The organism is Thioclava indica, from assembly GCF_000714545.1.
GTDB classification, from domain to species: Bacteria; Pseudomonadota; Alphaproteobacteria; order Rhodobacterales; family Rhodobacteraceae; genus Thioclava; species Thioclava indica.
This window is the reverse complement of the sequence record NZ_AUNB01000001.1, coordinates 55,004-455,218: the sequence shown is the minus strand read 5'-3', so window position 1 is coordinate 455,218 and position 400,215 is coordinate 55,004. Positions and strand designations below refer to the sequence as shown.

Annotated in this window: 389 protein-coding genes, 3 tRNA genes and 1 pseudogene (1 of these 393 running past the window's edge); 237 read left to right on the top strand and 156 right to left on the bottom strand. The window is 61.6% G+C overall.

Features of this window, described 5'->3' with window-relative positions; all coding sequences use genetic code 11:
- From DT23_RS02250 to DT23_RS02235, 4 genes are all read left to right on the top strand, one after another.
- The coding region (locus DT23_RS02250; protein ID WP_038127635.1) for an acyl-CoA dehydrogenase family protein at positions 1-1,391 on the top strand (1,391 nt) is incomplete at its 5' end.
- A complete protein-coding gene (locus DT23_RS02245; RefSeq protein ID WP_038127634.1) occupies positions 1,388-2,437 on the top strand; it encodes an MBL fold metallo-hydrolase in 1,050 nt (349 codons plus the stop codon). The genes DT23_RS02250 and DT23_RS02245, both read left to right, overlap by 4 nt.
- Positions 2,438-2,498: 61 nt before the next feature.
- A complete protein-coding gene (locus DT23_RS02240) occupies positions 2,499-2,633 on the top strand; it encodes an aa3-type cytochrome c oxidase subunit IV (RefSeq protein WP_038127633.1) in 135 nt (44 codons plus the stop codon).
- A gap of 52 nt (positions 2,634-2,685) precedes the next feature.
- A complete protein-coding gene (locus tag DT23_RS02235) occupies positions 2,686-3,318 on the top strand; it encodes a hypothetical protein (protein WP_240473523.1) in 633 nt (210 codons plus the stop codon).
- A gap of 170 nt (positions 3,319-3,488) precedes the next feature.
- Here DT23_RS02235 and DT23_RS02230 read toward each other — a convergent pair whose 3' ends face one another.
- The 3 genes from DT23_RS02230 to DT23_RS02220 form a co-directional block, all read right to left on the bottom strand.
- On the bottom strand, positions 3,489-4,211 hold the full coding sequence (locus tag DT23_RS02230; protein ID WP_038127815.1) for an NAD(P)-binding domain-containing protein: 723 nt from the start codon (positions 4,209-4,211) through the stop codon (positions 3,489-3,491).
- Positions 4,212-4,326: 115 nt separating this feature from the next.
- On the bottom strand, positions 4,327-4,659 hold the full coding sequence (locus DT23_RS02225) for an AzlD domain-containing protein (RefSeq protein ID WP_038127631.1): 333 nt from the start codon (positions 4,657-4,659) through the stop codon (positions 4,327-4,329).
- Positions 4,656-5,378 carry an AzlC family ABC transporter permease gene (locus tag DT23_RS02220; protein WP_038127630.1) on the bottom strand — a complete coding sequence of 241 codons (723 nt, stop codon included), beginning with the start codon at positions 5,376-5,378 and terminating at the stop codon, positions 4,656-4,658. Before DT23_RS02220 ends, DT23_RS02225 begins: the two co-directional genes overlap by 4 nt.
- Positions 5,379-5,430: 52 nt before the next feature.
- Between DT23_RS02220 and mobA the strand changes: the two genes are divergently transcribed.
- Entirely contained in the window at positions 5,431-6,048 is a 618-nt protein-coding gene (mobA, locus tag DT23_RS02215) for a molybdenum cofactor guanylyltransferase MobA (RefSeq protein ID WP_051696976.1), read from the top strand.
- Complete coding sequence (locus DT23_RS02210) at positions 6,045-6,632, top strand: GNAT family N-acetyltransferase (protein WP_051696975.1); 588 nt, start codon at positions 6,045-6,047, stop codon at positions 6,630-6,632. Before mobA ends, DT23_RS02210 begins: the two co-directional genes overlap by 4 nt.
- On the opposite strand, the gene DT23_RS02205 is transcribed toward DT23_RS02210, so the two are convergent.
- On the bottom strand, positions 6,629-7,678 hold the full coding sequence (locus DT23_RS02205) for a hypothetical protein (protein ID WP_038127627.1): 1,050 nt from the start codon (positions 7,676-7,678) through the stop codon (positions 6,629-6,631). The two genes, DT23_RS02210 and DT23_RS02205, sit on opposite strands and share 4 nt — an antisense overlap.
- Before the next feature lie 23 nt (positions 7,679-7,701).
- Complete coding sequence (greA, locus tag DT23_RS02200; protein WP_038127624.1) at positions 7,702-8,172, bottom strand: transcription elongation factor GreA; 471 nt, start codon at positions 8,170-8,172, stop codon at positions 7,702-7,704.
- Positions 8,173-8,315: 143 nt separating this feature from the next.
- Here greA and DT23_RS02195 point away from each other — a divergent pair, with 143 nt between their 5' ends.
- Together DT23_RS02195 and DT23_RS02190 are read left to right on the top strand one after the other, a co-directional pair.
- Complete coding sequence (locus DT23_RS02195; RefSeq protein WP_051696974.1) at positions 8,316-9,296, top strand: phosphatase PAP2 family protein; 981 nt, start codon at positions 8,316-8,318, stop codon at positions 9,294-9,296.
- 71 nt (positions 9,297-9,367) lie between these two features.
- The gene (locus DT23_RS02190; RefSeq protein ID WP_038127623.1) at positions 9,368-11,014 is read left to right on the top strand and encodes an electron transfer flavoprotein-ubiquinone oxidoreductase; all 1,647 of its coding nucleotides are present in this window, start codon (positions 9,368-9,370) and stop codon (positions 11,012-11,014) included.
- A 105-nt stretch (positions 11,015-11,119) separates the two neighbouring features.
- Here DT23_RS02190 and DT23_RS19285 read toward each other — a convergent pair whose 3' ends face one another.
- Positions 11,120-11,269 carry a hypothetical protein gene (locus DT23_RS19285; RefSeq protein ID WP_156023818.1) on the bottom strand — a complete coding sequence of 50 codons (150 nt, stop codon included), beginning with the start codon at positions 11,267-11,269 and terminating at the stop codon, positions 11,120-11,122.
- 504 nt (positions 11,270-11,773) lie between these two features.
- On the opposite strand from DT23_RS19285, the gene DT23_RS02185 reads away from it, so the two are divergent.
- The 5 genes from DT23_RS02185 to DT23_RS02165 all read left to right on the top strand — a co-directional run bounded on the left by DT23_RS02185 (position 11,774) and on the right by DT23_RS02165 (position 16,274).
- Positions 11,774-13,630: a tetratricopeptide repeat protein gene (locus DT23_RS02185; protein WP_156023817.1), complete on the top strand. Its 1,857-nt coding sequence runs from the start codon at positions 11,774-11,776 to the stop codon at positions 13,628-13,630.
- On the top strand, positions 13,617-14,483 hold the full coding sequence (locus tag DT23_RS02180; RefSeq protein ID WP_038127622.1) for a 4-(cytidine 5'-diphospho)-2-C-methyl-D-erythritol kinase: 867 nt from the start codon (positions 13,617-13,619) through the stop codon (positions 14,481-14,483). The genes DT23_RS02185 and DT23_RS02180 overlap by 14 nt, the downstream gene beginning before the upstream one ends.
- A gap of 245 nt (positions 14,484-14,728) precedes the next feature.
- Positions 14,729-14,935 (top strand): cold-shock protein, encoded by a 207-nt coding sequence (locus tag DT23_RS02175; protein ID WP_038127806.1) that lies wholly within the window; start codon positions 14,729-14,731, stop codon positions 14,933-14,935.
- Positions 14,936-15,004: 69 nt separating this feature from the next.
- Complete coding sequence (locus DT23_RS02170; protein WP_038127621.1) at positions 15,005-15,214, top strand: hypothetical protein; 210 nt, start codon at positions 15,005-15,007, stop codon at positions 15,212-15,214.
- An 85-nt stretch (positions 15,215-15,299) separates the two neighbouring features.
- Positions 15,300-16,274, top strand: a complete 975-nt coding sequence (locus DT23_RS02165; protein ID WP_038127612.1) for a type I glyceraldehyde-3-phosphate dehydrogenase — start codon at positions 15,300-15,302, stop codon at positions 16,272-16,274.
- 51 nt (positions 16,275-16,325) lie between these two features.
- On the opposite strand, the gene DT23_RS02160 is transcribed toward DT23_RS02165, so the two are convergent.
- Together DT23_RS02160 and DT23_RS02155 are read right to left on the bottom strand one after the other, a co-directional pair.
- Positions 16,326-17,105, bottom strand: a complete 780-nt coding sequence (locus DT23_RS02160; RefSeq protein ID WP_038127611.1) for a Bax inhibitor-1/YccA family protein — start codon at positions 17,103-17,105, stop codon at positions 16,326-16,328.
- Positions 17,106-17,270: 165 nt separating this feature from the next.
- Positions 17,271-18,245 (bottom strand): NADPH:quinone oxidoreductase family protein, encoded by a 975-nt coding sequence (locus tag DT23_RS02155; RefSeq protein ID WP_038127803.1) that lies wholly within the window; start codon positions 18,243-18,245, stop codon positions 17,271-17,273.
- A 356-nt stretch (positions 18,246-18,601) separates the two neighbouring features.
- Between DT23_RS02155 and DT23_RS02150 the strand changes: the two genes are divergently transcribed.
- Together DT23_RS02150 and DT23_RS02145 are read left to right on the top strand one after the other, a co-directional pair.
- Complete coding sequence (locus DT23_RS02150) at positions 18,602-18,964, top strand: helix-turn-helix domain-containing protein (RefSeq protein WP_038127610.1); 363 nt, start codon at positions 18,602-18,604, stop codon at positions 18,962-18,964.
- 111 nt (positions 18,965-19,075) lie between these two features.
- Positions 19,076-19,894, top strand: coding sequence for an inositol monophosphatase family protein (locus tag DT23_RS02145; protein WP_038127609.1), 819 nt, complete (start codon positions 19,076-19,078; stop codon positions 19,892-19,894).
- Here the strand turns inward: DT23_RS02145 and DT23_RS02140 are convergent.
- On the bottom strand, positions 19,891-20,424 hold the full coding sequence (locus DT23_RS02140) for a 5-formyltetrahydrofolate cyclo-ligase (protein WP_038127607.1): 534 nt from the start codon (positions 20,422-20,424) through the stop codon (positions 19,891-19,893). The two genes, DT23_RS02145 and DT23_RS02140, sit on opposite strands and share 4 nt — an antisense overlap.
- Positions 20,421-21,806, bottom strand: coding sequence for a magnesium transporter (gene mgtE / locus DT23_RS02135; protein ID WP_038127605.1), 1,386 nt, complete (start codon positions 21,804-21,806; stop codon positions 20,421-20,423). Before mgtE ends, DT23_RS02140 begins: the two co-directional genes overlap by 4 nt.
- 171 nt (positions 21,807-21,977) lie before the next feature.
- Between mgtE and guaD the strand changes: the two genes are divergently transcribed.
- The gene (gene guaD, locus DT23_RS02130; RefSeq protein ID WP_038127603.1) at positions 21,978-23,264 is read left to right on the top strand and encodes a guanine deaminase; all 1,287 of its coding nucleotides are present in this window, start codon (positions 21,978-21,980) and stop codon (positions 23,262-23,264) included.
- 64 nt (positions 23,265-23,328) lie between these two features.
- On the opposite strand, the gene DT23_RS02125 is transcribed toward guaD, so the two are convergent.
- The 4 genes from DT23_RS02125 to DT23_RS02110 form a co-directional block, all read right to left on the bottom strand.
- On the bottom strand, positions 23,329-24,069 hold the full coding sequence (locus DT23_RS02125; RefSeq protein WP_038127600.1) for a YebC/PmpR family DNA-binding transcriptional regulator: 741 nt from the start codon (positions 24,067-24,069) through the stop codon (positions 23,329-23,331).
- 122 nt (positions 24,070-24,191) lie between these two features.
- A complete protein-coding gene (locus tag DT23_RS02120) occupies positions 24,192-25,970 on the bottom strand; it encodes an SLC13 family permease (RefSeq protein WP_038127599.1) in 1,779 nt (592 codons plus the stop codon).
- Between the two features lie 121 nt (positions 25,971-26,091).
- Positions 26,092-26,907, bottom strand: a complete 816-nt coding sequence (locus DT23_RS02115; RefSeq protein WP_038127597.1) for a TIGR00282 family metallophosphoesterase — start codon at positions 26,905-26,907, stop codon at positions 26,092-26,094.
- Between the two features lie 57 nt (positions 26,908-26,964).
- Positions 26,965-27,819, bottom strand: a complete 855-nt coding sequence (locus tag DT23_RS02110) for a LysR family transcriptional regulator ArgP (protein WP_038127595.1) — start codon at positions 27,817-27,819, stop codon at positions 26,965-26,967.
- Between the two features lie 88 nt (positions 27,820-27,907).
- Between DT23_RS02110 and DT23_RS02105 the strand changes: the two genes are divergently transcribed.
- Positions 27,908-28,510 carry a LysE/ArgO family amino acid transporter gene (locus DT23_RS02105; RefSeq protein WP_038127594.1) on the top strand — a complete coding sequence of 201 codons (603 nt, stop codon included), beginning with the start codon at positions 27,908-27,910 and terminating at the stop codon, positions 28,508-28,510.
- 53 nt (positions 28,511-28,563) lie between these two features.
- Positions 28,564-29,472, top strand: a complete 909-nt coding sequence (locus DT23_RS02100; protein WP_081846879.1) for a DMT family transporter — start codon at positions 28,564-28,566, stop codon at positions 29,470-29,472.
- A 112-nt stretch (positions 29,473-29,584) separates the two neighbouring features.
- Here DT23_RS02100 and choV read toward each other — a convergent pair whose 3' ends face one another.
- From choV to choX, 4 genes are read right to left on the bottom strand one after another with little or no spacing between them, the layout of a single operon-like run.
- Positions 29,585-30,631 carry a choline ABC transporter ATP-binding protein gene (gene choV / locus DT23_RS02095; RefSeq protein WP_038127593.1) on the bottom strand — a complete coding sequence of 349 codons (1,047 nt, stop codon included), beginning with the start codon at positions 30,629-30,631 and terminating at the stop codon, positions 29,585-29,587.
- Positions 30,628-31,464: a choline ABC transporter permease subunit gene (choW, locus tag DT23_RS02090; RefSeq protein WP_038127592.1), complete on the bottom strand. Its 837-nt coding sequence runs from the start codon at positions 31,462-31,464 to the stop codon at positions 30,628-30,630. Before choW ends, choV begins: the two co-directional genes overlap by 4 nt.
- Positions 31,461-32,138, bottom strand: a complete 678-nt coding sequence (locus DT23_RS02085) for a hypothetical protein (RefSeq protein WP_038127591.1) — start codon at positions 32,136-32,138, stop codon at positions 31,461-31,463. The genes choW and DT23_RS02085 overlap by 4 nt, the downstream gene beginning before the upstream one ends.
- Positions 32,135-33,079: a choline ABC transporter substrate-binding protein gene (gene choX / locus DT23_RS02080; RefSeq protein ID WP_038127590.1), complete on the bottom strand. Its 945-nt coding sequence runs from the start codon at positions 33,077-33,079 to the stop codon at positions 32,135-32,137. Before choX ends, DT23_RS02085 begins: the two co-directional genes overlap by 4 nt.
- A 114-nt stretch (positions 33,080-33,193) precedes the next feature.
- On the opposite strand from choX, the gene betI reads away from it, so the two are divergent.
- The 5 genes from betI to DT23_RS02055 all read left to right on the top strand — a co-directional run bounded on the left by betI (position 33,194) and on the right by DT23_RS02055 (position 37,972).
- Positions 33,194-33,775 (top strand): transcriptional regulator BetI, encoded by a 582-nt coding sequence (betI, locus tag DT23_RS02075; protein WP_038127588.1) that lies wholly within the window; start codon positions 33,194-33,196, stop codon positions 33,773-33,775.
- Positions 33,772-35,223, top strand: a complete 1,452-nt coding sequence (gene betB, locus DT23_RS02070) for a betaine-aldehyde dehydrogenase (protein ID WP_038127586.1) — start codon at positions 33,772-33,774, stop codon at positions 35,221-35,223. The genes betI and betB overlap by 4 nt, the downstream gene beginning before the upstream one ends.
- A gap of 62 nt (positions 35,224-35,285) precedes the next feature.
- Positions 35,286-36,938: a choline dehydrogenase gene (betA, locus tag DT23_RS02065; RefSeq protein ID WP_038127801.1), complete on the top strand. Its 1,653-nt coding sequence runs from the start codon at positions 35,286-35,288 to the stop codon at positions 36,936-36,938.
- Positions 36,939-37,048: 110 nt separating this feature from the next.
- Entirely contained in the window at positions 37,049-37,654 is a 606-nt protein-coding gene (locus DT23_RS02060; protein WP_338064210.1) for a thermonuclease family protein, read from the top strand.
- Between the two features lie 72 nt (positions 37,655-37,726).
- The gene (locus tag DT23_RS02055; protein WP_038127583.1) at positions 37,727-37,972 is read left to right on the top strand and encodes an HP1242/YdcH family protein; all 246 of its coding nucleotides are present in this window, start codon (positions 37,727-37,729) and stop codon (positions 37,970-37,972) included.
- Between the two features lie 58 nt (positions 37,973-38,030).
- Here DT23_RS02055 and DT23_RS02050 read toward each other — a convergent pair whose 3' ends face one another.
- Positions 38,031-39,425 carry a helix-turn-helix domain-containing protein gene (locus tag DT23_RS02050; RefSeq protein WP_038127796.1) on the bottom strand — a complete coding sequence of 465 codons (1,395 nt, stop codon included), beginning with the start codon at positions 39,423-39,425 and terminating at the stop codon, positions 38,031-38,033.
- A 221-nt stretch (positions 39,426-39,646) separates the two neighbouring features.
- Between DT23_RS02050 and DT23_RS02045 the strand changes: the two genes are divergently transcribed.
- From DT23_RS02045 to DT23_RS02020, 6 genes are all read left to right on the top strand, one after another.
- Entirely contained in the window at positions 39,647-41,179 is a 1,533-nt protein-coding gene (locus tag DT23_RS02045; RefSeq protein WP_038127582.1) for an acyl-CoA carboxylase subunit beta, read from the top strand.
- A gap of 9 nt (positions 41,180-41,188) precedes the next feature.
- Entirely contained in the window at positions 41,189-41,701 is a 513-nt protein-coding gene (locus DT23_RS02040; protein WP_240473522.1) for a DUF6497 family protein, read from the top strand.
- Between the two features lie 166 nt (positions 41,702-41,867).
- Positions 41,868-41,990, top strand: coding sequence for a hypothetical protein (locus DT23_RS20125; RefSeq protein ID WP_038127581.1), 123 nt, complete (start codon positions 41,868-41,870; stop codon positions 41,988-41,990).
- A gap of 78 nt (positions 41,991-42,068) precedes the next feature.
- Positions 42,069-42,461, top strand: coding sequence for a hypothetical protein (locus tag DT23_RS02030; protein ID WP_038127580.1), 393 nt, complete (start codon positions 42,069-42,071; stop codon positions 42,459-42,461).
- Between the two features lie 337 nt (positions 42,462-42,798).
- Positions 42,799-43,005 (top strand): hypothetical protein, encoded by a 207-nt coding sequence (locus DT23_RS02025; RefSeq protein WP_038127574.1) that lies wholly within the window; start codon positions 42,799-42,801, stop codon positions 43,003-43,005.
- A gap of 156 nt (positions 43,006-43,161) precedes the next feature.
- Complete coding sequence (locus DT23_RS02020) at positions 43,162-45,165, top strand: acetyl-CoA carboxylase biotin carboxylase subunit (RefSeq protein ID WP_038127573.1); 2,004 nt, start codon at positions 43,162-43,164, stop codon at positions 45,163-45,165.
- Between the two features lie 115 nt (positions 45,166-45,280).
- Here the strand turns inward: DT23_RS02020 and DT23_RS02015 are convergent, their stop codons facing one another.
- On the bottom strand, positions 45,281-45,790 hold the full coding sequence (locus tag DT23_RS02015; RefSeq protein ID WP_240473521.1) for a DUF4174 domain-containing protein: 510 nt from the start codon (positions 45,788-45,790) through the stop codon (positions 45,281-45,283).
- Positions 45,791-45,968: 178 nt separating this feature from the next.
- Here DT23_RS02015 and DT23_RS02010 point away from each other — a divergent pair, with 178 nt between their 5' ends.
- Entirely contained in the window at positions 45,969-46,901 is a 933-nt protein-coding gene (locus DT23_RS02010; protein ID WP_051696972.1) for a hypothetical protein, read from the top strand.
- Entirely contained in the window at positions 46,873-49,002 is a 2,130-nt protein-coding gene (gene scpA, locus DT23_RS02005) for a methylmalonyl-CoA mutase (protein WP_038127571.1), read from the top strand. Before DT23_RS02010 ends, scpA begins: the two co-directional genes overlap by 29 nt.
- A 48-nt stretch (positions 49,003-49,050) precedes the next feature.
- Here scpA and DT23_RS02000 read toward each other — a convergent pair whose 3' ends face one another.
- The 3 genes from DT23_RS02000 to DT23_RS01990 form a co-directional block, all read right to left on the bottom strand.
- A complete protein-coding gene (locus DT23_RS02000) occupies positions 49,051-50,115 on the bottom strand; it encodes a 5-(carboxyamino)imidazole ribonucleotide synthase (RefSeq protein ID WP_038127567.1) in 1,065 nt (354 codons plus the stop codon).
- Complete coding sequence (gene purE, locus DT23_RS01995; protein WP_038127565.1) at positions 50,108-50,593, bottom strand: 5-(carboxyamino)imidazole ribonucleotide mutase; 486 nt, start codon at positions 50,591-50,593, stop codon at positions 50,108-50,110. Before purE ends, DT23_RS02000 begins: the two co-directional genes overlap by 8 nt.
- 82 nt (positions 50,594-50,675) lie before the next feature.
- The gene (locus DT23_RS01990) at positions 50,676-50,894 is read right to left on the bottom strand and encodes a YdcH family protein (protein ID WP_038127562.1); all 219 of its coding nucleotides are present in this window, start codon (positions 50,892-50,894) and stop codon (positions 50,676-50,678) included.
- A 218-nt stretch (positions 50,895-51,112) separates the two neighbouring features.
- Between DT23_RS01990 and DT23_RS01985 the strand changes: the two genes are divergently transcribed.
- Together DT23_RS01985 and DT23_RS01980 are read left to right on the top strand one after the other, a co-directional pair.
- Entirely contained in the window at positions 51,113-51,526 is a 414-nt protein-coding gene (locus DT23_RS01985) for an Hsp20 family protein (protein WP_038127560.1), read from the top strand.
- A gap of 17 nt (positions 51,527-51,543) precedes the next feature.
- A complete protein-coding gene (locus DT23_RS01980) occupies positions 51,544-51,771 on the top strand; it encodes a DUF1150 family protein (RefSeq protein ID WP_038127559.1) in 228 nt (75 codons plus the stop codon).
- On the opposite strand, the gene DT23_RS01975 is transcribed toward DT23_RS01980, so the two are convergent.
- From DT23_RS01975 to DT23_RS01945, 7 genes are all read right to left on the bottom strand, one after another.
- On the bottom strand, positions 51,768-52,214 hold the full coding sequence (locus DT23_RS01975; protein WP_038127557.1) for a paraquat-inducible protein A: 447 nt from the start codon (positions 52,212-52,214) through the stop codon (positions 51,768-51,770). The genes DT23_RS01980 and DT23_RS01975 overlap by 4 nt on opposite strands.
- Before the next feature lie 57 nt (positions 52,215-52,271).
- On the bottom strand, positions 52,272-53,033 hold the full coding sequence (locus tag DT23_RS01970) for a DNA repair protein (protein WP_240473520.1): 762 nt from the start codon (positions 53,031-53,033) through the stop codon (positions 52,272-52,274).
- A 115-nt stretch (positions 53,034-53,148) separates the two neighbouring features.
- Positions 53,149-53,895, bottom strand: coding sequence for an ABC transporter ATP-binding protein (locus DT23_RS01965; protein ID WP_038127555.1), 747 nt, complete (start codon positions 53,893-53,895; stop codon positions 53,149-53,151).
- The gene (locus DT23_RS01960) at positions 53,892-54,683 is read right to left on the bottom strand and encodes an MlaE family ABC transporter permease (RefSeq protein ID WP_038127554.1); all 792 of its coding nucleotides are present in this window, start codon (positions 54,681-54,683) and stop codon (positions 53,892-53,894) included. Before DT23_RS01960 ends, DT23_RS01965 begins: the two co-directional genes overlap by 4 nt.
- Positions 54,680-55,729, bottom strand: a complete 1,050-nt coding sequence (alr, locus tag DT23_RS01955; protein ID WP_038127551.1) for an alanine racemase — start codon at positions 55,727-55,729, stop codon at positions 54,680-54,682. The genes DT23_RS01960 and alr overlap by 4 nt, the downstream gene beginning before the upstream one ends.
- Before the next feature lie 44 nt (positions 55,730-55,773).
- Positions 55,774-56,493: a hypothetical protein gene (locus tag DT23_RS01950; protein WP_051696971.1), complete on the bottom strand. Its 720-nt coding sequence runs from the start codon at positions 56,491-56,493 to the stop codon at positions 55,774-55,776.
- Positions 56,494-56,523: 30 nt separating this feature from the next.
- Positions 56,524-57,276: an RNA methyltransferase gene (locus tag DT23_RS01945; RefSeq protein WP_038127549.1), complete on the bottom strand. Its 753-nt coding sequence runs from the start codon at positions 57,274-57,276 to the stop codon at positions 56,524-56,526.
- Positions 57,277-57,377: 101 nt separating this feature from the next.
- Here DT23_RS01945 and DT23_RS01940 point away from each other — a divergent pair, with 101 nt between their 5' ends.
- Both DT23_RS01940 and DT23_RS01935 read left to right on the top strand, forming a co-directional pair.
- Positions 57,378-57,995, top strand: a complete 618-nt coding sequence (locus tag DT23_RS01940; RefSeq protein WP_038127547.1) for a thiamine phosphate synthase — start codon at positions 57,378-57,380, stop codon at positions 57,993-57,995.
- Between the two features lie 9 nt (positions 57,996-58,004).
- Positions 58,005-58,679: a nucleoside/nucleotide kinase family protein gene (locus tag DT23_RS01935; protein WP_240473519.1), complete on the top strand. Its 675-nt coding sequence runs from the start codon at positions 58,005-58,007 to the stop codon at positions 58,677-58,679.
- 74 nt (positions 58,680-58,753) lie between these two features.
- Here DT23_RS01935 and DT23_RS01930 read toward each other — a convergent pair whose 3' ends face one another.
- Positions 58,754-59,977 (bottom strand): MFS transporter, encoded by a 1,224-nt coding sequence (locus DT23_RS01930; protein WP_038127546.1) that lies wholly within the window; start codon positions 59,975-59,977, stop codon positions 58,754-58,756.
- Between the two features lie 63 nt (positions 59,978-60,040).
- Between DT23_RS01930 and DT23_RS01925 the strand changes: the two genes are divergently transcribed.
- From DT23_RS01925 to DT23_RS01915, 3 genes are all read left to right on the top strand, one after another.
- Complete coding sequence (locus DT23_RS01925) at positions 60,041-60,673, top strand: DNA-3-methyladenine glycosylase family protein (RefSeq protein WP_051696970.1); 633 nt, start codon at positions 60,041-60,043, stop codon at positions 60,671-60,673.
- The gene (locus tag DT23_RS01920; protein ID WP_038127544.1) at positions 60,670-61,332 is read left to right on the top strand and encodes an alpha/beta hydrolase; all 663 of its coding nucleotides are present in this window, start codon (positions 60,670-60,672) and stop codon (positions 61,330-61,332) included. Before DT23_RS01925 ends, DT23_RS01920 begins: the two co-directional genes overlap by 4 nt.
- A gap of 173 nt (positions 61,333-61,505) precedes the next feature.
- On the top strand, positions 61,506-62,105 hold the full coding sequence (locus DT23_RS01915) for an HNH endonuclease (protein WP_038127541.1): 600 nt from the start codon (positions 61,506-61,508) through the stop codon (positions 62,103-62,105).
- A gap of 133 nt (positions 62,106-62,238) precedes the next feature.
- Here the strand turns inward: DT23_RS01915 and DT23_RS01910 are convergent, their stop codons facing one another.
- The gene (locus DT23_RS01910; protein ID WP_038127540.1) at positions 62,239-65,670 is read right to left on the bottom strand and encodes a pyruvate carboxylase; all 3,432 of its coding nucleotides are present in this window, start codon (positions 65,668-65,670) and stop codon (positions 62,239-62,241) included.
- Between the two features lie 163 nt (positions 65,671-65,833).
- Between DT23_RS01910 and DT23_RS01905 the strand changes: the two genes are divergently transcribed.
- On the top strand, positions 65,834-67,282 hold the full coding sequence (locus tag DT23_RS01905; protein ID WP_038127539.1) for a TrkH family potassium uptake protein: 1,449 nt from the start codon (positions 65,834-65,836) through the stop codon (positions 67,280-67,282).
- A 1-nt stretch (position 67,283) separates the two neighbouring features.
- Here DT23_RS01905 and DT23_RS01900 read toward each other — a convergent pair whose 3' ends face one another.
- Complete coding sequence (locus DT23_RS01900; protein ID WP_038127538.1) at positions 67,284-69,080, bottom strand: trypsin-like peptidase domain-containing protein; 1,797 nt, start codon at positions 69,078-69,080, stop codon at positions 67,284-67,286.
- Positions 69,081-69,253: 173 nt separating this feature from the next.
- On the opposite strand from DT23_RS01900, the gene DT23_RS01895 reads away from it, so the two are divergent.
- The 8 genes from DT23_RS01895 (at position 69,254) to glmM (ending at position 80,016) form a co-directional block, all read left to right on the top strand.
- Positions 69,254-70,204, top strand: coding sequence for a glycine--tRNA ligase subunit alpha (locus tag DT23_RS01895; RefSeq protein WP_038127537.1), 951 nt, complete (start codon positions 69,254-69,256; stop codon positions 70,202-70,204).
- Positions 70,201-70,677 carry a DUF6446 family protein gene (locus tag DT23_RS01890; RefSeq protein ID WP_038127536.1) on the top strand — a complete coding sequence of 159 codons (477 nt, stop codon included), beginning with the start codon at positions 70,201-70,203 and terminating at the stop codon, positions 70,675-70,677. The genes DT23_RS01895 and DT23_RS01890 overlap by 4 nt, the downstream gene beginning before the upstream one ends.
- 1 nt (position 70,678) lies before the next feature.
- Complete coding sequence (gene glyS / locus DT23_RS01885) at positions 70,679-72,940, top strand: glycine--tRNA ligase subunit beta (protein ID WP_038127535.1); 2,262 nt, start codon at positions 70,679-70,681, stop codon at positions 72,938-72,940.
- A 165-nt stretch (positions 72,941-73,105) separates the two neighbouring features.
- Positions 73,106-75,649, top strand: coding sequence for a putative PEP-binding protein (locus DT23_RS01880; protein WP_038127532.1), 2,544 nt, complete (start codon positions 73,106-73,108; stop codon positions 75,647-75,649).
- 250 nt (positions 75,650-75,899) lie between these two features.
- Positions 75,900-76,589, top strand: a complete 690-nt coding sequence (locus DT23_RS01875) for a cell wall hydrolase (RefSeq protein WP_038127530.1) — start codon at positions 75,900-75,902, stop codon at positions 76,587-76,589.
- A gap of 94 nt (positions 76,590-76,683) precedes the next feature.
- Positions 76,684-77,604, top strand: a complete 921-nt coding sequence (locus DT23_RS01870; protein ID WP_038127780.1) for a dihydroneopterin aldolase — start codon at positions 76,684-76,686, stop codon at positions 77,602-77,604.
- A 40-nt stretch (positions 77,605-77,644) separates the two neighbouring features.
- Positions 77,645-78,676, top strand: coding sequence for a dihydropteroate synthase (folP, locus tag DT23_RS01865; RefSeq protein WP_038127774.1), 1,032 nt, complete (start codon positions 77,645-77,647; stop codon positions 78,674-78,676).
- Positions 78,673-80,016 carry a phosphoglucosamine mutase gene (gene glmM / locus DT23_RS01860; RefSeq protein ID WP_038127529.1) on the top strand — a complete coding sequence of 448 codons (1,344 nt, stop codon included), beginning with the start codon at positions 78,673-78,675 and terminating at the stop codon, positions 80,014-80,016. Before folP ends, glmM begins: the two co-directional genes overlap by 4 nt.
- A 32-nt stretch (positions 80,017-80,048) precedes the next feature.
- Here the strand turns inward: glmM and DT23_RS01855 are convergent, their stop codons facing one another.
- A complete protein-coding gene (locus tag DT23_RS01855; protein WP_038127526.1) occupies positions 80,049-80,438 on the bottom strand; it encodes a hypothetical protein in 390 nt (129 codons plus the stop codon).
- A gap of 84 nt (positions 80,439-80,522) precedes the next feature.
- Positions 80,523-81,545, bottom strand: coding sequence for a ketol-acid reductoisomerase (gene ilvC / locus DT23_RS01850; protein WP_038127525.1), 1,023 nt, complete (start codon positions 81,543-81,545; stop codon positions 80,523-80,525).
- Between the two features lie 127 nt (positions 81,546-81,672).
- On the opposite strand from ilvC, the gene DT23_RS01845 reads away from it, so the two are divergent.
- The 7 genes from DT23_RS01845 (at position 81,673) to ureC (ending at position 86,118) form a co-directional block, all read left to right on the top strand.
- On the top strand, positions 81,673-82,131 hold the full coding sequence (locus DT23_RS01845) for an Lrp/AsnC family transcriptional regulator (RefSeq protein WP_156023816.1): 459 nt from the start codon (positions 81,673-81,675) through the stop codon (positions 82,129-82,131).
- A complete protein-coding gene (locus DT23_RS01840; RefSeq protein ID WP_038127523.1) occupies positions 82,128-82,589 on the top strand; it encodes an Lrp/AsnC family transcriptional regulator in 462 nt (153 codons plus the stop codon). The genes DT23_RS01845 and DT23_RS01840 overlap by 4 nt, the downstream gene beginning before the upstream one ends.
- 137 nt (positions 82,590-82,726) lie before the next feature.
- On the top strand, positions 82,727-83,551 hold the full coding sequence (locus tag DT23_RS01835; RefSeq protein WP_051696968.1) for an urease accessory protein UreD: 825 nt from the start codon (positions 82,727-82,729) through the stop codon (positions 83,549-83,551).
- A 9-nt stretch (positions 83,552-83,560) separates the two neighbouring features.
- Positions 83,561-83,863 carry an urease subunit gamma gene (locus DT23_RS01830; RefSeq protein ID WP_038127521.1) on the top strand — a complete coding sequence of 101 codons (303 nt, stop codon included), beginning with the start codon at positions 83,561-83,563 and terminating at the stop codon, positions 83,861-83,863.
- 59 nt (positions 83,864-83,922) lie between these two features.
- Positions 83,923-84,102 (top strand): hypothetical protein, encoded by a 180-nt coding sequence (locus DT23_RS01825; protein ID WP_038127518.1) that lies wholly within the window; start codon positions 83,923-83,925, stop codon positions 84,100-84,102.
- A gap of 4 nt (positions 84,103-84,106) precedes the next feature.
- A complete protein-coding gene (locus DT23_RS01820) occupies positions 84,107-84,412 on the top strand; it encodes an urease subunit beta (RefSeq protein WP_038127514.1) in 306 nt (101 codons plus the stop codon).
- A complete protein-coding gene (gene ureC, locus DT23_RS01815) occupies positions 84,412-86,118 on the top strand; it encodes an urease subunit alpha (protein ID WP_038127511.1) in 1,707 nt (568 codons plus the stop codon). Before DT23_RS01820 ends, ureC begins: the two co-directional genes overlap by 1 nt.
- A gap of 4 nt (positions 86,119-86,122) precedes the next feature.
- On the opposite strand, the gene DT23_RS01810 is transcribed toward ureC, so the two are convergent.
- Complete coding sequence (locus DT23_RS01810) at positions 86,123-86,470, bottom strand: hypothetical protein (protein ID WP_038127508.1); 348 nt, start codon at positions 86,468-86,470, stop codon at positions 86,123-86,125.
- A 71-nt stretch (positions 86,471-86,541) separates the two neighbouring features.
- Between DT23_RS01810 and ureE the strand changes: the two genes are divergently transcribed.
- From ureE to DT23_RS01760, 9 genes are all read left to right on the top strand, one after another.
- Complete coding sequence (gene ureE, locus DT23_RS01805) at positions 86,542-87,057, top strand: urease accessory protein UreE (protein WP_038127505.1); 516 nt, start codon at positions 86,542-86,544, stop codon at positions 87,055-87,057.
- Positions 87,011-87,688, top strand: a complete 678-nt coding sequence (locus DT23_RS01800) for an urease accessory protein UreF (RefSeq protein ID WP_240473518.1) — start codon at positions 87,011-87,013, stop codon at positions 87,686-87,688. The genes ureE and DT23_RS01800 overlap by 47 nt, the downstream gene beginning before the upstream one ends.
- Before the next feature lie 9 nt (positions 87,689-87,697).
- Complete coding sequence (ureG, locus tag DT23_RS01795; RefSeq protein ID WP_038127499.1) at positions 87,698-88,324, top strand: urease accessory protein UreG; 627 nt, start codon at positions 87,698-87,700, stop codon at positions 88,322-88,324.
- A gap of 248 nt (positions 88,325-88,572) precedes the next feature.
- Positions 88,573-89,874: an urea ABC transporter substrate-binding protein gene (urtA, locus tag DT23_RS01785; RefSeq protein ID WP_205618203.1), complete on the top strand. Its 1,302-nt coding sequence runs from the start codon at positions 88,573-88,575 to the stop codon at positions 89,872-89,874.
- A 48-nt stretch (positions 89,875-89,922) separates the two neighbouring features.
- Complete coding sequence (urtB, locus tag DT23_RS01780) at positions 89,923-91,914, top strand: urea ABC transporter permease subunit UrtB (protein ID WP_038127494.1); 1,992 nt, start codon at positions 89,923-89,925, stop codon at positions 91,912-91,914.
- A 94-nt stretch (positions 91,915-92,008) separates the two neighbouring features.
- Positions 92,009-93,232, top strand: coding sequence for an urea ABC transporter permease subunit UrtC (gene urtC, locus DT23_RS01775; protein ID WP_038127493.1), 1,224 nt, complete (start codon positions 92,009-92,011; stop codon positions 93,230-93,232).
- Positions 93,229-93,987 (top strand): urea ABC transporter ATP-binding protein UrtD, encoded by a 759-nt coding sequence (gene urtD / locus DT23_RS01770; protein ID WP_038127491.1) that lies wholly within the window; start codon positions 93,229-93,231, stop codon positions 93,985-93,987. The genes urtC and urtD overlap by 4 nt, the downstream gene beginning before the upstream one ends.
- Before the next feature lie 13 nt (positions 93,988-94,000).
- Entirely contained in the window at positions 94,001-94,696 is a 696-nt protein-coding gene (gene urtE / locus DT23_RS01765) for an urea ABC transporter ATP-binding subunit UrtE (RefSeq protein WP_038127767.1), read from the top strand.
- A 179-nt stretch (positions 94,697-94,875) separates the two neighbouring features.
- On the top strand, positions 94,876-95,445 hold the full coding sequence (locus DT23_RS01760; protein ID WP_051696967.1) for a CHAP domain-containing protein: 570 nt from the start codon (positions 94,876-94,878) through the stop codon (positions 95,443-95,445).
- Positions 95,446-95,504: 59 nt separating this feature from the next.
- On the opposite strand, the gene DT23_RS01755 is transcribed toward DT23_RS01760, so the two are convergent.
- From DT23_RS01755 to DT23_RS01745, 3 genes are all read right to left on the bottom strand, one after another.
- Positions 95,505-96,101, bottom strand: coding sequence for a sulfotransferase family 2 domain-containing protein (locus DT23_RS01755; protein WP_038127489.1), 597 nt, complete (start codon positions 96,099-96,101; stop codon positions 95,505-95,507).
- A 174-nt stretch (positions 96,102-96,275) separates the two neighbouring features.
- Entirely contained in the window at positions 96,276-96,677 is a 402-nt protein-coding gene (locus tag DT23_RS01750) for a hypothetical protein (RefSeq protein WP_038127488.1), read from the bottom strand.
- A 31-nt stretch (positions 96,678-96,708) separates the two neighbouring features.
- Positions 96,709-97,911, bottom strand: coding sequence for a pyridoxal phosphate-dependent aminotransferase (locus tag DT23_RS01745; RefSeq protein ID WP_038127764.1), 1,203 nt, complete (start codon positions 97,909-97,911; stop codon positions 96,709-96,711).
- 82 nt (positions 97,912-97,993) lie between these two features.
- Here DT23_RS01745 and DT23_RS01740 point away from each other — a divergent pair, with 82 nt between their 5' ends.
- The 5 genes from DT23_RS01740 (at position 97,994) to DT23_RS01720 (ending at position 101,017) form a co-directional block, all read left to right on the top strand.
- Complete coding sequence (locus DT23_RS01740; RefSeq protein WP_038127486.1) at positions 97,994-98,374, top strand: helix-turn-helix domain-containing protein; 381 nt, start codon at positions 97,994-97,996, stop codon at positions 98,372-98,374.
- The gene (locus DT23_RS01735) at positions 98,371-98,646 is read left to right on the top strand and encodes an FAD assembly factor SdhE (RefSeq protein ID WP_038127485.1); all 276 of its coding nucleotides are present in this window, start codon (positions 98,371-98,373) and stop codon (positions 98,644-98,646) included. Before DT23_RS01740 ends, DT23_RS01735 begins: the two co-directional genes overlap by 4 nt.
- A gap of 127 nt (positions 98,647-98,773) precedes the next feature.
- Positions 98,774-99,283, top strand: a complete 510-nt coding sequence (locus DT23_RS01730) for a MarR family winged helix-turn-helix transcriptional regulator (RefSeq protein WP_420804673.1) — start codon at positions 98,774-98,776, stop codon at positions 99,281-99,283.
- A 161-nt stretch (positions 99,284-99,444) separates the two neighbouring features.
- On the top strand, positions 99,445-100,605 hold the full coding sequence (locus DT23_RS01725) for a serine hydrolase domain-containing protein (protein ID WP_038127759.1): 1,161 nt from the start codon (positions 99,445-99,447) through the stop codon (positions 100,603-100,605).
- A gap of 34 nt (positions 100,606-100,639) precedes the next feature.
- Complete coding sequence (locus tag DT23_RS01720; protein ID WP_038127483.1) at positions 100,640-101,017, top strand: DUF2237 family protein; 378 nt, start codon at positions 100,640-100,642, stop codon at positions 101,015-101,017.
- A 4-nt stretch (positions 101,018-101,021) separates the two neighbouring features.
- Here the strand turns inward: DT23_RS01720 and epmA are convergent, their stop codons facing one another.
- Entirely contained in the window at positions 101,022-102,053 is a 1,032-nt protein-coding gene (epmA, locus tag DT23_RS01715) for an EF-P lysine aminoacylase EpmA (RefSeq protein WP_038127480.1), read from the bottom strand.
- A gap of 99 nt (positions 102,054-102,152) precedes the next feature.
- On the opposite strand from epmA, the gene efp reads away from it, so the two are divergent.
- Complete coding sequence (efp, locus tag DT23_RS01710) at positions 102,153-102,722, top strand: elongation factor P (RefSeq protein ID WP_038127476.1); 570 nt, start codon at positions 102,153-102,155, stop codon at positions 102,720-102,722.
- A gap of 47 nt (positions 102,723-102,769) precedes the next feature.
- On the opposite strand, the gene DT23_RS01705 is transcribed toward efp, so the two are convergent.
- Both DT23_RS01705 and DT23_RS01700 read right to left on the bottom strand, forming a co-directional pair.
- Positions 102,770-103,669, bottom strand: coding sequence for a DMT family transporter (locus DT23_RS01705; protein WP_038127474.1), 900 nt, complete (start codon positions 103,667-103,669; stop codon positions 102,770-102,772).
- Between the two features lie 9 nt (positions 103,670-103,678).
- Positions 103,679-104,500, bottom strand: coding sequence for an alpha/beta fold hydrolase (locus tag DT23_RS01700; RefSeq protein WP_038127473.1), 822 nt, complete (start codon positions 104,498-104,500; stop codon positions 103,679-103,681).
- Positions 104,501-104,560: 60 nt separating this feature from the next.
- On the opposite strand from DT23_RS01700, the gene DT23_RS01695 reads away from it, so the two are divergent.
- Positions 104,561-105,157, top strand: a complete 597-nt coding sequence (locus DT23_RS01695; protein ID WP_038127472.1) for a hypothetical protein — start codon at positions 104,561-104,563, stop codon at positions 105,155-105,157.
- Between the two features lie 4 nt (positions 105,158-105,161).
- On the opposite strand, the gene DT23_RS01690 is transcribed toward DT23_RS01695, so the two are convergent.
- From DT23_RS01690 to fabA, 4 genes are read right to left on the bottom strand one after another with little or no spacing between them, the layout of a single operon-like run.
- Positions 105,162-105,833, bottom strand: coding sequence for a haloacid dehalogenase type II (locus DT23_RS01690; protein WP_038127469.1), 672 nt, complete (start codon positions 105,831-105,833; stop codon positions 105,162-105,164).
- A gap of 47 nt (positions 105,834-105,880) precedes the next feature.
- Entirely contained in the window at positions 105,881-106,669 is a 789-nt protein-coding gene (locus DT23_RS01685; RefSeq protein WP_038127467.1) for an enoyl-ACP reductase FabI, read from the bottom strand.
- A 26-nt stretch (positions 106,670-106,695) separates the two neighbouring features.
- Positions 106,696-107,922 carry a beta-ketoacyl-ACP synthase I gene (gene fabB, locus DT23_RS01680; RefSeq protein WP_038127757.1) on the bottom strand — a complete coding sequence of 409 codons (1,227 nt, stop codon included), beginning with the start codon at positions 107,920-107,922 and terminating at the stop codon, positions 106,696-106,698.
- 28 nt (positions 107,923-107,950) lie between these two features.
- Positions 107,951-108,460, bottom strand: a complete 510-nt coding sequence (fabA, locus tag DT23_RS01675; protein WP_038127466.1) for a bifunctional 3-hydroxydecanoyl-ACP dehydratase/trans-2-decenoyl-ACP isomerase — start codon at positions 108,458-108,460, stop codon at positions 107,951-107,953.
- A gap of 148 nt (positions 108,461-108,608) precedes the next feature.
- Here fabA and irrA point away from each other — a divergent pair, with 148 nt between their 5' ends.
- Positions 108,609-109,034 (top strand): iron response transcriptional regulator IrrA, encoded by a 426-nt coding sequence (gene irrA, locus DT23_RS01670; RefSeq protein WP_051696966.1) that lies wholly within the window; start codon positions 108,609-108,611, stop codon positions 109,032-109,034.
- A 6-nt stretch (positions 109,035-109,040) separates the two neighbouring features.
- Here irrA and DT23_RS01665 read toward each other — a convergent pair whose 3' ends face one another.
- The 7 genes from DT23_RS01665 to DT23_RS01635 are packed head-to-tail and all read right to left on the bottom strand — an operon-like array spanning position 109,041 to position 115,527.
- Entirely contained in the window at positions 109,041-109,988 is a 948-nt protein-coding gene (locus tag DT23_RS01665) for an AEC family transporter (protein WP_038127463.1), read from the bottom strand.
- A complete protein-coding gene (locus tag DT23_RS01660; RefSeq protein ID WP_038127462.1) occupies positions 109,985-110,803 on the bottom strand; it encodes an MBL fold metallo-hydrolase in 819 nt (272 codons plus the stop codon). Before DT23_RS01660 ends, DT23_RS01665 begins: the two co-directional genes overlap by 4 nt.
- Positions 110,800-111,633: a TatD family hydrolase gene (locus DT23_RS01655; RefSeq protein WP_420804672.1), complete on the bottom strand. Its 834-nt coding sequence runs from the start codon at positions 111,631-111,633 to the stop codon at positions 110,800-110,802. The genes DT23_RS01660 and DT23_RS01655 overlap by 4 nt, the downstream gene beginning before the upstream one ends.
- A gap of 19 nt (positions 111,634-111,652) precedes the next feature.
- Positions 111,653-112,777: a DNA polymerase III subunit delta' gene (locus tag DT23_RS01650; RefSeq protein ID WP_038127459.1), complete on the bottom strand. Its 1,125-nt coding sequence runs from the start codon at positions 112,775-112,777 to the stop codon at positions 111,653-111,655.
- Between the two features lie 10 nt (positions 112,778-112,787).
- Positions 112,788-113,396, bottom strand: a complete 609-nt coding sequence (gene tmk / locus DT23_RS01645; RefSeq protein ID WP_038127458.1) for a dTMP kinase — start codon at positions 113,394-113,396, stop codon at positions 112,788-112,790.
- Positions 113,397-113,399: 3 nt separating this feature from the next.
- Positions 113,400-114,575 carry a D-alanyl-D-alanine carboxypeptidase family protein gene (locus DT23_RS01640; RefSeq protein ID WP_038127753.1) on the bottom strand — a complete coding sequence of 392 codons (1,176 nt, stop codon included), beginning with the start codon at positions 114,573-114,575 and terminating at the stop codon, positions 113,400-113,402.
- A 7-nt stretch (positions 114,576-114,582) separates the two neighbouring features.
- Positions 114,583-115,527 carry an SPOR domain-containing protein gene (locus tag DT23_RS01635; RefSeq protein ID WP_038127456.1) on the bottom strand — a complete coding sequence of 315 codons (945 nt, stop codon included), beginning with the start codon at positions 115,525-115,527 and terminating at the stop codon, positions 114,583-114,585.
- A 212-nt stretch (positions 115,528-115,739) separates the two neighbouring features.
- Between DT23_RS01635 and DT23_RS01630 the strand changes: the two genes are divergently transcribed.
- Positions 115,740-115,829 (top strand) — tRNA-Ser (locus DT23_RS01630).
- 287 nt (positions 115,830-116,116) lie between these two features.
- Positions 116,117-117,646, top strand: coding sequence for a catalase (locus DT23_RS01625; protein WP_038127454.1), 1,530 nt, complete (start codon positions 116,117-116,119; stop codon positions 117,644-117,646).
- 316 nt (positions 117,647-117,962) lie between these two features.
- On the opposite strand, the gene DT23_RS01620 is transcribed toward DT23_RS01625, so the two are convergent.
- The 7 genes from DT23_RS01620 to DT23_RS01590 form a co-directional block, all read right to left on the bottom strand.
- Positions 117,963-119,795, bottom strand: coding sequence for an acetyl-CoA hydrolase/transferase C-terminal domain-containing protein (locus tag DT23_RS01620; RefSeq protein WP_240473517.1), 1,833 nt, complete (start codon positions 119,793-119,795; stop codon positions 117,963-117,965).
- Positions 119,788-121,863, bottom strand: coding sequence for a 3-hydroxyacyl-CoA dehydrogenase NAD-binding domain-containing protein (locus DT23_RS01615; protein ID WP_038127452.1), 2,076 nt, complete (start codon positions 121,861-121,863; stop codon positions 119,788-119,790). The genes DT23_RS01620 and DT23_RS01615 overlap by 8 nt, the downstream gene beginning before the upstream one ends.
- Entirely contained in the window at positions 121,863-123,158 is a 1,296-nt protein-coding gene (locus tag DT23_RS01610) for an acetyl-CoA C-acetyltransferase (protein WP_038127449.1), read from the bottom strand. Before DT23_RS01610 ends, DT23_RS01615 begins: the two co-directional genes overlap by 1 nt.
- Positions 123,155-125,404, bottom strand: coding sequence for an acyl-CoA dehydrogenase (locus tag DT23_RS01605; protein WP_038127447.1), 2,250 nt, complete (start codon positions 125,402-125,404; stop codon positions 123,155-123,157). The genes DT23_RS01610 and DT23_RS01605 overlap by 4 nt, the downstream gene beginning before the upstream one ends.
- A 375-nt stretch (positions 125,405-125,779) precedes the next feature.
- Positions 125,780-126,859: an extracellular catalytic domain type 1 short-chain-length polyhydroxyalkanoate depolymerase gene (locus DT23_RS01600; protein ID WP_038127446.1), complete on the bottom strand. Its 1,080-nt coding sequence runs from the start codon at positions 126,857-126,859 to the stop codon at positions 125,780-125,782.
- A 30-nt stretch (positions 126,860-126,889) separates the two neighbouring features.
- Positions 126,890-127,306, bottom strand: a complete 417-nt coding sequence (locus DT23_RS01595) for a CopG family transcriptional regulator (RefSeq protein ID WP_038127443.1) — start codon at positions 127,304-127,306, stop codon at positions 126,890-126,892.
- A 154-nt stretch (positions 127,307-127,460) separates the two neighbouring features.
- Positions 127,461-130,337 carry a hybrid sensor histidine kinase/response regulator gene (locus tag DT23_RS01590; protein WP_038127440.1) on the bottom strand — a complete coding sequence of 959 codons (2,877 nt, stop codon included), beginning with the start codon at positions 130,335-130,337 and terminating at the stop codon, positions 127,461-127,463.
- A gap of 79 nt (positions 130,338-130,416) precedes the next feature.
- Between DT23_RS01590 and DT23_RS01585 the strand changes: the two genes are divergently transcribed.
- Positions 130,417-130,614 carry a hypothetical protein gene (locus DT23_RS01585; RefSeq protein WP_038127439.1) on the top strand — a complete coding sequence of 66 codons (198 nt, stop codon included), beginning with the start codon at positions 130,417-130,419 and terminating at the stop codon, positions 130,612-130,614.
- 29 nt (positions 130,615-130,643) lie between these two features.
- Here DT23_RS01585 and DT23_RS19280 read toward each other — a convergent pair whose 3' ends face one another.
- The 7 genes from DT23_RS19280 to DT23_RS01550 form a co-directional block, all read right to left on the bottom strand.
- Positions 130,644-130,790: a hypothetical protein gene (locus DT23_RS19280; RefSeq protein ID WP_156023815.1), complete on the bottom strand. Its 147-nt coding sequence runs from the start codon at positions 130,788-130,790 to the stop codon at positions 130,644-130,646.
- Positions 130,791-131,025: 235 nt separating this feature from the next.
- The gene (locus tag DT23_RS01580; RefSeq protein ID WP_038127436.1) at positions 131,026-131,967 is read right to left on the bottom strand and encodes a YihY/virulence factor BrkB family protein; all 942 of its coding nucleotides are present in this window, start codon (positions 131,965-131,967) and stop codon (positions 131,026-131,028) included.
- A 64-nt stretch (positions 131,968-132,031) separates the two neighbouring features.
- Positions 132,032-133,264, bottom strand: coding sequence for a DUF3618 domain-containing protein (locus DT23_RS01575; RefSeq protein WP_038127435.1), 1,233 nt, complete (start codon positions 133,262-133,264; stop codon positions 132,032-132,034).
- Positions 133,254-133,652 (bottom strand): phage holin family protein, encoded by a 399-nt coding sequence (locus tag DT23_RS01570; protein ID WP_038127432.1) that lies wholly within the window; start codon positions 133,650-133,652, stop codon positions 133,254-133,256. The genes DT23_RS01575 and DT23_RS01570 overlap by 11 nt, the downstream gene beginning before the upstream one ends.
- Entirely contained in the window at positions 133,649-134,179 is a 531-nt protein-coding gene (locus DT23_RS01565; RefSeq protein WP_051696965.1) for a hypothetical protein, read from the bottom strand. The genes DT23_RS01570 and DT23_RS01565 overlap by 4 nt, the downstream gene beginning before the upstream one ends.
- A gap of 676 nt (positions 134,180-134,855) precedes the next feature.
- Positions 134,856-136,904 (bottom strand): ATP-binding cassette domain-containing protein, encoded by a 2,049-nt coding sequence (locus tag DT23_RS19675; protein ID WP_240473516.1) that lies wholly within the window; start codon positions 136,902-136,904, stop codon positions 134,856-134,858.
- 48 nt (positions 136,905-136,952) lie between these two features.
- Positions 136,953-138,137, bottom strand: a complete 1,185-nt coding sequence (locus tag DT23_RS01550) for a sugar ABC transporter substrate-binding protein (protein WP_051696964.1) — start codon at positions 138,135-138,137, stop codon at positions 136,953-136,955.
- A 319-nt stretch (positions 138,138-138,456) separates the two neighbouring features.
- On the opposite strand from DT23_RS01550, the gene gatB reads away from it, so the two are divergent.
- The gene (gatB, locus tag DT23_RS01545) at positions 138,457-139,974 is read left to right on the top strand and encodes an Asp-tRNA(Asn)/Glu-tRNA(Gln) amidotransferase subunit GatB (RefSeq protein ID WP_038127430.1); all 1,518 of its coding nucleotides are present in this window, start codon (positions 138,457-138,459) and stop codon (positions 139,972-139,974) included.
- Positions 139,975-140,056: 82 nt separating this feature from the next.
- Here the strand turns inward: gatB and DT23_RS19275 are convergent, their stop codons facing one another.
- Complete coding sequence (locus tag DT23_RS19275) at positions 140,057-141,574, bottom strand: hypothetical protein (protein ID WP_156023814.1); 1,518 nt, start codon at positions 141,572-141,574, stop codon at positions 140,057-140,059.
- Between the two features lie 140 nt (positions 141,575-141,714).
- On the opposite strand from DT23_RS19275, the gene DT23_RS01535 reads away from it, so the two are divergent.
- A complete protein-coding gene (locus tag DT23_RS01535; protein WP_038127424.1) occupies positions 141,715-142,686 on the top strand; it encodes a DUF808 domain-containing protein in 972 nt (323 codons plus the stop codon).
- Between the two features lie 91 nt (positions 142,687-142,777).
- On the opposite strand, the gene DT23_RS01530 is transcribed toward DT23_RS01535, so the two are convergent.
- The 6 genes from DT23_RS01530 to gltX all read right to left on the bottom strand — a co-directional run bounded on the left by DT23_RS01530 (position 142,778) and on the right by gltX (position 149,191).
- The gene (locus DT23_RS01530; protein ID WP_051696963.1) at positions 142,778-143,983 is read right to left on the bottom strand and encodes a LysM peptidoglycan-binding domain-containing protein; all 1,206 of its coding nucleotides are present in this window, start codon (positions 143,981-143,983) and stop codon (positions 142,778-142,780) included.
- Between the two features lie 62 nt (positions 143,984-144,045).
- Complete coding sequence (locus DT23_RS01525; RefSeq protein WP_038127423.1) at positions 144,046-144,702, bottom strand: protein-L-isoaspartate(D-aspartate) O-methyltransferase; 657 nt, start codon at positions 144,700-144,702, stop codon at positions 144,046-144,048.
- Positions 144,699-145,484 carry a 5'/3'-nucleotidase SurE gene (gene surE / locus DT23_RS01520; RefSeq protein ID WP_038127420.1) on the bottom strand — a complete coding sequence of 262 codons (786 nt, stop codon included), beginning with the start codon at positions 145,482-145,484 and terminating at the stop codon, positions 144,699-144,701. Before surE ends, DT23_RS01525 begins: the two co-directional genes overlap by 4 nt.
- A gap of 66 nt (positions 145,485-145,550) precedes the next feature.
- Complete coding sequence (locus DT23_RS01515) at positions 145,551-146,213, bottom strand: SDR family NAD(P)-dependent oxidoreductase (protein ID WP_038127417.1); 663 nt, start codon at positions 146,211-146,213, stop codon at positions 145,551-145,553.
- A 201-nt stretch (positions 146,214-146,414) separates the two neighbouring features.
- Entirely contained in the window at positions 146,415-147,710 is a 1,296-nt protein-coding gene (gene gltA / locus DT23_RS01510) for a citrate synthase (protein WP_038127415.1), read from the bottom strand.
- An 80-nt stretch (positions 147,711-147,790) separates the two neighbouring features.
- The gene (gltX, locus tag DT23_RS01505; RefSeq protein ID WP_038127738.1) at positions 147,791-149,191 is read right to left on the bottom strand and encodes a glutamate--tRNA ligase; all 1,401 of its coding nucleotides are present in this window, start codon (positions 149,189-149,191) and stop codon (positions 147,791-147,793) included.
- Positions 149,192-149,317: 126 nt separating this feature from the next.
- Between gltX and DT23_RS01500 the strand changes: the two genes are divergently transcribed.
- Positions 149,318-151,432, top strand: a complete 2,115-nt coding sequence (locus DT23_RS01500; RefSeq protein ID WP_240473515.1) for a ComEC/Rec2 family competence protein — start codon at positions 149,318-149,320, stop codon at positions 151,430-151,432.
- Positions 151,433-151,553: 121 nt separating this feature from the next.
- On the opposite strand, the gene lexA is transcribed toward DT23_RS01500, so the two are convergent.
- From lexA to DT23_RS01470, 6 genes are all read right to left on the bottom strand, one after another.
- Positions 151,554-152,255, bottom strand: coding sequence for a transcriptional repressor LexA (lexA, locus tag DT23_RS01495; RefSeq protein WP_038127413.1), 702 nt, complete (start codon positions 152,253-152,255; stop codon positions 151,554-151,556).
- Between the two features lie 90 nt (positions 152,256-152,345).
- Positions 152,346-153,530 carry a molybdopterin molybdotransferase MoeA gene (locus DT23_RS01490; RefSeq protein ID WP_038127410.1) on the bottom strand — a complete coding sequence of 395 codons (1,185 nt, stop codon included), beginning with the start codon at positions 153,528-153,530 and terminating at the stop codon, positions 152,346-152,348.
- Between the two features lie 3 nt (positions 153,531-153,533).
- Positions 153,534-154,004: a cyclic pyranopterin monophosphate synthase MoaC gene (gene moaC / locus DT23_RS01485; protein WP_038127409.1), complete on the bottom strand. Its 471-nt coding sequence runs from the start codon at positions 154,002-154,004 to the stop codon at positions 153,534-153,536.
- Complete coding sequence (gene trpC / locus DT23_RS01480; protein ID WP_038127406.1) at positions 154,001-154,798, bottom strand: indole-3-glycerol phosphate synthase TrpC; 798 nt, start codon at positions 154,796-154,798, stop codon at positions 154,001-154,003. The genes moaC and trpC overlap by 4 nt, the downstream gene beginning before the upstream one ends.
- The gene (gene trpD, locus DT23_RS01475; RefSeq protein WP_038127405.1) at positions 154,795-155,817 is read right to left on the bottom strand and encodes an anthranilate phosphoribosyltransferase; all 1,023 of its coding nucleotides are present in this window, start codon (positions 155,815-155,817) and stop codon (positions 154,795-154,797) included. The genes trpC and trpD overlap by 4 nt, the downstream gene beginning before the upstream one ends.
- Positions 155,814-156,407: an anthranilate synthase component II gene (locus DT23_RS01470; protein ID WP_038127404.1), complete on the bottom strand. Its 594-nt coding sequence runs from the start codon at positions 156,405-156,407 to the stop codon at positions 155,814-155,816. Before DT23_RS01470 ends, trpD begins: the two co-directional genes overlap by 4 nt.
- 196 nt (positions 156,408-156,603) lie before the next feature.
- On the opposite strand from DT23_RS01470, the gene DT23_RS18345 reads away from it, so the two are divergent.
- Complete coding sequence (locus DT23_RS18345; RefSeq protein WP_051696962.1) at positions 156,604-158,403, top strand: divergent polysaccharide deacetylase family protein; 1,800 nt, start codon at positions 156,604-156,606, stop codon at positions 158,401-158,403.
- Between the two features lie 35 nt (positions 158,404-158,438).
- On the opposite strand, the gene trpE is transcribed toward DT23_RS18345, so the two are convergent.
- The 7 genes from trpE to fabI all read right to left on the bottom strand — a co-directional run bounded on the left by trpE (position 158,439) and on the right by fabI (position 165,622).
- The gene (gene trpE / locus DT23_RS01460; RefSeq protein ID WP_038127402.1) at positions 158,439-159,950 is read right to left on the bottom strand and encodes an anthranilate synthase component I; all 1,512 of its coding nucleotides are present in this window, start codon (positions 159,948-159,950) and stop codon (positions 158,439-158,441) included.
- Between the two features lie 10 nt (positions 159,951-159,960).
- Positions 159,961-161,805, bottom strand: a complete 1,845-nt coding sequence (locus DT23_RS01455; protein WP_038127401.1) for a SurA N-terminal domain-containing protein — start codon at positions 161,803-161,805, stop codon at positions 159,961-159,963.
- A 35-nt stretch (positions 161,806-161,840) separates the two neighbouring features.
- On the bottom strand, positions 161,841-163,025 hold the full coding sequence (locus DT23_RS01450) for an aminotransferase (protein WP_038127400.1): 1,185 nt from the start codon (positions 163,023-163,025) through the stop codon (positions 161,841-161,843).
- A 99-nt stretch (positions 163,026-163,124) separates the two neighbouring features.
- Positions 163,125-163,670 (bottom strand): DUF2127 domain-containing protein, encoded by a 546-nt coding sequence (locus DT23_RS01445; RefSeq protein ID WP_081846875.1) that lies wholly within the window; start codon positions 163,668-163,670, stop codon positions 163,125-163,127.
- A complete protein-coding gene (gene gpt, locus DT23_RS01440) occupies positions 163,642-164,148 on the bottom strand; it encodes a xanthine phosphoribosyltransferase (protein ID WP_038127398.1) in 507 nt (168 codons plus the stop codon). The genes DT23_RS01445 and gpt overlap by 29 nt, the downstream gene beginning before the upstream one ends.
- Before the next feature lie 19 nt (positions 164,149-164,167).
- Entirely contained in the window at positions 164,168-164,785 is a 618-nt protein-coding gene (locus DT23_RS01435; RefSeq protein ID WP_038127396.1) for a LysE family translocator, read from the bottom strand.
- 15 nt (positions 164,786-164,800) lie between these two features.
- Entirely contained in the window at positions 164,801-165,622 is an 822-nt protein-coding gene (fabI, locus tag DT23_RS01430; RefSeq protein WP_038127395.1) for an enoyl-ACP reductase FabI, read from the bottom strand.
- 138 nt (positions 165,623-165,760) lie between these two features.
- Between fabI and pdxH the strand changes: the two genes are divergently transcribed.
- From pdxH to DT23_RS01395, 7 genes are all read left to right on the top strand, one after another.
- Positions 165,761-166,384, top strand: a complete 624-nt coding sequence (gene pdxH, locus DT23_RS01425) for a pyridoxamine 5'-phosphate oxidase (protein WP_038127733.1) — start codon at positions 165,761-165,763, stop codon at positions 166,382-166,384.
- Positions 166,385-166,518: 134 nt separating this feature from the next.
- Positions 166,519-167,055, top strand: coding sequence for a cold-shock protein (locus DT23_RS01420; RefSeq protein WP_038127730.1), 537 nt, complete (start codon positions 166,519-166,521; stop codon positions 167,053-167,055).
- Positions 167,025-167,561, top strand: a complete 537-nt coding sequence (locus DT23_RS01415; protein ID WP_081846874.1) for a DUF192 domain-containing protein — start codon at positions 167,025-167,027, stop codon at positions 167,559-167,561. Before DT23_RS01420 ends, DT23_RS01415 begins: the two co-directional genes overlap by 31 nt.
- A 42-nt stretch (positions 167,562-167,603) precedes the next feature.
- Positions 167,604-167,680: transfer RNA gene (locus DT23_RS01410), tRNA-Pro, on the top strand.
- Positions 167,681-168,193: 513 nt separating this feature from the next.
- The gene (locus DT23_RS01405; RefSeq protein ID WP_038127393.1) at positions 168,194-171,865 is read left to right on the top strand and encodes a vitamin B12-dependent ribonucleotide reductase; all 3,672 of its coding nucleotides are present in this window, start codon (positions 168,194-168,196) and stop codon (positions 171,863-171,865) included.
- A 78-nt stretch (positions 171,866-171,943) separates the two neighbouring features.
- Positions 171,944-172,192: a hypothetical protein gene (locus tag DT23_RS01400; RefSeq protein ID WP_038127392.1), complete on the top strand. Its 249-nt coding sequence runs from the start codon at positions 171,944-171,946 to the stop codon at positions 172,190-172,192.
- Positions 172,193-172,504: 312 nt separating this feature from the next.
- Positions 172,505-172,942, top strand: coding sequence for a PACE efflux transporter (locus DT23_RS01395; protein ID WP_038127391.1), 438 nt, complete (start codon positions 172,505-172,507; stop codon positions 172,940-172,942).
- Here DT23_RS01395 and DT23_RS01390 read toward each other — a convergent pair.
- Genes DT23_RS01390 through DT23_RS01375 form a run of 4 tightly spaced genes read right to left on the bottom strand, consistent with a single transcriptional unit; the run spans position 172,888 to position 174,377 of the window.
- The gene (locus DT23_RS01390) at positions 172,888-173,490 is read right to left on the bottom strand and encodes an FAD-binding protein (RefSeq protein ID WP_038127390.1); all 603 of its coding nucleotides are present in this window, start codon (positions 173,488-173,490) and stop codon (positions 172,888-172,890) included. The genes DT23_RS01395 and DT23_RS01390 overlap by 55 nt on opposite strands.
- A complete protein-coding gene (locus DT23_RS01385) occupies positions 173,487-173,948 on the bottom strand; it encodes a ferric reductase-like transmembrane domain-containing protein (protein WP_162177162.1) in 462 nt (153 codons plus the stop codon). Before DT23_RS01385 ends, DT23_RS01390 begins: the two co-directional genes overlap by 4 nt.
- The gene (locus tag DT23_RS19270) at positions 173,903-174,163 is read right to left on the bottom strand and encodes a hypothetical protein (RefSeq protein ID WP_038127387.1); all 261 of its coding nucleotides are present in this window, start codon (positions 174,161-174,163) and stop codon (positions 173,903-173,905) included. Before DT23_RS19270 ends, DT23_RS01385 begins: the two co-directional genes overlap by 46 nt.
- 10 nt (positions 174,164-174,173) lie before the next feature.
- Positions 174,174-174,377 (bottom strand): 4Fe-4S dicluster domain-containing protein, encoded by a 204-nt coding sequence (locus DT23_RS01375; RefSeq protein ID WP_038127385.1) that lies wholly within the window; start codon positions 174,375-174,377, stop codon positions 174,174-174,176.
- A gap of 158 nt (positions 174,378-174,535) precedes the next feature.
- On the opposite strand from DT23_RS01375, the gene DT23_RS19670 reads away from it, so the two are divergent.
- From DT23_RS19670 to DT23_RS01310, 14 genes are all read left to right on the top strand, one after another.
- Positions 174,536-174,943 (top strand): HAMP domain-containing protein, encoded by a 408-nt coding sequence (locus DT23_RS19670; RefSeq protein ID WP_051696961.1) that lies wholly within the window; start codon positions 174,536-174,538, stop codon positions 174,941-174,943.
- Positions 174,879-175,679 carry an ATP-binding protein gene (locus DT23_RS01370; protein WP_162177161.1) on the top strand — a complete coding sequence of 267 codons (801 nt, stop codon included), beginning with the start codon at positions 174,879-174,881 and terminating at the stop codon, positions 175,677-175,679. The genes DT23_RS19670 and DT23_RS01370 overlap by 65 nt, the downstream gene beginning before the upstream one ends.
- Positions 175,676-176,356, top strand: coding sequence for a response regulator (locus tag DT23_RS01365; protein ID WP_038127383.1), 681 nt, complete (start codon positions 175,676-175,678; stop codon positions 176,354-176,356). The genes DT23_RS01370 and DT23_RS01365 overlap by 4 nt, the downstream gene beginning before the upstream one ends.
- 508 nt (positions 176,357-176,864) lie before the next feature.
- Positions 176,865-177,311, top strand: coding sequence for a DMT family transporter (locus DT23_RS01360; RefSeq protein ID WP_038127380.1), 447 nt, complete (start codon positions 176,865-176,867; stop codon positions 177,309-177,311).
- Positions 177,312-177,343: 32 nt separating this feature from the next.
- The gene (gene trmB / locus DT23_RS01355) at positions 177,344-178,120 is read left to right on the top strand and encodes a tRNA (guanine(46)-N(7))-methyltransferase TrmB (protein WP_038127379.1); all 777 of its coding nucleotides are present in this window, start codon (positions 177,344-177,346) and stop codon (positions 178,118-178,120) included.
- 58 nt (positions 178,121-178,178) lie between these two features.
- Positions 178,179-179,528 (top strand): 3-phosphoshikimate 1-carboxyvinyltransferase, encoded by a 1,350-nt coding sequence (aroA, locus tag DT23_RS01350; protein WP_038127376.1) that lies wholly within the window; start codon positions 178,179-178,181, stop codon positions 179,526-179,528.
- 117 nt (positions 179,529-179,645) lie between these two features.
- The gene (locus tag DT23_RS01345) at positions 179,646-180,230 is read left to right on the top strand and encodes a (d)CMP kinase (RefSeq protein ID WP_038127375.1); all 585 of its coding nucleotides are present in this window, start codon (positions 179,646-179,648) and stop codon (positions 180,228-180,230) included.
- Between the two features lie 46 nt (positions 180,231-180,276).
- A complete protein-coding gene (locus DT23_RS01340) occupies positions 180,277-180,861 on the top strand; it encodes a hypothetical protein (RefSeq protein WP_051696959.1) in 585 nt (194 codons plus the stop codon).
- A 97-nt stretch (positions 180,862-180,958) separates the two neighbouring features.
- The gene (locus DT23_RS01335) at positions 180,959-181,504 is read left to right on the top strand and encodes a glutathione peroxidase (RefSeq protein ID WP_038127373.1); all 546 of its coding nucleotides are present in this window, start codon (positions 180,959-180,961) and stop codon (positions 181,502-181,504) included.
- Between the two features lie 96 nt (positions 181,505-181,600).
- Positions 181,601-182,095, top strand: a complete 495-nt coding sequence (locus DT23_RS18335; RefSeq protein WP_051696958.1) for a BLUF domain-containing protein — start codon at positions 181,601-181,603, stop codon at positions 182,093-182,095.
- Between the two features lie 199 nt (positions 182,096-182,294).
- Positions 182,295-183,974, top strand: coding sequence for a 30S ribosomal protein S1 (gene rpsA, locus DT23_RS01325; RefSeq protein ID WP_038127370.1), 1,680 nt, complete (start codon positions 182,295-182,297; stop codon positions 183,972-183,974).
- A gap of 277 nt (positions 183,975-184,251) precedes the next feature.
- Entirely contained in the window at positions 184,252-184,554 is a 303-nt protein-coding gene (gene ihfB, locus DT23_RS01320) for an integration host factor subunit beta (RefSeq protein WP_276202205.1), read from the top strand.
- A gap of 6 nt (positions 184,555-184,560) precedes the next feature.
- A complete protein-coding gene (locus tag DT23_RS01315) occupies positions 184,561-184,917 on the top strand; it encodes a lipopolysaccharide assembly protein LapA domain-containing protein (RefSeq protein WP_338064209.1) in 357 nt (118 codons plus the stop codon).
- Positions 184,918-184,920: 3 nt separating this feature from the next.
- A complete protein-coding gene (locus DT23_RS01310) occupies positions 184,921-185,589 on the top strand; it encodes a phosphoribosylanthranilate isomerase (protein WP_051696957.1) in 669 nt (222 codons plus the stop codon).
- Positions 185,590-185,637: 48 nt separating this feature from the next.
- Here DT23_RS01310 and DT23_RS01305 read toward each other — a convergent pair whose 3' ends face one another.
- Entirely contained in the window at positions 185,638-186,735 is a 1,098-nt protein-coding gene (locus tag DT23_RS01305; RefSeq protein WP_038127367.1) for an esterase-like activity of phytase family protein, read from the bottom strand.
- A 210-nt stretch (positions 186,736-186,945) separates the two neighbouring features.
- Between DT23_RS01305 and trpB the strand changes: the two genes are divergently transcribed.
- The 5 genes from trpB to rarD all read left to right on the top strand — a co-directional run bounded on the left by trpB (position 186,946) and on the right by rarD (position 190,741).
- Positions 186,946-188,178 (top strand): tryptophan synthase subunit beta, encoded by a 1,233-nt coding sequence (trpB, locus tag DT23_RS01300; RefSeq protein WP_038127365.1) that lies wholly within the window; start codon positions 186,946-186,948, stop codon positions 188,176-188,178.
- 95 nt (positions 188,179-188,273) lie between these two features.
- Positions 188,274-188,873: a superoxide dismutase gene (locus tag DT23_RS01295; RefSeq protein WP_038127363.1), complete on the top strand. Its 600-nt coding sequence runs from the start codon at positions 188,274-188,276 to the stop codon at positions 188,871-188,873.
- 136 nt (positions 188,874-189,009) lie between these two features.
- Entirely contained in the window at positions 189,010-189,237 is a 228-nt protein-coding gene (locus DT23_RS01290; protein WP_038127359.1) for a hypothetical protein, read from the top strand.
- On the top strand, positions 189,237-189,692 hold the full coding sequence (locus DT23_RS01285; protein ID WP_038127357.1) for a host attachment family protein: 456 nt from the start codon (positions 189,237-189,239) through the stop codon (positions 189,690-189,692). The genes DT23_RS01290 and DT23_RS01285 overlap by 1 nt, the downstream gene beginning before the upstream one ends.
- Positions 189,693-189,820: 128 nt before the next feature.
- Positions 189,821-190,741 carry an EamA family transporter RarD gene (gene rarD / locus DT23_RS01280; RefSeq protein WP_038127718.1) on the top strand — a complete coding sequence of 307 codons (921 nt, stop codon included), beginning with the start codon at positions 189,821-189,823 and terminating at the stop codon, positions 190,739-190,741.
- On the opposite strand, the gene DT23_RS01275 is transcribed toward rarD, so the two are convergent.
- The gene (locus tag DT23_RS01275; RefSeq protein ID WP_038127354.1) at positions 190,738-191,292 is read right to left on the bottom strand and encodes an LOG family protein; all 555 of its coding nucleotides are present in this window, start codon (positions 191,290-191,292) and stop codon (positions 190,738-190,740) included. The genes rarD and DT23_RS01275 overlap by 4 nt on opposite strands.
- Before the next feature lie 112 nt (positions 191,293-191,404).
- On the opposite strand from DT23_RS01275, the gene DT23_RS18330 reads away from it, so the two are divergent.
- Entirely contained in the window at positions 191,405-192,622 is a 1,218-nt protein-coding gene (locus DT23_RS18330) for a LysM peptidoglycan-binding domain-containing protein (protein WP_156023813.1), read from the top strand.
- A 127-nt stretch (positions 192,623-192,749) separates the two neighbouring features.
- Positions 192,750-194,594: an ABCB family ABC transporter ATP-binding protein/permease gene (locus tag DT23_RS01265; protein ID WP_038127353.1), complete on the top strand. Its 1,845-nt coding sequence runs from the start codon at positions 192,750-192,752 to the stop codon at positions 194,592-194,594.
- Positions 194,595-194,600: 6 nt separating this feature from the next.
- Here DT23_RS01265 and DT23_RS01260 read toward each other — a convergent pair whose 3' ends face one another.
- Both DT23_RS01260 and DT23_RS01255 read right to left on the bottom strand, forming a co-directional pair.
- Positions 194,601-198,158, bottom strand: coding sequence for an efflux RND transporter permease subunit (locus tag DT23_RS01260; protein WP_038127351.1), 3,558 nt, complete (start codon positions 198,156-198,158; stop codon positions 194,601-194,603).
- On the bottom strand, positions 198,155-199,309 hold the full coding sequence (locus DT23_RS01255; RefSeq protein WP_081846870.1) for an efflux RND transporter periplasmic adaptor subunit: 1,155 nt from the start codon (positions 199,307-199,309) through the stop codon (positions 198,155-198,157). Before DT23_RS01255 ends, DT23_RS01260 begins: the two co-directional genes overlap by 4 nt.
- 180 nt (positions 199,310-199,489) lie before the next feature.
- Here DT23_RS01255 and DT23_RS01250 point away from each other — a divergent pair, with 180 nt between their 5' ends.
- Genes DT23_RS01250 through der form a run of 3 tightly spaced genes read left to right on the top strand, consistent with a single transcriptional unit; the run spans position 199,490 to position 203,117 of the window.
- Positions 199,490-200,167, top strand: a complete 678-nt coding sequence (locus tag DT23_RS01250) for a hypothetical protein (protein ID WP_038127347.1) — start codon at positions 199,490-199,492, stop codon at positions 200,165-200,167.
- A gap of 60 nt (positions 200,168-200,227) precedes the next feature.
- Entirely contained in the window at positions 200,228-201,553 is a 1,326-nt protein-coding gene (locus DT23_RS01245; protein ID WP_240473514.1) for an outer membrane protein assembly factor BamB family protein, read from the top strand.
- 49 nt (positions 201,554-201,602) lie between these two features.
- Positions 201,603-203,117 carry a ribosome biogenesis GTPase Der gene (der, locus tag DT23_RS01240; protein ID WP_038127344.1) on the top strand — a complete coding sequence of 505 codons (1,515 nt, stop codon included), beginning with the start codon at positions 201,603-201,605 and terminating at the stop codon, positions 203,115-203,117.
- A 64-nt stretch (positions 203,118-203,181) separates the two neighbouring features.
- On the opposite strand, the gene serS is transcribed toward der, so the two are convergent.
- Positions 203,182-204,471, bottom strand: coding sequence for a serine--tRNA ligase (gene serS, locus DT23_RS01235; protein ID WP_038127342.1), 1,290 nt, complete (start codon positions 204,469-204,471; stop codon positions 203,182-203,184).
- A gap of 198 nt (positions 204,472-204,669) precedes the next feature.
- Here serS and DT23_RS01230 point away from each other — a divergent pair, with 198 nt between their 5' ends.
- Together DT23_RS01230 and DT23_RS01225 are read left to right on the top strand one after the other, a co-directional pair.
- Positions 204,670-205,653 carry an efflux RND transporter periplasmic adaptor subunit gene (locus DT23_RS01230; RefSeq protein ID WP_038127340.1) on the top strand — a complete coding sequence of 328 codons (984 nt, stop codon included), beginning with the start codon at positions 204,670-204,672 and terminating at the stop codon, positions 205,651-205,653.
- Positions 205,646-208,897: an efflux RND transporter permease subunit gene (locus DT23_RS01225; RefSeq protein WP_051696955.1), complete on the top strand. Its 3,252-nt coding sequence runs from the start codon at positions 205,646-205,648 to the stop codon at positions 208,895-208,897. Before DT23_RS01230 ends, DT23_RS01225 begins: the two co-directional genes overlap by 8 nt.
- A gap of 229 nt (positions 208,898-209,126) precedes the next feature.
- On the opposite strand, the gene DT23_RS01220 is transcribed toward DT23_RS01225, so the two are convergent.
- The 3 genes from DT23_RS01220 to DT23_RS01210 form a co-directional block, all read right to left on the bottom strand.
- Complete coding sequence (locus DT23_RS01220) at positions 209,127-210,173, bottom strand: YeeE/YedE family protein (protein ID WP_038127337.1); 1,047 nt, start codon at positions 210,171-210,173, stop codon at positions 209,127-209,129.
- A 65-nt stretch (positions 210,174-210,238) separates the two neighbouring features.
- Positions 210,239-210,520, bottom strand: a complete 282-nt coding sequence (locus DT23_RS01215) for an ArsR/SmtB family transcription factor (protein WP_038127713.1) — start codon at positions 210,518-210,520, stop codon at positions 210,239-210,241.
- Positions 210,521-210,740: 220 nt separating this feature from the next.
- Positions 210,741-211,196 (bottom strand): thioredoxin domain-containing protein, encoded by a 456-nt coding sequence (locus tag DT23_RS01210; protein ID WP_240473513.1) that lies wholly within the window; start codon positions 211,194-211,196, stop codon positions 210,741-210,743.
- 102 nt (positions 211,197-211,298) lie between these two features.
- On the opposite strand from DT23_RS01210, the gene DT23_RS01205 reads away from it, so the two are divergent.
- From DT23_RS01205 to DT23_RS01140, 14 genes are all read left to right on the top strand, one after another.
- Positions 211,299-212,030 (top strand): cytochrome c biogenesis CcdA family protein, encoded by a 732-nt coding sequence (locus DT23_RS01205; RefSeq protein ID WP_038127336.1) that lies wholly within the window; start codon positions 211,299-211,301, stop codon positions 212,028-212,030.
- A gap of 17 nt (positions 212,031-212,047) precedes the next feature.
- Positions 212,048-212,608, top strand: coding sequence for a thioredoxin family protein (locus tag DT23_RS01200; RefSeq protein WP_038127711.1), 561 nt, complete (start codon positions 212,048-212,050; stop codon positions 212,606-212,608).
- Between the two features lie 214 nt (positions 212,609-212,822).
- The gene (gene soxX / locus DT23_RS01195; protein WP_038127332.1) at positions 212,823-213,299 is read left to right on the top strand and encodes a sulfur oxidation c-type cytochrome SoxX; all 477 of its coding nucleotides are present in this window, start codon (positions 212,823-212,825) and stop codon (positions 213,297-213,299) included.
- Positions 213,300-213,333: 34 nt separating this feature from the next.
- Positions 213,334-213,753, top strand: a complete 420-nt coding sequence (soxY, locus tag DT23_RS01190) for a thiosulfate oxidation carrier protein SoxY (RefSeq protein ID WP_038127330.1) — start codon at positions 213,334-213,336, stop codon at positions 213,751-213,753.
- 23 nt (positions 213,754-213,776) lie between these two features.
- The gene (gene soxZ, locus DT23_RS01185) at positions 213,777-214,103 is read left to right on the top strand and encodes a thiosulfate oxidation carrier complex protein SoxZ (protein ID WP_038127328.1); all 327 of its coding nucleotides are present in this window, start codon (positions 213,777-213,779) and stop codon (positions 214,101-214,103) included.
- 109 nt (positions 214,104-214,212) lie between these two features.
- Positions 214,213-215,073 carry a sulfur oxidation c-type cytochrome SoxA gene (soxA, locus tag DT23_RS01180; protein WP_038127326.1) on the top strand — a complete coding sequence of 287 codons (861 nt, stop codon included), beginning with the start codon at positions 214,213-214,215 and terminating at the stop codon, positions 215,071-215,073.
- A 156-nt stretch (positions 215,074-215,229) separates the two neighbouring features.
- Entirely contained in the window at positions 215,230-216,921 is a 1,692-nt protein-coding gene (gene soxB, locus DT23_RS01175) for a thiosulfohydrolase SoxB (RefSeq protein WP_038127324.1), read from the top strand.
- A gap of 58 nt (positions 216,922-216,979) precedes the next feature.
- A complete protein-coding gene (gene soxC / locus DT23_RS01170; protein WP_038127321.1) occupies positions 216,980-218,290 on the top strand; it encodes a sulfite dehydrogenase in 1,311 nt (436 codons plus the stop codon).
- A complete protein-coding gene (locus tag DT23_RS01165) occupies positions 218,271-219,404 on the top strand; it encodes a c-type cytochrome (protein ID WP_038127319.1) in 1,134 nt (377 codons plus the stop codon). The genes soxC and DT23_RS01165 overlap by 20 nt, the downstream gene beginning before the upstream one ends.
- Positions 219,405-219,584: 180 nt before the next feature.
- Entirely contained in the window at positions 219,585-220,826 is a 1,242-nt protein-coding gene (locus tag DT23_RS01160; protein WP_038127318.1) for a glycerate kinase type-2 family protein, read from the top strand.
- 340 nt (positions 220,827-221,166) lie between these two features.
- The gene (locus DT23_RS01155; protein ID WP_038127316.1) at positions 221,167-221,556 is read left to right on the top strand and encodes a response regulator transcription factor; all 390 of its coding nucleotides are present in this window, start codon (positions 221,167-221,169) and stop codon (positions 221,554-221,556) included.
- Entirely contained in the window at positions 221,556-221,849 is a 294-nt protein-coding gene (locus tag DT23_RS01150) for a hypothetical protein (RefSeq protein WP_038127314.1), read from the top strand. The genes DT23_RS01155 and DT23_RS01150 overlap by 1 nt, the downstream gene beginning before the upstream one ends.
- 1 nt (position 221,850) lies before the next feature.
- On the top strand, positions 221,851-224,550 hold the full coding sequence (locus tag DT23_RS01145) for an ATP-binding protein (protein WP_038127312.1): 2,700 nt from the start codon (positions 221,851-221,853) through the stop codon (positions 224,548-224,550).
- Positions 224,551-224,633: 83 nt separating this feature from the next.
- Positions 224,634-225,830: a FliM/FliN family flagellar motor switch protein gene (locus tag DT23_RS01140; protein WP_162177159.1), complete on the top strand. Its 1,197-nt coding sequence runs from the start codon at positions 224,634-224,636 to the stop codon at positions 225,828-225,830.
- A 7-nt stretch (positions 225,831-225,837) separates the two neighbouring features.
- Here DT23_RS01140 and DT23_RS01135 read toward each other — a convergent pair whose 3' ends face one another.
- Positions 225,838-226,347, bottom strand: coding sequence for a YeeE/YedE family protein (locus DT23_RS01135; protein ID WP_081846869.1), 510 nt, complete (start codon positions 226,345-226,347; stop codon positions 225,838-225,840).
- The gene (locus DT23_RS01130; RefSeq protein ID WP_038127310.1) at positions 226,347-226,772 is read right to left on the bottom strand and encodes a YeeE/YedE family protein; all 426 of its coding nucleotides are present in this window, start codon (positions 226,770-226,772) and stop codon (positions 226,347-226,349) included. Before DT23_RS01130 ends, DT23_RS01135 begins: the two co-directional genes overlap by 1 nt.
- 192 nt (positions 226,773-226,964) lie before the next feature.
- Here DT23_RS01130 and DT23_RS01125 point away from each other — a divergent pair, with 192 nt between their 5' ends.
- Complete coding sequence (locus DT23_RS01125) at positions 226,965-227,303, top strand: TraR/DksA family transcriptional regulator (protein ID WP_038127308.1); 339 nt, start codon at positions 226,965-226,967, stop codon at positions 227,301-227,303.
- A 120-nt stretch (positions 227,304-227,423) separates the two neighbouring features.
- Positions 227,424-229,367 carry an enoyl-CoA hydratase/isomerase family protein gene (locus DT23_RS01120; protein WP_038127307.1) on the top strand — a complete coding sequence of 648 codons (1,944 nt, stop codon included), beginning with the start codon at positions 227,424-227,426 and terminating at the stop codon, positions 229,365-229,367.
- Positions 229,368-229,375: 8 nt separating this feature from the next.
- Here the strand turns inward: DT23_RS01120 and DT23_RS01115 are convergent, their stop codons facing one another.
- Positions 229,376-229,591 carry a hypothetical protein gene (locus DT23_RS01115; protein ID WP_038127305.1) on the bottom strand — a complete coding sequence of 72 codons (216 nt, stop codon included), beginning with the start codon at positions 229,589-229,591 and terminating at the stop codon, positions 229,376-229,378.
- 145 nt (positions 229,592-229,736) lie between these two features.
- Between DT23_RS01115 and DT23_RS01110 the strand changes: the two genes are divergently transcribed.
- Entirely contained in the window at positions 229,737-229,988 is a 252-nt protein-coding gene (locus DT23_RS01110) for a DUF2312 domain-containing protein (protein WP_038127302.1), read from the top strand.
- Positions 229,989-230,002: 14 nt separating this feature from the next.
- On the opposite strand, the gene DT23_RS01105 is transcribed toward DT23_RS01110, so the two are convergent.
- Positions 230,003-230,878 carry a hypothetical protein gene (locus DT23_RS01105; RefSeq protein ID WP_038127300.1) on the bottom strand — a complete coding sequence of 292 codons (876 nt, stop codon included), beginning with the start codon at positions 230,876-230,878 and terminating at the stop codon, positions 230,003-230,005.
- Between the two features lie 163 nt (positions 230,879-231,041).
- Here DT23_RS01105 and DT23_RS01100 point away from each other — a divergent pair, with 163 nt between their 5' ends.
- Both DT23_RS01100 and DT23_RS01095 read left to right on the top strand, forming a co-directional pair.
- Positions 231,042-232,682, top strand: coding sequence for an ABC transporter permease (locus tag DT23_RS01100; protein ID WP_051696952.1), 1,641 nt, complete (start codon positions 231,042-231,044; stop codon positions 232,680-232,682).
- Positions 232,683-232,729: 47 nt separating this feature from the next.
- Positions 232,730-232,805, top strand: a tRNA-Thr gene (locus tag DT23_RS01095).
- A gap of 217 nt (positions 232,806-233,022) precedes the next feature.
- Here DT23_RS01095 and DT23_RS01090 read toward each other — a convergent pair.
- Entirely contained in the window at positions 233,023-233,277 is a 255-nt protein-coding gene (locus tag DT23_RS01090; protein ID WP_038127297.1) for a hypothetical protein, read from the bottom strand.
- A gap of 394 nt (positions 233,278-233,671) precedes the next feature.
- Here DT23_RS01090 and DT23_RS01085 point away from each other — a divergent pair, with 394 nt between their 5' ends.
- The 22 genes and pseudogenes from DT23_RS01085 to DT23_RS00980 all read left to right on the top strand — a co-directional run bounded on the left by DT23_RS01085 (position 233,672) and on the right by DT23_RS00980 (position 255,454).
- Positions 233,672-234,361, top strand: coding sequence for a MotA/TolQ/ExbB proton channel family protein (locus tag DT23_RS01085; RefSeq protein ID WP_038127296.1), 690 nt, complete (start codon positions 233,672-233,674; stop codon positions 234,359-234,361).
- Positions 234,361-234,741 (top strand): ExbD/TolR family protein, encoded by a 381-nt coding sequence (locus DT23_RS01080; protein WP_038127295.1) that lies wholly within the window; start codon positions 234,361-234,363, stop codon positions 234,739-234,741. The genes DT23_RS01085 and DT23_RS01080 overlap by 1 nt, the downstream gene beginning before the upstream one ends.
- The gene (locus DT23_RS01075) at positions 234,741-235,151 is read left to right on the top strand and encodes a biopolymer transporter ExbD (protein WP_038127293.1); all 411 of its coding nucleotides are present in this window, start codon (positions 234,741-234,743) and stop codon (positions 235,149-235,151) included. Before DT23_RS01080 ends, DT23_RS01075 begins: the two co-directional genes overlap by 1 nt.
- Positions 235,148-235,963, top strand: a complete 816-nt coding sequence (locus DT23_RS01070) for a TonB family protein (RefSeq protein ID WP_051696951.1) — start codon at positions 235,148-235,150, stop codon at positions 235,961-235,963. The genes DT23_RS01075 and DT23_RS01070 overlap by 4 nt, the downstream gene beginning before the upstream one ends.
- Before the next feature lie 66 nt (positions 235,964-236,029).
- Positions 236,030-237,214 (top strand): M20 aminoacylase family protein, encoded by a 1,185-nt coding sequence (locus tag DT23_RS01065; RefSeq protein ID WP_038127292.1) that lies wholly within the window; start codon positions 236,030-236,032, stop codon positions 237,212-237,214.
- 50 nt (positions 237,215-237,264) lie between these two features.
- Positions 237,265-238,272: a GTP 3',8-cyclase MoaA gene (moaA, locus tag DT23_RS01060; protein ID WP_038127291.1), complete on the top strand. Its 1,008-nt coding sequence runs from the start codon at positions 237,265-237,267 to the stop codon at positions 238,270-238,272.
- Positions 238,269-238,700: a hypothetical protein gene (locus DT23_RS01055; RefSeq protein WP_038127290.1), complete on the top strand. Its 432-nt coding sequence runs from the start codon at positions 238,269-238,271 to the stop codon at positions 238,698-238,700. The genes moaA and DT23_RS01055 overlap by 4 nt, the downstream gene beginning before the upstream one ends.
- A gap of 61 nt (positions 238,701-238,761) precedes the next feature.
- Positions 238,762-239,223: a hypothetical protein gene (locus DT23_RS01050; protein WP_038127289.1), complete on the top strand. Its 462-nt coding sequence runs from the start codon at positions 238,762-238,764 to the stop codon at positions 239,221-239,223.
- Positions 239,224-239,244: 21 nt separating this feature from the next.
- Positions 239,245-239,682 carry a methyltransferase family protein gene (locus DT23_RS01045; RefSeq protein ID WP_038127288.1) on the top strand — a complete coding sequence of 146 codons (438 nt, stop codon included), beginning with the start codon at positions 239,245-239,247 and terminating at the stop codon, positions 239,680-239,682.
- Positions 239,683-239,969: 287 nt separating this feature from the next.
- The gene (locus tag DT23_RS01040; protein ID WP_038127287.1) at positions 239,970-241,544 is read left to right on the top strand and encodes a Re/Si-specific NAD(P)(+) transhydrogenase subunit alpha; all 1,575 of its coding nucleotides are present in this window, start codon (positions 239,970-239,972) and stop codon (positions 241,542-241,544) included.
- Positions 241,545-241,557: 13 nt separating this feature from the next.
- Positions 241,558-243,033, top strand: a complete 1,476-nt coding sequence (locus tag DT23_RS01035) for an NAD(P)(+) transhydrogenase (Re/Si-specific) subunit beta (RefSeq protein WP_038127286.1) — start codon at positions 241,558-241,560, stop codon at positions 243,031-243,033.
- A 228-nt stretch (positions 243,034-243,261) separates the two neighbouring features.
- Positions 243,262-243,564 carry a hypothetical protein gene (locus DT23_RS01030; RefSeq protein ID WP_038127285.1) on the top strand — a complete coding sequence of 101 codons (303 nt, stop codon included), beginning with the start codon at positions 243,262-243,264 and terminating at the stop codon, positions 243,562-243,564.
- A gap of 292 nt (positions 243,565-243,856) precedes the next feature.
- Positions 243,857-245,170, top strand: a complete 1,314-nt coding sequence (gene ugpB / locus DT23_RS01025; RefSeq protein ID WP_038127284.1) for a sn-glycerol-3-phosphate ABC transporter substrate-binding protein UgpB — start codon at positions 243,857-243,859, stop codon at positions 245,168-245,170.
- Positions 245,171-245,230: 60 nt separating this feature from the next.
- Positions 245,231-246,112, top strand: a complete 882-nt coding sequence (ugpA, locus tag DT23_RS01020; protein WP_038127283.1) for a sn-glycerol-3-phosphate ABC transporter permease UgpA — start codon at positions 245,231-245,233, stop codon at positions 246,110-246,112.
- Positions 246,113-246,153: 41 nt separating this feature from the next.
- Positions 246,154-246,990 carry a sn-glycerol-3-phosphate ABC transporter permease UgpE gene (gene ugpE / locus DT23_RS01015; protein WP_038127701.1) on the top strand — a complete coding sequence of 279 codons (837 nt, stop codon included), beginning with the start codon at positions 246,154-246,156 and terminating at the stop codon, positions 246,988-246,990.
- Positions 246,991-246,998: 8 nt separating this feature from the next.
- Positions 246,999-248,051, top strand: a complete 1,053-nt coding sequence (locus DT23_RS01010) for an ABC transporter ATP-binding protein (protein ID WP_038127282.1) — start codon at positions 246,999-247,001, stop codon at positions 248,049-248,051.
- 221 nt (positions 248,052-248,272) lie between these two features.
- On the top strand, positions 248,273-249,049 hold the full coding sequence (locus DT23_RS01005) for a DeoR/GlpR family DNA-binding transcription regulator (protein ID WP_038127281.1): 777 nt from the start codon (positions 248,273-248,275) through the stop codon (positions 249,047-249,049).
- A gap of 52 nt (positions 249,050-249,101) precedes the next feature.
- Positions 249,102-250,766, top strand: a complete 1,665-nt coding sequence (locus DT23_RS01000; RefSeq protein WP_240473512.1) for a Na/Pi cotransporter family protein — start codon at positions 249,102-249,104, stop codon at positions 250,764-250,766.
- Positions 250,767-250,847: 81 nt separating this feature from the next.
- On the top strand, positions 250,848-252,320 hold the full coding sequence (gene pdxR, locus DT23_RS00995) for a MocR-like pyridoxine biosynthesis transcription factor PdxR (protein ID WP_038127278.1): 1,473 nt from the start codon (positions 250,848-250,850) through the stop codon (positions 252,318-252,320).
- A gap of 103 nt (positions 252,321-252,423) precedes the next feature.
- Positions 252,424-253,413 (top strand): annotated as a pseudogene (locus DT23_RS00990) (thiamine pyrophosphate-binding protein).
- Positions 253,414-253,573: 160 nt separating this feature from the next.
- Entirely contained in the window at positions 253,574-254,950 is a 1,377-nt protein-coding gene (locus tag DT23_RS00985) for an aminotransferase family protein (protein WP_038127277.1), read from the top strand.
- A gap of 63 nt (positions 254,951-255,013) precedes the next feature.
- Complete coding sequence (locus DT23_RS00980; RefSeq protein ID WP_038127275.1) at positions 255,014-255,454, top strand: YtoQ family protein; 441 nt, start codon at positions 255,014-255,016, stop codon at positions 255,452-255,454.
- A gap of 13 nt (positions 255,455-255,467) precedes the next feature.
- Here DT23_RS00980 and DT23_RS00975 read toward each other — a convergent pair whose 3' ends face one another.
- The 4 genes from DT23_RS00975 to ccmI all read right to left on the bottom strand — a co-directional run bounded on the left by DT23_RS00975 (position 255,468) and on the right by ccmI (position 258,809).
- Entirely contained in the window at positions 255,468-256,487 is a 1,020-nt protein-coding gene (locus DT23_RS00975) for an NAD-dependent epimerase/dehydratase family protein (protein ID WP_038127274.1), read from the bottom strand.
- Positions 256,488-256,570: 83 nt separating this feature from the next.
- Positions 256,571-256,801 (bottom strand): DUF1289 domain-containing protein, encoded by a 231-nt coding sequence (locus DT23_RS00970; protein ID WP_038127273.1) that lies wholly within the window; start codon positions 256,799-256,801, stop codon positions 256,571-256,573.
- A complete protein-coding gene (ruvX, locus tag DT23_RS00965) occupies positions 256,801-257,256 on the bottom strand; it encodes a Holliday junction resolvase RuvX (protein WP_420804670.1) in 456 nt (151 codons plus the stop codon). Before ruvX ends, DT23_RS00970 begins: the two co-directional genes overlap by 1 nt.
- 11 nt (positions 257,257-257,267) lie before the next feature.
- Entirely contained in the window at positions 257,268-258,809 is a 1,542-nt protein-coding gene (gene ccmI, locus DT23_RS00960) for a c-type cytochrome biogenesis protein CcmI (protein ID WP_081846868.1), read from the bottom strand.
- Between the two features lie 197 nt (positions 258,810-259,006).
- Between ccmI and DT23_RS00955 the strand changes: the two genes are divergently transcribed.
- The 5 genes from DT23_RS00955 to DT23_RS00935 all read left to right on the top strand — a co-directional run bounded on the left by DT23_RS00955 (position 259,007) and on the right by DT23_RS00935 (position 266,816).
- The gene (locus tag DT23_RS00955) at positions 259,007-260,251 is read left to right on the top strand and encodes a sarcosine oxidase subunit beta family protein (RefSeq protein WP_038127270.1); all 1,245 of its coding nucleotides are present in this window, start codon (positions 259,007-259,009) and stop codon (positions 260,249-260,251) included.
- Between the two features lie 91 nt (positions 260,252-260,342).
- Positions 260,343-260,666 carry a sarcosine oxidase subunit delta gene (locus DT23_RS00950; RefSeq protein ID WP_038127269.1) on the top strand — a complete coding sequence of 108 codons (324 nt, stop codon included), beginning with the start codon at positions 260,343-260,345 and terminating at the stop codon, positions 260,664-260,666.
- Positions 260,663-263,617, top strand: a complete 2,955-nt coding sequence (locus DT23_RS00945) for a sarcosine oxidase subunit alpha family protein (RefSeq protein WP_038127268.1) — start codon at positions 260,663-260,665, stop codon at positions 263,615-263,617. Before DT23_RS00950 ends, DT23_RS00945 begins: the two co-directional genes overlap by 4 nt.
- Positions 263,610-264,182 (top strand): sarcosine oxidase subunit gamma, encoded by a 573-nt coding sequence (locus tag DT23_RS00940; protein WP_038127266.1) that lies wholly within the window; start codon positions 263,610-263,612, stop codon positions 264,180-264,182. The genes DT23_RS00945 and DT23_RS00940 overlap by 8 nt, the downstream gene beginning before the upstream one ends.
- Positions 264,183-264,356: 174 nt before the next feature.
- Positions 264,357-266,816 (top strand): ATP-dependent helicase, encoded by a 2,460-nt coding sequence (locus DT23_RS00935; protein WP_038127264.1) that lies wholly within the window; start codon positions 264,357-264,359, stop codon positions 266,814-266,816.
- 3 nt (positions 266,817-266,819) lie between these two features.
- Here DT23_RS00935 and DT23_RS00930 read toward each other — a convergent pair whose 3' ends face one another.
- Positions 266,820-268,094, bottom strand: a complete 1,275-nt coding sequence (locus tag DT23_RS00930) for an Nramp family divalent metal transporter (RefSeq protein ID WP_051696983.1) — start codon at positions 268,092-268,094, stop codon at positions 266,820-266,822.
- Between the two features lie 188 nt (positions 268,095-268,282).
- Between DT23_RS00930 and mntR the strand changes: the two genes are divergently transcribed.
- A complete protein-coding gene (mntR, locus tag DT23_RS00925) occupies positions 268,283-268,705 on the top strand; it encodes a manganese-binding transcriptional regulator MntR (protein ID WP_038127262.1) in 423 nt (140 codons plus the stop codon).
- Here mntR and DT23_RS00920 read toward each other — a convergent pair.
- On the bottom strand, positions 268,702-270,222 hold the full coding sequence (locus DT23_RS00920) for an acetyl-CoA hydrolase/transferase family protein (protein WP_038127260.1): 1,521 nt from the start codon (positions 270,220-270,222) through the stop codon (positions 268,702-268,704). The genes mntR and DT23_RS00920 overlap by 4 nt on opposite strands.
- Positions 270,223-270,360: 138 nt before the next feature.
- On the bottom strand, positions 270,361-271,143 hold the full coding sequence (locus DT23_RS00915) for a 23S rRNA (adenine(2030)-N(6))-methyltransferase RlmJ (RefSeq protein WP_038127259.1): 783 nt from the start codon (positions 271,141-271,143) through the stop codon (positions 270,361-270,363).
- Positions 271,144-271,708: 565 nt separating this feature from the next.
- On the opposite strand from DT23_RS00915, the gene DT23_RS00910 reads away from it, so the two are divergent.
- Together DT23_RS00910 and DT23_RS18320 are read left to right on the top strand one after the other, a co-directional pair.
- Complete coding sequence (locus DT23_RS00910) at positions 271,709-272,143, top strand: hypothetical protein (protein ID WP_038127258.1); 435 nt, start codon at positions 271,709-271,711, stop codon at positions 272,141-272,143.
- Positions 272,130-274,769, top strand: a complete 2,640-nt coding sequence (locus DT23_RS18320) for a M64 family metallopeptidase (protein WP_051696948.1) — start codon at positions 272,130-272,132, stop codon at positions 274,767-274,769. The genes DT23_RS00910 and DT23_RS18320 overlap by 14 nt, the downstream gene beginning before the upstream one ends.
- Before the next feature lie 84 nt (positions 274,770-274,853).
- On the opposite strand, the gene DT23_RS18315 is transcribed toward DT23_RS18320, so the two are convergent.
- From DT23_RS18315 to DT23_RS00885, 3 genes are all read right to left on the bottom strand, one after another.
- Positions 274,854-277,946, bottom strand: coding sequence for a M14 family zinc carboxypeptidase (locus DT23_RS18315; RefSeq protein ID WP_051696947.1), 3,093 nt, complete (start codon positions 277,944-277,946; stop codon positions 274,854-274,856).
- A gap of 39 nt (positions 277,947-277,985) precedes the next feature.
- On the bottom strand, positions 277,986-278,321 hold the full coding sequence (locus tag DT23_RS00890) for a hypothetical protein (protein ID WP_038127256.1): 336 nt from the start codon (positions 278,319-278,321) through the stop codon (positions 277,986-277,988).
- Positions 278,322-279,243: 922 nt separating this feature from the next.
- Positions 279,244-279,447, bottom strand: a complete 204-nt coding sequence (locus tag DT23_RS00885; protein ID WP_038127255.1) for a DUF1127 domain-containing protein — start codon at positions 279,445-279,447, stop codon at positions 279,244-279,246.
- A gap of 344 nt (positions 279,448-279,791) precedes the next feature.
- On the opposite strand from DT23_RS00885, the gene DT23_RS00880 reads away from it, so the two are divergent.
- The 9 genes from DT23_RS00880 to DT23_RS00840 all read left to right on the top strand — a co-directional run bounded on the left by DT23_RS00880 (position 279,792) and on the right by DT23_RS00840 (position 289,796).
- Positions 279,792-280,874: an Mrp/NBP35 family ATP-binding protein gene (locus tag DT23_RS00880; RefSeq protein WP_038127254.1), complete on the top strand. Its 1,083-nt coding sequence runs from the start codon at positions 279,792-279,794 to the stop codon at positions 280,872-280,874.
- Positions 280,875-281,605: 731 nt separating this feature from the next.
- Positions 281,606-282,091 (top strand): division/cell wall cluster transcriptional repressor MraZ, encoded by a 486-nt coding sequence (gene mraZ, locus DT23_RS00875; RefSeq protein ID WP_164492068.1) that lies wholly within the window; start codon positions 281,606-281,608, stop codon positions 282,089-282,091.
- Positions 282,092-282,094: 3 nt separating this feature from the next.
- Positions 282,095-283,105 carry a 16S rRNA (cytosine(1402)-N(4))-methyltransferase RsmH gene (rsmH, locus tag DT23_RS00870; RefSeq protein ID WP_038127251.1) on the top strand — a complete coding sequence of 337 codons (1,011 nt, stop codon included), beginning with the start codon at positions 282,095-282,097 and terminating at the stop codon, positions 283,103-283,105.
- A complete protein-coding gene (gene ftsL / locus DT23_RS00865) occupies positions 283,102-283,446 on the top strand; it encodes a cell division protein FtsL (RefSeq protein WP_038127249.1) in 345 nt (114 codons plus the stop codon). The genes rsmH and ftsL overlap by 4 nt, the downstream gene beginning before the upstream one ends.
- Positions 283,446-285,257: a peptidoglycan D,D-transpeptidase FtsI family protein gene (locus tag DT23_RS00860; RefSeq protein ID WP_240473511.1), complete on the top strand. Its 1,812-nt coding sequence runs from the start codon at positions 283,446-283,448 to the stop codon at positions 285,255-285,257. Before ftsL ends, DT23_RS00860 begins: the two co-directional genes overlap by 1 nt.
- A gap of 76 nt (positions 285,258-285,333) precedes the next feature.
- On the top strand, positions 285,334-286,815 hold the full coding sequence (locus tag DT23_RS00855) for a UDP-N-acetylmuramoyl-L-alanyl-D-glutamate--2,6-diaminopimelate ligase (RefSeq protein ID WP_038127247.1): 1,482 nt from the start codon (positions 285,334-285,336) through the stop codon (positions 286,813-286,815).
- On the top strand, positions 286,815-288,266 hold the full coding sequence (locus DT23_RS00850; RefSeq protein ID WP_038127246.1) for a UDP-N-acetylmuramoyl-tripeptide--D-alanyl-D-alanine ligase: 1,452 nt from the start codon (positions 286,815-286,817) through the stop codon (positions 288,264-288,266). Before DT23_RS00855 ends, DT23_RS00850 begins: the two co-directional genes overlap by 1 nt.
- Complete coding sequence (mraY, locus tag DT23_RS00845) at positions 288,266-289,348, top strand: phospho-N-acetylmuramoyl-pentapeptide-transferase (RefSeq protein ID WP_038127244.1); 1,083 nt, start codon at positions 288,266-288,268, stop codon at positions 289,346-289,348. The genes DT23_RS00850 and mraY overlap by 1 nt, the downstream gene beginning before the upstream one ends.
- Before the next feature lie 241 nt (positions 289,349-289,589).
- Positions 289,590-289,796 (top strand): cold-shock protein, encoded by a 207-nt coding sequence (locus tag DT23_RS00840; RefSeq protein WP_038127243.1) that lies wholly within the window; start codon positions 289,590-289,592, stop codon positions 289,794-289,796.
- A gap of 92 nt (positions 289,797-289,888) precedes the next feature.
- Here the strand turns inward: DT23_RS00840 and hglS are convergent, their stop codons facing one another.
- The 6 genes from hglS to DT23_RS00810 form a co-directional block, all read right to left on the bottom strand.
- The gene (hglS, locus tag DT23_RS00835; protein WP_051696981.1) at positions 289,889-291,247 is read right to left on the bottom strand and encodes a 2-oxoadipate dioxygenase/decarboxylase HglS; all 1,359 of its coding nucleotides are present in this window, start codon (positions 291,245-291,247) and stop codon (positions 289,889-289,891) included.
- A 69-nt stretch (positions 291,248-291,316) separates the two neighbouring features.
- The gene (locus tag DT23_RS00830) at positions 291,317-291,562 is read right to left on the bottom strand and encodes a hypothetical protein (RefSeq protein ID WP_038127240.1); all 246 of its coding nucleotides are present in this window, start codon (positions 291,560-291,562) and stop codon (positions 291,317-291,319) included.
- Between the two features lie 31 nt (positions 291,563-291,593).
- Positions 291,594-293,927, bottom strand: a complete 2,334-nt coding sequence (locus DT23_RS00825; RefSeq protein ID WP_038127239.1) for a Tex family protein — start codon at positions 293,925-293,927, stop codon at positions 291,594-291,596.
- A 137-nt stretch (positions 293,928-294,064) separates the two neighbouring features.
- A complete protein-coding gene (locus tag DT23_RS00820) occupies positions 294,065-295,603 on the bottom strand; it encodes a tripartite tricarboxylate transporter permease (protein ID WP_038127237.1) in 1,539 nt (512 codons plus the stop codon).
- Positions 295,604-295,615: 12 nt separating this feature from the next.
- Positions 295,616-296,047, bottom strand: a complete 432-nt coding sequence (locus tag DT23_RS00815; protein WP_038127236.1) for a tripartite tricarboxylate transporter TctB family protein — start codon at positions 296,045-296,047, stop codon at positions 295,616-295,618.
- Positions 296,048-296,156: 109 nt separating this feature from the next.
- Positions 296,157-297,152, bottom strand: a complete 996-nt coding sequence (locus DT23_RS00810; protein ID WP_038127235.1) for a Bug family tripartite tricarboxylate transporter substrate binding protein — start codon at positions 297,150-297,152, stop codon at positions 296,157-296,159.
- 183 nt (positions 297,153-297,335) lie between these two features.
- Between DT23_RS00810 and DT23_RS00805 the strand changes: the two genes are divergently transcribed.
- Genes DT23_RS00805 through DT23_RS00795 form a run of 3 tightly spaced genes read left to right on the top strand, consistent with a single transcriptional unit; the run spans position 297,336 to position 300,428 of the window.
- Positions 297,336-298,007 carry a response regulator gene (locus tag DT23_RS00805; protein WP_038127233.1) on the top strand — a complete coding sequence of 224 codons (672 nt, stop codon included), beginning with the start codon at positions 297,336-297,338 and terminating at the stop codon, positions 298,005-298,007.
- Entirely contained in the window at positions 298,000-299,391 is a 1,392-nt protein-coding gene (locus DT23_RS00800) for a sensor histidine kinase (RefSeq protein ID WP_038127232.1), read from the top strand. Before DT23_RS00805 ends, DT23_RS00800 begins: the two co-directional genes overlap by 8 nt.
- Positions 299,388-300,428, top strand: a complete 1,041-nt coding sequence (locus DT23_RS00795) for an ABC transporter substrate-binding protein (protein WP_038127231.1) — start codon at positions 299,388-299,390, stop codon at positions 300,426-300,428. Before DT23_RS00800 ends, DT23_RS00795 begins: the two co-directional genes overlap by 4 nt.
- Here the strand turns inward: DT23_RS00795 and DT23_RS00790 are convergent.
- From DT23_RS00790 to DT23_RS00770, 5 genes are read right to left on the bottom strand one after another with little or no spacing between them, the layout of a single operon-like run.
- A complete protein-coding gene (locus tag DT23_RS00790; protein ID WP_038127230.1) occupies positions 300,425-301,702 on the bottom strand; it encodes an amidohydrolase family protein in 1,278 nt (425 codons plus the stop codon). The two genes, DT23_RS00795 and DT23_RS00790, sit on opposite strands and share 4 nt — an antisense overlap.
- A complete protein-coding gene (locus DT23_RS00785; protein WP_038127228.1) occupies positions 301,702-302,646 on the bottom strand; it encodes an ABC transporter permease in 945 nt (314 codons plus the stop codon). Before DT23_RS00785 ends, DT23_RS00790 begins: the two co-directional genes overlap by 1 nt.
- Positions 302,646-303,695, bottom strand: coding sequence for an ABC transporter permease (locus DT23_RS00780; protein WP_038127227.1), 1,050 nt, complete (start codon positions 303,693-303,695; stop codon positions 302,646-302,648). The genes DT23_RS00785 and DT23_RS00780 overlap by 1 nt, the downstream gene beginning before the upstream one ends.
- Positions 303,685-305,229, bottom strand: coding sequence for an ABC transporter ATP-binding protein (locus DT23_RS00775; protein ID WP_038127226.1), 1,545 nt, complete (start codon positions 305,227-305,229; stop codon positions 303,685-303,687). The genes DT23_RS00780 and DT23_RS00775 overlap by 11 nt, the downstream gene beginning before the upstream one ends.
- 2 nt (positions 305,230-305,231) lie before the next feature.
- Positions 305,232-306,260 carry a BMP family protein gene (locus DT23_RS00770; protein WP_038127225.1) on the bottom strand — a complete coding sequence of 343 codons (1,029 nt, stop codon included), beginning with the start codon at positions 306,258-306,260 and terminating at the stop codon, positions 305,232-305,234.
- Between the two features lie 307 nt (positions 306,261-306,567).
- Between DT23_RS00770 and DT23_RS00765 the strand changes: the two genes are divergently transcribed.
- From DT23_RS00765 to DT23_RS00735, 7 genes are all read left to right on the top strand, one after another.
- Complete coding sequence (locus tag DT23_RS00765) at positions 306,568-307,035, top strand: hypothetical protein (protein ID WP_038127223.1); 468 nt, start codon at positions 306,568-306,570, stop codon at positions 307,033-307,035.
- 133 nt (positions 307,036-307,168) lie between these two features.
- Entirely contained in the window at positions 307,169-307,771 is a 603-nt protein-coding gene (locus DT23_RS00760) for a nitrous oxide reductase accessory protein NosL (protein WP_038127222.1), read from the top strand.
- A gap of 62 nt (positions 307,772-307,833) precedes the next feature.
- Positions 307,834-308,373, top strand: a complete 540-nt coding sequence (locus DT23_RS00755; RefSeq protein ID WP_081846866.1) for a nitrous oxide reductase accessory protein NosL — start codon at positions 307,834-307,836, stop codon at positions 308,371-308,373.
- Positions 308,370-308,708 carry a hypothetical protein gene (locus tag DT23_RS00750; protein ID WP_051696946.1) on the top strand — a complete coding sequence of 113 codons (339 nt, stop codon included), beginning with the start codon at positions 308,370-308,372 and terminating at the stop codon, positions 308,706-308,708. Before DT23_RS00755 ends, DT23_RS00750 begins: the two co-directional genes overlap by 4 nt.
- On the top strand, positions 308,705-309,847 hold the full coding sequence (locus DT23_RS00745) for an ABC transporter permease (RefSeq protein ID WP_038127219.1): 1,143 nt from the start codon (positions 308,705-308,707) through the stop codon (positions 309,845-309,847). The genes DT23_RS00750 and DT23_RS00745 overlap by 4 nt, the downstream gene beginning before the upstream one ends.
- Positions 309,848-309,857: 10 nt before the next feature.
- Positions 309,858-310,568 (top strand): ABC transporter ATP-binding protein, encoded by a 711-nt coding sequence (locus DT23_RS00740; RefSeq protein WP_038127216.1) that lies wholly within the window; start codon positions 309,858-309,860, stop codon positions 310,566-310,568.
- A complete protein-coding gene (locus tag DT23_RS00735; RefSeq protein WP_038127214.1) occupies positions 310,565-311,563 on the top strand; it encodes a hypothetical protein in 999 nt (332 codons plus the stop codon). The genes DT23_RS00740 and DT23_RS00735 overlap by 4 nt, the downstream gene beginning before the upstream one ends.
- Before the next feature lie 3 nt (positions 311,564-311,566).
- Here the strand turns inward: DT23_RS00735 and DT23_RS00730 are convergent, their stop codons facing one another.
- The 4 genes from DT23_RS00730 to DT23_RS00715 form a co-directional block, all read right to left on the bottom strand.
- Positions 311,567-312,031, bottom strand: coding sequence for a DUF6869 domain-containing protein (locus DT23_RS00730; protein ID WP_038127212.1), 465 nt, complete (start codon positions 312,029-312,031; stop codon positions 311,567-311,569).
- Positions 312,028-313,623, bottom strand: a complete 1,596-nt coding sequence (locus DT23_RS00725; RefSeq protein WP_038127210.1) for a peptide chain release factor 3 — start codon at positions 313,621-313,623, stop codon at positions 312,028-312,030. Before DT23_RS00725 ends, DT23_RS00730 begins: the two co-directional genes overlap by 4 nt.
- A gap of 282 nt (positions 313,624-313,905) precedes the next feature.
- Entirely contained in the window at positions 313,906-315,195 is a 1,290-nt protein-coding gene (locus DT23_RS00720; protein ID WP_038127208.1) for a hypothetical protein, read from the bottom strand.
- A 228-nt stretch (positions 315,196-315,423) separates the two neighbouring features.
- On the bottom strand, positions 315,424-316,410 hold the full coding sequence (locus tag DT23_RS00715; protein WP_038127206.1) for a Hint domain-containing protein: 987 nt from the start codon (positions 316,408-316,410) through the stop codon (positions 315,424-315,426).
- A 177-nt stretch (positions 316,411-316,587) separates the two neighbouring features.
- Here DT23_RS00715 and DT23_RS00710 point away from each other — a divergent pair, with 177 nt between their 5' ends.
- Together DT23_RS00710 and DT23_RS00705 are read left to right on the top strand one after the other, a co-directional pair.
- A complete protein-coding gene (locus DT23_RS00710) occupies positions 316,588-317,367 on the top strand; it encodes an SDR family oxidoreductase (protein WP_038127204.1) in 780 nt (259 codons plus the stop codon).
- Between the two features lie 67 nt (positions 317,368-317,434).
- A complete protein-coding gene (locus DT23_RS00705; protein ID WP_038127202.1) occupies positions 317,435-318,523 on the top strand; it encodes an ABC transporter ATP-binding protein in 1,089 nt (362 codons plus the stop codon).
- 7 nt (positions 318,524-318,530) lie between these two features.
- Here the strand turns inward: DT23_RS00705 and DT23_RS00700 are convergent, their stop codons facing one another.
- From DT23_RS00700 to DT23_RS00690, 3 genes are all read right to left on the bottom strand, one after another.
- Positions 318,531-319,772 carry an aminopeptidase gene (locus DT23_RS00700; RefSeq protein ID WP_038127199.1) on the bottom strand — a complete coding sequence of 414 codons (1,242 nt, stop codon included), beginning with the start codon at positions 319,770-319,772 and terminating at the stop codon, positions 318,531-318,533.
- Positions 319,773-319,836: 64 nt separating this feature from the next.
- A complete protein-coding gene (locus DT23_RS00695; RefSeq protein WP_038127196.1) occupies positions 319,837-320,997 on the bottom strand; it encodes an iron-containing alcohol dehydrogenase in 1,161 nt (386 codons plus the stop codon).
- Positions 320,998-321,069: 72 nt separating this feature from the next.
- Positions 321,070-321,528 (bottom strand): Lrp/AsnC family transcriptional regulator, encoded by a 459-nt coding sequence (locus DT23_RS00690; RefSeq protein ID WP_051696945.1) that lies wholly within the window; start codon positions 321,526-321,528, stop codon positions 321,070-321,072.
- Between the two features lie 137 nt (positions 321,529-321,665).
- On the opposite strand from DT23_RS00690, the gene cobA reads away from it, so the two are divergent.
- The 5 genes from cobA to DT23_RS00665 are packed head-to-tail and all read left to right on the top strand — an operon-like array spanning position 321,666 to position 325,530.
- The gene (cobA, locus tag DT23_RS00685; protein WP_081846865.1) at positions 321,666-322,454 is read left to right on the top strand and encodes a uroporphyrinogen-III C-methyltransferase; all 789 of its coding nucleotides are present in this window, start codon (positions 321,666-321,668) and stop codon (positions 322,452-322,454) included.
- The gene (locus tag DT23_RS00680; RefSeq protein ID WP_038127193.1) at positions 322,454-322,753 is read left to right on the top strand and encodes a DUF2849 domain-containing protein; all 300 of its coding nucleotides are present in this window, start codon (positions 322,454-322,456) and stop codon (positions 322,751-322,753) included. Before cobA ends, DT23_RS00680 begins: the two co-directional genes overlap by 1 nt.
- Positions 322,753-324,405, top strand: coding sequence for a nitrite/sulfite reductase (locus DT23_RS00675; protein WP_038127190.1), 1,653 nt, complete (start codon positions 322,753-322,755; stop codon positions 324,403-324,405). The genes DT23_RS00680 and DT23_RS00675 overlap by 1 nt, the downstream gene beginning before the upstream one ends.
- Positions 324,389-325,129, top strand: coding sequence for a phosphoadenylyl-sulfate reductase (locus tag DT23_RS00670; protein WP_051696944.1), 741 nt, complete (start codon positions 324,389-324,391; stop codon positions 325,127-325,129). The genes DT23_RS00675 and DT23_RS00670 overlap by 17 nt, the downstream gene beginning before the upstream one ends.
- Entirely contained in the window at positions 325,126-325,530 is a 405-nt protein-coding gene (locus DT23_RS00665; RefSeq protein WP_038127188.1) for a DUF934 domain-containing protein, read from the top strand. Before DT23_RS00670 ends, DT23_RS00665 begins: the two co-directional genes overlap by 4 nt.
- Before the next feature lie 33 nt (positions 325,531-325,563).
- On the opposite strand, the gene DT23_RS00660 is transcribed toward DT23_RS00665, so the two are convergent.
- A complete protein-coding gene (locus tag DT23_RS00660; RefSeq protein ID WP_038127185.1) occupies positions 325,564-326,181 on the bottom strand; it encodes a TetR/AcrR family transcriptional regulator in 618 nt (205 codons plus the stop codon).
- 106 nt (positions 326,182-326,287) lie between these two features.
- On the opposite strand from DT23_RS00660, the gene DT23_RS00655 reads away from it, so the two are divergent.
- From DT23_RS00655 to DT23_RS00645, 3 genes are all read left to right on the top strand, one after another.
- Positions 326,288-326,965 (top strand): PspA/IM30 family protein, encoded by a 678-nt coding sequence (locus DT23_RS00655; RefSeq protein ID WP_038127184.1) that lies wholly within the window; start codon positions 326,288-326,290, stop codon positions 326,963-326,965.
- A gap of 121 nt (positions 326,966-327,086) precedes the next feature.
- The gene (locus DT23_RS00650; protein ID WP_038127181.1) at positions 327,087-327,368 is read left to right on the top strand and encodes a YiaA/YiaB family inner membrane protein; all 282 of its coding nucleotides are present in this window, start codon (positions 327,087-327,089) and stop codon (positions 327,366-327,368) included.
- A 66-nt stretch (positions 327,369-327,434) separates the two neighbouring features.
- Positions 327,435-328,421, top strand: coding sequence for an Lnb N-terminal periplasmic domain-containing protein (locus DT23_RS00645; protein WP_051696943.1), 987 nt, complete (start codon positions 327,435-327,437; stop codon positions 328,419-328,421).
- A gap of 3 nt (positions 328,422-328,424) precedes the next feature.
- Here DT23_RS00645 and DT23_RS00640 read toward each other — a convergent pair whose 3' ends face one another.
- On the bottom strand, positions 328,425-329,330 hold the full coding sequence (locus tag DT23_RS00640; protein ID WP_038127681.1) for a hydrogen peroxide-inducible genes activator: 906 nt from the start codon (positions 329,328-329,330) through the stop codon (positions 328,425-328,427).
- A 101-nt stretch (positions 329,331-329,431) separates the two neighbouring features.
- On the opposite strand from DT23_RS00640, the gene DT23_RS00635 reads away from it, so the two are divergent.
- Both DT23_RS00635 and DT23_RS00630 read left to right on the top strand, forming a co-directional pair.
- Positions 329,432-330,079: a peroxiredoxin gene (locus DT23_RS00635; protein ID WP_038127178.1), complete on the top strand. Its 648-nt coding sequence runs from the start codon at positions 329,432-329,434 to the stop codon at positions 330,077-330,079.
- A 66-nt stretch (positions 330,080-330,145) separates the two neighbouring features.
- Positions 330,146-330,583 (top strand): Dps family protein, encoded by a 438-nt coding sequence (locus DT23_RS00630; protein WP_038127176.1) that lies wholly within the window; start codon positions 330,146-330,148, stop codon positions 330,581-330,583.
- Between the two features lie 44 nt (positions 330,584-330,627).
- Here the strand turns inward: DT23_RS00630 and DT23_RS18310 are convergent, their stop codons facing one another.
- Complete coding sequence (locus DT23_RS18310) at positions 330,628-330,960, bottom strand: hypothetical protein (protein ID WP_051696942.1); 333 nt, start codon at positions 330,958-330,960, stop codon at positions 330,628-330,630.
- A 361-nt stretch (positions 330,961-331,321) separates the two neighbouring features.
- Here DT23_RS18310 and DT23_RS00615 point away from each other — a divergent pair, with 361 nt between their 5' ends.
- The 3 genes from DT23_RS00615 to DT23_RS00605 all read left to right on the top strand — a co-directional run bounded on the left by DT23_RS00615 (position 331,322) and on the right by DT23_RS00605 (position 333,972).
- A complete protein-coding gene (locus tag DT23_RS00615) occupies positions 331,322-332,386 on the top strand; it encodes a Hint domain-containing protein (RefSeq protein WP_038127170.1) in 1,065 nt (354 codons plus the stop codon).
- A 106-nt stretch (positions 332,387-332,492) separates the two neighbouring features.
- The gene (locus DT23_RS00610; protein ID WP_038127167.1) at positions 332,493-333,266 is read left to right on the top strand and encodes a gamma-glutamyl-gamma-aminobutyrate hydrolase family protein; all 774 of its coding nucleotides are present in this window, start codon (positions 332,493-332,495) and stop codon (positions 333,264-333,266) included.
- Positions 333,267-333,285: 19 nt separating this feature from the next.
- Positions 333,286-333,972: a D-lyxose/D-mannose family sugar isomerase gene (locus tag DT23_RS00605; RefSeq protein ID WP_038127165.1), complete on the top strand. Its 687-nt coding sequence runs from the start codon at positions 333,286-333,288 to the stop codon at positions 333,970-333,972.
- On the opposite strand, the gene DT23_RS00600 is transcribed toward DT23_RS00605, so the two are convergent.
- The 3 genes from DT23_RS00600 to glmU are packed head-to-tail and all read right to left on the bottom strand — an operon-like array spanning position 333,973 to position 337,982.
- Entirely contained in the window at positions 333,973-334,824 is an 852-nt protein-coding gene (locus tag DT23_RS00600) for a DNA alkylation repair protein (protein WP_081846863.1), read from the bottom strand.
- A complete protein-coding gene (gene glmS, locus DT23_RS00595; RefSeq protein WP_038127162.1) occupies positions 334,821-336,635 on the bottom strand; it encodes a glutamine--fructose-6-phosphate transaminase (isomerizing) in 1,815 nt (604 codons plus the stop codon). The genes DT23_RS00600 and glmS overlap by 4 nt, the downstream gene beginning before the upstream one ends.
- On the bottom strand, positions 336,636-337,982 hold the full coding sequence (glmU, locus tag DT23_RS00590) for a bifunctional UDP-N-acetylglucosamine diphosphorylase/glucosamine-1-phosphate N-acetyltransferase GlmU (RefSeq protein ID WP_038127158.1): 1,347 nt from the start codon (positions 337,980-337,982) through the stop codon (positions 336,636-336,638).
- A 108-nt stretch (positions 337,983-338,090) separates the two neighbouring features.
- On the opposite strand from glmU, the gene DT23_RS00585 reads away from it, so the two are divergent.
- From DT23_RS00585 to DT23_RS00575, 3 genes are all read left to right on the top strand, one after another.
- Positions 338,091-338,765, top strand: a complete 675-nt coding sequence (locus DT23_RS00585; protein WP_038127156.1) for an HAD-IA family hydrolase — start codon at positions 338,091-338,093, stop codon at positions 338,763-338,765.
- 87 nt (positions 338,766-338,852) lie between these two features.
- Positions 338,853-340,094 carry an MFS transporter gene (locus tag DT23_RS00580; RefSeq protein WP_051696941.1) on the top strand — a complete coding sequence of 414 codons (1,242 nt, stop codon included), beginning with the start codon at positions 338,853-338,855 and terminating at the stop codon, positions 340,092-340,094.
- Positions 340,091-341,269, top strand: a complete 1,179-nt coding sequence (locus DT23_RS00575) for a DegT/DnrJ/EryC1/StrS family aminotransferase (protein WP_038127154.1) — start codon at positions 340,091-340,093, stop codon at positions 341,267-341,269. The genes DT23_RS00580 and DT23_RS00575 overlap by 4 nt, the downstream gene beginning before the upstream one ends.
- Here DT23_RS00575 and DT23_RS00570 read toward each other — a convergent pair.
- Both DT23_RS00570 and DT23_RS18305 read right to left on the bottom strand, forming a co-directional pair.
- Positions 341,266-342,189 (bottom strand): ornithine cyclodeaminase family protein, encoded by a 924-nt coding sequence (locus tag DT23_RS00570; RefSeq protein WP_038127151.1) that lies wholly within the window; start codon positions 342,187-342,189, stop codon positions 341,266-341,268. The genes DT23_RS00575 and DT23_RS00570 overlap by 4 nt on opposite strands.
- A gap of 8 nt (positions 342,190-342,197) precedes the next feature.
- The gene (locus tag DT23_RS18305; protein ID WP_051696940.1) at positions 342,198-343,457 is read right to left on the bottom strand and encodes an FAD-dependent oxidoreductase; all 1,260 of its coding nucleotides are present in this window, start codon (positions 343,455-343,457) and stop codon (positions 342,198-342,200) included.
- A 161-nt stretch (positions 343,458-343,618) separates the two neighbouring features.
- On the opposite strand from DT23_RS18305, the gene DT23_RS00560 reads away from it, so the two are divergent.
- Both DT23_RS00560 and DT23_RS18300 read left to right on the top strand, forming a co-directional pair.
- Positions 343,619-344,776, top strand: coding sequence for an acyl-CoA dehydrogenase family protein (locus DT23_RS00560; RefSeq protein ID WP_038127149.1), 1,158 nt, complete (start codon positions 343,619-343,621; stop codon positions 344,774-344,776).
- Positions 344,777-345,031: 255 nt separating this feature from the next.
- Positions 345,032-345,310 (top strand): lysozyme inhibitor LprI family protein, encoded by a 279-nt coding sequence (locus tag DT23_RS18300; protein ID WP_051696939.1) that lies wholly within the window; start codon positions 345,032-345,034, stop codon positions 345,308-345,310.
- A 125-nt stretch (positions 345,311-345,435) separates the two neighbouring features.
- Here the strand turns inward: DT23_RS18300 and DT23_RS00550 are convergent, their stop codons facing one another.
- Positions 345,436-346,053 carry an OmpW/AlkL family protein gene (locus tag DT23_RS00550; RefSeq protein WP_038127146.1) on the bottom strand — a complete coding sequence of 206 codons (618 nt, stop codon included), beginning with the start codon at positions 346,051-346,053 and terminating at the stop codon, positions 345,436-345,438.
- Between the two features lie 134 nt (positions 346,054-346,187).
- Between DT23_RS00550 and DT23_RS00545 the strand changes: the two genes are divergently transcribed.
- The 29 genes from DT23_RS00545 to DT23_RS00405 all read left to right on the top strand — a co-directional run bounded on the left by DT23_RS00545 (position 346,188) and on the right by DT23_RS00405 (position 373,949).
- Positions 346,188-346,652 carry a lysozyme inhibitor LprI family protein gene (locus tag DT23_RS00545; protein WP_051696938.1) on the top strand — a complete coding sequence of 155 codons (465 nt, stop codon included), beginning with the start codon at positions 346,188-346,190 and terminating at the stop codon, positions 346,650-346,652.
- A complete protein-coding gene (locus tag DT23_RS00540) occupies positions 346,649-348,253 on the top strand; it encodes a carboxyl transferase domain-containing protein (protein ID WP_038127144.1) in 1,605 nt (534 codons plus the stop codon). Before DT23_RS00545 ends, DT23_RS00540 begins: the two co-directional genes overlap by 4 nt.
- A 118-nt stretch (positions 348,254-348,371) precedes the next feature.
- A complete protein-coding gene (locus DT23_RS00535) occupies positions 348,372-350,288 on the top strand; it encodes an acetyl-CoA carboxylase biotin carboxylase subunit (RefSeq protein WP_038127142.1) in 1,917 nt (638 codons plus the stop codon).
- Complete coding sequence (locus tag DT23_RS00530) at positions 350,285-350,941, top strand: glutathione S-transferase family protein (RefSeq protein ID WP_038127141.1); 657 nt, start codon at positions 350,285-350,287, stop codon at positions 350,939-350,941. The genes DT23_RS00535 and DT23_RS00530 overlap by 4 nt, the downstream gene beginning before the upstream one ends.
- A complete protein-coding gene (locus tag DT23_RS00525) occupies positions 350,934-351,797 on the top strand; it encodes a hydroxymethylglutaryl-CoA lyase (protein WP_038127140.1) in 864 nt (287 codons plus the stop codon). The genes DT23_RS00530 and DT23_RS00525 overlap by 8 nt, the downstream gene beginning before the upstream one ends.
- Positions 351,790-352,572 (top strand): crotonase/enoyl-CoA hydratase family protein, encoded by a 783-nt coding sequence (locus DT23_RS00520; RefSeq protein ID WP_038127138.1) that lies wholly within the window; start codon positions 351,790-351,792, stop codon positions 352,570-352,572. Before DT23_RS00525 ends, DT23_RS00520 begins: the two co-directional genes overlap by 8 nt.
- Positions 352,573-352,864: 292 nt before the next feature.
- On the top strand, positions 352,865-353,230 hold the full coding sequence (locus DT23_RS00515; protein ID WP_038127136.1) for an NADH-quinone oxidoreductase subunit A: 366 nt from the start codon (positions 352,865-352,867) through the stop codon (positions 353,228-353,230).
- Positions 353,230-353,754 carry a NuoB/complex I 20 kDa subunit family protein gene (locus DT23_RS00510; protein WP_038127676.1) on the top strand — a complete coding sequence of 175 codons (525 nt, stop codon included), beginning with the start codon at positions 353,230-353,232 and terminating at the stop codon, positions 353,752-353,754. Before DT23_RS00515 ends, DT23_RS00510 begins: the two co-directional genes overlap by 1 nt.
- A 12-nt stretch (positions 353,755-353,766) precedes the next feature.
- Complete coding sequence (locus tag DT23_RS00505; protein ID WP_038127134.1) at positions 353,767-354,378, top strand: NADH-quinone oxidoreductase subunit C; 612 nt, start codon at positions 353,767-353,769, stop codon at positions 354,376-354,378.
- Entirely contained in the window at positions 354,375-355,619 is a 1,245-nt protein-coding gene (locus tag DT23_RS00500) for an NADH-quinone oxidoreductase subunit D (protein WP_038127131.1), read from the top strand. The genes DT23_RS00505 and DT23_RS00500 overlap by 4 nt, the downstream gene beginning before the upstream one ends.
- On the top strand, positions 355,619-356,842 hold the full coding sequence (locus tag DT23_RS00495) for an NADH-quinone oxidoreductase subunit E (protein WP_038127127.1): 1,224 nt from the start codon (positions 355,619-355,621) through the stop codon (positions 356,840-356,842). Before DT23_RS00500 ends, DT23_RS00495 begins: the two co-directional genes overlap by 1 nt.
- Before the next feature lie 42 nt (positions 356,843-356,884).
- A complete protein-coding gene (locus DT23_RS18295) occupies positions 356,885-357,820 on the top strand; it encodes a hypothetical protein (RefSeq protein ID WP_051696937.1) in 936 nt (311 codons plus the stop codon).
- A 10-nt stretch (positions 357,821-357,830) separates the two neighbouring features.
- A complete protein-coding gene (locus DT23_RS00485) occupies positions 357,831-358,046 on the top strand; it encodes a DUF5337 family protein (RefSeq protein ID WP_038127123.1) in 216 nt (71 codons plus the stop codon).
- A 10-nt stretch (positions 358,047-358,056) separates the two neighbouring features.
- Positions 358,057-359,352, top strand: coding sequence for an NADH-quinone oxidoreductase subunit NuoF (gene nuoF / locus DT23_RS00480; protein WP_038127120.1), 1,296 nt, complete (start codon positions 358,057-358,059; stop codon positions 359,350-359,352).
- Positions 359,352-359,852 (top strand): DUF3291 domain-containing protein, encoded by a 501-nt coding sequence (locus tag DT23_RS00475; RefSeq protein ID WP_038127673.1) that lies wholly within the window; start codon positions 359,352-359,354, stop codon positions 359,850-359,852. The genes nuoF and DT23_RS00475 overlap by 1 nt, the downstream gene beginning before the upstream one ends.
- On the top strand, positions 359,849-360,142 hold the full coding sequence (locus DT23_RS00470; protein WP_038127119.1) for a hypothetical protein: 294 nt from the start codon (positions 359,849-359,851) through the stop codon (positions 360,140-360,142). Before DT23_RS00475 ends, DT23_RS00470 begins: the two co-directional genes overlap by 4 nt.
- A 67-nt stretch (positions 360,143-360,209) precedes the next feature.
- Positions 360,210-362,243, top strand: a complete 2,034-nt coding sequence (gene nuoG / locus DT23_RS00465; protein ID WP_038127116.1) for an NADH-quinone oxidoreductase subunit NuoG — start codon at positions 360,210-360,212, stop codon at positions 362,241-362,243.
- The gene (locus tag DT23_RS00460; protein WP_051696936.1) at positions 362,244-362,663 is read left to right on the top strand and encodes a hypothetical protein; all 420 of its coding nucleotides are present in this window, start codon (positions 362,244-362,246) and stop codon (positions 362,661-362,663) included.
- A gap of 15 nt (positions 362,664-362,678) precedes the next feature.
- Positions 362,679-363,716, top strand: coding sequence for an NADH-quinone oxidoreductase subunit NuoH (gene nuoH / locus DT23_RS00455; protein WP_038127113.1), 1,038 nt, complete (start codon positions 362,679-362,681; stop codon positions 363,714-363,716).
- Between the two features lie 3 nt (positions 363,717-363,719).
- A complete protein-coding gene (gene nuoI, locus DT23_RS00450) occupies positions 363,720-364,211 on the top strand; it encodes an NADH-quinone oxidoreductase subunit NuoI (protein ID WP_038127110.1) in 492 nt (163 codons plus the stop codon).
- Between the two features lie 6 nt (positions 364,212-364,217).
- The gene (locus DT23_RS00445) at positions 364,218-364,640 is read left to right on the top strand and encodes a carboxymuconolactone decarboxylase family protein (RefSeq protein WP_038127108.1); all 423 of its coding nucleotides are present in this window, start codon (positions 364,218-364,220) and stop codon (positions 364,638-364,640) included.
- Entirely contained in the window at positions 364,637-365,245 is a 609-nt protein-coding gene (locus DT23_RS00440) for an NADH-quinone oxidoreductase subunit J (protein WP_038127106.1), read from the top strand. The genes DT23_RS00445 and DT23_RS00440 overlap by 4 nt, the downstream gene beginning before the upstream one ends.
- A gap of 49 nt (positions 365,246-365,294) precedes the next feature.
- Positions 365,295-365,600: an NADH-quinone oxidoreductase subunit NuoK gene (nuoK, locus tag DT23_RS00435; RefSeq protein ID WP_038127105.1), complete on the top strand. Its 306-nt coding sequence runs from the start codon at positions 365,295-365,297 to the stop codon at positions 365,598-365,600.
- Positions 365,601-365,607: 7 nt separating this feature from the next.
- The gene (nuoL, locus tag DT23_RS00430) at positions 365,608-367,743 is read left to right on the top strand and encodes an NADH-quinone oxidoreductase subunit L (protein WP_038127104.1); all 2,136 of its coding nucleotides are present in this window, start codon (positions 365,608-365,610) and stop codon (positions 367,741-367,743) included.
- Positions 367,743-369,281, top strand: coding sequence for an NADH-quinone oxidoreductase subunit M (locus DT23_RS00425; RefSeq protein ID WP_038127102.1), 1,539 nt, complete (start codon positions 367,743-367,745; stop codon positions 369,279-369,281). The genes nuoL and DT23_RS00425 overlap by 1 nt, the downstream gene beginning before the upstream one ends.
- 12 nt (positions 369,282-369,293) lie before the next feature.
- Positions 369,294-370,733 carry an NADH-quinone oxidoreductase subunit NuoN gene (gene nuoN / locus DT23_RS00420; protein ID WP_038127099.1) on the top strand — a complete coding sequence of 480 codons (1,440 nt, stop codon included), beginning with the start codon at positions 369,294-369,296 and terminating at the stop codon, positions 370,731-370,733.
- Positions 370,723-371,481, top strand: coding sequence for a biotin--[acetyl-CoA-carboxylase] ligase (locus DT23_RS00415; protein ID WP_038127094.1), 759 nt, complete (start codon positions 370,723-370,725; stop codon positions 371,479-371,481). The genes nuoN and DT23_RS00415 overlap by 11 nt, the downstream gene beginning before the upstream one ends.
- Positions 371,482-371,499: 18 nt before the next feature.
- The gene (locus DT23_RS00410) at positions 371,500-372,276 is read left to right on the top strand and encodes a type III pantothenate kinase (RefSeq protein ID WP_038127091.1); all 777 of its coding nucleotides are present in this window, start codon (positions 371,500-371,502) and stop codon (positions 372,274-372,276) included.
- Between the two features lie 47 nt (positions 372,277-372,323).
- A complete protein-coding gene (locus tag DT23_RS00405) occupies positions 372,324-373,949 on the top strand; it encodes a ribonuclease J (protein ID WP_051696935.1) in 1,626 nt (541 codons plus the stop codon).
- Between the two features lie 96 nt (positions 373,950-374,045).
- On the opposite strand, the gene DT23_RS00400 is transcribed toward DT23_RS00405, so the two are convergent.
- Entirely contained in the window at positions 374,046-375,641 is a 1,596-nt protein-coding gene (locus tag DT23_RS00400; RefSeq protein WP_051696934.1) for a DEAD/DEAH box helicase, read from the bottom strand.
- Positions 375,642-375,901: 260 nt separating this feature from the next.
- Here DT23_RS00400 and DT23_RS00395 point away from each other — a divergent pair, with 260 nt between their 5' ends.
- A complete protein-coding gene (locus tag DT23_RS00395; RefSeq protein WP_081846861.1) occupies positions 375,902-377,782 on the top strand; it encodes a cation:proton antiporter in 1,881 nt (626 codons plus the stop codon).
- A gap of 39 nt (positions 377,783-377,821) precedes the next feature.
- Here DT23_RS00395 and DT23_RS00390 read toward each other — a convergent pair whose 3' ends face one another.
- The 3 genes from DT23_RS00390 to DT23_RS00380 form a co-directional block, all read right to left on the bottom strand.
- Entirely contained in the window at positions 377,822-378,718 is an 897-nt protein-coding gene (locus DT23_RS00390; RefSeq protein WP_162177158.1) for a M23 family metallopeptidase, read from the bottom strand.
- Positions 378,719-378,790: 72 nt separating this feature from the next.
- Positions 378,791-381,112 carry an ATP-dependent Clp protease ATP-binding subunit ClpA gene (gene clpA / locus DT23_RS00385; RefSeq protein WP_038127084.1) on the bottom strand — a complete coding sequence of 774 codons (2,322 nt, stop codon included), beginning with the start codon at positions 381,110-381,112 and terminating at the stop codon, positions 378,791-378,793.
- A gap of 300 nt (positions 381,113-381,412) precedes the next feature.
- Positions 381,413-382,651 (bottom strand): HPP family protein, encoded by a 1,239-nt coding sequence (locus tag DT23_RS00380; RefSeq protein WP_051696933.1) that lies wholly within the window; start codon positions 382,649-382,651, stop codon positions 381,413-381,415.
- Between the two features lie 219 nt (positions 382,652-382,870).
- Here DT23_RS00380 and DT23_RS00375 point away from each other — a divergent pair, with 219 nt between their 5' ends.
- Entirely contained in the window at positions 382,871-383,968 is a 1,098-nt protein-coding gene (locus DT23_RS00375; RefSeq protein ID WP_081846859.1) for a transglutaminase-like domain-containing protein, read from the top strand.
- Between the two features lie 4 nt (positions 383,969-383,972).
- Here DT23_RS00375 and gloB read toward each other — a convergent pair whose 3' ends face one another.
- Positions 383,973-384,743: a hydroxyacylglutathione hydrolase gene (gloB, locus tag DT23_RS00370; protein ID WP_038127081.1), complete on the bottom strand. Its 771-nt coding sequence runs from the start codon at positions 384,741-384,743 to the stop codon at positions 383,973-383,975.
- Between the two features lie 62 nt (positions 384,744-384,805).
- On the opposite strand from gloB, the gene DT23_RS00365 reads away from it, so the two are divergent.
- The 7 genes from DT23_RS00365 (at position 384,806) to DT23_RS00335 (ending at position 391,198) form a co-directional block, all read left to right on the top strand.
- Positions 384,806-385,564, top strand: a complete 759-nt coding sequence (locus DT23_RS00365) for a class I SAM-dependent methyltransferase (protein WP_038127079.1) — start codon at positions 384,806-384,808, stop codon at positions 385,562-385,564.
- Between the two features lie 346 nt (positions 385,565-385,910).
- Positions 385,911-386,471, top strand: a complete 561-nt coding sequence (locus DT23_RS00360) for a F0F1 ATP synthase subunit delta (protein ID WP_038127077.1) — start codon at positions 385,911-385,913, stop codon at positions 386,469-386,471.
- Entirely contained in the window at positions 386,472-388,001 is a 1,530-nt protein-coding gene (gene atpA / locus DT23_RS00355; RefSeq protein WP_038127076.1) for a F0F1 ATP synthase subunit alpha, read from the top strand.
- A 21-nt stretch (positions 388,002-388,022) separates the two neighbouring features.
- Positions 388,023-388,901, top strand: a complete 879-nt coding sequence (locus DT23_RS00350; RefSeq protein WP_038127073.1) for a F0F1 ATP synthase subunit gamma — start codon at positions 388,023-388,025, stop codon at positions 388,899-388,901.
- 17 nt (positions 388,902-388,918) lie between these two features.
- Complete coding sequence (gene atpD / locus DT23_RS00345; protein WP_038127071.1) at positions 388,919-390,337, top strand: F0F1 ATP synthase subunit beta; 1,419 nt, start codon at positions 388,919-388,921, stop codon at positions 390,335-390,337.
- 9 nt (positions 390,338-390,346) lie between these two features.
- Positions 390,347-390,748, top strand: a complete 402-nt coding sequence (locus DT23_RS00340; protein ID WP_038127068.1) for a F0F1 ATP synthase subunit epsilon — start codon at positions 390,347-390,349, stop codon at positions 390,746-390,748.
- Positions 390,749-390,847: 99 nt separating this feature from the next.
- Complete coding sequence (locus DT23_RS00335) at positions 390,848-391,198, top strand: H-type lectin domain-containing protein (RefSeq protein ID WP_038127066.1); 351 nt, start codon at positions 390,848-390,850, stop codon at positions 391,196-391,198.
- A gap of 28 nt (positions 391,199-391,226) precedes the next feature.
- Here DT23_RS00335 and DT23_RS00330 read toward each other — a convergent pair whose 3' ends face one another.
- From DT23_RS00330 to groL, 10 genes are all read right to left on the bottom strand, one after another.
- The gene (locus DT23_RS00330) at positions 391,227-392,660 is read right to left on the bottom strand and encodes a mannitol dehydrogenase family protein (RefSeq protein ID WP_038127662.1); all 1,434 of its coding nucleotides are present in this window, start codon (positions 392,658-392,660) and stop codon (positions 391,227-391,229) included.
- A 31-nt stretch (positions 392,661-392,691) separates the two neighbouring features.
- Positions 392,692-393,453: an L-iditol 2-dehydrogenase gene (locus DT23_RS00325; RefSeq protein ID WP_164492067.1), complete on the bottom strand. Its 762-nt coding sequence runs from the start codon at positions 393,451-393,453 to the stop codon at positions 392,692-392,694.
- Positions 393,453-394,448 carry an ABC transporter ATP-binding protein gene (locus tag DT23_RS00320; protein ID WP_038127062.1) on the bottom strand — a complete coding sequence of 332 codons (996 nt, stop codon included), beginning with the start codon at positions 394,446-394,448 and terminating at the stop codon, positions 393,453-393,455. Before DT23_RS00320 ends, DT23_RS00325 begins: the two co-directional genes overlap by 1 nt.
- 10 nt (positions 394,449-394,458) lie before the next feature.
- Positions 394,459-395,289, bottom strand: a complete 831-nt coding sequence (locus DT23_RS00315) for a carbohydrate ABC transporter permease (RefSeq protein WP_038127059.1) — start codon at positions 395,287-395,289, stop codon at positions 394,459-394,461.
- 3 nt (positions 395,290-395,292) lie between these two features.
- The gene (locus DT23_RS00310) at positions 395,293-396,165 is read right to left on the bottom strand and encodes a carbohydrate ABC transporter permease (protein ID WP_038127058.1); all 873 of its coding nucleotides are present in this window, start codon (positions 396,163-396,165) and stop codon (positions 395,293-395,295) included.
- A 72-nt stretch (positions 396,166-396,237) separates the two neighbouring features.
- Positions 396,238-397,557 (bottom strand): ABC transporter substrate-binding protein, encoded by a 1,320-nt coding sequence (locus tag DT23_RS00305; RefSeq protein WP_038127056.1) that lies wholly within the window; start codon positions 397,555-397,557, stop codon positions 396,238-396,240.
- A gap of 135 nt (positions 397,558-397,692) precedes the next feature.
- Positions 397,693-398,652: a sugar-binding transcriptional regulator gene (locus DT23_RS00300; protein ID WP_038127054.1), complete on the bottom strand. Its 960-nt coding sequence runs from the start codon at positions 398,650-398,652 to the stop codon at positions 397,693-397,695.
- Positions 398,649-399,317 carry an HAD family hydrolase gene (locus DT23_RS00295; protein ID WP_038127053.1) on the bottom strand — a complete coding sequence of 223 codons (669 nt, stop codon included), beginning with the start codon at positions 399,315-399,317 and terminating at the stop codon, positions 398,649-398,651. The genes DT23_RS00300 and DT23_RS00295 overlap by 4 nt, the downstream gene beginning before the upstream one ends.
- Before the next feature lies 1 nt (position 399,318).
- Positions 399,319-400,074, bottom strand: a complete 756-nt coding sequence (locus tag DT23_RS00290; RefSeq protein WP_038127052.1) for an SDR family NAD(P)-dependent oxidoreductase — start codon at positions 400,072-400,074, stop codon at positions 399,319-399,321.
- Between the two features lie 134 nt (positions 400,075-400,208).
- A protein-coding gene (gene groL / locus DT23_RS00285) for a chaperonin GroEL (RefSeq protein WP_038127050.1) crosses the window boundary here: on the bottom strand, positions 400,209-400,215 show its final stretch. Its footprint extends 1,640 nt past the window's final position; only the last 7 of its 1,647 coding nucleotides appear in the window; its start codon lies beyond the right edge, outside the window; it ends in the stop codon at positions 400,209-400,211.

The window sequence follows — 400,215 nt, the reverse complement described above, 5'->3', positions numbered from 1 at the left end:
TGGGCCTGCCGCAAACGCTGAACGTGGGCTTTAACGATATGCTCTCGGGGGCGAACCTGTCGCTGCAACTGTGCCCGCTGCTGACGCAGGGCCAGATCGAGGCGCTCGAACATCACGCAAGCGACGCGATCAAGGATCTCTATCTGCCCAAGCTGATTTCGGGGGAGTGGTCAGGCACGATGAATCTGACCGAACCCAGCGCGGGGTCCGATGTGGGCGCGCTGCGCACCAAGGCGGAACCCAATGACGATGGCACCTACGCGATCACGGGGCAAAAGATTTTCATCACCTGGGGCGACTCGGATGTGTTTGAAAACACTTGCCATCTGGTGCTGGCGCGTCTGCCCGATGCGGCGCCGGGCACCAAGGGCATCAGCCTGTTCATGGTGCCCAAATACATCCCCGACGACAACGGCAAGCCCGGCGTGGCCAATTCCCTCAAGGTTGTGTCGCTGGAACATAAGATGGGGATTCACGGCTCACCCACCTGCGTCATGAGCTATGAGGGCGCGACCGGCTGGCTGGTTGGCGCGGAAAACAAGGGCATGGCGGCGATGTTCACGATGATGAACAATGCGCGTCTGAACGTAGGCGCGCAGGGCATCGGCGTGGCCGAGGCTGCCTATCAGGACGCGCTTGCCTATGCCAAGGATCGCGTGCAATTCGCGCCGATCGTTGAGCATGCCGATGTGCGCCGGATGCTGGCCGAGATGAAGGCCGAGATTTTCGCCGCGCGCTCGATCGCGCTGGCCTGTGCGGTGGCAATCGACATGGGGCGCGCCACTGGCAAAGACAGCTGGATTGCGCGCGCGGCGCTGCTGACCCCGATTGCCAAGGCGTATGGCACCGATATGGGCATCCGCGTCGCGAATACCGGTATTCAGGTGCATGGCGGCATGGGTTTCATCGAGGAAACGGGGGCGGCCCAATACGCCCGCGACGTGCGGATCACCACGATCTATGAGGGCACCAACGGCATTCAGGCGATGGACCTTGTCGGGCGCAAGATGATGGATGACGGCGCCGCCGCCTGCCGTCTGTTGCAAGAGGTCGAGGACGAGGCCCAAGGCGCGCGCGGCGATTTCCCGGTGCTGGCCGAGGATGTCTGGCAAGCCGCCGAGGCGCTGCGCGAACATACCGAATGGATGCTCAAGCAGGGCGCGCAAGACCGCTTTGCTGGCGCTGTGCCCTATCTTGATGCGTTCGCGCGGGTGCTGGGGGGCTATTACCACCTGCGCGCGGCGATGGCTGACGGGCGCAATTCGGCGCGCGGGCATCTGGCCGCTGTCTATATCCGCCGTTTGATGCCGCTATATGCCGCCGCTTTGGTTGAGGCGCGCGAAGGGGCTGAGGGGCTTTATGCGCTGTCGGTCGAAGACCTTGAGGCATGAGGGGCGAAAGCGCCGGAATCCGCTACCCTTGGCCCGAGCCACCCGCGCCCGGTGACGCGATTGAGGTCGCACCGGGCGTGATGTGGCTGCGCTTGCCGCTGCCGATGGCGCTTGATCACGTCAACTGCTTTGCGCTTGATGATGGTGATGGCTGGACGCTGGTCGATCCGGGCATCGACACGCGCAAATGCCGCGCGGCGTTGCAAGCCGCGCTGGACGGGCCGCTCTCGGGCAAGCCGGTGACGCGCGTTCTGGTCACGCATTACCACCCCGATCACATCGGCCTCGCGGGCTGGCTGCAAGCGCAGGGGGCGGAACTGGTAACCACGCGCACCTCTTGGCTGTTTGCGCGCATGCTGGTGCTGGACCCGCAAGATCGCCCCGCCGCCGAGACACTGGAATATTATCGCCGCGCCGGAATGGACCCCGAGATTTTCGAGCTGCGCGCCAATGAGCGCCCGTTCAACTTTGCCGATTGCGTGCATCCGCTGCCGCTTGGGTTTACGCGCATTGTTGAAGGTGACCAAATCACCATCGGCGGGCGGGAATGGGACGTGTATATGGGCGATGGCCACGCGCCCGAACATGCCACGCTGTTTTCGCGCGACGACGATCTGGTGCTGGGGGGCGATCAACTGCTGCCCTCGATCTCGGCGAACTTGGGCGTTTACGCGACCGAACCCGAGGCCGACCCGCTGACCGATTGGCTCACCTCCTGCGCGCGGTTTTCCGAAATCGCCGAGGATCGCCATCTTGTGCTGCCCGGCCACAAACTGCCCTTCACCGGACTGCCGCTGCGCCTGATCCAGATGGTGGAAAACCACGAGGGCGCGCTGAAACGTCTGCGCGCGCATCTGCAAACTCCGCGTGTCGCGGGTGACTGTTTCGCGCCGCTGTTCAAGCGCAAGATCGACGCGGGCACCTATGGCTTGGCGCTTGTCGAGTCGATGGCCCATCTCAACCACCTTTGGCTGCGCGGCGAGATCACCCGCACCTTGCGCGACGATGGCGCATGGGAATGGGCGCTGGCCGATCAAGGGGCGTGACAGGGCGGCACGGCTCGGTTAGGTTTCGCACTGGGAGATCAGCACAACAGGGAGATGTGCAATGGCCGAATACAAGCCGGGCGAAATGGATATCCGTGTCCAAGAGAGAACATTCGCGGGATTTACGCGCTTTGTCTCGGTCGCGGTGATTGTTATTATTGCGTTTCTGGTGTTTCTCGCTCTGGCAAACGGCTGAGGCGCATCGCGCGCAGCCATTCGGGAACTCACCAGAAAGGGAGATCGGGCTGATGATGCGCCTGCTTCTCGTCTGCCTGATGCTGCCGCTGTTTCTGGCGGGCTGCGGTGCGGACAATATCTATGCCTCGGATGCCGATGTCGCGCGTTATCGCTACGTCTCGGATGAGCCGCCCTCATTGACGCTATATACCGTGATCAGCACGCGAACCAATGCGGGCGGGCATTCGGCGTTGATGATCAACGGGCGCGAGCGGATCATCTTTGATCCCGCAGGCACGTGGAATCACCCTTGGGCACCCGAACGCAACGATGTGCATTTCGGCATCACCGAAAAGATGCGCAAATTCTACATCGACTATCACAGCCGCGAGACGTGGTTTGTGCGCTCGCAGAAAATCCCGATCACGATGGCGCAGGCCGATCAGCTGATGGCGCGGGTCGAGCGTAACGGCTCGGTCAACAAGATGATGTGCGCCGATTCGGTATCAAGCGCGCTGCGCGATATGCCGTGGCTGCACGACGAGATCCCGTTCACCTTCTCGCCGCTGAAACTGTCCAAGGCGTTCGGGAAATTGCCGGGCGTGATCAGCAAGGATCACTATGACGATGACCCCGACGACAATTCCGGCGTGCTGATGATCCAGCAGGAAAAGCCCCGACAGGTCGTACAGATGGGGAACTGATAAAAAGTATCCGGCGCGCGAGGGAAACTTCGCGCGTCTTTTTTGTGGGGGGGCTACGCGGACCTAGATACCCCGCGCTGACGTTTTTTGAATGTCTGCAGTGTTGATCTTATCGAGGATGGAGGTCACGGCTGGTCAAAAACCTATCCGAAACCGGCTTCTGTTTTGATCTAAACCAATATGCTGAGGCCGCTCTTGAGGGCCTTGCTCACTCCCGCAGCGTCCATATGGAGCCGAAGTCTCTGGTTGTATCCACCGGGAGTATTGAGAGCTTCGATAAGAGGATCACAAGCTGTCGTCGACAGATTTGATGCGACTAATGCCCTGAGAAAAGCTTCCCCCTGGGCCTTGTCCGATACCCGTTCTCCAAGCCAATCCGCGGCATCGCCGACCATGCGCGCAACAGGAGACAGAACCGCTTGGGCACAAAGGTAAGCGGTCATCTCCTCGGCGTCCCGCACCGGAAATATAATATTGCTGTCACCGAAGATGTCTGTGACAATTTCAGCGTCTCCGTACATCATTATCGGAGTTCCGCCCTGCGCAATTCCGGGAAAGGGCATCATTATGGCCGTCGCACGCGCCGGACGAACCAAGGCATCTGCCTCCTCAAGCGATGCACCGGCCATGAAGGTAATCACGATCTGGCCTTCACGAAATTCCAGAGGGCCTAGTACATCTGGTGCAGCTTCGGCCATCAATCCCAGAAAAAGAACATCGCTTGCATCTATAACCCCCTGATTGTCGGCGGTCCGAACGTTTTCGTAAGTTTCAGCAAGGAAAGATGAATGATAAGTGCTGCGCTTTGACACAGTGATTTCATGCCCGTTGTGAACGATGCCTTCCACTGCCGCGCGGGAAATCGTTCCACATCCTATCACCCCAATTCGCATGTCGACCCTCATTGCGATATGAACCAAAACAGACACTTGCACAGATAGGAACACCGCGCAAATTGGACTCAAAGCTGACGTTACCCCGTTCTAGCAGCTCCCCCTCAGCCGTTCCTCAGCCAATCCCCCAAAGCGCCAGATAGAGCGCGGTAAGCCCCCCGACAATCGCCCAAAGCGTGTTGCGCGTTGCGATCCCGACGGTCAGCGCGGCGGCGGCTGCAATAAGCCGGGCTGGGTCAAGCTGTCCATCGGTCGCCGCAGGCCAGACAACAAGCGGCGCCACCAGCCCCGGCAGCACCGCGACCGGCGTATAGCGCAAATAGCGCAGCGCCCATTCGGGCAAATGGCGATCACCCAGAAAGCCCAGAAACGAATAGCGCAGCGCGAAAGTACCGATCCCCAGCGCCACGATGATCCCCCAGATCACCGCATCGGAATAACCGCTCATAGCAGGGCTCCTTTGCGGCGATTGACCCAAAGTTCAACCTGCGCGCCCGTCACCATCGCCACAAGCGCCGCAATCATCAGCCCGACACCCGAGGGCAAAAACGACAGTGCCAGCGCACCCACCACCGACACGACTGCCGCCGCGACATGGGCAAGACTGCGCAAGGCCGGGCCGATCATCGCCAGAAACGTAATCGGCACCGCGAAATCAAGCGCAAACTCCGGCGGGATCGCAGCCCCCGCCAGCGCTCCGGCCAGCGTCGCGACAAACCAAAGCGGGCAGACCGGAGTGCAAGCTCCCGCAAAATAGAGCAGCTTCTCGGCGCGCGTCATCTGCGGGCGGGTCTCGTATTCATTGGCCGCCAGCGCATAGGACTGATCAAGCAGGAAATAGGCCACCAGCGCCTTTTGCCAGACCGACGCGCGGCCCAGATGCGGGGATAGCGCCGCGGAATACATTGCCATCCGCAGATTGACCGCCAGCGAGGCGGCGAGGATCAGCACGACGGGCGCATGATCTCCCATCAGTTGCAGCGCGGTGAACTGCGCCGCCCCCGCGATCACCAACCCCGAAAACCCCATGACCTGCGCCAAGTCCATGCCGGCTTTGGTCGCCGCCACGCCAAACAGCAACCCGAACGGCGCAATCACCAGCAGGAACGGCAAGCCGTGGCGAAAACCGCGCCAATAGGCGGCTTTGATGGCAGATCTTTGCGACATCGCGCTTGTCTCCTCCTGGATCTTGCGAAACTGTTAGAGGAGGCGGCGCGAAATGGCAAAGCATGCGATTGTATTGGAGGCAATCAACCCCGTGGCAGAGGTGATTTTCGGACTGATTCTGGCGGGCGGTCAGGGCCGTCGCATGGGTGGCGTGGACAAGGCGCAGGTCTTGCTCGCCGGTCGCCCCTTGATCGCGCATGTCACAGATCGCCTCGCCCCGCAGGTGGCGCGTTTGGCGGTGTCCAGCAATCGCGCCCCCGCGCAATTCGCGCCGCTGCCTGTGCTGCCGGATGCACCCGAGAGGCTGGGCGAGGGGCCGCTTGCCGGGCTGCTTGCGGGCTTGGAATGGGCGGTGCAAAGCGGGGCGGATGCGCTGATCTGCGTGCCGGTGGACACGCCGTTCCTGCCCCGCGATCTGGTGGCGCATCTTGCAGGGCCGGACGTGGCGATTGCGTGTTCCAACGGGCGCGCGCATCCCAGCGTGGGCTATTGGCCGGTCTCGAAGCGCGCCGAAATCGCGCAGCTTTTCGGGGCGGGCGAGCGCCGCTTACGTATGGCCGCACAGGGCGCGCGCGAGGTCGATTTCAGCGCCGGTCCCGACCCGTTCGCCAACCTCAACACTCCGGATGACCTCGCCAAGGCTGAGGCGGCACTGGCCCGCACGCCATGAACGACATCACCTATCACCACGGGCTGGGCCCCGATCAGCGCGCCCGCGCCGCGCAGCTTTACTGGCAGGCGTTTGGTGGCAAGCTGGGTCGGGTGATGCGGCCCCAGACCCGCGCGCTGGATTTCATCACCCGCGTGATCGCGCCGCAATTTGCGCTGTCAGCGCGCAACGCGCGCGGCGAACTGGTTGGGGTGATCGGGTTTCGCACCCCGTTTGGGTCATTCGTGGGCGGTGGGCCGCGGGATTTGCGCGCCAGCTACGGGCGCATGGGCGGCCTGTGGCGCGCGGGATGTCTGCGCGCCTTGGCCCAAGATCTGGAACCGGGCACGATGATGGTCGACGGGCTTGCAGTCTGCCCCGAGGCGCGCGGCCAAGGCATTGGCACAGAGCTGATCGAGAGCTTAAGCAGCTACGCCCAGTCGCAAGGGTACAGCGCGCTTTGCCTTGAGGTGGTCGCGGAAAACATGCGCGCGCGCGCCTTGTATGATCGGCTTGGATTTGTTGCTACCGGACAGCGTCACTCGATCTTCACGCGGCTCGCCTTCGACTTCCACCGCGTGCATGAAATGCGCCGCGCGCTTTAGTCGAAACTGCCCGTCACGCGGCCCAGCAGCATGAAGGCGCGCGCCGTGCGGGTCTCGGCCAGCTCGGCAATTTCCTGATCCGAGGCGTTCTTTTCGAACTCGCCAAAGGTGCGGTCGAACTGGCGCAGAAAGTGGTGTGCCGCGTCGCGAAAGATCGTGTCGCCACGCATCCGCCCCGCCGATAGCGCCAGCGACGAGCGATCACGGATGCCGCCCAAGCTTGCGATCTCGCGCCCCCGTTCGCCTGCCGCAAACCGCCGCCACAGCGCCGGACGGGCGCGGTCGGGCGTGAGGTCATCCATATAAATCCCGTCTTGCGACAGCAGGTTCAGCACATCCTGCGACGAGCGCAACAATTTCGCCGTAGAGCGATCTTCCAACGCACGACGCAGGGCGCGAAAGCCCTCCTTATCCTCGGGCGTGTCGGGGAAGTTCAGCGCGCGAATGAAATCGGCAATCGAGATCGGTGCGCGCAATTCCTCGGCAGGAGTGCCAAGCGCCAGCATCGGTTCCGTGTCGTCGGGGCGCAGCGGAGGCGGTGCGACCAGTGCGGCCTTGCGATCAGCCGAGGGCTGCGTGGCATGGGAATCGCGGCGCGAGGCAAAGGTTGCGATGGTGGTTTCGGCTTGGCGCGTTACGGCGGCGATCTCGTCCAGCTTGCGCTCGACCGATTGATCGCTGCGCAACGCCTGCTGATTAAGCCACGCCATCCGCATCGCCTCGATCGACTGCTTGAGCGCCTGCGCCTCGGCGCGCATCTCGCGCGCGCCTCGCGCGGTGATCGCCGCGACCCAGATCATCGCAATCGGCAGCGCCATCCCGACCATCAACGAGACCGTGTTAAACAGCGACGCCGCCCCCGCCACGCCGGGCGCGAAGAACCAGAACGCCAGCACCATGAATAGCCACAAAACCGACAGCGCCAGCGCGATCCACTCGATCGCACCGGGGCCGCGTGACACAATGGCCCCACCGCGCGCCATCGACGCGCGCATCCCGCCCAAGGGCGATGGGGTTTGCGTTGTCTGCTCCGCAGGCGTTTCCATTCATGGCTCCAAAATGGGCGGTGTCAGGCGAATATGACCGACAAGATCTCGTAGCTGCGCGTGCCGCCGGGGGTGCGCACATCAATCGAGTCCCCCTCGTCTTTGCCAATCAAGGCGCGGGCAAGGGGCGATTTCATGTTCAAGCGACCCTGTTCCAGATCGGCCTCGGGCTCACCGACGATCTGATAGGTTTTTTCCTCGTCGGTGTCTTCGTCAACGATGACGACCGTGGCGCCAAACTTCACCGATCCGGTGAATTTGCTGGGATCGATCACTTCGGCGCGACCCAACAGGCTTTCGATTTCCTTGACACGGCCCTCGATAAAGCCCTGCTTCTCGCGGGCCGAATGGTATTCGGCATTCTCCGACAGATCGCCCAGCTCACGCGCTTCGGCAATCGCCTTGATGATCGCAGGGCGTTCCTGCGACTTCAGTTTTTTCAATTCTTGACTAAGCGAGTCGTGACCCGCGCGCGTCAACGGCACTTTTTCCATGGAAGGCTCCCGAACTCGGAGAAAATCCTAATTCAGGGCATCTAAATCTTTTCTTGCCCCCCCAAGTCAAGCCTTGAGCCACATTTTTGCCAAAACCCGCCGATAGAAGAGAGGTAACAACAAACAGGCCAGGCGCAAATCTCATGGTTATGATTCTTCGGTTCTCCTTGCTATACGTGCTGTCTGCTCTCGGACTGACAGCGTATCTTCATGCCGATTTCACCCAACTCTTGACTGATGCATTGCTTGCGGCAGCAACGATAGGGCAGGCGATTTTTGGGCTTTGGATTTGGCTGGTGCCGATTGGTGTCGCCGGAATTTTCCTGCTGGGGAGAGAGCATATGCGGGGCCGGATCAGGCCGATTTTGGCGGTCTTCGTTGCTTCAGTCGCGCTTCAGGTGGGCTTTGTGTTCTTTAAAGGCGCCATTCCCCGCCTATTGCCCTATTACGCCGATCCGGACCTTGCGCGTGTCGATCTCTGGCTGCATGGCGGGGTCGCGCCTTGGCAGTGGTTGCATTGGCTGTTGCCAAACGGCATCGGAACCTTCCCCGCAGAGGCTTACCTCAACCTTTGGAGCGTTCCCGCAATGGGCTTTCCGATCTTGATTGTTGCCACCGAGACGGATCGCGCGCGGATGATCCGGTTCTTGTGGCTGTTCTTTGGTTCTTGGTTCGTCTTAGGCAACATTATCGCCCTGCTCGGGAGCTCAGTGGGGCCGGTCTATTATGATCGTCTGATGGGAGGCGACACGTTTGCCGCATTGACCGCAGCGCTCAAAAGCAGCGGCATTTCTGACGGTCCGATTGGTTATCTGCAAAACCTTTTGTGGAGCCACTATGCCGCTGGCGGAACGAAGTTGAACCTCGGGATTTCGGCCTTCCCCTCAATGCATGTCGCTGTTGCAACGATCACCATGTTGTATCTTTGGGAGCGGTCCAAATGGCTGCGTGTGCCGGGGGTGCTATTCTTGCTAGGTATCGTTTTCCTGTCGGTCTATTCTGGCTTTCACTATGCTGTAGATGGGTATTTCTCGTTTGCGGCCGTGCTGCTGGGCAACTGGGCGATCAAGCGGCGTATGGCCCCTGCGGCAGACGCAACAATATTGCGTCCCATCGCAGCGTAACAATTGCCTCATTGCGCGCACTAGGCTAGGCAGAACGCCAACCAATAGCGGCAAGCCAGAGGATTTGGGATATGGCCGAGATCGAACGCGAGTCGATGGAATATGATGTGGTGATCGTGGGGGCGGGGCCGGCTGGCCTGTCTGCGGCGATCAAGCTGAAACAGATCAACCCCGACCTTGAGGTCGTGGTGCTGGAAAAGGGCTCGGAGGTGGGGGCGCATATCCTGTCCGGCGCGGTGCTCGACACGGCGGGGCTGGATCAACTGCTGCCCGATTGGAAAGAGCGCGGTGCGCCGATCAAGGTGGGCGTCAAGAAGGACAACTTCTTCATGCTTGGCCCGCACGGCCATCTGCGCATTCCGAACTGGCCGATGCCCAAGCTGATGAGCAATCACGGCAAATACATCGTCTCGATGGCCAATGTCTGCCGCTGGATGGCTGAACAGGCCGAGGCGCTGGGTGTCGAGGTGTTCCCCGGCATGTCCGCCAGTGAAATCGTCTGGGATGGCGACCGGGTCGCGGGCGTCGTCGCAGGCGAATTTGGCAAAAACCCCGACGGCACGCAGGGACCGAACTACGAGCCGGGGATGGAGCTGCGCGGCAAATATGTCATGCTGGGCGAGGGTGTGCGCGGCTCGCTGGCCAAGGTGGTGATGGAGAAGTTCAACCTCTCCAAAGATCACTGCCCGCAGAAATTCGGGCTTGGCATGAAAGAAATCTGGGAGATCGACCCCGCCAAGCACCACGAGGGCACCGTCACGCACACGATGGGCTGGCCGCTGAATGGCAATGCGGGGGGCGGCTCGTTCGTCTACCACCTTGAGAATAATCAGGTTTATGTCGGGTTCGTTGTCCACCTGAACTACGAAAACCCGCATCTCTATCCTTATATGGAATTCCAGCGCTTCAAACATCACCCAATGATGGCCGACCTTCTGGATGGCGGCAAACGCGTCGCTTACGGGGCGCGCGCGATTTCCGAGGGCGGCTGGCAGTCGATCCCGAAACTCACCGCGCCGGGCGTGGTGCTGATGGGCTGCGCGGCGGGGCTGGTCAACGTGCCCCGCATCAAGGGCAACCATAACGCGATGCTCTCGGGCATTGCTGCGGCAGAGGCGGCGGCAGCGGCGATCAAGGCGGGTCGCGCAGGCGATGATCTGGTCGAATACGAGGCCGATCTGCGCTCGGGTCCGATTGCCAAAGACCTCAAGCCGGTGCGCAACGTCAAACCGATGTGGTCGAAATGGGGGATGTTCCCCTCGCTGGTCTTTGGCGGCTTGGATATGTGGACCAACTCGCTGTTCGGGTTCTCGCTGTTTGGCACGCTCAAACATGGCAAGACCGATGCCGCAGCGACGGGCGAGGCGAAAAACTTCAAGCCCATCGACTATCCCAAGCCGGATGGCAAACTGTCCTTTGATCGTCTGACCAATGTCAGTTTTTCCTTCACCAACCACGAGGAAAGCCAGCCCTGCCACCTGCATCTCAAAGACCCGTCGATCCCGATCGCGGTCAATCTGCCGAAATTTGACGAACCCGCGCAGCGGTATTGCCCGGCAGGCGTTTATGAGGTGATCGGCGAGGGGGCAGACGCGAAGTTCCAGATCAATTTCCAGAACTGCGTGCATTGCAAAACCTGCGATATCAAGGACCCCAGCCAGAACATCAACTGGACCACGCCGCAGGGCGGGGACGGGCCGAACTACCCCAATATGTAAGGCGCTCAAACGCCCCTGAAATGCATAAAGCGGGAGGCTTGCCTCCCGCTTTTTCATACTCTCTCACTGGCAACGGGCGTTCAACCGCCCGGCCTTGGCCGAAAATCAGGCCGACGTGGAAAACAGCAAATGGCGCGTATCGGCCCAATCGGCCTCGTGCGGCGCAACCTTGTCGTTCAGCTTCACGTCGCGCTTGGTGTCTTCGATGCGCAGGGCGTGGCCGTTGACAGCAGTTTCTTTGGTTTTCTTGGTCATGTTGTATCTCCATTCTACGGCGGTTGCGCGCAAGCCGTGTGCTGTGCGCGTATTGTGTGGATCGCACCGCGCAAGGTCAGGGAGCCCCCCGAACAGCAGCAATAAAGCGATCAGCGTCGTATAGATGTCCCGGCACAGTGCGGTGCGGTGGTCTTTGCCCAAACTGGTCGACGCGCGCACGCAACGGACCAAGCGGTGATGTCACAAATACCCAGCGGGTGCAGCGGCCTGACAGCTTGACCTTTCGGTTGAGCTGCGAGGGAATTTAATCTCAAACTAAGATTGAGGCTCTTATATGTGCTAAAGCGCACGAAACGCAAGGGTAAAGTGGGTCGTGTTTGATTTACGCACCGTCATCACAGATCTGTCATCGCCGCGCGCCTTGGGAAAACTGTCAAAACGGCGTGTTTTTGCCAAGCGGGGCAGGCTGGGGCGCGTGGGCCGCATTGCTATGCGCCAGATGCCCCGTTACGGTCGCCCCAAACTCAATGAGAGGACTGTTTCGTGTCGAGTAATTCCTCTGCGTATCGCATGGCTTTTATCGCTTTGCTGATGGGCTCTGTCGCTGTTACCCCCGCGCTTGCGCAAGATAAAAACGCCCCCGCCGAGCAAAGCGCGCAAGACGCCGCCGCTGCCGCCGATGCGCAAGACGCCAAAGACGATGCCGATTCTGCCAATGACCCGACCCCGGAAGAGGCCGGGGCCTATCTCGCCGCGCGCATCGCCTCTCAGCAATTCAATTTCGAACAGGCGGCCAATTATTACCGCAAGCTGATGAGCGCAGGCGATGTCAGCGCCGAAACCGCCGAGGCCACGCTCGTCGCCGAGATCGCGATTGCCGATTATGACCGCGCCGTGCCTTTGGCGCGCGAGATGCTCAAGGCGCAGACCGGCAGCCAGATTGCCGCGATGACGGTGCTGGCCGCTGATGCAAAGGCGGGCGATTGGGCGGCTGTGATCAAACTTGCCGATGACGAAAGCGCCGATCCCGGCCCGCTGCTGGGCGGGCTGGCGCGGGCTTGGGCGCTGGTGGGCGAGGGCAAGATGTCTGACGCCGCCGCCGCCTTTGACAAGATCGGTAAAGAGAAAACCCTTGGCGCGTTCGCCGCCTACCACAAGGCGTTGTCACTGGCGCTGGTGGGCGATTACGAGGGCGCCGACAAGATCCTGTCAGGTGAACATGGCGCGATGATCACCGCGACGCGCGGCGGGGTGATTGCGCATGCCGAGATCCTGTCGCAACTGGAACGCGACAAAGACGCGCTGGCGCTGATCGAGGACCGCTTTGGCACCAATCTTGATCCGCAGCTTGAAGCGATGCACACCAAGCTTGCGGCAGGCGAAACGCTGCCCTTCACGGTGGTGCGCAACGCGACCGATGGCGTGGCCGAGGTGTATTTCTCTGTCGCGCAGGCGCTGATTGGCGACGCGCCCGATCCGTTCACGCTGATGCACACGCGGCTGGCCAATCTGGTGCAGCCCGATATGTCGGATGCGACGCTGCTATCGGCTTCGCTTCTGGATAAGATGACGCAGTATGACCTTGCGATTGCCGCCTACGCCGCGGTCTCGCCCAAAAGCCCGATCTATCACGCCGCCGAAATCGGCCGCGCCGAGGCGATGGTGCGCGCGGGGCGCAATGATGCCGCCATTGAGGTGCTGGAAAACCTTGCACGCATTCAGCCCAAACTGTCGGGTGTGTGGATCGCGCTTGGCGATACGTTGCGGCGCGAAAAACGCTTTGGCGAGGCGGCAAAAGCCTATGATCAGGCGATCGCGCTGATCGGCCCGCCCAAGCCGACCGACTGGTTCGTCTATTATTCGCGCGCGATTGCGCAGGAACGCTCGGGCGAATGGGATAAGGCGGAAAAGGGCTTTCGCGAGGCGCTCAAACTGTCGCCCGATCAACCCTCGGTGCTGAACTATCTGGGCTATTCCTACGTTGATCGCGGGGAAAATCTGGATGAGGCGATCGACATGATCCGCAAGGCGGTCAAAGAGCGCCCCGATGCCGGCTTTATCGTCGACAGCCTTGGCTGGGCGCTTTACAAAACCGGCCACTATCAGGAAGCAGCCAAGGAAATGGAGCGCGCGGTAGAGCTTGAACCCCGCGATCCGCTACTCAATGACCACCTTGGCGATGTGCTTTGGGCGGTCGGGCGACACCGCGAGGCGCGCTTTCAATGGCGTCGCGCGCTGAGCTTTGGCACTCAGGACGAAGCTGCGGAAACCTCCGAGGATCTTGATCTGGATCGGGTGCGGCTGAAATTGTCGGTCGGGCTGGATCAGGTGCTCAAGGATGAGGGCAAGCCGCCGCTCAAAGCTGCCCCCGAGACTGGCGCGAGCGATGCCAACAACTAGCGTTTTCGCGCCTGCAAAGATCAATCTGACCCTGCATGTCACCGGACAACGCGGTGATGGCTATCATCTGCTCGACAGTTTGGTGGCCTTCGCGCCGGTGGGCGATACGCTGACTATCGCGCCTGGTCCGGGGGCGGGGCGGGGGCCAACGCTGACGGTCTCGGGGCCAGAGGCGGCAGGCGTGCCGGTCGACGGCTCGAACCTTGTGTGCAAGGCGGCGGTGTTGGCGGAGCGCTCGGATCTGGCGTTGCACCTGCACAAATCGCTGCCTGCGGCGTCGGGCATTGGCGGCGGCTCGTCTGACGCGGCGGCGGTGCTGCGCGGTCTTGATGCGACGCCCGATCTGCAAGCGGTGATGCGCCTTGGGGCCGATGTCGCGATGTGCCTGACGCCCCATCCCCAGCGGGTGCAAGGCATTGGCGAGCAGCTCACTTCGGCGCAGCTCCCCCCGCTGCCTGCGCTTCTTGTGAACCCGCGGGTGCAGGTCGCAACCCCCGCCGTCTTCAAGGCGCTGCCGGGTAAAACCAACGCCCCGATGCCGTCGCAAATCCCCGGCTTTGGCGGGGTCACCGACTGCATCGACTGGCTCGCCATGCAGCGCAATGACCTGCAAGCGCCCGCAATCGCCCTGGCCCCGGAAATCGGCGCGGTTCTTGCAGCGCTCATCACGCTGCCCGCTTGTCGCCTTGCGCGGATGTCAGGCTCGGGCGCGACCTGTTTTGCGCTGTTTGAAACCGAAGACCAGATGCAGCACGCGCAAACCCATCTACGCAAGGCGCACTCGGATTGGTGGATCGCCGCAGGGGTGATGGGCGATCAATCGCTCAAGGCCCGTCCGGTCAACCACGCCTGACAAATATCTGAAAATAATCGCAAAGTTACGACTCTCCCGTGCCATCCGCGCCACAACTTGCGCGTGTCACGTCTTGCGGCCTGCAAAATGCGGGATTGCAAAATTGGCGATCTTTCCCTATACGGTCCGTGCTACGTTTTTTCTGCCGCAGACTGTCTCCGCAATCGGTTTCAACCTGCATCTATGATCTGACTGAGCCGAACTGCTGCATGTCGCAGGCAGATTATAAGATAGGAGATCTCACGATGGCCAATGGCACCGTGAAATGGTTCAACCCCACCAAAGGTTTCGGTTTTATCGCACCCGCTGATGGTGGCAAAGACATCTTTGTGCACATCTCGGCGCTCGAGCGCGCTGGCATTTCGCGTCTCGATGACGGCCAAGCCGTGACCTATGAGCTTGAGAGCGGCCGTGACGGACGTGAGTCCGCAACCGATCTGGCACTCGCTTAATTTTCGGGTTTTGACCCTTGGCCCGGCCGGATTTCGGCCGGGCCTTTCTTTTGCCCAAAGCAGGTTGCAATGACACGATCCAAAGCGATTCTCGACGTCTTTGAAACCAGCGCGGCCAAGCGCCCCGCATCTCTCCATGACAAAACCGCCGCCGCCGCTCGCCAGATCACCGATGATGCGCGCGATGAACGCGATGAACAAAGCGCACGGCTCAAAGCACGGCGCCTAGCGCGCGATGCGGGCGTCCAAAGCAGCGACGACGTTCACGAAGCGAGCTAAGCCGCGCTTGCGTATCGGTGACAATCGCAGGCTTCCCCTTTGGCGACGGGCGCAGTAAGCCCAAAGCTTAGTAAGGGGGCTGGCTATGCGGGTTTTCATCAACGGATTTGGTCGTATCGGGCGTTCGGTGCTGCGGGCATGGGCGCAAAACCCTGATGCTTGGCCGGGGCTCGACATCGTCGCGATCAACGATATCGCCGCGCCTGATATGCTGGCTTACCTGCTTGAATATGACAGCGTGTTCGGCCCGTGGCGGGGCGCGCTTGTGCAAGAACCCGGTGCGCTGGTGATCAATGGCAAACGCCTTGCGCTGCACCGGGCGGGCGATATTTCCACGCTGGATCTGGGCGATATCGATCTGGTGATGGAATGCACCGGACGCGCCGATACGCCTGCCATCGCAGGGCAGGGGCTGGCCGGAGGCGCTGCACGTGTGCTGATCTCGGGGCCCTCAAAAGCGGCGGAAATCACGGTTGTGACGGGGGCCAATGATGGCGACCTCAACGGCCAGCGGATTGTGTCGAACGCCAGTTGCACGACCAACGCGCTGGCCCCTTTGGCGCGGCTGATGGACGACGCATTTGGCATCGTCACCGGCTCGATGACCACCGTGCATTGCTACACCGCCAGCCAACCGACCATCGATCAACCCCGCGATGCGATGGAGCGTTCGCGCGCCGCCAGCCTGTCGATGGTCCCCACGACGACTTCGGCGGGCAGGCTGATGGAGCAGGTCTTGCCGGGTCTCAGCGGGCGTCTGATTGCACAAGCGGTGCGCGTGCCCACGGCCTCGGTCTCGGCGGTGGATCTGGCGGTGATCGTCAAGCGCCCCGCAACGGTTGCGCAGATCAACGCGGTGCTAATCGGGGCAGGCGGGGTGATAGGCACAACCGATCGCCCGCTTGTCTCCACCGATCTGCGCGCGCGCCCCGAAAGCGTCGTCATGGCGCTGCGCGAAACCAAGATCACGGACCACGGGCTGATCCGCGTCTTTGGCTGGTATGATAACGAATGGGGCTTTTCCAACCGGATGCTGGATATGGCGCTGCGCATGGCATGAAAAAGCCCCGCACGATGGCGGGGCTTTGAGATTGCTTAAAGGGAATGGCCGTTAGCGGCGATCGCCCATGAACTGCAGCAGGAACATGAACAGGTTGATGAAGTCCAGATACAGCTTGAGCGCGCCGATGATCGCGGCTTTGCCCATGAAGTCCTGACCGCCACCCGCAGCCAGTTGCAGATAGGTGTTTTTGATATTTTGCGTGTCATAAGCGGTCAGACCCGCAAAGATCAGCACGCCGATCACCGAGATCGCAAACGTCAGCGCCGAAGAGGCAATGAACATGTTCACGATCATCGCCACGATCAGCCCGATCAGCCCCATCATCAGGAACGAACCCATCGCCGACAGGTTGCGCTTGGTGGTGTAGCCATACAGCGACAGACCCGCGAACGAGATCGCCGTTACAAGGAAGGTCTGCGCGATCGAGACGCCGGTATAGACGAGGAAGATCGACGAAATCGACGCGCCCATCAGGGCGGCAAAGACCCAAAACACCATTTGCGCCGTCGAGGTCGACATCTTTTGCAGCATCGCGCTAAAGGCAAAGACCACGCCAAGCGGGGCCAGCATGATGACCCATTTCAGCGGGCTGGTATAGATCAGTGCCCCGATTTGCGTCAGGTAGATATCGCCCCTGAACTGCGCCACAGCCGCCGACGGATCGCTTGTCACGGCCAAGTTTGCCAAAGCCCACGCCACCGCGCCCGTGACGAGCATCGCCACCGACATCAGCCCGTAGACCTTATTCATATGTGTGCGAAGACCTTCGTCAATCGCAGACTGACGCGTACCCGCCTGGGGTGTCCGCATCGTGTCAAAATTAGCCATTAGCAACCTCCAACAATTCTTGTCCGGTGATCCCTCACACCGGTGTCTGCTCCGATATTGGCAGAGAGGGCGCGAAATTCAAGATTTCAGACACGCCAAAACGGCATTCATTCACATAAGTTTCCGCCACTTGGCATCAACGCGCGGTTTTCAGTCCTATTGAGGCTATTTTTCACTCGTATCCTGCATCGTAATCACCAGTTTTCCCGTCGATCGCCGCGCACGCAGATCCTCCAGCGCGTCGGCCACCCGATCCAGCGGATAGCTTGCGCCGATATGGGGATGCAGCGCGCCCGCTTGAAACCATGAAAACAGTTTATCCATCGATTGGGTCAGCACCTCGGGGTCAAGCGTTTGATACCCTCCCCAATACAGCCCATGAATTGCGATATTCTTAACAAGCGCGTGATTGAGAGGCAGCACAGGCACCGCACCGCTGGCAAAGCCGATCACCAGATAGCGCCCGCCGGGTTTCAGCGCACGAAATGCCGCCTCACCAGCAGGGCCGCCAATCGCATCATAGATGACATTCGCCCCCCCCAGCGCCTTGAGCGCGCCTTTCAGATCGTCGGTCTCGACATTAACCACCTCATCCGCCCCGGCCGCACGCGCGATCTCTAACTTCGCAGCACCGCGCGCGCAGGCGATGACGCGCCCCCCGAGCGCCTTGCCAATCTCAACCGCTGTCAGCCCAACGCCACCTGCCGCGCCCAGCACAACTAACGTCTCGCCCGCGCGCAGCGCGGCGCGGGTCTCTAGCGCGACATGGCTGGTCCCATAGGCGATCTGAAAGGCCGCCGCCTGCTCGAAACTCATCGCATCGGGCATCACCGTGCAGCGCGCTTGGGGGAAATTGCCGACCTCAGCCAGCCCGCCTTGCCCGGCAAACACCGCCACCCGCGTGCCCGGCACAAGCGTGCAATCCGGTCCCGCTGCGATCACCTCGCCCGCCAACTCCATTCCCAACGTAAAGGGCGCCTCGGGCGTGTCCTGATATTTCCCCTCGATCATCAGCAGGTCGGCAAAATTGAGACCACAGGCCCGGATCGCGATCTGCGCCTCATTAGCAACCGGCGCGTGCGGGGCGATGTCGTGCAGTTTCGGGGGGGTGCCAATGGTGTGAACTTGAAATGCGCGCATTGCGGTCTCCGTTTTTGTCGCCCGCACCATCTTATCTTTGCGCACCCGACAGAGCCAGAGCCGAGGCAACGCCCCAAAGCCCACCGAGATGACTGCACCAGAGCGCGAATCCGAATCAGCGCAAACCTACGCAAGGTTGCGGAATGAAAATGTTGACGCTCCGTCAATTACGACGTGATTTGCAAAATGCAAATAACACGCGGAGGGAGAGCGGGGTTTTCCGCAGTCACCTCACGAATTCGTTATGTGTTAACCGCTAACGGCCTGTCTTTTAGGACAGGTTTGCGTTTTTGACGCTTTGGTCAGCTTCGCGGTATGCTAGCTTCTGCTCAGGAAAACGAAGCGAAGGGCAAATTATGAAGCATCCAGTAGATGTGCATGTCGGCAAGCGGATCCGGCATCGGCGTTGGATGATCGGCATGACCCAGCAACAGCTTGCGGATCATGTCGGCATCAAATTCCAGCAAATCCAGAAATATGAAACGGGCATGAACCGTGTCTCGGCATCGCGCCTTTGGGACATTGCCGACGCGGTCGACGTGCCGATTTCGTTCTTCTTCGAAGGTCTCTCGGAAGACAGCGTTGCGCAACCGGCGGTTGAAGGTGACATCTTGTCGGATAAAGAGGCCCTCGCGCTCGTGCGGTCTTACTACGCCATGCCCGAGGCCCAGCGTCGTCGGTTGTTTGACTTGGCCAAGGTGCTTTCGGACGCGGCGTGATCGCGTCTTGATAACAGCCCGCCTTTCGCGCGGGCCTCTGGGCGACTTGACCCGGCAAAAGGGGGCGGTTACCGCTCCCTTTGTCATTTTGTCGATCCTCAGGAGAGCGCCATGCAAGTGCAAGACCCCGCCGAACAGATCGCGCTGATCGCCTTGGCCGAAGAACTGGCCGAGAGCGCGCGCAAGATCAGCTTGCAGCACTTTCGCCCCCAAGGCGGGATCGGCGCGGCCAACAAACTCGCCAGCGGCTTTGATCCGGTGACCGAGGCCGACCGTGCCGGTGAGGTCGCGATGCGCGCGATCTTGCAGGAACGCCGCCCGCAAGACGGCATTTACGGCGAGGAACACGGGGTCAAGCGCGGCACCAGCGGGCTGACTTGGGTGCTTGATCCGATTGACGGCACGCGCGGCTATATGTCGGGCACACCGACTTGGGGCGTGCTGATCGCGCTGTGTGAAGAAGAGGCCGACGGTCCCGGCGCGCCGCTGATGGGCGTGATCGACCAGCCCTATATCGGTGAACGCTTTATCGGCGGCTTCGGGCGCTCGGATATGACCGGCCCGCGCGGCGCGGCGGATTTGCGCGTGCGCGCGCCCCGTGCGCTGTCCGAGGCCACGCTGTTCACCACCTTCCCCGAGGTCGGCACACCCGCTGAGGGCGCGGCCTTTGCCCGCGTCGCAGCGCAGGTGCAACTGACGCGCTACGGGATGGATTGCTACGCCTATGCGCTACTGGCTGCGGGCCAGATCGACCTCGTGATCGAGGCGGGCCTGTTTCCCTATGACGTCGCCGCCCCGATTGCCGTGATTGAGGCCGCAGGCGGGATCGTGACGAATTGGCAGGGCGGCCCGGCCCATCGTGGCGGGCAGGTGCTGGCGGCCGCCAATGCCGAGCTTCACGCCGCAGCCCTTGCCATTCTGGCGGGCTAAAACGCCCTCAAACCATCCTCGGTGACGATGAAATCCAGCGGTTGATCGGTCGGCTCGGTGGGCACTTCGTTCACCTCTTGCGCGCCATAGGCAAACCCGATCGCAACCACCGGACCAGCGGCGCGCAACGCCTGCAAGGTCCGGTCGTAAAACCCGCCGCCATAGCCCAGCCGAAAGCCGCGCGCATCAAAGGCCAGCAGCGGCACGATCAGGATTTGCGGGGTGATCTCGGTTTTGTCCTGCGGGATCGGGGCGCCAAACGCGCCCGGCTCCATCGCAGCCCCCGGATGCCAGCGCCGAAACGCCAGCGCCTGACCCGGACCCACCACCACCGGCAGACACAGCGGGCCGTGATGGGCTGACATCGCGGGGCGGGGGTCTGGTTCGGTACGGATCGGCCAATACCCGGACAAGGGCTGATCTGGATAGGCCGCCAACGCCTGCGTCAAGGCGGCACTCACCGCCCCCTCATCGCGCGCATGGGCCAGCTTGCGCGCCGCAAAAGCGGCCTGACGCGCCCCCTCTTTCATAGCAACATCACCGAGGCCAGACCGAGGAAGGCAAAAAACCCCACCACATCGGTCATCGTGGTCACAAACGTCCCCGAAGCCAGCGCCGGGTCCGCCCCCAGCTTCTCCAGCGCGAGAGGAATCAAAATGCCCGACAGCGCCGCCACGACAAGGTTAATCACCATCGCCAGCGCGATCACGATGCCCAGATGCGGCCCCGAGAACCAGAACGAGGCCACAACCCCCATCACCACCGCGAACGCCAAACCGTTCAGTAGCCCCACGATCGCCTCACGCCGCACAACCCGCCAGACGTTGCTTTCGGTCAGACTTTTGGTGGCCATCGCGCGCACCGCCACGGTCAGCGTCTGCGTGCCCGCATTGCCCCCCATCGAGGCCACAATCGGCATCAACACCGCCAGCGCCACCAGCTTTTGAATCGTGCCCTCAAAGATCGAAATCACCCCCGAGGCCAGGATCGCCGTCAGCAGGTTCACCATCAGCCACGGCAGGCGCTGGCGCACCGTTTCCAGCACGGTATCCGAGATCGAGGAATCATCGCCAACACCAGCCAGACGCAGGATGTCTTCCTCGTGTTCCTCGTCCAGCACGGCCATTGCGTCGTCAATCGTGATCACGCCGACGAGACGCTCGTCATCATCCACCACAGCGGCGGAAATCAGGTGATACTGGTTGAACGCATAGGCCACATCGCCCTCGTCCTGATAGACCGAGATCGTGCGGAACTCCGGTTCCGTAATCTCGCTGAGCTTCAAGGCTCGCGACGCTGACAGAATCCGCCCCAGCGTGACATTGCCCTGCGGGTGATGCGCTGGATCGACCAGAATGACGTGGTAGAACTGATCGGGCAGCCACTCGGCTTTGCGCAGGAAATCAATGGTTTGCCCAACGCTCCAATGGGCAGGCGCGGTCACCACCTCGCGCTGCATCAAGCGGCCCGCCGAGTGTTCGGGATAGGACAGCGATTTCTCGACCGCCATCCGGTCGGGCTCATCCAGCGCACCCAGAATCTGCGCTTGCTGTGGCTCTTCGAGGTCTTCGATCAGGTCGACGACGTCATCGGAATCCAGCTCGCGCACAGCATCGGCCAGCACTTCGGGCGGCAGGCTTGCGATCACCTCTTCGCGGATCGATTCGTCAATCTCGGTCAGGATATCGCCGTCGATCTCGCGGCCCCAAAGGCGCAAGATCGCGCGGCGCTCATGGCCGGAGACCTGTTCAAGAAGGTCAGCGATATCGGCCGCGTGCAGCGGCTCCATCAGCGCGGCAAGGCGGGTCGCATCGTTGTCTTCAGTGGCTTGCAGGATCGCGTCGACCACCTCGCCATCAAGGCGATAGTCTTCTTCCTCGCGCTCTTGCTCTTCCAGCTCGGCTTCGGCCATAAAACCCCCGATATTGCGCCCGAATTCGAGGACGGGCCTGCTTGCGCGCAAAACATAGCGGGTTTCTGCGCAATGCACAGGGGGCGCGCGCGAAAAACCATGCCCTCACGGCAGAGATTTACCTTGGCGCGCGCGGCTTCTAGCATGGGGCCAACTTAAGCGAGGATCAAAATGGCAGAGCTGCATCTGGGTCAAGTGATGGTCTATCAAGGCGATCCGCTCGTTGAGGGGCCAGAGGTGGTCTCGGTGTTGCGTCACGGCGCGCTGCTGATTGCCGACGGCAAGATCAGCGTCATAGGCGAGGCCTCCGATCTGCGCGCCGCTCATCCGCAGGCGCAGATCACCGATCACGGCGATCATCTGCTCTCGCCCGGCTTCATCGACGCCCATGTCCACTATCCCCAAACCGCCATTATCGCGAGTTGGGGCAAGCGGCTGATCGACTGGCTCAACACCTACACATTTCCTGAAGAGATGCGCTTTGGTGATCCCGATTACGCGACCGAGGTGGCAGGGCGTTATCTGGATCTGGCGCTCTCCAACGGCACCACGAGCGCCTGTTCCTATTGCACCATCCACCCCGCAAGTGTGGACGCGATATTTGAGGCGGCTCAGGCGCGCGGAATGCGGATGCTGGCGGGCAAGACCTGCATGGATCGCAACGCCCCCGAGGGGCTGCGCGACACTGCAAAAACCGCCTATGATCAAAGTGCCGCGCTGCTGGCGCGCTGGCATGGCGTGGACCGGCTGGGCTACGTCATCACGCCGCGCTTTTCGCCCACCTCCTCGCCCGAACAGCTTAGCGCACTGGGCGCGCTTTGGGCCGAGCATCCCGATTGCCTGATGCAAACCCACCTGTCCGAGCAGGTCGATGAAATCGAATGGGTGAAGTCGCTTTACCCCAAGGCGCGCGATTATCTGGATACCTACGAATCCCACGGGCTGCTGGGCGAAAACGCGCTTTACGGCCACGCGATCCACCTCACCCCACGCGAATCCGCCCGCATCGCCGAGACCGGCGCGGCGCTGATCCATTGCCCGACTTCGAACAGCTTCATCGGCTCGGGGCTGTTTGACTGGCCCGCGCGGCTGGCTGAGGGCCAACGCATCGGGCTGGCCACCGATACCGGGGGCGGGTCGAATTTCTCGATGCTGCGCACCATGGCCGCCGCCTATGAGGTCGGCCAACTCACGCATCAGCCGCTCCATCCCGCGCAGCTCTGGTGGCTGGCGACGCAAGGCTCGGCACGCGCGTTGCGCATCGGTGATAAGGTCGGCGCGCTGGCCGTGGGGATGGAGGCCGATTTCATCGCCGTGAACCTCGCCTCAACCCCGGTGATCGCGCAACGCGCCAGCCGCGCCAATGACATCTGGGAGGCCGTATTCCCAACCATCATGATGGGCGATGACCGCGCAATCGCGGGCGTCTGGATCGCTGGCCGGAAAGTGGGCAGTTAAGCGCACCGCCAAAACGCAAAAGACGCCCCGCAGGGCGTCTTTCCAAACTCACGCGCAACAGGCGTTAAAGCTGTTCGGCCACATCTTCGGGAACGTCGAAATTGGCCGTGACGCTTTGCACATCATCATCGTCTTCAAGCGTGTCGATCAAACGCATCAGCTTTTGCGCGGTCTCCAGATCAACCTCGGTGCGGTTCTGCGGCTTCCAGATCAGCTTGGCCTCAGTGGCCTCGCCCAGATCGGATTCCAGCGCGTCCGACACTTCCGACAGGCTTTCCATCGGGCAATAGATCCAATGGCCCTCATCATCGCTTTCGACATCCTCGGCCCCAGCCTCAATCGCGGCCATCATCACGGTGTCCGCATCGCCCGCCTCGGCGCTGTAGGTGATCTCGCCGACATGATCGAACATGAAGCTCACCGAGCCGGTGGTGCCCAGATTGCCGCCGCATTTCGTGAAGGTCGAGCGCACATTGGACGCAGTGCGGTTCAGGTTATCCGTCAGCGCCTCGACGATGATCGCGATGCCGTTGGGGCCATAACCCTCATAGCGGATCTCGGTGTAATCATCGCCATCACCGGCTTGCGATTTCTTGATCGCGCGGTCGATCACGTCCTTGGGCATCGACTGCGATTTCGCCGCCTTCACCGCCAGACGCAGGCGCGGGTTTTTCTCGGGGTCGGGGTCACCCATCTTGGCGGCAACGGTGATTTCCTTTGCCAGCTTGGAAAACATCTTGGAACGTGCCGCATCCTGCTTGCCCTTACGGTGCTGGATATTGGCCCATTTTGAATGGCCTGCCATGGGAGTCTCCGTCTCAATGTCGCGAATTTCGCCCGATATAAAGCGGATCGGGGCGCGGGGGCAAGGCCCCGAGGGTTAAGGGGCGTGTCAGCAGCGCGCTGCCCCGTTCGCGCGTGCGTCCCTCAAAGCGGCCAGATCAGCGGGATCAGGAAACACGCGGTCAGCCCGGTCACAATATCCATCGGGATCCCGAGCCGCAGGAAATCGGTGAATTTGTAGCCGCCCGGCCCGTACACCATCATATGGGTTTGATAGCCAATCGGCGTGGCAAAGGCGACGGAAGCCGAGAACATCACCGCCACCGCAAAGGGGCGCGGATCCAGTCCCAGCGCCAGTGCCAGCGACATCGCAATCGGCGTGTAAATCACCGCCACGGCATTGTTGGACAGCAATTCCGTCATGAACAGCCCAAGGAAATACACCACGATCAGCGCCATTTGCGGAGGCAGGGTTTTCAGCCAAGGCGCAACCGCGTCCACGATCAGCTTGACCGCGCCCGCATGTTCCAGCCCCACACCCACCACCAACATCGCGAAAATCAGCGCCAGCAAGCGCCCCTCGATAAAGGTAAACGCCTCGTCGGTATCAATGCATCGCGACACCAGAATGCCCGCCACTGCCACCATCGCCAGCGCCAAAATCGGCGCCACGCCAATCGCGGACAAAATCACCACCGCCGCCAGCGCACCCGCCGCGATCGGCAGATGGCTGCGCCGATAGGCCCGCGCGGTGGGTTTTGACACATCGACCAGATCCATATCCGCGGCCAGACGCGCGATATCCTCGGGGGCACCCTCCAGCAGCAGCGTATCGCCCACCACCACGACCAGATCATCCAACTGCCGCCCGATATTCTGGTTGCGCCGATGCGCGGCCAGCACATACACGCCATAGCGCCGACGCAGCCGCATATCGCCCAGCCGCTGCCCGATCATCCGGCAACCGGGCGAAATCAGCACCTCAACCGTCTCGGTCTGCACCGAGCTCAGCTTGTCCACCATGCGCAGATCGCGGTTTTTCTGCATCCCCAGCAGCTCTTCCATTTCCGACCGCAGAACCACCCGGTCGCCCGCCGCCAGATCGACCGAGTCCAGATCACGGCGCAAAGAGATATCCCCGCGCAGCACGTCGATCACCCGCACGCCCTCGCGCGAAAAACTGTCAGCCTCCATCACCTTTTGCCCGATCAACCCGCTTTCCTCGGGGATTGCGACCTCGGTGAAATATTTCATCTTCGGGCGATCCCCGAGCAGATAAGAGAGCGACTGGCGTTCCGGGATCAGGCGGCGCGCAAACAGCGCGATAAAGACCGAGCCGACGAGACAGACCGCAAGTCCCACCGGTGCGATCTCGAAAATCGAGAATGGTTCCAGCCCGCGCGCACGCACCACGCCATCCACCAGAATGTTGGTCGAGGTGCCAATCAGCGTGATCATCCCGCCCATCACGGTGAAATAACTTAGCGGCATCAAAAACCGCGAGGGCGAAATCCGCAGCTTGCGCGCGACCTGAATAAACACCGGAATCATCACCGCCACGACGGGCGTGTTATTCATCACCCCGCTGGCCAACATTGTGACGAGAAACATCAGCGCCACGGTCATTTTCGGGCGCTCGTCGATGCGCGCCTCGGCATAGCGCGTCATCGCATCCAGCGCGCCCGTGCGCACCAACGCCCCCATGATGAGAAACATGAAGGCAATCGTCCACGGCGCGGGGTTGGACAAAACCGCAGCGGCATTTTCATAAGGCGCGAGGTTGAACACCAGCATCAGCGCAGCGCCTGCAATCGCGGTGACCTCGGGGGGCCAACGCTCGCGCAGGAACATCGCAAACATCCAGATCACGATCAGCAGCGCGAAAATCGCGGTGCCGGTTTCGGACAGGGGCAGGTTGATCATAAATTTGTCTCGCGCAGACGCATCAGGGCGATACTAACGGCGCGCAGGATAGCCGCAAGCGCGCCGTTGCACCGCGCGCCGTGTTTCGCGCAAAACCGCCTTGGATTTGGGCGTTTGCACCTCAGACCGGCGCGGCCTGCGCCAGCTTGCCGCCAACGCGCACAGGCTCGGCACGCGTCGCGCGGCCCGTGCGATCATCGGTCTCGACATAGAACCCGCATAGGGTCGCCTCGCCGCGTGCCGGGCTAAAGCGCTCTTTGGCCATGCCGGTCACGAAACGGCGCATCGGCTCGGCCTTGGACATGCCAATGACGGAATCATAATCGCCACACATCCCCGCATCGCTCAGATAGGCCGTGCCCTTATCCAAAATCTGCGCATCGGCCGTTGGGATATGGGTATGCGTGCCCACGACAACGCTTGCGCGCCCGTTGCACCAATGGCCCATCGCCACCTTCTCGCTTGTGGCTTCGCAATGCACATCGACCAGCGCGGCCTGCACCGCGCCGCCAAGCGGATAGCGGTTCAACGCCGCCTCGATATTGGAAAACGGATCGTCAAAGGCGCGCTTCATGAACACATTGCCCAGCACCTGCGCCACCAGGACCTTGCGCCCGCGCGCATCGGAAAACACCCGCGCCCCGCGCCCCGGCGCATCCTTGGCATAATTCAGCGGGCGGATAATGCGCGGTTCGCTATCGATAAACCGGAGCATGTCCTTTTGATCAAACGCATGATCGCCCAGCGTGACCACATCGGCCCCCGCCTCCAGCAACAGCTTGGCATGTTCGCCCGTCAGCCCCATCCCGCCCGAGGCGTTCTCGCCATTGACCACGACAAAATCGAGCCGCCACTCTGCGCGCAGCTTCGGGAGCTTTTCGGTGATCGCAGCCCGCCCCGCGCGCCCCATCACATCGCCTAAAAATAACAGTTTCATAAAACGCAGCAATAGGGCGCACGCGGCGCAAGGGCAATGGGGGGCGCGCAGATCGGGTTACAAAAGCACGGCCTTGGCGGCTTTGCGCACGGCTGCGCTCAGCGGACCAAGCGGCGTCTTGAGGCGGCGCAGGCTTTGCCAATGCAGCGGCACATCCAGCGGCGCAGGCCCCAAAGCGACCAGCGCGCCGCTTGCCAGATGGGCGCGCACCAGCGGCTCGGGGTTCATCCCCCAGCCAAGCCCGTGCAGCGCCGCGTCGACAAACCCCTCGCTTGAGCCGATCCGATGCGCGCGCAAACTGACAGGACGCCCGCAAATCATCGCCGCCCAATCTTCCTGCAAGCGATCCTTGGCATTGAATTGCAACGCCGGAGCCGCTTGCAACGCCGCACAATTCACCCCATTGGCGAAATGACGCGCGATAAACGCGGGCGAGGCCGTCGCGATATAGCGCATCCGCCCCAGCGCCACCGTGTCACAGCCCATGACCGGCCCCGGATCGGCGGTGATCGCGCCCACCACCTCGCCGCGCGCCAACCAGTGATGCGCGTGATCCTGATCGTCGATCACCAGATCAAACAGCACGCCGTCTAGCGCACTCAGCGCGGGCAGCACCCAAGTTGCAAGGCTGTCCGCACTCACCGCGATGCGCAAAACCGGCGGCATGTCAGCGGGCGCAAGCTGCGCCTCAAGCAGCGCCACCTCGCGTTGATGCGTGATCAGCCGCGCCCCGTCCTCGGTCGCGCGGCAGGGCTGGGCGCGGATCACCAGCACCGCGCCCATGCGTTCCTCCAGCGCTTTGATGCGCTGCGAGATCGCGGGCGGCGTGACGCCGAGGCGCGCGGCGGCCGCGTCAAACGATCCGGTGTCGATCACGGCGGCAAGCGCCTCAAGGGTTGCATAGTCAAACATAAGCAAAACTTATTTCGGCTTAGGTAAATTAACTGGAACTTATCCGAACGGCGCGCCAGAAGGAACCCGGATCGAGAGAGGGCGGGTAATGGCATTCTGGGCAGGGCTGAAATTGGGGCTGGGGCTGATCGTGGCGATTGGCGCGCAAAATGCCTTTGTGCTGCGCCAAGGTTTGCGGCGCGAACATGTCTTTGCCGTCGCTCTGTTCTGCGCGCTGTCCGATGCGCTGCTGATCGCGCTGGGCGTGTCGGGATTTGCCGCAGCCAGCACCGCGCTGCCTTGGCTGCCCGAGATCCTGCGTTGGGGCGGCGTGGCGTTCCTGACATGGTATGCGATCCGCGCGCTGATCGCGGCAATCCGGGGCGGTGAACATCTTGAGGCCGGGCAGGGCAAGGCCCCCAGCCTGCGCGCGGTGCTGGTGACAGTGGCGGCGTTCACTTGGGCCAATCCGCATGTCTGGCTCGATACGGTGGTGCTGCTGGGCGCGGTGTCGGCGCAATTCGCGGAGCATCTGGTTGCGTTCGCGTCCGGCGCAATCACCGCCTCATTTTTGTTTTTCTTCTCCTTGGCTTACGGCGCAAGACTGCTTGCGCCGCTGTTTGCCAAACCCGCCGCCTGGCGCGTCTTGGATCTGCTGATTGCGCTGGTGATGGGCTCCATCGCGTGGCGGCTCGCGATGAGCGGGCTGTAACGGATACAAAGCTGCCCCTTGCGAAACCGCGCGTTTCAGAGTCCAAAAGGGGCATGATCGCAAACCCCGAAGCCAACCGCCCGATGATCGGCATCCTCTGGATGCTCGCAGCAACGCTGTGTTTCGTGTTCGTCAATATCATCGTGCATTGGCTGGGGGCTTCGGTGCCCGTTGCGCAATCGGCCTTTGTGCGCTTTGCTTGGGGGCTTATCTTTTTCGCCCCCGCTTTAGCGAGGATTTTGCGGCGCAGTTACACGCGCGAGGTCTGGGTGCTGTTTGGTTTGCGCGGCGTGCTGCACGCGGTCGCGGTGGTGCTGTGGTTTTACGCGATGACGCATATCGCGATCGCCGATGTCACCGCGATCAACTACCTTAACCCGATTGTGGTAACGGTGGGCGGCGCGTTGCTGCTGGGCGAGGGGCTGGCGTGGCGACGCATCAGCGCGATTATCGTGGCGCTGATTGGCGCGCTGATCATCCTGCGCCCCGGTATCCGCACGATCGAGCCCGGTCACATCGCCCAGCTTGGCGCGGCGCTGTTCTTCGGCGCGGCCTATCTGTCGGCCAAGCGGCTGACCGATTTCGTGCCCGCCAGCACCGTGGTGGCAATGATGACGCTGGTGGTGACGGTTGCGCTTGCGCCTCTGGCGTTGTGGGAATGGCAGCCCATTTCACTGTCCGTTGTTCTTTGGCTCGGCGCGGTGGCGGTGTTCGCGACCGCTGGCCATTACGCGATGACGCGCGCTTTTGCGGCCGCCCCGGTCAGCGTGACGCAGCCGGTCATTTTCTTGCAGCTGGTCTGGGCGGCGCTTGCTGGATGGACGATTTTCGGAGAAGTTCCTGATCCTTACGTCATTTTAGGCGGCGGGATCATCATCGCCTCTGTCAGCTATATGACGTGGCGCGAATCTCAGATCAAACGCCGTCCCGTCACTCCGCCCGCGCCTGCGACCAAACTTTAGGCGCGCGCTTGATTTTGCGGTCGGATGCCTCCGGCGGGAGTATTTGTCGCTAGATGAAAATAGCTTTCTCTTGAATTTCATCTAGCCAAAAATACTCACTCCGACGTCGGCCTCAGGCGCTGCCCTTGGGGTCAATGAGCGCGGCGATGACGCTTTCGCGGGTGACCACGCGGCCATCGCTGAGCGCGACGGCAGGCTCATCGCGCAGCCGTTCCATCACCTCTTTCACCGGCGTATCAAGGCCGACGCGCGCCCCCGAGGTCGGGGGAGCTTCGCCATTTGATACTTGCGCCAGATCGGCGGCGCGCAGCACGCCAAGCGGGTTCATATGGGCGACGAAATCGGCCACATAATCGTTTGCCGGGTTGGCGATGATGTCGCGCGCAGTTCCCGCTTGCACGATCCGCCCGCCCTCCATCAGCGCGATGCGGTTGCCGATTTTAAAGGCCTCGTCGAGGTCATGGCTGACGAAGATAATCGTGCGTTTGAGTTTGGATTGCAGATCGAGCAGCTCGTCTTGCAGGCGGGCGCGGATCAGCGGATCAAGCGCCGAGAAGGGTTCATCCATCAGCAAGATCGGGGCGTCGGTGGCGAAGGCGCGCGCGAGGCCGACGCGTTGCTGCATACCGCCTGACAGCTCGGCCACTTCGCGGTCTGCCCATTGCGACAGGCCCACCATTTCAAGCTGTTCGTCCACGCGGGCGCGGCGTTCGGGTTTTGGCATGCCGCCAAGTTCAAGGCCCAGCCCGACATTTTCACGGACGCTGCGCCACGGCAGCAGGCCGAATTGCTGAAACACCATCGCGACGCGGTGCAGGCGGATGGAGCGTAGCGTGGCGGCGTCGGCATGGGTGACATCAATCAGTCCGTTGCCGTCATGCACATGCACCGCGCCGCGACACACCGGGTTCAGCCCGTTCACCGCGCGCAGCAGCGTGGATTTACCCGAGCCCGACAGGCCCATGAGCACCAGAATCTCGCCCTCGGCCACATCCAGCGAGCAGTCATGCACGCCCAGAATTTGGCCGGTGCGGTCCTGAATATCGGGGCGCGAGAGGTTTTCGTCCATCAGCGGCAGCGCGCTGGCGGGATCATCGCCAAACACGATCGAGACATTTTCGAACCGAACGGCGGGTTGTTTGGGGGTGGGGGCGCTCATTTCTTGCCCTCCCGACGCAGCATCCGGTCAAGGATGATCGCGAGCACCACGATCACGAAGCCTGATTCAAATCCCAAGCGGGTGTTGACGGTGTTGAGCGCGCGCACCACTGGCACGCCCAGCCCGTCTGCGCCCACAAGCGCTGCAATCACCACCATCGAGAGCGACAGCATGATCGTCTGGTTCAGACCGGCCATGATTTGCGGTGTGGCATAGGGTAGCTCGACCTTCCACAGCAACTGGCGTTTGGTGGCGCCAAAGGCTTGGGCGGCCTCGATCAATGTGTCGGGGGTGGAGGACACACCCAGATGCGTCAGCCGGATTGGCGCGGGCAGCACGAAGATCACGGTGGCGATCAGGCCGGGCACCATGCCGATGCCGAAAAACACGATTGCGGGGATCAGGTAGACGAAACCGGGCAGGGTTTGCATCAGGTCCAGCACCGGCTGCATCACCTTGTAAAGGCGCGGGCGATGCGCGGTGGCGATGCCGATGGGCACGCCCAGCCCCATGCACACCACACAGGCCGACAGCACCAGCGTCAGGCTTTCGGTGGTTTCCTCCCAATAGCCTTGGTTGAGGATAAACGCGAAGCCCAAGCCCACCAGCAGCGTCAAAATCCAGCGCCGTTGCAGCCACCATGTCAGCGCCATGAACGCCGCGATAATCACAAGGGGCGGGGGCGTTTCAAAGACCCACAGGATCGCGTCGATAAGCCCTTGCATCGCCGCAGAGAGTGCGTCGAAAAACGGGCTGGCATGGGTTTGCAGCCAGTCGATCACCGCTTTGGCGGTTTGGCCCACGGGAATCTTGGTGTCGGTCAGCCAGGTCATTCCGGTCCTTTGTCCGTTGGTTTTTTCTTGCGCACGGTGATGGCGTCAAACGCGACCTGCGACAGGGCTTTGCTGGTTTTCGGGTCCAGCTTGGTCGAACGCAGAACAATGCCGGGATCGGGGGCGAATTCCTTGAGGAAAGACGAGTGCAGATCGCCCAGATCGACGCGCTCGACCACTTGCCAGACGGGGTAGGTGCAGGTGCCGATCTGAACCGAGCCGGGGCCGCGATAGGTGTAGGTGATGGTGCCTTGCCGCTCTGGCTTGCCGTCCACGAGCAGCGCGACGGGGCTGCTCCATCTGCCTTTTTGCGACAGCGTGTCCAGCGCGGTGGGATTATCGGTGTAGCGCAGGGTGAATTCGCGCCCGGCGGATTGACGTGTGGTTATGGCGAGCGGGTGGGCAAAGATTTCGCGTTGCGGAGCGCGGCCAAGGTCGGGATCATCGGCGCGATACCCGATGAGCTGGCCGTTTTCGTAGCGAAACGCCTCGCTCATGCGCGGGTTGGTGCGCGACAGGATGATGCCCTCGGCATGCAGGTCGGCGCTGGTCGGGCAGGGGGTGAGCGGCTCGGCGGCTTGGGCGGGCTGGGCGAGCGCGCATAGCATCGCAAGCGGGGTCAGGCGCGCGCAAATTTTGCTGCGCGCGCCCTTGTTTTTAGAAACGTGGATCACTTGCCAAGCGCCTGTTCGACCGCCGCGCGGGCATCGCCGCCGTCTTTGGTCGTCACGCCGGTAAGCCAGTTCTGCCAGACCTCGGGGTGGCCTGCGAGCCAGTCTTTGGCGGCCTGTCCGGGTTCTTCGCCATCATCCAGAATTTTGCCCATGATTTCGTTTTCCATCGGCAGGGTGAATTTCAGGTTGGTCACGAGTTTGCCGACATTGGGGCAGTCCTGCACAAAGCCTTTGCGCACGTTGGTCATCACCTCGGCACCGCCGTAATCGGGGCCGAACACATCGTCACCGCCCGCCAGATAGGTGATGTCGAAATTGGCGTTCATCGGGTGGGGTTCCCATGCGAGGAAGATGATCGGCTTGCCCGATTTATCAGCGCGCGCGACCTGCGCCAGCATGCCTTGCTCCGAACTTTCCTTGAGGTCGAAATCGCCAAGCCCGTAGTCGTTCTTGTCGATCATGCCAAGGATCAGCGTGTTGCCGTCATTGCCAGGCTCAATGCCGTAGATATTGCCATCAAGTTCGTCTTTGTGTTTCGCGATATCGGCGAAATCCTTGATGCCAAGCTTGGCTCCGGCGGGGTTTGTGGCCAGCGTGTACTTCGCGCCCGTCAGGTTGGTGCCCAGCGTCTCGACCGTGCCATCCTTGGTGTAGGGGTCGACGTTGGCGGCCATCGAGGGCATCCAGTTGCCCAGAAACACATCGACATCGCCCTTGGACAAAGCCTGATAGGTCACGGGAACGGACAGCACTTTGACATCGGTTTTATAGCCCAATGCGTGCAGGATCGTGGTCGCGGCGGCGGTGGTCGAGGTGATATCGGTCCAGCCGACATCGGAAAACGTCACGCTAGAGCAATCGGCGGCCTGCACCGGTGCGCTGGCGGTAAAGCCCAGCGTCAGCGCGGCCCCCAGTGCGATGAGGGTGGAACGGAATTTCATATTTTTCTCCCTGTCACTACGTCAAACCGCAAGGTTGCGGTTGTTGATTGACGAGTCAATAAACATATTCTACCTGAGACGAAACTGCAAACCGTCAAAGAACGAGAGACACAGATGCCCAAGCTTGGAGCAGAGCCTATACGGCGCGCGGCGCTGGTTAAAGCCACGATTGAGACAGTGGGCGATGCTGGCTCGCTGGATGTGACGGTGGCGCAGATTGCGCGGCGTGCGGGGATGTCGTCGGCGCTGGCGCATCATTACTTTGGCTCGAAAGAGCAGATTTTTCTGGCTGCGATGCGCTCGATCCTGACGCTTTACGGGGCCGAGGTGCGTGGCGCGCTGGCCACGGCGCGCAGCCCGCGCGACCGGGTGCGCGCTATTGTGATCGGGTCGTTTGCGGCCGGATCGTTTCGCGGCGAGGCGATTTCGGCCTGGCTCAATTTCTACGTTCTGGCGCAATCGAGCGATGCGGCGCGGCGCTTGCTGGGGGTGTATCAATCGCGGCTGCGCTCGAACCTGCTGTGCGGGTTGCGTCCGATTGTGGGCGCACGGGCCGAGGCCGTGGCCGAAGGTTTGGGCGCGCTGATCGATGGCGTCTATATCCGCGCTGCACTGGCGGGGGGCGCGTTGGATCGCCAGCACGCCTGCAACATGGTGCTGGCGCATCTGGAAAAAGAATTGGAGGACGGGCAATGAGAGCGCAACCGAAAGCGAGCCATTTCGTCAATGGCGACTGGATGGAAGACGCGGCGGGCGAGGTGATCGAGGTCACCTATCCCGGCACGGGCGAGGTGATCGCACGGCTGCATGCGGCCACGCCTGCGGTGATCGAGGCGGCGCTCTCGGGGGCTATCGCGGCGCAAAAGGATTGGGCTGCGTGGCGTCCGGTAGAGCGTGCGCGCGTGTTGACCCGCGCCGTGGCGATCATTCGCGAACGCGCCGAGGACCTGGCGCAGCTTGAGACGCTGGATACCGGAAAACCGATTCAGGAGACGCGCGAGGCCGATTGGCCCTCGGGGGCGGAGGCGCTGGAATATTTCGCGGGGCTTGCACCCACGCTGACAGGCGAGACGATGCCGCTTGGGGGCGATTTCGCCTATACCCTGCGCGAGCCTTTGGGTGTTTGCGCCGGGATCGGTGCGTGGAATTACCCCAGTCAGATTGCCTGCTGGAAGGCCGCGCCTGCGCTGTCCACCGGCAATGCGATGGTGTTCAAACCATCTGAGGTGACGCCGCTTGGCGCGCTGCAACTGGCCGCGATTTTCATCGAGGCCGGGATGCCTGCGGGGCTGTTCAACGTGGTGCAGGGGTACGGCGCGGTGGGCGCGGCGCTGGCCAGCGATCCACGTATCGCCAAGGTCTCGCTGACGGGATCGGTGCCCACGGGGGCCAAGGTTTACACGGCGGCGGCGGCGGGCATGAAACATGTCACGATGGAGCTGGGCGGGAAATCTCCGCTGATTATTTTCGACGATGCCGATCTGGATAGCGCCGTGGGCGCAGCGATGCTGGCGAATTTCTATTCTTCAGGGCAGATCTGTTCCAACGGCACGCGGGTGTTTGTGCAAAAGGGCATTAAGGACGCGTTTCTGACGCGTCTGGCCGAGCGCACGGGGCGTATCAAAGCGGGTGATCCGCAAGACGAGACCACGCAATTCGGGCCGCTGATTTCAGCCGCACAGCGCGACAAGGTGCTGAGCTATATCGAAAGCGCCAAATCCGAGGGTGCGCGGCTGATTTGCGGCGGCGCGCAGGGTAATGAGGGGCCGCTGTTCGTGCAGCCCACGGTGTTTGCCGATGTGGCTGACAGCATGACCATCGCGCGCGAGGAGATTTTCGGGCCCGTGATGTCGGTGCTTGATTTCGACGATGAGGCCGAAGTGATCGCGCGCGCCAATGACACGCAGTTCGGACTGGCGGCGGGGGTGTTTACCGCTGATCTGGCGCGAGGGCATCGCGTGATCGGGCAGTTGCAGGCGGGCACCTGCTGGATCAACGCTTATAACCTGACACCGGTGGAAATGCCCTTTGGGGCGGTTAAGGGGTCAGGCTTCGGGCGCGAGAATTCGCGCGCTGCCGTTGAGCATTATACGCAGGTGAAGTCGGTCTATGTCGGCATGGGGCCGGTTGAAAGCCCGTATTGAGGCGCGTTTTGAGGTCGCCGGGGCGCTGCCCCGGACCCCGGAGTATTTAGGGCCAGATGAAAATGAGAACGCAGGCTGAATTTGTGATTGTGGGGGCTGGCTCGGGCGGGTCGGCTTTGGCGTATCGTCTGGTTGAGGCGGGGCGTGATGTTGTGGTGATCGAGCATGGCGGGTCCGATGCTGGCCCGTTTATCCAGATGCCCGGTGCGCTGAGCTATCCGATGAATATGGCGATGTATGACTGGGGGTTTGCCAGTCAGCCAGAGCCGGGGCTGGGCGGGCGCAAGCTTGCCACGCCGCGCGGCAAGGTGTTGGGCGGATCGTCGAGCGTCAACGGGATGGTTTACGTGCGTGGTCATGCCCGCGATTTCGATCATTGGGAAGAGAGTGGCGCGCGGGGCTGGGGCTTTGCCGATGTGCTGCCCTATTTCAAGCGGATGGAGCATTGGCATGGCGGCGCGTCTGAGTGGCGCGGGACGTCAGGGCCGCTGCATGTGACGCGCGGGCCGCGCGCCAACCCGCTATTTGATGCGTTTATCGCGGCGGGGCAGCAGGCGGGCTATCCGGTGAGCGAGGATTATAACGGCGCGCGCCAAGAGGGTTTTGGCCCGATGGAGGCCACGATTTACAAGGGGCGGCGGTGGTCGGCGGCCAATGCGTATCTGCGCCCGGCGCTGAAGACCGGGCGGTTGCGTATCGTGCGGGCCTTGGCGCGGCGCGTTGTGTTTGAGGGTAAGCGCGCGGTGGGCGTTGAAGTGGAGCGCAAGGGCCGTGTCGAGGTGATCTCGGCGCAGCGCGAGGTGGTGCTGGCGGCCAGTTCGATCAATACGCCCAAGCTGTTGATGCTGTCGGGGATTGGTCCGGCGGATCACTTGCGCGAGCATGGGATTGAGGTGTTGGCCGATCGTGCAGGCGTGGGGGAGAATCTGCAAGATCATCTTGAAATTTATATGCAATTTGCCGCGAAAGAGCCGATCACCCTGTTTCGCTATTGGAACCTTGCGGGCAAGGCTTGGGTCGGGGCGCAATGGGTGTTGGGCAAGCGCGGGCTTGGCGCGTCCAACCAGTTTGAGGCTTGTGGATTCATTCGCTCGGATGCGGGCATCGACTATCCTGATATTCAATATCATTTCTTGCCGATTGCGGTGCGTTATGACGGGCGCGCGGTGGCCGAGGGGCACGGGTTTCAAGCGCATGTCGGGCCGATGCGCTCGAAATCGCGCGGCTCGGTGCGTTTGGCCAGCGCTGATCCGGCGGAGGCGCCCGAGATCCGGTTCAACTACATGAGCCATCCCGATGATTGGGCAGAGTTTCGCAAGTGTATCCGGCTGACGCGCGAGATTTTCGAGCAGCCCGCGATGGCTGCCCATGTCGCACGCGAGATCCAACCGGGCGCGGATGTGCAGAGCGACGATCAGATTGACGCCTTCATCCGCGAGCATGCGGAGAGCGCCTATCATCCCTGCGGCACCGCGCGGATGGGGGCGGTCGATGACCCGGGCGCGGTGGTGGATCCTGAGGGGCGCGTGATCGGAGTGGAGGGGCTGCGGGTGGCGGATAGCTCGGTCTTTCCACGCATCACCAATGGCAATCTGAATGGGCCCTCGATCATGGTGGGTGAGAAAATCGCCGATCATCTGCTGGGTCGCGATCCGCTGGCGCGGGAAAATCTGCAACCCGAGATCGCGGCGAATTGGCAAGTGGCGCAGCGTTGAAGGGGCGTTAACCTCTCGCTACGAAATAGGTTGATCTTGCGCGGCGCTCCTACCATATGTGGGAAATGTTCAGGTTTTGTTTACTTTTGTTGGCGATGCTGTCGCCGGCCGTGGCCTCAACCATTTCGGGGGTGCCTCGGGTCGTGGATGGCGACACTTTGGTGGTTGAGAACACGCGTGTGCGGTTGTTTGGCATTGATGCGCCGGAATCAAAGCAGACCTGTGAGGGGGCTGCTGGCACGGCTTGGTCTTGTGGGGCGGCGGCGACGCAGGATTTGCGCGATCTCGCCAGCCAAGGGGTGCGCTGTTCGGGCAAGGAAGAGGATCGCTACGGGCGTTTGATTGCGGTGTGTTATGCGGGCGGGCGCGATCTGAACGCGGCGATGGTGGCGCGCGGGGCGGCCTTTGCCTATCGCAAATATTCGATGGCCTATGTGGGCCAAGAGGCCGAGGCGAAATCCGCGCGGCGCGGAATTTGGCAAGGCCGTGCAGAGCGGCCTGATCAGGTGCGCGCGCAAAAGCGCGCAGATGCGACGCAACCGCCGCCGAATCCGGGATGCGCGATCAAAGGAAATATTTCTACGCGCGGGCATCTCTATCACCTGCCGGGGATGCGGTCATATGACGCGACGCGGATCAACAGCCGCAAGGGTGAGCGCTGGTTCTGTTCGGAAGCGCAGGCGAAGGCGGCGGGATGGCGGCGCGCGGGGGGCTGACTTGACGCGCATCAAGGTGGCGCGGTAACCGCTGCGCTAGAATCAATCTGATTTGATGGAGAGGGAGACGACATGTCTAATACGCCGCACACGCTGCAAGAAGAATTTCCGCAACAGCTTGAGCAATTGCACGCTTTGAAAATCTCGAACGCGCATTTTGCAAAGCTGTTGGAAGACTATGACGTGCTGAACGATCAGGTGCATCGCGCCGAGACCAACGTTGATCCGGTTGATTCGTTGACCGAGACCGAACTGCGCAAGAAACGCGCTGCGGTGAAGGACGAGATCGCTCGGATGTTGAGCGAAGCCGCCGTCTGATTACGACGTTTGATGCCGGATAGAAATGCGCCTCGGGGGAGACCTCGGGGCGCTTTTTTTACGCGATATCGTAGGGCAAAAGGCCGCGATGGTCGGGATCTACTTGCAAGCGGCGTTCTAGCGGGGGAACCGAGCGCTGGTGGCAGTTTTTGCGCTCGCAAATCCGGCATGAAATCCCGATGGGTTCGTAGGCCTTCGGGTTGCCCAGTTCCATATCGTCGGCATAAATCAACCCCTGCGCGTGGCTAACTTCACAGCCCAGACAAATCGCGTAGCGCCGCACGGGAGCGGTGAAGCTGCCGCCGGGTTTGGATACGTCGCGCGCAAGGCAGAGATAGCGCATCCCGTCGGGCGTCTCGGCCAGCTGACGCAGGAAACGTGTTGGCGTTTCAAAGGCTTGATGGACATTCCACAGTGGGCAGGCTCCGCCAAACCGGGCGAATTGCAGCCGTGTGGCAGAGTGGCGTTTGGTGATCGTTCCAGCCTGATCGACCCGCACAAAGAAGAAGGGGATGCCCTTGGCGCCGGGGCGTTGCAGGGTGGAGAGGCGGTGGGCGACTTGCTCGATTGAGGCGGTGAAAATGTCGCAAAGCCGTTCAAGATCGTGGCGGGTGTCTTGGGCGGCGGCAAGGAAGGGACGGTAGGGCAGCAACGCCGCGCCGGCGAAATAGTTCGCGAGACCGATTTTCGCGATGGCGCGCGCGGTGTCCGATTGAAAGCGCGCAAGGTCGAGCGTTGCCTCGAGCAGTTCGTTTTGGGTGATCAGCGCGACCTGATGCAGCAGTTGGAACGCCTGCGTTGGTTTGCCGACATGGGCGTTGATTGCAAGGCGGTCGTCATCAAGTGCGCGCAACGGCCCGATGTCGGAAAACTGCACTTTTATGCCCCGCTGGGCGAGGGTCTCGATCGCATGAGGGATGGGCTCTAACCGTGTGCCATTGGGGCAGGAATAGCGTTCAGCCGCGCGATCCACCGCGTCGATGTAATTGTCGCAATAGTGAAAGAAGTCGCGCACCTCTTCCCACGGGCTCATGACCATATGCGGACCGTCGCGGCCTAATGCTTCGTCTAGCGAGGCAAGGCGTTCATGGGTCTGGCGATAGGCGCGGTGCATTTCCAAGAAAGCGCGCGCGAGGGCGGGGGCATTTGAGGCGGCAAGGCGCAGATCGGCCAGTGGCGGTGCGCCGTCAGAGAAGATCGGATCGGCCAAGGCCTCGCGCATATCCGACACAAGACGCTCGGCATCGCCTGCTGACAACTCGGTCACATCAAGGCCAAATTCAGAGGCCAGCGCGAGCACCACCTGCGCCGAAACCGGGCGGTGATTGTTTTCCATCTGGTTGAGATAGGGCAGCGAGACACCGAGTCGTTCGGCAAAGGCCTTTTGCGTCAGGCCCAGACGGGTGCGGGTTTCGCGCAGCTTCACCCCGGCATAGAGTTTCTGAATTGCCATCATGCCCTCCCTTTGCAAATCGGTTTGTATCTTTGCAAATCATCGTCGTCAAACGCCGCGCGCGGTTTGTTGCCAAGGCATGGCGCTCAGTTCACCGTGGCGAGTTCGCAATTTTGCAATTAGCTAAATAGTCTCTGGCAAGGTTTTGCAAATTTTCTGAAATCCCCTTTGTAACGGCGGTGCGCTTGTATATTGTGCGTTAAAATATTCGGAGGACCCCCATGCGAGACATCCTGGAAGAGCTTGAAGACCGGCGCGCGCAGGCGCGGTTGGGTGGCGGTGAAAAGCGCATCGAGGCGCAGCACAAAAAGGGCAAGCTGACCGCGCGCGAGCGAATCGAATTGCTGCTGGATGAGGGCTCTTTCGAAGAGTTCGATATGTTCAAAACCCATCGCTGCACCGATTTCGGCATGGATGAGAGCAAGCCTTACGGCGATGGCGTGGTCACCGGTTGGGGCACGGTCAACGGGCGCATGGTCTATGTGTTCAGCCAGGATTTCACGGTGTTTGGCGGCTCGCTAAGCGAGACCCATGCCGAGAAAATCTGCAAGATCATGGATATGGCGGTGCAAAACGGCGCGCCTGTGATCGGGATCAACGATTCGGGTGGCGCGCGCATTCAAGAGGGGGTGGCCTCGCTGGCCGGTTATGCCGATGTGTTCCAGCGCAATATTATGGCCAGCGGCGTTGTGCCTCAGATCAGTCTGATCATGGGGCCGTGCGCGGGGGGCGCGGTGTATAGCCCGGCGATGACCGACTTTATCTTTATGGTGAAGGACAGCTCGTATATGTTTGTCACCGGCCCGGACGTGGTGAAAACCGTGACGAATGAGGTGGTTACGGCGGAAGAGCTGGGCGGGGCCGGCACGCATACCAAGAAATCTTCGGTCGCGGATGGGGCCTATGAGAATGATGTCGAGGCGCTGATCGAGACGCGCCGCCTGATCGATTTCCTGCCGCTCTCCAATCGCGAAAAGGCCCCCGTGCGGCCCTTCTTTGACGACGTGGATCGCATCGAGGCCTCGCTGGATACGCTGATCCCGAGCAATCCGAACTCGCCTTACGACATGAAGGAGCTGATCCAGAAAATCGCCGATGAGGGCGATTTCTTTGAGATCCAAAAGGACTTCGCGGGCAATATCATCACCGGCTTTATCCGCCTTGAGGGGCAGACGGTTGGGGTGGTTGCGAACCAGCCGATGGTGCTGGCAGGCTGTCTGGATATCGATTCCAGCCGCAAGGCCGCGCGATTCGTGCGTTTCTGCGATGCGTTTGAAATTCCGATCCTGACGCTGGTCGATGTGCCGGGCTTTTTGCCGGGCACGGGGCAGGAATATGGCGGCGTGATCAAGCATGGCGCGAAGCTGCTGTTTGCCTATGGCGAGGCGACGGTGCCGAAAGTCACGGTGATCACGCGCAAGGCTTATGGCGGCGCGTATGACGTGATGGCCTCCAAACATCTGCGCGGCGATTTCAACTATGCCTGGCCCACCGCCGAGATCGCGGTGATGGGTGCCAAGGGCGCGGTTGAGATTTTGTATCGCAGTGAGCTGGGCGATAAGGACAAAATCGCGCAGCGCACCGCCGATTATGAGCACCGCTTTGCCAACCCGTTCGTGGCTGCGGAAAAAGGCTTTATCGACGAGGTGATCCAGCCGCGCTCGACCCGGCGGCGCGTGGCGCGGGCGTTTGCCTCGCTGCGCTCGAAAAAGTTGACCAACCCATGGAAGAAGCACGATAATATTCCGCTGTAAGGGGATGTGATGGGGCGGATCGAGTTCGGTTTCAGGGCGCTTATTCCCGGTCTTTTGGTCGGGGTGATGCTGGGCCATCCGGCGTTTGCCCAAGATCTGCGCGAGGTCAGCCCTGTGCCTGATTACGGGGTGGTGATGCATCCCGACGATCTGGAACCCGGCGATGGGCCAAAAGGCACGCAGGGCAAGGCGATTGCGGTGCCATCAGGGCAAAAGATTTGGTGGATTGATGTGATTCATACGGCTCAGGGGACGCAAGGATTGACCTATCGGTTTCGCTTTCTCGCGCCGCAGATTGGCGGGCGCAGTCCGCTTAGCCCCGACATCGCTTTGGCCGATATCGCGGCGCTGTGCGAGACATGGGTCGCCCCGCGTATCGCGCGCCCCGCGCCCGAGCCTGCGGAATTGGTCATTAGCCTGTCGGATCGAATCGTGCCCTTTGGCGAGGTCGATCACGCGGCAACACAGTATTTCGACACGTTTTCTGTCGATGAAGGAAAATGCGAATGGCAGTTCTTTTAACAGCAATGGGGCAGGGCGCGGCGATCACGCATAAATCGCGCTTTCGTGATCCGGTTTTGCGCGCTAACCTGTCGTCGGGGAAAGGGAATCCGATCCCCCAAACGAAACCGGATGCGGCTGGTGCTGCCCGAACGGGTCAGACCGTGTCCTTGGACAGGAGAACGACATGTCGAAACTTCTCATTGCACTGTCACTGGTTGGCTTTGTCGCAGCTTGCGCGCCCAAGCCCGAGCCGATGCCCGCAGCGCCGGTCACCGAAGAGCCGGTCTATACCGGTAAGTATAAGTAAGACTGTCCTGGGACGGGGGATTTTCCCCGTCCCGGTCACCGCCCGCGCGTTCGCCCGTTCTGTCGTGGAGGGCGCAACATGCTGAAACATCGCGGTTTTCCTGGGCGTTTGCCCTCGACTGATTATCAATTCACGATCCGGCGCGCCAACAAAAAGGGCGCGACCAAGATCATCAAGCGCGAGCGCTATGCCGACCGCGCCCCGGCGGATCGCAAGGCCGACGCCGGGTTTATGGCAGCGCTTTGGGCGCAGTTCGGCGAGGAACCGTTCGAGCGGGGCAATCTGGATGCCGGGCGCATCAGCTGGTTGTTTGGCCGCGAAGTGGTGCCCGCAGAAGATCCGTTTGATCCCGAAAGCTATGAGGCGATGCTGCGCATTGACGCCAAGCGCGCCGAGGCGGCCTTTCCCGAGGTCTTTGCTGACCCTGCCAGCTTTGTTTTTGACGATGAAGATGATGAGGATTGGGCATGATTTCGCCGCTCACCCCATATGAATGGCGGCAAATCGCCGAACCTGAGGGAGTGTGCAATTTCGCCTTTGCAATCGAGGCGTGCAGCGGTCAGGTTAAGGATGTGGCTCGCTTAGTCCCCAACCCCTGCGAGCCACGACTTACTATCCCTACCCCTTCCCTTTCTCTGCGGCCTGATCTTCGGGTCAGGTCGCAGCTTTCTTTTTCAGGGCGGGTCAGGAAAAGGGCGAATCGGCGGGGCTTTGCCGATGGGGGGTCGCATCCAAAATTTGCGTTGGCTTTTCACGGTTTTGCGATAGAATCGCGGGCAATAATAATCGCTCACAGAGGCAGTATCCTATGCGCAAAACCCCGATTCTCATTCTCATCGCAGGCCTTGCGCTTGCAGGTTGCATGCAAACCGACGGTCAGCGCGCGCTGGCAGGGGCCGCAGGCGGTGCCGTCATTGCCGACGCAACCGATAACAACGTCGTCGCGGGCGCGGCGCTTGGTGCGCTTGCCGGCACCTATTGCGACGACGCGGGCGTGTGCACGCGCAGCTACTAAGACACATCTGAACGGGCCTTCGGGCGCGCAGGATTTCGTGAAAGCCGTCATTGGGGCCAACCGCCCCGGTGGCGGTTTTTCTTATTTCTCATCTCAAGATCACGACAGACGGGGCCGTGCGCGCAAGGCGTGGGCACTCGAGGGGAAGGACCGGACATGTTCAAGAAAATCCTGATTGCAAACCGCGGCGAGATTGCTTGCCGGGTCATAAAATCCGCGCAGAAGATGGGCATCAAGACGGTTGCCGTCTATTCCGATGCGGACCGTCACGCGCTGCATGTGCAGATGGCCGATGAGGCGGTGCATATCGGTCCCGCACCTGCGAATCAGTCTTATATCGTGATCGACAAGATCATGGACGCGATTCGCCAGACCGGGGCCGAGGCGGTGCATCCGGGTTACGGGTTTCTGTCGGAAAACATGAAATTCGCCGAGGCGCTTGAGAAAGAGGGCGTCGTCTTTATCGGGCCGCCTTCGGGCGCGATTGAGAAGATGGGCGACAAGATCACCTCGAAAAAGCTGGCCAAAGAGGCGGGCGTGTCCACAGTTCCCGGTTACATGGGGCTGATCGAGGATGCCGATGAGGCGGTGAAAATCAGTCGCGAGGTTGGCTATCCGGTGATGCTCAAGGCCAGCGCCGGCGGCGGCGGTAAGGGCATGCGCATCGCGTGGAATGACGAAGAGGCGCGCGAGGGGTTCCAGTCGTCCAAGAACGAGGCGGCGAATTCCTTTGGCGATGACCGGATTTTCATCGAGAAATTCGTCACGCAACCGCGCCACATTGAAATTCAGGTGCTCGCCGACAAGCACGGCAATTGCGTCTATCTGAACGAGCGCGAATGCTCGATCCAGCGGCGCAACCAGAAGGTCATCGAAGAAGCGCCGAGCCCGTTCCTGGACGAAGCCACGCGCAAGGCGATGGGCGAGCAATCGGTCGCGCTGGCGAAGGCGGTGAATTACACCAGCGCGGGCACCGTCGAATTCATCGTCGATGGCGACCGGAATTTCTACTTCCTCGAGATGAACACCCGCCTTCAGGTGGAACACCCGGTGACCGAGCTGATCACGGGCATTGATCTGGTCGAGCAGATGATCCGCGTCGCCGACGGGGAAAAACTGCCGATGAAACAAAGCGATATCGGGATCAACGGCTGGGCGATTGAAAGCCGCCTTTACGCCGAAGATCCCTACCGTGGTTTCCTGCCGTCGATTGGCCGTCTGACCCGCTACCGTCCGCCTGTTGAGGGCAAGACGCAGTCTGGCGGCATCGTGCGCAACGACACTGGCGTTTACGAGGGCGGTGAGATTTCGATGTTTTACGACCCGATGATCGCCAAGCTGTGCACTTGGGCGCCGACTCGCGCCGAGGCGATCGAAGAGATGCGTCTGGCGCTTGATACGTTCGAGGTCGAGGGCATCGGGCACAACCTGCCGTTCTGTGCCGCCGTGATGGATCACGAGCGGTTTGAAACCGGCAATATCACCACCGCCTTTATCGAAGAGGAATATCCCGAAGGATTCGAGGGGGTTACCCTGTCCGAAGATATTCTGTGTCGCGTTGCGGCTGCCACAGCGGCGATGGAACGGGTGGCGGAGATCCGGCGCACGAAGATCTCGGGGACGCTGGGAAATCACGAACGCAAGGTCGGCAAAGACTGGGTTGTGTCGCTGCAAGATCAGGATTTCAAACTGCTGATCAAGGCCGACAAGCAGGGCTCGACTGTCGTGTTCGAGGACGGCACCGAGATGCGCGTCGAAAGCGATTGGACGCCGGGCGATCCGCTGGCCAAGCTGACGGTCGATGGCGCGCCGCTGGTGCTCAAGGTCGGTAAAATCCCGATGGGCTTCCGGATTCGGCTGCGTGGGGCGGATCTGAAGGTGCATGTGCGCACGCCGCGTCAGGCCGAATTGGCGCAGCTGATGCCGGTGAAGCTGCCCCCCGATACGTCGAAATTCCTGCTCTGCCCGATGCCGGGTCTGGTGGTGAAGATCAGCGTCTCTGAGGGCGACGAGGTGCAAGACGGTCAGGCGCTGGCCACGGTCGAGGCGATGAAGATGGAAAACATCCTGCGCGCCGAACGGAAGGGCCGCGTGAAGGCGATCAAATGCGAGGCCGGTGCCAGCCTTGCGGTCGACGAAATCATCATGGAGTTCGAATAAGATGCGTGCCGCGCTGCGACAGACGGGTTTGGGCCGCTTGGCCCTGTCCGCTGTGGCGGCGCGTGTTTTGTTGGCGTGCAGCACTGGAGGGGCCGATGCGATCCGCTAGCCTCGCCTATTGCTGTGCGCCGTTGCGAATCTCCTCGCGCCGGATCGGCATTTTGTCGATGGAGCGGATGATCTCGCGTGCGTCCCACGGGCGGGGTTTGCGCAGATTGACGGTGCCGTCTTTGGCGATGATCACCAGCGAGAACCCGCGCGGACGCAGCTTAAGGCGCACTGACGAGGGTGGGTTTGGCGCGGTGTCGGCAATCACCATTACATCGCGCGCGGCCAGTTCCGGCCAGCGCTCTTCGAGCAGGCGCATCTGGTCTTTGAATGCGGGGTCAAACGGGCTGTCGGCAAAGACCACGATCGGCCGTTTTTGCCAGATCAACGCGTCAAGCGAGGCATCAGCCCCTGAAATTGGGGCGAACCCAATTTCGTCCTGCGTCCCGGCCTCGGGGGCAGGCACGGGCACTGTGGCAGCGGGCGTCGCGGGCACCGGTGTGTCTTGCGCAAAGCCCGCGCTGCCAAGGCACAGCGCCAAAAGGGCCGTCATTACAAAGGGTCGTCTTGGGGTCATGCGCTGCTCTCCTGCCCAAGATATAGGGGCGCAGGGGCGCTCGCACCACGTCCCATCGCGCCAATTTTCGCAAAATTTGCACTTTAAGCACGTCGCAAGACCTTTCTGCGCACACTCGTCGTCGGGTGAAACGGGTTTGGCGCGTCGCGCGCCAGGCCGCAGAAATCGGGGGCGTGGAATGGAAGTCATTCTGCATATCGGGGCGCATCGCACCGGCACGACGGCTATGCAGGCGTGGTTGCTGCAAAATGCCGATGCTTTGGCGGCCAGTGGCACGGCCTATTGGGGGCCGGACCGCACGCGTGCGGGGCTGTTTTCGGGGCTGATCAAGCGCCCCGATCTGGTGACGCCGCAAGATGGACAAAACGCGGGCCGCATCCGTATGGCCATCGCGATGGAGCTGGACCGGCTGTCAGATCAGGGCATGAAACGGCTGATTATATCCGAAGAAAACGTGATCGGCGCGATGCCACAATGCGTCGATATGCTGACGCTTTATCCTGATATGGCGGGGCGGATCGAACGTGTCGCGCGCGCCATCGGGCCGCAGTTGCGCCGGGTTGCGATCTCGATCCGGCGCTATGATATGTGGTGGGCCTCGGTGCTGGCGGTGTCTGTGGCGCGCGGCGCGCGAGTGCCGAATGCGCGCGCGCTGGCGCGTCTGGCGGGCCATCCGCGCGGCTGGCGGCAGGTGATTGGCGGGGTTTGGAACACGCTGGGCTTGCCGGTTTCGGTTTGGAGCCATGAGGGCATGGGCGCAGATCACCACGCGCAGCTTGGCGCGATGTTGCCGCGCGCGGCTCTGCCTGCGGGGCTGTATGAGCCGGGGCGTCGCGACAATGCCGCCCCGCGTCTTGCTGATTTGCACACGCGCCTGAGTGCGGCAGGGCAAGCGCCCGAGCGCACCGGTCAGACGCGTTGGATACCCTTTGAGGGGGCGCAGCGTGCCGCGATGGTGGCGCATTACCTAGAGGATCTCGCTTGGCTGCGCGCTGCGCCGCCGGGCATCGACTGGATGGACGTTTCAGCGCACAGCATGGGGGCCAACCCCGGCGCGCCGACAGAGGAAGAAGGACAATATCATGACCGACAAGCAAGCCGACTGGCGTAAGCTCGCCGAGAAGGAATTGCGCGGGCGCGCGATTGAGGATCTCAACTGGGAGACGCTGGAGGGGATCGAGGTCAAGCCGCTTTACACCGAGGCGGATACCACGGGCCTTGATCATCTGGGAACGATGCCCGGCATCGCGCCCTTCACCCGTGGCCCGCGCGCGACGATGTATGCGGGCCGCCCGTGGACGATCCGCCAATATGCCGGCTTCTCGACCGCTGAGGAAAGCAACGCGTTTTATCGCAAGGCGCTGGCGGCGGGGCAGCAGGGCGTATCGGTGGCCTTCGATCTGGCAACGCACCGTGGCTATGACAGCGACCATCCCCGCGTTGAGGGCGATGTCGGCAAGGCCGGTGTGGCGATTGACAGCGTCGAGGATATGAAAATCCTGTTTGACGGTATCCCGCTGGATAAAGTCAGCGTTTCCATGACGATGAACGGCGCAGTGATCCCGATTTTGGCGAACTTTATCGTCACCGGCGAAGAGCAGGGCGTGGATCGTTCGGTCCTGTCGGGCACGATTCAGAACGATGTTCTTAAAGAGTTCATGGTGCGCAACACCTATATCTACCCGCCTGAACCGAGCATGCGCATCATCGCCGATATCATCGAATATACCGCCGATGAGATGCCGAAATTCAACTCGATTTCGATCTCGGGCTATCACATGCAAGAGGCGGGCGCGAACCTTGTGCAGGAACTGGCGTTTACGCTGGCCGATGGGCGCGAATATGTGCGCACCGCTATCAATGCGGGGATGGATGTAGACCGGTTTGCGGGACGGCTGAGCTTTTTCTTCGCGATCGGGATGAATTTCTTCATGGAGGCCGCCAAGCTGCGCGCCGCCCGTCTGCTCTGGACCCGCGTGATGAGCGAGTTCAATCCGCAAAAGACGGGCTCAAGCATGCTGCGCACGCACTGCCAGACTTCGGGTGTGAGTCTGGCCGAGCAAGACCCCTATAACAACGTGGTGCGCACCGCCTATGAGGCGATGGCGGCGGCACTTGGGGGCACGCAATCTCTGCATACCAATGCTTTGGATGAGGCCATCGCGCTGCCGACCGAATTTAGTGCGCGGATCGCGCGCAACACCCAGCTGATCTTGCAGGAAGAGACCGGGATCACCCATGTCGTCGATCCGCTTGCGGGCAGCTATTATGTCGAAACCCTCACGGCGGAGCTGGCCGATAAGGCTTGGGCGCTGATGGAAGAAGTCGAGGAAATGGGCGGCATGACCAAGGCGGTCGCCACCGGCATGCCCAAGCTGCGCATCGAGGAATCGGCGGCCAAGCGTCAGGCGATGATCGACCGGGGTGAAGAGGTGATCGTGGGCGTGAACAAGTATCGTCTGGCGAAAGAGGACGATCTCGACATTCTTGATATCGACAACGTCAAAGTGCGCGACGGCCAGATTGCGCGGCTTGAAAAGATGCGCGCCACCCGTGACGAGGCGGCCTGTCAGGCGGCATTGGAAGAGATCACGCGGCGCACGAAAGAGGGCGGCAACCTGTTGGAAGCCGCTGTCGCGGCTGCGCGTGCGCGTGCCAGCGTAGGAGAGATTTCGATGGCGATGGAGGAAGAATTCGGCCGCCACCGCGCCGAGGTCAAGACGCTTTCGGGCGTGTATGGCGCGGCCTATGACGGCGATGAGGGCTTTGCCCAGATCCAGAAAGATGTCGAGGCGTTTGCCGAAGAAGAGGGTCGTCGCCCGCGTATGCTGGTCGTCAAGATGGGTCAGGACGGCCACGATCGTGGTGCCAAGGTGATCGCGACCGCATTCGCCGATATCGGCTTTGACGTTGATGTGGGGCCGCTGTTCCAGACACCTGACGAGGCCGCGCAGGACGCGATCGACAATGACGTGCATGTGGTGGGGATTTCCTCGCAGGCGGCGGGTCACAAGACGCTTGCGCCCAAGCTGATCGAGGCGCTGCGGGCCAAAGGGGCGGACGATATTATCGTGATTTGCGGCGGCGTGATCCCGCAGCAAGATTATGATTTTCTGAAGAAGGCGGGGGTGAAGGCGATCTTCGGGCCGGGCACGAATATCCCGCTGGCCGCGCGGGAGATTTTGGAAATCGTGCGCAAGACGCGCAGCTGAACACGGTAGGGTCGGGGGCGGATGCCCCCGGCTTTGCGTATCAAGGTGTTACAGGATGCGGTTTATATGGCCCATCTTGCGACCCGGTTTGACCTCGGCCTTGCCGTAAAGATGGATCTGTGTGCGCGGCTTGCTCGCCAGTTCAGGCACGCGGTCCATATCATCGCCGATCAGGTTTTCCATTTCGACATCAGCGTGGCGCGACCCGTCGCCCAACGGCCAACCGGTGATCGCGCGGATATGCTGCTCGAACTGATCCACGGCGCAGCCCGCCTGCGTCCAATGGCCGGAATTGTGCACGCGCGGGGCGAATTCGTTGACGATCAGCGCGTCTTTGGTCACGAACAGCTCGACCCCGATAACGCCGACATAATCCAGCTTGTTCAGTATCTTGGCCGCGATCAGCACAGCATCGGTGCGCTGGCTGGGCGAGATCGTGGCGGGCACGGTGGTGGTGTGCAATATACCGTTGCTATGCACGTTCTGGCCCGGATCAAAACAGGCAATCGCGCCATCCAAACCGCGCGCACCGATCACCGAAATCTCGCTTTGGAAGTCAACGAAGCCTTCGTAAACGGCGGGTGCGCCGGATAGCGAGGCCAGCGCGGCTTCGCCTTCTTCGGGCGCACGGATCACGGCTTGGCCCTTGCCATCATAGCCGAAACGGCGGGTTTTGAGGATCGCAGGGCAGCCGATTTCCGCAATCGCCTCGGCCAGATCAATACTGTCATCAACGGCAGCATAGGGCGCGGTCGACAGGCCGAGATCGCTCAGAAACGCCTTTTCGCGCAGACGATCCTGACTGATGGCCAACGCACGGCGGTTGGGCCGGATCGGTTTGAGCGTTTCCAGCAGATCCAACGCCGAGGTTGGCACGTTTTCAAACTCATAGGTAATCACATCGACGCTGGCGGCAAAGGCGCGCAGCGCGGCCTCGTCCTCATAGGCGGCGGTGGTCACAGCATGGGCGACATCGGCGGCGGGCGGGTTCGCGCCGGGTTCAAAAATATGGGTCTTGAAGCCAAGCCGCGAGGCCGCGACGGACAGCATCCGCCCCAACTGGCCACCGCCGAGAATGCCGATCACGGCGCCTTGCGCCAGCGTCTCAGTCATCTTGCGGCTCCTGCGGGATCGAGGCCGAGAGGGCTGCGCGCCACGCATCAAGGCGCTGCGCCAGATCGGGGTCGTTCAGCGCCAAAATGCCCGCCGCCATCAGCCCGGCATTGGCCGCGCCTGCCGCGCCAATCGCCATCGTGGCCACGGGAAAGCCCTTGGGCATCTGCACGATCGAATAAAGGCTGTCGACACCGGACAACGCGCGCGTCTGCACCGGAACGCCGATCACCGGAACGCGGGTTTTTGAGGCCATCATGCCGGGCAGATGTGCCGCCCCGCCAGCGCCCGCGATAATCACCTGCAAGCCGCGATCCACGGCCGTTTTGCCATAATCCCACAGCCGATCCGGGGTGCGATGGGCCGAGACGATGCGGCTTTCATAGGCCACGCCAAGCTCATCCAGAACAGTTGCCGCCTCTTTCATCGTGGACCAGTCGGACTGGCTTCCCATGATGATTCCCACTTTCACGCCCATAAAACGCCCTCTCGCAGATCAAGCGCGCACTATAGAAACCTGTGGCGTGGCGGCAAGCCCTGCGGCGGGCGTTTCGGGGCGCTTAGGCGATGATATCGGGGGTCAGTTGGTCTTCGATCCGCGCGATCTGATCTTTCAACGCCAGCTTTTGTTTTTTCAGCCGCACGAGGCGGAGCTGATCGGAATGCACGGCGCCGATCAGGGCGTGAATTGCCTCGTCCAGATCGCGGTGTTCGCGCTTGAGAACTTCAAGTTCCACGCGCAGCACCTCATCATGCTCCATCTCGATCCGAGCGTTCATATGTGCAAATCCGCTTGTGACTGACAAAAGGCCCGACTCAACAGGGGCGGGCAGGGGAGTCTTATACCAAATTCCTGCCTCTGCGGGAAAAAATCAACGTTAACGATAGGGGCGTGCCACTTGCGATGACATGCCGGGCTGCCCATATTTATAGCAACAGGGCTGCCGACGCGCGGGGCCCGTAGAATTGCAATGTCGCTTGGACAAGGGCTTGCCAGATGACGAAATTGAGTTTTGGGGCGCATCCCCATCTGTTGGGGTTTGACCAGTTGGAGCGCTTGGTAGAGCGCACCGCGAAAGCGGGCTCTGATGCCTATCCGCCTTATAACATTGAACAATGCAGCGAGGATGCGTTCCGTATAACGCTGGCGGTTGCCGGTTTTGGCGAGGGGGATCTGTCGATCACGCTTGAAGACCGTGCGCTGGTGATCCGCGGGCGTCAATCCGAAGAGGCGGGCGAGAAAGCCTATCTGCATCGCGGGATCGCCGCACGGGCCTTTCAGCGCAGTTTCGTGCTGGCCGATGGGGTCGATGTGGCAGGTGCGGCGATGGAAAACGGATTGCTGCACATTGATCTGATGCGCTCTGCACCGAACAAAATCGTGCAAACTATCCCGATAAAACGCGAATAAGGCAGGAGGACGCAGCTATGGAAACGAAATTCGACTTTGGCGGCGAGCGCGATGATCGCATCGTCTATATCCGCGAAGTGGCAGTCGTGGATTTGCCCCAAGAAATGCAAGATGAGTTGGTCGGGATTGACCATCTTTACGGTGTCCACAACGAGGATGGCGAGCGGTTGGCCTTGGTCAAGGATCGCAAGATGGCCTTCATGGTCGCGCGCGAGAATGACCTGGCGCCGGTTTCGGTGCACTAGGGTGCCACAGGGCGTGCGCTGCGGCGCGCGTCCAGCATCGAGATCGCAAAAGAGGCGGCCACGCAAAGCGTGAACAGATACAGCCCCCAGCCGGTCTCGATCCGCCCCAGACCAATGCCCTTGGCCACCACGATATAGATCGCGATCAGAAAAATATCGGCCATCGCGAGCTTGCCCAGCACGCCAAGCGCCGGGCGCAGCCGATCTGAGGCCAGATCAAACTGCACCAAGGCCAGCCCGATCACCTTCAAATAGGGCGCAAACAGCGCCAGAAACGTGACCGTCACGGCCAGAAACACATCCGTACCCCACAGGCTTTGCAGCCCCGACAGAACCGAAATCGTGTCTAGATCGAAAAACGGCAGCCAGCCTGCGCGCAACAGCGGCGAGGCCCAAGCGATGGGAAACAGGATCAACAGCGCCAGATTGGCGATTTTCAACATGAATCGGGCCGCACGTAAGGGCAAAAACAAGGGCGGAAACGCGAACCTGACCTGCCGTTATTTCTTGGGCATCGGCACGACATTGGGTTGCGTGTTATCTTCCAACTCGTAGCCGAGCGCGGGCAGGATGTCACGCAGATCACGCTCGAGCAGGTGGAACTGCTCGTTGACGCTGCGCTCTTCGGCCTCGACATCGGTGAGCCATGTGCGCAGCTCGTTGCAGGTGGTGCGCGCCAGTTTGAGCTGCTCTGACAGCTTGTCGGCCTCTTGCTGGCGCTGCTCCAAAAACGTCTTGGCGCGGTTGAGCTTTTTGTCGGAATAGACCCGCGCAAGATCACGGCTTTGCAGGCTCATCTGTGCGGCGAGTTCCAGCAATTCGGGTTCTAGCGCGCCCAGATCAGGGTGGCGGCGCAGATGGGTGATGCGTTCGCGCATGGCGTCAAACTCGCCCGACAGCGCAAAGGCCCCGCTGCGGTCAACCTCATGCGCGGCGCGATAGGCTTGGGCCACATCATCCATCGCGACGTGGAATTTGCGGTGACTGTTTTCAAGGCGCGAGACGCGTGCGGCGCTGGGCAGATAGAGCATCAGGATCAGACCCAAAGCGGCGAGACCCAGTTGCACCCACATCCCGAAATGCGGCAGCGGCGCGGTGCCGATTTGCGCCTCAACGCTGAGCCACGGGGCCAATCCCAAAGCCGAACTGGCCACCCAAAGCAGCGCCGCCAGCGCAAAGATGAACACCGCCGCGCTTAGCGCCTGACCCATCAGCGCGTGCAAACGCGTTACGGCTTCGCTGCCGCCCAAATTCTCTGTCATGTTAGCAACCCCCAGGCCCCTATGGGGTGAGTGTCGGCGAATATCCGCCCAAAATCAACTCTTGATTAAGGATCAACGGGTTCGGGGGCGATGTTGGTGTCATTTCGCGGCTGACTTAGCGCAGGGTCTCGATCGGGCCTTCGGCGCGTCCGTGGATGAATTGCTGGATGTAAGGGTCGGGAGTCGTGTCCAATTCCGCGATTGGCCCTTCCCAGCGGATTTTACCCGCGTGGATCATCGCCACGCGGTCGGCAATCGCGCGCACCGAGGTCATATCATGGGTGATGGTGATCGCGGTCGCGCCCATTTCGGTGACGATTTCGCGGATCAGTTCGTTGATGACGCCCGCCATAATCGGGTCGAGCCCGGTCGTGGGTTCGTCGAAAAAGATGATCTCGGGGTCTGCGGCGATGGCGCGCGCAAGGCCGACGCGCTTTTGCATCCCGCCTGATAATTCGGCGGGGAAAAGATCAGCGACATCCGCACCCAGCCCGACGCGGCGCAGCTTTTCGATGGCGATTTCGCGGGCCTCATCCTTGGGGCGCGCCAATGATCCGCGCAGCAGCCGGAACGCCACATTTTGCCACACCGGCAGGCTGTCAAACAACGCGCCGCCCTGAAACAACATGCCAAAGCGGGTGAGGAATGCCTCGCGCTCGCCCTTGGTGACGTCTTGGCCATCCAGCGTGATTTTGCCGCCATCGGGATGCACGAGGCCAAGGATGCATTTCAGCAGCACCGATTTGCCCGTGCCAGAGCCGCCGATGATGACGGTGGATTTGCCAGACGGCACGACCAGATCGACGCCGCGCAGCACCTGTTTCGGGCCAAAGGATTTGGTGAGGGCACAGATCTCGATCATGCGGAAAAGAACGCTTCGGTCAGCAGGTAATTCACCGTCAGGATCGCGACCGAGGCCGCAACCACAGCCGATTTCGTCGCCCGCCCCACGCCCTGCGCGCCGCGTTGCGAATTCATCCCGTAATAGCAGCCCATGATCGCGACGATAAAGCCGAACGCCGCGCCTTTGACCAGCCCCGAGCCGACATCCCAGAATTGCAGGAAATCCCAAGTAACCTTGAGATAGGTGGTCGAGTTAAACCCCAGTCGCGAGGTGCCCAGCATCCAGCCGCCCATGATCCCGATTATATCGCCAATGCCCACCAGAACTGGCACGCACAGCGTCGCGGCCAACATCCGTGGGACGGTGAGGTATTTCATCGGATCGGTCGAGAGCGTGGTGAGTGCGTCGATCTGCTCGGTGACTTTCATCGTGCCGATCTCGGCGGCGATGGAACTGGTGACGCGCGCCGCCACCATTAGCCCGCCCAGCACCGGTCCCAACTCGCGCACCATGCCGATCGCGGTGATCGAGGGCACGACTTGTTCGGCCGAGAACCGCGCGCTGCCCGCATAGATTTGCAGTGCCAGCGCGGCCCCCGTGAACAGCGCGGTCAACCCGACCACAGGCAGCGAAAGCCAGCCGATATTGAGACAAGCGCGCCAGAATTCCGCGATGTAGAACGGCGGGCGAAACAGATGGCTGATCGCCGATCCCGCAAACATCGCAAGCCGTCCTGCTGCTGCCATCAGCCCCAAGGTCGCGCGCCCCAGCGAGGCCAGCGGCGCGGTCAGGCTTGCGCTATTCATGTGCCGCGCTCGGTATAAAGGCGGGTGTAGCGCGGCCCCAGCGCGGTCAGGATTTCATAGCCAATCGTGCCTGCAATATCGGCCAGCGCGTCAATCCCCTGCGCGGGGCAGATCAGATCCAGCGTGTCGGGAACCTCGTCCAGATCAGTGACATCGGCGGTGATCAGATCCATCGAGACCCGCCCGCGCACCGGACAAGGCGCATCGCCCGCCCAAAGATCGCTGATATTGGACAACACGCGGTGAATACCATCGGCATAGCCCGCCGCAACGGTGGCGATCCTGGTCACACGTTCGGCCTGCCAAAGGTTGCCATAGCCCACGGTCTCGCCCGGCTGGACCTCGCGGGTCTGGATCACGGGCAGCGAGAGCGTCGCGACGGGCAGGGCTGCCTCGAACGGACGCCCGCCATATAACCCGATGCCGGGCCGCGTCAGGTCGAAATGATAATCCGGCCCCAGCAAAATCCCGCCCGTCGCCGAAAGCGAGCGCGTCACGCCCGTGCCATCGCTCATGTGTTTGAACGCGGCGAGTTGTTGCGCGTTCATCTCGTGATCGGGTTCATCGGCGCAGGCCAGATGGCTCATGATCAGGGCGGGGCTTTTGGCCAGCAGGGCAGGGGCGGCTTGCGCCCAATCTTCGGGTTCAAGACCAAGGCGGTTCATGCCCGTGTCGAGCTGCACGCCAAAAGGCGCATCGGGCAGGGTCTCAAACTGGCGCGTGATTTGATCGCGTGAATTCAAAACAGGCGTAAGATTGGCATCGCGCAGGGTTTCGAAATCTCCTGCCATATGACCCGACAGCACGAAGATCTGCGCATCCGGGCCAAGATAGGGGCGTAATCTTGCGCCCTCCTCGGCGATCGCGACAAAGAATGTGCGCGCGCCTGCGCCGTAAAGCGTTTGCGCCACACGCGCAGCGCCCAGCCCGTAACTGTCGGCCTTGACCACGGCGGCGGTGCGGGTGCCCGCGCCCGAGCGCGCATCCAGCGCGGTCCAGTTCGCAACCAAAGCGTCGAGGTCGATTTTCAATGATGCACTTGCCATGACTTCTTTTTCTGCGCGCGCGGCCCGAGGTCAAGCCCAAAGCATCACGGAAACCGCACGCCTGTCTCCAAACCTGCCTTGATCGCGCCCATGCCGCCCTGATGCGCCGCCCAGATCAGCACGGCGCAGGCAGCCTGCGCGTAAAGCCCGTTGTCACGCCCCGCGCGCGGTGCCCATTCAAACGGTGAGGCGGGCAGCTCGGGCGCGGGCAGGGCCTTGCACCGCTCAACGCTGATGCCGGGGTTGAGATAGCGCGGATCGTCCGAGATCAGCACCGACAGTCCCTCATCAAACCATGCGGGCATTTTGTGGCGGATCTGGCCAAGCGCGCCAAGTCTCGCGTGGGTTTCGGTATGGGCCAGCTCATGGGCGAGGATGGTTTCAGTCAGCCCGCGCGGGGCCAGTCGCACGATGGCAAGCGACCCGAGCGAATAGGTCACTGCCGCCGCGCCCCGTCCGCCAAGGCGGCGATTGCAGGCTTTCGTTGCGCAAGCGAGAATACGGATATGGGCGCGGCGCTCGGGGTAGAACTGCGCGACCTGCGCTTGGGCCGCTGATGTCATGGCGATCAAAGCCTGTCGCGCGGCTGGCGACATTTCCGCCTCGACATACAGTGTCGGCGAGGCACGTTCCAATCCGAAACAGCGCGGACAGATCCCGCCCGCCAGCACCGGATAAAACCACAAAAGCGCGCCCAAACCCAGCACGCCACCTGCGCAAATCGCCAGAAAAGATACTCGTAACGCACGCCACATATCGGCCATGATGGGCCAAGCGCGGCAATTGGCAAAGCCCTAGTCGCGGGCGCGGAAAATTTGTCGCAGCGCGCCGTGCAGCATCTGCACCTCGGATCGCGTCATGGCAAAGCGGGTCCACATGTTGCGCAGATTGCGCTTCATCATCGGGGCTTTCTCGGGGGGGGTGAAAAACCCGGCCTCGTCAAGACGGGTCTCAAAATGATCGCCCAGTTTCTCGACATCCTGCGCCGTCGCTGGGATATGGGCGGCCAGCCCCGGATCGCGCGGCGTGGCGTCCAGCGTGTGGCGCGAATACTCATACGCACTCAGCAACACCGCCTGCGCCAGATTGAGCGAGAAAAACTCGGGATTCACCGGCACTGTGATGATCGCATTGGCGCGGGTGATGTCGTCGTTTTCCAGCCCGGTGCGTTCAGGGCCAAACAGGATCGCCACCTTTTGCCCCGCCAGAATACGCTGGCGCGCTTCTAGCATCGCAGCCTCAGGGGTGTAGATCGGCTTGGCCAGTTCCCGCCCGCGTGCAGTGGTGGCAAAGACGAAATCGCAATCGGCGACCGCACCGGCCACATCGTCAAACACGCCTGCGAAATTCAGCACCTTTTCTGCCGCGCCCGACGCCATCGCCACCGCCTTGGGGTTGGGCCAACCATCGCGCGGGTCCACCAACCGCATCCGCGACAGCGAGAAATTCAGCATCGCGCGCGCCGCCGCCCCGATATTCTCGCCCATTTGCGGGCGCACGAGAACAAAGACGGGCTGGGTCGGCGCGGATGGGGCGGGATCGGGCATGGTCTCTCCTTGTCTGGCGGCTCAATAGGGGGGCGCGTGGCCTCTGGCAAGGGCGCGGCGCTTGCGCTATGAGGCGTGCAACCCGCTAAAGGAGCCACGCCATGGCCGAAGATCGCCCGCAAATTTACCTGATCACCCCGCCCGCGTTTGACGCAGCGGAGTTCTCCCCCAAGCTTGCCTCGGTGCTGGACGCCCATGAGGTCGCCTGTATCCGCCTCTCGATTGCGCTCAAGGATGAGCTCGAGATCGGGCGCGCCGCCGATGCGCTGCGCGAGGTCGCCCATGCGCGCGACGTGGCGCTGGTGATCGAAAGCCATGTGCAACTGGCCGAGCGCCACGGTCTGGACGGGGTGCATCTGGTGGATGGCGCGCGCCAGATCCGCTATGCGCGCAAGACTTTGGGCGACGAGGCGATCGTGGGCAGCTATTGCAGTGCCTCGCGTCATGAGGGGCTGAACGCGGGCGAGGCGGGGGCGGATTACATCTGTTTCGGCCCCATCGGGGAGACCGCATTGGGCACAGCCGAGCGCGCCGAATTCGACCTGTTTGAATGGTGGTCCGAGGTGATTGAGGTGCCCGTTGTGGCCGAAGGGGCGCTGAGCGAAGACCTGATCGCGCAATTCACCCCCGTCACCGACTGGTTCGCGCTGGGCGAGGAAATCTGGCGTGAAGACGATCCCGCCGCCGCGCTGGGCCGCTATATCGCCGCGATGGGCTGAGGCCAAGCGATGACCGGCTGGCTAGGCAATAGCGACGGGCCGATGGGCGATCACGGCGCGTTCATGCATCCCGAGCTATGCGTGCCACGCGCCGATCTGGCCGCCCATATCCGCCAGCTCGACGGTGCGCGCAACCTGATCGCGCTGGTCGGCGCGCCCGGTTCCGGCAAATCCCATCTCGCGCGCGAATTGGCCTCAGCCCTTGGCCCCGATGCGGCAATTGTCGCGATGGACGGGTTTCACCGCGACAATGACTGGCTGGATGCGCACGGGTTGCGCGCACGCAAAGGCGCGCCGCAAACCTTTGATACCGAAGGCCTCGCGACCCTGCTTGCACAGCTAAAGACGGCGCAAACCGACACGCCCGTGCCGCTCTTTGATCGAGACCGTGACGCCGTTGTTAAGGGCGGCACAACCGTGCCCGCCAGTGCGCGTTTCGTTCTGGTCGAGGGCAATTACCTGCTGCTTACCCAGCCCGGCTGGCGCGATCTTTATCCGCTGTTTGATCTTTCGATCCGCATCGACACGCCCGAGGCCACCTTGCGCGACCGCCTCACTCAGCGCTGGCAGGACCAAGGGCTTGACGCCGCAGAAATCACCCGCCGCGTCACGCAAAACGATCTGCCAAACGGTCGCCTCATCACCCGCGAGGGCCGCCCCGCCGATCTGGTGATCCGCGACTGATCTTCGCTCTTGCTAAATATCCCGGGGGGAGCCCGGAACGGGCGGGGGGCAGCGCCCCCCTCTTACCGCCCCGCTTAGCGCGTTTCCTTGGGCCGCATCACCAGCCAGATCAGCGCCGCCCCCGCCAGCGTCAGGAACGGCAGCATCGCCAGATTGACCGCCTGCCAGCCCGCTTGCGTATTGCCCGCCCCCGAGCAATTCATCAGCCCGCCCGACGACAGCGACGCCAGAAACACCCCGCCAAAGACGATGAAATCGTTCATCCCCTGGACATGGCCGCGCTCGGAGGGCGCATGGGCCGAGGCCAGCATCGCGGTCGATCCGATAAAGCCGAAATTCCAGCCCACACCCAGCAGCATTAACGCCAGATAAAACTTGTCCAGCTCCACCCCGGTCAGCGCCACCGCGCCCGAGGCTGCCAGAATGACCAGCCCGACACCGACGATCACCTCTTTGCCAAACCACGAAATCAGGTAGCCGGTGAAGAAGCTCGGCAAATACATCGCCAGCACATGCGCCGAGACGATATTGGCCGCGTCACCCTCTTCAAAGCCACAGCCCACCACCGCCAGCGGCGTCGAGGTCATCACCAGATTCATCAGCGCGTAGGACACCATGCCGCAGATCATCGCGACCAAAATCACCGGATCGCGCAGCAATTCGCGCCGCGTGCGGCCCTCGTGATGCTCGTGTTTCTTGCGCCGCCCCGGCGCGGGAATGTCGAGAAAGGCGAATAGAAACGGCCCCAGCGCGTTGATCGCGATAATCACCAGATAGGTCGCCATGAACGGCACCAGCATCGCCTGAGAGGTCACCTTGACCAGTTGCGGGCCGATGATCGCGGCCACCAGACCGCCCGCCATGACATAGGAAATCGCCTTGGGCTGGAACTCCGGCGTGGCGGTATCGGTCGCGGCAAAGCGGTAAAACCCCTGCGCCGACATATAGATCCCGGTCAGGAACGAGCCCATCAAGAAGACCGGAAACGACCCGATATAAAGCGCATAAGCCGCCACCGCCGCGCCCGCCGCGCCCGCAGCATTGGCCAGAATGAACCCCGCGCGGCGCCCGTAGGCGGCCATGAATTCCGACATCGGCTGCGCACTAAGCACAGACCCCAGCACAATCAGCGACAAAGGCAGCGTCGCGAAACAGGGGTTGGAGGCCAGCATCTGCCCCGCCAGCCCGCCAATCGTAAAGATCATCGGCATCTGCGCGCCCAAAAGCGCCTGTGCCAGAACCAGCACGATCGTGTTGCGCTTTTGACGCGCGGCGGGGGGGGAGGTGATATCGGTCATATCCGCTTGCTAGCGCGGCGCGAGAGGGCTGGCAAGCGGGGCCGTGATCGGGCAGGGTGCGGCATGGTTGGACGCATCATCACTTGTGACGAGGATATCGCCGAGGGCACTGCGTGGCTGTGCGCCTGCGAGCCGCGCTTTGCGCAGGTTTGCGCGCAGACCGGGCCTTGGCCTTTGCGGCGGCGTGACGACGGATTCGCGGCGCTGCGTGATGCGATCATCGGCCAGCAGGTCTCGGTCGCGGCAGCCAATGCGATCAAGGGGCGCGTGATCGAGGCTGGCTTTGGTGCGCCCGATGCTATTGCCGCTGGCTCCGAGGATGATCTGCGCGCCTGTGGTCTGTCGCGCCAGAAAGTGCGCTATTTGCAGGCGCTCGCGGGGTCTGGCGTGGATTTCACCGCTCTGCGCAACCTGCCCGACGAGGAGGTGGTCGCGCAGCTTTTGCCGATCCCTGGCATCGGGCGCTGGACGGTTGAAATGTATCTGATGTTCGCGCTGGGCCGCGCTGATGTGTTTGCGGTCGACGATCTTGCGCTGGCCGAAGCCGCGCGCCTGCTTTTCGATCTGCCCGAGCGCCCCAAGCGCAAGGAATTCAACGCATTGTCTGCGGCTTGGTCGCCGTGGCGCGCGGTTGCAGCGCGCGGGCTTTGGGCCTATTACGCAGCGTGCAAAAACCGCGAAGGAGTGGCGCCATGACACGCAAACTGCAAGCCGGCCGCAAGGCGCCGCAATCGGGCAACGTGAAATCCATCGTCGTGCTGCTGCACGGCTATGGCGCGGATGGCGCGGACCTGTTGGGGCTGGCCGATCCGCTCGGGCCGCATCTGCCCGACACGCTGTTCGTGGCCCCCGACGCGCCCGAGCCGTGCAACGGCAGCCCGATGGGGCGGCAGTGGTTCCCGATCCCGTGGATCGACAATTCCTCTGAGGAAGCCGCCGCGCAGGGTCTGCAGATGGCAGCGGCAGATGTGAATGCGTTCCTTGATGATTTGTTGCAAGAACATGGGCTTAATGCGAAGAACCTCGCCGTGATCGGGTTCTCGCAAGGCACGATGCTGGCGCTGGAAGTGTTGCCGCGCCGCGCCGAACCGGTGGCCGCGCTGGTGGCGTTTTCGGGCCGGTTGCTGCGCCCCGAAGCGCTGGAAGCCGAGGCGGTCTCAAAGCCCCCCGTTCTGTTGGTGCATGGCGATCAGGATCCGGTTGTGCCGTTTGAAGATATGTCCAAGGCGGGCAACGCGCTGGTCGCGGCTGGCTTTGAAACCTATGGCCATATCATGGAGGGCACGGGTCACGGCATCGCGCCTGATGGCTTGCAAGTGGCGCTGGCGTTTCTGCGCGACAAGCTCGCGGGCTAGGGCGCGCAACGTCACACCCCTGTCACCTTTCTCTGCCATCCATGCCGCAGGGCAGAAATTCGCGACATCAAGAGGCTTGCCAGATCGCGAACGCCATATATAGTCGTTGTTAAGGCAGGGGCGGACCCCGCCCCTGGGCCAGACGCGGCAACAGGGCGAGGACGGTTGAACCCATGCTGGATCACAGCGACACCACCGATTTCCGAACGCAATTCACGCGCGATCCTGCGGCGTTGCGCCGCCACCCCGCGCTTGTGCTCAACGCGGATTTCAGGCCGCTTTCCTATTACCCGCTGTCGCTTTGGCCGTGGCAAGAGGCGATCAAGGCGGTGTGCCTGGATCGGGTCACGATATTGGCCGAATATGACGAGGTGGTGCGCTCTCAGCGCCAAGCGATAAAAATCCCCTCTGTCGTGGTGCTTAAAGACTATGTTCGACCCCAAAAGCGCGTGGCATTCACGCGCTTTAATCTTTTTCTGCGCGACGAATTCAAATGCCAGTATTGCGGGGCCAAGGGCGATCTGACCTTTGATCATGTGATCCCACGCTCGCGCGGGGGGGTGACGAGTTGGGAAAACGTGGTCGCCGCCTGCTCTCCGTGCAATCTGCGCAAGGCCAACAAGCCGCTGGCGCGCTCGGGGATGAATTTGCAAAAACCCGCGCGCCGCCCCAGCCCTGAGGAAATGCAGCGCACAGGGCGGCGGTTTCCGCCCGGGCATTTGCATGAAAGCTGGATGGATTTCCTCTATTGGGACACCGAGCTGGAGGCGTGAGCGGGGGGTATTTCACGCGGCTGAAAGGGTAGAATACTCACGCGAGGCCCTATCCGCGGGAATAAAAAAGCGCCGAGATCCTTTTGATCCCGGCGCTTTGCTTACCTCTCAGGCTTTCAGAGACGCTGCCCGTTTATTCCAGTTCGATCAGCAGGTCCTTGGCATCAATCTGCGCGCCCGGCGTCACATGAAGCGCCTTGATCGTGGCCTCGCGCTCGGCATGGATGCCGGTTTCCATCTTCATCGCCTCGATCGTCAACAGCATGTCGCCCGGCTTGACCGTTTGACCGACGCTGACCGCTACCGAGGCAATCGAGCCCGGCATCGGCGCGCCGATATGGTTGGGGTTGGCGGGATCGGCCTTGGGTTTAGCGGCTGTCGTCGCCTTGACGGCCCGGTTGGGCACGCGCACGGCGCGGGGCTGTCCGTTAAGCTCGAAATAGACCTTCACCTCGCCCAATTCATCCGTATCGCCCTGCGTGAGGAACCGGATTTCCAGCGTCTTGCCGGGGTCGATTTCCGCCGAGATTTCGGTCTGCGGCTCCAGCCCGTAAAAGAACGTCGGCGTGGGCAGAGTGCGCACGGGGCCGTAGGTGTCGTGGCGCGTGGCGTAATCGGTGAAGACCTTGGGATACATCAGATATCCCGCCAGATCCTCGTCATCAATCGTGATCCCAAGCTGCTGCGCAAGGTCCGCGCGGGTCTGTTCCAGATCGACGGGGGGCAGGTGTTTGCCGGGGCGTTCCGTTGACGCCACTTCCCCCTTGAGTACCTTTTTCGCGATCCCTTCGGGCCAGCCTCCGGGGGGTTGGCCCAGATTGCCGCGCATCATATCGATCACGGAATCGGGGAAAGAGACATCCTTGGCCGGGTTGAGCACGTCTTCCTTGCTCAGCCCCTGCGCCACCATCATCAACGCCATGTCGCCCACGACTTTGGAGCTGGGCGTAACCTTGACGATATCGCCGAAAATCTGGTTGGCATCGGCATAGGCCTGCGCCACCTCATGCCAGCGCTCTTCCAGCCCCAGGCTACGAGCCTGACTTTTGAGATTGGTAAACTGGCCGCCGGGCATTTCATGCAGGTAGACCTCTGACGCCGGGGCTTCGAGGCCAGATTCGAAGGCCGCATATTGATGACGCACGGCCTCCCAATAGTTCGACATCCGGCGAATCGCGGCGATATCAAGCCCGGTGTCGCGCTCGGTATGGGCCAAGGCCTCGACGATAGACCCCAAACAGGGCTGCGAGGTGCCGCCTGAAAACGCATCCATCGCCGCATCGACCGCATCCACGCCCGCATCGGCGGCGGCGAGAACCGTCGCGCCTGCGATGCCGGATGTGTCATGGGTGTGGAAATGGATCGGCAGGCCGATTTCAGATTTCAGCGCGGCAATCAACTGGCGCGCGGCGGCGGGTTTCAGCAAGCCCGCCATATCCTTGAGGCCAAGCACATGCGCGCCCGCCGCCTCAAGCTCTTTGGCCATGCCGATGTAATATTTCAGGTCATATTTGGCGCGATCTGGGTCCAGAATATCGCCCGTGTAGCAGATCGTGCCTTCGCAGACCTTGCCGCTTTCAACCACCGCATCCATCGCGACGCGCATGTTCTCGACCCAGTTCAGCGAATCGAAGACGCGGAACACATCCACCCCGGTCGCGGCGGCGCGCTTGACGAAGAACTCCACCACGTTGTCGGGATAATTCGTGTAACCCACACCGTTGGAGGCGCGCAGCAGCATTTGTGTCATCACATTGGGCAGATGGGTGCGAATGTCGCGCAGGCGCTGCCACGGACATTCCTGCAAGAAGCGATAGGCCACGTCAAACGTCGCGCCGCCCCAGCATTCCACCGAGAACAGATCGCCCAAATTCGACGCATAGGCCGGAGCTGCGGTGATCATGTCGATCGAGCGCATCCGCGTCGCGAGCAGCGATTGGTGCCCGTCGCGCATCGTGGTGTCGGTCAGCAGCAGCTTGGTCTGCGCCTTCATCCAGTCGGCAACGGCTTGCGGGCCTTGCGATTCCAGAAGGTTGCGCGTGCCCGGCTGCGGCGCGCCCTTAAGTTCGGGCAGGCGGGGCGCTCTCGCCTCGGCATGGGGTTTCGGGCGACCGGCGGTTTCGGGATGCCCGTTCACGGTAATATCCGCGATATAGGTCAGGATTTTCGTGCCCCGGTCGCGGCGCAGTTTGAAATCAAACAGCGCGGGCGTGGTGTCGATGAACTTCGTCGAATAGCTCATATCCAGAAAGGTCGGGTGCTTGAGCAGGTTGATCACGAAGTCGATATTGGTGGACACGCCGCGAATGCGAAACTCGCGCAAGGCGCGGTCCATCCGCGAGATCGCCTGATCGGGCGTTTGCGCCCAAGCCGTGACCTTTACCAGAAGCGAATCGTAATAGCGCGTGATCACGCCGCCCGCATAGGCAGTGCCGCCATCAAGACGAATCCCCATGCCCGTTGCGCTGCGATAGGCGGTCAGGCGGCCATAATCGGGGATGAAATTGTTTTGCGGGTCTTCGGTCGTGACGCGGCATTGCAGCGCGTGGCCAGACAGCTGGATATCCGATTGCGCGGCAGCGCCGGTTGCCTCGCCCAGCGTCGCGCCCTCGGCGATCTTGATCTGGGCCTGCACGATGTCGATCCCGGTCACTTCCTCGGTGACGGTGTGTTCGACCTGTACGCGCGGGTTGACCTCGATGAAGTAGAACGCGTCCGTGTCCATATCCATCAGGAATTCAACGGTGCCTGCGTTCTGATAGCCCACCGCATTGCCGATCTTCAGCGCCAGCGCGCAGACCTCGGCGCGTTGCGCGTCGCTTAGATAGGGGGCAGGGGCGCGCTCGACCACTTTTTGGTTGCGCCGCTGCACGGTGCAATCGCGTTCGAACAGGTGATAAAGGCCACCATGCGTGTCACCCAAAAGCTGCACCTCGACATGGCGCGCGCGGATGATCATCTTTTCGAGATATCCCTCGCCATTGCCAAAGGCGGCTTCGGCCTCGCGACGGCCCTCACGGACTTTTTCGACCAGCTCGTCTTCAGAGAGGATCGGGCGCATCCCACGCCCGCCGCCGCCCCATGACGCCTTGAGCATCAGCGGATAGCCTACCTCGGCGGCCTCTTTTTTGATCGCATCAAAATCCTCGCCCAGAACATCGGTCGCAGGGATCACCGGCACATCGGCCTTGATCGCGACCTGACGGGCGCTGGCCTTATCGCCAAGCGCGCGCATCGTTTCGGCCTTGGGGCCGATAAATGTGATGCCGGCATTGGCGCAAGCCTCGACGAAATCAGGGTTTTCCGACAGTAGCCCGTAGCCCGGATGGATCGCATCCGCACCCGATTCCTTGGCGACTCGAATGATTTCCTCGATGCTGAGATAGGCCCCCACGGGCGAGAGCCCCGCACCGATGCGATAGGCCTCATCTGCCTTGAAGCGGTGCAGGCCCAACTTGTCCTCTTCGGCGTAAACGGCGACGGTTTTCTTGCCCAGCTCATTGGCTGCGCGCATCACCCGGATCGCGATCTCGCCGCGATTTGCCACAAGGATCTTGTTGAACATTGCTGTCTCCCGCTCTTTCAAAAACCGGCTGAACGGTAGCGTTGCCGCAGCGCAGCGCAAGGGTTATCTGCAAAGCGCGGCAAATTTACAGGCACTGAGCGGCGAGTTTGCAAAGTCTAATCGCTCCTATTGACTAGCCCCGTTTGCTGGGCAAGGTGGGGCCATGATCGATCTGCGCCCGGTAGGCTATATCATCGGTATGCTAATATCCGTGCTGGGGCTGACGATGCTGATCCCGGCGGCGGTGGATTGGGCTTATGGATCGCCCCATTGGATGGTGTTTGTCGAAAGCGCGATTCTGACGGTCAGCGTGGGCGCGGTGCTGTCACTGGCCTCGCGCGATGCGCTGCGCGCCACGCTTAATATCCAGCAGAGCTTTGTTCTGACATCGGCGGTCTGGCTGACGCTGCCGCTGTTTGGTGCGCTGCCGATGATGCTGGGCGCGCCGCATCTGGATCTGACGGATGCCTATTTTGAGGCGATGTCGGGCCTCACAACCACCGGCACCACGACGATCACGCATCTTGATGGCTTGCCGCCCGGCGTAAACCTGTGGCGCGGCTTGCTGCAATGGTTGGGGGGACTTGGGATTATCATCGTCGCGATGATCTTCCTGCCGGTGATGAAGGTCGGCGGGATGCAGTTCTTCCGCTCCGAAGGCTTTGATACACTTGGGAAAATTCTGCCGCGTGCGATGGATATCTCAACCGCGCTGATCCGCATTTATGTTGGCCTCACGATTGCCTGCATGATGACCTATCTGGCGCTGGGCATGACCGGGTTTGATGCGGTGATGCATGCGCTGACCACGCTCAGCACGGGTGGGTTTTCCAATTACGATGCGTCTTTCGCGACCTTTAAAGGCGCGCCGGAATATGCGGCCTCGGTCTATATGGCGTTGGCGGCGATGCCCTTTATCCGCTTCGTGCAGATGACGCAGGGCAATGTCGTGCCGCTGTGGCGTGACCCGCAGGTGCGCGCGTTTTTGCGCTGGATGGGCTATGCGATTGCGGTGATCGTGATCTACCGGATGATCCGCCACGAGGCCTCGTTTTGGCCCACGTTGCGCGAGGTCACGTTCAATGTCGTTTCGACCTTCACCGGCACCGGTTACGCCTCCGAGGACGTCACCCAATGGGGCCATCTCGCCTTTACGGTCCTGATTATTTCCGGGCTGATCGGGGGCTGCACGTCCTCTACCGCCTGCTCGGTCAAAGTGTTTCGCTATCTGATCCTGTTCGAGGCGATCAAGGTCCAGATCCAGCGCCTCTATTCGCCCCACCGCCTGCTGCGTTTGCGATATGACGGGCAATCGGTCGAGGATGGCGTGGTGAACTCGGTCGTGGCGTTCTTTTCGCTGTTCATCCTGACCTTCGGGATTTTAATCATCGCGCTGACCTTTACCGGGCTGGAAACGGAAACGGCGATGACCGCCGCCTGGACCTCGATTGCCAATATCGGCCCGGCTTGGGGGCCAGAGATCACCGCCAATGGGTCAGTCGCGGATTTCCCGGCCTCGGCGAAATGGCTGATGAGCGGGGCAATGTGCATCGGGCGGCTCGAATTGATGAGCGTTCTGGTGCTGTTGCTGCCCCGCTTCTGGCGCGTCTAGATCACTTCCAGCACGACACCCGCACGACCATCCGATCGGCGATCTGTTGCAGGTCTTCGGCGGCCCGTGCGCCGGAAAAACTGGCCGCTTCGGGGGCATATCCGTTTTGCGACAGGGTCGGGGCCATCGCCTGCGCCTGTAGGGCGGCATGCAAGCCATCGGGCAACATCCGGCTGGCATCCTGCGAAGGGGGCAGCAGCATTCCCATCACCGCGCCCGTGCCATCCAGTACCGGCCCGCCGACATCGCCTGCGCGCGTCTTGGCCTCGATGCGGGCCTGATCGGTCTCGCCCGCCAGCCCCTTGAGCGCCGAAAGCGTGCCGAAGTTCAATACCGGCGCGGGCAGGGCCTCGGGGTAAGAGAATCCCGCCACGGTGATTTGCGCGCCTGCCAGCGGGGCTTGGGTGCTGAAATGCGCAACCCCTTTGGGCGCCAAGGCATCGCGCGGCTGCACCACCGCAAACCCCGTTTGCGCGCCATCATAGGCCAGATCGGCGGGGTGCGCGTCGACCGTGATGCGCCCGCATTGCGCAAGCCCCTCAGCCGCCGTCAACACGGCGCCCTTGCCATCAATGAAAAAGCCCGAGCGCGAAAACACCGGTGCGCGTTTCTCGATCCCCGCCATCAGCGCCGCGCGCGTGACCGACATCGGCTGGCCAAGCGTGGCATCAAGTGCGGCGGTGCCAATCGGTTTGAAGCTGGATTTCATCGCCTCCAGCACGCGGTTGCGGCGCTTGTCATCCCCTGTCGGCCAGACCAGCACAAAGCCCTTGATCAGCCCCTTGGACAGCGTGGCTTGGGTGTAGGACTGGATTTCGCTATTGCTGCCCTCAATGGTAAAGCTGTTTTTGCGCAGCGCGCGATCTCCGGAAACCGGCACGATTTCAAGCGTTTGCATCGCATCATACAGGCCGCGCAGCCGCGCCGCATCGCCGGGTTGCGAGATCAGCAAGACCTGCACGCCGCTATTATCCTTAGAGGCGTAATTCACAAACGGCGCGTTATAGCGTGCGAATTGCACCAGCCCGAGAGGGATCTCGACCGAAATTCCGGCCTCGGTCTCATCCACCGTTTTCAACCCCAATTCCGCCCGCGCCGAGGCCACCCGATCCAGCAATTCCATTTGCTGCGTCGACGACAAAACCCCCGTCGCCTCAAAGCCGTTCTTCATCTGCCAATCAGCGATGGAACTGCGCGTGCCGCGCCCGAAAAGCCCGTCAATCGCGCCCGAATAGCTGCCTTCCCAGTCCAGCGCGGCCTGAATGTCGCGGCGCTGATCACGGCTGAGCGCGCCTTCCAGACGGCGTGACTCTGCCAGCGTTTCGGTTGCGGGTTGCGCGGGGGTTGAGGGCTCAGCCGCAGGTGTTTGCGCATCCGATGGCGCGCTAACGTCAGGGGACGGGGCGGCCTCGGTTAGCGGTTGCGTCTCGACCGGCTTGATCGGCGCGCCACTCAGGCTTGCGCCCACCGGCCAGAACTGTTGCGCAAACTGGCTGCCATCTGCGACGAAACTGTCACGCGGGATCAGCCCGTCCAGACGCAGCGCGCGGCGGCGGTCATCGGCGGCCTGCTCATCCGCGAACGGGCCCAGCGCAATCGCATACCAGCCCGATTTCAGCCGGAACCCCGAGGCCGTGGGAAACATGCCCGACCAGTCGCGCGCGCGATCTTCGGCTTGTGCGAGCGAGGATTTCGCCTCGATCTGCACCCAAGCCTGCGCCCATGCGGTGCCCGTCCAGACCATCGCCGTCAGACTTGCCCCGACCACAACTGAAATCGCTCTGTGAAAATTGCGCATACCCAACCCTTTTATACGTTTTGTCGCGCAACTTATCGAAACCTCGCGCCGCGTCACCCCTGAAATGGCAGGAAATCGGTCGATGTGGGGGCTGGGTCGCAGATCGGGCGCGCGAGGCGTTGACGCCCACGCCCCCCTTGCCTAGGAAGAAGGCGCTTTATTCGAGGTGAGACATGGCCAATCCCGACGCCCCCAAGACCGCCCCCAAATCGTTTCAGGAGATCATCCTGCGACTGATGAGCTATTGGGCCTCTAAGGGCTGCGCGGTATTGCAACCCTATGACATGGAGGTCGGCGCGGGCACGTTCCACCCCGCGACCACCTTGCGCGCGCTTGGCGACAAGCCTTGGGCGGCGGCCTATGTGCAACCCTCGCGCCGCCCCACCGACGGGCGCTACGGCGAAAACCCCAACCGTTTGCAGCACTACTACCAGTATCAGGTGCTGATCAAACCCAGCCCGCCTGACTTGCAAGAGCTGTATCTCGGCTCGCTGGCGGCAATCGGGATTGATCTGGACTTGCACGACATCCGCTTTGTCGAGGATGACTGGGAAAGCCCGACTTTGGGCGCTTGGGGTCTTGGCTGGGAGGTGTGGTGCGATGGTATGGAAGTGTCGCAATTCACTTATTTCCAGCAGGTCGGCGGGCATGATTGCAAACCCGTCGCGGGCGAGCTGACCTATGGGCTGGAGCGTCTGGCAATGTATGTGCTGGGCATAGATCACGTCATGGAGATGCCCTATAACGACCCTTCCGCGCCGATTGCGCTCAGCTATGCCGATGTCTTTCGCCAGACCGAGCAGGAATATTCGCGCTGGAATTTCGACGTCGCCGACACCGACACGCTTCTGCGCCATTTTGAGGATGCCGAGGCCGAATGTGGCCGCATCCTTGCCAGTGACGACACCGACGATGCGGGCCGCCGTATCATCATGGCCCATCCCGCCTATGATCAATGCATCAAGGCTTCCCATCTGTTCAACCTGCTCGATGCGCGCGGCGTGATCTCGGTCACCGAACGCCAGGCCTATATCGGCCGTGTGCGCACACTCGCCAAAGCCTGCGCCGATGCCTTCGTGCGCACCGAGGCAGGGGGCGCGCAGCCAGACGAGGCCGTGGCGTGAATGGTAAATATATCGGCGGTGGCATCGTGTTGATCGCGCTGGCCTTTGGCGCGGGCGTTTATTACGCGCAGGAATACGGCTATTACGAAAAGGTCTCGGCCACGGCCCCGGCGGCTGCAATTACGCTGGCCGAGCTGGGCGGCGGCACGCTCGACCCGATCGATGTGGCGGGTTATCTGGGCATTGACGCCGATAGCTCTCCGCTGCGCTATCGCGCCTGTTTCCGCACCGATATTTCCCTCGCCACCGCGACCGAAACCTTTCAGGTCTATGATGCGCCCACCCCGCTGATCGGCCCGAAATGGTTTGACTGCTATGACGCCAAGCGCATCGGCGCCGATCTTGAGGCCGGGCGCGCCGTGGCCTTCCTGTCCCAACACGACATCCACGACGGCGTGGATCGCGTTGTGGCGCTCTATCCCGATGGTCAGGCCTATGTCTGGCACCAACTGAATTCAGAAGCGGAGAAATAACATGCCCGATCTTTTGATTGAACTGTTCTCCGAGGAAATCCCCGCCCGGATGCAGGCCCGCGCGCGCGCCGATCTGCAAAAGCTGATCACCGATGGCGTGGTTGAGGCCGGGCTGACCTATGCCCATGCCGGCACGTTTTCCACGCCGCGCCGTCTGGTGCTGGCGATTGAGGGGCTGACCGCCAATTCGCCGACCCTGCGCGAGGAACGCAAAGGCCCGCGCGTGGACGCGCCCGAAAAGGCGCTCGACGGGTTTCTGCGCTCGACAGGGCTAAGCAAGGACCAGCTCGAAATCCGCGACGACAAAAAGGGGCAGGTGTATTTCGCCACCATCGAGCGCCCCGGCCGCCCCGCGACCGAAATCGTCGCCGAGGTGTTAGAGCACACAATCCGCACCTTCCCCTGGCCGAAATCCATGCGCTGGGGCGCGGGCAGCCTGCGCTGGGTGCGCCCGCTGCATTCGATCCTCGCGATCCTGTCTGATGAGGCGGGGCCAACCATCGTCCCGCTCGATATCGATGGCATCAAGGCGGGGGATACCACGCGCGGGCATCGCTTTATGGCCCCTGACAGCTTCACCGTGGGCGGGTTTGAAAGCTACGCCAAGCAGCTTAAAGCCGCCAAAGTGATGCTCGACCCGGCTGAACGCGCCGATACGATCTGGCATGACGCGCAGCAAATGGCCTTTGCCAAGGGCTGGGAAGTCGTTGAAGACAAAGGGCTTCTGGCCGAGGTCGCAGGGCTGGTCGAATGGCCCGTGACGCTGATGGGCCAGATCGACGATGAATTCCTCGACCTGCCGCCCGAGGTGCTGCAAACCTCGATGAAGGAACATCAGAAATTCTTCTCAGTGAAAAACCCGAAAACGGGCCGGATCGAGGGCTTTGTGACCGTCGCCAACCGCGAGACCGCCGATCACGGCGCGACCATCCTTGCGGGCAACCAAAAGGTGCTCTCGGCGCGGCTGTCGGATGCCAAGTTCTTCTGGGAAAACGATCAGCGCATGATCAAGACCCACGGGCTGGAAGGCATGGCCGAGGGTCTGGACGCCGTGACCTTCCACAACAAGCTGGGCAGCGTGGGTGATCAGGTCCGCCGGATCGAGGCGCTGGCGCGTGAAATCGCCCCCCTCGTGGGCGCCGCCCCCGATCTCGCCGCCGAGGCCGCCCGCGTCGCCAAAGCCGATCTAAGGTCGGAAATGGTCTATGAATTCCCCGAATTGCAGGGGGTGATGGGCCGATATTATGCAAAAAGTGCTAGTCTTGATGATCGCGTCGCCGACGCCGTGCGCGACCATTACGCCCCCCTCGGCCCGTCCGACGCCGTGCCAAGCGAACCCGTCTCCGTCGCTGTGGCGCTTGCCGAAAAGATCGACAAACTCACCGGCTTCTGGGCGATTGACGAGAAACCCACGGGCAGCAAAGACCCCTTCGCGCTGCGCAGGGCCGCGCTGGGGGTGATCCGGCTGGTGCTGGAGAATGGGTTGAGGATACAGCTGGAGGACGTGTTCAAGAAGTGGCTTCCAATCTCGGCCCTCGGCTTTCAAAAAGCTGGCTATCACATAGTTTTTCCGGTCACTGATGAAGCAGGAGTTGCTTTTGGTCCTGAAGCTGATGTCGATGATGAATTCGATTTCGAGAAGATGGGGGCCGAGGTTGGCTTTTTGAAAGCTAGACGCCTGGACGAAGTCGCGTTTAATTTTGCGACCGTAAGGCTCAGGGTTACATCAAAATGGGCAACCGACCTTCTCTCCTTCTTCCACGACCGCCTCAAAGTCTTCCTCAAAGACCAAGGCATTCGCCATGACGTCATCGACGCTGTGCTCGTGATGTCCGGTTCTGACGATCTCACCCTCGTCGTAAAACGCGCGCAGGCGCTGTCGGAAACCCTCAAAACCGAAGACGGCGCGAACCTGCTTCAAGGGTTCAAACGCGCCAATAACATCCTCACCCAAGCCGAGGACAAGGACGGGGTCGAATACTCGTTCGGCGCAGATGTGAAATTCGCCGAAACCGAACAGGAAAAGGCGCTTTTCACCGCCCTCGACACCGCCGAGGCGCAAATCACCCCGGCAATGGAGGCCGAAGACTTCGCCGCCGCGATGGCCGCAATGGCGTCCTTGCGCGGCCCCATTGATGCGTTCTTCGAGGCGGTGCAGATCAACACCGATAGCGAAGTGATCCGGCGCAACCGCCTCAACCTGCTGTCGCGCATCCGTCAAATCTGCCTCAGCGTGGCCGACCTGACCAAGATCGAGGGCTAAGCCCTTTCATCTGGCCAAAAATACTCCCGCCGGAGGCTCCACCCCGCGCAACCTGTCACAAAGCTGAAACATGGCGCGCGGGTGACGCTGCGTCTTTTCATATCACAGCACCCTTGCGAGTGTGCAAAATCGCCCTATCCTGCGGGGGTGGAGATTAATGCTGCAATGCAGAAACCGTTTGAAATCGCTGACTTTGTCACGTTGACGCCCTCGGCTTCGGTCGAGACGACGACTCACGGCTGGCGTGCAAAATGCCTGCAACGGCTGATCCGGCTGGATTTGCCGGTGCCCACAACCGTGTCGCTGCCCGCCCAAACCGTGCGCGCCATCGCGGCGGGGCAAAGCATCGACACCGTCGCGCTGGCAAGTGAATTTGGCCCGCAAATGCTGGTCTCGGTGCGCTCCAGCCCGGAAAATCCCGAATGGGGCGGGCCGGGTACGGTGCTCAATGTCGGCATGAACGATGATATGCACGCGCATCTGTCCAACACCCACGGCTCCGAGGCGGCGGATGCGCTTTATCTGCGCTTCGTGCAGCTTTACGCTATTCATGTCGCGCGTCTCGACCCGGATATGTTTCAGCAAGATCCGGGGCCGGGCGCGCTTGAACTTGCGCTTGACGCCTATGAGGAAGAGACCGACGAGCGTTTCCCGCAATCGCCTGCACGGCAGTTGGGCGAGGTGCTGCGCTCGATGGCGCGCGCTTGGGAGGGCACCACCGCGCGGCTGCTGCGTCAGGCCAAAGGCGCGCCAGCCGACGCCACTTTGGGGCTGTTGGTGCAGGAAATGGCGCTTGGGATCGGGCCGGGGCTGTCAGGGTCGGGCACCATCCAGTTTGTCGATCCGGTGACGGGCGCGGCCCAGGTTACGGGGCGGTTTCGCGGTCAAAGCCAGGGTCGCAAAGCCGCGATCGAGGCGCTGTATCTGACGCGCGATCCGCGCGGAGCCTCGCTGCAAGAGGCCGACCAGCGCGTTTTCGATCAACTCTGCGATTACGGTGCGGCGTGCCGTGTGAAGTTGCGCGAAGAGATGCAGATCGAATTCACCATTGAATCGGGTCAGGTGCATGTGATTGACGCGGTGCGCGTGCCGCGCTCGTCGCGCGCCACGGTGCGCATCGCGGTCGCGCTGGCCGAGGATAAGGTGATCTCGCGCGAGGATGCGCTGCTGCGTGTCGAGCCCCGCGCGATCACGGAATTGCTGCATTATCAAGTTGATCCGCGCGCGCCCCGCGATGTGCTGGCGCGCGGGATTGCCGCCTCGCCCGGGGCGGCGACGGGCAAGATCGTGTTTACAGCGGCCGCCGCGCAGGCCTCGGCCGCACGCGACGAGCCTTGCATCTTGGTGCGCCGCGAAACCTCGCCCGAGGACATTCGCGGCATGCACGCTGCTGTCGCGGTGCTGACCGAACGGGGCGGCATGACCAGCCACGCGGCGGTGATCGCACGCGGTCTGGGCTTGCCCTGCATCGTTGGCTGTTCCGAGATCGAGTTGAACGCCCGCGAGCGCCAGTTTCGCGGCCCCAAGGGGCGGATTTTCCGCGAGGGCGATATTGTCACGCTCGACGGCACCAATGGCGAGGTGCTCGTGGGCAGCGCCGAGATGCTGGCCCCCGCGCTGGATGACGGGTTCCGCACGCTGCTGCATTGGGCTGATCTGGTGCGCGATATCGGAATTCGCGCCAATGCCGACACACCCGATGACGCGCGCACCGCCTTGATGTTCGAAGCCGACGGGATTGGCCTGTGTCGCACTGAACATATGTTTTTCGACGAAGATCGTCTGACTGTGATGCGCGAGATGATCTTTGCCGACAGCCCCGAGGATCGCCGTGCCTCGCTGGAACGCCTGCTGCCGATGCAGCGCGCCGATTTCCTGACGCTGTTTGAGCTGATGAAGGGCTCGCCGGTCAATATCCGTCTGTTTGACCCGCCGCTGCACGAATTCCTGCCCCATGACCGCGAGGGGATGCGCGAACTGGCCGAGGCGCTGGATCGCCCGCTTTCGGATGTGATGCGTCGCTGCGAGGCGCTATCGGAGTTCAACCCGATGCTGGGGATGCGGGGCGTGCGTCTGGGCATCACCGTGCCCGAGATTTACGACATGCAGGCGCGCGCGATCTTTGAGGCGACGGTCGAGGCGAAACGGCGCGGCGCTGAAATCGTGCCCGAGATCATGATTCCGCTGGTCTCGGCCTCGCGCGAGGTCGAGTTGGTCAAAACCCGCATCGACGCGGTCGCGTCCACCGTGCGCAACGAAACGAAATCCGATTTCAGCTATAAGCTGGGTGTGATGGTCGAGACGCCTCGCTCGGCCCTGCGCGCCGGAGAAATTGCCGAACACGCGGCATTTCTGTCTTTTGGCACCAATGACTTGACGCAGATGACCTACGGATTGTCGCGCGACGATGCGGGGCGTTTCATGTCCACATATGTCAATCAGCAGGTCTATGGCGAGGACCCGTTCCACATTCTCGATGTCGAGGGCGTGGGCGAGCTGTTGTTGATGGGGGCTGCGCGCGGGCGCGGGGCGCGTCCTGACATCACGATCTCGGTTTGTGGCGAACATGGTGGTAATCCCGAATCAATCGCGTTTTGTCGCGCGGCGGGGTTTGACTATGTGTCTTGTTCGCCGTTCCGGGTGCCGGTGGCGCGCTTGGCCGCAGCCCATTTCGCGCTTTTGGCCCCACGCGGGCGCGGCACGCCGTGACGGGCACGTAAATGAGCAAGATTTCGCGCAGTTTTGCTAATTCCCGTTGGCAATTTCCACGCCCACGAGATATGCGATTCGTCTCAGGCTCACGCTGAAATCCGCAGGGCGACTGGCAAGATTCCGCCGCAAATCCGACATGGTTTGCGCTGCGGTGCGGCATGTTATGGACTTTTTCTGACATTGGCGTTATCTGAGCGCGGTCACGCCTCTGGGGGGATGTGGCGATTGTCCTTATCGGAAGAAAACCATGTCAGTGCTGAAAAGCTGGACGGGGGGCGCGATTGTCCTCCTGGCCCTCGCCGGAGGCTTGCGTGCCGAAGTAACGGTGAGCCAGTCCAATGATCCGTCCGAAGTGGCCGAACAAGGCCTCATGTCTGTCCTGTGGCAGGAACGCTCGGCGATGAGCGCGATCGACAAGCGTCGGGTGACCGCGCTGACGATGGCGCCCGCCCATTCCAAAACGGTTGCGCGCAAAGGGGCTTTGCCCGGCGTGTTGTCGGCCAGCTGGCTGGCGCAGCAACCCAAAGCCTCGGGGGGCAAGCAATTCGAATGTCTCTCCAAGGCGCTGTATTTTGAGGCACGCGGTGAAGGTGTCAAAGGTCAGCAGGCGGTTGCCGAAGTGATCTTGAACCGGGTCGATGATCCGCGCTTCCCCGGCTCGATCTGCGGTGTCGTGCATCAGTCCAATTCGCGCGGCTGCCAGTTTAGCTGGTATTGCGATGGGCGCGCCGATGCGGTGCACAATTCCAGCGCGTTTGCGCGCGTCGGCAAGGTGGCGCGTGCGATGATCGACGGCGCACCGCGCAGCCTGACCGACGGGGCGACCTATTTCCACACCCGCAACAGCTATCCCCGCTGGTCGCGTGTGTTTGATAAGACGGCGGCCATCGGGCATCACCTGTTTTACGCTGATCCGATCCGCACCGCCTCGAATTAAGGTCGCGGATCGCACATGAACTGACGGATGAGGGTGGGCTTTGTCCCGCCCTTTTTCTATGCTCGCCAGAACTGCGCAACATCCGGAGGCGGCCTTGAGTTCCGACATCACATTGGCGTTCGCCCATCCCGAGGCGCGCGCGGCGGCGTCTGCCCCCACCGATCCGCGGGATCGAATTTCGCTGCGCGATCATGTGGTTGAGGCCGATATCGGCGCCTTCCAGCAAGAGCGCGGCCATTCCCAGCGTTTGCAATTCAACGTCGTGGTCGAGGTGCGCCAACTGCCCGACCCGCTGGAAGACGATGTCGATCGCATCCTGTCCTATGACCGCATCACCGAGGCCATCGCCGCCGAGTTGGCCGAAGAGCGCGTGAACCTGCTGGAAACGCTGGCCGCGCGTGTGGCTGAACGTGTTCTGGCCGCCCCGCAAGCGATGCGGGTCTTCGTGCGGATCGAGAAACTCGACCGGGGGCCCGGCGCTTTGGGCGTGGAAATCGTGCGCTCACGCGCGGCGGCCCCGACGAAAAATCTGCGCGCCGATGGCGGAGAAGAGGCGCTGCACCCGGTTGTCGCCTATCTCTCCAACGCCGCGATTGATGCCCCGGGTCTCGCCGCGCGTCTCGATGCGTTGCAAGCCACGGGCGCGCCGGTGATTTTGGCCGTGGGCATGCCGGACGGGGTCGTCGTGCAAAGCGGGCAGGGGCCGACCCAGCGCCGCATCGACCTGCTCGCGATTGAACAAAACGCTTGGCGCTTGGCGGCGCGCGATCCGCGCTGCGTCGTGGTGGCCACGCGCACTGAAATCGACTGGGCGATGCGCCACGGGCAGATGGTGGTCTGGGCGCCCTCGAAAATCGTGCTTGATGCGGTCGATGGCCCCAGCGCGCCGGCCCATAATGCCGTGGCGCTGACGCTGTGGCTGGCCGAACATCTGGCCGCCGCGCGCCTTGAGCTTCACGGAGATATTTCAGCTCCGGCAGGAAGCCGCGTGCCGATCACGACAAAGCCGCTTTGAAACGCTTGAACTCCGCGCGCCGATGCGGTGAATGGAGCGCATGGAAAAGACCTATTATCGCGCGATTGCGCGCACCGATACCGCGCGTCCCGACAGCGCCCTGACATTGGCCGGTGGCTGGTGCTGGTTTGACGAGGTCGAGATGATCCGGCGTGACGCCGATCCTGAAATCATCCCTGCCACGCATCTGCCTGAAGATGTGATGATCCGCCTGTGCTCTGCACGCGCGCCCCTTGCCGGGTTGGCGTTGGATGCGCCCCGGATCATGGGAATCTTGAACGTCACGCCCGACAGTTTTTCCGATGGCGGGCAGTTCGACCTTGAGGATGCCGCCGTCGCACGCGCTTTGGAATTGCGCCAGAACGGGGCGGATATCCTTGATATCGGGGGCGAATCAACACGCCCGGGTGCCGAGGAAGTCCCTGAAGACGAAGAGATTTCGCGCACCGCTCCGGTGATCGCCGCCTTGCGCCAGATTGATTTTGACGCGCCGATCTCGATTGATACGCGCAAGGCGCTGGTCGCCGATCAGGCGCTGGAATCGGGCGCGGATATGCTCAACGATGTGTCGGCAATGGAGTTTGATCCCGCGATGGTCGAGGTGGCGCAGGTCTCTGGCATGCCGATTTGCCTGATGCATGCCCAAGGTCTGCCCGGGGATATGCAAGACGATCCGCGCTACTCTGACGTGCTGCTTGATGTGTATGATTATCTTGAAGACCGCATCGCATTGGCTGAGGCGCATGGCATCGAGCGCGCCAATATCATCGCCGATCCCGGCATCGGATTTGGCAAGACGTTGCAGCACAATCTGGCACTGATCCGCGGCTTAAGCCTGTTTCACGGGCTTGGCTGTTCGCTGCTGCTTGGCGCGTCGCGCAAGCGCTTTATCGGCACGATTTCTCAGACGGAAGAGGCCGATCAACGCATGCCTGGCACGCTTGCGGTGACCTTGGCAGGCTTGGCACAGGGCGTGCAGATCCACCGCGTCCATGACGTCGCCGAGATCGCCCAAGGCGTCCGGCTTTGGGACGCGATTACACGAGGATATTCTGAGGAGGGCGGGCGATGAGCCGGAAGCTTTTTGGCACCGACGGGGTGCGCGGTCAGGCCAATTCGGGCCATATGACGGCTGAGATGGCGCTCAAACTGGGTGCGGCGGCGGGGCGGTATTTCCGCCGCGATGCCTCGCGCGGGCATCGCGTTGTCATCGGCAAGGATACGCGCCTTTCGGGCTATATGTTTGAGAACGCGCTGACGGCGGGGCTGACCTCGACGGGGATGAATGTGCTGCTGCTCGGCCCGGTGCCCACGCCCGCCGTGGGCTATCTGACGCGCTCGATGCGCGCCGATCTCGGGATCATGATATCGGCCAGCCACAACCCTGCAAAAGACAATGGAATCAAATTCTTCGGGCCAGATGGGTTTAAGCTGTCGGATGATGCTGAGGCCGAAATCGAGGCGATGCTGGATCAGGAAATCCGCCTTGCGCAGCCCGAAAATATCGGCCGTGCCAAGCGCATTGATGACGGGCTTGGCCGCTATGTTGAATATGCCAAGACGACCTTTCCCAAGGGTGGGCGTCAGGGGCTGAAAGTGGTCGTCGATTGCGCCAATGGCGCCGCCTATCGCGCCGCCCCCGCCGTGCTGTGGGAGCTGGGCTGTGACGTGATCTCGATTGGCGTCTCTCCGGATGGGCGCAATATCAACGAGAATTGCGGCTCGACCCACACCCAGACCTGCGCCGAGGCGGTGGTGGCCCACGGCGCTGATCTGGGCATTTCGCTGGATGGTGACGCGGACCGGGTGATGATCATTGATGAGACTGGCCATGTCGCGGATGGCGATCAGATCATGGCGCTGTTCGCCGCGCGTTGGGCGCAAAGCGGGCAGTTGCGCGGCGGGGCTTTGGTGGCGACCGTGATGTCCAATCTCGGGCTGGAGCGATTCTTGTCGGGGCAAGGATTGCGGCTGGAACGCACCAAAGTCGGCGACCGCTACGTGGTTGAACGGATGCGCGCTGGCGGCTTCAACTTGGGCGGCGAGCAGTCGGGCCATATCGTGATGACCGATTACGCCACAACCGGCGACGGCTTGATGGCGGGGCTGCAATTCCTGGCCGCGATGGCGGAAACCGAGATGCGCGCCTCTGAACTGGTGCATCAGTTCGAAACCGTGCCGCAAATGTTGAAAAATGTGCGCTATCGTGCGGGGCAAGAGCCACTCGGTGCATCGAATGTTGAAAAAGTGATAGCCGCAGCAGAGCAGAAACTGGCCGGTCATGGCCGTTTGCTGATCCGGAAATCGGGCACAGAGCCGCTGATCCGTGTCATGGCGGAATGCGAGGATGAAGGCGTTTTGGCCGAGGCGGTCGACTCTATCGTTGCCGCTGTCGAGGCAGAAACCGCGTAAGGGGAGGCGCGGCTGCCGCGCCCCCAATCGCCTTAGCCAGCAAACAGACGCAGACCCAGCCAGATCAGCATCACGGCCTCGAACACCGTCCAGAACACCCCGACCCAACGCCAGAATTTGCGCCCCGGCGTGCCTAAAACGCTGCGCACCAATCCGGCTAAGACCGCAAGGCGATACAGCCCTGCGCCAATTGCAAACGATCCGAAAAGCGGCCCCAGATGCCCCGGTACCGCCATCGCCGTGAATAACGCAACGATCACCAAAAGCGGCACGATGATCAGCGCGGGCCCGTAATTGCCAATCCAGAACGTGTCACCGGGCGACAAACGCCCCGAGAACAGGTCGCCAAACCATTGGGGCGTAAAGAATTTCGTGCGTTCGGCATGGATCGCGTCCAGCTCGGATTTGGACAGGTTTGCCATAAGGCCTCCGCTAGGTTCACCGATGAGTCTGACAACAAAAAGGGCGCCCCGCAAGGCGCCCCCCCTGATGCATGTCGTCGCGCCTTAGTTGCGCTCTTTATCAACCATTTTGCCTTTGGAAATCCAGGGCATCATGGCGCGCAGCTTGGCACCGACTTGCTCGATCTCGTGCTCGTCGTTGATCCGGCGGGTCGCCTTGAAGAAGGGCTGGCCGACGGTGTTTTCCTGCATGAAATCACGCACGAATTTACCGTTTTGGATGTCGGTCAGAACCTCTTTCATCCGTGCCTTGGTCTCTGCATAAGGCAGAACGCGCGGGCCCGAAACATATTCACCATATTCAGCGGTGTTAGAGATCGAGTAGTTCATGTTCGCGATGCCGCCTTCGTAGATCAGGTCCACGATCAGCTTCACTTCGTGAAGGCACTCGAAATAGGCCATTTCGGGCTCATATCCGGCCTCGACCAGCGTCTCAAAGCCCATGCGGATCAGTTCAACCAAGCCGCCACACAGCACGGCCTGCTCGCCGAACAGGTCGGTTTCGCATTCCTGACGGAAGTTGGTCTCGATGATGCCCGAGCGCCCGCCACCGATCGCCGAGCAATAGCTCAGACCGATATCCATCGCCTTGCCGGTCGCGTCATTTTCCACCGCCACAAGGCAGGGCACGCCGCCGCCTTTGACATATTCGCCGCGCACCGTGTGGCCCGGACCTTTGGGCGCCATCATGATTACGTCGATGCCCGGCTTGGGCTCGATCAGGCCAAAATGCACGTTCAGACCGTGGGCAAAGGCAATCGCCGAGCCCTCTTTAAGGTTGTCATGGACGTATTTTTTGTAGGTTTCGGCCTGCAATTCGTCGGGCATGGTGAACATGATCACGTCACACCAGGCGGCGGCTTCGGCGATACCCATCACGGTCAGGCCTTCGCCTTCGCATTTCTTGGCCGAGGCCGAGCCTTCGCGCAGCGCGACGACAACATTCTTCGCACCACTGTCGCGCAGGTTCAGCGCATGGGCATGGCCCTGGCTGCCATAGCCCAGAATGGCGACTTTCTTGTCTTTGATCAGGTTCACATCGCAATCGCGATCGTAATAGACGCGCATGGCGTTTCCTCCGTTGATGTCTGAAGGCGACAATAGGCATATTCTGCGGAATATACTTTCGAAAATTGACAAAATATCTGGAATTTGGCAAAAATAATTCGTACCAAATTGATTAAATGAGAAATTCATGCAGATCACGGATGCCGACCGACGAATCCTACGTCAGATGATGGCAGAGCCGGGCCTATCGGTCGCCGATCTCGCCGAGCGCGCCGGTGTCACGGCCGCGACCTGCTGGCGCCGGATCGAGCGCTTGCGAGAGGCTGGCGTTTTGCGCGGGGAGCATGCGGTGATCAACTGGCATGCTTTGGGCTGGGAGGTTGAGGTGAGCCTGCGCTTCACCCTCGACAAAACCGATCCGCGCGCTTTCGATGAGTTCACCGTTGCCGCGCGAGAGGTTCCAGAGGTCATTGAAATTCAAAGCTTTCTTGGCTCAACTGACATGCGTTTACAAATCATTGCGCGCGACATGGCGCATTACCAGCAGATCTATCGCAAGCGCATTTTGACCTTGCCCCATATCGCGGAACTCGACGCATTGATGTTGGTTTCAACGATTAAATCCAGCGCGGAACTGGCGCTATGAGCCTTGATCTCGATGATCTGGATCGCGCCATTTTGCGCGCGCTGACACAAGATGCCACGCAAAGTGCGGGTGCATTGGGGCGGCGTTTGGGCCTGTCGCAACCCGCGACTTGGCGGCGAATTAAGCGCCTTGAGACGGCGGGCGTGTTGGCCGGTCGGCGCGTGGATCTTGATCAGGACGCGCTTGGATTTGGTGTGACCGTGTTTCTGGGCATCAAGCTGGCTGCGAAAGGTCGCGTTAGCCTTGATGATTTTGAGCGCGCCGTGACCGCGATCCCCGAGGTGCAAGTGGTGCAGCACGTCTTGGGGTTGTTTGACTACCGCTTGCGGGTGACGGCGCGCGATCTACCAGATTTTGAGCGTGTCTTGCGGCGCCGCATTATGACACTTCCCGGCGTTGGGCAGGTCGAAGCGAACGTGCTGCTCAGCGAAGAGCGGCGTCCCGGTCCTTTGGGGTGATTTCGGGGTGCCCTAAAAATGGGCGTCGCGCTTATTTTTTGGCCATACGGCCATTGCGGCCCCGCTTATTCGCGAGATCAATCTAGCAAGAATGGACCTTCCCTAACCGCAGCGCTTGGATCGCGGGAGAGGGTCCAATGTTAGATGTCAAAGCCGCCAGTTTCCGAGAACCAGTGATGCAGCGCTCAAGCGGCGCGGCGCGCGTTGCATTTGCCGGAACGCGCTTGCGCAATTTGCATCAGCGCGGATCAGCCAAGGCGATCTTGCCACGGGTAACAACCGGACCGGAGGTCGTTTTTCTTAATACCTCCGGTGGTTTAACGTCTGGTGACACGCTGGAATATGGTTGTGATTTGCGTGACGGGGCGCGGCTCGTGGCAACCACTCAAGCCGCCGAACGTGCGTATCGCGCCAATGAAGGACGCGCCGAGGTGCAAGTGCGCCATCGCGTTGGCGCAGGCTGCTGGCTTGATTGGCTGCCCCAAGAAACGATCCTGTTTGAGCGCGCCAAGCTCGCACGCGAAACGGTGATCGAACTGGCACCAGACGCAGGATGCCTGATGCTTGAGGCCGTTGTCTTGGGTCGAATCGCGATGGGTGAACGCGTAACCGACTTGCAGTTTTTCGACATGCGATGGATCGAGAGGGCTGGAAAACCCATATTTGTCGAACCGTTCTTGCTCAATTCCGACATTTTGGCGCAAGGCGCGCGCTCGGCGATTTTAGGCGATGCGCGCGCGATGGCGAGTTTGGTTTTATGCACGCAGGATGCCCAGGATGCGGCCGAAGCCGCGCGTGCTGTCCTGAATGAGCCGGGAGTTGAGGGTGCCGTTTCTGGCTTTGACGGAAGATGCGTCATTCGCCTTTTGGCGCGCGAAAGCTGGCCGCTGCGCCGCCAGATTTTGCGTTTGATGGAATGCTTGCGTCGCGGGCAGGCCGCGCCGCGCGTTTGGCAGATTTAAGGGAAGTCGATGAACCTGACACCAAGAGAAAAAGACAAGCTTTTGATCAGCCTCGCCGCGATGGTCGCGCGTGGGCGGCTCGCGCGCGGGGTGAAACTGAACCATCCCGAAGCGATTGCGATCATTAGTGATTTTGTCGTCGAGGGCGCGCGTGAGGGCCGCACGGTCGCTGATCTGATGGAGGCAGGAGCGGGCGTGATCACGGCCGAGCAATGCATGTCAGGCATCCCCGAGATGATCCATTCGATCCAGGTCGAGGCAACCTTTCCCGATGGCACAAAACTTGTGACCGTCCACCATCCGATCCGCTGAGATAAGCGTGGCTTAATCATAAGCCCTCAAATTAAGCTCTGCTAAAGAAAGACCCTCTGATGAAGCTACTCGCAACCCTAACCGCTCTCGCGCCGACCGCCGCGCTGGCCCATCCCGGCCATAGCGCGGGCACGACATGGTTCTTTCACGACGGCCCTTTGATCGGCGTGCTGATGCTGGCGCTTGCCGTCTATCTTGTCCCTGAACTGGCGCGGATATTGCGCCGCAATCAGGGGTAAGGCGATGATTCCGGGGGAAATACTGCCCGCCGCTGGCGAGATCACGCTGAACGCAGGGGCCGAGGTGCTTACGCTAATGGTGGCGAACACTGGCGACCGGCCGGTGCAGGTCGGCAGCCATTATCATTTCGCCGAAACCAATCCCGGCCTTGCCTTTGATCGAACCGCAGCGCGTGGCTATCGGCTTGATATTGCAGCCGGAACAGCGGTGCGGTTTGAGCCGGGGCAATCGCGCGAGGTGCGGCTTGTTCCCTTTGGTGGCGCTCGGCAAGTCTATGGTTTTAATCAGAAAGTGATGGGAACGCTGTAATGGCTGCAACGATTTCGCGCGCGACCTATGCCGATATGTTTGGCCCCACGACGGGCGACCGGGTGCGGCTGGCCGATACCGATCTGATCATTGAGGTCGAGCGCGATCTCACGACTTACGGTGAAGAGGTGAAGTTCGGCGGCGGCAAGGTCATTCGTGACGGGATGGGACAAAGCCAGATCTCGCGGGCGGGCGGCGCGGTGGATACCGTGATTACCAACGCGCTGATCGTGGATCATACCGGGATTTACAAGGCTGACGTGGGGCTGCGCGACGGGATGATCGCGGCGATTGGCAAGGCGGGCAACCCGGATACGCAATCGGGCGTTGATATAATCATCGGACCGGGCACCGAAGCCATTGCGGGAGAAGGAAAAATCCTGACCGCGGGGGGCTTTGATGCGCATATCCATTTCATCTGCCCACAACAGATTGAAGATGCGCTGGCCTCTGGGATCACGACGATGCTGGGCGGGGGCACAGGCCCTGCGCATGGCACTTTGGCGACCACCTGCACGCCGGGGCCGTATCATATCGGGCGGATGCTGCAAAGCTTTGATGCGTTGCCGGTCAATCTGGCACTGTCGGGGAAGGGGAATGCGTCACGTCCCGAGGCGCTGGTTGAGATGGTGAATGGTGGCGCGGCCGCGTTGAAGCTGCATGAGGATTGGGGCACGACGCCGGGTGCGATTGATTGCTGCCTGTCCGTAGCTGATGACATGGATGTGCAGGTGATGATTCACACGGATACGCTCAACGAAAGCGGCTTCGTGGAAAACACGCTTGCGGCGATCAAGGGACGCACGATTCACGCGTTTCACACCGAGGGTGCGGGGGGCGGGCATGCGCCGGACATCTTGAAAGTGGTGAGTTCGCCCAATGTGATCCCGTCCTCGACCAACCCGACGCGGCCCTACACGGCCAATACGGTGGAAGAGCATCTCGACATGCTGATGGTCTGCCATCACCTTGATAATAAGGTGCCCGAGGATGTGGCATTCGCCGAAAGCCGCATTCGCAAAGAGACGATCGCGGCGGAAGATATCCTGCATGACATGGGCGCGATGTCGATCATCAGTTCGGATTCTCAGGCGATGGGGCGGGTCGGTGAGGTGATCATCCGATGCTGGCAAACGGCAGATAAGATGCGCAAACAGCGCGGGCGTTTACCCCAAGAGCAGGGCGAAAACGACAATGCGCGCGTCAAACGCTATATCGCGAAATATACGATCAATCCGGCGATATGTCATGGGATGAGCCGCCATATCGGGTCTATCGAGGTTGGTAAACGCGCGGATCTGGTGCTTTGGAATCCGGCGTTTTTTGCCGCCAAGCCCGAGATGGTGCTGATTGGCGGGATGATCGTTTCGGCCCAGATGGGGGATCCGAATGGCTCGATCCCGGCGCAACCGTTTTACACGCGCAATATGTTTGGGGCCTTGGGCGGCGCGCGTCATGCCTCAAGCGTGACGTTCGTGTCCCAAGCCGCGCAGGCCAATGGCATTGCGGGGGCGTTGGGCTTGCAGAAATCGACGCTGGCGGTGGAACATACCCGCAAGATTGGCAAGGCGGATATGGTGCACAATGCGGCCACACCCCAAATCGATGTGCATCCCGAAACCTATGAGGTGCGTGCAGATGGCGAATTGCTGACATGCGAGCCCGCGACGACCTTGCCGCTGGCACAGCGTTACTTTCTGTTCTGAGGGGTCAATGCATTTGCGAGACCAGAGTAAGAGGCGCAGCCCTTTGGGTGTGAGCCGGGGCGGTGATGTCGGGCAAGCGTTTTGCGGCGCGGTCATTGGGCGCGGTGCGCAACACGCGCATCACCTTATCGCGCTGATAGGCGGGGTCGTTGCGGATGGCGGCGGGCAGCAGGCGCGGATCAAAGACGGTGTGGCGTTCTGTATGGATCTCGACCTTGTTCCAACGGCCAATTTTGGGCATGTCGGCACGGGTCAGATAGGCCTCGCGCAGCGCAGCCTCACGGCGTTTGAGGCGCGCAATTTCGGCGCGGATCAGGGCGAGTTCATCGGCAGGGGCGCGGTGATCAAACATTCTGTCTCTCCATCGGTCTTGCCCTGATCCTGCGTGTAGAAGCTTGAAAAATCGTTAATGGAGATAGCGCAATGAGTGATTTTCCGACGGCTGTAAAAATTGCCAAAAAGGGTGCATGGCAGGGTGCTGCCGATCATGTGGCGCTGGATTATGAGGGGCGTTTTTTGCGGCGAAAACGGTTGGTTGCGGCCTCTGGGGTGGGGTTTTTGGTTGATCTTCCCGAGGTTGCGAATCTGACCGGAGGCGAGGCGTTTGTGCTGGCAGATGGGCGGTTTATTGAGGTGCGTCCTGCGCTGGAACCGGTGCTGGTGATCCGGGGCGATCTGGCGCGGTTGGCCTGGCATATCGGCAATCGCCACACGCCCTGTCAGATTGGAACGGACAGGTTGGTGATCCGCGCGGATCATGTGCTTGAGGGGATGCTCAAGGGGCTTGGTGCGCAGGTCAGCCCCGGTGTCGAGCCCTTCCAACCCGAGGGTGGCGCCTATGGAATGGGCCGCACGATGGGCCACGAGCACGGCCACAGCCATCATCACGGCGATGGGCATTCCCATAGTCACGCATCGCATCACCACGATCATGCCTGAGACCGCCGCTCATCTGTCGCTGATGCAATGGCTTTCGCCGGGGTTTCCGACGGGGGCGTTCGCCTATAGCCACGGGTTGGAGCAGGCGATTGCGGCGGGCGATGTGACGGATGCGGGCAGTTTTGCGCATTGGTTGGGCGATGTGCTGACGCATGGCGCTGGCTGGAGCGATGCGGTGTTGCTGGCCTGCGGTTTGCGCGGTGAGGATCTGGGCGCGCTGGATAATCTTGCGCGTGCGCTGGCGGGCTCGGCTGAGCGGTTGCATGAAACGGTGGAGCAGGGGGCGGCCTTTGCGCGGGCGCAAGAAGGGCTGCGCGGGGCGGCGGTTTCGTTGCGTGTTCTGCCTATCGCGGTGGCGGAAGCGGCGCGTGAATTGCCCCTTTTGCCAGATCAAATAATAGCACTTTTTCTACATTCTTTCGCGGCGAACCTCGTGTCAGCGGCGGTCAGAATTGTCCCTTTAGGACAAATTGCCGGTCAGCGGGTGCTTGCCGGGATGCATGGGCAGATCACTGCAATTGCGCGGCGCGCGACACAAGCAAAAACGACCGATATCGCGACCAGCGCGTTTCGCGCCGAGATCGCGGCGATGCAACATGAGACGCTGGATGTGCGTCTGTTCAAGACATGAGGTGAGGCTATGGGCAACGGACCTTTGCGGGTAGGAATTGGCGGGCCGGTGGGCGTGGGTAAGACGACGCTGACCGAGCAACTGGCCCGCGCGCTGGCGCCGCGGCTGTCGATGGCGGTGGTGACGAATGACATCTATACGCGCGAGGATGCCGAGGCGTTGATGCGCGCGCAGGTGCTGCCTGCGGAGCGCATTCGCGGCGTTGAAACCGGGGGCTGCCCGCATACGGCGATCCGCGAGGATGCCTCGATCAACCTCGCCGCGATTGCCGATCTCAACCGGGCGTTCCCCGATCTGGAACTGGTGCTGATTGAATCGGGGGGCGATAATCTGGCTGCCACGTTCAGCCCCGAACTCGCAGATCTGACGATCTATGTGATCGACACGGCGGCGGGGCAGGATATTCCGCGCAAGCGCGGGCCGGGCGTTACGAAATCGGACCTGCTGGTGGTGAACAAGACCGATCTTGCGCCGCATGTCGGGGTCGATCTGGCGCTGCTGGAGAGCGATACCAAGGCGGCGCGCGGTCGCCGTCCCTATGTGCTGGCGCGGCTGCGTCAGGGGAATGGGGTCGAGGAGATCGTGGATTTCTTGATCCGCGAAGGTGGCTTGGTGCCGAAAACGATTCCCGCTTAGGGCGGCAGTTTGCGCATAAGAAACGTGCAAATGCCGATCTTTCCTGTCGAAAATTTCAGCATAACCGTCTTTGGCGCGTGTTTCCGGTCACGCCGAAGCGGTTTGCTTTGCTGCATTGCAGCGTAGCGGCTTCGATGATCCGGGCGCGCAGACAGGCTCTGCGCAACGCCACCAACCAGGGGGATCAGCCGCCGCGACAAGAGCCTGTTTCAACGGGCCACGCGCGCTGACGAAACGAAGGAAAGCACATGATTACACGGCGCAATCTGATGATCTCGGCGGCCTTTGCGGGCGCGGCTTCGATGACGGGAAGCATCGCCATTGCCGAAGGCGACAAGATCAAGGTCGGCGTTCTGCACTCGCTGTCGGGCACGATGGCGATCTCGGAAACCACGCTCAAGGACACGGTCCTGATGCTGATCGAAGAGCAAAACAAAAAGGGCGGGATCAACGGCAAGATGCTAGAGGCGGTCGTGGTCGATCCGGCCTCGGACTGGCCGCTATTTGCGGAAAAAGCGCGGGAGTTGATCTCGGTCGATAAGGTCGATGTGATCTTTGGCTGCTGGACCTCGGTGAGCCGGAAATCGGTGCTGCCGGTGCTCGAAGAGCTGGACGGCTTGCTGTTCTACCCGGTGCAATATGAGGGCGAGGAAAGCTCGCGCAACGTGTTTTACACGGGTGCCGCCCCGAACCAGCAGGCGATCCCGGCGGTGGATTATTTCCTAGACGAACTGGGCGTTGAGAAATTCGCGCTGCTGGGCACCGATTATGTTTATCCGCGCACGACCAACAACATTCTGGACGCCTATCTGAAATCCAAGGGCATCGCGGAGAGTGATATTTTCGTCAACTACACGCCGTTCGGGCAATCGGACTGGTCGAAAATTGTGTCTGACGTCAAGGCGTTGGGCGCGGATGGCAAGAAAGTCGGCGTGATCTCGACGATCAATGGCGATGCCAATATCGGATTCTATAAGGAACTCGCGGCTTCGGGCATCTCGGCTGATGATATTCCGGTCGTCGCCTTCTCGGTCGGTGAAGAAGAGCTGTCGGGGCTGGGCGAGGCCGATCTGAAGAACCTCGTCGGCCAGCTTGCCGCGTGGAACTATTTCGAATCCGCCGATACGCCGGAAAATGCCGCGTTTATCAAGCAATGGCATGCCTATACGGGCGACGATACCCGCGTGACCAATGACCCGATGGAGGCCACTTATATCGGCTTCAACATGTGGGTGAACGCGGTGACGCAGGTCGGCTCGACCGATATCGACAAGGTCATCGCCGCGATGCCGGGGCAGGAGTTCCCCAACCTGACGGGCACCACCGCCAAGATGCTGCCCAACCACCACCTGACCAAGCCGGTGCTGATCGGCGAGATCATGGAGGACGGCCAGTTCGACATCATCTCGCAGACCGATCCGGTGCCGGGCGATGCCTGGACCGATTTCCTGCCCGAATCGGCGGTGCTGAAATCGGATTGGCCGGGGCTCGATTGCGGGATGTACAACATCGAAACCAAGACCTGCGTGCAAAAGAAGTCGAACTACTGATCGACCTGGGGCGGGGGGTATGCCCCCGCCAATTTCGAAGGGGGCGGGATGCGCAAGGTATTAATGACGCTCGGACTTTTCTTGATGCTGGCGCTTCCGGGCGTGGCGCAAGAGCGTTCTTCGCAGACGGTCCCCGCAACGGCTGGGCAGGCTGCGGAGCCGACGACCGCGCTGGCGGCGGTGTTGGCCGAGAACGTCAAGAAAATCGCCAAACCCTCGCGCAGAACCATCGGCCCGGTGATCGACGAGATCGCCGCCTCCGGCCCCGGTGCCTCGCGCTTTTTGCAGGCTTGGGCGGATCGCCGCGTTGGTTTGCGCAAGTCTGATGACACGCTGTTTATCATCGCAGAACAGGGGCAGGACTATGCGCTGAGCGATCCGGTGACGGGCGCGCCGGCTGACACGGCTCCGCGGCGCGAGATTTCCGAGGTTAAACCCAATTCTGGCGTGCGCGCGGTGATTGGTTCAGCGCTTGTGCGGTTCCTGCTGTCCGACCCAGATCCGGCCAAGCGACGCGAGGCGCTGACGGCGATTGAGCGCGACGGTGAGGCCAGCCACTTGGCCCCCTTGCGCGCCTCGATTGCACAGGAGCCGGACGCCCAGATCAAAGCGGGAAAGCAGCGGCTTGAGCGGTTACTGACGATCCGCTTTGGCAAGGATGCAGGTGAGCGTGTGGCGGCCATCGACAGCTTTGGATCTGATACGGGGCTGGATCTGCGCGCGACTTTGAACCCGCTGGTGGCGACCACTCGCAGAGCTTTTGAAGGTGAACCGCAAGGCAATATCGCCAAGACCTTGCGCCCCGCTCGCGAACTGAGTGAGGCGGACGCCTACGCGCTTCTGGTTGCGGCCAACATGGCCCCGAAACGCATCAGCGAAGCGGCGATGAAACAGGCGCTGGCGGCCAATGTGGTGGACGGAAAAGTCGGCGGGCTGCCCTTGGCAGACATGTCAGATCCGGCCAAACGCGCGCTGGCCTATAGCGCGCTGGCCAAGGCGGGAACGGTTACGCCGCGCCTGAGCGAGACCGAGGCGCAGGCCCTGATCGACGCCCATAGCTACGCCGATATCTACGCCGAACCTGACGCCACTGTGACCAAATCCGCCGAGGCCGGGCTGGCCCGTGTCAGCCGCAAGGTGGCGATGATGCAAAGCGTGGATCTGGGGCTGGATGGGCTGTCGCTGGCCTCGATCTATTTCCTCGCGGCGATCGGGTTGGCGATCACCTTTGGCATCATGGGCGTGATCAACATGGCGCATGGCGAGTTCATCACGATGGGCGCCTATACCGGCTATGTGGTCCAGCAATTCGTGCCCGATTACACCGCCTCGATTCTGATCGCGCTGCCGCTGGCCTTCGCGATCACCTTTGGCGCGGGGGTGGCGATGGAGCGGCTGGTGATCCGCTATCTCTACAAGCGCCCGCTTGAGACGTTGCTCGCGACATTTGGCATCTCGATTGCGCTGCAACAGCTGTTCAAGAATATCTTTGGCACGCAGGCGCGCCCGCTGACCTCGCCGCCTTGGCTGGAGGGGGCGCTGCAGATCAACGATATTGTCTCGATCAGCTATATTCGCATCGCGATCTTCGTCCTCGCCCTTGTTTTCTTGACGCTTTACCTCTGGGTGATGAAACGCACGCGGCTGGGCCTTGAGGTGCGCGCGGTGACGCAAAACCCCTCGATGGCAGCCTCGATGGGGATCAACCCGGATCGCATCAACATGCTGGCCTTTGGCTTTGGTTCAGGCATTGCGGGGATCGCGGGTGTTGCCATCGGGCTGTTTGCCAAGGTCACATCCGAGATGGGGCAAGACTACATCGTGCAAAGCTTCATGACGGTGGTTGTGGGCGGGGTCGGCTCGATCTTTGGCACGCTGGCTGGGGCGACGCTGATCGGCGGGCTGCAAAAGGGGATCGAGTTCCTCAACCCTTCCAACACGCTGGCCGCGCAAACCTACATGATCTTGTTCATCATCATCTTCATCCAATTCCGCCCGCGCGGCATCGTCGCGCTTAAGGGCCGGGCGGCGGGGGATTGAGCATGGCACACCCGTTTTACCCTTCTTCTTGGTCCAAATATCCCGCGGGGGTGCGGGGGTGCGAAACCCCCGCTCCGACATCGGAGGTAGGCGCATGAGACCCGGATTTCTGGCCAAGAACCCCTCGGTGATCTGGTTCCTGCTGATCCTTGCGATCTTTACGCTGGTGATCACATTGCTCAGCCACGCCTACGGGCCGGGGGTGATTTCGACCTCGATGGTCAAGACGCTGGGCAAGACGCTGTGCCTGTGCCTGATCGCCATCGCGATGGATCTGGTCTGGGGCTATACGGGCATTCTTAGCCTTGGTCATTTCGCGTTTTTCGGGCTTGGCGGCTACATGATCGGCATGTGGCTGATGTATGAGCGCACGCGCGATATCGTGCTGAAATCCGCCAGCGATTTTCCGATGACGCCGCACGAGTTGCAAGACGCGATTGGCAGTCAGATATTCGGCGTTGTGGGCAGCTCGAAACTGCCCGCGATCTGGCATTTTGCGGGTAGCTTGCCGATGCAGTTGTTGTTCGTCGTGTTGGTGCCGGGGCTGCTGGCGCTGGTCTTTGGCTGGCTGGCGTTTCGCTCGCGTGTGGCAGGGGTGTATCTGTCGATTCTGACGCAGGCGATGACCTTGGCGCTGTCGCTGTATCTGTTTCAGAACGAAAGCGGGTTGCGCGGCAATAACGGGCTGTCGGGGTTGCAAAACATTCCGGGGCTAAGCGCGGATCAGGATCATTCCTCGGTCTGGTTTCTGTGGGCCTCGGCCTGCGCGCTGGCTTTGGGCTATGTGCTGGCGGCGGCGATCGTGTCGGGCAAGTTCGGCTCGGTGATGCGCGGCATTCGCGATGACGAGGCGCGGGTGCGGTTTCTGGGCTATCCGGTCGAGGGGTTCAAGCTGTTCGTCTTTACCCTCACGGCGGTGATCGCGGCGATTGCGGGGGCGCTGTATTATCCGCAGGCGGGCATCATCAACCCCGGAGAGATGGCGCCGATTGCCTCGATTTATCTCGCGGTTTGGGTGGCGATTGGCGGGCGCGGGCGGCTGTATGGCGCGGTGATGGGGGCATTTTTCGTCTCTATCGTTTCAAGCTGGTTCACCGGGGGGCGGGTGCCTGACGTGCCGCTTGGGTTTTATACGATCAAATGGGTCGATTGGTGGCAGGTGCTGCTGGGGCTTAGCTTCGTGCTGGTCACGTTGCTTGCGCCCAAGGGGCTGTCGGGCCTGGTCGAGCTGATTGCAGGGCTGCGCCCCCCAAGGCGCGGCGGTGCGCCGCTTGGCCCCGATGCGGGCAGCTTGCAAGAAGAGGAGGCGCGGGAATGAATATCGGCGCAGGCTCTGGCACGTTACTAGAAGTCTCGGGCATCTCGGTCAGCTTTGACGGGTTCAAGGCGATCAACAACCTCAGTTTCAACATCGGGCCAGCCGAGTTGCGCGCGGTGATCGGCCCCAATGGCGCGGGCAAGACGACGTTCATGGATATCGTGACCGGCAAGACGCGCCCCGATGAGGGCACGGTTTTATGGGGACCGATGTCGGCCAATCTGCTGCGGCGCAACGAGGCGCAGATCGCGCGCGCCGGGATCGGGCGCAAATTCCAGCGCCCCACGGTGTTTGAGGATCAATCGGTCACCGACAATCTGATGATGGCGCTCAAGGCGGCGCGCAGCCCGTGGAGGGTGTTGTTCTGGCGGGCGGGGGGCAAGGACGATGCCCGCGTGGCCGAGATCGCCGCGCAGGTCGGTTTGGCCGATCAGCTGCCGCGCAAGGCGGGTGAGCTAAGTCACGGGCAGAAACAATGGCTGGAAATCGGGATGCTGCTGGCACAGGAACCCAAGCTGCTGCTGGTCGATGAGCCTGCCGCCGGCATGACCTTGGCCGAGCGCGAGGCCACCACGGCGCTGCTCGTCGATCTCGCCCGCACTCGCGCGGTGGTCGTGGTCGAGCATGACATGGAATTCGTGCGCCGTCTGAATTGCCGGGTGACGGTACTGCATGAGGGCTCGGTTCTGGCTGAAGGATCGCTGGATCATGTGACGGCGGATCAAAAGGTGATCGAGGTGTATCTTGGACGCTGATGTGAAAACCGCGATGCTACAGACGCAAGGGCTGACGCTGCATTATGGCGGCTCGCAAATCCTGTATGGCATCGACATGCAGGCGCGCGCGGGCGAGGTGACCTGCATCATGGGCACGAACGGGGTGGGCAAGACCTCGCTGCTCAAGGCGATCTCGGGAACGCATATCCGCTCGGGTGGGGATGTGGTGTTGGACGGGGCCGAGATGGGGCGCGTGCCGGGGCAGGCGATGGCGCGCGCGGGGCTGGGCTATGTGCCGCAGGGGCGGATGATATTCCCGCTGCTGAGTGTGCGCGAAAATATGGAGACCGCTTTTGCCTGCCTGCCGAAATCGGAGCATTTCATTCCCGACGAGATTTACGAGTTGTTCCCGATCCTCAAGGAGTTCCTGAACCGCCGTGGCGGCGATCTGTCGGGTGGTCAGCAGCAGCAGCTTGCGATTGCGCGCGCGATGCTGATGAAGCCCAAGCTTTTGTTGCTGGACGAGCCGACCGAGGGCATCCAGCCCAACATCATCCAGCAGATCGGGCGGGTGATTTCCTACCTGCGCGACAAGGGCGATATCGCGATTGTGCTGGTCGAGCAGTATTTCGATTTCGCGCATGATCTGGGGGACCGGTTCTACGTTCTCAAACGCGGCGCGGTCGCGATGGAGGGCACGAAAGAGACGCTGACGCGGGAAGCGTTGCGCGAGGTGGTTTCGGTCTGATGGCCGCCATTGTGCGGCGCCCGCCTGCAATGAACACGCGCAAAGTGATCGGCGGGTTTCCGCCCGTTTTCCGTCCCTTAACACGGTTTGCCTTTCATGCATCGCGGTTTTCTCGCTAAAAGTTGAGCATCATAACTGGCCAAAATAATCGGCCCCGATGCGTTTGAGACAGTGCCCCCATGCCCCATAGCCTGACCGCCCCGAAACGAAACTTTCGCCTGCCCCTTCTGATTGCCGCGCTGCTGGCCGTGTCCGCCTGTGGCGATGGTGGCAATCCCGGCGGGGCGATGAATTTTGCCAGCGCGCAGGAGCAGTCGGGCGTGTCCGTGGAGCGTCGCGCCTACGCGGTCGCCGTGGCCAAGAAGATGCGCGCCAAGCGCCAGCGGGTTTGGTGCGTGCCGTTTGCGCGCAATGCCTCGGGGATTGAAATTCGCGGCAATGCGCGGACGTGGTGGTCGAAAGCGAATGGCGCTTACGAGCGCGGCCATACGCCCAAAGTTGGTGCAGTGATGGCGTTTTCGTCCAGCCGCAAGATACCGCTGGGCCATGTCGCGGTCGTCTCGGCTGTCGACTCGCCACGCCAGATCCGCATTGATCACGCCAACTGGAAGCGCAATCAGGTTTCGCTCAATATGGTCGTGATGGATGTCTCGCCCAAAAACGACTGGAGCCAAGTGCGCGTGATGAGCCAGCCCAACGCGCTGGGCAGCGTATATCCGGTGTCGGGCTTTATCTTTAACGGGGCGTGAACGGGGCGCATGCGCGCAGTTGAGTGCGGCGGGGCCTTGAGGGTGAAGCGTTGTAAGACCTACTGCACCTCGGTTGCGTAGTTGAACGCCTCAAAATCAGAGGCGTAAACTTTGCGCACAACATCTGCCGTTTTCGTATTCGAATAGTAGTCCTGCCATTTATTGCGCTCGCTTTTTCTGGCATGCCCGATTGCGACGTTCTCAAGACCCAGCCGGTCCACAATGTTCGCCAGAATATTTTCGAGACCGTCTTCAAAGCGATAAGCCTTAGACGTGACCTGTCCGCTGGCTGCGTGAAGGAAAAACGATTGCGGGAGAAAGTGGAGCTGCTGGCTCCATGCTTCATCAAAGCGGTTGAGGATGAAATCTTCGAACGTGTCCGCTTTGATCACGCCCCGTTGGTCGTGGAAGTCGTGATATAGCGAGACCATTCGGTCAAACGGATTGCGGGTGACTCCAAACGAGAAATAGGAATCAAACGTCTGAGGCCCGATGATTTTGCGTATGTCTTCGGCATTCAGGTGATAAACCGGCGCGAGCTTGCTTTTGACTTCATTCTTGGCACCCAGAGCCCTTTTCAGCGCATGGTGGATCGACGTGCTTCCGGTTTTGGGCACGGAAATCGAGATAAGCTTCGCGCGATGATCGACTAACACGGGGCGTTTGCCTCACTTGAGATTAGGTGCTTTGTGCAAATTTGGTTTGCTTGAAGATTTCGCCTTAGCAGCGGGAGGGCGTGATTGCACCTTACCAACCAAAGGTGAAGGACGCGTTATTAAGGACGTTTACGACGCGATTTTTTGCGATCGGTCACGCAAGGCTGCGCCCTTTCAACTGTCCCCAATCAATCGGTCTGCTTTCTTGCGCACCAAGATCGTGCGCAGGTCGTGCATGGTTAGCAACAGGGTGTCGGTGATTTCCTCTAGCTGGGCGTCGGTGGCCTTGGACTGCGCCCATTGCGTCACAAGATTGAGGTGATCGACGGCGCGCAGGATATCATCGACTTCGCGCGCGCCCAAAACCTCGCGGCGGTGGGTGATCCAGGCCTCGATCTCGGCGCGATCCTCGGGGGTGAGGATGCGTTCGCCTTGGGGTTTGATCTCGCCGTTTTTGACGTTCACAACCGCGATCTGGTCCATCTCGATGCGGCGCTGACGGTTCTCGGTGTCGACGCGAAACACCGCCGCACCGTTGTCTTTTACCCGAAAGTAATATTCTGGCAGATCGCCCATTTACCTGTGTCCCCGCTGGCCGGTTTCGGCCTTATCGCAGCCCTTCGCAAAAGTTTTTGATGCGCGCGCAGGCTTTGATTAGCGCCTCATCTGACGTAGCGTAGCTGATGCGGAAGTTTGGCGAAAGCCCGAAGGCCGCGCCGAAGACCACGGCGACATCGCCCTCGTTCAGAAGCGCATTGGCGAAGCTTTCGTCATCGGTGATTTTCACGCCGCCTGCCGAGGTCTTGCCGATGCAGTCCTTGATCGAGGGGTAGACGTAAAACGCGCCCTCGGGCGTGGGGCAGGTGATGCCGGGGCAGGCGTTCAGGCCCGCCACCACCAGATCGCGGCGGCGTTTGAAGGCTGCGCGCGAGGTGGTGATATAGTCTTGCGGGCCGTTAAGCGCCTCGACCGCCGCCCATTGGCTGATCGAGCAGGGGTTCGAGGTCGATTGCGACTGCACCTTACGCATCGCCGCAATCAGCGGTTCCGGCCCCGCCGCATAACCAATCCGCCAACCCGTCATCGCATAGGCCTTGGAGACACCATTGACGGTCAACGTGCGTGTATACAGCCCCGGCTCGATTTGCGCGGGCGTGCTGAATTCGAACCCGTCAAACACCAGATGTTCGTACATGTCATCCGTCATCACCCAGACATGCGGATGGCGCATCAGCACATCGGTCAGCGCGCGCAGCTCCGCGCGCGAATAGGCCGCGCCCGAGGGATTGGACGGAGAGTTGAACAGGAACCACTTGGTCTGCGGTGTGATCGCGGCTTCCAGCGCCTCTGGGCTGATTTTATATCCCCGTGCGGCCTCGCCTTGCACGAAAACGGGCGTGCCGCCGCCGATCAGCACCATGTCAGGATAGCTGACCCAATAGGGCGTCGGGATGATCACCTCATCACCGGGGTTGAGCGTGGCCATCAACGCGTTGAACAGCACCTGCTTGCCGCCCGATGAAACCGAGACTTGCGACGGCGTGTAGCTCAGATCGTTTTCGCGCGCGAACTTGGCGCAGATCGCGGCCTTGAGTTCGGCAATACCATCCACAGCGGTGTATTTCGTGCGCCCCGCATCAATCGCCGTTTTTGCCGCTGCTTTGATATTATCGGGCGTGTCGAAATCCGGCTCTCCCGCCGACAGACCGATCACGTCGCGCCCCTGCGCGCGCAGATCAGCGACCTTGCCCGTCATCGCGACGGTGGGCGAGGGTTTCACGCGCGCAAGCGTGTCGGAAAGGAATGCCATCGGGTCGCCTCCGGTTTGTAACTTTGCGTCAACGGTCTTAGGCTTGCGCGCGAGTGCAATCAAGACAGAGCAGGAGTCGATCATGGCGCAAGATTGGTATGGCGAGGCGAGCGCGACCTTTGGCGACCGATTGGCGGGGGCGCGCGAAACGGCGGGGCTAAGCCAGGAGGCGCTGGCGCAAAAGCTGGGCGTGCGTCTGGAAACGCTTGCGGCGTGGGAAGACGACGTCGCCGAGCCGCGCGCCAATCGCTTGCAGATGCTGGCCGGGATGCTGAACGTGACGCTGATGTGGCTGCTGACGGGCGAGGGCGCTGGGCTTGACGGTCCGCCCGATCTGGTGGCAGAGCCGGGGGCGGATCGTGCCCTCGTGCGCGAGATCCGCGAAGTGCGCACGGGGCTGGAAGAGCTGGATGCGCGGTTGGGCCGGTTGGAAAAGCGGCTTTTGGCAGGAGAAAGCGAATGAGCGAGACGGCAGAAGCGCGCCTGAAACGGATGCGGATGCGCAGTTGGCGGCGCGGCACCAAGGAAATGGACATGATCTTGGGGCCGTTTTCCGATGAGCGGCTGGCCAGCCTAGATGCGCCTACGCTGGATATGTACGACCGTCTGCTCGAAGAAAACGATCAGGACTTATATCCGTGGGTTTCGGGTGTGCAGCCATGCCCCGCGCAGTATCGCGCGCTGTTGGCCCAGATCGGCGAATTCGCCCGCGCGCGCCACACGCCACACAGCTAATCCCGGACGATTCCCCCAGCTGAGTGCGCAAAAATGCCTTAAAATTGGGCGTTTGGGGCACTTAACGGTATCTTTGCCATTTCCCGCCAGTGTTGCAGCCTAGAAATGCGAACTCGCGGAGAATCGAATGACCGTGCAGAAAATGGGAAATGATATGGCGCCTGCGCCGGGACCGCCGGGGCTGATGGCGGGCTATCTGGACAGTCTGGCGCTGCTGGAACGGCTGCACCGGCTGTTGCTGGATGTGATCAAGGATGAGTTTGAACGGCTCAACATCCTTGAAATTAACCCGGTGCAGGCGTTGCTGCTGTTCAATGTCGGTGAGAATGAGGTGACGGCGGGCGAGCTGAAGACGCGGGGCTATTACCAAGGGTCCAACGTGTCTTATAACCTCAAGAAGCTGGTCGAGACGGGCTATATGCACCATCAACGCTGCGAGATTGACCGCCGCTCGGTGCGGGTGCGTCTGACGCCCAAGGGCCGCGAGTTGCGCGAAAGCGTTGAGGCCTTGTTCGCACGTCACGCCCAAGGGATGGATGCGCGCGGGGTGATTTCGTTTGAGGCGATGGAAGAGATGAACCACACGCTGCGCCGGATGGAACGCTATTGGTCTGACCAGATCCGCTATATCTACTGAGCGCGCGCTGGTTATGTCTGCGATACACGCGCCGCTGATCCGCGCGCTGGGCGATGCTGTGGTTCGGCAAGCCGAGAATTTCCGTGGTGACGCGCCGTCTTGCTTGTGAGAGCGGGACGGCGCGTGTTTGGGTGATCCCGGATAATCCTGGGGAGGGGATCATGCGGAGATTTCTACGTTGGACGTTGCGAATACTGGCTGTCTTGGTGATCGTCGTGGCGGGGCTGGCGATATGGAAGCGTCAGGAAATCGCGCGGCTTTGGGCGGTCAATCACCTGTTTGATGCCGACCGGATCACTGCCAATTTCTCGGATATGCCTGCGCTGTTTCGCTCGCGCGTGCTGGATCGTGGCGCTGGGCCGGTGGCTCCCTTGCCCGAGGGCGCGCAGATCACGCTGCCCGCAGGCGCGCAGGATTGGATCGACCGGCGCTGGGTGACGGGGCTGGTGGTGCTGCATGATGGCAAACGGGTGTTTGAGGACTATTACCGCGACACCAAGCCCGATGACGAACGTATCAGCTGGTCGGTCGCGAAATCCTTTCTCTCCGCCACCTTCGGCATTTTACATGACAACGGCACGATCCCCGATCTGGATGCGCAGGTGACGCAATATGCGCCCGCGCTCAAGGGCTCGGCTTATGACGGGGCCAGCATTCGCGATGTGCTGACGATGTCTTCGGGGGTGGCCTTTAACGAGGATTATCTCGATTACAATTCCGACATCAACCGCATGGGCCGGGTGCTGGCGCTGGGCGGGTCGATGAATGATTTCGCCGCCTCGCTGAAAATGCGCGCGGCCAATCCCGGGGCGCGGATGCATTACGTCTCGATCGATACTCATGTTTTGGGCATGGTGATTGCGGGGGCCACTGGGGCCGATCCGGCGGTAGCGATGGATGATCTGATTATCAAACCGCTGGGGCTGGAGGCCTCGCCGGTAATGCTGACGGATGGCGAGGGCACCTCGTTTGTGCTGGGCGGGCTGAACCTGCGCACCCGCGATTATGCGCGCTTTGGGCAGATGTTTTTGCAAGACGGGCAATGGCAAGGCCACCAGATCGTGCCCGCCGATTGGGTCGCGGCCTCGACGTCACTGCAAGCGCCGGGCGGGGCGGGCTATGGCTTTCAATGGTGGGTGCCCACCGATACGGCCCAACATGGCGGCGATTATTTCGCGCATGGGATTTACGGCCAGTATATCTACATCAATCCCGCCCATAATGCCGTAATTGCGGTCAATTCCGCCGATCGCGGCTTCAAAGGGGATGGCGTGGACGCGGAAAACCTTGCCATGCTGCGGCGCATCGCGGAAGCTTTGTGAAAAGGGGCCGACTTTGTGAAAGGGGCCAAGCGCGATGCAGATGTATGAGGCGGTGAATGTGCTGGGCGAGGCGTTGCAGCCTTGCTCGAAACGCCCGATGACCGGGTTTTTCCGCGATGGCAGTTGCAACACCTGCTGGGAGGATTCCGGCTCGCATACGGTTTGCGCGCTGATGACGGCGGAATTTCTGGCCTGGTCGAAATATGTCGGCAATGACCTGAGCACGCCGCGCCCCGAATACGGGTTCGCGGGGCTCAAGCCGGGGGACCGCTGGTGCCTATGTGCGGCGCGGTTTGCCGATGCAGCGCTAGAGGGGTGCGCGCCCAAGGTCATGCTTGCCTCAACCCATCGCGATGCGCTACGCGAAGTGTCGCTGGCGGTTCTGAAGGAACACGCAGCGCAAAGCAAATAGCGCCTTAGCCCACCGGCACCCAGATCACATCGTCGATTTTGGGCGCGCCGGTGGCGAGCATCACCAGCCGGTCGAAACCAAGTGCGATTCCCGAGGCGGCGGGCATGAACGCAAGGGCGGCGAGGAAGTCTTCGTCCAGCGGATAGCGCTCGCCGTAAAGCTGCTCTTTTAAGTCCATATCGGCGGTGAAACGGCGGCGTTGCTCGATCGCGTCGGTCAGCTCGCCAAAGCCGTTGGCCAGCTCGACCCCGCACGCGTATAGCTCGAACCGCTCGGCAAGACGCGGATCATCCGGGGTGGGGCGGGCCAGTGCGGCCTCGGCCAGCGGGTAGCGATCCAGGATCGTCGCGCGGCCATGGCCCAGATGCGGCTCGACCTTGGCGACCAGCAGCTTTGACACCATGTCCGACCAGCTATCATCAGCGGCCACGCTAAAGCCGATGCTGTCACATTGCGCACGCAGGGCCGCGGCATTGGTTGTCACCTCGTCGCAGGTCGCCAGCAGATCGATCCCGGCATAACGCGTGAAAGCGTCGGCCACCGAGAGCCGCTCGGGCACAGCAAACGGGTCGCAGTCCACGCCGTTATGGACAAACAGCGTGGCCCCGGCCGCCTGTGCGGCAAGGCGCAAGATCGCGGCGCAATCAGCCATCAGATCGGTGTAATCCGCGCCCGCGCGATACCATTCCAGCATGGTGAATTCCGGACTGTGGCGGGCACCGCGCTCGCGGTTGCGCCAAACATGGGCGAAGGTCGCGATCCGGGGTTCGCCCGCCGCCAGCAGCTTTTTCATCGCGAATTCAGGCGAGGTGTGCAGATACATCGTGCGCGGCTGCCCGTCATTGCCCATGGCTTGGGTCGAAAAGGCGTGCAGATGCGCCTCGTTGCCGGGGCTGGTTTGCAGCGCGCTGGGGTCGACCTCAAGAAAGCCCTCATCCGCCAGCCAGCCCCGGATCGCGGTTTGAATGCGATTGCGCGCCAGCAGCGCGGGGCGGCGGTCGGCATGGCGGTCAGGATGCCAGAAGGGGCGGGGCATAGCGTGGCTTTCAGGCTGGAAATCCGGGTCCAAATGGTTTAGGCGCTCAGCAATCCGGGCGCCAGAGCCTGTTTTTTGCGAATTCACAAGGGATATCCCATGGTCAAAGTCATCGCGTCTTCGGTCCGCAAGGGCAATGTGCTTGAAATCGACGACAAGCTATATGTCGTGATCACGGCCCAAAACATCCATCCCGGCAAGGGCACGCCCGTGACGCAGGTCGATATGCGCCGCATTTCCGATGGCACCAAGGTCAGCGAGCGCTGGCGCACCACCGAGCAGGTTGAGCGCGCCCATGTTGAGGATGACGAGTATGACTTCCTCTATGAGGATGGCGAGGGCTATCACTTTATGGAGCCCAACACTTACGAGCAGATTGCGGTCCAAGAAGACGTGATTGGCGATGCGAAAGTGTTTTTGCGCGATGGTCTGCGAGTGTATCTCAAGACGTTCCAAGGGGCTGCGATTGCGATTGAACTGCCCCAAAAGGTGACGGTTGAGGTTGAAGAAACCGAGCCGGTCGTCAAGGGTCAGACGGCGTCTTCCAGCTACAAACCTTCGACCTGCACGGGCGGCATCCGCGTCATGGTGCCCCCCCATATCGGCGCGGGCACACGCATCGTGATCAACACCGACGACAGCACCTATGTGGAGCGCGCCAAGGATTGATCCTGTCGCGACTGATGGTTTGAAAGGGCGCCTCTCGGGGCGCCTTTTTACGTTTGTTCACGCTGGGCAGGTTTCACGGGCCATAGCTCCAGCACTCCGGCGGCCAGCACCAATGCGCCGCCAGCCATTTCAAGCGTGGACAGCGTTTCATGGGCAAGTGCAGCAGCCGAGGCCGCGCCCACCACCACCTCGGTCATCATCAGGATGCCAATACGCGCGGGGTCGATGCGTTGGGTGGCCCACAGCAACGCCGCCAGCGACAGCCCCCACCACAGCGCGCCCGAAACCAGCGCAAGGGCAAGCGGGGCGAGCAGGCCTTGTGTCTCTTGCACTGTTGGCGTGGGGTGCAGGATCGGCACAAGCACAGCGCAGGCGGCCGCCGCCCCAAGCGCAAAGACAAAGGCCGACGGTCCCGGTTGCAGCGTGGATTTCGCCCGCATACCCGTCGTCGCTATTGACCATAGCAGACCTCCGAGCAGCGACATCCACTCTCCCACGTTGCGCGGCAGTGGCAATCCTCCCCCAGCGCCCAACATCAGCGCAAGGCCCACGATCCCGACGATCATCGCCAAGATGCGCAAGGCCGGCGTGGGCCAGCCCATGATGAACCGCGCGATCAGCGTGCTCCAGACTGGGGTGAGGCACCAAAGCAGAATGATCAGCGCGACCCGGCCATAGAGAAATCCGATCGAGTAGAGCGCAAAGGCCGCCCCACCTAATGCGATGGAAAACAAAGCGAATTTTGGGCTGCGCGCGATGTCGAAGCGGCGCGCATAGGCACCGGGGGCCAGCACGATCAGCGCCCCGAGCGTGATGACCAAGGTACCCCAAGCGCCTGCAAAACCGTGATCGGCCAAGGCGCGCACCGGCAGCCAGTAGAGGCCCCAGATTACGCCAGTGGTGAGGGTGATCGCGCTGGCGATCAGGGTGATGCGGGCCTCGTTCATGCGCAGGAGCTAGTTTAGCTTGGCGATCCAGCTTCGCAGCGCCGCCAGCGCCTCTGGTTCGTCGAGAAACGGGATATGCGAGCGGTCGGGCACGGATGCGTAGATCATATCGGGGCGCTGTGCGCGCATCTTGGCGACCGTCGCGTCGCTGAGCAGATCGGAATTCGCGCCGTGAATAAGCGCCATCGGTAGCTCGGCGCAGGCGTCAAACAGCGGCCAGGCCTCGGCGACGCCATGCTTGAAGGCGTCCAGAAACGCCTCGCGCAGGGCAGGGTCGTAGTTGATGATCAGCCCCGTGTCGGTTTGCCGATAGTGATGGTGGCTTTCTTCCAGCCACCGGCCCTCGGGAACATTGGCAAAGCCGGTCATCGCGGCAGGCAGCTTTGCCGCCATCTCGGCATGGGTTTTGGCCGCCGGATTGCGCCCGATATAGTCGAAGATCTTGTTCAGCCCGTCCTGCTCCAGCACCGGACCGACATCATTGAGGCAAAGGCCGGTCATGCGCTCTTTCGCGGTCGCCGCAAGATACATCGCGATCAGCCCGCCACGCGAGGTGCCAAGGATTGCTGCGCGATCAAGCCCCAGATGGTTGAGAAGTTGCAGCGCATCCGCCCCTTCGCGCGGCACGCTGTAGCTGGTCTGGCCCGTCCAGTCGCTTTGCCCACGCCCGCGATAATCCATGCGGATCAAACGGATACCGTCCAGATGCGGCGCCATATAGTCGAAATCATGCACCGTGCGCGTCAACCCCGCGAGCGCCAAAACCGGCACGCCCGTGCCGTCATCAAGATAGGCGATTTTTGCCCCGTCATCGGCGGTGAAAAACTTCATGTCGCTCTCCTCTGGCATGCTGTGGCTGCTGGGATCATACTGCGTTCAAAGGAGAGTTCCATGCCTGATAAGCTTGATAGATTGCACGAAAAACTGAATGAGATCGAAGAGGAAATCGAGGCGGAATGGGCGATGCGCCGCGATGCGATGGCGTATCGGCTAGAACATAATCGCGTGGTGTTTGAGCAAAGCACGCGTGAGGCGCAGCGGCGTGCGCGGGTGAATTTGTGGATTTTCCTCAAGCGCACACGCCCGATGGTGGTACTGAGTGCTCCGGTGATCTATTCGCTCATTATCCCATTCGTTTTGCTCGATATTTTCGTGACGATCTATCAGGTGATCTGCTTTCCGATCTATCATATCGCCAAGGTGAAACGCGCCGATCACATCGCGATTGACCGTCAACATCTGGCCTATCTGAACGCGTTGCAGAAACTGAACTGCGTCTATTGCGGCTATGGCAACGGGCTGCTGAGCTATGTGCGTGAAGTCGCCGCGCGCACCGAGCAATTCTGGTGTCCGATCAAACATGCGCGCCGCGTTGAAGGGCAGCATGGCCATTACTGCGATTTCGTCGATTATGGCGATGCAGCGGGGTTTAACGCGCAGACCTTGCGGCTGCGCAATGCGCTGCGAAAGATGGGGGAGGACGATTAAGCGCCTATACCCAATCGGGCACGGCGCGCAGATCGTTCAGGATTGCTGCAGGTTTGTAGGGCAGCCGTTCGGGCGGTGCGCCCGCGCGATTGATCCAAAGCACGCGGAACCCGGCCTTGGCCGCGCCCGCTGCATCCCAGCCGTTGGAGGAGACAAACACAGTCTGTTCGGGCGCGACGCCCATGCGATCTGCGATCAGCTTGTAAACCGAGGCGGTCGGTTTGAACCGGCCGAGATCGGCAACCGACAGCACCTCATCCAGCAGCGGCCCGATTCCGGCGGTATGCACCGCAGCCTCCAGCATATCGGGCGAGCCGTTGGACAGAATTGCGCGCCCGATGCCGCGAAGGTGCAGCGCTTCCAGCATCTCGGGGACTTCCGGATAGGCGGGCAATTCGCGATAAAGGGCCATCAGGCGATTGGCCAGTTCGGGATCGTTTAGCCCCTGCGCCTCCATCGCCCAGTCCAGCCCGTCGCGGGTCAATTGCCAGAAATCGACGTAATCGCCCATGATCTCGCGCAGCCAGCTATATTCAAGCTGTTTGCGCCGCCAATCGGCGGCCAGTCGTGGCCAGATTTCCTGCAGGGGCGGCTCCTCTAGCGCCAGATCGCGCGCGGCGGCATCGACATCGAACAACGTGCCGTAAGCGTCAAAGACGCAAAGCTGAATGGACATGATGGCTCCTCTCCGCGACCAGTCTAGCGCGCGGGGCAGGCATTCGCCTAGAGGTTATCGGCGGCGGGCATGCCCATGACGTGATAGCCGCTATCGACCGAGATGATCTCACCGCTGGTGCAAGCGCCGTAATCCGAGCACAGGTAAACGGCGGTGCCACCGATCGCCTCGAGCGTGGCGTTGTGGCGCAAAGGTGCGTTGGCCTCGGTGTGGCGGAAGGTTTTGCGCGCCCCGCCAATTGCCGCGCCCGCCAGCGTTTTCATCGGGCCGGGCGAGATGGCGTTGACGCGAATGCCATCCGGTCCCAGATCGGCGGCCAGATAGCGCACAGCCGATTCCAGCGCCGCCTTGGCCACGCCCATCACGTTATAGAACGGCGTCACGCGCTGCGACCCCATATAGGTCAGCGTGATCATCGAGCCGCCGTCATTCATCAATTCGCTGGCCCGTTTGGCCACGTCGATAAAGCTGTAGCAGGAAATCGTCAGCGAATTCTTAAAGTTGTCGCGTGAGGTGTCGATGATACGGCCCGTCAGCTCGTTCTTGTCAGAGAAGGCGATGGCGTGGACCACGAAATCGAGGCTGCCCCATTCGTCTTTGATCTGCGCAAAGGCCGCATCCATCGAGGCATCATCCGTCACATCGACATCGACCAGCAGGCTGGCACCGACGCTGGCAGCAAGCGGTTCGACCCGCTTGCCAAACGCCTCGCCCTGATAGGAAAACGCCAGTTCCGCGCCCTCATCGGCCAGCGCCTTGGCGATGCCCCACGCAATCGAGCGCTCATTGGCGACGCCCATCACGAGGCCGCGCTTGCCCTTCATCAGATCTGCCATGTCCGTCCTCGCCAAGATTTTCTAATTTAGTCTTTGTATTTGCTCATCAAAAGCGAGGCGTTCGTGCCGCCAAAGCCGAAGCTGTTGGAAAGCACCGAATCATGGCTCACATTCTCGACCAGTTTGGTGGCGATTTCGCCTTCGCGGATGCCAGGGTCAAGCTGGGTGACGTTGATCGAGGGCGCGATGAAATCGTGCTGCATCATCAAAAGCGAGTAGATCGCCTCGTTCGCACCCGCCGCGCCAAGCGCGTGCCCGGTCATCGACTTGGTCGAACTGATCGGCGCGTGATCATCGCCAAGCGCGCGGCGCACGGCCTCGACCTCGACAACATCGCCAACCACGGTCGAGGTGCCATGGGCGTTGATATAGGTGATCTTGCGTCCCTCGGCCAAGGTGGAGGCCGCAAGTTTCATCGCCCGTTCACCGCCCTCACCCGAGGGGGCAACCATGTCATAACCATCCGAGGTCGCGCCGTAACCGGTGATTTCAGCGTAGATTTTCGCGCCGCGTGCTTTGGCGTGTTCCAGTTCCTCAAGAACCAGCATGCCGCCGCCGCCGCCGATCACGAACCCGTCGCGGGTCGCATCGAATGCGCGCGCGGCGGTGGTGGGCGTATCGTTATATTTCGAGCTCATCGCGCCCATCGCATCAAACAGGCAGGACAGCGTCCAGTCGACCTCTTCACCGCCGCCCGCAAAGATCATGTCCTGCTTGCCCATCTGGATCAGTTCGGCGGCGTTGCCGATGCAATGCGCGCTGGTCGAGCAGGCCGAGGTGATCGAGTAGTTCACGCCCTTGATCTGGAACGGCGTGGCAAGGCAGGCCGAGACGGTCGAGGACATACATTTGGTGACCGCAAACGGGCCGATCCGTTTCGGACTGCCCTTTTCCTGAACGATCTGATGCGCCGCAAAGAAACTCGAGGTGGACGGTCCGCCCGAGCCTGCGATCAGGCCAGTGCGCTCGTTGGAAATGTCGGACTGCTCAAGCCCCGCATCGGCAATCGCCTGCGCCATCGCGATATAGGCATAGGCGGCTGTCGGCCCCATGAACCGCAACTGGCGTTTGTCGATATTGGCGGCCAGATCAATCACGGGCACGCCCGCGACCTGACTGCGAAAGCCGAGTTCAGCATATTCGGGCTGAAAGGTGATGCCCGATTTGCCGGCCTTCAGGCTGGCGGTGACTTCTTCGGCTGAGTTGCCGATGGGCGAGACGATGCCCAGCCCGGTAATGACGACACGGCGCATGCGGCCCTCCATTTTCTCTCGTTAGCGCTCAGGTTTCCGAGAGCGCGACTTTCATATCCTTGACCTGATAGATCACGTCGCCATCGGCCTCGACAATGCCATCAGCCACGCCCATGGTCAGGCGGCGCGTTTGAATGGCTTTGGTGAAATCAATCTTGTAGGTCAGCATCTTGCGATCCGGGCGCACCATGCCGGTCAGCTTGACCTCGCCGACACCCAGCGCATAGCCGCGCCCCTGCCAGCCGCGCCAGCCAAGGTTGAACCCGGTGAGCTGCCACAGCCCGTCAAGGCCCAGACAGCCCGGCATGATCGGGTTGCCGGGGAAATGGCACTCAAAGAACCACAGATCGGGCGTGATATCGAATTCGGCGACCACATGGCCCTTGCCATGCGCACCGCCATCGCCCGAAATCTCGGTGATGCGGTCCATCATCAGCATCGGCGGCGCGGGAAGCTGCGCATTGCCGGGGCCAAATAGGTCGCCGCGCGCGCATTTGAGGAGATCCTCTTTCCCGAAGCTCGTCGGAAACCCTGTCATACCTGCCCCCTGCTGGTTCTGCCCTATCTTTCCAATTCTCTATCATTGCCGCGCCAATCGGCGCAAGGGCAAGGGGACGGAGCGGTTGTCGCAGCTGCATTGAATTATGACCAAGAACCCTGCATATATGTAAGGGAGGAGTGATGAGATGTCCGTGACACCCAATTTGATGCAATCGCGCGCCCAGTCTTGGTTGGGATCGGCAGGCTTGCGGCCAACACGGCAGCGTCTGGCGCTGGCGGCGCTTTTGGTGGGCGATGGCGAAAACCGTCACGTCACCGCCGAAAGCCTCTATGCGGCGGCACGCGATGCGGGTGAAAAGGTCTCATTGGCGACGGTTTACAACACCTTGCGCGCGTTTTGCGAGGTCGGGCTGATGCATGAAGTCACGGTAGATGGCTCGCGCAGCTATTTCGACACGCGCACGGATGATCACCCGCATTTCTTCTGGGAAGACGAGAACCGGATTTCCGATGCGCCTGCCGAAGAACTGGAACTGGCCCGTGTGCCCAAAGCGCCCGAGGGGGCGCAGGTAACTCGGGTGGATGTGGTGATCCGGGTGCGGCGTACTTAACGCAGCCTAGGGCAGAACGGCCAGCCAGCCCCAAATCGTCAGGATCGACAGCGCCGTGGCGATCAGCACCGCCGAGGCCGCAACGCGTCGCCCGACCCCGTAGATATTGGCAAAGATATAGGCATTGACGCCCGGTGCCATCGCGCCTGTCAGCGTGGCCGAGCGCAGCGCCGCTGTATCGACGTGAAACGCGAAATGCGCCAGCGCATAGGCAATCGCGGGATGCACCACCAGCGAGAGCGCGGTAATCATCGCAATCGCGCGGCCATCGCCCTCGGGGCGGTAGCGATACAGCACGCCGCCCAAGCCAAACAGCGCTGCCGGAAGCGCCGCTTGCGCCATCATATCCATGCCCGCTTGCAGCGGATGGGGCAGCGGATAGCCCGTCAGAGCCGTGCCCAGCTTGATCGCGAAACCGGTCATGATCCCGATCACCAAGGGCGTGCGCACAACGCCGACCAGCGCATTCATCCCAACACGGCCCAGACCCGCGCCGGTGCCATGATTGCGCACGCCCTCCATCGTGAGAATACCGATAGTATACAGCAGCGGCGCGTGGATCGAGATGATCGCGAAATTGCCCGACAGGGCGTCGGTGCCATAGGCGCGCTCGGTGATCGGCACGCCCAGCAGCAGCGAGTTGGAAAACAGGCAGGCGAACCCGATCGCCACGCTTTCCGGCCCGGTGCGCCCCATCGCCCGCGCGCCCGCGATCCCGATGGCGAATGACACCAGCGCGCCTGCGTAAAACGCGCTCATCATGCCCCAGTTATAGCTTTGGCCAAGATCGAGATTGGCAATCGAGCGCGCCAGCAGAACCGGCACCGCGAAATTCTGCGCAAAGCGCATCAGCCCATCAACGGCGCTGTCGGAAAACATCCCGCGCCACGCGACCAGATAGCCAAAGCCGAGCACCAGAAAGACCGGCAGGATGACGTCGATCAGCGAACTCATTCGGGGCTGTCGGGGGCGTCGAACTCCAGCACCATCCCGTCATGGGCCGGACGGATATGATCGGGCGTTTCGCGCGCCACCGCGTCATGGTCCAGATCAATGTGCATATTGGTCAGCACGGCACTTGCGGGCTGGGCGCGCGCGATCCACTCCAGCGATTGCGCCAGATGCGCGTGCGTCGGATGGGGCGTGCGGCGCAGCGCGTCAAGCACCCAGCATTCCAAGCCCTTAAGATGCGCCCAAGCCGGATCAGGGATCGCCGAGACATCGGGTAGATAGGCCAGCGGACCGATGCGAAAGCCAAGCGCGTCGATATTGCCATGCTCGACGCGGAACGGCTGAAAGCGGATCGTGCCGCCCGCGCCGGTGACCTCGAACGCGGTTTCATGGCGGATCGCCTGCAGGTCGCAAATCGGTTGGTAATTGCTGTCAGCGGGCTGCACGAAGGCATAGGCAAAGCGGTTCAGCAGCGCCTCTTGCGTGTCGCTATCGGCCCAGACGGGCAGGCGTTTGCGCATGTTGAACACGATCTGGCGCAGATCGTCGATGCCGTGGACATGATCGGCGTGGGAATGGGTGTAGACCACCGCGTCCAGCGTGCCGACCTTGGCATCCAGTAACTGCGCGCGCATATCGGGCGAGGTGTCGATCAGGACCTGCGTGCGGCCCTGCGCGCCGATGCGCTCCACCAGCATCGAGCAACGGCGGCGGGCGTTCTTGGGATTGGCGGGGTCGCATTCGCCCCAATGGTTGCCGATCCGGGGCACGCCGCCCGACGAGCCGCAGCCCAGAATGGTGAAGCGCAGGCGGCTCATGCGGGCAGGCTCCCGCGCTCGCCATGTTGGGCGGCTTTGGCAAACAGCCGGTCGAAATTGGCCTGCGTGGCGGCGGCGAAATCGTCGATGGAGACGCCGAACACCTCGGCCCCGACCTTGGCGGTCAGCGCGGAATAGGCGGGTTCGTTGCGCCGTCCGCGATGGGGCGGGGGGGCAAGATAGGGGCTGTCGGTTTCCACGAGGATGCGATCCAGCGGCGCGGTCGCGAAAATATCGCGCACCTCCTGACTGCGCGGGAAGGTCGCGATGCCCGACATCGACAGGTAAAACCCCAGATCAATCGCTGCCTGCGCCAGACGCGGACCGGAGGAAAAGCAATGCATGACGCAGGGATAGGGTTTGATCTTCATCCCTTCTGTCAGGATCGCTTCCATATCTTCATCGGCATCGCGCGCATGGATGATCAGCGGTAATCCGGTTTCCTGCGCGGCCTCGATATGAATACGCAACGAGGTCTTTTGCGCCTGCGCACTTTCCGCGGTGTAGTGATAATCCAGCCCGGTTTCGCCAATCCCGACGAACTTGGGATGCGCCGCGAGTGCGACCAGATCGGCCACGCTGACCATCGGTTCCTCGGCCACGCTCATCGGATGGGTGCCCGCAGCGTAGAAAACGCCCTTATGGGTTTGCGCGATGGCGCGCACCGAGGGTTCGTTTTTCAGCCGGGTGCAAATCGTGACCATGCGCGTGACGCCGGCTTCATTGGCGCGCGCGATGACCTTATCCAACTCACCCGCGAAATCGGGGAAATCGAGGTGGCAATGGCTGTCGGTGATTTCGGGGGGCGTGGTAATCTCGGGGAGGGTCACAAAAGGCTCCTTTCGCGGCTTACGAAGCTGCGGCGGTAATCTCTAAAACGATATCCATCACCAAAGAGGCAGGGTCAAGGTTGACCGCCCGCCCATGACGCGCCCGCGCGCCCAAGGTTTGGTGAAGGGTCGCCCATTTCATCGCGGCGCGCTCATCAGGTGACAGACGGGTCAGCAGATCAGCCTCGCCTGGCGCGGCCTGTGGCGCGGGCGCGCCTGCGACGCCCGTGCGCGCCAGACGGGCGAGGAAGAGTTCAAGCAAGCCCAGCGTGAGTTCAAGGCGCGGCTCGTTTGCCTTGCCCGCACAACCCTCGGCCAGGGCAATCGCGCCAAGACGATCCAACTGGGGCAGGGTGGCCATCAGCTTGATCAGATTGGCATAGCGCGTCATGCCCTCAAGATTGATCAGCCGGATCGCCGCCCCGACCGAACCGCCCGACAGCGCCGCAAGCGCGTGGTGGTCCAGCTCGGGCGGCTCGCCCTCATCCTCGGCGGCGGCAAGGGCGGCTTCCATTTGTTCGGGGGCCAGCGTGCCAAGGCGCAATTCGCGACAGCGCGAGCGGATCGTGGGCAGCAGCCGCGCGGGTTGATGCGCGATCAGCAGGAAAGTCACGCGCGGGGGCGGTTCTTCGAGCAGTTTAAGCAGCGCATTGGCGGCCTGCACGTTGAGTTCATCGGCCGCATCCACGATCACCACGCGCCGCCCGCCCTCGGTCGCCGAGAGGTGTAAGAACGATTTCAGCTTGCGCACCTGATCGACGCGAATGTCTTGCGACAGCGCGGTTTCTTTTTCATTAGGGCCGCGTTTGAGCGTGAAAATACCGGGTTCCGAGCCAGCCGTGATGCGCGCAAGTGCGGGGTGATCGGGATCGGGATCAAGGCTGCGGGGCAGGTCTGGTTCGCCAAACAGGCTGGGTCCGCTATCATCAGGGCGCGTGAGCAAAAACCGCGCGATGCGCCACGCCAGCGTGGCCTTGCCAACGCCGCGCGCGCCCGTCAACAACCAGCCGTGATGCAGCCGCCCCATGTTGAAGGCGTCGAGGAAATCTTCCTCGGCACGGGTCTGGCCCACCAAAACGCGGGTTTCGCGCGGGTGGCGCGCTCCGGGTGCGAGGGTTGGGTCGGGAAGGTCGGCTACGCTCATGCCCGCCACTCTAGAGCTTGGCGAGGGCGGTTTCCAGCACGTCTTGCGCGATTATTTCAGATGTGCGCGCGCCGTCGATCACGGCGAAACGGGGCGCAAATTCGCGCGCGAGATCAAGAAACCCGGCGCGCATTTTTTGCTGCAATCCAAGGCCGAAATCCTCGAACCGTTCTTCGCTGCCCTGCCGCCCCTTGGCGCGTGCCAGCCCAACAGCGGGGTCGATGTCGATCAGGATCGTGAGGTCGGGTTCGCGTGCGATCATCAGGCTATGCAACTGATCCACCAGCGCGCGCAGATCGCCGCGCGAGAGGCCCTGATACATCCGCGTGCTATCGGCGAAGCGGTCACAAATCACCACTTTGCCCGCCGCAAGCGCAGGTTCGATCACGCGTTCCAGATGATCGCGGCGTGCGGCGGTGAATAGCAAAATCTCGGTCTGCGCAGACCAGCGATCGGGGTCGCCCTCCAGCACGAGACGCCGGATTTCCTCGGCTCCCGGAGACCCGCCGGGTTCGCGCGTCAGCACCACGTCCAGCCCGCGCGCGCGAAGGGATTCGGCCAGCACGCGCGCTTGCGTCGACTTGCCCGACCCGTCGATCCCCTCAAAACTGATGAACATACCCTAGCTGTTGACCTTTTCCATCGCGGCGGTAAATGCCTTGCCGCCAAGACGCGCAACGGCGGCCTTGACGCGCACCATAAACCCACCGCGTTTGACGTCATTTTCCGCCACCAGCGCGACTTCGCGCGGCTCTTCCAGACCGGGCACGGTGATCACCAGCTTGCCCAGCTTTTGACCCTTGATGATTGGCGCGGCAACGGGGCTGTCAAACACCGCCTCGGCCTTGACCTTATCTTGCGCATTGGCCGGGATCAGCAGCGAGAGGTCTTTTTGCGGGGCCAGCCCGACGCTGTCTTGCGCGCCCAGCCACACCGGAGCCTGCGCCAGTTGCGTACCCGCCTTGGCGACGTCTTTCATCACGAATTGGCGAAACGCCCAGTTCGCGACAGCCTCGCCTTCCTGCGCACGCGCGGCCTCGGAGTCCATGCCCGACAGGATATACAAAATCCGGCGATCGCCCATCACGGCAGAGCCCACCAGCCCATAACCCGATTCCTGCGTATGGCCGGTTTTCATGCCATCGGCTTTCCAGTCCGCGGCCTTGATTTCCAGCAGCGGATTGCGGTTTTGCGCATTGGCCGGGGCGCGATCCTTGTAGTTGAAATGGGTCTCGCTGAAGAAGTGATAATATTGCGGGAAATGGGTGATGATGCGGTTGGCGATGATGCCCAGATCATGCATCGACATCCGCTGACCGGGGTCAGGCCAGCCGCTGGCATTGGCAAACATCGAATTTTTCATCCCCAGCTCATGGGCGCGTTCGGTCATCAGTTCGGCAAAAGCGCGCTCGGAGCCCGCAAGCCCTTCGGCCACGACCACACAGGCATCATTGCCCGAATTGATGATCATCCCCTGAATCAGGTCGCGCACGCTGGGCCGGTCGGTGGTGTTGAGAAACATCGTCGAGCCGCCCATCGATTGCGCATGGGCCGAGACCGGAAAGGTCGTGTCCATCGTGACCCGGCCATCTTCGAGCGCCTCGAACAGCATATCGATCGTCATCAGCTTCGACATCGACGCCGGGGGGAGCGGGATATCGGCGTTTTTCGACAGCAGCACCGTTTTCGTGGTCACATCATAGACCCAAGCCGCGTGCGCCTTGGTGTCAAAGGCAAAAGCGGGCAGGGCGGTCAGCGCCCCCAGCAGCGTGGCGAATATCAGGCGGGTAAGTTTCATGGTCATCCTAGTTCGAGACGGGGTAGGCATCAGAATAGCCCAGCCCGTGAATGGTTTTCTTCAGCGCATTGAGATCGGATTTCGAGGGCGCAGGCCCTGCGATCACACGCCAGAAGGTTTTGCTTTGGCTTTGCTCTTTCTTAATCGTCGCGATCACGCCTGCCTTGGACATCTGGCTTTGGGCGCGCTTGGCATTGGCCTCGACCGAGAATATCCCGATCTGGATATACATCTTGCCAGCGGGCGCTTGGGCTGCGGGTTTCGAGGCTTTCGGCGTCGTCGCAACCGGTGGTGCCGGGGCCGGAGCGGGCGTCGGTGGCGCGCCAATCGCGGGTTTGGACGGCTTGCCAGCTTCGGCCTTGGCAATCGCGCCCGCCGCAGTGCTGGTCACCGCATCAAGGGATTTCTGCTCGACCTTTTCAGGCTTGGCGATCACGGGCTTGTCGACCAGCGGCGTGGTTTCATCCTGAACCGGAGCGGTCTCGCGGCGCAGCGCCACGACGGACAGTTCAGCGGGCGCTCCGGCGAGCAAGCCCAATGCATCCGCCGCATCCGAGCTGACCTGCAGTTTTGGTCCCGGATTGTCGATTTCACGCCGGAACAGCGCGCCGATCACGAATTTGCCATTGGCGGGGTTGCGGATAATCACGCGCTCGGGGTCTTTGACCTTGGGATAGGCGACCCAGACACCACCCAGCGAGGGGCGTCCGTCCCACAGCCCCTTCTCATCGACGGAGAACACCTGCGGAGCCTCGACGTCGCGCTCGACCAGTTTGGTCGCTTTGGCGGGCTTGGCCTCGCTGCTGCCCTCTTCGGCGGGTTTTTTCTTCATGAAGTCAAAAGGTTTTGCGCCGTCCTGACAGGCGCTAAGCGCCAGTCCCGCGCCCAAAATCAGCGCCATCGCCGAGCTGCGTTTGCGCAATCCGTGTGTCTGTTTCTGCTGCAGTTTCATCTTGTGCCCCTTGCTGCGCGCGGTTGTCCCGCGGCTATTTTACCCCTCAGCGATCCTGTCTACGCAGCCTGAAACGGCCTGTGCATGCAGTGCCTTCGCGCGTGATCCTAGCGTGTTGCCCGCGTTATGAAAAGCAGCGCTGCACGCCGCTGGCGGAAATTGGCGCGAAAGGCTTTCAGAATCGCGTGAAGCGGGCTAATGCGGGCGCCAACGGAAGTGTGGCCGAGTGGTTTAAGGCTCTAGTCTTGAAAACTAGCGTGCGGGGAACCGTACCGTGGGTTCGAATCCCACCGCTTCCGCCAGAATTTTTCATATGCTCGATGTATTCCATTTTATATCAGTAAGTTGAGCTGCCTTCCGTAATTGCCACGGCATTTCCTTTGGTTTGAAGCGTCGAAGTCTGCGCAGTTGCCTACGGATGCGTTGCTTGGCGCAAGTTTCACAATACAGCGTCGAGCCGAAACTGTGGCGGAACTGAACGCGGCGGCCGACGGTCAATGGCCGTGGCCACGATTGCGGGCATGGGGTCGCGGAACTTTTCGCTAGGGCCTCCGTTTATGATGAGACACCCCCAGTATCGGAGAAAATCATGAAACGCCCCGAGGATGACCCCCATACCACCACGGACTCAGGCATTCGCGTTCAAAGCGACGAACACTCGCTCACCGTTGGACCGGACGGCCCGATCGTCCTGCACGATCACTATCTTCTTGAGCAGATGGCCAATTTTAATCGCGAGCGGATACCGGAGCGTCAACCCCACGCCAAGGGATCGGGCGCATTCGGGACGTTTGAAACCACGCAGGACGTGTCTCGCTACACTAAGGCCAAGATCTTTCAGCCCGGCGCGAAATGCGATGTCGTGGCGCGCTTTTCGACGGTCGCAGGCGAACGCGGCAGCCCCGATACTTGGCGCGACCCGCGTGGTTTCTCGGTCAAGATGTATACCGAAGATGGCAATTTCGACATGGTCGGAAATAACACGCCGATCTTTTTTGTGCGCGACCCGATGAAATTTCAGCATTTCATTCGCAGTCAGAAACGTCGCGCCGACAACGATATGCGCGATCACGACATGCAGTGGGATTTCTGGACATTGTCGCCAGAAAGCGCGCATCAGGTCACCTATCTTATGGGCGATCGCGGAATTCCGAAAAATTGGCGCGAGATGAACGGCTATTCCAGCCACACCTATTCGTTGGTGAACGAGCAGGGCGAGAAATTCTGGGTAAAGTTCCATTTCCACACAGATCAGGGTGACGGCAACGCTTATCTGAGCCAAGACGAGGCCGATACGCTGGCGGGGAGCGACGGTGACTATCACCGGCGTGATCTGTTCAACGCGATCCGCGACGGAAACCACCCCAGCTGGACGCTAAAGTGGCAGATCATGCCCTATGAAGATGCCAAGACCTATCATCTCAATCCGTTCGATTTGACCAAGGTCTGGCCGCATGACGATTACCCGCTGATCGAGGTCGGCAAGCTGGTCCTGAACCGCAATCCGACCGATTTCCACACCCAGATCGAACAAGCCGCGTTCGAGATCAACAACATGGTGCCGGGCGTCGGGCTGTCACCGGACAAGATGCTTTTGGCGCGTGGCTTTTCCTACGCGGACGCGCACCGCGCGCGGCTGGGTGTGAACTATAAGGAAATTCCCGTGAATAAGGCGCGGGTGCCCGTCCATAGCTATTCCAAGGACGGTGCAGGGCGGACCGAGAACGTCTCGGACCCGGTCTATGCGCCAAACTCTTACGGCGGCCCTTCGGCGCAGCCCGCGACCCACGAAGCCGGGCTTTGGCACACGGATGGCGATATGGTGCGCCAAGCCTATACGCTGCGCGAGGATGATGATGACTGGAGCCAAGCCGGCGCGCTGGTGCGTGACGTGATGGACGAGGCGGCGCGCGCGCGGCTGGTTTCGAATGTCGTCGGGCATCTGTGTGACGGGGTCAGCGAGAAGGTGCTTCAGCGCGCGTTCGCGTATTGGCGCAACGTCGATCGCGACACCGGCGACAAGATCGAGGCCGGAGTGCGCGAGAAACTGGGCGGAGCGTCAGAGGCGCCGGGCATGGCGTCGGCCGAAAGCATCAGCGGCAAACGTGCGGCGGAGTAAACTCGACATCAACGGGCGGGGCGTGTCGGCCCCGTTCCTAATGTCATAAATATTCGCGAAAAGCACATCGCGGGCCAATGCGATAGATTTTCCCAATCATGTCATCAAGAAGGTCCATTCGACTGGCGAGCCGCAATGCTTTTCATCCCGACCCACCGGCAAGCAGCCCCGACTATCCGCGATCACGCCCTGGCTGGCAACTTCGCCGGGACTGTCGCAAACCGCGCCGAGAGGGGCCTTCATGAGTCACGGCGATAACGTTTTCTTAGAAAACGCGCTCAACGGGGGGCAGAAGACGGGGGCCAGAAAACGGGGGCTAGAAAGATGACCGTAGCGCGCCGCGCAGGGCGCGCGATTGCAAGGGCTCGGACAGGTGCGGTGCGGGGGAATATCCCATCCGCTCCATCGCCTCCGCCTCGTGCGGATGTGGCGGGGCGCGCAGTGAGGCCCAAAGCAGCCCCGCCATCGCCGCCTTGCTGCTGACCGCTTGCTCCAGCCGGGAGAGTGCAGGCAAAAGCGCTTTTTCAACCTCGGTGAAGTCTGTTCCAAGCGGGAAATCAGGCAATAGCGTCGCGCGGTGTGGGTCCAGCCAGCAATTGATCGCAGCAGGCAGGTTATTGCGATGCTCTGCGGGCACTTGCCAGCCCCGCGCCAGTTTGCCTTCGGCCTTTGCCTTGGCCACCAGATCAGCCTGAAAGCGGCTATCGGCAATGCAAATCAGGCGCGCGACTACCTCTTCATCCGTCTGACCGCGCAGGAAAGCGGCTCCGTATTCGGTGACCACCACGTCGCGCATATGACGGGGAACGGTCGTCACGGGCAATTGCCAGACGATATTGGACGTCACCTTGCCGCCGCTGCGGCGTGTGGCGGGCAGGGTCAGCACTGCGTGGGCGTCCTCCAGCCCAAAGGCCTGCTCGAAAAAGTTGAACTGTCCCCCCACTCCGCTGACCACTTGACCGGGTTTGGCGGCATCCGACATGGCATCGCCCAGAACGCTGACCTGCATTGCCCCGTTGACAAAGCGCGCAGCGATCCGGGCGGCGCGTTTGGCGGCCTCGTCCCCATATAACGCATTGGTGAAACTGACAGGCATCATGCGAATTTTGGCGCGTTGCTCGGGCGGCATCTGGCGCAGTCGTTCATACATATCGCGCGCCTCGACGAAAAACCCGGCATGGATCGCGGCACCGTCGATCTCGCGTTTCAGAACGCCGCCCTCAAACAGTGCCAGCAACCCGCCGACCAGCATCTCGGTGACTGCATAAAGACCCTCGCGAAACGGGGCGATGCCGTCCCCGAGAAGGGGCAGGGGGGCATCGCGCCAGATCTCGTCGAGCTGTCCGCGCGCGCGCAGCAGCAGCGCATTAGCCACCGCATCGCCAATCGCGCCGATTCCGATTTGTAGCGTGCCGCCATCCGTGATCAACCGCGACACATGCAGCGCGATCGCGTGCTGTTCCACCGAGACAGGGCGGCGCACGGCCGAAAACAGGTCAATCTGTGCTTGCGGCTCAAGCACCATCGCAAGCTCGCCCGCGTCAATCGCGGCGGGGCCATCCATGAAGGGCAGCGCGTCATTTACTTCGGCCACGGCGATAAAGTCGATCTCGCCACGGGCGCGCATGTCAAACAGATCGGCGGAAATATCGGTGTTGCATGACATGCTAAACCGGTCGCCCTCACGCGGCATGAGTTGCGACAAGACATTCGGCCTTTGCGCAATCAGCACGTCGCGGGCGTGGGTATAATTGGCCGCAATGTAATGTCGTTGGGCGTAGTCGTTGCCCAGCCAACTGGCCGCCTGAAAGAAGAACTCGGACACATCGATATTGTCGGGCAGGCTGCCATCCCTGATCATTTCTGCGTAAGTCAGGGCGGGGGTGGTTCCAAAAAGGCGATCCATTGCTGGCCCAAGAAAGCGCTGTTCAATGTCTGAGGACGGGGTGGGACGCTGCAAGGTCAATGCGGTAAATATGCTCAGTTTCAGCGACTTGTCCGCCGCTGCCAGCTTGACCAGCGCGTTGACCAGCGTGACCGGCTTGCCCAACCCTAAGGGCAGCGCCAAGCGCACCTCGCCGCCCGCGAGATCATAAATCGCCTGCGCCATCGTTTCGGCGTCGGTATGGATGTGCGGCGTGTCAGGCAAGGCTCGACCAGCCCTCGTCAGGGGCAAAGCGCGGGCCATGCGCCTTTTGCAACGCATGTAGCTTGGCGGTGATCTCGTTGACGCCGCGCTGCTTGGCATAGTGCATCGGACCGCCGCGGAACGGTGCCCAGCCGGTGGCGAAAATCATTGCGGCGTCGATCTGATCGGCATCTTGCGCCACGCCTTCGCGCAGCACTTCGACACAGGCATTTAACATCGGCAGGATCAACCGATCCGTCAGATCATCGGGCGCGTCGTCAAGGTCGGCATCGGGATGCGGAGGGCCATCGGACCAGTCGTAAAATCCCGTGCCGGTTTTCTTACCCAGATCGCTCGCCTCTACTTTGCGCCGCAGATCGTCGCTGATGGGTGGCATCGGGGTCCGCAGGCTCTTGGACAGGCTCTCGGCCACTTGCAGGCCAACGTCCAGCCCGACCTGATCGGCCAGCGTGACCGGGCCCATTGGCATCCCGAAGCGCAGGGCGGCGGTGTCGATCACATCCTTGCTGACACCTTCATTCATCAGCACCATCGCCTCCAGCATGTAGGGGACCAGCGCGCGGTTCACCACAAAACCCGGGTAGTCCTTGACCCTCGCGGGCAGCTTGCCGATCGCGCCACAAAAGGCCGCAAGACGCTGCGCGGTCTGATCGCTTGTCGCCTCTGCCTTGACAACTTCGATCAGGTCGATGCGCGACACCGGGTTGAAGAAATGCAGCCCCGCGAAATGGGTCTTGGACGGCGCGAAAGCGGTCAGATCGGCAATCGACAGGCTTGAGGTGTTGGACGCCAGAATTGCGCCCGTCTTTATTTTGCCGCGCAGCCCTTCGTAGATTTCTTCTTTCAAATCCTGCCGCTCGGTAGCGGCTTCGATGACCAGATCGGCATGGGCCAAACCGTAGCTGTGTGGGTCGGGCATCAGCCGATCAAGCGCATCGCGCGTCTCGGTGGCGCTCAGGTGTTTGTCCTTGCAGATCTCGCCGGCTTTCTTGATCGCCCGGCCCAGCGGTTCGGTCTCGATATCGCTCAGGGTGACAGACTTGCCCTTGATCGCCGCCATCGCCGCGATTTCAGCCCCCATCGCGCCCGCGCCGATGACATGCACATGCGAAATGCCATCGTCACCGCGCCCCGCCTCCTTGAGGGTCTGACGCAGAAAGAACACCCGACGCAGGTTTTTCGAGGTCTCGGTTTTGAGCAATTCGGCGAAACTTTCGACCTCGCCCTGCTGCATCGCCTTGCGGTCGTCGCCATGGTTTTCCCAAAGATCAATCAGCGCATAGGGGGCGGGGTAGTGCTGTTTCGGAGCCTTCTTTTCGGTCTGGCTGCGCATCTGCCGCGCGGCTAGGCTGCGGGCCTGATCAAAGCCGAACGCGCGCGAGGTCAGGCCCGGCTCGTGTTTGTCGATCTCGCCGCTTGCGATGGCATCAATGGTCGCGGCCACATGGCGTTCCTCGACCACCACATCGACGATGCCCTGACTTTTGGCGCGCTGCGTGTGCGCGGTTTTTCCCGTCAGCATCATCGTCATCGCATCACTCGCGCCGATCAGCGCGGGTAGGCGGAACGTGCCGCCAAGGCCGGGATGCAGGCCAAGCTGGACCTCGGGAAATCCGAATGACGCACCGGGCGTGGCAATGCGATAATCACAGGCGAGCGCGATTTCGAAGCCCGCGCCAAGGGCGGCACCATGGATGACGCAGACTGTCGGACAGTTCAGCGCCTCGATCCGGTCCAGCACGCTATGGGCTTGGTGCAGCAATTCGACTGCACCCTCATCGCTCATCTCGGCAAAACCGGAAATGTCGGCCCCTGCCGCAAAGCCTGCGCTCTTGGCCGAGCGGATCACCAGCGCCTTTGGCAAATCTGCCTCGGCGGCGGTGATGAGCTGGTCCAGTTCGCGGATCACATCTTGCGAAATCGTGTTCATGCCGGTGTTTTGCTTGTCCAGCACCAGCCACAGGACACCCGCGTCATCGCGCCCCGTGCGCCAGTTGCCGTCTGCATCTGCGACAGGGCCTAATTCCAACTTGGTTTCGCCAAGAAATTCAAGAACATGTCCGGTCATTACACAGCCTCCAACAACATCGCACCGCCCAGACCGCCGCCAATACATTCGGTGGCGATGCCACGTTTTGCGCCGCGGTGTTTCATCGCATTGGCCAAATGCAGCACGATCCGGTTGCCGCTGGTGCCAACGGGATGGCCCAGCGAAATCGCGCCGCCATCGACGTTCAGCCTGTCGCGATCGATGCGCCCGAAGGCTTTGTCATAGCCCAAGACCTCGCGGCAGAAATCGTCGTCGTTCCACGCAGCAAGGCACGATAGCACCTGCGCGGCAAATGCCTCGTTCAACTCCCACAGGTCGATGTCGTCCACGCCCAAGCCATGCCGCTGCGCGATGGGGGTCGCGGCGAGCACCGGACCCAGCCCCATGATCGACGGATCAAGGCCCGCCCATTCGCTGTCGGTGATTTCGGCCAGCGGTTCCAGCCCGTGCAGATCGACGGCCTGCTGCGAAGCGAGGATGCACCAGCTTGCGCCATCGGTGATCTGGCTGGAATTGCCCGCCGTGACCTTGCCATAGGGCGGCTCGAACACGGGCTTGGGTTTGGCGAGCCCCTCCATATCGCTGTCAGGGCGCACGCCGTCGTCGTGGTCATACACAGTTCCGTCGCGATCAAACGCGGGCATCACCTCGTCTTTCAGCCGCCCTTCTGATTGCGCGGCGGCAAGGCGGTGATGGCTTTGCATCGCGTAGGTATCGGCGGTTTTACGGTCGATGTTGAAACGATAGGCAAGGATTTCAGCCGTTTGCCCCATGCTGAGCGTGGTGATCGGGTCGGTCAACCCGCGTTCAAGACCGACAACCGGCTTGAAGAACTCGGGCCGGATGCCCGCCATGGCTTTGGCCTGATCCATCGGGCCTTTTGCCGCGTTCATCCGTCCGAACCACTCCACGGCAGAAGAGCGCAGCGTCAAGGGCGCGTGGCTGAGCGCCTCGGTGCCACCGGCAAGGATCATCTGATGCGATCCGTCGCGAATATAACGGTAGGCGGTGTCGATGCTTTGCATCCCGGACCCGCAGTTGATCTGGACCGAGAAGGCGACCGTGGAGTCGGGCAGGCCAAGGCGCAATGCAGCGACGCGGGCGGGGTTCATTTCGTCCGCGATCACGTTGACGCATCCCAGGATCACCAGATCGAGTGCGGCACGCTCGAACGTTTGACGGGCCAGCAAGGGCCGCCCGCATTGCACGGCCAGATCGACGGGTGTGAACGGGCCGGGACCGGAGCGCGCCTTGAGGAACGGGGTGCGCGCACCATCGACCAGATAGACGCGTTGTTTGGCAGGGCTCGTCATTCTGCGGCCTCCTTGGGGGCTTGGGCATCGGGTTTCCTGGCGGGGAACAGGGCGGCGAAATCTTCGCGGGAATACTCGTCCACCGCCACGACTTCGGCGACCAGCTTGGACATCGCTTCGATCTCGGCCATTTCCGCCGCGCTTAGGATGCCTGCGTCCAGCGCCTCTTGGGGTGACTTGCGCGCCTCGCGCAGGCGCGCCATCACCGGCGCCATTTCCACGACCTTGGCGTAACACTCATTGAGCACCTGCACGCCATCGCGGCTGCAGCCATCCGAAAGCGTGCCGGTGATGCGGTCGCGGGTGGCCGAAGGGGTGTAAAGCAGATCGCTGCAGTCTGCGACCAGCCTGTCATCGGGTTTGCGCTGCACATTGCCGGGCAGGGTGATCGCGCGCAAAATCCACGCGGCCCAGCGGGCGGGCATGTTGGCAATCACGTCGTCCAGCGATGTCTGGATGCTGTGAAAGGCGTCGGCGGCGACGTAGCGCAGCACCGGCAGGTCGGCTTGCTGACGGCCCTCGTCCTCCCACCGTTTTAGCGCGGCGGACAAGATATACATGTCCGACAGGATATCGCCCATCCGCCCCGAGATCATCTCTTTGCGTTTAAGCGCGCCGCCCAGCGTCAGAAACAGCACATCGGCGGTCAGCGCATAGGCGGCAGACCAGCGCGAGAGTTGGCGGTAGATCGGTGTCGCCTCGCCCGCGTCGGGCGCCGGAGCAAAGCGAGCGCCGGTCATCGCGCGCCCGAACGCGCGAAAGAGCGTCCTGGTGGTGTGGCCGATATGGGCCCAGACCGATTTGTCAAACATTTCCAGAGATTTGTCCGGGTCTTCTTCTTGAAGCGCCAGAATGTTATCAAGCATGTGGGGATGCGCCCGGATCGACCCCTGCCCATAGATAATCAACGAGCGCGTCACGATATTGGCGCCCTCCACGGTGATCCCGATTGGCACGGCGCGGTAAAGCGGCAGCAGGTAATTCGACGGCCCGTCGATGACCGCCTTGCCGGAATGCACGTCCATCGCATCATCCAGCGCCTCGCGCATCCGAAACGTCGCATGGGCCTTCATGATCGCGGAAATTACCGACAGGGCGCGTCCTTCATCCAGACCCGCGCAGGTGAGGTGACGGGCGGCGTCCATGCCGTAGGCGTCCGCGGCCAGCCGTCCCAGCCGCGCCTGAATCCCGCCGAACTTGCCGATGGGCAGGTTGAACTGCTGGCGAATACGCGAATACGCCCCGGTGGTGTGCGCGGCGAGCGCGATGGCGGCGCACCCCATCGAGGGCAGCGAAATGCCGCGCCCGGCAGCCAGCGCAGACATCAGCATCATCCAGCCTTTGCCCGCAAATTCCGGCCCGCCGATGATGTGATCAAGCGGGATGAACACGTCCTTGCCGGTGGTCGGTCCGTTCATGAACATGGTTGATGAGGGGATGTGGCGGCGGCCGGTCTCGACCCCTTCAAGATCGGTGGGCACCAGCGCGCAGGTGATGCCGATGTCGGGCGTGTCGCCCAACAGGCCGTCGGGGTCTTGCAGCTTGAACGCCAGCCCCAGCACAGAGCAGACGGGCGACAGGGTGATATAGCGTTTCGCCCAGTTCAGGCGAATGCCAAGCACGTCCTCTCCGTCCCAATCGCCCTTGCAGATGACGCCGGTGTCGATCATCGCGCCCGCGTCCGATCCGGCCTCGGCGCTGGTCAGGCCAAAGGCGGGCAGTTCGCGCCCGTCTGCAAGGCGGGGCAGCCAGTAATCTTTTTGAGCGTCAGTGCCAAACTGGTGCAGCAACTCGCCCGGCCCCAACGAGTTGGGCACCATGACGGTGACCGCAGTGGCGACAGAGCGGGTCGAGATATAGCGCACGATTTCCGAATGCGCGAAGGCGGAGAATCCCAGCCCGCCGTAGTCCTTGGCAATAATCATGCCAAAAAATTTCTTGTCGCGCAGGAATTGCCACACGTCCGGAGACAGGTCGCCGACCTCGTGGTTGATCTGCCAATCGTCGATCATGCCGCACAACTCTTGCACGGGACCGTCGAAGAAAGCCTGCTCGTCCGGCGACAGCTTTGGCGCTTTGACTGCGTGCAGCATGGACCAGTCGGGATTGCCCGAGAACAACTCGGCCTCCCACCAAACCTCACCGGCGTTCAGTGCCTCGCTTTCGGTTTCGGACAGGGCAGGTAAGGCGCTTTTTGCCCAGGTGTGGATCGGTTTCGTGAACACGCGCGCGCGAAGACTTGTCATGACATACCTCCCTTGACCCGATAACGCACGGCATCATGAGGGGGTTCCGTCACCGGGGGGGAAGGGCTATCCCCGACGAAGACGGATGCCTAAGCTGTCAAAGCGGCGCACCACGCGCCTGACGCCATCATGCCCAAACCCGATACTCTGACGTAACTTATGAATGGAAGCGCGCCTCGATAGCGGGCTGGCTTCATTCGTCTTTCGCCATCAGGCGATTGATCGCTTTAGCATAGATCACCAGCGCCGAGTATGATCGTCACAAGGTGGCACCATGATGGCCTGCACATGAACGAAACGTCCCATGCAGGCCATCAATCTTACCCAGCGCGCTGCCTGTTGCGATCGCGAACGGGCAACGTCATCTTCGTCCCCTCAAGCTTTCTTGTCGGCCAAATGAAAGAAGAAACGTACCATTTCGGCGCTGGCGTCCGGTCCCTTGGCGTCGGTATAGCTGCCCTGCGGCTGACCGCCAGACCAGGCATGACCCAGCCCCCCGACGACCCAGTGTTCCAGCACCGTGACGCCATCGGAACCGGTCACGGTCTTGCGGTTGAACTGGCGCCCCGACGCGTGGCCTTGCTCATCGCTGTCGATGCTCTGGCGCGGCCCGAGATCCATTGTATCGCGTGCGATGCGTTCGCCGTTCACGGGTGCGACGGTTGCATCCGCGCTGCCGTGAAAGACGATGGTGGGAACAGGGGACGCAGCTTTCGGGCGCTGGGACACGTCCGGCGCGCCACCTGCCATCGCCGCAAACGCGGAGGGCACGTCTTTTGCGGCAGCAAAGGGCAAACCGGAATGCGCCCCCACGCCAGCGAAGACATCCGGATAGGTTTCCCCCAGTATCACCGCCATTGCGGCACCGGCGGACAGTCCGGCGACGAAGGTGCGATCCCTCGATACGCCATGTTGCGCCATCGCCTGTTGCGCCATTCCCGCAAGGATCGCAGGCTCGCCCCGGTCACGTCGCTGATCGCCACGGCTGAACCAGTTCCAGCACGACTGTGCGTTGTCGCCGCGCGATTGATGCGGATATATCACGACGAAACCGTGCTGTTCGGCCAAGGCATTCATGCCGGTGCCGGTCGCAAAATCCTCAGGCGACTGGGTGCAGCCGTGCAGCATGACGATGATGCCGGACACGCCTTCGGACGCGCTTGCCGGAACATAGCTGCGATAGGCGCGGCTTCCTGCAGCGCATGAATGTTGCGCGCGTTCAAACGTTGCGCCCTCGGGGATGATCGAGGGAGGCGTAGGGGCGTCGAGGGGAGATTGAAAGCGGGCCAGCAGCCCTTGCATGCCCGCCATTCCCGTCTGCGCATCACCCAAAGGCGCGCTGCCATCTGGCAACAATCCGTGTTGTGCCAGCGTGCGCTGGACAAGTTCATTGGCGGCGGCAATGCGTGCATCACCGTTCGCCGGGCGCATCGCGCCGACGTTGAAGTTTAACATCTTATCAATCCTTATCGGGGTTGGCGCAGTCTATTGAATGCGGTCGGTGAGGGCCTTCTTGATCTCCGGGCTCGCCTGCAAAGCGCCCAGCACGGTGATGGAGCCGATGGTTTCCAACGCAAGCTCGGGCGTTACATCGGACGCGATCCGCGCCAGGCCAACGACCTTGACATGCAACACCTCGCCCGCGGCTTTCAGCGCCTCCAGATCGGCGCGTGTGTAATCGCGCAGACCCAGCTCCATCGTGTGTCGCTCGATGGATTTGCTGACCGTCTCCACATGGGTATCTAGCTGGTTGCGGATGGCCGTGCGGATGAAATCGCTGCGATTGGAGTAGAATCCTTCCTGCACCAGCAGGTCGATCCGGCCAAGGTCGACATAGCCCAGATTGATCGTGATCTTCTCACTGTCGGGTGTCTTGTCGCGAAGCTGTCTGACGTTGCTCATGCCTATTTCTCCATCTGTATGGATGGTATATGGATGATAGATCGCACAATGCAAGAGGCCAACCCTGAAAATTGGCTTAGCAAAGGCCGCCACAGATCCTGACTTGGCGCTCGGCACCTATCCGCACACCGCCCGCATCGCAAAGCGGTGCCGATCAGACGAACTCGTTGATCGCCTCTAGTAAGGCCCTGTCATCGAATGGTTTTCCCAAAACCTTACAATTTCCAAGCACGGCGGCGGTGTCGACATCGGAGTCGCCGGTGGCAAAGATCACGGGCAAATCGGAATGCAAAGCGCGTGCATCAGCGGCCAATTCTTCTCCGGTGCGGTCGGGCAATCCGACGTCGGTGATCAGAATAGCAACGGGTTGCGCGTTCAGCAGATCAAGCGCGGATGCGGCGCTCCCGGCCTCCAGCACGTTGCATCCTGCGGCGCGCAAGCCCTCTGCCAAATCAAGGCGGATCAACACGTTATCTTCGCACAGCAAAACACAGAGACCTTCAAGATTGCCCTTGTCTCGCTTGGCTTGGGGTTGAGTGACCGGGGCCGTTTTGGTCTTGGCGGGCGGCACCGCTTTCGCCGCACCCCCGAGCGACTCGCGGATCTTGCGGGCCAGTTCGTCTTGCGTGAAGGGTTTGCTTAACAACCGAACGCCAGCGTCCAGTTGTCCGTCATGGACAATCGTGTCCTGCACATAGCCCGAGGTGAACAGCACCGGCACATCCGGGTGGCTCTCACGCAGCCTTTCGGCCAGATCATGACCCGAGATGGCCCCCGGCATGACGACATCCGTGAAAAGCAGGTCAATGCGGACGCCCCCTTGCACCAGCGCCAGCGCGGCATCGCCATTCGCGGCCTGATGCACGTTATAGCCCAGATCTGTCAGCATGGTATGGGTGGTTGCGCGCACGTCCTCGTCGTCTTCAACCAGCAAGATCGTCTCGGTGCCGCCGGACCAGCCGTCGCGTGACGAAGACATCTCGGCCTGCGCCGGTTCCAGCGAGCGCGGCAAATACAGGCTGACCGTGGTGCCGGAACCAACTTCGCTTTCGATGGTGACATGACCGCCGGATTGTTTGGCAAAACCGTAGACCATCGACAGGCCAAGGCCGGTGCCACGGCCATCTGTCTTGGTGGTGAAGAAGGGCTCGAAAATACGTTCCAGCGTTTCGGCATCAATCCCGCTGCCGGTATCGGTTACGGAAAGCACCAGATACTGACCGGGACGCGCATCAGGATGGCGCTGTGCATAACCGGCATCCAGATGGGCATTGCGCAGGTTGATCACCAGCTTGCCTTGCCCCTCCATCGCATCGCGGGCGTTGATGGCAAGGTTCAGCACCGCGTTTTCAAGGTTGCTGGGGTCGACATGGGTATTCCAGAGCCCCTCTGCCAAACGGGTTTCCAGCTCTACCCCTTCCCCGATCGCGCTGCCAAGAATTTCTGTCGTGTTCTCGATCAAATGACCCAGATTGATTACCTCCGGCGCAAGCGGCTGTTTGCGGGCAAAGGACAATAGCTGCGAGGCCAGCGTCGCCCCGCGTTTGACGCTGCGCATCGCCTGATCCAGCCGGGCTTTGGCGGGCGCGTCTTCGGGCAGATCGCGCGCGGCCATGTGCAGATTGCCGGTGATGACTTGAAGGAGGTTGTTGAAATCATGGGCAATCCCACCCGCAAGATTGCCAATTGCCTCCATCTTCTGGCTCTGGCGCAGGGTGGCGTGCAAATCTTCCAATTCGCGATTGCGCTTTGCCACGCGCGATTCAAGCGTTTCATTGAGGCGCGAGATTTCGGCCTCGGCCGTCTTGCGCTCTTCAATGTCGGTGTTGGTCCCAACCCAGCCGATCAAAGTGCCGTCATCGGCGCGCAACGGAGAGGCGCGCACCAGATGCCAGCGAAAACTGCCATCCGCCTTGCGAATGCGAAATTCCGTTTCATAGCTCGCGCCATGCTCGATCGCGGCCGACCAATGCGCCATTGCGGCGTCAAGATCGTCGGGATGCACCACACGTACCCAGTCCGGCCCGTAAAGCTCGCCCTCGGCAAAGCCGGTGAATTCGCAGGTGCGGGCATTCAGCCAGTTCAACGCACCATCCTTATCGGCAGTCCAGACGTGGTTGGGCATGGTCTGCGCCATAACGCGGAATTTTTCACGCGTGGCGGTGAGCGTGGATTCCGCGATTTTCTGGCCCGTTACCTCATGCCCCTGAACGAAGATCCCTTTAGATGCGCCTTTTTCGTCCCTGAGCGGGTGAAAGATGAAATCGACATAATGCTGATCGGGCGCGCCGCTTGATGTGGTTTCCAGCACGGCGGGCATGCCCTTCATCGAAACCGGTTCGCCAGAGGTATAAACCCGGTCGAGCAGTTCAAAAAAGCCCTGTCCCGCAAGCTCGGGCAGCGCATCACGCACGGGCTTGCCGATAATATCGCGCTCGCCGACCAGCTCCATGTAGGATTGATTGGCAATCTCGAATACATGGTCCCGCCCGTTCAGGATTGCCATGAAACTGGGAGCCTGTTCAAAGGCAGATCGGAAGAACTCGGTCAAACTGCTCAAGGCGAGGTTTTCGGTCGCCACCGCCGCGGCGCGCTGCATCATTGCCGCGTTTTGCGAGGCACCTTGCGGGCTGGGATCCTCTTTGCCATGATAGGTTTCGGTGACATCCATGGTGTTTTGCAGGATGAATTCGACCTGTCCTTCAGGGCCTAGAACGGGGGTATGGGTTGCGCTCCAGTAACGGTTCCTGATCTCGCCGTCGGGGGTCTCGATAGGGTAGGGGATCAGGGGCAGATGGTCGGTCTTACCCGTGGCAAGCACCCGGCGAAATGATCCGCGCAACATCTGCTCCGAGACGGAATCGGGCGGCGCGGGGAACTCTTCGGTTAAGACGCGCCCGATCAGCGCCTCGCGCGGGCGTCCCGTTACCTCGAGATAGGCCTCATTTGCCCAGACCATCCGCAAGTCGGGATCGAGCAGGACATAAGGCGACGGAGCCGCGCCATAGAGCGCATCAAGATTAATTCGCATCTGCGTTGGCCTGATTATCGAAGAGAGATCGCTTAGATTAAGCGTCTTTTTTCTAATTGTGTAAAGTTTTGTTTCAAGAATGAACCGGAGCTTCGGCGATCTTGGCACCTCGAGTTTTCCCACGCAAAACAAGGCGGTGCAGATGCTGAAGCTGCAAAGCCCTGTCGCTAAGTCACTCCCGCAAGGCAGCGCGGCCACGCTGACCATCCAAGGGGTCAGCATGGCGCAATTGCGCAGGGAGGCGCGTGGGCGCTACAGTTCCGTGTCTGTCACATGACGATAAATTTGCCGGCCCCGGAAACACCGCTATCGTCTTGCCACTCCGGGGGTGCGAAACCAGTCTTCCAGCGCGGCAACGGCACGGATTTCCAGATCGCTCCGGTTGCGACCCAACCCCTTGGGCGCGCTCTGCGCAGTGATGAAACCGACGGGATAGATTTTTGTCCCGCTCAAGCGGGCCGTCCAATGTGAACGCCCGGTCGATGCGCAGGCCCTTCGGGTTTTCCAGCTTCACGCACAATATAAGCCCCCGAAAGCGTTTCACAGATCCTCGGCGGTGACGGGGCCGGGCGGGATCGGTGCGCCATAGCGCCAGCCGTTTGACATGGGACGGCCCCGGGGCAAATTCCCAATGCGCCGTCATCGCCGCAAGCCCCAGCGAACTGATTGCGGGCACCAGCGCCTCGCCCTAGCTGATCTCGCCCAGATGATCCGCCTTTTGGGCACCGCGCTCGCCCATGGGTTCGTTCTCGCCGGTGGTCGTGTCATGGCGTGTTTGCGCTTCGATTTCGGCGTTCAGCTCGGCGCCCATGAGAACGATAAAGGCCGAAACCCAGAGCCACATCAGCAGCACGATCGCGCCCCCCAACGAGCCAAAGCTTTCGTTATAAGAGCCGAAATTCGCGGCGTAGATGGCAAACCCGATCGTCGCGATCAGCCAAACGATGCAGGCAACAAGCGAACCGGGCGTAACCCAGCGCCATTCAGGGGAGTCGCGGTCCGGGCCGAAACGATAGAGGGCCGTCAGCGCGACCACGAGGACGACCAGCATCAACAGCCAACTGGCCCCGGTAATGGCGCCTTCGGCGGCAGATCCGAGATCAACGAAGGCCAGTACCGAGGGGATCACCATCATTATGCCCAGCACCAGCACCGCAGCGACGACCAGCGCGACGGTAAACCCTAATCTGATAACCATCAGCCAGATGAAGCTGCGCTCTTCCTCTTCGTCATAGGCGACGTTCATGCCCTCGATCAGGCTGCTGACACCCTTTGATGCCGAATAAAGCGCCAGCAGGATACCCAAGATGGCTGTCAGCCCCAGACCGCCGGTGCCCGATCCGGCGACATCGCGGGCCTGGTCCAGAATGATCGTGGAGGCCTGCTGGGGCAGAATTTCGGTAACGGTATGCAGTTGCGTGACGATCTGTGAGGGATCAATCACCAGCCCGCCGATTGCCAGAACGGCGGTCAGCGCGGGAAATATCGCCAGCAGCGTGTAAAAGGCGATCCCGGCGGCGACGAGGCCGACATGATCGCTTGCCATTTGCTTTTTGACCCGAAGCGCGATGTCTTTCCAGCCCATTGCCGGGATGTCGGTCGGTGTTTTGGCGCGGCGTCCACGAACCATGAGGCCCTCTTGGCGTTGAAATGAAAGGGAGGGGCGGCCCGCTTTAGGCAGCCGCCCCTTGTCTTCAGCTGTCTTTCTTGAGGTCATCCCCAATGTCGCCGAGATGTTCCTGATCCGCTTTTTCCTGGGTGGCATCGGCAACGCGGGTGGCAGCCGATTTAGCCTTGGTTACGGCGGAATCCGCTGCGGACATGGCGTCGTCTTTCAGGTCCGAAACAGCATCAACTGTCTCGTCGAAGCCCGCCTCGAAGACCTTTTGTGCCTTCTCCACCTCTTCGGCGTAGATGCGCTCGGCCTCGTCGTAAAGATCGTCGCTATATTCGCCGACATACTCGTCCTCAAGGCGCGTGCGGGGCAGCGCGCCCGCGATCGCGGCACCGACGGCAAAGGCGAGGGCACCAATAGCCAGCGGGTGGTCCTCATAAAGGTCAGAGACCTGATCAGCGCGACGACTAACCCTGCGCGCTGCCGCGTCACGTGCATCGAAGGCACGGGCGCGGGCGGCGGCGATACGCTCGCGCGCCTCCTCGGACAGGTTTTCGGTGCCTTCCGTCAGACGACGTTGAAGTGCATTGGCACGCTGCGAGGCGCTGCTCCAGACATTGCCAGCCGTATCGCGCACATCTTTCGCGGCGCTGCTGGCGCTATCTGAGATGCTGTGTGCAGCACTGCTGGCGGTATCGCGCATGTTGCGGGCGGCGTCACTGGCGGCATCGCGTGTCGAGGCGGCACCCGAAGACACCGATTGCGCGGTCGAGGACGACGCTGATGCGATGCGATCCGTCGCGCTATCCGCTGCATCTTTGATCGATGCACCGGTATCCGAGGCGCGTTCGCCCAACGACGGGCTAGACGATTCATGGCTACCCAACTCGTCGCGGTCCCAGTCGCGCGCCCAGCTTGGTTGCACCGGGGGGCGCGCGGCTGGTTTGGGGCCGGAATAGACCGGGCGCGGCCGTGCGCTGTAATCAGCCGCGTCGCGGGGCATCCGAGTGGTGTCTGGATTGCGCGGCGTATCGATGCGTGCGCGCCGGCGCTCATCCGCCCGGTTATTGCCAAAGATCATCCAAGCCACCCCGACGCCGGTCAGTGCCAGCGCCATGGGATTGTCACGCGCCGATTGCGCGACCGAGCGACCGAACTCGCCGCCATGTTCGCGGAACTGCTCGCCGACTTGCTGGAAGACGCCGTCGAACGAAAACCGGTCTTGCAGATTGTCGATGGAGTCTTTCAGTCCGGCGCGCTCGCGCTCGATCTCTCTTTCGATTTCTTCTGAGGATTTGCTATCATTTGTCATCGTAGGCATCCTTTACCGCATGTGCGTCACGCTTGACGTTTTTGACAGTGCGCGAGGGCGCGAGGCTGGTCAGCTTGAGGTCATTGATCCCTTTGCCAACCATTACGAAGGCGATGATCCCAAAGACCGCGCCGACGATCAGCGCGCTCCAGCCCGCATCAAGCCCTGCATTGGTCAGCGCCACGACAAGGGCCGCCGAAAGAACGTTGAGCGCCGTAAGCGCGATGATGACCGCGCCAACAATCAGCCCGATCGCAACTGCGGCCTTGTTGAGGTTTTCCGAAATCTCGGCGCGCGCCAGATCCACTTCCTTACGCACCAGCGCACTGACGTGGTTCATGGCGTCGCCCAGCATGTCGGTTGTTGATTTCCGGGTCGGATCGCTCATGAGAGGCCTCCCGACGTTTTGGGCACGTGACGGGTGTAGCTGTCTGTAGCGTCAGATGCGCTGGGACCGGAAGACATCGTCGATGCGGTCTTGGGCTGTGCATCTTCGTCGCGCCGCGCCGAGGCTGTGGCAAACCGCGTTGCCGCGAAACCGGCTAACGCGACACCGCCAAGGAACAGCATCGGATTGCGTTTGGCAAACGTGCTCAGCTCGTGGGCGACTTCGCCCAGATCCTTGCCCCGGATCGAATCCGAGACGTCGGCAAGCCCTCCGGCAATTTGGCCGAACGTGCGTTCCTGGGGCGACCCGTCGCGCATGTCATTGGCCGCCTTGCGCAGGGCAGAGGCGACATCGGACACCTCGTCGGCGACGCCCGACTTGATACTTTGCGCCTGATGCGTCGCTTGATCGCGCACAGCACCTGCGGCGTCGCGAGCCATCTCGCGGGCGTTGTCGCCGAGGTCTTTAGAAGCAGCCTTGGCGTGCTGTTTGATCTCGTCTGATGTAGGTGAGGTCGATTTAGACATTTTGCTCTCCCTAAAGTTCAAAACACGAAGTTGATGATTGCGAGAACCACCACGATCACTCCGATGAGGTAGAAGATTCCGTACATGTTTTCCTCGCTCTATTTCTGGGGCTCACTAGTGTGTGACTGTGTTGATAAGGGCCGATGAGCCCTCTTGGTTCCCATGAAACTTCGGACTGATCTTGCGCATTGGTCTGCGGGAGAACGGTAAGGGCGCTTATTAACCGCCACTCGGGCGGGCGCCGGGACGGGCACTGGAATAGGTCACGGCAATCGGATCGGAATTGGTCGAATTTTCCTGCAATTTCATCGGTGACAAGCGATCCGGCGCAACGGCAGGGAAGGCGGCAGAAGATGGAAGAACGTGAGATATCCAAGGCTCAGATATGCGGGCTTGGAACCACCGCTGGCGGTGCGGCGAATTTGATCGCGCCGCCCGCAGATAGGGCCGAGCGCGGTTATAATTCCAGCCCTGATGATCGCTGCCGGAGGCTATCAGCTGTGGCGGGTGTTTCCGTATATGGAGAGCTTCTGGTGCGGTCGGGACTTCGTGGCCGCTTCTTCGGTCGGGAATGAGCTGCGAGTTTTGATCGACCTTCGCATCCCCATACCGGCCCACGGCGCATGTGAAAGGCCCCGCTTTGGACGGGGCCTTCGCTGTGTCTTACGCCAATGATTTAGCGCGTGGTTTCTCCGCGCCGGCGCACCACCACATCGACCGTGATTGAGGCCAGCAGGACCAGCGCGGTTGCCATCAGTTGCACCGCAGCGGGCAGTCCCAGCAGGGCCATGCCGTTGACGATGGCCGCGATCACGACCCCGCCCAGCACCGCATGCAGCGGGTGGCCGCGCCCGCCAAACAGGGACGTGCCCCCGATCACCGCCGTTGCCACGACATACAGCACAATCGTGCCACCGTCGAAACTGGTCGAGATCGAGCGCAGGCGCGAGGCGTAGATGATGCCCCCCATGCCCGCCGTGACTGCCGCCAGCGTAAAGGCCGCCGTGCGGATCAGGCTGAGATTGATCCCGGCGCGACGCGCGGCTTCGGCATTGCCACCGATGGCCAGAACGTAGCGCCCGAATTTCAGCTTGCCGAGCAGGAACGACCACGCCACCAGCACCGCAAACACAATCGGGATCACCCACGGCATCCCCGACAGCGGAAAGCGCGCAATCCCGCGGTTCATGTTGGAAATCGTGACCAGCACGCCCCCCGCCACAACCGCCAGCGCGATTTTCAGCAGCGTCATCCCCAGTGGCGGTGCCACCAATCCGCTGGCGCGGCGCTTGGCGTCCTTGAGATAGGTGAGCGCGGCAAAGACCAGCACCGCGCCTCCGGTTACGATCCAGCCCATCAGCGGGCTGAGCGTACCATTGGCGAAATTGTTGATCGTTTCAGACGCGATGGGCACTGTGCCGCCCGCGCCTAAAAGCTGGATCATCAAGCCGTTAAAGCCCAACAGACCTGCCAGCGTCACCACGAAAGAGGGCAGGCGCAGGCGCGTAATCAACAAGCCCTGCACGATGCCCAGCACGGCCGTTACGCCAAGCGCCACGATCACCGCCGTCCACCACGGCCAGCCCAGTCCCGGCGCGACCAGCAGCGTCGCCACCGTCGCCCCGATGCCTGCAACAAAGCCCAGCGACAGGTCGATCTCTCCCAGAAGCAGCACGAACACTTGCCCCATCCCGATCATCATAAAGACCGAGCCTTGCACCAACAGGTTCACAAGGTTGCCATTGGACAGGAATTTGTCGTTTTGAAACTGGAAGATCGCCGAGATCAGCACAAAGCCAAGGATCACCGGCAGCACGCCGCTCTCCCCCGCTTTGACGCGCGACCAGACGCGGGCCATGTAGCTGCCAAAGCTCTCGGTCTCGCCGCTGGTCACGACTGCTGCGGGGCCGGTTTCGCCAGATGCGGCGCGTGCCTCGGCAACCTCTTTGGCGTTCTCGGCGGCAATCGAGGGCGCGGCGCGCCCCTGTCCGGCGCTCACCACATGATCGGATTTGCCCGTGGTCATCAGCTCGACGACGCGCTGGGTGTCGTATTCGTCCATCGGCCCTTGGCTGACCATCTCGCCCAGCCGCAGGATCGCGATATTGTCCGCCACCGCGAACACATCGTTGAGGTTATGCGAGATCATCACCACCGCCAGCCCCTGATCGGCCAAACGGCGCACCAGTTGCAGCACCTGACCGGTCTGCGCGACACCGAGCGCGGCGGTGGGTTCATCCAAAATCACCAGTTTGGAGTTCCACATCACGGCGCGCGCCACCGCAATCGACTGGCGCTGCCCGCCCGAAAGCGAGGCCACCGGCTGACGGATCGAGCGCAAGGTCGTCACCCGCAGCCCCGACAGCGTCTCGGCGGCGGCGCGTTCCATCGCGTCCTCATCCAGCACGCCGTTGGTCATGATCTCGCGGCCCAGAAACATGTTCTGCACCACATCGAGATTGTCGCACAGCGCAAGGTCTTGATAAACAACCTCAATGCCCAGTTCGGCAGAGTCACGCGGATTGCGCACCCGCACCGTCTTGCCATCCCATTCGATCGTGCCGCCATCTGCCTCATGGATGCCGGCAATCGTCTTGGTCAGCACGGATTTGCCCGCGCCATTGTCACCCACCAGCGCGGTCACCTGACCCGGGCGCACGTCGAAATCGACGCCGCTTAGGGCCTGCACCGCGCCGAAACGCTTTTCCAGGCCCCGGATGCGCAAAATTGCATCGCGGGGCCCGGTCCCATTACCCATATGTGTCATCGGTTATCAGTTCCCGATGCCAGCAGCTTTGCACGCATCCGCAGCGCCACCGGTGCACAGCTTGGCGACATCGACGAAGTTGTCCTTGACCACGGTGTCGGCAAGATTTTTCGCAGTCACCCAGATCGGCACCATCAGGATCGAGGGCACCTCTTTGTTTTGCGCGCTATCCATTGTCTTGCCATTGATCAGGCTTGCAGGCGGGGTCTCGCCTGCGCGCAGATACAGTGCGAGGGCAGCGGCAGCCTGTGCCTCAAGATAGATCGGCTTGTAAACGGTGCCGCATTGATAGCCCGTGAGGATGTTTTGCAGCCCCGTCACGGTCGCGTCCTGCCCGGTGGTGGGGAAGCTTTTCGGCGGTACTTTCAGCGTCTTGAGATACGAAATCACCGCGTTTGCGTTGTCGTCATTGGGCGTCACCACCGCGTTAATATTCTCATGCGCGGTGAATTGCTGCTCAAACGTGGTGCGCGCGACCGACGGATCCCAGGTGCCCGCAGGCTCGCCCGCGTTTTTATAGGTGCCATCGTCGAATTTCGGCTTGAGCACGTCCATATAGCCCTGCTTGAACAGCGTGGCGTTATTGTCATCGGGCGAGCCTGCCATCACGAGGATATCGGGGTTGGCGATCTTCCAATCGGCCAGACATTCTTCCATGCCCTGACCGATCAGCTTGCCCACCGAGACGTTGTCAAAGCTGATATAGTAATCGCGCGAGCCGCCCACCGTCAGACGATCATAGTCGATCACCGCCACGCCACGTTCCTTGGCGTATTGCTCAACCGCAGCGCCGCCCCCCGACGAGATCGGATCCAGCAGCAAAACAGTCGCGCCTTGCGAGATATCGGTCTGCGCTTGGGTGAGCTGGTCGGCCTCGGACCCTTGCGCGTTCGAGATGATCAGATCATCGCTCGACAGGTCCGCCATCTCGAAGGCTTTCTTCAGATAGGGCTCGTCAAACGAGGTGTAGCGCGCCGAGCTGGCCGTGTCGGGCAGCAAAACGCCGATCTTGCCCTTGCCCTTTGCGGTAACGTCCTTGAGCTTGGCCATCGCCGCGAAATCGGCCCCGAAATCGGATGCGCTAACGCCTTCGGCTTGCGCGGCCATGCCACACAGCCCAAGCGCGATTGCGCTGGTGCCTGCAAGCCGGATCAGCGCCGAAGCCGGCGAAATATGGGTGCGTTTGGTCATGAAATTCCTCCAGAAACCGGGTCATCTCCTCCTCTGCCTGACCTATATTTTCGGTCAGTTCTGGTTCTGCGCAGCGCAGCAGGACGCGTGACCCGGCGGGGCGCGCCCTGTTAGCGATATCATGACGCAAATTCGGCCCGCGCAAAGGGGGCGAAAGGTTACAAAAGGTCACGACTCCGTGTTGCCGCGCCGCGGCGGATCGGATGCGACTAAATCTAGTGGAGTGCGCGTTGCCCAGACACTTGGTGCGGGCGCCCTCTTGCCCCCGCGCCGCCCCTGTCCTAGAAGGCGCAAGACGCCTTTCAGACAGGATGCGGACATGCTCGATCATCTCGAATTCACCTCGCCCCAGCCCAAGGTCATTGCCGGAGCCAAATCGGATTGGGAATTGGTCATCGGGCTTGAGGTGCACGCGCAGGTCGCCTCGAATGCAAAACTGTTCTCGGGCGCTTCGACCACTTTCGGCGCTGAGCCCAATTCAAACGTGGCTTTTGTGGATGCCGCGATGCCCGGTATGCTGCCCGTGATCAACGAGTTTTGCGTGGCGCAAGCGGTGCGCACGGGGCTGGGCCTCAAGGCCGAGATCAACCTGCGTTCGGCCTTTGACCGCAAGAATTATTTCTATCCCGATCTGCCGCAGGGCTATCAGATCAGCCAGCTTTACCATCCCATCGTGGGCGAGGGCGAAATCATCGTCGATATGGGGCCGGGCGTTGCGCGCCGCGTGCGCGTGGAGCGTATCCATCTGGAACAAGACGCGGGCAAATCGATTCACGATATGGACCCGCAGATGTCCTTCGTTGATCTTAACCGCACCGGTGTGGCGCTGATGGAAATCGTGTCGCGCCCCGACATTCGTGGCCCCGAAGAGGCCGCCGCCTATGTCTCCAAGCTGCGCCAGATCCTGCGGTATCTGGGCACCTGCGATGGCAACATGCAAAACGGCAACCTGCGCGCCGATGTGAACGTCTCGATCTGCAAGCCCGGCGCTTATGAGAAGTATCAGGAAACGCAGGACTTTTCGCATCTGGGCACGCGTTGCGAAATCAAGAACATGAACTCGATGCGCTTTATCCAGGCCGCCATTGAATATGAGGCCCGCCGCCAGATCGCCATTGTCGAAGATGGCGGCACGATCCTGCAGGAAACGCGCCTCTATGATCCCGACAAGGGCGAGACGCGCTCGATGCGGAGCAAGGAAGAGGCGCATGATTACCGCTACTTCCCGTGTCCCGATCTGCTGCCGCTGGAGATCGAACAGGCGTGGGTAGATGATATCGCAGCCTCCATGCCCGAACTGCCCGACGGCAAAAAAGCCCGCTTCGTCAAGGATTTCGCGCTGTCGGAATATGACGCCTCGGTGCTGACCGCCGATGTCGAGAACGCCAATTACTTTGAGGCCGTGGTCGCGCAAGCCGGCGATGGCAAGCTGGCCGCGAACTGGGTCATCAACGAGCTGTTCGGCCGCTTGAAAAAGGACGACGCCGAGATCACCGCCAGCCCGGTTTCGCCCGTCCAGCTTGGCGCGATCATCAAGCTGATCAAATCCGACAAAATCTCGGGCAAAATCGCCAAAGAGCTGTTCGAGATCGTCTATACCGAAGGCGGCGATCCTGAAAAGATCGTCGAAGATCGCGGCATGATCCAGGTCACCGACACCGGCGCAATCGAGGCCGCCGTGGACGCCGTAATCGCCGCCAACCCCGATCAGGTCGAAAAAGCCCGCGCCAACCCGAAACTCGCGGGCTGGTTCGTGGGGCAAGTCATCAAAGCCTCGGGCGGCAAAGCCAACCCCAAAGCGGTCAACGAGATCGTGGCGCAGAAATTGGGGTTGTGAGGGCGAGACAGAGTTAAGGGAGAGGGCGCCTGCGGGCGCTCTTTTTCGTTTTGAAACCGGGGGCAGGGCTACCGGCAGTCACTTATGTCAAAATCCACAAGAACAGCTTTACGATGAAATAAGCTGCGCCAACACCACCCGTTTTGCTGCCAAGCCAATCCAACGCCTCACCAACATCTTTCGCCATTTGCTTCGAAGAACTGAAAATTCTAGCCAACCGCCCCGTTTGACGCCACGCGGCGGCGCGCAATTCATCGGCGGACGCCGTGCCTTCTGTGATCACCTCCGCATCCTCGATCAGCTCCGCGCCCAGCTCGGCATCGGCCCGCTTTGCTCCCTCCTCGGAAATCACCTTGAACGCGTGCTTTTGTTCGTCGTCTAGCTCTTGGACCCGATGAACCATCCGCGCCTTGATCACCTCACGCGCTTTCGGATCGGCGTTGCGCAAATCCAGCGCGGCGATCCCAAGCTCGGTCGAAAGATCATGTACCAGCGCGTCTTCGGGCAGCTCTCCGCTCTGAAGGTCGCGCGCGATATGCGATTGCACGATCAGAAACGTATCATGCAGGCGCAGGGCGCGATCAGGATAGCGCGCTATCCTATCTTTCAGCCGCGAAAGATCCGTTTCGAGCGCCGAGAAAAGATTGCCGCGTCCTGACGCAATCTGCGCTTCGATCTCTGCAATCACGTCCAAAACGCGTTCGGTGCTATCGCGCAGAATATCTGCATCGACGGACGGCGCGGCCACCTTGTGCCAAACGCCGTCGTCACCTTCTTCGATGTTATCCTCGCCAAGCGGACGGTTGCCAAGGATCGCGAGTTCTTTCACCGCAATCAACCCGGCCACATGCTCGGCCCCGCGTTCCCAATCCGCATCGGGGATCAGCGCGATGTCGCGCAGTAACGCCCAATGGCTCTGCCAATCGCCCGTCAACGGCTGTCCCGCCAGCGCCGCCTCATACCAACGCAGCCAGAAATCATGACCCGGCGTGCGCGCCATCCATGCGCGGGTTTCGGAGAGAAGACCGGCTATCCACTCTGGTGTTCCATTCGACCAAAGCGGGGCCTGCGCCATTTCCTGCCCCGCCAAGAGAGCCGAGCAATCCTGTTCGATTTGCTGCCATACGGCGGTGGAGCCGGAGCGGGCGGCGAAGTTGGCGGAGCGGGCGGCGGAGTTGGCGGAGAGGGCCGCGGCGGAGTTGGCGGAGAGGGCCGCGGCGGAGTTGGGGGAGAGGGCCGCGGAGTCGTAGTTGCCGGCGGAGAGGGCAGCAGAGACGGCTGCGGAGACGGCTGCGGAGAGGGCGGCAGATTTGCCCTCGGAGAGGGTGGAGAAGGTGGAGCGGGCGGAGCGGGCGGCGGAGTGCCTGACCTCGGGGGTTGGATGGATTATATAGACCCCCGAGGTCAGAACAGACCAGAAAATCGGCGAGCCTGTCAAATTACTTTCGCGCGCAAATACGTCATTCAATGCGCTGACCCACATTGGCATCACCCGCGCGGCTGCCCGATATGCAATCGTCACCGCATCGCGCCGCCGTGTCTCTTCGGGCCGCGTCTCAAGCCACTTCTCCAGGCTCTCTTCATCCGTAATTTTATCCATGCCGCGCAATCACCTGACCCAATCCGCTAACTATGACCGCGCGCAGGTGTCATGGCAACACACAGCATCTCCCGCGCCCTTGCGCCCGCCCCGTGCGGCCCATACCCTAGCGCGCAAGACGGTGTGAAAAGGATGCGTTTATGAGTGGTTTGCTGGCGTTGCTCGACGATGTGGCGGGGATTGCCAAGATCGCGGCGACCTCGATTGACGATGCGGCGGGGCAGGCGGTTCAGGCGGGGGGCAAGGCGGCGGGCGCGCTGATTGACGACGCTGCTGTGACGCCGAAATATGTCCACGGGTTCGAGCCCGCGCGCGAGCTGCCCATCGTAGGGAAAATCGCGCTTGGCTCAATCAAGAACAAGCTGGTGTTCCTGTTGCCAGCGGCGCTGTTGCTGTCGTCCTTCGCGCCTTGGACGATCACGCCGCTGTTGATGCTGGGCGGATCTTACCTGTGCTTCGAGGGCGCGGAGAAGGTCTACCATCTGTTCAAACCGCATGTGCCCGACGCCGAGGGGCATATCGCGGCGCAAACTGCCGATCACCTTGAAGAATCTCGCGTCAAAGCGGCTGTAAAAACTGATTTCATCCTGTCCGCAGAGATCATGACAATCGGGCTGGCCGCGCTTCCGCCTGCGCAAAACATCTGGATGGAGGCACTGGCCCTCGCGATCATCGGGATCGGTGTGACGGTGGTGGTTTATGGGAGTGTTGCGCTGATCGTGAAGGCCGATGATGCGGGGCTATGGCTGCGCAAAAACGGCAAGCTCGCGCCCACCCGCGCGTTGGGGCATGGCATCGTCAAGCTGATGCCGTGGCTGATGAAACTGCTGATGACGGTGGGCACGGCGGCGATGATCTGGGTGGGCGGCAATATCGTGCTGCACGGGCTGGCTGAACTCGGCTGGCACGCGCCCTACGACTGGATTCACCATCAGGCCGAGGCCGCCGCCCACGCCGTTGGCACGGCCGCAGGCTTCGTCGCTTGGGCCGTCACCGCGTTTTTCGATGGTATCTTCGGGCTGGCCTACGGGCTGGTGCTGATCCCGGTCGTGACGCGTGCGATCCAACCGCTTTACCGCTTGTTCACTGGCAAGAAAAAAGCCGCGCATTGATCGCACGCGGCTTTTTCATCTAGCCCGAAATACTCCGGGGGAGGCTGACAAAGCCCTGTGCTTTGTCAGTTGGGGGCAGCGCCCCCTTCCGTCAGTTCAGATACGGCATCGGGTCGATAGACTCGATCCCCTTGCGCACCTCGAAATGCAGATAGCCCGGATCGCCCGGCGCGACCTTGGCGATTGTCTGGCCACGCTTGACGCTTGCGCCTTTTTTCACGCTCAGGCCGGTCACGTTGTAATAGACCGTGACAAGGTTGTCGGCATGTTTGAGCGCGAGGAACGACACGTCATCAGTGTCTTGCGAGATTAGCAGAACGGTGCCTGCCTCGGCGGCTTTGACAGCCGTGCCGGGGCTTGCGGAAATATCGATCCCGTCATTTTTGCCCTTCTTGAACGGGCGAATGATCGCACCTGACACCGGCATCGTCATCTTGGTACTGCTCGAGGCGGCCGTGCGCTCTTTGCTCATATCGGGGACGCTGGATTTATCTACCGGGGCCGAGGCTTTGGGCGGCACGGTCTTGGGCAACGGTTCTGCGGCCGAGGGCGGAACCGGAGTGGGTGAGCCAGTGCCGGGAACGGTGGTCGTGCTTGCGGTTTCCACCTTGGCCGGCTGGCGGCTTGAGGCGACCGGGATCAGCAGAACCTGACCCTCGCGCACGCTAAGATCATTGGGCAGCCCGTTCCATTGTGCCAGCGCCTTGACCGGCACGTTGTAATAGCGCGCGATTGAGTAGGCGGTCTCGCCGCGCGCGACCTTGTGGCGGGTCGGCTCGGGGCTTGTGGCGGTCACGGGTGCGGGCGCAGCGGGGCGCGCGTTTTGACCGGTTTGCGATTTGTCGATCGCGTTAGAGGCCAGCGAGGTGATGTCAATCGTCTCGGCAGTCAGTGCGCTGGGATTGGTGCCCACGCCGGTTGCGCCATCGGCCGTATTGCCGCCGGCGACCTTGCTGGGCAGCGCCAGAACTTCGCCCGCGTTCAGCACCGCATTGGGGGCCACCGCGTTATAGCGTGCCAGCGCGCCGGGATCGGTGCCGATACGCTGGGCAACCGAGGTCACTGTGTCGCCGCGATTGGCCACGACTACCTGATAATTGGGATAGGTGATGATGCCGCGGCTGTCGGGGCGCGGACGATCCTGCACGGCCTGACGGGCGGCGTCGGTGGTGTCCAGCCCTCCCGACCCAAAGCGGCGCAGGTCCATATCGAAGCCTTGCTGATCGCACGCCGCCAGCGTGCCTGCCGCAACACCTGCCACAAGGATCAGCCGCAGCCGGGAGTTTTTCAATGACATCCGCTCGTCCTCACTGTTTGCCGGGCCTCTGGGGGCCCTTTTCATATCTATCTTCCTGCCCGTCAATCACTCGCCATGCCTTCTACCAAAGGAACAAAGCGCACCGGGCGCAATTCTTCGTAGTCAAACCCGCTCTCAAGGCGCTGCACCCGGATCAGGCTTTGCACCGTGTCAGACTGACCCACGGGCAAAACCATGATACCGCCGATCTTGAGCTGCGCCAATAGGGGGCCGGGCGGGTCTTCGGCGGCGGCGGTCACGAGTATTCTATCGAAGGGGGCCTGATCGGGTAACCCGCGCGAGCCATCGCCCGCAATCGTCACGATATTGGGGATCGAGAGCGCAGCAAACAGCGCCTCGGAATCGCGCGCGAGGCGGCGATGGCGATCCACCGTGTAGACGCGCCGCGCAAGTTGGCTCAGCACGGCGGCCTGATAGCCCGACCCGGTGCCGATTTCCAAAACGGTATCGCGCGACCCGACTTTCAGCGCCTGCGTCATCAGCCCCACAACCGAGGGCTGGCTGATCGTTTGCCCGCAGGCAATCGGCAGCGGCATGTCCTCGTAGGCGCGTTCAGAAAACAAGCCGCGTACAAAGCGGCCCCGGTCGATGGCCTCCATCGCGTTCAACGTGCGCGCATCGGTGACGCCCTTGGAGCGCAGCGCAAAGAGAAACCGCATCTTGCGCTCGGCGAGATTCTCTTGCGCCTCTTTGCTCATCCCAGACGTGCCTCAAGATCGCTCAGCACGTCATGGGCGGTCAGATCGGCGCGCATCGGCGTGACCGAGATATAGCCGTCCAGATTGACTGCCGCATCGGTGCCCGGCGCGGTGGGGGTGTGTTGCGGGCCACCCTTGACCCAAAGGAACCGACGCCCCGAGGGCGCGTGATGGGGTTCGACGCCGAAATAGCAATCCTTGCGAAAGCCCTGCGCGACGACCTTGTGGCCCTTGACGTCAGCGGCCAGCACGGGCGGAAAGTTCACGTTGTAAAACACGCGGTAATCGCCATCGTCCCAGACGCCATTCTCCCACAGCCTGCGCACCAGCGCCGCGCCATGCACGCGTGCGGCTTCGAACATGTCGGGGGCGTCAAACACCAGCGGGCCCAGAAATTGCGACAGCGCAATCGCGGGCACGCCTTGCAAGGCGGCCTCCATCGCGCCGCCTAACGTGCCGGAATACAGGGCATTATCGGCCGAATTATTGCCCCGGTTCACGCCAGAGAGCACCAGATCGGGGCGCTGCCCCTCTAGCACGTCATAAAGCCCGGCCAGCACACAATCGGCGGGGCTTCCCTCGGTCGCGTAACGCCGCTCTGCGAGTTTGGAAATCATCATCGGGCGGGTGTAGGAAATGCAATGGCCCACGCCCGATTGCTCAAAGGCGGGCGCGACGGTCCAGACCTCGCCGTCGGGGCCTGCGACCTCGGTGGCGATTTCGGTGAGAACCTTCAGCCCGGGTGCCTCGATCCCGTCGTCATTGGTGATGAGAATGCGCATATTGCCCCCGAAAATGCTGGCTGTCTGCCCTGCTTAACGCGGGCGGGCTGCGGGGTAAAGCGGGGCTTAAAGCGCGTCCAGAATCCGGCGCGCCTCGGCGTGGCGATCTGCCAGCTTGTCGCGATCCTCGCCGGGGAAGAAACGCCCGCGCAACGCTGTCGCCATCGGGGCAGGCTGTGCGATCACCACACGCGGCCCGAGTTTGGTCGTTTCAGCCTGCCAACTGCGCACCAGCGCCATTTGTGCAGCTTTCGTTGCGCCGTAAATCCCAAAGAATTTTTGCCCCGCGCGGTCGTCGTCGAAAAACAGCGCCGTGCCCTTGCGCGCCAGCAAAAGCGGCTCGATCAGCCCGATTAACTGCGCCGTCGCGGTCAGGTTGACGGCGGTCGATGTTGCCAGTTCCTTGGCGTCGATATGGGCCGTCGGCGACAGCGGCGCTGCGTGGATCGCGCAATGCGCCCAAAGATCGACCCCGCCCCAACGCGCCCCCAGCGACCCCGCCAGATGCGCCATTTGATCGGGATCGCTGACATCGAGCGGCCCCAGCGAAGCGGTGCCGCCAAGCGCCTGCACCCGGTCATCCAATTCTTCAAGCGCGCCGGATGTGCGCGCCACGGCCATGATATGATAGCCATCCGCTGCCAGCGCCTCGGCCAATGCCGCCCCCAAGCCGCGCGAGGCGCCGGTGATCAGGGCGAGTTTTTTATCTTGGGTCGGATCGGTGCTCATAGGGGCAGTCTTTGCCACCGCGCGCGCGCCCTTGCAAGAGCGCACTAAGGGCTGCGACGCAATCGCGCGGCCCCATCTTCCTCTTGATCGAAATATCCCGGGGGGAGGCCGCAGGCCGGGGGGCAGCGCCCCCTTCTTGATGTCAAAATGCAAAACGGGCCGAAGGTTTTCCCCCGGCCCGTAAAATTCTCTCACAGCGTCTTAGCGCTTGGTCACATCCACATAATCGCGCTTCGTCGCGCCGGTATAAAGCTGACGCGGGCGACCGATTTTGTTGGTCGGATCCTCAATCATCTCTTTCCACTGCGAGATCCAGCCCACGGTGCGCGAGAGCGCGAAGATCGGGGTGAACATCGAGGTCGGGAAGCCCATCGCCTCAAGGATGATCCCCGAGTAGAAATCGACGTTGGGATAGAGCTTTTTCTCAACGAAATAGGGGTCTTCCAGCGCGATACGTTCCAGTTCTTTAGCGACCTGAAGCGTCTCGTTATCGTGCACGCCCAGCAGGTCCAGCACCTCATCGGCGCTTTCTTTCATCACCTTGGCGCGCGGATCGAAGTTTTTGTAAACGCGGTGCCCAAAGCCCATCAGACGGAAGGGGTCGTTCTTGTCCTTGGCGCGCGCAATATATTCCGGGATCTGATCCACGGTGCCGATCTCGCGCAGCATTTCAAGACAAGCCTGGTTTGCGCCACCATGTGCGGGGCCCCAAAGACAGGCGATACCGGCTGCGATACAGGCGAACGGGTTGGCGCCCGACGACCCGGCCAGACGCACGGTCGAGGTCGAGGCGTTCTGCTCGTGATCGGCATGCAGCGTAAAGATCCGGTCCATCGCTTTGGCCAGTGCGGGCTCAACCTTGTAGGGCTCGGCAGGGACCGAAAAACACATGTTGAGGAAGTTCTCGGCATAGCCCAGATCATTGCGCGGATACACAAACGGCTGACCGATCGAATACTTATACGCCATCGCGGCAATCGTCGGTAGTTTCGCGATCAGGCGCATCGAGGCCACTTCGCGCTGCCACGGATCGTTGATATCAAGGCTGTCATGGTAAAACGCCGACATCGCGCCAACCACGCCCACCATCGTCGCCATCGGGTGGCTGTCACGACGGAACCCGCGGAAGAAGTTGTGCATCTGTTCATGCACCATCGTGTGGCGCGTGATGCGGTATTCGAAATCTTCCAGCTCGGTTTTATTGGGCAATTCGCCGTTCAGAAGCAGGTAGCAAACTTCAAGATAATGCGAATCGTTGGCCAGCTGATCAATCGGGTAGCCGCGATACAACAGCTCGCCCTTGTCACCGTCAATAAAGGTGATCGAGCTTTCGCAAGATGCCGTCGAGGTAAAGCCGGGATCATAGGTGAACACGTCAGCCTGTGCATACAGCTTGCGAATGTCGACCACGTCGGGGCCGGCAGAGGGTGAAAGCACCGGCAGCTCATAGGTTTTGCCATCAAGCGTCAGCGTGGCGGTCTTGGAGGTCTCAGCCATGAATATTCCCTTTCAATCGTCCGGCTGGGCCGCGCCGGTTGGTGACGTCCGGGGTCGGTCCCGGAAAGGGCGGCCAGGCCTCAGGCCGCCTTGTCGCTCAGTCTCGCCAAGGTTTCCTCTTGGCCAAGAACAAGCATCATCTCGAAAACGCTGGGGGTGGCGGCGCGTCCGGCAAGGGCTGCGCGCATCGGGGCTGCAACCTTTCCAAGTCCAAGCCCATGAGCGCTGGCGACTTCTCCAACGGCTGCCTCCAGTTCTTCCCGCGTCCAATTAGCGCGTTGCAGCACTAAGGTCAATTCTTTCAGTATACCACGGGATACATCATCAAGCGCCTTCGCGGTTTTCTCCTCGACCTCGATTGGCCGGAATGTCAGCGCAAAATGAGCCTTTTCAAGAAGTTGCGGCAGGATTTTCGCGCTGCCTTTTACGACGGGCAGCGCAGCGATAAGAGCTTCACGTTGCGTTGCGTCGAGAGATTTTTTTTCTGCGGCTGCGAGATAACTTTCGATTTCGCCCAGTAATTGGGCATCTTCAGTGATCGCAATATGTTGACCGCAGATATTCTCGAGCTTCTTGAAATCGAGCCGTGAGGGCGACTTGCCGATCCCATCCAGGTCAAACCACTCCTTAGCCTGCGCGTCGCTGAAAAACTCGTCATCGCCATGGCTCCAACCCAGCCGCGCGAGGTAGTTGCGCATGCCCGAAGCCGGATAGCCCATCGCCTGATATTGCTCTAGCCCGACCGCGCCGTGGCGCTTGGACAGCTTCTTGCCATCGGGGCCGTGAATAAGCGGAATATGGGCGAACACGGGCACGTCCCAGCCCATCGCCTGATACACCTGAATTTGGCGCGCGGCATTGGTCAGGTGGTCATCGCCGCGGATGACATGCGTTACGCCCATATCATGATCATCCACGACAACCGCCAGCATGTAGGTGGGTGTCCCATCGGATCGTAAACAAATCATGTCATCAAGCTGATCATTGCGGATCGTGACATCGCCTTGCACGGCATCCTTGATCACCGTCGCACCCTCACGCGGGGCCTTGAGGCGGATCACGAAGGGCGCATCGGGGTAGGTTGAGGGATCAGCATCGCGCCACGGGCTTTGAAACAGCGTGGATTTGCCCTCGGCGCGCGCCGCCTCGCGAAACGCGGCGATTTCTTCCTGGCTGGCAAAGCACTTATAGGCGCGCCCAGAGGCAAGCATCTCATGGGCGACCTCGGCATGGCGCGCAACGCCGGCGGCTTGGCTGACCACCTCGCCGTCGTAATCCAGCCCCAGCCAATTGAGCCCCTGCAGAATCGCAGCCGTTGCTTCGGGCGTCGAACGCTCGCGATCGGTATCCTCGATGCGTAGCAGGAACTTCCCGCCATGGCCGCGCGCAAAGAGCCAGTTGAACAAGGCCGTGCGCGCGCCGCCGATATGCAGATAGCCGGTGGGCGAGGGGGCGAAACGGGTGACGATTTGCTTGGTCACGGGCTGCTGCGACATCTGGGGCCTTTCTACCGCGCGGATCTGGGCGCGCGTTAATCTTTTGGAAACCATAAAGCGCTTAGGCTTTCTCGATTGGATGCATAAGCAGGGACGGGGCGCAAGACAAGCGTGGCTTGGCAAGGGATCGGATCGCGCCCGCGTGAAGGGGCACCACTGGGGCCGCGCGCGCATCGCGTTCTGGGCGCGTTGTGGTATGCGGTTTTCGCCGGGTTGGAAACCCCCGCGCTGGCTCTGACGCGGGCAAGGGCGAAGCTGTTTCTCTGGATGCCCGTCGCTTTGTCTTTGGGCATCGGCGCGTATTTTTCTGCTCGCTCTGAACCGAGCGTGCCACTTTATGCCTGTGTCGGGATGGCGGGGCTGCTGGCGTTGTGGGTCTGGCTGCGCGGTGTGGAATGGGCGCGGTTTCCCGCCGCTATCCTTGTGCTGGCCTGTGCGGGCTTTGTGCTGGCGGGCTGGCGCGCGCATGCGGTGGCGGCTCCGGTTCTTAGCTATCGCTACTACGGCCCCGTCGAGGGTCGCGTGATCGGCATTGATCGCGCGGCCTCGGACAAGTTGCGCATCACGCTTGATCAGGTGCGCATCGACGCGCGCATTCAGCCCAAACGCGTACGCATTGCGCTGGGCGATATGGACGATTCTGACGTTCCCCCGCCCGGAAGCTTCGTGATGACCACCGCGCATCTGATGCCCCCGCCGCCGCCCGCCGCGCCGGATGCCTATGACTTTGGTCGCGCCGCGTGGTTTAACGGGCTGGGCGCGATTGGCTATACCAGCGTGCCGGTGATGCGCTTTGCCCCGCCCGCAAAACGCGATCTGGGCCTCAGCGCGCATCGTGCCCGTCGGGCACTGTCGCAAGCGATTCAGGCGCGCATTTCGGGTCAGCCGGGCGCGATGGCGGCGGCAATTCTGACGGGCGATCGCTCGGGCCTCAGCGAGGCCACGCGCGAGGATATGCGCCGCTCCAACCTCGCGCATCTGATCGCGATTTCGGGGCTGCACATGGGGCTGCTGGCGGGGTTTGTCTTTGCGCTGGTGCGCTATGGGCTGGCGCTTTGGGGCAAGCGCGCACTGGTCTGGCCGGTCAAAAAGATCGCCGCAATCGTCGCGCTGCTGGCCGCCACCGGATATCTGTGGCTGTCGGGTGCGGCCGTGTCGACGCAACGTGCGTGGATCATGGTGACGGTGATGTTGCTGGCGGTGCTGATTGACCGGCGCGCGCTTAGCCTGCGCACGGTGGCGCTGGCCGCGACCCTTTTGCTGATCTGGCGGCCCGAAAGCCTGATTGCGCCGGGCTTTCAGATGTCATTTGCCGCCACGACCGCGCTGATCGTCGCGCTTGGCCCTTGGGCAAAAGTCGCGCGCCGTATCCCGCGCCTGTTGCGCCCGCTGGCGATGCTGATCGCAACCTCGGTGATCGCGGGGGCGGCGACCGCGCCCATCGTGGCCGCGCAATTCCATCGCGTGTCGGAATATGGCGTCTTCGCCAATCTTCTGGCGGTGCCTGCGATGGGGATGGTGGTGATGCCAGCCGGGGTGATCGCTGCGATTTTGGCGCTTGTCGGGCTATCCGCGCCCGCGCTTTGGGTGATGGGGCTAGGCACGCGCTGGATACTTGCCGTGGCGCAGTATTTCGCGACGATTGAAGGGGCGGTGGTGCCCGTCGTCGATCCCGGCCCTTGGGTCATTCCGCTGCTGGTGCTCGGCGCACTAGGCGCAGTCTTGGCACGCGGGGCAGGGCGCAGCTTGGCGATCCTGCTGATGGGGCTAAGCGTCTTTTTCTGGCTCAACGCGCCCGCCCGCCGCCCCGCGATTCTCATCGCGCCCGAGGGAGAGCTGGTCGGGCTCATGACCCCGCAAGGTCGGGCCCTGTCGAAATCCGCCGCGAAGTTCGTCGGGGCGCGCTGGCTTGAGGCCGATGGCGATATGGCCAGCCCGCAAAAAGGCGCGAAACGCGCAGGCTTTGCCGGGCCGAACTCTGCGCGCGTGGCAGAAATTACGGGGCGCAAGCTGATCCACTTAAGCGGAAAGAGCGCGCAATTCAATCTCGCGGCGCTGTGCCACGACAATGCGCTGATTGTGATCAACGCACGGGTAAAAACCGCGCCCCCCGGCTGCGATCTCTGGGATCAGACGCGCCTGAAACGCACTGGTGCCGTGGCGCTGACCCGGGAAGGCGAGCTGGTGGATCAAACCCGCCCCGGCGCGCGATTGTGGACCCCTTAGCTTTCATCTAGCCAAAAATACTCATCGCGCTGCATCCTCCACAAGCGCGACCCCGATCAAAGACCGCGACATACAAAAAGGACGCCCCGAAAGGCGCCCCTACATAGCGTATATCTGTAAGTCAGTAGCTACGGATCAGCCCGACAAGTCGCCCTTGAACCTTGACCTGATCGTCGCGCAGCAGGCGCGTTTCATAGGCGGGGTTGGCGGCCTCGAGCGCGATCATGCCATTGCGGCGATAGAACCGTTTCAGCGTCGCCTCGTGACCCTCAACCAGCGCGACCACGATATCGCCATTCTCTGCCGTGCCGGTCTCGCGGATCACCACGATATCGCCATCGTTGATGCCGGCCTCGATCATCGAATCGCCCTTGACCTCCAGCGCGTAGTGATCACCGCGCCCCGACACCATAGTACCGGGAACGGCCACGTGATGGGAGACTTCCGAGATAGCCTCAATCGGGACACCGGCGGCAATCCGGCCCATGACGGGCAATTCCAGCGCATGCACCGCCTCAATCGGCATCGCCCCGCGCGGCGGATCGACCTTATCCCCCTCAATCACCTTGGGGCTAAATCCGGACGGCGCGCCGAGTTTCTTTTCCAGCGCTTCGGGCAGTTTCACGATTTCAATCGCCCGCGCACGATGGGCCAAACGCCGGATAAATCCGCGTTCTTCCAGCGCCGTGATCAAACGGTGAATGCCCGATTTCGAACGCAAATCCAGCGCGTCTTTCATCTCGTCGAACGAAGGCGGAACCCCATCACGGGTCATCCGTTTCTGGATAAATTCAAGCAGTTCCAACTGTTTGCGCGTCAGCATTCGTATCCCTCCGTCGTGACTTTCGTCAGGCGTTCGGGTTATGTTCTAGCCTCGTTCTTGCGCATTGTCAACGCTGTTCCCAAAGCGCGTTTAATCAAGACGCAGGATATTCACGCGCTCACCGGCCTGACGCGCGCCATCATCTTTGGGCCGGATCAGCAGGCAATCGGCGGTGGCCAGCACCCCCAAAAGCGAGGAATCCTGCGCCGCAAAGGGCGTCACGCGGGGCAGCGGATCGCCGGGGCCTAGCGTGGCGCGCATGTAATGGGTGCGCGCGCCGGTGGGGGCGACATCGACGGCCAGCTCGGCAGGTTCGATGCGCGGGGCAGGGTCGAGCCCTTGCAATTTCGCCAGCATCGGGCGCAGGAACAGCTCGGCGCAGACGGTGGCCGACACCGGATTTCCCGGCAGGCCCAGCATCGCCGCATCGCCCATCTTGCCTGCCATCAGCGGCTTGCCCGGACGCATCGCGATCTTCCAAAACGCGCGCTCAAGCCCCAGTTCGCCTGCGACCTCGCCCACCAGATCATGTGCCCCGACCGAGGCCCCGCCCGAGGTCACCACCAGATCTGCCCCCTTTGCGAGATCAAATGCCGCGCGCAGAGAGTCGCGATCATCGCGCGCGATCGGCAAAAGACGCACGCGCGCGCCGGCAGACTCGGCCAAGGCGGTCACGATAAAACTGTTCGAGCAGATGATCTGATCGGGGCCGGGCGTTTCGCCGGGCATCACCAGCTCGTCGCCCGTCGCGATCACCGCGACTTCGGGGCGGCGATAGACGCTGAGTTCCGCCACGTTCATCGAGGCCAGCAGCCCCAGATCGCGCGCACTCAGCGGGCGTTTGGGGTAAAAGCTGTCGCCGCGTTTGAAATCCTGCCCTTCGGGGCGGATGTTGCCATGGGTTTCAAGCTCTTGCGCCAGCGTGATTGTGTTATCCTCGCGCGTGACATGTTCTTGCAGCACGACGACGCCATCAGGGCCGGGCACGGGCGCACCGGTAAAGATGCGCACGGCTTGACCGGGGGACAGCGGGCCATGATAGGCGCGCCCGGCGGCGGCTTCGCCCTCAACCCGCAGGCGCGCGCCGGGGCGATGATCGGGGGCCGCAATCCAGTAGCCATCCATCGCCGAGGCCGAGAACGGCGGTTGGGTCAGCTGCGCGGTCGCAGGCGCGGCCATCACCCGCCCAAGTGCGTCGCGCAACGCCACGGTTTCGCACCCAAGCGGGGCGACCAATGCCAGAACCTTGTCCAGCGCTTCTTCGACTGACAGCATAAGCTACGCCTCGTATCGTCCGGATTTTCCGCCATCTTTCAGCACCACGCGAATGCCTTCGATGGTCATCGATTTTTCCACCGCCTTGAGCATGTCATAGACGGTCAGCGCCGCGACCGAGACGGCCGTAAGCGCCTCCATCTCGACGCCGGTCTGCCCCGAGGTCTTGACCGTGGCAACAATTCGCACGCCTGGCAGGTCGGTATCTGGCGTCAGCTCGAGCGTGACTTTGGTGATCGGCAGCGGATGACACAGCGGGATCAGATCGGCGGTTTTCTTGGCCGCTATGATCCCCGCGATCCGCGAAATCCCCAGCACGTCACCCTTTTTCGCGCTGCCTTTGAGAACGTAATCAAGCGTTTCGGGGCGCATCTTCACGCAGCCCTCAGCCACGGCGATGCGGTCGGTTACCTCTTTATCCGACACGTCCACCATGTGGGCCTGCCCGGCCTCGTCGAAATGGCTCAGGCTCATGCGACCTCCAGCAAGTTGCGCGTGGCGCTGGCCACATCGTCTTGGCGCATCAGGCTTTCGCCGATCAGGAAGCGGCGCGCGCCGACTTGCGCCATCGCGGCGAGGTCGTCGCGGGTGAAAATGCCACTTTCGCAGACCAGATCGCGCCCGGCATTCAGGATTTCAGGGGCGAGTTGGCGGGTCACATCCAGCGTGACCTCGAAGGTTTTGAGATTACGGTTGTTCACGCCCAGAAGCGGCGATTTCAGATGTTTAAGGGCGCGCTCCAGTTCATCGGCGTCATGCACCTCGATCAGAACATCCATCCCCCAGCCCATCGCCGCATCTTCCAGCTCGACCGCCAGCGCATCCTCGACCGAGGCCATGATGATCAGGATACAATCGGCCCCCCAAGCGCGCGCCTCGGCAACCTGATAGGTGTCGTAAAGGAAATCCTTGCGCAAAGCGGGCAGGGCGCAGGCAGCGCGGGCGGCTTTGAGGAACTCCGGCGCGCCTTGGAAAGAGGGCGTATCGGTCAGCACCGACAGGCAGGCCGCGCCGCCCGCCTCATAGGCTTGCGCCAATGCGGGCGGGTCGAAATCGGGGCGGATCAAACCCTTGGAGGGTGAGGCTTTCTTGATCTCCGCGATCAGCCCGTAGCCGTTTTTTGCCTTGGCGCTCAGCGCGTTGGCAAAACCGCGCGTGGGGGCTTGAGCGCGCGCCTCGTCCTCAATCTCGGCAATCGGGCGGGTGGCTTTGGCAACGGCGATTTCGTCCAGCTTATAGGCTTTGATCTTGTCCAGAATCGTGCTCATGCACGCACCTCTTGCGTGATCCGCGCCAGTGTTTCCAACGCGGTCTTGGCACGCCCGGAATCGATGCTTTCGGCGGCCAGTTCCGCGCCCGATTTCAGATCGCTGACCTTGTCAGCAACCACCAGCGCGGCGGCCGCATTCAGGATCACCGCATCGCGATAGGCCGACGGCTCTCCCGCCATGACCGCGCGCAAAGCAGTCGCATTTTCGGCCGGGGTGCCGCCCAGCAAGTCGCGGAACGGATGCACCGGCAGGCCCGCATCCTCGGGGTGGATCGTGAGGCCCGTCACCTTGCCGTTTTCCAGCGCGGCCACCTCGGTCGTGCCGGTGATCGTGATCTCATCTGTGCCGTCCGAACCATGCACCAGCCACGCTTTTTCGCTGCCCAGCATCTGCAAGGTCTCGGCCATCGGCCAGATCAGATCGGGCGCGAAGGCGCCGGTCAACTGACGCTTGACGCCTGCGGGGTTGGTCAGCGGCCCGAGGATGTTGAAGATCGTCTTGCAGCCCAGTTCGAGGCGCACGGGCATCACATGTTTCATCGCCGGATGATGGATTTGCGCCATCATGAAGCCGATATTTGCCTCGGCCAAACCGCGCTCGGTAGCCTTCGGCCCCGCCATCACGTCAATACCCAATTCGCTTTGGACATCCGCTGTGCCTGACCGCGAACTGGCCGCGCGGTTGCCATGTTTGGCCACCGGAACCCCCGCGCCTGCCACGACAAAGGCGGCGGCCGTCGAGATGTTGAGCGTGTGCATCCCGTCGCCGCCCGTGCCCACGATATCGATTGCACCTTCGGGCGCGGTGACGGGCACGCATTTGGCGCGCATCGCGGCGGCGGCGGCGGCGTATTCGGATACCGATTCCCCGCGCGCCCGCATCGCCATTAAGAGGCCACCGATTTGGGCTTGGGTGGCCTCGCCGTTGAACAAGATTTCAAACGCGGCTTCGGCCTGTGCACGGCTGAGCGGACCCTCGGAAGCTGCGAAAATTAACGGTTTCATCGCGTCGCTCATGCGGGCACCTTCAGGTCAACGCCTGCCTCTGTCAGGAAATTCTTCAACATCGCATGGCCGTGTTGCGAGGCGATGGATTCGGGGTGGAACTGCACGCCCTCAATGAGCTTGTCGCGGTGGCGCAGCCCCATGATCGTGCCATCGGCCAGTTCGGCGGTAATTTCCAGACACTCGGGCAGGCTCTCGCGATCGACCACCAGCGAATGATAGCGCGTCGCCAGCAGCGGCGAGGGCAGGCCCGCAAACACGCCTTTGCCGTGATGCAGGATCTCGCCCATCTTGCCATGCACGATCTCGCTATGGCGAACGACCTTGCCGCCAAACGCCTCACCAATCGCCTGATGGCCCAGACACACGCCCAGCAGCGGCAGACCCGCCGATGCCGCAGCCAGCGTCAACGGCAGGCAAATCCCGGCTTGCGCAGGATCGCAGGGGCCGGGCGACAGGATGATCGCCTGCGCCCCCATGCCCATCGCCTGCCCGACATCGAGCGCATCATTGCGCCAGACCTGCACATCTGCGCCCAACTCGCCAAAATAATGCACCAGATTATAGGTGAAGCTGTCATAATTATCGATGAGCAGCAGCATGGCCGGGCCTCTCGTTTTTTATGTCCCGTGGCTTGCCCTTGAAAAGATGGACGCAAATTTGCGCCTGACATCAAAAGAGGGGTGAACCGGGGAACGGGTCGGGCTATAGATGCAATTAGCAGCGGGGTAGGGTCAAGGCCTCGCGCGATATGAAGAGCGCGCAAAACGACGCGCGTGGGGCAGTGGAGGCAGGCAGATGATGGCATCGGTGCTTAAAGGTATGGCGCTGGGAACCGGGGTGAGCGTGCTCGCTTTGGGTGCGGCTTCGGTCATGACGCCCTTGCCCAAGTCCGCCCAAACCATGCCGGCAAGTTCCAACGCGCCAAGCCAGCAAGCGGCGCAAGATGTAGCCCCCGCCGCCAGCCCTGTCGATGTGCCTGCGGGGTCGGATTTTGCGCGTGGCCCGTCTGACCGGGTGCCCGATATGCCCAATCCGGCAGGCGCGCCGCTGAGTGCGCCCAGTTCCGCGCCGCGCGCCCCTGTCAGCCAGTCCGATAGCGATCAGGCGGATATGACGGTCGCAGGCACCGATCCGGGCATGCGCCCGCTGGCCGACCCAAAAGCCCCCGAGCAGCAGCCCCAAGAGCCGCCAACCGCCGAGGCATTGGCCCAAGCGCCCGCGCCCGAGCAGCCGATCCCCGTGCCGCCGCCCGGCGAGGTGCAGACCCCTGCGCTTGGTGCAAACGAGGCGATGCCGGGAACGGATGCTCAGGTCGCGATGGCGGACCTTGATGTGACCTCGACTGTGCCGATGCCTCAACCGTTGCCGGGCAGCGATGCCCCGCCAACAGTCGTGCCCACTCCCTTGGGTGACGGGGCGCAAAACAGCGAACCTGCACGGGTGCAAGGCGCTGGCTCGGGGATGAACAAGCCCTCAAGCATGCCGGAACTGCCCGATGTGCAGGCGATGGGTGTGGTAAAGCCCGCGCTGCCTGCGCTGCCCGATGTGACGCAAGCCGAAATGCCGCACTCCATGCCGAGCGCGCCGCCAGTGCCGAAGGTTGGCGGAACCGAGATGCCCGACCCCGAAGGGCAACCACATACGATGCCCCGGTCGGGAATGGATGGAGCTGGGCCCGAAAACGGCGCGCCAAAGAAACCGCGCGTCATCACTTTGGGCGATGAGCCGCGCCGCTTGCCGGGCCAGCCGATTCAGGGCTTTCGCAATGCGCCAAATGTGGTTGTGGATCGCCTCCCCCAGATTGGCGCAGCGAGCGAGGCGGTCCCTGATGCCACGCCCGCCGATGAAACCGGCGATGGCGCGGATCAAACGCCTGCCGCCGATAACTCTGATTTGCCGCCGATTGAGCAGTACGCGCTGCCCTTCACGCATGACGATGCCAAATCGCTGTATTCCGTGGTGTTGATTGATCCGGGTGAGGCAGCAGGCGGGCTGGATGTCGATACGATTACCGCGCTTGATTTTCCCGTCACCATCGCGATTGATCCCACCCGGCCCGATGCGGCGCAAGATGCGCAAACCTTGCGCGCGGCAGGGCATGAGGTTGCCATCCTGGCGGCAGATTTGCCCCCCGATGCCACGCCCGAAGACCTTGAGGTCGCGCTTGAGGCGTGGCGTCAGGTGATCCCCGAAGCGGTGGCGGTGGTTGAGCGCCCCAAGCCCGTTTTCCAGAACACTCGCAATCTGGCGCGCCAGATGGTGTCGACGCTGGGGCGCGAAGGGATGGGGCTGGTGACGCAGGACCGTGGCTTTGATAGCGCCAATCAAATCGCGTCCACGGTGGATTTGCCGCGCGCAAAGGTCTGGCGGGTGCTGGATGATGCGCGTGAAAAAGCCCCGGTGATCGAGCGGATGCTGTCGCGCGCCGGCTTTGAGGCGGATCGCAGCGGCAAGATTGTGGTGATGATGTCGGCTTGGCCCGAGACGGTGAGCGCGCTCACTGACTGGGCACCCGAGGCCGCGACGAAATACGATCTCGCTCCGGTCTCGGCGGTGGCGCTGCAAGCCGTGAAGCCCGCTACAGACGGCAACTGACGCGCCGCTTTCGGGCGGCGCGTAGCGCAGGCAATCTAGCCGTTATTTCGTGACTGCACGAACAGCCCTGCATCCTCGGCAGCACGGCGCAAGGCGTTGGATTTATGCACGCTTTCCTGATATTCGGCCAGCGGATCACTGTCATAGACAACACCGCCTCCGGCCTGGATATACAGCGTCTCATCCTTGACCAGCGCGGTGCGCAGCGCGATGCACATGTCCATCTCGCCATTGGCGGCGAAATAGCCCACAGCGCCGCCATAGATACCGCGCTTTTCGGGTTCCAGCTCGTCGATGATCTCCATCGCGCGCACTTTCGGCGCGCCGGAGACCGTGCCTGCAGGCAGACCGGCCAGCAGCGCCGATAGCGCATCCTGACCATCGGCCAGCTCGCCCACGACGTTGGAGACGATATGCATGACGTGGGAATAGCGCTCGATGATGAATTTCTCGGTCGGGTGGACGGTGCCGATTTTGGCCACGCGACCCACATCGTTGCGCCCCAGATCGAGCAGCATCAAATGCTCGGCCAGTTCCTTTTTGTCCGCCAGCAGGTCTTCTTCCAGCGCCTTATCTTCGGCGGGCGTGGCCCCGCGCGGGCGGGTGCCTGCGATGGGGCGGATCGTGACCTCACCCTCGCGCAGCCGCACGAGGATTTCGGGCGAGGCGCCGACGATCTGGAAGCCGCCGAAATTGAGGAAAAACATGAACGGCGAGGGATTGGTGCGCCGCAAGCTGCGATAAAGCGCAAAGGGCGGCAGCGGGAAATCGGCGGCCCAGCGTTGCGCGGGCACGACCTGAAAGATGTCGCCCGCGCGGATGTAATCCTTGGCGCGCTCGACGGCGGCCATGTAGCTTTCCTGCGTGAAGTTCGAGCGCATCTCGCCGACCTGACGCATCTCGCCCAGATTGCGCCCCTCATTGGGCGCGCGGTCCAGATCGCGCAGCGCATCCGAGACGCGCTCCGCTGCTTGCGCATAGGCCGCGCGCGCCGACAGACCCGAGGACTGAAACGCAGGCGCGCATAAAATCACATCGCCCTTCACCCCATCCAGCACCGCCACGACGGACGGGCGCAGCAACATCGCATCAGGCACGCCGATAGGGTCGGGGTTCACGTTGGGCAGGTGCTCGACCAAACGGATCGTGTCATAGCCGAGATAGCCAAACAGACCGGCGGCAGCGGCGGGCAGCCCCTCGGGCATCTCGATGCGGCTTTCGGCGATCAGCGCGCGCAGGGATTCAAACGGATGGCCGGGCAGGTCTTCCCATGCCTCGTCAAAGCGCGCAGCGCGGTTGATGCGCGCCTGCGTGCCGCGACATTCCCATATCACATCGGGCTTCATTCCCACGATGGAATAGCGCCCGCGCACCTCGCCGCCCGTCACCGATTCCAGCATGAAGGAATTGGGCTGCGCCTCGGCCAGCTTGAGCATGAGCGACACCGGCGTGTCCAGATCTGCCGCAAGACGCGCATAGACAAGCTGGTTTTGACCCTTGGCCCAATTGGCCTCGAATTCCTCGAACGACGGTGAAAGAGCGACCACCTGAGGCCTCCTATTGGATCTGTGACTGCACCGCTGTGACGGCTTGGCTATCAAGCGTGAACTTGGTCTCGCCCTCGACCGCAGTGGCGTAGAAATTCAGCATGTCATTGGCCAGAGATTGCGACAGTTGCTGGTCGATCTGGCCCGAAATCAGCTTGGTGTCGGGGTCGTTCATATCGGCGTCCATGATCTTGTCGGTGACGATGACGTAAACCTTGCCATCCGCGCTGACCTGCGCCGCCTTGCCGGGATCGGTCGCAAACACTTTGTCGATCACGGCAGGCGAGAGATCATCGGAATAGCCGCCGCGCGCAATTGAGGGCACGGTTGTGGTCAACAGCCCCGTCGCACCCAGCGATTTGCCGCCCGCGATCTCGGCCAGCACGTCTTTGGCGCGCGCTTCCTTGGCGGATAGCGCCTGCGCGTCATGCCAAGCGCTGGCCACCTTGTCGCGCACCTGATCGAACGGGATCGGCGTGGGCGGCACGATCTTGTTCAGGCGCAGCGCAAAGACGCCGCCATCGGCAAGGTTCGCAAGCTCGGGGAAGTCGTCTTTGGTCACCGACTGCGCGGTTTTGCGGAACTCGTCATAGCCTGCGATGCCGTCTTTGCTGTCGGCGGTGAATTCGATCTGGCCAAGCTCCATATCGGTTTCCTTGGCCATGTCTTCCAGCGTCGCGCCGCCTGCCAGCTTGTCCGACAGGCTTTCGGTTTCCTGCGAAATTTCGCGGCGGGCTTTTTCAGTTTCGGCCTCGCCTGCAAGTTCCTCGCGGGCATCGGCAAACGAGGTTTCCTGCGCCGCGATGATCCCGTTCATCGACAACAGGGCAGGGCCAAGATCGGTGTCTATGGGGCCAACGACGCCAGGCGATTTGAGCGCGAACACCGCAGCGCCCGCCTTGCCCAACTGGTCTTGCGTCATGTCGCCCAGATCGGCGTCTTGCAGGGTCAGGCCGCGCTCTTTTGCCAGATCGGCAAAGCTTGCGGTGCCCGCATCCAGCTTGGCCTTTGCGGCCTCGGCGGATTTCATATCGGGATAGACCAGCCGTTCAACCAGCCGCTTTTCGGGTTGCTTGAACTCGGACAGGCGCGATTGATATTCCTGCTGCAAGGTCGCGTCGTCAATTTTGACCTTGTCTTTGAGCATCTCGGGCGTGAGCCACGCATAGGTGATGTCGCGCGTTTCGGGTGCGGTGAAATCGGCGATGTGGTCTTTGTAATAGGTCTGAAGCTGGTCATCTGTGGGCTTGGCAACCGGGGTTGCCAGATCGGGTTCGGTGATCTCGGCCCAAGTGAAGCCGCGCTTTTGCGAGACATATTGCGTGTAGGCATCGGTGACCGCTTCGGGCGCTTTCACGCCGCCACCCACCGCGCTTTGGATGATCGAACGGGCCAAGTCGCCGCGCAGCTGAGTCTCGAATTGCGGCTCGCTATAGCCTTCTTGACGCAGCGCAAACTTATAGGTCTCACGGTCGAACTTGCCGCTGGCATTGTGGAACGCCTGCACATTCATGATCTGCTTTTGCAACTCGCTATCGCCGACCGACACGCCCAAGCTGCGCGCGGCTTCGCCCAAGCTGGCCTCGCCAATCAGGCGGCCCAAGACCTGCTGATCCAGACCCGCCGCCTGCATCTGCGCCATCGTCACCGGCTGGCCCAGTTGCTGCGAGCGGCTTTGCATTTCCTGACGCAGCGCGCGGGCGTATTCGGTGACCGGAATTTGCGTCTCACCCACCGCGCCAACGGATTTCACATTGCCCGAGAACGAGCTGAAACCGAAGCCGCCAAGCCCCAGCACCAGCATCCCCAGCAAAATCCAGACGACCACGCTCTTGCCGTGACTGCGCAGCTTCATGGGCTATCCTCCTCGGACGTATCTTTTGGCGGTGTTTAGGGCTTTGACTGCAGGGCTGCAAGCCGTGCCATCACCTCACCGATAATGGTTGTGTCGATATTGGCGAACGCGATGCGCATTTGGCGGGCCGCCTGCGCGCTGCCATCAGGCATGAACATCGTCCCCGGAAGCATCAGCACGCCCGCTTCGCGCACCAGCGCGCGGGCAAAGTCTGGCGAGGGGCGCGGGTCGGGATGGGTGGCATAGGCGAAATAAGCACCACAGCCGAGCAGGTCCCAGCCTTCAAGCGCCTCAAGCCCCTGCGCCATCGCGGCGCGGCGGGCGAGGATTTCGCGCCGCTCGCCTGCCAGCCAGTCGCCGAGATTGCGCATCCCCCAAAGCGCGGCCATCTGGCCAAGCTGGTTGGGGCAGATCGCGACCGTATCAAGGAATTTCTCAACCTCGGCGAGACGCGTCTCGCTGGCCACGATCGCGCCGACGCGATGGCCGGTCAGGCGGTAGGCCTTGGAAAAAGAGTAGAGCTGGATGAAATAATCGGGCCAGTCGGGATCGGTGAACAGGTCGTGGGGCGCGCCTTCGCGGCTGTCGAAATCGCGATAGGTTTCATCCACGATCAGCGCGATCCGATGCGCGCGCGCCAGGTCTGCAAAGGCGCGGATCAGATCGGCGGGATATTCCACGCCGCCGGGATTGTTCGGGCTGACCAGAACGATGGCGCGGGTGCGCGGCGTGATCTTGGCGCGCGCCTCATCGGGGTCAGGCAGCAGGCCCGCACCGGGCGCGAGCGGCACCGTGCGCACGCCCGACATATCAAGCCACATCTTGTGATTGAAATACCAAGGCGTGGGCAGGATCACCTCGTCGCCCGGACCCGCCAGCGTGGCCAGCACCGCGCAAAACGCCTGATTGCAGCCCTGCGTGATCGCGACCTGTTCGGGGGCCACGCTGCCGCCATATTGGGGCGACCATTGCGTTGCGATCTGCGCGCGCAGTTCGGGCAGGCCCAGAACGGGGCCGTATAGATGGGCTTGCGGCTCGTGCAGCGCGGCCTGCGCAATCGCCTGACGCAAGCCTTCGGGGGGCAGATCAAGCGGTGCGGCCTGGCTGACATTGATCAAGGGGCGCTCGGGGGAGAAAGTCACCCCATCCAGCCAGCGCCGCGCCTCCATCACCGGCGGGGCGAAGGTGGCGGCGATTGCGGGATTGAGCGGGTGTGGCATCGGGTGTCCTTTGGCTGGTCGCGCGAGATCAGCAGAGGGCGACGGGATTGGCAAGCCGCAGATGCCTCCGGCGGGAGTATTTTTGGCTAGATGAAAGGATTATTCCTGTCGCGGCGGGCGGATCACGAAGCCATGGCGCACATACCATTCGCGCAAGGTCAGCGCGATAACGACCAGATCGAGCACCGTGAGCAGCAGCATCGAGACCGCGTGGTGCAGGCTCCAGAGATAGAGCTGGTAGGTCACGAAGGCGGTCAGTAACACAATCGCACCGGGATAGGCCCAAAGCACGCCACGCATCAGCAAGATCACCACAATCAATTTCAGCGCGCCGTGGCTGGTGAAGTAAAAGCCATAAAAGCTTTGCGTCTCGATCGAGAAATGCTGCGCGGCATGCAACAGCGCATTGGCGATCGCATCCTTGGGGTATTCGGCCAACTCGTGCTGGGTCAGCCATTGCGCCACGCGCAGAACCGCGCTGCCCGGCAGGCCCAAAAGGGCCAGACCCGAGAGGGTTTCCGCAGCCGCGAACAGCGCCTTAAGCATGAGGCTCGCCTCGAACACCCAATGCAGGAACCGCCCGAGGCGCGTATCGGGCGCAAGCAGGCGCATCGTGTCAGTCGGTGCCGCGATAGGGCTGCACATATTGCAGCGCCATGTCCCAGGGGAAGAAGATCCAGGTGTCCTGGCTGACCTCGGTGATGAAGGTGTCAACCAGCGGCTCGCCTTGGGGTTTGGCATAGCAGGTGGCGAAATGCGCTTTGGGGAACAGGTCGCGCACCAGTTGCAGCGTCTTGCCGGTATCGACGAGATCATCGACGATCAGCACGCCTTCGCCGCCATTTTCCATAAACGACGCTTGCGGCGGTTTAATCACCTCGGGCTCGCGCTGTTCCTGATGGTTGTAGCTTTTTACCGAGATCGTATCGACCATGCGGATATCGAGTTCGCGCGCAACCACGGCTGCGGGCACCAGACCGCCGCGCGTGATCCCCAAAACGCCGCGCCAACTGCCGTTATCCGGCCCCTTGCCATCCAGCCGCCACGCCAGCGCGCGGGCATCGCGATGCAGCTGGTCCCAGCTGACGTGAAAGCCTTTTTCATGGGGCAAAAGGTCGGGCATCGGGGTCTCCTCAGGGCGGTCAGGTCAGGGCAAGTTTCAGGCCGAGCAAGGCGAGCAAGCCGCCAAAGACACGCTCGATCACGGATTTCAGGTTTAGATAGGTGGCGCGGGTTTTTTCCAGCGAAAAGATCCGCGCGACGATGATATTCCAGCCCGCATCGTTGAAAAACACGATGCCGAGAATCGCGCCATAGGCCCAAAGCGGGGCCGTGGGCGGGATGAAGGTCAGGAAAAACGTGCCAAAGAACACGGCCGCTTTCGGGTTGGCAAGTTGCGTCGAGATGCCCAGCCAGATCAGGCGCAGCGGCGAGCGGTCTTTGGGCAGGCTGGGCAAATCTGTGTCCATCGGATCCCCCGAATGACGCCACATCTTATAGGCCATATAAAGCAGATAGGCGGCGCCTGCGAATTTCAGACCCGTCAGCAAAACCGGGGCGACTTTGAACACCAGCGCCAGCCCGAACAGCGCGGCGGCTGCCCAGATGCACGCCCCGAGGCCAATGCCGATCGCCAGCCAGACGCCGCGCACGAACCCCTCGCGCAAGCTGGTGCGCATCGCAAGCAGCACCGCAGGCCCCGGCGACATCGCCGCCGCTAGATGCACGAAATACAGCGCTGTAAAGGCCGCGAGGCTCATATCCGTTCTTTCAGATCAGTCTTTGCGCCCGGTGACCACGTCAATATCGGGCGCGTCCACCGCTTTCATACCCACGACATGATAGCCCGCATCGACATGCAGCGTTTCGCCCGTGGTGCCCGAACCCAGATCAGACAGCAGATACAGCGCGGCCTTGCCGACCTCTTCCTGCGTCACGTTGCGGCGCAGTGGCGAGTTCAACTCGTTCCACTTCATGATGTAGCGGAAATCGCCAATGCCGCTGGCGGCCAGCGTCTTGATCGGGCCGGCCGAAATCGCGTTGCAGCGGATGCCGTCCTTGCCCAGATCCTCGGCGATATATTTCACCGATGCTTCAAGCGCCGCCTTGGCCACGCCCATCACATTATAATGCGGCATCACCTGTTCCGCGCCGTAATAGGTCAGCGTGAGCAGCGAGCCGCCATCGCTCATCAGTGCCGAGGCGCGCGCGCACACGGCGGTAAACGAATAGACCGAGATATCCATCGTCATCGTGAAATTGTCGCGCGAGGTGTCAACGTAACGCCCACGCAGCTCGTTCTTATCCGAGAAGCCGATTGCGTGGACGACGAAATCCAGCTTGCCCCATTTTTCCTTGAGCGTGTCAAACAGCGTGTCGATCGAGGTCTCGTCGGCGACATCACATTCGATCAGCGTATCGGCGCCCAATGTTGCCGCCAGCGGCCCGACGCGTTTTTTCAGCGCCTCGCCCTGATAGGAAAATGCAAGCTCTGCGCCAGCCTCTCCCAGCGCCTTGGCAATGCCCCAGGCGATGGATTTATCATTCGCGAGGCCCATAATCAGGCCGCGTTTGCCCACCATCAGGTTGTTCGACATGTCAGGTTTTCCCTCGCTGCGCTCTGGTAAGTCTGATTGCTTTAGGCGAAAGGTGAAGACGCATCAAGGCTGCTGACTTGCGCGCGCGCGCATTGTGCGCCGGGGCAAGGGGTGGCTGGCACGCTGATGGAGGGTGATATGAGTGACCGGAGTGGGATTTTCGCGGGTGAAAACCCGTTTGCGATTGCGCAGCGCTGGCTGGACGAGGCGCAGCAGACCGAGATCAACGACCCCAACGCGATTGCGCTGGCGAGTGTCGATGAAGACGGGATGCCCAATGCGCGCATGGTGCTGCTGAAGGAAATCGAGGGCGTCGAGATGCCCTCGGGCGGGGCGTTTGTGTTTTATACCAATTACGGCTCGGCCAAGGCGCGTGAGGTTGAGGGCGCGGGCAAGGCGGCCTTCGTGATGCATTGGAAATCCTTGCGTCGCCAGATTCGGGTGCGCGGGCTGGTGACGCGTGAAGATGGCGCGCAGGCGGATGCCTATTATGCGTCGCGTTCGCTCAAATCGCGGCTGGGGGCATGGGCCTCGCGACAAAGTGAGCCGTTGTCATCGCGCGCGAGCCTGATGGCCGATGTCGCCAAGATCACCGCGACGCATGGCACGAACCCAAAACGGCCCGAATTCTGGGGAGGGTTCAGAATCAAGCCCTTGGAGATCGAATTCTGGGCGGATGGCGCGTTTCGTCTGCATGATCGGTTCCGCTGGACGCGCCAATCGGGCGATGCTGCGTGGCAAATCTCCCGCCTAAATCCCTGAATTTCACGCTTCGTGAAATGCGAACCCACTTGAATCACGAGGAATTCTCTTGATGATCTATCCCTTGGCGCGCCAGACTGTGAGCAGGAAAGACCAGCGAACAGGAAAGCCCGAACATGCAGACGGGATGGAAAATGCTAGGCGAAAGCCCAGAATTATTGAGCGAGATTACCGGCGAGGTGAAGTGGTTCGACCCGGTCAAAGGGTTCGGATTCATTCTGGATCGAAGCGGTGGGCCGGATATTTTGCTGCATGCGAATGTGTTGCGCAATTTCGGACAGGGCTCGGTGGCCGATCATGCGCAGATCTCGGTCAAGGTGCAGTCCACGCCGCGGGGATCGCAGGCCGTCGAAGTGTTGACGATCGAGCCGCCCGAGGGCGAAATCGTCGCGCCGATCGAGGATTTGGGCGACAACACCCCCGAGGAAATCACCGCATTGCCGATGGAGCCTGCACGGGTGAAGTGGTTCGAGAAGGCCAAGGGATTCGGTTTTGCCAATGTGTTCGAACGCGACGAGGACGTGTTCATTCATATGGAAGTGCTGCGCCGCTCGGGCTTTGCCGATCTGGCTCCGGGCGAGGCGGTGTGCCTTCGCGTGATCGAGGGCAAACGGGGTCGCATGGCAGCGCAGGTGCTGGCATGGGACGCAAGTTCGCGCCCGTCGCGCTAGGCGCAGCACGCGCGCTTTTTGCGACACTCGCAGCGGCGCTGCTGTTGGCGCTGTTTCTGGGTGTCTCGACCGTCAGCGCCCAAGCCCAAAGCGCGCCGCAATGTCGCGAGGACTTGGCGATCTTGCGCCATGACGGGCAACTGAGCCAATTCACCGTCGAGATCGCAGCAACTCCCGCCGAGCGCGCGCAAGGTCTGATGGGGCGGCGCCAGATGCCTACAAGCGCGGGGATGCTATTTGTTTACCCCGATGCGCGCGAAGTCTCGTTCTGGATGCATGAAACGCCGCTACCGCTCGACATCCTCTATATTGATGCGACGGGGCGGGTGGCCAAAATCGCGCGCAATGCCACACCCTTTGATGACACGCCGATTCCCTCGGGTGCGTCGGTGCAATATGTTCTTGAGATCAACGGCGGATTGGCCGCGCGTCTGGGCATCAGTGAGGGTGCTGAGTTGGCCCATACCGCGATTGATCAGACGCACGCGGCATTTCCCTGTCCGTGACCCCTTTCCTTGGCGCCGCGCTGCGGTTATGAAACCCGCAGTCGGGGCGTAGCGCAGCCTGGTAGCGCGTCTGTTTTGGGTACAGAAGGTCGTGAGTTCGAATCTCGCCGCCCCGACCATCCTCTCTTGTGTTAGGTTTACGTGCGCCACTACATCTTGTGGTTGCTGATCGCTGTGGCTCTAGAGGCACGTTCAGCGATTTCGACAGAAAAACCGTCATCCCCCTGTCATATTGTCCACAAGATATTGTGGTGTGTGGATGAATTGCCCACATTCACGGCTTCGTTACCGCCAAGCCCTAATGATCACAGGCATTTTTCGCCGCGTCCCGATCAAGGTTATCCACAAGGGCGGTGTGGGTGAATCAGGGGCAGGCGACGAATCCCCACGGGTCAATATAAAAATCGCCCCCGTGAGCCTTAAAGATTCGTTGACGGATGATGCGCCCTACGGCAGGTTGTGGTTCGTCAGCGTCGTGAACACCAGATGTAGTGGGGCGGGCGGGCCAAGGGACAGTAGTTGGGACGCAGCACCGCAGTGTTGTGGCGACTCGCATTCTTAGAATGGCGAGACCGATTTTCCTTTGCCGCCTGCTAAGTTTCACTCGCGCATTGAAATGAGGAATTGGGCAGATGAAGATCGAGCGGAAATTTACCACCGAAGACACCGGCGCTTATGGCGCACTGGACTTCACGACGACGGCCTCGGAGATTCGCAATCCCGATGGCACGGTGGTCTTTTCCAACGATAGCGTCGAAGTTCCCAAACGCTGGAGCCAGGTCGCCTCGGACGTGCTGGCGCAGAAATATTTCCGCAAGGCTGGCGTTCCGGCAGCTCTGAAAAAGGTCAAGGAAAAGGGCGTGCCCGAATTCCTCTGGCGCTCGGTTCCTGATGAGGCCGCATTGGCGGGGCTGCCCGAAGAGGCGCGCTTTACGGGCGAATCCTCGGCCAAGCAGGTGTTTGATCGTCTGGCGGGCGCGTGGTGCTATTGGGGCTGGAAGGGGGGCTATTTCACCTCCGAAGCCGATGCGCAGGCCTATTATGACGAGATGCGCTTCATGCTGGCCGAACAGATGGCCGCGCCGAACTCGCCGCAATGGTTCAACACCGGCCTGCACTGGGCCTATGGCATCGACGGTCCCGGCCAAGGGCACTATTACGTCGATCATCAATCGGGCAAGCTGACGAAATCGGCCTCGGCCTATGAGCATCCCCAACCCCATGCCTGTTTCATCCAGTCGGTCAAAGACGATCTGGTGGGCGATGGCGGCATCATGGATCTTTGGGTGCGTGAGGCGCGTCTGTTCAAATACGGCTCGGGCACGGGCACCAACTTCTCCAGCCTGCGCGCGGCCGGTGAGTCGCTTTCGGGTGGTGGTAAATCCAGCGGCTTGATGGGGTTCCTGAAAATCGGTGACCGCGCAGCAGGCGCGATCAAGTCGGGCGGCACCACGCGGCGCGCCGCAAAGATGGTGATCTGCGACATGGATCACCCCGATATCGAGCAATTCGTGAACTGGAAGGTGATCGAAGAGCAGAAAGTCGCCAGCCTTGTGGCCGGCTCGAAACTGCACGAGCGTGAGCTGAACAAGATCTTCACCGCGATCCGCGAATTTGACGGCTCGGACGAAACCTCGGTCGATCCCGCCAGCAATCCGGCCCTGAAAGAGGCGATCAAATCCGCCAAGCGCGTGATGATCCCCGAAACCTATATCAACCGCGTGCTGCAGTATGCGCGTCAGGGCTATGGCAGCATCGAATTTCCGACCTATGACACCGATTGGGATAGCGAGGCCTATGTCTCGGTCTCGGGTCAGAACTCGAACAACTCGGTGCGCGTGACCAATGCGTTCCTGCAAGCCGTCAAGGACGACGCCCCGTGGGAGCTGCTCCAGCGCACCGATGGCAAGGTTGCCAAAACCATCCGCGCGCGTGAATTGTGGGAGCAGGTCGGTCACGCCGCTTGGGCCTGTGCCGATCCGGGCATCCAGTTCCATGACACCGTGAACGATTGGCACACTTGCCCCGAAGATGGCGCGATCCGTGGGTCGAACCCGTGCTCGGAATATATGTTCCTCGATGACACGGCCTGTAACCTTGCGTCGATGAACCTGCTGACCTTTTACAAGGACGGCAAGTTCGACGCCCAAGCCTATGTCCATGCGACCCGTCTTTGGACGGTGACGCTGGAAATCTCAGTGTTGATGGCGCAATTCCCGTCCAAAGAGATCGCGCAGCGGTCGTATGATTTCCGCACGCTGGGTCTGGGCTATGCCAATATCGGCGGCCTGCTGATGAACATGGGCTTTGGCTATGACAGCACCGAGGGCCGCGCGCTCTGTGGCGCTTTGACCGCTGTGATGACGGGCGTGTCCTATGCCACCTCGGCCGAGATGGCGGGCGAGTTGGGGCCGTTCCCGGGGTATCAGAAAAACGCCGAGCACATGCTGCGCGTGATCCGCAACCACCGCACCGCCGCGCAGGGCAAGACCGAGGGCTATGAGAAGCTCGCCGTGAAACCCGTCGCGCTGGATCATGCGGGCTGCCCCGATCAGGGTCTGGTGGAACTCGCGCAGAAGGCCTGGGACGAGGCGCTGAGCCTTGGCGAGCAGCACGGCTATCGCAACGCCCAAGTCTCGGTCATCGCGCCCACCGGCACGATCGGTCTGGTGATGGATTGCGACACGACGGGTATCGAGCCTGACTTCGCTCTGGTGAAGTTCAAGAAACTCGCAGGCGGTGGCTATTTCAAGATCATCAACCGCTCGGTGCCCGCAGCGCTGGAAAAGCTGGGTTACGGGTCGGCGCAGATCGAGGAAATGATCGCCCATGCCGTGGGTCATGCCAGCCTTGGCAATTGCCCCGACATCAACACCACCGCACTGATCGGGCATGGCTTTGGCCCGCGCGAGATTGAAAAGGTAGAGGCCGCGCTGCCCACCGCCTTTGACATCCGTTTCGTGTTCAACCAGTGGACGCTGGGCGAAGAGTTCTGCACCAAAACGCTGGGCATTCCGGCGGAAAAACTGAACGATCCGACCTTTGACATGCTGCGTCACCTTGGCTTCACCAAGGCACAGGTCGAAGCCGCCAATAACCACGTTTGCGGCAGCATGACGCTGGAAGGCGCACCGCATCTGAAAGATGAGCATCTGGGCGTGTTCGATTGCGCCAATGCCTGCGGCAAAACCGGCAAGCGCTATCTGTCGGTGGAAAGCCACATCACGATGATGGCGGCGGCTCAGTCGTTCATCTCGGGCGCGATTTCCAAGACGATCAACATGCCCAACTCTGCCTCGATCGACGAAACGCTGGCGGCTTATGAACTGAGCTGGTCGCTCGGCATCAAGGCGAACGCGCTTTATCGTGACGGCTCGAAACTTAGCCAGCCGCTGGCTTCGGCGCTGATCGAGGATGATGAGGACGCCGAAGAAATCCTGGCCAGCGGTTCGGCGCAGGAAAAGGCCGCCGTGCTGGCCGAGAAGATCATCGAGAAGGTGATCGTCAAGGAAACCGTGCGCAGCCATCGCGAGAAACTGCCCACGCGCCGCAAGGGTTACACGCAAAAGGCCGTGGTCGGTGGCCATAAAGTCTACCTGCGCACCGGCGAATATGACGACGGTGATCTGGGCGAGATTTTCATCGACATGCACAAGGAAGGCGCTGGCTTCCGCGCGATGATGAACAACTTCGCCATCGCGGTGTCGGTTGGCCTTCAATATGGCGTACCGCTGGAGGAATTCGTCGATGCCTTCACCTTCACCAAGTTCGAACCCGCAGGCATGGTGCAAGGCAATGACAGCATCAAGAACGCGACTTCGATCCTCGATTATGTGTTCCGCGAACTGGCCGTAAGCTATCTCGACCGCACCGATCTGGCGCATGTGAAACCGCAAGGCGCGACGTTTGATGATCTGGGCGGCGGCGAGTCCGAGGGCAAACCCAATATCGAGCCGGTCTCGGACAAAGCCAGCAAATCGCTGGAAGTGCTGCGCCAGATCTCCTCGACCGGCTACCTGCGCAAGCGGATGCCGCAAGAGCTGATGGTGCTGCAAGGCGGGGGCGGTATGACGGGGCTGGCCGGCGGGGCGGTTGGCGATGTTCTGACCAGCGAGACCGTGCAAGCCAAGGTCACCACGACCACCGCCGTCTCTTCGGGCGGAATTCAGATGGATGCGCGCGCCAAGGCCAAGATGCAGGGCTACGAGGGCGAGGCCTGCGGCGATTGCGGCAACTACACGCTCGTGCGCAACGGCACCTGCATGAAGTGCAACACCTGCGGCGCGACCAGCGGCTGTAGCTGAACAAAACAACAGCCCCGGTGCCACGGCGCCGGGGCTTGACTGACAAGCCCGCTCAGGCGGGATCGGGAAGGGACGCAAGTGGAACTGATCGTTGGAAATAAGCGGGTCACGCCCGAGGCGCTGCGCGAGATCCCCGGCGGGATTGAGGCCGATCTGGCCGGTGAGGCGCTGACCTCGCTGATCGACGCGACGTTTCGGGGTTATGCCTCGATTGAAATGCTCGGCGGTGATCTGGACCGCCAGCGTATGGATGTCATCGACATCCGCATGGCGGGGGCTGCGACCACGGTCACGCTGCGCTGCCACGGCGCGATGGCGCTGCACTGAAAGAAGAATGACATCCGGGGCGGGTGCGCTCGCCCTAGACGCTGAGAAGGCCCAGGCGAAACCAATAACACCTCGGGCGGTGAATCAACGAGCCTGATCAGCGAGACTGACCCCTTCCGTCCCTTTCGGAAGGGGCCTTTTTATGTGCCGTGGGCGAATGGGTAGCGGCGATGGGGTAGCGGGCGGTTTCCGCTCACGCAGCATCGGCACGGCTTGAAGCAAGGGGCCGATCTCGCTAGGTTGCGCGGTGAGGACGACCTCCCCCTTCGGGCATTCATTCCGGGACGACCCGGCAAAGGTATCGAGGTTGCTATGCGCTCCCCGCTTGATCGGCTGCGCCACGCGCTCAGCTTTGAAATTCTCGCGTTATTCCTTGTCATTCCACTTGGCGCGCTGGTCTTCGGCTTTCCCGCCCATGACATCGGGGTCGTCGCGATTGTCAGCGCCTCTATCGCGACGCTTTGGAATATCCTGTATAATTACGGCTTTGACCTTGGGCTGAAGCGCCTAACCGCCAGCACGTTGAAATCCCTGCGGATGCGGGTGATCCACGCGCTGCTGTTCGAATTTGGCTTGCTGCTCGTTCTGATGCCGTTCATGGCCTGGTATCTGGAGGTCTCTCTTTGGCGGGCCTTGGTCATGGACGCGGCTTTCGCGGGGTTCTACCTGATCTACGCGCTTGGCTTTAACTGGGCCTATGACAAGGTTTTCCCGCTGCCGGAGTGGCAGGATGCAGGTCCGCCGCAATGACGTGGACGCGCCCGTAGCCCTACCGCACGCGCGTCTCGCAGATCTCCTTGATCCTTCGCTCCAGCGCGGGCAAGCATTTGTGGAACCGTCGCCAGTCGCGGCGTCTTGTGAGTGACGAGAACGGTTTGCCGCCGGAGGGGAGCTGGCTGGGTCAGGCGTTGATGCGCCATGACATTGATCCCCGCCACCGTGTTCGCCGTGCCAAGGGCCGAGCGCTGCACCTTGGCGACAAATTCGTCAATCGAGAGTGTCTCGGCTGTGGGATCGAAGGTGAAGAACCCTTTGGCAAAAGGCGTCAGCCCTGATGAGCCAAGCCGCCCCTTGGACACGATCATCGTGCGCGCGCCTGCGTCATGCGCCTTGACGGCAGCGAACAGCCCCGCCATGCCGCCCCCGATCACCAGAACACCGGTGGCATAATCGGTATTGGGGATCGTGCCGGGATCGAATTTAACCTTGTTTTGCGGCCCAGCAACGCCTGTGCCAAGCGCTGCGATGCTGGCCCCGCCAAGGGTCAGAAACTGGCGACGCGTGGGCGAGCCGGTCATGAGTGCACGCCTTCTGCGAGGGGGTGCATTGCGGGCTTTGTCGGAACCGCTGACCAGTAAAGACGGGCAAGCAGGCCAACCCCGATGAAGGTCAGGGCGATGAAATAGACGCTCATCGCGGTGTGGATATGACGGCCCAGATCAATCGCGTGCCAAGCGGCGAACACCGTAAAGGCCACCGCCAGACCGCCATGGAAATAGCGCCAGCCCCGGTAGCGATTGGCAAATCGCTTGATCAACCGCATGCGCAAGAACGCGGTCACGCCCAGCACCAGCATCAGCCCCCATGCGATCAGGCCCAGAAGAATACCCAGCGTGTCAAAGCTCGTGATCATCGTCCAGAACGCATCCATCGGCTTCACCCCGCCCTCGAAATAGCGCGGGAAGACGATCAGAAAGGGATGCAGCGCAATCACCGCGACGGCGCTATAGGCGATGTACTTGTGCGCTTTCTGCACCGATGTCGGCTTGAACAGCCCAGCAAGACCGTGTTCGAGCGCGCAAGAAAGAACTGCCCGATCATGACGCCGAAAGACAGGAAGGTCGCGATCGAGATAACCTCTTTCAGCAACGAGCGGCGCGGCGCGTCACCCATTACATAAAACAGTATCGGCAGGCCGACAAACACGGCCAGACCGGAGAAGATGGCGAAAAAACGGGCCTCGAGTCTCATGGTCTTATCCCTACGGCACGATGACGGGAATGGATTTCTCCGGTGCCATCTCGATGGCATCTACGGGGCAATACATCCGGCACAGGTGGCAGATCTGGCAATCGGCGGGATAGGCGATCACCGCTTTGCCCTTTTCCATGCGCAGCACGTCACAGGGGCAGGACTTCACGCATTCTTCGCAGCCAATGCAGCCATTGATGCTTTTGACGGTCATGAGTTTCATCCGCCTGATCGGTCAAAAGATCACTCGGGCGGCCCCGGGCACTAGGGGAAGGGAAGTGTGGGGGAACACCAGCCCAGGGTCGTCCTTGTGACCAATCTGACACCCGAATGTGGAGTGATCGGGTGGCTGTGCGGACAAAATGACACCTGTTGCGAAAATTTCCGGCGTTCGCGCGACAAGAGCTTGTGTGCTGGGGGGGCGTCAGCCGCCTGCTGGATGCGGGTGGCAAAGTCGTCGTCGGCGACAATCAGATCGGTGGGCAGGAGATTGAGAAACGCGCGATCACCGCACCGGATGCTGTGAAGGGGGCCGCGCCGATTGGATGGCTGGGCATCGTTGCGCCGGGCGCGATCCAGAACAGCACCGACGCGTTTTTCCTGCGCTCGCAGTTTCGCTCGTTACTGTATGCGGCGGTGCTGGCGCTGGTGCTGTCGGGCATCGGGGCGGCGCTGTTGGCGCGCGGGTTCCTTGTGCCGATCCGGGCGCTGGAGCGTGGGGCCAAGCGGCTGGCGGGGGGGCGAATATGCCTCGCGTATTCCGCGCCGGGGCAAGGATGAGCTGGGCCAGTTGATTGACCACTACAACGCGCTTGCCGAAAGCCTAGAGGCCGCAGAGCGCGCGCAACGCCAATGGGTCTCTGATACCAGTCACGAGTTGCAAACACCTTTGGCCGTTCTGCGCGCCCATATCGAGGCGTTGCAGGATGGCGTGCGCCGCGCCGATCCGCAAACCCTTGGCGCGATGGAGGATGCGGTGGCGCGCCTGACGCGACTGGTGTCCGACCTGCGCCTGCTCAGCGCGTGGCGCGAAGACAGCCTGATTGCCGATCGTGGCCCCGCTGATCTGGCACGGATCGCGCAAGCCGCCGCCAATAGTGCGAGCGAGGGGTTTGCCGCCGCCGGGCTTGAGCTGGTCACCGAGATCGCCAAGCCGGTCCAGCTGTCCTGCGATGCCGGGCGGATCGGGCAGGTGATCGACAATCTGCTATCCAATGCGCTGCGCTATACCGATCCGCCGGGCAGCGTAAAGATGCGGGTTTGGGCGGGCGACAGCGCAGCCTATCTGACGCTGGACGATACCGCGCCCGCGCCCTCTGACGCGTCGATGTCGCGCCTGTTTGACCGGTTCCATCGCGGCGAGGCGTCGCGCTCGCGCGCCAAGGGCGGCTCGGGGCTGGGGCTGGCGATCTGCAAGGCCATCGTCGAGGCGCATGGCGGGCAGATCACCGCCGCGCCGTCCCGGATGGGCGGGCTGCATATCCGCATGACGCTACCCTATGGAGAGACCGCATGAGCGCGCAAAAACGTATCATGATCATCGAGGATGAACCCGATCTGGCCGAGGTGCTGCGCGATTATCTGGCGCAGGCGGGCATGGCGGTCGACATCTTGTGGGATGGCACCCATGCCGTCGAGCGCGTGCTGGCGGCGCAGCCTGATCTTGTGGTTCTGGACATCATGCTGCCGGGTAAGGACGGTCTGACGATCTGCCGTGAACTCCGCGCAAAAAGCGATGTGCCGATCATCATGGAGACAGCGCGGGTCGAGGAAATCGACCGCCTTCTCGGGCTGGAACTGGGCGCGGATGACTACCTATGCAAACCTTTCAGCCCGCGCGAGTTGGTGGCCCGGATCAAGGCGATCCTGCGCCGCGCCGCGCCCGCGCAAGACGCCGATACGCCCGAAGACGGCCTTGTGATGGATCCCGAAAGCTGGCGCGCGACGCTATCGAGCAAGCCGCTGGATCTGACGAAGCGCGAGTTTCAGATCCTGCACACGCTGCACAAACGTCCGGGGCGGGTGTTCTCGCGCGCGCAGCTTCTGGAGATGGCCTTTCCCGATGATTCCGATGTGTTTGATCGCACCATCGACAGCCATATCAAGAATATCCGCCTCAAGGTGAAAGCGCTTGAACCGGCGGTCGAGTTGATCCGTTCGGTCTATGGCGTCGGCTACGCATACGGGGCGTAAAATTTGACCCGCCAGTCTTGCGGGACAGGCGGGCCGGGGTAAGCTCAGTTGCTCATACCTCAGTTCTTCGGCGGGGGCGGTGCATCCTGCGCCAGAACCAGAGTGGCCGCCGCCGCTGCAAGGCCAAGACCAAGGCCGGAACGCAACAGCAAAACGCGCGCTCCAAAGGCCAGTTTCGCCGGTACGAGTATTATGTGAGGCTCTAGTTTACGTTGGGTTGACATCATCATGCGGTGACATTGCGCATATGGAATGGAGCTTGGGAGGGATGAGGAAATAGGTTTAGGGATCTGATTTCAAAACGTTTTCGTGCCGATCCAAATCAAGATCATCACAATGCCTCCATGGTCATGCCCGTCCGGCTAGGATCGTCGCAAAAATATAAGGTAGCGTGCCTCCCCGCCGCGCGCCGCGCCGCTTTGCATAAATCATCCCCGCGCCACCAAAGACCTTGCCCAATCGCGCGCCCCGCGCCAAGTTGGCCGCGAAACCTATCTGGAAAGTCGCCATGCCCGATTACCTACGCTACGCAAGCATCATGCTGTCCGCCGGGCTTGGCATTCCGGTTCTCGCGGCGCTCAATGCCCAGCTTGGCGCACGTATCGGCTCTCCGGCGGTGGCGGCGGTGGTGCTGTTTTGCGTCGCACTTGGCGGGGCGGTGTCTGTGATGCTGATCACAACCGGCCCATCTCCGATCGCGCGGCTGCCAAGCCAGCCGTGGTATCTGTTCCTCGCCGGGCTGCTGGTGGCGTTTTATGTTCTCTCAATCACCTTCATCGCGCCGCGCTTTGGGGTCGGAAATGCGGTGTTTTTCGTGCTGCTCGGGCAGATGATCTCGGCGGCCCTGATCGACCAGTTCGGGCTGTTTGGTGCCTTGGTGCGCCCGTTCACCCTGACGCGGGGCATGGGCATTAGCGCGATGTGTTTCGGGCTGTGGCTGATTCAGAAGGCTTGAGTTTTGCGCCCCCTCCCGCTAGAGGCGCGGCCATGACACAGCATGATGACCCCTCTGGCGATAGCGCCCACCTTGATCCCAACGCGGCCCCGTGGCGCAATTTTTATGGTCGCCGCAACGGCAAGACGCTGAACAAGGCGCAAAAAGACTATCTGCGCGAGGATCTGGCGGCGCTGACCCCCGGCGCGGTGGGGTGGGACGTGAACCCCGACCGCAACCCGCTTGATATGGTCACGCGGTTTCACGGCAAGCCGGTCTGGCTGGAGGTCGGCTTTGGCGGGGGCGAGCATATCGCGCATATGGCCCAGACCTATCCGGACGTCGAAATCATCGGCTGCGAGCCCTATGTTAACGGCGTCGCGATGCTGCTGGGCAAGCTGCGCCGTGCCAGGATTTCCAATATTGCGGTGCATCCCGGTGATGCGCGCGATTTGATGGATGTGCTGCCCGAGGCCAGTATCGACAAGGCGTTTCTGCTTTATCCCGATCCTTGGCCGAAATCGAAACATCATCGCCGCCGGTTCGTGACGCAGGAACATCTGGAGCCGCTGCACCGCGCGCTTAAACCCGGCGCTGAATTTCGTGTGGCGACCGACATTCCCGATTACGTCCGTCAGGCTGTGCAGGAAATCCCGCAAGCGGGGTTTGAGGCGCAATTTAGCGTGCCCGCCGCGTTTGATTTTGACGATCCCCAGCCCGTTTCGGGCGATTGGGATACGCCTTGGGATGACTGGCTGTCGACGCGCTATGAACAAAAAGCCCTGCGCGAGGGGCGCAAGCCGCATTACCTGACTTACCGGCGGGTTTGAGGGCTTTCGAGCGGCGCGCCTTCGCGCTAACAAGATGCGCAAATTGTGGGAGAGAGCGATGTCCGGCCACGGCGATCCGATCAAGATGACCGCGCGCAAATCCGCGCCCTTGCAAGGCACAGCGCAGGTGCCGGGCGACAAATCCATCAGCCATCGCGCGCTGATCTTTGGCGCGCTTTCTGTGGGCGAGACCAAGATCACCGGCCTGCTGGAAGGCGAGGATGTTCTCGACACGGCCCGCGCGATGCGTGCCTTCGGGGCCGAGGTGACGCAACACGGCCCCGGTGCGTGGTCGGTGCATGGCGTGGGTGTGGGTGGCTTTGCCGAGCCCGAGCAGGTGATCGATTGCGGCAATTCGGGCACTGGCGTGCGCCTGATCATGGGCTGCATGGCAACTTCACCCATCACCGCAACCTTCACCGGCGATGCCAGCCTGCGCAAACGTCCGATGGGGCGCATCACCGATCCGATCGCGTTGTTTGGCGCGCAAAGCTATGGCCGCGCGGGCGGACGACTTCCCATGACCGTTGTGGGCGCACGCGATCCAGTGCCGGTGCGCTACACGCCGCCGATGGCCTCGGCGCAGGTGAAATCAGCTGTGCTGCTGGCGGGGTTGAACGCGCCGGGCCAGACGGTCGTGATCGAGAAAATCCCGACGCGCGATCACACCGAACGCATGCTGCGCGGCTTTGGCGCTGATGTCACGGTCGAGCAAACCGATGAAGGGCAGGTGATCACCCTGCAAGGCCAGCCCGAACTGGTCGCCCAAGAGGTCGCCGTGCCGCGCGACCCCTCATCTGCGGCGTTTCCGGTCTGCGCGGCGCTAATCGTGCCGGGGTCTGATATTCTGGTGCCTGGTGTCAGCCAGAACCCTACGCGCAATGGGCTGTTCATCACACTTAAAGAAATGGGCGCGGATATCGAGTTCCTCAACCCGCGCGAAGAGGGCGGAGAACCGGTGGCTGATCTGCGCGTGCGCTATAGCGCGCTGCACGGCATCGACGTACCCGCCGCGCGTGCCTCAGCCCAGATCGACGAATATCCCGTGCTCTCGGTCGTCGCAGCCTGCGCCACGGGCGTCACGCGGATGCCTGGCGTGCATGAGCTGCGCGTCAAGGAAAGCGACCGGATCGACGCGATGGCGCGCGGGCTTGAGGCCTGCGGCGTGCGCATCGAGGAGGACGAAGACACGCTGATCGTGCACGGTATGGGACCGGGCGGCGTGCCGGGGGGGGCGACCTGTGCCAGCCATCTTGATCACCGCATCGCCATGAGTTTCCTCGTGCTGGGGATGGCGGCGCAGAACCCGGTCTCGGTGGATGACGCTACCCCTATCGCCACCTCTTTCCCGATTTTCGAAGACCTGATGGCGCAGCTTGGGGCAAGCATTACGCGCGACACTCATTAGGACAGGACGCTCCGCGGGGAGTATTTAGGGCTAGATGAAATGGGGCTTTGCTTTCATCTAGCTGAAAATACTCCCGCCGGAGGCTCCGACAGATGCCTCGATAGGAAAGGTTCGATCATGCGTTTCACCGTTGCGATTGATGGGCCTGCTGCGGCTGGCAAAGGTACGATCAGTCGCGCCGTGGCCGAACGGTTTGGCTTTGCGCATCTGGATACGGGCGCGCTTTATCGTGCGGTTGGGGTGAAGGGCGGCGACCCGGTGGAGGCGGCGCGCGCGCTTTGCCCGGCGGATCTGGCGCGCGATGACCTGCGCACCGGAGAGGCGGGGCAGGCGGCCTCGAAAGTCGCGGCGATCCCAGAGGTGCGCGCCGCTTTGGTGCAGTTTCAGCGCGCGTTTGCCCGCCGCGAGGGTGGGGCGGTACTGGACGGGCGCGATATTGGCACCGTGATCTGCCCGGATGCCGAGGTGAAGCTGTTCGTCACCGCCAGTGCCGAAGTGCGCGCGCATCGGCGTTGGTTGGAACTGGGCGGCGATGAGCGCGCGGTGCTGGCTGATGTACGCGAGCGCGATGCGCGCGACATGGGGCGCGCCGATGCGCCGCTGCGCCCTGCCGAGGATGCGCTGGTGCTGGATACCTCGGAAATGAGCATTGACGCAGCGGTCGCGGCGGCCTGCGATCTGATCGAAGCGCGCCTGAGATGATACGCAGCTGATTGGCGTTTGCGCCTCGCGACCCCATATCAAGGCTATGATCCGTTTGATTTGCCTTTGTCTGTTGCTTGCCGGGCCTGCTGTGGCGCAAGCCAGTGCACAGGGTTTGGCGCGCCCGCAAGGTTTGCTGTGGTCTGACACCGCGCTGCCGCGCACGCTCCCTTTGCAGATCAAGACTGCGGAGGGGCGCGATTATTACTTTGTCTTGCGCGATGTGGCGAGCGGGCGCGATGTGATCGGGGCCTATGCACAGGGCGGGGCGTTCTTTCGCCTTCTGGTGCCGCCGGGCCAGTTCGAATTGCAGATCGCAAGCGGGAAGGGGGAGGATTGGCAGGGGCGCGTGGGGCTGTTCGGGGCGCAGACGCAGCGTTTCGCGCTAGATCCGCCGCTGGAATTTGGCGTCACTGGCTATGCGCGCAAGGGCGGGCATCTGGTGGATTTGCGCAATCTGGCGACGATTGCGCAAACCAGCCTTGGAATTTGCCAGCGCCTCGCGCTTGATCCCGAAAGCGTGAGCGTGACGCCCGATGCGCGGATGCCCGGTGTAAGCCCGCGCGATCCTTTGGAGATTCCAGAGTTTCCAGTGCCCCGTTACCGCGAGGTTAGCCGAATTTGTGATTAGCAAACGGCGTATATTAGATGTATCTTCACAAGACAGTGAATCAAACTGCGCGTAAGCACGTTCTCGCTGCATCTGGATTTGTAAGGATATCGGATCGATGATCGCCCGTCTTGCCGCAACCTTGGTCGCCTTCACCCTAACGCTGGGCTTTGCCATTGCCAGCCCCGCGATGCCGCCCGATCTGCGTTTTGATCTGGTTGAGGGTGGGCAGATGAGGCTGGCCGATTACAAGGGCAAGGTCGTTTTGGTGGTGAACACCGCCTCGAAATGCGGGTTTGCGGGGCAATTCACCGAGTTGCAGACCTTGGCCGATCAATATGGCGACAAGGGACTGATCGTGCTGACCGTGCCCTCCAACGATTTCAAGCAGGAACTCACGACGGGCGAAGAGGCCAAGAAATACTGCGCGATGACGTTCGGGGCCGAACTGCCCATGGCGCAGATCACCAAGGTCAAGGGCGCGGGGGCGCACCCGTTCTATGCGTGGTTGCGCACGGAGCGTGGATTTGAGCCGAGTTGGAATTTCAACAAGGTGCTTTTGGGGCGCGATGGCGAGGTGATTGACACCTTTCCCGCCAGCGCCGATCCGCTTTCGGCTTGGATGACCGGGCCGATTGAAGCGGCGCTGTCACAGGCGATGTAGGCGGGCGAAAACCTTGCAAGCTATATTTTATGTTATACTCCATGCGCGTCAGGCATGTCAGAAGACATCCCAATATGTTTATGCGAGATGACTACCATGGAATTTGTTCACCTGCTCTACCGTTCCGTTCCCACGTTCGCCGACTTCGACGACAGTGACCGCGACATCCTGCGCGCGGCGTTGCTCAATAATGCCGCGCAGGGGATCACCGGCTATCTGTGGCGCACGGGCGATCAGTTCGTTCAAGCGCTGCATGGTCCGGCGGATGCGGTGGATGCCTTGTATCAGCGTTTGGGCAAAGATTCGCGCCATGCCGATATGGACCTGTTGTTGCGCGCGCCTGCGCCGTCAGACTCACCCTTTGAAGGCTGGTCGATGGGGTATGATCACTTCATCGATTCCGAGCTGGGGCTGGAGTGCGATCTTGACGGCACGCGCCCGACCTTGAGCCCTGATCGCGTGCAAGGTGTCTGGGCCGGGCTGGTGCGCGCGGCCCATTCCGCGATGCAGTTCGGCTCGATCCAGCCGCTGGCGCGCGCGCCGCGCGAAAGCGAAGGCGATTACCTGGCCCGGATTTCCGCCGCACAATAGCGCGCGCCGGGGCGTTCATGGCCGCGCCCGCTGCGCGCGCAGCCCAAAGAAAGCTTGCCGTAGCGGCGAATCCCACCTATATCGGCGCGGTCTGAAAGGGTCTGGCATCGCCATGGCCCGGAACGGCATATTCAATGAAAGACCGGCGGAGCCAACCGCAAGGCCAGAAAACCGAAGATGAAAAGGAAACTGTATACGCATGTGCGCTAAAGCAACCATGGAAGAATTCGAAGCCCTCTTGAACGAGAGCCTCGAGATCGACACCCCCCAAGAGGGTTCGGTCGTCAAAGGCAAAGTGATCGCCATCGAGGCCGGTCAAGCCATCATCGACGTCGGCTACAAAATGGAAGGCCGCGTTGACCTTAAAGAATTCGCCGATCCCGGCGAAGCGCCCAAAATCGCTGTTGGCGACGAAGTCGAGGTGTTCCTTGACCGCGTTGAAAACGTGCGTGGCGAGGCTGTTATTTCGCGCGAGAAAGCTCGCCGCGAAGAAGCTTGGGATCGTCTTGAAGAAGCCTATGCGAAAGAAGACCGCGTCGAAGGCGCTATCTTTGGTCGCGTCAAAGGCGGCTTCACCGTCGATCTGGGCGGCGCTGTTGCGTTCCTGCCCGGCTCGCAAGTCGATGTGCGCCCCGTGCGCGATGCAGGCCCGCTGATGGGTCTCAAGCAGCCCTTCCAAATCCTGAAAATGGACCGTCGCCGCGGCAATATCGTCGTGTCGCGCCGTGCTATCCTTGAGGAAAGCCGCGCCGAACAGCGCGCCGAGGTCATCGCGAACCTCACCGAGGGTCAGGAAGTCGAAGGCGTCGTCAAGAACATCACCGAATACGGCGCATTCGTCGATCTCGGCGGTGTGGACGGCCTGCTGCACGTCACCGACATGGCATGGCGCCGTGTGAACCACCCCTCCGAGATCCTTGCGATCGGCGAGACGGTCAAGGTTCAGGTCGTCAAGATCAACAAGGAAACCCACCGTATCAGTCTGGGCATGAAACAGCTCCAGTCCGATCCGTGGGATGCTGTTGAGTCCAAGTTCCCGCTTGAGTCGGTTCATACCGGCCGCGTGACCAACATCACCGATTACGGTGCATTTGTTGAGCTGGAACCGGGCGTCGAAGGTCTGGTGCACGTTTCGGAAATGTCGTGGACGAAGAAAAACGTCCATCCCGGCAAGATCGTTTCGACCTCGCAAGAGGTTGAGGTCATGGTGCTGGAAATCGACACTGCCAAGCGCCGCGTCAGCCTCGGTCTTAAACAGACCATGCGCAACCCGTGGGAAGTCTTTGCCGAAACCCATCCGGTGGGCACCGTCATCGAAGGCGAAGTCAAGAACATCACCGAATTCGGTCTGTTCGTTGGTCTCGACAACGACATCGACGGCATGGTTCACCTCTCCGACCTGAGCTGGGACCAGCGCGGCGAAGACGCGATCCAGTCGTTCCGCAAAGGCGACATGGTCAAGGCCGCTGTCACCGAAGTGGACACCGACAAAGAGCGTATCTCGCTTTCGGTCAAAGCGCTGGATGCTGACACGTTCTCTGATGCCGTTGACGGCGTGAAGCGTGGCACGATCATCACCGTCACGGTCACCGCGATCGAAGATGGCGGGATCGAAGTGGAATATAACGGCATGAAGTCGTTTATCCGCCGCTCCGATCTGGCACGCGACCGTGCCGACCAGCGCCCCGAGCGTTTCGGCGTGGGTGACAAGGTCGACGTGCGCGTTACGGCTGTGGATTCCAAAACCCGCAAGCTGGGCGTGTCGATCAAAGCGCGCGAGATCGCAGAAGAGAAAGACGCCGTGGAACAATACGGCTCGTCGGACTCGGGTGCATCGCTGGGCGATATCCTGGGCGCCGCTCTCAAAGGCGACCAGTAAAACGATCTGACAGGCCCGTCCTGTCACGCATGGGCCCCGCCGGTTTGGCGGGGCCTTTTGCGTTCCAAGCGATTCGGGATTCGCGTTTTGCATGCGTGATTTACCCCGACCGGCGCGGCGTTTTCTGCATTTGCAAAAGCGAAAATCCGCTTCTGAGGGGCGTAACAGCCATTAAACGCACCGAAATCTCAAGCCTTTGGTGTTCCGCGCGCTTCACTTTGATCCTATAGTGATCCAAATAGCTTTGACGATCCGGGGGGTTAACCCGGCGCAACCCGTGGGGGGAATGACGATGATCCGATCTGAGTTGATCGCGAAGATTTCTGAGGATAACCCGCATCTGTTTCAGCGGGATGTCGAGAAGATCGTGAATACGATTTTCGACGAGATCACCGAGGCGCTGGCCGCTGGTGATCGGGTCGAGCTGCGCGGCTTTGGCGCGTTTTCGGTCAAACAGCGCGATGCCCGCGTCGGGCGCAACCCGCGCACGGGCGAGGCTGTTGAGGTGGACGAAAAACACGTTCCCTTCTTCAAGACCGGCAAGCTGCTGCGCGACCGGTTGAACGGACAAGAGGACTAATTCACGATGATGCGTGCGCTTCGGCTGCTGTTTCTGGGCCTTTTGGCCATTGTCTTGATCGCTCTGGCGCTCGCCAATCGTGACATCGTCACCTTGCGGCTGCTGCCCGCCGAGGCAGGCTCGTTCCTTGGCTATAGCTGGAGCGTGCAGATGCCGCTGTTCCTCGTGATTTTCGCGGGGGTGCTGATCGGCCTGCTGATCGGCTTTGTCTGGGAGTGGATTCGCGAGGCACGCCTGCGCCGCACCGCCAGCCGCGCTACCCGCAAGGCCAACAAGCTTGAAGCCGAGGTCAAAACGCTGCGCCACGAAAAAGACGGCCCCAAGGACGACGTTCTGGCGCTGCTTGAAACGCCTGCGCGCTAAGCCATGACCACGGTTGCCATTGATCGCGGCGCACCCGGCGCGGTGCGCGTAAAAATCTGCGGCTTGCGCACGGCAGAGGATGTCAGCGCGGCGGTGGCGGCGGGCGCACGTTATCTGGGCTTTGTGTTTTTCGCGAAATCACCGCGCCATCTTGAGATTGCGCAGGCGCGCGACTTGGCAATAGAGGTCGCGCCCGGCGTGGCCAAGGTCGCCCTCGTGGTGAATGCCACAGATGCCGAGCTGGACGCGATCTGCGCCGCTGCGCCCCTTGATATGTTGCAGCTTCATGGCAGCGAAACACCGGCGCGCGTGGCCGAAATTCGCGCGCGTTACGGCCTGCCGGTGATGAAAGCCGTGGGCGTGGCCGAGGCAGGCGATCTGCCCAAGATTGCCGAGTATGAGGCCGTGGCCGATCAGATTTTGCTTGATGCCAAAGCCCCGAAAGGCACGGCGCTGCCTGGCGGCAATGGTCTGGCCTTTGACTGGCAGCTGATCGCGGATCGCCAATGGGCCAAGCCGTGGATGCTCGCGGGGGGGCTGACGCCTGACAATGTGGCAGAGGCGATCCGCCTGACTGGCGCGCGTCAGGTGGATGTATCGTCTGGCGTGGAAAGCGCGCCGGGGGTCAAAGATGGCGACCGGATTCATGCCTTTCTGGCTGCGGCGCGCTGAACAGGCGGGCGGCCCGCAATCGGGGCCGCCACATGTCTTGTCACAAGGCTACTTTCCCGGCAGCGGCGGCATTGTGAACAGTTTGAACCGCGTCGCCTGATGGCGGTTGAAATTGTTGTCGGTCGCCGTCAGCAACGTCTGCTTGCCATCAATCACCGGGCCAAAGGCAAGATCCTCAAGGTTGTCCACCTTCACATCGGGGGTGTCGGGCGTCAGCGCAAACCACAGCGTCTTTTTCGCCGGTGTGATCTTGGACAGGTCCGCCTTGTCCTGCCCGTTGATATTCGTGGCCCCACTCAGATCGACGATGTAAAAGCGGATATTATTGCCCACCCCCGCCGAATAATTGCGCTCGACCAGCACCAACCGGCCATCGGGCAGGGTGGCAAGCGCCGAGATGCCGTTATCGGCGCTGCCGCCCTCTTTCGCGGGCTTGGCAGGGATTGTGTCGGTCATGTAGATATATTGCGCGGTGGGTTTGCCGGTCGCGGTGTCGATCTCCATGATCCGCGCGGGGCTGTGATCGGTGAATGTCGCCATCGGCCCGTCCTGGATCAACGCATTCTCGGTGGAAACATACAGCGTCTTGCCATCCGCGCTTAGATCAAGCCCTTCGAAAGACAGGTTGTCGCGCGTACCATGGGACTTGGCCGCATCGGGCTGATAGGCGGGCGGCAGCGGCAGCATTTTCGCGTCCGACCCGTCAAGTTTGGCCTCATAAATCGCAGGCACACCTTTTGCGTTGCGTTCCGAGGACCAGAACATCCGGTCATGCGCGGGATCGACTGCGATTCCCTCGCCATCGGCCTCTGACCGTCCGAAAGCTCCGCCTCCGGGCTTTTGCAGCACCGTCTCGCTGGCAATATCGAGCCCCGCAAAGCGGCCCTTCGCAACATCAAGCTTGAGCGTGTAGAACCGGGGCGGGCCGAAGTCCCCCTTGTCATCCGAGATCGTATAAAAGCTGTTAGTCTGCCCGTCATAGGACAGATCGGACAACCCGCCCAAGCCGACACCATTGATCGACAGTCCGGTGGGCAGCACGAATTCGCCCAACAGGTCGGGTTTGGGCAACGGGGCCGGGGCGCTTTGGGCAAAAGCGGTAAGCGGGGCGATCGCGAGGGCGGCGCTGAACAGGAGGTGTCGCATTATATGTTCCGAGGCTGAGAATATCCGTGCGCGTCTTAATCATGCGCGCCAAACAGTCTCGTGTCAGGTTTGCTCATGTCCAGAGCGGGGGGCAAACATTCGCGTGAGCGCGCGCAGGTGAAATCGAGGGCGGCGCGCGCGCGACGGGCGCTTTATCTTGGGGCGTTTTGGCGCTACATCCCTGTGCAAGACATCTGTGCGAGGTAAGCCATGGCCGACGATCTGATCAATTCCTTCATGAATGTGCCTGACGATAACGGGCGCTTTGGCATTTTCGGCGGGCGCTTTGTGTCCGAGACGCTGATGCCGCTGATCCTTGCGCTTGAGGCACAGTATGAACATGCCAAGACCGACCCGACCTTTTGGGCCGAGATGGACGATCTGTGGAAGCATTACGTGGGCCGCCCCAGCCCGCTCTATTTCGCGCCCCGTCTGACCGAGGAACTGGGCGGCGCGAAGATTTATCTCAAGCGTGACGAGCTGAACCACACCGGCGCGCATAAGATCAACAACGTGCTGGGCCAGATCCTGCTGGCGCGCCGCATGGGCAAGACGCGCATCATCGCGGAAACGGGCGCGGGCCAGCATGGCGTGGCGACGGCGACCGTGTGCGCGAAATTCGGTCTGAAATGCGTCGTTTACATGGGCGCGACCGATGTCGAGCGTCAGGCCCCCAACGTCTTCCGTATGCGCCTGTTGGGTGCCGAGGTGGTGCCGGTCAAGTCGGGCCGTGGCACGTTGAAAGACGCGATGAATGATGCGCTGCGCGACTGGGTGACCAATGTGCGCGATACGTTTTACTGCATCGGCACGGTCGCTGGCCCGCACCCTTACCCGGCGATGGTGCGCGATTTCCAGTCGATCATCGGCAAGGAAGTGCGCTGGCAGCTAGAGGAACAAGAGGGCGAGGGCCGTTTGCCTGATACGCTGATTGCCGCGATCGGCGGGGGATCGAACGCGATGGGGCTGTTCCATCCGTTCTTGGATGATCCCTCGGTCAATATCATCGGCGTCGAGGCGGGCGGTCACGGCGTGGATGAGAAAATGGAGCATTGCGCCAGCCTCACCGGCGGGCGTCCCGGCGTGCTGCATGGCAACCGCACCTATCTGCTGCAAGATGACGATGGCCAGATCCTAGAGGGCCATTCGATCTCGGCCGGACTGGACTATCCCGGTATCGGGCCGGAACATTCCTGGTTGCATGACATGGGACGCGCGCAATACGTCAATATCACCGACAAAGAGGCGCTGGAGGCGTTCCAGGTCTCGTGTCGTCTTGAGGGCATCATCCCCGCGCTGGAACCCAGCCACGCGCTTGCCCATGTGATGAAGATCGCGCCCGATCTGCCGCGCGAGCATATCATCGTGATGAATATGTGCGGGCGTGGCGATAAGGATATTTTCGCCGTGGCCAAGCATCTGGGCTTCGATATGGAGGCCTAAGCGCGCCGCAATATCGCGATATCGGCCTTGACCTTGGACTTATGAGCGCTTCTTTAGAGTTGAACCAACGAACCTTCGAACCGAGTGAGGATAAAATGGCTTTTGAACTTCCCGATCTTCCCTATGCCTATGATGCGCTGGCCGGTCTTGGCATGTCGAAAGAGACGCTCGAATATCACCACGATCTGCACCACAAGGCGTATGTCGACAATGGCAACAAGGCCGTTGCTGGCACCGAGTGGGAAGGCAAATCGGTTGAAGAGGTCGTCAAGGGCACCTATCAGGCCGGCGCTGTGGCGCAGAACGGCATCTTCAACAACGCCTCGCAGCATTGGAACCACACCCAGTTTTGGGAAATGATGGGTCCGGGCGGCGACAAAATGCCGGGCGAGCTCGAAAAGGCCTTGGTCGACACGTTCGGCTCGGTCGACAAATTCAAAGAGGCGTTTGCCGCCGCCGGTGCGGGTCAGTTCGGCTCGGGCTGGGCCTGGCTGGTGAAAGAGGCCGATGGTGGTCTCAAGGTCACCAAAACCGAGAACGGCGTGAACCCGCTTTGCTTCGGTCAGACCGCGCTACTGGGCTGCGATGTGTGGGAGCACTCCTACTACATCGACTTCCGCAACAAACGTCCGGCTTACCTCAGCAACTTCCTCGACAAGCTTGTGAACTGGGAAAACGTGGCCTCGCGCATGTAATCGCGCTGCCAGTTTCTAAGATAGGGCGTCCCGTGCGGGGCGCCCTTTTTCGTTTGGTGTGGGCAAGTTTTACAGGAACCACGCAGCCTTGCCGGGTGTTTCTTCCTCAGACAGTCACAAAAGATCGGAGGATAGGATGGCACAACGCACAGGCTCCAAAGATGGCAAGCGTGAAACCGAAGAGATATTGGGCCAGCGCCCCGAGGATATCGACACGCCCTCAGGGCAGGGCAGCGCAGGGGGCAATCTGCAACGCAAGATCGGCACGCGCGACGAGAAGAAGAAGCTAGATGAGACCTCGGCGGGCAAGACGCGCCCCTTGGGTGGCGATCAGCGCGAGAGCGGCAGCAAGGAGAAGATGTGATGACCAAGCTGACCAAAGAAACTTGGGTCGTGATCGCAGATGGCGAAAAGGCGCTGTTTCTGGAAAACATGATGGATGCGCAGGACCCCAATCTGGTCGTGCGCCGGATTGACGAGCAGGACAACCCGCCCGACAGCGACCAAGGCACCGATAAGCCGGGGCGGATGGCCGATGGCGGACCGGGGCAGCGCTCGGCCTTTGATGAGACGGATTGGCATCAACTGGCCAAGATGCGGTTCGCCGACGATCTGGCCGATACGCTGTTCAAGATGGTGCATCAGGGGCGCATCAAACGGCTGGTGATCGCCGCCGCGCCGCGAATCCTGGGTGAGATCCGCCAAAGCCTGCACAAAGAGGTGGAGGCGGTGCTGGTCGGCGAGATCGACAAGACGCTGACAAACCACCCCATCGACGAGATCGAAAAGATCGTCATGGATGAGCTGAGCGACGCCTGAGCGCCGCGCCAGTATGAGACGCGCCAGTATAAAGAGGGGGCCGAGCATCGCTGCGGCCCCTTTTTTGTGGCCCCCTTTTCTTTCCCGCCGTGATGCGTCAGCTTGCGCGCAATTATAAGGGATGCGCGATGAGCGAGGCTGTCAAAGGGTTTTGGGCGATGGTGGCGACCTGCGTCATCTGGGGACTGTCGGGGCTGTATTACAAGATGCTCGACGGCGTGCCGCCGATTGAGGTTCTGGCCCATCGCACGCTTTGGTCGCTGATTTTTTTCGGGCTGATCCTGGGGTTTCGGGGGCGGCTGTACGAGGTCGTGCGGGTTTTACGCGCGGGGCGCGGGCGCAGCGCGGCCATCGTGGCGCTGGCGGCGATTATGATTTCGGCCAACTGGTTCACCTTTATCTGGTCGGTGCAAACAGGCCATGCGGTGCAGGCGAGCTTGGGCTATTACATCTTCCCGTTGGTCGCCGTGGTGATGGGCCTGATTGTTTACCGCGAGGGGCTTGGCCGGTTGCAATGGGCGGCGGTGGCGCTGGCGGGCACGGCGGTACTGGTGTTGACGCTGGGGCTTGGCGTGGCGCCCTGGATCTCGCTGATTTTGGCTTTCACCTTTGGTACTTACGGGCTGATCAAGAAGGGGCTCAAGGCGGGGCCGATGGTCTCGGTTTGCGCCGAGGTGCTGCTGCTTTCACCCGTCGCGCTGGGCGTTCTGGCGGGCTATCATTACGGCTGGTGGGGCAGTGCGCCGGGGGCGGGCGCGTTTGGTAAGGATTGGCAAACATCGGCGTTGCTGGCGTTCTCGGGTCCGCTGACCGGCACGCCGCTATTGCTGTTCGCCTATGCCGCGCAGCGGGTGCGCATGGCGACGGTGGGGCTGGTGCAATATCTTAACCCGACGCTGCAATTCGGTGTTGCGACGCTGGCCTTTGGCGAGCAGGTCACGATCTGGCACGCGATTGCGCTGGGGCTGATCTGGTGCGCGCTGGCGCTGTATTCGACCGCCAGCCTGCGCCCGCGTCGTGTCACTTCCGTCCCGCCCGAGGCCGTCTAGGCGAGGGCGGCAACGAGCGAGGTTTCCAGCTCGGCGACGCTGTCCACCGCTACGACCATGTCGGCCAGCGAGGCATCGGCAAAGCCCTCGGCGATGATATGGGCGATCATGTTGAGAAGCGGCGTCCAATAGCCCTCGATATTAAGCACGAAAATCGGCTTTTCATGCAGTCCGATTTGACGCCATGTGAGCACCTCGAACAGCTCGTCCAGACTGCCTGCGCCACCGGGCAGCACAACGACCGCATCGGCATTCATGAACATCACTTTCTTGCGCTCGTGCATCGTTTCGGTGACCACAAAGGTCGAGAGGTCACGCTTGCCGACCTCATGGGGGAAAAGATGCTCGGGGATCACGCCGAATGTGCGCCCGCCAGCCGCTTGTGCGGTGCGCGCGACCTCGCCCATCAAGCCGACATCTCCTGCGCCGTAAACCAGTTGCCAGCCGCGCGCGGCCAGCATCTTTCCCGTGGCGCGCGCGCTCTCGGTATAGGAGGCGCGCACGCCCGGACGCGAGCCACAATAGACGCAAATAGATCTGGAAATGCTCATGGCGCGGCTCCGGTGCTGAAAAGGCTGTTCTTGCAGGTTTGATAGCGAGGTTGTTAAGGTCGCTCAAGGTGTGGCCTCGCAAGAAGGCGTGCGCGAGGCGAAAGGGGTTTTGATGGCACAGGGTGACGCGCAAGGCGATAAGGCAAAAGCTGCGCAATGGTCGGGCGCGCTGCTGGGCGGCGGTGTGGCTTTGGGGCTGATCGTGCTGGCGCTGATTGGCTGGGCGGTCTGGGGGCCACCGGTCGCGCCTGAGACCGGCAATGATGGCACCGCGCCCATGGCGCAAAAGGCGGCTGTCCCTGCTGTGGCGGCAGAAGACGCAGCGGCGCCTGCTGACGCGCCTGTCTCTGCAATGCCAAAGACCGTGCCGAGCGCTTTAGAGACAGAGACGTCGGATTCATCGCAAGCCGTTCCACCATCAAACGCCTCAACCGCAACCGTGAAATTTGATGCGCTGCGCGCCACACCCGATGGCTCGGTTACGTTGGCGGGTCGCGTTGAGCCTGACGCAAAGGTTGAAATTCTGGTGGACGGCCAGATGGTTGCGCGTGAGACAGCCGATGGTGCGGGCAATTTTGCCTCGCTGTTTGATTTGCCCCCAAGCAACGGCGCGCGTGCGCTGTCGCTGCGTGTGACCGGCGCGGATGGTGTGGCGCGTGACAGTGCGGAAAGCCTTGTGCTGCGTCCCGCGCAAACCGAAATCGCCACGGCGCAAGAGGGCACGGAGCCAAGCGCGACGCCAGCGGCGGGCGACATGGCGCAGGCCGCTCCTGCACCGATTGTGACCGATGCTGCGGGCGCGCGACTGCTGGCGCCTGCCAGCGACACGCTGGTGATCGACACCATCGCGTTCGGGCAGGGGCGCAGTGCCAGTGCCGAGGGGCGCGGCGCACCTGAGGGCACCAAACTTGGCGCGTATCTCGACGGTGAATTGGTGGCGCAAACGCAGGCTGGTCGCGACGGGCGCTGGTCGCTGGATTTGCCCGGGCTCAGCGCGGGACCGCATAAGCTGCGCATCGACGCGACGGGTTCGGCAGGTAAGGTGGTCGCGCGCGCCGAGACCGATTTTGATCAGCCCGATCAAATTGTTGTGGCCACCGAGGGCGCATCGGCACAGGCGACATCGGATGCGGTGGATGCTTCCGGTGGAGAGGGCAACGCGGTCAACGTCGTGCAGATCGTGCAGGGCAACACACTTTGGGCGATTGCGCGCGAAGTTTATGGCGATGGCGTGCTGTATGTGCGCGTGTTTGACGCCAATCGCGACCAGATCCGCAACCCCGACCTAATCTATCCCGGGCAGGTCTTTACCATTCCTTCACCGCAATAGCAGCCGCTGCGACACAATCGGGGCTGGAACCTCGGGGCGCGCACCGTTAGTTTGCGCGCCTGTTCCGGGGTGCCGGGGGCCAGCCCTCTCCGGAGTATTTAAGGCTAGATGAAAGAAAGGGCACGCGATGCCTCCGTCCCAGATCACCTCAACCGGAAAAATGTCGCGCGACGAGCGGGCGCGCGGTTGGCGCACGATCCGCGCTGTGCTGCCGTTTTTGTGGGCGCACGAGGCCCCTTGGGTGAAGCGCCGCGTGGTGCTGGCGATGATGGCGTTGATCGCGGCCAAGATTATTTCGGTTTCGACGCCGTTTGTCTATCGCGCGGCGGTCAACAACTTGTCTGGCGATGGCGTCGACCCGGCTTGGGCGCTGGGTGTGGGCGCGGTGGGGATCACCGTGGCTTATGGTGTGGCGCGCTTGATGACAGTGGCGTTTGGCGAGCTGCGCGATGCGATTTTCGTGCGCGTGGCGCAGCGGGCGTTGCGCCATCTGGCGTTGCAGACCTTCACCCATATTCACCGTCTTTCGATGCGCTATCACATCACGCGCAAGACCGGCGGTCTAAGCCGTGTGATCGAGCGCGGGGTGAAGGGCGTCGAATTTCTGCTGCGCTTCATGCTGTTCTCGGTCGGGCCGCTGATCCTGGAACTCACGATGGTGACGATCATCTTCGCGGTGGTGTTTGACTGGCGTTACGCATTGGTCGTGATCCTGACCGTCGCGGCCTATGTCAAGTTCACCTTCAAGGTCACCGAGTGGCGTGTGGCGATCCGGCGCGCGATGAACAAGGCCGATACGGATGCCAACCAGAAGGCGATCGACAGTCTGCTGAATTTCGAGACGGTGAAGTATTTCGGGGCCGAGAAGCGCGAGGCCGAGCGCTATGACGACTCGATGCGCGGTTATGAGCAGATGGCCGTCAAAACCGGCCAGTCGCTGGCGACGCTGAATGCGGGGCAATCGCTGATCATCACGATCGGCTTGGTGACGGTGATGGTGATGGCCGCGATGGAGGTGCAAGCAGGCACTTTGACGGTGGGTGATTTCGTCATGGTGCAGGCCTATATGATCCAGATCACCATGCCGCTGGGCTTTCTCGGCACCGTCTATCGCGAGATCCGGCAGGCGTTGGTCGATATGGGCGAAATGTTTGATTTGTTACATCAACCCTCGGAAATTGAGGATAAACCGGGCGCGAATGTTCTAAATGTGCAAGGCGGGGAAGTCGTGCTGGAGAATGTCGAGTTCCATTACGACCCGACGCGCCCGATCCTGAAGGGGATTTCGCTCAGCGTGCCTGCGGGGAAAACTGTGGCGCTGGTCGGGCCGTCTGGCTCGGGGAAATCGACCATCGGGCGGCTGCTGTTTCGCTTTTATGATGTCACAGGCGGGGCGATCAAAATCGACGGGCAAGACCTGCGCGATGTGACGCAGGACAGTTTGCACAACGCGATTGGCGTGGTGCCCCAAGACACGGTCCTGTTCAACGACACGATCCGCTACAACATCGCCTATGGGCGCGCCAATGCCAGCGAAGCCGAGATCGTGGAAGCTGCCAAAGCCGCCAAGATTCATGATTTCATCATGGATCTGCCCGATGGCTATGACACCTCTGTTGGTGAGCGCGGGCTCAAGCTGTCGGGGGGGGAAAAGCAACGTGTGGGCATCGCGCGCACGATCCTGAAAAACCCGCCGATCCTGTTGCTGGACGAGGCGACCTCGGCGCTGGATACCCAGACCGAGCGCGACATTCAGGACAGTCTCAAGGCGATGGGGCAGGGGCGCACGGTGATTACGATTGCGCATCGCTTGTCCACGATTGCCGATAGCGACGAAATCGTGGTGCTGGAGAAAGGCGAGATCGTCGAGCGCGGTCATCACGAGGAACTGCTGGCGCGCCACGGGCGTTACGCCGCGATGTGGGCGCGCCAATCAGCCGAGGAAGAAGAGGCGCAAGAAGGGGCGGCGTAACCCGCCCTATTCGGCGGCCTTTTGCCCCGATGCGATGTGGGGTTTCGCGCCGCCCTCGTGGGGTAGCGCGTCCTCCCAGATCAGCTCGCGTCCACGCATTTTGCGCATCGCGCGTTCCAGCGCCAGATCACGCGCGGCGGCGCTGTCGATGCCTTGCATCAAGGCCGACAGCGCGCGCGTGCCGCGATAGGCGCCCGCATTGATCCAGACCCTGATTGACAGCAGCGCGGGCGTCAGCACCAGCGTCAGCACGGTCGCCGTGCCAAGGCCGAACACCACCGCCGTGGCCAGTTGTTTCCACCACATCGCCGTCGGGCTGTTGATCGAATAGCCGCCATTGAAGAAGTCGAGCGAGAGTCCGAACATCATCGGCGCAAGCCCCGCCATCGTGGTGATCGTGGTCAGCAGGACGGGGCGCAAGCGGGCCTCGGCGGTGCGGATGATCGCCTCGATCTGGGGCATATAGCGCGAGAATTCCTGATAGGTGTCGATCAGGATGATGTTGTTATTCACCACAATTCCCGCCAGCGCGACGATCCCCACGCCGGTCATGATGATCGAGAATTGCTGCCCCATCACCAACATCCCGATCAGCACCCCGGCGGTCGACAGGATCACTGCAAGAAGGACCAGCACCGCGTTGTAAAAGCTGTTGAATTGCGCCAGCAGGATCACGAACATCAGCGCCAGCGCGCCCGCGAAAGCCTGCATCAGAAAAGCTTGGCTTTCGGCCTGTTCCACCATGTCGCCCGACCATTCGTAGCTCACGCCATAGGGCAGATCGGCCTGCGTGCTCAGCCAGTCTTCGAGGGCGGCGATGCGCTCGTTTCCCGTGATCGGAGCCCCTGCGTCATTCGTCAGCCCCTCAAGCACATCGGCCTTGATATCATAGTATCGCGTCTGGTCGATCCGGTCGATCTGGCCGAGTTTTGGAACCGGCGTGCGGGTGATGAAATTGGCCAGCGGCACCAGCCCCTCCGAGGTGCGCAGTTTCAGCGTATCGAGCGTTGACAGCAGCCGGTCTTGTTCGGGCAGGCGGGCGCGGATCTCGATCTCCTCGTCGGAACTCGGCACCCGCATCGTGTCCAGCAAAAGGCCGCGCGTGACCAGTTGCACCATGCCGCCCACGGTCGCGACATCGGCACCAAAGCGCCCCGCGCGGGTGACATCCACGTCGATTTCCCAGTCGATGCCGGGCAGGGGGCGGGTGTCTTCGATCGCGGTGACGCCCTGCATCTGCGCCATATGGGCCTCGACAGCATCAACCGCCTGACCGAGTGTCGCGAAATCATCGCCCTTAAGGCGTAGCTGGATCGGCTTGCCAGAGCTTGGTCCGCGATCTTGCGCCAGATAATCGGCCTTGATGCCGGGGATCGTGGCGATCTTGGCCATGATCTTTTCCATCACCAGATCGCCCTTCAGCGCGGGGTCGGATTTGCGCGTCTCCCAAGGCGTCATCTCGACCTGAATCTGCCCGATCGTGTCGCGCGGTGCGCTGGCGCCGCCGGTATTCTGGTTCAACCCGCCTTCGCCCGCAAAGGAAAACACCGCCCCGACGCCCGGTGCGCCAAGCACACGCGATTCGGCCTCGCGCAGCAGGGCGTCTTTTTCCGACAGGCTAAGATTGCCGCGCGCGCGCACATAGACGATCGCCTGCTCAACCTCGGAATCGGTGAAAAATTGCGTGCCATTATTGTGCTTGCCGAAATAGCCGAAAGTGAAGATCACAGCGCCCACGATTACGGCAACGCTGACCAGCGGCATGATCGGATTGCCCGCGAGGAAGGCGATGACATGACCAAACGGGCGGCGGCGATATCCAGCCTCGATGGGGCGGCGTTTGCGCGCAGGCTTGGCGGCGGTCATCGTGATCGAGGCCGCCATCGCCGCCAGCACGAACAGCACCGCGCCGGGTAGCGAGGCGGCGAATTGCCCAGACGGGGTGTGCCCGCCCGACAGGTAAGCGGGGTTCAGCGTCAGCATCGCGCCCAAGAACACCAGCGCGACCGAGACAATCGCCAGCGCAAGGCGCAGCGGGTAGGGCCAGTGCTTGATCACGCCCGCGCCCATCTCAAGGCGGCGCGACAGACGGCCCGCGACGCCCCCCATCACCGGTAGATAGACCAGCGCCACCACCAGCGAGGCCGACAGCACAAAGATGATCGTGATCGGCAGCATGCCCATGAATTCGCCCGGAACACCCGGCCAGAACAGCATCGGCAGAAAGGCGCAGAGCGTGGTCGCGGTGGAGCTGACCACGGGCCAGAACATGCGCTTGGCGGCCTCGGTATAGGCGGCCATCGGACCCGAGCCTTCCGAGATCCGCTTATCGGCATATTCCACCACGACAATCGCGCCATCGACCAGCATCCCCACCGCCAGAATCAGCCCGAACATCACGATATTGGAGATCGGCACGCCCATCGCGCCCAGCAGCAGGAAGGTCAGCAAAAACGAGGTCGGGATCGCAAAGCCCACCAGCAGCGCCGAGCGCGTGCCAAGCGTCGCCAGCACCACGATCATCACCAGCGCAATCGCCGTCAGCACCGATCCCTCAAGCTGGCTGACCATCGCCCCCACGGTTTTCGACTGATCGAGCGAGATCCCCACATCGACCGCGCGTTGCAACGGCTCGGGCCAGCGCGCCTGCGCATCCGCCACCGTCTTGCGCACCAGATCGACCGTATCGATGATGTTGTAGCCCTTGCGCTTGACCACCTGCAGTGCGACCGTCGGCTGCCCGTTAAAGCGCGCGGTGCCGGTGCGATCCTCGAATGTCAGGCGGATATCGGCCAGATCGCCCAGCGTCACCATCCGCTCGCCATTCTTCTTGACGGGCAGGTTGTAGACGTCTTGCGCGGTCTCGAATGTGGCAGGGATCTTGACGGAAAACGCGCCGCCATCGGTTTCCACCACGCCCGCCGCGACCAACAGGTTGTTGGATTGCACGGTGGCGATCAGTTCAGGGGCTGTGACGTTGTAGGATTCCAGCCGCAGCGGGTCGATCACCACCTCGAGCATCTCGTCGCGATTGCCCGCGATCTGCGCCTCTAGGACAGGTTCCAGCCCCTCGACTTCATCCTGCAAATCGCGCGCAAGGCGTTGCAGCGTGCGCTCGGGGGCATTGCCAGACAGCGTGACGACGACAACCGGAAACTCGGAAAAATTGATCTCGTTGATCGAGTATTTTTCATAGCCGTCGGGGAACTTGCCCTCGGCGGTGTTCATCGCGTCGCGCACATCGGCGATGATCTTGGTCTTGTCCCAGCCGAAATCGAATTCCATCATCACGCCGGCATAGTTTTCCTGCGCGATGCCCGTCAGCTTGTCGAGCCCGTCAAGCCCGGCCAGTTCGGTCTCCATCGGCTTGACCAGCAGTTTTTCGGAATCGGTGGCCGAGATGCCGGGGAAGGGAACCGACACGAACAGCATCGGGATTTCGATATCGGGCTCGCCCTCTTTGGGTAGATTGAGATAGGCTGCAAGCCCCGCGACGATCGAGATCACCACGAAGGCGATCACCATGCGGGCGCGCGCTGCGGCCCAATCGACGATGCCCGTCATTGCGCGGGCGCCGTATCGGGGGCGGGCGTGCCGGGGCGCGGGGTGTCTTGGGCCACGTCGCCGGGGGCGTGATCGACAAGGGTGACGATGACGGGGGAGCCTTCGGTAACGTAATCCTGCCCCACGACGATCACATCAACGCGCTCGGGCAGGCCCGCCAGCCAGACACCGTCGGCGGTGTCGCGCAGGAAGGTGACGGGGGCGAAATGGGCCACGCCGTTGCGCGCAATCCGCACACCCAATTGCCCGTCATCATTAAGCGTCAACGCCGAGGCGGGCAGGAAATGCGCCTTGGTGCCATCGGCGGCGATAATCATTTCCACGGTCTGACCCTCGCGGATCGCGGCGTCGGGATTGGCGACCTCGGCCTCGACGGTAAAGGTGCGCGTGGTGGCATCGGCGCTTTGGGCAACGTAGGTGACGCGGCCCAGAATCTCGCGCCCCGTCGCCAGCCGCCCGCCAACTTGCGCGCCCGTTTTCACGCGGTCGATTTCGGTTTCGGGCACGTAGCCGACCAGTTTCATCGGGTTCAGCGCGATCACGGTGGCGCAAAGCCCGCCCGCGGCGAGGAAGGAGCCGATTTCAGCGGTTTCGCCTTCAAGGATGCCGTCGAAGGGCGCGGTGATCTTGAGGCGTGCGAGCTCGGTTTGTGCGGCTTCAACGCCTGCGGTTGCGGCCTCAAGGGCCGATAGCGCAGATGCGGCAGAAGTGTCAGAGCGATAGCCCCCCGCCTGCAATTTCTGCGCTGCCGTCGCGTTGAGTTGTGCCTCGGTCAGGCGGGCCTGCGCCTCGGCCAGCGCGGCGGGGCGGGTGCCGGGATCAAGCGCGCACAGCACATCGCCTTGCGTGACAGCGTGGCCCTTGGGCAGCGGTTCGGAAATCACCCGCGCCGAGGTCTCCGCGCGCAGCTCAACCCGGCGCGCCGCCTCGGTTTGACCGCGCGTCAACACCCCCTGATCGAGTGCGCGCGCCACCGAAGATACCGCCTGCACCGGCACCGCGCCCTCTGGCGTTTCGGCTTGCGCGGTGATCTCTGTCTCAGGTTCGCCGCCCGATTTTCCCGCAAATCCCATCAGGCGGTCGCGCTCAAACACCAGCAAATACAGCACGCCCAGCACGAGGATCGCGTTGATGATCGGGATCGGGCGCATGCTAAGGCTCCTGCGGCGGGCAATAGGAAACTATGCGAGAACAGCAGAGCGAACCGCATCGTTCAACTTAAGGTGAGGGGCGCGTGATCACAAGCCCGAGGCGTGCATGACGCGGCGGGCCTTGGCAGGCTTTGTGCAGCCGTGTAAGAGGGGCCGGAAGACTAGCGAAAAGAGGCACGCGTGAGCGAGACCGACAGTTTTATCGACGAAGTGACCGATGCGGTCCGCCAAGACAAACTTTTTGCGGCATTTCGCAAATGGGGGTGGGTCGGCGGTCTGGTGATCCTGGGCATCGTGGGCGGCACCGCGTGGAACGGCTATCAAAAAGAGCAGGCCAATGCCAAAGCGCGCGGCTTTGGCGATCAGGTGATGGCGGCGATGAACGGTCAGAATACCGATCCGGCGCTTGCCGCGATTGCCCCCGATGGTGCAGGGCGCGCGGCGGTTCTCAAGATTTTGCAGGGCGATCAGGCCGTGAGTGCGGGCAAGCCCAAAGAGGCGCTGGCCTTTTATGACGCCGCTGCCGCCGAGCCGGGCTTGCCGGTGTCGATCACGCAACTGGCGCAGCTAAAGGCGGTGATCGCGGCGGGACCGGACATGGACGCGGCCAAACGCGATGCGACGCTGGCCTTTCTGGCCACGCCGGGCGCGCCCTATCGTCTTTTGGCGATTGAGCAGCAGGCTGCGGTCAAACTGGCAGGTGGTGACAAGGACGGGGCGATTGCCTTGGCAAAACAGATCCTTGAGGACGCCGGGCTGACACCGGGCTTGCAACAACGCGCGACAGAGTTGATTGTGGCGCTGGGTGGCACGGTGCCGCCCGTGCCGGGGGCGGCTCAGGCGGCCCCGCAAGAGTAAAGTGACGATCAAAGCGGGCTTGCTGTAAAAGCAAGCTGATACAAGGCAGGGAGAACGGGCGTGAATCTGAGCAAGACTATCTTCGTGCTGGGGATGGCCGCGACATTGGCGGGCTGTTCTCCTAAAGAGGTCATCTTGCAGGGCGAGCGCCTGAGCCCGCGCGACGCGTTGCGCGCCCAAGAGGGGCTGCCGCCGCTGGCTGCTCCGGCAGATCATGCGCAGCCGATCAAGCTGCCCGCGCAGGTCTCCAATAGCGAATGGCCGCAACGCGGTGGTGCGCCCACCCATGCGCTGTTCAACGCCGCCATCGGCGCTGGCACCACGCCGATCTGGTCGGCCGATATCGGGGCGGGCAACGCCAAGCGGTATCGCATCACCGCTGATCCGATTGTCGGCGGGGGCCGGGTCTATACGCTGGATAGCCAAGCCCGCGTCAGTGCGACTGCGCTCAACGGTGCGCGTGTCTGGCAAACCGATATCACACCGCCCGGCGATCGTGACAGCGATGCCTCGGGTGGCGGCGTGGCTTATGACAAGGGCACGGTTTACGTCACCTCCGATTTCTCGGAACTGGTTGCGATTGATGCCGCCAGTGGCGCGATCAAATGGCGGCAGTATTTCGATGCTGGCGTTGGCGGTGCCCCCACCGTCGAGGGCGGCACGGTTTACGTTGTGGCGCGTGACAGCTCGGCTTGGGCGATCCGTGCGAGCGATGGCAAAGTGCTGTGGCAAGTGCCGGGCGCGCCCTCGGATTCGGGGATGACGGGCGTGTCCTCGCCTGCGGTCAACGGGCGTATGGTCGTGTTCCCCTTCCCGTCGGGCTTTATGTCGGGCGTGCTGCGCCAAAGCGGGATGCAGCTGTGGCAATCTAAGGTGCCGGGCGCGCGTCCCGGTGTGGCCTATGCCTCGATCGTTGATCTGACGGGCGACCCCGTCATTGTCGGCGATACCGTTTATGCGGGGGCTTCGACGGGCAAGCTGGCGGCGTTTGATGTGAATTCGGGTGCACGTCTTTGGACGGCGACCGAAGGGGCGAATTCGCCGGTGCAAGTGGCTGGCGGCTCGATTTTCCTGACCTCGGATGCGGGTCAGATCGTGCGGCTTAATGCAGCGACAGGCGAACAGATATGGGCGCGTGATCTGCCCTATTACGTCAAGGAAAAGCCCAAGAAACAGCGCACAATCACCGCCAACTACGGCCCCGTCCTTGCGGGTGGCAAGCTATTTGTCGCCTCGTCTGATGGAATCCTGCGGGTGTTCAACCCGGTGAATGGCGCGCTGATCGGGCAGGCCAATATCCCCGGCGGTGCGGCCTCTGACCCGGTTGTGGCGGGGCGTGTGCTGTACGTTGTGGGCGGCGACGGGAAACTGCACGCTTTCAAGTGACGCCATTCGGGTGTAAGGGGGCCGCTCGTATCCGCCCAAGGAGGGCACCATGAGCTTTACCCTGGCCATCGTCGGCCGCCCGAATGTCGGTAAATCGACCCTGTTCAACCGTCTGGTGGGCAAGCGTTTGGCGCTGGTCGACAACACCCCCGGCGTGACCCGCGATCTGCGCGAGGGCGATGGGCGGCTGGGCGATTTGCGCTTTATTGTCATCGATTCCGCCGGACTGGAACTGGCCGAGGATGACAGCCTGCAAGGCCGGATGCGCCGCCTGACCGAACGCGCCGTCGAAGAGGCCGACATCTGCCTGTTCCTGATTGACGCGCGCGTTGGCGTGACCCCGGCGGATGAGATTTTCGCCGATATTCTGCGCAAAAAGAACGCGCATGTGATTCTCGCCGCCAACAAGGCCGAGGGCGCTGCCGGCGATGCCGGTGCGCTTGAGGCGTGGTCTTTGGGCCTTGGCGAGCCTTTGCGCATTTCGGCAGAGCATGGCGAAGGTCTGGATGATCTTTACACCACTCTGGTGCCGCTGGCTGATGAGTTTGCAGAGCGTAACGCCGCCAACACGCCCGAAACCGATGTTGTGCTTGAGGGTGAGTTGGAAGAGGGCGATATCCCCGCCTATCAACCGCCCTCTGCTGCCAAACCGCTGCAGCTAGCCGTCATCGGGCGGCCCAATGCAGGTAAGTCTACGCTGATCAACAAGATCATCCGCGAAGACCGCCTGCTGACCGGCCCCGAGGCGGGGATCACCCGCGATGCGATCTCGGTGACCAACACGTTCATGGGCACGCCGATGCGGATCTGGGACACGGCCGGGATGCGCAAACGCGGCAAGATCAACGACAAGCTGGAAAAGCTGTCGGTGGCGGATGGCTTGCGCGCAGTGCGCTTTGCCGAGGTCGTCGTGGTCTTGCTTGACGTCAATATTCCCTTTGAAACCCAAGACTTGCGCATCGCCGATTTCGCCGAGACCGAGGGGCGCGCGGTGGTGGTTGCGGCCAATAAATGGGATCTCGAAGAGGACAAGCCCGAAAAGCTGAAGGAGCTGCGCGAGGCGTTTGAACGGCTGCTGCCGCAATTACGCGGCGCGCCGATGGTTACGGTTTCGGCCAAGACCGGCAAGGGCATCGACCGGCTGCACGCCGCGATCCTCAAGGCGCATGAGGTTTGGAACCGTCGCGTCACCACCGGCAAGCTGAACAACTGGCTTGGCGCGATGGTCGAGGCACACCCGCCGCCCGCTCCGGGTGGTCGCCGTATCAAGCTGCGCTACATCACGCAGGCCAAGACACGCCCGCCGGGATTTGTGGTGAAAACCACCTATGCCGACAAGATCCCCGCGAGTTACGAGCGCTATTTGATCAACGGTCTGCGTGAGGCGTTTGACATGCCCGGCACGCCGATCCGGCTGTATATGCGCGATCAGGGGCAGGATAACCCCTACAAAGATCGCAAAAAGTCGATCCCGTCGCGGCTGAAAAAACACGTCGATGCCAAGAAAAAGGCCGATCACAAAGAGACCGCCCGCAAGCGGCGTGAGAGCAAAAAGGGCGAGTGACCCGACATTTCGCATTAAAAAAGGGCCCCGTGATGGGGCCCTTTTTCGTGCATTGTCGGTGAGATCAGACGAGCGCGCCATCCACGAGCCGCGTTTTGCCGCCCAAGTAAGGGTGCAGCGCGGCGGGCAGGGTGACCGAGCCATCCTCTTGCTGGCCGTTTTCCAGCACCGCGATCAGGCAGCGCCCGACCGCCAGCCCCGAGCCGTTCAGCGTCGCGACGAAATCGGGCTTGCCGCCATCGGCGGGCTTGAAACGGCCATTCATCCGGCGCGCTTGAAACTGACCGCAGGTCGAGATCGAGGAAATCTCGCGATAGGTATCTTGGCCGGGCAGCCAGACCTCAAGGTCATAGGTTTTCTGCGCGCCAAAGCCGATATCGCCCGTGCACAGCACAACGCGGCGATAGGGTAGCTCCAGCGTTTCCAGCACTGCCTCGGCGCATTTGGTCATGCGCTCGTGCTCGGCCAGCGCCTCATCGGGGTGGCAGATCGTGACCATCTCGACCTTTTCGAACTGGTGTTGGCGCAGCATCCCCGAGGTGTCCTTGCCTGCCGATCCAGCCTCGGAGCGGAAGCAATTCGTGTGCGCGCACATGCGTTGGGGCAGGGCGCTGGCGTCGAAAATTTCGTTCGCGGCGTAATTGGTCAGCGTGACCTCGGCGGTAGGAATCAGCCACCAGCCATTCGTGGTCTGATAGCTGTCCTCGGAAAATTTCGGCAATTGTCCGGTGCCCAGCATTGCGGAATCGCGCACCAGAACCGGCGTGATGTTTTCGCTAAGATCATGCTGATCGACGTGCAGATCCAGCATGAACTGCGCGAGCGCGCGATGCACCCGCGCGACGCCGCCTTTCAGCACCACAAAGCGCGCGCCCGACAGTTTCGCCGCCGTTTCGAAATCCATCGCATTGCCGACGGCGGGCAGCTCGTAATGTTCCTTAGGTGCGAAATCAAAACTGCGCGGGGTGCCCCAGCGGCTGACTTCAACGTTTTCATCCTCATCCGCGCCATCTGGCACCTCATCAAGGGGCAAATTCGGGATCGTCAGCAGCAGGTCGCGCATCTTGGCGTCTAGATCGCCGGCCTCGGCCTGCATCGCGGCGACCTCGGATTTCTTCTCGCCCACCAAAGCGCGCAGGCGTTCGAACTCGGCGTCATCGCCCTTGGCTTTGGCGGCACCAACCTGTTTGGAGGCAGCGTTTTGCGCGGCCTGCGCGGTTTCGGCGGCGTGAATCGCGGCGCGACGGGCCTCATCCAGCGCCAGTAGCTCGGGAGAAATGGGCGAGAGCCCCCGGCGCGCAAGTTTGGCGTCGAAATTAGCGGGGTTTTCACGGATTGCGCGAATATCGTGCATCTCATCTCTCCAAGACTGTTGCGCCCACGGCTTTAGCGCATGAAACTGGCGCGTGAAAGCCCCCGGCCGATGCAACCCCGCCACAGCTCTCACGGGCTTGGCTTGCATAGAGGTTGAATTTCGCTGTAAAGGCTCACATTCAAGAACCGGAATATAACTGGCGAAACACGCGTCCGCCGGGATGGAAGGGAAACCGAGATGAAACTGATAGTCTTGCCGCTGGCATTTGCCCTGATGGTCCTGCCGGGATTGGTCATGGCCGCCGATGGGCCGATCACGGTCGAACCCCAGATCGTGACCGATTGGAAATCGGTTTACGGTCAGGTCGAGGCCAAAAACACCATCGCCGCGCGCGCGCAGCTTTCGGGCACCATCACCGAGCTGGACGTGACCGAGGGCGACAACGTGACTGCCGGGCAAACCATCGCCACGATCGTCGATCAGACGCTGGTCTATCAGATTGGTGCGGTGGATGCGCAGATCAACGCGTTGCAGGCCCAGCTTGATAACGCCAAGACCGAGTTGAAACGCGGTGAGGATCTGAAGGCGCGCGGCGTGTCGACCTCGCAAAACGTCGATCAATTGCAAACGCAGGTGAACGTTTATGAGGGCCAGATCGCCGCGCAACAGGCGCAGCGCAAGGTCTATCAGCAGCAGGAAAACTACGGCACGGTCACGGCGCCAATCGCGGGCAAGGTGGTGTCGGTTCCCGTGACCAAGGGCGCTGTCATCATGGCGGGCGAGACGATTGCGACGATTGGCGGGGGCGGGTTTTTCCTGCGCCTGTCGGTGCCCGAACGCCATGCCGATATGCTCAAGCAGGGTGATACGATCATGATCACCGATTCCGATGGCAAAGAGATCGAGGGCAAGCTGGCCAAGATTTATCCGCAAATCGAGGGCGGGCGCGTGCAGGCCGATGTCGAGGTGCCTGATCTGAATGCGCGCTTCGTGGCCGCCCGCGTGCTGGTCAAGCTGCCGATGGGTAATCGCCAGACCATCGTGGTGCCCGCAAGCTATATCGACACCCGCTCGGGGCTGGATTTCATCCGCGTCAAGGATGGTGATCGCACCTATGAGCGCACGGTCGTTCCCGGTGTGCGCATCAATATCGACGGGCAGGAAATGCTGGAAATTCTGACCGGGTTGAACCCGGGCGACGTGGTGGTGCCTCATGAGTGAGAAGACAACCGGGCCAGAGACGCCCGAAGACGATGTCGTGCACGGCAAGCTGGGCATTGCGGGCGCGCTGACGAAATCGTTCATCCGCTCGTCGCTGACGCCTTTGATGATTCTGGCCGCCGTTGCGGTGGGCATGGTGGCGCTGATTTCGCTACCGCGTGAGGAAGAGCCGCAAATCGCGGTGCCGATGGTCGATATCCACATTCAGGCGCCGGGGCTCAAGGCCGATGACGCGATGAAACTGGTGACCGAGCCGATGGAGACCATTGTGCAGGGCATCAATCAGGTCGAGCATGTCTATTCCCAAACGCAGGACGATTACGCGCTGGTGATGGCGCGCTTTAAGGTCGGCACCTCGGCGGATGCAGCCGTTTTGCGCGTGCATGAAAAGATGCAGGCCAATATGGACCGCATCCCCAAGGGCATCCCCGATCCGGTGATCGTGGGGCGTGGGATTGACGATGTGGCGATTGTCTCGCTGACCTTCACGGGCAAGGACGGCGCGCAGATCGACAGTGATGAACTCACCCGGATCGCGCGCGAAATGCAGACCGAAGTGACCAAGATCGGCAATGTCGGTCTGACCTATATCGTGGGCGAGGCGACCAACGAGATCCGCATTGAACCCGAGCCCGACAAGCTGGCGCTTTACGGCGTGACCTTGCAGCAGCTCTCGCAGAAAGTGACGCAGGCGAACCGCTCGTTCAACACCGGTACGATCCGCAATGAGGGTAAGCAAATCTCGCTGGCTGCCGGTAAGACGCTGGTCGCGCCGGCTGAAATCGCGGGTCTTTTGTTGACCACGCGCGACAATCGTCCCGTCTATGTGGCCGATGTCGCCAAGGTGTCGTATGTACCCGACGCCTCGGATAAGATCGTCTCGAACGTGCAGCGCGACAAGAACGGAAAGCTACAGCGCACCCCGGCTGTGACGCTGGCGATTGCCAAACGCGCAGGCTCGAACGCGGTGGTTGTTGCGGATCAGATCCTTGAGCGGATGCACCAGTTGCACGGCACGCTGATCCCCGATGATGTCGAGGTCAAAGTCACGCGCGATTACGGCGAAACCGCCAATGAAAAGGCCAACGAGCTGCTGTTCCACCTTGGGCTGGCGACGGTGTCGATCATCGGGCTGGTGCTGGTCGCGATTGGCTGGCGCGAATCCATCGTGGTGGCAATCGTCATTCCGGTGACGATTTTGCTGACGTTGTTTGCCGCCTATATCATGGGCTTTACGCTCAACCGGGTGTCGCTATTTGCGTTGATTTTTGCGATCGGGATTCTTGTCGATGACGCGATCGTAGTGATTGAAAACATCGCGCGGCATTGGGGGATGAAAGGGCCGGGGTCTCGTGTGACCAAGGCAATCGAGGCCGTCGCCGAGGTCGGCAACCCGACGATCGTGGCGACGCTCACGGTTGTAGTGGCGCTTTTGCCGATGCTCTTTGTGTCGGGCATGATGGGGCCTTACATGTCGCCTATTCCGGCGGTGGCCTCGGCGGCGATGGTGTTTTCGTTTTTCGTGGCCGTCATTATCACGCCTTGGCTGATGGTGAAGGTTGCCGGCAAGGCGGAGCTGCATAATCACGATGTTGATGATGGCCATGGAGGGCATCAGGTGGGCGGTCGTCTTGGCAAGATGTACGCCACCGTCGCGCGTCCGATCCTCAAAACCAAGGGTCGCGCGGGGCTGTTCCTGATCGTGGTGACGGTGCTGAGCTTTGGCTCTCTGGGGCTGCTTTACACCAAACACGTTACGGTCAAACTGCTGCCGTTTGATAACAAATCCGAGCTGTCGGTCGAGATCGACATGCCTGCGGGCACGTCAGTTGAAGAGACCGATAATGTCGCCCAACAGGTCGCGGATATCGTGACGGACATGCCCGAAGTGCTGGCGACGCAAACCCATGCAGGCACAGCGGCTCCGTTTAACTTCAACGGGCTGGTGCGCCATTACTACCTGCGCGAAGGCGGCAATAAGGGCGATGTCGAAATTCAGCTTCTGCCCAAGGCAGAGCGCGACCGCTCCAGCCATGAAATCGCCATCGACATCCGTGACAAGATCAAGGCAATCAAACTGCCCGAAGGCGCAAGCCTGAAGACGGTCGAACCGCCCCCCGGCCCGCCGGTGATCGCGACCCTTCTGGCCGAGGTCTACGGTCCCACTCCCAAGGTCCGTCGCGATGCTGCGCGCCAGATCGAAAAGGCCTTCAAGGAAGTGCCCTATATCGTGGATGTGGACAATTCCTTCGGCATTCAGCCAGACAAGCTGCGCGCGACGGTGAATTCAGACGATCTGGAATTCTACTCGGTCTCGGAAGGCGATGTCTGGGACACGCTGGCGATGCTGAACGGCTCGACCACGGTGGGCTATTCCCATCGCGGCAAAGAACGCCAGCCGATCCCGATCGTGATGGAGCGCTCGAAATCCAACAAGGTGATGAACGAGAACACGCTGTCCACGCCAATTCCGGCCAATGTTCTGCCCGGCGCACGCGGTGTGGTGGAACTGGGCGATGTCGTGAGCGTGGCCAAAGAGAAGGCGTCCTACCCGATCTTCCGCCATAACGGGCGCGAGGCCGAGATGGTCACGGCCGAACTCGCCGGCCAGTTCGAGGCGCCGCTTTATGGCATGTTGGCGGTCGATAATATCATCAACAACATGCAATGGGCGCCGGGTGAAAAGCCGACGATCTCGTTCCACGGCCAGCCGCAGGACGAAAGCCATGTCACGCTGCTCTGGGATGGCGAATGGGAGGTGACCTGGGTCACGTTCCGCGACATGGGCGCGGCCTTCGCGGTGGCTCTGCTCGGGATCTATATCCTCGTCGTGGCGCAGTTTGGCAGTTTCCGCCTGCCGCTGGTGATCCTGACGCCGGTGCCACTGACCTTCCTTGGCATCATGCTGGGCCACTGGATCTTCCACGCGCCGTTCTCGGCCACCTCGATGATTGGTTTTATCGCGCTGGCAGGGATTATCGTGCGCAACTCGATCCTGCTGGTCGATTTCATCCGACACGCAGATGAAACCGGCAAAACCAAGACCGAGATCCTGATCGAGGCCGGTGCGATCCGCTTCAAGCCGATCCTGCTGACGGCGGTGGCGGCGATGATCGGCGCGGTGGTGATCTTGGCGGACCCGATCTTTCAGGGTCTGGCGATCTCGTTGCTGTTCGGTCTGCTCAGCTCGACCTTGCTGACGGTGCTGGTGATCCCCGCGATCTATCGGATCTTTAAGACCTGATCGGGGATCATGCGAAACACGAGCGCCCGCGCGAGGATACCCCCTCACGCGGGCGCTTGTTTAAGCGGCTTTAACTAAAACGAGCGACGCGCTTGGGGATAGGGCAGGAGCCTCCGGCGGGAGTATTTTGCGCTAGATGAAATACAAGCGCGCCTCCCCATTTCATCTAGCCGGAAATACTCCCGCCGGAGGCATCCAACGGGATAATCTGGCCTGCGCGATGATAGGCTTACTCGGGCTGGAAGCCGTGGATCAATTGGCGCAATCCGATCAGCCCGCCGATGACGATAGAGGCGAGCGTGACGGGGGCGGAAAAGGCCAGCACCGACATCGCGCTCACACCTTGGCCGATAGAGCAACCCAGCGCGATAGTGCCGCCGATCCCCATCAGGGCCGCGCCGCCGACCTGACGGCCCAGCTCACGCGGGTCTTCGCAGGCCTCCCAGCGAAACAACCCGCGGATAAGTGACCCCGAGAGCGCGCCCACAAGCACGCCCGCCACAAGCCCGACGGAAAACGTGATGCCGCCCGCCGTGGAGGTCATGAAATACAGGATCGTGCGGCCTAAGGGGGCGGTGAAGGAGGGGGCCTCGACGCCGGTTGCGCCCATGCTCTCGCCATACAGCCACGAGGTGCCAATCAGGCACCAGACAACCGCCAGACCTGCAGCGACCCCCCACGCCACGCGGCGGGGATCTGTGCGCAGCGGCTTGTAAGACAGCCCCCACGCAAGAAAGCCCGCCGCGATCGGCAGGGCAAAGACCAAGGGGGACAGGCCGCTGCGGGCCGATAGCCAATGTGCGATGCCCTGAGGCGCGGATGCGGGGTCTTGCGCAAAGATCAGCAGGCGCAGATGGGCGAGTGGCCCCGAGAGCGTGACAAAGGCAAAGATGCCCATCACGACGACCACGACCAACGCGCGCAGATCACCACCACCAAAGCGCACCAGCGCCCCAAAGCCGCAATTGCCCGCCATCGCCATGCCATAGCCAAACAGCAGCCCGCCTACGATAGAGGCGAGCGGCGACCATTGGATCGTGTGATAGAAGCTGTGGGTGATGTCGGCCCAGCCCAAGGCCTCGGCCAAGAAGGAACCGGTGATCGCCACGGCCAGCACCACGCCCCAAAGTCGCACGCGGCGTTGATCTTCACCGTAAGCGGCGCTTTCCAGCGCGCCCAGCGTGCAGAAATCGCCCAGCCGCGCCGCCAATCCCAGCACTGCGCCGCCGATCAGCCCGACCAGAGCGGCCAGCACGCCTATTGGAAGGTTTTCCATTTCGCGCCTCCCTTCCGGGCAGGTGTGGCCCGGCTTCCAAACTGAGCGTTTCGCAAGACCGATATCTAATCAGTGCTGCAAAACATTTCGTAAACCACTTCAATCAGGCGCCGCGCGCGCGGATCAGACAGGGTGTAATAGATCGCCTTGCCCTCGCGGCGCGAACTGACAAGCCCCTCAAGGCGTAGCCGTGCAAGCTGTTGGCTGACCGCAGCCTGGCGCGATTCGAGCAGGTTTTCCAACTCGGTCACCGATTTTTCGCCCGAACTGAGATGGCATAGAATCATCAGCCGCCCTTCATGGGCGAGCGCCTTCATCAGGTTCGAGGCATCTTGGGCGCGCAACATCAGCTCTTCTGCGTCCAGACGTGCGCATTTCCCGTTCTGGCTTGGAACGGGAGGGGTTAGGTCGTGATCGCGCCCATCTGGTGCCATTTGTCGCACCGCCATTTCCTTCTTGCAGGCCGCATCAAAAGACGTAGCCGAACTGGTCAAACTAAACAGGCTTTAGCACGGCGATTCGCTGGAACAAAGCCTCGCCGTTTATATTTCGGCGAAAACGCAGAGGCTATTGCGCCGCTGACGGTAAATCGGCACCCGCTTTTTGCAGCGCTTGGCCGAGCAGGCCCCAGAAAAAGTCTTCGCTTGCATAGCCCTCGATCCGGGCAATTTCCGTGCCGTTATCAAGTAAAACAAAGGTCGGTGTATAGATCGCCTTGCCGCCGGTGAGGGTGACGCCCCCGGGCATGGGTTGGTGCAAATCGGTGCGCTCAAGTGGCGCGATCTGGCCTTCGGGGGTCTTGGGATAGATCGGGCCAAGATCGTTATTCCACATCCGGCAATAGACGCAGCCCGCCTGTTCGATCATCAGCAGGCGAAAGCGCGATTGCGTTTGTGGCGCCGGGTCGCTGGCGGGGGCGGTCGTGGCCGGATTGGGCGGCGGGGCGGTATCAGCCCATCCGAGCGTTGGCGCAACGGCCATCACGGCAGCGAGAAAAATCGCGCAGGCAGACTCACGGATCATTGACGATACTCCCATTACATATAAAGATCGTAATATGTTTCACGGGGGCGTCAAGAAACGGTTGGGAGGCCGTTGCCCTTTATTTGGGAGGTTTCCTTACCGATGGATATAAGTTTCGGGGGCGCATTTTTTGCTGGCCTGCTATCATTCCTGACGCCCTGCATTTTGCCTATGGTGCCGTTTTATCTGTCTTACATGGCCGGATTGTCGATGAGCGAGTTGCGCAGCGATGGTGCGATTGCGCGCGGGGCGCAGATGCGCATGGTCGCCTCGGCGGTGGCATTCGCTCTGGGTGTGACGACGATTTTTGTGCTGATGGGGATGGGCGCGACCGCGCTTGGCTCGGCGTTTCGCGAATGGATGGGGCCGCTGTCTTATGTTGCGGCGGCGATCCTGCTGGTCTTCGGGCTGCATTTCCTGGGCGTGATCCGCATTCCGTTCCTCTATCGTGAGGCGCGCATGGAATCCAAAACCGATCCCTCCACATTCTTTGGCGCTTATGTGATGGGGCTAGCCTTTGGCTTTGGCTGGACGCCCTGCGTTGGCCCGGCCTTGGCGGCGATTTTGATGGTTGCCTCGGGGATGGGAGATATCTCGCAAGGCGGGCTGCTGCTGTTCCTCTATGGCATCGGGATGACCTTCCCCTTTGTGATTGCGGCCTTCTTTACCAAGCCGTTCCTTGCGTTGATGCGCCGCCACCAGTCCAAACTGGCCTATGTGGAAAAGGCAATGGGGGTGATGTTGATTGTGTTTGCGATCTTGATTGTGACCGGCGGTTTGCGCTGGATCGGGCAATTCTTGATCGAGGTGATGCCCAGCGGGAGTCTGGGCTGAGCAATGGGAGAGAGATGATGCGTTTTTTGACTTCTACCTTTGGGGCGATCCTGGCCTGCGTGATGCTGGCGCTGCCGGTGGCGGCCGCAGAACTTGGCGATGACGGACTGCACAAAGAGCCGTGGTTCCAGGATACGTTCAAGGATATGTCCGACGATCTGGCCTCGGCCAATGAGGCGGGCAAACGGTTTCTGGTGATCTGGGAGCAGCGCGGCTGCATCTATTGCAAGAAGATGCATGAAGAGGTGTTCTCGGACCCCGAGATCGCGAAATTCATCACCGATAACTATTACGTCGTGCAGATGAACCTGTTTGGCGATGTCGAGGTCACCGATTTTGACGGTGAATCGCTGCCCGAAAAAGAGATGGCAATGAAGTGGGGGGTGATGTTCACGCCCACCATGATGTTCTTCCCCGAGAGTGTCGATGGCGTGGCCGCAAACAAGGCCGCCGTGGCGCAAATGCCCGGCGCTTTTGGCAAGGGCACGACGAAGGCGCTTTTGACCTGGGTGAAGAATCACGGCTACGAGAGCGGTCAGAATTTCCAGAAATATGTCGCCGAGCAGATGGCGCAGTAATCACGCCCAAGTGATCGGTTTTTCAGCAAGGCCCCGCATGGAAAAATCTGTGCGGGGCTTTTCTGCACCTGCGATATGCGTTGTTTCTAAAAGGTTTTCTTTGATGTGTCTGGCGGAACATATCGGAAAATATGCGAAATTTTGAATTTATCATTGCGCCATACTGACGCACTCGCTTAAATGTGTCTCAGGGAGAGAATTTGGGAGGACTTCTATGAAACGCCACGTTGCGTTGGCCGCAGTGGCCGCCACGTTCGCCGCTACCGCCGCGTTCGCCGAGACCGCGCCGATGGATGTAAAGTTCACCGACATTGGGGAAGTAACGACGTCACTGACCGGCCAGCCGGGCGATCCGTCGAAGGGGGCAGAAATTGCGTCGACCAAGTCGCTGGGCAACTGCGTGTCCTGCCATGTCGTGTCGGCGCTTGATGCGTCTTTTCAGGGCAATGTCGGCCCCGAGCTGAACGGTGCAGCCGATCGCTGGAGCGAAGCCCAACTGCGCGGCATCGTCATTGACGCCAAGCATACGTTCGAGGGCACCGTCATGCCCGGCATGTATAAAACCGGACCGTTCATTCGTCCCGGCGATGGTTATACCGGCAAGGCTGCGCCTGCCGATCTGCCGCCGATCCTGAACGGTCAACAAGTAGAGGATGTGGTCGCCTTTCTTATGACGCTTAAGGAAGAGTGACCTTTTCTGAGTAACCCGAGAGGAGAGAGACAAGATGACGATGACCAGACGTGACGCGCTGGCGCTGGCGATGGGCGGCTTTGCTGTCTCGGTGCTGCCGCTGCCCGCGCTGGCCGATGCTACGGCCGATGCGATCGCGAAATTCACCGGCGGCGCGACCGCAGGAGAGGGCGGACTGACGCTGACCGCTCCCGAGATCGCCGAAAACGGCAACACGGTCCCGGTTTCGGTTGACGCACCCGGCGCCACCGAGATCGCGATTTACGCCCCCGGCAACCCGACGCCCGATGTCGCGACATTCAAGTTCGGCCCGCTGGCCGGCTCGCAAGCCGCCTCGATCCGCATCCGCCTGTCGAAAACGCAGGATCTGGTTGCCGTCGCAAAGATGGCCGATGGCAGCTTCGTGCAAGCGAAATCGACCGTGAAAGTCACCATCGGCGGCTGCGGCGGCTGATCGGATAGCAGGAGAGACATGATATGAAAAACGTCAAACCCCGCGTGAAAGTGCCGAAGAAAGCGTCCGCTGGTGAAGTCATCACCATCAAGACCCTGATCTCGCACCCGATGGAATCGGGTCAGCGCAAAGACAAAGACGGCAATGTGATCCCGCGGGAAATCATCAACCGTTTTACCTGCGATTTCAACGGCGAGAACGTGATCGACGTCACGCTCGACCCGGCTGTTTCGACCAACCCCTATATCGAATTCGACGCCAAAGTGCCCGAAGCCGGTGAGTTCAAATTCACCTGGTATGATGATGACGGGTCTATCTACGAAGACAGCAAGAAAATTGCGATCGGCTAAGCCATAAGGCAATGCCGCAGGGGCGAAGGGAATGCCCCTACCAAGGATAACTCTGCGCCCGATTGGGGAGATCGACGGGCGCAGAGGTCACCCAGGGAGGACCAGAGATATGACGCTGCGCACCAGCCGCACCATCCTTGCCGCCACCGCCGTTCTGGCGCTGTGCACTGCGCCTTTGCGCGCGGAAATGGCGGATGACGAACTTAACATCAACGGCGATACGCCGATCGTAACCAAGGCACCTGCTGCCGATTTCCTCAAGGGTCACCTTGATGAGGTTTACTCGGGCTGGCTGTTCCGCACCGACAGCTCGCGGGCGATGGAGCAAGATGACTTCGACAATCCGATCATGGTCTTTGGTGAACAAGGCATGGACAACTGGAATGTCGCGGACGGCTCCGAGGGCAAGTCTTGCGCAGATTGCCACGGCGACATCGAAGAGGGCATGAAAGGCGTGCGCGCCAAGATGCCCCATCTCAACGCCAAGGGCGAGCTGTGGTCGATGGAAAACTACATCAACGACTGCCGCACCGAGCGCATGGGTGCCGAAGCCTGGGGCTGGGATAGCGGCCCGATGAAGAACATGACGGTTGCGATCGCGGTTCAGTCGCGCGGCATGCCCGTGAACGTCAAGATCGACGGCGATGCTGCCCCGTTCTGGGAAAAAGGCAAAGAGATGTATTACACGCGTTATGGTCAGCTAGAGCTGTCCTGCGCGTCCTGCCATGAAGAAAACTATGGCAATTACATCCGCGCCGACCACCTGAGCCAAGGCCAGTTGACCGGTTTCCCGGTGTATCGTCTGAAGAATGCGGGCGTGGTGTCGATCCACAACCGCTTCAAGGGCTGCATCCGCGATACCCGCGCCGAGACCTTCAAGCCGGGCTCGCAAGAGTTCCGCAATCTCGAGCTGTATGTCGCCTCGCGCGGCACGGGTCTTGAGATCGAAGGCGGCGGCGTTCGTCCTTAAATAGGTCTGCGCGCGGGGCAGGGGAAACCTTTGTCCCGCGCGTGTCTTTCGGACATATTCAATTTTCGCTATCTGTTTGAATTCGTTTGTCAATTTAAAGTTTGAGACGGTGCTTTTTCCGCCCATCGGAAAGAGGAAAAGAAGGAGAGACACAGCATGATTTCCCGGCGGGAATTTCTTCAGGCAAGCTTGGCTGCCTCGACCATCCTTGGTGCATCTGGCCTCTCGCGCTGGTCGCGCGCGATGGCACAACAGACGATGACGCAAGACCAGCTTTTGCAATTCGAGCCGCTGGGCAATGTCACGCTGATCCACATCACCGACATTCACGCGCAAGCGATGCCGATCTATTTCCGCGAGCCGGAAATCAACCTTGGCGTGGGCGATGCGCGCGGCAAGCCGCCCCATGTCACGGGCAAAGACTTCCTTGATATGTTCAATATCAAGCCCGACACGCCTGACGCCTATGCGCTGACCTATGACAACTATGTCGATCTGGCCAAATCCTATGGCAAGATGGGCGGCATGGATCGGGTGGCGACTGTGGTGAACGCGATCCGCGCCGAACGCCCAGAGGCGATCGTGCTGGATGGTGGCGATACCTGGCATGGCTCGATGGTCGCGCTTAAGACCAAGGGTCAGGACATGGTTGATATCATGAACCAGCTTGGCACCGACGCGATGACCTCGCATTGGGAATGGACGTACGGCGAAGACCGCGTGAACGAGATCGTCGACACCTTGCCCTTCCCCTTCCTTGGCGCCAATATCTTTGACGCCGAATGGGATGAGCCGGCTTACGAGCCCTATAAAATCTTTGAGCGCAACGGCACCCAGATCGCGGTGATCGGGCAGGCCTTCCCCTATCTGCCGATTGCCAACCCGAAATGGATGTTCCCCGACTATTCCTTCGGTATTCGCGAAGAGCGGATGCAGGCGATGGTTGACGAGGTGCGCGCCAAGGGCGTCGATCTGGTCGTTTGTCTGTCGCACAATGGTTTCGACGTGGACCGCAAGATGGCGGGCCGCGTGAAGGGCATTGACGTGATCCTGACCGGTCACACCCATGACGCCGTGCCCGAGCCGGTTCTGGTTGGCGAGACGATCATGATCGCGTCTGGGTCGAACGGGAAATTCGTGTCGCGCATTGATCTGGATGTGCGCGATGGCAAGATGATGGGCTTCCGTCACAAGCTGATCCCGATCTTCTCGGATGTGATCGAGCCCGACAAAGACATGGCCGCGCTGATCACCAAAACCCGCGAGCCCTACAAGCAAGAGCTTGAGGAAGTCGTGGGCGAAACCTCGAGCCTTCTGTATCGCCGGGGCAACTTCAACGGCACTTGGGATGATCTGATCTGCGAGGCGATGCTGTCGGAACGCGACGCGGAAATCGCAATGTCGCCCGGCGTGCGCTGGGGGCCGTCGCTGCTGCCCGGTGACAAGATCACGATGGAAGACATCCTTGGCGTGACCTCGATGACCTATGGCCAGACCTATCGCACCGAGATGACCGGCGAGACGATCAAGACGATCCTTGAGGATGTGGCCGACAACCTGTTCAACACCGACCCCTATTACCAGCAGGGCGGCGACATGGTGCGCATCGGCGGCATGGGCTATCACATTGATGTCTCCAAGCCGATCGGTCAGCGCATCTCGAACATGACCTCGCTCAAGGATGGCGCGGATATCGATCCCTCGCGCAGCTATGTCGTGACGGGCTGGGCCTCGGTCAACGAGGGCACCGAAGGGCCGCAAATCTGGGACGTGATCGCAGACCATATTCGTAAGATCGGCACCGTCGATCTGGAACCCAATGAGTCGGTGGTGGTGACGGGCGCCTAAGCCCCAACCGCACCTGATGACGAAACCCCGAATGGGGCAAGAGACTGGAGGAGACTACATGGACGAGAAGGAACGCCACGCCACTCCGGCCACTGGCACCGGCTACAGCCGCCGCGGATTTCTGCGGGCAGGGGCTGCGGCAGGGGCAATGGCTGCGGGGGCAGGTGCCGCGCGCGCAGACCAGCAACCCGACCCGTTGATCACCGAAGTTCAGTCCTGGGCACAGGGCTGGGGCGACGGTGTCGATGCCACGCCCTACGGGCTGCCGATTGAATTCGAAAGCGATGTTATCCGGCGCAATGTCGGCTGGCTGACAGCCGATGTGATCAGCTCGATCAACTTCACGCCGATCCACGCGTTGGATGGCACGATCACCCCGACGGGCTGCGCATTCGAGCGTCACCACTCGGGCGCGATCGAGCTGAAGAAAGAAGACTATCGCCTGATGATCAACGGTCTTGTCGATAAGCCGCTGGTCTTTACCTACGAGGATCTGGAGCGTTTCCCGCGTGAAAACCGCACCTATTTCCTCGAATGTGCGGCGAACTCGGGCATGGAATGGGCCGGCGCGCAGCTTAACGGCGCGCAATTCACCCAAGGCATGATCCATAACATGCAGTATTCGGGTATTCCGCTGCGCACGCTTCTGGAAGAGGCCGGGATCACCAATCTGGGCGATCAGATCAAGGATAAATGGGTCTATGTCGAGGGGGCCGATGCGTCTTCGAACGGTCGCTCGATCCCGCTGGAAAAGGCGCTTGATGACTGTCTCGTCGCAATCAAGGCCAATGGCGAGGCGCTGCGCAAAGAGCATGGCTACCCGGTGCGTCTGGTTGTTCCCGGTTGGGAAGGCAACATGTGGGTGAAATGGCTGCGCCGTATCGAAGTCACCGACGAGGCCGTGCAGTCGCGCGAGGAAACCTCGAAATATACCGATACGCTGGCCGATGGCACCTCGCGCAAATGGACATGGGTCATGGATGCGAAATCCGTGGTCACCTCGCCCAGCCCGCAAATGCCGATCAAGCATGGCAAAGGCCCGCTGGTTATCACCGGCATGGCATGGTCGGGTCGGGGCGCTATCACCAAGGTCGACGTGTCGATCGACGGTGGCGCGAACTGGCAAGAGGCGCGTCTGGCGGAGCCGGGCGTCGATAAGGCGATGTCGCGCTTTTATCTCGACATCGACTGGGACGGTTCGGAAATGTTCCTGCAATCGCGCGCCACCGATGCCACGGGCTACGTTCAGCCGACCAAAGACGCTCTGCGCGCGATCCGCGGCGAGAACTCGGTCTATCACAACAACGGGATCCAGACTTGGTGGGTCAAAGAAAACGGGGAGTCTGAGAATGTCGAAGTGTCGTCGTAATCTCACTCTGGCAGCCTTGCTCGCAGCACCTTTGCTGGCCACGCCAGCGATGGCAGAGACGTATAATCTGGGCCGTGCCGCACTGCCCGCCGAAATGAAAGCCTGGACGGTCGAGGTCTTCCCCGATGGCAAAAACCTGCCCGAAGGGTCCGGCTCGGTTGAGGATGGCGAGAACCTGTTCGCGGATAAATGCGCGGCCTGTCACGGTGATTTCGCCGAGGGTGTGGACAACTGGCCCAAGCTGGCTGGCGGGGCTGACACGCTGGCACGCAAGGATCCGGTCAAGACGGTCGGCTCGTATTTCCCCTATCTGTCGACGGTGTGGGACTATGCCCACCGCTCGATGCCGTTCGGGGATGCGCAAACGATGACGGTCGATGAGACCTACGCAATCGTGGCCTATATCCTTTACTCCAACGATCTTGTTGATGACGATTTCGTGCTGAGCAAGGAAAACTTCCTCGACGTGAAAATGCCCAATGCGGACGGCTTCATCGTCGATGACCGCCCCGAGACGGAATACCCGTTGTTCTCCAAAGCGGCGTGCATGTCGGACTGTAAGAAAGACGTGCATATCACGATGAAGGCGACCGTTCTGAACGTCACGCCCGATCAGGGTGGCGATGACAGCGCCGCTGCCGATACGGCGGTAGATGCGCCTGCCGATACGGTTGTGGCGAGCGCTGCAAGCGAAGGCGCAAGCGAAGAAGCGATGGCGCAAGACGCTCCCGCCGCCGCTGAAGAGCAGGCGAGTGCTGCCCCGGCAGCGACCGAAGAAACCCTCGCCGCCGATCCCGCGCTGGTCGCGGCCGGCGAAAAGGTCTTCAAAAAGTGTAAGGCTTGTCACCAGGTGGGCGAGAAGGCCAAGAACCGCGTTGGTCCGGTGCTGAACGGCTTGATCGGACGTCAGGCGGGCACTGTGGACGGCTTCAAATATTCGAAGTCGATGAAACAGCACGGTGAAGACGGTCTGGTCTGGAACGAAGAGACGGTGCAAGCCTATCTTGCTGATCCCAAAGGCTATATCCCGAAGAACAAGATGTCCTTCGCGGGCCTGAAAAAGGCCGACGACGTGAAGGCTGTGTTGGCCTATATCGAAAGCCAAGGTGGTTGATTTCCTCCCCGGTGGGGGCGTTCGCGCCCTCACCAACCCGATATCGCAATGTCTGTCGTTGTGACCGAAACGCTCGCGATTTTCGCGGGCGTTTCTTTTTGCGCTGCGCGAACGCCGTGACCTCTGGCTTGCGCAACGCCGCCCGCCGAGGATACTGGGGCTGATCCGCAGGGGAATGCTATGTCCGATCTAGACCAGAGAGTGCGCGCAATTTTTGACGCAGGCGTTGCCGCCGCCGATCCCGCGCAGGCGGTGGCGCAGGCGATGGATTGGGCGCGCGAGGATATGCCGGGGCCGGGCGGGTGCTGGCAGGTGATCGCGCTTGGCAAGGCGGCGCTGGCGATGGCGGGCGCGGCGTTGGCGGACCTGCCGGGTGGCACGGGCGCGCTGATCGTGACCAATCCCGAAAACGCCGATGGCGCAGCGTTGCCCGAAGGCGCGCGCCTAATTGTGGGCGATCATCCGGTGCCCGGCGCTGGCAGCGAAGCGGCGGGGCGCGCGATCCTTGAAACCTTGGCGCGTCTTGGCCCGCAAGACCGCGTTTTGGCGCTGATTTCGGGGGGGGGCTCGGCTTTGGCCGTTGCGCCTGTCGACGGCGTGAGCCTGTCGGACAAGGCCGAGGTCAGCCGTCTTTTGCTGGGCTGCGGCGCCGATATCACGCAGATGAACCTGATCCGCCAGCAGCTTTCACAGCTTAAAGGCGGGGGCTGGCTCGCGGCCAGTGCGGCACCAGTGACGGGGCTGATCTTGTCCGATGTGCCGGGCGATGATCTGGCGGTGATCGCCTCGGGGCCGACCGTCTCGCCGATTGGCACTCGGGTGCAGGCGCGCGATCTGTGCCGCGATTTGGGGATATTTGACGCATTGCCTGCGCCAGTGCGTGCGCATCTTACCCAAGCCGATGCGCCGCGCGATCTGCCTGCTGCGCGCAACCGTCTGATCGGGGCGAATGCGATCTCGGTTGCGGCGATGCTGGAGGCGGGGGCGCAAGAAGCCCCTTTCGCGCTGAGTGGTGATGTGGCCGATCTCGCCCCGCGCATCGTGGCGCTATTGGCCGATCTGGCTCCGGGGCAGGTGCTGGCCTTTGGCGGCGAAACCACGGTGACCTTGCGCGGTGATGGGCTTGGTGGGCGCAATCAGGAACTGGCGCTGCGTGTGGCGCTGCTGGCCGAGCAAGCGGGCGTGTCGGGGGCATGGCGGTTTTTATCGGGTGGCACCGATGGGCGCGACGGGCCATGCGATGCGGCAGGCGGTGTGGTTGGCCCGAGAACCTGCCAAGCCATTCGAGAAGCTGGCGAAAACCCAGACGCGCTATTGGCAAATAACGATTCTTACCGTGCGCTTAAGGCGGGGCAGGCACTGCTAGTCACCGGTGCGACGGGGACGAATGTGGCCGATCTGGCGGTGTTGGCGCGCGGCTGATTTGCGCGCATTCGCAGGGACTTAGTTTTCTGCCGGAGCCTCTGGAGCCGGAAAGAGACGCATGACAGCCTCGCGCAGCACGGCGACGGTGATGATGGCGATGGCGATCGTGTCAAATCCGAACATGGCAGTGTTCTCCAAGATAAAACGGGATCCCGTATTGAGATCGTTGAAGTCGTTTTCACGCCCAAATGGGGCACGAAAATGGCACGCGCGGGGCAATTACGGGTTGCTTTCACAGCACCCTGCTTGCGCCGCTGTCCCGCAAGGCTAGGCCGCCACGCGCAAGTGTTTGACAGCACCGCATGGGGTGGCGATAGTCGACCCGGGAGAAGGACAAATGCACCAACGTCAGGTTCTGTTGATCGAGGATGAACCCCATATCGCCGAGGCGATCCGCTTTATCCTGTCGCGCGCGGGATGGGGCGTGTCGGTGCTGGCCGATGGCGCGCAGGCGCTGGCGCAGATTGTCGCGCAAGCGCCCGATGCGGTGATCTTGGACCTGATGTTGCCGGGGCGCTCGGGGCTGGAAATTCTGGCCGATATGCGCGCCGATCCGACGCTTGCCGCGCTGCCGGTCTTGATGCTTAGCGCGCGGGGCCAAGATCGCGATCGCGAGGCGGCTGAACGCGCGGGCGCGACCGCATTTCTGGCCAAACCCTTCGCCAATTCCGACGTGCTTGCCGGGCTTGAGGCAATCACGGGCGGTGCGCAAGGGACGCCCGTCTGATGCCGCAATCGGGTCAGCCACTGTTTCTGGCGCGCCGGTCTTATCGGCGCCGTCGGCTGATGGATGCGGCGCGCTTGCTGCCGGTGCTGGGCATGGTGTTATTCGCGCTGCCTGGCCTGTGGCATCCCGCCGAAACGCCAACGCCTGATACTGGGCGCGGCGGGCTGTATCTGTTTGCGGTCTGGATCGGGTTGATCTTTGCCGCCTTTCTGATCGCGCGCGGTCTTTCCCCTGTTCTGGATGCCGAAGAGCTGCCCGAAGAGGGGAACGCCCCGCCGCAGGAGCCAGAATAAGATGGGGTTCAACAGCCTTGTCGCGGTCTGTGTGGGCTATGTCATCGTCCTGTTCGGGGTCGCGTTTCTGGCCGAGCGGCGCGCGGGTCGCAACCGCTTGCGGTTCTTGCGCAGCCCTTGGATTTATACGCTCTCGCTGTCGATCTATTGCACGGCCTGGACGTTTTACGGTGCAGTCGGCTATGCCGCACGCTCGGGGCTGGAATTTGTCACGATCTATCTGGGGCCGACACTGGTTTTTGTCGGCTGGTGGTGGGTGCTGCGCAAGCTGGTGCGGATCGGGCGCACGCATCGCGTGACCTCGATCGCGGATCTGATCTCTAGCCGGTATGGCAAATCCAATGCCTTGGGCGTAATCGTGACGGTGATGTCGGTCGCCGCCGCTACACCCTATATCGCGCTGCAATTACAATCGGTTACCCTTAGTTTCGGGGTCTTCGCATCCGAGGCCCCCGAGGGTTGGGCAATGCCCGATCAAGGGGCAACCGCGCTTTGGATTGCGGGCGGGCTGGCGCTGTTTACGATCCTGTTTGGCACGCGCAATCTGGATGCGAATGAGCGCCATCACGGCGTGGTCACCGCCATCGCGCTTGAGGCGGTGGTCAAGCTGGTGGCGTTGATCGCGGTAGGGGTGTTCGTGGTTTGGGGCATGGGCGATGGCGTGATGGATATGCTGGCGCGCATTGATGCCTCAAAAATATCCGAGTGGCACCTGCAACCGGGGCGCTTTGCCGGGCTGACCTTTGTCTCGGCAGCGGCCGTGCTGACCTTGCCGCGCATGTTTCAGGTGTTGGTCGTTGAAAATGTCGACGAACGCCATCTCGCCAAAGCAAGCTGGGCCTTTCCGGGCTATCTGATGCTGATGAGCCTGTTTGTCGTGCCGATCGCGGTGATGGGCCTGGAGCGCTTGCCCGCAGGCGCAAACCCCGATTTGTTCGTGCTGACACTGCCGCTCTCGCAGGGGCAGGACAAGCTGGCGCTGCTGGCGTTTTTGGGCGGGTTTTCCTCGGCCACCTCAATGGTGATTGTCGCGGCGATTGCGCTGGCGACGATGGTGAGCAACCATATCGTGACGCCCTTGTGGCTGGCGCTGCGCCATTCAACCACGCGCGAGTCGGGCGATGTGCGCGGGCTGGTGCTGGCCTCGCGTCGGCTTTCGATCATCGGCGTTCTCAGCATGGGCTATATTTATTATCGCCTCTCGGGCGGGTCCGAGGCGCTGGCCTCGATCGGCTTGATCGCCTTTGTCGGGGCCGCGCAGGTGCTGCCTGCGCTGCTGGGCGGGATATTCTGGCGCGGCGCGACCCATTTGGGCGCGACAACGGGGCTGCTGATTGGCTTCGCGCTTTGGGGATATACGCTGTTTCTGCCCTCGGTCGGGAATTCGGGGCTGTTGCCGCAATCGGTGCTGGATGTCGGGCCGCTTGGGCTTGGTTGGCTGCGTCCCCATGCGCTGTTTGGAATCGAGGGGCTGGACCCGGTGCTGCATGCGTTGTTCTGGTCGCTTCTGTTTAACGCCTTGGCATTCCTGATTTTTTCGATGCTGTCCTTCCCCGGCCCGATGGAGCGCCTGCAGGGTGTGGCTTTCGTCAATATCTTTGATCAAAGCCCGGCCACCCGGTCTTGGGCGCAGGGCGGGGCCGAGGCCGAAGATCTTTTGTCGATGTCCCAGCGCATTTTGGGCGCGCAAGAGGCGCAGCATTTCTTTCAGGCGCAGGCGGCGGCGCAAGGCAAGGTCGGGTTCCTGCCCGATACCACGCCCGCCTTTACCGCGCGGCTCGAACGCAAACTGGCGGGGTCTGTCGGGGCAGCGACGGCGCATGCGATGATTGCGCAGCTGACCGGGGGCAGTTCGGTGTCGATGCAGGATCTGATCGCGGTGGCGGGCGAAACCGCCGAGGCCAAGGAATATTCCGCCCGCCTTGAGGCAAAATCCGATGAGCTGGCGAAAGTGGCGCGCGCGCTGCGCGAGGCCAATGACAAGCTGCGCGATCTGTCGGTGCAAAAGGATGCGTTTCTCAGCCAGATCAGCCATGAATTGCGCACGCCGATGACCTCGATCCGCGCGTTCTCCGAGATCCTGATGGAGCCGGATCTGCCCGATGCGATGCGCGCCCAATATAGCGAGATCATTCATGAAGAGGCGCGCCGCCTGACTCGGTTGCTTGATGATTTGCTTGATCTTTCGGTGCTGGAAAATCGGCGTGTGCAGCTCGATATTTCGGTGGTGAACCTGCACGATCTGATCAATCGCGCGGTGCAAGCGGCCTCGGCGGCGCGCCCCGAGCGCAGCTTTCGCATCGAGCGCGACTTTCCCACCGAACATATGCCGATTTTCACCGATGCCGACCGGCTGGTGCAGGTGCTTATCAACCTGATTTCCAACGCGCGCAAATATTGCGAGGCCGAGCGCCCGGTGCTGCGCATCGAGGTCAAGAAACGCGGCAAACGGGTGCAGATCGACTTTATCGACAATGGCGCGGGGATTCCCAAAGAGTCCCAAAAACTGATCTTTGAGAAATTTTCGCGCCTGACCGATCAAAGCCGCGCCGGGGGGGCAGGGCTTGGTTTGGCGATTTGCCGCGAGATTATGGTCAACCTTGGTGGCTCGATTGATTACTTGCCCGGACAAGGCGGGGCGGGCTTTCGCGTGACCTTGCCGCTGCGTCGCCAAGGGGTGAATACGAAAACCACCGCCTAACCCCTGAGTTCTAAATCATTTGTAAACCTTGATCTGCGAGTGTCCGTGAAAGATTCTTGCAGTTTTTGACGCGGATGGAGGGTATGGCAGCAGAGCAGGGCAAATCCGTGCTGCGCAAAAAGGCCGAGGCGGGGCGTCCCGTTGCGGATGGCGTTGCTATGTCGCCCGAGCGCGCGATCTCGTCCAGCTTGGCCAAGGTGGCGCAAGATATGCTGGAGCTGCCGCTACAGGTCACTTCGATTGAGGAGAGCCGTCGCAGCCTTGCCGATCTGCCCGAAACGCTTGAGGCGCTATCACTTTTGGCGCTGATTGAGGGGCCATCAGAGGCGCTTGGTCTGATCGCTTTGCCCCCTGCCACGCTGCAAGCTTTGATCGAGATGCAAACGATGGGGCGGCTTGGCAAAGCCCCGTCCGGCCCGCGCAAGGCGACGCGCATTGATGCTGCCATGGCGGCCGATTTCATTGACGCGCTGCTGGGCGCGATTGAGAGCACGTTGATCGAAGACGATGCGATTTCATGGGCGGGCGGGTTTCGCTATGCCTCCCATCTCGATGATCCCCGCCCGCTTGGCCTGCTGCTTGAAGATGTGACGTTTCGCGTCTGGAACGTGCAGTTTTCCTTGGGCGAGGGGGCCGAACGCTCGGGCGGTCTGTTATGGGCGGTGCCGCAAAAGGGGCGCGGCGCGCATCTCAAACGCGCCCCCAGCGAGGCTCTGGCAGAGGGCGAGGGCGCGACACATGCCACCCTCGCCGCCGCCTTTGCCCCCCCTTGGGAGGATCAGATCGAACGCGCCGTGATGGGCACGCCTGCGGTGCTGAATGCGGTGCTGCACCGGATGACGGTGTCATTATCGGCGGTTCTGGAATTCAAACCGGGGATGGAACTGCCCCTGCGCGCCGATTCGCTGGAACAGATCACGCTAGAGGCGCAGGGGCGGCGCAAACTGTCTTATGCACGGCTGGGGCAAAGCCGGGGCTACCGCGCGCTGCGTTTGACGGGGGCGGACCCCGCAACGCTGGATCGCGAAACACCCGAAGACGATCTGGCGGTTGGCGCAAGCCCGTTCCCGGAGCCCGATCTACCTGCTGCCTCGCCGGCAGGTTTGGGGCAGCATACCCCCGCAGATAATGGCCCAAGCGATGATCATGGCGGATTGGAAAATTTGGGCGATCTGGACGCGCCTGACGCGCTGGCCGATCTGGGCGGGCTTGCGCCGTTGCCAGAATCGGAAACGGCGACAGAAGACCTGCCGCCGCTCAAAATCGGATCGGGGTTCTAAGCGAAACTCAGCGAGCGGACGCGCGGGTGTCGCGAGCCAAGGCGGGCTTTTCGTCAGGGGAGGTGTCGCTTGGCGTCGTATCCATCGACGCGCGATCAAAGACCGACAACCAAATTTTCAGCCGCGGTGCCATCGCCATGCCAAGCCCCATTGCGATCAAAAACAGCCAGCCCTCCCAGCCGTTGAAGCTGAGAGAAGCCATCGCCGGGCCCGGACACAGTCCCGCCAGCCCCCAGCCCGCGCCAAACAGCAACGAGCCAACGACCAGATTGCGATCAACAAGCTGCGAAAACGGTCCCGGCATAGGGGAGCCCAGAAACGACTTCTCGCGTTTTCTGGCAAATATCCAGACAACGGCCATCATGCTGACGGCTCCGCCCATCACAAAGGCCAAAGTCGGATCCCAATTGCCGAAAATGTCCAGCCAGCCCTGAACTTTCTTGGTGTCGACCATGCCCGAAACCAACAAGCCCGCACCGAACAACCCGCCCGAAAGGAATGCGAAAAAGCTGCGCATCAGATCACTCCCAGGATATGGCGGAAGACCACCAGCGACAGCGCGCCACCCAGCAGATAAAAAACGGTCGCCACGATGCCGCGCAACGAAAGGCGCGAGATGCCGCAGACGCCATGCCCCGAGGTGCAGCCATTGGCAATCCGCGTACCGGCCCCCACCAACAGTCCCGCCAGAACCAAAACCCAGATTTTTTGGGTGATATGGGTATCGACGTTGCTGTAAAGAGGCACCAACAGAGGTGGCACCGCAATCAACCCGCCCAGAAAGGCCACGCGTTCGGACACGGAATCGCGTCCGGAGCCGTCAATCAGGCCGCCAATGATGCCGCTTGCGCCCATGATGCGGCCGTTGATCAAAAGAAATACTCCGGCCGCCGCGCCGATCATAAGACCGCCGACGAGCCCCCAAATCCAATCCTGATGCATGAGATCTCCCTCGTGCGTTGTGCTAAAATGAATGACGTTATGGTCCTTCAATGCCTGCAGGCCCTCCCAAACCTGCCGACCATGCTATGTTAGGGTGCGCCTGCAATCATACGCAAGTATTTTGATATGTTGATATGCATCATTGAGCGTAGTGCCGCGCAATGCTGTAATCGGGTAAACGGAGGATAGCCCATGAAAAGTGATGAAACGCGCCGGACCGAGATTGAGGCGCGCAAAGCGCATTTACTCGAGCGGATCGAAGAGATCGACGCTGAACTCGACAGCCATGTCGAGCAGGACTGGGAAGATGCGGCCAGCAAGCAGGAAGATGACGAGGTTCTGGACGAGTTGGACATGGCCGCGCGTCAGGAATTGCGCATGATTGAGGCGGCTTTGCAGCGCCTTGATGCGGGCGAGTACGGCTTTTGCGTCACCTGCGGAGAGCGCATAGACGAGGCGCGTCTGGACCTGTTGCCCGCGACGCCGTTTTGTCGCTTGCACGCACCGGGGGCAAAAAAGGCGGCGCGTTAAGGCCGCCCTGAGCCTCCCTGCGCATGGCTAGAACTTGCGCAGGGCGTAATTTGCCATTGTTTTGCAGCGCGTTGGCCGTAAACTCACACGTGATGGCGGGTTTATGGGGCGAATGGAGCGATGGCGAGACGTGTGAAAATCGCACAGCAGGACGGGCTGGCTTGGATCACTTTGGCGGCGCTGAATGATCAGGGTGCTGTGGCCGGGTTTGAGCCCGATTTGCGTGTGGCTTTGCACAACGCTTTGGAGTTGGCGTTGAGCGATCGCTCCGTGCGCGCGATTGTGTTGAAAGGCGGTGCTGCGGGGTGGCCTTGCGCGCCCGATCCGCTCTCGGATTACGCCCATGATCCGAGCGCCCCTGATCTGGGGGCGCTGTGTGGCGCGCTGGCGGGCGCGCGGGTGCCCGTTTTGGTTTCGCTCTCGGGGCGTATTCAGGGCGGTGCCTTGGCCATTTCACAGGCGGCGTCCTTGCGCATCGCGACCGAGGATACCTGTTTCTGCGCGCCCGAATTCAGCCTTGGCACCTTGCCCGCAGCGGGTGGTTTTGTGCGCCTTGCGCGGCGCGCGGGCGGGGCTGCGGCGCTGCATCTGATCGCGCCGCCGGGCAGGATTGAGGCCGAGCGCGCGCTGGCTTTGGGCCTGTGCGATATCGTCTTGCCCGAGGTCGCCCCCGCGCAGGTGATCGCCGCGCTGGATGCCCTGATCGCCGAGGGCGGAGCGATGCCCGATAGCGCATTGGCCGATCCCGCCACATATCTTGCAGCGCTCGCCGGGCCAAAAGCCGAGCTGAGCCAAGGGCCGCTTGCCGAGGTCGGACAACGCGCCTGCGAAGTGGTTGAGGCGGCGGTGTTGCTGCCGCGCGAAGAGGCGCTTGATTTCGAGGCTGTCGCCTATGACGATCTGAGCGCGACGCCACTTGCCAAGGCCCTGCGCCATGCGCGCGCGAGCGAGATTGCGGCACGCGATTTGCCCGGCCCGCCCAGCGATGCGGGGCCAGCCCCGACGCGGCGGATCGGGCTTTGGGACCAGCCTGCAGGGTTCGCGGGCGCGCTGCTGGCGGCGGGTCATGAGGTGGTTTTCGGCGCGAGCGACGCCAAGCAAATTCAGACGGCGTTTTCGACCATCGCGCGCGCGCAGGAAATCGCGGTGCAAAACGGCACGCTGGACCCTGATCAGCGCGAGGCGGATTGGGCGCGTTTGGGGGCGGCAACAGACCCGTCGGGCCTTGGCGATTGCGCGTTGCTGATCGCTCGATCTGGCGTGACGGGCCTGCCCGTGGCCGATCTTTGCGTGTTTGAAAGCCCCGATCACCTTGATCCACCCGAAACTGGCATCGCGCTGACGCGGGAGGGCGGGGTCGTCGAACTGGTCGCGGGGCCGGGCTGTGCGCGCGCCACGCTGGATGATTTGGCGATGGTGCTGCGCCAAGGCGGCGCGCAGGTGATTTTGGGCGGTCCGGGGGCGGCGGGCATTGTCGCGCATTTGCGCCTGAGTTTGATCGCAGCCTGCGGGCGCGCGCTGCTGGCGGGGGCGTCGCGCGATCAGGTGGATCGCAGCTTGGCGACGGCGGGGTTTGCGCGCTCCCCGCTGCGACTGATTGATGCGATCGGGGCGAAAACACTGAACGGGGCGCGTGCCAAGGCGGGGCTTGCGCCCGATCTGTTGCTTGTGGCGATGGAGGATGCCGACCTGCAACTTTACGCCAGCGATGGGGGCGCTCCCGATTGGCTGGACACGCTGCGCATTGAGGCCGGAGGGGTGACGCGCAGGCTTTCGGACGCGGATATTCTGGCGCGCGTTCTGGCGGAGATGGCCAATAGCGGGGCGTGGTTGCTGCAACATGCGCAGGCGCATCGCGCAAGCGATATTGATCTGGCTGCGATCTTTGCGTTGGGGCTGCCCAAAAACCTTGGCGGGGTGATGTTCGCCGCCGATCAGGCAGGATTAATTACGACCCGTAAGCGCCTGCGTTCATTGCACGAAGAGGGTGCCAATGCTCCGGTCACGCTGTGGGATGTGCTGATCCGCAACGGCAAGCATTTCGCTGATCTCGACGGGCATTGACCCGAAACTCAGCTCAGAAAAATTCCGACAACAACCATCATCAGGCCAATCACCGACACGAACAAGGCGGCCATATTGATCACGACAACGCGCTGCAGGCGCGCGCGCAAGGCGGCATCTTCCAGCCCGGCGCGTTTGGCTTGGGCGACTGAAATGATGCACCACAAAATGCCCACCAGCCCCACGACCGAAACCGCAGCTCCTGCCCAGATCAGATATTCCATGCCACCCTCCGTCAGCGCCGCGCTTTCGGCGCGCGCCTTGCCCTAGCGGCTCTGCGCGCATGAGGCAAGCAAAACGCGCGTCGTGCCTCTTGATGCGGCGCACGCGGCGGGCTAGTCAGGGCCTCGATCAGAGCAGGAGAGAGCCATGCCCAGCGATGCCGCCTATAACGTCGCCGCCGACGAGCTGCGTCAATTCGTCGAACAATTCGAAAGCCTCGAGGCCGAGAAAAAAGACATTACCGAGCAGCAAAAAGATATCATGTCCGAAGCCAAAGCGCGCGGATACGACACCAAAGTGCTGAAAAAGATCGTCGCGATGCGCAAGCGTGACAAGGACGATCTGGCCGAGGAAGAGGCCATCCTTGATCTATACAAATCCGCGCTGGGCATGTCGTAAGACCCGCCCCGGTTCTAGGGGGCGATGAATTCGACCCCCGGCAGCCGCGCGATCGAGGCCACATCGGCGTCGTATTGCGCGGTGATTTCCGCAACCAGTTCCTCCGTCCAGCCCGGCAGCGGGGCGTCCAGCTCGATCTCTTCGGGCTTGGCGTATTTGGCCAGGAACGCGGCAGAGATTTTATTACGTTGCACCGCCGATTTCACCGGATGGCTCTTGAGATAAGAGCGCAGCCGTGAGCGCCCCTCAGGCTGCATGATCTGATCGAGATAATGCATATCGCCCTTCAGGCCTCGCTCGGCGGGAATGCCCGAGACCGAACGCAGCACTTCGGGCCAAATCAGCGGCACATCCTCGTTGCACCAGATCACGAAACGCCGCCCCTGCGCTGCATCGCGCATATCGCGTATAACGGTTTCCCAGCGCAAATCGCGCGGATCAAGCCCGGCCATCAACTGCTCATAGCTGCGTTTTGGCAGGCGCTTGGCCAGTTGAACTATCAACGTCGCGGGGTTGATCAGGGCCATATGAAATTCGGTTTCATTGTCGGGAAACAGGTTTGCCAGCGGCCCGAGTTTGCTGGCCGCACGCGTGTAAAAGCCGTGTTCGGTAATGACGCGTTCGGGAATGCACAGGAAAAACTCGTGACTGAAAATCAACCGGTTCAGATCGGTTTGATCCGAGCACGCTTCGATGATCGCGTCTTGCACCTGTAGTGGCGCGGGCTCACCATGCAGCGACACCAAAGCGTCGCGCAGCACCATGCGATATTTTTTCGGCTGCGGAACGGCGATTTTATATTCGTCCAACGCTTTGGAATTTAGCGCTAAAATCCGCACGAGCTGGTCTTCATCGGTCGAATGAGCACCCAAGTGGAAAACGACTTTCATCTGCTCGACCTCGCAATGGTTGTGCGGCCTTGACGGCGCGTTTGTAATTGAGCCGCACTTTAGCTGTTGAAATCTGGACAGGCAAATGCGTTTCGGGCTAGAAAGCGGGATGCGGTCTGACAAAAATACTCAGGAAATTAGCGTGCTATCCCGTTCGCCCGCCATGTCGCGCCCACGCACGCAAGGCGGGCTGTGGTCTGCGGGCGCTGTGATGATCGCGGCGCTGGTGCTTGCGCCGATTTTGGCGGTTGTCGTGATGGCCTTTGATCCGCGCGAAAACATCTGGCCGCATCTGGTGGCTACGACCTTGCCGCGCTATCTCAGCAACACCGCGTTTCTGGCGCTTGGCGTAGGCGTTTTCAGCGCGGCAAGCGGGGCAGGGGCGGCGTGGCTGGTGGTGATGTATCGCTTTGTCGGGCGGGGCGCGCTGGAATGGCTATTGCTGTTTCCGCTCGCGATTCCGGCCTATGTCGGCGCCTATGCACTCAGCGATTTTCTGGATTATTCCGGCCCGGTGCAGACTGCTTTGCGCGCGACATTCGGCTGGGCCTCGGCGCGCGACTATTGGTTTCCCTCGATCCGTTCGCGCGAGGCGGCGGTCGTGGTGCTATCGGCGGCCCTTTATCCCTACACCTACCTGATCACCCGCGCCGCGCTGCGTGAACAATCGGGCGCAAGCTATGAGGTGGCGCGCGCGCTCGGCGCGGGGCCGCTGGCGCTATTTTGGCGCGTCGGCCTGCCGCTGGCGCGCCCTGCGATTGCCGCGGGGGCCGCGATTGCGATGATGGAGACCGTCGCCGATTACGGTGTTGTGGAGCATTTCGGCGTGCAGACCCTGACCACCGGAATTTTCGCGACATGGCTGGAGGGGGGCAATGCCGGGGGCGCGGCGCAACTGGCGCTGCTGATCCTTGGAATCGTCTTTCTGCTTTTCGCGCTAGAGAAAGTCTCGCGTCGAAAGGCACGTTACTATCAAAGCGCACGGCATTCGCGCCCGGTGATGCCGGTTACTCTCACCGGTTGGGCGGGGTGGCTTGCGGCGGCACTTTGCGCCTTGCCCGTCGCGTTTGGATTTGTCTTGCCGGTGGGCGTGATGGCGTCCCACGCGCTGGCCAATCCCGAGGCATGGTTCGGGCGCGGTCTTGGGCTTGCGCTGTGGCACACGCTGAGCACCGGCGGCGCGGCGGCGCTGCTGACCGTCGCGATGGCGCTGTTCATGGTGTATGGCGTGCGCATGACGGGCGCGGGTCTGGCGCGCCGCTTGCTGCCTTTGACGACGCTGGGCTATGCCGCGCCGGGGGCGGTTCTGGCGGTTGGCGTGCTGATCCCGTTGGCCTATTTCGACAATGCTCTGGCCGATGCTGTGCTGGCGCTGACGGGTCATGATCCGGGGCTGTTGCTGACGGGCACGGCGGTGGCGATTGTGCTGGCCTATGTGGTGCGGTTTTTCGCGATTGCGCAGGGCGCGGTTGATGCCGCCTTCGCGCGGGTGCCGCCCTCGCTGCCGATGGCCGCGCGCAGTCTGGGGCGCGCCAAAGGCAATGTGCTGCGCGAGATTTACGTCCCGCTTATGCGCGGCTCGATCGGCTCGGCGCTGCTGCTGGTTTTTGTGGATTGCGTCAAGGAACTGCCCGCCACCCTTCTGCTGCGCCCGTTCAACTACGAAACGCTTGCCACGCGCGTGCAGGAAAAAGCCAGCCTTGAGAAGTTGGGCGAGGCCTCACCCGCAGCTTTGCTGGTGTCTGCGGTGGGCTTGGCGGCCGTTCTGGTGCTCGCGCGCGCCAATCTGGGCAAAAGACCTTGATCTGACGCTTGCACGAACGCGCGCGCCGCGCTATTGCGAGGCCAAAGGCCGGCGTAGCTCAGTTGGTAGAGCGTCTGATTTGTAATCAGGGGGTCGGGAGTTCGAGTCTCTCCGCCGGCACCATTTCCTGTTGTTTTCGCAGGAAAAAGGCAATTAAGCGGGAAATCAATACACAAGCGCTACACACGAGCAATGTGGGGCGTGCTAAGATGATACGCGCGTTTCCGGTGGCAGATCGTTATCAATCTCAACGGCTGTGCAGATGGGATGCGCGGGGCAATTGCCAAAAGTGGGGCGCCTGCACGATGCAGACGCCCACTGACAGTCGCGGTAGCTTGGATCAATTGTCGTGCTTTGACGGTATGATATAGTCGGGTGCCGGGATGACGGTCACTTTGACGAGTTCAGTCGGGGTCAGATGCGCCCGCTCCAGTTCCTTGTTGGAATAGACCGAGTCTGCCGGAACGCTAGCCGTTTGCGTAGCGGTGACGCCGTTCGGGAAGGGGGCGTGGCGTTGGTGCATCTGAGTGTTGGCGGCGGATGCGGTCCCTGCAAGGAGCGCGAGAACGGCGGATGTTGCGATGATGTGTTTCATGTCAATCTCACTCTGTAATTTGGGCCGAGGGGTCTTTCCTCTCGCGACTTCATATGGCGTGTTATTTTGCAGATTAAATAGCTTGTATTGACATGTTTTGTGCGCATGCGCACCTTTCGGTGGTCCAAGATTTATAGTTGAAAACGATAGTCGCCCGCCTATCGCAGCGCGTAGCGCAGCGCTGTGACGCTCTAGAGCGGCGCTGGCCGAGGCTGACATATAAAGGGGCGTAGGGCGCGTGCACCACTTTCCCCATTGCCATAAGGAAACTGGCCGTCTCTGGGCACCGATCCGCCTGCGCAGAGTTGAAAGGCGTGCCAGACTGTGCCACAGCGAAATGGACGCTGCGCGTTAGATTTCGCGCGCGAGACGCTTCGCAACCACGGGAGACGCAATGGCCGACATTAGCCAGATACCGGGCCGGTTGATCGACGCGCTCAGCCTTGGCGGGCCTGCGATGTGGGCGATTGCGGCGCTGTCGGTGCTGTCGCTGGCGCTGATCTTGTGGAAAATCTGGGACCTGTCGATGGCGGGCGCGTGGTCGGGCGGGGCGCGTACCCAAGCTGCGATTGCGGCGTGGGAGGCGGGTGATATCGCCGCGGCACAGGCGGCTTTGGCGGGGCGGCGGTCGTTGCGGGCGCAACTGGCGCGCCGTGCGATGGCGGCTCTGCAAGACCGGACCCTTGATCGCGCGGGAGCCGAGGCCGAAACGGCCCGCGCTGCGCGGGCGTTGCTGATCCGGGCGCGCTCGGGGCTACGGGGCTTGGAACTTGCCGTCGTGATCGGCCCGCTCCTGGGATTGCTTGGCACGGTCGCGGGGATGATCGCGGCCTTTCGTGCGCTGCAAGAGGCGGGCGTTCAGGCCGATCCTGCCACCCTTGCTGGCGGCATCTGGGAGGCGCTTTTGACCACGGCGGCGGGTATGGGCGTGGCGATTCCGGCGCAGATCGCGCTGTCGGGGTTTGATGCGGTGGTGGACCGGCTGCGCCATGATCTTGAAGACAGCGCGACGCGGATATTCCTGCGCGCGCCGCGCGATGTTGCCCCCTCCAGCGCGGCACCGGACCGCGCCGCCGCCGAGTGATGTTCACCTTCGATACACCCCGTCCGCGTCGCCGCGCGGCGTTGACGCCGATGATCGACGTGGTGTTTTTGCTGCTGGTGTTTTTCATGCTAGCCTCACGCTTTGGGGTTGAGCGTACGCTGGATCTGAGCATTGGTGGCGGGGCGTCTGCGCAATGGTCGGGCCCGCCGCGTCTGGTGGATGTCGGGGCAGATGGGGTACTGAGCCTCAACGGCGTGGCGATTGCGCCGGGCGATCTGGCGGCGCGCTTGAATGCGCTGATGGCCAAGCCCACCGATCCGGTCGTGATCCGCCCCAAGGGCGCAAGTTTGCAAGATGTGATCGCGGTGATGGAGCAGTTGCGCGGGGCAGGGATCGCGCAGCTCGTGTTGGTGCGCTGATGCGGATCGCGCCGCCCCCCCGTCGCGCGCTGAGCGAGCCGCTTTTGCCGATGATCAACGTGGTATTTCTGCTGCTGGTGTTTTTCCTGCTGGCCGCCACGCTCGCGCGCCCCGCGCCTTTCACCGTAACCCCGCCCGAGGCGCGCAGCGATACTGCGCCCGATCCCGGCGCTCTGACGCTGTATCTTGATGCAAAAGGCGAGACGGGCTTTGGCACGGAGCGCGGCGCGGGCGCCTTGGCGGCACTGGGGCAGGCGGCAGAGGCGGCGCGTGCGCAATGCGGGGACTGCGCCGATACGCTGCAACTGCGCGCCGATGCGGGAGTGCCGGGCGCGGCGCTGGCCGACCTGCTGCCGCAGCTTGCCGCGCTTGGGTTTCGTGACCTTTCGCTGGTGGTGCGCGCGAAATGAGCGCGCGGGTCTGGGCCTTTGGCGCAGCACTCGGCGGGGCGGTGGCGCTGCATCTGACGGTGTTTGCGCTCTGGCAGCCGCCGGTTGCGGGCGGGGCACAGTCTGCAGGCGCGCAGGGGGCGGATCTGGTCGCGATTACGCCATCCTCGGCCGCGATGGCTGCGGTTGTGGCCGATTGGGAGCGCCCGCCGGAGGTTGCGACAACGCCTCAGCCGCTCGCGTCGCAAACGGATGAGGCACCGCCCAAAGCCCCCGCACCCAGCGATCCGCCCCTCGCCAATGCCGCGCCAACCGCGCCCGCTTCGCCGCAAACGCCTGAGCCCCCGCCGCCGCCGCAAACCGCGCCCCCCCCGCCGGAGATGCCGCGCCCGGTCGCCAAGCCAAAACCGCAATCGAAACCGGCTAACAAAACCGCGCCCAAAGCCGCGCGCGCCTCGCAAGCCGTACCCAAACAGCAGGCCAAGGGTGCGGGCGGCGGGGCTGCGGCAGGCCAGCAGGGCAAGGCCAAGGCCGCGACCCTGTCGGCGGGGCAAACCCGCGCCGCGATGGCGGCTTGGGGTGCGCAAATCCGCGCGCAGATTGAACGCGCCAAAACGCCGCCCGCAGGGGCTGGCGCGGGGCGCGTGATCGTCACGATGCGCGTGGCGCGCACGGGCCAATTGCTGTCGGTCTCGCTGGCGCGCAGTTCGGGGCGCGCGGCGCTGGATCGTGCGGCGTTGCAGGCGGTGCGCCGGGCCGGGCGGTTCGCGCCAGCGCCCAAGGGGCTGGGCGCGCAAAGCTACGCGTTTGACCTGCCAATGGCGTTTCGCTAGCGCTTGCACGCGCATCGCGCACAGGCCAAGGTAGGCGCGATTTGCCCCAACACAAAGCCGCACCCCATGCCCATCAAGAACCGTTTCGCCGAACTGCTGCCCGAGATCATCGGCTGGCGGCGCGATTTCCACCGCCATCCTGAACTCGGCTATGACCTGCCGCGCACCTCGGCGCGCGTCGCGCAATTGCTGCGCGCGTTTGGTTGTGACGAGGTGGTCGAGGGGATCGGGCGCTCTGGCGTGGTTGGTGTGATCGAAGGGCAAGAGGTTGCGGCGCATGGGGCGCAAGGCCCGCGCGTGATTGGCCTGCGCGCGGATATGGATGCGCTGCCGATTCTGGAACAGACCGGGCTTGAACATGCTTCGCAGACCAAGGGAAAGATGCATGCCTGTGGTCATGACGGGCATACCTCGATGCTGCTGGGCGCTGCGAAATACCTGTGTGAGACGCGCGCTTTCGCAGGCCGCGCCATCGTGATCTTTCAGCCCGCCGAAGAAGGTGGCGCAGGTGCGCGCGCGATGGTCGAAGACGGCTTGATGGAGCGCTTCGCCATCGACGAGGTGTATGGGCTGCACAACATGCCGGGGATGGAGGCGGGCCATCTGGGTGTGCGTCCCGGTGCGATGATGGCCTCGGCGGATTTTTTCACGATCCGGGTAATCGGCAAGGGCGGGCATGCGGCGAAACCGCAAGAGGTCACCGATCCGGTGGTGATCTCGGCGCAGCTGATCCTTGCGCTGCAATCCATCGCCAGCCGTGAAGTCGACCCGTTCGATCCGGTCGTGGTCTCGGTCACCACGCTCAATTCGCAAAGCGAGGCCGATAACGTGATCGGCAATGAGGTCACGCTGGGGGGCACGGTGCGCGCGATGTCGCCCGAGACCCGCGATCTGGCCGAGCGGCGTTTAACCGAGGTCAGCCACGGGGTCGCGGCCACCTTTGGCGGGCAGGCGCAGGTCGAGTATCTGCGCGGCTATCCGGTCACGGTGAACGATGCGACTTGCGCCGAACATGCCGCGCGCGTGGCGGAACGGGTCAATGGCGCGGTGGATCGCGATGTGGCCCCGATGATGGGGGGCGAGGATTTTTCCTACATGCTTGAGGCGCGCCCCGGAGCCTATCTTTTCCTTGGCAATGGCGACAGCGCGCCGCTGCATCACGCGCAATACGAGTTCCACGACGAGGCGATCCCACATGGCGCAAGCTGGCTGGTGGGGATGGTCGAGGACCGTCTGGCTGCGCCATCTTGAACCACACGCGCCCCCTTGCCGCGCGCCCCCCCGAGGCATAGTTTCAACCCATGGATCACGCGCCCCTCATCGACCCGTTCGCCCGCCCGATTTCCTATCTTCGGGTCTCGGTCACCGACCGCTGCGACTTTCGCTGCACCTATTGCATGGCCGAGCACATGCAATTCCTGCCCAAGAAAGAGTTGCTGACGCTGGAGGAGCTGGATCGGCTGTGCTCGACCTTCATCGGTTTGGGCGTGAAAAAGCTGCGCATCACCGGCGGCGAGCCTTTGGTGCGCCGCGACATCATGACGTTTTTCGCCACCATCTCGCGCCATCTGGAAACCGGTGCGCTGGATGAGTTGACGCTGACCACCAACGGCTCGCAATTGGCGAAATTCGCGCCCGATCTTGCAGCACTCGGGATCAAACGGATCAACGTGTCGCTCGATACGCTGGACGCGGATAAATTCGCTGCCATCACCCGTTGGGGGCGGCTTGATCAGGTCAAGGCAGGGCTTGAGGCGGCCAAGCGCGCGGGGCTGCGCGTCAAGATCAACACCGTCGCGCTGAAGGGGTTCAACGAGGACGAGCTGTTTGACCTTGTCGATTGGTGCGCCGCTGAGGGGTTCGATCTGACCTTTATCGAGGTGATGCCGATGGGCGAGATGGGCGAGGAGATGCGCCTTGATCAATATTGGCCGCTGTCCGATTTGCGCGCCCGATTGGCCGAACGCTTCACGCTTGAGGAGCTGAGCGAAAGCACCGGCGGCCCTGCGCGCTATGTCCGACTTGCACAAACTCAACAAAAAATCGGCTTTATCACGCCTCTGACGCATAATTTCTGTGAAAATTGCAACCGTGTGCGCGTGACCTGCACCGGAGAGCTGTTCATGTGTCTCGGCCAAGAAGACAATGCCGATCTGCGAGCTCCGCTGCGCGCAAGCGGCGATGACGCGGCGCTGATCGAGGCAATCCGCGGGGCGATCTCGCGCAAGCCCAAGGGCCATGATTTCGACTATTCGCGCCAGACCGTCGCCGGGCAGATGACCCGCCACATGAGCCATACCGGCGGATGAGTGCGCGCCGCTCTCGGGTGCTGCGCGCGAGCGTAACGGGGCTGATTGGCGCGCTGATCGTAGCGCTTTCGATCTGGGTGCAAATCGTTTTTGCGCCAAACGCGGCGATGGCGGCGCTCGACCCATCCCCGATGTCCGTTCTCACCGATTGCCTGCGTCGCAGCGCGATCCTGATTGTGCCTCTGGCGGTTTTGGCTGCGTTTTCAGGGCCGTGGCCGTTCAAGCTCATGAGCTATCTGATGTTCGCGCTGGGCTGGTATTGGGTGGCGGATCGTGTGGGCGCAGGCTTTCCTGCGCCAGAAGGCGGAAGCTGGCTGGCCGGTGAGGCCTTTGGCGCGCTGATTTATGAGCCCTTCGTCACGCCGATGCTTGCGCTGCTCAGTATTCTTGCGTTTCGTCAGGCCCTGCGCGCTTTGAATAAGGGGTGAGGGGCATTTTCCCCGGCGCGCCGATCAGCTAGGTTAATACGAAGTTTAGAGGAGATATATCATGCGGGCGTTGATAGGTTTGGGACTGGTTCTGGCCGTGGCGGGCTGTGCGCAGCTTGGGATCACGCGCAAAGCGCCCGCGCCGGGGGCGCAATCGGGCACGCCTGCAACCGCGATGCCGCTGCCCAAACCGAGCGGACCCAACGCCGCAGCGCTGGACACCACCACGGCCGCGCAACGCGCCGAAGCTGCGCAGAAACCCGCCTCGGGTGAGACCAAACTGGGCGCGACCATTGCCAGCCTTGGCGATCCCACCGATCCGGGGTTCTGGATGCGCACCGGGCTTGTCAGCGTCGAGAGGAAAGGCCGTATCGAGAACCCGAAAACCGGAAAATCGGCCAAGGTGACGCTGATCCCCTCGGGCAAACCGGCGGGGGCAGGGTCCGAGGTCTCGCTGCCCGCATTGCGCCTGCTGGAGGTGCCGCTGACAGAGCTGCCTGAACTGACTGTGTATCGCCTGTAATCGCGCGGAAGGATCGAGATATTGCGTGAAATCGACATTCCGCCGCTATGGCTGGCGTTATTTGCCGCGATGGCGTGGGGCATTGGGCAGGCCGTGCCGATTGTGTTCACGCTGGACCGGCTGTTTGGCGGCGCGCTGATCGGGATGGGGCTGGTGCTGATGGTGGTGGCTGCGGGGCAGATGGTGCTGCATCACACCACATTCGTTCCGCGCCGCGACCCGAACGATCTGGTGACCTCGGGGGCGTTCGCGTTGACGCGCAATCCGATTTATCTGGGCGATGCACTGGTGCTGACGGGGCTGTGCCTGTGGTGGAATGCCGCCCTCGCGCTGCCCTTGGTGCCTGCTTTTATGTGGCTGATTACCGTGCGTTTCATTATCGGTGAAGAGGCGGTGATCGGCGCGCATTTTGGTGCGCAATTTCACGAATACCGCGCGCAGGTGCGCCGCTGGCTTTGAGTGCGGGGCGCGACCAATTGCTGCGGGCGCAAAAAGCTGAAACGCTGGTTTGCATCGCTAATTCGCTGCGACCTAAGCTAAAACTCTGATTTTAGGGCGGAAATCCGCCTCGCGATTGGTGTGCGATTGTATACATTTATGTCGCGCCACCCCGCCAACGCAATAAGAACATTTTAAAGGCACTCGGTGCTTGTGAAACATTATTGCGCAGTGTTATTCAGGGCATCGCCAGATTCCGGGCCCGCGCATCACAAAGAATGCGGGTCGCTATCCAAGGGGGAGTTACATTGAAAGTCGGAGCTCCAAAGGAGATTTTCGAAGGTGAAGCACGCGTCGCAATGACGCCAGACTCGGCGTTGCAGCTGCAAAAGCTGGGCCATGAATGCTTCATCGAAACCGGTGCAGGCCTGAAGGCCGGGTTTACCGATGCCGCCTATGAGGCCGCCAATGTCACCGTCATCAAGACGGCTGCGGCGCTGTTCAAAGAGGTGGATTTCATCGTTAAGGTTCGCCCGCCCACCGATGCCGAGGTCAAACGCCTCAAGCCCGGTCAAACGCTGATCTCGTTCTTCTACCCCGCGCAGAATGAAAAGCTGCTCAAGGCGGCGGAAAAGACCGGCGCGAATGTGATCGCGATGGATATGGTGCCCCGTATCTCGCGCGCGCAGAAAATGGATGCGCTGTCTTCGATGGCCAATATCGCGGGTTACCGCGCGGTGATGGAGGCGGGCAATAACTTTGGACGCTTCTTTACCGGTCAGGTGACCGCAGCGGGCAAGGTGCCGCCGGCCAAGGTGCTGGTGGTTGGTGCTGGCGTGGCGGGTCTGGCCGCGATTGGCGCGTCGACCTCGCTTGGCGCGATGACCTTCGCGTTCGATGTGCGCCCCGAAGTGGCCGAGCAGATTGAATCGATGGGCGCCGAGTTCGTCTATCTCGATTTCAAAGAGGCCGCGCAGGACGGCGCTGCGACAGGTGGCTATGCTGCCCCCTCCAGCCCCGAGTTCCGCGAAGCCCAGCTCAAGAAGTTCCGCGAACTTGCGCCCGATATGGACATCGTCATCACCACCGCACTGATTCCGGGCCGCGATGCCCCGGTGCTGTGGACCAAGGATATGGTCGAGGCGATGAAGCCCGGCTCGGTGATCGTTGACCTTGCGGCGGAACGCGGCGGCAACTGCGAACTGACCAAACCGGACGAGAAAATCGTGACCGACAATGGCGTGACCATCGTTGGCTACACGGATTTCCCCAGCCGGATGGCGTCGCAATCTTCGTCGCTTTATTCCACCAACATCCGCCATATGATGACCGATCTGACGCCGAAAAAAGACGGCGTGATCGTGCATAATATGGAAGATGACGTGATCCGCGGCGCGACCGTGGCCTATCAGGGTGAAATCACCTTCCCGCCGCCGCCGCCCAAGATCGCGGCAATCGCGGCCAAGAAACCGACCGAAAAGCCCAAGGAACTGACGCCCGAAGAGCGCCGCTTTGCCGAGGTCGCCGCGTTCAAGGCGCAGACCAAGAACCAAGTGACTTTGCTGGGTGTCGGCGCGGTGTTGCTGCTGGGCGTGGGGCTGATTGCGCCCGCCAGTTTCATGCAGCACTTCATCGTCTTTGTGCTGAGCTGTTTCATCGGCTTCCAGGTGATCTGGAACGTCGCGCACAGCCTGCACACGCCGCTGATGGCTGTGACCAACGCGATCTCGTCGATCATCATTCTGGGCGCATTGTTGCAGATCGGGTCGGGTAGCTGGCTGGTGATCGTGCTGGCCGCGCTGTCGGTCTTTATGGCCGGGATCAACATTTTCGGTGGCTTCATGGTCACGCGGCGCATGCTTGCCATGTTCCAGAAATCGTAAGGAGGCCGAGACAATGGAAACCGGATTCTCGACCGCTGCCTATGTTGTTTCGGCAGTTCTCTTTATTCTCTCGCTGGGTGGGCTTTCGGGCCAGGAAAGCGCCAAGCGCGCCGTTTGGTATGGCATCGTGGGCATGGCGCTGGCGGTTGTCGCTACGCTGATCGGCCCCGGCTCGGGTCTGTGGCTGATCTCGGTCGTCATGATCGCAGCGGGCGGTATCATCGGCTGGTTCGTGGCAAATCGCGTGCAAATGACGGAAATGCCGCAACTGGTGGCCGCGATGCACTCGCTCGTCGGTCTGGCGGCGGTGTTTGTGGGCTATAACGCCTATCTTGAGATGGCCAATGTGATGGCGCTTAAGGCGTCACTGTCGGGCACGCTGAACGAGGCGGGCATCGCGGCGGCGCTGCATGAACGGGGCTTGCGTGGCTTTGCAGCCCTTCTGGCGCATAAAACGCCGGTCGAGCTGTCGATTCTGCGCGTCGAACTGTTCCTTGGCGTGTTCATCGGCGCGGTGACCTTTACCGGCTCGGTTGTGGCGTTTGGCAAGCTGGCAGGCAAGCTCAGCTCTAAAGCCGAGAAACTGCCGGGCGGCCATATGCTGAATGCGGGGGCGGCGATTGGCTCGGTTCTGCTGCTGATTGCCTTCCTGAACGGGGCTGGGGTCTGGGCGCTGCTGCTGATGACGCTGCTGGCCTTTTTCATCGGCTATCACCTGATCATGGGGATCGGCGGCGCGGATATGCCGGTGGTCGTTTCGATGCTCAACAGCTATTCCGGCTGGGCGGCGGCGGCGATCGGTTTCAGCCTTGGCAACGATCTGCTGATCGTCACCGGTGCGCTGGTTGGCTCGTCGGGTGCAATCCTGAGCTACATCATGTGTAAGGCGATGAACCGCTCGTTCGTGTCGGTGATCTTGGGCGGGTTTGGCAACACCACCGGCCCCGCGATGGAGGTCGAGGGCGAGCAGATCGCAATCGACGCCGATGGGGTGGCCGCGGCCCTCAATGAGGCCGATAGCGTGGTCATCGTGCCCGGTTATGGTATGGCGGTGGCGCAGGCCCAGCAGGCGGTCAGCGAGCTGACCCGCAAGCTGCGCGCCCAAGGCAAGACCGTGCGTTTCGCCATTCACCCGGTCGCCGGGCGTCTGCCGGGGCATATGAACGTGCTCTTGGCCGAGGCGAAAGTGCCCTACGATATCGTGCTGGAAATGGATGAGATCAACGATGATTTCCCGGAAACGGATGTGGTGATCGTCATTGGCTCGAATGACATCGTGAACCCGGCCGCCCAAGAAGATCCGAACTCGCCCATCGCGGGGATGCCGGTTCTTGAGGTGTGGAAGGCGAAACAGGTGTTTGTATCCAAACGTGGCCAAGGCACCGGCTATTCGGGCATCGAGAACCCGCTGTTTTACAAAGAAAACACGCGGATGTTCTATGGCGATGCTAAGGAGTCGGTGAATACGCTGCTGCCGATGATCGACTGATCGCGGAAGCCGGAAGATATGCAAAGGGCGGCCTTCGGGTCGCCCTTTTGCGTTTGGGGCGTGAACGCGTGGTGATGCTGACTTTCGCATCAAAATTAACCTGTTCAAGAAACAGCCATACTCCTGTTTGGAATGTGCCACCCATGCGACAGCGTTCAGAATTGACAGTGCCGGTTGACGCCTTCATGGTTCATCAAATTGATGTGCCAAGCTGGTGGAGACAATGTCATGACGTTAGGTGAAGTTCTGACCGCCGCGCGCAATTCCGGCAACGGTATCCAAGACTGGCTGGCCCCCGCTGAGCCCGAAATTTGGGCTGCTCTGGGTGAGGCCGCCGAGGCCGAAGGCTTGGACCATGCCACCTATGCCCGATTGGCGGTTGCCGATTTTTCAAACCGCGCACCCGAGGAAGACTGGGCAACCATGATGAGCCGGATCCGCGATGCCCAAGATCCCGGCCAAGCCTGTTTGCTCTCCATGATCACTTGGCGCATGGCCAATGGTGACGGGAAATGCGGCCACAGCCATTAAGTCGCGCCTGCATTACGTCGCAATGTCCTGGCTTGCAGGCCAACCTTTGAGAGGCCGTTGAGCGCGATTGAGGAAATTCACGCCTGATGTTTGCAGGGCGCACAAGCGTTCAAGACCTTTGCAGGTCTGAATCGCAAGGTCGTCCGCGCCGATTTTTCAACAATCCACGCGACATAACGGACTTGTAATCGCACTGTTACACAAGCAGACTAGGGAGCGTAGCGTGCGCGGCCAGCTTGGTCGCAAGAGCATGAATTGCCAATCAAATCACGCTACCCACTGGGAGGATAACATGAAGAATTTTGCACTGGGCGCGCTGGTCGCGTCCTCGACGCTGCTGACGCCATTCGCGGCTTTCGCGCAGACCGAAATCCAGTTCTGGCATGCGTTTACCGGGCGCTTGGGCGAGCTGGTGGATGCGCAGGTTGAACAATTCAACGCCAGCCAAAGCGACTATAAGGTCGTGGCGAATTACAAGGGCAACTACTCGGAAACGCTCAATGCCGGGATCGCGGCGTTTCGTGCCGGCGAGCAGCCCGATATCTTGATGGTGTTCGAGGTTGGCACCGCCACGATGATGGCCGCCAAGGGCGCGGTGAAGCCGGTCTATCAGGTGATGGAAGAGGCCGGCGTTCCGTTCAATTCCGACGATTATATCGGCGCTGTGAAGGGCTATTACACCACGACCGATGGCAAGATGCTGTCGCTGCCATTCAACTCGTCAACGCCGGTGCTGTGGGTCAATCGTGACCTGCTTGACAAGGCGGGCGTGGCCAAGGATGTTGATCTGAGCACGTGGGAGAATATCGGTCCGGTGCTTGATAAGCTCAAGGCTGCGGGCGTCGATTGCCCGATGACGACCGCTTGGCAAAGCTGGATCCAGCTTGAAAACCTGTCGGCCTATCACAACGTGCCGTTTGCCAGTGAGGAAAACGGCTTTGGCGGGCTGGATGCCAAGCTGGAATTCAACGGCCCCGTGCAGGTCAAACACATCCAGACGCTGGGCGATTGGGCCAAGAAGGGCGAGTTCATCTACAAGGGCCGTCGCAACGAAGGCGGGGCCGATTTCCGCTCGGGCTCCTGTGCGCTGTTCACCGAAAGCTCGGCGGGCTACGCGGGCATCAAGGCCGAAGCCAAGTTCAACTTTGAAGTCCACCCGCTGCCCTACTGGGCCGATGTCAAAGGTGCGCCGCAAAACACCATTATCGGCGGGGCTTCGCTTTGGGTGATGGAAGGCAAGCCGGCTGAGGATTACAAAGGCGTGGCCGAATTCCTGAACTTCCTGTCCTCGCCCGACGTGCAGGCGAAATGGCATCAGGACACCGGCTATCTGCCGATCACCAAGGCCGCGGCAGACCTGACGCGTGAGCAGGGCTTCTACAAGGAAAATCCGGGCACCGACGTTGCCGTGATCCAGATGACCGCCAAAGAGCCGACCGAGAATTCCAAGGGCATCCGCCTTGGCAATTTCGACCAGATCCGCACCATCATCGACGAAGAACTCGAAGCGGTGTGGTCGGGGGATAAATCGGCGCAAGACGCTCTTGATACGGCGGTGACGCGGGGCAACCAGTTGCTGCGCCGCTTTGAGCAAGCTAACCGTTAAGACCAACCTTGTCGCGGGCGGCATCAACGCTGCCCGCGATGTCCTTTTGCCGAGGCCGGAATGGAAAAACGCGTCACCTTCAAGGGCTGGCTGTTGCCGCTTTTGCTGATTGCTCCGCAATTGGTGATTTCGGGAGTGTTCTTTTTCTACCCCGCGGGCGAGGCTGTTTGGCAATCGCTGTTCATTCCCGACCCGTTCGGGCTGTCGATGCAATATGTGGGCTTGGGCAATTTCGAATATCTGCTCAGCGATCCCTATTACCGCGCCTCTTTCCTGACGACGGCGGTGTTTTCCACTCTGGTCACGCTGGTCTCGATGATCCCGGCGCTGTTTCTGGCGGTGCTGGCGGATCGGCTGGTCAAAGGGGCAGGGGCCTATCGCACCATGCTGATCTGGCCCTATGCGGTGGCGCCTGCGGTTGCGGGCGTGCTGTGGCTGTTCATGTTCAACACCCGCATCGGGATTGTGGCGTGGTATCTCGGCTTGCTCGGCTATGACTGGAACTATGTTCTCAACCAGAACGAGGCGATGGGGCTGGTCGTGGTGGCCTCGTCCTGGGGGCGCATCAGCTACAACTTCCTGTTCTATTTTGCCGCGCTGCAAGCCGTGCCGAAATCGGTGATCGAGGCGGCGGCGATTGATGGCGCGCGGTTCTGGCGGCGCTTCTTTACGATCGTGTTGCCGCTGCTGTCGCCGACCACGTTTTTCCTGCTGGTGGTTAATATCGTCTATTCGTTTTTCGAAACCTTCGGCGTCATTCACACGATCACCGGCGGCGGGCCGCAACAGGCCACAACGATCCTTGTGTATAAGGTCTATGCCGACGGCTTCGTCGGGCAGGATCTGGGATCTTCCGCCGCGCAATCGGTGATCTTGCTGCTGGTCGTGGGGCTGCTGACGGTGCTGCAATTCAAATTCGTCGAGAAACGGGTGCATTACTGATGGCGCGCACCTCCAACCCCGTCAAAGAGCCGCCCGCCGGCATGGTCGAAAAGCGCGGGCGTGGGCTGTGGTTCACGCATGTGCTGATGATTTTGGGCGTGCTGGTGATCTTTTTCCCAATCTGGCTGGCTTTTGTGGCCTCGACCGTGCCGCAAGCCGCGATCACCCATCCGCCGATGCCGCTACTGCCGGGCGACCAGTTCCTCACCAACTACAAACGCGCGCTATTTTCGGGCGTGAACGTGCCGGTGGCGACTATGCTGCTGAACTCGCTGGTGATGGCGATGGGGATTGCTGTGGGCAAGATCGCAATCTCGATCCTGTCGGCCTTTGCGATTGTCTATTTCCGCTTTCCGGGGCGGAATTTCTTTTTCTGGCTGATCTTTATCACGCTGATGCTGCCGGTTGAGGTGCGCATCGTGCCGACCTATCAGGTGATTGCGGGCTTTGGCATGCTCAACAGCTATTCGGGGCTGATCCTGCCGTTGATTGCCTCGGCCACGGCGACGTTTTTGTTTCGCCAGTTCTTCCTGACAGTGCCTGATGAGCTGGCCGAGGCCGCCCGCGTCGATGGTGCCCGCCCGATGCGGTTTTTCGTCGATATCCTGCTGCCGATGAGCCGCACCAATATCGCGGCCCTCTTCGTCATTCTCTTTATTTACGGCTGGAACCAATATCTCTGGCCGCTTCTGATCACCACGGACCCCTCGATGAACACGGTCGTGATGGGCATCAAGCAGATGTTCCCCTCGGGCGATGATATCGCGGATTGGCCGGTGATCATGGCGACCTCGATCCTCGCGATGATCCCGCCGGTGATCGTGGTGATCTCGATGCAGAAACTCTTCATCCGCGGGCTTGTGGATAGCGAGAAATAGGACAGGCAATGGCAACGGTAGACCTGGAAAACGTCAAGAAACGCTTCGGCTCGACCGAGGTGATCCACGGCGTCAGCACGCAAATCGCGGATGGCGAATTCATCGTGATCGTCGGGCCTTCGGGCTGCGGGAAATCCACGCTGCTGCGCATGGTCGCGGGGCTGGAAAGCGTCTCCGAGGGCGAGGTGCGCATCGGCGGCAAGCGTGTCAACGAAATCGAGCCGATGGATCGCGACATCGCGATGGTGTTTCAGAATTACGCGCTCTATCCGCATATGTCGGTGCGCCAGAACATGGGCTACGGGCTGAAAATCGCGCGCCTGCCCAAGGCCGAAATCAACGCCAAGGTCGAGCAGGCGGCGGCGTTGTTGCAACTGGGCGAGTTGCTGGATCGCAAGCCAAAACAGCTTTCGGGCGGGCAGCGTCAGCGCGTGGCGATGGGGCGCGCCATCGTGCGTGAACCGGCGGTTTTCCTATTTGACGAGCCGCTGTCGAACCTTGACGCCAAGCTGCGCGTGCAGATGCGTGTCGAGATCCGCGAATTGCAGGCCAAGCTAGGCATCACCGCGCTATACGTCACCCATGATCAGGTTGAAGCGATGACCATGGCCGACCGGATGATCGTGATGAATGCGGGCGTGGCCGAGCAGATCGGCACGCCTTTGGAGGTCTATGAGCGCCCCGTCACGGTCTTTGCCGCGCAGTTCATCGGCAGCCCTTCGATGAATATCCTGCCAGCCCAAATCAAGGGCGGGCAGATCAAACTGGGCGATGCGGTGCTGGGCCAATGCGCGCTGCCCGATGGCCCCGTCAGCTTTGGCATCCGCCCCGAGCATCTGCGCCCCGACCCGCAAGGCCCCATCGCGCTAGAGGTGCATCTGGCCGAGCCGCTGGGTGCCAATACGCTGCTGCATGGCGCGCTTGTCGAATCGGGTCAGGCGATGACCGCTGCCTTGCCGGGTGTGCATCGCAGCGGGGCCGGGCGCGAGGTGATGCATCTCACCGCCGATCCCGCGCATTTCCACTTCTTCGATAGCAAAAGTGGCGCGCGGATTGAGTAAGATCCGTGCTGTCCACCACCCGTGAGCGGATTGCCGACGCGCGCTAACCGGGAACCCCGTCGCCGCCGCGAAGCGCGCGTTTCAGCGTGGCTTGCGATAGCGCATGGGTGCGCAATCGTGGAAAGCTGCTTGAAAAACGGGCAAATTGTGACATATAACACAAAATCAATGACTGTATTGATAAGAAGAATGACAAAATCGGGCAATGTCGGTGATGCGCAGTGAAGATTAAGAAACGCCAGGCCAAGCTGATTGAACTGGTGCGACGTCAGGAAAAGGTCTCGGTCGATGCACTGGCGAGCCAGCTTGATGCCTCGCGCGAAACGATCCGGCGCGATCTGAGCCAGCTTGCGCAAAGCGGCAAGATCTTGAAGGTGCATGGCGGTGCGATGATGCCGCATGTGATGGCCGAGGGGCCGTTCAAGCAGCGCCTGTCCGATTTTGTCGATGCCAAGATCGAGATCGCGAAAACGGCGGCGGGGCTGTTTGTGCCCGGTGAGACGCTGTTCATCGATACCGGCTCGACGACGCTGATGTTTGCCGAGGCGATTGCCGCCATGGCCGGGCTGACGATTATCACCAACTCGACCGAGATCGCGCGGGTGATTGCCGGTGCCAATAGCGGCAGTCGGGCGTTCTTGTTGGGCGGTGAGTTCAGCGCCGATAGCAGCCAATGCGTTGGCACGATGGCGATCACCCAGATCCGCGCCTTTCGCGCCCATCATGCGGTGCTGTCGGTGGGGGCGCTGGATGCGCGCAGCGGGGCGATGGATTACAATATCGAAGAGGCGCAAATCGCGCGCGCGATGGTCGAGCAATCCAATAGCGTGACGGTTTTGGCCGATAGTTCGAAATTCACCGCGCTGGCCTCGTTTGCGGTCTGCCCGCTGAGCCAGATCAACCGCCTCGTGACCGAAGCCGCCCCCCCGAAAGAGACGCGCGCGGCGTTTCAAGACGCGGGCGGAGAGGTGATTGTGGCGCAGGGGACGCGTCCGTAAGGGGCGAAAAGACAAGCCCGAAAAGGGCGCGGTCGAGTAGAAAGGACAAGCTTTGGAAAACGCGAATATCCCGATGTTTTTCCTGCATATTGCGGGGGCGGCGGCGCTGCTGATCTGGTCGGTGCGTCTGGTGCGCACCGGGGTCGAGCGTGCGTTTTCCATGCCGTTGCGCCGCTGGTTGCGCTGGTCCTCGCGCAGCCGGTTTCTGGCGGCAGGCTCGGGGATGAGCACTGCGATCTTGCTGCAAAGCTCGACGGCGGTGGCGCTGCTTGTGTCTAATTTCGTCGCGCGCGGCACGATTGCGGCGGGCGTGGGGCTGGCGATTTTGCTGGGCGCGGATGTCGGCTCGGCGATCGTGGCGCAGCTTTTGTTGTTGCGCCAGACCTTCTTGCTGCCGCTTTTGTTGCTGGTTGGCGTGGTGATGTTCCTGCGCGGCCATCAGCGCCGCATCCGTCAGACCGGGCGGATCCTGATCGGGTTGGCGCTGATATTTGCGTCGCTTGCGATGATCCGCGAGGCGACGACGCCGCTGGTGGATAGTCAGGGCGCGGCGAATGTGATGGCCTATCTTGCGCGCGATACGGTGACAGCCTTTGTGATCGGTGCGATCTTTGCATGGGTTGTGCATTCCAGCGTGGCGGCGGTGTTGCTGTTCGTGACGTTGGTGTCGCAAGGTCTATTGCCCCCCGAAGCGGCGGTGGCGATGGTGCTGGGCGCGAATATGGGCGGTACGTTCATTGCCTTCATGCTAACGCTGGCTGCCGAGATCGACTCGCGCCGCATGATCGTTGCGAATTTTGCCCTGCGCGGTGGGGGCGCGATTATTTTGCTGGCCTTGCTGAGCCGACTTGATCTGCCGCTAAGCTGGCTTGGCAACAGTCCGGCGCAGCAGGTCATCAACTTGCATCTGGCGTTTAACATCGGCCTTGCGCTAGTGGCGCTGCCGCTGACGGGGCTGGTGACGCGGCTGATAACCAAGGTAATGCCGCCCCGTCTGGACCCGAATGCCGGGATCGGCCCCGCAAGTGCGCTGGACGCGGCGGCGCTGTCCAATCCGGACCGCGCGCTGACCTGTGCGGCGCGTGAGGTGGTGCATATGGGCGAGATTGCCGAGGCGATGCTGCGCGCTGTGCCGCCCTTGTTTGTGCAATGGGATGACGTGCTGGCCGCGCGGATGGCGGCGGATGAAAAGCTTGCCAACAAGACCTTGATGGAGGTGAAGCTGTATCTCGCCAAGCTCAATCAAGGGGTGCTGAGCGATGAGACGAGCACGCGCGCGATGGATCTGTCGAGCAATGCCGCCAACCTGTCTGCCGCAGCCGAGATGATCTCGCGCAACATGGTCACTTTGGCGCGTAATCTTGACCATGAGGGCGTGCGTTTTTCCGAGCAAGGCTGGAAAGAGATCAGCGATTTCCATGACCGTGTGCTGGCCAATGTGCAACTCGCGCTGAGTGTGATGATGACGCAGAACCCCGATGAGGCGCGCGAGTTGGTCGAGGAGAAAGATGACATCCGCGCGCTGGAACAGCGCCTGCAACGCGCCCATCTGATGCGCCTGCATGAGGGTTCGGGCGAAAGCATCGAGACCAGCAATATCCATCAGGAAACGCTGCGCGCGCTCAAGCAGGTGAACACGTCGTTTGCCACCGTTGCCACGCCGATCCTGTCGGAAACCGGCGATTTGCTAAGCAGTCGTCTTGCCCATCGCAGGTAGCGGCCTGTTTGGCTTGACGCGGGCAGGGCGATGGCGGCTAAATGCCGTCAGTCCAGTTTTCCGCACAATTTAGGTCCAGAAATGACAGTCCCTGCCGAGACCTTTTTCCTTGCTCCCGATCAAAGCGGCACGTTGCAACAGCGTATTCAGCAGATGGTCGCCGAGGGGATCCTTGAGGGTCGCTTTCGCGCAGGTGACAAGCTGCCCTCCAGCCGCAAGCTCGCCGCGCATTTGGGCGTCAGCCGGATCACCGTGACGCTGGCCTATACCGAACTGGTGGCCGATGATTATCTGACATCGCGCGGGCGCTCGGGCTATTTCGTCTCAGACACTGCGCCGCGCCAGCCCGAGTTTGTCCGCCCGTCGGGTGCGCAAACCGACAGCGTGGATTGGGCGCGCGTGACGGGGGAGCGCTTTAGCGGCCAGCGTAGCTATCCCAGGGCGCAGAACTGGCGCAGCTATGACTACCCGTTCGTGTATGGCCAAACCGACCCCGAATTGTTCGATCATCAGAACTGGCGGAATTGCGCGTTGCGTGCGCTGGGCAAGCGCGACTTCGATGTGATGGCGGGCGATTATTACGAGCATGACGACCCGATGCTGATCGAATATATCGCGCGCAACATTCTGCCCCGGCGCGGGATCACAGCCCATCCGCGCCAGATATTGCTGACACTGGGGGCGCAAAATGCGCTGTGGTTATCGGCGCAAGTGTTGCTGAACGCGCGGCGCACCGCGGCGCTGGAAAACCCCTGCTATCCGGGGCTGCGCAGCGTGCTGACCCAGACCCGCTGTCGTAGCGTGCAGATCGATGTGGATGAAGACGGCCTTCCCCCCGAGGCGCTACCCGACGATGTCGATGTCGTTTTCACCACCGCCAGCCATCAATGCCCGACGAATGCGACGATGCCGCGCGCGCGGCGTGAGCGGCTGTTGGCGCTGGCATCAGAGCGTGATTTCGTCGTGGTTGAGGATGATTATGAGTTCGAGATGTCCTTTCTCAAGGCCGCCTCACCGTCGCTGAAATCGCTCGATCGCGAGGGGCGGGTGATCCATGTCGGCTCGTTCTCCAAATCGCTGTTTCCGGGGTTGCGGTTGGGGTTCTTGGTGGGCTCCGAGCCCTTCATCGCCGAGGCCCGCGCGCTGCGTGCCACTGTGCTGCGCCACCCGCCCGGCCATGTGCAGCGCACGGCGGCCTATTTTCTGGCACTGGGGCACTACGATGCGTTGGTTAACCGGCTGCATCAGGCGTATCGCCGTCGCCGCATGGCGATGGATGAGGCGATCACCGCGCAGGGCTTGCAGGTCGCGGGGCAGGGCGCGTTTGGTGGATCGAGTTTCTGGATGCGCGCGCCCGAGGGCATCGATACCCGCGATCTGGCGGATCGGCTGGCCGCGCGCGGTGTGTTGATTGAACCGGGGGCTGCGTTCTTTGATGACGCGCAGGGCGATTGCCCGTTTTATCGCCTGGCCTATTCCTCGATCCGCAACGCGCGCATCCCCGAGGGCATCGCGTTGATCGCCCAAGAAATCGCCGCAACTGGACTTAGGTAGGCGTCAGGTCTGGCCCAAATCAGCGCGGATGCGCCACGTCATAAATCTTGCAAAGCGGGGGCGTGTAGCGCCCTCTCAAACAAGACCCCGAGGAGCCTAAGCCATGAAGATGACAACCGAAGAGGCCTTTGTCAAAACCTTGCAACGGCATGGGGTTGAACATGCTTTTGGCATTATCGGCTCGGCCATGATGCCGATTTCCGATCTGTTCCCTGCGGCAGGCATCCCATTTTGGGACTGCGCGCATGAATGCAATGCGGGGATGATGGCTGACGGGTTCACCCGTGCCAGTGGCAAGATGTCGATGATGGTGGCGCAAAACGGACCCGGCATCACCAATTTCGTCACGCCCGTGAAAACCGCTTAATGGAACCACGCGCCGCTGCTGTTGGTCACGCCGCAAGCGGCTCCGGTCTGCTGTGGCTATCAGCACGATGACGCGTTCCCCGGCTTGCACCCGCTTTTTGCCGGGCCGCTGGGCTATAACGGGTCTAAGGCCGGGATGGAGCTGATCGCCAAGGCCGATGTCGTGCTGGCGCTGGGCGCTCGGCTGAACCCGTTCTCGACCCTGCCGGGCTATGGCATTGATGACTGGCCCAAGGACGCCGCGATCATTCAGGTCGATCTCAACCCCGACCGGATCGGGCTGACCAAGCCGGTGGCGGTGGGCATTGTCGGTGATGCGGGCGATGGTGCGTTCGGCATTTCGATGAACGAGATGACGGCGATCGGGCGTAAGGAATGGCCTGCAATCACGATGGTGATTTTGCGCAACTACCAATGGGGCGCGGAAAAGCGCAACACGACGCTGTGGTTTGACGACAATTTCGTGGGCACAGAGTTGAACGAGGGCGTCAGCTATGCCGCAATCGCCAATGCCTGCGGCCTCAAGGGGGTGCAGGTGCAAACGATGGACGATCTGACATCTGCCTTGGATGGCGCGATCAAGGCGCAGGCGCAGGGTCAGACGACCTTTATCGAGGTGCTTATCAACCAGGAATTAGGCGAGCCGTTCCGCCGCGACGCGATGAAAAAGCCCGTTGCAGTGGCGGGGATCAGCGCGGCTGATATGTGCCCGCAAACCGACGTCTAAGGGGCGCTGCCTTGGCGCGGCGATCCGTGCCGCGCCGGTGCAATTTGCGAAACTGGCCTTATCGGGCGCGCGCAATTGGCACTACGCAGTTTCGCAGCGGCGCGGAAAGATCAAAGCTTGATCCGCCGCGTCCCGCGGCCCCCTTTGTGGAGCGATTCCCATGAACAAGAACCTGACCTCAAACGATCTGAGCCATGTGATCGCAGCCGATAAGGCGCGCGTCTGGCATCACCTTACGCAGCACAAACCGTTCGAGAGCATCGACCCGCGTGTGATGGTCGAGGGCAAGGGCATGCGGCTGTGGGATGCGTTGGGTAAGGAATTTCTCGACGGCGTCTCGGGCGGTGTCTGGACGGTTAATGTGGGCTACGGGCGCGAAAGCATTGCCGATGCGGTGCGTGATCAACTGGTGAAGCTGAACTATTTCGCAGGCTCTGCTGGCTCTATTCCCGGCGCGCTGTTTGCAGAACGTTTGGTCGAAAAAATGCCGGGGATGAGCCGGGTCTATTACGCCAACTCGGGATCGGAGGCCAATGAGAAGGTCTTCAAAATGGTGCGCCAGATCGGTCATAAGCAGCATGGCGGGCGCAAAACCAAGATCCTCTATCGTGAGCGCGATTATCACGGCACCACGATCACCGCGCTTGCGGCCTGCGGTCAGCCCCAGCGCGCACAGCAATACGGCCCCTTTACCCCCGGATTTATCGAGGTGCCCCATTGTCTGGAATATCGCGCGCAATGGGATGTTGAGGATTACGGACGCCGCGCGGCGGATGCGATCGAAGAGGTGATCTTGCGCGAAGGCCCCGACGAGATCGGTCTGCTGTGTCTGGAACCCGTGACGGCAGGCGGCGGCGTCATCACGCCCCCCGAAGGCTATTGGCAGCGGGTGCAAGAAATCTGCGCCAAATACGATATCCTGCTGCATATTGACGAGGTGGTCTGCGGTGTCGGGCGCACTGGCGAGTGGTTTGGCTATCAGAATTACGGGGTGAAGCCCGATTTCGTGACGATGGCCAAGGGCGTGGCCTCGGGCTATGCCGCGATTTCTTGCACCGTCACGACTGAGGCGGTGTTTGAGATGTTCAAGGATGACAGCGACCCGCTGGGCTATTTCCGCGATATCTCGACCTTTGGTGGCTGTACCTCGGGGCCGGTGGCGGCGCTGGAAAACCTGCGCATCATCGAGGACGAGAACCTGCTGGAGAATACCAACCGGATGGGCGCGCGGCTGATGGACAATCTGCACACGCTGATGGAGCGTCACGCGGTGATCGGCGATGTGCGCGGCAAGGGGCTGTTTTGTGGCGCGGAACTGGTCAATGATCGCGCGAGCAAAGAGCCTGCCGATGAAAAACGCGTCGCGGCTGTGGTCGCAGATTGCATGGCGCAGGGCGTGATCATCGGTATGACCAACCGCTCGCTTCCCGGCTTTAACAACACGCTATGTTTCAGCCCCGCGCTGATCTCGACGCCCGATGACATCGACGCGATCACAACGGCTGTGGATGGCGCGCTGGGTCGGGTGTTTGGCTAGGCGCGGGCTTGCACTGCGCGGTTACCCGCCCCATTTTGCCCGAGGGTAATGAAAGGAAGCACAATGCTGAAAGTCTATCTCTCGGGCGAGATTCACACGGATTGGCGCGAAAGCGTCAAATCAGCGTGCAAGGGGCTGAAAATTGACTGGTCCGGCCCGGTCACCGATCACGCGGCCTCGGATGATTGCGGGGTCGAGATTTTCGGGGCCGAGCCGGATAAGTTCTGGCATGACCGCAAGGGCGCTGCGCTAAATGCGATCCGCACGCGGCGCGGAATTGAGGGCTGTGACGTGCTGGTTGTGTGTTTTGGCGAGAAATACAAACAGTGGAACGCGGCCTTTGATGCGGGCTATGCGGCGGCGCTGGGCAAGCCGATTATCGTGCTGCAACCCGATGATCACGACCATGCGCTCAAAGAGGTGGACGCGGCCGCCAATGCCGTTGCGCGCACGCCCGATCAGGTTGCGCGCGCGCTGCGCTATGTGTTGACGGGCACGCTTTAGGCGTAGGCGTGGCCTAGCGGTTGTAATAGTCGCGATACCACGCCACGTAGCGCTCAACCCCCTCGCGGAAACCGGTCTGCGGGCAATACCCGGTCAGGCTGCGCAACAGGCTGGCATCGGCCCAGGTCGCGGGCACGTCGCCCTTTTGCATGTCCATGTAATTGCGGATCGCTGGCGTGCCGATAGCGGTCTCAATCGCATCGACGAAATCAAGCAGCTTCACCTTGTCGGAATTGCCGATATTGACCACACGGTAAGGGGCGGCGGGGGACAGGCTGTCGCCCTCGGCGATATCCTCGGGGCTGTCGGGGCGCACCGGAACTGCATCCATCAGCAAGGCAATCCCGCGCACGAGATCCTCAACATAGGTGAAATCGCGATACATTTCGCCGTGGTTATAAATGTCGATCGGGCGACCAGCGAGGATCGCATCGGTGAACTTGGCGGGTGCCATATCGGGGCGCCCCCAGGGGCCATAAACGGTGAAAAAGCGAAACATCGTGGTCGGAATGTTCCACAGATGCGCATAGGAATGGCCCATGGCCTCGGTCGCTTTTTTCGTCGCGGCATAAATCGTAAGCGGCATGTCGGTTTTGTCGGTCTCACGATAGGGCATCTCGGTGTTGGCCCCGTAGACCGAACTGGTCGAGGCCATCAGCAAATGCCCGACCTCAAGACGGCGCGCGACCTCCATCACGTTGAACGTGCCCACGACATTGGTCTCGACATAAGCGCGCGGATTTTCAAGGCTGTAGCGCACGCCCGCTTGCGCGGCCAGATGCACGATCACGTCGGGGGCGAAGTCATCGCAGACCCGATCCAGCAATTCGCGATCTTCCAGCATCCCCTCGGTCGTCGAGAAATTCGGGTCTTGCATCAGCATCGCCTGACGGCGCTGTTTCAGCGTAACCTCGTAGTAATCGGTCATCCCGTCATAGCCATGCACGCGCACGCCCTGCGCCAGCAGAAGCTTGGACAGATGATAGCCGATGAACCCGGCAGAACCGGTGACAAGAACGCGTTTGGCAGCCATGAGGGTATTCCATTTCAAAAAGAGCGCGCGCCATTATAGGGCGGGCAGGCGGCGGGCTCAACGCGGCAACTTGGTGAAACCGATCAGCTCTCGCGCCGTGCCGCGCGCCCGCCACGACGCTGTTGCAAACGCGGTGCGCGGGCGGGCAATTCATTCATGATTTCGCGGCGCTGTTCGGGGCTGAGGCGCGACCATGCACCGATTTCTTCCATAGTGCGTAGGCAGCCGATGCACAGCCGCTCTTGCGGGTGGATCTGGCACAGCTTGACGCAGGGGCTTTCGACCTCGTCGCGTTTCCAGACCTCGTCGCTCATTACGCCCCCAAATACTGCAGCCGATCCAGCGCCCCTTGCAAGATGAACGCCGCCGCCACATGGTCAATCGCCTCGGCACGTTTGGCGCGTGACAGATCGGCCTCCAGCATTGCACGTTCGGCGGCTACGGTCGACAACCGCTCATCCCAGAACGAAATGGGCAGATCGGTCAGCTTTTCAAGGTTGCGCGCAAACGCCCGCGTCGATTGACAGCGCGGCCCTTCCGAACCGTCCATATTCATCGGCAAGCCCAAGATCAGCCCACGCAGCTCGCGTTCGGCCACGATGGCCAGCAGCGCCTGCGCATCCAGACCGAATTTCTTGCGTTTGACCGTCAGCAGGGGCGTCGCGACGGATCGCAGCCCGTCCGACACCGCCACGCCAATCGTTTTCGTGCCCAGATCGAGACCCGCCACCGCGCCTGCACGCGGCAGTTGCGCGGCGAAGTCGATCATGTCGGGGCAGATCACTGTGACAACCCGGCCGCCTGCGCCGCCGCCTGAACCTGCGCCAGACCTGCGGGGGCATCGGCCAGCGCTTGCTGTGCCTCACCCCATGCCTCAACCGCGCGGTCCTTTTCGCCCAAAGTCGCTAGCGAGGAAATCACCCGCGACCATTCCGCCGCCGTGCCACCCTCGGTCGTGAGGCGGTCAAACAGCCCGTCAACCATGCCTTGAATCATCTGCTGGCGATCCTCGGGGCTCATTTGGGCGGCGTCTTTCATCTGCTCGGCGTCGGGGCCGGGCATCATCGGGGCCGCAGGGGCGGGCGCATCTGCAAGCGCCTTGCCCGCCGGGGCCTGATGGGCGGCGTCGATCTTGGCCATATCTTCGGGACGCGTGGCAAACTTGCCCTTCGCTTCGCCGTAAATCGCATCGGCTCGCTCGACCTCACCCAGCATCCGCAACGAGGAAATCAGCCGCGCCCAGTCATCCGCACTGCCACCTTCTTGGGCGAGCCGATCATTAAGCTGGCCGACCATGCCGCGGATCATATCCTGACGCTCTGCCGGGGTCATATCGGCCGCCGCCGCGATGTCGGCCTGACTTGGTCCAACGTCCTTCGGCATCGGCGGCGTGTAGTCGTTTTCGCCTGCAAGCCACGCCAATTCGCTGATGTTCTGGCGGATCGTGGGCACCCAAGGCGCATCGTCGGGCGAGTTGCGCAGCAAGCCGTCCCAAATGCGAAACGCGCGATCTTCACGCGCATTTTGCGCCATCATCAGACCGATATAATAAAGCGACAGCCCGTTCTCGGGGTCTTTCTGCAATGCTGCGGCAAAGACTTTCTCGGCCTCGGGGGTGATCAACCCGCCTGCCGCCACGACCATCATCTCGCCCAATTGCGCGTAATCATTGGCGCTGGCCGCATCACCCTTCAACGCCACCAGACGCTGCTGCGCCTGCCAAGCGGCGTCGAAATTGCCCATCGCCGCCTCATTGCGCGCTAGTAACTCCAAGCCTTTGGGATCATTCGGGTTTTTTGCAACAGCCTCACGCAGCTTCGCCATCAACTCGACGAATTTCGGATCGGGTTTGGGTTGATCAAGCTGGCGCGCAGCGGCCATTTTCTCGGCGGCTTCCTGCGTCGGACGGCTGTCATAGCGTTTGTCTGCAAAGGCATAGCGCTCGGCAATCGGCTGGTCACTATAGCCCTCGGCGCCCATGCGGCCATATAGCCAGAACGTCCCGCCCACCAGCGCAACGCCCCCCACGATCAGCGCAATCATTGCCCCTTGGGGCGCGCGCGAGGTGTCTGATCCAGCCTGCGCCTTGCGGTCGGCTTCCAGCATCCGGCGCGAGATTTCCAACTTGGCGCGCTCGGCCTCCTCGGCAGAGGTCACGCCGCGTTCGACATCACGCTCGATATCGCGCAGCTGATCGCGGTACACCTGCACATCATAAGAGGCAGCCGGGGCCTGATCGCTTGCCCCCCCGCGCATCACGGCAAGTGCAAATAGCAGCATAATGATCGCGACAAGCGCGGCAGCGATAATCCAGAACAGCATGGCGTTTCCTCTCCTTGCGCTCCCATCTAGGCGAGAAACACGCTGCCCGAAAGCCCCCAGCGCCGGGATGGAGCGCGATGTCGCAGCCTGATGTCGCTTTTTTCTGCGCAATGCCGCATCGGGGGGGCTGTCAAAGGGGCGCGCAGTCCATCACAAAGGCAGATGAGAGTCGCAAGATCTGTTGCCGAGGGCCGCCCATGAAACGCTATTCGATGTTTGCCGTCGCGCGCGAAGCGATGCGCTATCACGCGGGATGGGAGCGCGCATGGCGCAGCCCCGAACCCAAGAAACGCTACAAGGTGATCGTTGTCGGCGCCGGCGGGCATGGGCTGGCGACGGCCTATTACCTTGGCAAGGTGCACGGGATCACCGATGTCGCGGTGATCGAGAAGGGCTGGCTGGGCGGGGGCAATACCGGGCGCAACACCACGATCATCCGCTCGAATTACCTGCAAGACGCCTCGGCGGCGATTTTCGACAAGGCGCTGCAACTTTACGAAGGCCTAAGCCGGGATCTGAATTACAACGTGATGTTCTCGCCGCGCGGCCTGCTGATGCTGGCGCAATCCGAACACGAGCGGCGCGGCTATCAGCGCACGGTGCATGCCAACGGGCTGCAAGGGGTCTCGACGCAATGGATCACGCCCGAGCGCGTCAAGGAACTGGTGCCAATCCTCAATATCGACGGGCCGCGCTATCCGGTTCTGGGCGCGCTTTACCAGGAACGCGGCGGCACCGCGCGCCATGACGCGGTGGCTTGGGGCTACGCGCGCGCCTGCTCGAACATGGGGATGGATATCATCCAGCAGACCGAGGTCACGGGCATCCGCCGCCAAGGCGACAAGGTGGCTGGCGTCACCACCACGCGCGGCGAGATTGACTGTGAGCAGCTCGCCATTGTCGTTGCGGGGCATTCCTCGGTGCTGGCCGAGATGGCGGGGTTCCGCCTGCCCATCGAATCCGTGGCGCTTCAGGCTTGGGTCTCCGAACCGATCAAACCCGCGATTGACGTCGTGGTCATGGCCAATCTCGTGCATGGCTACCTGTCGCAATCCGACAAGGGTGAGCTGGTGATTGGCGGCGGCACAGACGGGTTCAACAATTACACCCAACGCGGATCATGGCACCATGTCGAGGAAACCACCCGCGCCTTGGTCGAGACCTTCCCGATCATCTCGCGCCTCAAGATGCTGCGCCAATGGGGCGGTATCGTGGATATGACCGGCGATCGCTCTCCGATCCTGTCCAAAACTCCGGTCGAAGGCATCTTCGTCAATTGTGGCTGGGGAACCGGCGGGTTCAAATCCATCCCCGGATCGGGCTTTGCGATGGCCGAACTGATCGCGTGCGGCTACTCTCCGCTGGCGGCAGAATTCAACCTCAACCGCTTCAAAGAGGGCCGCTTCATCGACGAATCCGTGGCCGCAGGGGTGGCGCATTGATGACGCAATCCCTCTTCCTCTTGACGAAAATATCCCGCGGGGGTCCGGGGGCGCGAAGCCCCCGGCGCCTGCCAAGCAAAGGCCCGCTGACATGCTGACCCTCACCTGTCCCTGCTGCGGTATCACCGCCGAGGAAACCGAATTTGCCCCCGGCGGGGAGGCCCATCTCAAACGCTTTGGCCCGGACTCCTCGGATGCCGACTTCGAAGGCTATCTGTTCGCGCGCAAAAACCCCAAAGGCGTGCATTTCGAACGCTGGCGCCACGCCTATGGCTGCGGCAAGTGGTTCATGGCTGCGCGCTGCACCGCAACGCTTGAGGTGTTTGGTACCTATGCGGCACAAACCACCAAGCCGCCAGCGGATATCGTCAAGAAAATCAAGGCGAAACGCCCCGAATGGGAGCCTCAAGCATGAGCACACGACTAAGCAAGGGCGGCCGTCTGATTGATCGCGCCAAGCGGTTGAATTTTACCTTCAACGGTAAACCGATGCAGGGCTTTGCGGGCGACACGCTGGCCTCGGCACTGCTCGGGGCGGGGCAGGTGATGCTTGGGCGCAGCTTCAAATACCACCGCCCGCGCGGCATCGTTGCCAGCGGCGTCGAAGAACCCAACGCGCTGGTCGGTCTGGGGCGTAATGCGCGGTTTGAACCCGATCAGCGCACCACCACAACCGAGCTGTTTGAGGGTGCGGAAACGCGCAGCCAGAACCACTGGCCGAACCTTGACTACGACATCGGCGAGATCAACGACGCGTTCTACAAATTCCTGCCCGCAGGCTTTTACTACAAGACGTTCATGGCCCCGCAAGCCGCGTGGAAGCATCTGTTTGAACCGATCATCCGCAAATCCGCTGGTCTGGGCGGCGTCCCGAAAGAGGCCGACCCCGACCGTTACGAGCAGGCCTATGCGTATTGCGATGTGCTGGTCGTGGGCGGAGGCGTTGCGGGTCTGGCCGCAGCCCTGCGCGAAGGGCGCGCGGGCAAGCGCGTCTGGCTGATCGAGCAAACCGCGCATTGGGGCGGGCGCACGCCGGTTGATGGCGGCCAGATCGACGGGTTCGAGGCGTGCGACTGGATCAAGACCACGCTGCAAGAGCTTGAAGGCATGGCAAATGTCACGCTGCGCACCCGGCTGATGGCGGCGGGGCAGCATGATCATGGCTATGTCATCGGGCTGGAAAGCGTGGGCGATACGCGCCCCGGTGCCGACATTCCCCGCCATCGCCTGTGGCGCATCCGCGCGGGGCGCACGATCACCGCGACGGGCGCGATTGAACGCCCGCTGGCGTTTGCTGCCAATGACGTGCCCGGCGTGATGCTGGCCTCGGCGGTGCGCGATTATGTGGTGAACTGGGCGGTCTCGCCCGGCGATCGTACGGTGATCGTGACCAACAATGATGACGCCTATCGCACGGCGCTGGTGCTGCTGGATGCCGGGCTGACCGTGCCTGCGATCATCGACGCGCGCGAGGCCACGCACGGCGCGCTCCCTCAAGAGGTCAAGGCGCGCGGCGTGCGCGTGCTTGAGGGGCGCGGCGTGGCCCGTGTCTTGGGGCGCAAGCAGGTCAAAGGCGTGGAAATCTGCGCGCAGGCTGGCGAGGGCGGCGCGATTGAAACGATTGAGTGCGACTGCGTGGCAATGTCGGGCGGCTGGTCTCCGGTTGTGCATCTGTGGTCGCATTGCGGTGGCAAGCTGATCTGGGACGCCGGCCAAGCGATGTTTCGCCCCGATCCCGAGCGCCCACCCTTGGGCGCGGATGGCACGGCGATGGTGCAGGCCGTCGGTGCGGCCAATGGCGATCTGACGCTGGCCGCGACGATGGGTGGCGCGGGGTTGGGGGCCTGTTCCTCTGATGAGGCACCGATGACGCCGGTTTGGCAAATGCCCGCAAGTGCGCCCGTCGCGTTGCGCTTCAAGAGCTTCCTTGATTTTCAGAATGACGTGAAGGTCTCAGATGTGCAGCTGGCCGCGCGCGAGGGCTTTGAAAGTGTGGAGCATACCAAACGCTACACCACGCTCGGCATGGCGACAGATCAGGGGAAACTTAGCAATATCAATGGTCTTGCGGTGCTATCGGATGCGCTGGGCCAGCCGATCCCGGCCACCGGCACCACCACCTTCCGCCCGCCCTACACGCCGATCAGCTTCGGCGCGATCACTGGCGAGGCCAAGGGCGCGCTGTTTCAACCCCTGCGCCGCACCCCGATTCAAAGCTGGCACGAGGCCCATCACGCGCATTGGGAACCCGTCGGACAATGGCGCCGCCCCTATTGCTATCCGAAATCGGGCGAAACCCATCGCGAGGCGGTCAATCGCGAGATCACCAACACGCGCGCCAATGTCGGGCTGCTTGATGCCTCGACGCTGGGCAAGATCGTGGTGAAAGGGCCTGATGCCGGGCGCTTCCTCGACATGCTGTATACCAATATGATGTCGACCTTGCCGGTCGGGAAATGCCGCTACGGGCTGATGTGCAACGAGAACGGCTTCCTGATGGATGACGGGGTCGTGGCGCGCCTGTCTGACGATAGCTGGCTGTGCCATACTACCTCGGGCGGGGCCGATCATATCCACGGCTGGATGGAGGATTGGCTGCAATGCGAGTGGTGGGACTGGAAGGTCTACACCGCGAACCTCACCGAGCAATTCGCGCAAATCGCCGTCGTCGGGCCAAAAGCACGCGAGTTGCTGAACCGCCTTGGCGGCATTGATGTCTCACGCGAGGCGCTGCCCTTCATGCAATGGATCGAAGGCAGATTGGGCGGCTTTGACGCGCGCATCTTCCGCATCTCCTTCTCGGGCGAGCTTAGCTATGAAATCGCCGTGCCTGCCTCGCAAGGTTTGGCGCTGTGGGAGAAACTGGTCACCGAGGGCAAAGACCTTGGCGTTATGCCCTACGGCACCGAGGCGCTGCATGTTATGCGCGCCGAAAAGGGGTTCATCATGATCGGGGATGAGACCGACGGCACGGTGATCCCGCAGGATCTGGGGCTGACTTGGGCGATCTCGAAGAAAAAGACCGACTTCCTTGGCAAACGCGCCCAACAGCGCCCGCATATGACCGATCCGAACCGCTGGAAACTGGTGGGGCTGGAAACGCTGGACGGCTCGGTGATTCCCGATGGCAGCTACGCGCCCGCCGAAGGGCATAACGCCAACGGCCAGCGCAACACGCAAGGCCGCGTCACCTCGACCTATTACTCGCCCACAATCGGTAAGGGTATCGCGATGGGGCTGGTGCTGAACGGTCCTGACCGGATGGGGGAGGTGATCGAATTCACGGGCGAGGGCGAAGCGCGGATCAAGGCGCGCATCACCGATCCGGTCTTTTACGACAAGGACGGGGAGAAGCAAAATGTCTAATGCTGTCAGCGCACTACAAGGCGCAACCTATCAGGGCTTTGTCACGGTAACCGAGGCCGGCCTGATTGGCATGATCTCGATCCGGGGCGATTTAACATCAAAGCCACTGCTCAAGGCGTTGAAAGCGCTGGGCCTGTCCGTGCCCGCTCCGCGCCAGATCGTGACCTCTAAGGACCTAACGCTGGCTTGGATGAGTCCCGATGAATTACTGCTGATCTGCGATCACAGCGCGGCCGCGCAGCTGGTGCAAACGTTGTCGAGCGCGCTTGAGAAAACCCATGCGCTGGTTTGCAACGTCTCGGATGCCCGCGCACTGTTTCGCCTCAAAGGCGCGAAACCCGATCAGGTCATCATGAAACTCTCCCCCGCCGATATCGCGACGCTGCCCACAGGCGAGATGCGCCGCACACGGCTCGCGCAAGTGGCGGCCGCAGTCTGGCGCTCCGCCCCCGATGAGATTTCGCTGATCTGCTTCCGCTCGGTCGCGACCTATGTCCAAGGCCTGCTCGAAACATCCGCGCGCCCCGGATCGGAGCTTTTCGAAACCGCCCCCTCTTCCTCTTGATCCAAATATCCCGGGGGAGGCTCCACCGGAGCCGGGGGCAGCGCCCCCTCTTCGACGTCTACTTGTCGTCCACCGGAGCCGGGGGGCAGCGCCCCCACGCTGCCTTAAAGAAAAATGCGAACAGATGCCGAACATGGGCTTGGCCTTGGCGCGCGCAAACGCTAGATTGCCGCTATGACCGAGGCTTTTGATGATGATCCCTATGAAGGCGCGCTCAGCCTGTCGCAACGTGCCATGTCGGCGCGCGGCACGCCCTATCTCGATGGGCTGAACACCGAACAACGCGCCGCTGTTGAGGCGCTGGATGGCCCGGTTCTGATGCTGGCAGGGGCAGGCACCGGCAAGACCCGCGCGCTGACCTGCCGAATCGCGCATCTGCTCAACACTGGGCGCGCACGCCCCAATGAAATTTTGGCCGTAACCTTCACCAACAAGGCCGCGCGCGAGATGAAGGAACGCGTCGGTGCGCTTTTGGGCACGGGCGGTGAGGGGATGCCGTGGCTTGGCACGTTCCACTCGGTCTGTGTGAAACTGCTGCGCCGCCATGCCGAACTGGTCGGGCTGAAATCGAATTTCTCCATTCTGGATACCGACGACCAGATTCGCCTTCTCAAACAGTTGATTTTGGCCGCCGATATTGACGAGAAACGCTGGCCTGCGCGGCAATTGGCTGGGCTGATTGATGGTTGGAAAAACCGTGCTTTGACGCCTGAAAAGGTGAAGGGGCGCGAAACGGCAGCCTTCAATAATCGTGGCTCCGAGCTGTATGACAGCTATCAGGCGCGGCTCAAAACGCTCAATGCGGTCGATTTCGGTGATCTGCTGCTGCACATGGTCACGATTTTTCAGACCCATCCGGATGTGCTGGAACAGTATCAGCGTTGGTTCAAATACATCCTCGTTGATGAGTACCAAGACACCAATGTCGCGCAATATCTTTGGCTGCGACTGCTGGCGCAGGGGCATCGCAATATCTGCTGCGTGGGCGATGACGATCAGTCGATTTATGGCTGGCGCGGCGCGGAAGTGGGCAACATCCTACGGTTTGAAAAGGATTTTCCCGGCGCGACTGTGATCCGGCTTGAGCAGAATTACCGCTCGAGCGAGCATATCCTGGCCACCGCCTCGGGGCTGATTTCGCAAAACACGGGCCGCTTGGGCAAGGAACTGTGGACGCAGGCGCAGGGCGGCGACAAGGTCCGTCTGATCGGCCATTGGGATGGCGAGGAAGAAGCGCGCTGGATCGGCGAAGAGGCCGAGGCCATTCAACGCGGCACGCGCGGCAATGACCCGGTGAGCCTGAACGATCAGGCGATTCTGGTGCGCGCCTCCCATCAGATGCGCGCCTTTGAGGATCGTTTTTTGTCCATCGGACTGCCCTATCGCGTGATCGGCGGGCCGCGGTTTTATGAACGCCTCGAGATCCGCGATGCGATGGCGTATTTTCGCCTTGCGATCAGCCCGGCCGATGATCTGGCATTCGAGCGTGTGATCAACACGCCCAAGCGCGGGCTTGGCGACAAGGCGCAAAGCCGTATCCAGATTGCGGCGCGCGAAAACGGGTTGAGCCTGCTCGATGGCGCGCGCCTGCTGCTGCAAGAGGGGGCGCTCTCGGGCAAGGCGGCGGGCCAGTTGCGGCTGTTTGTGGAAAATATCATCCGCTGGCATGATGAAATCCTGTCGGCGTCTGCGGCCAGTGCGACCACGGCGGCAGGCGATGACGATGAACTGATCGAACCCGATGCGGCGGGCGTGGCCCCGGCCAATGACCTGTCCCATGTCCGTCTGGCCGAGGCGATCCTTGAGGAATCGGGCTATAGCGAGATGTGGCTCAACGACAAAACGCCCGAGGCGCCGGGCCGTCTGGAGAACCTTAAAGAACTGGTCAAGGCGCTGGAACAATTTGAAAACCTTCAGGGATTTCTCGAACACGTCTCGCTGATCATGGATAATGACAAGCAAGAGAATGACGACAAAATCTCGATCATGACGCTGCATGGCGCCAAGGGGTTGGAATTTCCTGTGGTCTTCCTGCCGGGCTGGGAAGACGGGCTGTTTCCCTCGCAGCGCTCGATGGATGAAAGCGGGCAGAAGGGCCTCGAAGAGGAGCGCCGGCTTGCCTATGTCGGCATCACCCGCGCCGAGCAGCTGTGCACGATTTCCTTTGCCGGCAACCGGCGCGTTTATGGTCAATGGCAAAGCCAGATGCCCTCGCGTTTCATCGACGAATTGCCCGCGCGCCATGTCGATGTGCTGACCCCGCCGGGCCTGTATGGCGGCGGTTTGGGTGGCGGGTTTGGCAGTGATCATGCGGCAAGCCCGGCGATGGCGGATCGCGCGGCACGCGCCGATGTCTATAACTCACCGGGCTGGCGGCGCTTGCAACAATCGGCCGCGCGCGGCGGCACTACCTACAGCTCGCCCAAGCCGCGCGGCAAACCCGTGGTGATCGACGCCGAAGAGGCCGCTGCCTTCACCATTGGCGACCGCGTGTTTCACAAGAAATTCGGCTATGGCGAGGTGATGGGATCTGAGGGTGGCAAGCTGGTGGTTGAATTCGACAAGGCGGGCGAAAAACACCTTTTGGCGTCTTTCGTGGTGCCCGCCGACAGCGCGGATGACGTGCCGTTCTAAGGCTTAGTTCGCCAACCCCGGCACGGAAAATCCTGCCATCTGCCACAGCAACACAAAGTTCAGCCCCAGCACGACCGTCGCCCCGATCGCCGCCAGCCATAAGATCGGGCCACGCACCGCGAATTGCCCCATCACGTCACGCCGATGCGCAAACCAGATCAGCGCGACCATCGGCACGGGCAGCGCGATGGACAACACCACCTGGCTCATCACCAGCGCCTCGGTCGTGTTCACGCCCATCGCGACGACAACAAAGGCGGGAATCATCGTGATCGCGCGGCGCAGCCAGATCGGGATGTGGCGGCGGATAAAGCCCTGCATGATCATCTGCCCCGCCATCGTGCCCACGACCGAACTGGAAACGCCCGAGGCAATCAGCGAGGTCAGGAACGCCGCCGCCGCAAAGCCCCCAAGCAGCGGCGTGAGCGTGTGATAGGCGGTCTCGATTTCAGCCACATCGGCATGGCCTTGGTGAAAGGCCGAGGCCGCCATAATCACCATCGCCATATTTACCATCCCCGCCACGGCAAGCGCGATGATCACTTCGCGGTTGGAAAAGCTGACAATCCGTTTCTTTTCAGCCAGATCCGAGGTGATCGCGCGGTGCTGGGTCAGCCCTGAATGAAGGAAAATCGCATGCGGCATCACGGTCGCGCCGATGATCCCGACCGCGATGGTTAGCGCGCGCGCATCGGGCAGATCTGGCGTACTCATCCCCATCAGAACGCCGCTCCAATCGACCGGGGCGATGAACATCTCGATCAGATAGCTCGCGCCGATGATCATCACCAAAGCGCCGATCACAATCTCCATCGGGCGAAAGCCGCCACGTTCAAACATCAAGATCGCGTAGGTCACGATGGCGGTGACGACCATGCCCCACAGCAGCGGCCAGCCAAACAGCAGCGATAGCCCCAGCGCCCCGCCCAGGAACTCTGCCAGATCGGTGGCCATCGCGGCGATTTCCGACACGATCCACATCGCGATCACGGCGGGGCGGGGGAAATGCTCGCGCGACAACTCGGCCAGATTCAGCCCCGTCACGATCCCGACGCGCGCCGAGAGTGCCTGAAACAACATCGCGATCAGGTTCGCCGCCAGCACGACCCAAAGCAGACCATAGCCATAGCCCGCGCCCGCCTCGATATTGGTCGCGTAATTGCCCGGATCCATATAGGCGACCGAGGCGATCACCGCAGGCCCAAAGAACAACAAAAACCCACCCCGTCTGCGCCCAGCCAGAACATCAGCCATAGCGCTGCGGGTGCGGTCTGTCATGCCGGGGGTGTTCATTGGAGGGGCTTTCTGAACGGAGGTGTCTGTAATATTTCCAGCGAAATGTAGCTTTGGCTACAAATTTGGCAATAGGCTATATCTGACGATTTCGTTACCGCAGCGTACAGCTCAGGTTTTCCTTGGCAGGGCTGCGCGGGCGCGTTACGACACAAGCCCCGAAAGGCAGGCTGATGACCGAAACCGACCCGACCCAGATCAAGGGCTTTGACCGTGCCCGACAGGCCGCCGCGCGCGCGCTGACCGAGGATTACGTCGAGATGATCTCGGATCTGGCGGCGGAATTTGGCGAGGCGCGGATCACCGATCTGGCGGCGCGTTTGGGCGTGGCGCATCCGACAGCGACCAAGGCGGTGGCGCGGCTTAAACGCGAGGGGCTGGCGATTTCGCGCCCCTATCGCGGGGTGTTTCTGACCGAAGAAGGCGAGGCGCTCGCCGAAACCGTGCGCGCGCGCCACCGGGTTGTGGTGGCGCTGCTGCGCGCTGTGGGCGTGCCCGAAGAGGTGGCGGAACTCGACGCCGAGGGCATCGAGCACCATGTGTCCAGCCGCACCTTGGCGGCGTTTGAGGCTTATCTGAACCGCAAGACGGATTAGTCGGGCAGCATCGAGCGGCTTTGCACGAACCGCTCGTGCCAGCTAAGCGCCTCTCCCAACAAATTAGGCGCATGACCGCCGAACGAGCCCTTTTTCGCGCGCTCGTAATAGTCGCGCAGCATGTCACGATAGGCGGGATGGGCGCAGTTGGTGATGATCTTTTCGGCGCGCTGGCGCGGCGACAGGCCGCGCAGATCGGCCAGCCCTTGCTCGGTCACAATCACTTGCACATCTTGCGCGATGTGATCGACATGCGCGGCCATCGGCACGATTGCGGAAATCTTGCCGCCCTTTGCCACCGATGGCGTCATGAAGATCGACACATAGCCGTTACGCGCGAAATCGCCGGACCCGCCAATGCCGTTCTGAATGCGCGAGCCCATGACCTGCGTCGAGTTTACATTGCCATAGATATCGGCCTCGATCAGCCCGTTCATCGCGATGCAGCCCAAGCGGCGGACCAGTTCGGGGTGGTTGCTGATCTCTTGCGGGCGCATGATCAGCTTGTCGCGGAAAAACTGCGCGTTATCGTTGAAATACTCAGCTTTTTCGGGCGAAAGCGAGAACGCCGTGGCCGAAGCCATGCGCAAACTGCCCGCCTCGATCATATCCAGCATGCCGTCCTGAATGACCTCGGTAAAGGCGGTCATCTGATCAAAGGGAGCCTCGATCAAACCCGCCATCACCGCGTTTGGCACATTGCCGACACCCGATTGCAACGGCAGCAAACCGCGCGGAATACGGCCCTGTTTCACCTCATTTTCGAGGAAGTCGATGATATGGGCGGCAATCGCCTCGGCCACCGCATCGGGCGGGCTGAAGGGGGCGTTGCGGTCTGGCCCGTCGGTTTCAACCACCGCCACGATCTTGTCGGGATCGACGTTGAAATGCGCCTGACCGATCCGGTCATCGGGCTTGATCAGCGGGATCGGCACGCGATGCGGGGGCAGGGCAGTGCCGTAATAGATGTCATGCATCCCATCCAGCGCGTCAGACTGCCAGCGATTGACCTCAAGGATGATCTTGTCGGCCTGCTCCAGCCACGTCTTGTTATTGCCAATCGACGACGATGGGATCAGCGCGCCGTCTTCGGTCACGCCCGAAATCTCGATCACCGCCGTATCAAGCTTGCCCAGAAACCCCATCCACGCCATCGGCGCGACTTGGCTGAGATGCATGTCAAAATACTGCATCTGACCGCTATTGATACGCTCGCGCGCGATCGGGTCCGAGTTGTAGGGCAGGCGGAATTCGATGCCATCGGCCTTGGCCAGCGCGCCGTCCAGTTCCGGCCCCGTCGAAGCGCCCGTCCAGATCGACACTTTGAACGGCCGACCGGCGGCGTGCTCGTCCTCGATTCGTTTGGCCAAGGCTTGCGGGACGGCCTTGGGATAGCCCGAACCGGTAAACCCGCTCATGCCGATCACCGCACCGGGGGCGATCAACATCGCAGCATCCTCGGCGCTCATCAGCTTTTCGCGAAATTTCGGGTGGCGCAGACGCGGGTTGTGAGACAAGGCAAGTCCTCCTTCTGACCTTGTGGCAGCCGTATCCCTATTGCATACGAGCTGTTTCGCGGAAAAATTGCGCGCCAAGAGAGGATTGTCCATGTCGCGCCAGCTATGCGCTGAGCGCATAGCTTCTTTCCCAAAGGCTTAAAGCGCGTCAAACAGCGTCGAAAGCCGCGCTGCCTCGTCTTTCAACCCCCAAGGCGGATTGATCACGAACATCCCCGAGCCGATCATGCCATGTCCTTCCCGCGCCGGTGGAAAATCAACTTCGTGGCTCAACGCGTCGGGGAAATTTGCGCTTAGATTTGCGACCATCGCGTTCTGCGCTCCGGACAGCAGACGCGGATACCAAAGTGCGATCATCCCAACGTTCCACTTTTTCGTGATCTGCGCGATCACGCGCGGCATTGCGTCATAATCGCTTTTCACTTCGTAAGAGGGATCGATCAGCATCATTCCGCGCCGAGGCGTTGGCGGAGTGAGCGAAATCGCCATCTCCAACCCGTCCGCCTTGTGCAAGATCGCGCGCCTGCGCCCAATCGCGTCACGCAACGCCTCGTATTCCTGCGGGTGTAATTCGCATAGCTGCAACGTGTCCGTGCGCCGCAACAGCGCCTGCGCAATCAGCGGCGAGCCGGGATAAGCCTGCGCCCCATGCGCCGCACGCACCGTTTCCAGCGCGCGCTGATAAGGGTGCTCAGGCGCAAACCAACCCAGATCCGCAATCCGCGCGATCCCCGCCGCCGCCTCACCGGTTTTCGCCGCTTCGACTCCATCCAGCGCATAAAGCCCGCGCCCGGCATGGGTCTCGATATAGCTTAGCGGCTTGTCCTTGCGCGTCAGGTAATCAAGCGCACTGGCCAGCAGCGCATGCTTATGCACATCGGCTAGATTTCCTGCGTGATAGGCGTGTTGATAAGACAGCATTGGCGCACTCCTTGCCGCCTTCCTGCCCGCCCGGCCCGACGCGCGCAAGTCTTTCATCTGGCCAAAAATACTCCGGGGGCGGCCGCAGGCCGGGGGCAGAGCCCCCTCTTGGCTAATGTTCGTAGCATTCAAGGTCATGCATCCTCGCCAAATCGAGATCAACGAAAGATGAACAACCGCAGCGCTTTACTGCGTCGGGCACCCGCTTGACGCCAAGCGTCAGGTCGCGACAAACCTGCGCGTCGGGTTTCGACGAAAAGCTTACTTAGACAGGCGTCGCGTAATCTGCTATGGTTGAGTCAATTCAACGAATATCCGCTATGCGTGCATTCCGGCGTCAGTCAGCTGTCTTTGATGACGGGTTTCAGTGATGCCGGACTGATCAAATACCGTTGAGATACCGAGTATTCCGCAACCCTTTTATTCCGGTCGGCGCGAGCAGGCCCGTTCTTAGGAAACGGTCGCGCAATGGCCCAAAGAAAAGCAGGGAACGAACGGTAACTCGCCCAAAACGATCACGGCTTTGGAACACCACTTGCTTTTTGATCATCGGGAAGGGGACGCCATGTCAGCTCAGAAAGCCTTGCGTATTGTACTTACCCAAGAGGGGAGTTCCTTTCGTCTGGAATCCGCGACCCGGATCGACAAGGTGCTTCAACCCTCGGACCCGTTGGAAACCTCGGATGGTGAATTTGGCGCTTGGGTGGCCTTGGAGGACGGAAGCGGGCGACACCTGTTCCGGCGCGTTCTGGATAACCCGCTGGACCTGCGAGAGGTCTTTACCGGAGAGCGGCAGGAAATGCGCCGCGTTCGCATAGAGGAGCCGCAAGCTGTGATCAGCTTTCTGATGCCCCTGCTGGACGACGCCAAAACGCTCACAGTCCACGCGAGCGACACCGGCGGCAAGACAGCCACCCCGGCAAAGCCAGTTTTCAAAGTTGAACTGCGCAATCTGCTTGCGCGCAGCAAGGAAGGGAGGCCGGGCCATGGGCGTCAATGATGGGGCCGTCATCGGCCTGAGCAAGGTCGTCGATCATGGGCCAGCAACGGAGCGCTGGAACATCGTGTTGGTGGCCGAAGGGTTTCAGGCCGCAGAAATGCCGAAATTCCACAACGAGGTCAGCAAGTTCATCGACAAGCTGTTCAACACCGTCCCGTTTGGCGACATGTGGTGCGGCATCAACATCTACCAGTTGGACGTATCCTCGACCGATAGTGGCGCTGATGAACCGGGCGGGGGCGAGTGCACCGGGGCGAATGTCTTTCGCGACACTTATTTCGACGCGACCTTCTGTTCCGGCGGGACCCAGCGTGCGCTTACGGTCGATTCCTCGCTTGTGCTGCAGGAGGTGATAGATCTTCTGCCAGAGTATGAGGAGGCGATCGTCATCGTGAACAGCGATGTTTATGGCGGCACCGGGGGGGCGGTCGGAACCTATTCGTTGGGCTTTAGCCCGATCACCGGCAAGGGCGGTGTCGAAATTGCCATCCATGAGCTTGGTCACGCGGGTTTCCAGCTTGCCGACGAATACGATTATGACAGCGTTGGAACCTATGGCGGAAGCGAGCCCGCGCGCGTCAATATTACCGCCAATGCCGACAAGAATACGATCAAATGGGGCGATCTGATCGCAGGGCCGACGGCGGTCCCGACCCAGACGAACGGCAATTGCAATGAACCAAACGAAGACCCGAGCCCGGTCGCCGATGGCACCGTCGGCGCGTTCGAGGGCGCAGGCTATTGGCCCTGCGGGCTCTACCGGCCCGAATATACCTGCATGATGCGAGAACTCGCCCAACCGTTTTGCGCGGTCTGCGAACGGCGTATCCGTGAGGTGCTGCAAACCTATATTGCGCCGGTGACCGTCACGCTTGCAACGCCAAGCGTCGATTTCCACGACATTCCCGAAGGCATCGGCGGCGCAGGCGTAACCACCTATCGCGCGATCATCTTTGATGTCGGCTCCTGCGCACCGTTGCAGTTACAGGTCATCAGCGGGCCGACGGGCGGCTTCGGGCTTCCCTTGGGTGGCAATGTCATCGTCTCGCCGGGTCAGGCGATGACGCAGGGCAAGATCTGGATTTCCTATACCTCCACAACCGCAGGCGCGAGTGCCAGCGGCACCGTCACCATCGAGGCCGTGGAAACCGGCGAGACGTTTGTCGTGACGATCACCGCCAATACCGTCGCGCGACCGACTGCGGCGGCGGCGCTGGTGCTTGATCGGTCGGGGAGCATGAACGAGGATGCCGGCGACGGCACCGCCAAGATCAGCAAGCTGCGCCAAGCGGTGAAGACCTTTGTCGATGTCATGCTGCCGGGGGACGGGGTCGGCTTGGTTCGCTTTAGCAACGATGCCGATATTGTCGAGCCGGTTGGCGACGTCGCCGTGATCGGCGGCACGGTGAAGACAGCGGTGGACAGTGCCGACTTCAATCTTGGCGGCAATACCTCGGTCGGGGACGGGCTTGTCGCGGGGACGGATGCGCTGAATGCGGCGGGCAGTTACGACACCAAGGCCATGGTCGTGCTGACTGATGGCAAGGAAAACCGGGCGGAATACATCGAAGATGTCGCGGGGCTGATCACAGCCAATACCTTCGGGATTGGCTTTGGAACGCCCGCCAATGTCGATGTCGGAAAGCTGGAAATCCTGACCGGAACGCATTCAGGGTATCTTTTGATCACCGGAGCGATCACGCCGAGCGAACAGTTCCGGTTACAGAAGTATTTTCTGCAGATCCTTGCGGGGATCACCAATTCCGAGGTCATCGTCGATCCGACGGGCACCCTGACGCGCAAAGATCCGCTACAGATTCCGTTTTCGGTGACCGAAGCCGATTACGGCATCGACGTGATCTTGCTGGCGAAAGAGCCGCGCGCCGTTGATTTCAGGCTTGAAACGCCGTCGGGTGCGATCATTGATGCCAACGTGGCCATTATAGAGCCGAATGTCGATCTCATCCGCACGCCCAATGTCGCCTATTACCGGATCGGGTTGCCTGTGGGCGTTGAGGGCGGTCATGCGGGGCAATGGAAGGCGCATCTGCGGCTTATGGGAGCTGTTCAGGACGATGCGGTCGCGGCCCAGTCGTATCTGCGACAAATGCCCTTCAGCCTGCTGGTGCATGCCTATTCCACCCTGAGTTTTCGCGCGCATCTGACCCAGTCAGGGCCAGAGCCAGGGGCCACATTGACGCTGAGCGCGGTTCTCACAGAATATGCGCGCCCCCTAAGCGACGGGGTCAGCGTCTGGGCCGAGATGACGCGACCGGACGGCACCGCCATCTCGATCCCGCTGATCGCAAACGAACCGGGGCGCTTTGTCACGACGATAAGCGAATTCGCGGCGGGGCTTTACAGGTTCCGGATTCGCGCCTTCGGGATGACGTCCAGCGAACGCGCCTTTACCCGCGAGCAAACGCTTACTGCGGTCATCGGTTCGACCAAGCCGGGGGATGGCAATCCCCGCCCCGACTATTGCGATCTGCTGGACTGTATCGTGCAAACGCAGCGCGACCCCAAGGACGCGACGACATCTTCGAGCGGGGCGATCAACGTCGATTGGAATTCTCTGGCCCGCTGCCTGCGCAAGATCTGCCAGCCTAGGCGCTCTGACGGATGAACGGGTCCATGAGGGATTAGGGCGCGCAGGCCCACCCTCGGGACCGTCTAAACTCCCCCTTCGCCATCATCTTTGCCGCGCTTGTCAGCGTTTTGCCAGAAGGTCGCGCAGAAATTCCGCGAGGGTCGCATCGTGTGAACCATCTTTCAGCAGATCCGATAAGGCCGCCTTCGCATCCAGCGACAAGCTGCCCGCCTTGCGTCCGGTTTCACCCTTTCCCGCATCGGCTGAGCGGCAATAGGCGTCCAGACATTTCATCAGGGCCTCTGGCTCGATGCCCTTCTCCTTTAGAAGGCGCAGGATGCTGTCCTGATTCAGCAGGCAACGGATAAAGCGGCAAAGCGCCTCGTGACCGGGATCGCCGGAATCAGAGCGGGTCGGCGGGGTGTCGCCGCCGCGATAGACCGCTGCCGTCAGCGCCTGCTCGCGCGTGAAGGGCAGGCCCCGCCGACTTGTGCCAGCGGCCTCGACCTGTATCCGGTAAAGCCCGGCTTGTGAGGCGTTCATCGTGACCTCGAAATTCCCCGGCAGGTGCTCGGTCATCGCCAGCGCAAGCGTGCCCCCCGACGGCAGTTCGATCCGGGCGAGAACCTTGGCGCGCCCTTCAAGAGGCACGTCATATTCGCTCAGGCTGGCATGCACGGTGACACTCGCGCCAGGCTCAAGGCTGGTTTGATCGCAGCGCGCCTGCATGCGCAGATTGGAATAACTCTGCACGGCCACACTGTAGCGCGCGCCAAGCGGATGAGTTCCCTGCGCAGCGTTCACGGCGGCATAATCATGATTGTCGAAATACCGCTTCCAAAGCTTTTCGTCGATCTCGAGCACCGCATGCCAAGTGCCGCCATGCGCGCCCGCATCCTTTAGCGGGAAAGGCAGGCCAAAGCGGTAGTAGGACATCCGCGTCCCCGTCGCGAAGGTGGCCCCCGCCGCCCCGGCAACACCCGGATCAATCAGATCACCGGCGGGCGTCTGCAAGGTGAACCGGATGACGGGGACGTCCACCAGCAAGATTGCGGTCGCCTCCACATCGGCTTCGCTGAGGTGGAACGGGATCTTCACCGTTTGACCAAGGCCAATATGACCGCTTGGATCGCGCACGATATCGGTTCGCGTGGCGCCAGCGAGAATCTGGTGGAAATACTTGGTCAGGCGGAAATAGTCATCGGTGCCGCTGCCCAGATGCCCGGTCAAAAGCAGATAGCCATCGCGAACCCCGGCAAGTGCCATAAGCGCTGACGTGCTGACCTGTGCCTCGGTGCCAAGCGCAATCGCAAAGGTGCGCGCGTCGATCTGGGCCAGAACATCTGCGATGTAGGCGGCGCGATTTTCGATGCCATCGGTGAAGACGATCATCGCCTTTTCATCGTAGCCCCCCACCGGATCAAGCACCGAACGCGCCTCAAGAACGCCATTGCCGATAGAGGTAAATCCGGCCGGATTTGTCGCATGAGCGTTTGCCGCTGCGCGGGCCAAATTCCGGTTCGGATCGGACATGTCGTCGCTCATGATCGGCGTTATCGCCAAGCCAGGATAGGCCGGATCGTTCACCGGATAGGCGTCATGGTCAAAACGGATCATCCCAACAGCGTTTCCAGCGGGGATCAGTTCGGTAAAGCGCACCGCTGCCTCGCGCAGCAGCTCCACCCGGGTGGCCCCCAGATCGCCAGCGGCGCCATCCATGCTGCCCGATTGGTCAAGCGCCAGCATCACGGCCACGGTCGGACGGGCACGGGTATTGGCGTGGATCAAAACGTCCCATTCCTGACCGGTATCGTCGCAGCGGATGCGCACGGTGCCTTGGGCCGTGTCACCGTCGCTGGTGCCCGTATAAGATATCCAGATCCGCGCCTGATCCGCCGTCTCGAAATCGGGGCGCGGATCGGCGACCTCGCTCATCATGCCGTTGGGCGTGCCAAATACCGTGCCCGCCGGTCCCGAAGTCACAGTCGGTCCAGATATGATGCGCATTGTGGTGGCGCTGCAACCCGTGACTTCGAAAACCACCGCACGATACGTCGTAAGCCCCTCGGGCACGTCAGCGAACTCGACCTCAAGCGGACTGGGCGGCGCGACGGTAAGCGGCCACAGGGCGCAGGGCGCGGCGATCAGCATCCGCGTCAGACCTGACGATACCTCGCGGATCACGTCCTCGGCTTCGGACCAAGCGGGGCGGAATGACCGGCCGGTTTCGATCGTGTAACCATAGACCCGTGTCAGCGCGGGATTAATCAGGTGCCGCGCCCAAGCATAATCCGAGGCAGACCCCGTTGTGGGATAAAGACCGAACGAGATGTCGGGCTGATAGTTGCGCCCGTTGACGCCTTGAATACCTTGGCGGATTTCTTCTGCCAGATCCGCATGCGCCGACAGGGCGGGTGCGAGAATATGCTCGGAATAGGCGTCGTTGGCCACGCCACGCTGACCATCGAAGGCAGGGTTAAGAAAGTTCTGCGAGGCATTGCTGCTTTGGACCTGATCATGGCCCCAAGGATAAAGGATCAGTTCGGAATAGCTGTGAATGTCGAAAAATATCCGGATCTCGGGATAGGTATCCAGCAGCCACGCGATATTGCGCGTCTCCTGCTCGGACATCGGCGATGGCCCGTGATAGACCTGATCGCTATTGCAGGGATCGGTCGAGATATAGCCGGTATTGGCCGCGTTCGATAGCAGCGTTTGAAAGTCGAACAGAACGTCGAAATTGCGGTTCAGATCGACCCCGATGCAGCTGTCATTGCCGCCGCTTTGCGCGGGGTTGCGATTGCGCCGCCAGCCCCCGTTGCCGCCCACGGCGTCATGGGCCTTGGAATAGTCGAAACCGTCGGGGTTGCCGCTGGGCACGAAGAACAGATGATAGGTCTCGAATATAGAGCCAATCTGTGAGGCCGTGTAGCTGACCGGGCCATAGCCCAAACCGGTGCCGAGGTCATGGGCCTCCAGAAGGTCGGCCGCGAAGGAGAGGCATATCTCGGGCGGCATCCATTCGCGCGCATGCAGCCCCCCAAGAAAGGCCACGCCGGTCTTTTCGCCCGGCGTGCCGATCCGCATCGCGCGAACGGTGTTGCCCTGCGCAGTGGTGTTGGGAAGGTTTATGGCGGTGCATGTGGACGGATAGGCCGACACCAGCGCCGCGATACCCGACTCGAGCTCTGAAAGACTGTTCAAATAGGCCATTGCGCGACTCCGTGTCTTAATGACGACAAGAAGAACGCCTTACTCCTTGCGGCCTAGGCCGCGCGGGATAACGCCCTCTTCTTTGTACCGGTTTCCACTGGCAGATTTCTTTTCATTGGCGGGGATCTTGCTCTCTGGCTGAATCTCGATTTTGCCAAGATCCGCTGACAGATCGTCAAGAACCGCCTTCTTGGCGATGACATTTGCGATAAACGTGCCATCGGAGGCCTGACGCGGACCACGGCCAACCGTCTCAATCTCGCGGTCTTCAAGAAGGCGCGTCATGTCTTGGGCTGTCTTGGTGGTGATCATCGCCCGACGCAGAGGCGATGACGGGGTTTTCGACTCGGTGGACTTATCCTTCGGATCAGCCATGACCAAACGCCTTTCTGCAATTGTCTCTCGCCATTTGATCACGTGGCAAGAGATTGGAGACAGATCGTATTGGATAAGTGTATCACAAAATCGCCCTTAGCGCGTGATTTTTCCCGTCAAACTAAACTTAGGGGCGAGTTCGCGCGAGCGCCGCGCCGCCCGTTGCAATGCGAGTCGCATAATCGGAGGCCTCAGCCGCGCTAGGAACTTCGGGACAGCACGATCCACGGTCCGGCAGGGAAAATGCGGCACATAGTGGTCCGAGAGATGGCAGCACCGGAACCGGCAAATCGCACGCGCCGGGGGCAGCGCCCCCTTGCCGAGCGTTGATCAGCATTGGGCGGGGATAACAACGCCCGCAAACCCGGCTTCAGACATAAAAAAACGACGGCACCCAGGGAGGAGGAGGGGCGCCGCCGTCTTTTTCTACCTAAGGCCTCAGGGAGGAGGAGGAGGCCCTTAGGTTCGTCCGACGCCACTCCAGGGAGGAGGAGAGGAGTGACATCGCAGCCTCGGGTCCAGGGAGGAGGAGAGGACCCTCGGTATTCTTGGTGGCGGCACCCTCAGGGAGGAGGAGAGAGGGCGCCGCCGAAACGATCGGCCCAGGGAGGAGGAGAGGGCCTTTCGTATGACTTGGGGCGGTTTGCCCCGGTGTTCAAGTGCTGCGCTGCAGCATGCGACAGCCTGTCGCAGTTTGCCCGCTGAGGATGAGGCGGCGACCTCAGGGAGGAGGAGAGAGGTCGCCGCCTTCTCAGCGCGATTCCCAGGGAGGAGGAGAGGGAATCGAGCAGCTCGGTCCGGCATCAAGGCATCACGCCAAGTTGGGCCGGTATATTTTGTGGCGACACCCTCAGGGAGGAGGAGAGAGGGTGTCGCCGATTTCCAAGCCTCAGGGAGGAGGAGGAGAGGCTCGGGAATTCAATTACTTACCGTATGCGGCCTCATAGGCCACGCGGGTGATCATCGAGGCATGCAGCCCCAGATCGTCCAATTCGCGACGGCTCAACGAGCGCAGTTCGTTCAACGTCTGGCGATACACTTTGCGACGTGCCAGCGCCTCGGAGATTTTGGTCATTACGGCGCTTAGGCCGGTTTCGGTCGTGTGAATGTTCTGTACGAGTGCCATTGCTTCAGCCTCTAACTTTCTACTGGGCCCTTTGCGGTTTCTCCGTCTGGTGGCCCGTGTTGGTTACGATGCGTTTCTCTATCGCGTTGACGCTAACATGAGGTGAATGCTGCGGCTGCACAATGGCGGGAATGCTCAATGCTGCCATGCAGAAAGCGCATAACCGATTCTGACCTAATTCCCCTACGTCCGCGAAAGATATGTGCGCGCCCATCTTGCTGATTGCGGATTACCTGACCTTTTAGACAGGGGTTGCTCTTGAACCTCGCGGCAAAAACGCCACAGTCAGCGCGAAACGGGCCATTTTCCATATGCGCCCAAGAATTAGGCAAGGAGAGATTCGCATGGGTTCGGGCAAGGAAGAGGTGCTTGCGGCGCTACGTTCAGTGGCGCTTGCGGGCGGTGGCGATGCGGTGAGTCGCGATCTGGTGCGTGCTTTGGCGGTGCAAGACGGGGTTGTGCGCTTTGTGCTGGAGGGCGCGCCGGGCACCGAGCTTGAGGCCGCTCGCCCCGCGCTTGAGGCCGCCGTGCGCGCGCTGCCTGGTATAACAAGTGTCACGGTTGTGGTGCCTGCTGGCCCGCCGCGTGGCTTGGGTGGCACGGCGCAACAGGCCAAAGGCCCCGCGATTGGCGGTCATGCCAAGCCTCAATCGGGGCCGCAAAAGGTGCCCGGCGTCAAAACGATTCTGGCGATTGGCTCGGGCAAGGGGGGCGTGGGCAAATCGACCGTTGCGTCGAACCTTGCCGTGGCCCTTGCGCGCGCGGGCAAAAAGGTCGGTCTGCTGGACGCCGATATATATGGCCCCTCGCAGCCGCGCATGATGGGGGCCAGTAAGCGCCCCGCCTCGCCTGATGGTCAGACGATCCTGCCCCTGCAGGCCCATGGCGTCACTTTGATGTCGATTGGCTTGATGCTGAAAGAGGATGAGGCGGTGATCTGGCGTGGCCCGATGTTGATGGGCGCGATGCAACAGATGTTGTTTCAGGTGAAATGGGACGAATATGGCCCGCTCGATGTGTTGCTGATCGATCTGCCGCCCGGAACTGGCGATGTGCAGCTTAGCTTGTGCCAGAAAACCACGCTGGACGGCGCGATCATCGTCTCGACCCCGCAAGACGTGGCGCTGCTGGATGCCAAAAAGGCGATCGACATGTTCCGCCGCCTCAAAGCGCCGGTCGTCGGGCTGATCGAGAATATGTCGACTTATATCTGTCCCAATTGCGGCCATGAGGCGCATCTGTTTGGTCATGGAGGCGTTGCGACCGAGGCCGCGCGGCTCGATCTGCCGTTCCTCGGGGCCTTGCCGCTGGATCTAGAGGTGCGCTTGGCGGGGGATTCGGGCACACCGATTGCCGCGGGGCAGGGGCCGGCGGCGCAGGCCTATGCGTCTCTTGCGCAGGGGCTGATTGCGCAAGGGCTGATCTGAACGCGCATCGCGGCGACTATAAAGGTCATGAAACGGCGTCCCGACGGGGCGCCGTTTTGCTATTCGGCGCGGTGTCTGGGCGCTTTACGGGAATTCATGGCACGCGCTACGGGACTTCACGGGACTGTTCCCGCCGCGTGACGGGAATTTCCGGCGTAGATTCGACTGAATCACGCCATTCTCACGTGAAATCCGGACGAATCACGGCGGCGTGATCATGAATTCGGGGCTTTGACTGTTGGCGAAAGGTCACAGGATTCCGGCTCTCCATCGTCTTTACGGGACGGCATGGGTAAAAAATGCAAAAAATGTGGATGCCGAATTTTTACTATATCTGGTGTGCGTAGTTAACTAAGCGTCAATTTGTGGTGCGAATTTCTCACTATATCTAGTTTTTCAAGGTGTCTCCGCTCAAGATGCAGCACGAAACCGGTTATTTTTTTATTGCTTCCCGTGAATTCCCGTGGCATCCCTTTGTCATCGGAAGCGAAAACAAACGAGGCACTAAGACCTCACGGCGAAATGCAGGTTTCATACAGGCTCTCGCTTCACGAAAACAAAGAGATCCGGCGCGTGGGCGAGCAGACATCCCCCCAGGTGGCACGCGTAGTCGGACATACCCAGCGATGGGACGAGGGCGGCGGATTGAGCAGTGGCAGCAGCTCAATCCGCCGTTTTCACTTAAGGGCCCTCGGGCCGGGGACAGGTAAGGATCGCGCGTTTTGGCGGGCATGTTCATAGGCGAATACACCTTCAAGGTGGACAGCAAGGGTCGCGTGTCGATTCCCGCCCTGTTTCGTCGTGAGCTCGAAGAAGGCGACCCCCAGCGCCCCAACGCAGAACGCCCCCGCATGGTGATCGTGTTCGGCGCTGACAGCCAGAAAATGCTGCAAGTTTACACCCAAACTGCGTTCGAAGCCCTGGCTGCGGATATCGCCGCGCTGCCCCGTGGCTCGAAAAACCGCGCGATGCTGCAACGCGTCGTGCTGTCGAAATCCCACCCCACCGAGGTTGACCCTGACGGGCGTCTGGTGCTGCCAGCCGCGCTGCGCACCAAGATCGCGCTGGAGGGTGAGGCGAAATTTGCCGGGGTCGGCGAGACGTTTGAAATCTGGAAACCCGAAACCTTCGACGCGGTTGATGCGGCTCAGACCGAAGCTTGGGTCGAAGATCAAGGCGAAGATTTCGATCCTCTCAGCCTGCTATACGCGGAGTGAGCGATGTCGGACCGGGACGCCCAACCCATCGCGCCCCCCCATGTTCCCGTGCTGTTGCGCGCGCTTCTGAAGGCGGTTGCACCCGTGTCGGGCACTTGGATGGACGGAACCTTCGGGGCGGGGGGCTACACGCGCGGGCTGCTTGAGGCGGGTGCGGAGACCGTGATCGGTGTTGATCGTGACCCGGCGGTGTTTGAGATGGCGAAAAGCTGGCGTGATCAGTATGGCGACCGCTTGGAACTGGTCGAAGGCACGTTTTCCAACATGGATAGCTATAGCGATGCGCTGCTGGACGGGATCGTTCTGGATCTTGGCGTGTCCTCGATGCAGCTTGATCAGGCCGAGCGCGGGTTTTCATTTATGCGCAACGGCCCGCTTGATATGCGGATGTCGCAAGACGGCCCGACGGCTGCCGATCTGGTTAATAGCGCGGATGAGGCCGAACTGGCCGATATCCTGTTTCAATACGGCGAAGAGCGCGCCTCGCGCCGCATTGCCAAGGCGATTATAGCGGCGCGCCAAGCCGCCCCGATTGAGACTACCGCGCAGCTTGTGCAGGTCATCGAATCTTGCCTGCCGCGGCCCAAACCCGGCCAAAGCCACCCCGCCACGCGCAGCTTTCAAGCCATTCGCATCGCGGTAAACGATGAATTTGGCCAACTGATCGCCGGGCTAGAGGCCGCAGAACGCGCGCTGAAACCCGGCGGGCAACTCGCCGTGGTCAGCTTTCACTCGCTTGAAGATCGGGTGGTCAAGCGGTTCATGGCGGCGCGCGCCTCGACAGGTGGGGGCGGCTCGCGCCATGCCCCGATGGGCGACACGCGCGTTCCCGCCTTTGAAATTACCGTTAAGGGCGATGGCCCTGATGCCGAAGAACTGGCGATCAACCCGCGTGCGCGCTCGGCGCGACTGCGCGTGGCACGGCGCACCGATGCGCCCGCCATCGCCACCGACCGCAGCCAGTTGGGCCTGCCCGGCCTTGTGATCGGATCGAAGAAAGGACGCCGCCGTTGAGACTTCTAGCCTATCTTGCGACTGCATTCGGGGTCATGGCGCTTGCGTTCTGGGCCTATCACGTCAATTACGACACGCAGGACCGCGTCGATACTTTGCGCGACCTCAATCGCGAAATTTCCTCGCTCAATGAGGGGCTGACGGTGCTCAATGCCGAATGGGCTTATTTGAACCGTCCCAAGCGGTTGCGTGAACTTGTTAATCTGAATTTTGGCGCGTTGAAGCTGCTGCCGATGACGCCTGAACAATTCGGCACGGTCGCTGAAATCGCCTACCCGACCCCGCAGATGAAGCCAATCTCGGACCCGATCGAGGTCAGCGCCCCGAAGGAGGATCGCTGATGCGTACGCCGCTTCGCCCCCTTGCCCGTATCCTGAACGCCCGTGCCAAGGGCGAAAACACCGACGCGATCGAGCGCGAAAACCGCCGTTTGCGCGGCGAGGCCACGCGTGACGATGCCCGCCAGCGCGCCGAGGGGCGTTTGCTGGTGATGTCGGTGCTGTTTCTGGCGGCGTTTCTGACGGTTGGTCTGCGGATGGGCTCGTTTGCCGCCGCACGCCCCGAAGAGCCGCAAACCGATGGCCCGCGCGCGACGATCTCCGCCCAACGCGCCAATATCGTGGATGACAAGGGCCGGGTGCTGGCAACCAACCTGCTGACGCACGCACTTTACGCCCAGCCGCCGCTGATGATCGACCCGATGGGCACGATCGACAAGCTCGTCAAGATTTTCCCCGATCTCAACCGTGATCGTCTGATCAAGGATTTCACCGGCAAACGCAAATTCGTCTGGATCAAGAAAAGCATCTCTCCCGAGCAGCTTCAGGCGGTGCATGACATCGGCGATCCGGGTCTGCTGTTTGGCCCGCGCGAGATGCGCCTTTATCCCAACGGTCACCTCGCTGCCCATATTCTGGGGGGCGCGCGCTATGGTGCGCAGGGGGTGAATTCCGCCGAGATCCTTGGCGTCGCCGGGATCGAGAAGGAATACGACAAATGGCTGCGCGATCCGGCCAATGGCGGCAAACCGCTGCGTCTGTCGATTGATCTGACCGTGCAAACCGCGATGGAAGATGTGCTGGCGGGCGGCATGAAGCTGATGCATGCCAAAGGCGCAACGGCGGTGCTGATGCGGGTCAAAACCGGCGAGATCGTCGCCATGTCGAGCCTGCCTGATTTCGATCCCAATAACCGCCCTGCGCCGCTGCTCAAGGGCGACCCTTCGGACAGTCCGCTGTTTAACCGCGCGGTGCAGGGCGTGTATGAGCTGGGCTCGACGTTCAAAATCTTTGCGGTCAGTCAGGCCCTGCAGGACGGGCTGGTAACGCCGACCACGATGATCGACACCGTGCCGTTCCGCTTTGGCGGCTTCACGATCCATGACTTTCATAATTACGGCAAACAGCTTTCGGTGACCGATGTGCTGGTGCACAGCTCCAATATCGGCACCGCCCATATCGTGCAGAAAATCGGCCCCTCGGCGCAAAAGGCGTTTCTGGGCAAGCTGGGCCTGCTGGAGCCGACGCCGGTCGAGCTGATCGAGGCCCCGACGGGGCGCCCCATCGTGCCCAAGAAATGGTCCGAGATGTCGTCGATGACCATCGGCTACGGGCATGGCCTGTCTGACAGTCCGCTGCATCTGGCCGCCGCCTATGCCACGATTGCCAATGGCGGCAAGCGGGTGCTGCCTACGCTGATTGCCAAGGGCGGGCCGCGCAAGCCGGTTGAGCAGAAATACGGCGCTCCCGAGGGCGCGCAGGTTGTCGCACCCGCCGTGGCGCGCAAGGTCTTGGCGATGATGCGCGCCGTCGTGACGCGCGGCACGGCAAGCTACGGCAACGTCAAGGGCTATCAGGTGGCCGCCAAGACCGGCACCGCTGACAAGCCCGACCCGCAGGGGGGCTATTACGACAAGAAGGTGATCTCGACCTTCGCGGGCGTGTTTCCGGTCACCGATCCGCAATATGTGCTGATTTTGACGCTGGATGAGCCCTCGGACACTTCGGGCAAGATCCCGCGCCGCACCGCAGGCTGGACAGCCGTTCCCGTCGCCGCCGAGGCGATCCGCCGTGTCGCGCCGCTTTTGGGTCTGCGCCCGGAACCGACGACCCCCGATATGCTGGACGGGATTTCGCTGGTCAAAGCGGACTAAGGCGCGCCGCGCAGATCTTGACCTTGGCAAGTCGGGCCGTGATAAGAACTGCGGGCTGAGTGAGGGACAAAACGATATGGCCGCAGGCACCAAGATGCTAAGCGAATTGGGGCTGACGCCGCTGGGCGGGCCGGACCGTGCGATCTCGGGGCTGTCGGTCGATAGCCGTCAGGTCAAGCCGGGCCATCTGTTCGCAGCCCTTCCCGGTAGCAATATGCACGGCGCGGAATTCGTGCCCTATGCGCTGCGTATGGGCGCGGGGGCCATTCTGACCGATCGCGCAGGCGAAGGTGTGGCGCGCGCGGCCCTTGCGGGCACCGATGTTGCGATTGTCGTGACCGAAGATCCACGTCAGGCGCTGGCCTTTGCGGCAGCGCTTTGGTTTGGCCGCCAGCCCGAAACCGTGATCGCGGTGACGGGCACAAACGGCAAGACCAGCGTGGCGACCTTCACGCGCCAGATCTGGCAGGAGCTTGGGCTTGAGGCGTCTAATATCGGCACCACGGGCGTTGAGGGCAGCTACACCGCACCCTCGCCCCACACCACGCCCGAACCGATCACCCTGCATCGGTTGCTGTCCGATATGGCAAGCGTTGGCGTCACCCATGCCGTGATGGAGGCCTCCTCGCATGGTCTTGCGCAGCGCCGCCTTGACGGGGTGACGCTGACAGCCGCCGCTTTCACCAATTTCACCCAAGATCACCTCGATTATCACGCGACTTTTGACGAATATTTCGCCGCCAAAGCTGGCTTGTTCACCCGCGTTTTGCCCGAAGATGGCGCGGCGGTGATCAATCTCGATGATCCCAAGGGGCGCGAGCTGGCCAAATATGTCACCGCGCGCGGGCAGGAACTGATTGGCATCGGCACCAGCGATGATTGCGAGATGGAAATCTTGGGTCAGCGCTATGACGCGACGGGGCAGGATGTGCGGTTTTCGTGGCAGGGCTGGACGCAGATGACGCGGCTGCCGCTGATCGGCGGGTTTCAGGCGATGAACGTGCTGAGCGCCGCCGCCCTTGCCATTGCCTGCGGGGCCGAGGCCGAGGAGGTGTTCGCCACCTTGCCACGCCTGAGCACTGTGCGCGGACGTATGCAACTGGCCGCGACGCGCGAAAACGGCGCCACGGTCTTTGTCGATTATGCCCATACGCCCGATGCGGTGAAAACCGCGCTGTCGGCGCTGCGCCCGCATGTGATGGGGCGTTTGATCGCGATTGTCGGTGCCGGAGGCGACCGCGATGCCACCAAGCGCCCGCTGATGGGGCAGGCGGCGCATGAGCATGCTGATCTGGTGATCGTGAGTGATGACAACCCGCGCTCCGAAGACCCCGCCGTGATCCGCGCCGCCGTGATGCTGGGCGCGCCCGATGCGATGGAGGTGGGCGATCGCGCCGAGGCGATCTTGCGCGGCGTTGACGCGCTGCAACCCGGCGATGCGCTGCTGGTGATGGGCAAGGGCCATGAAAGCGGGCAGGTCATTGGCAGCGATGTTTACCCGTTCGATGATGCTGAACAGGCCAGCCTTGCGGTCGCGGCCCTGGATGGGAAAATCTGATGTCGGTGTTGTGGACCTCAAAGGATGCCGCTGTTGCCACCAAGGGGCAGGTCACGCATCCCTTTGAAGCGACCGGCATTTCCATCGACACCCGCTCGATCCGTGCAGGTGATCTGTTTGTCGCCCTCAAGGACGTGCGCGACGGCCATGATTTCGTGCGCGCGGCGCTGGATGCGGGGGCGGCGGGCGCGCTGGTGTCGCGCATACCCGACGGCTGCTCGGAGAAGGATGCGCTGCTGATCGTGCCCGATGTGCTGGCCGCGCTCGAGGATCTGGGCCGGGCAGGGCGCGCGCGTTCCAAGGCGCGGGTGCTGGCAGTGACCGGATCGGTGGGCAAGACCTCGAGCAAGGAAATGCTGCGCGCGGTGCTGTCTGCCCACGGTGCGGTGCACGCCGCCGAGGCCAGTTTCAACAACCATTGGGGCGTGCCGATCACGCTCGCGCGGCTGCCCGAAAGTGCGGATTTCGCCGTGATCGAGATCGGCATGTCCAACCCCGGCGAGATCGCGCCGCTGGCGAAAATGGCACGCCCGCATGCCGCACTGATCACCACCGTCGCCGCAGCCCATCTTGAGGCGTTTGCGGATCTGGCCGGGATTGCGCGCGAAAAGGCCGCGATTTTCGAGGGGCTGGAGCCGGGCGGCACGGCTGTCATTCCCACCGGGCTTGAGGTCACCGATATCCTGCGCTCGGGCGCTGAAAAACACGCGCAAACCATCGTGACCTTTGGCACCGCGCCGGGCTCTGATTATCAACTGCTCTCGGCGCGGATCGCGGGCGACGCCACGATTGTGCAAGCCATGCGCGCAGGACAGCCGATGCTGTTCAAGGTGATGACGCCGGGCGCGCATTTCGCCGCGAACGCTTTGGGCGTTTTGGCCTTGGCCGAGGCCGTGGGCTGCGATCCGACCGTTACGGCGATGGATCTGGGCAACTGGGAACCCCCGGCGGGGCGGGGTCAGCGCCAGCGCATTTACATGGATATCGTAGACGAGCGCGAGAGTTTCGATTTGTTTGACGACGCCTTCAACGCCAATCCCGCCTCGATGGCCGCAGCCCTTGAGGTGCTGGCCGCCAGCGCGCCGCGCGACGGGGTCGGGCGCACCGCCAAGGGGCGGCGCATCGCATTCCTGGGCGATATGCTGGAACTCGGCCCGCAGGAAGATGCGCTGCATGCGGCGCTCGCCGATCACCCCGCGATGAGTAAAATTGATCTGGTGCATCTGGCTGGCCCGCGCATGGCCCACTTGCGCGATGCGTTGCCGCGTGCCAAGCGGGGCGAATATTTTGAGACCGCGCCAGAGCTGGCTGCGCGGGCGCGCCATCTTGTCGATCCCGGCGATGTGGTGCTGGTGAAAGGGTCCAAGGGCTCAAAAGTGAGCCTTGTTGTCGAGGCTTTGAAGAAACTGCGCCAACCCGGCGCGCGCGATGCGCATAGGGGGAAAGAGTAATGCTTTATTGGCTCACCGATCTGTCTGATGGCGGCGGCCCGTTCAACCTGTTTCGCTACATCACCTTTCGCGCAGGCGGGGCGTTTTTCACGGCCCTGCTGTTCGGCTTTATCTTTGGCCCGTGGCTGATCCGCACGCTGCGGGTGCGTCAGGGCAAGGGCCAGCCCATTCGCAATGACGGCCCTGAAGGCCATCTTGCCAAGGCAGGCACCCCCACGATGGGAGGCATCCTGATCCTTGCGGCGCTGCTGGTCTCGACCCTGCTTTGGGCGCGTCTTAGCAACGGCTATATCTGGGTCGTCCTACTGGTGACCTATGGCTACGCCGCGATCGGGTTTGCTGATGACTACGCCAAGGTGTCGAAACAGAACACTAAGGGCGTCAGCGGTAAGGTGCGTCTTGGACTGGGCTTTCTGCTGGCGCTGATTGCGTCCCTTGCAACGTGGTATCTGCACCCGGCTGAACTGGCGGGGCATGTCGAAATCCCGTTCTTCAAAAGCCTCGTGCTGAATTTGGGCTATTTCTATATTCCCTTCGCGATGTTCGTGATTGTCGGCTCGGCTAATGCGGTGAACCTGACGGACGGGCTTGATGGCCTCGCAATCATGCCGGTGATGATTGCGGCAGGCACGCTGGGCGCGATTGCCTATGTCGTCGGGCGCACCGATTTCACCGAATATCTGGGCGTGCAATTTGTACCCGGCACGGGCGAGTTGGCGATCTTTACGGCGGCGCTGATGGGCGGCGGGCTTGGCTTCCTGTGGTATAACGCGCCCCCGGCTGCGGTGTTCATGGGCGATACCGGCAGCCTCGCGCTGGGCGGGGCCTTGGGCGCGATTGCGGTCTGCACCCAGCACGAAATCGTGCTTGGCATCGTGGGCGGGTTGTTCGTCGTCGAAGCGCTGTCGGTCATCATTCAGGTCGCCTATTTCAAACGCACCGGCAAACGGGTGTTCCTGATGGCCCCGATTCACCACCATTTCGAGAAAAAAGGTTGGTCCGAGCCCCAGATCGTCATTCGATTCTGGATCATTTCGCTGATTTTGGCGCTGATCGGTCTAGCGACACTGAAGATCCGCTAGGTCTGAAAGGCCCTGTTTTTGCGCGCGCGCCGTGGGGTGTGCGCGCATATCCGCCTAAGATCACAAAATCGGACACAATGAATCATGGACAAGCGTGGCGCGATCTGTCACTAAGCGCGGGCTACGTTTCCTAAATCGATCCCCTGCTTTCCCTACCGGACTTCAGCGAACTCGATCTTGGCCGACTGCGCCACGCTGTTGCACTTCCGCGAACAGGTTGAATACTAAAGGAGATCTCACGATGGCTAATGGTACCGTGAAATGGTTTAACGCAACTAAAGGTTTTGGCTTCATTGCTCCCGAGTCCGGCGGCAAAGACGTCTTTTTGCACATCTCTGCTGTTGAGCGCGCTGGTCTGACCACCGTGAACGACGATCAGAAAGTCACCTATGACGTCGAAGCTGGCCGTGACGGTCGCGAATCGGCTACCAACCTCAAGCTCGCTTGATTGGTTGATCCAGATTTGGAACGGGGCGCCTTCGGGCGCCCTTTTTCATTGCGCAATGCGCATCTTATAACCGCACGCCAAGCCCCGTCCTGTCATGCAAGAAGATGACTCTGGCCGAGCTGGTTCAGCGCGCGGGTCAGGCTGTTGCTTTCAATCTCGGCGTAAAGCGCCATCTCATCCGCAACCTTTGCCCCTAAAGCTGCCTCAAACGCATCCTGATTGGCGGCGGCGCGATAGTTTGACTGATCCTCGCTATTCAGGTTCGATTGGAAAATTCCCGCCGCCGAAACCGGCAGGAAATCTTCATAGACCTGCGGATCGGCCACCAGCGCGCCCGATGCAATCAAATCCGACACGTTCTCGGCGCGCGCGGGCGCTGCCACATCGCCCGCACGGTAGCGAAAGAACGCCAGCCCCTCTGCGCGCAGCGTCTCCAGATCATCGGGCAGGCAGCCAAACCCTGCATCCAGCAAGGCGCTATAGCTCTCGGCACCCGGCGCGGCGGCCTGCTCGCGCAACTGCGCCAAAGCCGCATCATAAAGCGCGCGCCCCGTTGGTGTCAGGGCGACACCGCGTTGCTCGATCTCGCCAAAACGCGCGGTATGACTGCCGTGTTCCCCCTGAAACTCGACCGGCTCATCCAGCGCCTTGAACGAGGTCTGACGCAGCAAGATATCGACCTTGCGCCGCGGTGGCCCCTCAATCACCGCTTTGGGCGCAATGCCGCGCTTGGGCATCTCGCTTTGCGCGCGATCAATATCAAGCGTGCGCGGCGTCAGATGGTTGATATGCGGGCCTTTGAAGCTGACCACATCCGCGATCAGACGATGCGCTTTGACCAGCTTGTCATAGGTGGCGCGCGACACTGTGGCCTCGCTGTGCCAGCGGAATGTCTCTAGCGCTTGCGCCACGAATTCCTGCGCTTGCAGTTCAGTCAAACCGCCTTGCGACTCGGCCAGTTCAATCAGCGCAAGCGCACGATCTGTTACGATCTGGCGGCGCGACAGGATATCTTCGGCCTCTGCCGCAAGCGCGCGATCCTCGATCAGATCAAGGCGCAAAAGCGAGGTGAACACCCGAAACGGATTGCGCTGCAGCGCGGCCTGCTCAATCGGGCGAAACGCGGTCGAATGCACCGGAATCCCGGCCACAGACAGGTCGTAATAGCCAACCGGATACATGCCCATCACGCCAAACATGGCCCGGATCTGGCCCAGTTCACGCGCCGTGCCAAGCCGGATTGCGCCGTGGCGTTCCACATCAAGACGCTCCAACTCTCCGGCAGCGTCAAGGCGGGCCTTCAGCGCGGGATCCGCCGCCAACGTTGCGCCATTCACATCGCGCACCAGCTCTATCAGCGCGCCATATTGAGGCACCTCGGCGCGATACATCTCTGACATCGCGTGCGAGAAAAGCGTGCGGATAGCATCAGGGGAAACGTGATCTGTCATAGCGGCCTCGTTCATCTTTGCGCCCGAGTATAACGCAACGACCCGCAACGACTAGGGAGGACGCGCGTCCTAAATATGCTTGTCGCGCATGCGCAAAAGCTCGCGCTCGATACGGTCGATCGCGCTTGTATCTCCGGCGCGCGCGCCCTCAATCGCGGCCTCGATACGCGCCCAAGACGGATGGTCATCGGCAATCAAATGGCCGCCCATATGCGCCGTCACCAGCGCATGGGCATAGATCGAGCGATACTTGGCGCGCCGGATTGCAGCGTCGCGCCAGTCGCGCAGCCGTTTATGATAGCTGATCCCAAGCATTGGAAATGATTTAGGGTCGCGCGCGCGCTGTTCAACCGCGCGGGGTTTTGGGCGACTGCTTTAGCGCCTCCGCTAGGGCCGATCCGAACGCGCCCTGACTGGCGGGGGCAGGTTTAGGCACAGATTTCGGGGCAGGGGCGGATCGCTGCGTGTGTTTGGATTTGCCCGATTTGGGCGCATCCGGGGCGGGCGTGCCGCCCCCATCCTTGCGCATACTCAGCCCGATCCGCTTGCGGGGCACGTCGACCTCGGTGACGCGCACACGCACCACATCGCCTGCCTTGACGACCTCATGGGGGTCTTTGACGAACCGATCCGCAAGCTGGCTGACATGCACCAGACCGTCCTGATGCACCCCGATATCGACGAACGCCCCGAAGGCTGCGACATTGGTCACGGTGCCTTCCAGCGACATGCCGGGTTTCAGATCGGTGATCGCGTCGATCCCTTCGGCGAAGGTGGCGGTCTTGAAACTCGGGCGCGGGTCGCGGCCCGGCTTTTCCAGCTCGCTCAGGATGTCGCGCACGGTTGGCAACCCGAAGGTTTCATCGACGAACTGCTCGGCGCGCAGGCCTGATAGCGCGCTTTCATCGCCCATGATCGCGCGAATATCGCGCCCGCAGGCCTGCACGATCTTGCGCGCCACGCCATAGGCCTCGGGGTGCACCGAGGAGGCATCCAGCGGTTCGCTCCCGTCATTGATGCGCAGAAAGCCCGCGCATTGCTGAAACGCTTTCGGCCCCAATCCCGCCACTTTGAGCAGCGCCTTGCGGCTGGCAAACGCGCCATTGGCATCGCGATGCGCGACGATAGCTTGCGCCAGAGACGGCCCCAGACCCGCGATATGGGACAGTAGCGGCGCCGAGGCCATGTTGAGATCCACGCCCACCGCGTTCACCGCATCCTCGACGACCGCCGCGAGCGATTGTTCCAGACGGCGCTGATCCACATCATGCTGATATTGCCCGACCCCGATGGCTTGGGGTTCGATCTTGACCAATTCGGCCAGCGGGTCTTGCAAGCGGCGCGCGATAGACACGGCCCCGCGCAACGACACGTCGATATCGGGGAATTCCCGCGAGGCAAGTTCCGAGGCCGAATAGACCGACGCCCCCGCCTCGGAGACGATCACCGGCGTCGGGCGTGTCACCCCGGCGGGCAGGTGTTTAAGCACATCGCCCACCAGTCGTTCGGATTCGCGGCTTGCCGTGCCATTGCCAATCGCGATCAGCGCCACGCCATGTTTGGCGATCAGGTGTTTCAGCGTCTCTTCCGATCCGCGCAGATCGTTGCGCGGCTGGAACGGGTAAATCGTGGCCGTGTCGAGCAGCTTGCCCGTCTCATCGACCACCGCGATCTTGCAGCCCGTGCGGATGCCCGGATCAAGGCCCAGCGTCGCGCGCGGCCCCGCAGGCGCGGCCAACAGCAGATCGCGCAGGTTGCGCGCAAACACATCAATCGCGGCGTCATGGGCGCGTTTGCGCAAGTCGGCCATCAACTCGATAAACATCGACAGGCTCAGCTTGACCTTCCACGCCCAAGTCGCGACCTCGCGCAGCCACAGATCGCCGGGGGATTGACCGGGAATACCGATCTCGGCGGCGATGATATCAAGGATGCGGGGCAGGCCGGTCTCGGGATCGGGGCCGATATCGACGCTCACGATTTCCTCTTTCGAGGCGCGCAGGATAGCCAGCGCGCGATGTGAGGGGATCGTGGCCCATTTCTCGCTATGATCAAAATAATCCGAGAATTTCGCGCCCGCGTCTTCCTTGCCCTTGATGACGCGCGCGGTGATCAGCGCCTCTTGTTGCAAGATCTGACGCAAACGGCCCAGCAGTTTGGCGTTCTCGCCAAGCTCCTCAACCAGAATATCGCGCGCGCCGTTCAGGGCGTCTTTTTCGGTTTCCACCGCTTCGGAGAGATAGCCGCTGGCCAGCAATTTCGGCTCGGCGCGGCGATCCGCCAGAATCGCGCGCAAGAGCGGTTCCAGCCCGTTTTCGCGCGCGATCATCGCCTTGGTGCGCCGCTTGGGCTTGAACGGCAGATACAGATCCTCAAGCACCGCCTTGGTGTCGGCCTGCGCAATTGCGCGCGCCAGATCGTCGGTCAGCTTACCCTGCGAGGTGATCTCGCCCAGAATACTGGCACGGCGCTTTTCCAACTCGCGCAGATAATCCAGCCGCTCGGCCAGTTGACGCAGTTGCGCATCATCCAGACCGCCCGTCGCCTCTTTGCGATAGCGCGCCACGAACGGCACGGTGTCGCCGCCATCCAGCAGGGCGACCGTCGCGCTGACCTGCTCGGGGCGGGCGCCAATGTCAGAGGCGATGGTGCGGGCGATGCGATCTGTGACGGCGGTCATTTAGGGCTCCTGCGGTTGTCGAAGGGCCGTGATAGCGCCGCAAGCGGGGGCCGCCAAGCCCTGCCGGTGCGTCCCGACAAAATCGTGCCGAGTGTCGGGGAAGGGGGGCCGCGCATTCCCGCGCGACCCGCCAGTTTTCAGTCGGCGATGCTGCCTTCATCGTCGCGGCGCGCTTTCATGCGATCACGCAGGATGCGGCCAAAGAAGATCGGCGCGAGGAAGCCAAGGATCGCGATGATCCACAGCCCGATCGCCAGCGGGCTGCCCACCAGCACTCCCCAGTCGCCGTTGGAAATCTGCACCGCGCGGCGCAAGTTGCTTTCCATCGGGTTGCCCAGCAGGATACCCAGAATGACGGGCACCAGCGGCACGTCAAACTTGCGCAAGACCCAGCCGACCACGCCAAAGCCGATCATCACCATCAGGTCAAAGCTGGACCCCGAGATACCGTAAATCCCGACAAAGCTGACCATTGCCACAATCGGCATCAGGATACGCGGCGGGATCAGCAACAGGCGCGTGAACACGCCGACCATCGGAATGTTGAGCGCCAGCAACATGAAGTTGGCGATGAACAGCGCCGCGATCAGGCCCCAGACCACATCGGGGTTTTGCGTAAATAGCAACGGTCCCGGCGTGATATTGAGGCTCAGCAGCACTGCCAGCAACACCGCCGTCGTGCCAGACCCCGGAACGCCAAGTGCCAGCATCGGCACCAGTGCCCCGCCAGCTGCGGCGTTATTGCCCGCCTCGGGGGCTGCCACACCGCGCGGATCGCCTTTGCCAAACGTGCCTTCACGGTCAACCAACCGCTTTTCCATCGAATAGGAAATGAACGAACCCAGCGAGGCACCCGCACCGGGCAAAACGCCCGCCAGAAAGCCAAGACCCGAGGTGCGCAGCATCGTCGGGATACAGCGTTTCACCATCGCCCAAGGCGGGGTGATGCGCCCGATCTCGACCTTTTTGCCAGCCGCGTCTGATGCGCCATGGCGGTGTTCGAGAAAGACGAAGACTTCAGAGAGCGCGAACAGCCCGACGATCGCGACAAGGAAGTCGATCCCGTCATACAGATGCACCTCGCCAAAGGTCATACGCGGCACGCCGGTCTGGGTATCCACACCGACCATCGCCAGCCCCAGCCCGATAGCGGCGGCAAAGGCAGCCTTGGCCTGGTTGGTCGAACTCACGCCGCCCAGCGTCATAAACGCCAGCGCAAACAGCGCGAAATATTCTGCCGGACCAAATAGCAGCGCGATCTTGACCAGCTGCGGGGCCAGCAAGATCAGCCCCCAAGTCGCAAAGAACGCCCCCACGAACGAGGCGATCCCCGAGATCGACAGCGCCTCACCCGCCATGCCTTTTTGCGCCATTGGATAGCCATCGAGACAGGTCATCATCGCAGGCTCATCGCCCGGAATATTGAGCAAGATCGAACTGATCCGCCCGCCATACATCGCCCCGTAATAGACCGAGGTCAGCAAGATCATCGAGGGTGTCGGGCCAAGGCCCAGCGTAAACGCCAGCGGGATCAAAATCGCGACCCCGTTAGAGGGGCCAAGACCGGGCAGCGCGCCCATAATCGTGCCCAAAAGACAGCCGATCAGCGCCAGTCCGATATTTTGCCATGTGAGGGCGACCTCGAAACCATGGGCAAGTTGGGCTAGGGTATCCATCGCGTGCTCCCTTCAGAAACCGAACGGACCACGGGCCAGCGACAGCCCGAGGATCAGGTGAAAGACGATATAAATCCCGACCGAGATCGACACGCCCGCGATCACCGAGGACAGCGGCTTTGACCCTAGACGCCAGCTGAGATAGGCGGCGGCAAAGGCGGTGGCGATCACGAAACCGATCTCGGGGAGGACCTGTGCATAGATCATCAACGCGACCACAGCGGCGACGATTTCCACCAGACGGCCCAAGGGCGGCCAGACTGGTTCAGGGTCAGGGCGCAGCGCGATATAGGCCGAGGCAAGGCCAAGGATCGCGGCGATAATATAGGGGAACGCTTTGGGGCCGACGGTATCGGTCAGAAAGCTTTCCTGAATTTGACTGGCGGCAAAGGCGTAAAAGATCGCCAGAGCCAAGCCGACAGCACCGAAAATCCGGTCGCTCATCAAAGACCTCCAAAGCGGTAGGAAAGGGGCGCACGCGGTTTGGGCGCGCAGACCCGGAAAATGCGAAAAGGGGCGGCACGTGACGCGCCGCCCCGAACCCTGACAGGGCTTATTTCAAGATCCCGATCTCTTTCGAGATGTCCTGGATCTGCTGCACCGAATTGGCGACAAATTTCTCGAAATCTGCACCTTGCAGATCCAGCGGGGCAAGGCCGTTGGCCTCCATCACCTTTTTCCACTCGGGCGAGGCATAGACAGCCGCGATCTGTTTGGCCCAGTAATCGTAGGCCGCATCCGACATTTTGCCCGGACCGTAAAAGCCGCGCCAGTTCGCGCCAACAGCGTCGATGCCCTGCTCTTTGGCTGTGGGGATATCGGCAAATTCACCGCCCAGACGCTCGGGGGCCAGCACGGCCAGAACGCGCACATCGCCCGACTGAATAAATCCCTTGGTTTCCGACAGATCGCCGGTAAAGGCCTGAACCGATCCCGCCAAAAGCTGCGTGATCGCCTCGCCGCCACCGTTAAAGGCGACGTATTTGACCTTGCGCACATCCTCGATGCCGTCAGCCTTGGCCGCGATCAGCACCTTGAGGTGATCCCAGCCACCCACAGCCGAGCCACCGGCAAACGCGATTGAGGTCGGGTCCGCCTTGACCGCATTCAGCAGGTCGGGCAGCGTCTTGTAGGGGCTGTCCTGATCCACCGCGATCACACCGTAATCGGCCCCGATTGAGGCCAGCCAGCGCACCTGGTTCAAGTTGTTGCCCGGATAAGCGCCCTGCGCCAAACGGGTTGCGGTGGCCGTACTGGCCGCCACGATCAGATCATTGTCGCTGTCGCGCTTGTTTACGACCTCGGCAAAGGCCACGCCACCGCCGCCACCGGCGAGGTTGGTCACTTGCATCGTCTGTTTGATCAGGCCGATATCCTGCATCGTCTTGCCGACCTGACGGCAAGTGAAATCCCAACCGCCACCGGGGTTCGCCGGGGCAATACATTCGGGGTTTTCAGCGGTAAAATCAGCGGCCATTGCCGGGGCTGCAAAGCCAGCGACAGCCAGCGCAGCGGATGCCAGCGCAAGGCGGGTTGCCTTGAAGATCATGTAAAGTCCTCCAGTCATCATTGCGGGCAGTTGTCGCGGGCCCGATCCGCATCACCCGATCGCACCGCTCTTTGCGGCCTCCTCGCGATCAGTTAGAACGAAAGGTATCCGGCCAAGCTGTCACCAACCTGTCACATCAGCAACGCCGCGAAACCCGAGCGCCCGAACAGGAGAGATCAAGCGATGCGCGTGCTGATCGTCGAAGATGCGCAGGACATGGCCGAAGCGGTGCGCAATCACCTGCATCGCGCGGGGATGACCTGCGATGTGGCGCCTGATTGTGGCACGGCCGAAGACTGCCTTGCGGTGACGCGCTATGATGCGATGGTGCTTGATATTCACCTGCCCGACCGGCTTGGCACCGAATTGCTGCGCGATCTGCGTGCGCGCGGTGAACGTATGCCGGTGCTGATGCTGACGGCGTTGTTTTCCGTCGATGACCGGGTGTCTGCGCTGGATCTGGGCGCGGATGACTATCTTGTGAAACCCTTCGATCACCGCGAGCTAGAGGCACGTTTGCGCGCCCTGATCCGGCGCGGAGCCGAGACCAAAAGCGAGGATCTCACCTTGGGGCGTCTGACCTGGACGCCCGCCACGCTCAGCGCGCGCCTTGATGACAAACCTCTGGCGCTGACCCGGCGCGAGACGGTTTTGCTGGGCGTGCTGATGCGCAATAGCGAGCGGATCATGAGTAAGGAAAAGCTGTATGAGGGGCTGTATTCCTTTGCTGATGTCGATGTCGGTCTCAACGCGATCGAGCTATACGTCGCGCGGTTGCGCAAGAAACTGACGGGGTCGGGCGTGGTGATCGAAACCCATCGCGGGCTTGGCTACCGGATGCAGCTTGATGGTTGAGGGCCGCGCGATTACGGGCGCGACCGCCTCGCTGAAGCGTCGCGTCATCAGCGGCGTCTTGGCCCTGTTGCTGGTGGGCGGCGCAGTCGCGGCGCTGGCGGCGTTTGCCTATGGGCGGGCGGCGGCGCGCGAAAGCTATGACCGCCTGCTTTTGGGCGCGGCCAATGACATTGCCGAGGCGATCTCGATTCAAAATGGTGCGCCAGTTGTGGATCTGCCGGTGGCGGCGTTTCAACTGCTGGCCCTCGCGCCCGATGATCGGATTTATTACTCGGTGCGCGGGCCGGGCGGCGCGGTTCTGACCGGGGCGACCGGCGCGCTGCCAAACCCCACGCCAACCGCCAGCCCCAGCTTTTTCGACGCAAAAATGGCCGATGAAAACGCGCGGTTTGTCACGCTGGCGCGCCGCTTTGCCGAGCGCAGTTTCTCGGGCACCGTCACGGTCACGGTCGGGCAAACCCTGCGCGCGCGCACCGAGATGGCGCTGGGGCTGACGCGCGATGCATTGATTGCCGCTGCGATTGGCGGGATTGCCTTGCTGGCGCTGGCGGTGCTGGTGATCGACCGCGCGATGCGCCCGCTGATCCGCATTGCCGATCAGCTCGCCGGACGCGACCCGCATGATCTGACGCCGATGGATGCGGCGGTGCCTGCCGAGGTGGCGGTGATGGTGGGGGCGATGAACCGCTTTATGGCGCGTCTCGATCGCCAAGTGGCCGCGATGCGCAACCTGATTTCGGACACCGCCCATCAGCTACGCACCCCCGTCGCCGCGCTGCGGGTGCAGGCCGAACTGGCGAGTGCCGAGGAAGATGACGCAAGGCGCGAGCAGATCCTGACCCGTCTGCAGCGCCGTACCCGGTCCTTGGGCGAGTTGCTCGATCAGATGCTGTCGCGCGCGCTTGTCGTTCACCGCACCGATGCGGCGCGCCGTGTTGAACTGGATCTGCGCGATGTGGCGCTTGATGTCATTGAAAGCCGCGATCATGAGCTGGTCGCGCCTAATCGCGAGGTGGTGCTTGAGATCGGCGATGAGGCGGTGATGGTGATGGCGGACACCCTGTCACTGACCGAGGCGCTGCGCAATTTGCTGGGCAATGCGCTTAAACACGGGGCCGGGCGGGTGCGTGTCGGAGCGAGCCGTGAGGGCGCGCGGGCCTGCCTATGGGTCGAGGATTCCGGCCCCGGACCCAGTGCCGAAGTGCTGGAGCGCATCGGAGAGCGGTTTGAGAAAACCGCCGCCTCGGTGGGCCAAAGCGCGGGGCTTGGTCTGTCGATTGCGCGCGCGGTTGCGCAGGCTTTTGGCGGCGAATTGGTGCTGGCAGCGACCGCGCAGGGCTTTCGCGCCGTGATTTCTTTGCCTGCCGAACAGGAGCAACGATGACCCGTTTTGCGATACTCGTTTCGGCGTTGATCGCCGCCGCTTTGCCCGCCATGGCCCAGCAAGACGGCCCCGAGGCGCGCGCCCGTTTTGGGCCTGCGGACGGGCCTGCCATGGTGTTGCGCTCGACCACCGATATCACGGTGCTTGGCCCGACACTGGAGGATTTCACCGCGCGCAATCCCGGCATCGCGGTGGATTACGAGCAATGGGGATCAAACGCGCTTTACGATATCAGTCAGCGCGAGTGCGAGGCGGGTCAAAGCCGCGCCGATGCGGTGTTGTCCTCGGCGGTGCATCAGATGGTGGATCTGGTCAATCGCGGTTGCGCGGGGTCGTATCGCTCGACCGCCAGCGCGGGTTTGCCCGCCGCGCGGCGCTGGCGCGACCAGCTTTGGGGCGTCACGCAAGAACCCGCCGTGATCATCTACAACACCCATCTCGTGCCGCCGCAAGACGTGCCCCATACCCGGTTTGCGCTACTCGATCTGATGCGGCGCGCCGAGGGACGCTATCAAGGCAAGATCGCGACCTATGAGATCGAGGCCTCGGGCCTTGGCTATCTATTCGCCTTTGAGGACAGTCTTGAGGCCAGCACCTTTGGCGCGTTGATGGAGGGCTTCAGCCGCGCCGATGCGGTGGCAACCTGCTGTTCTGCCGAAATCATCAAGGGCGTCTCGCAAGGAGAATACGCGATTGCTTACAACGTGTTGGGGTCTTATGTGAATGCGCGCCGCGACCCCAATGTCGGGGTGGTCTGGCCGCAGGATTACACGCTGATGCTGTCGCGCGGCTATATGATTCCCAAAAGTGCCGGGCAGGCGAGCGCCGCGCAACGATTGCTCGATTTTCTGCTCTCGCCGCGCGGTCAGGAAGATTTGCGCACGGCGGGACTTTTGCTGAACGGCGAGCCCGAAGACAGCGCCACCCCCGCCAGCGCCCTGCACACCATCGCGATTTCGCCGGTGCTGCTGGTGGCGCTGGATCGCCAGAAACGCGCGCAGTTTATCGCGCGCTGGCGGGCCGCGTTCGGGCGTTAGCGTTTGGGCGCGCGGCGATGGCTGGTTTGCGGCCGCCCCGGCAGGCTTAGCGTCGCATCCCCGCGCGCGCTGCGCGCAATCACCTTGCCCTTTGCGATTACCACCAGACGCGCCGGACGTAGCCGCACCGCCTCGACCGGAGTGCTGGCATCCAGCACCACCAGCGAGGCCAGCGCCCCCTTGTGCAGCCCGTAATCTTGCAGGCCGATGATCTGCGCATTGGTCTGCGTCACCATCGTGAAACAGCGCGCCATCTCCTCGGGGTGGCTCATCTGCGCGACATGCAGGCCCATGAACGCCACATCCAGCATATCCGCCGTGCCAAGGCTATACCACGGGTCCAGCACGCAATCCTGCCCCCAGCCCACGGGAATACCCATCGCCTGCATCTCCTTGACGCGCGTCAGCCCGCGGCGCTTGGGAAAGCTGTCATGGCGGCCTTGCAGCATGATATTGATCAGCGGGTTGGGGATCGCGGCAATCCCGGCCTCGGCAATCAGGGGTAGCAGTTTCGAGACATAGTAATTGTCCATCGAATGCATCGAGGTCAGATGGCTGCCCACCACCCGGCCTTGCAGCCCCAGACGCTGCGTTTCATAGGCCAGCGTTTCGATATGGCGGCTCATCGGGTCATCGGTTTCATCGCAGTGAATATCGACGCGCAAGCCGCGATCCGCCGCAATCTCGCACAGATCGCGCAGGCTGTCCGCGCCTGCCTGCATGGAGCGCTCGAAATGGGGGATACCGCCGACCACCTCAACGCCCATGTCCAGCGCGCGGATCAGGTTTTCACGGCCATTGGGGGCGCGATACAGCCCGTCTTGCGGAAAGGCGACCAGTTGCAGGTCGATATAATCGCGTACCTTTTCGCGCACCTCCAGCATCGCGGTCACCGTGTTGAGGTGATCGGGCGTGGTATCGACATGGCTGCGGATCGCGAGCAACCCCATTGAGGCCGCCCAATCGCAATAGTGCAGCGCGCGCTGCACCATCTCATCCACGGTGGTCAGATCGCGCAACTCGCCCCACAGCGAAATCCCCTCCAGCAAGGTGCCCGAGGCGTTGACGCGCGGCAGCCCGTAACTCAGCGTGGCGTCCAGATGGAAATGCGGATCAACAAAGGGCGGGGTGACCAGATCGCCCGCAGCCTCGATCACCTCGCGCGCCCCGGCGGTAATGTTGGGGGCAACTTCAGCGATGCGATCGCCCTTGATCGCGATATCAGCCACGCGCCCATCGGGCAGCGTGCCGCCCCTCACCAGCAGATCGAACATCATCGTTCCCCTTTGTTAAATGTCACCATCAGCGCGGCTGGCACCTCGGCGCGCCGCGACATCAGCACCAGCGCGAGGATCGACAGGATATAGGGCATCATCAGGAATAGCTGATAAGGCACCACCGCGCCGATCGGAGTTTGTTGCAGCCGGATTTGTAGCGCATCAAATGCGGCGAACAGCACCGCCCCGAGCAGTGCCTTGCCCGGCTTCCACGCGCCAAACACCACCAAGGCGATGCAGATCCAGCCACGTCCGTTGACCATATCGAAAAAGAAGCTGTCAAAGGCCGAGAGCGTCAGGAACGCCCCGCCCACCGCCATGAAGCCCGATCCCACGATCACCGCGCCCATGCGGATTGCGGTGACCGACAGGCCTTGTGCCGCGACCGCCTGCGGGTTCTCTCCGGCGGCGCGCACCGCCAGCCCTAGCGGCGTGCGATACAGAACCAGCGCCACCGCGATCACCAACAGAAATGCGGCGTAAGTCAGCGGGGTCTGGGCGAAAAATGCCGGACCGATCAGCGGGATGTGCGACAGGATCGGCACCTCGAAGGGTTGGAACGCCTCGATCTTGGGCGGCGAGGACACCTCGGGGAGAACCACGCGATAGGTGTAAAAGGTCAGCGAGGTGGCGAGCAGCGTCACCCCGATCCCCACGACATGCTGCGACAGCCCGAAGGGCACCGACAGCGTTGCGTGCAACAACCCGAACGCCATGCCCGCCGCGAAAGCCACGGCAACCCCGCCCCATAATGGTAGCCCCGCCCAGACCGCGATCCAGCCCGCGAAGGCGCCCGCGACCATGATGCCCTCGATGCCAAGGTTGAGAACTCCAGCGCGCTCGCAGATCAGCTCTCCCATCGTGGCGAAAATCAGGGGCGAGGCGATGCGGATCGCGGCGGCCCAGAACGCGGCAGAGGTCAGGATGTCGATCAGATCCATCAGTCCCTCACCACGCGGAATTTGCTAAGGAGAATCGCCAGCACCATCATCAACAGCGCCGAGGCCAGCATGATATCGGCCAGATAGCTGGGCACCCCCAGCGCGCGGCTCATCGCATCTGCGCCGACAAAAATCGCCGCCACAAACAGCGCCGCGACCACCACCCCAAGCGGGTGCAGCAGCGCCAGCATCGCCACCACGATACCCGTGTAGCCATAGCCCGGACTAAGATCGAGCGTGAGCGAGCCCTTCAGCCCCGCCACCTCGGAAAACCCTGCCAGCGCGGCCAGCCCACCCGATAGCAGCGCCGTTTTCAGGATCACGCGCGTCACCGGAATGCCCGCAAAACGCGCAGCCTCGGCGTTTTGGCCCACCGCGCGCATCTCAAATCCCAGCGTGGTGCGGGTGTTGATCACCCACAGCACAAGCGCCGAGATCAGCGCCAGCACAAAGCCCCAATGCAGCCGCAAGCCGTCGATGATGCGGGGCAGGCGGGCCTCGGGGATCAGACGCGCCGATTTCGGCCAGCCCATGCCCATCGGGTCTTTCAGCGGGCCTTCCAGCAGGTAGGACACGAACAGCAAAAAGATGAAGTTGAACAGGAGCGTGGTGACGACCTCATCGACGCCAAAGCGGGTTTTGAGCAGCGCCGGGATCAACAGCAGTAGCGCGCCCGCCAGCATCGCCGCGACACCGATCACCACCAGCAGCGGCAGGCTGGGCCACGGCAGCGCCCCGGTGCCCAGCATCACCGTCACCACAGCACCCGCATAAAGCTGCGCCTCGGCGCCGATATTCCACAGCTTGGCGCGAAAGGCGACGGCCACGGCGAGGCCCGTAAAAATCAGCGGTGTCGCGCGGTTGAGCGTTTCCAGCAGCGCGAATTTGCTGCCAGCCGCGCCCTTGAGGATCGCGCCAAACACCGCGAAAGGGTTGCCCCCCGCGATCAGCGCGAGCAGGCTCGCCACCAGAAAACTGCCCGCAATCGCGAGCGCAGGCGGCGCAAGGCGGCGTGCGAGTCCGGGATTGGCGATGGGTTCAAGACGCATGGGCCACCTCGGCAAATCCATCGCCCGCCATCCACCGCCCCAGCGCCTCGGGGGCCATCGTGCCGCGCGCGAAAGCGGGACTGAGGCGGCCTTGCGAGATCACATGGATAACATCCGATAGCGTTATGATCTCATCGAGATCCTCGGAGATCAGCAACACCGCCGCGCCCTGTTCGCGTGCTTCGGCTAGGCGGGCATGCACATAGTTGAGCGCACCGATATCAAGGCCGCGCACCGGTTGATTGGCCAGAATGATGCGCGGTTTTGTTTCCAGCACGCGCCCCAGGATCAGCTTTTGCATATTGCCGCCCGAGAGCAGACGAATGGCAGTATCGGGACCGGGGCAGCGCACGTCATAGGTCGCAATCAGCGCCTCGGCATGGGCGCGCGCAGCCGCCCAGTCCAGCCAGCCATGGCGGGCGAAATCGCGGGTATAGGTTTCGAGAACGGCATTCTCGGTCAGATCAAAATCCGCGATTGTGCCGGTGTGGTGGCGGTCCTCGGGAATGCGCCCGATGCCACGGGCAAGGGCGCGGCGCGGTGACCAATTGGTGATCGCATCACCCGCGATTTCCAACTGACCCGCGCTGGGCATCGCCAGTCCCGAAATCAGATCCGACAGCGCGCCCTGACCATTGCCCGACACGCCCGCCAACCCGGTGATCTGACCGCCATGCAGGGTTAGCGTGACCGATTGCAGCCCCGGCGCGTGGCCCTCGCCCTTGCTGGACACGTCGCTTAGCCGCATCAGTGCGGGGCCGGGGGGCATCGGGGCGATCTTGGGGCTTGAAACCGCGCCACCCACCATCAGCGCGGCCAACTCCTCACGCGAAGTGTCAGCGGTCGCGCGCTCGGCCACAAGGCGACCATGACGTAGCACCAGAACGCGATGCGAAATCGCCATCACCTCATGCAGCTTATGCGAGATGAACACGACCGACAGCCCCAGCCCGATCGCCTCGCGCAGGGTGGCAAACAGCGCGTCGCTTTCCTGCGGCGTCAGAACGGCGGTTGGTTCGTCAAGGATCAGGATGCGCGCATCGCGATAAAGCGCTTTGAGGATCTCGACACGCTGGCGTTCGCCCACCGAAAGCTGCCCGACCTTGGCATCGGGATCGACGGGGAGATGAAAGCGCTTGGACAGATCCGCAATGCGGGCCTTAACCGCGCGAGCGCGCAGGCGCGGGGCCGAAAGCGCCTGCGTTCCCAGCACGATATTTTCCCAGACCGTCAGATTGCCTGCGAGCGTGAAATGCTGATGCACCATCCCGACGCCCGCATCGAGCGCCGCGCGCGGATTGCCCGGCGCAAGGCGTTGGCCAAACACCTCAACCTCGCCCGCATCCGCGCTATATTGGCCAAAGAGGATGTTCATCAGCGTGGTTTTGCCCGCGCCGTTTTCCCCCAGCAGCGCGATCACCTCGCCCTTTGCCAGCGAAAAGCTGACATCGTCATTGGCGCATAATGCCCCAAAGCGTTTCGTGATATTGCTTAGGCGCAGCACGGGTGGCTGCGCCTGATCGCGCGCACTCATGCTCAGGAGGACTTGGGTTCAGCGTCGTTGATCTCCACAACGAACGAGCCATCCTTGATCGCCGCGGTTTGCGCGTTGACCTTATCGAGCGCTTCTTGCGGGATCTTGCCCTCGAACGTGCCGAACGGGGCCAGCGAGCAACCGCCCTCTTTCATGAAGGAAAACATGCCATAATCGGCGGCGATAAAGCTGCCCGCGCGGATCTGTTCGATGGCGTGATCCAAGGTCGGCTCAAAATGCCAAAGCGCCGAGGCCACGACCGTATCGGGATAATCGGTCTGGGTGTCGATGACATTTCCAATCGCCAGCACGCCCTTTTCCTTGGCGGCATCGGACACGCCAAAGCGTTCCGCATATAGCATATCCGCGCCGTTCTCGATCATCGCGTAGGCGGTTTCCTTGGCCTTGGGCGGATCGAACCACGACCCGATGAAGGCGACCTGAAAGGTGATATCGGGGTTCATCTCGCGCGCGCCCGCCATGAAGGCATGCATCAGGCGGTTCACCTCGGGGATGGGAAAGCCGCCGACCATGCCGATATTGCCCGATTTCGACATTGATCCGGCGATGATACCAGAGAGATATGAGGCGTCTTGAATGTAGTTATCAAAGACCGAAAGGTTACCGATTTCCGCGTCGGGTTTGAACGACGAGCCCAGCAGGAAGGCCACGTCGGGGTAGTCGGCGGCGACCTCACGGGCCTCTTGCTCGACACCGAAAATCTCGCCCACGATCAGGTCATACCCGCCCTCGGCATATTCCCGCATCACGCGCGGGTAGTCGGTGTTGGCGGTGTTTTCGGAATAGGTGTAGCTGACATCGCCACGATCCTGGGCGGCCAATGCGGCAAGGTGGATGCGGCTGACCCATTGTTGCTCGACCGGGACGGTGTAGATGCCCGCCACTTTCAGCGGCTTGGCGTCTTGCGCCCAGCCACGTGCGGGCAGCGCGCCAAGCAAGGCGGCCCCGGCAAGGCTTGATTGCAAAAAAGCGCGGCGCGAGGGGGTGTTTAGACGGGTCTTGGCAGCCATGGATCAGGTCTCCTGTTCGGGATATTCACGCAGTATTGCAGAGATTTGATCAAGCGGTGAGATTTTTTGATAGGTGGCGTCAATCCTGCGGAGCGCAGGCGCGAGTGGCTTGTTGAAAATTCTTTGTATCCGCTACTTTAGGCGGCATCATGCCCAATATTCTCGCATGCGGAGGTGTTTAGTCGAAAGCCAATCTGGCATGCGCATTGTTGAGTATGTCGCGCTCATAACTGCTCACAAACGCTTGATTGCGCTGGGAATCGCTCCTATCACTTGAGCCATGGGAGAGAGAAGAACAGCCGCATATATGTTCAAAGCACCGCTTGACGGCGCTTTGACCGGTCGCGCGACGCGCGGGCGGTTCGCACATTTGCGGCGCGCGCTTTGGATGCATGTGTTCGCGCTGTTTGCGATGTGTGTGCAGGTGTTGTTTTACGCCGATCACATCGGGGCGGCGGCTGCCGCCGAGATCGGCAATCCCCCTGCCGGAGCGCGCCTTGGCCTTTTGCAGATTTGCACGGGCGAGGGCGTCGTTCTGATGACGCCCGACGGGCGCACGGTGCCCAACGCGCCTGCGCAACCGAGTCATGAAAGCAGCCAGTGTTCGGTCTGCACCAGCGCCAGCGTATGCGGCTTTGATGCGCCTGCGGCGATGGCGATGCCCATCTTTCAAGCGCAATTGATTGCGCCCGCGCGGGTGGTTTTGCCCGCACCCCCGGCGCGGATCCTGCTTGCGCGCACCCTTCGTCCGATCCGCGCGCCCCCAATCCTGTGACGCGATCCCTTCGCGACGGCCCTCTGCGCGCGTGAAAACGCTGCGATCAGGCCCGCGCGACTCTTGCACTTTTTCAACATTTGCGTGTCGCCGGCCTATCGCCGTGCGCGCCCTAAGATCACAGGATAATACCATGAAACGTCGTGACTTTCTGATTACCACCTCGACCGGAATGCTGCTGGCCGCCACCCAAAGCGCGAGTGCAGAAGCAACCATGCCGCAATCGCCGATGGCTTGGACCGATGAGAACGGGCTGGCCCGGTTTCTCAAAACCGATACCGACCCGCTGACCAACGAGTTCGAGAAATATCCCCGCTGTCCTTATTGCGGCATGATGCGCAAAATGTTCAGCCAGACCCGCCACCTGATCGTCTATGAGGACGACGCGGTCGACGGCACTTGCTCGCTGCATTGCGCGGCGATCAGTTTGGCGCTGAACCTCGATCGTGTGCCGAAGATGATCTATGCAGGCGATGCCGGGGCTGCGGACAAGGTTAAGCCGCTGGCCGATAGCGCCGCGATGACCTATGCAATCGACCCCGCCCGTCCCGGCACGATGACGGCCGTGTCGAAATACGCCTATGCCGACAAGGCGCAGGCTGAGGCCGCTTCTGGCCCCGACGCCAAGCTGGTCGATTTCGATACCGCGCTGGTGGATGCTTATAACGGTATGGCGCAGGATACGATCCGCATTCGCAAACGCCGTGCCGAACGGCGCGCACGCGCCGGTCAATAAGCCCTGATGCGCGCCCGGTATCGCGCCGGGCGCGAAAGCTTCTCCTGCTGAAAGGACATCTGATGTGTCACTCCTGCGATGAAACGCGCCCCTCGCGCCGCGTTGTTCTGGGCCAGTTCGCCGCGATCACTGCGGCCTTGGGGCTGGGCGTTGTGCCCGCGCGCGCCGACGCCCCGCTGGTCGACTTGCCCCCGCCCGGTCCGCAAGATACCTGCCCGGTCTGTGGAATGTTCGTGGCGAAATATCCCGAATGGGTCACCACGGTGCTATTTTCCGATGGCCATGCCGATCATTTCGACGGTCCCAAGGATTTCTTTAAATATCTGCAAGACATGGAGAAATACGCGCGCGGACGCACAGCCGATCAGATCGTGGGCATGGGCGTGACGGAATATTACGGGCTCAAGCTGATCGACGCGCATGACGCGATTTATGTGCTGGGATCGGATGTGTTGGGTCCGATGGGGCATGAGTTGATTCCGCTGATGAACCGCGCGGATGCCGATGATTTCATCAAGGATCATAAGGGCAAGAAAGAGATCCGCTTTGGCGATGTGACGCCCGATATGCTGGTGGTGCTGGATGAGGGCGGGGCGATATGAAACCGCCGCGCCGCCGCTCTGGCCCGGTTTTTATCGGCTTTGGCGTCCTTGCGGCGGCGCTGCTGTTCGAGCTGTATTTCGTCGCCTTCGCAGGCCCCGCGACCCGTGCGCGCCTTGATCACGAGGCCGGTTTGGTCGCCGATCTCGGTCTCACCGACCCCGCGCTGTTCACCGAGGCGCGCTACACCCGCCACCCCTCGCTGGCCGATCTCAACACCCCGTTTCAGGACCATCCGATGGCATTTGACCACTTCCCCTCGGGCTCGATCATGCCCGTGCCCCGGCTGCCCGGCGAAGGCTGGCTGATTTTTCAACCCAAGGAGCGCGGCCAATGATGATCTGGGCTCGACGCCAGCGTGCGCTGGCCGATTATACGCTGGCCGCTTTGTCGCGCCGCAAGGGCAAGAATATCGCGCTGGTTGCGATCTTTTCGCTGGTGGTGTTCGCGTTATCCTCGGCGATGTTTTTCGCCGCCGCCTTGCGCCATGAAACAACGCAAGTGCTGCGCAATGCACCTGAAATCGTGGTGCAAAAGCTGATCATGGGGCGGCAGGATCTGATCCCCGGCGATGTGGTGGACACGATTGCCGGGTTTCGCGGTGTGACCTCGGCCAAGGGGCGGCTTTGGGGGTATTATTATGACCGCATTGACGGCGCGAATTACACCGTGATGGTGCCCGATGATCCCGCGCTTATTCCCGCCGTCGGCCATGTCGCGGTGGGCGAGGGTGTGCCGCGCGCGCGCGGGCTGGCGTGGGAGGGCGCGCCGCTGTTCCTGTCGCGCTACGAGGGCGATCTGAAACGCTTTGACGTGGATCGCACCTTCACGCGTGACTCGGCGCTGATGACGGCGGATCTGGTGCTGATGAACCCGCAAGATTTCCGCGCGTTTTTCGACATTCCCGAGGGGCTGTATACCGATGTCGTCGCCACGGTTCGCAACCAGAACGAGGTCGCGACCATCGTCACCAAAGCCTCTAACGCCTTGCCGCAAATGCGTTTTGTGACCCGCGCCGATATCGAGCGGACCTATCAAAAGCTGTTTGACTGGCGCGAGGGGTTGCTTGTCGTGTTGGCGGGCGCGGGGCTGTTGGCGTTTGCAATTTTCGCGGCGGAAAAGGCCTCGGGCCTGTCGGCGGAAGAGGCGCGCGAGATCGGTATTCTGAAAGCCGTGGGTTGGGACACGCGCGACGTGATCGCGATGAAGATGTGGGAGGGCGGGCTGGTCTCGCTTGGCGCTTTTCTGATCGGCACGGTCGCGGGGTTTGCGCATGTTTTCCTGTTCGATGGCGCGCTGTTTGCGCCTGTGCTGCGCGGCTGGGCGGTGATTTATCCCGACTTCGCGCTGACGCCCCATATCGACGGGGTGCAACTGATGACGCTGGGGCTGCTGACGGTCGTGCCGTATATGGCCGCGACCGTGGTGCCGGTTTGGCGCACTGCCTCGGGTGATCCCGACGCGGTCATGCGATAGGAGCGGTAAGATGATTACTCTGAACGCGGTTACCAAACTGTATAACGAAGGCCGCCCCAACGAATTCGCGGCCCTGCACGAGATCGACCTAACACTGGCGCGCGGCGCGATGAGCGTGTTGCGCGGGCCATCCGGCTCGGGCAAGACCACGCTGTTGTCGATCCTTGCCTGCATGGCGCGCCCGACCTCGGGGCGGGTCAGTATTGATGGCGAGATCGTGTCGGGCCTGCCCGAACGGTTCCTGACCGAGCTGCGCCGCACCACATTCGGCTTTGTGTTTCAACGCTTTAACCTTGTGCGTGGATTAACGGCGCTGGAAAATGTGATGCTGCCCACCGTGCCACTTGGCGCGGATTACGGCCAGACGCGGGACCGCGCGATGGCGCGGCTTGAGGCGTTGGGGCTGGCCGATAAGGCCGCCATGCCGATTGAGCACCTGTCAGGCGGCGAGGCACAGCGCACGGCGATCGCACGCGCTTTGATCAATGACCCGCCGATCCTGATTGCCGATGAGCCGACCGCCAATCTCGACACGGCTTTGGCCGAGAAATTCCTCGCGATTTTGGCGGAAGAACGCGCAGCCGGACGCACCGTGATCCTCACCAGTCACGACCCGCGTATCTGGGAGGCCGAGGGTGTGGACCGCATCGTCACCCTGCGCGACGGGCGCATCGTTGAGGGCGCGACGGGTGAGGGTGCGATCACCGAGGGGGCCGTATGATCTTTCAGCCCCCGATCCTTGCACTGCTGATGGTGGCGGGACTCGCGGCGCTGGTCGCGATCTGGAGCGGGGCGTTCGCGATCCGCGTGCTGGCGCGCTGGGATATGGCCAATATGAGCCGCGCGCAGCTGCGGCTCGAGCGCATGACCGAGCTGGTCTCGACCCTGTTTGGCGCGGTGATGTTGGCGGAACTCGCGGCGCTGCTGCTGTTCGTGTTCAACGCCGACCGGATGGCCTCGTTGTTCGTGGGGGCGATGTGTGCGGTGGGCACGCTGAATGTGAACGCTTACGGCTTTCCCGCGCTGTACCTCAAGATCGGGGTGTTTTTCGCCGCGACCCTGTGGCTGATTTTGGATCATGCAGACCGGATGGGGCGGGATTTCCCGCTGACAAAGGTGAAATACGCAGCCCTTCTGGCGATTGCGCCGCTGATCCTGGCCGATGGCGCGACCGAGCTGGCCTATTTCCTGAACCTGCATACCGATGTGATCACATCCTGCTGCACCAAGCTGTTCACGCCCAACAATCCCGGTCTGGCCAATCACATGGCCTCGGTCGGTGAGGGGGCAGCGCTGGTCTGGCTGGTCGGGATCGCGCTGATTGTGGCCGCGTCGGGGGCCTATGCGACGTTGCGGAGGCGTGGTTATTGGATTTACGCACTGGCCTCGGGGGCGTTGTTTGTGGCGGGGCTGACCGCGATTGTCGCCACGATCTCGCTGTATATTTACGAGGATCCGAACCACCATTGCCCGTTTTGTATCCTCAAACCGGAATATGGCTATTTCGGCTATGTCCTTTATGCGCCACTGTTTTTCGCCACGGCGATGGGGCTGGGGGCGGGGCTGTTACAGCCCTTCGCAAACATCCCAAGCCTTCAGGACAAGCTGCCGAGGCTGATCGCGCGCCAAGTGGTCTGGTCGATGATCGGCTTTGCGCTGTTCGGGCTGGCGGTGGTCTGGGCGATTGCGCGCTCGCACCTGATCCTGTTCGGGTAGGGGTTAGCGCGCAGGCAGCGGCCCGCCCATATCGAGCCCCGTGGGCATAGCCCCCGCGCGTGCCGTCTCGATGCGCGCCCAAAGGGCGGGATCGGCCTCATCCGCGGGCCAGACGCCGGTCAGCGCATAGGCAAAACGCGCGGAGTGGCGGGCCTCGCGTTCGATCTTGTCGATGAAATCCGCGCCGTGATCGGTGATCAAATCCTCTAGCGGACCGGCCGACAGCATCACCACCTGCCAGATCGTCTCAGATCCCGCGAGGGCCTGACGGATGAACGCCCAAAGCACATCGGGGTATTCGCGCAGCTCAAACACGCACAGCACCGACCACGGGAAATCCTCGCCCTCGGGTTCATCGCGATTGTCGGCCAGCCACAGCGCCACCAGCGCCTCAACCGAATGCACATCTTCGGGCGCATTGGCGGCGTTGCACAGCACGGATACGAGTTCGAGGGGCAGGGGGGTCACTGCATCATCTCCTTCGTGGCCGATAGGGTGACGCCCTCGTAATCCCGCGCCACGCGGTCGATATCCCATTGCAGGCGGGTGAGGAACACCACGTCGCCGTCGTGATCGTAGCTGATATGTTGCTTGTTCGCATTCACCAGTTTTTCCACTGCCGCCTTGTCGCCCTGCACCCAGCGCGCCGAGGTGAACTGGCTGGCCTCAAAGCGCACGGGGATGCCGTATTCCAGCTCGATCCGGCTGGCGAGCACCTCAAATTGCAAAGCGCCCACGACGCCGACGATAAAGCCAGACCCAATCGCGGGCTTGAAGACCTTGGCCGCGCCTTCCTCGGCGAATTGCATCAGCGCCTTTTCCAGATGCTTGCCTTTCATCGGGTCGGTCGCGCGCACCGATTGCAGCAATTCGGGCGCAAAGCTTGGGATGCCGGTGAAATGGAGCACCTCGCCCTCGGTCAGCGCATCGCCAATGCGCAACTGGCCGTGGTTCGGGATGCCCATGATGTCACCGCCCCAAGCCTCTTCCGCCAGTTCGCGGTCGGCGGCCAGAAACAGCACGGGGTTTGACACCGACATCGGCTTTTTGGTGCGCACGTGGGTCAGTTTCATGCCACGCTGAAAATGCCCCGACACAAGGCGCACAAAGGCCACGCGGTCGCGGTGCTTCGGGTCCATATTGGCCTGCACCTTGAACACAAAGCCGGTGACTTTTTTCTCTTCGGGGGCGACGTCGCGCTCGGTCGCTTTTTGCACCAGCGGTTCGGGGCCGTATTCGCCGATTCCGTCCATCAGTTCCTTGACGCCGAAACTGTTGATCGCCGAGCCAAACCAGATCGGCGTCATATGCCCTTCAAGAAAGGACTGGCGGTCAAAGGCGGGTAGCAATTCGCGCGCCATTTCGACCTCTTCGCGCAGTTTCTCCAGCAGATCGGCGGGGACATGCTCTTCCAGTTTCGGATCATCCAGCCCCGAAATCGCGACAGTTTCAGCCACCTTGTTGCGATCGGCGCGGTCCATGATGTCCAGCCGGTCATGGATCAGATCATAGGCACCGATAAAGTCGCGGCCGACCCCGATGGGCCAACTTGCCGGGGCGACGTCAATCGCGAGGTTTTCTTGAATTTCGTCAATAATCTCGAAGGTGTCGCGGCTTTCGCGGTCCATTTTGTTGCAAAAGGTCAAGATCGGCAGATCGCGCAGCCGGCAAACCTCGAACAGTTTGCGGGTCTGGGATTCCACGCCCTTGGCCCCGTCGATCACCATGATCGCGGCGTCCACCGCCGTCAGCGTGCGATAGGTATCTTCCGAGAAATCGCTGTGACCGGGCGTGTCCACCAGATTGTAGCGAAACTCGCGATACTCAAAGCTCATCGCCGAGGCCGACACCGAAATCCCGCGATCCTGCTCCATCTTCATGAAATCCGAGCGCGTGCGCCGCGCCTCGCCCTTGGCGCGCACCTGACCGGCCATCTGAATGGCCCCGCCAAACAGCAGGAACTTTTCAGTCAGCGTCGTCTTGCCGGCATCGGGATGCGAGATGATCGCAAAGGTCCGGCGGCGGGCGATTTCGGGGGGCAAGGCAGGGCGATTTGTCATGGCCCCGCGTTTATCCTGCCCACGCGCGCCTTGCAATCGGGCAATGGGGGGAGGTGATTGTGCGAGCGCATCCATCAAGGCGAGGGATTGCAGCAATGAGTGGCGGTAGTGCGGGACGAAGCTGCCTTTCGTAAAATGAAAATCAAGGTCCGCCTTGCGCGTTTATCGCCCCCGCAGAAAAGCATCATCTGGGACGGTGAGATCGCGACACAACCCTTGGCTAGTCAGTGCCAATACGGAGCCGAAACCTTCGGGATTAAGCGCTTAAGTATTTAAGGGAGATCATTCTCGATCTGCTTGTGAATCTATGAAGTACTGAAGCTTTAGTGACTTGGGCGATATTTCGTAAACCGTGTCTTCAGGCGTATTTTGGTCTAAAGTTGGCGTCACGAGCCCGTAGTTCTGAAATCTATCCAGTATTGCAGTAAACTCTGCAACATCGTCAAAGCCCAGTTCCGAACAGTCATTCGGAACAAAGATTTCTTGCTGGCAAATCCCCTTAAATGCCTCTTCGTCCCTATCCCTGAAGAACACAAAAATCTCATCGTAGTTAGTTTCCAGTTCCTCGCGCAACCAGCGTTCAAACGAGTCATCTGGAATCTTGGAAAGATCATCGACTTCATCAAAAATCCAAGTACAAAACGCTCCCGCCTCATCTAGGGCAAATCGAGAATTTCCTTTGAACATATCGAACAGGGTGATGAAGTTGTCTCGTGTCAAAGGCAATGTTGCCTGCTCGTTTTTCCTGAACGTTTCGACTCTTTTCTCATAGACTTCGCCGCCGACCTCTTCGCGCAATTCCCCAATGTTTATCGGCTTATGGAGCCATCCCGCCAGACGTGTCGAGGAAGCGACGCCACGAACAACGCCAGAAGAACCGCACAGTATCCACTTAACTCCAGCGACGGTGAATGCGGTATCTCTCAATGCCTCAATTGTTTCCTTCGCCTTTGCAGAGGATTGAAGTATCTCAAGATTATCGATGACGCATACAACCCCTCCTGCCTCACTCTTCGGAAACAACAACTTCAACCAACCATCAATTGCCGCCCTAAAGCCGACCCGCTCCCAGCCTTTACCGCTATTCGGGGTACCGCCATATCCCAACCCATTACCTAAAATCGACCCAGTGTAGTTTCGGATTATCGGCGACTGAATGTAGTTCTTGATTGAAGTCTCAATGGGCGCTTTTGTGTAGCCTGGTGGTGGTCGCAGCATGTTCGCGCTTTCGACCAAGGTGAGAGCAACTTGCAGGTAGAACTCGTCAAGAAATTCTTCTGCGCCTTTTTCTTTGTTTATCTGGAACGAGCATCTGCAAGGAATGAACATCGGTTCGTTCTCGTCGCGCTGTGATTGCATGAGCAACCTGTGTAGAGCGATGTTAATAATGCTTGTTTTTCCAACACCATTTGGGCCTTCAAGAGTTGGGACTTTGTCACTCTCTTGCACACGTCGAACCAATTTTTTGACTTCTGCTTCTCTGTCGACGACCAGTTTTTCACCTTCTTCATCAGCCTGAAGTGCCTTGTTGCTAAATGGGTCGGCAGAAAAACCGAGAGAACGATAGGACATTGAAATACTCCACGAAAAACAGTTTCCTAAAATCGGCCCGGAAATTTTTTCTCACGCTATGTCCGAACTGCCCATCAGGCAATACTCCTATCAACATATTCTTGGTGGCCAAAACCAATGCTGATTTACTGCACTTTGCCGCCATTGATGCATCACGCAGCATAGGTGAGTCAGGACTCAAAGCCGCCATCCCCCGCACCAAACCCGCCCGCAGCCTCTCGCGCTCCCTCACTCCTCGCGCTTGCGGAAGATCTTGTCGCGGCCAAGCTGATCCAGCAGGTCGCGTGTGGCCTCGGTGCCGAAATGGGGGCGGTGTTTGAGGTCGGGCAGGCGGGCGGAAATCTCGGCGCGTAGTTCCTCGGGCAGAACCGACAGTGTGGCCTCGCTGACCATCAGGCTTTCGGCGGGGATGCCCTCGGCATAGATGATTTCGTGACGGGCAAAGACCAGCGCGTAATAATCGACATAGCCGCCCTCGCGCCGCCAGACGTTTTCGTCATCCACCAGATGCTTGGCCTGCACCAGTAGTTCCGAGGTCTCGCCCAGCTTTTGCGCGCCGCGCCGGTACAGAAACAGCCGGTGATGGGGCGACACAACGAGATCGCCCTCATTGCCCAGAATTCCGGCAGAAATCACCACCGGCGCAAAGGACCCGAGCGCCCGCATCCGCGCTTTGGCGACCAGCGCTACGGGCTGGGGGCCGCTGTCGCGCGTGAGCACCCGGTCCCCGGCCTTGAGCTGTTCGATGGGTTTTTGCGCGCCCCCCGCCAGCGTAATCATCGTGCCCGTCGTGAAGGCCACACAGACCAGATCGGCCAGCCGCGCCTCGCCCGGATCGGCCGAGGCCTCGATCAACGTGTATTCCTGACGCGGCGCAATCGGCGACAGCGGCAGCGCGAAATTCGTGTCGCTGGCATCGTGGCGGATCAGCAAAATATCCACGCTATCGCCATCGGGGGCCATCATCACATGGCGCGCCAGCAGGCTGATCGTATCGCCCGGTGCGCCGATCTGAGATCCCTGCGTCACGATCTGCTCGCCAGCCGCATCCCAGCCCACGGCCAAAAGCAGCGGCGTGGCCTCGCGTTCCAGCTGGTAGATATCGCCCGGCTCGCACAGCTCGGCAATGTCAAGCGCATCGCCCTGATTAGCGCCCGAGGTCACCCAGAAATCATGGGCGTCAAAGACATGAACGCTTTGGCTGATCTGCGACAAGGGGGCCTCCGTTAGGGCGCATGGTGTGCGACCTCATGTCCGATTACCTGCCCGCGCCCCACGGGGTCAAGCGCATTGCCGCGCGGAGCACAAGAAGATCAACCTCTTGCCTCTCTGGCGTTGCGCGTTAACTCTGCGCCAAGGGCAGCGGGGCTGCGACAGCATCAGGAGGATCGGATGGATTTGGGGATTAAGGGCAAACGCGCAGTGGTTTGTGCGGGATCAAAAGGCTTGGGACGGGGCTGCGCCGAGGCGCTGGCCGAGGCGGGCGTTGATCTGGTGCTCAATGCGCGCGGGGCCGAGGCGCTTGAGGCGACAGCCGCCGAGATCGCTGCGAAATATGGCGTGAGCGTCACGCCCGTCGCCGCTGATATCACCACGCCCGAGGGGCGCGTCAAGGTTCTGGCGGCAGCGGGTGAGGTTGATATTCTGGTGAATAACGCAGGCGGGCCGCCTCCGGGGATGTGGAGCGATTGGGATCGTGACGATTTCATCGCTGCGCTGGATGCCAATATGCTGGCCCCGATTGCGATGATGCAGGCGTTGATGCCGGGGATGATGGAGCGTGGCTGGGGCCGGGTGGTCAATATCACCTCGCAATCCGTGCGCGCACCGATTGGCGTGTTGGGTCTGTCCAATGCTGCGCGCTCGGGGCTGACGGGGTTCGTGGCGGGCACGTCGCGTCAGGTCGCCCCGAAGGGCGTGATCATCAACAACATGCTGCCGGGCATCCACGATACCGACCGCGCGACCTCGCTGGATGGCGGCGTGTCTAAGGCTGAAGGGATTTCCCCCGAGGAGGCGCGCGCCAAGCGGGTCGCGACGATCCCGGCGGGGCGCTATGGCGACGCGGGCGATTTTGGCGCGATGTGCGCCTTCCTGTGTTCGCAAAAGGCGGGGTTTATCGTGGGGCAGAACATCATGCTGGATGGTGGGCAAAACTACATCTCGATCTAGGCGCGCTTGCGTAGGCGGGGCGGCGCTGCTATTTCGATAAATTCCGAGTTATTTAGTAGGGATAGCAATGCCGCCCGCCAACATGCCTCCCCGCCTTGAAGTGCGTTCGCTGATGCGCCGCTTTGACGGGCGCGCGGTGGTCGATGATATCTCTTTCGCAATCCCGCAAGGTCAGGTGACCTGTCTGCTGGGGCCGTCGGGCTGCGGAAAATCCACGACTTTGCGCATGATCGCGGGCGTGGATATGCAAGATAGCGGTGAGATTTTCGTCAACGGTGCACTGATCTGCGACACGGTGTTTCGCGTGCCCCCCGAGCGGCGCGAGATCGGCTTGATGTTTCAGGATTTCGCGCTGTTTCCCCATCTCTCGGTGGCGCAGAATGTTGCCTTCGGGCTGTCTGGCAGCAGTGCAGACAAGGCCGCGCGCGTCGGTGACTTGCTGGAGCGGGTGCATATGGCGCGCCATCGCGACAGCTATCCCCATGCGCTGTCGGGCGGGGAGCAACAGCGGGTGGCGCTGGCCCGCGCGCTCGCCCCCCGCCCGCGGATTTTGCTGATGGATGAGCCGTTTTCGGGGCTGGATGAGCGCCTGCGTGACGATATCCGCGACGAGACCTTGGCGCTGTTGAAAGACGAGGGCACAGCGGTGTTGCTGGTCACGCATGAGCCGCATGAGGCGATGCGCATGGCCGATGAAATTCTGCTGATGCGGGCGGGCAAAATCGTGCAGCGTGGCGCGCCCTATAACCTGTATAACGCGCCGGTGGATCGTCGGGCGGCGGCGTTTTTCTCTGATATCAACGTCATCGAAAGCCGGGTGCAGGGCGCGTTGGCCCCGACGCCGTTTGGGGATTTCCTTGCGCCGGGGCATAGCGATGGCACCGGCATCGACATCGTGATCCGCCCGCAGCACCTTAAGATTGATTTCGACCGCGCCGGGCGTGGTCCCAACCCGACCGCGCAAGACGGAACCCCGGCGCGCGCCACGGTCAAGCGCGCGCGCTATCTGGGTCGCGAAAGCTTGGTCGAGTTTCGCATGGAGACCGGGCAAATTCTCAAAGCCTCGGTCCCCAATGTGTTCCTGCCCAAACCCGGCACGGTGATGTGGCTGATGCTGCGCCGCGACCGCTGTTTCGTGTTTCCCGCCAAGGGGTAAGGGCGCGTTACTGCGCCCATTCGCCCTTGCGGAAAACTGCTACGCGCGAGCCATCGGCGCGGATGCCATCAACATCCGTTTCCGCCCCGCCGATCATCCAATCGACATGGATCAGGCTGGAATTGCCGCCTTTGGCTGCGATCTCGTCACTGCTTAGGTCGCCGCCATTGAGGAAGCATTTCGAATAGCACTGCCCCATCGCGATATGGCAGGCGGCGTTTTCATCATACAGCGTGTTGTAAAACAGCAGTCCCGATTGCGAGATCGGCGAGCCGTGCGGCACCAGCGCGACCTCGCCCAGACGGCAGGCGCCCTCATCGGTGGCGATCAGTTTTTGCAGCACTTCCTGGCCCCGGCTGGCCCGCGCCTCGACCGCGCGCCCGCCCTCAAACCGCATCTCGATATTCTCGATCAGGCTGCCTTGATGCGAGAGCGGTTTTGAGGCGCGCACCACGCCATCGACACGCGCGGCATGGGGCGTGGTGAACACCTCTTCCGTCGGGATATTGGGGTTGCAGGTCACGCCGTTCTTGGCCTCGGATGCACCGCCATGCCATTCGTGATCATCCGCCAACCCGACCGTCAGATCGGTGCCCGGACCGGTGAAATGCAGTGCCGAAAAGCGTTCCGAATTGAGCCAGCTTGAGCGTTTGCGCAGCTCGCCGTTATGGGCCTCCCACGCAGCGACCGGATCGGGCTGATCGACGCGCGAGGCGGCAAAGATCGCCGCGGCCAGTTTGCCCACGGCCTCGTCTTGGGGCAGATCGGGGAACACCCGCGCGGCCCAAGCGGCGGTCGGGAAGCTGACAATCGACCAGTTGATTTCAAAGTTCGAGATCTTTTCGAGTGCCGGTTTATAGGCTATCGAATTGGCCTTGCCCGCGCGCGCCGCTTTCTCAGGGTCTTGGTCGGCCAGCATCATCGGATCATCGCCCACAATAGCCATGCGCGCGGCGTTGCCTGCATAGGCCTTGGCCATGCCCTCAAACAGCCAGCCCGGCGCGGTGTCAAAGCTGGCATCATTGGCATGGGCGTAGCGCGCCAGCGTAACTTCCTCATCGCTCAGGATCGGGGTCACAAGGCTTGCACCGGCGCGATAGGCCTCGGCGGCGATCTTGCGCACGAGGGGCAGGGCGGCGGCGGGCGCGGTCAGCACCAGTTCCTGACCCGGTTGCAGGTTCAGCCCGACATGCACGGCGACCTGCGCCAATTTTTCAAGGGATTTCGGGTCAAGGTCAGCGTGGCTCATTTTGGTCTCCTGCTACTAAGTCTTGGCGCATAACCTGCACCGCAGCGCGCCAAGGTCAAGCGCCTCAGAACGCCTCACGGTAAAGCGATAGCGCGTCGTCCTCGGTCACCTCGACGGGGTTGTTCATCAGCAGGCGCGTTTGCTTCATCGCATCGCGCGCCAGCATCGACAGGCTGTTATCGGTCACGCCGACATCGCGCAGGCGACGCGGCGCGCCGCTGGCATTCATCAGCGAGTCCATATGGGCCACGAAGGCGTCCGAGCGCGCTTGCGCATCGCCGCTGCCCGCGACCCCCATCACATCGGCCAACTCGCCATATAGCGACGCGGCGGCGGTGGCGTTATAGCGCAGGACCGGGCCCAGCATCAGCGCATTGGTCAGCCCGTGGGGCAGGTGATAATGCCCGCCCAGCGGATAGGCCAGCGCATGAACGGCGGCGACGGGGGCGTTGGAAAACGCCTGTCCGGCCAGCGTGGCCCCCAGCAACATCGCCTCGCGCGCATCGCGGTTGGTGCCGTCCTGACAGGCCGCGATCAGGTTGGCCCCCAGCAGTCGCAGCGCCTCGCGCGCCAGCGCGTCCGAGAGCGGGTTTTTCTTGTGCTTCGAGGTATAGGCTTCAATCGCGTGGACCATCGCGTCAATGCCCGTCGCAGCAGTGTGGACTTGGGGCAGCCCGACCGTCAGGCTGGCGTCGAGCAGCACGAAATCGGCGTAAAGCTGGCGCGAGACGATCCCCATTTTGGTGGTCTCTCCGGTGGTGATAATCGAGATATTGGTGACTTCCGATCCGGTGCCAGCGGTGGTGGGCACCAGCGCCAGCGGTACCCGCGCGCCGCTCACATTGCCGATGCCATACATCGTCGAAAGGTCCTGATCCAAACCGATCATCACCGCCACCAGCTTGGCAATATCAAGGGAAGATCCGCCGCCAAGCCCCAGAACAATATCGATTTTCTCAGACCGCGCCATCTCGGCGCAGGCGCGCACGATGGCCTCGGGCGGGTCGGCGACCACATCGTCAAACAGCGTCACGACAAAGCCTGCCTGCGTCAGTGCGGCCTGAACCGGCGCGATCAACCCGGCCTCGATCAAGCCGCGATCCGTGACCAGCAACAAGTTGCGCGCGTCAAAGCGTTCGGCCAGCAAATCACCCAACTGCGCGCTGCCCTCCCATTGCACGTGAATTTCGGACACGGTGGTAAAGCTGAACGGCGTGATGGTCATGTGGTCCTCCCAAGGATTTGGCGCCAGCATGTCAGATTTCAGCGCGAGCGCCAGAGCGGCAGTCCGCGCGCCCTAAAGCGGTAGTTCAAGGCTGTGTTTCATCTGCTCCATCGACAGGCTGGAGGAGACATCATGAATCGGGATGCGCGCGACCAAGTCTTTGTAAAAGCGGTCGAATTCTTCGGTCGAGGCCACCTGCACCTTGAGCAGATAATCCAGCGTTCCCGCCAGACGATGCGCCTCGGTGATTTCGGGCATGTCCTCGATCACGGCCTTAAAGCGCTCCAACCAGTCGCGCTCGTGCTGGCCAGTGCGGATTGAGACGAAAAACGTCTCGCGCAGCCCCACTTTGCGCGGATCAAGGATCGCGGCCTGGCGCAGGATCGTGCCATTTTGCACCAGCTTTTGAATGCGGTTCCAGACGGTGGTTTTCGCAAGGGCCACGCGCTGCGCGATTCGTTCCAGCGACAGGGTCGCATCACGTTGCAGCTCGATCAGGATGCGTCGGTCGTCATCGTCGATGTCTGACATTCTGTTCTCTCAATGGTTATGCGAACGAAAGGTTGGTTTTGCAAGCTTAGACAAAACAAATTCCAGATTGGCAAGGGTATGACTTGTGCGGTTTGGAATAATGTTCTGTTTGGGGGTAAGTAAACAGGAGCCAGCCGATGCGCCATTTCCCGATTTCCGACCCTTCGAACAAGGGGACCAAGCGCGACTCTGGTTGCGCGCATGTTCATTTCGTGGGGGCAGGGCCGGGCGATCCCGAATTGCTGACGTTGCGCGCGCATCGCTTGATCGGCGCGGCGGATGTGGTGATCCATGATCGTCTCGTGACGCAAGAGATTTTGGACCTGACGCGCCCCGACGCGCTGCTGATCGACGTGGGCAAGACGGGGTTCGGCCCCTCATGGGATCAGGGCGATATCAATGATTTGCTGGTGACATACGGTGCGCAGGCGCGTGTCGTGCGGCTGAAATCTGGCGATCCCGCGGTGTTTGGCCGTCTCGATGAAGAGGTCGCGGCGCTGGACAGCGCAGGTGTCGCCTATGACGTCACTCCCGGTATCACGGCGGCTTCGGCGGCGGTGGCGGGCTTGGGCGTAAGCCTGACGCAACGCGGGCGCAATGCGGGCCTGCGCATCGTGACGGGTCATGACGCCAAAGGCTTTGCCGAGCAGGACTGGCGCGATCTGGCACGCCCCGGCGCGGTGGCGGCGATCTATATGGGCAAGCGTGCGGCGCGGTTTTTGACCGGGCGCTTGATGATGCATGGCGCGACGGCTGACACGCCGGTGAGCGTGGTGGAAAACGTCTCGCGCAGCGATGAGCGCATCATTTCCAGCGATCTGATCGGGCTCGCGGATGCGCTGGAAGATGTGACGGGTCCGGCGGTGTTGCTGCTGGGGATTGCGCCGCGCGCGGGTCTTCCCGCAGCCCTTCGGGAGGCGTTGTAATGGCGCGCGCAATCCCGGCGCAGGTTGTAAGCGCCAACCATCTGATTGAGGGAGATGCGATCTGGTTCACTGGCACAGGGTGGTGTCGTTCCATCGCCAAGGCTCAGGTGGCCGAAACACCCGAGGATGCGCAGGTGCTGCTGGCGCAGGCGCAATCGGGCGCGGAAGCCGCCCGCGCCGTCAGCCTGTATCTCGCCGAGGTCGCGATCACGCCCAATGGTCCGCGCCCCACCCATTTCCGAGAGATTTATCGGGTGCGCTCGCACAAGACCCACCCGCAACTGCACGAGGTTTCATAATGTATGCCTATTCCGACTTTGACCGCGATTTCCTGCGCGCCCGTGTGGATGAGTTTCGCGGCCAAGTAGAGCGCCGGCTTGATGGCTCGCTGAGTGAGGATGAGTTCAAACCGCTGCGTCTGATGAACGGTCTGTATCTGCAACTGCACGCCTATATGCTGCGCGTGGCGATCCCCTATGGCACGCTGCGCAGCGCGCAAATGCGCAAGCTGGCCGAGATATCGCAGCGTTGGGATCGCGGCTATGGCCATTTTACGACGCGCCAGAATATCCAGTTCAACTGGCCGCGCCTTACCGATGTGCCTGATATGCTTGACGCGCTTGCCGAGGTCGGAATGCATGCGATCCAGACCAGCGGAAACTGCATTCGCAACGTCACGGCGGACCATTTCGCAGGCGCTGCGGCAGGCGAGGTCGAAGATCCGCGCCTCACCGCCGAGCTGATCCGGCAATGGTCCACCGATCATCCCGAGTTTGCCTATCTGCCGCGCAAGTTCAAAGTGGCGGTCACGGCATCCGATCAGGATCGCGCGGTGATCAAGCTTCACGATATCGGGCTACGCCTGCGCGAGCGGGATGGCGAGATCGGCTATCAGGTGGTGATCGGCGGCGGCTTGGGGCGCACGCCGTTTATCGGCAAAGAGGTGCGCGACTGGCTGCCAAAGCGCGACCTGCTCGCCTATCTTGAGGCTATTTTGCGCGTCTATAATCTGGGCGGTCGGCGCGACAACAAGTTCAAGGCGCGCATCAAGATACTGGTGCATGAGACCGGGCTTGAGGAGTTGCGCGCGAAGATCGAGGCCGAGTTCGCCAGCGGTCGCCGTCTGTTGCCCGATGTGTCGCCCGAGATCACCGCGCAGATCGCGCAAGGCTTCGCCCCGCCCGCGTTTCGTGATGATCCGGTGGTGCCGTTTTCGCCCGGCCCTGCGTTTCGCTCGTTCCTCGACACCAACCTGCACCCGCATAAGCGCGCGGATCACGTCAGCGTCACCGTCTCGACCAAGCCGATTGGCGGCACGCCGGGCGATGTTACGGCGGATCAGATGCACGTGCTTGCCGATCTGGCAGAACAGTTCGGCTATGACGAGTTGCGCATCAGCCACGAGCAAAACGTCATTCTGCCCCATATCCATCGCAACGATCTGGGCGCGGTCTATGATGCGCTGGCGCAGGCGGGGCTGGCGACCGCGAATATCGGGCTGGTGTCGGATATCATCGCTTGCCCGGGGCTGGATTATTGCGCGCTGGCCACCGCGCGCTCGATCCCGATTGCGCAGCAGATTTCAACGCTGTTTGGGGATCTGGACGCGCAGGCCGATATCGGGCCGCTCAAGATCAAGATTTCGGGCTGCATCAACGCCTGCGGGCATCACCATGTCGGTCATATCGGGATTTTGGGCCTCGATCGGGCCGGCGTGGAAAACTATCAGCTCACGCTTGGCGGCGATGGCACCGAGACGGCGACGCTGGGGGCGCGCACCGGGCCGGGCTTTGCCTATGACGAAATCGTGCCAGCGGTCGGTCGCCTGATCGAGGCGTATCTGGATCTGCGCGAGGATCGCAGCGAACCCTTCCTGCAAACCTATCGCCGTGTCGGGATCGAGCCCTTCAAGGCCGTTTTATATGGAGAGCGTGATGCGAAGGCTGCTTGAGAGCGTCCCCGAAACCCGTGCCAACGCGGGCGCGCAAACCAGCGCCGCGCGGCTGAATGTGCGCTACGCGCAGGCCCCGGCGGATGAGATCCTGCGCGCGGCGCTTGAGGCGCTGCCCGGCCAAATCGCGCTGGTGTCGTCGTTCGGGGCGGATTCGGCGGTGCTGTTGCATCTGCTGGCGCAGATCGACCGCGATGTGCCGGTGCTGATGCTGGAAACGCAGATGCTGTTTGCTGAAACTCTGCAGTATCAGCGTGACCTTTCGGCCCATCTGGGACTGCGCGATGTGCGCTTGCTGACGCCCGATCCTGATCTGCCCGAGGATTTACACCTGAGCGACAGCAAGATGTGCTGTGCCTTGCGCAAGGTCGCACCGCTTGAAAGTGCGCTGGGCGATTTCGCGGGCTCGATTACCGGGCGCAAACGGTTTCAGACCGGGCCGCGCGCGCAGATGCCGATCTTTGAGGCCGATCACGCAGGCCGCTTGCGCATCAACCCGCTGGCCAGTTGGACGCCCGCGATGCTGGCGCAGCATATCGAGATGCACGATCTGCCGCGTCATCCGCTTGTGGCGCGCGGTTATCCGTCGATCGGTTGTGCGCCCTGCACCCGGCCGGCAACCAACAGCGATCCGCGCGCGGGGCGCTGGGCCGATGAAACACGTGAGGAATGCGGTATCCATTTTGCGCCCGATGGGCGTGTCATCAGGAGGAAAGCGGGATGACTCAGATTGTGTCCAAAGACGGTTTCGTGGCCGATCCTTTTGCAGGCGTCGTGCGGCGCAGCCCCGACGATCATCGCCCCGGCGCGGCGCTGCGCCTTGGCCCGGATGCCGATATCGCCGCGCTGGCGCCACTGATCGAAACCGCCTCGCTGATCGAGATCCGCTTTGACAGTTTCGCCGACGGACGCGGGTTCTCGTTGGCGGGGCTGATCCGGCGTTCGGGGTTCAGCGGGCATCTGCGCGCTTGCGGCCCGCTTTTGGTGGATCAGTTTCGCGCGGCGTTGCGTGCGGGGTTTGACGATATCGAGCTGCCCGACGAGATCGCAAATCGCCAGCCCGAATCGCAATGGCGCGCGGTGCCGTTCTCGGGGGGGTATCGCGAGCGGGTCTTTAGCGCCTGATCCTGAAACGACTCTGAAGCGATCAGGACGCGCCTAACCCGCGTCCTGACCCAGATGCGCGCCCCGCGTCATTGCGCTGACAAGGGCTGTGACCTCTGATTTCAGCTGATCCAGCGGCACGCCGACAAAGCGTCCCTGCAACGCCAGCAGCACCACGCCATGCACCGCCGCGAATGTCGTGCGCGAACGCATGACCAGCGCGGCCTCGTCCAGATCGGGGCGCAGCGCATGAAGCGGAGCGATCAGCACTTCGATCAGAACGGCGTGATCCTTGCGATGCCAGTCCGGCATCTCCACACCCTCGGGCAGGCGATGTTCAAACAACGCAATCCAAAGCGCGCGATTGGCGCAGGCGAAATCGACATAGGCCGAGGCCAGCGCCTGCAAGGCCGCTTCAGGGGGCGCATCAGGCGCGGGCAGGGCGGCTTTCAGCGTCTCGCCCAGCCGCGCCAGCGTGCGCGCATTCACATGCAAGATCAGCATATCGAGATCTTCGAACGCGGTATAAAGCGCCCCCAGCGCGCAGCCTGCCTGCGTGGTCAGCGCGCGCGCCTTAAGCCCGGTGATCCCGTGCTGGGTGATCTGATCCTGCGCTGCTGCGATCAGGCGGGCGCGCAGGTCGGCGCGCTTCTCTTCTCGACTGTTTCCCATCTTTCACCAAACTTTTTCTTGAACAGTGTTCATTTTATTCTTGAACGACGTTCATGCTTCCTGCATAAGGGCTTCATGAACAGCGTTCATAGCAAAGGAGAAGGCAATGTTCAAGATGATGACGACTTTGATCCGCGGCCGTAGCCATGATGTCACCGAGGCCTTTGGCGATGCCAATGCGCTCTCGATCCTGCGCCAGCAGTTGCGCGATGCGGCAGACGGGCTGCAAGGGGCGAAACGCTCGGTCGCGGTGGTGATGGCCTATGCCGAGCGTGAGCGCAAATCGGCTGCCAAGCTGGACACGCAAATGGCCGATCTTGAGGCCCGCGCGATGGACGCGATCCGCAAAGAGCGTGACGATCTGGCGGTCGAGGCGGCCTCGGCGATTGCCGAGTTGGAAGCCGAGCGCAAAGCGACGCAGACCTCGATCACCCATTATGACGGCGAAATCCGCCGCTTGCGCGAACAGGTCGGTCTGGCCGAGCAACGCCTGCGCACGCTTCAACGCGGCAAGCAAATCGCGGATGCGTCGCAACGCACGCAAAAGCTGCGCGGCACGATGCCCGATGGCGTGATCGCCAGCCTCAAAGAGGCCGAGGCCACGCTGGAGCGTCTGCAAAGCCGCCAATCCCATGCCGAGGATGTCGAGATCGCAATGGGCGAGCTGACCTCTAGCTCAAGCGCCGAGGCGACGTCGGCCCGGCTGGCCGCGGCGGGATGCGGCGCGCCCTTGCGCAGCGAGGCCGCCGATGTGCTGGCCCGGCTGCGTGCGAAAGCTGAGTAACATTCACGTGACCTAAAGTTGCAGCAAACGCGTCAACAATCGGCCCACAACCCCTGCGAGTGTTGCGACAGGACGGGCCAATCCACATCACGGCCAAGTGCCATTCATTCGGAGAGTAACAATGACAACCTACACCCCCAAAGTATCCAAGGCCTGGAACACCTTCACCTATTTCATGTTCGGCATTGCCGTCTTGATGATGGCAGGCGGCATCTGGTCGCTGGACGCCAGCTTTACCGCTAAGGGCTATTATTCGATGGCCGCCTTGATGCTGGTCTATACCACCGCCGCAATCACCAAAGCGCTGCGCGACAAGGAAGAGGGCGATCGTCTGTATAACAAGATCGAAGATGCCCGCACCGAGCGTTTGCTGGCAGAGGTGTCGGGCAAGGACGCCGCCTGATAGGATTGCAAGGACCGGGGGCTGCGCCGCGCGTGGCCCCCGCCACCCTTTGAGGGGATTTATTCGATGGCTCGTTTCAAACGGTTTACCCGTTTCTTTTTCCATGCGCTGTTTGCGCTGCTCGTGATTGGCGGGGCGGCTTGGTCGGCGACCGCGCTTTGGCTGCATCTGGCGGGGGGCGTGCGTATCGCCGCGCTGACCGTGCTGGGGCTAGGTGCCCTTGGGGCATTTATTGCGCGCTACAACCGGCGTCGTCTGGGTTGGCTGGTGCTGGCGACAGGCGTGCTGATCGTGGGTGGCTGGTATCAAACCATCACGCCGCGCGATAATCGCGACTGGGCCGCCGAGGTCTCGCGCGGGGTCACGGCGCAGGTCGATGGCAACCGCGTCACCCTGTCCAATATTCGCGATTTCGACTGGCATACCAAGACCGATGCCACCGAGCGCTGGATCACCAAGACCTACGATCTGGACCAGCTTGCCAGCCTCGAAATGATCACCTCGGTTTGGGACAATCCCGATATCGCGCATCTGCTGGTCAGCTTTGGCTTTGATGATGGCGAACACGTCGTCTATTCCGTCGAGATCCGGCGCGAAGAGGGCGAGAAATTTAACGAGGTCGGTGGTTTCTTTCGCCAGTTCGAATTGGTTCTGGTCGCCGCGACCGAGCGCGACATCGTGCGGTTGCGCACCGATGTGCGCCAAGAAGAGGTGCGCCTTTACCCCGTCAATCTGACGCCAGAGCAGCGCCGCGAGATGTTCATGTCCTATGTTTCACTCGCACAGCGCCTTGAAAAGAAGCCGGAATTTTACAACACGATCAGCGCGAACTGCACCACTGCCGTCTATAGGCTGGCGCTGAGCCTGAAATCGGACCTGCCGGTGAATTGGCGTCTGGTGATGTCGGGGCGGTTGCCGGAATATCTTAATGATCTTGGCGTGTTAGGGGGGCAGGGGAGTGTTGATGAGCGCCGCACACATGCGCTGATCATGGCCAATGCGCAAGCGGCCCATCCGGGGCTTAGCTATTCGAAAGCGATCCGCGCGCGCTAGGTTTCAGTCTGCTTTCATGCGCTGATGCGTGTCGATCAGGATCTGCCCCAGCGCCGTGAACAGCTTGGCGCGCGCGGTGCTCGTGCGCCAGCCTAAAACCACCCGGCGCGGGCAGGCATCAGGCAGCGGCGCAATCGCCAGATCCTGCCCACGCGCCACGCCCGCATCCAGCGCCAGATTGGGCAGCAACGTAATCCCCAACCCCTCGCTGACCATCGAAATCAAGGTGGTCAGCGAGGTCGCGGAAAAGCTGTCATCTTGGGCAAGATCGCGATCTGGGAAGGCAGACAGCGCGTGGCGTTGCAGGCAATGGCCCTTTTCCAGCAGCATCAGCTTGGCGCCCTCTAACTGATCGCCGCGCACGGGCGTTGGGCCAAGACTGCCGGGCGGGGCGGCAAGGTGATAGCCATCCTCGAATAGCTCCATCACCTCGATTCCCTGAGCGTCAAAGGGCAGGGCGAACAAGATCAGATCCAACCGCCCCGCGCTAAGCCCCGCGATCAGGCTTTCGGTCATTTCCTCACGCAGCAGCAGGCGCAGATCGGGGAAGCGCGCGCGAATATCGGGCAGGGCGCGCGGAATGAGGAACGGGCCGATTGTCGGGATCGTGCCTAGCCGCAACTCACCCCCCTCGGGGGCCGATTGCGCGGCGGCAAGTTCCTCAATCTCTTGCGTGGCCAGTAAAACCGCGCGGGCGCGCCGGGCAATCTCTGCCCCGACCGGCGTCAGAATGACCGAGCGTTTCGTGCGCTCGGCCAGTTGCACGCCTAGGCGGTCCTCTAATTCGCGCAAGCCGGTGCTCAGCGTGGGCTGCGTGACGAAACAGATCTCGGCGGCGCGCGAGAAGTTCAGCGTATCGGCAATCGCGGTCAGAAAGCGCATCTGGCGCAGGGTGATGATCGGTTGCATATTCACCTACTCTATAACTACGATCTTTATAATCAATTTCATTTATCAATGGCCAGTCGCTAAATCTACCTCATCGCAACCAAGACTTGATGGAGAAAAAGATGACCGACACGATCCAAGCCCCGCAGATGCCCCAGCTCAACGCCCCCGCGCCCAGCTTTGACGCGCCCAGCACCCATGGCCAGCAAACGCTGGACGCCTATAAGGGCCAGTGGCTGATCCTATTCTCGCACCCGGCTGATTTCACGCCCGTTTGCACCACCGAATTCATCGCCTTCGCCAAGAAGCAGGATGATTTCGCAGCCCGCAACACCGCGCTGCTGGGGCTCTCGATTGACAGCCACTATTCGCACATCGCCTGGATGCTCAACATCAAAGAGAAGTTCGGCACCGAGATCAAATTCCCGATCATTGCCGACCTGTCGATGACGGTGGCGCGCGATTACGGGATGATCCAGCCCGGCGCGTCTGACACCTCGGCGGTGCGTGCGACCTTTATCATCGACCCGCAAGGCGTGCTGCGCGCGATGGTTTACTACCCGATGGTTGCAGGGCGCTCGATTGACGAAATTCACCGCCTGTTGGTGGCGCTGCAAACGGCGGATGAGAACAAATGCGCGATGCCGGAAAACTGGAAGCCCGGCGATGCGGTGATCGTGCCCACGCCCGCCACGCCCGAAGCCGCGCTGGCACGTGCTGACGAGGGATACAACACGGTGGATTGGTACTTCTCGACTCGTCAGCTTTAAAATCTGCGTCCCGGCACTTATGTGCCGGAGACACCCCCGCGACCCTGAAACACAAAGGAAATTCCGATGAGCCAACAATCCAATATCGACAGCTTGACACATGTTCTGGGCCAGACCTTCGGCCTTTATGTCCAGACCCACGGGTATCACTGGAACGTTGAAGGGCCGCAATTTCGCCAGCTGCATATGCTGTTCGAAGAGCAGTATCAGAACCTTTGGGAGGCGCTGGACGAGATCGCCGAACGTATCCGCTGCCTTGGGGCTTATGCGCCCGGCTCGTTGAGCGAGTTGGTTGCGCTGGCCGGGGAGACGCCCGCCGCCGCACAATCCGCCGAGGCAATGGTCGATGCGCTAATCGCGGCCAACAGCGATATGGCCGACACTCTGCGCGAAGCGATCACCACCGCGCAGGATGCGGGCGATGAGGTGTCGGCGGGGATGCTGACCGACCGTCTTGAATGGCACGAAAAAGAGCTGTGGATGATGAAATCATCGCGCAAGTAACGTGATTGGCGGCCCGTTTGCGCGGGCCGCTTTGTCGCTCGCGTTTAGATCGCGCTGTTCAGCGATTGCGAAATCAAGCGGGCGCGTGTGCTCGCAGCAAAGGGATGCACGAGCGCGTTCTCAAGGGCCGCCACTTTGACGTAGCCAAGATTACTCAGATCATCCGTCGTTCCCGAGATTTGCTGCAAGCGGGCCTGATCGAACTGGCTTAGATGCGGATCGGCGGGCATGAAATAGGCGGGATCCGCCCCGTTTTGTCCGCCACTGCTTGGGCTTGGCATCATGTCGCCAGGCTGGCCATTTTGGGCCAGAACCGGAGCGGCGGCGGCGGCGAGCGCCAAGGCGCTGACTGCGAAAATTTGCGTAAGTCTCGTCATTGGGTGTCCTTCCCTGATCCGTGCCGCAAAGCCATCGGAATATGCAGTCTCCCGTTGCTCTGATCGACGTCTTAACCAGCGCATGTCAGGTCTTAGCAATTGCGAATGCCTAACATTAAATTTGGCCGTTGGGGGCTAGGGCAAGCTCACTTATACGCAAGTTTCAGTGAAGCCCGCGCGCATCGCCGCAAGCAGCATCGGACCGCGTGAACAAGGGGGCTGCGGAAAGCGGCGAAATTCCAAGTTGCGCCTTACCTTTACGTCACAAAAACTATTTCTTTGACGATTCCTCTGTGTTAGCTTTGCCTGAGCAGTAAAATGAGGGCCGAAAAACAGGCTCCGCTGAACGAAAATGAGGCAGATGAGCAAGGCGCGCTATCAAGGCACGTTCGTCATTTCATGGGCGCAGACGGAAATCGACGGCACGCCGTCGCCCGCGCCCGATATTGTGACGGTGGGGGCAACCTGGCGCTGGAGCGGCGAGGCGCTGCGCGTTGATGGTCCCAATGATTTGCTGATTTTGCGCGATGCTGTGGGCGATGAGGCGCGGCGCGCACGCGCGTCCAAAGTCGTGCGTCGTTTGCTGGGGGACGCGGTGGGCGCACGCCGCACGCCGCTTGATATCCCCGAAGAAGACACCCCAAATCAAAGCTTTACCGTGACCGATGGCTATCACGCTTATGTCGTCACGCTAATTGAATTGCTCGATAGCGGCGCGCGCTTGCTGATGTTCACAGGCCGCATCCCGCCCGCTGACAGCGATCTCTGGGTGGTGGATCGGGCGCTTGATCTGCGTCCGAAATCAGTGCGCAACGGTCCCGCTGGCGTGATTTGTTTCACCCCCGGCACGCTGATCAACACCCCCGATGGTCGCCGCCCGGTCGAAGCCTTACGCCCCGGCGACCGCGTTGCCACGCGCGATGACGGCCCCCAAGCGATCCGCTGGATCGGCCAGCGCCGGATCTCGGGCGCGCGCCTTCACGCGATGCCGCATTTACGCCCGGTGCGGATTTCGGGCGGCGCGTTGGGGATCGAGCGCCCCGATGCCGATCTGTTGGTCTCGCCCCAACACCGGATGCTGCTGCGCGGCCCTGCTGCGCGCGCGCTTTTCGCCGAGGACGAGGTTCTGGTGCGCGCCTGCGATTTGGTGAATGGCCGCTCGATCCGCTTTGAGGGCGGAATGCCAGAACTGCACTACATCCACCTGCTGCTGGACCGCCACGAGGTTCTTTGGGCCAACGGGCTGGAGACAGAAAGCTTCCACCCCGCCTCAACCGCGCTGGAAATGATCGCCCCCGAGCAACGTGCCGGACTGCGCGAGATCATCCCCGAAGTCGCCGAAAACCCCCTCAGCTACGGGGCCTATGCACGCCGCGCGCTGAAATCGTCGGAAGCCGCGATCTTGCGTCACGATCTGGCGGCCTGAGGCGCGCGTTGGGCCTCGATTGCGACCCTATGCACAGCCCCTTGCGCATTTTTCGCCTTTTCTCGCTGCGCGCCTGCCCCTAGCTTGGGACGGAAAAGGGGACAATATGACGAGACCTGTTATTGGCATTATCGGAAATCGCGGCCTTGTCGGGGATCGCTACCCTGTCCATGAGGGCGGGCAGTTGAACTCGCAAGCCATCAGCGAAGTCTCTGATTGTATTCCGCTTTTGATCCCCGCTGATCCGGCCTATTTCTCGATTGCCGAGCTGTGCGAGGTGTGTGACGGGTTCCTGCTGACCGGCGGGCGCCCCAATGTGCACCCGTCCGAATATGGCGAGAAAGCGACCGAAAAGCACGGCACATTCGATCAGGCCCGCGATGCGATCACCCTGCCGCTTGTGCGCCATTGCGTGCAAACGGGTCAGCCGTTCTTTGGCATTTGCCGTGGTTTCCAAGAAGTGAACGTGGCGATGGGCGGCACGCTTCATCCCGAGATCCGCGAATTGCCGGGGCGGATGAACCACCGCATGCCTCCTGAGGGCGACTTGGCGCACGGGTTTTCCAATCGGCATATGGTTTCGCTGGAACCGGGCGGGAAATTTGCCCGGCTTTTCGGCGCGGATGAGGTCGAAACCAACACGCTGCACGGGCAGGGGATTTGCCAGCCCGGCGAACGTATCGTGGTTGAGGGGCGCGCGCCCGATGGCACGCCCGAGGCGATCTGGGTGCGCGGCGCGCGTGGCTTTACGCTGTCGGTGCAATGGCATCCCGAATGGCAGGCGGCGCAGGATCCGGTCTCGCGCCCATTATTTGAGGCGTTTGGTGACGCGGTGCGCGATTGGGCCGCTGGCAAACATCGCGCGGCCTGCGTCGCCTGAAACAAGAACGGGAGACGATATGAAACGCTCGCGCGTCAATGAAATCATGGCCGAGGCCGAAGAGATGATCCTCGAATTCGGCTTTCGTTTACCCCCTTTCGCATGGTGGAGCCCGGCCGAATTTCGCGCCCGATTGCCCCAAGCCCAACGCGTGGTCGACGCGCAGATGGGCTGGGATATCACCGATTACGGGCAGGGCGATTTCGACGCTCTGGGGCTGTTCCTGTTCACCCTGCGCAACGGCGATCTGCGGGATTTGCAGGCGGGTCACGGCATGGCCTATGCCGAGAAGCTGTTGATTTCGCGCAAAGATCAAATCAGCCCGATGCACACCCATGTCATTAAGGCCGAGGATATCATCAATCGGGGCGGGGCGTTGCTGGCGGTCGAACTTTACGGGTCAGACGCGCAGGGAGCGTTTGACGAAACCGCAGGCGGGGTCGTGATGTGCGACGGTGTTCCGCGCCGTTTCGCGCCGGGCGAGGTGTTGAATCTGCGCCCCGGCGAAAGCGTGACGCTGCGTCCGGGTGACTGGCATGCCTTTTGGGGCGAGGGCGGCGATGTGCTGATCGGCGAGGTCTCAACCGTGAATGACGACCGCACCGATAATATCTTTCGCGACCCAATCGGGCGGTTTTCGCAGATCGAAGAAGACGCAGAGCCGCGCCATCTTTTGGTCAGCGATTACGACAGGTTTCTTTCGTAGTTACAAAAACTTAGATGCCTCTTTGCGCGCGAAAGTCTTGAGCGTCTCACCCGAGGTTTCCAGCCATGCCCGCACCCTTTCGGGGTCTTTTTTCGACAGATCGCGCAGCCAGAACGCGATAGCGTTTTGAATGAACCAATCGCGGTCTGCGGCCAGTGCTTCGGCCCAGCCCAGCACACGTTCGCGCACGGCCAGATCTTCGGGTTTGGGGCTGCGTTGCTTGGTCCAAGGCTGTGTGATCACAAAGGCAGAACGGCGCGCCCAGAGGTTTTCGCTTTGCGTCCATGTCTCGACCTGATCAAGGCGCGCAGGATCGGCCACCAGCCGCTTTTCACCCGCTTTGCAGACCTGATCGGCAATCGCCCAAGCATCAAGTTGCTCAACCCATTCAGCAATCAAATCCCACGCTGCCTGATCGGGCCGCAGCCGCGCTTGCACCAGCAGTTTGGCGGCAGCGATGCGCGCTTCGTGGATGTTGGTGTCCCAAAGCCCACGCGCGAGATCGACCCGTCCGTCAACGTCCAACTGGCCACGCCACAGCGCCACCATATCGTCAATCGCGGCGTTGGTAATGCCCAGATAGTGCCGCTCTGCCTTGTGATACTGCGCCATTTGTGCCGCTTTTCCCGCGTCTTGCCAGCTTTCCAACGCAAAGATCGCATCCTCAAGCGAGGGCGGCGGGCCAAGCGGTTCACTCCCGTCCTCGGGTTCGGCAAAGCTTTCGTATTCGGCAGTCGAGGCGGCATAGGCCTCGGCCTCGGCGCGCAGGCGCGCCTCTTCCTCGGGCGGGAGCGGCACGAAATCCTCTGCGCGGGGGCGCGCGATGCCCCGCTTGCCGCGTTTCCGGCTCATTCGACTGTCACCGATTTTGCCAAGTTGCGCGGCTGATCCACATCGGTGCCCTTGGCGACCGCCGTGTGATAGGCCAGCAATTGCGCCGGAATAGCATAGAGGATCGGCGCGAAAGGCTCAGCGATTTCAGGCAGTTGTAACTGCGCCCAAGTGCCTTCGTCTGCCTCGGCCAGCCCTTTGGAATCTGACGCCAGCAGCACCATCCCGTGACGCGCCATCACCTCTTGCATGTTCGAGACGGTCTTGTCGAACAGCCGGTCATGCGGTGCCATCACGATCACCGGAACCATGCGGTCGATCAGCGCGATGGGGCCGTGTTTCAGCTCTCCGCTCGCATAGCCTTCGGCATGGATGTAGCTGATTTCCTTGAGTTTCAGCGCGCCTTCCAAGGCAAGCGGATACATCGGCCCACGCCCGAGGAACAAGATATCCTGTGCCTCGGCAAGGCTTTCGGCGAGCTTGGCAATCGGTTCTGACAACGCCAGCGCGGTGTTCATCAGCCCCGGCAGCGCGCGCAGCGTATCGGCATGCGTGCCCAGCGTCGGGCCGTCCAGCTCATCGCGATCCCGCCCGGCCTTGAGCGCCATCACCGCCAACACGACAAGCTGTGCGGTAAACGCCTTGGTCGAGGCCACACCGACCTCAACCCCCGCCATGATCGGCAGCGCAATGTCGCATTCCCGCGCGATGGACGAGGTCGGCACGTTCACCACGGCAACGGTCCTAGCGACCTTTTCCTGGCAATAACGCAGCGCGGCCAGCGTGTCGGCAGTCTCGCCCGACTGGCTGACAAAGATCGCAAGGCTGCGCGGCGACAGCGGCGGCTCGCGATAGCGGAACTCCGAGGCCACGTCGATTTCAACCGGAATGCGCGCGAACTCCTCAAACCAGTATTTCGCGACCGAGCAGGCGTAAAAGGCGGTACCACAGGCGACCAGCGTAATCCGGTCAATGTTGGAAAAGTCCAATTCCGGGGGCAGATTCAGCCCGGTTTTTGGCAGATAATGTCGTAAAGCGTCAGCCAGTACCACGGGCTGCTCGGCAATCTCCTTGCCCATGAAATGCTTGTAACCCGCCTTTTCAACCTGCGCCTGGCCCAGATCAATGCGTTGCTCATCGCGATTGGCGCGCCGTCCGGCAGCGTCGAAAATCTCGGCACCCGCGCGGGTGATGATCGCGTAATCGCCCTCTTCAAGGTAGGTGATCCGGTCGGTCATCGGCGCCAGCGCAATCGCATCCGAGCCGACATACATTTCGCCATCGCCATGCCCGATCGCCAGCGGGCTGCCCTTGCGCGCCGCGATCATCAGATCGTCCTCGCCCTCAAACAGCCAGAGCAGCGCAAACGCCCCCTCCAGCTTGCCCAGCGTGGCAATCGCGGCCTCTTTCGCACCCATCCCACGATCCATGAACATCCGCGTCAGTTGGGCCACGGTTTCGGTATCGGTTTGCGTCTCGGGCGAGATGCCCGCCTGCGCAAGTTCCTCGCGCAGCACGCGATAATTCTCTATAATGCCGTTATGCACGACCGCGACTGGCCCCGAGCGATGGGGATGCGCGTTGCTCGCAGTTGGCGCGCCATGGGTGGCCCAGCGGGTGTGACCGATGCCCGATTTGCCCGCGAGTGGTTCGTGCACCAGCAGATCGGACAGGTTCACCAGTTTGCCAACCGCGCGGCGGCGATCCAGCTTGCCGTCGTTAACGGTCGCGATCCCGGCGCTGTCATAGCCGCGATATTCCAACCGCTTGAGGCTTTCCACCAGCAGCGGCGCGACCTCATGACTGCCAAGAACGCCTACGATTCCACACATTTACGAGCCTTTCTTCATGCGCTCTTTTTCCGCGCGCAGTTTTGAAAATAGTTTTCCGGCTAATCCGTTTCGATTAACTTGTTTGGCGCGTCCAAGCGCGATGGCATCGGCGGGCACGTCTTCGGTGATGACCGAACCGGAGCCCGTCAGCGCACCGTCGCCCACCGTAACAGGGGCCACTAGCATCGTGTCAGACCCGATGAACGCCTGCGCGCCAATCGCCGTGCGATGCTTCATCACGCCATCATAATTGCACGTCACCGTGCCGGCACCAATATTGGTATGCGCGCCGATATCGGCATCGCCCAGATAGGTCAGATGACCAACCTTGACCCCTTCGGCAAGAACCGAGTTCTTCACCTCGACGAAATTGCCGATATGCACATCCTCGGCCAGTTCCGCGCCGGGGCGCAGGCGGGCAAACGGGCCGACGGTGGCACCGCGCGAGATATGACAACCCTCAAGATGGCAAAACGCCTCGATCTGCGCGCCGCTTTCGACGGTCACATCGGGGCCGAATACGACGTTGGGCCCGATCACCACATCGCTGCCCAGATACGTGTCGAGCGCGAAATACACCGTTTGCGGATCAACCATCGTGACGCCGTTTTCCAGCGCCTCAGCGCGGGCGCGGGCTTGGAATTGCGCCTCGGCGCGGGCGAGTTCGGCGCGTGTGTTGATGCCCAGCGTTTCGGCCTCGTCACAGGTCACGACCTGCGCTGTTAGCCCTCGGGCACGCGCGGCGGCGACGATATCGGTAAGGTAATATTCGCCCGAAGCATTGTCATTGGACAGACCCGTGACAAGCGCGCCCAACAGTGCCGCGTCACAGGCAATAACGCCGGAATTGCAAAGCGTTATCGCGCGTTCTTCATCTGTTGCATCCTTGAATTCAACGATCCGCTCCAGCATTGCGCCTTGCGTCACAAGCCGCCCGTAGCGGCCCGGATCGGCTGTCTCGAACCCCAGCACGGTCACGGCGGCGTCACTGGCCGCCATCTGCGCCAGCGTCTCGGGAGCAATGAAGGGCGTGTCGCCATAAAGCACAATCACGCGGCCCTCAAAGCCCTCCAGCGCGGGCAGGGCCTGGGCCACGGCATGACCGGTGCCAAGCTGTTCCTCTTGCAGCACGATCTCGGCCTCGGGGGCGATTTTCACCGCCGCCTTGCCCACCTGATCCGCGCCATGCCCGGCCACCACGATCACGCGCGCGGGCTCCAAGCTACGCGCGCTGGCCAGCGCATGGGCCAGCAGCGGTGCGCGCCCGATCTGGTGAAGCACCTTGGGGAGGTCAGACATCATACGGGTGCCTTGCCCCGCCGCGAGGGTGATCAGCGCAATTGCCATGAAACGTGCCTTTTCTTCTGCTCGCCCCCGTTTTACCCATTGCGAACCTTGCCGCAAGGGCTGTGTCTTCACGCTTCCTTTCGCGGTGTTACGAAGATTGGGGGCAAGATGCGCACGGTGGTGTTTGATCTGGATGGCACGCTGGCCGATACGTCGGGTGATTTGATCGCGGCAGCGAATGCGTGTTTTGTGGCGCGCGGGCATCGCGACGTGTTGAACGCGGGGCAGGATGCGCTGATCGCGTTTCATGGCGGGCGCGCGATGCTCAAGGCCGGCTATGAGCGGCTGGGGCTGGAGCAGGCCGAAGTAGAGGCGCGCATCGAGGATGATTACCAGCCGTTACTCGCGCATTACGGGGCCAATATTGATCGCCACACGCTGCTTTATCCCGGCGCGGTAGAGGCGGTGAAAACCCTGCGAGGGCAGGGCTTTGCCACGGCGATCTGCACCAACAAACCCGAGGGGCTGGCGCGCGAACTGGTGGCACGTCTCGACATCGCGGATCTGTTTGATGCGCTGATTGGTGCCGATACGCTCCCTGTGCGCAAGCCCGCGCCTGACCCTTATCTTGCGGCCGTGGCGCAGGCTGGCGGGGCGGTGAAACGCTCGCTTTTGGTGGGCGACACCAACACCGATCGCGAAACGGCGCGGGCCGTGGGCGTGCCCTGCATCCTTGTGACTTTCGGCCCCGAGGGGCGCGCGATTGAGCGCCTGTCCCCCGAGGCGCTGCTGGATCATTACGATACTTTGCCCGCGCTGGTGGCGCAGATGTTGGGCGATTGATTTACGCGCAACCCTGAGACTCGGCGCGTCTTGACAGGGGCGCGCGTGCGGCTCAGCTTGGCGCTCTGTTGAAAACCCGGAGATCTCATGGCCCGCGAAACCCTTTCAGGCGGCACTGTTTCGGCTGGGCAGGGTCATGCCACGCTGTTCGTTCTGATCGTGGTGTTTCTGGATATGGTGGGCTTTGGGCTGATTATTCCGGTGCTGCCCTCGCTGATCGAGCAGGTCGGTCATGTCGATCTGGCGCAGGCGAGCCGTGTGGGCGGGGCGATGTTTGCCGTTTTCAGCCTTGCGCAATTTGCCTTTGCGCCGTTGATGGGCAACCTCTCGGACCGGTTTGGACGCCGCCCGCTGCTGTTGCTGGCGATTGGCGGGCTTGGGGTGGATTACCTGTTTCACGCCTTCGCGCCGACGCTGTTCTGGCTGTTTATCGGGCGCGCGATTGCGGGGGTGTGCGGGGCGTCTTATGTGATCGCCAATGCCTATCTCGCCGATGTCAGCGCCCCCCAGGAACGCGCCCGCGCCTTTGGTTTAATGGGCGCGGCCTTTGGGCTGGGGTTCATTCTTGGCCCGGCGCTGGGGGGCTTGCTGGGCGAATTGGGCCCGCGCGTGCCGTTCTTTGTCGCTGCCGCGATTTCGGGGCTGAACCTGATCTACGGGCTGTTCGTGCTGCCCGAAAGCCTGCCGCCCTCACGTCGCCGCCCGCTGAACTGGCGCGCCTGCAACCCGTTTGGCACGCTCAAGGTGTTCGCGCGTTATCCCGGCGTTTTGCCGATGGCGGGGGTGATGGGGGTGTATCTGTTTGCCTCGGCGATTTACCCTGCGATCTGGCCGTTCTGGGGGATGGCGAAATTCGGCTGGACCGAGGGCATTATCGGCTTGACGCTGGCCGCTTACGGGATTGTCGCGGCGGTGTTTCAGGGGGGCATGTCCGGCCCGCTGGCACGCCGTTTTGGCGAGGCAAAGGTGGTCTTTGCGGGGCTGCTGCTGGGCGTCGTGTTGCTGATTGCGCTGGCGCTGTCTTCGAGCCTGACGATGGTGTTGATCGTGCTATGTGTGACGGGCATCGAAGGGCTGGTGCAGCCGATGCTGACCTCGCTGATGTCGCGCGCGGTCCCCGAGGATGAGCAGGGCGCGCTGCAGGGCGGGATCTCGGCGGTGATGAACCTCGCGATGCTGTTTGGCACGCTGTTCTTCACGCAGGTTTTCGGGATATTTCAGGCCGAGGGCGCGATCATCCGCACGCCTGATATGGCCTTTTACATGGCCTCGGCTATTTTATTGACCGCGTTGATCTGGTTCGCGCAGCTGCGCAGGAGGGGATTATGAGCGAGCGTTTCGAGGGCAATTTCACCCAGCAAGAACCGATATCCGAGGACGCGATTGCAGCCGCCGTGGCGGTCCTGCGCTCGGGGCGGTTGCATCGCTACAATACAGCGCGCGATGAGCCGGGCGAGGTGGCGCTGCTGGAGCAGGAATTCGCCGCCTTCACGGGCGCAAAATATTGCCTTGCGGCGGCCTCGGGGGGGTATGCGTTGGGCTGTGCGTTGCGAGCGTTGGGTGTGGCCCCGGATGAGCCGGTTTTGACCAACGCCTTCACGCTCGCCCCGGTGCCTGGCGCGATTGCAGCACTTGGCGCGCGTCCGGTGTTTGTCGAGAGCACCGAGAACCTGACCATCGACCTTGACGATCTGGCAGCCAAGGCCCCGCAGGCGCGTGTTTTGATGCTGAGCCACATGCGCGGCCATCTTTGCGATATGGACGCGCTGATGAAAATCGCGCGCGCCCATGATCTGCGCGTGATCGAGGATTGCGCCCATACGATGGGGGCGTCTTGGGCGGGCGTGCCGTCGGGGCGGCATGGCGTGATTGGCTGCTACTCAACGCAAACCTACAAGCATATCAACTCGGGCGAGGGCGGGTTGATTGTCAGCAATGATCCTGAATTGGCGGCGCGGATGATCCTGCTGTCGGGCAGCTACATGATGTATCCCCGCCATCTCGCCGCGCCTGCGCCCGAGGTGTTCGAGACGCTGAAATATGACACGCCCAATGTGTCGGGGCGGATGGACAGCCTGCGCGCCGCGATCCTGCGCCCGCAACTGGCGGAGCTGCCCGAACGGGTGACGCGCTGGAACCGGCTATATGGCGCGATGGAGGCGGGGCTAGCGGGTGCGCCCGGTCTCGCGCTAAGTGAACGTCCGCAGGCAGAGCAGTATGTCGGCTCGTCCTTTCAGTTCCGCCTGCCGGGGCGCGATGGGGCGCAGATGCTGGATTTCGTCGCGCGATGCGGCGCGCGCGGGGTTGAGTTGAAATGGTTCGGCGCGGCGGAGCCTGCGGGCTTTACCTCGCGCCACGATTCATGGCGCTACGTCGAGGCGCAAGATATGCCCAAAACCGATGCGGTGCTTGCCACGCTGCTGGATCTGCGCCTGCCGCTGACATTCAGCGAGACAGACGCCGCCCAAATCGCGCGCATCATCCGTGATGAGGTCGCGCGTTAGCCCGCGCGTTTCACTATATAGCGCGCCATCATCAGATCCAGATGCGCGCCCCCGCCATTCTTGAACAGCGTGATCTCCTCGGCACTTTGCCGCCCTTGCGCGCCCCCCACCAGATCATACAGATCGCCCTGCACCGCATCCGGCGTGATCACGCCCGCCGCAATCGGGATCATCAGCTCGCCAATATGACCCAAGGTGGTTTCGCGACTGTCCACGAATAGACGCGCGCGGGAAATTAGCGCGTCGTCGGCTTCGCGCATATCGGCCTTATAAGCGCCGATCAGATCAACATGGGTGCCCGGACGCACCCAAGCGCCATGCAGGACCGGTTCACGCGCCATCGTCGCGGAGGTGATGATATCGGCGCGTGCCACGGCGCGTTCCAGATCGGGGGCGGCATGCAGGGTAACACCGCTGGGGGCGGGACCAAGGGCCAGCGCTTGCGCCTGCTCGGGGCGGCGGGTCCAGATTGCGATATCCGTCAGCTTGGGAAATAGCGCGCTATAGGCAGCGATCAGACTGCGCGCGACGGTGCCCCCGCCGACAATCAGCAAACGCGTGCTATCAGGGCGCGCCAGCAGGGTCGCGCCCAACACGGAATCGGCGGCTGTCTTGAATTCCGTCACAAGGCGGCTTTCGATGATCGCGGATAGCTCGCCCGTCTGGGGGCGAAAGACCAGCATCGCACCCTGCACCGTGGGCAAGCCTTGGGCGGCATTGCCATCACACACGGTAAAGGATTTCACTCCATAGCCGAGCCCCTCGATATAGGCCCCACGGCTGAGCAGAGTAGCCTGCGCAGGGCCGAGAAACATATCACCCACCTGCGCGCTTGGCAGCGTGTGGCCAAAGCGCAGCGCCTCGACTGCACCGGGCCAGTCAAGGCGCGTTGCGGCCTCATAGGTAATCATCTTGGTCATATCACCTCCTAAATCGGGTCCAGCCAGCGCGCGCGTGCCGAGACATTGCGCAACTCGGGCGTGCCGCCTGTCATCGCCTGCGCGATCAGCGCACCACAGCCCGCCGAGAGCGTCCAGCCCAGCGTGCCATGGCCCGCATTGATCCACAAATTGTCAAAGCCGCGCACCTGTCCCAGATAGGGCGCGCCGGCGGGGGTGGTGGGGCGCAATCCGGCCCAGAAGCTTGCGCGATCCAGATCGACGGCCAAGCCGAAATTGCGCGTCACATAGTCTTTCAGCACGGCGATGCGCTCGGGCGGCAATGACCGGTCCTGGCCGGCAAATTCCGCAAACGCCGTGACGCGCAACTGCTCGCCATAGACGGCGACGGCGACATGCGCGGCCTCGTCGATATAGGGCAGGGAAGGCAGGCGGGCGGGATCGCGCAGCGCCCATGTGCCCGAGTAGCCCTTCACCGGGTAGATCAGCGGCGCGACCCCCAAGGGGCGGGTCAGATCGGCGGTCTCGACGCCCGTGGCCAGCAAAACCTGCGAGGCCGCGATTGTCTCAGAGCCGACCTGCACGCCTGTAACGCGCCCGCTACCGGTTTCCAATCCGCTCACCGCACTGTCATAGCGAAATTCCACCGATCCGCGCGCCGCCAGTTTCTGCGCCGCAGTATCGGTGAAAACATGGCAATCCCCGACACTGTCACGCGTCGAAAACAGCGCGCCTGCGAAACGGTCCTCTGCCTGCGCCAGCGCGCCTTCGCGATCAAACAGAGCCGCGCGATCCAGCGCATCCATCTGGTGGGGGCCATGCGCGCCCGCTGCACGGGCCAACGCCTCGGCATCATCATACAGATACAGCCCGCCATCATGGCGCAGCAAATCCTCTAGCCCCAGATCGCGCGCGACGTTACGTAATTGATCGCGGCTAAACGCGCTGAGGCGCGCCAGACGGTCGGTATTGGCACCGTGACGCGCACGGGTGCAATTGCGCAAAAACGCCAGCCCCCAGCGCCACAACGCCGGGTCGCGCAACCGCGTGACCCGCACCCCCGGTTCGCGCCCCACGAACGCCCGCATCAGCGTCACAATCGCCTCGGGTCCGGCCCAAGCCTGCGCATGGCCCACCGCGATGATCCCGGCATTGGCACGCGAGCAAACCTGCGCTGGCCCCGCTTCGCGATCCAGCACAATCACGCGCCGACCACGCGCGGCCAGCGCCTGCGCACTTAGCACGCCAATCACACCCGCACCGATGATAACAATAGGCTGTTGCGTCATGTCGCGCGCCTTCTTGCAGGGGTCACTTCGCCCCCTTTGTGGACCAAGGCGCGAAGTCTTTCCACCACCGGCTATGGATTATTTCACCGCACGCTCCCTCTTGACGCGACTCGGCTTGCGCGCTTAAATGAACAAGCGTTCAATAAACGGGAGGAAAGCCGATGTTCGCAGGTTCCATGGAATTCGATCTGGGCGAGGATATCGGCGCGCTGCGCGAGATGGTTCGGCGCTGGGCGTCCGAGCGGATCGCTCCGCTGGCCGCCAAAACCGATCTCGATAACGCGTTTCCCAATGAGCTGTGGTCCGAGATGGGCGAGTTGGGTCTGCTGGGTATTACGGTATCCGAGGACTACGGCGGGGCGGGAATGGGCTATCTGGCCCATGTCGTCGCGACCGAGGAAATCGCGCGCGCTTCGGCCAGTATCGCGCTCAGCTACGGGGCGCATTCCAATCTTTGCGTCAACCAGCTCAAGATCAACGGATCCGAGGCGCAAAAGCAGAAATACCTGCCTGATCTGATCTCGGGGGCGAAAATCGGCGCACTTGCGATGAGTGAATCGGGCGCAGGTTCTGACGTGGTGGGCATGAAGCTGCGCGCGGAAAAGCAGGATGGCCACTACGTTTTGAACGGCCATAAATACTGGATCACCAACGGGCCGGACGCCGATACGCTGGTCGTTTATGCCAAAACCGACCCCGAGGCAGGCTCGCGCGGGATCACCGCCTTTATCGTCGAAAAGTCCTTCAAAGGGTTCTCGACCTCGCCCCATTTCGACAAGCTCGGGATGCGTGGATCAAACACCGCGCAGCTGTTTTTCGACGATTGCGAAGTGCCGTTCGAAAACGTGCTGGGCGAAGAGGGGCGTGGCGTGCGCGTGCTGATGGGCGGGCTCGATTACGAGCGCGTGGTGCTCTCGGGCATCGGCACCGGCATCATGATGGCCTGTCTCGATGAGGTCGTGCCCTATGCCAAAGAGCGCCAGCAATTCGGCCAGCCGATTGGCAATTTCCAACTGATGCAGGCGAAAATCGCGGATATGTATGTCGCGATGAACACCGCGCGCGCTTATACCTACGAGGTCGCGAAGGCCTGTGATCGCGGCCAAGTGACGCGTCAGGATGCGGCCGCGACCGTGCTTTATGCCAGCGAGCAGGCGATGGTGCAGGCCCATCAAGCGGTGCAAGCCCTTGGTGGCGCAGGATTTTTGAGCGACTCCAACGTCTCGCGCCTGTTCCGCGACGCCAAACTGATGGAAATTGGCGCGGGCACCTCGGAAATTCGTCGCATGCTCATCGGGCGCGAGATCATGTCATCGTGAGCCAACGGATGACATATCGCCTCCCGCTTGGGGCAAGGAGATGCGATGAAACGGCTCTTACTGGCGCTGGTCGTGATGGCCGCGCCCGCCGCGCAGGCGCAACAGGTGGCCTTCTCGCCCGCGCGGATTCTCGACTGCCTCGCAGACGCGCACGGCTCGTAAGAGCGGCGCGATTGCGTCGGGCTTGGGGCCAAGGCGTGCACGAGCGGCAAGGTGACTTGCATGACCGCCGAGACCCATTACTAGACAACGCGGATGGAGGCGACGCTGGTCAAGCTGCGCGCCAAGGCCGCTTTGATCGATTCCAGGATCGACGCCAGCAAGCCGGGGGGCTTTCGTCTCACCGAGGATCTGGCGACAATGCAGGCGAATTGGATGACCTGGCGCGAGAGCCGCTGCGCCTTCGAGGCGATGTTGCGCCGGGGCACGCCGCTGACCTCGGGGGCGGCTGCGTGGTGCATGATGAACCTCACGGGCGAACAGGCGCTGTTTCTCGAAGCGTCCGAGCGCTATCGCACCAAACAGGAAGAGTAACGCCGCGATTGGGCTTGCGTAGGGTGCCACTGGGCCGCGCCGCGCAATGTGAAAGGGCGGCACCGCAGCGCCGCCCCGATCATCAGAGAGTTCCGTTCAAACAGCGTGCAGTTTTTGCGCCGCTATCAGAACTTGTAGACATAGGCGACGCCCACAACCCACGGATCAATTTCGACTTCGCCGATCTTGGCGCCGTCCAGTTTGACATCACTGTTGATGTCGATCCAGCGAACATCCGCACGCAGCGCGCCATGCTCCGAGACCTTGTAGTCAACGCCCGCATGCAGCGCCAAGCCCCAGCTGTCATCCAGCGACAGCGTGCTGCCAGCCAGCGCGCCGGTCGCCTTTTCGCTGAAAAACGCCGTGTAGTTCAAACCGGCACCAACGAAGGGTGTGAAGTTGGAATTGGTCGGGAAGTGATATTGCAGCGAGAGCACAGGCGGCAGATGTTTGACCGTGCCGACGTCGCCCAATCCACCGATATTCACCGTGTGTTTGAAGGGCAGGGCGGCGAGAAGCTCGATCCCAAGATTATCGCGCACGAAATACTCGGCCGTAAAGGTCGGGCGGGCAGAATCGCCAATTTCGACCTTTCCACCGGCCAGCGTGCCGTTGTCGGATTTCGGCATGACACTGTGCAGGCCAAAGCCCAAGGTGATGTCACCCGCCTGTTGCGCGAGTGCCGGGGCCGCAGTCATCGCCGTAGCTGCCAGCAGGGCAAGACTCAGAATACTCTTTTGCATGGGACGTTCCTCTACTCTCTTACAGCGTGCAACATGCACCCCATGCGGTCCGAGAACTTTGACGTGGATCAAGTGCACGTGATCGCTACTGCGACAGGCTGCCGCAGGGGTGCGCAATTCAAAGGAGAGACGCAGTGAAATATCTGATGATCGCAGCGCTTCTGGCGGTGGAGGGCAATCCGGCGCTGGCCGATCCCACGGTCGATCCCGCAATGGTGCGCGCCTGTTTTGACGGTGCAAAGGGCACCCATCCCGACTGTATCGGGGATGCCGCCAATGCCTGCCAGTCCCAACCAGATGGCGATACGACGCTGGGGATTTCAAGCTGTCTTCAAGGCGAGGCGCAGGTCTGGGACGACATTTTGAACGCGCAATACAAAGGCGTGCGCGCGGATCTGCTGGAACAAGGCGGCACGCCGCTTGCGGATCAGCTGCTGGATGCGCAACGCGCGTGGATTGCCTTTCGCGATGCCGATTGCGGGCTGGTCTATAGCGTCTGGGCCGATGGCTCGATCCGCACGGTGGTGGCCAGCAGTTGTTATCTCGATAAGACCGCACAACGCGCGCTGGAGCTGCGCGATCTGGGGAGTATGGAATGAAACTGACATCGCAGGCTTTGCCCGCATCCGATGCCTTCAAGGCCAATCGCGCGGCTCATCTGGACGCGCTCGCCACGATCCGCGAGGCGGCGGATTGGGCCGCAGCAGGGGGCGGGGCTGGGGCGCTTGAACGCCACCTCTCGCGCGGTAAAATGGCACCGCGCGAACGCGTGGCGGGGCTGCTTGATCCGGGCGCGCCGTTTCTGGAAATCGGCGCGACGGCGGCGCATGGGCTTTATGATGATGCGGCGCCTTGCGCGGGCGTGATTGCCGGGATCGGGCGGGTGCAAGGCCAGGACGTGATGGTCGTGGCCAATGACGCGACCGTCAAAGGCGGCACCTATTATCCGATGACGGTGAAAAAACACTTGCGCGCGCAAGAGATCGCCGAGGAAAACCATCTGCCCTGCATCTATCTCGTCGATAGCGGCGGCGCGAACCTGCCCAATCAGGACGAGGTTTTCCCCGACCGTGACCATTTCGGGCGCATCTTTTACAATCAGGCCCGCATGTCGGCCAAAGGGATCGCCCAGATCGCAGTGGTGATGGGGTCGTGCACGGCGGGCGGGGCCTATGTTCCCGCGATGTCGGATGTGACGATCATCGTGAAAGACCAAGGCACGATCTTTCTGGCCGGTCCGCCGCTGGTCAAAGCTGCGACGGGCGAGGTCGTGACCGCCGAAGACTTGGGCGGCGGCGATGTGCACACGCGCCTGTCCGGCGTGGCCGATTACCTCGCCGAGGATGACGCCCATGCACTCGCCCTTGCGCGCCGCGCCGTGGGGCATCTCAACCGCGCCAAGCCCGCCACCGTGCAATGGCAATCCCCCGAAGACCCCGCTTACGACCCCGAGGAAATCCTTGGCGTCGTGCCCGCTGATCTGCGCACGCCCTACGACATCCGCGAGGTGATCGCGCGGCTCGTCGATGGCTCGCGCTTTGACGAATTCAAACCGCGCTTTGGCGAGACCATCGTCACCGGTTTCGCCCATGTCAAAGGCTGCCCCGTCGGGATCATCGCCAATAACGGTGTGCTGTTTTCCGAAGCCGCACAAAAGGCCGCGCATTTCATTGAACTCTGCTCCAGCCGCAATATCCCGCTGGTTTTCTTGCAAAACATTACCGGCTTTATGGTCGGTCGCAAATATGAAAACGAAGGCATCGCGCGCCACGGAGCAAAAATGGTCACCGCTGTCGCCTCCACCAATGTGCCCAAAATCACCATGCTGGTGGGCGGCTCGTTTGGCGCGGGCAATTACGGCATGGCCGGGCGCGCCTACTCGCCCCGCTTCCTTTGGTCCTGGCCCAATTCCCGGATCTCGGTGATGGGGGGCGCGCAGGCGGCGGGCGTTCTCGCCACCGTCAAACGTGACGGGATCGAACGGCGCGGCGGCACTTGGTCGCCCGAGGAGGAGGCCGAGTTCAAACGCCCCACCATCGAGATGTTTGAACGCCAATCCCACCCGCTTTATGCCTCGGCGCGGCTTTGGGATGACGGTATCATCGACCCGCGCAATTCGCGTGATGTGCTGGCGCTATCCCTCTCTGCCGCTCTCAATGCACCGATCGAACCGACGCGCTTTGGCGTGTTTCGGATGTAATTTTCTTGCCTCCGGCGGGGATATTTCGATCAAGAGGAAGAAAACCTGACTTCCTCTTGAGAAAAATATCCCGGGGGCACGGGGGCAGAGCCCCCGCCGTACTCACAGGGAGACCGATATGTTTTCCAAGATCCTGATCGCCAATCGCGGCGAAATCGCCTGCCGCGTGATCGAAACCGCGCGCCGAATGGGCGTGGCCACGGTCGCGGTCTATTCGCAGGCGGATGCAAACGCGGCCCATGTCGCGCTGGCCGATGAGGCCATCGCCATCGGTGGCCCCGCGCCCAAGGACAGCTACCTTCGCGGCGATGCGATCATCAACGCCGCGCTGCAAACCGGCGCGCAGGCGATCCATCCGGGCTATGGGTTCCTATCGGAAAACCCCGATTTCGTGGATGCGGTGGTCGCGGCGGGGCTGGTATTCATCGGCCCCTCGGGCGATGCGATCCGCGCGATGGGGCTCAAGGATGCGGCCAAGGCGCTGATGGAGCAGGCCGGTGTGCCAATCGTGCCGGGCTATATGGGCACCAATCAGGACGCCGATCATCTGGCCGCGCAGGCCGATGCCATTGGCTATCCGGTGTTGATCAAGGCCGTGGCCGGCGGCGGTGGCAAGGGGATGCGGCTGGTCGAGCGGGCGGGCGATTTCGCCGACGCGCTGGCCTCGGCACAGGGCGAGGCGCAAACCGCCTTTGCCAACCCGGCCGTTCTGATCGAGAAATACATCACCAGCCCGCGCCATATCGAGGTGCAGGTCTTTGGTGATGGCCAGCGCGCCGTGCATCTGTTTGAACGCGATTGTTCCTTGCAGCGCCGCCACCAGAAGGTCATCGAAGAGGCTCCCGCTCCCGGAATGACGCCCGAGATGCGCGACGCGATGGGTCAAGCCGCCACCCGCGCCGCGGAGGCGATTGGCTATTCCGGCGCGGGCACGGTCGAGTTTATCATCGATGGCTCGGACGGTCTGCGCCCGGATCGCTTCTGGTTCATGGAGATGAACACCCGCCTGCAGGTCGAACATCCCGTGACCGAGGCGATTACCGGCATCGATCTGGTAGAATGGCAGTTGCGCGTCGCAAGCGGCGAGCCCTTGCCCGCGACCCAAGATCAACTCAGCATCACTGGTCACGCGTTTGAGGCGCGCCTTTACGCCGAGGACGTGCCCGCAGGCTTCTTGCCCGCGACCGGCACGCTCAGCCATTTGCAATTTGCCCCCGATTGCCGTGCCGATACCGGGGTGCGCGCGGGCGATGTGATCAGCCCGTGGTATGACCCGATGATCGCCAAGATCATCACCCACGGCCCGACCCGTGCCATTGCCTTGGGTCAACTGGCGCGCGCGCTGGAACAGACGCAGGTGGCGGGCACTGTGACGAACCTTGCCTTCCTTGCACGTCTCGCGCGTCACGAGGGATTCGCGCGGGGCGAGGTCGATACCGGCCTGATCGCGCGCGAGATCGACAGCTTGGCCGCCGCTCCGCCGGTGCCACCCGCCGCGCAGGCCTTGGCGGTGATCGCCGCTGCCGGGCTGTGGCAGGGCGATGCCAGCGGGTTTGCGCTATGGGGGGCGCTGCGCCGACCCGTGCCGTTCGATCCGCCCGCCGCGATCCGCGTGCATGGCCCCGGCCATATTGGCGTTGAGATCGACGGGATGACGCATGATTGTGTGCTGGCGCAGGATGGCTGGCGCGTCGATGGCGCAAAAACGGGCGCGGCGATGCAGATGGATCGCGACTCGGTCACGATCTTCATGGCCGGGGCGCATCGCTTTGACATCCCCGACCCGCTGGAACGGGGATCAAGCGCGGAGACGTCGGATCTGACGCTGGCCCCGATGCCGGGGCTGGTGAAATCGGTCTTCGTCACGCAAGGTCAAAACGTGTCGGCGGGCGATCGTCTGGCGATCATGGAGGCGATGAAGATGGAGCACACGATGCTGGCCGCGCGCGATGGCGTCGTGGCCGAGGTGCTGGTTGTCGAGGGCGCGCAGGTCGAGGCCGGGGCCGCCCTTATCCGCTTGGAGGAAGAAGAATGATCACGCTGCATCACGTCCCCGGCTCGCGCTCGATGCGGGTGCTGTGGCTGCTTGAGGAGCTGGGGCTGGAGTTCACCTTGCGCAACTGGTCGCTGACCGATGGCGGGCTGCGCAGCTCCGAGTTTCGCGCGCTTTCGCCAGCCGGGCGGGTGCCCGTGCTGGAAATCGACAACCGCGCGATTTTTGAAAGCGGCGCGATTGTGGAATACCTGTGTGAAACTCATCCCGCGGCGGGGCTCGCGCCCGCCATTGGCGCGCCGGAACGCGCGGAGTTTCTCGAATGGGTGCATTTTGCCGAGACCCAGGCCAATATCGTGCAAAACCTCAATATTCAGCATATCTTCCTGCGCCCCGAAAGTGCGCGCTCGCTGCCCTTGATGAAGCTCGATACCAAGCGGCTGGCGCTCACGATGCAGGCGCTGGAGGCGCAGCTTGATGGGCGCGAATGGCTGATCGGGAGTTTTAGCGCCGCCGATTGCATGTTGGGGTTCAATATCGACGCGATGTTCCGGTTCGTGCGCGCCGAGGGCTTTCCCAATATCACCGCCTATCGCGAACGCATCCGTTCTCGCCCCGCCTATGAGGTTGCGCTGAAAAAGGGTGGCGGCGATTCGATCTATGCGCAGGATTTCTACGAGCTGCCCGATGCGTGAGATGGTCGAGATTTTCGAAATGGCCCCGCGCGATGGCTTGCAGAATGAGAAGCGCGCGATTGCGCTGGCCGATAAGATCGCGCTCGTCGATTGCCTGAGCCGCGCGGGGTTTTCGCGCATTGAGGTCGGCAGTTTCGTCTCGCCCAAATGGGTGCCGCAAATGGCCGATAGCGCGGCGGTCTTTGCCGGGATCACCCGCAGCAAAGGCGTTTCCTACGCCGCGCTGACGCCCAATCTGCGCGGCTATGAGGGCGCGAAGGCGGCGGGGGCCGATGAGGTGGCGGTGTTTGCCTCTGCCTCGGAAGGGTTTTCGCGTGCGAACCTGAATTGTTCGATAAGTGAAAGTCTGGATCGGTTCGCCCCGATCATGGAGGCCGCAAAAGTCGATAATATGAAAGTACGTGGCTATGTGTCTGTGGTGACGGACTGCCCGTTTAACGGGCCGACGCCGCCGGAAAACGTGGCCCGCGTCACGGCGGCGTTGCGCGATATGGGCTGTTACGAAATCAGTCTTGGCGACACGATCGGGCAGGGCCGGCCTGAAAGCGTCACGGCGATGCTGAAGGCGGTTCTGAATGAGATGCCAGCCGATAAACTGGCCGGGCATTTCCACGACACCGCCGGGCGCGCGCTGGCCAATATCGAGGCGTCTTTGGCGCTGGGTCTGCGCGTGTTTGATGCGGCTGTCGGTGGTTTGGGCGGCTGTCCCTACGCGCCCGGTGCGGCAGGCAATGTCGCGACCGAGGCCGTGGCCGCGCGGCTGGCACAACTTGGCTACGACACGGGGCTGGATATGGACATACTTGCGCAGGCCGCCGATATGGCGCGCGCGATGAAAGGGCAGGGCGATGTTTGAGACGATCACGGTTGAGACGGATCCACGCGGCGTTGCGACCCTGACCTTGGCGCGCGCGGAAAAACACAACGCGCTGTCCGAGCAGATGATGCGTGAAATTACGCAGGCCATTCAATCTCTTGGCGCAGATGAAGCCGTGCGCGTCGTTATCCTTGCCGCCAACGGGCGCAGCTTTTGCGCAGGCGGTGATCTGAAATGGATGCAGGCGCAGATCAGCGCGAGTGCAGAGCAGCGCGCGGCGGGGGCGCGGGTGTTGGCGGGAATGCTGAATGCGCTTAACACCTGCCCCAAACCGGTGATTGGTGCGGTCCAGGGGAACGCTTTTGGCGGCGGCATTGGCATGATGTCGGTCTGTGATGTGGCCATCGGGGTTGAGGGCGCACGCTTTGGGCTGACCGAGACCAAGCTGGGGCTGACGCCTGCGACGATTTCCCCCTATGTCGTGGCGCGGATGGGCGAGGCGAAGGCGCGACGCGTGTTCATGTCTTCACGTCTGTTTGACGCCCAAGAGGCGCGTGATCTGGGGCTTTTGGCGCGTGTCGTGGCACCTGATGATCTAGAGGCCGCCGTTCAGGCCGAGGTCACCCCCTATCTGGCCTGCGCACCCGGCGCTGTGGCCGAGGCCAAAGCCTTGGTTCGCAGCCTTGGCCCGCGCATTGATGAGGACGTCATCGAGGGCACGATTGCCGCCCTTGTGACCCGTTGGGAAAGCGCTGAGTCGGGTGAGGGAATCAGTGCCTTCTTTGAAAAGCGCGATCCGATCTGGAAAGCGTGACCTCGCGTGGGTCGGTTATCCGCGTAAGGCATTGTATAAATTATTAGAAACGCGGATCACGAGGGGCGAAAACCAGCCCTGACACCTCTGATGCCCGAAGCGCGATGCAACGGCAGATTGCGCGCCCTGCGGTGTGCGAAGGTATACTAAATTGCAAATTCAGGGGGTTGCAGGGCAGAATCCCGGCCCCGGTCGGTTGACCCTGCTCAGGCACGGGGCTATTGCTCAGCCTAGCCGGAACCTGCGCGACATCAGGTCGCGTCGAAAGGGAGCCATGCCCATGTCCATGCCCATGAATGACATCCTGAGCGAATATCTTCCCATCCTCATTTTCCTCGCCATGGCGACCGCGCTCGGACTTGTGTTGCTTACCGCCGCCGCCGTGATCGCCGTGCGTAACCCCGATCCCGAGAAAGTCTCGGCCTATGAATGCGGGTTCAACGCCTTTGACGATGCGCGGATGAAATTTGACGTTCGCTTCTACCTCGTCTCGATCCTGTTCATCATTTTCGACCTTGAAGTCGCGTTTCTGTTTCCTTGGGCAGTCGCTTTCGGGCAGATTTCGATGGTAGGGTTCTGGTCGATGATGGTTTTCCTGGCCGTTCTGACCGTCGGGTTTGCGTATGAGTGGAAGAAAGGGGCGTTGGAATGGGCGTGATGACCGGGGCCAATACCGCAGGCGGTGACCGTGACGTTGCCACCAATGCGCTCAATAGCGAGCTGCAGGATAAGGGTTTCCTGCTGACCACGACCGAGGATCTGATCAACTGGGCGCGCAATGGCTCGTTGCACTGGATGACCTTCGGTCTGGCCTGCTGCGCGGTCGAGATGATGCAGGTTTCAATGCCGCGCTATGATCTGGAACGCTTTGGCACCGCGCCGCGCGGTTCTCCGCGCCAGTCCGATGTGATGATCGTTGCGGGCACGCTGACCAATAAAATGGCGCCCGCGCTGCGCAAGGTCTACGACCAGATGCCCGAGCCGCGCTATGTGATCTCGATGGGATCATGCGCCAATGGTGGCGGTTACTACCATTACAGCTACTCGGTGGTGCGCGGCTGTGATCGCGTGGTGCCGGTCGATATTTATGTGCCGGGCTGCCCGCCCACGGCCGAGGCGCTGCTTTACGGCATCCTTCAGCTACAACGCAAAATCCGCCGCACCGGCACTTTGGTGCGCTGAGGAGAGCGACAGATGGACGATACTGCCCTGCACGAACTGGCCGCCCATATCGAGATGAAACGTCCCGATGACGTGATCTCGAGCGATGTGGCCTTTGGTGAATTGACGATCACGATCAGCGTGCAATCGGCGGCCAGTTTCGCCGAGTTCCTGCGCGACGACAAAAACTGTCTGTTCTCGTCGCTTGTCGATATTACTGCCGTCGATTGGCCTGAACGCCCCGAGCGGTTCGATATGGTCTGGCACTTCCTGTCGATGTATCGCAACCAGCGCATCCGCATCAAAGCCGCGATCCGCGAGGAAACCATGGTGCCCTCGCTGACATCCGTTCACCCCTGCGCCGACTGGTTCGAGCGCGAGGTGTTTGACATGTTCGGCATCCTGTTCTCGGGCCATCCCGACCTGCGCCGCCTGCTGACGGATTACGGCTTTCGCGGCCACCCGCTGCGCAAGGATTTCCCGACCACGGGCTATGTCGAGGTGCGCTATGACGAAATGCTCAAGCGCGTCGTCTACGAGCCGGTGAACCTGACGCAGGAATACCGGCAGTTCGATTTCCTCTCGCCTTGGGAGGGTGCGAAATACATCCTTCCCGGTGACGAGAAGGGTGAGGAGGCGAAATGATGGACGGCGATATCCGCAATAATATCTATGATGACGGGTCGAAAGACACGCTGACGGATGAGCAGCGCATCCGCAATTTCAACATCAACTTTGGCCCACAACACCCTGCGGCGCATGGTGTTTTGCGCATGGTTCTAGAGCTGGACGGCGAGATCGTCGAACGCGCTGATCCCCATATCGGCTTGCTGCATCGTGGCACCGAAAAGCTGATGGAAAGCCGCACCTATCTGCAAAACCTGCCTTATTTCGACCGGCTCGATTACGTTGCGCCGATGAATCAGGAACACGCCTGGTGTTTGGCGATCGAGCGGCTGACAGGCACCGTCGTGCCGCGTCGTGGCTCGCTGATCCGCGTGCTTTACTGCGAAATCGGGCGTATCCTGAACCACCTGCTGAACGTGACCACGCAGGCGATGGATGTCGGCGCGCTAACGCCGCCGCTTTGGGGCTTTGAGGCGCGCGAAGAGCTGATGGTGTTTTATGAACGTGCCTGTGGCGCGCGGCTGCACTCGGCCTATTTCCGCCCCGGTGGCGTGCATCAGGATCTGACGCCGAAACTGCTTGATGATATCGAGGAATTCTGCGGCCGTTTCCCGAAATTGCTGGACGATATCGAAGGGCTGCTGACGGAAAACCGGATCTTCAAACAGCGCAATGTCGATATCTGCGTCATTTCGCAGGACGAGGTGTTGGAATGGGGCTATTCGGGCGTGATGGCGCGCGGCTCTGACATGGCTTGGGATTTGCGCCGCGCGCAACCCTATGAATGCTATGATGAATTCGACTTCGATATTCCTGTGGGCAAGGCGGGCGATTGCTATGACCGCTATCTTTGCCGCATGGCCGAGATGCGCGAATCGACCAAGATTATCCTGCAGGCGCTGGCCAAGCTGCGCGCGCCCGAGGGGCAGGGGGATGTGCTGGCGCGGGGCAAGCTGACGCCGCCGAAACGCTCGGATATGAAAACCTCGATGGAAAGCCTGATCCACCATTTCAAGCTGTATACCGAGGGTTTCCACGTCCCCGCAGGCGAGGTTTACGCCGCTGTCGAGGCCCCCAAGGGCGAGTTTGGCGTCTATCTGGTCGCGGATGGCACCAACAAACCCTACCGCGCCAAGATTCGCGCGCCGGGCTATCTGCATTTGCAATCCATGGATCATGTCGCGTCGGGCCATATGCTGGCGGACGTTTCTGCAATCATCGGCTCAATGGATGTCGTGTTCGGGGAGATTGACCGCTAATGCTGCGCCGTTTGAATTCCGAGCAACCTGAAAGTTTCGCCTTTACGCCCGCCAATCTGGCTTGGGCGCAGGCGCAGATCACCAAGTTCCCCGAAGGACGTCAGGCCAGCGCGATCATTCCGCTGCTGTTTCGCGCCCAGGAACAAGAGGGCTGGCTCAGCCGTCCGGCGATCGAAACGGTCGCGGATATGCTCGACATGCCCTATATGCGTGCGCTGGAAGTGGCGAGTTTCTACTTCATGTTCCAGATGGCTCCGGTCGGTTCGGTCGCGCATTTGCAGATCTGCGGCACCACGTCTTGCATGATTTGCGGCGCGGAAGATCTGATGAAGGTCTGCAAGCAAAAAATCGCGGCGGAACCGCATCAGGTCTCGGCGGATGGCAAATTCTCTTGGGAAGAAGTCGAGTGTCTGGGCGCGTGTGCCAACGCTCCGATGATGCAGGTCGGCAAGGATTACTATGAGGATCTGACCGAAGAACGCTTGACGCAGATCATCGACGAAATGGCAGCGGGCACTGTGCCCCAGCCGGGGTCGCAAAACGGGCGGTTCAGCTCCGAACCGAAAACCGGTCTGACGTCATGCTCTGACTCCGCTGGCAGCGCAGAGGCGCATAACGCCTCGGTCGCACTGGCGCTGGAAATTGGCGACACGATCAAACGCATCGAGGGCACCGAGGTCGCGCTGAGCGCACCGTGGCAGTCCAGCGGTCAGCGCGGCCCGATTGGCGCGCTGAGCGTGCCCCGTCCGCGCACCGCCGCGCAGGCGGATGAGGCGCGTAAAGCCGCCAAGGACAGCGCGCCCAAGCCCGGCAAAGATACCCCCGCCGACAAAACCGGTGTGACCACGCATGAGGCGCAGGCCGCATCCAAGGCCAAGCCGCAGTCGAAAGCCGAACCTGCAGGTGTCAGCGCGGATGCCGCAGAAGCGGCGGGTGAAAAGCCGCAAATGATGGATGCGCCGCGCGAGGGCGGTGCGGATGATCTGAAAATGATCAAGGGCGTTGGCCCCAAGCTTGAGGCGATGCTCAATTCGATGGGCGTTTATCATTTCGATCAGGTCGCCGCGTGGAGCGAGGCGGAACTCGCATGGGTCGATGCCAACCTTGAGGGGTTCAAAGGTCGCGCCAGCCGTGACGATTGGGCGGGGCAGGCCAAGGCTTTGGCCAGCGGTGGCGAGACGGAATTTTCCAAGCACGCCAAAAAAGACGGTATCTACGAGTAAGTAACGGTAACGAGCCCGGTAGCGGGAAAGATGGAGAGACAGATGGGAGATCAGACGCAAGGTTGTCGCGGTAAAGCGGGCATCTGGGCCGGGATCACGGGACTTGTGGTCATGGTTTTCTTGATGGTTGTAGCGCATGAAACCTTCTTTGGGGCCTTCTTCCTTGGTCTTCTGACCTTCCTTCTGTTCGGTTCATTTCTGCTTTGGGCGTTTTGCTCGGGCGCCGGTGCGCCGGGTTCGGCTGATGGCACGGGGGCTGCGCGCAACGTCACGCGCAAGCCCGACCCGATGCCCAGCCCGTCCGATCTTGAAGCGCCCGTAAGCGCGTTCAAGGCGCAATCGCCCGAGGGTGAAGCCGCTCATAAACAAGCGGAAGTGGCCGCGCCTGATGCGCCTGTGCCCACGAAAACGCAGCCCGCCGTACCAAGCGAGTCCGCTCCGGTCGCGGTGATGAGCGCGCCTGCGCCTGCTGAGGCCGAAGCGCCTGCAAAGCCCGCGCCTGCGAAGGCGGAAGCTGCAAGCAAACCCGCAGCGAAGAAAGCTGCGGCAAAACCGAAATCGGCTGCGAAACCTGCCGAGAAGAAACCGGCTGCGAAGAAAGCGATCGAGAAAAAACCGGCTGCGAAGAAACCGGCTGCGGCAAAAGCCGCGAAGCCCAAAGAAACCGCACCTGCGCAATCTGCCGATGGCGCGGGCCAAAAGCCCTCGGGTCTAAGCGCGCCGCGCGCGTCGGGTGCTGATGATCTGACCAAGATCGAAGGCATCGGGCCGAAACTGGCGGAAACGCTCAACGGCTGGGGCGTTTACCATTTCGACCAGATCGCGCAATGGGGCGCGGATGAGGTCGCGTATGCCGACACCAACGTGCCGCGGTTCAAGGGACGCTGCACGCGCGACAAATGGGTCTCGCAGGCCAAGATTATCGTCGACGAGGGCATGGAGGCCTTTCTCGAACGCGCTAAGACGAACGATTACTGAGCAAGGATGAATGGGTCAGGATCGAGACAAAGACCGGCGGGAGGGGCGTTTGGCGGCGCTTGTGATCGCCGGGGCAACGGTCCTCTGGCTCGCTCTGCAAGCGCTTGGCAAACAACTGGGCTGGTCTGCGCAAACCGCGCTGATCGGTGATCTCGCGGCAGTCGCCGCCTATATCTTCGCGCTGGCTCTGGTCTGGCGCATCTGGCGCCGGGGCTCCGGCAAATGAGGAAAGCACCATGCTGAAGGATCAAGACCGGATCTTTACCAACATCTACGGGATGCATGACCGCTCGCTTGCAGGGGCAAAGTCGCGCGGCCATTGGGATGGCACGGGCGAAATCCTGTCCAAAGGGCGCGACTGGATTGTTGAACAGGTCAAGGCCTCGGGGCTGCGAGGCCGGGGCGGGGCGGGTTTCCCGACCGGTCTGAAATGGTCCTTTATGCCCAAGGAATCCGATGGTCGCCCGGCCTTTCTCGTGATCAACGCCGATGAATCCGAGCCCGCGACCTGTAAAGACCGCGAAATCATGCGCCACGATCCTCACACGCTGGTGGAGGGCGCGTTGATCGCCGGTTTCGCGATGGGCGCGGCGGCGGCCTATATCTACATTCGCGGCGAATATGTGCGCGAGAAAGAGGCGCTGCAACGCGCCATCGACGAGGCCTATGAAGACGGGCTGATCGGCAAGAACGCCTGCAAATCGGGCTATGATTACGACGTCTATCTGAGCCACGGTGCGGGCGCGTATATTTGTGGCGAGGAAACCGCGCTGCTTGAAAGCCTTGAGGGCAAAAAGGGCATGCCGCGCATGAAGCCGCCGTTCCCAGCGGGGGCGGGTCTTTATGGCTGCCCGACAACGGTGAACAACGTGGAATCCATCGCCGTTGTGCCCACGATCCTACGCCGTGGCGCGGAATGGTATGCCGGCTTTGGCCGCCCCAACAACACCGGCGTCAAGCTGTTTGCGATGTCGGGCCATGTGAACACGCCCTGCGTGATCGAGGAAAGCATGTCGATCAGCATGAAAGAGCTGATCGAGAAACATGGCGGCGGCGTGCGTGGTGGCTGGAAAAACCTTAAGGCGGTGATCCCCGGCGGCGCGTCCTGCCCGGTTCTGCCCGCGCATCTGTGTGAAGATGCGATCATGGATTACGACGGCATGCGCGAGCTGAAATCGAGCTTCGGCACCGCCTGCATGATCGTGATGGATAACGACACCGACATCATCAAAGCGATCTGGCGGCTGTCAAAATTCTTCAAACATGAGTCGTGCGGCCAGTGCACGCCGTGTCGCGAAGGCACGGGCTGGATGATGCGCGTGATGGATCGTCTGGTGCGCGGCGAGGCCGAGATCGAAGAGATCGACATGCTGTTCGAGGTCACCAAACAAGTCGAAGGTCACACGATCTGCGCCCTTGGCGACGCCGCCGCATGGCCGATCCAAGGCCTGATCCGCCATTACCGCGAAGAGATCGAAGACCGCATCAAGGCGCGCAAAACGGGCCGCGTGGGGGCAATGGCTGCGGAATGATGCAACCTGCCGGATATCACCTGGCCGAACTCAATATCGGTCGACTGGTTGCCGAGCCCGGCGATCCGCGTGTGGAGCCTTTTATGAAGGCGCTGGATGCGGTGAACGGGCTGGGCAAGCGCTCGGACGGGTTTGTCTGGATGATGGAAGGCTCGGGCGAGCCGGGCAAAGGCAATACTGAAACCAAGATCGGGGGCGATGCGCAATTCGTGTCCAACCTGACGGTCTGGGAAGATGTCGCCAGCCTTGAGAAGTTCGTCTGGAACACGCTGCATCGCGCCTTTTATGAACGTCGCGCCGAGTGGTTCGAACTGCTTGGTGAGCAGCATTTCGTGATGTGGTGGGTGCCTGCGGGCCATCAGCCCACGCTGGATGAGGCGCTCGCGAGACTGGACGAGTTGCGCGAAAACGACCCCTCGGATCGTGCTTTTGGTTGGAAAGACCTGCCGCAAGCCACGCTTTGGAAGACGCGCAACTGCGCGCAGGTGGCCGCGCAATGATGCGGGGCGTGATCATATCGGGTGGCGTGCTTGCGCTGGCGGGCTGTGTTGGCACGGGCGGTCAGCGGGTGGCGAAAGCGCCGCGCGCATTGACCCCGGTTGTGGGCTATCAGGCTGCGCTGAACGGGCAGGGCGCGCTTGTGGTGACGCGCGACGGCACGCCCTTTGGCAATGACGAGGGCGCTGCGGCCAAGCGGGCGGCGAATGCGATGTGCGGTGGGGCGGTGGCCTCGTCGATTGACGATACGTATCGGGATGGCGCTTGGGTCTTCCCGAAAGGCTGCGCCTGAGGGCGCGCAACGAATAACCGCGTGGGGGCAACTGGCCTTCATGCCCAGCAAGAAGTGACGGATAGCCATGGCTGACCTGAGAAAGATCATCATCGACGGCGCAGAGGTCGAGGTCGACCCGAACCTGACGTTGATTCAGGCCTGCGAGCAGGCCGGGATCGAGATTCCGCGCTTTTGCTACCACGAGCGTCTCTCGATTGCGGGCAACTGCCGGATGTGTCTGGTCGAGGTCGTGGGCGGCCCGCCCAAGCCCGCCGCGAGTTGCGCGATGCAGGTCAAGGATATGCGGCCCGGTCCCGAAGGCGCGCCGCCGGTGATCAAGACGAACTCGCCGATGGTCAAGAAGGCCCGCGAGGGGGTGATGGAGTTTCTGCTCATTAACCACCCGCTGGATTGCCCGATCTGCGATCAGGGCGGTGAGTGCGATTTGCAAGATCAGGCAATGGCTTACGGGGTGGACTTCTCGCGCTACCGCGAACCCAAACGCGCCGCGACCGAGCTGAATTTGGGGCCGCTCGTTGAAACTCACATGACGCGCTGCATTTCGTGCACCCGCTGCGTGCGCTTTACGACCGAGGTCGCGGGCATCACCCAGATGGGCCAGACGGGGCGGGGCGAGGATAGCGAGATCGGCTCGTATCTGAACGAGACGCTCGATAGCAATTTGCAGGGCAATATCATTGATCTTTGCCCGGTGGGCGCGCTGGTCTCCAAACCCTACGCCTTTACCGCCCGCCCGTGGGAGCTGACCAAGACCGAAACCATCGACGTGATGGACGCGGTGGGCAGCAACATTCGCGTGGACACCAAGGGGCGCGAAGTGATGCGTATTCTGCCGCGCAACCATGACGGCGTGAACGAGGAATGGATTTCCGACAAGACGCGCTTTGTGTGGGATGGGCTGCGTCGCCAGCGTCTGGATACGCCCTATATCCGTGAAAACGGTCGCCTGCGCAAAGCGGGCTGGGACGAGGCGCTTGCGGCGGCTGCGGTTGCGATGAAGGGCAAGAAGGTTGCCGGTCTGGTTGGCGATCTGGTCTCGACCGAGGCGGCGTTCGCGCTGAAATCGCTGATCGAGGGGCTGGGCGGCACGGTCGAATGTCGCACCGATGGCGCGCGCCTGCCGATTGGCAATCGCTATGGCTATGTCGGCAACGCGACGATTGCCGATCTTGATACTGCCGAGACGGTTCAAATCATCGGCGCCAATCCCGCCATCGAGGCTCCGGTGCTGAACGCACGCATCCGCAAGGCTTGGGTGAAAGGTGCGCAGGTCGCGCTGATCGGCGAGGCGTGCGATCTGACCTATGAGTATACCCATGTCGGAACCGACCGCGCAGCGCTTGAAGGGCTGTCGGGGGCCGAGATCACTGACGAAACCAAGGCCAAGAACACGGTCGTGATCGTTGGCCAAGGCGCGCTGAGCGAGGCCGATGGCGAGGCCGTTCTGGCCCATGCGATGAAGCTGGCGGAAAACTCCAACTCCAAGCTGATGGTGCTGCACACGGCTGCGGCGCGCGTTGGTGCGATGGACGTGGGCGCTGTGACCGAGGGCGGATTGATGGCCGCCATCGAGGGCGCGCAGGTGATCTACAACATGGGCGCGGATGAGGTGGATATCGCCTCGGCAGCCGATGGTGGCCCGTTCGTGATCTATCAGGGCAGCCACGGCGATCGCGGGGCAAATCGCGCCGATATCATCCTGCCCGGTGCTGCCTATACCGAAGAGCACGGGCTGTTCGTCAATACCGAAGGGCGCCCGCAACTGGCCTTCCGCGCGGGCTTCCCGCCCGGCGATGCCAAGGAAAACTGGGCGATCTTGCGCGCGCTGTCCGCGCAGCTTGACGCCAAGCAGCCTTGGGACACGCTGGCCGGTCTGCGCCGCGCGCTGATCGCGGCTGTGCCCCATCTCGCCAAGGTGGATGAGGTGCCTGAAAACGAGGTCACCCTGATCTCCCCGCGCGATATGGGCAAGGCGACCTTCCGCCCGGCGATCCGCGAGTTCTATCTGAGCAACCCGATCGCGCGGGCCTCGGTGGTGATGGGCGAATGTGCGAGCCTCGCCCATGCGCGCGCGCAAGCCCCGGTTGCGGCGGAGTAAATGCAGATGACGCCAAACCTCCCCCGGATTGCAACGCTTGCCCCCGGCCTTCTGGCCGGGCTGGCGGCGTGCACGCCCACGGGGGGTAAGGCCTCGGCGGATGCGCCCAAAATTGACTATCGCGGCGTCGAGACACGGCTGCTGGACGACAATCTGGTGGAATTTCGCGTCGCGCTTTCGGGCGACGACAGCACGGCCACGGCGGCGGATGATTACGCGCGTTGCGCGGCGGCACAATATGCCCAGATCCGCGGTTACGGATTTGCGCGTCATGTGCGCACGAATGTGAATGAAGAGGGTGGCATCTGGCGGGCGGATGCGGTCTACACCATCTCGCCCGCCCTGCCGCAAGGATTGAAAACGATCGACGCGGAAGTGACGGTCGGCGACTGCGCGGACCGAGGGATACCGACCGTATGAGGAGAGTGGGGAACCATGGCTGAATTTCTGGCGACACCTTTGGGTATGTTTCTGCTTATCCTCGTGCAGGGGATCGGGATCATTGCCTTTGTGATGATTTCGCTGCTGTTTCTGGTCTACGGCGACCGCAAGATCTGGGCGGCGGTGCAGATGCGGCGCGGGCCGAACGTGGTTGGCCCTTGGGGCATTTTGCAATCGGTCGCGGATGCGCTGAAATATGTGGTCAAGGAAATCGTCATTCCGGCGGGGGCCGACAAGGTCGTGTTCTTCCTCGCGCCGCTGCTGAGCTTTGTTCTGGCGATTCTGTCTTGGGCGGTGATCCCGTTCGCGCCGGGCTGGGTGCTGGCCAATATCAACGTCGCGGTGCTGTTCGTGTTCGCCATCTCCTCGCTAGAGGTCTACGGCGTGATCATGGGCGGCTGGGCGTCGAACTCGAAATACCCGTTTCTGGGCAGTTTGCGCTCGGCGGCGCAGATGATTTCCTATGAGGTCAGCCTTGGTCTGATCATCATCGGTGTGATTATCTCGACCGGCTCGATGAATTTCACCGCGATCGTGGATGCGCAAAGGGGCAACTTAGGGCTGTTCAACTGGTATTGGCTGCCCCACCTGCCGATGGTGGCGCTGTTCTTTATCTCGGCGCTGGCGGAAACCAACCGCCCGCCGTTTGACTTGCCCGAGGCGGAATCCGAACTGGTCGCAGGCTTTATGGTGGAATATTCCTCGACGCCGTATCTGCTGTTCATGGCGGGCGAATATATCGCGATCTGGCTGATGTGCGCGCTGATGACGCTGCTGTTCTTTGGCGGCTGGCTGTCGCCCATTCCCGGCTTGCCCGATGGCGCGCTGTGGATGTTTGGCAAGATGGTGATCTTCTTCTTTATGTTCGCGATGGTGAAGGCAATCGTGCCGCGCTACCGCTACGACCAACTGATGCGCATTGGCTGGAAGGTGTTCCTGCCGCTCTCGGGCGCATGGGTCGTGCTGATCGCGTTTCTGGCGAAATTTGAAGTCCTCGGGCACTTTTGGGCCCGCTGGACGATGGGGGGCTGATTGATGGCTTTCGACTATACCCGCGCCGCCAAATACTTCCTGCTGGTGGATTTCATCAAAGGGTTCGGGCTGGGGATGCGCTATTTCTTTGCGCCCAAACCGACGCTGAACTATCCGCATGAAAAAGGCCCGCTGTCTCCGCGTTTCCGGGGCGAGCACGCGCTGCGCCGCTATCCCAATGGCGAGGAACGCTGCATCGCGTGCAAGCTGTGCGAGGCGATTTGCCCCGCGCAAGCGATCACCATTGACGCCGAGCCGCGCGCCGACGGATCACGTCGCACCACGCGCTACGATATCGACATGACGAAATGCATCTATTGCGGCTTCTGCCAAGAGGCCTGCCCGGTCGATGCGATTGTCGAGGGGCCGAATTTCGAATTCTCGACGGAAACCCGCGAAGAGCTGTTTTACGACAAGCAGAAACTTCTCGACAACGGCGCGCGCTGGGAGGCGGAAATTGCCCGCAACCTCGAACTCGACGCGCCCTATCGGTAAGGCATTATGACCCAGGATTTCACGAAACTCTTTCAAGCGATGGTCGAGCAAAGCCACGAGATGGCGCGCGCGATGAATCCGGCTTTGGAAAGTTTCTCGCCCTCCGCCTTTGAGAAATTCATCCCGTCCATGCCCAAAGACATGCTCGAGATGTTTTTCGGCAAGACCTTCAACCGGGAGGGGCTGGATGCGCGCACGCGGTTTCTGGTCACCATCGCGGGGCTGGTCGTGACCGGATCGCAAGGGGAGCCGCAATTGCGCCTCGCGATCCGCAACGCGTTGGAATCGGGGGCGACACAGCGGGAGATCGCGGAAGCGATCTTTCAGATGAGCATGTTTGGCGGGGTGCCCGCCATGAGCCGTGGCCTTGAGATCGCGCAAGCGGTCTTTAACGAGATCGGCGACGAGAGCGCGGGAGAGAACGCATGACGGTGTTTGTATTTGCCTTCTACCTTTTTGCCATCGTGGCGGTAGTCGCGGGCTTTATGGTGGTGATCTCGAAAAACCCCGTGCATTCGGTGCTTTGGCTGATCCTGACCTTCCTGTCTGCGTCGGGGCTGTTTGTGCTGCTGGGGGCGGAATTTGTCGCGATGCTGCTGATCATCGTCTATGTCGGCGCGGTCGCGGTGTTGTTCCTGTTCGTCGTGATGATGCTGGATGTCGATTTCTCGGCCCTCAAGGGCGAATTCGCGCGCTATATGCCGCTGGGTCTGCTGGTCGCGGTGGTGATGTTGGTGCAGCTGGGTGTCGCGCTCGGGGCTTGGAAGACCGCCGATATGGCGCAAAACCTGCGGATGTCACCGATGCCCGAGGGGATGACCAATACTCAAGCCATCGGCATGCTCATCTATGACAAATATCTCTACCTGTTCCAGACAGCGGGGCTGATCCTGCTGGTTGCGATGATCGGGGCGATCCTGTTGACGCTGCGCCATCGCACGAATGTCAAACGCCAGAACGTGATCGCGCAGATGCATCGCGATCCGGGCAAGACGATGGAAATGGTGGATGTGAAACCGGGGCAGGGGTTGTGATGATGCGCATGCAAAACAAGACAAACAATCCCGAGCGGAGGGCACAGGCATGATCGGTTTGGAACATTATCTGGGCGTCGCGGCGGCGCTGTTTGTGATCGGCATTTTCGGGATCTTCGTGAACCGCAAGAACGTCATCGTCATTCTGATGTCGATCGAGCTGATGCTGCTCGCGGTGAATATCAACTTCGTGGCTTTCTCGGCCTATCTTGGCGATCTCGTGGGGCAGGTGTTCACCATGTTCGTCCTGACGGTCGCGGCGGCCGAGGCGGCGATTGGTCTGGCGATCCTGGTTGTGTTCTTCCGCAACCGCGGCTCGATCGAGGTCGAAGACGTCAACGTGATGAAGGGGTAAGAGACCAATGGAAACGATCATTCTCTTTTCCCCGCTTGTCGGTGCGATCATTGGTGGCTTTGGCTGGCGCTTGATCGGCGAGAAGGGCGCTATGGTTCTGACCACGGGGCTGCTGTTTCTGGCCTGCGCGCTGTCATGGATTGTGTTTCTCAACTTCGACGGGGTGAAGTATCCCATCCACATCATGAACTGGATCAATTCCGGCGAGCTTGACACGAGTTGGTCGATCCGGATGGACCGGTTGACCTCGATCATGCTGATCGTCGTGACCACCGTCTCCGCGCTTGTGCACCTGTATTCGTGGGGCTACATGGCCCATGACGAAAACTGGACCGAGAACGAGCGCTACAAGGCGCGCTTCTTTTCTTACCTGTCGTTCTTTACCTTCACCATGTTGATGCTGGTCACGGCGGATAACCTGCTTCAGATGTTCTTTGGCTGGGAAGGTGTGGGTCTGGCCTCGTATCTGCTGATCGGGTTCTATTACAAGAAACCCTCGGCCAATGCGGCGGCGATGAAGGCGTTCATCGTCAACCGGGTGGGCGATTTCGGCTTCCTGCTGGGCATGTTCGGGCTGTTTTACATGACCGGCGAGCTCAAGATGGATGACGTGTTTGCCGCAGCGCCTGCGCTGGCGGAAACCAATCTGCATTTCCTTTGGACCCAGTGGAACGCGGCAGAGCTGATCGCGGTCTTGCTATTCGTTGGCGCGATGGGCAAATCGGCGCAGCTGTTCTTGCACACATGGTTGCCCGACGCGATGGAAGGCCCGACGCCTGTGTCGGCGCTGATTCACGCTGCAACGATGGTGACGGCGGGCGTGTTCCTCGTCTGCCGGATGTCGCCGCTGTATGAATATGCGCCCCATGCCAAGGAGTTCATCCTGATCATCGGCGCGACCACCGCTTTTGTCGCCGCCACGATTGGTCTGGTGCAAAACGATATCAAGCGCGTGATCGCCTATTCGACGATGTCCCAGCTTGGCTATATGTTCGCTGCCGCTGGCGTCGGGGTCTATTCGGCTGCGATGTTCCACCTTCTGACGCACGCGTTCTTCAAGGCGCTGTTGTTCCTTGCCGCAGGCTCGGTGATTACGGCGATGCATCACGAACAGGACATGCGCAACTATGGTGGTCTGCGTAAGAAGGTGCCGATCACCTTCTGGGCGATGATTGCCGGCACGCTGGCGATCACCGGGGTGGGCATTCCCTTGACCCATTTCGGCTTCGCCGGGTTCCTGTCCAAGGACGCGATCATCGAAAGCGTCTGGGCTGGTGATAGCTCGGGTTACGGGTTCTGGATGCTGGTCATCGCGGCTGCGTTTACCTCGTTCTACTCGTGGCGCCTGATTTTCCTGACCTTCTTTGGCAAGCCGCGCGGCGATCATCACGCCCACGAACACGCCAAGGAAAGCGGATTGGTCATGACCGTGCCGCTGATGGTTCTAAGCCTTGGCGCGGTGTTTGCCGGGATGATCTGGTACAACGTGTTCTTTGGCGATCACGCGAAACTGGTGAAGTTCTTTGGTCTGCCCGCCCATGCCGAGCAAATGGCCGAAGGGCATGGCGCAGCGGATGGCACAGGCCACGCAATGACCGAAACGCAAGCCGAGGCCGAAGTGACTGCCGATGCCGCGCATTCGCCCGACATGGGACCGTCCGCAGGCGTTCTGGCGTTGCCGGGGGTGGCCCCGCAAGGCGCGATCTTCATGCATGGCGAGAACACGGTGATCGAGGATGCGCATCACGCGCCCGCTTGGGTCAAGGTCTCGCCCTTTGTGGCGATGGTGCTCGGGCTGTTCGTGGCGTGGCTGTTCTACATCAAGGACACGCGGCTGCCCAAACGGCTCGCCGAGGCGCAGCCTGCGCTGCACCGGTTCCTGCTCAACAAGTGGTATTTCGACGAGCTGTATGAGGCGATCTTTGTGCGCCCGGCTTTGTGGATCGGATACACGTTCTGGAAGAAAGGGGACGAAGGCTCGATTGACCGCGTGATTGATGGCGTGGCTGTCGGGATGGTCCCGAAATTCACGAGGTTCATCAATAAGATGCAATCGGGTTATCTGTTCCACTACGCGTTCGCGATGGTGATCGGGATCGTCGGTCTGATGTTCTGGGTCTTGCTTAACGGGGGGAGCAACTGATGCAACATCTGCTTTCTATTGTCATCTTCATCCCCGCCGTTGCTGCGTTGATCCTTGCGCTGGTGCAGCGGGGCGGTAGCGAGGCCGCAGATCGCAACGCCAAATGGCTTGCGCTGACGGCAACGGCGGTGACCTTCCTTGTGTCGCTGTTCTTGCTGACCGGGTTTGACCCCTCCAATACCGACTACCAGTTCGTCGAGCATTACAACTGGATCATGGGCCTGCAATATCGTGTTGGCATCGACGGCTTGTCGATCCTGTTCGTGCTGCTGACCACCTTCATGATGCCGCTGGTCATTCTGGCCAGCTGGGATGTGAAAAAGCGCGTCAAGGAATACATGATCGCGTTCCTGCTGCTGGAAACGCTGATGATCGGCACGTTTGTCACGCTCGATCTGGTGCTGTTCTATCTGTTTTATGAGGCCTGTCTGATCCCGATGTTCCTGATCATCGGTATCTGGGGGGGCAAGCAGCGCGTCTATGCCGCGTTCAAGTTCTTCCTCTATACGTTCTTCGGCTCTGTCTTCATGCTGATTGCGATCATCTATATCTATTACCACACCGGCACGACGGACATGCCCAACCTGCTGGCTGACAAGTTCCCCTACACGCCGCTGCACATCCTTGGGGTGACAATACCGGGCGGGGTGCAGACGCTGCTCTGGCTGGGCTTCTTCATCTCGTTTGCGGTGAAAATGCCGCTTTGGCCGGTGCACACGTGGTTGCCTGCGGCGCACGTTCAAGCGCCCACGGCGGGTTCGATTGTGCTGGCGGCTGTGTTGCTGAAGCTTGCGGATTACGGTTTCTTGCGGTTTTCGCTGCCGATGTTCCCGGTCGGGAATATGGTTGTCGGTCCTTGGGCGATGTGGCTGGCGGTGATCGCGATTATCTACACCTCGCTCGTGGCGCTGGTGCAAGACGACATGAAAAAGGTGATCGCCTATAGCTCGGTCGCGCACATGGCCTTTGTGCTGCTCGGGATCTTCTCGGGCACGCAGCAGGGTATCGAAGGCGGTATCATGATGGTTGTGGCACACGGCTTCGTCTCGGGCGCGCTGTTCCTTTGCGTCGGGGTGATTTACGACCGGATGCACACCCGCGAGATCGCAGCCTTTGGCGGCCTGGCCAAACGGATGCCATCTTACGCGCTGATCTTCATGTTCTTCACCATGGCCAATGTCGGCTTGCCCGGCACCGCCAACTTTGTCGGGGAATTCCTGATCCTGGTGGGCACGTTCCAAGTGAATACTTGGGCAGCGACGCTGGCCACGACGGGTGTGATCTTGTCGGCGGCCTATGCGCTGTGGCTTTACCGTCGGGTGGTGTTTGGCGATCTGATCAAGGAAAGCCTGCGCTCAATCACCGATCTGAGCACGCGAGAAAAATGGATCTTTGCGCCGATGGTCGCGATGACCCTGATCCTGGGCGTCTATCCTGATCTGGTGACAGATATCATCGGACCTTCCGTGACCAATCTGGTCGAGAACTATCACGAAGCCCTGCCGGACAATCTTCTGTCCGACCTGGTCGAACACTGAGGAGCCCCAGAGATGACTGCTTCGGATTTCTCTACCGTCCTGCCGGAATTCCTGCTGTCCATCTTTGCGATGGCGGCCCTGCTGGTCGGGGTGTGGTTTGGCAAGGACAAGCTGGCACCAATGCTGCTTTGGGTCACTTGCGCTGTCATGCTGGTGATTGCGGCTTGGATCGGGCTGGGTGACAGTGGCACGCATCAAGCGTTTGGCGGTTTGTTCATCGACGATGCCTTTGCGCGCTTTGCCAAGGTTCTGGTGCTGATCGCTGCGGCGCTGATCCTTGCGATGAGCGCGGATTACATGGAGCGGCGCGGGTTGCTGCGCTTTGAATTCCCGATCCTGATCACGCTGTCGGTTGTCGGCATGATGATGATGGTGTCGGCGGGCAACCTGATGTCGCTTTATATGGGCCTCGAGTTGCAATCTCTTGCGCTTTACATCGTCGCCGCCCTGCGCCGCGATAGTGAGAAAAGCTCGGAAGCCGGTCTGAAATACTTCGTCCTTGGCGCGCTGTCCTCGGGTATCCTGCTGTATGGGGCCTCGCTGACCTACGGCTTTGCCGGCACGACCCAGTTCTCGGGCATCATTCAGGTGGTGCAGGCGGGGCAATTGCCGATGGGGCTGCTGTTCGGTCTGGTGTTCCTGATCGCGGGTCTGGCGTTCAAGGTCTCGGCGGTGCCGTTCCACATGTGGACGCCCGACGTCTACGAGGGCTCGCCCACGCCCGTCACCGCGTTCTTCTCGACCGCGCCGAAAGTCGCGGCGATGGCGCTGATCGCACGACTGTTGTTTGACGCCTTCGGTCAGGTCCCCGCGCAATGGGGCCAAGTGCTGGGGCTGCTGGCAGGTCTGTCGATGATCTTGGGGTCTTTTGCCGCCATCAGCCAGCGCAACATCAAGCGTCTGATGGCCTATTCCTCGATCACCCATATGGGGTTCGCGCTGCTTGGCCTGACCGCTGGCACCGTGTTCGGGGTGCAGGCGATGCTGACCTATATGGCGATCTATGTGACAATGAATGTGGGCGTGTTTGCCTTCATCCTGTCGATGGAGCGCGATGGCCAGCCGGTGACCGATATCAAGTCGCTCAACCTTTATGCCAGCCGCGAGCCGACCAAAGCGCTGGCGATGATGATCTTGCTGTTCAGCCTTGCAGGCGTGCCCCCGATGCTGGGCTTCTTTGCGAAATACGCGGTGCTGACGGCGGCCATCCAGGGCGGCTATATCTGGCTGGCGCTGCTGGGGGTGCTGACCTCGGTCGTGGCGGCGTTCTACTATATCCGCATCATCTACTTCATGTATTTCGGCAAAGAGGTCGAGCCGCTTGATCACCGGATGCCCGCTGTGCAATGGGGGCTGTTGGTAGCCTCGGCGCTGGTGACGGTGTTTGGCGTCTTTAACCTCTTTGGTATCGAAGGTGCAGCGCAGGCTGCGGCGGCGGCCCTTGTCAACTAAAGACACGGTCTGGCCCGAGGGCGTGGCGCGCCATGTGCTGCCCTCGGTCGATTCCACGATGAACGAAGCGGCCCGGTTAGCGCCGGGCCTTTCGGGTTCAACATGGATCTTCGCGCGGGTGCAGACGGCGGCGCGCGGACGGCGGGGCCGGGCTTGGCGCGCGCCCGAGGGGAATTTCTCGGCAACTTTGGTGATGCGTCCAGAGGGTGGGCTGGCGCAAGCCGCGCTGTATTCCTTTGTGGCGGCGCTTGCCCTTGAGGCGGCGCTAAGCCATGTCGCAGGCCCGCATGCGCGACTGGCGATCAAATGGCCCAATGATGTGCTGTTGGACGGCGGTAAAGTCGCGGGAATTTTGCTAGAGACGCTGGGGCAGGGCGCGCAGCTTAAATTGGCGATCGGAATTGGCGTGAACCTTGCTCACACGCCCGCACCCGACACGCTGGAATCCGGCGCGATGGTGCCCGTCTCGCTGCTGGAGCAGACCGGGATGCGCGTCACGCCGGATGACTTTCTGCCGATGCTGGCGCGCGCGTTCGCGCATTACGATCAGCAGTTTCGCGACTACGGGTTTGACGCGATCCGCAATGCGTGGCTGGCGCGCGCGGCACGCTTGGGCGAGCAGATCACCGCGCGGGTGGGCGGCCAAACGCATCACGGCATCTTCGAGACGATTGATCACAGCGGGGCGCTGATCCTGCGTGAGCAACAAGGGACGCGCGCGATTGCGGCGGCCGATATTTTCTTTTGAGTGCGAAAAGGGGCGGATATGCTTCTGTGTATTGATTGCGGCAACACCAACACGGTGTTTTCGATTTGGGACGGGAACGCGTTTCTCTCGACCTGGCGGATGGAAACCAATCACAAACGCACGGCGGACGAGTATTTCGTCTGGCTTCAGGGCTTGATGCGGCTTCATGGCATCGAGGCCAAGATTTCCGAGACGATTATCTCCTCAACTGTGCCGCGCGTCGTGTTCAATCTGCGTGTGCTGTGCAACCGCTATTTCGACTGCCGCCCCGTGGTGGTGGGCAAGCCGGAATGCGATCTGCCCGTCGCGCCGCGCGTCGATGAGGGCACAACCGTTGGCCCCGACCGTCTGGTCAATGCCGCGGCCGGGTTTGACCGTCATGGCGGCGATATTATCGTGGTCGATTTCGGCACGGCGACGACCTTTGACGTGGTGGCACGCGATGGGGCTTATATCGGCGGCGTGATTGCGCCCGGTGTGAACCTGAGCCTTGAGGCGCTGCACCAGTCTGCCGCAGCACTGCCCCATGTCGATATCACCAAGCCGCAAGCCGTAATCGGGACAAATACCGTCGCCTGCATTCAGTCTGGCGTATTTTGGGGCTATATTGGTCTTGTCGAAGGTATCGTGCGCCAGATAAGGGTCGAGCGGGATCGCCCGATGAAGGTGATCGCCACCGGAGGGCTTGCGCCGCTGTTTGATCAGGGGTTCGATCTTTTCGATAAGGTCGAGGAAGACCTCACCATGCACGGCCTTCGCCTGCTGTATGACTACAATAAAGGACTAACCGCGTGACAGAACGATTGATCTATCTTCCCCTTGGCGGTGCCGGCGAAATCGGCATGAATGCCTATGTTTACGGCTATGGGCGCGCGGGGAAAGAGCGGCTGATCGTGGTCGATCTGGGCGTGACCTTCCCCGATATGGACAGCTCTCCCGGCGTCGATCTGATCATGGCCGATCTCGCTTGGCTTGAGGAAAACGCTGATCGCATCGAGGCGATTTTCATCACCCACGCCCATGAGGACCATATCGGCGCGCTCGCCCATGTCTGGAACAAGTTGCGCAAACCGGTGTTTGCGCGTGCCTTTACGGGGCGGATCGGGCAGCTCAAGCTGGAAGAGGCAGGCATCCCCGCCGAGACGATCCAGATCGTCGAGCCGCGCCCGCATGCCATCGACGCGGGGCCGTTCGCCGTGCAATTCGTGCCGGTGTCGCATTCGATCCCCGAAAGCTCGGCGCTGGTGATCGACACACCCGCCGGTCGCATCGTGCATACTGGTGACTTCAAACTGGATGGCAATCCGATTGTCGGCGAGGCGTTTGATCCGGTTCTCTGGCACGAGATCGCGCAGGAAGGTGAGGGCGTCAAAGTTCTGGTGAGTGATTCCACCAACGTGTTTTCGCCCGCGCCCGGCCGCTCCGAGGCGACCTTGGCCGAGCCGTTGACCAAGTTGATCGCCGATCAAACCGGTATGATCGTGGCCACCACCTTTGCCTCCAACGTGGCGCGTCTGAAAACGCTCGCCGAGGCGGGCGTTGCGGCGGGCCGCTCGGTCTGTCTGCTCGGGCGTGCGATGAAACGCATGGTCGGCACGGCTCAGGAAACCGGCGTTCTCAAGGGCATGCCCGGCACGATCCCGCCCGAAGAGGCCGTTAAACTGCCGCGCGGCGATGTGATGTTGATTGTGACCGGAAGCCAAGGCGAACGGCGCGCGGCCTCGGCACAGCTGTCGCGCGGGAAATATCTGGGTCTTGAGATGAAAGAGGGCGACAGCTTTCTGTTTTCGTCCAAAACCATCCCCGGCAATGAGCGCGGCGTGATCCGCATCATGAACGCGTTTTCCGAAATGGGCGTGGATGTGATCGACGATCATGACGGGCTGTATCACGTCTCGGGTCACGCCAACCGCCCTGATCTTGAGGCCGTGCACGACCTGCTGCGCCCGAAAATGCTGATCCCGATGCATGGCGAACACCGCCACCTGCGCGAACATGCCAAGATCGCGCAAGCCAAGGGGATCGCCTCGGAAGTGGCGATCAACGGCTCGATGATTGATCTCTCGGGCCATGTGCCCCAAGTCGTCGAATATATCGAAGCCGGGCGCACCTATCTGGATGGCTCGGTCAAGATCGGCGCGATGGATGGTGTGGTGCGCGGGCGTATCCGTATGGCGCTGAACGGTCTGGTGCTGGTCACGGTTATTCTGGACGAGCAGGATCAACCGCTTGGTGATCCTTGGGTTGAAACGATGGGCCTGCCGAAACTGGGGCGTGGCGGTGCTAATCTGGTCGACCAGATCGAAGACGAGATGACGGATTTCCTCAACCGTGCGTCGGTCAAAGTGCTGTCGAAAGACGACAAGATGGACGAGGCGCTGCGCCGCATCGCGCGTCAGGTCTCAATGGAAGAGATCGGCAAAAAACCCGAGGTGATCGTGGTGACCTCGCGGCTGACCGACGAATAAAACCCTTAGGCGCGGCGGTTGCGCCGTGCCCGGATTGATCATGAAAAAGCCCGCCAGAGGAAACTCCGGCGGTCTTTTTTGTTCGAAAATATAGGCTTAGCTTTCGGTGCTATCCTCGGTTTCGACTTCGCTCGCGGTGTCCGGTTTGCTGGTGCGGAACGAGCGGGTCAGGAAATCGGGCATATGATCGCCCATCCCGACAACCGAATTTCCACGATCGGAATCGCGGCGGTTATTGCGGCCACCGCGTGAACGGCGATTGTCGTCGCGCTCGTTTGCGGGTTTCGCTTCGGGCTTGACGGGCGCGGCCTGTTCAGGGGCTGGCGCAGAAGCCTGCGCCGGTGCTGGCTCGGGTGCCGGAGTTTGGGCAATCGGCGTTGTCGCCGCATTGTCCTGCTGGTCGATCTTTTTGCTCTCGCGGGGAGGACGCGGCCCACGGCTGGAGCGCGACCCACCATCACGCGAGCGCCCGCCACGGCTGCGCCCGCCTTTGGAGTCGTCACGCTTTTGCGGCGCGGTCTTGGCGCCTTCGGACAGCGCGAACCCCTCGGGCGGTTCGGCGCGCGGAATCTCGCTTTCGATCAGGCTTTCGATGCCTTGCAGATACTTCTCGTCCGAGGGGGTCGAAATCGAGATCGCCGCCCCTTTGCGCCCGGCACGCCCGGTGCGCCCTATGCGGTGAACGTAATCCTCGGCATGCATCGGCAGATCGTAGTTGAACACATGGCTGACGGCAGGCACATCAAGCCCGCGCGCGGCCACATCCGAAGCAATCAGCAGTTTCAACCCGCCATCGCGGAAGGATTCCAGCGTGCGCGTGCGTTGGCTTTGCTCCAGATCGCCATGGATCGGGGCGGCGTCAAACCCGTATTTCTGCAGGCTTTTCGCAACGATATCGACATCGACCTTGCGGTTGCAGAAGATGATCGCGTTGGTGCAGGCCTCGCCCTCAGCCTCGATCAAGGCACGCAGCAATTCGCGCTTGGTCTTGGCGGTCTGATCGCGCCGCTCGGGCGTGATTTGCACCAGTTTCTGCGTGATATTCGCACCCGTCGTCGCCTGACGCGCCACTTCCACGCGCACCGGGGCGTGCAGGAAGGTGTTGGTGATACGCTCGATTTCAGGGGCCATCGTGGCGCTGAAGAACAGCGTTTGGCGGGTGAAGGGCGTGAGTTGGAAGATGCGTTCGATATCGGGAATAAAGCCCATATCCAGCATCCGGTCGGCCTCATCGACGACCATGATTTTCACGTCGGTCAAGATCAGTTTGCCACGCTCGAAATGATCAAGCAGGCGGCCCGGCGTTGCAATCAGCACATCGACGCCCTTGTCGATCAGCTTGTCCTGCTCTCCAAAGCTGACGCCGCCGATTAGCAGCGCGCGGGTGAGTTTTGTGTTCTTAGCGTAAAGATCAAAGTTTTCCGCAACTTGCGCGGCGAGTTCCCGCGTCGGGCACAGCACAAGGCTGCGCGGCATGCGCGCACGCGCGCGGCCCCGGCGCAGCAGCGTCAGCATCGGCAGCGTGAAGCTTGCCGTTTTGCCGGTGCCGGTCTGCGCGATGCCCAGAACGTCCTTGCCCTCAAGCGCGGGCGGGATCGCATCGGCCTGAATCGGCGTGGGCGTTTCATAGCCCGCATCGGCAACAGCCGACAGAACCTTGGGGTCCAGTTTGAGATCGGAGAATTTCGTCATCGTCGTCCTTAAGCTTCCTGATTGCGTCCGGTGGCAGCCGCGTCGGGCGGCGCACACATGAGGGCGCAACGGAAATTGGGCGCCCTGACCTGACCTCACCGGATTGCGAGGCTGAAATTCCCCTAACTGATTGCGCTACAAAGGTCAATCTTTGCGCGCGACATGGCCGTTTATCGTCTCTTGCATAACATGCTGGAACCTGACCTCTTGAAGCGGGTTTGGCCTGTAGCGGAATCGGGCCGCATGTTTGAGGGACAAGTATGGCAGTTGCGGAAACGGTGGGGCTTGACCCGATTATGGCCTTCGGGCTTGTCGGGGTTGTTGGCGTTGGGGCGCAATGGCTTGCGTGGCGGCTGCGCCTGCCGGCGATTGTCATCATGCTGGCGGCGGGCCTGATTGTCGGGCCGGCGACGGGGCTGTTGAACCCCGGCTTGGAATTTGGCGATCTGCTGGGGCCGCTGATCGCGCTTGCGGTGGCGGTGATCTTGTTTGAGGGCGGCTTTACGCTCGATCTGCACCGGCTGGGCGATGCGAAATCGGGGGTCGCGCGGCTGGTCTTTATCGGCGCGCCGCTGGGCTGGCTTTTGTCAACGCTGGCGCTGGTTTACGGCGCGGGTCTTGGCTGGGAGGCGGCCTCGGTTTTTGGCGGCATCATGGTGGTGACCGGCCCGACCGTGATCGCGCCGCTGCTGCGTACTGCGAAACTCTCGCGCCGACCCGCGCGCTTGCTGCAATGGGAGGCCATCGTCAACGATCCGATCGGCGCGCTCGCCGCCGTGCTGGCCTTTGAGGTGGTGGTGACACTGCGCTCCAACCTGTCGATGGGCGAGGCGATCTGGCATCTGGTGCTGGGCATCGTTTTTGCCGCCGTGGCGGGCGGGATCGTGGGCTATGCGATTGCCTGGACCTTCCGGCGCGGGCGGGTGCCTGAATTCATGAAAGTGCCGGTACTGTTTGCCACGCTTCTGGCGACCTATGCGGTGACCAATTCGATGCTGCATGAAAGCGGATTGCTGGCGGTGACGGTGATGGGGCTGGTGATCGGCAATGCGGATTTGCCCTCATATGAAGAGCTGCGCCGTTTCAAGGAACATGCGACGGTGCTGCTGGTGTCGGGCGTGTTCATCTTGTTGGCGGCCAATATTCAGGTCGATCAGCTTGCGGCGCTGGATTGGCATGCGGCGTTGTTTGTTGTGCTTGTGGTGATGGTGGCGCGTCCCTTGACGGTGTTTATTTCGCTGATCGGCTCGGGGCTGGCGCGCAACGAGCGTATTCTGATCGCGCTGACCGGGCCGCGCGGCGTCGTGCTGGTGGCGGTTGCGGGGCTGTTCGGGCAGCGCCTCGTCGATCTGGGCGTTGCGGATGGCGCGCGGATCGGGCCACTGGCCTTTGTGTTGGTGCTAGTGACGGTGATCGTGCATGGCTTTACGCTGGCACCGCTGGCGCGCAAGCTGGGGCTGGCCAATACCGACAAGCCGGGGCTGCTGATCGTGGGGGGCTCGCGCTTTACCACCGCGCTGGCAGAGGTATTGATGAAGGCCGAGGTGCCGGTGCTGATCACCGATCCCAACCACGCCCATCTGATCCGCCCGCGCGCGGCCGGGGTCAAGACCTTCTACGGCGATATTCTGGGCGAGTCGGCCGAGGATTCGCTTGAGTTGATGGCCTATACCACGCTGCTCGCCGCGACCGATAATGACGCCTATAACACGCTGGTTGCGACCGATCTGGCACCCGAATTGGGGCGCGACAAGGTCTGGCAGGTGCCCCGCGTTAAGGATGAACGCGAACGCCACGCGCTGCCCACGCAGCTTGGCGGGCGCCGCTTTGGGGCGGGGCGCACGTTGGAAGGCTGGGAAGACCTTTTGGCGCAAGGCTGGGTGTTTCGCACCACCCGCCTCACCGAGGAATACGGTCTCGTCGAGTGGCGTGAAAAGCGCCCCGATGCCGCGCCGGTGCTGGTGGTTTCTGCCAAGGGAGATCTGCGCTTTGTGACCGATCCCGAGAGCATGAAAGCCGAGACGGGCACGCGGATCTTCTCGCTTCTGCCAGCAAAGGCGTTAGAGGAAGAAACCGTCAAGCGGTCGAAAGCGGCGGAGAAACCCTCGGGGCAGCCCGGACCCGCGGCGCCGATTCCGTGACAGAGCGTACGCAATATAGCGTTCTGAAACAGCGGCTTGTCAGTTGATCTTGATGTGACTCTCGCCGCTGTTCACGACCTTACCGTCACGGATTAGCGCGATCTGTGCGCGATACTCGCCCGCAGGCCAACCGCCGGGCGGGGTCTTCTTGCCCGCAAATTCAAAAAACAACGCTTTGGGCTTTGCGATCTGGCTGTCATGGGCAAAGTGAAACCCGTCTGGCCCGTTGATTTTCAGGCTTACAACGTCTTGCGCCTGCATGCCAAACCCGTAGACCCACGCAACCAAAGCAGGCCCGTCACCGGGTAGCGTTGTCGCGGGGATGATCCCCGATTTGATGGCAGCATAGCTGGGGGGCGTGTCGGCAAGCCCGACTTGCAACAGCCCCGAGGGCACATAGGCCAACGGCTTGGACCATAGCTCGTCCCTAGTGATGTCATGCGCGCAGGTTTGCGTCATATCAGGATCGAACGGATCTATGACTTTGCCGTCATGGCGCAGGCCGATATGGAGATGGGGGAATTCCGCCTTTCCCGATTGCCCGACAAGGCCCAGCGTCTCGCCAGCGGTGACGTGATCGCCGGGTTTGACGGCTACGGAGCCTTTGCGCAGATGGCAATATTGCGTTTCCCAACCATCGCCCATTTCCACCAAAATCCCGTTGCCACATTCCTTACCCGCAACCGAGGCCCCGTTGACAAAAGCGCGGTCGGGTTCGCCATCGCGGATCGCTTTGACCGTGCCGGGCGCGGCGGCCAGAACATCGACGCCTGCTTGCATCGCACCGATGGTCGGTAAGGCAAAATCGGTGCCCTTATGCCCGTCATAAGTCAGATGGCCGCAGCCTGCGTCGCGCGCGCCGGGGCTGGGATCGCGATCTACGTAATTCTGGATGTAGCAGTTTTGTCCAAGCGTGCAGTCAACCGGCTGTTGCAATGAAATCGTCCCGGCCATGCAGGGCAGGGCCGGGACGAGAAGGCTAATCAGGGCCGCACGCAGCACGCGCGGTTACTCGGCCGTTAAAAGTGGCGGTTTCGTTCCCGAAATGCGTTTCTTACCAAGCTCTTCGACAGAGATCAGCAGCTCGCCATCCTTGACCGAAACCTTGGCCACGCCGCCCTTGGTCAGTTTGCCAAACAGCAATTCTTCCGCCAGCGGCTTTTTGATGTGCTCTTGAATGACACGACCCAGCGGGCGTGCGCCCATCTTGTCGTCGTAACCCTTTTCGGCCAGCCAGTTGGCGGCTTGCGGGGTCAGCTCGATATGCACGTTGCGATCGATCAGCTGTGCCTCAAGCTGTAGCACGAACTTATCCACCACCTTCAAGATCACATCGCGCGACAGCGGTGCAAAGCTGACCACCGCATCCAGACGGTTGCGGAATTCCGGCGTGAAGGTGCGCTCGATCGCGGCGGTATCTTCGCCCTCGCGACGGTCACGGCCAAAGCCGATGGCCGATTTCGCCTGTTCGGATGCGCCCGCATTCGAGGTCATGATCAAGATGACATTGCGGAAATCCACCGTGCGACCGTTGTGATCCGTCAGCTTGCCGTGATCCATGACTTGCAGCAGGATGTTGTAGACATCCGGGTGCGCCTTTTCGATCTCATCGAGCAGCAGCACGCAATGGGGGTGTTGATCGACCCCATCCGTCAGCATCCCGCCCTGATCAAAGCCAACATAGCCCGGAGGCGCCCCGATCAGACGCGAGACCGCGTGTTTCTCCATGTATTCCGACATATCAAAACGCAGCAATTCTACGCCCAGACTGTCGGCAAGCTGGTTGGCGACCTCGGTTTTACCAACCCCGGTGGGGCCTGCAAACAGGTAGTTGCCAATCGGTTTTTCCGGCTCGCGCAGACCCGCACGGGCCAGCTTGATCGCCGAGGCCAGCGCGTCGATTGCCGCATCCTGACCAAACACCACCCGCTTGAGCGATTTTTCAAGATCGCGCAGCACTTCGGCATCGCTTTTGGTGACCGATTTCGCCGGGATACGCGCGATTTTGGCAACCACGGCCTCGATTTCTTTCGGGCCGATGGTTTTGCGTTTTTTGCTTTCGGCGAGCAGGTGCTGGGCCGCGCCGGCCTCATCAATGACATCGATCGCCTTGTCAGGCAGTTTACGGTCATGGACATAGCGCGCGGCCAGTTCCACTGCCGTTTTGATCGCATCGTTGGTATAGCGGATGTCGTGATGCTTTTCGAAATACGGTTTCAGCCCCATCAGGATCTTGATGGAATCGGGCACTGAGGGCTCGTTGACATCGATCTTCTGGAAGCGACGGCTCAGCGCGCGGTCCTTTTCGAAATGCTGGCGGAATTCCTTATAGGTGGTGGAGCCCATGGTGCGCAGCTTGCCTCCCGCAAGCGCGGGTTTGAGCAAGTTCGACGCATCCATCGCCCCGCCAGAGGTCGCGCCCGCACCGATCACGGTGTGGATCTCGTCGATGAAAAGGATCGCATCTTCATGCTCTTCCAGTTCTTTGACGACCGCTTTGAGACGTTCCTCGAAATCGCCGCGATAGCGGGTGCCCGCCAGAAGCGCGCCCATATCCAGCGAGTAGATCGTGGATTTCGACAGGATTTCGGGCGTTTCACCGCGCGTGATTTTCAGCGCCAAGCCCTCGGCAATCGCGGTTTTACCCACGCCGGGATCGCCCACCAAAAGCGGGTTGTTCTTGCGGCGACGGCAGAGCACCTGAATGCAGCGCTCGACCTCGGATTCGCGTCCGATCAGAGGGTCAACATCGCCCTTTTCGGATTTGACGTTGAGGTTGACGCAGTATTTATCCAGCGCCGATTCCTTGGCCTCGCCCGCTTGCGCCGCAGCTTCGGCTTTTTGCTCTTCCTCGGCGCCAGTCACCGGGCGCGCCTCGCCGAATTCGGGGTCTTTAGCGACGCCATGGGCGATGAAATTCACCGCGTCATAGCGCGTCATGTCCTGTTCTTGCAGGAAATAAGCGGCATTGCTTTCGCGTTCGGCAAAGATCGCGACCAGCACATTGGCCCCCGTCACCTCCGAGCGACCCGAGGATTGCACATGGATCGCGGCGCGCTGGATCACGCGCTGGAAGGCAGCGGTGGGCACGGCTTCCGATCCCTCGACCTCGGTTTCCAAGGTCGAAAGTTCATCATCAATAAATTCGATCAGTGTTTGACGCAGCTCGTCAATATCGACCGCACAGGCGGTCATGACGCGGGCGGCATCGGGTTCATCAATCAGCGCGAGCAAAAGATGCTCTAGCGTGGCCAATTCGTGGCGTCGGGTATTGGCAAGCGCAAGCGCGCCGTGAATCGCCTGTTCGAGCGTGTTGGAAAACGATGGCATGTTCTGCTCCTTATCCTGCGGATGCGGCGCGGGCGAACCCTCAGCTTATCCTGACCTCATATTATTAAAGTTCGGTGGATTTGGCCGCGCTTCAAGTCTTTTATGCCCAAAAAACGCCCTCGATTTATTTTGCGCTATAAAAACAGCCGCTTTTACGCGGGAATGGTGCGCTGACGCACCTAGCTTGCGCAATATCTTGGGGGTTTGCGGGTTACGCATCCCAGATGGGGCAGGGCGCGCGGTGTTTCAAGAGCGCTGCTTAAATCCTGTGCGACTCGGCGCGCGGGCGGGCCTCGTCTTTTAGGGCGCAGGCGTGATCGGCGCGACCGGATCGTCGACGGTTTGATCCTTTGCCGGCGATTCTTGCGTGTCCTGTGCGCCATTCACTGCCTCGGGCGCGGCATTGGTTGGGGGCGGGGCGGGGGCGACCTCGTCGCTCTCAAGGTCATCTTTAAGATGCGCCTCCGGGGAGTGTTTGAGCAGTAGCGCCATGATGTCGGTGCGCGTCAGGATGCCTGTCAGATGGCCCGCTTCGGTGACGGGCACCACGCGGGCCTCGCGCCGCGCCAGCCGTTCAAGCAGGGTGCCCACGGGGGTGTCGCCCTCAACGGTTTGCATATCGGTGTGAAGGATTGCGCGCGCTTCGGCCTCGGGGGGGGCGGCGCGAAAGCGGAACGGGCGGCGCAGCAGGTCGAATTCCTTAAACAGCTCGTCAAGCGCGTCATGTTGATCGACAAGACCCAGATAATAGCCAAGGCTATCGACCACTGGCAAGGTGTGCACATTGAGGGTGGTCATCTTGCTCACGATCTCGCTCAGCGGTGCCTCGGGGGTCACGCTAACGGGATTATGTGTCATGACATCGCGCACCAGCGTTTCGGCCAGCAGGGCTTCGGCGGCGCGGTGCTCAGCAGCCGCCAGCAGCCGGGCCAGATCGGCCGGGGCGAGGTTGGCGGAGTGGTTGAACTCGACGAGCAGATCGGCCAGATCGCGCTGGCTAAGTGTGCGGGCGGGGCCGCGCGTGCCGATATCGCGAGCTGCGTTAGAGGATAGCGGCCGCGTTGGATAAGAGATGCCGAAGAAGCGGTTGTAGATCATCGCAAAGACGATCAGCACCCCTGTCAGCGTGGCAATGGGAAACACCGCAAAACCAAGGCCGAGATGAATTCCTGCCTCATGTTCAAGCACCACAAGCAGCGCGATTCCAGCCGCAGGCGGGTGCAACGCGCGCGCCGCCATCATCGTGGCAATCGCGGCTGCCACGGCCAGCCCGTCGGCATAAGGCGGCGGGATTATCTGCAACACCAAAATCGGCACCACCGCTGAGATCAGCATCCCCAACATCGAGGCCCAAGGCTGCGCAAGCGGCGAATTGGGCAGCACGAATAACAGTACAGCCGTGGAGGCAAAGGACGAGACCAGATAAATATTTGCCTGACGCGAGTGGGGCAGAAGAGTGACGATGAAGGTCACAAAGAAAATCGCGAGGCCCGCCCCGATCGCACCGCGCAGAATATCAACCCCCGGTCGGCGCCCCATCGAGGGACCGAAACGGCGTATTTGTTGGCGGATTTCTCGGGGTAAAATGGGGAGAGGCATACGAACTGAATTTGTGAACAGGCGTGATAGATATCGCCGCTACGGGCGCTGGATGCAAGCCGGGCGCGCAATTGGGCGTTAACGGGCGGGGCGCTCGCGGCCTTGCTCTGGGGCCGGGGCACGACTAGAGAAGGGGGGCAGAAAACACGGAGCGCACGCATGCAGATCACCAGACGCACCCTTATGAAGATCTCTTCGGCCTCTGCGCTTGGCGCGATGCTGCCCTCTATCGCAAGCGCGGGTTTCACGCCCAAACCCGATGGCTGGCGAGACTTTGACCTGCGCACCCGCGTCACCTTACCGGCCAGCGAGACGGGCGCGCAGCTTTGGCTGCCTGTGCCCTCGGTCACAGCGGCGGATTGGATGAAGCCGGGTGCGATCAGCTGGACGGGCAATGCCGACAGCGCCAGCGTGCAGACCGATCCCGTCAAGGGTGAGAGCTTTGTGCATGCGATCTGGAAGGGTGGCAACGCGGCGCGCAGCTTTGAACTGAGCACGATGGCCGCGACGCAGAACCGCGCGGTGGATCTTTCCACCCCCGGCGACGTTGCGCCGCTCAGCGCGCAGGACCACGCGCGCTATACCGCGCCGACGCATCTGATCCCGACCGATGGGTTGGTAAAGCAGACCTCTGATGAGATCACCAAGGGCGCGACATCCGATCTGGACCGCGCGCGCGCCATCTATGAGTGGATCGTCGAGAATACCGTGCGCAATCCCAAGACGCCGGGCTGTGGCTTGGGCGATGTGGCCTCAATGCTGGCGATGGGCGATCTGAGCGGGAAATGCGCCGATCTCAACGCACTTTACGTCGGGCTGGCGCGCGCGGCGGGGCTGCCGGCGCGTGATGTCTATGGCATCCGCGTGGCGCCCTCGAAATTCGGCTATAAAAGCCTTGGCGCGAATTCCCCCGATATCAGCAAGGCCCAGCATTGCCGCGCCGAGGTGTTCCTGACGGGCTTTGGCTGGGTTCCGGTCGATCCGGCGGATGTGCGCAAGGTGATGTTGCAAGAGGGCGCGGGAAATCTGGCGCTAGATAATCCCAAGGTTGTCGATGTGCGCCGCGCGCTGTTTGGGGCGTGGGAGGGCAACTGGGTCGCCTATAACTACGCCCATGACGTGGCGCTGCCCGGTTCCAGCAATCCGATGCTGCCCTACCTGATGTATCCGCAGGCGGAAATTGACGGTAAACGGCAGGATTCGCTTGATCCCGAAACCTTCATCTACCAGATCACCGCGCGCGAGTTGACAGCCTGAGCGGTTAAAACCGATCCTTGCGGGCGCGCGCCTCTGTAAAGGCCTCAAGCGCTGTGCCATTGGCGGGCAGGCCAAGGGCTGCGCGCAGTTTCGGATCGTCGCCGCGCAGGAACGGGTTGGTGACTTTCTCAAGGCCCAATTCGACGGGCAGGGTCGGGCGCATCTGGGCGCGGGTTTCGCGGACCTCGGCCATGCGCGCCAGCAGATTCGGGTTTTCCGGCTCAAGGCTCAGGGCAAAGCGCCCGTTCGCCTCGGTATATTCATGCCCCGAGCAAACCAGCGTCTCATCGGGCAATTCGCAAAAGCGCTGCAAGGTCTCAAACATTTGCGCCGCCGAGCCCTCAAACAGACGTCCGCAGCCCCAGCTCATCAGACTGTCCCCCGAAAACAGCAGCCCCGCCTCGGGGAAGTAATAGGCGAGATGGCCGACGGTATGGCCGGGTGCGTCCATCACCTCGACCTTTTCCATGCCAATCGGGATCGTCTCGCCGGGATGCAGCGCCTGGGCCAGTCGCGGCAGGCGATGGGCATCCGCCGCCGCGCCCAAGATTTTCGCCCCTGTCGCCGCCGCCAAGGTCTGCGCGCCATCAATGTGATCGCTGTGATGATGCGTGAGCAAAATCAAATTCGCCTTCCAGCCACGTTCGGTCAACGCCTTGAGAACCGGAGGTGCCTCGGGGACGTCGATCACGGTTGTGGTATCGGTCGCGGCCTCATGCACGATATAGGCATAGTTATCGGCGAGGCAGGGAATGATCAGCAATTCGACGGACATGGTGTTTTCTACCGCAATGACTATCTTGAACCCAAGCTAAGCCGAAGGAGGACCGACACGCAATGCATCTCGACGTGCTCGATCTGCGAAATTTCTATTACCGGACGCAACTTGGCCGTGCCGCGCAGCGCGCGATCCGCGACAAGGTGGTGGGGCTGTGGCCTTCGACGGGCTCTGCGCTGACGGGGCAAACGGTCGCTGGATACGGGTTTGCCGTGCCGCTTTTGCGCCCCTATCTAGAGCATGCGCGGCGGGTGATCGGGTTGATGCCCGCCGCGCAGGGCGTGATGCCGTGGCCTGCGGGGCAGCCCAATGTGTCGGTGCTGTGTGAAGAAACCCGCTGGCCGCTTGAAACGGGCCGCGTGGATCGGCTGATCGTGATGCACGGGCTTGAAACCTCGGACAATACCGAGGCGTTGATGGCGGAATGCTGGCGGGTTCTGGGGCCGGGGGGACGGGCGCTGTTTATCGTGCCCAACCGTGCGGGCCTGTGGGCGCCCAGCGAATCTACGCCCTTCGGGTTTGGCAAACCGTTTACGGGCGGGCAGCTTGATCAACTCGCGCGCCGTTCGGGGTTCGTGCCCGAGCGCCAGACGGCAGCCCTTTATATACCGCCCAGCCACCGCCGCTTCTGGCTGCGTTCGTCCGCGATGTGGGAGCGCGTGGGCACCAAGGTATCGGGCGTGCTGGCGGCGGGGGTGATCGTACTTGAGGTTTCAAAACAGGTGCATTCGCGCCCTGATTCCGGGCTGGGCTCTAAGGTGCGCCGCCCGCTGTCGATTCTGGAGGGCGCGGTCAAGCCGGTGTCCAAGCCGATTTAAGAGTGCGTTTCACGGGTCAGGCGTCAGGATTGGCGCGGCTGTTTCGCGCGGGCTCGGGGTGATTCACCGTGTCTTTAGATATTCGTTCGGATTCGGCCCCGCGACCGGATTTTTTAACTGTTAGCGCCCCCATTGCTGTACACGCTGTGTCACCTTAGCGCGACGACGGATAAAATGCGGGTGTTCGCTCACATTCTGGTGTTCAAGACGGTTGCGAGGGGGGAATTGCTCTGCTACTCACCTCTGCGATATGTGGTGCGCTGGATGATTGTTAGCGCGCCGGAGGAGACCTCCCACCGGGCCCGTCGGGTGTGGGGCGGGGGCAACAAGCATCGGAAGGGTGGACGTGTCCGAACCAGCTTCGATTTCCGCAAGCATCGCGGGGCGTTATGCGCTCGCAATTTTTGAACTTTCGAGTGACTCGAAAACCATCCCCGCGCTGGAGGCCGATGTTGCGGCCCTGCGCGCGGCGCTGGCAAGCTCGTCCGATCTGCGCGATCTGACCGTTTCGCCGGTTTATACACGTGATGAGCAGATGAAAGTCGTTGCCGAACTGGCAGGCAAAATGGGCCTGTCCAGCGCGATGAGCAACGGCTTGCAACTGATGGCGGCCAAGCGTCGCCTGTTCACGCTGCCGCAACTCCTGGTCGCGTTGAACGACCTGATCGCCGATCACAAAGGCGAAGTGACGGCCGAGGTCACCTCGGCCTCGGAACTCTCTGCCGCGCAAGCCAAGGCTTTGGCTGAAACGCTGCATAAGCAAACGGGTAAAACCGTCAAACTGGACACCGCTGTCGATGAAAGCCTCATCGGTGGTATGATTGTAAAATTGGGTTCGCGCATGATCGACACGTCGATCCGCTCGAAACTCGCTACTCTCAAGAACGCCATGAAAGAGGTCGGATAAATGGGCATCCAAGCAGCTGAGATTTCTGCGATCCTCAAGGACCAGATCAAGAATTTCGGGCAAGACGCCCAAGTGGCCGAAGTCGGTCGTGTGCTGTCGGTTGGTGACGGTATCGCGCGCGTCTACGGGCTCGATAATGTGCAGGCCGGTGAAATGGTCGAATTCCCCGGTGGTATCCGCGGGATGGCACTGAACCTCGAAGCTGACAACGTCGGCGTCGTGATCTTCGGTTCGGACCAGGACATCAAAGAAGGCGATGTCGTCAAGCGCACGAACTCCATCGTGGACGTGCCGGTTGGCAAGGGCCTGCTGGGCCGCGTCGTTGATGGTCTGGGCAACGCAATCGACGGCAAAGGCGCCATCGAGAGCACCGAGCGCCGCGTGGCTGACGTCAAGGCTCCGGGCATCATCCCGCGTAAATCGGTTCACGAACCGATGGCAACCGGCCTGAAATCGGTTGACGCCATGATCCCGATCGGGCGTGGCCAGCGCGAATTGATCATCGGTGACCGTCAGACCGGTAAAACCGCGATCGCGTTGGATACGATCCTGAACCAGAAATCGTATAACGACGCTTCGCCCGACAATAAGCTGCATTGCTTCTACGTCGCGATCGGTCAGAAACGCTCGACCGTGGCGCAGCTTGTGAAAAAGCTCGAAGAGACCGGTGCGATTGAATACACCACCGTGATCGCTGCGACCGCTTCGGACCCCGCGCCGATGCAGTATCTTGCGCCCTACACCGCAACCGCGATGGCGGAATATTTCCGCGATAACGGCATGCACGCGCTGATCATCTATGACGATCTGTCCAAGCAGGCTGTGGCCTATCGCCAGATGTCGCTGCTGCTGCGTCGTCCGCCGGGCCGCGAAGCCTATCCGGGTGACGTGTTCTATCTGCACTCCCGCCTGCTGGAACGTTCGGCCAAGCTGAACGAAGATTTCGGCTCGGGCTCGTTGACGGCTCTGCCGGTTATCGAAACCCAAGGCGGCGACGTGTCGGCGTTTATTCCGACCAACGTGATCTCGATCACCGACGGTCAGATCTTCCTCGAAACGGAACTGTTCTACCAAGGTATCCGCCCCGCTGTGAACACCGGTCTGTCGGTGTCGCGCGTTGGCTCCTCGGCGCAGACCAACTCGATGAAAACTGTGGCTGGTCCGGTGAAACTGGAACTCGCCCAGTATCGCGAAATGGCAGCATTTGCACAGTTCGGCTCGGATCTGGATGCGGCAACGCAAAAACTTCTGAACCGGGGCGCGCGCCTGACCGAGCTGATGAAACAGCCGCAATACTCGCCGCTGACCAATGCGGAAATCGTGGCCGTGATCTTTGCGGGCACCAACGGGTTCCTCGACGATATCCCGGTGGCCGAGGTTGGTCGTTTCGAGAATGGCTTGCTGGATTATCTGCGCAACTCGCGCAAGGACATCCTCGACTGGCTCACCCAGGAAGATCCCAAGATCAAGGGTGACGCAGCTGACAAGCTGAAAGCCGCCATTGACGAATTCGCCAAGACCTTCGCGTGATTGGCCTGAAAGGACAGGGATATGCCTAGCCTTAAGGACCTGAAAAACAGGATCGGAAGCGTCAAGAACACGCGGAAGATCACCAAGGCGATGCAAATGGTCGCCGCAGCCAAGCTGCGCCGTGCCCAAGAGGCCGCCGAAGCCGCACGCCCCTATGCCGAACGGATGCATGCCGTGATGGCGGGGCTGGCGGGCTCGGTGAAGGGGGCGGACAATGCGCCGCGCCTTCTCGGGGGCACTGGTTCGGACAAGGTGCATCTGCTGGTCGTGATGACGGCGGAACGTGGGCTTTGCGGTGGCTTCAACGCCAATATCGCCAAGCTTGCGCGTCAACACGCCAACAAGCTTCTGGCCGAGGGGAAAGAGGTGAAAATCCTCACCGTCGGCAAGAAAGGTCGCGATTCGCTGCGTCGGGAATATGGCGAGTATTTCGTGGGTCACGTCGACTTTAGCGAGGTCAAGCGGATCAGCTATGACGAAGCGCAAAGCGTGGCACGCGATCTTCTTCAGCGCTTTGACAAGGATGAGTTCGACGTTGCGACGATCTTCTTCTCGGTCTTTGAAAGCGTGATCTCGCAAACCCCGACCGCCAAGCAGATCATCCCGGCCTCTTATGAACCAGAGGAAGGCGAAGAAACGCCCTCGGTGAACTACGATTACGAGCCCAGCGAAACGCAGATCCTTGCCGATCTGTTGCCGCGCGGGATCGCGACGCAGATCTTTACGGCTCTGCTGGAAAATTCGGCCTCTGAACAGGGTGCGCGAATGTCGGCGATGGATAGCGCTACGCGTAATGCGGGCGATATGATCGACAAGCTGACAGTCGAATATAACCGCTCGCGTCAGGCCGCGATCACCAAGGAACTCATCGAAATCATTTCGGGCGCTGAAGCGCTCTGACGGAACCGGAGAAAATCATGGCAAGCAATGGCAAGGTAACCCAGGTCATCGGCGCCGTCGTGGACGTGCAGTTCGACGGCGAGCTGCCCGCGATCCTCAACGCGCTGGAAACGGAAAACAACGGCAAGCGTCTGGTGCTTGAAGTCGCGCAGCACTTGGGCGAAGGCTCGGTGCGCACCATCGCGATGGACGCAACCGAGGGCCTCGTGCGCGGTGCGAAAGTCACCGACACGGGCACCCAGATCACGGTGCCGGTGGGCGATGCAACTTTGGGTCGCATCCTGAACGTCATCGGTGAGCCGGTGGACGAAAAAGGCCCGGTCACCGCGACCGAGACCCGCTCGATCCACCAGCCGGCTCCGCCCTTTGAGGCGCAGTCGACGGAATCGGCGATCCTCGTCACGGGCATCAAGGTTATCGACCTGCTCGCGCCGTATTCCAAGGGCGGCAAGATCGGCCTGTTCGGCGGTGCTGGTGTTGGCAAGACCGTTCTGATCATGGAATTGATCAACAACATCGCCAAAGTGCACTCGGGCTACTCGGTGTTTGCTGGCGTGGGCGAGCGGACTCGTGAAGGTAACGACCTTTACTACGAGATGATCGAATCCAACGTTATCAACACCGAAGACCTGTCGAAGTCGCAGGTTGCGATGGTTTACGGTCAGATGAACGAGCCTCCGGGTGCGCGTGCCCGCGTTGCGCTGACCGGCCTGACCCTGGCCGAGCAGTTCCGCGATCAGTCGGGTACGGACGTTCTGTTCTTCGTGGATAACATCTTCCGCTTCACTCAGGCAGGGTCCGAAGTGTCCGCACTTCTGGGTCGTATCCCCTCGGCAGTGGGCTACCAGCCGACGCTGGCCACCGACATGGGCGCGATGCAGGAACGTATCACCTCGACCAAAGCAGGTTCGATCACCTCGATCCAGGCTGTGTATGTGCCTGCAGATGACTTGACCGACCCGGCTCCGGCCACGACATTCGCCCACCTCGATGCAACGACCGTTCTGTCGCGTGCGATCTCGGAACTCGGCATCTACCCGGCCGTGGATCCGCTCGACAGCTCGTCGCGTATTCTCGATCCGGGCGTTGTCGGGGAAGAGCACTACAATGTCGCACGTCAGGTGCAGGAAATCCTGCAGCGCTACAAAGCCTTGCAAGACATCATCGCCATTCTCGGGATGGACGAACTGTCCGAAGAGGATAAGCTGACGGTGTCGCGCGCGCGTAAAATCCAGCGCTTCCTGAGCCAGCCGTTTGACGTTGCCAAAGTCTTCACCGGCTCTGACGGCATTCAGGTGCCGCTCGAAGATACGATCGCTTCGTTCAAGGCGGTTGTGGCTGGCGAATACGATCACCTCCCCGAGGGTGCCTTCTACATGGTTGGCGGCATCGAGGATGTGAAAGCAAAAGCTGCGAAACTCGCCTCTGCGGCGTAAGGAGGCGTTATGGCCGACACGATGCAATTCGATCTGGTCGCCCCCGAGCGCAAGCTCGCCTCGGAAGAGGAAGCGATCGAGGTCATGGTTCCGGGCGCTGATGGCGACCTGACGGTGATGCCCGGCCACGCGCCGATGCTTACCACGCTGCGCCCGGGCAAGTTGACGCTCGTGACGCGCTCGGAAACGCACAGCTATGCAGTGACGGGTGGCTTTGCCGAAATTACGCCCGAGGGTGTGACAATTCTGGCCGAGCGCTCGCTGCCTGCCGAGGAATTCACCCGTGAAGTCCACGAGAAGCTGATCGCCGAGGCCCGCCGCGTCCATGAGGAAGCCCACCCGTCGGTGGCCGATCTCACCGCCAAGTTGCTGGCGGATATGGAAGCCATGGGCACCCATATGACGCTGTGAGCCAGTTGAAAGATACGAAACAAGCCCCGGTTTTTCCGGGGCTTTTTTCTTTTTATAGAGGCGCGTAAGCTGATCGGGTCGGGCAGGGAGACCAGTTTTATGATCACGATAGAAAGCCATCGTTTGGGGATGCAGCAGGGCTCTATCGTGCTGTTTTCCGATTATCAGGATGGTGGCGCAATGTGGACCGGCGATGGTCCTCGCGAGCTGCGCAAACTGGTCAGTTTTCCTGATACGTTCATCGCGAAACCGATGGTGCATGTCGCGCTGTCGATGTGGGACATTGATCAAAAACACAACGGTCGGATGGATATTTCCGCCGAGATGGTCACGCCAGAGGGATTCGTGATCGTGTTTCGCACATGGGGGGATACCCGCGTGGCGCGGGTGCGCGCTGACTGGATCGCGATGGGCGCCTGCGCCCACGAGGACGACTGGGATATTCACTAGGCGCAGATTTAACCCTGCGCCTCAGCTTTTACTTGAGATAATCCGCGATCACCGCCTGCGATCCGCGCGCCCAGACGTCATTCAGCGTCTTGGTGAACTGCGCCACAAGGTCGGCGTTTTTCGAAAGATCGCCATAGATTTCCGACATTTCCAGCCAAGCGGCGGGGCGGGTCTTGGCCTCATTAGACGTCGCCACCAGACGATCCCAATTCGGGTCGTTCGGCGCGATCTCGGCCCCGGTCTCAGTCGTGCCAGCGCAATAACGACACCACAGCGCGCTTGCCAGCACTAGCCCGTCACAACCCAGCTCCTTCGCCAGCCGGTCCCGGATCGACGTGATGATGAATTTGGGTTGCCGGTTGAACCCGTCAAAGCACAGGCGGCGGATCTGATCGGCGATTTCCGGGTTGGAAAACCGATTGAGGATCAGTTGCTTGTAGTCTTGCAAATCGGTGTCGGGGACGGGGGGGATGATCGGCAGGATCTCGGTGGTTTCGATCTTGTCGAGATAGGCGCGGATCTGGGGATCGGCCAATGCCTCATGGGCGAAGTCGATATCGCGCAGGCCCGCAGCATAGGCGATAATCGCATGCCCGCCATTCAGGATGCGGATTTTCATCGTCTCGAACCGGTCCACCGCATCGGTGAAGGTCACGCCGACCTTTTCCAGCGGCGGGCGGCCTGCGGGGAAATTGTCCTCCATCACCCATTGGCGGAACGGTTCGCAGGTGACGGGGGCGGCATCTTCCAGACCGAAGCTTTCCGCCAAAGCGCGCTCACGCGGGCCGGTGGCGGGGGTGATACGATCCACCATCGAATTGGGGAAAGCGACATTGGATTTGATCCAGCCCGCGAGTTCCGGATCGGACAGTTGCGCCAGCCCGACCACAGCATCGCGCGTGACATGGCCGTTATGGGGGACGTTGTCGCAGCACATCACGGTGAAGGGCGCAATACCGGCGGCGCGGCGTGCCTTGAGCGCCGCGATGATCGCGCCAAATGCGGTGTCGGGGGCGTCCGGGTTGGCCGCATCGGCGGCAATATCGGGATGGGTGGGGCTGAAAGTGCCGGTCTCGGGGTCGATGAAATAGCCGCCCTCGGTCACCGTCAACGAGACAATGCGGATTGCCGGGTCTGACATCGCCGCGATCAGGGGCGCATTGCCCGAGGCCACCGGCACAAAGCCCGTCATCGCGCCGATCACGCGCGCCGATTTCGCGCCGGGGTCCAGTTCGATCACGCTCGACATGCCGTCCTGCGCCATCAATACCTCGCCCATCTTGGCATCGCCTGCGCGCACGCCAGCCCCCAGCAGCGCCCAGTCATGGCCGATCCCAAGGTTGAACAGGTCATCAAGGTAAACCGCCTGATGCGCACGGTGGAAATTGCCACATCCGATATGGACGATGCCCGCGCTCAAGGCGCTGCGATCATAGGTGGGGCGGGCGACATCATCGGGCAGAAGATCAAGCGTTGCGTTTGAGAGTTTCATGTCAGCTCATCCAATTTCCGCCATCGACATTATAGGTCTGGGCGACGATGTACTCTGCCTCGTCCGAGGCCAGAAACACCGCCATCCCGGTGAGATCTTGTGGGGTGCCCATCCGTCCGAACGGCACGGCCGCGCCGACTTCGCGCTTTTTCTGGCCCGGTGCTTTGCCCTCGTATTTGGCAAAGAAGGCATCGACGCCATCCCAATGCTCGCCATCCACGACACCGGGGGCGATGGCATTCACGTTGATGCCATGTTCGATCAGGTTCAGCCCGGCAGATTGCGTAAGGCTGATGACCGCCGCCTTAGAGGCGCAATAGACCGCCACCAGTGCCTCGCCGCGCCGTCCGGCTTGGCTTGCCATGTTGATGATCTTGCCACCACGCCCTTGCGCGATCATCTCGCGCGCGGCGGCCTGCATCATGAACAGCGTGCCTTCGACATTGATCTTGAAGGCGCGCTCGTAATCTTGCCGGGTGATCTCGATCAAGGGGGCGGCGGTAAAGATCGCGGCGTTGTTGATCAGGATGTCGATCCCGCCACTGGCGCGCAGCGCCGCCAATGCGTCCTCGATGCTGGCCGGGTCGGTCACATCAAGGGGCAGGGCGGTCGCGCCGATTTCAGCGGCGGTATCTTCGGCGCGCGCAAGGTCGATATCCCCGATCACAACCTGCGCGCCCTCGGAGATGTATTTCTCCGCGAAAGCGCGCCCGATGCCGCGCGCAGCCCCGGTGATCAGGGCGCGTTTTCCCGACAGGCGCATCAGATGGCCAGCCCTGCCGCGTCGAACTTGTGCAGTTGCGACAGGTCGGGGCTGAGCCAGACATCATCGCCCGCATGCAGGTCGATCTCGCCACCGCCGCGCACGTTGATCAGGCCGAACTCGGTATCGACATGCAGGAACGTGTCCGAGCCAAGGTGTTCAGACACACCCACGGTGCCTTTCCACGCGCCTTCGGTTGCCGAAACATTGATATGTTCAGGGCGGATGCCGATGGTGTGAGCGTTGTGTTTTGCCGCCTCGGCACCCTCGACGAAGTTCATCTTGGGCGAGCCGATAAAGCCAGCCACGAACTTGTTGCGCGGGCTGCGATAAAGTTCCAGCGGGCTGCCGACCTGCTCGATCACGCCGGCATGCAGCACGACGATCTTGTCGGCCATCGTCATTGCCTCGACCTGGTCGTGGGTGACGTAAACCATCGTGGTTTTCAGCTTTTGGTGCAGCTCGGAGATTTCGAGACGCATGTTCACGCGCAAGGCCGCATCAAGGTTCGAGAGCGGCTCGTCAAACAGGAACGCAGCCGGTTCGCGCACGATGGCACGGCCAATCGCGACCCGCTGACGCTGCCCGCCCGAAAGCTGGCCGGGGCGGCGGTGCAGATAGTCGCTGAGGTTGAGGATGCGCGCGGCGTTCTCGATCTTGGCATCAATCGTTGCCTGATCTGCCTTGGCCATTTTCAGCGGAAACGCGATGTTCTTGCGCACCGACATATGCGGATAAAGCGCGTAGGACTGAAACACCATCGCAAGGCTGCGCTTGGCGGGGGGCAGGTCGGTGGCGTCTTTGCCGTCGATCTCGATATGCCCGCCCGACACGTCCTCCAGCCCTGCAATCAGGCGCAGCAGCGTGGATTTACCGCAGCCCGAGGGGCCGACGAAGACAACAAACTCGCCCTCGCCGATATGCAGATCGAGCGGCGGGATCACTTGCACATCGCCAAAGCTCTTGGTGACGCCTTTGAGTTCAATCTGTCCCATGGGGATCTCCTTATTTCACAGCGCCAAAGGTCAGGCCACGCACAAGCTGTTTCTGGCTAAACCAGCCAAGGATCAGGATTGGTGCGATTGCCAGCGTCGAGGCAGCAGAGAGTTTGGCGTAAAACAGCCCTTCGGGACTGGAATAAGCGGCGATGAAGGCCGTCAGCGGCGCAGCCTTGGCCGCTGTCAGGTTGAGGGTCCAGAACGCTTCGTTCCATGACAGGATCACGTTCAACAGCAGCGTCGAGGCAATGCCGGGCACCGCCATGGGCGTCAGCACATACAAGATCTCGCTGCGCAAACCTGCGCCGTCCATGCGGGCGGCTTCAAGGATTTCCGAGGGGATTTCCTTGAAATAGGTGTAAAGCATCCAGATCACGATCGGCAGGTTCATCAGGCACAGCACGATGATCAGGCCCGTGCGCGTGTCCAGAAGCCCCCAGTCGCGAAACATCAGATAGATCGGGATCAAGACGCCCACGGCGGGCATCATCTTGGTCGAGAGCATCCACATCAGCACGTTCTTGGTGCCCTTGCCCGGCACAAAGGCCATCGCCCAAGCCGAGGGAATACCAATGACCAGCGCCAGGATCACCGAGCCAAACGAAATGATCACCGAGTTCATAAAGTGGCGGAAGTAGTTCGAGCGTTCCTGCACGAGGGCGTAGCTTTCGAACGTCCAATGCGAGCTAAGCACTTGCAGCGGCGTTTTGATCGCGTCGCCCTCGGTCTTGAAGGACAGGATGATCGTCCACAGGATCGGGAAGAAGATCAGGAAACCGATGCTCCATGCCAGGACGGTCATTATGATCTTGCGGCGGTTTGAGATTTTGCGGGCCATGTCTCAGGTCTCCAGGTTCTTGCCGATCATCCGCATCAGGAAGATCGCAACGATATTGGCCAGGATTACAGCAACGATGCCGCCTGCTGCCCCACCGCCCACGTCAAATTGCAGCAGCGACTGGACGTAAACGAGATAGGTCAGCGTGGTCGAGGCATTGCCCGGTCCACCATTCGTGGTCACGAGGATCTCGGCAAAGGTCGAGAGCAGAAAGATCGTCTGGATCAGGATCACAACGGTTGCCGCGCGCGACAGGTGGGGCACCATGATATAGATGAAGCGCGAGAAGATACTGGCACCGTCCATTTCAGCCGCCTCAAGCTGCTCGCTATCCAGCGATTGCAATGCGGTCAGCAAGATCAGCGTCGCGAAGGGCAGCCATTGCCACGCCACGATCAGCGTGATCGAGAGTAGCGGCGCTTGGGCAAGGAAATCATAGGCCGGAAAGCCGAAGAAATTCGCGATATAGGCGAAAATTCCGCTCACCGGATTAAAGAAGAAGTTCTTCCACACCAGCGCGGACACGGTGGGCATCACGAAGAAGGGCGCAATCACCAGTACCCGAACAATGCCTTGCCCGAAGATCGCTTGATCGAGCAGCAGCGCCAGAAGCATCCCGCCGATAATGGTGATCAGCAACACGCCTCCGACCAGAAACAGGGTGTTCCAGAGCGCGGTGAAGAACGCGGGATCGGTAAGGAAATATTCGTAATTCTGAAAGCCGACAAAACCGGTTTGGCCGGGCATCAGCAGATTATAGCGCTGGAACGAGAACCATAGCGTCATGCCCAGCGGCACAGCCATCCACAAAAACAACAGGATGACCGAGGGCGAAATCATCAGACGCGCGGCGGCGCGTGAGGCGTGCGTGGACATGGGTCCGGCTCCGGCAATGAAAGAAGGGGAAGGGGCGGCCCGACAAATAGGCCGCCCCGAAAGAGCAAACCGTTACTTGATGTAGCCGGCTTTCTTCATCTCACGTTCGGTCAGGCTTTGCGCGCTTTGCAGCGCCTGATCCGCACTCATCTGACCCGCAAGAGCGGCTGAGAACTGCTGGCCCACGGCTGTCGCAATGGCCTGAAACTCGGGGATCGCGACAAATTGCACGCCGGTATAAGGCACATCCATCACCGAAGGGTGCGTCGGATCGGCCGCGTTGATCGACTCGAGCGTCATCTGCGCGAACGGGGCCGCTTTCAGATACTCGGGGTTCTCATATAGCGAGGTCCGCGTTCCCGGAGGCACGTTTGCCCAACCTTCTTTGGCCGCAACCAGTTCGGTGTAGTGCTTGGAGGTTGCCCATTCGACGAAGGTCTTGGCAGCCGCCTCGTTCTTGGTGCCGGCCGGAATGCCCAGCGTCCAGGCCCAAAGCCAGTTCGCGCGCTTGTCGATACCCTCTTTATTGGGGGCCAGCGCAAACCCGACTTTATCGGCAACGGTCGAGTCCTTGGGGTTGGTCACGAAAGAGGCCGCAACGGTCGCGTCCATCCACATGCCGCATTTGCCCTGCTGGAACAGCGCGAGGTTCTCGTTGAACCCGTTGCTCGACGCGCCCGGAGGCCCGTATTTGGTCATCAGGTCAAGATAGGTGGTGAGCGTCTCGTTCCACGGTGCGGTGTCGAACTGGGGCTGCCAGTCCATGTTGAACCATGAACCGCCCATCGAGTTGTCCATCGCTGACAAGAACGCCATGTTCTCGCCCCAGCCTGCTTTGCCGCGCAGACAGATGCCGTAGATGCCATTGTCCTTGTCGGTCATGGCCTCGGCGGCTTTGGTGATGTCGGCCCAGGTCGGCTTGTCGGGCATTGTCAGCCCGGCCTTTTCCATCAGGTCCTTGCGATACATCACAAACGAGCTTTCGCCGTAGAAGGGCGCAGCATAGAGATTGCCATCTACCGTCAGACCCGAACGGATCGCGGGCAGAAGATCATCCACGTCATAGTCAGCGGGCATGTCGTTGAGCGGAACCAGCCAGCCTTGCTTGCCCCAGATCGGAACCTCGTAGGTGCCGATGGTAAGCACGTCGAACTGACCGCCCTTGGTGGCAATATCGGTGGTCACTTTCTGGCGCAGGATGTTTTCCTCAAGCGTCACCCACTCGACTTTGATGTCGGGGTGCATTTTGTAGAAATCATCCATGTAGCTTTGCATACGGACCATGTCGCCGTTGTTCACAGTGGCAACGGTAATGGTGGTCTCGGCTGCTGCCGTCGTGGCAAGCGCACCAAGAGCGCAGGCGCCAAGAAGCGCCCGGATCGAAACTGTCATGCTATCCTCCCAGATATCCTGAGCATATGCCCAAGTAGTGAGAAAATATTCATCCAGAAGCTCCAATCTGTCAATCATGAATTATTGATCGACGCGGAGCGGCGGTCACTTTACACGTTAAGCGTGTTGAAAGTTTTAGCTTTCTTGCGTCAGGCTGCGCGCGGTTTCCTCATCCGTAACCAGCCCGTTGAGCAGTTTTCCGGTCAAAGCGCCCCGAATCGCAGCTACTTTTGTGGCACCAGCGGCGATGCCGATGACGGGGTCTGTGCGTTGCGCGGCCATGCGGTAATTGCCGATCCGCGCCATCACCGGGGTATGCACAAGCTGGCCTTGCGCATCATAAACCGAGCCGACCAGTTCGCCCACGGCTCCGGCCCGTTGCAGTTCGCGCAGCTCTGCCAGCGTGATGAATCCGTCCTTATACAGCGGCGCGTCATCGCCCATCTGCCCGACGCCCAGAAAGGTCACATCGGCCGATTGCGCCAGTTTCTGCACGGCCTGCACTGGCTTGAGGCGGTCAAACATCGCGCGTTCTTCGGCGGTTTCGGAAATCACCGGCACCATCATCGGGTAATGGGGCAGGCGCAGCTTGTCGGCCATGCGCATGATTACATCGTAGAAGCTGGCCGAGCCATCTGGCGCGATATTGCCAATTAGCGACACGATTTTATGGGCGTTGGCGGGGGGCTGCATCACCTCTTCGACCATCGCGCTTAGCGAGCGACCGGTGCCAAAGGCCAGCACCTGCGGCTCGGGGCGCGCAAGGATGCGTTCCAGCACGGTCGCGGCGAGCGGGGCGGTCGCGCGTGCAGAATCGCCGCCTTCGCCCAGCGAGGGCGCAACCCGCACCGTTTGCAGATCAAAGCGGCGGCGCAGCGCGGCCTCGAGTTCCAGACAGGCGCTGATCTTGTGCTCGATGCGCACCCGCACCAGCCCTTCGGACACGGCGCGGCTGACCAGACGCTGCGCGCGCTGGCGCGATACGCCCAGCTCGGCAGCGATCTGATCTTGGGTCATGCCGCCAACGTAATACAACCATCCCGCGCGTGCGGCCTCATCCTCGCGGGTGGCCTCGATCTCATTCAGCCGGTTCATTTTGACGCCCTCATTGCGCGATCAAGATGGTAGAAATCTGCGAAAGAGGCAAATTCTAGTGCCGGGATCGCATCGACGGGGCGGGCGAGCGGGCGTCCTTTCAGATGGCTCGCGCCGGTAAACCGCCACACCGTCATGCCCGCCGCCAGCCCTGCGCGAATACCCGTCAGACTGTCTTCGATCACCAGACAGCGCGCGGGATCGACGCCCATCTGGCGTGCGGCGTGCAAGAACAGATCGGGCGCGGGTTTGCCCTGCGCCACCTCGCTTGCGGTGAAAATCCGTCCCTGCGCGCGCTCGGCCAGCCCGACGATTTCCAGCGAGCGATTGGCGCGCGGCGGGCTGGACGAGGTCGCCACGCACCACGGCACGGCGATCTGATCGAGCACCTCGGTGACACCGGGCATCACCCGCAGATCGGTTTCAAACGCCGCCAGCAGCCGGGCGCGGTAGCGCGCCTCGAAATCATCGGGCAGATCGAGGCCGAATTCGAGCCGGATCTGTTTCATCACCGTCGGATAGGAGCGGCCTAAAAAGTGACGCGCGACATAGTCGAGATCGATCTCTACCCCCAGCGCCGACAGTTCCGCGATCAGCATATTGGCCGAGATAATCTCGGAATCGATGAGCACGCCGTCGCAGTCAAAGATGCACAAATCGAACATTTTAGCTCTTTCGCAGCGCCGGAAGACCGATGCCAGTAGCACCAAATCCACCATCGACCGCCAAAAGCTGGCCGGTGATGTAGCTGGCCTTATCCGAGGCGAGGAAGGCGATGGCCTCGGCGATCTCACGTTCCGACCCGTAGCGGTTGAGCGGGATCGCATCATGATAGGCGTCGATGATCTCTTGGCTATGCACCGCCATCGCAAGCTTGGTGCGCACTGGCCCCGGCGCGACGGTATTGGCGCGAATGCCCAACTCGCCCAGCTCCACCGCCTGCTGTTCGCTCAGCGCAATCACCGCCGCCTTGGACGTGCCATAAGCCACCCGCAAGGTCGAGGCGCGCAGCCCCGAGATCGAGGCGATATTCACGATCGCGCCCTTGGCTTTGGCCAGCAGCGGCGTCAGCGCCTGGCTGACCAGAAACATGCCGTCAAGATTGCTGTCCATCACCCGACGCCACATCGCGAAGTCAGTTTCATGGATCGGGCCGAACTCGGCCACGCCTGCGTTGTTGACCAACGCCTTCAGCCCGTATTGCGCGATCCGCGTGACCTCCTCGGCCATCATCGCGACCTGCTCGGGATAGGAAATATCGCACAGGACCGGATGCACGCCGTTAAGTGCCGCGCTTGCCTCTTCCAAAGCAGGCGCGTCGCGATCCAGCATCACGACCTGCCAGCCCATTTCCAGAAACAGTTTCGTCGTCGCAAGACCAATGCCCCGCGCCGCGCCCGTTACCAATGCGACTTCAATCATGTGTCCCTCCCTGATTTTGCCGAACGCTAACGCGGGGCGGGCAGGGGCGCCAGATCAAATGGGACACCCGGCGCAAATGAAAAAGGGCGCCCCGCAAGGCGCCCTTTCCCGAAGTTCCAAGCGGGAACGGCTGATTACATC

What these genes read in the sequence shown, in the direction of transcription:
- DT23_RS02245 (WP_038127634.1), top strand. Translation starts at nt 1,388, where the DNA reads ATGAGGGGCGAAAGCGCCGGAATCCGCTACCCTTGGCCCGAGCCACCC.
- DT23_RS02240 (WP_038127633.1), top strand. Translation starts at nt 2,499, where the DNA reads ATGGCCGAATACAAGCCGGGCGAAATGGATATCCGTGTCCAAGAGAGA.
- DT23_RS02235 (WP_240473523.1), top strand. Translation starts at nt 2,686, where the DNA reads ATGATGCGCCTGCTTCTCGTCTGCCTGATGCTGCCGCTGTTTCTGGCG.
- DT23_RS02230 (WP_038127815.1), bottom strand. Translation starts at nt 4,211, where the DNA reads ATGCGAATTGGGGTGATAGGATGTGGAACGATTTCCCGCGCGGCAGTG.
- DT23_RS02225 (WP_038127631.1), bottom strand. Translation starts at nt 4,659, where the DNA reads ATGAGCGGTTATTCCGATGCGGTGATCTGGGGGATCATCGTGGCGCTG.
- DT23_RS02220 (WP_038127630.1), bottom strand. Translation starts at nt 5,378, where the DNA reads ATGTCGCAAAGATCTGCCATCAAAGCCGCCTATTGGCGCGGTTTTCGC.
- mobA (WP_051696976.1), top strand. Translation starts at nt 5,431, where the DNA reads ATGGCAAAGCATGCGATTGTATTGGAGGCAATCAACCCCGTGGCAGAG.
- DT23_RS02210 (WP_051696975.1), top strand. Translation starts at nt 6,045, where the DNA reads ATGAACGACATCACCTATCACCACGGGCTGGGCCCCGATCAGCGCGCC.
- DT23_RS02205 (WP_038127627.1), bottom strand. Translation starts at nt 7,678, where the DNA reads ATGGAAACGCCTGCGGAGCAGACAACGCAAACCCCATCGCCCTTGGGC.
- greA (WP_038127624.1), bottom strand. Translation starts at nt 8,172, where the DNA reads ATGGAAAAAGTGCCGTTGACGCGCGCGGGTCACGACTCGCTTAGTCAA.
- DT23_RS02195 (WP_051696974.1), top strand. Translation starts at nt 8,316, where the DNA reads ATGGTTATGATTCTTCGGTTCTCCTTGCTATACGTGCTGTCTGCTCTC.
- DT23_RS02190 (WP_038127623.1), top strand. Translation starts at nt 9,368, where the DNA reads ATGGCCGAGATCGAACGCGAGTCGATGGAATATGATGTGGTGATCGTG.
- DT23_RS19285 (WP_156023818.1), bottom strand. Translation starts at nt 11,269, where the DNA reads ATGACCAAGAAAACCAAAGAAACTGCTGTCAACGGCCACGCCCTGCGC.
- DT23_RS02180 (WP_038127622.1), top strand. Translation starts at nt 13,617, where the DNA reads ATGCCAACAACTAGCGTTTTCGCGCCTGCAAAGATCAATCTGACCCTG.
- DT23_RS02175 (WP_038127806.1), top strand. Translation starts at nt 14,729, where the DNA reads ATGGCCAATGGCACCGTGAAATGGTTCAACCCCACCAAAGGTTTCGGT.
- DT23_RS02170 (WP_038127621.1), top strand. Translation starts at nt 15,005, where the DNA reads ATGACACGATCCAAAGCGATTCTCGACGTCTTTGAAACCAGCGCGGCC.
- DT23_RS02165 (WP_038127612.1), top strand. Translation starts at nt 15,300, where the DNA reads ATGCGGGTTTTCATCAACGGATTTGGTCGTATCGGGCGTTCGGTGCTG.
- DT23_RS02160 (WP_038127611.1), bottom strand. Translation starts at nt 17,105, where the DNA reads ATGGCTAATTTTGACACGATGCGGACACCCCAGGCGGGTACGCGTCAG.
- DT23_RS02155 (WP_038127803.1), bottom strand. Translation starts at nt 18,245, where the DNA reads ATGCGCGCATTTCAAGTTCACACCATTGGCACCCCCCCGAAACTGCAC.
- DT23_RS02150 (WP_038127610.1), top strand. Translation starts at nt 18,602, where the DNA reads ATGAAGCATCCAGTAGATGTGCATGTCGGCAAGCGGATCCGGCATCGG.
- DT23_RS02145 (WP_038127609.1), top strand. Translation starts at nt 19,076, where the DNA reads ATGCAAGTGCAAGACCCCGCCGAACAGATCGCGCTGATCGCCTTGGCC.
- DT23_RS02140 (WP_038127607.1), bottom strand. Translation starts at nt 20,424, where the DNA reads ATGAAAGAGGGGGCGCGTCAGGCCGCTTTTGCGGCGCGCAAGCTGGCC.
- mgtE (WP_038127605.1), bottom strand. Translation starts at nt 21,806, where the DNA reads ATGGCCGAAGCCGAGCTGGAAGAGCAAGAGCGCGAGGAAGAAGACTAT.
- guaD (WP_038127603.1), top strand. Translation starts at nt 21,978, where the DNA reads ATGGCAGAGCTGCATCTGGGTCAAGTGATGGTCTATCAAGGCGATCCG.
- DT23_RS02125 (WP_038127600.1), bottom strand. Translation starts at nt 24,069, where the DNA reads ATGGCAGGCCATTCAAAATGGGCCAATATCCAGCACCGTAAGGGCAAG.
- DT23_RS02120 (WP_038127599.1), bottom strand. Translation starts at nt 25,970, where the DNA reads ATGATCAACCTGCCCCTGTCCGAAACCGGCACCGCGATTTTCGCGCTG.
- DT23_RS02115 (WP_038127597.1), bottom strand. Translation starts at nt 26,907, where the DNA reads ATGAAACTGTTATTTTTAGGCGATGTGATGGGGCGCGCGGGGCGGGCT.
- DT23_RS02110 (WP_038127595.1), bottom strand. Translation starts at nt 27,819, where the DNA reads ATGTTTGACTATGCAACCCTTGAGGCGCTTGCCGCCGTGATCGACACC.
- DT23_RS02105 (WP_038127594.1), top strand. Translation starts at nt 27,908, where the DNA reads ATGGCATTCTGGGCAGGGCTGAAATTGGGGCTGGGGCTGATCGTGGCG.
- DT23_RS02100 (WP_081846879.1), top strand. Translation starts at nt 28,564, where the DNA reads ATGATCGCAAACCCCGAAGCCAACCGCCCGATGATCGGCATCCTCTGG.
- choV (WP_038127593.1), bottom strand. Translation starts at nt 30,631, where the DNA reads ATGAGCGCCCCCACCCCCAAACAACCCGCCGTTCGGTTCGAAAATGTC.
- choW (WP_038127592.1), bottom strand. Translation starts at nt 31,464, where the DNA reads ATGACCTGGCTGACCGACACCAAGATTCCCGTGGGCCAAACCGCCAAA.
- choX (WP_038127590.1), bottom strand. Translation starts at nt 33,079, where the DNA reads ATGAAATTCCGTTCCACCCTCATCGCACTGGGGGCCGCGCTGACGCTG.
- betI (WP_038127588.1), top strand. Translation starts at nt 33,194, where the DNA reads ATGCCCAAGCTTGGAGCAGAGCCTATACGGCGCGCGGCGCTGGTTAAA.
- betB (WP_038127586.1), top strand. Translation starts at nt 33,772, where the DNA reads ATGAGAGCGCAACCGAAAGCGAGCCATTTCGTCAATGGCGACTGGATG.
- betA (WP_038127801.1), top strand. Translation starts at nt 35,286, where the DNA reads ATGAGAACGCAGGCTGAATTTGTGATTGTGGGGGCTGGCTCGGGCGGG.
- DT23_RS02055 (WP_038127583.1), top strand. Translation starts at nt 37,727, where the DNA reads ATGTCTAATACGCCGCACACGCTGCAAGAAGAATTTCCGCAACAGCTT.
- DT23_RS02050 (WP_038127796.1), bottom strand. Translation starts at nt 39,425, where the DNA reads ATGGCAATTCAGAAACTCTATGCCGGGGTGAAGCTGCGCGAAACCCGC.
- DT23_RS02045 (WP_038127582.1), top strand. Translation starts at nt 39,647, where the DNA reads ATGCGAGACATCCTGGAAGAGCTTGAAGACCGGCGCGCGCAGGCGCGG.
- DT23_RS02040 (WP_240473522.1), top strand. Translation starts at nt 41,189, where the DNA reads ATGGGGCGGATCGAGTTCGGTTTCAGGGCGCTTATTCCCGGTCTTTTG.
- DT23_RS20125 (WP_038127581.1), top strand. Translation starts at nt 41,868, where the DNA reads ATGTCGAAACTTCTCATTGCACTGTCACTGGTTGGCTTTGTCGCAGCT.
- DT23_RS02030 (WP_038127580.1), top strand. Translation starts at nt 42,069, where the DNA reads ATGCTGAAACATCGCGGTTTTCCTGGGCGTTTGCCCTCGACTGATTAT.
- DT23_RS02025 (WP_038127574.1), top strand. Translation starts at nt 42,799, where the DNA reads ATGCGCAAAACCCCGATTCTCATTCTCATCGCAGGCCTTGCGCTTGCA.
- DT23_RS02020 (WP_038127573.1), top strand. Translation starts at nt 43,162, where the DNA reads ATGTTCAAGAAAATCCTGATTGCAAACCGCGGCGAGATTGCTTGCCGG.
- DT23_RS02015 (WP_240473521.1), bottom strand. Translation starts at nt 45,790, where the DNA reads ATGACCCCAAGACGACCCTTTGTAATGACGGCCCTTTTGGCGCTGTGC.
- DT23_RS02010 (WP_051696972.1), top strand. Translation starts at nt 45,969, where the DNA reads ATGGAAGTCATTCTGCATATCGGGGCGCATCGCACCGGCACGACGGCT.
- scpA (WP_038127571.1), top strand. Translation starts at nt 46,873, where the DNA reads ATGACCGACAAGCAAGCCGACTGGCGTAAGCTCGCCGAGAAGGAATTG.
- DT23_RS02000 (WP_038127567.1), bottom strand. Translation starts at nt 50,115, where the DNA reads ATGACTGAGACGCTGGCGCAAGGCGCCGTGATCGGCATTCTCGGCGGT.
- purE (WP_038127565.1), bottom strand. Translation starts at nt 50,593, where the DNA reads ATGGGCGTGAAAGTGGGAATCATCATGGGAAGCCAGTCCGACTGGTCC.
- DT23_RS01990 (WP_038127562.1), bottom strand. Translation starts at nt 50,894, where the DNA reads ATGAACGCTCGGATCGAGATGGAGCATGATGAGGTGCTGCGCGTGGAA.
- DT23_RS01985 (WP_038127560.1), top strand. Translation starts at nt 51,113, where the DNA reads ATGACGAAATTGAGTTTTGGGGCGCATCCCCATCTGTTGGGGTTTGAC.
- DT23_RS01980 (WP_038127559.1), top strand. Translation starts at nt 51,544, where the DNA reads ATGGAAACGAAATTCGACTTTGGCGGCGAGCGCGATGATCGCATCGTC.
- DT23_RS01975 (WP_038127557.1), bottom strand. Translation starts at nt 52,214, where the DNA reads ATGTTGAAAATCGCCAATCTGGCGCTGTTGATCCTGTTTCCCATCGCT.
- DT23_RS01970 (WP_240473520.1), bottom strand. Translation starts at nt 53,033, where the DNA reads ATGACAGAGAATTTGGGCGGCAGCGAAGCCGTAACGCGTTTGCACGCG.
- DT23_RS01965 (WP_038127555.1), bottom strand. Translation starts at nt 53,895, where the DNA reads ATGATCGAGATCTGTGCCCTCACCAAATCCTTTGGCCCGAAACAGGTG.
- DT23_RS01960 (WP_038127554.1), bottom strand. Translation starts at nt 54,683, where the DNA reads ATGAATAGCGCAAGCCTGACCGCGCCGCTGGCCTCGCTGGGGCGCGCG.
- alr (WP_038127551.1), bottom strand. Translation starts at nt 55,729, where the DNA reads ATGGCAAGTGCATCATTGAAAATCGACCTCGACGCTTTGGTTGCGAAC.
- DT23_RS01950 (WP_051696971.1), bottom strand. Translation starts at nt 56,493, where the DNA reads ATGGCCGATATGTGGCGTGCGTTACGAGTATCTTTTCTGGCGATTTGC.
- DT23_RS01945 (WP_038127549.1), bottom strand. Translation starts at nt 57,276, where the DNA reads ATGCCCGATCCCGCCCCATCCGCGCCGACCCAGCCCGTCTTTGTTCTC.
- DT23_RS01940 (WP_038127547.1), top strand. Translation starts at nt 57,378, where the DNA reads ATGGCCGAAGATCGCCCGCAAATTTACCTGATCACCCCGCCCGCGTTT.
- DT23_RS01935 (WP_240473519.1), top strand. Translation starts at nt 58,005, where the DNA reads ATGACCGGCTGGCTAGGCAATAGCGACGGGCCGATGGGCGATCACGGC.
- DT23_RS01930 (WP_038127546.1), bottom strand. Translation starts at nt 59,977, where the DNA reads ATGACCGATATCACCTCCCCCCCCGCCGCGCGTCAAAAGCGCAACACG.
- DT23_RS01925 (WP_051696970.1), top strand. Translation starts at nt 60,041, where the DNA reads ATGGTTGGACGCATCATCACTTGTGACGAGGATATCGCCGAGGGCACT.
- DT23_RS01920 (WP_038127544.1), top strand. Translation starts at nt 60,670, where the DNA reads ATGACACGCAAACTGCAAGCCGGCCGCAAGGCGCCGCAATCGGGCAAC.
- DT23_RS01915 (WP_038127541.1), top strand. Translation starts at nt 61,506, where the DNA reads ATGCTGGATCACAGCGACACCACCGATTTCCGAACGCAATTCACGCGC.
- DT23_RS01910 (WP_038127540.1), bottom strand. Translation starts at nt 65,670, where the DNA reads ATGTTCAACAAGATCCTTGTGGCAAATCGCGGCGAGATCGCGATCCGG.
- DT23_RS01905 (WP_038127539.1), top strand. Translation starts at nt 65,834, where the DNA reads ATGATCGATCTGCGCCCGGTAGGCTATATCATCGGTATGCTAATATCC.
- DT23_RS01900 (WP_038127538.1), bottom strand. Translation starts at nt 69,080, where the DNA reads ATGCGCAATTTTCACAGAGCGATTTCAGTTGTGGTCGGGGCAAGTCTG.
- DT23_RS01895 (WP_038127537.1), top strand. Translation starts at nt 69,254, where the DNA reads ATGGCCAATCCCGACGCCCCCAAGACCGCCCCCAAATCGTTTCAGGAG.
- glyS (WP_038127535.1), top strand. Translation starts at nt 70,679, where the DNA reads ATGCCCGATCTTTTGATTGAACTGTTCTCCGAGGAAATCCCCGCCCGG.
- DT23_RS01880 (WP_038127532.1), top strand. Translation starts at nt 73,106, where the DNA reads ATGCAGAAACCGTTTGAAATCGCTGACTTTGTCACGTTGACGCCCTCG.
- DT23_RS01875 (WP_038127530.1), top strand. Translation starts at nt 75,900, where the DNA reads ATGTCAGTGCTGAAAAGCTGGACGGGGGGCGCGATTGTCCTCCTGGCC.
- folP (WP_038127774.1), top strand. Translation starts at nt 77,645, where the DNA reads ATGGAAAAGACCTATTATCGCGCGATTGCGCGCACCGATACCGCGCGT.
- glmM (WP_038127529.1), top strand. Translation starts at nt 78,673, where the DNA reads ATGAGCCGGAAGCTTTTTGGCACCGACGGGGTGCGCGGTCAGGCCAAT.
- DT23_RS01855 (WP_038127526.1), bottom strand. Translation starts at nt 80,438, where the DNA reads ATGGCAAACCTGTCCAAATCCGAGCTGGACGCGATCCATGCCGAACGC.
- ilvC (WP_038127525.1), bottom strand. Translation starts at nt 81,545, where the DNA reads ATGCGCGTCTATTACGATCGCGATTGCGATGTGAACCTGATCAAAGAC.
- DT23_RS01845 (WP_156023816.1), top strand. Translation starts at nt 81,673, where the DNA reads ATGCAGATCACGGATGCCGACCGACGAATCCTACGTCAGATGATGGCA.
- DT23_RS01840 (WP_038127523.1), top strand. Translation starts at nt 82,128, where the DNA reads ATGAGCCTTGATCTCGATGATCTGGATCGCGCCATTTTGCGCGCGCTG.
- DT23_RS01835 (WP_051696968.1), top strand. Translation starts at nt 82,727, where the DNA reads ATGTTAGATGTCAAAGCCGCCAGTTTCCGAGAACCAGTGATGCAGCGC.
- DT23_RS01830 (WP_038127521.1), top strand. Translation starts at nt 83,561, where the DNA reads ATGAACCTGACACCAAGAGAAAAAGACAAGCTTTTGATCAGCCTCGCC.
- DT23_RS01825 (WP_038127518.1), top strand. Translation starts at nt 83,923, where the DNA reads ATGAAGCTACTCGCAACCCTAACCGCTCTCGCGCCGACCGCCGCGCTG.
- DT23_RS01820 (WP_038127514.1), top strand. Translation starts at nt 84,107, where the DNA reads ATGATTCCGGGGGAAATACTGCCCGCCGCTGGCGAGATCACGCTGAAC.
- ureC (WP_038127511.1), top strand. Translation starts at nt 84,412, where the DNA reads ATGGCTGCAACGATTTCGCGCGCGACCTATGCCGATATGTTTGGCCCC.
- DT23_RS01810 (WP_038127508.1), bottom strand. Translation starts at nt 86,470, where the DNA reads ATGTTTGATCACCGCGCCCCTGCCGATGAACTCGCCCTGATCCGCGCC.
- ureE (WP_038127505.1), top strand. Translation starts at nt 86,542, where the DNA reads ATGAGTGATTTTCCGACGGCTGTAAAAATTGCCAAAAAGGGTGCATGG.
- DT23_RS01800 (WP_240473518.1), top strand. Translation starts at nt 87,011, where the DNA reads ATGGGCATTCCCATAGTCACGCATCGCATCACCACGATCATGCCTGAG.
- ureG (WP_038127499.1), top strand. Translation starts at nt 87,698, where the DNA reads ATGGGCAACGGACCTTTGCGGGTAGGAATTGGCGGGCCGGTGGGCGTG.
- urtA (WP_205618203.1), top strand. Translation starts at nt 88,573, where the DNA reads ATGATTACACGGCGCAATCTGATGATCTCGGCGGCCTTTGCGGGCGCG.
- urtB (WP_038127494.1), top strand. Translation starts at nt 89,923, where the DNA reads ATGCGCAAGGTATTAATGACGCTCGGACTTTTCTTGATGCTGGCGCTT.
- urtC (WP_038127493.1), top strand. Translation starts at nt 92,009, where the DNA reads ATGAGACCCGGATTTCTGGCCAAGAACCCCTCGGTGATCTGGTTCCTG.
- urtD (WP_038127491.1), top strand. Translation starts at nt 93,229, where the DNA reads ATGAATATCGGCGCAGGCTCTGGCACGTTACTAGAAGTCTCGGGCATC.
- urtE (WP_038127767.1), top strand. Translation starts at nt 94,001, where the DNA reads ATGCTACAGACGCAAGGGCTGACGCTGCATTATGGCGGCTCGCAAATC.
- DT23_RS01760 (WP_051696967.1), top strand. Translation starts at nt 94,876, where the DNA reads ATGCCCCATAGCCTGACCGCCCCGAAACGAAACTTTCGCCTGCCCCTT.
- DT23_RS01750 (WP_038127488.1), bottom strand. Translation starts at nt 96,677, where the DNA reads ATGGGCGATCTGCCAGAATATTACTTTCGGGTAAAAGACAACGGTGCG.
- DT23_RS01745 (WP_038127764.1), bottom strand. Translation starts at nt 97,911, where the DNA reads ATGGCATTCCTTTCCGACACGCTTGCGCGCGTGAAACCCTCGCCCACC.
- DT23_RS01740 (WP_038127486.1), top strand. Translation starts at nt 97,994, where the DNA reads ATGGCGCAAGATTGGTATGGCGAGGCGAGCGCGACCTTTGGCGACCGA.
- DT23_RS01735 (WP_038127485.1), top strand. Translation starts at nt 98,371, where the DNA reads ATGAGCGAGACGGCAGAAGCGCGCCTGAAACGGATGCGGATGCGCAGT.
- DT23_RS01730 (WP_420804673.1), top strand. Translation starts at nt 98,774, where the DNA reads ATGACCGTGCAGAAAATGGGAAATGATATGGCGCCTGCGCCGGGACCG.
- DT23_RS01725 (WP_038127759.1), top strand. Translation starts at nt 99,445, where the DNA reads ATGCGGAGATTTCTACGTTGGACGTTGCGAATACTGGCTGTCTTGGTG.
- DT23_RS01720 (WP_038127483.1), top strand. Translation starts at nt 100,640, where the DNA reads ATGCAGATGTATGAGGCGGTGAATGTGCTGGGCGAGGCGTTGCAGCCT.
- epmA (WP_038127480.1), bottom strand. Translation starts at nt 102,053, where the DNA reads ATGCCCCGCCCCTTCTGGCATCCTGACCGCCATGCCGACCGCCGCCCC.
- efp (WP_038127476.1), top strand. Translation starts at nt 102,153, where the DNA reads ATGGTCAAAGTCATCGCGTCTTCGGTCCGCAAGGGCAATGTGCTTGAA.
- DT23_RS01705 (WP_038127474.1), bottom strand. Translation starts at nt 103,669, where the DNA reads ATGAACGAGGCCCGCATCACCCTGATCGCCAGCGCGATCACCCTCACC.
- DT23_RS01700 (WP_038127473.1), bottom strand. Translation starts at nt 104,500, where the DNA reads ATGAAGTTTTTCACCGCCGATGACGGGGCAAAAATCGCCTATCTTGAT.
- DT23_RS01695 (WP_038127472.1), top strand. Translation starts at nt 104,561, where the DNA reads ATGCCTGATAAGCTTGATAGATTGCACGAAAAACTGAATGAGATCGAA.
- DT23_RS01690 (WP_038127469.1), bottom strand. Translation starts at nt 105,833, where the DNA reads ATGTCCATTCAGCTTTGCGTCTTTGACGCTTACGGCACGTTGTTCGAT.
- DT23_RS01685 (WP_038127467.1), bottom strand. Translation starts at nt 106,669, where the DNA reads ATGGCAGATCTGATGAAGGGCAAGCGCGGCCTCGTGATGGGCGTCGCC.
- fabB (WP_038127757.1), bottom strand. Translation starts at nt 107,922, where the DNA reads ATGCGCCGTGTCGTCATTACCGGGCTGGGCATCGTCTCGCCCATCGGC.
- fabA (WP_038127466.1), bottom strand. Translation starts at nt 108,460, where the DNA reads ATGACAGGGTTTCCGACGAGCTTCGGGAAAGAGGATCTCCTCAAATGC.
- irrA (WP_051696966.1), top strand. Translation starts at nt 108,609, where the DNA reads ATGTCCGTGACACCCAATTTGATGCAATCGCGCGCCCAGTCTTGGTTG.
- DT23_RS01665 (WP_038127463.1), bottom strand. Translation starts at nt 109,988, where the DNA reads ATGAGTTCGCTGATCGACGTCATCCTGCCGGTCTTTCTGGTGCTCGGC.
- DT23_RS01660 (WP_038127462.1), bottom strand. Translation starts at nt 110,803, where the DNA reads ATGAGCCGCCTGCGCTTCACCATTCTGGGCTGCGGCTCGTCGGGCGGC.
- DT23_RS01650 (WP_038127459.1), bottom strand. Translation starts at nt 112,777, where the DNA reads ATGAGCGTAGCCGACCTTCCCGACCCAACCCTCGCACCCGGAGCGCGC.
- tmk (WP_038127458.1), bottom strand. Translation starts at nt 113,396, where the DNA reads ATGTTCATCAGTTTTGAGGGGATCGACGGGTCGGGCAAGTCGACGCAA.
- DT23_RS01640 (WP_038127753.1), bottom strand. Translation starts at nt 114,575, where the DNA reads ATGAAACTTACCCGCCTGATATTCGCCACGCTGCTGGGGGCGCTGACC.
- DT23_RS01635 (WP_038127456.1), bottom strand. Translation starts at nt 115,527, where the DNA reads ATGAAACTGCAGCAGAAACAGACACACGGATTGCGCAAACGCAGCTCG.
- DT23_RS01625 (WP_038127454.1), top strand. Translation starts at nt 116,117, where the DNA reads ATGAAACGCCCCGAGGATGACCCCCATACCACCACGGACTCAGGCATT.
- DT23_RS01615 (WP_038127452.1), bottom strand. Translation starts at nt 121,863, where the DNA reads ATGACCGGACATGTTCTTGAATTTCTTGGCGAAACCAAGTTGGAATTA.
- DT23_RS01610 (WP_038127449.1), bottom strand. Translation starts at nt 123,158, where the DNA reads ATGACGAGCCCTGCCAAACAACGCGTCTATCTGGTCGATGGTGCGCGC.
- DT23_RS01605 (WP_038127447.1), bottom strand. Translation starts at nt 125,404, where the DNA reads ATGACAAGTCTTCGCGCGCGCGTGTTCACGAAACCGATCCACACCTGG.
- DT23_RS01600 (WP_038127446.1), bottom strand. Translation starts at nt 126,859, where the DNA reads ATGTTAAACTTCAACGTCGGCGCGATGCGCCCGGCGAACGGTGATGCA.
- DT23_RS01595 (WP_038127443.1), bottom strand. Translation starts at nt 127,306, where the DNA reads ATGAGCAACGTCAGACAGCTTCGCGACAAGACACCCGACAGTGAGAAG.
- DT23_RS01590 (WP_038127440.1), bottom strand. Translation starts at nt 130,337, where the DNA reads ATGCGAATTAATCTTGATGCGCTCTATGGCGCGGCTCCGTCGCCTTAT.
- DT23_RS01585 (WP_038127439.1), top strand. Translation starts at nt 130,417, where the DNA reads ATGAACCGGAGCTTCGGCGATCTTGGCACCTCGAGTTTTCCCACGCAA.
- DT23_RS01580 (WP_038127436.1), bottom strand. Translation starts at nt 131,967, where the DNA reads ATGGTTCGTGGACGCCGCGCCAAAACACCGACCGACATCCCGGCAATG.
- DT23_RS01575 (WP_038127435.1), bottom strand. Translation starts at nt 133,264, where the DNA reads ATGACAAATGATAGCAAATCCTCAGAAGAAATCGAAAGAGAGATCGAG.
- DT23_RS01570 (WP_038127432.1), bottom strand. Translation starts at nt 133,652, where the DNA reads ATGAGCGATCCGACCCGGAAATCAACAACCGACATGCTGGGCGACGCC.
- DT23_RS01565 (WP_051696965.1), bottom strand. Translation starts at nt 134,179, where the DNA reads ATGTCTAAATCGACCTCACCTACATCAGACGAGATCAAACAGCACGCC.
- DT23_RS01550 (WP_051696964.1), bottom strand. Translation starts at nt 138,137, where the DNA reads ATGACCAAACGCACCCATATTTCGCCGGCTTCGGCGCTGATCCGGCTT.
- gatB (WP_038127430.1), top strand. Translation starts at nt 138,457, where the DNA reads ATGCTCGATCATCTCGAATTCACCTCGCCCCAGCCCAAGGTCATTGCC.
- DT23_RS19275 (WP_156023814.1), bottom strand. Translation starts at nt 141,574, where the DNA reads ATGGATAAAATTACGGATGAAGAGAGCCTGGAGAAGTGGCTTGAGACG.
- DT23_RS01535 (WP_038127424.1), top strand. Translation starts at nt 141,715, where the DNA reads ATGAGTGGTTTGCTGGCGTTGCTCGACGATGTGGCGGGGATTGCCAAG.
- DT23_RS01530 (WP_051696963.1), bottom strand. Translation starts at nt 143,983, where the DNA reads ATGTCATTGAAAAACTCCCGGCTGCGGCTGATCCTTGTGGCAGGTGTT.
- DT23_RS01525 (WP_038127423.1), bottom strand. Translation starts at nt 144,702, where the DNA reads ATGAGCAAAGAGGCGCAAGAGAATCTCGCCGAGCGCAAGATGCGGTTT.
- surE (WP_038127420.1), bottom strand. Translation starts at nt 145,484, where the DNA reads ATGCGCATTCTCATCACCAATGACGACGGGATCGAGGCACCCGGGCTG.
- DT23_RS01515 (WP_038127417.1), bottom strand. Translation starts at nt 146,213, where the DNA reads ATGAGCACCGATCCGACCCAAGATAAAAAACTCGCCCTGATCACCGGC.
- gltA (WP_038127415.1), bottom strand. Translation starts at nt 147,710, where the DNA reads ATGGCTGAGACCTCCAAGACCGCCACGCTGACGCTTGATGGCAAAACC.
- lexA (WP_038127413.1), bottom strand. Translation starts at nt 152,255, where the DNA reads ATGCTGACGCGCAAACAGTTGGAACTGCTTGAATTTATCCAGAAACGG.
- DT23_RS01490 (WP_038127410.1), bottom strand. Translation starts at nt 153,530, where the DNA reads ATGCTGTCAGTCGAAGAAGCGCTGGACAAGGTTCTGGCATTGGTCGCC.
- moaC (WP_038127409.1), bottom strand. Translation starts at nt 154,004, where the DNA reads ATGAGCCTGAGCCATTTCGACGAGGCCGGGCAGGCCCACATGGTGGAC.
- trpC (WP_038127406.1), bottom strand. Translation starts at nt 154,798, where the DNA reads ATGAGCACGATTCTGGACAAGATCAAAGCCTATAAGCTGGACGAAATC.
- trpD (WP_038127405.1), bottom strand. Translation starts at nt 155,817, where the DNA reads ATGAGCGACGCGATGAAACCGTTAATTTTCGCAGCTTCCGAGGGTCCG.
- DT23_RS01470 (WP_038127404.1), bottom strand. Translation starts at nt 156,407, where the DNA reads ATGCTGCTGCTCATCGATAATTATGACAGCTTCACCTATAATCTGGTG.
- DT23_RS18345 (WP_051696962.1), top strand. Translation starts at nt 156,604, where the DNA reads ATGATGGCATCGGTGCTTAAAGGTATGGCGCTGGGAACCGGGGTGAGC.
- DT23_RS01455 (WP_038127401.1), bottom strand. Translation starts at nt 161,805, where the DNA reads ATGAAGCTGCGCAGTCACGGCAAGAGCGTGGTCGTCTGGATTTTGCTG.
- DT23_RS01450 (WP_038127400.1), bottom strand. Translation starts at nt 163,025, where the DNA reads ATGCCACACCCGCTCAATCCCGCAATCGCCGCCACCTTCGCCCCGCCG.
- DT23_RS01445 (WP_081846875.1), bottom strand. Translation starts at nt 163,670, where the DNA reads ATGTGCAGCCCTATCGCGGCACCGACTGACACGATGCGCCTGCTTGCG.
- gpt (WP_038127398.1), bottom strand. Translation starts at nt 164,148, where the DNA reads ATGCCCGACCTTTTGCCCCATGAAAAAGGCTTTCACGTCAGCTGGGAC.
- DT23_RS01435 (WP_038127396.1), bottom strand. Translation starts at nt 164,785, where the DNA reads ATGAGCCTCGCGGCCTTTACAGCGCTGTATTTCGTGCATCTAGCGGCG.
- fabI (WP_038127395.1), bottom strand. Translation starts at nt 165,622, where the DNA reads ATGTCGAACAACCTGATGGTGGGCAAACGCGGCCTGATTATGGGCCTC.
- pdxH (WP_038127733.1), top strand. Translation starts at nt 165,761, where the DNA reads ATGAGTGACCGGAGTGGGATTTTCGCGGGTGAAAACCCGTTTGCGATT.
- DT23_RS01420 (WP_038127730.1), top strand. Translation starts at nt 166,519, where the DNA reads ATGCTAGGCGAAAGCCCAGAATTATTGAGCGAGATTACCGGCGAGGTG.
- DT23_RS01415 (WP_081846874.1), top strand. Translation starts at nt 167,025, where the DNA reads ATGGGACGCAAGTTCGCGCCCGTCGCGCTAGGCGCAGCACGCGCGCTT.
- DT23_RS01405 (WP_038127393.1), top strand. Translation starts at nt 168,194, where the DNA reads ATGAAGATCGAGCGGAAATTTACCACCGAAGACACCGGCGCTTATGGC.
- DT23_RS01395 (WP_038127391.1), top strand. Translation starts at nt 172,505, where the DNA reads ATGCGCTCCCCGCTTGATCGGCTGCGCCACGCGCTCAGCTTTGAAATT.
- DT23_RS01390 (WP_038127390.1), bottom strand. Translation starts at nt 173,490, where the DNA reads ATGACCGGCTCGCCCACGCGTCGCCAGTTTCTGACCCTTGGCGGGGCC.
- DT23_RS19270 (WP_038127387.1), bottom strand. Translation starts at nt 174,163, where the DNA reads ATGAGACTCGAGGCCCGTTTTTTCGCCATCTTCTCCGGTCTGGCCGTG.
- DT23_RS01375 (WP_038127385.1), bottom strand. Translation starts at nt 174,377, where the DNA reads ATGACCGTCAAAAGCATCAATGGCTGCATTGGCTGCGAAGAATGCGTG.
- DT23_RS01365 (WP_038127383.1), top strand. Translation starts at nt 175,676, where the DNA reads ATGAGCGCGCAAAAACGTATCATGATCATCGAGGATGAACCCGATCTG.
- DT23_RS01360 (WP_038127380.1), top strand. Translation starts at nt 176,865, where the DNA reads ATGCCCGATTACCTACGCTACGCAAGCATCATGCTGTCCGCCGGGCTT.
- trmB (WP_038127379.1), top strand. Translation starts at nt 177,344, where the DNA reads ATGACACAGCATGATGACCCCTCTGGCGATAGCGCCCACCTTGATCCC.
- aroA (WP_038127376.1), top strand. Translation starts at nt 178,179, where the DNA reads ATGTCCGGCCACGGCGATCCGATCAAGATGACCGCGCGCAAATCCGCG.
- DT23_RS01345 (WP_038127375.1), top strand. Translation starts at nt 179,646, where the DNA reads ATGCGTTTCACCGTTGCGATTGATGGGCCTGCTGCGGCTGGCAAAGGT.
- DT23_RS01340 (WP_051696959.1), top strand. Translation starts at nt 180,277, where the DNA reads ATGATCCGTTTGATTTGCCTTTGTCTGTTGCTTGCCGGGCCTGCTGTG.
- DT23_RS01335 (WP_038127373.1), top strand. Translation starts at nt 180,959, where the DNA reads ATGATCGCCCGTCTTGCCGCAACCTTGGTCGCCTTCACCCTAACGCTG.
- DT23_RS18335 (WP_051696958.1), top strand. Translation starts at nt 181,601, where the DNA reads ATGGAATTTGTTCACCTGCTCTACCGTTCCGTTCCCACGTTCGCCGAC.
- rpsA (WP_038127370.1), top strand. Translation starts at nt 182,295, where the DNA reads ATGTGCGCTAAAGCAACCATGGAAGAATTCGAAGCCCTCTTGAACGAG.
- DT23_RS01315 (WP_338064209.1), top strand. Translation starts at nt 184,561, where the DNA reads ATGATGCGTGCGCTTCGGCTGCTGTTTCTGGGCCTTTTGGCCATTGTC.
- DT23_RS01310 (WP_051696957.1), top strand. Translation starts at nt 184,921, where the DNA reads ATGACCACGGTTGCCATTGATCGCGGCGCACCCGGCGCGGTGCGCGTA.
- DT23_RS01305 (WP_038127367.1), bottom strand. Translation starts at nt 186,735, where the DNA reads ATGCGACACCTCCTGTTCAGCGCCGCCCTCGCGATCGCCCCGCTTACC.
- trpB (WP_038127365.1), top strand. Translation starts at nt 186,946, where the DNA reads ATGGCCGACGATCTGATCAATTCCTTCATGAATGTGCCTGACGATAAC.
- DT23_RS01295 (WP_038127363.1), top strand. Translation starts at nt 188,274, where the DNA reads ATGGCTTTTGAACTTCCCGATCTTCCCTATGCCTATGATGCGCTGGCC.
- DT23_RS01290 (WP_038127359.1), top strand. Translation starts at nt 189,010, where the DNA reads ATGGCACAACGCACAGGCTCCAAAGATGGCAAGCGTGAAACCGAAGAG.
- DT23_RS01285 (WP_038127357.1), top strand. Translation starts at nt 189,237, where the DNA reads ATGACCAAGCTGACCAAAGAAACTTGGGTCGTGATCGCAGATGGCGAA.
- rarD (WP_038127718.1), top strand. Translation starts at nt 189,821, where the DNA reads ATGAGCGAGGCTGTCAAAGGGTTTTGGGCGATGGTGGCGACCTGCGTC.
- DT23_RS01275 (WP_038127354.1), bottom strand. Translation starts at nt 191,292, where the DNA reads ATGAGCATTTCCAGATCTATTTGCGTCTATTGTGGCTCGCGTCCGGGC.
- DT23_RS18330 (WP_156023813.1), top strand. Translation starts at nt 191,405, where the DNA reads ATGGCACAGGGTGACGCGCAAGGCGATAAGGCAAAAGCTGCGCAATGG.
- DT23_RS01265 (WP_038127353.1), top strand. Translation starts at nt 192,750, where the DNA reads ATGCCTCCGTCCCAGATCACCTCAACCGGAAAAATGTCGCGCGACGAG.
- DT23_RS01260 (WP_038127351.1), bottom strand. Translation starts at nt 198,158, where the DNA reads ATGACGGGCATCGTCGATTGGGCCGCAGCGCGCGCCCGCATGGTGATC.
- DT23_RS01255 (WP_081846870.1), bottom strand. Translation starts at nt 199,309, where the DNA reads ATGCGCCCGATCCCGATCATCAACGCGATCCTCGTGCTGGGCGTGCTG.
- der (WP_038127344.1), top strand. Translation starts at nt 201,603, where the DNA reads ATGAGCTTTACCCTGGCCATCGTCGGCCGCCCGAATGTCGGTAAATCG.
- serS (WP_038127342.1), bottom strand. Translation starts at nt 204,471, where the DNA reads ATGCACGATATTCGCGCAATCCGTGAAAACCCCGCTAATTTCGACGCC.
- DT23_RS01230 (WP_038127340.1), top strand. Translation starts at nt 204,670, where the DNA reads ATGAAACTGATAGTCTTGCCGCTGGCATTTGCCCTGATGGTCCTGCCG.
- DT23_RS01225 (WP_051696955.1), top strand. Translation starts at nt 205,646, where the DNA reads ATGAGTGAGAAGACAACCGGGCCAGAGACGCCCGAAGACGATGTCGTG.
- DT23_RS01220 (WP_038127337.1), bottom strand. Translation starts at nt 210,173, where the DNA reads ATGGAAAACCTTCCAATAGGCGTGCTGGCCGCTCTGGTCGGGCTGATC.
- DT23_RS01215 (WP_038127713.1), bottom strand. Translation starts at nt 210,520, where the DNA reads ATGTTGCGCGCCCAAGATGCCTCGAACCTGATGAAGGCGCTCGCCCAT.
- DT23_RS01210 (WP_240473513.1), bottom strand. Translation starts at nt 211,196, where the DNA reads ATGATCCGTGAGTCTGCCTGCGCGATTTTTCTCGCTGCCGTGATGGCC.
- DT23_RS01205 (WP_038127336.1), top strand. Translation starts at nt 211,299, where the DNA reads ATGGATATAAGTTTCGGGGGCGCATTTTTTGCTGGCCTGCTATCATTC.
- DT23_RS01200 (WP_038127711.1), top strand. Translation starts at nt 212,048, where the DNA reads ATGCGTTTTTTGACTTCTACCTTTGGGGCGATCCTGGCCTGCGTGATG.
- soxX (WP_038127332.1), top strand. Translation starts at nt 212,823, where the DNA reads ATGAAACGCCACGTTGCGTTGGCCGCAGTGGCCGCCACGTTCGCCGCT.
- soxY (WP_038127330.1), top strand. Translation starts at nt 213,334, where the DNA reads ATGACGATGACCAGACGTGACGCGCTGGCGCTGGCGATGGGCGGCTTT.
- soxZ (WP_038127328.1), top strand. Translation starts at nt 213,777, where the DNA reads ATGAAAAACGTCAAACCCCGCGTGAAAGTGCCGAAGAAAGCGTCCGCT.
- soxA (WP_038127326.1), top strand. Translation starts at nt 214,213, where the DNA reads ATGACGCTGCGCACCAGCCGCACCATCCTTGCCGCCACCGCCGTTCTG.
- soxB (WP_038127324.1), top strand. Translation starts at nt 215,230, where the DNA reads ATGATTTCCCGGCGGGAATTTCTTCAGGCAAGCTTGGCTGCCTCGACC.
- soxC (WP_038127321.1), top strand. Translation starts at nt 216,980, where the DNA reads ATGGACGAGAAGGAACGCCACGCCACTCCGGCCACTGGCACCGGCTAC.
- DT23_RS01165 (WP_038127319.1), top strand. Translation starts at nt 218,271, where the DNA reads ATGTCGAAGTGTCGTCGTAATCTCACTCTGGCAGCCTTGCTCGCAGCA.
- DT23_RS01160 (WP_038127318.1), top strand. Translation starts at nt 219,585, where the DNA reads ATGTCCGATCTAGACCAGAGAGTGCGCGCAATTTTTGACGCAGGCGTT.
- DT23_RS01155 (WP_038127316.1), top strand. Translation starts at nt 221,167, where the DNA reads ATGCACCAACGTCAGGTTCTGTTGATCGAGGATGAACCCCATATCGCC.
- DT23_RS01150 (WP_038127314.1), top strand. Translation starts at nt 221,556, where the DNA reads ATGCCGCAATCGGGTCAGCCACTGTTTCTGGCGCGCCGGTCTTATCGG.
- DT23_RS01145 (WP_038127312.1), top strand. Translation starts at nt 221,851, where the DNA reads ATGGGGTTCAACAGCCTTGTCGCGGTCTGTGTGGGCTATGTCATCGTC.
- DT23_RS01140 (WP_162177159.1), top strand. Translation starts at nt 224,634, where the DNA reads ATGGCAGCAGAGCAGGGCAAATCCGTGCTGCGCAAAAAGGCCGAGGCG.
- DT23_RS01135 (WP_081846869.1), bottom strand. Translation starts at nt 226,347, where the DNA reads ATGCGCAGCTTTTTCGCATTCCTTTCGGGCGGGTTGTTCGGTGCGGGC.
- DT23_RS01130 (WP_038127310.1), bottom strand. Translation starts at nt 226,772, where the DNA reads ATGCATCAGGATTGGATTTGGGGGCTCGTCGGCGGTCTTATGATCGGC.
- DT23_RS01125 (WP_038127308.1), top strand. Translation starts at nt 226,965, where the DNA reads ATGAAAAGTGATGAAACGCGCCGGACCGAGATTGAGGCGCGCAAAGCG.
- DT23_RS01120 (WP_038127307.1), top strand. Translation starts at nt 227,424, where the DNA reads ATGGCGAGACGTGTGAAAATCGCACAGCAGGACGGGCTGGCTTGGATC.
- DT23_RS01115 (WP_038127305.1), bottom strand. Translation starts at nt 229,591, where the DNA reads ATGGAATATCTGATCTGGGCAGGAGCTGCGGTTTCGGTCGTGGGGCTG.
- DT23_RS01110 (WP_038127302.1), top strand. Translation starts at nt 229,737, where the DNA reads ATGCCCAGCGATGCCGCCTATAACGTCGCCGCCGACGAGCTGCGTCAA.
- DT23_RS01105 (WP_038127300.1), bottom strand. Translation starts at nt 230,878, where the DNA reads ATGAAAGTCGTTTTCCACTTGGGTGCTCATTCGACCGATGAAGACCAG.
- DT23_RS01100 (WP_051696952.1), top strand. Translation starts at nt 231,042, where the DNA reads ATGTCGCGCCCACGCACGCAAGGCGGGCTGTGGTCTGCGGGCGCTGTG.
- DT23_RS01090 (WP_038127297.1), bottom strand. Translation starts at nt 233,277, where the DNA reads ATGAAACACATCATCGCAACATCCGCCGTTCTCGCGCTCCTTGCAGGG.
- DT23_RS01085 (WP_038127296.1), top strand. Translation starts at nt 233,672, where the DNA reads ATGGCCGACATTAGCCAGATACCGGGCCGGTTGATCGACGCGCTCAGC.
- DT23_RS01080 (WP_038127295.1), top strand. Translation starts at nt 234,361, where the DNA reads ATGTTCACCTTCGATACACCCCGTCCGCGTCGCCGCGCGGCGTTGACG.
- DT23_RS01075 (WP_038127293.1), top strand. Translation starts at nt 234,741, where the DNA reads ATGCGGATCGCGCCGCCCCCCCGTCGCGCGCTGAGCGAGCCGCTTTTG.
- DT23_RS01070 (WP_051696951.1), top strand. Translation starts at nt 235,148, where the DNA reads ATGAGCGCGCGGGTCTGGGCCTTTGGCGCAGCACTCGGCGGGGCGGTG.
- DT23_RS01065 (WP_038127292.1), top strand. Translation starts at nt 236,030, where the DNA reads ATGCCCATCAAGAACCGTTTCGCCGAACTGCTGCCCGAGATCATCGGC.
- moaA (WP_038127291.1), top strand. Translation starts at nt 237,265, where the DNA reads ATGGATCACGCGCCCCTCATCGACCCGTTCGCCCGCCCGATTTCCTAT.
- DT23_RS01055 (WP_038127290.1), top strand. Translation starts at nt 238,269, where the DNA reads ATGAGTGCGCGCCGCTCTCGGGTGCTGCGCGCGAGCGTAACGGGGCTG.
- DT23_RS01050 (WP_038127289.1), top strand. Translation starts at nt 238,762, where the DNA reads ATGCGGGCGTTGATAGGTTTGGGACTGGTTCTGGCCGTGGCGGGCTGT.
- DT23_RS01035 (WP_038127286.1), top strand. Translation starts at nt 241,558, where the DNA reads ATGGAAACCGGATTCTCGACCGCTGCCTATGTTGTTTCGGCAGTTCTC.
- DT23_RS01030 (WP_038127285.1), top strand. Translation starts at nt 243,262, where the DNA reads ATGACGTTAGGTGAAGTTCTGACCGCCGCGCGCAATTCCGGCAACGGT.
- ugpB (WP_038127284.1), top strand. Translation starts at nt 243,857, where the DNA reads ATGAAGAATTTTGCACTGGGCGCGCTGGTCGCGTCCTCGACGCTGCTG.
- ugpA (WP_038127283.1), top strand. Translation starts at nt 245,231, where the DNA reads ATGGAAAAACGCGTCACCTTCAAGGGCTGGCTGTTGCCGCTTTTGCTG.
- ugpE (WP_038127701.1), top strand. Translation starts at nt 246,154, where the DNA reads ATGGTCGAAAAGCGCGGGCGTGGGCTGTGGTTCACGCATGTGCTGATG.
- DT23_RS01010 (WP_038127282.1), top strand. Translation starts at nt 246,999, where the DNA reads ATGGCAACGGTAGACCTGGAAAACGTCAAGAAACGCTTCGGCTCGACC.
- pdxR (WP_038127278.1), top strand. Translation starts at nt 250,848, where the DNA reads ATGACAGTCCCTGCCGAGACCTTTTTCCTTGCTCCCGATCAAAGCGGC.
- DT23_RS00985 (WP_038127277.1), top strand. Translation starts at nt 253,574, where the DNA reads ATGAACAAGAACCTGACCTCAAACGATCTGAGCCATGTGATCGCAGCC.
- DT23_RS00980 (WP_038127275.1), top strand. Translation starts at nt 255,014, where the DNA reads ATGCTGAAAGTCTATCTCTCGGGCGAGATTCACACGGATTGGCGCGAA.
- DT23_RS00975 (WP_038127274.1), bottom strand. Translation starts at nt 256,487, where the DNA reads ATGGCTGCCAAACGCGTTCTTGTCACCGGTTCTGCCGGGTTCATCGGC.
- DT23_RS00970 (WP_038127273.1), bottom strand. Translation starts at nt 256,801, where the DNA reads ATGAGCGACGAGGTCTGGAAACGCGACGAGGTCGAAAGCCCCTGCGTC.
- ruvX (WP_420804670.1), bottom strand. Translation starts at nt 257,256, where the DNA reads ATGATCGACTTCGCCGCGCAACTGCCGCGTGCAGGCGCGGTGGCGGGT.
- ccmI (WP_081846868.1), bottom strand. Translation starts at nt 258,809, where the DNA reads ATGCTGTTCTGGATTATCGCTGCCGCGCTTGTCGCGATCATTATGCTG.
- DT23_RS00955 (WP_038127270.1), top strand. Translation starts at nt 259,007, where the DNA reads ATGAAACGCTATTCGATGTTTGCCGTCGCGCGCGAAGCGATGCGCTAT.
- DT23_RS00950 (WP_038127269.1), top strand. Translation starts at nt 260,343, where the DNA reads ATGCTGACCCTCACCTGTCCCTGCTGCGGTATCACCGCCGAGGAAACC.
- DT23_RS00945 (WP_038127268.1), top strand. Translation starts at nt 260,663, where the DNA reads ATGAGCACACGACTAAGCAAGGGCGGCCGTCTGATTGATCGCGCCAAG.
- DT23_RS00940 (WP_038127266.1), top strand. Translation starts at nt 263,610, where the DNA reads ATGTCTAATGCTGTCAGCGCACTACAAGGCGCAACCTATCAGGGCTTT.
- DT23_RS00935 (WP_038127264.1), top strand. Translation starts at nt 264,357, where the DNA reads ATGACCGAGGCTTTTGATGATGATCCCTATGAAGGCGCGCTCAGCCTG.
- DT23_RS00930 (WP_051696983.1), bottom strand. Translation starts at nt 268,094, where the DNA reads ATGACAGACCGCACCCGCAGCGCTATGGCTGATGTTCTGGCTGGGCGC.
- mntR (WP_038127262.1), top strand. Translation starts at nt 268,283, where the DNA reads ATGACCGAAACCGACCCGACCCAGATCAAGGGCTTTGACCGTGCCCGA.
- DT23_RS00915 (WP_038127259.1), bottom strand. Translation starts at nt 271,143, where the DNA reads ATGCTGTCTTATCAACACGCCTATCACGCAGGAAATCTAGCCGATGTG.
- DT23_RS00910 (WP_038127258.1), top strand. Translation starts at nt 271,709, where the DNA reads ATGTCAGCTCAGAAAGCCTTGCGTATTGTACTTACCCAAGAGGGGAGT.
- DT23_RS18320 (WP_051696948.1), top strand. Translation starts at nt 272,130, where the DNA reads ATGGGCGTCAATGATGGGGCCGTCATCGGCCTGAGCAAGGTCGTCGAT.
- DT23_RS18315 (WP_051696947.1), bottom strand. Translation starts at nt 277,946, where the DNA reads ATGGCCTATTTGAACAGTCTTTCAGAGCTCGAGTCGGGTATCGCGGCG.
- DT23_RS00890 (WP_038127256.1), bottom strand. Translation starts at nt 278,321, where the DNA reads ATGGCTGATCCGAAGGATAAGTCCACCGAGTCGAAAACCCCGTCATCG.
- DT23_RS00885 (WP_038127255.1), bottom strand. Translation starts at nt 279,447, where the DNA reads ATGGCACTCGTACAGAACATTCACACGACCGAAACCGGCCTAAGCGCC.
- DT23_RS00880 (WP_038127254.1), top strand. Translation starts at nt 279,792, where the DNA reads ATGGGTTCGGGCAAGGAAGAGGTGCTTGCGGCGCTACGTTCAGTGGCG.
- mraZ (WP_164492068.1), top strand. Translation starts at nt 281,606, where the DNA reads ATGTTCATAGGCGAATACACCTTCAAGGTGGACAGCAAGGGTCGCGTG.
- rsmH (WP_038127251.1), top strand. Translation starts at nt 282,095, where the DNA reads ATGTCGGACCGGGACGCCCAACCCATCGCGCCCCCCCATGTTCCCGTG.
- DT23_RS00860 (WP_240473511.1), top strand. Translation starts at nt 283,446, where the DNA reads ATGCGTACGCCGCTTCGCCCCCTTGCCCGTATCCTGAACGCCCGTGCC.
- DT23_RS00855 (WP_038127247.1), top strand. Translation starts at nt 285,334, where the DNA reads ATGGCCGCAGGCACCAAGATGCTAAGCGAATTGGGGCTGACGCCGCTG.
- DT23_RS00850 (WP_038127246.1), top strand. Translation starts at nt 286,815, where the DNA reads ATGTCGGTGTTGTGGACCTCAAAGGATGCCGCTGTTGCCACCAAGGGG.
- mraY (WP_038127244.1), top strand. Translation starts at nt 288,266, where the DNA reads ATGCTTTATTGGCTCACCGATCTGTCTGATGGCGGCGGCCCGTTCAAC.
- DT23_RS00840 (WP_038127243.1), top strand. Translation starts at nt 289,590, where the DNA reads ATGGCTAATGGTACCGTGAAATGGTTTAACGCAACTAAAGGTTTTGGC.
- hglS (WP_051696981.1), bottom strand. Translation starts at nt 291,247, where the DNA reads ATGACAGATCACGTTTCCCCTGATGCTATCCGCACGCTTTTCTCGCAC.
- DT23_RS00830 (WP_038127240.1), bottom strand. Translation starts at nt 291,562, where the DNA reads ATGCTTGGGATCAGCTATCATAAACGGCTGCGCGACTGGCGCGACGCT.
- DT23_RS00825 (WP_038127239.1), bottom strand. Translation starts at nt 293,927, where the DNA reads ATGACCGCCGTCACAGATCGCATCGCCCGCACCATCGCCTCTGACATT.
- DT23_RS00820 (WP_038127237.1), bottom strand. Translation starts at nt 295,603, where the DNA reads ATGGATACCCTAGCCCAACTTGCCCATGGTTTCGAGGTCGCCCTCACA.
- DT23_RS00815 (WP_038127236.1), bottom strand. Translation starts at nt 296,047, where the DNA reads ATGAGCGACCGGATTTTCGGTGCTGTCGGCTTGGCTCTGGCGATCTTT.
- DT23_RS00810 (WP_038127235.1), bottom strand. Translation starts at nt 297,152, where the DNA reads ATGATCTTCAAGGCAACCCGCCTTGCGCTGGCATCCGCTGCGCTGGCT.
- DT23_RS00805 (WP_038127233.1), top strand. Translation starts at nt 297,336, where the DNA reads ATGCGCGTGCTGATCGTCGAAGATGCGCAGGACATGGCCGAAGCGGTG.
- DT23_RS00800 (WP_038127232.1), top strand. Translation starts at nt 298,000, where the DNA reads ATGGTTGAGGGCCGCGCGATTACGGGCGCGACCGCCTCGCTGAAGCGT.
- DT23_RS00795 (WP_038127231.1), top strand. Translation starts at nt 299,388, where the DNA reads ATGACCCGTTTTGCGATACTCGTTTCGGCGTTGATCGCCGCCGCTTTG.
- DT23_RS00790 (WP_038127230.1), bottom strand. Translation starts at nt 301,702, where the DNA reads ATGTTCGATCTGCTGGTGAGGGGCGGCACGCTGCCCGATGGGCGCGTG.
- DT23_RS00785 (WP_038127228.1), bottom strand. Translation starts at nt 302,646, where the DNA reads ATGGATCTGATCGACATCCTGACCTCTGCCGCGTTCTGGGCCGCCGCG.
- DT23_RS00780 (WP_038127227.1), bottom strand. Translation starts at nt 303,695, where the DNA reads ATGCGTCTTGAACCCATCGCCAATCCCGGACTCGCACGCCGCCTTGCG.
- DT23_RS00775 (WP_038127226.1), bottom strand. Translation starts at nt 305,229, where the DNA reads ATGAGTGCGCGCGATCAGGCGCAGCCACCCGTGCTGCGCCTAAGCAAT.
- DT23_RS00770 (WP_038127225.1), bottom strand. Translation starts at nt 306,260, where the DNA reads ATGGCTGCCAAGACCCGTCTAAACACCCCCTCGCGCCGCGCTTTTTTG.
- DT23_RS00765 (WP_038127223.1), top strand. Translation starts at nt 306,568, where the DNA reads ATGTTCAAAGCACCGCTTGACGGCGCTTTGACCGGTCGCGCGACGCGC.
- DT23_RS00760 (WP_038127222.1), top strand. Translation starts at nt 307,169, where the DNA reads ATGAAACGTCGTGACTTTCTGATTACCACCTCGACCGGAATGCTGCTG.
- DT23_RS00755 (WP_081846866.1), top strand. Translation starts at nt 307,834, where the DNA reads ATGTGTCACTCCTGCGATGAAACGCGCCCCTCGCGCCGCGTTGTTCTG.
- DT23_RS00750 (WP_051696946.1), top strand. Translation starts at nt 308,370, where the DNA reads ATGAAACCGCCGCGCCGCCGCTCTGGCCCGGTTTTTATCGGCTTTGGC.
- DT23_RS00745 (WP_038127219.1), top strand. Translation starts at nt 308,705, where the DNA reads ATGATGATCTGGGCTCGACGCCAGCGTGCGCTGGCCGATTATACGCTG.
- DT23_RS00740 (WP_038127216.1), top strand. Translation starts at nt 309,858, where the DNA reads ATGATTACTCTGAACGCGGTTACCAAACTGTATAACGAAGGCCGCCCC.
- DT23_RS00735 (WP_038127214.1), top strand. Translation starts at nt 310,565, where the DNA reads ATGATCTTTCAGCCCCCGATCCTTGCACTGCTGATGGTGGCGGGACTC.
- DT23_RS00725 (WP_038127210.1), bottom strand. Translation starts at nt 313,623, where the DNA reads ATGACAAATCGCCCTGCCTTGCCCCCCGAAATCGCCCGCCGCCGGACC.
- DT23_RS00720 (WP_038127208.1), bottom strand. Translation starts at nt 315,195, where the DNA reads ATGTCCTATCGTTCTCTCGGTTTTTCTGCCGACCCATTTAGCAACAAG.
- DT23_RS00710 (WP_038127204.1), top strand. Translation starts at nt 316,588, where the DNA reads ATGGATTTGGGGATTAAGGGCAAACGCGCAGTGGTTTGTGCGGGATCA.
- DT23_RS00705 (WP_038127202.1), top strand. Translation starts at nt 317,435, where the DNA reads ATGCCGCCCGCCAACATGCCTCCCCGCCTTGAAGTGCGTTCGCTGATG.
- DT23_RS00700 (WP_038127199.1), bottom strand. Translation starts at nt 319,772, where the DNA reads ATGAGCCACGCTGACCTTGACCCGAAATCCCTTGAAAAATTGGCGCAG.
- DT23_RS00695 (WP_038127196.1), bottom strand. Translation starts at nt 320,997, where the DNA reads ATGACCATCACGCCGTTCAGCTTTACCACCGTGTCCGAAATTCACGTG.
- DT23_RS00690 (WP_051696945.1), bottom strand. Translation starts at nt 321,528, where the DNA reads ATGTCAGACATCGACGATGACGACCGACGCATCCTGATCGAGCTGCAA.
- cobA (WP_081846865.1), top strand. Translation starts at nt 321,666, where the DNA reads ATGCGCCATTTCCCGATTTCCGACCCTTCGAACAAGGGGACCAAGCGC.
- DT23_RS00680 (WP_038127193.1), top strand. Translation starts at nt 322,454, where the DNA reads ATGGCGCGCGCAATCCCGGCGCAGGTTGTAAGCGCCAACCATCTGATT.
- DT23_RS00675 (WP_038127190.1), top strand. Translation starts at nt 322,753, where the DNA reads ATGTATGCCTATTCCGACTTTGACCGCGATTTCCTGCGCGCCCGTGTG.
- DT23_RS00670 (WP_051696944.1), top strand. Translation starts at nt 324,389, where the DNA reads ATGCGAAGGCTGCTTGAGAGCGTCCCCGAAACCCGTGCCAACGCGGGC.
- DT23_RS00665 (WP_038127188.1), top strand. Translation starts at nt 325,126, where the DNA reads ATGACTCAGATTGTGTCCAAAGACGGTTTCGTGGCCGATCCTTTTGCA.
- DT23_RS00660 (WP_038127185.1), bottom strand. Translation starts at nt 326,181, where the DNA reads ATGGGAAACAGTCGAGAAGAGAAGCGCGCCGACCTGCGCGCCCGCCTG.
- DT23_RS00655 (WP_038127184.1), top strand. Translation starts at nt 326,288, where the DNA reads ATGTTCAAGATGATGACGACTTTGATCCGCGGCCGTAGCCATGATGTC.
- DT23_RS00650 (WP_038127181.1), top strand. Translation starts at nt 327,087, where the DNA reads ATGACAACCTACACCCCCAAAGTATCCAAGGCCTGGAACACCTTCACC.
- DT23_RS00645 (WP_051696943.1), top strand. Translation starts at nt 327,435, where the DNA reads ATGGCTCGTTTCAAACGGTTTACCCGTTTCTTTTTCCATGCGCTGTTT.
- DT23_RS00640 (WP_038127681.1), bottom strand. Translation starts at nt 329,330, where the DNA reads ATGCAACCGATCATCACCCTGCGCCAGATGCGCTTTCTGACCGCGATT.
- DT23_RS00635 (WP_038127178.1), top strand. Translation starts at nt 329,432, where the DNA reads ATGACCGACACGATCCAAGCCCCGCAGATGCCCCAGCTCAACGCCCCC.
- DT23_RS00630 (WP_038127176.1), top strand. Translation starts at nt 330,146, where the DNA reads ATGAGCCAACAATCCAATATCGACAGCTTGACACATGTTCTGGGCCAG.
- DT23_RS18310 (WP_051696942.1), bottom strand. Translation starts at nt 330,960, where the DNA reads ATGACGAGACTTACGCAAATTTTCGCAGTCAGCGCCTTGGCGCTCGCC.
- DT23_RS00615 (WP_038127170.1), top strand. Translation starts at nt 331,322, where the DNA reads ATGAGCAAGGCGCGCTATCAAGGCACGTTCGTCATTTCATGGGCGCAG.
- DT23_RS00610 (WP_038127167.1), top strand. Translation starts at nt 332,493, where the DNA reads ATGACGAGACCTGTTATTGGCATTATCGGAAATCGCGGCCTTGTCGGG.
- DT23_RS00605 (WP_038127165.1), top strand. Translation starts at nt 333,286, where the DNA reads ATGAAACGCTCGCGCGTCAATGAAATCATGGCCGAGGCCGAAGAGATG.
- DT23_RS00600 (WP_081846863.1), bottom strand. Translation starts at nt 334,824, where the DNA reads ATGAGCCGGAAACGCGGCAAGCGGGGCATCGCGCGCCCCCGCGCAGAG.
- glmS (WP_038127162.1), bottom strand. Translation starts at nt 336,635, where the DNA reads ATGTGTGGAATCGTAGGCGTTCTTGGCAGTCATGAGGTCGCGCCGCTG.
- glmU (WP_038127158.1), bottom strand. Translation starts at nt 337,982, where the DNA reads ATGGCAATTGCGCTGATCACCCTCGCGGCGGGGCAAGGCACCCGTATG.
- DT23_RS00585 (WP_038127156.1), top strand. Translation starts at nt 338,091, where the DNA reads ATGCGCACGGTGGTGTTTGATCTGGATGGCACGCTGGCCGATACGTCG.
- DT23_RS00580 (WP_051696941.1), top strand. Translation starts at nt 338,853, where the DNA reads ATGGCCCGCGAAACCCTTTCAGGCGGCACTGTTTCGGCTGGGCAGGGT.
- DT23_RS00575 (WP_038127154.1), top strand. Translation starts at nt 340,091, where the DNA reads ATGAGCGAGCGTTTCGAGGGCAATTTCACCCAGCAAGAACCGATATCC.
- DT23_RS00570 (WP_038127151.1), bottom strand. Translation starts at nt 342,189, where the DNA reads ATGACCAAGATGATTACCTATGAGGCCGCAACGCGCCTTGACTGGCCC.
- DT23_RS18305 (WP_051696940.1), bottom strand. Translation starts at nt 343,457, where the DNA reads ATGACGCAACAGCCTATTGTTATCATCGGTGCGGGTGTGATTGGCGTG.
- DT23_RS00560 (WP_038127149.1), top strand. Translation starts at nt 343,619, where the DNA reads ATGTTCGCAGGTTCCATGGAATTCGATCTGGGCGAGGATATCGGCGCG.
- DT23_RS18300 (WP_051696939.1), top strand. Translation starts at nt 345,032, where the DNA reads ATGGAGGCGACGCTGGTCAAGCTGCGCGCCAAGGCCGCTTTGATCGAT.
- DT23_RS00550 (WP_038127146.1), bottom strand. Translation starts at nt 346,053, where the DNA reads ATGCAAAAGAGTATTCTGAGTCTTGCCCTGCTGGCAGCTACGGCGATG.
- DT23_RS00540 (WP_038127144.1), top strand. Translation starts at nt 346,649, where the DNA reads ATGAAACTGACATCGCAGGCTTTGCCCGCATCCGATGCCTTCAAGGCC.
- DT23_RS00535 (WP_038127142.1), top strand. Translation starts at nt 348,372, where the DNA reads ATGTTTTCCAAGATCCTGATCGCCAATCGCGGCGAAATCGCCTGCCGC.
- DT23_RS00530 (WP_038127141.1), top strand. Translation starts at nt 350,285, where the DNA reads ATGATCACGCTGCATCACGTCCCCGGCTCGCGCTCGATGCGGGTGCTG.
- DT23_RS00525 (WP_038127140.1), top strand. Translation starts at nt 350,934, where the DNA reads ATGCGTGAGATGGTCGAGATTTTCGAAATGGCCCCGCGCGATGGCTTG.
- DT23_RS00520 (WP_038127138.1), top strand. Translation starts at nt 351,790, where the DNA reads ATGTTTGAGACGATCACGGTTGAGACGGATCCACGCGGCGTTGCGACC.
- DT23_RS00515 (WP_038127136.1), top strand. Translation starts at nt 352,865, where the DNA reads ATGAATGACATCCTGAGCGAATATCTTCCCATCCTCATTTTCCTCGCC.
- DT23_RS00510 (WP_038127676.1), top strand. Translation starts at nt 353,230, where the DNA reads ATGACCGGGGCCAATACCGCAGGCGGTGACCGTGACGTTGCCACCAAT.
- DT23_RS00505 (WP_038127134.1), top strand. Translation starts at nt 353,767, where the DNA reads ATGGACGATACTGCCCTGCACGAACTGGCCGCCCATATCGAGATGAAA.
- DT23_RS00500 (WP_038127131.1), top strand. Translation starts at nt 354,375, where the DNA reads ATGATGGACGGCGATATCCGCAATAATATCTATGATGACGGGTCGAAA.
- DT23_RS00495 (WP_038127127.1), top strand. Translation starts at nt 355,619, where the DNA reads ATGCTGCGCCGTTTGAATTCCGAGCAACCTGAAAGTTTCGCCTTTACG.
- DT23_RS18295 (WP_051696937.1), top strand. Translation starts at nt 356,885, where the DNA reads ATGGGAGATCAGACGCAAGGTTGTCGCGGTAAAGCGGGCATCTGGGCC.
- DT23_RS00485 (WP_038127123.1), top strand. Translation starts at nt 357,831, where the DNA reads ATGGGTCAGGATCGAGACAAAGACCGGCGGGAGGGGCGTTTGGCGGCG.
- nuoF (WP_038127120.1), top strand. Translation starts at nt 358,057, where the DNA reads ATGCTGAAGGATCAAGACCGGATCTTTACCAACATCTACGGGATGCAT.
- DT23_RS00475 (WP_038127673.1), top strand. Translation starts at nt 359,352, where the DNA reads ATGCAACCTGCCGGATATCACCTGGCCGAACTCAATATCGGTCGACTG.
- DT23_RS00470 (WP_038127119.1), top strand. Translation starts at nt 359,849, where the DNA reads ATGATGCGGGGCGTGATCATATCGGGTGGCGTGCTTGCGCTGGCGGGC.
- nuoG (WP_038127116.1), top strand. Translation starts at nt 360,210, where the DNA reads ATGGCTGACCTGAGAAAGATCATCATCGACGGCGCAGAGGTCGAGGTC.
- DT23_RS00460 (WP_051696936.1), top strand. Translation starts at nt 362,244, where the DNA reads ATGCAGATGACGCCAAACCTCCCCCGGATTGCAACGCTTGCCCCCGGC.
- nuoH (WP_038127113.1), top strand. Translation starts at nt 362,679, where the DNA reads ATGGCTGAATTTCTGGCGACACCTTTGGGTATGTTTCTGCTTATCCTC.
- nuoI (WP_038127110.1), top strand. Translation starts at nt 363,720, where the DNA reads ATGGCTTTCGACTATACCCGCGCCGCCAAATACTTCCTGCTGGTGGAT.
- DT23_RS00445 (WP_038127108.1), top strand. Translation starts at nt 364,218, where the DNA reads ATGACCCAGGATTTCACGAAACTCTTTCAAGCGATGGTCGAGCAAAGC.
- DT23_RS00440 (WP_038127106.1), top strand. Translation starts at nt 364,637, where the DNA reads ATGACGGTGTTTGTATTTGCCTTCTACCTTTTTGCCATCGTGGCGGTA.
- nuoK (WP_038127105.1), top strand. Translation starts at nt 365,295, where the DNA reads ATGATCGGTTTGGAACATTATCTGGGCGTCGCGGCGGCGCTGTTTGTG.
- nuoL (WP_038127104.1), top strand. Translation starts at nt 365,608, where the DNA reads ATGGAAACGATCATTCTCTTTTCCCCGCTTGTCGGTGCGATCATTGGT.
- DT23_RS00425 (WP_038127102.1), top strand. Translation starts at nt 367,743, where the DNA reads ATGCAACATCTGCTTTCTATTGTCATCTTCATCCCCGCCGTTGCTGCG.
- nuoN (WP_038127099.1), top strand. Translation starts at nt 369,294, where the DNA reads ATGACTGCTTCGGATTTCTCTACCGTCCTGCCGGAATTCCTGCTGTCC.
- DT23_RS00410 (WP_038127091.1), top strand. Translation starts at nt 371,500, where the DNA reads ATGCTTCTGTGTATTGATTGCGGCAACACCAACACGGTGTTTTCGATT.
- DT23_RS00405 (WP_051696935.1), top strand. Translation starts at nt 372,324, where the DNA reads ATGAATGCCTATGTTTACGGCTATGGGCGCGCGGGGAAAGAGCGGCTG.
- DT23_RS00400 (WP_051696934.1), bottom strand. Translation starts at nt 375,641, where the DNA reads ATGACGAAATTCTCCGATCTCAAACTGGACCCCAAGGTTCTGTCGGCT.
- DT23_RS00395 (WP_081846861.1), top strand. Translation starts at nt 375,902, where the DNA reads ATGGCAGTTGCGGAAACGGTGGGGCTTGACCCGATTATGGCCTTCGGG.
- clpA (WP_038127084.1), bottom strand. Translation starts at nt 381,112, where the DNA reads ATGCCATCGTTTTCCAACACGCTCGAACAGGCGATTCACGGCGCGCTT.
- DT23_RS00380 (WP_051696933.1), bottom strand. Translation starts at nt 382,651, where the DNA reads ATGGGGCGCCGACCGGGGGTTGATATTCTGCGCGGTGCGATCGGGGCG.
- DT23_RS00375 (WP_081846859.1), top strand. Translation starts at nt 382,871, where the DNA reads ATGCAGATCACCAGACGCACCCTTATGAAGATCTCTTCGGCCTCTGCG.
- gloB (WP_038127081.1), bottom strand. Translation starts at nt 384,743, where the DNA reads ATGTCCGTCGAATTGCTGATCATTCCCTGCCTCGCCGATAACTATGCC.
- DT23_RS00365 (WP_038127079.1), top strand. Translation starts at nt 384,806, where the DNA reads ATGCATCTCGACGTGCTCGATCTGCGAAATTTCTATTACCGGACGCAA.
- atpA (WP_038127076.1), top strand. Translation starts at nt 386,472, where the DNA reads ATGGGCATCCAAGCAGCTGAGATTTCTGCGATCCTCAAGGACCAGATC.
- DT23_RS00350 (WP_038127073.1), top strand. Translation starts at nt 388,023, where the DNA reads ATGCCTAGCCTTAAGGACCTGAAAAACAGGATCGGAAGCGTCAAGAAC.
- atpD (WP_038127071.1), top strand. Translation starts at nt 388,919, where the DNA reads ATGGCAAGCAATGGCAAGGTAACCCAGGTCATCGGCGCCGTCGTGGAC.
- DT23_RS00340 (WP_038127068.1), top strand. Translation starts at nt 390,347, where the DNA reads ATGGCCGACACGATGCAATTCGATCTGGTCGCCCCCGAGCGCAAGCTC.
- DT23_RS00335 (WP_038127066.1), top strand. Translation starts at nt 390,848, where the DNA reads ATGATCACGATAGAAAGCCATCGTTTGGGGATGCAGCAGGGCTCTATC.
- DT23_RS00325 (WP_164492067.1), bottom strand. Translation starts at nt 393,453, where the DNA reads ATGCGCCTGTCGGGAAAACGCGCCCTGATCACCGGGGCTGCGCGCGGC.
- DT23_RS00320 (WP_038127062.1), bottom strand. Translation starts at nt 394,448, where the DNA reads ATGGGACAGATTGAACTCAAAGGCGTCACCAAGAGCTTTGGCGATGTG.
- DT23_RS00315 (WP_038127059.1), bottom strand. Translation starts at nt 395,289, where the DNA reads ATGGCCCGCAAAATCTCAAACCGCCGCAAGATCATAATGACCGTCCTG.
- DT23_RS00310 (WP_038127058.1), bottom strand. Translation starts at nt 396,165, where the DNA reads ATGTCCACGCACGCCTCACGCGCCGCCGCGCGTCTGATGATTTCGCCC.
- DT23_RS00305 (WP_038127056.1), bottom strand. Translation starts at nt 397,557, where the DNA reads ATGACAGTTTCGATCCGGGCGCTTCTTGGCGCCTGCGCTCTTGGTGCG.
- DT23_RS00300 (WP_038127054.1), bottom strand. Translation starts at nt 398,652, where the DNA reads ATGAACCGGCTGAATGAGATCGAGGCCACCCGCGAGGATGAGGCCGCA.
- DT23_RS00295 (WP_038127053.1), bottom strand. Translation starts at nt 399,317, where the DNA reads ATGTTCGATTTGTGCATCTTTGACTGCGACGGCGTGCTCATCGATTCC.
- DT23_RS00290 (WP_038127052.1), bottom strand. Translation starts at nt 400,074, where the DNA reads ATGATTGAAGTCGCATTGGTAACGGGCGCGGCGCGGGGCATTGGTCTT.